The following is a 327,889-nucleotide window of genomic DNA, read 5'->3' as shown; positions in this document are numbered from 1 at the left end:
TCGTCTTGGGTGAGTTGGCGATATTCCATGTTCACAACCCCTTCTTGCCGGATGAGGTGTGAACAGTGTCGCCACTCCCCACCTCTTTTGGAGAAGGTGTTGCACTTAGTTTGCCAAGCTGCGACGGCTAACCCTTCGCTCAACCGGACCCGCAACGGCATGCCGCCTTCGGGCCTCATTTCATTCTGGCCCTTCGGCGCCCTGCCGTCGCTGGCCGGTTAGCTACAACGTTAGACCTACTCATAACCGTTGCAATCTATGACTATCTCAAAGGCTCTATTCACTCGGAAGTTGCTGGCAGTTGTCCTCGCTGCATGTGTGTCGTCCCAGTGCTATGGCCAAACTTCTGAGTCCTTACGAGCAAACCCCGGCGATGAAATGCCGAAAGCGTATGTTTCGCTTGCTGGTTCGAGCTGGGGCAAATATTGAGCTAACAGATGCAGCTGGAATGACCGCGCTAGACATAGCCAGATGGGGGCTATGAAAACCTTCACTCGGTTTGTGGAGCGCGAGTACACGAGAAGGCGTCGGCGCGGAGTAGTTCTGCGCGATAGGCTGCAGGGCTATGCTTGAAGTCAACTTTGAAGTGCAAGACCACTGGTACTGAGAGAAGACCACCTTCGGAGTTCTGAATCCAAGTCGCTCGCGCGGACGGTCATTGAGGTCGGCGGCGATGTGGTCGCAGTCTTCTCGGCTGCGCTCCTTCACTGCCGGCCACGACCGTGGCGCGCTTGGCTCGTGCGCGCAAGGGCGCGGACAAGCTGTGCTACCGCAGCGCTTGTATCATCCGCCCCCCCTGCCTGGGCTGCCTCAGATCCAGTTGCTTCCCGAAACTTGTGCTCCTGGAGCCTCGCGATGCGCCGTCGAATCGGCATTCTTTCTGCCATTCTGGCACTCAGCGTTTCCGCCTTCGGGGCCGGCGGCGAGACACTGCGCACGCCGGTGTATGAGGATGCCTTTGTCTGGCATCTGTCGCGCCAGTTGGCTGCCAAACTGATCGCTTATCAGCAGATGATCGGCGTGAAGCTGGACGATGAGCAGCGCGGACGCTTCGGTATGGATTACGAATTCCTCTATCACCATTACCTGCTGCGCTGCGATGGGCCCTTGCCCAAGCTTGAGGGCGTGGTGAGCAAGTTGCCGCCGCTGCGCTCCGCCACGCTGGCGGATGGCTCAATCGATTTTGATGCCTTGCGCGAGCAGGACAAAGACTTCGACACCGCGATGACGGCACCGGCCTGGACGCTGATTCATTCCTGGGCGGCCGAGCAAATGGACAGCCTGATGCGCAGCTTTGCTGCCGGCAACCTGGCACCCATCCCTGATTGCGTAGCGCCGGAATTCCTCATCCGCAATCCGACGTACAAGCTCGGCAAGGACTGAGCTCGGCGCTGCTTTTCCCGCCCGCCTGGGTTCAGGCGCTTTTGATTTGTCCAGACTTTGCTTTCCTATGTCCATTGCCATTCGCACCGCTATTGCCGCCGACCTGCCGGCGCTTGCCGAGCTCTTCGACCAATACCGGCGGTTCTACGAGCAGCCGGCCGATCTGCCGCTTGCGCATCGATTCCTCGCTGAGCGGATGAGCAGGGGCGAGTCGGTGATCCTGCTGGCCGAGTCAGAAGCGCAGCAGGCGCTGGGTTTTTGTCAGCTCTACCCGACGTTCTGTTCGGTCGAGGCGCGGCCTATCTACGCCTTGTATGACTTGTACGTGCTGCCGGCGCAGCGCCGCTCGGGCGCCGGCACGGCCTTGCTGAAGGCTGCCGAGCAGTTGGCGCGGCGCGAGGGCAAGGCGCGGATGGACCTGACCACGGCACGCGACAACCTGCGGGCGCAGTCGCTGTACGAATCCCTCGGTTGGGTGAGAGACGAGGTGTTTCTTGCCTACAACCGTGCGATCAAGGCCTGAGCGGCGCGGTCGGGACGCGTCAGAATGGATTTAGGATGGTAACGCCGGCCCTTTCCGGCCGCGCTCGCATCGAACCAAGCGCCCCTCGTCCACAGCCCATTCAGCAATGAGCCACACCATCGAATCCAGACTGCAGGCGCTGGGCCTGTCGCTGCCAGATGTCGCTGCCCCGCGCGGCCAGTTCAAGCCTTTTACGATTGCCGGCGATCTGCTGTATCTGTCGGGTAAAGGGGCGCCGCTGCGCGAAGTGGGCGGCGCCGTGCCCAAGGTTGGAGCAGAAGTCAGCGTTGAAACGGCGCGGGGCCATGCACGCGAGCTTGCACTGTACCTGCTGGCCGTGACGCGGCAGGCGCTGGGCGATCTGGAACGCGTGCGTCAGGTCGTCAAGGTCTTCGGCATGGTCAATGCGACGCCAGATTTCTGCCAGCACACCGAGGTGGTCGACGCTTGCTCGGAGCTGCTGGTGCAAGTGCTGGGTGAGCGTGGTGAGCATGCCCGTTCGGCGATCGGCGTGGGTTCACTGCCGCGCGGCTTCGCCGTCGAGATCGAGGCCATCATTCAGTTCGAATAGACCGGGCGGACTGTTGCGCTGGCGCCGCTATGCTGCGGGCCATGAGCGCCAAGTTGATCCAGTTGTTTTCTCGTCTGCCCGCGGCCCTGCCGCCGTGGAGCCTGCTGGGCCCCGTGGCGGCGCTGCTGGCCTTGCTGGCGCTGGCGGACAAGCCCTTGGGCGGGCCGCTATTGCTGCTGGTGGCCACCCTGCTGATCGCGGCCGTGCTGGCGGCGGTGCACCACGCCGAGGTGGTCGCCCACCGTGTCGGTGAACCCTATGGCTCCTTGGTGCTGGCGGTGGCGGTGACGGTGATCGAGGTGGCGCTGATCGTGTCGCTGATGCTGGCCGGCGGCGAGGCGGCAGCGGGTCTGGCGCGCGACACGGTGTTCTCGGCCATCATGATCGTCTGCAACGGCGTGCTGGGTCTGTGCATCCTGGCCGGGGGCTGGCGCCATCGTGAGCTGGTGTTTCGGGTCGAGGGCACGAGCCCGACCCTGGCGGTGCTGGCCGCGCTGGCCACGCTCACGCTGGTGTTGCCCACCTTCACGACCAGCAGCCCGGGGCCGACCTTCTCGCGCGCGCAGCTGGTCTTTGCCGGCATCGTGTCCCTGGTGCTTTACGGTGCCTTTGTGTTCGTGCAGGCGGTGCGCCATCGCGATTACTTCCTGCCGCCGCCGGCAGGCGACGATGCCCGCATCGAAGGCCATGCGCAGCCGCCGTCGACCGCGGTGGCCTGGATCAGCCTCGCGTTGCTGCTTCTGTGCCTGATCGGTGTGGTTGGGTTGGCCAAGCTGCTGGCGCCCAGCATCGAGGCGCAGGTGCGCGCGGCCGGCGCGCCGATCTCCTTGGTGGGCGTGATCGTGGCGCTCTTGGTGCTGCTGCCCGAGACGCTGGCCGCCGTGCGGGCCGCCCTGCACAACCGGCTGCAGACCAGCATCAATCTCGCGCTCGGCTCGGGTCTGGCCAGCATCGGCCTGACCATTCCTGCCGTGGCCACGCTGTCGCTATTCCTGCCCCAGCCGCTGCTGCTGGGCCTGACGCCGACCAATATGGTGCTGCTGGTGCTCAGCTTCGTCGTCGGCGCGTTGACGCTGGGCGGCGGCCGCGCCACGGTGTTGCATGGCGCGGTTCACCTGGTGGTATTCGCGGTCTTCCTGTTCCTCGCTGTGGTGCCCTGAGCGCGGGCGGTTGCGACCGCCATGCGCAGCGGCGCAGGAAAAAAAAGCAGTCCGGCCACAAAAACACCCTGACAAATCGTCGCCATCGCCGTCTTGCCTGTGTGGACGTCGCGGCCTGCCATCCATAGCGGGGCAGGGCGCTCCACGCCAGCAAAGGGGGGCAGATGTTTCGCGAAGACATAGATCGGGCGACGGCACAGAGCACCATGATGCCGCCAGGGCGGGCCGCTGCAGGCAATGCCCGAGGCCTGGGCGTGCCGCAACACACGGTGCAGACGCACATCAAGCGCATCTTGCAGAGGACCGGGCAGAGAAACACGGTTGGGCTGGTATCGCTGGTTCAGCGCAGCGTCGCCACGCCCATGCCCATGCCCATGCCCATGCCCATGTGGCGGCTGCGGAGCGATTTCTTAGCGTCCACCTACCAGGACGGGTAAGCACACCGCGCCCTTCCACGGACAAACTCCGCGCAGTTCAGTGCACAGCAGTGCGCAGCGTAGACCCGCAACACCCGTGAGATGCCCGTGAAAGCCCCGCCGTGACGGCTGGGCATGCGCTAGGCATTGCCCGCCGCGGATTGCTGCGCCTGCCTCTCCCATTCAGACGTTTCTTCTTTTCGTTAGGGAAATCAAATGACGATGTTGACCACAAGACCTGCCCGCGCGCAGTGGCGCGCATTGCTTGCATCCGGGAGTCTTTGCCTGTTGGTTGCCTGTGGCGGCGGCGAGAGCAGCGCGCCGATCGAGGTCGCGCCCAGCTTCCTCAGCCAGCCGCTCGATGTGCAGACGACGGTGGGGAACGAAGCGCGCTTCACGGCCGAGGTGCAGGGTAGCGAGCTGAAGTATCAGTGGCAGCGCAGCACGGACGGCGGCGGCACTTGGCTCGACGTCGACCAGGGCACGGGTGCCAGCCTGGTGCTCAAGGCCGTCAGCCTGGCCGACCACAGCAGCAAGTTTCGCGTGGTGATCAGCACCAAGGGCGGCAGCATCACGAGCTCGGCGGCCAGCCTGAGCGTCACCAGCGCCCTGCTACCTGCGGCCATCACTGTTCAACCCGCGCCGGTGCAGCTGAGTGTCGGCGGCAATGCCAGCCTGACGGTGACAGCAACCGGGTCGACGCTGGCATACCAATGGCAGAGCAGCGCCGACGGGCAGAGCTGGCAAGACCTGGCCGGCGCGACCTCGGCCCAGCTGCAAGTGAGCGCGGCCAGTCTGTCCCAAAGCGGCACCTTGTACCGTGTGGTGGTCGGCAACAGCCTGGGCAAGGTCACCAGCGTGGCCGTCGCCCTGACCGTCATGGCGGCGCCAGCCATCCCCAGCTTTGCCACGCAGCCCGTGGCACTCAGTGTCACGGCACCGGCCAGCGCCAGCTTCAGCGCTCAGGCGCTGGGCTCGCCGGCGCCCAGCTACCAATGGCAGCGCAGCACTGACAAGGGCGCCAGCTGGGACGATGTGGCGGGGGCGGTCAACGCCAGCTTCACGATCGCAGCCACGACCGCCGCCGACTCGGGCACCTTGTACCGGGTGCTGGCGCGCAATGCCTCGGGCAGCGTGGCCAGCGAGGCCGTGCTGCTGAGCGTGACGCCGGCGGCCCAGCCGGTCAGCATCTCGCAACAGCCGCAGGATCTCAGCCTGGCTGCGGGTCAGACCGCCAGCTGGACGGTGCTGGCCAGCGGCTCGCCCAGCCCGGCCTATCAGTGGCAGCTCAGTACCGACGGTGGAGCCAGCTACGCCAACATCAATGGCGCAACCCAGGCCAGCTACAGCCTGGTGGTCGGCGCCGCAGACAACGGTCGCCAGTATCGCGTGCAGATCAGCAACAGCCAGGGCACGGTCAGCAGCCGTGCGGCGCGATTGACGGTGGTGGCGCCGCAAAGTGCGCTTTCGGGACGCGCCTGGACCAAAGGGCAATTGCTGGAAACCGGCGACGGGCTGATGCCCGGCGTGATGGCTGCTGGCATTGACGATCAGGGCCGCGTCATCAGCGTGTTTGCCAAGCAGGATGGTGCTCGCATCGCCCTGCAGGCCGTGCGCAGCGTGCCTGGCGCGGCCGGCGCTCCGGCAAGTGTCAGCAGCCCGGTCATCCTCGACAAGGACTGGCCTTTCGACTGGAAGACCGGCGTGAACCTGTCCGTGTCACCGGCCGGCAATGCGCTGGCAGGCTGGCCCGTCGTGGCGCCTTGCACGGCCAACAGCTATTCAAGCTCGGGCAAGTGCAACTACTGGGTGGTGGCTCGCTTTCTGCAGTCGAGCGGCGTCTGGGAGGCGCCCGTCGTGGTGGCCGACATGCCCATGCCGATGTTCGAGGCCTCGATCAACGACGCAGGAGACATCGCCGGCTTGGCCAACACCTGGACGCGTGATGCCAAGGGAGAGTTGGACGCCTCCACACTCGGTGTGATCTGGCGCGCCGCAGGTCAGGCGAGCTTCACGCGCCGTGCCTTCGCGGTGGCGGATGTCACCGATATCTTCATCCCGCGTGCGCTCACCCTGGCCAACACCGGTGGCTTTCTGGTCAGCGGCATCGGCAAGCAGGGGCTGGTGCAGAGCTATGACGTGGTCGCCTACCGCGGCCATGTGCGAGACGGGCTGGGCGCCCGCGAGGTGATCGACCTGCGCGGCGGCAATGTGCCTGATGTCAAGGCCTACGGCAATGCGCTCGGCCAGTTCGCGCTGCTCTGGAGTCAGGACAATGGCAGCCGCCCGAGCACCTATGTGGCCAGCCTGGATCAGGCCGGTGGCAACTGGAGCCTCACCGATCTGGGCTTGGCACCGTTTGCCAGCGCGAGTGCCTATGCGGCGGCCCTGTCCGACAGCGGCGACTTCCACCTCTATGCCTGGGGACGTTGCTCGCAGATGCGTCGCCATGGCGGCGTGTGGGGTGCGGAGACGCCGCTGCCCGTCGGCAGCTGCGCCGGCGCGCCGGTATTCAAGCTGGCGCGCAATGGTGACTTCCTGGCTCTGCAGACCACCCAGGGCAGCGCCGGCCGCTGGCTCAGCTTCGATGCCGCGCGGCAGGAGTCGGTGCACGGCTACAGCACTGAGGGTCAGGGCGAAGGCTTTCTGCTCGGGCTGCCCGCTCTGCCCAAGGGCGAGCTGCTGCTGGCACCAAACGGCATCGGTGCCTACCTGAGTCTCAATGCCTACGACGTGCTGCCCGGCCCCGGCATGCCCAACGGCGACAGCCGCGGTGTCATCAGCCTGTGGGGCGTGAGCTTCAAGTGAGTTCCCTTTCAACGATAGACAGGAGATTCATCATGATTGCCCCGAGTTTCTTGAGCCGCGCTGGCGCGGCACTGCTGGCCCTGCAACTGCTGGGCTGTGGCACTCAACCTACGCGGCAGACCGCCAGCGCTGACCCGACGCCAACGCCAACGCCATCGTCAGCTTCCGGCGTCGCTGCGGGCCCGCGCTGTGAGCGGCTGCCGACGCTTTCCAACAATCAGAAGGTGGCCGTGGGCGGCACGGTGGGCGGGATTCTGGGCGGCATCATCGGCGCCAGTGTGGGTGAGCGCAGCGATCGCAATGTGGTCAACGGTGTGCTGGGGGGCGCCCTGGTCGGTGCCTTGGCCGGCTCCGCCTTCAAGAACGAGATCGACATCGACGAGCAGCCGGACGGTTCGGTCAGGCTGCGCGTGCCGGGTTCCTTGATGTTCGCCTCCGGCCAGTACAGCCTGAGCCCCGCCTTCCAGTCGACGCTGGCCAGCGTGACGCAGACGCTGAAGAAATATTGCGACGTCAGCATCCGCGTCGTCGGCCATACCGACAGCGTCGGGCAGGCCAAGGCGAACCAGCTGTTGTCGGAGAAGCGGGCGCAGGCCGTGCAGAGTCTGATGGTGAGCCAGGGCTTTGACAGGCTGAAGGTGACGACAGAAGGCCGTGGCGACACCATGCCCCGCGCCAGCAATCAGGACGAGGTCGGCCGCCAGCAAAACCGTCGTGTCGAGATCTTTGCTCAGGGACCGACCGGCTGAGCCTGGTCGCCATTGATCGTTTGCCGCTTGTTTGCCGTCGCTCTTTGGCCATCACCTGTGCGCTGCGCGAGCGACGAACACCTGGCTTTCAAGCAACTGTCTTCTAAAGCCCGCAACATTTCGCCGCCACCAGGGCCTGTCTCCCCGATGGTGGCGGCCAGCACCAGGACGATGAACATGATTCCAAGGTTTCGCCCCCTGACTCGCTTCGCGCCCCGGCACCCTCGCCGGGCCGGTCTGCTGCTCGCCATGAGTGGCCTCGTTGCCGCGCTCACGGCCTTGCCAGACCAGGCCCTGGCGCTGAACTATGTCTGGCAAGGCGGTACCGGCTTCTGGGATGACTCAAGCCGGTGGAGCCTGCTCGGCGTGCCAGGCAGTCAGGACAGCGCCAGCATCCCGAACAACACCGGCACCGGCGCGGTGCTGGTGCGTGACCCACGCAGCCTGGCGCAGCTCTACATGAACGGCGGCAACCTGGCGGCCACCTCGACGCTGACGGTCGCCGATCTGCACTTCGGCAGCGGCTACTTCGGGCGCAGCAACGCCCAGGCCGGCGGGCTGATGAACGTCACGGGCAGTGCCAGCTTCAATGGTGCCTTTGTTCAGGACATCGCCTTCAGCCATGTCATCAACCTGGCGGCTGACGCGAGCTGGACCCGAGGCGACGGGCGCCTGTCCGTCGATCCCGCCTACTGGCAGGGCGATCAGCGCTACGCCAGTGCGGCACTGAACATCGGCGCAGGCACGACCTTCTCCGACGCCGGGGCGAGTTCAGCGGCGAGCTACAAGCGGCTCGGCGGGGGCGAGGTCAATAACAGCGGGCGCTACCTGCGCAGCGGCCTGGGCCTGACGATCGCCAGCGGCTTCAACAACACCGGGACGCTGAGCGTGGCTGGCGGTGACTTCAGCCTGGATGGTAGCCACTTCGCCAACCGGTCGAGTGGCAGCATCGAGGTGGCTAGCGGCTCGACACTCTTCCTCAATAACACCAGCTTCACCGCTGGCACCCTGGACAACAAGGGTCTGGTGCGGCAGTTCGGTGGGGATGTGTCGGTGGCCTCCTCCGTGGCGATCGGCGGCGCCTGGCAGCTCGATGCCGGGGCGCTGAAGCTGCAGGGCCAGCATCGCGTCGATACCCTCACCCTCAATGGCGGCCTGCTAACCGGTGTGGCTGAGCTGAGCACCGGCTCGCTGGTGTTCAATTGCGGGACCCTGGGTGGCTACGATGCGCGGGGCGGCAACGTCCTGAACGTCACCGGTGCTGCGCACTTCAACGGAGCGGGTGTGCAGCATGTGCATGAGAACCAGACGCTCAATCTCCAGGGCAGCAGTCGGTGGAGTGCTGGCGATGGCGTGCTGAGCACGGCAACCAGCAGCTCGGGCGGGCATACAGCCTCGCATCTGCGGATTGCCGTGGCTGCCAGCTTCGTGGACGAAGGTGCCGGTTCGGCAAGCAGTTACAAGACCTTGGGCGGCGCCGGCTGGGTCGTCAACGAGGGCAGCTATCTGCGCGGTGGGCTGGGCGAAACCTATGCCCCCGGCTTTCAGAACAAGGGCCTGTTGCACATCGTCTCGGGTAGCTTTTCTGTGGACGACAGATTCTTCAATGCCGGACAGGTTGAACTCGATGCTGGCGCCCTGCTCAAGACCTATCGCTGGGAGTTTGCCAATGCCGGCTGGCTCGGTGGCAACGGGCGGGTCAAGACCTTCGACAGCTTCCATGCCTTGACCAACAACGGCACGCTGGACCCCGGCCAGGCCTCGCTGCTGGGCACGCTGACGATCGACGGCGATCTGGACATGGGCGACGCCGCCGTGCTGCGCATCGATCTGGCCGGCGGCCGCTCAGACAGCCTGGTGGTGACCGACGACGTGCGCTGGAACGGCGAACTGGCGCTGTGGGTCGCGCCCGGCACCGTGCTGCAGCCTGGTGACAGCTACACCATCGCGACCTATGGCCACCGGCTGGGCGCTTCCAGCTTCACTCAAGTCAGCTGGCACGGCCTGAGTCCCAGCCAGTACAGCATCGACTATGGCGACACCAGCATCACACTGCGGGTCAGTGCCGTGCCGGAGCCTGCCAGCGGCGCCTTCCTGGCTTTGGGGCTGGGCCTGCTCGCGGTCGGAACGCTGCGCCGCTCTCGCCGGAACAGCGGGGCAGCTTGAGCGGCAGCGCGGGCGATGGGCAAGCCAGATTGGGGTTAACGGCATGGTGAGGTCGGCCGCCCGCACCGCAGAATCGGCCCGCCCGTATCACAGCAAGACTCATTGACATGGATCTCAGTGGCGACGCGTTTTCAAAAGCCTGTCGTGACGGTGGGCATCAGATCGAGTCATGGCTGCGTGTCGTCGACCGCGAGCATGGTGCCCGCTTTTACCGGGAAGCCGCCGCCGCGCTGCGCTCCTGGCAGGAGGCCGAGGACGTGGTGCAGGAGGCGATGATCAAGGTGTGGCAGCGCTGCGCCAGCTTCCGTGGGGTGGGCGACCCGATCGCCTGGATTCATCAAATCGTGCGCCATACCCTGCTGGACGCCCTGGACAAGCGCCGCCCGCAAGCGCCCTTGCTCGACGACAGCGGTGAGCTGACCGCCGAGGTCCAGGCTGCCGTGCTCAAGCTGGCGGATTCCGCCGTGGCAAGACCTGAGCAGCAGCTCGCCGAGCACCAGCTGGAGCAGGTGTTCAAGCGCTGCTTCGAGCGCTTTGCGGCCGAGTGCCCCTTGCATGCCACGGTGCTGCGCTGGGTGGTTGATGAGGGCCTGGACAACAGCGACATCGAGCGCCTGCTCGATCGCAGCCCCGGCGCCACGCGCGAGTTCATCTCGCAATGCCGCAAGAAGGCGCGGCCGTATTTCGCCGAGTGGCACGCGCTGGTCGCCGCGGGCGAGCCGGATGACGGTCAGGCTGGCCGCGAAAGGAGAGGGCGATGACGGAATCAGATCATCCGGACGCGGGCCAGTCTGGCCCCGACGAGGGTGCCGACGACCAGGCCTGGTTCGATCTGATGGCCGGCCGCCCGGCGCCGGGCGCCCGCAACTCCGTCAGGAATGAGGCGGCCTGGCTGCGGGCGGCCATGCTCAGCTATCGCAGTGACGCGCCACCGGGCGGCCCGGCGGAAGCGCAAGCGCGCATTGCGCGCTTGCTGGCGCGCGCGCGGCGTGAAGGCGTGCTGCCTGACAGCGTGGGTGCGCCCGCCATGGAACAGCCCGAGACGGGCGCGCTGCACGTGCTCAGACCCGCGCCACGGCGCCGCTCCACCCCCTGGGGCTCATGGGGGCTGGGCCTGGCCCTGGCCGCATCGGTGGCCATGTTCATGGTCTCACCGGCATTGTTCACACCTTCAGCCTCCGATGAGGCAGCGCAGCTGCGCGGTGCCACGCTGCAGACCCTGGACGTGGCCGACCCGCTTCAGCGGCAGCAAGAAGTGCTGCAGGCTCTGTTGACGGCGGGCTTCAAGGTGCATCCCTATGTGCGACTCGGGCGGCCAGGCCTGGATGTCGACCTGCCTGCAGACCTGAGCGCGACACAATCGGCCGCGCTGGAGGCTGCGGGTGTACGCAGTCCGGCCGGTGTCAGCCTGCAGATCGAGTTCAGACTGGCCGCCGGCAGCACGCCGGCCTCAGCACCTTGAGGCCGGCGGCGATGTTGCGTGCGGCGCGAGGGCGTGGCGCCGGCGCGGGCCTGAGGCTGAGCGCCTCCATGATCGTCGCGTTGCTCGTGTTGCCGGTGGCGCCGGCCGCAGCCGCTGCCCCATCCGCCTGGCAAGCGGGCGTGATGGAGGCCTGCAGCCCCTTCGCTGAGGCTCTGGCGCCGGGCAGCGATCTCGACGCGCTCAAGGAGCGTCTACGCCAAGCGCAGGGCAAGGCAGATCCCTTTGCCCTGGAAGGGGCGTGCAGGGGCTGGCGACGTGTCGCGCTAGACGACGCAAGCAATGCCGCGATGCAGCTCGACTGGGCGTCGCAAGTTGGCGCGGCGCTCTTGTGGCTGGGGCGCTCGGCACAAGCGCAAACGCTGCTGGAAGGTGTCTACAGCGACACCAGCAGGGCCGGAACCACTCAGGCGGCGCAGGCCGGCTCGGTGGCGGCGCTGCTGTCCTTCATTCATGTCCAGCGCGGACAGACGGAGCGGGCACTGGAGTGGTCCGAGCGCGGCCTCGAGGCCTTGAATCTGGCCGGGGAGGGGGCCACCCCTGGGGATCGCCTGCGTGCCCAGATCAACCACGGTTCGCTGCTCTCAGGCATGCGCCGTTTTGCCGAGGCTGAAGCGGTGCTGCGGCGCACCCTGGGCGAGGCGCTGCAGGCACCGGATTCCCTGGCTGCGGAAGCCGCCGCGGCCATGGGTGGGCTGGCCGTGCTGGCGCGCCGGCAATCTCGCTATGCCGATGCGCTGCAGGAGGTTGAACGCGAGATCGCGTGGCGGCGCCAGCATGTGGAAAATGACCAGGTCACCCTCGTGAACGCCTTGCAGAACCGTGGCGTCCTGTTCACGCAGTTGGCGCGTTATGACGAGGCCGAGGCCGGCTATCGTGAGGCGATCGAGCAGGCAGCGGGCGCGCGTCGTGGCGAAGGCATCGACTTCTTCGGCCATCTTTCTTCGCTGCATGAAAGCCTGTCGACCTTGCTGCTGCTGCGTGGTCGCGCGGCGGAGGCCAGGGATGAGGCGAGCGAGGCGCAGCGGCTGATGGCCAGCCGGCCCGAGGCCCGCAGCCCGCGAGGTGCGCGACCCTGGCGCCGCTTGGCCGAGGCCAGGCTGGCGCTCGGTGATCTGGCGGGCGGCGCGGCGGATCTGCGGCAGGCCCTCGAACTGCTCAAAACGGGTTCAGGGGCGGCGGAAGCCGACACGCTGCAGGCCGTGCGCCTGGCCTATGCGCGCGCGATGCTGGAGATCGGCGATCTCGACGAGGCCGCCGCCGTGCTGCAACAGACAGCTGCCGAGCCGCGGCCGATGTCGCCTGAGGAGCGTGCACGGTTGGCGTCCTTGCAGGCGGTGCTGGCCCAGCGACGCGGCGACCTTGGCGCGGCGTTGACGGCCCTGCAGGCGGCGGATGCCGCGCTCGGGGCCAGTCTGCCGGTCCAGCATCCGCAGCGGCTGATCGTGCTGGCGCAGCAGTGCGAGTTGAGTCGTGAGCCCTGCGCCCAGCTGGAGCAGTTGCTGGCGGTGGGTGCATCAGCCGGTGGCAGCGCGGCACTTGGCATGCCGGAAGCCGAGGCCCTGGTGCAGCTGTCTCTGTCGCGTCGGGCACTCGCTGATGGTCATGCCCAGCTGGCGCTGGACCGGGCGCATCGCGCCGTGGCGGCTTCCTATGGTGCCGGGCAGCCCCGGCTGCAATGGCAGGGATTCGCCGCCGTGGCCTCGGCCCATGCGGCCGCCGGGCGTTTGCAGGAGGCGGTGTTCTTCGGCAAGTTGGCGCTGGCGCGGCTGCAATCGCAGCGTGTCGCCTTGCAGCCCCTGGGTAGCGCGGCTGATGCACGCTATCTGTCGGACAAGAGCGGCTGGTACCGCCAGGTCTCGCAATGGCTGCTGGCCTTGGGGCGCATTGGCGATGCGCTGGAAGTGATGCGACTGCTCAAGCAATATGAGCAAGCCCAGTTCACCGAACGTGCGAGTGCGGGCGAGCTCGAGCTGAGCTTCACCGAGCGCGAGCGTGTCGTGCTGCGGCGTTTGCTGGCGCAGCTCGAAGGCAGCACCAGCGAGGCCGAGCTGCGCCGACTCAACCAGCTCGCCTCGGGTCAGCGAATCACTGACGCCGAAAAAGAGCGGCTGCTGCAGCTGCAACAGGGCGAGGCGGCGCTGCGGGAAGCACGTCTGGCGCTGCTGAACGAACTGGGACGCAGCCTTGAGTCGCGGGACGGCGCCCAGCCGGCGAAGCCACGCCTGCGCCCGCCCGACGGCACGCTTCACGCCTATCTTCTGGCGGGCGAGCGACAGCTCAGCATCGTGCTGCTGGGACGCCGCCACAGCCGCGTGGTGCAGGTGCCGATGAGCATGCAGGCGCTGGCCGAGCAGATTGCCAGCCTGCGCGATGCGACGCAGGCACGGGCAGATGTGCAAGTGCGGGGCGAGGCGTTGTATCGGCAACTCGGACACCCGGTAGCGCAGGCGGCCCAGGCCGAAAGGGCAGGGCGCATCGTGCTCTGGCTTGACGGGCCGCTGCGCTACCTGCCCTTTGGCCTGCTGCACGATGGGCACCACTACCTGGCCGCCAGCTACCGGCTGGTGCTGGCCGGGTCCACCGGCGCGGGCGAGCCGCGGCCCGCGCGAGGCGCGGACAAGCGCAGGCCAGCCCTGGCCGGCTTTGGCGTGACTCAGGCCCTGGCTGGACTGCCTGCGCTTCCCGCCGTGGCCGACGAGTTGTGCGGCATTGTTGCCGGTCCAGTGCTCGGCTTGGACCCGGAAGGCTGGCGACGCTGCGGCGCGAGCGCGCAAGGGCGCGGTCCATGGCCCGGCGAGGCCAGATTGAACGCGCATTTCACCGAGGCCGCCTTGCGCGAAGCGACCTTGAACGGCGCTGCCGATCAGTTGCTGCACATCGGCACCCATTTCGTGCTTCGACCCGGGCAGATCCACCGCTCCTGGCTGCTGCTTGGCGATGGCTCCAAGCTGCAGCTGGCGCGGATTCGAGAGCTGGCCTGGGGGCGGACCCAGCTGATCACACTCTCGGCCTGTGAGACCGCGGTGGCCGATAGCGAGGGCAGCGGCCGTGAGGTGGACGGCCTGGCGGCCAGCCTGCTGAGCCGTGGCGCTCGCCAGCTGCTGGCCAGCCTGTGGCGCGTCGATGACCAAGCGACCGCGCGCTTCATGCAGGACTTCTACAGCCGCTACGCCCGCAGCGGCGGCACTGACGCGGCGGCAGCCCTGCAGGCCGCGCAGCGCCAGGCGATGGCGCGCGGCGAGCCAGCGCATCACTGGGCGGCATTCGTGCTGATCGAGGCGACGCAGCCCGCGACGGGCGTGGCCGCCGCAGACGGGCGGGGTTGACCCGCCAGGTCTGGCGCGCCGCAGGCCTTGGCGGTGAGCGCCAACGGGCGCTTACATGCTGCGCCGGTACTGCCCGCCGACCTCGAACAGCGCCGCCGTGATCTGGCCCAGCGAGCAGACGCGCACCGCGTCCATCAGCACTTCGAAGACGTTCTTGTTGGCAATCACGGCCTCCTGCAGGCGTTGCAGCAGGGCCGGTGCTTCGCTGGCATGGCGGCTGTGGAAGTCGGCCAGGCGGCGCAGCTGGGATTGCTTTTCCTCGTCGGTAGAGCGGGCCAGCTCGATGCTTTCCGGCACGGTGTCGCCATGCGGGTTGCGGAAGGTGTTGACGCCGATGATGGGGTACTCGCCGGTGTGCTTGAGCATCTCGTAGTGCATGCTCTCTTCCTGGATCTTGCTGCGCTGGAAGCCCGTCTCCATCGCGCCGAGCACGCCGCCGCGTTCGGCGATCTTCTCGAACTCGGCCAGCACCGCTTCCTCGACCAGCTCGGTCAGCTCCTCGATGATGAAGGCGCCCTGGCTGGGGTTCTCGTTCTTGGCCAGGCCCCACTCGCGGTTGATGATCAGCTGGATGGCCATCGCGCGGCGCACCGATTCCTCGGTCGGCGTGGTGATGGCTTCATCGAAGGCATTGGTGTGCAGCGAGTTGCAGTTGTCGTACACCGCGATCAGCGCCTGCAGCGTGGTACGGATGTCGTTGAACTGGATTTCCTGCGCGTGCAGGCTGCGGCCCGAGGTCTGGATGTGGTACTTCAGCTTCTGACTGCGCTCGTTGGCGCCGTACTTGTCGCGCATGGCCACGGCCCAGATGCGGCGGGCCACGCGGCCGAGCACGGTGTACTCGGGGTCCATGCCGTTGCTGAAGAAGAAGCTCAGGTTGGGCGCGAAGTCGTCGATGTGCATGCCGCGCGCCAGATAAGCTTCCACAAAGGTGAAGCCGTTGGACAGCGTCAGCGCCAGCTGCGAGATTGGGTTCGCGCCGGCCTCGGCGATGTGATAGCCGGAGATCGACACCGAGTAGAAGTTGCGCACATTGTGGTGCACGAAGTACTCGGCGATATCGCCCATCACCTTCAGCGAGAACTCGGTCGAGAAGATGCAGGTGTTCTGGCCCTGGTCTTCCTTCAGGATGTCGGCCTGCACGGTGCCGCGCACATTGGCCAGTACCCAGTCCTTGATCTTGGCGGCCTCGTCGGCGGTCGGATCGCGGCCGTTGTCGGCGCGGAACTTGGCCAGGTTCTGGTCGATGGCGGTGTTCATGAACATCGCCAGGATCGAAGGCGCGGGCCCATTGATCGTCATCGACACCGAGGTGCTGGGGTTGCACAGGTCGAAGCCGTCGTAGAGCACCTTCATATCGTCCAGCGTCGCGATGCTGACGCCGGAGTTACCGACCTTGCCGTAGATGTCGGGCCGCGGTGCCGGGTCGGCGCCGTACAGCGTGACCGAGTCAAAGGCGGTGGACAGGCGCTTGGCCTCCATGCCTTCGCTGACCAGCTTGAAGCGGCGGTTGGTGCGGAAGGCATCGCCTTCGCCTGCGAACATCCGGGTCGGGTCTTCACCTTCACGCTTGAAGGCGAACACGCCGGCGGTGTAGGGGAAGCTGCCGGGTACGTTTTCCAGCATCAGCCATTTCAGCAGTTCGCCATGGCACTCGTAGTGCGGCAGCACGACCTTCTTGATCTTGGTGCCCGAGAGGCTGGTCGAGATCAGCGCGGTGCGGATCTCCTTGTCGCGGATCTTGACCACGTATTCGTCGCCGGCATAGGCCTTTTGCATATCGGGCCATTGCTGCAGCAGCTTGCGGGCGTCGGCGTCCTGGCGGGCCTCGCGCTCGGCGGCCAGCGCCTCGACGGCGCCGCGGGCGTTCTGCTTGTCCGGATTGGCTTCGAGCAGCATCCGCGAGCTGCCCCAGAGCTGCTGGATCTCGCGGGCCAGCGTGGCCTGGCTGCGGGCGCGCTTCTTGTAGCCGCGCACGGTATCGCTGATCTCGGCCAGATAGCGGGTGCGTGCGGCCGGCACGATGGGGGTCTGATGCGTGCTGTGGCGGGTGTTCACCAGCGGCAGGCGGCCGTCGTTCAGGCGCAGGCCCAGCTCGGCCAGGCGCGGCTTCAAGGCCTGGTAGAGCGCGGTGACGCCGTCGTCATTGAAGCGGCTGGCCATGGTGCCGAACACCGGCATCTGGTCCGGCATCACGGTGAAGGCCTCGCGGTTGCGCTGCACCTGCTTGGCGACGTCGCGCAGCGCGTCCAGCGAGCCCTTGCGGTCGAACTTGTTGATGGCCACGAACTCGGCGAAGTCGAGCATGTCGATCTTCTCGAGCTGGCTGGCGGCGCCGAACTCCGGCGTCATCACATACATCGGCACGTCGACATGCGGCACGATGGCCGCATCGCCCTGGCCGATGCCCGAGGTCTCGACGACGACCAGATCAAAGCCGGCCACCTTGGCCGCGGCGATCACATCGGGCAGGGCGGCGGAGATTTCGCTGCCGAAGTCGCGCGTGGCCAGGCTGCGCATATAGACGCGTGAGCCCGTGTCGGCGCTGGGCCGCCCCGAGGCGACACGCGCCCCCTCGGGGGGATTGGGGGCCGGCTTCTGCCAGGGGCCGATCGCGTTCATGCGGATGCGGTCGCCCAGCAGTGCGCCGCCGCTCTTGCGGCGCGAGGGGTCGATGGAAATAACGGCCACGCGGAGCGCGTCATCCTGGTCCAGGCGCAGGCGGCGGATCAGTTCATCGGTGAGGCTGGACTTGCCGGCGCCGCCGGTGCCGGTGATGCCCAGCACCGGGGTCTTGATGCCGGCGGCGGCGTCCTTCAGGCTGGCTTGCAGGGCCGGGTCGGCCTTGTCGTTTTCCAGCGCGGTGATCAGCTGGGCCAGCGCGCGCCAGGCGGCTTCGCTGTGGCCCTGGATGGCGTCCAGGCTCTTGGGGGCGAGGGGTGAGAAGTCCTGGTCGGCCTTCATCACCATCTCGCCGATCATGCCTTGCAGGCCCATGCGCTGGCCGTCTTCGGGGCTGAAGATGCGCACGCCGTGGGTGGCCAGATCGCGGATCTCGGCCGGCACGATGACGCCGCCGCCGCCGCCAAAGACCTGGATGTGCTCGCCACCGCGCTGTTTCAGCAGCTCGACCATGTACTTGAAGTACTCGACGTGGCCGCCCTGGTAGGAGCTGATCGCAATGCCCTGGGCGTCTTCCTGCAGCGCGGCGGTGACGACCTCGTCAACCGAGCGGTTGTGGCCCAGGTGGATGACCTCGGCGCCCATGCTTTGCAGGATGCGGCGCATGATGTTGATCGCGGCGTCATGGCCGTCGAACAGGCTGGCGGCGGTCACGAAGCGCACCTTGTGGGTGGGGCGGTAGGCCGCCAGGGCCTTGTATTCAGCGGACAAATCGGTCATGACGAGTCTCCGAGGGGGCGTGCTCATGGCAAGCCCCGGTTCTATCAGCAAAGGTGGCCGGATTCTAGGGCTTGATTGACGTTTACGTAAACGTCAACTTCTGAAGAAGGCTGGGTTCGCGGGGGACAGGGCGCCGGGGCGAATCGCCATGCCTGCGGCTGCTTGCAGGGGCGGCCGTCCCCTGTTTTGACTTTTGACCCAGGTCCGGCTTTTGCCTACGATGGCCCGGCCGTCGGCGCTGGCGCATTGCCCGGCGCAGGCCCTCCAGCCATCCATGCCGCCACGGCGGCCGCAAAGGGGAATGACCTTGCAGCATCGAACAATGGCCCATATCAACACGCGCATTGCAGCCACTTGTCTGGCGCTTATGGGCGCGCTCTCGCTGAGCGCGCCGGTGTTCGCCGCAGACGCGCCGGCCGCTGCCGCCGCCACTGCCGACTCTCGCAGCACCGCCGCCGGCCACACCTTTACGCTGGCCGACGGCTTCAGCTTCAGCAGCCAGGGCGCCATGGTGCAGGCCAGGGCACCGGAGGGCGACACCACGATCAGCATCGTCGACGTCGAGGCCAAGACGGCCGAGGAAGCGCTGGCCAAGGGCTGGGCGCTCGCGCATCCGGACTTCAAACGCACGCTGCGCATCGCCACGCCGCGGCCGGCGCGCAATGGCTGGGAGGAGCAAAAGGTCTTCGATTACGAAACCTCGCCCAATGAGCGTGCCGTCGTGCAGGCGGTGGTGCGCCGTGCCGGCACGGCCTGGGTGGCCATTTTGATGGAAGGCAGCGAGGCCACCTTCGAGAAGCGCGGCTCGCCGATTGGCAAGATGCTGACCAGCCTGCGCCCCAAGGGCTATCAGCGCGAGAGCTTCGCCGGCCGCAAGCCGCATCCGCTCGACGCGACGCGGATCGCCGCCCTGAAGAAATTCCTGGCCGATGGTGCCAAGGCGCTGGATGTGCCCGGCGTGGGCTTCAGCCTGATCGATGGCAACCGCGTCGTCTATGAAGGCGGGGTGGGCGTGCGGGCGCTGGGCAAGCCCGAGCCGGTCGATGCCAACACCTTGTTCATGGCGGCCTCCAACACCAAGGCGATGACGACGGCCCTGCTGGCCCATGCGGTCGACGCCGGTAAGCTCGACTGGGAGCAGCCGGCGGTGCAGGCCTTCCCGGGCTTCAAGCTCGGCGACCCCGAGGTCACCAAACAGGTCAAGATCAAGCATCTGGTCTGTGCCTGCACGGGGCTGCCACGTCAGGATCTGGAGTGGCTGTTCGGCGACGGCCGCGCCGCCGCCACGACCACCTTCGACCAGCTCAGCCTGATGAAGCCGACCAGCCAGTTCGGCGAGGTCTTCCAGTACAGCAATCTGATGGTGGCCGCCGGCGGCTATATCGCCGCGGCTGCGCTGGCGCCCGGCCAGGACGTGGGCGTGGCCTATGACCGCCTGATGCGCGACAAGCTGTTTGCGCCGCTGGGCATGAACAGCACCACCTTTGACTTTGCCCGTGCGCTGGCCGGCAACCATGCGGAACCACATGGCGACGATCTGTCAGGCAAGACCCGTCGCGCCAGCATGGATCTGAACTACACCGTGGTGCCGGCGCGCCCGGCCGGCGCGGTATGGACCAGCCCGCATGACTTCAGCCGCTATGTGTTGATGGAGCTGGGCCGGGGCCGCACGCCCGAGGGTCAGGTCTTGATCTCCGAGAAGAACCTGCTGCAGCGCTATCAGCCGCAGATCATGGTCGGTGAGGATGTGCACTACGGCATGGGCCTGATGGTGGACCGCCACGAGGGCATCAACGTCGTCTACCACGGCGGCGACATGATCGGCTTTCACAGCAATATGTTCTGGCTGCCCGACTATGGCATTGGCGGCACCATCCTGACCAACTCCGATGCCGGCGTGCTGCTGCGCGGCCCCTTCCTGCGCAAGCTGCTGGAGCTGGTGTTCGACGGCAAGCCCGAGGCCGACGAGCGCCTGCGTCTGGCGGTGCAGAACCGCGCCGCCGAGGCCAAGAAGAACCGCGAACTGCTGACCCTGCCGGTGCCCAAGGGCGCGCTGTCGCTGCTGCAGCCGAACTACGTCAGCCCAGAACTTGGCCCGATCAAGGTGCGCCAGCAGGGCGGCAAGCTGAACTTCGCCTTCGAACACTGGAACAGCGAGATGGCGCTGCGCAAGGCCGAGGACGGCACGCTGTCCTTCGTGACCATTGCGCCCGGCATCGGTGGCGTGGAGTTCGTTGTTGGCCAGCCCGCTGCCGGCGCCGGCAAGGGCACGGCGCCGCTGATCCTGCGCGATGCCCAGCACGAGTACCAGTTCACGCCGGCCTGCGGCAGCTGGAAGCAGGACGACAAGGGCCTGTGGTCGGCGGCGGCCTGCGGCAAGAACTGAGGCGACGCCGCCGGACCATGGCTTTCGGGCAGCCAGCCCGGACGCCTGACAATGTGCAACGCCCGCAGCCCTGCGGGCGTTTGCTTTTGGAGCCGCCTCACATGTGGATCAATCCCGATGTTCTGCCTGCCTTTCTGGCCGCCGTGGCGGTGCTGATGCTGGTGCCAGGCCCCGATTTCTTCCTGATCACCAGCCAGGCGGCCACGCGCGGCGCCCGCTACGGCGCCGCCTGCGCGCTGGGCATAGGCGCAGCCGGCCTGCTGCAGACGACGCTGGTCGCGGCCGGCCTCGGTCATCTGATGGAAACCTGGCCCAGCATTGCCACGGCGGTGCGCTGGGCCGGTGCCGCCTATCTGGGCTGGATGGGCCTGTCGCTGCTGCGCCGCTGGTGGCGTGAACGGCGCCTGCCGGTTGAGGCGGTGGCGGGCCGCCCCGAGGTCCGCAGCGTCACGCAGATCTTCATGGCAGGGCTGCTGAACAATCTGCTCAACCCCAAGGCCCTGCTGTTCTTTTCGGTCTTCATCCCGCAGTTCGTCGATCCGGCCTTTGCCGCCGCACCGCTGCAGCTGGCCACGCTGGGACTGCTGCTGACGCTGCTGGCACTGCTGTTCAATCTGGCCGTGGCCCTGCTGTTCGCGCAGCTGAAGCAGCTGCGCCTGGGGCGCGGTGCGCTGTCGCGCCACGGCAATGGCCTGATCGGGGCTTTGTTCGTGTTGATCGCCGGCCGTTTGGCCTTGGCGCGTGCGAGCTGATCGGCACAGCCTGCCAAGAAGCGTGAATCAGGGCTTGACCCTGACGTAGCGTCAGGCCGCATCATCCGGTCCGAGTTGAGAACCACAGGAACGAATGAGCATGGACTACAGCGTGGGCGAACTGGCTCGGCGCAGCGGCTTGACGGTGCGCGCGCTGCACCACTACGAAGAACTCGGCCTCCTGCGCCCCTCGGGCCGCAGCGAGGCCGGCTACCGCCAGTACAACGAGGCCGATGTGCGGCGCCTGCACCGCCTGCTGGCCCTGCGCCAGACCGGCTTGGCGCTGAAGGACATTGGCCCTTTGCTCGACGGCGAGGACCCGCCGCTGCGCGAGGTGCTGGCCCAGCAGATCGGCCAGATCGAGGCGCAGATGGTTCGCCAGCGCGCCTTGCTGGACGCCCTGCAGCATGTGGCCAGGCGCGCTGACATGAGCGAAGCGGCCGAACCACCGCCCTTTGCGGCGGCGGGCAAGACGCTGATCGACCATCTGCTGTTCGCGATGTCGATGATGCGCATGCATGACAAATACCTCAGCGATGCCGATCGGCAATCGTTGGCGACGCTGAAGTCCGAGATGGGCGAGCAGCGGTTGAGCGATGCCGAAGCCGAATGGCCGCGATTGATAGCCCAGGCCCGCCAGGCGATGCAGGACGGCGTGCCGGCGCAGAGCCCCGAGGTGCAGGCGATCGCGCGCCGCTGGGTGGAACTGACCGAGGCCTTTGTCGGCAAGAACGAGGCCCTGCGTGCCAAGGTCAGCACCATGTACGCCAAGGAAGGCGAGCTGCAGCGCTATACCGGCGTCACGCCCGAGCTGATTGCCTACCTGCGAGAAGCGATGGCTGCCGTGCGAGCGCAGAAGCCCGGCACCGCGCCAGCAGCCTGAAGCCTCGACGCGCTGGTGCCCAGGAACCGACGAGAACAAGACACCATGAGTACAGAAAACCTGACGGCGCCCGAGCCGGTGGCGCCAAGCAAGGAGCAGGCCGCCGCCGCCCGTCGCGCCCTGTTTGCCAACGCCAATTTCCGCTGGCTGCTGGGCGGCGGCCTGCTGTCGATGCTGGGCGACCAGTTCACCTTGATTGCCATGCCCTGGCTGGTCTTGCAGCTGAGCCAGGATCCGCTGGTGCTGGGCACGGTGCTGGCGCTGGGCAGTCTGCCGCGGGCGCTGTTCATTCTGGTCGGCGGTGCCATCGTCGACCGCTATTCGTCCAAGGCCGTGCTGATGCTGACCAAGCTGGTCAACGGCGCCTTGCTGGCGACACTCGCGGCGCTGGTCTGGACCGGCACGGTCAGCCTGCCGCTGGTCTACGCCATCAGCCTGGCCATCGGGCTGGCGACCGCCTTCAGCTACCCGGCCGGCAGCTCCATCCTGCCCCAGGTCTTGCCCAAGGACGGCCTGCAGATGGCCAATGGTGTTTTGATGGGCATGCGCCAGCTCTCGGTGCTGCTCGGCCCGGTGCTGGCCGGCCTGCTGATCGCCGGTCTGGGCGCTGACCCGGCCTTGCGCGAGGCGGCGGCGGGCGCCGATCGGCATGGTCTGGCGCTGGCCTTTGGCTTTGACGCGCTGAGCTTTCTGATCTCCAGCTGGACGCTGGCCCAGGTGCGCCTGCTGGCGAGCGAGCCGGGCGACGAAGCCAGGCAGCCAGTGCTGCAGTCGATTGCCGAGGCGATGCGCTGGTGCTGGCGCGATGTCGAGCTGCGCACGCTGTGCCTGTACTTCGCCGCGGTGTCCTTTTTCGTCGTCGGCCCCATCCAGGTGGCGCTGCCGGTGCTGGCCAAGACGCAGCTGCCCGATGGGGCGGCGGCTTTGGGCCTGATGTTCACCGTGCACGGCCTGGGCAGCCTGGTCGGCATGGGCATTGCTGGCGCCAAGCCGCACTGGCGCTTGTCCAGCCTGGGCGCGACGATTCTGTTGATCGATACGATTGCCGCCCTGGTCTTCATGCCTTTCGGCCACATCCACGCCAGCTGGCAGGGCGCCGCCTTGCTGCTGCCATTGGGGGCGCTGGCTGGCACGGTGCAGGTGGCCGTGTTCAGCTGGATGCAGCGCCGCGTACCGGCCGCGATGATGGGCCGCGCGATGAGCCTCTTCATGTTCATCTTCATGGGCCTGGCGCCCTTGGCCTCGGCTGCGGCGGGGGCTGCATTGCGGGTGCTGAGCCCGGCTGATCTGTTCACTGCCAGCGGGCTGGCGCTGTTGCTGATCGTGGCCTTTGGCGCGGTGATGACGCCGATTCGGCGGATTGCGTTTGCTTGATGGGATCGCGCAGCTACACGCTGATGCGTTTGCGGCTTGGGTGAGAGCCCGCCGGGATTCCGCCCTTGTCGTTGCTTGAGCAGCTACTCGCTGAGAGGCTTGCTGTTTGGGAGAGAGCCCGCCGGGTTGTCGCCCCGGCAGGGCGAGTAACTTTCTTCTGCTGGCTCAGAAGAAAGTCACCAAAGAAGAACGCCTGAACGTGCGACTTTACTGAGCGAGTTGCTCGCTTGCGCTCGAACCGAGGTAGCGACACAAGGGGCAGCTGATCACCGCTAGACGGCTCAACGGTCGGTTCGGCATGCTGGTCTCTGGCAGAACAGCCAACGGCCACGGCGTTGGGCCATCAGATGTCTTCGGCTGTTTGGGCATTCGGTCTTCTTCCAGAGCCCAGCATGCCGAACCAGCGGTGTAGCCGTTTGGCGGTGATCAGCTGCCCCTTCGTGCCTGAGCTTGCCCCGAGCGTCAGCGAGCGTGCCGCTCGGTCAAGTCGCACGTTTGCATTTCGGGCTCTCTTCTTTGGTGACTTTCTTCTGAGCCAGCAGAAGAAAACGAAGTTTCGGCGAAGCCAAAGTTACCCGCCGGCCGGGGCGGAATCCCGGCGGGCTCTCACTCAGCCAGCAATCCTCTCAGCGAGTAGCTGCTCAACGCAAGAACACAAAACGCTAAACGCTAAACGCCAAGCTCTCACCCCGCCGCCAACCACGTTGCCAACTCCGCCGCCGACCTCACCCCCAACTTCGCAAAAACGCGCGCCCGGTGGACCTCGACCGTGCGGACAGAAACATGCAGCTCGTCGGCGATGACCTTGTTTAGCTTGCCGGCGGCCACCCGCTGCATCACCTCGCGTTCGCGCTCGGTCAGGCTGGCCAGGCGGGCCTCGCGTTCGGCGGCCTGGGCGCCTTCGGCCTGCATCGCGGTGGCCACGGCCAGAGCCTGCTCAAGGCGGTCAACCAGGGCGTTATCGCTGTAGGGCTTCTCGAGGAAATCGAAAGCGCCTTTCTTCAAGGCGTCAACAACCATGGGGATGTCGCCATGGCCGGTCAGGAAGAGCACCGGGTTCTTCAGCTGGCGCTCGATCAGCTCATCGTGCAGGCGGGTGCCTGACATCGGCTCCATGCGGATGTCGAGCAGGAACACGCCCAAGGGTGGCCGCGGGCTGGCGTCCAGCATCTGCAGCAGCGCCGGGCCGCCGTCGAAGCAGCGCACCTGCAGGCCGCGCGAGCCGAGCAGGAAGGCCAGGGCATCGCGCACGCCGGCGTCGTCGTCAACGAGATAGATGGTGGCGGTCTCGGTCATGGCATCGCGGTTCAGGATTCACCCAGCGCATCTTCGCTGTTTTGCGCGCGCTCGCCGGCCGGCAGGCTGAAGCTGAAACTGGCGCCGCCGCCGGAGGCCTCCTGCGCATCGAGCACACCGTGGTGGGCTTCGACGATGGAACGGCAGATCGCCAGGCCCATGCCCATGCCCTCGGCCTTGGTCGAGAAGAAGGGCGCACACAGCGCCTCGACGCTGCGGCCGCCCAGGCCCGGGCCGGTGTCCTGCACGGTGATGCGCACAAAGCGAGCCTCCGGGGCGCCAACCAGCTGCGTGCTCAGCTCGATCAGCCGCGCGCCGTCCTGCTGCTGCAAGGCATCGGCGGCATTGCGAACCAGATTGATCACCACCTGCTCGATCAGCACCGCATCGGCGATGACCACCGGCAGGGTGGGCGCCAGCCGCAGGCGCAGCTCGATCTGGCGCCGGCGCAACTCCTTGTCCATCAGGGCCAGCGCGGCGCGTATCACTGCGTGCAGATCACAGCGCTCGTGCTGCGGCTCGCGGCGGCTGAGGAACTCGCGGATGCGTTGCACGACACGGCCGGCCTGCGCGGCGTGTTCGCCCAGTCGCTGCAGCGCGCCGCGCACCGGCGCGTCGTCAATGCCCAGCCGGGCCAGCGAGTTGATGATGCCGGCGTTGTAGCTGGCGATGGCTGTCAGCGGCTGGTTCAGCTCATGGGCCAGCGTTGACGCGACCTCGCCCAGCATGGTCAGCCGGGCGTTGTGCGCCAGGGTTTCAATCTGGCGACGTTCGCGCTCTTCGAGCCGCTTGCGCGCGGTGATGTCGATGATGGAGCCCATCCAGCCGATCTGGCGGCCGCTGGCATCGACCAGCGGGGACTCGAACACCATCACGTCGAGCAGCTGGCCATCGTTGCGCCGCCAGCGCGCCTCATAGCCCTCGCGTGGCGCGTGGCCGGCGAGGTTGCGGCGGTTGCGTTGCATGGTTTCTTCGAGCTGGTCCGGCGGCCAGTAGGGCATGGGCGGGCGCAGTCCAATCAAGGCCTCGGCGCTCAGGCCGACCATGTCGCAAAAGGTGCGGTTCACATAGAGCAGCCGACCTTCGGCGTCGCGGGCGCGCAGTGCCACCAGGGCGGAATCCTCCATCGCGCGGCGCCAGGCCGCCTCGGTGCGCCAGGCGGCTTCGGCGCGCGAGACCTGGCGCATCTGCCGGCGCAACAGCCAGCTGGCCACGCCGATCAGCGGCACGAAGCCGGCCATCAGCACCAGGGCCAGCGGGCGCACCGTGGGGCCCAGGGGCTCGCGCAGCGTCAGCTCCAGCGCCGCATCGCTGAGCGCGTTCTCGGTCAAGGGGCCGGCGCGTAAGGGGCCGGGCAGGCTGACGCGGTAGCTCAGCCGTTCCGGCCCGCCGGCGGCACGCATCGGACCGTCGGTGCTGGAGGCGATCACCTGATCGGCGCTGTCGACCAGCTGCACGTCGTATTTGCGTGCCAGCCACCAGGGCACGCCGCGCTTGAGCAGCAGGGCCGGCGAGTAGCGCACCACCAGCGTGCCCTCGGCGCCGCGTTCGCCGACCGGCGTGACCAGGTGCAGCGACAGGCCTTCCTCCTTGGCCGTCAGCGCGCCCGGTTCAGGCAGCTGGGCGAGCACACGGTTGCGGGCGTCGAGCCAGGTGACCGACAGCCACAGCCGGCGCAGCCCGGCGTTGACGGCGTTGCTCTCGGCCAGTGCGGCGCGGCCCGGCGCGGCGCCGGCCAGGGCTTGGGCCAGCTCGCGCAGCTGCATCGCCTCGTCGCTGAGCCGGGCGCGCAGCTGGGCCTCGGCGGAGAGGGCATCGGAGATCAGCGTCTGGCGCTGCAGCTCGCGTTCCTCGGCCTCGTTGGCGCGCACCCAGGCCAGCACCCCGGCCACGAAAGCCAGGGAGAGCAGCAACGGCAGCGCCCACAGTGCCGCCTGCCAGCGACCGCGGGGCAGGGCGGCGTCGGGGGGCGGCGGGGCGATGGCGGGCATGGCGTCAAAGTCTACGGCTGGCCCCTGGCCTTGCCCGAACCGGCCGCGCCGAAATGTGGAACTCCACAACTACCGCAGCCGGGGCGCGCTCCGCACAATCGAGACACACAAGATCGGTCGCGCTTGTCCTGCGTGGCCAATAGCCTGGAGACAGACATGAGCCGCTTCCTCACCACCGCCCTGCTGCGCCGCAGTGTTCTGATTGCCGCCACCGCAGCCGCCGCCACGCTGGCATTGCCGACGCTGGCACAGACCCCCATCGTCATCAAGTTCAGCCATGTGGTCGCGCCCGACACGCCCAAGGGCAAGGGTGCGCAGCGCTTCAAGGAGCTGGCCGAGCAGCGCACCGGCGGCAAGGTCAAGATCGAGCTCTATCCGAACAGCCAGCTCTACAAGGATAAGGAAGAGCTGGAGGCGCTGCAGCTGGGCTCGGTGCAGATGCTGGCGCCTTCGCTGGCCAAGTTCGGCCCGCTGGGCGTGAAGGAATTCGAGGTCTTTGACCTGCCCTTCATCTTCAAGGATACCGATGCCTTCCGCGCGGTGACCGATGGGGCCGTGGGCGCCGATCTGTTCAAGAAGCTGGAGCCCAAGGGCATCAAGGGCCTGGCCTACTGGGACAACGGCTTCCACATCATGAGTGCCAACAAGCCGCTACACAATGTGGCGGACTTCAAGGGCATGAAGATGCGCATCCAATCCAGCAAGGTGCTGGACGCGCAGATGCGCGCCCTGGGCGCCATTCCGCAGGTGATGGCCTTCAGCGAGCTCTACCAGGCGCTGCAATCCGGCGTGGTGGATGGCACCGAGGGCGTGGCCTCGAACTTCTACACCCAGCGCATCTTTGAGGTGCAGAAGCACATCACGCTGTCCAACCACGGCCACCTGGCCTATGCGGTGATCGTCAACAAGAAGTTCTGGGACGGTCTGCCGGCCGACATCCGCACGCAGCTCGAAGGTGCGATGAAGGATGCCAGCACCTATGCCAACGCCATCGCCAGCACCGAGAACGCAGCGGCGCTGCAAGGCATCAAGGCCAGCGGCAAGTCGACCATCTACATGCCCACGGCGGCCGAGTTGGCCGAGTGGAAGAAGGCGCTGATGCCGGTGCACAAGGAAATGGAATCGCGCGTGGGCAAGGCCACCGTCGAGGCGGTCTACAAGGCGGCGGGATTCTCAGCAAAGTAATAACGGCCCGCCCCGACCGGCTGTGCCGGCCCCTCCCTGATGGTCTGGGTGTCCGGGGCGCAGCCGGCTGACTGGCAAAGCCACATCCGCGGCTGCTGCTGGATGGGCGCGTCGCTGCGCTCGTTTGCGAAACGTCCTCTCGTTCTCGAGGAATAGCTATGTTGAATCGAATCCTCAACCACATCGAGGAATGGCTGATCGCCTTCCTGATTGGCGCGGCCACGCTGGTGATCTTTGCCGCCGTGGTGCATCGCTACCTGTCCGGCGTGCCGGTGATCCAGGACTACACGGTGCGCATCAATATGAGTTGGGCGCAGGAGCTCTGCATCTTCATGTTCGTCTGGATGGCCAAGTTCGGCGCGGCCTATGGCGTGCGCACCGGCATCCATGTCGGCGTCGATGTGGTGCTGCGCAAGTTGGCAGGCCGGCCTTACACGGCGCTGGTGGTGTTTGGCCTGCTGTCCGGAGCGCTGTTCACCGGCACCGTGGCGGCGCTGGGCGCCAACTTCGTCTGGCATATGTCCGAGACCGACCAGACCTCGGCCGATCTGGAGATCCCGATGTGGTGGGTCTATCTCTGCGTGCCGCTGGGCTCCTCGCTGATGTGCTTCCGCTTCCTGCAAGTGGCCTGGAGCTTCTTCCAGACCGGCGAGCTGCCGCACCACGATCATGCCCATGTGGAAGGCGTCGAAGACGATGTGCTGGAAGAGGCCTTTGCCGGCAGCGGCTCGGGCAACAAGATCAACAAGGCCTGAGGAGCGCGACGTCATGAATGCTTCCATCATCTTTGTCCTGCTGATCGTGCTGATGCTGACCGGCATGCCGATCAGCATTTCGCTGGGCCTGACCGTCCTGACCTTCCTCTTCACGATGACCGAGGTGCCGGTCCAGTCGGTGGCGCTGAAGCTGTTCACCGGCATCGAGAAGTTCGAGATCATGGCGATCCCCTTCTTCATCCTGGCCGGCAACTTCCTGACCCATGGCGGCGTGGCGCGGCGGATGATCCGCTTCGCCTCGGCCATGATCGGCCACTGGCATGGCGGCCTCGGCCTGGCCGGCGTGATGGCCTGCGCGCTGTTCGCGGCGGTGTCGGGTTCCTCGCCGGCCACCGTGGTGGCGATCGGTTCGGTGATCCTGCCGGCCATGGTCAAGCAGGGCTTTCCGAACAAGTTCGGCGCCGGCATCCTGACCACCTCGGGCTCGCTGGGCATCCTGATTCCGCCCTCGATCGCGATGGTGATGTACTCGGTGTCGACCAATACCTCGGTCGGCGCGATGTTCATCGCGGGCGTCGTGCCTGGCCTGATGCTGGCGGCCTGCCTGGGCTTCACCACCTGGTTCATCGCTCGCAAGAACAATTACCCGCGTCTGCCCAAGGCCAGCTGGGGCGAGCGCTGGACGGCCTTCCGTGAAAGCATCTGGGGCCTGCTGCTGATCGTCGTCGTCATGGGCGGGATCTACAGCGGCATCTTCACGCCGACCGAGGCCGCCGCGATGGCCGCCGTCTATGCCTTTGTCGTTGCCGTCTTCATCTACAAGGACCTCGACCTCAAGCGCATCCCCAAGGTGTTGCTGGACTCGGCCAGCATGAGCGCGATGCTGCTCTACATCATCACCAACGCGGTGCTGTTCAGCTTCTTGATGACCAGCGAAAACATCCCGCAGGCGATGGCCGACTGGATGATCAACCAGGGCTTCGGTCCGGTGGCCTTCCTGCTGGTCGTCAACGTGCTGTTGCTGCTGGCTGGCAATGTGATGGAGCCTTCGTCGATCATCCTGATCCTGGCCCCCATCCTGTTCCCTGTGGCGATCAAGCTGGGCATCGACCCGATCCACTTCGGCATCCTGATCGTTGTGAACATGGAGGTCGGCATGTGCCACCCGCCGGTGGGCCTGAACCTCTACGTCGCCTCGGGCATCACCAAGATGGGCATCAGCGAACTGACCGTGGCCGTCTGGCCCTGGCTCTTGACGATGCTGATCTTCCTCGGCGTCGTGACCTACGTGCCCAGCATCTCGCTGTGGCTGCCGCATCTGCTGATGAAGTGAGGCGGGCGCGACCTTCGTGAAAACCGGCCCCTGGGCCGGTTTCTTCTTTGCGTGACTGTCTGGCTTGCGCACACTGGCATCAAGCCATGCATAAAGCGCCTGATGGGGCTGCCCCGGCGCTGTCGATAATGGCCCGGACCCGCAAAGGAGCGGGCTGAGCACGGTCCGGATCGAAGGCAAAGATGAAGCTGCTGGTACTGGGAGGCTATGGGAATTTCGGTGCACGGATCTGCCGTGCGCTGGCGGCGGAACTGGGCCCCTCGTTGCTGGTCGGCGGACGCGATGCCGCGCGGGCCGAGGCCTTCGCCACAAGCCTGGGCCACGGTGCGCAAGGCCTGGCCATCGACCACAGCCAGCCCGGACTGGATCAGCGCCTGCGCCAGGCCGGTGTGGGCCTGCTGATCCACACCGCCGGACCCTTTCAGGCCCAGGGCTATGCGGTGGCCGAGGCGGCGGCAGCGGCGGGCGCGCACTACATCGATCTGGCCGATGGCCGCCGCTTCGTCTGCGATTTCGGCCCGGCGCTGGAGGCGCGTTTCCGCGCCGCGGGACGGGTGGCGATCAGTGGCGCGAGCACGGTGCCGGCACTGTCCAGCGCCGTCGTCGACGCGCTGAGCGCGGGCTGGCAGCGGCTTGACGAGATCGACATCTGCATCGCTCCGGCGCAGAGTGCGCCCCGCGGCGAGGCCACGCTGGCGGCGGTGCTGAGCTACTGCGGCGCGCCGATACGCGTCTGGCGGGGCGGGCGCTGGGTCGAGCTGCCGGGCTGGGCGGCGCCAGCGCCGGTGCACTTCCAGCGCCTGCGCCCGCGCCTGGGTGCGCTGTGTGACATCCCCGATCTGGAACTGCTGCCCGCCCACTACGCTGGCGTGCAAACGGTGATGTTCCGCGCGGCGCTGGAAGTGCCGCTGTCACAGCGCGCCTTCGCCTGGCTGGCGGCGCTGCGCCGCGCCGGGTTGCTGCGCCGGCCCGAGCGCCTGGCGCGCCTGCTGCATCGCGGCGCTCCGCTGTTTGACGCAATGGGCTCGGCGCTGGGTGGCATGGTGCTGCGCGTGCGGGGGCAGGACGCCCGCGGCGCGCCGGCCGCGCGGGCCTGGCACATCGCCGCCGACGACGATCACGGCCCCGAGATCCCCTGCATGGCGGCCATCCTGCTGGCGCGCAAGCTCTGGCGTGGTGAGCCCCTGCCGGCCGGTGCGCGGGCCTGTACCAGCCTGCTGCGCCTTGACGAGTTCGCGCCGGAATTCCGGCGCTGGGGCATGGTCTGCGACATCGTTGACGAAGCCATCGAGGGCAGCCGATGAGCGCATCCTCCCTGCAGGTGCTGCGGCTGAGCCTGGTCGCCGTCTGGTTGTTCACGGCTGCCTTCAGTCTTATCGAGCTGCGCAGTCAGAGCGCGGCGCTGCTGCTGCAGGCCGGCGTTGGCGATGCCGGCTGGCGCGACGCGCTGGTCATCGCTGGCGCGCTGCTCGACCTGGTCCTGGGCCTGGCCCTCTGGCTGCGGCCGGGGCGGCCGAGCTACGTCGCGGCGGGCGCTGGCCTGCTGCTGATGACGCTGGTCGCCAGCCTGATGCTGCCCGCCTTGTGGCTGCATCCGCTGGGCCCGCTGCTGAAGAACCTGCCCATCGCCGCCGTGCTCTGGGTGCTGTGGCGGGAGACACCGGCATGAACAGTTATCTGCTGCTGAAATGGCTGCACGTGCTGTCCAGCGTGCTGCTGGTCGGCACCGGCTTTGGCTCGGCCTTTTACTTCTTCTTTGCCCAGCGCTCGGGCAGCCTGGCGGTGCAGGCGGCGGTCAATCGGCTGGTGGTGCGGGCGGACTGGTGGTTCACCACGCCAACGGTGCTCCTGCAGCCGGCGACCGGCTTGCTGATGGCCCAGCAGGCCGGCTGGGACTGGTGGCAAACGCCCTGGCTGCGCTGGAGCCTCGCGCTCTACCTGCTGGCCGGTGCCTGCTGGCTGCCGGTGGTCTGGCTGCAGATTCAGATGGCCCGGCTGGCCAGCGAGGCACTCGCGCGCGATCAGCCCTTGCCGCCGCGCTATGGTGTCTATCTGCGCTGCTGGACGCTGCTGGGCTTTCCCGCCTTTGCCGCGATGCTGGTGATTTACTACCTGATGCTGGCCAAGCCGGCGCTTTGACTGGAAACCAAGGAATGTCCACCCACACCGCCACCATCGTCTGGCAGCGCCAGGATCAAGTCTTTACCGACCGGCGCTACAGCCGCGCCCACCGCTGGCAGTTCGATGGCGGGCAGGATGTGCTGGCGTCGAGCTCGCCGCATGTGGTGCGGCTGCCGTTTTCCGATCCGGCCGGCATTGACCCTGAGGAGGCGTTTGTGGCCGGCCTGTCGAGCTGTCACATGCTGTGGCTGCTGGACATTGCCGCCGGCCAGGGCTGGCGCATCGACAGCTACCGTGACGCCGCCGAGGGCCATATGGCCAAGAACGCCGACGGCCGGCTGTGGATGGCCGAGGTGGTGTTGAAGCCGCATCTGGTCTTCAGCGGCGAGCGCCGGCCTGATGATGTGGCGGTGGCGCTCCTGCACGAGCAGGCCCATCACGAGTGCTACCTGGCCAATTCCGTGCGCAGCGCGGTTCGGGTGCAGGGCAGCTGGGCCTGGGCGGGCGCATGAGCCAGGGCGACACCACACCGCAGATCCTCGACAGCGCCGACTATCAGGCGCAGATGCAGGCCTTGTTCGATGCGATCAAGCCGCGCCTGCTGGCGCTGTGGCCGGGGGCGCGCGTTGAGCATGTCGGCTCGTCAGCGGTGCCGGGCGCCGCATCCAAGGGCGATCTGGACATCTGCATGGCGGTTGACGCCGCGGCGCACGCGGCGGCTGTAGAGGCGCTGAAGGCGGCCGGCTACGCCGAGAAGGCCGACACGCTGCGCACGCCGGCGCTGTGCATGCTGGAGTGGCATGAGGCCGGCAGCGAGCATGCGGTGCAGCTGATCGCGGCCGGCTCGGAGTTCGAAGACTTCATCGCCTTTCGCGAGCTGCTGTGCCGCAGGCCCGATCTGGTCGAGCGCTACAACGCCTTGAAGCGCGAGATGGCGCCGGCCGGCATGGACGCCTACCGGGCCGCCAAGGCGGCTTTCATCGAGCAGGCGCTGGCGGCTGAACCACCGGCCTGATCGACCTAAGCGGCCTCAGGCCGCCAGATCAAAGACCAGCACCTCGGCCTGTTCGCCACCGTTGATGCGCAGCTGCGTTTCGTCACGCAGCTGCAGCGCGTCGCCGCCCTTGAGCGTCTGGCCATTCACCTGCAGCTGGCCGCGCACCAGATGCACATAGGCCAGGCGGCCCGGGGCCAGCGCCAGTTCGGCGCTTTCGCTGCCGTCAAACAGACCGGCGTGCAGGCGGCTGGCCGCATTGATGCGTACCGAGCCCTCGGCGCCATCGGGCGAGGCGATCAGGCGCAGCCGGCCGCGCTTCTCTTCGGCGGCGAAATGCTTCTGCTCATAGCCGGGCACGACGCCGCGCTGATCCGGCTGGATCCAGATCTGCAGGAAATGCGTGGTCTGTTCGGGCGCATGGTTGTACTCGCTGTGCATCACGCCGGTGCCGGCGCTCATGCGCTGTACATCGCCGGGGCGGATCACGCCGCTGCCCTGAGTGTGCCCGTTGCCCATGGAGTCCTTGTGGGCCAGCTCGCCTTCCAGCACATAGCTGATGATTTCCATATCGCGATGGCCATGGGTGCCGAAGCCGGTGCCCGGCGCGATGCGGTCTTCGTTGATGACGCGCAGGGCGCCAAAGCCCATCCGGAGTGGGTCGTAATAGTCGGCAAAGGAAAAGCTGTGGAAGCTCTTCAGCCAGCCATGGTCGGCATAGCCGCGGTCACAAGATTTGATCAGTTCAAGCATGGTGTTCTCCCGTGCTTTCACTGTAGGCAGTGCGGGGCGGCTGGCCGTCAAAGCAGCTTGAAGCCAGCGTTCAAATAAGATGAAGCCATGTCTCCCGCCGATAAACGCCGCGTCCTGACGCCCGAAGCCCTGTCCATGATGGACAGCATTGCCCGCGCCGGCAGCTTTGCCGCTGCCGCCCGCGAGATGGGCAAGGTGCCCTCGGCACTGACTTATAGCGTGCGCCAGCTGGAAGAGGCGCTCGATGTGCTCTTGTTCGACCGCAGCTCGCGCCAGGCGGTGCTGACGGCGGCCGGCGAGGAACTGCTGGCCGAGGGTCGCCGCCTGCTGCAGGAGATGGACGCGGTGGCCAACCGCGTGCGCCGCATTGCCACCGGCTGGGAAAGCGAGCTGACGATTGCCATCGACGATGCCATCGCCCGCCGCGCCGTATTCGATCTGATGGAGGCCTTCTACGCCCAGGGCGCCCGCGACGAGGGCCGTGCGCCGCCAACACGGCTGAAGCTGCGCACCGAGGTGATGGAAGGCACCTGGGAGGCGCTGCTGTCCGGGCAGGCCGATCTGGCCATCGGCACCTCGGCCCAGCTGCCCAGTGCCGCCGTCGCCTGCGATCTGCTCGGCGAGATGGAGATGATTCTGTGCGTGGCGCCCCATCACCCGCTGGCAGCGGTGGAGGGGCCCTTGTCGGTGGCGCAGATCGCCGAGCACCGCATCATCACCGTGGCCGACACCGCCCGCACCCGCGAGCCGCGCACCGTCGGCGTCATGCCGGGCCAGGAGGTGCTAACGATGCCCTCGATGGCCGCCAAGCTCGAAGCGCTGCTGCGTGGCCTGGGCTGCGGCTCGCTGCCGGTGTCCATGGTGCGCCGGCATATCGAGGCCGGCCGCCTGGTGCACAAGCCGATCCAGCAGGAACGGCGCATCTTCCCCTTGCACTACGCCTGGCGCCAGACCGGGCATCCGCCGGCCAAGGCGCTGGCCTGGTGGCTGGGTCAGCTGCAAAGCGCGACGACGCGGCGTGCGCTGCTGGAGCAGCACGAGGGCCTGCTGCTCTGACTCGCCCCTGCCGGGCGGTCTTTCGTCACAGCTGTCGCACCAAAGGATACAAATTCCCTCTGTTTGGGGGAATGGCGACGTCGCGCTGCGCGGGCATAGTGCCGGGCCAAGAGGTAGCGCTGCGCTGCCCGACCGTCAAAGACCAGCCATGAAATTTCGTTCCCTTGCTCTTGCCCTCTCTAGCGCCCTGGTCAGCCTGGCCCAGGCGGCCACGCCCAGCCACTTCTACACGCTCGATGGCACGCTGAACGACAGCCTGGGTGGCCCGGCGCTGACCGCACTGGGCGGCAGCCTTGGCACCAGCGACTACGCATTTGCCGCCAACCAGGGCCTGACGCTGGCCGGCGTGCTGGGCGACAGCTACAGCATCGATATGCGCTTCGAGCTGGGGGCCTTGGGCGGCTACCAGAAGCTGGTCGATTTCAAGGCCGGCGCCGTTGATGCCGGTTTCTACGCCCATGGCGCCGAGCTGAATTTCTATCCGGTTGCCAACACCGGCAATGTGCTGGCCTCGGGCCAGTGGGCGCGCCTGACCCTGACCCGCGACGCGGCCACGCAGACCTTCTCCAGCTATCTGAAAGGCGTGCTGCAGTTCAGCTTTGTGGACAGCGGCAATCTGGCCAGCTTCAATGGCAGCGGCCAGCTCGCCCGCTTCTTCATCGATGACCTGGCCACCAGCAGCCGCGAGGCCGGCGCCGGCCGTGTCGACTACATCGCCACCTATGACCACGCGCTGAGCGCCGCCGAGGTCTCGGCCGTGCCCGAACCCGGCAGCGCTGCGCTGCTGCTGGCCGGCCTGGGCCTGGTGGCCGCCAGCGGCCTGCGTCGTCGCCGCGACTGAGCGGCTTGCGCAAGCGGTGCTACAGGCGCAGCGCCTAAGATGCCAAGGCCGCCCGTTCATCGGGGCGGCCTTTTGCTTTTTTGCGTCCCTGTTTGCGCCCCTGCTTGCGCCATGCCCGTTTCCAGCCCCTCGCCGTCGCTCGCCAGTCCGTCCACGCCGCCTTATCGAGGCCGCTTTGCCCCATCGCCCACCGGCCTGCTGCACGCCGGCTCGCTGGTCGCGGCGCTGGCCAGCTGGCTCGATGCGCGGGCGCATGGCGGGCAATGGCTGGTGCGCATCGAAGACCACGACCTGGGCCGCTGCCTGCCCGGCGCCGGCGAGCAGATCCTGGCCCAGCTGGCGCGGGTCGGCCTGGTGCCGGACGAGCCGCCGGTCTGGCAGTCGCAGCGCGGCACGCTGTATGAAGCGGCGCTGCAGCGCCTGATCGAGGCCGGTTGGGCCTATGGCTGCACCTGTTCGCGCAAGGACATCGCGGCCGCGGTGGCTGCGGCCGGCGGGCAGCGCGAGCGCCATGGCGAGCTGGTCTATCCGGGCACCTGCCGGCCCTCGCGCGGCGGGCTGCAGGGCCGGCCCGCGCGGGCCTGGCGCCTGCTCAGCACCGACGATCTGGCCGGTACGCAGGATTTGATGCTGGCCTGGCGTGACCGCCGCCTGGGGCTGCAGACACAGACGCTGAACGTCGAGGTGGGCGACTTCGTGCTGCGCCGCGCCGACGGGCTGTGGGCCTATCAGCTGGCCGTCGTCGTCGACGATGCGGCGCAGGGCATCAGCGATGTGGTGCGCGGCGAAGACCTGGCCGACAACACGCCGCGCCAGCTGCGCCTGCAGCAGCTGCTGGGCCTGCCGGTGCCGCGCTATCTGCACACGCCGCTGGTGCTGGCGGCCGATGGCCAGAAGCTGTCCAAGCAGAACGGCGCGACCCCCTTGCCACTCGACGAGCCGCTGCAGGCGCTGCGCCTGGCCGGCGAGCGCCTGGGGCTGCGCATCGAGGCCGGCACCGTGGCGGACTGGCTGGCTGCCGCGGTGGCCGCCTGGGCTGCCGGCCCTTTGATGGCATGATGCCGGCCTGAAATTTCATTAGCGAGGAATCCCCATGATCACCACCGACAGCGGCCTGCAGTACGAAGACACCGTGGTGGGCGAAGGCGCCGTGGCGCGCGCCGGCCAGGACGTCAGCGTCCACTACACCGGCTGGCTCTACAGCAAGAACAGCGCCGGCGACTGGGTCAAGGGGGCCAAGTTTGACTCCAGCCGCGACCGCCATGAGCCCTTCGAATTCGAACTCGACGGCGGCATGGTCATCCGCGGCTGGGACGAAGGTGTGCAGGGCATGAAGATCGGCGGCACCCGTGTGCTGGTGATCCCGCCGCAGCTGGGCTATGGCGCTCGCGGCGCCGGCAGCGACATCCCGCCGAATTCGACGCTGATGTTCGAGGTGCAGCTCCTGTCCGCGCGCGGTGGCGAGGAGCCGCTGGCGCTGGACTTGCAGACCCTGCCCAGCGGCCTGCAGCTGCAGGACACGGTGCTTGGCGATGGCGCCGTGGCGGCGGCCGGTCAGGACGTCACCGTTCACTACACCGGCTGGCTCTACAAGGACGGCCAACGCGGCAAGAAGTTCGACTCCAGCAAGAGCCGCGGCCAGCCCTTCGGCTTCGAGCTGGGCGGTGGCCGGGTGATCCGCGGCTGGGACGAGGGCGTGCAGGGCATGAAGGTCGGCGGCACGCGCTGGCTGGTGATCCCGGCCGAGCTGGGCTATGGGCAACGCGGGGCCGGCGGCGTGATTCCTCCGGGCGCCACGCTGATTTTTGAAGTCGACCTGCTGGCGGTCAGCGGCGGCGATGAGGCGGTCGAACTGGACCTGCAGACGACGGCCAGCGGCCTGCAGTACCAGGATGTGGTGGTCGGCGATGGCGCCGTGGCCCAGCCCGGCAAGCGCGTCACCGTGCACTACACCGGCTGGCTGTTCCGCAACGGCCTGCGCGGCAAGAAGTTCGATTCCAGCAAGGACCGCGGCGACCCGTTCCGCTTCCATCTCGACCACGGCCAGGTCATCCCCGGCTGGGACGAGGGCGTGCAGGGCATGAAGGTGGGTGGCCGGCGCATGCTGGTCATTCCCTCGGAGCTGGGCTATGGGGCGCAAGGCGCCGGTGGCGTGATTCCGCCGAACGCCACGCTGCTGTTCGAGGTCGAGCTGCTGGCGGTCTGATCTTTTGTCTTGAGCACGGCCTGCGTTGCGCGCAGCCGACGGGGCCGGGTGCCATGCGCCGCGGCCCCGTTTCTTTTGCCGGCGACGGGCTTAGCATGGCCTGACCCCCGCTCGCGAAAGCCGCCATGAATCTGCTCGACCTGGATCATCTGCTGCGCTACTGGACCGCCGAGCAATGGCAGGCCAATGTGCTGATGCTCTTGCACCTCTTGGGCGCCACGGCGCTGGGGCTGATCCTCGGTTACGAGCGGGCCTATCACGGCCGCGCCGCCGGCATGCGCACCTATGCACTGGTCTGCGTGGCCTCGACCGGCGTCGTCATCCTGCTGGCCTACCCGCAGCAGTGGTACGGCGGCCATGCGGCCGGCGGTGTGGCGCCGCTGATCGCCGATCCAACGCGGGTGATCCAGGGCGTGGTCACCGGCATCGGTTTTCTGTGCGCCGGCGTGATCATGCGCGAGGGCATGAACATCAGCGGGCTGACGACGGCGGCCTCGCTGTGGTCGGCCTCGGCCATCGGCATCCTGCTCGGCATGGGTTTTTATTTCGCCGCCATCATGCTCACCGTGCTGTGCGCCAGCCTGATGATGTGGGGCGCCAAGCTGGAGGCCTATCTGCCGTCTCACCCGGCCATCTCGGTGATGATTCGCGGCGTGCCGCAGCGCCATTTTCAGCAGGCCGAGCTGGCCGCCTTCACCGAGCAGCTGGGCTATCGCTTCGCCCCCGGCTCGCTGGCGATCGAGCATGCCGGCCAGCATGAGGAATGGCGCTTCGTCTGCACCGCCAAGCACAATTACGGCCCCGAAACGCTGACGCGTTTCTCCAGCCGCCTGCATGATTTGCCCGGGGTGGCGGAATATCGCGTCACCCATGCCCGCAACTGATGCCATCGTTCTCGCTGATTCTTCTTGCCACGCTCGCGCTGCTGCCACCCTCGCTGCTGGCCGCCACCCTGCCTGAGGCGCCCGCCGAACACTACGAGCTGCAGCTGCGCCCCGACTTCGATGCGCAGACCCTGCACGGCCAGGCCCGCCTGCGCTGGCCGGCCAGCCGCGTGGCGGTCGATCAGCTCTGGCTCAATGCGCCGCATTTGCAATTGCTCGGCGCTCGCCTCGCCGGGCAAGACCTGACCCCGGCGCAGATCGTGCGCGAGGCCGAGGGCTGGCGCTTGACGCTGCCGCAGGCGCAGCCGGTAGGGCAGTCCATCACGCTGGAACTGAGCTATCGCGCCGGGCCGGGCAATGGTCTGGTGTTCGGCACGCAGCATGTCTACACCGCCTATGCCAGCTGCGACTGGCTGCCCTGCGCCGGGCCTGAGCTGTCGCGGGCGACGCTGACCACCACGCTGACGCTGCCGCACGGCTACCGCTCGGTGGCCAGCGGCCTGCCCTTGCCCGAGCAGGCCGATCAGCGCCAGCGCTGGGCCGAGCGCCGCCCCTATCCGCTCTACACCCTGGGCTTTGCCGCCGGCGCCTTCCACGAGGCCGAACAGGCGGTGGGTGCAAGCAGGCTGCGTTATCTGGGCGTGCGGGATGAGGCCGCCGATCTGCTGGCGCGTTTTGCGCCGACGCCGGCGATGTTGGCCTTTCTGAGCAGCAAGGCCGGCCTGCCTCTGCCGCAGCCGCGCTACACGCAGGTGCTGGTGCCCGGCGGCGCGGCGCAGGAGGTCAGCGGCCATGCGGTGATCGGCAAGGCCATGCTCGATCCCATCCTCGAGGACGCCCAGGAGGACTGGGTCATCGTCCATGAACTGGCGCACCAGTGGTGGGGCAATTGGCTGACCTGCGACAGCTGGGCCGAGTTCTGGCTCAACGAGGGCATCACCAGCTTCATGACCGCCGCCTGGAAGCAGCATCGCTGGGGCGAGGCAGCCTATCAGCGCGAGCTGCAGCTGGCCGAGAAACGCTGGCAGCGTGCCCGCGATGCCGGCTGGGACAGGCCGCTGTCCTGGCCGGGTGACTACCCTAACCTTGGGATGAAGCGCGCCATCCACTACAGCAAGGGCCTGCTCTTCATGGTGGCGCTGCGCAGCGAACTCGGCGAGGCGGCATTCTGGGACGGCCTGAAGCGCTACACCCGCGCCGGCGCCGCGCTGGCACCCGCGCGTGGTGTGCGCGCCGGCGATCTGCGGCGGGCGATGGAGCTGGCGGCCGGGCGCTCGCTGCAGGGGCTGTTTGATCGCTGGGTTGACTAGGACGGCCCTAAGAGCGGTGCTCTTGCTGAAGCAGCCAGCGGCCCAGGGCCGCGGCGCCAAGACCGCCGAGCAGCAGTGCGGCACAGCTGCTCGGCGTTGCTGCGGCGTTGTAGCCAAAGGCATCGAACCAGGCGACATCACGGACCTGCGTCGTCAGATAGAAGCCGAAGGCGAACAGGGCCAGGGCGCTGCGCCCGCCGCCGGTGCTCTGCGCCAGCAGGCTGCCGATGCCGCTGACGAGCACCAGGCCGGCGCACAGCGCGGCCGCGTGCAGCGGCGCCTGAGCGAGCCAGCGCCAGCCGCTGGGCACGGTGAACAGCAGGCCCAGCAACAGCGTCGCCAGCCACTGGCGCTGGTAGCGCCCCACAGCACCGCCGGGCAGGGCCGCGCGCAGGGCCGCCGTGCCACTTTGCTGGTCGCGTGCCGGCAGCTCGCTGACCAGTACGCCCCAGCAGGCGACCGCCGCGGCCAGCAAGGCGGGCAGGTGCTCGCTGGGCAGCGTCAGACCCAGCAGCCAGAGCAGGGGCAGCACGGCGATGGCGACCGGCAGGCAGATCAAGGCCAGCAGCATATCGGCCACGATCTGGCCGCCAGCACCCGGCCAGCGCGCCGCCAGCCCCAGTGCGCGAGCGACCAGCCGCGCCAGCGGCTGGGTCAGGCGCCGCAGCGCGCGCGCCCACAGCGGGCGCTGTGCGGACTGGCGCACACGCACCCTGTCGGGCGCAAAGCGATGGAACAGGCCCAGGGCAGGCAGCAGCGGCAGCAGGGCCAGCAGTGCGGAGGCCAGACGCAGCAGCAGCATCTCGCCGTTCCAGAAGCCGTCCGGAAAGGTCAGCAGCGGCAAGCTGGCATCAAAGCTGCTGCCGCCGACCGCCAGATTGGGCTGCAGCGTCAGCTGGCTGAAGCGCAGTGCCTGTGCGGCGATGCCGGACACATCCAGCGCCAGCCAGCTGTGCAGCTGCAGCGCGCTCAAGTTCTTGTCGGCATCGATCATGGTGGCGGGCAGCGCCGAGAACTGGGCGATCCACAGCACGAAGAACAGCAGGTCGCCGCGCTTGCCCATCAAGGGCACCCAGGCGTCGCACAGTGTCGCCAGGCTGGCGGCAAGCATCAGCGTGGGCAGCAGCGTCAGTGCATAGCTGCGCAGATAGATCAAGGGCTGCACCGGCGCTTCGCCGCGCACGGCCTGCATCACCATGCAGCCGAGCATCACCACGCCGGCCATGGCACAAAGAAAGAGCAGGGCGCCGAGCCAGCGGCTCAGCAGCAGCATCGCGCTGTTCACCGGCGTGGCGCCCAGCACCTGACCGCAGCCGTGGCGCAGATCAAGTTCGCTGCGACCACGTGAGAGATAGAAGCCGGCGATGCCGAACATCATGCCGCTGAGCAAGGCCGTGCCAAAGCTGATCGCATTGCTGTCGTAAATCATGCGCTGCTGCGAGACGACCATCATGGCCCGGCCGCTGTGCGGGTCGGCAATCATCAGCCAGGCCAGCGCCACCATGGCCAGCATCACGACCAGGGTGCTGGTGCGGCGGCTGCGCAGCCGCACTTCGTTGAGCACCAGGGCGGCAAAAGCGTGCAGATTCATCAGCGGCTCCTCATGCGGCCTGCAGCGCATAACGCTGCGCCATCAGTGCTTCCTCCAGGCTGGGCTCGCTCAGCAGCGCACCAGGGCAGGGCTGGCTCGCATGGCTGATGCGGGCCTGGATCTGCGCGCCGATGCGCTGGGCCTGCAAGACATGAACCTGGCCGCGCAAGCTTTCGTAGTGCTGCGGCTCCAGCAGCGCCGACCAGACCTGTCCGCGGGCGCGCTGCAGCAGCGCTTCCGGTGATTCGTAGACGACCAGCTTGCCCTGGCGCATGATGGCCAGATGGCCGGCCATGTTCTCGACGTCCGAGACGATGTGGGTGGACACGATGACCAGCTTGGAGAAGCCGATTTCGCTGAGCAGATGGCGAAAGCGGAGCCGCTCCTCGGGGTCCAGGCCAGCGGTGGGCTCGTCGACGATCAGCACATCGGGGTCGTTCAACAAGGCCTGCGCGATGCCCAGGCGCTGGCGCATGCCGCCGGAAAAGCCGGCTGCCTGACGGTGGGCGTGGTCCTGCAGATTGACCAGTTCCAGCAGCCGGCGGATGCGGGCCGGGTCGCGTACACCCTTCAGTGCGGCGAAATACTGCAGGAACTCCAGGGCGCTCAGATGCGGATAGACGCCAAAGTCCTGCGGCAGATAGCCGAGCCGGCGGCGCATCAGCTCCGGATGGGCGACGATGTCCTGGCCGTCGAGCAGGATCTGGCCGCTGCTGGGTTTGCTGAGTGTGGCCAGCATCTGCATCAGCGTTGTCTTGCCGGCACCGTTGTGGCCGATCAGGCCGACCACGCCGGGGCGCAGTTCCAGCGAGACATCGTCGACGGCGCGCAGTGCACCATAGGTTTTCACAAGATTCTTCAGGGTGAGCATGGCTGGGGCTGGATGGGCATGGCGGGCATGCGATGGCTCGCAGCCTAGAGAGCGCCCGGCCGGCCGCCAAACCGCTTTCGACAGACTGCAGCAGCCCGGGGGCAGGCCGCCGCATCGGCGGACGGGCGAGGCTCGGTCAGCGAGGCGATGCAAAGCTGTTAGGCTTTGCCCCGTCGCCGCCTGCCGGGGCCTTTGTTCCCGCTTCTCAGCACCATGAGCTTTCTCGCCATCGACATCGGCAATACCCGCCTGAAATGGGCCTGCTATGCCGCCCCGCAGCCGGGCAGCAAGATGCTGGCCCATGGCGCCGTCTTCCTGGAGAACATTGATCAACTGGCCGAGGGCGACTGGAAGACGCTGGCCCCGCCGCACAGCGTGCTGGGCTGCAATGTCGCCGGCGACGCGGTGCGTCGACGCGTTGAGGAGCAGCTGGAACTGTGGGACAACGAAGCCCGCTGGGTGGTGTCCAGCGCGCAGGCCGGTGGCGTCAGCAATGGCTACGATCATCCTGGCCGCCTGGGCACCGACCGTTTCGTCGCCTTGATCGGCGCCCGCTCCCATGTGCTGCAGCGCGGCCGGCCGCGCCCGGCGCTGGTGGTGATGATCGGCACGGCGGTGACCGTTGACGCCCTCGATGCCGAGGGTAATTTCCTTGGCGGCCTGATCCTGCCCGGCCACGGCATCATGCTGCGCGCACTGGAAGGCGGCACCGCCGGCCTGCGCGTGCCGACCGGCGAGGTGCGCGAGTTCCCGACCAACACCTCCGATGCGCTGACCAGCGGGGGCACCTACGCGATCACCGGGGCGATCGAGCGGATGCACCGGCATCTGAGCAAGCGCTGCGGCGAGGCGCCGCTGACGCTGATGACCGGCGGTGCCGGCTGGAAGGTCTCGCCGACGCTGGAGATCGAACACGAGCTGCACGAGTCGCTGATCTTCGACGGCATGCTCAGCCTGCAGGCGCATCGACTGGCGCTCTGAGCCGCGTCATTGCCAAGGCGAATCCGCAAAGCTGATGATTCGCCACGCGGGGTCAAGCCCGATGCTGGCACCCATCCAAAAACATCAAGGATGGGGTTGTCATGCAAGTCGTCAAGCGTCAGTCATTCAAGCCGCGCCGCCTGGCGCTGGCCATGGCCCAGGCCGCGCTGCTGGCCCTGGTCTGCTCACCGGGCCAGGCCACGGTTCAGCTCAGCGGCCCCTATTGGCTGGACCCCGGCAACCCGGCGCCCATCGGCCCGGGCGATGTCAATCTGCCGGGCAGCCTGCTCTACGTCGGCGCCGGTGGTAATGGCAGCTTTGAGGTGCTGGCCGGCAGCCAGGTCAGTCTGGCGGGGCTGCGGGTGGCGGCCGGTGGTGGCAGCGGCGATGTCAAGATTGATGGCAGCGGCAGCCGTCTGGAGCTTCATGCCGGCGGCAATGATTTCAGACTGGAGATTGGCCACTACGGCGTCGGCACGCTCCTGGTCAGCAATGGCGGCACGCTGGATTCGACCGTGGATCTGGCCGCCTGCGCGCAGGGCTGGCGCAACTGCGGCACCATCATCAGCAATACGGCCGGCTCCTCGGGCAGCCTGACGGTCAGCGGCGCAGGCAGCCAGGCCCTGCTGGCGGGCTGGTTCAATGTTGGTGCGCGCTATGCCCAGCCAGGCTTTGGCACGCCCGGGCAGGACAGCCACGGCAACGTGCAGGTGTTGCAGGGCGCCTTGCTGAGCACCGGTTCGGCCAGCATTGGTGCCAGCTGGACGGGGCCCAGTTCCACGGGAACCGAACGCAGCTTTGCCAATGTGGTGATCGACGGTGTGGGCACGCGCTGGAACATCAGCGGCAATGCCTTCAACGATCCGCAAGCGCATCTGCATATTGGCGCAGGTGTCCGTTCGACCGCAACGCTCCAGCTGGCCAACGGCGCGCAACTGAACGTCGTCGATGGCGGCTTTTCGTCGATCGGCGAAATCGGTGCTGAAGGGCGCATGCAAATGAATAGCGGCAGCATGGCCGATTTCGGCATGGCCGGGGCACTGAGCGTCGGCAATGGCGGCGTGGGCGTGCTGGAACTGAACGATGCCCAGCTGCATGCCGGACTGCTTCGGGTCGGCGACAACGGCAGCGGCAAGGGCACCGTGCTGCTCGGTCAGAACGCCCGCCTGACACTGGACGGTGTGGGCAACGGACGTTTGGCCTTGGGGCAGAACGGCGTGGGCCTGATGGAGATTCGTCAAGGCGGCCAGTTGCTGGCCGACGGTAGCTCGGCCGCTTGCGTCAACCAGTGGTGCGGCAACCAGATCGGCAATGCGGCCGGCTCCGATGGCCGGCTGCTGATCGACGGCGCAGGTTCGCAGGCCAGCTTTGTGGGCGGACTCGAAGTGGCCTGGATCAATGTCGCCCGTCCGCCGCTGGAGCCCTGGACCTTCGGCCAACCCGGTGGACAGACCAGGGGCCATATCACCATTGACCACGGCGGGCTGCTGCGCACCGACCGACTCGCCCTGGCTGGCGGTCTGCCTTCACCCAGCGGCACTGGCGGCGAGACGGCCTATGCCTATCTGACGGTGCAGGGCGCCGGTTCGCGGCTGGAGCTGATCGGCGGCCCGACCAGCCATGGCAATGCGGTGCTGTCCAGCGGCGCTCGCGCGGGCAATGTCAGCTTCGTCAACATCCTGGACGGCGCACAGCTGTTGCTGCAGTCAGCGCCCTCGGCCGACACGACCTTCGCGCTGGACTGGGGCGGCGGACAGAGCCAGGTGCTGGTCGACGGGCTCGGCAGTGGTCTGACCCTGACCGGTGGCGCGCACAGCTTCCTGGGGGTGGCCCACGGCGGCGGCAACAGCCAGCTGACGCTGAGCCACGGGGCGAGCCTGGCGATGAGCGGTGACTGGCGCGGTGCCACGATTGGTGGGCGCGGCGGCCCGGCGTTCGACCAGCTGGGGCAGGGCACGATGCAAGTGCTCAGTGGTGCGCAGTGGACCGGGGCGCAGCAGATCAGCGTCGGCACGCAGGGCGCGCAGGGCAGCTTGCTCCTGTCCGATGCCGGGAGCCGTCTGGCACTCAGCACTGTCAGCGGCGACCCGAATTCGGGCCGGCTCGAAATCGGCCCGGATGGACAGGGCTCGCTTGCCGTCAGCAACGGCGCGCTGGTGCAGGCCAATCGCCTGCAGATTGGCAGCGGCAATCTGAGCGGCTGGGGCACGGCATCGATCAGCGGCAGCCAAGGCGGGCAGGCCTCGCGTGTTGAACTCAGCGCCGTCGACTTCCATCGCCTCGGCTTGGAACAGGGCCAGCTGACGATCAGCAACGGCGGCGTGCTCGACGCGACGCTCGATGCATCAACCTGCCTGACGCACTGGTGCGGCACCTTCATCGCCAACAACGCCGGCGCCGATGCGCGCCTGACGATCACTGGTGCTGGCTCCAGGGCCAGCTTCCTCGACACCTTCTACGTTGGCGGCAGCTACGTCAGCGCGCCGCCGCTGGGCAGCTATATCGCGGGCGAGCCGGGCGGCAGCACGCGGGTCGATCTGCGGGTGCTCAATGGCGGGCGGCTGGAAACCGAGTCGGTGCGCATGGGTAATTCCGGCAACGGGCCGGCGGCCGATGGCAGCGAGCGCGTCAGCGTCAATGTGCTGCTGGACGGGCCAGGTTCGGTCTGGCATGTGCAGGGTGGGGCCGGGACGAAAGCGCAGGTCGCGGGTTTCTCTACCGGCCTGAACACCGGGGGCGCCGGCGCGGTGCAGAACGTGCAGGTCGGCATCACGGTGCGCAACGGGGCGCAGTTGCAATTCAGTTCAGATGCGAACAGCAGCAATCAGCTGGTGCTGGCGCGCGATGGCGGGCAGAGCAGCATGCTGGTGACCGGCGCTGGCTCAGCGCTCAGCTTTGCTGACGCTGGGTCCTCGGCAATCTGGATCGGCCGCAATGCTGGCATGGCCAGCCTCAGCGTTGCCAATGGCGCTCAGCTGCTGGGTATCAACCTGGTGCAGATGGGCACACAGGGCGGCTTTGGCCAGTTCAAGCTGGATGGTGCGGCAACGCGTGCGATCTTCGGGCCCGAATTCGCCAGCCTGCAGGTCGGTCGCAGCGGCGGCGTTGGTTCGGCCTCGATCAGCAACGGCGCGCAGCTGCTGATGAGTTCCGCGCTTCAGAACTATGTGGTCATCGGCGAGGGCGTCGATGGCAGCGGGCGTGCCGCGCAAGGGGCGCTGCGCCTGGATGGCGCCGGCAGCCTGATCGATATGCACACGGTCGCCAGCCCGGACTATGGCATCAACCCGCTGGTCCTCGTTGGCCAGAACGGCTTCGGCAGCCTGAGCATCAGCAATGGCGCGAAGCTGCATATGCAGGGGGACCGCGTGCCCAATGCCGATGAAGCGCTGTTCACCTGGATGACCGTGGGCAATGGGCCATCCAGCGCAGCAGCTGGCACGCTGCAGCTGAGCGGGTTGGGGTCGGAGATTCGTCAGGATGGCTTTAACGCGGGGCTGGCCGTTGGCCGCTATGCCAATGGCAGCGGCAGCATGACGGTCAGCAATGGCGCACAGTTCATCGGCACGGCCGTGATGGTCGGGCGCGATGGCGGGCGCGGGACGATCAAGCTGGACGCGGCCAGCATGCAGCTTGGCGGGCAGTGGTTGCCGGGGGCGACAAATATTGCCATCGGTGCTGGGGTGGCGCTGGGCTCAGGCGCAGGGGGGACCGGCAGCCTCAGCCTGGACCATGGTGCTTCGCTTGTGATCAGCAATGCCGGCAGCGAAGGGGCGCATCTGGTGCTCGGCGGCAACTTCGTTCAGAACCAGGGCAGTGGCCTGCTCGACGTTGCTGGCGGCTCCAGCATCGCGCTCAATGCGGGGCCAGGGGCGGCGATGGTGGTGATCGGCCACGATGGCCAGGGCCTGGCCACCTTCCGCGGCGCCAGCCAGCTGCAGCTGGGCGATGGCAGCCTGCTGATCGCGCGTGATGCTGCGGGCATCGGCCAGCTCAGGCTCAGCGAGGGTTCGTCGGCACAGGCCGGCTATGTGGGCGTCGGGGCATGGAACGGCAGCGACACCGGCGTGGCCACGCTGATCGTGAACGACGGCAGCGTGCTCACGGCGCAGACCATTGAGGTGGGCGGGCATGGCTATGTGGGCGGCACCGGGACGCTGATCGGCAACGTCATCAACCGCGGCGTCTTCAGCCCGGGCAATTCGCCCGGGACGTTGCATATCCAGGGTAGCTTCCAGAATCAGGCAGGCGGCCGACTGGTGCTGGAGGTGCAGTCCGATGGCCATGGCGGCTTTGTCACCGATCAGCTGCTGTTTGCCAATGGCGCGAGCGTGTCGCTGGACCAGCTGCAGCTGAGCTTCCACTTCCTCGGCAATACCGACCCGAACGCCTTCCAGGCCAGCGGCCTGTTTGGGGTCAACACCTTCCTGCAACAGGGCGGCCATGGGCTTGATGCCAGCCTGTTCAATCAGGTCAGCTACACGGCCAGCGCCGACGCCTACCAGATCAGCAACTTCAGCTTCAACGCCAGCACCGGCGCAGTGTTCAGCGCCCAGCCGGTGCCGGAGCCAGCGACCTGGGCGATGTTGATGATGGGCATGCTGGTGATGGGATGGCGGCGGCGGGCCATGCGTGGCGGCCGGAACTGAGGGGAAGGCGGCAGGCCTAAATGCCGATGGCCGCCAGACCCTGTTCCAGCTCGCGCATGCGTCCGCCAGCGGGCCAGCCAATCATGGTGTCATGCAGCACGCCCTGGCGCAGAAAGAAAAAGACCGGGGTTTCGAACCGGTCGATCATGGGCCAGTCGCTCAGGCGATGGATGAAGGCCAGATCGAAGGGCTTGTTGCGTTCGATCCAGGCCGCATGCTCGGACAGGTCCAAGGCGGAGTCGGGCAGCGACAGGAACACGGCCGCGTCGGCAAGCCGCCTGGCTAGACGCTGATCTGCCTGAATCTCTCTGATGGCCCGGGCGCTGAAGCCACAGCCGAGACCGGTGCTGATAATGACTCGCGGACGGGCGGCGATGTCCAGCCGGCTCAGCAGGGCTTCGCCGCGCCGATTGATGTGCCACAGGCGAAATCCGTCATTCGGCCAAGTCGCGCGCGGGCTCGCCAGCTTGGGCAGCCGGCACTCTCGCCATTGCGGCCTGCCCGCCACGAGTTGCTCGGCCTCGGGCAGCAACCACTGCGCGACCAAGACCCCGTAGGCCGCCTTGATGTGCCGACTGCTCAGCATGCCGGCATGCCGGGCCATGGCCAACAACGCCAGCCCAGCATTGAGCTCGTCAATTTCGATCCTGAAGGTATTGTCGAACCAGCGTTCCGTCTGCACATCCAGTCGCTCAAGCAAGTCGGCGTTTGAACCGACCCCGGCCGTGGCAGGCTGGCCGCTGACTGGCGCCGCTGCCCAGGTCAGCGGCAGCGCCCTGCTCAGGGCAAGTGCCCCAAACCGCTTGAGAAAGCTGTGGCGATCCATGCTCATGGGCGGCTGAGGCAGAGCGCTTTCCAGTGGCTCAGCAATTGCTCGTGCAGATGCGGCCGCCCGACGATTCACATGTTGCGCGGCCGATGCATTGGTAGTTGTCGTGATCACAAAGACCGCGGGCCGGGGTCGCCTGCGATAGCGCGGGCGCCAGGTAGGGGGCACAGAAATTGGCGTTGCTGATCAAACGATCTGTCGGGCTGGAGATGCGTGCGCCGCGAATCCCGGCGGCATAGTGCTGAACACCGAATAGCGAAAGCACCTGATAGATCTCGCTCACCGAGAGTTCCGACTCGAGATCGGTGTACTGGAAGGTGGTCAATCCCTTCTCGTTGAAGCGCAGGCTCTCGATGAAGCGCTTGCGAGCTGCAGGGGAAAGCTTGTTCAGCGGCGAATCGGGGAGCTTGCGGTTCAGGTACTCGGTCAGGTCCTGCGCACTCTTGATCGGGGCCAGTTGGCGCTGCAGCTCGATTTGATCGAGTGTGCGCTGGTCCGGGCCAGCAGTGTGCGCCGCCTCGTGGTTTTGGGCCGCTGCCAGCGTCGACAGACCGAGCAGCACGCAGATAAGAAAAGCCTCTTTCTTCATATCAATCCCTGTTCAATTGCGAAGACACCGCCGCAGGCCTTTATCAGTTGCGGCCGCGTCGATGTGCTGCGTATGGCAGCGGATTAAGGCTAAGCAGATGCATTGAAGTGGTCAACGTGGAAGGTATTTCAGGTGTTATTCGTAATGGCGCAATAACGTTATAAGAGAGTGACTAACGTGGATTTTTCTGAATGATTGACGGCGTTGGAACGCCGCCAGACGCAGACCTTCCTGGACCGTTGTATCAACAGGCCCGAGCCGGTAAGACGTCGCCTCAGGGTCGAGGTCTTGTGGCGTCTGTACTGGCTTGAGACTGCTCGGCGCGCATCTGGCGCAACTCTTCATGCAGGGCGCTGAGTTGGGCATGCAGGTCGTGCAGGATCTCGTGCTCGACGCGGCGCTCGGTCGTCTCGACCCACATCGCCGCGATGGCGGCGGTGACCAGCGAAAGCACCGCGTAGCCCAGCAGCACGACGAAGACGGCGAAGATCTTCGAGGCGGCGGTGGTGGGCACGATATCGCCATAGCCGACGGTGGCGGCGGTGGTGAAGGCCAGCCAGAGGCCGTCGCCCAAGGAATGGGCGCGGGGCTCAAGCGCCCAGAAGCCGACGCCGCAAAAGGCCAGCACCATCAGCGCCAGCAGCAGCAGGTAGGCCAGTCCGCCGCGGGTCAGCCAGGATTTGACCGCCCAGACCATGCGCACCAGGGTCAGCAGCGAAATCATCAGCCGGGCTGCGAGGGCGACGCCCGATTCCAGGCTGGGCGGCAGCGCCGCCGCCATCAGCAGGCCGGCGATCAGCATCAGGTCCAGGCCATTGCTGCGCAGGTACTGGCGCGGATGGCTGAGGTGTCGCGACACCCGCCACAGCGAGGTGGCCACCATCGCGGCAGCGAACAGATAGATCGCGATGGCCAGGGGCGTGGGCAGGTTCTCCAGCAGCTCGATATAGAAGGCTGGAATCGTCGCCAGCAAGGCGCACAGCACCGGCCAGCGCCACCAGCGCTCGGCGCGGGTGGCGGCCGCATTGAGGACGGTGGGCCGTGCCAGGCCCCAGGTGCGGGTGGTGAGTCGATGCGGCATGGTGCGAGGCTAAGCCTAGGGCCGGCGCCGCGAGTTGACAAGCGTCAAGCGCCTTGACAAGGCCAGGGCCGGCGTGGATGCTCCGCGCCGGGTCAATGGAGGCTCGAGGAGAAAAAAGATGAACAAGCGTCAGATTCGGGCGTTGGCATCGCTGATTGCGGCTGGCGGCTTGCTGGGCGGTTGTGCCACCGTGTCTGACGGTGTCGAGCAGTCCATTCAGCTCAGCGCGCAACAAGAAGGCGGGCAGGCCGTCGCTGGCGTGTCCTGCGTGCTGAGCAACAAGCTCGGCCAATGGCGGGTCCAGGCGCCTGGCGAGGTGCGTGTGAAACGCTCCGACGGGCAGTTGTTTGTCAGCTGTGAGTCGTCAGACTGGGTGATGGCCACATCGACGCCGGTCGCACAGGAGTCGGACAGCAAAGTCGGCAACTCGGCCGTCAAAGGCGCAGGCATAGGCGCGGGCATTGGCGTGCTGCTCGGCGTGCTGGCACCCATCACCTTGCCCTTCGTCGGCCCCATGGTCGGTGTCAGTGTGGTGGCTGGCGGGACGGTGGGCGCCGCCTATGGTGGCATCGCCGGTGCCGTTGTCGACGGGGCCAGCGGCGCTGCCTACGACTATGCACCGCGGATCGTCGTGCTGATGAAGCCGCGACCGCCCGCGAACGAAAAGCTTGCCGACCAGAGCACGCCAGCCGGCTGAACGGGATCGCCGCCTGCACGGCCGAGGCGGCTGTATCGGCGCCTCAGATTTGGCGGATCTTGATCTTTGCGTGTTCGTTGATGCCCATGGCACCGAAGAACAGTGCGACCAGCCGGTGGGTTTCCAGGAACTCGACGCTGCGGTTCTCACTGCGTCGTTGCAGCACCCAATTCAGCAGATCGCCGGCGGCCATGAAGTCCAGGCGGATCAGCTTGGGGCAGGCGATGCTGACCATGGTGGCGCTGCCGAGTTCGCTGCTCATCAGTTTCAGCGTCTCGCTGATATCGCCGCTGAGCTGACCCGACAGCTCCAGCTGCACGGCATTGGGCATGCGGGTCTGTTCGGTGATGGTCGACTCGAAGAAAACGGTCGGCTCGGGCGGCGGCGCAGTGCTGATATGGCCGGTGGTCGACAAGCTGTTGCCGCTGACCCGCACGCTGCACTTGCAACGCTCCCAGGACGGCGGTGAGACCTCGTAAGTGACGCAATAGTCGATCGCCGCCTCGTCGAACTGATCGGGGCGGTTGACCAGGCGCAGCGCTTCCATGCGCAGCATCCAGAAGGCCGGATCGACATCGCGCATGCCCACCGGGGCCAGGTCCTTGAGCTGCTGCAGGAAGTGGTCGCCGGCCAGCCAGCGAATGTCCAGATTGCGGCCCGCCCATTCACGGAACAGCTCGCGCAGCTTGGCGCAGCCTTCGGCGTCGAGCTGGCGCATGTCCTTCCAGTCCAGCACCCACGGCAGGGGCTGGCTCTCGCTGCGCGCGCGCAGCTGAGCGATGCTGTCGGCGTCGACGTATTCCGGAGCCGTCCAGCTGACACCACCGGGCATGCCGCGCGGCGGACGCTCTTTCTGCAGGCTCTCGGCCACCAGCTTGGGCATTGAGAACCATTGCGGTGCCGAGAGGCCGAACTGCTGCGCATAGTCCAGCGCCAACGCTTCGAACTTGGCCTGCTGGCCGCTGGCGCGGTAGAAATCAAACAGCACCAGCCAGGTCTCGGCATGCAGCGCGCGCAGGCCGCCATGCTGGGTCAGCTCGGTGAGGCTGCGCTCACAGCTGTCGTTATCGGCATTGGCGAAGGCGATCACGGCTTCGTCCAGCTCGGCATCGTGAACCAGTTCGGCGACCTCGATGGCCGAGGTCTCCGAGACCTTGAAGCTCAGGCCGGTCGGCTCCAAGGGCATCAGGTCGGGCAGCATGCTGGGCTTGGCATCGGACAGCGGCGACATGCCGCCCCCCATCACCGCCACCGCCGGGGCCGGCTGGGCTTCCAGGCGTTCGACCACCTCGGGCGGCGCGAATTGGCTGACGCGCGCCTGCCCGACCTGATCGGCAGGCACCGTCGGTGCGAAATGGATGGGCCGGGTGCTGGTCTCGAAGAAACCGGAAGACGGCCCGCCGCTGCCGCGCATCTGCGTGGGCGCGAAGCTTTCGCCGACCATCTGCTGCTCAATCTGGTCGATCTTTGCCTTGACGCCGGGGTCCATCCGCGAATTCGGCTCGCTGGCGCGGTCGGTTTCGTCAATGCGCGAGGAGGCGGCGCCCAGCGCGGCCAGCTGCTCGGGGGTCAGGCCTTCGCGTCGGATGCGGCGCAGCATGTCGAGCTCGCGCTTGCGCACGAAGTCGTTGCGACGCTTGCGCTCGACCATGGCGCGCAACTCGGCCTTGGCCAGATCGCTCTCGGGATCGTCCTGGCGGGAGTTGATTTCCGACCAGTCGGTGGTCGGGTTGGCGACAAAGCGCGCGACCTTGCGGAAGAAGCTCTCGCCGTCTTTCGTATCCGTCATGCGCTCTGGACCTGCTGAGGAAGTGAGGGAGGAAGGAGGTGGCGGCATTCGCGGCCCGCCAGTCGGCGACGGGCCGTCAAGGGGACGGCCTGTCGGCGCCTTCATCAATCACCAAACATCTTTTGCTTCAGCTCGCGACGCTGCTGGGCTTCCAGCGACAGCGTGGCGGTCGGGCGGGCGATCAAGCGGCCAAGGCCGATCGGTTCGCCGGTTTCATCGCAATAGCCGTAGTCGCCACTGTCCAGACGGGCCAGCGACTGCATGATCTTCTTCAGCAGCTTGCGCTCGCGGTCGCGGGTACGCAGCTCAAGCGCATGCTCTTCCTCGATGGTGGCGCGGTCGGCCGGATCGGGGACGATGGAGGTGTCTTCGCGCAAGTGCTCGGTGGTTTCTCCGGCATTGGACAGCACACCTTCCTTGAGTTCCGTCAGCTTGGCGCGGAAGAACTCGATCTGCTTGTCGTTCATGTACTCGGAGTCGGGCATGGCCAGGACTTCGGCATCGGTCAATTCATGACCAGCCTTGGTCTTCCAGGCATTGGCGAGCTTAGGGTCGGCTTTCACGGCGGGGCGGGGCGTTTCAATCACGGAACTACTCATTTGTCGCGTCGGCGGCTTCGGTGGGGCAAAACGGTCGGCGAAGCGGCTGTTGCCCGTGTGGTGGGCGCCTGCTTCGGCGGTCGCTACGGCGGCAGCATGCTCCTCGGCACGAGGCTTGGGGGCGGCTTTGCCTGCTTTTGCAGCCGGCCGCCCCGTGGCCACGGCAGCAGTTTGCGTCGTGGTGGATTTCGGGGCCGGGGTCTTGCTCACGTTCAGTCTCCTCGCAGGCTTTATACCTGCTTCATCGGGCTGTATTGCCACCGGGGCCGGTCATGACAACCGGTTTTGTGCCAATTTCGCACCAGGTTTGAGGCCTGGCCGGTCTTGGGCGCCGCGGATTGTAGCCAGCTTGGCTGTGTACTCAAGCAGTACCTTCTTAGGCGTCATCCCTGAGTGTGGCACCAGGGCCAGCAAATTCATACCACGTCTCGTCTGGATGAGGGGGCGGAGTACCTGGCCCGCTCAGGCCAGGCAGCCATCCAGCCCCTGCATCAGGATCTCCTTGGGCAGGTCGATGCCGATGAAGACCATCTTGCTGATCTTCTTTTCACCGGGCATCCACTTCGGGCCGAGGTCCGAGCCCATCAGCTGGTGCACGCCTTGGAAGATCACCTTCTTGTCGGTGCCCTTCATGCACAGCACACCCTTGTAGCGCAGCAGCTTGGGGCCATAGACCTGCACGATCGCACCAAGGAACTCTTCCAGCTTGGCCGGGTTGAAGGGCTTCTCGGCGCGGTAGACAAAGGACTTCACATCGTCGTCATGGGCATGGTGGTGCGGGTGGTCGCAGTGCTCGCCATGCTCGTGATCGTGATGATGGTGGTGGTCGTGATCGTCGGTCTTCAGGAAGTCCGGATCGATTTCCAGCTTGGCGTTCAGATTGAAGCCGCGCAGATCGAAGACGCGGGCGATCTCGACCTCGCCGAAATGCACCCGCTGCTGCGGTGCGCGCGGGTTCATGTGCTTGATGCGGTGGGCCAGCGCGTCGACCTTGACCGGCTCGGCCAGATCGCTCTTGCTGATGAAGATCTGGTCGGCAAAGCCAATCTGGCGGCGGGCTTCCTGGCGGGTGTTCAGCTGCTCGTCGGCATGAACGGCGTCGACCAGGGTCAGCACCGAGTCGAGCAGATAGCTCTCGGCGATCTCGTCGTCCATGAAGAAGGTCTGTGCCACCGGGCCGGGGTCGGCCAGGCCGGTGGTTTCGATGACGACGCGCTCGAAATCCAGCTCGCCGCGGCGCTTCTTGGCAGCCAGATCGGACAGCGTGGTGCGCAGGTCTTCACGGATCGTGCAACAGACGCAGCCATTGCTCATCTGGATGATCTGCTCATTGGTGTCGGCAACGAGGATCTCGTTGTCGATGTTCTCCTCACCGAACTCGTTCTCGATCACCGCGATCTTCTGCCCGTGGGCCTCTTGGAGAACGCGCTTGAGCAGCGTGGTCTTGCCCGAGCCCAGAAAGCCGGTGAGTATGGTGGCGGGAATGAGGCCTTGAGACATGGTGATCAGCTTTGCTTGGCGCCGACGAGGGCGTCGTGGAGAAGAGGCGATAAGAGGCGAAGAATTCTGCGCGGGAACCTGAGCCGCCCAGATGAGGGCGGCCGACTGTGTTTCAAGCCGGCGGGCTTGTCAACCTGCGAGTGTCACACAGGGCTGTTATTCTCAGCGTTCCGCTACTACGACACGAACACCTGTGTCAGAACCTCAGCCTAGTCGCTTCCCCCACGCCAAGAGTGGGGGGCATCGCAGTACCGCCGAACCGCGCGGGCTTTTGAATCGCATGCTGGAGTTCCTCCATCCGGGGCCGGACTCCACATCGGAACTGATTGAAACGCTGGCCGAAGCCGAAGCCCGCGAGCTGATTGCGCCCGAATCGCGCCAGATGCTCGAGGGTGTGCTGCGCATGGCCGAGCTGAGCGCCGGCGATGTGATGGTCGCCGCGCCGCGGATGGATCTGCTCGACATCGAATCCGGTTACGAAGAGTTGCTGGCGGCGGTGATTGATACCGGCCATTCACGATTTCCGGTCTACGAAGGGCAGCGCGACAACATCATCGGCATCCTGCTGGCCAAGGACTTGCTGAAGCTGCAGCGCGCGCCGGAGCTCAATCTGCGCACGCTGCTGCGGCCGGCGGTCTTTGTGCCGGAGAGCAAGGGCCTGAACGAGCTCTTGCGTGACTTCCGCTCCAATCGCAACCACCTGGCCATGGTGGTCGACGAGTTCGGCAACACCGCCGGGCTGCTGACCATCGAGGATGTGCTGGAGGAAATCGTCGGCGAAATCGAAGACGAATTCGACGACAAGGACGGCGACGGCGGCATCTACACCCTGGCCGATGGCAGCCAGCGGGTGCCTGGCGATGCCCCCATCGCCATCGTCAACCAGGCTTTTTCCCTGCAACTGCCCGAGGATGAGTTCGACACCATCGGCGGCCTGGTGGCTCATGAGCATGGTCATGTGCCGCGGCGCGGCGAGCTCGTCGAAATTGCTGGCCTGCGCTTCACCGTGATGCTGACCCGCGGCGGCGCGGTGCGCTGGTTCAAGGTCAACCGCATGGCAGGCCTGCCGGCGGCTGCGGCCGACGACGCCGCGTGAGTCGCTTCAGCCTGGCGGGCTTGCGCGCCCGGCGGTCGGTGGACGTGGTTTCGTCTGGCCACTGGGCGACGGCGCAGGCCTTGCTGGCCGGCCTGCTGCACTGCGCGGCGTTTGCGCCCACCGAGGCCTGGCCCTTGCAAATCTTGGCGCTGGCCTGGCTGGCAGGCTTGAGCTGGTCGGTGGCGCCACGCCGTGCCGCCTGGCTGGGCGCCTGCTTTGCCTTCGCCTGGCTGGGCTCGGGGCTGTGGTGGCTCTATATCAGCATGCACGATCATGGCCATCTGCCGGCGCTGCTGTCCATTGCGGCAGTGGCGCTGCTGGCCGCGGGTCTGGCGCTGTTTCATGCCGTGCCTTTGGCACTGGCGGCCTGGCTGCGCGATCGTGGCCGGCCTGCGGAGGCTGGCGCCGGCGCTATCGGTGCCTGGCACGGCGGCGTCTGGGCCCTGTGCTGGCTGCTGGGCGAGCTGGCGCGGGCCAGCCTGCTCAGCGGCTTTCCCTGGATTGCCAGCGGCTATGCGCACACGGTCGGCCCGCTGGCGGTGTTTGCGCCCTGGGTGGGCGTTTACGGCATCTGTCTGATCGCGGCGCTGCTGGCCGCCGGTCTAGTGGGTCTGGTCGGTCGCGCGTGGAAGCCCCTGACCCTGGGGGTGGCGATCGTGCTGGCGGGCCAACTGCTGCCGCAGGACTTCACCGCGCCCAGCGGCCAGCTGCGCGCCTCGCTGGTGCAGCCCAATGTGCCGCAGGAACAGAAGTTCGATCGCGAGCGTTGGGGCACCAACCTGGCCGATCTGGCCGTTCAGGTCGACAGCGCGCGCGGCCAACTGGTGCTGACGCCGGAATCGGTGGTGCCGGTGCCGCTGGCCTATCTGGACGAGGCGGTGTTGCAGCGTTTCGAGGCCAGCGCCCGTGGCCGCAGCCTGCTGCTAGGTACCTTTCTGGGCAATGAGCAGGATGGCTTCGTCAACTCGCTGAGCGCCTTTGGCCAAGGCGCACCCTACGCCTATGGCAAGCGCCATCTGCTGCCCTTTGGCGAGATCACGCCGCTGGGCTTTCATTGGCTTGTGCGCCTGCTCGAGATTCCAATGGATGACCAGGCGCGCGGCCAGCATCAGCGCGCGCTCGAGGTCGCCGGCCAGCGGGTGCGACCGCTGATCTGCTACGAGGATTTGTTCGGCGAGGACTTCGTCGCCAGCGTGCAGGGCGATGCCAATGGACAGGAGACGCCAGAGATGGCCACCGTCTTGGCCAACGCCAGCAATCTGGGCTGGTTCGGCCGCTGGATGGTGCAGGACCAGCATCTGCAGTTCTCCATCATGCGCACGCTGGAGTTCCAGCGCCCGCTGATCCGCGCCACCAACACCGGCGCCACCGCTGCCATCGACCATCGCGGCCGGGTGCTGGCCCGCTTGCCGGCCGACACGGCGGGCGTGCTGGAGGTTGAGGTCGAGGGCCGCCGTGGTGCCACGCCCTATGCGCGCTGGCTGGGTCGCTTCGGCCTCTGGCCCTTTGGTCTGCTGCTGGCCGTGCTGCTCGGGCTGGCGGCGTTGCGCGCGCGCCGCTGAGCAGCGCTCCCCAGGGAAATACGCTAAGGAAGGTCTGCATAAGTCGGCGTGGGCCGTGGCAAGCACCGGCCAAGGCCTGCCTAGGCGCGAGCCGCAGCTCAGGCTGGTGGCCTGCGCAAGGCTCGCAACACCGGCAGGGGTTGGCTGGTGCTTGCCCTGCGGGTTGGGAGAAATGGGGCCCCCACGGGCGTTGCGCTGCTCGGCTGTCGGGCCACCAGCCCGACCTTCGCAGCGCGCCTACGTGGCCGCCCCATTTCTCCCAACCACGGCTCACGCCGACTTATGCAGACCTTCCCTAACACCCCCGTAGAATCGGCCGCACTTCTCGACACCTTTCCCCCATCCCCACCCGAGGGCATAGCGATCACCATGCTGAGCTTCCAGCAACTCATTCTTCGCCTACAGGAATACTGGTCCCAGCAGGGCTGCGCCTTGCTGCAGCCCTATGACATGGAAGTCGGCGCCGGCACCAGCCACACCGCCACCTTCCTGCGCGCGCTGGGCCCCGAGCCCTGGAGCGCCGCCTATGTGCAGCCCAGCCGCCGCCCCAAGGATGGCCGCTATGGCGAGAACCCGAACCGGCTGCAGCACTACTACCAGTTCCAGGTCGTGCTCAAGCCGGCACCGGCCAATATCCTGGAGCTCTACCTCGGCTCGCTGGAGGCGCTGGGCTTTGATCTGAAGAAGAACGATGTCCGCTTCGTCGAGGACGATTGGGAGAACCCGACGCTGGGCTGCTGGGGCCTGGGCTGGGAAGTCTGGTTGAACGGCATGGAGGTGACGCAGTTCACCTACTTCCAGCAGGTCGGCGGCATCGACTGCAAGCCCATCACCGGCGAGATCACCTATGGCCTGGAGCGCCTGGCCATGTATCTGCAGGGCGTCGAGTCGGTCTACGACCTCGTCTACGTCGAAGGCAAGAACGGTGCGCCCAATATCAAGTATGGGGATGTGTTCCACCAGAACGAGGTCGAGCAGTCGACCTACAACTTCGAGCACAGCGATGTCGACTTCCTGCTGCAGGCCTTTGCCGCCCACGAGCGTCAATCGCAGCACCTGATGTCGCAGCAGCTGGCGCTGCCGGCTTATGAGCAGCTGCTCAAGGCCGGCCACAGCTTCAATCTGCTCGACGCCCGCGGCGCCATCTCGGTGACCGAGCGCGCCGCCTACATCGGCCGCATCCGCAACCTGGCCCGCGCGGTGGCGCAGAGCTATCTGGACAGCCGGGCTCGCCTCGGTTTCCCGATGGCCCCCAAGGCCTGGGGCGAGGAAGTGCTGGCGAACCTCGCCAAGCAGGCAGAAAAGAACGCTAAGAAGGCAGCTTGAACTCCATGAGCGAACACAAGAATCTCCTGCTGGAACTGTTTGTCGAAGAGCTGCCACCCAAGGCGCTGAAGAAGCTCGGCGAGGCCTTTTCCTCGGTGCTGGCCGACAGCCTCAAGGCCCAAGGCCTGGCTGCTGCCGATGCCGCGGTGACGTCTTTTGCCTCACCGCGCCGGCTGGCCGTGCATGTGGCCGGCGTGGCGCCCAAGGCCGCCGATCGCCAGCTGCAGCAAAAGCTGATGCCGGTGGCCGTGGCGCTGGATGCTGCCGGCGCGCCGACGCCGGCGCTGCTGAAGAAGCTGGCTGCCGTGGGGGCCGATGCCAGCGTCGTGCCGACACTCAAGCGCGCGATGGACGGCAAGGCCGAGGCGCTGTTCCTGGACTCCGTCGTCGCCGGCGCCAGCCTGGCCGAGGGCCTGCAGAAGGCGCTCGACGAGGCGCTGGCCAAGCTGCCCATCCCCAAGGTCATGACCTACCAGCTCAGCGATGGCTGGAGCGATGTGAAGTTCGTCCGTCCGGCGCACAGCCTGCTGGCGCTATATGGCAGCGAGGTGGTGGCGGTGCAGGCGCTGGGCCTGACGGCCGGCCGTGAAACGCGCGGCCACCGTTTCGAGGCAAGCGTTGAACGGCTCAATATCGAGAGCGCCGACAGCTATGCCAGCCAGCTGCGCGAGCAGGGCGCGGTGATTGCCAGCTTTGCCGAGCGCCGTGCCGAGATCGTCAAGCAGCTGCAGGCTGCCGCGGCCGCGGCCGGCAACGGCCTGACGCCGATCGACGACGAGGCCCTGCTCGACGAAGTGACGGCCCTGGTCGAGCGCCCCAATGTGCTGACCTGCCAGTTCGAATCGGAATTCCTCGCCGTGCCGCAGGAATGCCTGATCCTGACGATGAAGGCCAACCAGAAGTACTTCCCGCTGCTCGACGCCGCCGGCAAGCTGACGCACCAGTTCCTGGTCGTCTCCAACATCAGCCCGGCCGACGCCGGCGCGGTGATCCAGGGCAATGAGCGGGTCGTGCGCCCGCGCCTGTCGGACGCCAAGTTCTTCTTCGACCAGGACCGCAAGAAGACGCTGGCCAGCCGCGTCGAGGGCCTCGCCAAGGTGGTCTATCACGGCAAGCTGGGCAGCCAGGGCGATCGTGTCGAGCGCGTGCGCTTCATCGCCCGCGCCATCGTTCATCAGCTGGGCGACCACCAGCCCGCCTCGGTGCAGTCGCACGACGAGCTGCAGATGCTGGCGCACAAGGCCGATCAGGCCGCGCTGCTGGCCAAGACCGATCTGCTGACCGATATGGTCGGCGAGTTCCCCGAGCTGCAGGGCATCATGGGCGGCTATTACGCCCGCCATGAAGGCCTGCGCGACGGTGTCGCCATCGCCATCGAAGACCATTACAAGCCGCGCTTTGCCGGCGATGCGCTGCCGCGCAATCACACCGGCACCGTGGTCGCGCTGGCCGACAAGCTGGAGACCCTGGTTGGCCTGTTCGGCATCGGCCAGCTGCCCACCGGTGACAAGGACCCGTTCGCACTGCGCCGCCACGCGCTGGGCGTGATCCGCATCCTGGTCGAGAACAATCTGCCGCTGGACTTGCCCGAGTTGCTGAAGGCGGCCGTGCCGGCCTTCGGCGAATTGATCGAGGATCCGAGCGTCGCGCTGCAAAGCTTCTTTGCCGACCGGCTGGCCGTGTCGCTGCGCGACCAGGGCTATAGCGCCCAGGAAGTGGATGCCGTGCTGGCGCTGCAGCCGACGCGCCTGGGCGATGTGCCGCGCCGGCTGGACGCGGTGCGCAGCTTTGCCGCGCTGCCCGAGGCGGCCTCGCTGGCAGCAGCCAACAAGCGCGTCAGCAACATTCTGAAGAAGATCGAGGGCGAGCTGCCCACCGAGGTCAGCGCCGCCTTGCTGACTGAAGCTGCCGAGCAGCAGCTGGCCGCCGCGCTGGCCAGCGTGCGCCCGCAGTCCGATCTGGCCTTCGAGCAGCGCGACTATGCGGCCTCGCTGAAGGCGCTGGCAGCGCTGAAGGCGCCGGTCGATGCCTTCTTCGATGGCGTGATGGTCAATGCCGAGGACGCCGCGCTGCGCGCCAACCGCCAGGCGCTCCTGAACCAGCTGCATCAGGCGATGAACCGCATCGCCGACCTGTCACGCCTGGCCAGCTGAAGCGAAGAGGGCGCACGGATGAGATCCGATCACAGCCACAGCATGAAGCTCGTCATCCTGGGTCGTGACGGGACCATCAACCGCTATCGCGACGATCACGTCAAGTCGATCGACGAGCTGGAGCCGCTGCCCGGCGCACTGGAGGCGGTGGCCCGGCTCAACCACGCCGGCTGGCACACGGTGATGGCCACCAACCAGCCCGGCATCGGCCGCGGCCTGCTGGACATGGCCTCGCTGAACGCGGTGCATATGCGGCTGAACCAGCTGCTGGCCGAAAAGGGCGGCCGTATCGATGCGGTGTTCTTCTGTCCGCACACGCCCGAGGAAGGTTGCAGCTGCCGCAAGCCGCTGCCGGGCCTGATCGAGCAGATCGGCGAGCGCTTCGGCGTCTCGCTGGCTCAGGTGCATATGGTGGGTGCCAGCCTGAAGGACCTGCAGACCGCGCAGGCCGCCGGTTGCATCGCCCATCTGCTGCGCGGTGAGCGGCTGGGCAGCCTGGACGAGGCGCAGCTGCAGGCCCAGCTGACCCAGGTGCCCGGCGCCAAGCTGCACGACAACCTGACCGATTTCGCCGACAGCCTGATCCAGCAGGAGCGACGCGCCAAGGCCGACGCCCGCGGCGAAGCGATGCAGCCCGACACCGGGCCGGGAGAGCTGGCGGAATGACCGGCCAGCGATGATCGCTGCGCGTCTGAACGCTCAAACCCGGCGCCCGCCTGAGTACACTTGCGAGCCATGCTGAACAAGTTGGCCGGACTGCTGAAAAGCGCGCAACTGTCGCTGTTTGACAGCGAGCCTGAGCTGCCGCTTCAGCCCGCGCAAAAGCAGCAGCCTAAGGCCCCGGCGCCGGCGCCTGACGGCGTGCCCAAACCGGCGCCACGCCGCGCCAAGAGCGCCGCGCCGGGCCATGCCGAAGCGGCGACGCCCAGCCACGAGGTGCTGCTCGACGGCCATCGCATTGCCTATGAGTTGCGCCGCGCCCGGCGTCGCAGCATTGGGTTCACCGTCAGCGAGGACGGCCTGCGCGTGGCCGCGCCCAAGTGGGTGCCGCTGGCCGAAATTGAGCGGGCCCTGCAGCAAAAGGCGGGTTGGATTCTGCGCAAGCTGGTCGAGCAGCGCGAGCGCCGCCGCCGCCTGGACGCCGCGCAGGTTCAATGGGCCGATGGCTGTGTGCTGCCCTATCTCGGCGAGCCGATGATTGTGGTGCTCGATCCTTCCGCGGCGCGACTGCCCGGCGGCGCGCGCTTTGATGATGGCCGCGATGACAGCCAGCCGACCTTGGCCACCGTGGCCCGCCAGACCTTGTTTCTGGGCCTGCCACAAGCGGCCTCGGCGCAGCAGATCCGTGACGCGGTGCAAGCCTGGCTGCAGCGCCAGGCCCGCGCGCTGTTCGAGCAGCGCTGCCGGCATTTCGCCGCCCAGCTCGGCGTGCAGATGAACCGCCTGCGATTGTCATCAGCGCAGACGCGCTGGGGCAGTGCCAGCGCCGACGGCACCGTGCGGCTGAACTGGCGGCTGATTCATTTCGCGCCGTCGACCATCGATTACGTCGTTGCACATGAATTGGCCCATCTGCGCGAGATGAACCACAGCCCGCGCTTCTGGGCCATCGTCGGCCAGTTGATGCCCGACTACGAGCGGGCCCGCGCGCAACTGCGCCAGGCCGCGCTGCCCAGCTTCGATGACTGAAAAGTTACCAAGTGGTTTCAACCCTGGTTTCACGCAGCTCCCCCTTCAGGGGGGCTTGTTCCCCCCAAGGGCGGGCTTCACACTTCGTTCCGTCAAGCTGTCATCGCGACGCATCTGAGGTCAGGGCCTGTCGCCCCAGCCTCCCGGTGGCGCCAGGGTCACAACACAGCTGTGTGTCGTAGTCCCGCGCTTCTGAACCGAAAAGCGGATGCACCATAAAAGGCACGGCCCGCCGCCCCAGCGCAACCGGGGCGGCGGAAGCTGTCAAAGCCACTTGATCCACCCTCGATTGCTTTGCCCGCATTGCCGCCATTCAGGCGCTGAAGCGGAACACGCCGTCAGCCTCGCGTCGCCGCTGCAGTCGCCCGGCCAGCCAGAGCGTGTTCAGGTGGGCGACCGCTTCGCCCATCGCAAAGGTCGTCTGGTGCAGGTCCAGCGCGCGCTTGAACATCATCGGCAATAGGCTGGCTGCATCGCGCGGCGATTCGGCGCAGGCGGCCAAGACCTCGTCCAGCCGCTCCCGGTGGTGCTCCTGCAATTGATCGATGCGCGCGTGCAGGCCGCGAAAGGGCTTGCCATGCGAGGGCAGCACCAGGGTATCGGCCGGCAGTGGCAGCAGCGCCTGCAGTGAATCCAGGTAGAGCCGCAGCGGATCGGCCTCGGGCTCGACATCGACGACGCTGACATTGGTCGAGATCCGCGGCAGCACCATATCGCCCGAGATCATCAGGCCCAGCGACGCGCTGTACAGGCTGATGTGCTCCGGCGCATGGCCGTAGCCGGCGATGCAGCGCCAGTCATGGACACCGATGGGCAAGACCTGACCCTCGCGCAGCCGCCGGTAGGCCGGCGGCACGGCCGGCACCATGCTCGGGTAGTAGCTGGAGCGGGCGCGGATCTTGGCCTGCGCCTCGGGATCGGTGAGCCCATGGCTGGCGAAGAAGGCGGCGGCCGTTTCGCCGCCCATGCCGACGGTGGAACTGCTGGCCAGCCGTGCGAGCTGGAAGTCGGTGGCGCTCATCCACAGCCGGCATGCTCTGTCGACCTTGTGCCAGCGCTCACACAACCAGGCCGCCAGGCCCATGTGGTCGGGATGGAAATGGGTGACGATGACGCGCAGGACAGGCAGGCCGTCGAGTTCGCTGGCGAAGACCTGCTCCCACAGCTCGCGGGTGGCCTCGTTGGCAACGCCGCAATCGACCACGGTCCAGCCGGCCTGGCCATCGATCTCGTCGCGCAGCAGCCAGAGGTTGATGTGGTCCAGCGCGAAGGGCAGGCCCATGCGCAGCCAGCGCACGCCGGGGGCCAGTTCCAGACTGCGGCCGGGGGCCGGCAAGGCATCGCCGAGCGGGTAGGAAAGTTCTGCTTCGCGAGGATTTGCCATGACTGCCTTAGACTTACGTTTACGTTAACGTCATTTCAACAAGAGTGTAGCGATGAGCACCGAGAGCAGCCCCGTGAGCAAGAAGAAGGCCCCCCGCGCGGCCGAGCCATCGGCGCGCCTGTTCACCATCACCGATTTGGCGACCGAGTTCGACATCACGCCGCGGGCGATCCGCTTCTACGAAGACATGGGCTTGCTGGAGCCGGCGCGCGCCGGCCGCAACCGGGTCTACACCCACCGTGATCGCACCCGCCTGAAGCTGACGCTGCGTGGCAAGCGCCTGGGCCTGTCGCTGCAGGAGATCAAGCAGCTGGTCGATATGTACGACTCGGAGTCCGATGCGGCCTCGCAGCTGAAGGCCTTTCTGGAAGTGCTGCAGCAGCACCGCCGCCAGCTTGAACAGCAGCTTGACGATATCGAGGTCACCTTGGCCGAGATTGCCCAGCACGAGGAGCGCTGCCAGAGCCTGCTGGCCGATGCGCTGAAGCGGCCGGCGGCCGCTGGTGGCTGAACGGGCTCAGAGCCGTTCGCACAGGCCGGCTGCCAGCAACGTGCACAGGGCATTGACGGCAGCCTGCTCGCCGGCCGTTGAACGGGGCCGCCCGGCTTGCGTGGCGCTCAGCAGGATGACGATCTGCCACGGCGCCGTTTCCAGATAGAGCAGGCGGCCCTGTTCGCCGTCGGCCGACTGGCGATGTTGCATCGCGCTGTCGATGGCCAGGCGCAGCGGCTGCTGGGGCAGCCAATCGAGCCACAGACCTTCGACGGCTTGCAGCGGCCCCAAAGCCGCCAGCAGCTGTGTCTCCTTGCCAGCCTGCCCCTCGGCATCGGCATCGGCATCGGCATCGGTATCGAGGCGACGCACGCACAACAGCGCCGTGGGCGGCAGGCCCATCAACGAAGTCAGGCGCTGCAGCACCGCGCGGGCGAAGGTCCGCGCCTCCCGATGGGCCAAGAGATCGGTCGCGGCGGACATCAGCAGGCCGAGCTGCGTCTGCTGCTCCTGCAGTTGTTGGCGTTGCCGGTGTGCCCGCAACGCGCAGCCGATGCCGCTCAGCCAGTGGCTGGCCTTCAGGGCCTTGCGGCTGCGCAGGTCTTCGATGTCCAGGGCCTGGAGCTGAGGCTGGGCGGACAGTGGGAGCGCCTCGTCGCTGTGCATCAGCACGCGGCAATCGCGCTGCCCCAGCGGGCCGCGCAGCAGCTGCAGCAGGGCGATGGCACTGTCGCGCCGGCTGCAATGCTGGTCGATCAGCAGCAGGTCGATCGAGACCCCGCTCTGCAAGAGCTGCCGGGCTTGACGGCTGCTGTAGGCATGCAGCAGTTCAACCGGCCGGCCCTCGAACTCGGCCGCTTGCAGGGCGAGGTGCAGGGCCGCATGGGCCTGGCAGTCGTCATCGACCAGCAGCAGGCGCCAGGCGCTCGCCCCCGCTGCCTCGGCGCTGCAGCGTGCCGAGGCGGGCAACGGTGCGACAAGGCCGGCAGGCGTCAGCGTGGCGAGACGGTCGGGCAGCATGATGGGGCTCCGGCGGGGGACTGAAGAGGCGTGGGGGCGTTGGCGTGAGCCGGGCTCAGTCAAGACTCAGAAGCTGGCCCATTCGGCCTGCGTGGCGTTGCTGCTCAGCGAGCGCGGCTGGCTGGCACTGCTGGCAGCCTTGGCGATGGCCTGCTTGGCCAGTTGCGCGGGACGCTCCGGACGCGCCAGACGTGCCGGGCGCGCTGCCGGGCCAGGCTCGGCGCGGGGCGCCAGGCTCAGGGCGCTCAGCTCGGTGCGCAGCTTGAAGATGCGCACGGCATCGACCAGGCGGGTGGCCTGCTGATTCAGGCTTTCGGCGGCGGCGGCGGACTCTTCCACCAGCGCGGCATTCTGTTGCGTGACTTGATCGAGCTGGCCGACGGCGTCGCTGATCTGGCCCACGCCGCTGGTCTGCTCCACGGTGGCCGAGCTGATCTCGTCGATCAGGTCATTGACGCGGCGCACCTGGCTGACGATCTCGCCCATGGTCTCGCCGGCGCTGCTCACCAGCCGGGTGCCGGCCTCGACCTTGGCCACGCTCTCGTTGATCAGCGTCTTGATCTCCTTGGCCGAAGCCGCCGAGCGATGCGCCAGTGCGCGCACCTCACCGGCCACCACCGCAAAGCCACGGCCTTGCTCGCCGGCACGGGCAGCCTCGACAGCGGCATTGAGCGCCAGGATATTGGTCTGGAAGGCGATCGAGTCCATCACGCCGATGATGTCGGCGATCTTTTGCGAGCTGCTGTTGATTTCGCTCATCGTGCTGATGACCTGGCTGATCACTTCGCCGCCCTGGCGGGCCACGGCGGAAGCCGAGCCGGCCAGTTGGGTCGCCTGGGCGGCGGTATCGGCGCTGTTGCGCACGGTGGCATTGATCTGTTCCATCGAGGCCGCGGTCTGCTGCAGATTGGCGGCCTGCTCCTCGGTGCGTTGCGACAGATCGGTATTGCCGCTGGCGATCTGGCTGGAGGCGGTGGCCACCGATTCCGAACCCTCGCGAACGGTGCTGACGACACGGGCCAGGCTGTCGTTCATCTCGGCCAGCGCTTGCAGCAGCTGAGCGGGTTCGTCGCGACCGACGATCTCGATCTCCGAGCTGAGGTCGCCGGCGGCCACGGTGCGCGCCACCTCGACGGCACGTTCGATCGGGCGAACGATGCTGCGGGTGATCAACCAGGCGACGGAGGCACCGAGTGCCAGCGCGGCGATCACCATCAGGGCCAGCTCGTTGCGCACCTCGTCGCCAGCGGCGGTAGCCGAGGCCTCGTCTTCGGCGTTGTTGAGCTTCTGCAACTCGATGTTCTCGTCCATCGCGTCCTGCCAGGCTTGGGTGGCCGGCGCTGCGCGGCTGAGCAGCAGTTCGCGGGCTTCGGCGTCCTTGTTGGCAGCGGCCAGCGCCAGTACCTGGTCGTTCAGGGTGCGGGCCTCGCTGGCGGCGGCCTTGATCTTGGCGCGCAGGGCCAGGCCTTGCGGGCTGCCCGGCAGCTTGTCCAGCGCATCGCTGGCCTGGTTGTACTTGGCACGATAGTCCTGCAGCTTCTTCAGTTCCGACTCGATCTTGCTCTTGTCGTCCAGCAGGATGATGGTGCGCATGACGCGTGAGACGATGTGTACCGACTCCGACATATCACCGACCAGCATCATCTTGGGCACATTGTCCCGGGTGATTTCATGCAGCGAGGCCCGGCTGCTGTTCATGCCGTGCAGGCCGGCGCCGGCCATGCCGACGATGATGGCCAGCATCAGGCCGAAGCCCAGGGTCAAACGGGTGCCGATCTTCAGATTGCTCATTGCCTTCATGGTGATCTCCTGCGGCTGCCGCTCACGGCGTGATTCGAAAAGGGGTGGAACCATCGCTGGGCTACCTGGCCTTGCGGCCCGGCCTCTCGGCTTTGGATGACTCAACTCTAAATCGATCAAATCATTCATTCAAGTCAAATCGTTCAAGAGGGCGTCAATCTTTTTCATTCAAATCGCTCACGCAATAGCCGCCGTAAATCGATCAAATCATTCATTTGTGAGGAATTTACCGGTGATGATCTAATCCTTTGTCACCTCATCGCTCATAAGTTGCAAATCAGTCAATTCGAACTAGACTGAAAGGAGCGATGGGATTGGAGGTTTTGGATGAATGAGCGACTGCCCTCCTACACGACGGTGGAGGCGGCCCGGCTGCTGGGCATTTCGCCAGCCAGCGTGCAGCGCTGGGTCGATGGGGGCCATCTGCGCGCCTGGAAGACCGTGGGAGGCCACCGGCGCATCGACGCCGCCAGCGTCGACGAATGGCTGGCCGCGCAGCGCGAGGGTTCGACGGCTAACGGCAGCGCCGCGTCCAATCCCGCCGGTGCCGTCGCGGCGCTGGGTACCAGCGTGCTGCTGGTCGACGACGACCCGATCGCCCGCGAATTGCTTGAAGTGCAGGTGCGCATGGCCCTGCCGCAGGCCCGCATCACGCTGGCCGAGAACGGCTTTCAGGCCTTGCTGGCGGTGGGGCGCCAGATGCCCGATGTGGTGATCACCGATATGGTGATGCCGCATATGAACGGCGTCGAGATGCTACGCCAGCTGATGGCCGAGGCGGCACCGCGGCGTGTGATTGCCGTGTCCAGCCAGAGCCGCGAGGGCCTGGCCCGGCTCGGCGCCTTGCCGCCGGCCGTGCTGTTGCTGGCCAAGCCGGTGGATCAGCAGGCCTTGAGCGCGGCGTTGCAGGGGCTTTAGTCTTCGCTCTTTTGGCTCTAAGTGCGGATGCTCTGGAAAGAGCCAAAGGCAACCACAGAGGCACTGAGTCACAGAGAAAAACTCGTCGAACTCTGGCCTTCCCCGTGAATTTCTTTATGCCTCAGTGCCTCTGTGCTTGCGTTTCGAGCGCCAGTGGCCGAGCATCAAATAGCGTGCTGAAAGCCTTGGTCTTGCTAGGCCGGCCAGCCTAGCAAGCCACGGCGTCAGCCGGCTGCTGCTGCGCGTCCCAGGTGCTGCAGTAGCGCCTGAGTGACCGTCGCCAGCAAGTGCTCGAAGTCGCGTAGTCGCTCATCGAGCTGATCGAGGGTCTGCAGGTCAATCGCCTCCTGCAGCGCGCGGGCGGCGTCTGACAAACGGTCGGCGCCGATGATGGCCGCGGTGGAGATGGCCGTGTGGGCCAGCCGCGAGGCCTCGCTGATGTCGCCCTCGGCCAGCGCCGTGGCAATCGCTTGCGCATCGTTGACCCGGGTGTCGAGAAAGCGCTGCATGAATTTCGCGACCAGATCGGCGCGGCCCTGGCAGCGCTGCAGCGCCTTGTCGGCCTCCAGCACGTTCGCTGGCGGCGCCTCGGGCAGCCAGCGCGCCAGCACGGCGAAGAGCTGCGGCGGTTCGAAGGGTTTGCTGACGTAGTCGTTCATGCCGGCCGCGGCACAGCGGGCGCGGTCGCCATCCAGCGCCTGGGCGGTCATGGCGATCACCGGCAGCTCGCGCAAGCTGTCGTCCTGGCGCAGCAGACGGGTGGCCTGCAGGCCATCCATCACCGGCATCTGCACATCCATCAGCACGATGTCGACGCGGCGGCTGCGCAGCAGCTGCAGCGCTTCCTGGCCATTGCCGGCCACGGTGACCTTCATGCCGCCGAGGTCCTGCAGCAGATCGGTCGCCAGCATCTGGTTCATGTCGTTGTCTTCCACCAGCAGCAGCTCGCGGCCGCGCAGCCGGGCCAGTGCGCCGGCGTCGATGTCCCGTGTGCCGCCTTGGGTTGGCGGCGCGGGCGCGGTGTCGCGGCTCAGGGCCAGCTCGATGGCCTCGGCGAGGCGCTGCTCGGACACCGGCTTGGCCAGGCAGCCCTGCAGCCGCAGGGCCTGGGCGCCGAACTGCAAGGCATCCGCATCGTAGGCGGTGACCAGCAGCATCGCCGGGGCGGGTTGTAGCCCCAGGGCCTGGATGCGCTGGGCCAGCGCCAGGCCATCGGTCTGCGGCATGCGCCAATCCAGCAGGAGCAGCTCGTAGGGATCGCCGCCGGCGTTCTGCAACTCGATCAGTGCCGTGGCGGCCGAATTCGCCAGCGTGGCGCGATGGCCCAGGCGCTGCAGCAGGTGCTCAAAGATTTCCAGCGAGGCGGCGCTGTCGTCGACGACCAGCACGCGCAGCCCGCGGCGCCCGTACAAGGCAGTCGACGTGGCCGATGCGCACTGCTCGGTCGCCGCGCGGAACAGGGCCGTGAAGCTGAACACGCTGCCCTCGCCGGGAGCGCTTTTCACGCTGATGCGGCCCGCCATCAGCTGCACCAGCTGACGCGAGATCGCCAGGCCCAAGCCGGTGCCGCCGTATTGGCGGGTGATCGAGCTGTCGGCCTGGTGAAAGGGCTCGAACAGCCCTTCGCATTGGGCCTCGCTCATGCCGATGCCGCTGTCGCGGACGCTGAATTGGAGCGTCATTGCATCGTCGCTGTTGGCAATGGCCAGGCGGCTGACGCGCAGCACGATCTCGCCCTGGGCGCTGAACTTGACCGCATTGCCGCAGAGGTTGATCAGCACCTGGCCCAGGCGCAGCGGATCGCCGACCAGCCGTGGCGGCACGTCGTCGGCGATATCCAGCAGCAGCTCCAGGCCTTTTTCCTGCGCGCGCAGGCCGACCACGGCAATCACGCGCTCGAACACCTGCTCCAGCGCGAACTCGGTCGCTTCCAGGGCCAGGCGGCCGGCCTCGATCTTGGAAAAGTCCAGCACGTCGTTGATGATGGCCAGCAGCGCGTCGGCCGCGGCCTTGCTGCTGCTCAGATAGCGCTGCTGCTTGGGCGTGAGCAGCGTGTTGCGCAGCGCCAGCTCGGTCATGCCGATGACGGCATTCATCGGCGTGCGGATCTCGTGGCTCATATTGGCCAGGAATTCGCTCTTGGCCCGCGTGGCAGCCTCGGCGGCATCGCGCGCCAGCGAGAGTTCGGCCGTGCGTGCCGCCACGCGCTGTTCCAGCTCGGCGTTGAGCCGCTGCAGCGCGGCGGCGCTGGCGCGGGCCTCGGCCTCAGCGGCCTGGCTGCGCATGATCTGTTCATGGGTGCGCAGCGCCGCGGTCAGGCTGGTGATCAAGCGGGTGTGGCTAAGCTCGGCCTTGGTGCGGTAGTCGTTGATGTCGTAACGGGTGAAGACCTCCAGCTCGGGCGCATAGCCCGGCTGGCCGGTGCGCAGGATGATGCGGCAGGCGTTCATCTGGCAGTGCTGGCGCATATGGCAGACCAGCTCCAGCCCGGCCTGCGGGCTTTCCATCACCACGTCCAGCAGGGCCAGCGCGAAATCGCGATCGGTCTCGAGCAGCGCCCGGGTCTGCTGCGCCGATTCGGTGTGCACCAAGGCCAAGGGGCGGCCGAGGATCTGCACCCGGCGCAGCGCGTAGCGGGTGGCGCTGTGAACCTCGGGGTCGTCATCGACGACCAGAATGCGCCAGGGCGGCAGCTGCGGCTCTGGCTCGGCTGCGTCCTTGAAGATCAGCGTGTCGTCCATCAATGCGTGGGCAGGCGTCTTGTCAGTGCAGCCCGCAGTGTGAGGCCGGCAGGCTGGCTTGACCAGATGGCTCAGCCCGCCCCCTCAGCAAAAGGCAGGTCGAGCGGTGCCTGTCAGTCCCGCAGGGCCTGGATGGGCCGCATGCCCATGGCCACCAGACCGTGGCGCAGGCTGGCCAGCAGGCTGACCAGCAGCAGCCCGCCGAGTGCCAGCGCCTCGGGCCAGAGGCCGACGGGTGCGCGGTCGACGAACTGGCCCAGATACCACTCGCCGAGCCAGAAGCACAGCGGCAGGCCCAAGAGTGCGCCGGCCAGCAGCAGCCAGCCAAACTCGCGCGCCAGCCGCGCCAGCGCCTGCAGCGAGGAGGCGCCATGCAGCTTGCGCAGCACCAGCTCACGGGCATGACGCTGGACCAGATGGGCGCTCAGCGCATAGACGCCGAAGCCGGCCAGGGCCAGGGCCAGCAGACCGGTGGCGCTGACCAGCTGGGCGATGCGGCGGTCGTTTGCATAGGGCTGCAGCATGGCCTCCTCGACCCGCTCGAAGCTGAAGGGTTCGTCGGGGTAGATGCGTCGCCACACCGGCGCCAGCAAGCGCTCTGCATCGGTGCCCGGCTTCAGGCGCAGGTTCAGCACCCAGAAGCCGCGCCGGGCGGCGAGGGCCTGTTCGCTGGTCTGTAGCTGCAGCATATGCGGCCGGGCCGGTTCGCGCGTGCCTTCCAGCGTCAGCGTTGGCACGACGGCGACGACGGTGAACTGCTGTGGCTGCTGGTTGATGCCAACCAGCTTGGAGTCAAGGCTGACACCAAGGGCACTGGCCGGCGAGGCAAAGCCCAGCGCGCGGCTGCCGGCTTCGTCCAGCACCACCGCATCCCTGATCGTTGCATCGATGGCGCCGGCCAGCGGCGTGACCTTGAAGAAGCTGAAGAAGTCCTTGTCCACCGCCGTGTAGCGCAGATCGGCCTTGTGATCCCGATGCCTGAATTCCACGTTGCGGTCCATCCGGTCGCTGCCCAGCACGCTGTCGGTCCAGGCCATTTCGGTGACCTCGGGCAGCTGGCGCAGTGCCTGGCGCAGGTCCTCGGCCTGGGTCGCGCTGGCGCCCACCGGCGTGCGCAGTGCCAGGGCGCCCGCTGGTTCGTAGCCGATCTTGCGCTGCAAGACATGCTCGTTCTGCAGGCTCAGCAGCAGGGCCAGGCCACAGGCCAGCAGCGCGATGCCGAACTGCAGCGTGGACAGGCCACGGCGCAGCCAGCGGCCACCCCGACCTTCGCTGGCCTGGCGGCCCTGCAGCGCGGCGGCGGCGTTCTGGCGCCAGGCCAGCCAGGCCGGGTAGAGGCAGACCAGCAGGCCGAGCAGCAGGCTGGCGCCCATCAGGCCCAGCAGCGGCAGCGGCTGCAGCAGCGTGTCGGGCAGGGGCACGCGCAGCGCGGCGCTCATCCAGGGCACGAACAGCCAGGCCAGCAGCAGCCCCACCAGCGCTGCCAGCATGATGCTCAGCTGGGTCTCGACGACGAACTGCATCAGCAGACGCGTCGGGCTCAGGCCCAGGCTCTTGCGCACGGCGATCTCGCGCTGACGCTGCAGCGTGCGCACGCTGCTCAGATTGATGAAATTCAGCAAGGCCAGCAGCAGCAGCAGCAGCGCGGCGCCGGCCAGCGCCACCAGCACCTGAACGCGCAGCTTGCCCTCGCGGCCCTCGAAACGCATCTCGGTCACCGGCAGGGCGCGCATGTAGGCGGCCTTGCGGCCATTGGCCGTCCAGTCCGGCGGCAACTCCTTCATCACCGGGCTGGCATCCAGCAAGGCCTGGGCCACGGCGCCGACCTGTGCAGTGCTGGCACCGGGCAGCAAGCGGGCATAGACCTGGCCAGCGATCATGAACCAGGCCTCGCGCGATTCCTGGTCGATGCCGGCGGCGGGCGAGTCAAAGCCCAGATAGGCCTCGGCGCGAAACTGGCTCAGCGAGCCGGGCTCCGGCAACAGCGCGCCGACGGTCAGCGTGAACTTGCCAAGGCTGAGCGTCTTGCCCAGCACCGCGGTGCTGCCAAACAGCTTGCGCGCCAGCCCCTCGGTGATGGCGATGCTGTCCGGCCGGCTCAGGCTGGCCTGCAGATCACCTTGCAGCGAGCGCAGATTGAAGAGCTTGACCAGGTTGGCGTCGGCGGCGATGGCGTTGGCGCGCGTGATGCGATCGCCCTGCTTCAACGTGAAGGTGTCATCGGCCACGCGGCTGATCAGCTCCAAGGGCGCTCTGGCCTGTGTCAAGGCCGGGGCAAAGACAAAGGGTGAGCCGAGGAACCAGTCCTCCTCGCGGCCCGGCATATTGCCGTGAAAGTCGATCAGCACGATGCGCTCGGGCTGGTGCAGGGCCGGATCGGGCCGGTAGCGTTCGCCCAGCAGCACGGCCAGCAGATAGCAGGCTGCCAGCGCCAGGCCGAGGCCGCCGATCAGCACCACAGCGTTCAAGGGTTCGGCCACCAGCTGACGCCAGGCCACCCGCAGGTCCAGAAATTTCATCGCGTGCTCCTTGATCAGGCGGCCAGCGCATCCACCAGGATGCGGCCATCGAGCAGGCGCACGCTGCGCGTGGCCTGTGCGGCATGGCTGGGCGAGTGGGTGACCATCACCAGCGTCGTGCCGTCTTCGTTCAGCTCGCGCAGGATGCGCATCACCTCGTCGCCCTGGGCGCTGTCGAGATTGCCGGTGGGCTCGTCGGCCAGCAGCAGGGCCGGCTGCGAGACGATGGCGCGGGCGATGGCGACGCGCTGCTGCTGGCCGCCGGACAGCTGCGAAGGCCGGTGGCTGGCGCGATGGGCGATGCCCAGCCGGTCCAGCGCCTGATCGATGCGCGCCTTGTGCTCGCGGGCCGGCACCTCGCCGTACTGCAGCGCCAGCTCGATGTTCTCGCGCACATTGAGGTCGTCGATCAGGTTGAAGCTCTGGAACACAAAGCCGATGCGGCCACGGCGCACGCGGCTGAGTTCGCGCTCGCCGAGGCCGGCGACGTTGCGGCCTTCGAACCAGTACTCGCCGTTGCTCGGCGCATCGAGCATGCCCAGCACGCCCAGCAGCGTGGACTTGCCGCAGCCCGAGGGGCCGGTGATGGCCAGGTATTCGCCGGCGTCGATGTGCAGATCGATCTGGTCCAGCGCGGTGGTCTCCAGCGTGTCGATGCGGTGCAGCTTGCTCAGGGACTTCAGGGTGATCATCGGATGTCCTCCTCGTGGATCAATCGGAATTCGTGGTTCAGGAACGGATGCGCAAGAGCGGCGCATCGCCGTAGTCGCGCAGCCGCGAGACGATGACGCGCTCGCCGGCCGTCAGGCCTTCAAGCACCTCGATCTGGCCGGCGGCACGCCGACCCAGGCGCACCGCGCGGCGTTGTGCGTGGTGGCCATCGGCGTCCAGCACATAGACAAAGGCGCCGCCGCTGTCGGCATAAAAGGGCCCGTCGGCCAGCAGCAGCGCGCGGCTGGGCTGGCCCAGACGCAGCCGCAGGTCCAGGCTCTGGCCGGCCTGCAGCCCGGGCGGCTGGGCGCCGGCAAAGCTCAGCTCCAGGCCGAAGCGGCCGTCCTTCACCTGCGGCAATTTCTGGCTGACCTGCAGGGGCCAGGTCTTGCCTGCCAGCTCCAGCGTGGCCGGCAGGCCGACGGTGAGGCGAGGCAGATAGAACTCATCGAGCTGGGCGCTGAACTTGAAATTGCTGATGTCGTCGATGCGGCCGAGCCGGTCGCCGACCCGCACCGAGCTGCCGACCTGCAGGCTGAAGCCGCTCAGCTGCCCGTCGACCGGCGCCCGCGCGGCCAGATTGCCGGCCGCGGCCCGCACGACGCCCAGGCCGTCATTGAGGCCCTTGACCGCCCGCTCCAGCTCGGCGATGGCCTGCTCGCGGATGCGCATCTCGGCCTGGCTGTCTTCGCGGGCCTGGGCGAGCAGACGCTGCTGCAGCTGCTGGCGGCGGCGGGCCTCGTCCAGCACCGCGGGTGACACAAAGCCCTGGGCGGCCAGCTGCTGCTGGCGCTGCAGATCGGTCTGGGCACGCTCGGCCTCGATCTCCAGCTGGCTCAGATCGCGGCGCTGCTGCGCCCGCGCATTGGCCAGCGCGGTGCGCTGCAGCGACAGATTGGACAGCTGCTGCGCCACCTCGGCACCGCGCTGCAGCACCTCCTGCTCGCGCTGCGGGTTGGACAGCCGGTAGAGCAGGGCGCCGCGCTGCAGCATCTGGCCGTCGCGCACCAGCACCGCGTCGACGCGGCCGGACTCGGTCGCGTCCAGCAGCACCTGCTGGGCCGGCACCGTCTGCGCGCGCAGCGTGATCTCGTCGCGGAACTCACCGGGGCCGACGCTGGCAATGCTCAGGCTGGCGGCGTCCACCGCCAGGCCGCGCGGCAGCTGGCTGGCCGCCCAGGCCAGCAGCGCCAGGCCCAACAAGCCTCCGCCCAGCAGCAGGCGGCGCGGCCAGCGCGGTGCGGCGACGACGCGGTCCATGGCCGCGCCGCTGGGGCGCTCGGGCACAGGTTTCGGGGCAGAGGTGTCTTGCATGGCTGCCAGTGTGCGCAGCGGCCCACGGGCCGGCCAGCCCCCTGTCCGCTTCCGGACAGTTCGCTGGCTGTCCGCCTCCGAACACTGCTAAGGTGCCGGCCATGACGATTCTTGTGCTTGACGATGACGCCGACATCGGCATCGCCGCGCGCCTGCTGCTGCAGCGCCGTTGCGGGCCGGTGCTGACCCTGCAGCAGCCGGCCCAGCTGCTGGCGGCGCTGCGCAGCCAGGCGGTCGATCTCTTGCTGTTGGATATGAACTTTTTGCCCGGGCGCAGCGATGGCGCGCAGGGCCTGGCCCTGCTACAGCAGGTGCTGGCCCTGCCTGAAGCGCCGCGGGTGATTGTGATGACCGCCTATGCCGAGGTCGAGTTGGCCGTGCAGGCGCTGAAGCTCGGCGCTTTCGATTTCATCACCAAGCCCTGGGACAACGCCCGGCTGCTGGCCACCGTGCAGACGGCACTGGCAGGGCGAGTGGCTGACGACGACGGCGACGTTAAGCGGCCGGCCGAGGAATCGGCGGTGATGCGCGAGCTGCGCCGGCTGCTGGCCACAGTGGCACCGACCGAAGCGCCGGTGCTGCTGCTCGGTGCGGCCGGCAGCGGCCGCTCGACGCTGGCCCAGGCCCTGCACCAGGCCTCGGCCCACACCAGCGAGGCGCTGACCGTGCTGAGCCCGGCCGCCATCGAGGCGCCGGAGCAAACCTTGGCCGCGCTGCGTGGCGGCAGTGTGCTGCTGGACGAGGCCTTCGCGCTGCCGCTGGCCGCACAGCAGCGCTGGCTCGCCGCTCTAATTGCTCGCGAAGCCTTGCCAGAGGCGCCGCGGCTGATCAGCAGCAGCCAGCTCGCCGAGGCCCAGCTCTTTGATGTGCAGCGGGTGCTGCCGGCCTGGTTGTACCGGCTCAACACCGTCGTGCTGCGCCTGCCGGGCCTGCGCCAGCGCCGCGAGGACATCCCGCGCCTGGCCGCGCAGTTCCTGGCCCAGGCCGCGGCGCGGCTGAACAAGCCGCCGCGCCCCTGCAGCCCGCAGGCGCTGCAGCAGCTGCAGGCGCAAGACTGGCCGGGCCAGCTGCACCAGCTGCGCCAGGCTTGCGAGCGCGCCGTGCTGCTGGCCGGCGGGCCGCGCTACGAAATCGCCGACTTTGGACTGGCCGATGGGGCGGGCGAAACAGGTGTCGCTGCGCTCGAGCTTGGCGGCGAGACGCTGTCGCTGCAGGCCCGCGAACGCGCCGCCGTGGCCCAGGCCATGAACGATGCCCAGGGCAATATCAGCCAGGCGGCGCGTCTGCTCGGCCTGTCGCGCGCGGCGCTGTACCGGCGCCTGGAAAAGCATGGCTTCTGACCCGCGACGCGCTCAGGCGCTGCTCGGCCTCACTGGCCTGGCCCTGCTGGGCGATGGCCTGCTGCTGGGCCTGTTCTGGGGCCAGCCGCGCCCCGTGGTGCTGGCAGCGCTGGGCGGCCTCTTGCTGCTGGCGCTAGGCGCCCGGCTGCTGCTGCGGCTGCCAGCACAGCCTTTGCGACCCGAGCCGCAGCCTTCGGCGGCGCAGGGCCAGGCGCAGGCTCGTCAGCTGCTGTTGCTGGAAGGCCTGCTCGATGCGGCGCCGGTGGCGCTGTGGCGTCTGGGCGAGGGCGTGGCCGATCGTGAGCTGCAGGCCCTGAATGTGCAGGCCCGGCGCCTGCTCGCTCCCGGCAGCCCGACCGACCCCGAAGCGCTGCGCCAGCAGCTGCTGCGCCTGCCGGCCGCGCCGGCCCATTTGCTGATCGAACTGCCGCTGGCCGGCGACGGCGAGGCCGCCGGTGCCAGCCCGGAACGCTGGTTGCTGCGCCAGCGCAGCCTGCTGCTGGCCGGCCAGCCACAGCGCTTGCTGGCACTGATGCCCTTGGAGAGCGAGCTGCAGGCCGAGGCGCAGAAGTCCTGGCGCGAGCTGGTCAAGGTGCTGACCCACGAGATCATGAACTCGCTGACGCCGATTGCCTCGCTGTCGCGCAGCGCGCTGGAGATGCACGGCGACCCGGCCCAGGCCGATGATCTGCAGCTGGCGCTGGAAGCAATCGCACGCCGCGCCGAGGCGCTGGGCCGTTTTGTCGGCGACTATCGCCAGGTCAGCGAATGGCCGGCGCCGCAGCTGGCGGCGCTGCCGCTGCAGCCCTTGTTCGAGCGCCTGCAGCAGCTGGTCGGCCCGGCCTGGCGGGCCCGCGGCGGGCAGCTCGACTGCGCGGTTGAGCCCGCCAGCCTGATGCTGATGGCTGACGAAGGCCAGCTCGAGCAGGTGCTGCTGAACCTCCTGCGCAATGCCGAGCAGGCCACCGCCGGCGTGGTGCAGCCGCAGGCACAGCTGCGCGCCCGGCTGGCGGCTGGCGGGCGGCTGCAGATCACGGTCAGCGACAACGGCCCCGGCGTGCCGCCCGGGCTGGAGCGGCAGATCTTCCTGCCCTTCTTCAGCGCCCGCGGCCCGGATGCCCAGGGGCAGCGCGGCAGCGGCATCGGCCTGGCCGTGGTGCGCCAGCTGTTGCATGGCATGGGCGGCACGGTGCGCCATGTGCGGCCGGTGCAGGGCGGCGCCTGTTTCGTGATCAGCTTCTGAAAAGCCGGCTAGGGCCTGTTAACACGACGTCTGCCTGCTGCGTTGCCACACAAATCGCCGTGAACGAGGCGCCCAATGCTTCAATGAGCCTCGCCGGGGCCGTTCCCCCGGCGAGGCTTTGCAACCACGTGCACGGCGATTTGTGTGGCAACCCTTCGGGAGAGGGGCTCCAAGGGCCCCACTCGGTGTTGAACTCCTTGCCCAGGCGGCTAGCCTGGGCAGCGTCGTCCGCCTGGATTGGGGCCCTTGGAGCCCCTCTCGCACAGACAGACGTCGTGTTAACAGGCCCTAAATCACGGTTTGTGCGCGCCGCGCGGCGGTAGAGTCGAGCTGGGGCCTCGCTGCCGAAGCTTCACCTGGAGCGCGCACTTGAAGATCATCATCATCGACGACAACCAGATCAACCTGACCCTGCTCAAGGTGATCTGCCGGCAGCTGCCGGGCACTGAGTCGCTGGAGTTTCTCGATCCGCGCGCGGCACTGGCCTGGTGCCAGAGCCATGAGCCTGATCTGGTCGTCGTTGACTACCAGATGCCCGAGATGGATGGCGTGGCCTTCATCAAGGCGCTGCGGGCGACGCCGGGCCGCCAGGAGACCCCGCTGCTGATGATCACCGCGAACCACGAGCGCGAGTTGCGCTACGAGGCGCTGAACGCCGGCGCCAGCGATTTCCTGACCAAGCCGGTTGATCGCATGGAGTTCCTGGCCCGGGCGCGCAATATGCTTGCGCTGCGCCAGGGCCAGAAGGCGCTGGCCGGCCGCGCCGAGTGGCTGGCCCAGGAGGTCGAGAAGGCGACGCAGACGATTCTGGAGCGCGAACGCGACACGATCTTCCGGCTGTCCCGTGCGGCCGAGTACCGTGATCCCGAGACCGGCGCCCATGTGATGCGGATGGCGCATTACTCGCGGCTGATCGCCGCCAATCTGGGCGCGCCGGCCGACTTCCAGGATCTGCTCTTCCAGGCCGCGCCGATGCACGACATCGGCAAGGTCGGCACGCCCGACCACATCCTGCTCAAGCCGGGCCGCTTGACGCCGGAGGAAATGACGGTGATGCGCCAGCACGCCAGCATCGGCTACGAGATCCTGCGCGACAGCCCGTCGCCGTTCCTGCAGCTGGCCGCCACCGTGGCCCACAGCCACCATGAGAAGTTCGATGGCAGCGGCTATCCGCAGGGCCTGCGCGGCCTGCAGATTCCGCTGGCCGGCCGCATCGTTGCGGTTGCCGATGTGTTCGATGCGCTGACCTCGGCGCGGCCCTACAAGCAGGCCTGGACCATGGAGGCGGCGCGCGACTTCCTGCTGCAGCACAGCGGCGGGCATTTCGATGCCGGCTGCGTCAAGGCCTTTCTGCAGGACTGGGCCGCGGTGCTGGATGTGCGTGAGCGCTTTGAGGACGACCCCGAGGACATTGCCTACCGCAAGCTGCACGCCGCGCCGACGCGGCCCATGCCGCTGGACTGAGACCGTCTGCCTTCTTTCAACCCCCGCAAGCAAGGATGCCGAGATGAAGCTTCAACAAGCGACCTTTGCCGAGCTGCCCGCCCTCGGTGCACTGGCGCCCTTGGCGGCGATCGCGCCGCAGCTGGTGCTGGTTTTTGGCTCGGTGCGCCTGCTCAGCGCCGAAGGGCTGCTGGCACGCCTGCATGAGGCCTTCGGCAGCGCCGAGCTAGCCGGCTGCACAACGGCCGGCGAGATCAGCGACGACGGTGTCAGCGACGAGCGCCTGGTGATCACCGCGCTGCATTTCGAGCATCCGGGCTTTCGCGTCGTCAGCACGGCGCTGGCCGGCATGGCCGATTCGGCGGCAGCCGGGCGGCGGCTGGCCGATCAGCTGGCTGCACCGGGCCTGCACAATGTGCTGGTCTTTGGCCAGGGCGTGAACATCAACGGCAGCGCGCTGATCGAGGGCTTTCGCCAGGGCCTGGCGCCCGAGGTGGCGCTGTCCGGCGGCCTGGCCGGCGATGGCGGTGCGTTCACGCGCAGCTACACGCTGTCCAGCCAGGCGGTGTCCAGCGAGCAGATCGTTGCCATCGGCTTTACCGCGCCGGAGTTGCAGCTGCGCCATGGCTGCTTCCATGGCTGGCAGCCTTTCGGCCCGGCGCGCAAGGTGACGCGCTGCGAGGGCAATGTGCTGCACGAGCTGGACGGCGCACCGGCCTTGGAGGTCTACAAGAAATACCTCGGCGAGTACGCGCGTGACCTGCCCGGCTCGGGCCTCTTGTTCCCCTTCGAGATGCTGGGCCAGGACCACCACGCGGTCGGCCTGATCCGCACGATTCTGGGCGTCGACGAGGCGGCCGGCAGCCTGATCCTGGCCGGCGACATCGTCCAGGACGGCTATCTGAAGCTGATGCATGCGACCACCGATTCGCTGGTTGACGGCGCCCATGAGGCCGCTGCCGCAGCCGGTGTCGACAACGCCGCGGCCGGCTGCAGCCTGGCCCTGCTGGTCAGCTGCGTGGGCCGCAAGCTGGTGATGGGCGCGCGGGTCGACGAGGAGGTCGAGTCGGTCGCCGAGGTGTTCGGCCGCCACGCCCATGTGACCGGCTTCTACTCGAACGGCGAGATCAGCCCGGCGCTGGCCAGCGGCAGCGGCGGCGAGTGCCATCTGCACAACCAGACCATGACCATCACCCATCTGTCGGAGCGCCATGCTGTCTGAACCCGCGCGCCCGGGCGAGCCCGAGGCCACGCTGTTCGAGAACCGCAGCTTTGCGCGCCAGCTCAAGCGCCTGCTGGGCCTGGATGGCCCCGAGGCCTTGCAGCAGCTCTTGCAGTCACTCGAAGCGGCTGGCGACGCCCAGCCCGCGCTGCGCGATCTGGCCCAGCGGTTGCCCGGCTTTCTCTCCGGGGTGGCCGACAGCTACCGCCAGTTCGACCGCGATCTGGTGCTGCGCACGCGCAGCCTGGCGATCTCGTCCGAGGAGCTCAGCGAGGTCAATGAAAAGCTGCGGCGCGAGGCGCAGAGCCAGCAGCAGGTGCTCGATACCTTGCGCGACGCCACCCGCGAGCTGATGCACAGCATCGGCGGGGCGGTGCCGGCCGAGCTGGTCGAACAGGGCGAACATGATCTGCTCGGCCTGGCCACCTTGATTCGCGAGCTGCTGGCGCAGCGCGAACAGGTGCAGCGCGATCTGGCCAGCAGCGAGCAGCGCTTTCGCACGCTGATCGCCAATCTGCCCGGCTGCGTGCACCGCAATCTGCCCGATGCCGAGGTCACCACGCTGTTCATCTCCGATGGCATCGAGGCCTTGTCCGGCTTCAGCGCCGCTGATTTCAGGCATGGCCGCATGACGCTGCTGGGCATCGTCGACGAGCGCGACCGTGAACAGGTGCTGTCGACGATGAGCATGGCCGCGCGCAGCCGCAGCGGCTACACGCTGGAGTTCCGGCTGCGCCACCGCGATGGCGGCCTGCGCTGGGCCTATGCGGCCGGGCAGTGCGTCTACGACGAGCAGGACCAGCAGCTCTACTTCGACGGCCTGATCCTCGACAACACCGCCACCAAGCTGGCCCAGCGCGAGATCATGAGGACGCGCACCCAGCTGGTCAGCGCCATCGAGGCGCTCGACGTCGGCTTCGTGATGTACGACGAGCAGGAGCGCCTGGTCATCTGCAACGAGACGATGCGGCGTTTCTATGCCGAGGTGGCCGAGCTGCTGGTGCCAGGCGCGGCGCTGGCCGATGTGCTCAGCGCCTACTACCAGCGCGTGGTGCAGCCGCGCGGCGGCGGACTGGACGAGGCGCAATGGGTGGCGGCCGAGGCGGCGCGGCGCCATAGCGGCGGCTCGCGCGAGTTGCGGCTGGGCGATCGCTGGGTGCGCAACGACGATCTGCGCACGCCGGAGGGCCTGCTGGTCTCGCTGCGCACCGACATCACCGATATGAAGCAGCTGGCGCTGCGCATGACCGAGGCGCGCGATGCCGCCGAGGCCGCCAGCCTGGCCAAGAGCGAGTTCCTGGCCAATATGAGCCATGAGATTCGCACGCCGATGAACGGCATCATCGGCATGACGGCGCTGGCGCTGGAAACCAGCTTGAACGAAGAGCAGCGCGAATACCTGGAGATGGTGCGCAGCTCGGCCAATGCGCTCCTGGTCATCATCAACGACATCCTCGATTTCTCGAAGATGGAGGCCGGCATGATGCAGGTGGAGCTGCTCAGCTTCAGCCTGCCCGAGCTGCTGCAGGAGTGCCTGAAGCCGCTGGGCCTGCGTGCGGCCGAACAGGGCCTGGAACTGCTGTGCCGGATCGCGCCCGAAGTGCCCAGCCAGTTGCTTGGCGATCCGGGCCGATTGCGCCAGCTGCTGACCAATCTGGTCGGCAATGCGATCAAGTTCACCGCCGAAGGCGAAGTGGCCGTTGATATCGAGCTGGCGGAGCGCAGCGGCGGCGATCAGCTGCTGCTCAAGGGCGTGGTGCGCGACACCGGCATCGGCATTGCGCCAGACAAACAGGCGCAGATCTTCGAGGCCTTTTCGCAGGCCGACGCTTCGGTGACCCGGCGCTATGGCGGCACCGGCCTCGGCCTGGCGATCTGCCAGCGCCTGGTCGGCCTGATGGGCGGGCGCCTGTGGGTGGACAGCGAGCCCGGCCGCGGCAGCGAATTCCATTTCACGCTGAGCCTGCAAGCCGCACCCGAGCAGCCCGCGGCGCTGGACGCGGCCGCGCGGGCGCTGCTGCAAGGCCGGCGTTTGCTGCTGGTTGAAGACAATCTGCGCCAATGCGAATGGACGCAGGAGCTGCTGCGCCAGTGGGGGCTGGAGACCGTTTGCGCGCACGATTTGGCCTCCGCCCAGGCCCTGCTGGCCGACCCCGGCCTGGCGCTCGACGCGGCGCTGATCGATGCCCGCCTGGGCGCCCAGTCGGGCTTCGAACTGCTGCCGCTGCTGCAGCAGCGAGCAGCCTTCGCCAAACGCTGCCTGATGCTGCTGACACCGGACGCGCTGATCAGCGACGGCGCACGCTGCACCGAGCTGGGCCTGGCGGGCTACCTGAGCAAGCCGCTGGCCGGTGCTGAGCTGCGTGATCGCCTGTTGCGCCTGTTCGACCTGAACGCCGCGCTGGCGCAGGGCGGGCAGCGGGCCGGCAGCAGCGCCGCGGCGGCCAGCCGCTCGCTGCGCGTCTTGCTGGTCGAAGACATGCCGGTCAACCAGGCGCTGATGACGCGCCTGCTGCAAAAGCAGGGTCATCAGGTGACGCTGGCCGAAAACGGCGCGGTGGCGCTGGAGTTGAGCGCCTCGGGGCAGTTCGATCTGCTGTTGATGGACATGCAGATGCCGGTGCTCGACGGCCTTCAGGCCAGCCGCGCCATCCGCGAGCGTGAGGCGCAGCGCGGCGATGGCCGGCGCGAGCTGATCATCGCGGTCACCGCCAATGCAATGGCCGGTGATCGGCAGCGCTGCCTGGACGCGGGCATGGACGGTTATCTCAGCAAGCCGGTCAATGCCGAGGCCCTGCGCCTGGAGATCGGCCGTGTGCTCGGCGAGACGGCGCCGGCCACCGCCGCGGCGGCGGCGCCCGCGCGCTCGCAACTGCCGGCCATGGACATCGAGGCGGCGCTGGAGCGGCTGGGCGGCGATCGCGAAGCGCTGCTGGAAATCGCAGCGATGTTTGCAGAGGACTGCCCGCAGCGCTTTGCATCGATCGACAGCGCCTTGCAGGCACGCGATCTGGCGGCACTGGCCCAGGCCGGCCATGACCTCAGCGGCACGGCCGCCAACCTCTCGGCCCTGCAGCTGCAGGCCTCGGCCGATCAGCTGCGCGAACTGGCCCGCGAACAGCGCTGGGACGAGGCGGCCACGCTGGCCGCCGCGCTGCCCCAGCAGCTGGCGGCGATGGCCGCGGCGCTGTCCGAGTGGCAAGGGCTGCAGTCGGCGGGCCAGCCGGCGGGCCAGCCGGCCTGAACTGCGATGCCGGCCCCCATCTTCCAGCTGATCTATGCCAGCGAGGCCCGTGCCGGACTCGGCCATGAAGACTTGCTGCGCCTGCTTGTCCAATCACGGCGCGCCAATGCCGAATGCGGCCTGAGCGGCATCCTGCTGCACTGCCGCGGCCAGTTCCTGCAGGTGCTCGAAGGCGATCGCGCGACTATCGAGGCCCTGCTCGAGCGCATCGAGGCCGATGAGCGCCACCAGAACCTGCGCGTCGCGCTCGCCCATGTCGTCGCCCAGCGTGACTTTGAGCAATGGACGATGGCGCTCTACGACATCGAGCCCGCCGCGCTGGCGCAGGACTCGGCGCTGGCGGCCTTCTTCCAGCCAGACTTCGATATCAGCGCGCTGCGCTATGGCTCGCCATCAAGCTTCTTGCTGCGCGCCTTTCGCGAGCTGAGCTTGTTGGAAGTTCAGACCGGCTGAATCAGTGTGCGTAGTGATAGCGCACCGCGGCAAAGGCCAGCGCGAACAGCCAGGCACGGATGAAACGGCCCAGGCTGCTCTCGCCGCTCTCTTGCCTGCCGCGGCGCGTGCGCAGCGCCGCCATCAAGAGGCCGGCGGCCACCGGCGCCAGCATCAGGTACAGCGCCTGGCCCAGCGGGCTCGGGATCAGATGGCGTGGCAGCAGCCACAGGCTGAACACGCCCAGCCCAGCGCCCAGCAAGGCATAGATCAGCACGCTGAGCAGCGGGTGGCGGGGGCGCACCCGGCGCTGCCGCCAGGCGTCGATGCCGAAATCGATCAGCAACTCGCCGAGCAGCTGTGGGAGCAGCTCGGCGGCAATCCAGCCCAGCAGCTCGAAGAGAATCTCCACGTCTCAGGTGCTCGGCGCAGCGCTGCCAAGGCGCTCACTCAGCCAGTCAGACAGCGCGTCGATCTCTTCAATGCAGACCTCGTGGCCCATCGGGTAGTCCTGCCACTGCGGCGCGTAGCCCAGGCGCTGCAGCTCGGCGCGCGCGGCATGGGCGCGGGCCAGCGGCACGACCGCGTCCTGCAGGCCATGGGCCAGAAAGATCGGCACATCGGCATTGGCCGGGTGAGCCTCGGCCTCGGTCTGCGGCAGCAGCGGCAGATAGCCGGACAGACCGATCAGGCCGGCCAGGCGCTCCGGGAAGCGCAGGCCGGCCATCAGCGTCATCGCGCAGCCCTGCGAGAAGCCCATCAGCACAATGCGCGAGGCCGGGATGCCGCGTTCGATCTCGCGTGTGATCAGGCCATGCACCTCGACCAGCGAGGCGCGCAGCCCGGCCTCATCTTCCTGGCGATCCAGCGCGGTGCCGCGGATGTCGTACCAGGCGCGCATGCGCTGGCCGCCGTTGATGGTGACGGGCATCACCGGGGCATGTGGCAGAACCACCCGCAAGCCGCCCACGCCTTGCAGCCGCAGGGCTTGCACGATGGGCACGAAATCCTGGCCGTCGGCGCCCAGGCCGTGCAGCACGATCAGGCTGGCCGTCGGTTCGGCCTGGGTTTTCATTTCGATGGCGTCGAGCATGGGGAGACCTTTCCTGGTGCGGGCATGGTAAAGCACGCTCCGCAAGGTTCACGCCGACGCTGGGCAGCGCATGCCCTGTTGCCTTGATGCTTCAGTCGAAATGTCTTTTGGCATTCGCAGACAGCGCCGCTAGCGTGCGCAGCCAGTCTCAAGCGTCTGCGGAGGATCTGTGATGCGCCAATGGCTTGTTGCCTTGTTGATGGGGTTTGTGCTGTGCCAAGGGGCCGGGGCCGTTGACACGGCCGCCCTGCCGGCTTCGGCCGCGAGTGAAGCCGGCTCGGCTTCACAGAGCGCGACGAGTCGCCCTCAGTTCCGTGTCAGTCCGGTTGATGCGGGCTGGGCCGCCGGGCTGCCGCGCGATGCAGAAGCCGCGACGCAGGCCTATCTGGACCGGCTGCCGGCCGATGTCGTGGCGCGTGCCAATGCCTACTTCGAAGGCGGCTATTGGCTGCAGCTGTGGAACTTTCTGCTCGGCCTGGCCGTGGCCGGCGTGCTGCTGCAGGGGCGGCGTTCGGCGCGGCTGCGGGACTGGGCGGCGCGCGTGAGCGGCCAGCGCAGCCTGCTGCGCGACGGCCTCTATGGTGCCGCCTATGGCCTGGCTTCCTGGTTGCTGACCTTACCGATGAGCGTCTACCAGGGCTTCTATCGCGAGCATGCCTATGCCATGGCCACGCAGGGCTTTGGCGCCTGGTTTGGCGAGCAGCTGATTGGCTTGGCGGTCGGCACCCTCGTGCTGGCCGTGGTCGTTCCGCTGCTGTATGCGGTGCTGCGCAAGGCGGGCGAGCGCTGGTGGTTGTGGGGCACGGTGCTGGTGTCCGGCTTGATGATGGTGATGATGGTGGTGGCGCCACTCTGGATCGAGCCGCTGTTCAACACCTACAAGCCGGTCGAGAACGGCGAGATCAAGACCAGCGTGCTGGCGCTGGCCCATGCCAACGGCGTGCCAGCCAATGACATCTACGAGTTCGATGCCTCAAGGCAGACAACACGTGTCAGCGCCAATGTGGCCGGCTTGTTCGGCAGCGCCGCGGTGCGCCTGAACGACAACCTGCTGCGGCGCAGCAGCCTGGCGGAGATTCGTGCCGTGATGGGCCACGAGCTGGGTCACTATGTGTTGAACCACATCGCCAAGTCGATCTGCGAGTTCGGACTGCTGATGCTGGCCGGCTTTCTGTTCGCGCAGTGGGCGATGGAGCGCTTGCTGGCGCGCCGCGGCCACGTGTGGGGCCTGCAGGGTGTCAGCGATGTGGCCAGCCTGCCCTTGCTGGCGGCGGTGTTTTCGGTCTTCATGCTGGTGGCCACGCCGATCAGCAACAGCATCGTTCGCACCCAGGAGCTTGAGGCCGATCGCTTTGGCCTCAACCTGGCCCGCGAACCTCATGGCATGGCCGAGGTGATGCTCAAGCTGGTCGAGTACCGCAAGCCCGATCCCGGCCCGCTGGAGGAGTTCGTCTTTTTCGACCATCCCAGTGCCCGCACCCGCATTCATGAGGCCATGCGCTGGCGCGAGGCCATGGGCACGCCGTGAACGCAGCCGGCTCAGGGCTGGCCCGTTCAGGCCTTACCAGCGACAGCCCTTGTCGCGCGCCGCGTCGGCCGCCAGCGGCAGCGCGGCCAGCAGGCCCTTCTCTGCATAGGCCTTGCGGCAATCCTCACGAGCGGCTTCTTCGACGCTCTTCTGCAGCTTGGATTTCACCTCGGGCGGCTGGGCCAGCAGGTCCAGCAGGCCGCTGGAGCGGCGGTTGGCCAGCGGCCCGCCGCGCAGCGGCAGCGTCAGGTTCAGCTTGGGCGCGCTCGCGGCGGCGGAAGGGGCCGTTGCGACATCGTGACCTTGCTGACTGCCGGCGTCGGGCGCTCCTTCGCTGGCCACGCTGCGGCCGCTGAGGTCAATGCGCTGCCCGGGAGTCTGCAAGCCAGGCTTGGCGGTCGGGCTTTGGCCGCTGGCGGGGCTGGCCGTGTTGTTGCCTGCCGCCGCCGTGCTCAGCGCGGCGGTCGGAGCCGGTGGTAGCGGCTCCAGCGCGGCGCCGGCCGTCGTCTGCTCCGGCAATTTGCTGAGGGCCGGCGCGCTGCCAGCGCTATTTCTGCTCACCGCTTCGCTGCTGGCCCGCAGCGGCAGCACGGTGGCGGGCAGGGCCGGCACCTCCAGCGTCGCCTGGCGGGCTTCGGCCGACATCGGGCTGATCGGCGCGGCGGCCGTGGCCTTGCTGATGCTTGGCGTGGCCAGTGCCGACAGCGGCAGCGCCGGGCGCGGTAGCGGCTGCAGTGAATCCAGGCGGGCCGCCGAGGCTGCGGCCACCGGGGCCAATGCAGCGGCTGGCGCTGCGCGTGTCACCGTGGTGCTGGGGCTGGCCAGCTGACTCATGGGCAGGCTGAGCTGCGGCAAGGGCGCCAGGTCCGGCGTGGGCGGCATGCTTGGTGCGGCGCTCAGCGTGGCGGTGTTCGGACGGCTGATGGCACTCGGCCTTTCAGACAGCGGCAGGGTCAAGGCCGGCATCGCTGCCAGCTCGGCGATCCGTGCCTCGGGCAAGGGCTTCAGCGGGGCCGCTGTGCTGCGGGCGACGCTGGGGCTGGCCGGGCGGCTGTCCAGCGGCAAGGTCAGCGGCGGCAGCGCAGCAATGCTGGGCTCGGGCCTCGGCGCGGGCTCCATGGGGGCCGTTCGAGCCGGGGCAGCCTTTGTGGGTTCAGGCAGTTGGGCGAGGCGTGGCGCTTCCGCGGTTTCGGGCATCGGCGGTACCGGGTCGGGCAGCGGCGCCAGCGGCGGCGTGCTCAACGCCGGGCTGGGCTTGAGCTGGGCCAGCGCCTCGGGCTTCAGCCGCTGCACCTCGTTCGCCTGCGGCGCCCACTGGCCGAGCCGTGCGGCGCCGGGCTCGTCGCTGGGTGGCGCTTCTTCCTGGCGCACCACGCCACCAAAGCGTTGGCGGGCGGCTCCCCCCGCAGGGCCCAGATCTGGGCGGGGCTCGGTGCTGCCGTTGGCCGCTCCCTTGGCGCTGCCAGGGCCGGTCAAGAGCACGCTGATGCTGCCGTAAACGCCTTCACCGGGCTTGGCCGTCCCGCCTGGCGCATTGCCGATCAGCACGATCAACCAGATGTGCAGCAGCAGCGCCAGCAGCAGGCAGCGGTCCAGCGGCGTTGCCACGCGACCAGCCAGCGCTGGCGCGCGGCGGGGCAGGAGGTGGCGGGCAATCTGGCGGACGGGCAGCAAGGTGGATGCGGGCAGCTGGCTCTCGGCGCGGATTGTGGCAGGGCGCCGTGACGCTGAGGCTCAGCACTGCCTGTTTTTTGTGCAATCCGAGTCCGGCCCAGTCGGCATGCGCCCTGCGGTGCGCCGTCCAAGGCGCATCCCCATGCTTATCCACAGGCGCTGTGGACGGATTCAGTGTCGGGGTCAGCGCAGGCTGAACGGGATCAGCCCGCGCCCAGCGTGCTGGCACCCGCCTTGGGCGCGTACAGCGCGGTGATGCTGTCAACCAGTTGCAGCGGGCCGAAGGGCTTGCTCATGAAGAGGTCGGCGCCGGCCTCCTTGACGGCCTGACGGATTTCCTCGGCCGGCTTGGCGCTGACCAGAATGACCTTGATCGCCGCGCCGCCCTGGGCCTTGATGCGCCGGCAGGCTTCAATGCCGTCGAAGGGGCCGGGCATCATGATGTCCATCAAGACCAGATCCGGCTTCAGGGTCGCGGCGATGTCGACCGCCTCCTGGCCGTTCTTGGCCTCGTGGATGTCGAAGCTCTGCGCCAGATCCAGCGTCATGCGCAGCAGATCGCGGATGTCGGCATGGTCGTCAACGATGAGGATTTTGTGCATGCTCACGGCCCGTGATGGCGAAGCCCGACGGTAGCGCATCGGGCGGGCGCCGGCAATCGATGCGGGAGGGCGTGGCGGCAGGGTGACAGCGAGCAGCGCCGCCTTTTTGCGGCTGTCGCGAACTTGTTCACGCCGGCTCGCTATCGGGCCTGGGCAGCAAGTGGCGCGAGGCGCGGCGAGAATCGCAGCCATGTGTCGCGCACTGATTCCTGCTCGTCTGCTGGCCGCCTGTTGCCTGCTACTTCTGCTTGGTTCGAGGCCTGCCGAGGCCGCGCTGCAGTCGCAGATTGTTGAACAGCCTTATCCGGTGCCGCTGCAGCCCGGCCAGCGCCTGCTGCCGGCGCTCAATGCCGCCACGCCGGTGCGCGAGCAGGGCCGAATTTTTCACGGCCGCACCCGCTGGCACGTGCGCAGCGGCTACCGCTGGCAAAAGGAAACGACAGACAAGGGCGAGCAATGCAGGCTGGCCGAGGTGCGCGTGCTGCTGCAGGCGCAGATCGTGCTGCCTGAGCTTGGTGGCGCGCCCAGCGCCGAGCAGCGCGCCGACTTTGATCGCTACCTGGCCGCGCTGCGTGTTCATGAGCAGGGGCATATCGCCATCGTCGAGGCGGCGGCGGCACGTATCGACGAGGCCTTGCAGAGCCTGCCGCCCGCGCCGCGCTGCGAGGAACTGGAGCGGCAGGCGCGGCGCATTCGCGATCTGGTGCTTGAGCAGGCCGGTCGCGAGGGCGAGGACTACGACCGCCAGACCGGGCACGGCTGCAGCCAGGGCGCCTGCCTGCGCTGAGCCACCTGCGGCGGTGACGATGCGCAGCCTGCGCCGCCGCCGCGTGCCCCCTCTTTCGGCTTCAGGATTCATCATCAATCCTGCCAAGCTAGGGGTGAGGTCCGCCCACCAGTTTCGTTAGCATCCGTCCACTCGCAAGGCCGGGCTGGCGCGCAAGCGCGATGACCGATCTGCGTGGCGATGGCGTCAGCGGCCCGGGCCGGCCGCGACGCGGGCACCATGCCTAGCGCCAGCGCGCGCGTGGCCATCGCCGGTTCGGCCCGTTCTTATGTTCGCAGCAAGGGAGCTTGTCATGCCGAGTCCGGGTCAAGAACTTTCCAGCATCGACTTCGCATCGATGATCGGCGGGCCGCTGAACGCGGTGATCAATGCGCAGGCACAGGCGGCGCTCAGTTCGGTCAACTTCATCAAATCGGTCGGCTTTGAGCCGAACATCACCGATGCCAATGGCGTGACGACACCGGGCAAGCCCATCTACGTGGCCTTCAAATACCCGAAAGAGGTGGCGGCCTTCCAGCCGGCGCGTGATGAACTGACGTCCATCACCGTTGGCGCGGCCGGCGCCGGCTACAGCTCGGAGCCGACCGTCACGCTGATCGGCGGTGGCGGTTCGGGGGCTTCAGCGGTGGCCAGCATCTCCAACGGCGCGGTGACGGCCATTACCGTCACCAGCAAGGGCAGCGGCTACACCACAGCGCCCACGGTGACGCTCAGCGGTGGTGAGCCCACCACGCCCGCCACAGCCACGGCCACGGTCACCCATACCGACGCCGTCGCCGCGCAAATCCAGGAGATGAAACTGGAGGTGCCGATACTGACCATGCTGCCGATTCCCTTCATTACCATCGACCTGGTCAAGATCGACTTCCACGCCAAGATCACCTCGGTCGAGTTCACCAAGACCGATGAGAGCCTGGGCGTCAACGCCGACCTGACCGTACAGCAAGGCTGGCCGGGTGGATCCGCCAAGCTCAATGTGGCCGTGGCTTACCAGAAGAGCAACAGCCAGGGCGCCAGTGTGGACCGCAGCTATTCGCTGGACATCTCGGTGCAGGCCTCGCAGGCAGAAACGCCGGCCGGGCTGGACCGCATTCTTGGCATCCTGGAGAAGTCGATGTTCGAGCGACCGCTGGGGGCCCCGGCGCCGGTTGTTCGCCTGCCGGCCTGAGCGGCAATGGCCGCCATGAGTTTCACCGGAGCGACTCACCATGGCCGCGATTGAGGCCTATCTGGCCAATCTGCTGTCGGGCATCGCCAATGCCCGGCTGCAGGCCGATCTGGAGTCGGTGCGCATTGCGCAGCTCTATGCCCAACACCCGCTGCTTCAGCACCTGCCGGTGCCGCGCTTTCGGCTGCCGACGGTCACGCTGGACCTGCCGGTGGGCATCGACAAGGTCGACGAGCCGCAGCCGGCCGCCGCCGCCGATGTGGTGCACAAGCAGCTGATTGCGGTGATGGACGAAACGCTGAATCAACAGCAGCTGCGTCAGCCGCCGCGCTCGCGCGCCTCGGCGATTCGCAGCCTGGCAATGCTCTTGGGTGAGTTGCCAGCGCCGGAGGCGCGCGACCAGCTCGCCATCGGACAAGCCAGTGAACGGGCCGTGGGCGTGGTGATGAGCCTGGTGCGCAACTCGCTGCGTTCCGAAGGCACGGCGATAGAAGGCGGCATCGAGACCCAGCTGCGCGGCCGGCTGACCGAGGTGATGCGCACCCTGCTGCCCAAGCCCGCCAGCGTGCGCCTGCTGGTGGCCAGCAGCGATCTGAAGGCGGCCGGCCCGCCGGAGCTCTTGACCCGCATCCAGCTGACGGTGACCGAGGAGGGCGTCGAATGGACGCAGACCCGCGCCGATGATCCGAGCAGCCGCAAGCTGGTGCAGGAATAGGGTGCTGCGAATGGGCGCCACGTCGTGAGCAGCTTGCTGCGCCTGGCCAATCTGGAGCAGATCGAGCGACAACTGCTGGCGCTGTCGCCGCTGATGGCGCTGCTGGAAGTCGGCGCACCTGACTTTGCCGAGCAGGCCCATCAGTGGCTGAGCCAGACCGAAAAATGCCTGCTCGACAACCGGCTACCTGCGGCCGGCAGCCTGGCTGCTCTGCGCGGCAGTCTGATTGCGCTGCAGCGCGGCGGTGGGGTCCCCAGCGAGCAGGGCAACCGGGGCCGCTTGCAGACCCGCAAGCAGCGCGATGCGCGGATCGCCGGCCTCTTGAAGGAGGCGGCGGACTTGCTGGCCGGCCAGGTGCGCGGCCGCCGCAGCCAGGTCGACGAGGCCGAGCGCCTGATGCTGCAGTTGGTCGCGGTGGCCGATCGTGTCGGCCTCCTGCAGCCGGCCCAGGCCGGGCAAAGCCACACGGCTTACCTGCAGGCGCTGATGGCCACCTTGAGCCAGCGCCCCGAACTGGGCAGCCATATCGTCCATGTGCAAGGCATGTTGGGCCTGGCCGATAGCTTGCTGATGCTGGACCGGGTGATTGAGCGGCTGCGCAGCTGACGTCGCCCCGGCAGCGCAGCGGCTTGGCGGCACAATGCCGCCACCTGCTGAACTGCAACGTCATCATGCCCCTGCCTGACATCCGGCCCGCCACGCTGTCCCCCATCAGTTTGCCGCCGGCCGCCCGCCACGGCGACACGCTGGACGCCATTGACACCCCGGCGCTGCTGCTCGACCTCGATGCCTTCGAGCGCAATGTCGCGCTGATGCAGGCCGCGGCCAGTGCTGCGGGCTTGGCGCTGCGGCCGCATGCCAAGGCGCACAAGAGCGTGGCGATTGCGCAGGCGCAGCGGCGTGCCGGGGCGGTGGGCATCTGCTGCCAGAAGGTCAGCGAGGCGCTGCCCTTCGTCAATGCCGGCGTCAACGATGTGCTGATCAGCAATCAGGTGGTCGGTGCCGCCAAGACGGCCTTGCTGGCCCAGCTGGCGCTGCGCGCCAGGATCAGCGTCTGCGTCGACCATGAAGTGCAGATCGAGGCGTTGGCCGCGGCCTGTGCGGCGACGGGCAGCCGCATTGAGGTGCTGGTCGAGATCGATGTCGGCCAGCAGCGCTGCGGCGTCGCCGATGCCGAGGCGGTGCTGCGCCTGTGCGCGGCGATCAAGCGCCATCCGCAGCAGCTGCACTTCAAGGGCCTGCAGGCCTATCAGGGCGCGATCCAGCATCTGCGCACTGTGGCCGAGCGGCGCGCCGCGGCGGCCGCAGCCGCGGCACGGGCGGCGGCGGTGCGCGATGCGCTGCTTGCTGCGGGGCTGGCCTGCGAGTGCATCACCGGCGGCGGCAGTGGCACGGTGGCGTTTGATTTGAGCAGCGGCGTCTACACCGAGGTGCAGCCGGGTTCCTATGTCTTCATGGATGCCGACTATGGCCGCAACGAGGCGGCCGGCCTGCACTTCGAGCACAGCCTCTTCCTGCTCAGCAGCGTGATCAGCGAGGGCCAGGGAGATCGCCTGGTGCTGGATGCGGGGCTGAAGACGCTGTCGGCCGAATGCGGGCCGCCGCAGGTCTGGGCCGGAGGCGCGCTGAGCGCTGACTTGAGCGTGCTGGCGCTGAACGACGAGCATGCCATCGTTCAGCATCTGGGCGGGCCGCGCCCGACGCTGGGCCAGCGCCTGCTGCTGGTGCCCGGCCATTGCGACCCGACGCTGAACCTGCACGACCAGCTGGTCGCGCTGCGCGGCGGCCGGGTGGAGGCGCTGTGGGCGATCGAGGCGCGCGGCTTGAGCCGTTAGCTTGAGGCTCCTTCTACGGCGAGTGCTGATCCGTCAAAACAGACCACAGAGACACAGAGACACAGAGACAACAAATTCACCAGGTTCAGCTCGGGCTGAATTTCTCTGTGTCTCCGTGACTCTGTGGTTTGCGTTCGGCTTTTCCACGCTCGTCAGTTGCGCGAGCCGGTCGATCAGGCCGCGGGCCGCGTCCGGTAGAAGGTGATCGGTTCGGTCTTGATCTGCTGCTTGAACTGCTGCAGCACGTTCTTGCGCATCGCGCCGACCACATGCATCTCACAGGGCTTGCAGTCAAAGCGCAGCGTCAGCTGCTCGTCGCCATGCTGCAGCGTCAGCGGCTCGGCGCGCACGGTGCCCTGCACGCCGGTCACGCCCTTGGCCTGCTTGGGACAGAGCGACAGGCTCCAGCGCACGCAGTGCTTGGTGATCATCAGGCTGACTTCGCCCAGCTCTTCGTGGCTCTCGTAGGCCGCGTCGATCACCTTGACGCCATGGCGCGCGTAGAAGGCGGCCGCGCGGCTGTTGTAGACATTGGCCAGATAGCTCAGCGTGTCTTCCGGGTAGGCGACCGGCGGCTCCACCGGCGTGGCCCGCGGCAGCCGCTGCCAGGCCTCTTGGCGCGCCTCTTCCAGCGCGGCCACGGCCTCACGGCGCAGCGCATTGAGCTGCGAGGCCGGCAGGAAGCAGCTTTCGCGCAGCGCCAGGCGCACGCGGCGGGCCTCGAACTGGGTGTTGCCCAGCTTGGCCAGCTGCTCTTTCAGCGTCGCCTCGGCCTGCTTGGCATCGCGCGCCGGCTCATGCGGATGGGCCAGGCGGGCGATGCCGCGGTGGCCGTCTTCGTCCTTCAACGTCAGCTCGAAGCCGGGCTCGCCGTCGAGCTGGATCTGGGCCAGCGTCAGGTCCACCCAGAGCCGGCGCTCGGCCGAGGGTTTGGCCAGCAAGCGCTCCCAAGCCATATCGCGGTTGCGGCTGATGGCCAGACCACGGTAGAGATCCTTCAGGGCCTGCACCGTGCTGCCTTCAGAGAGGCCATGCAGATTCGGCTCCACCTGCCACAGCGTGCCGCCCAGCGGCGTGGCGGTGTTGACCGGCACGCCCTGAAGCTCCCCCTGGCGGTCCCACCAGGTCAGCGCATCGCCGTTGTTGATCACGCGGGTGGCGTCGCCGGTGTCGATCTCGAAATGGCTGCTCGTGATCTTGCCCAGCGTGCCCAGCGGCATGCCGGCGTGCTTGGGCGTGTCGAAGGCGCCGATATCGATCTGGCGGCCGTTAACGAAATAGTCGGTGCCGCCGCGGTTGAAGCCCTGCTCGGGCTCGGGCGTGAAGCTGAAGCGGCAATGGCCGCTGCTGCTGGCGCGGTAGTGCTTGGCGCGGCGCTCGAGCAGGCCGTCGATCAGCTGGCGGTAGTGGGCGGTGACGTTCTTCACCGTCGCCATGTCCTTGTAGCGGCCCTCGATCTTGAAGCTGCGGATGCCGGCGTCGGCCAGCAGCTCCAGATTGGCGCTCTGGTCGTTGTCCTTCAGACTCAGCACATGCTTGTCGTGGGCGATCACCCGGCCCTGCGCATCGCTGACGGTGTAGGGCAACCGGCATTCCTGCGAGCAGTTGCCGCGGTTGGCGCTGCGCCCGGTGTGCGCATGGCTGATGAAGCACTGGCCGCTGTAGGCCACGCACAGCGCGCCGTGGATGAAGAATTCCAGCGTCGCGTCCTGCACGACGGCGCGAATGGCCTGGATCTGGCCGAGGTCCAGCTCCCGTGCCAGCACCATCTGCGAGAAGCCGACGTCCTGCAGAAAGCGCGCCTTCTCCGGCGTGCGGATATCGGTCTGTGTGCTGGCGTGCAGCTGGACGGGCGGCAGGTCCAGCTCCAGCAGGCCCATGTCCTGCACGATCAGCGCATCGGCGCCGGCCTCGTAGAGCTGCCAGGCCTGCTGGCGCGCGGCTTCGAGCTCGTCGTCGCGCAGGATGGTGTTCATGGTGACGAAGATGCGCGCGCCAAAGCGGTGGGCATGGCGGGCCAGGCGTTCGATATCGGCAATGCTGTTGGGCGCCTTGTCGCGCGCACCAAAGCCTGGGCCGCCGATATAGACGGCATCGGCGCCGTGATTGACGGCCTCGATGCCGATGTCGGCATCGCGTGCTGGGGCCAGCAGTTCGAGAGCAGCTTTTGACATGGGCGGAAGTGTAAAACCGCCGCTTCTCAAACCGCGCTCAGCCCCGCCAGGCGGCCAGGTATCGCTCCAGCCCCGGTTGCTCCAGCGCCCGCACCAGGCAGGCGGCGGCGACACCGCTGGCCGCGGCTTCGCCCAGCCGCCCGGGCGTGGTGATGCCGCCGATGGCCACCACCGGGCGGCCGGCCATCTGTACCCACCAGCGCAGTTGCGCCGTGCCTTGCGGCAGCCAGGGCATGTCCTTGGTCGTCGTCGCCCAGACCGGGCCGCAGGCGATGTAGCAGGGCGCCAGGCTGCGCGCGCGCGCCAGCTCCCACAGGCTGTGGCTGGACAGGCCCAGGCGCAGGCCCGGCGCCAGCAGGCGCTGGCGTTCGTGGCGGCCGAGGGCGGCCCAGTCTTCCTGGCCCAGGTGCAGCGATTGCGCGCCTTCATCCAGCGCCAGCGCCCAGTGGTCATTGATCCAGACCCGGCAGGCCGGCGTTTCAGCTGCCAGCGCGCGGCGGATCTCGGCGCGCAGCGGGGCGTCGTCCAGCCCTGGCTGGGCCTTGATGCGCAGCTGCAAATGGGCGAAGGCAGCCTGGGGCGCAAGATCGGCCAGCAGGGCCGCGTGGCTGCTGATGCCGTAGAGCCCCGACTGAAAGTCCAGCGCGGCTGCATCGCCGCGCAAGACCTGACCCCAGCGGGCCAGCGTTGCAGCGGCCTCGGGCTCAGCCAGTTCATTGCCAAAGCTCATCACCGGCATCGCCGCCGGCTCGGCGATGAAGCCGCTGCGGGCGCGCACCGGGCCGGCGCCGGCACCGGCGGCATGGCCGTCACGCACGGCGCACCAGACCATCATCTTGGCCAGCAGCAGCGCATCGGCCAGCACAAAGCCGCGGGCCAGCGCCGCGGCGGCAGCGGTGGCAAAACTGCAGCCGCTGCCGTGGTGGTGGGTGGAAGGCAGCCGCGGCAGCGCCAGCCAGCCTTGCAGCGGCCGGCCAAGCAGCTCGTCATCGATCCAATCGAGGGCCAGGTCTTGCGTGCCCGGCGTGGCGCGGTCGTCACCGCCGGTGATGCAGACGGCGGCCGCGCCGAGTGCGCGCAGGCCGGCGGCCAGCGCCGGCAGCGGCGTGCTGTCCGGCGCGAGGCTGAGCAGCCGTTCGGCCTCGCGGCGGTTCGGCGTGATGAGGCTGGCACGCGGCAGCAGCTGTTCGCGGTAGGCGCTGAGCAGCGCGGCATCGGCAAAGGCGGCGCCGCCGGCGCTGGCGCCCAGCACCGGGTCGATCACCAGCTCAACCGGGCCCTGTTGGCGCAGCGCGTCCAGCCGAGCGATCAAGGCTTCGACGGCGCCGACGCTGGCCAGCAAGCCGGTCTTGATCACCCGCGGCGGCAGATCGGCGGCCACGGCATCGAGCTGGGCCTCAATCTGTTCGCGCGGCAGGGGGAAGACCGCGGCGACACCCTGCGAATGCTGGGCGGTCACGGCGGCGACCAGCGGGCAGAGGTGAACGCCAAAGGCGGCGGCCGCGCGCCCATCGGCGGCCAGGCCGGCGCCGCCACCGCTGTCGGTGCCGGCCAGGGACCAGATCACCGGCGGTTGCGGGTCCTGGTCCCACGGGGCATCGCTGGCCCAGGGGCTGGGCAGGCTGGGGTGGGGCAGGGCTTGCGCACTTGGCATGACGCTCATCCCAGCAGATAGGCGTGGCCGCTGACCGGCGTGCTGGGCACGGCGAAGTCCTGTGGCGCCATCAGGCCGGCCAAGCGGCCGTTGCGGCCGGCGCGAACGGCATCGCGGAAGGCGCCGGCCATGCGCACCGGATCGGCGGCTTGCGCGACGGCGGAATTCAGCAGCACCGCGTCATAACCCATCTCCATCGCCTCGGCCGCATGCGAGGGCGCGCCCAGGCCGGCATCGACGATCAGCACCGCCTCGGGCAGGCGTTCGCGCAGCACGCGCAGGCCCGGCTTGTTGGCCAGGCCCTGGCCCGAGCCTATCGGCGCGCCCCAGGGCATCAGCACCGCGCAGCCGGCATCGAGCAGGCGGCGGCCGAGGATCAGATCCTCGGTGCAGTAGGGGAAAACGGTGAAGCCCTCGCGCACCAGCGTGGTGGCGGCATTGAGCAGCTCGAAGGGATCGGGCTGCAGCGTGTGCTCGTCGCCGACCACCTCCAGCTTGATCCAGGCCGTGCCATAGAGTTCGCGCGCCATCTGCGCCAGAGCCACCGCCTCGCGAGCGCTGCGGCAGCCGGCGGTATTGGGCAGCAGCCGCGCGCCGGCCGCCTGTGCGCTGGCCAGCACCTGGGCGATGAAGCCGTTGTCGCCGGCGGCCTGCAGCGTGCGCTTGAGGCCGACGGTCAGCACCGCCGGTGCGGCCGCGGCGATGGCTGCCTCCAGCTGTTGCGGGCTCGGGTAGCCGGCGCTGCCGAGGAAGAAGCGGCTTTGCAGCGTGATGCCGTCAATGATCAGTGGGTCGTTCATTTCTTCGCTTCAGATCGGGAAGATCAGCCGCCAACGATTGGGCGGAACAGCAGGATCTGGTCGCCTTCGAGCAGCACGGTGCGATCCCTCGCCTCGCGAGGCACGAAGTCGCCGTTGCGGGCGGTGGCGATGCTGTCTGGCGCGCGGCCGAGCAGGCTCAGCAGCTGAGCCAGCGAGCAGTCGGCCGGCACTTCCATGGGCTGATCGTCTAGGCGGATGTGCACGCTGGCGGGCAGGGTGGTGCAGTAATGGTCGGTGGGCTTCACGTCGGAATCTCCAGGGTCGCCAGACCGGTTTGTTCGAGCAGCTGCTGGACCAGCGCCGGTGCCAGCAGCCAACCGTGGCGGTACAGACCGTTGAGCTGGATCAGGCCGGTGCCGGCGACGCTCAGCGGTGCATTGCTGGGCAGGGCGGGGCGCAGATTGCGGTCCAACCGCGTGATGCGGGCCTCGCCGAGCTGCGGCATCAGGCTGTGAGCGGCGGCCATCAGCTCGACGGCGGTCTGCAGGCTGACGGCGCTGCGGTCTTCGCTCTCGATCTCGCTGGCGCCCAGCAGCAGCTCGTGTTCGCTGCGCGGCACCAGATAGATGCGATGCCGCGGGTGCATCAGCCGGATCGGCCTTTGCAGGCCATGGGCCGGCAGTTCCAGCGCGACCACCTCGCCACGCACGCCGCGCAGCGGCAGCGCCGGGCGGGCGCCGAGGCCGCGGGCGTCGATGGCCCAGTCGGCATCGATGCGACGGCCATCGGCCAGCTCCAACCGGTGGTGGTGGGCGACGATGACGGCGCTGTTCCACTGCCAGTCCACACCCGGGCTGTTGCCATGCAGCGCGGCCATGGCCTGCAGCGGGTGGATCAGCCCTTCACCGGGCAGCAGCCAGGCCTGCAGGCCCGGCGCGTGCAGGGCCGGCTCCAGCTGCTGCAGCTGGGCAGCCTCCAGCGCCTCGGGCAAGGCAAAGCCGGCGCCGGCCTGGCGCAGCCGCGCGAGCACACGCGCTGCGGCGCCCTGGTCCTGGCGGTGGGCCAGCAGCAGGCTGCCTTCGCGGCGCAAGCGCACCGGCGTGCTCAGCGCCGCGCAGATCTGCGGCCAGAGTTGCAGCGAGCGCCAGCCCAGCCGCGCGATGTCCGGGGTCGCCTGTTCCAGCTCGGCCAGCGGACTCAACATGCCGGCAGCGGTGAAGGCCGCGGCGCCCTGGCCATCGAACAGCGGTTCGGGGCCAGGTCTTGCGTCGAACACCCGCACCTGGTGGCCGGCATGGGCCAGGGCCCAGGCAAACAGGCGGCCAACCAGGCCGGCCCCGGCAATCGCGATCTGGCTCATGGCCGCTTCCTCACACCGGTTTGATTTCGATATAGAGCTCGCTGCCCTGGGCCTTGAACTCGGCGCTCTTGGCAGCCATGCCGGCGGCGGCCTGCTCGGCGTCCAGCTGGGCCGAGTACTCGCGCACGTCCTGCGTGATCTTCATCGAGCAGAACTTGGGGCCGCACATCGAGCAGAAGTGGGCCACCTTGGCGCTGTCCTTGGGCAGGGTTTCGTCGTGGAACTCGCGGGCGGTCTCGGGGTCGAGGCCGAGGTTGAACTGGTCGCTCCAACGGAACTCGAAGCGGGCCTTGGACAGCGCGTCGTCGCGCGCCCGGGCGCCCGGGTGGCCCTTGGCGATGTCGGCCGCATGGGCGGCGATCTTGTAGGCCATCAGGCCGGCCTTGACGTCGTCGCGGTTGGGCAGGCCCAGGTGTTCCTTGGGCGTGACGTAGCACAGCATGGCGCAGCCGAACCAGCCGATCATGGCCGCGCCAATGCCGCTGGTGATGTGGTCGTAGCCGGGCGCGATGTCGGTGGTCAGGGGGCCCAGCGTGTAGAAGGGCGCCTCGCCGCAGTGCTTGAGCTGCTCGGTCATGTTCGCCTGGATCATGTGCATGGGCACATGGCCGGGGCCTTCGATCATGGTCTGCACATCGTGCTTCCAGGCGATTTTCGTGAGCTCACCGAGCGTGCGCAGTTCGGCGAACTGGGCCTCGTCGTTGGCGTCTGACAGGCTGCCCGGGCGCAGGCCGTCGCCCAGCGAGAAGCTGACGTCGTAGGCCTTCATGATGTCGCAGATCTCTTCGAAGTGCGTGTAGAGGAAGTTCTCCTGGTGGTGGGCGATGCACCACTTGGCCAGGATGGAGCCGCCGCGCGAGACGATGCCGGTGCGGCGCTTGACCGTCATCGGGATGAAAGGCAGGCGCACACCGGCGTGGATGGTGAAGTAGTCGACGCCTTGCTCGGCCTGCTCGATCAGGGTGTCGCGGAACAGCGCCCAGGTGAGGTCTTCGGCCACGCCGCCGACCTTCTCCAGCGCCTGGTAGATCGGCACGGTGCCGATGGGCACCGGGCTGTTGCGGATGATCCAGTCGCGGGTGGTGTGGATATTGCGGCCGGTGGACAGGTCCATCACCGTGTCGGCGCCCCAGCGGGTTGCCCAGACCAGCTTCTCGACCTCTTCCTCGATCGAGGAGGTGACGGCAGAGTTGCCGATATTGGCGTTGACCTTGACCAGGAAGTTGCGGCCTATGGCCATGGGCTCCAGCTCGCCATGGTTGATATTGGCTGGGATGATGGCGCGGCCGCGGGCCACTTCATCGCGAACGAATTCCGGCGTGATCAGGCGCGGGATGCTGGCGCCCATCGGATTGCCGGCCAGCCGGGCCTCGCGTTCGGCATCGGCTTCGTACTCGCGCATCCACTCGTGGCGCTGGTTTTCGCGGATGGCCACGTATTCCATCTCGGGCGTGATGATGCCGCGGCGGGCGTAGTGCAGCTGGGTGACGTTGGCGCCAGACTTGGCACGGCGCGGCTGGCGCTGCAGCCCGGCGCTCAGCTCGCGCAGGCGCTGCTGCTGCTCCTGGTCGCGCAGGCCGTCGTCGATCAGCTGGATGTGGCGGCCTTCGTAGACCTCGGTGTCCTGGCGGGCCTCGACCCAGGCCGTGCGCGGGGCCGGCAGGCCCTGCTTGACGTCGATGGCGGCGGCTGGGTCGGTGTAGGGGCCGGAGGGGTCGTAGACACAGACTTCCTCGCCATTGCTCAGCGCAATCGCGCGCAGCGGCACGCGCAGCTCGGGGTGCAACTGGCCGGCCACATAGCGCTTGGCTGAGGCGGGCAGCGGTTCACGGGTCAGATGGATGCTGTCTTGCAGCTGCTGGCTCAGGCCGGGCTCGGTGACGGTGTTCATGGGCTCTCCGGGTGCAATGAGGTGTCCGGAGGCTGGGCTTGAGCGGTGTGGCGGGCGCGGGGCAGGCGGTGCGCTTGCTTGCGACAAAGGTGGGCCGAGGACAGGGCGGGCAGCAGTCGATGCATGGTGCAGCGCAGGGCTGCGGCATCGGCCCTGGTGCTTGTCCAGGGCCCGCCCCTGGACAGAGCAGGGTGCAGGCTCTTCTTACGCCGGTATCAACCGGATCAAGTTCAGCGGGTCCGTGGCTTCCACCACATCTCAGCCCGACGCGTCAAATCAATCAGCCAACGCGGCGCAGGGCTCCCCGGAGCGAAGCCGCGACTATAGCGCTTTGCCAGAGGCGCATGCTGCTTGAAAGCCCGCAGGCAACTGTTGTGAATGCGTGACTTTGTAAACGCGCCTTACAACTGCTCACGGGAAATCCCGCAGCGTTTCATTGAGGTACGGTGTTTAAACTGCCTCTTCGCTGCTGTGGTCTGGCAGCACGGTGGGGCGCCTAGACGCTGTACCCGCCGGTTAGCTTGAAGCCGCGCCATGAGCGCTGTGCTGTTGGAGGGGGAATCCTGATGAGTCTGAAAAAGTCGTTTGCCGCGAGTGCGTTGGTGGTCGGCTGTCAGCTGTTGCTGAGTCAGCCTCTGCAGGCGCAAACCGCCGATCCCGGCGCCAAGGCCGGCGCAATGACCGACGCCGAGCGCGCCAAGCGCGATGCCGACAAGGTCTTTCAGTGGATCAAGTTCCACGCCGACAAATCACCGCGTCCCGGCTCTGCCGCGGCCGCGCCCGCTCCGGCGCCTGCGCCGGCGGCCCGGCCGGTGACGAAGACTGCTGCGACGCCGCGCGCCAATAACGAAGTCAACCAGGCCGCCGCGCTGTCGCGCGACAGCACGGTACGTGAAACCGTGGTGGCGGCCGAGCCGGCTCCGCAGCCGGAAGCCGCGCCGGTACAGCAGGCCAAGGTGGAGGCGGCGCCGGCGCCTGCAACTGCAGCAGCACCTGCACCTGCACCGGCGCCCGCGGCGCAGTTGCTGGCGGTGGCGCCGCAGGCCACGCCGCAGGCGCCGCGCGTGGATCCGGTGCCGGAAGCCGAAGTCCCGCTGCGCTTGATCAGCAGAGTCGAGCCAGAGATTCCGCGGCAGTTGATCAATTCACTGAGAACCGGCCGTGTGCTGGTGCGATTCGTGGTGCAGCCGGATGGGCGGGTCACCAAGGCGGAGCCTGTCGAGACCTCGAACAAGAAACTCAGCCAGTCGGCGGTGGCGGCTGTTCAGCAATGGCGCTTCGCGGCCATCCCCAAGGCGCGCGAGGCTACCGTCGAAGTCGGGTTCAGCGTGGAGTAACTGGGTTCGGCTGGACCTGGCCCTGGCAGGGCGCCAGCGCCGCGCTCATCGCTTCTAGGAACAGCCGGGTGCGCAAGGGCATCAGGCGCCGTTCAGGGAAGACCGCCCAGCAGGGCACTGGCGCCAGGCACCAATCTGGCAGCACGCGCAATAGCCGGCCCTCGTCGACCAGCGGCTGGGCAAAGTGGGCGCCGACGGCCGCAATGCCAACATCGGCACAGGCCATGCGCAGCAGCATGTCCGGTGCATTGACCAGACTCCGTTGCGATGGCATGCCGCGCCAGCTTCGCTGTGCTGCGCCTTCCCCCTTGATCAAATGCCAGGGCAGCGCCTCGCCGGACCGTCCCAGGATCATCAATCCGTGCATGCTGCTCAGCGCCTCGGGCAATTGCGGTTCGCCGTGGCGGGCCAGATAGCCCGGCGAGGCGTAGAGGCCGGTGATGAACAGCGCCAGCCTACGCGCCGCCAACTGGCTGTCTTCGGGGAGTTCGCCCATGCGCACCGCCAGATCGAAACCCTCGGCGACCAGATCGACACGCCGTGGTGACAGGTCCAGCTCCAATTGCACCTCGGGATAGTCGAGCACGAAACGCGACAACATCCCGGCCAGCACCTGATTGGCGAAATCCCCGGGCATCGAAACGCGCAGACGGCCACGTGGTCGTTGTTGCCGGTGCAAGGCCAGTGCCAGCGCCCCATCCACCTCGGCGGACAAGGCCTTGGCATGCTCCAGCACCCCGCTGCCGAACTCGGTCAGCGTCAGGCTGCGGGTGCTGCGTTGCAGCAGCTTTTCACCCAGTCGCTGTTCCAGCGCGGCGATCCGGCGCGACACGCTGGACTTCGGCCAGTGCAGCCGTTCGGCCGCGCGGCTGAAGCTGCCGGCCTCCATCACCCGGGCGAAAACCAGCAGATCGTCGGCATCCAGACTCATGATTGTTCCTTTGATGGAACGATCTTATCCAGATTCGTGGCTTCCGGTGCTTGGTTGCTGTCAATACAGTTCATCCATCGACCACCGACAAGGAAGACCGCGATGAACATCCTGCAAATCAATTCCAGCGCCCGCCGTGTCCATCAGGGCCAGGGCTCCTACTCCACCCGCCTGGCTGACGAACTCGTGGCCGGCCTGCGCGCCAGCGACGCCGACAGCCAGTTGCAATTGCTCGATCTGGGCCAGCAGCAGTTGCCCGAGCTCGACGAGGCGACGCTGCAAGCGCTGTTCACCCCGGCCGAGCAGCGCAGTGCCGAGCAGGCCGCGCGAGTGGCCCAGGACATGGCCTTGATCGAGCAGTTGCGTGGCGTGGACACCCTGGTACTGGCCGTGCCGATGATCAATTTCGGCATTCCGGCACAGCTGAAGCACTGGATCGATGCCGTCGCCAAGGCCGGCGTCACCTTCCGCTACACCGCCAACGGTCCCGAAGGCCTGCTCGGTGGCAAGAAGGTCTATGTGGTGCTGACCCGCGGCGGCATCTACCGCGACCAGCCCAGCGACACCATGGTGCCTTACCTGAAGACGGTGCTGGGCTTTCTGGGCATGAGCGACATCAGCTTCATCTATGCCGAAGGCCTGAACATGGGGCCGGAGGCGGAGGCCCGCGGGCTGGCACAGGCGCGCGAGCAGATTGCCGCCTTGCTGCAGACCGAGCCGCTACCGGCCTGAGCCGGCGCCGCGCCAGCGCAGAACTTTCCTAACCACCAGGAGCGTGTTCGAGCTGACGCCAAGCGTAGCGGGTGTTGCAAGCAGGGTGAGGCTCGATTGACGCCTGACCGGGCTTGACTGAGGCTTTGGCGTGGCTGCTCAGGAGACGGTGTAGCCGGCAGCCCGTCATCAACCTCAGGGAGTCATATCGATGGACCGAAAAACAGGGCTGGCCCGCTGGCTATTGGCTGCAACACTGGCGCTCACGACGCTCGGCGCAGCCGCTCAATCACGCAGTTTCTCCAGCCTGGTCGTGTTCGGCGACGGGCTGGTCGACAGCGGCAATATGGCCCAGCTCGTTGGCGTCGACGCAACACAAAATGTCTGGGGTGACGGCTATTACGCCACCTTGCCTTTTGCATCGGGTCGTTACAGCAACGGGCCGGTCTGGGTCGAGGACTTGGCCGGCCGGCTCGGCCTGCGTGCCGACGCGGCGCTGCGTGGCGGCAGCAACTATGCCTTCGGCGGTGGCGGCAGCGGCGATGCGGACTCGATCACGCCGATTCCCGGCTATCGCGTCAGCATGCAGGGCCAGCTGTCGCGCTATCTGGCCGGTCCGGGCAGCGGTGACGCGGCGCAGTCCTTGTTCGTACTGTCCGGCGGATCGGTCAACGTCGGACTGGCGTTGGAAGCAGCGGGCAATGATCCGGCGCACGCGGCCGGCATTCTCGGCGCGGCTGCGCAGCGCTACGCCGCTGATATTGGCGACATGGTCGACACGATGCAAGCCGCCGGCGCCACGCACATCCTGGTGCTGAACGTTGCCGATTTCGGGCTGACGCCGCGGGCGCAGAGTTATGGGCCAGAGCTCGCCGGGCTGGGCTCGCTGGGCGCCTCGCTGATGAATCAGCTGCTGGCGCAGCGGCTGGCTGGCGAGGCCGGCGTGCAGCTGTTCGATCTCTACGGGCTGCTGAACGATGTTGTTCGGCACCCGGATGGAACCGGCCTGAGCAACGTCAGCCATGCCTGCGCCGCAGCGCAGTACGGCTGCGATGCCGGCAGTTCGCTGTTCTACGACGGCCAGCATCCGACCGCCTTCGGCCATCACCTGATCGCCGACCGAGTCTATGCCGCCCTGGTGCCTGAACCGGCCAGCGCCTGGCTCTTCGGCCTTGGCCTGCTGCCATTGCTGGCGCGGCTGCGGCGCCGAAGCTGAGCCCCTTGATTGAAGCGCCGCGCGCCGTCTGAGTGCGCCGGCCATTGATGGAAAGAGAGAAGTCGATGAATGCCCCCGTCCGCCCCGAATCCATGATGTCTTTGCAGGCGCCTCGCCAGGTCGAACGGCTGATCGCCGGTCAGCCGACCAGCGATGGCGCTGGCGTCAAGCTGACGCGCGTGCTGACCCACAGCCTGCAGCGCCGCCTCGACCCCTTTCTGATGCTGGATGCCTTTGGTTCGGACCAGGCCGATGACTACATCGCCGGCTTCCCTGACCATCCGCACCGCGGCTTTGAAACGGTGACCTATATGCTGGAAGGCCGCATGCGCCATCGCGACTCGGCCGGCCATGAAGGCCTGCTCGGCAACGGTGGCGTGCAATGGATGACGGCCGGTCGTGGCGTCATCCACTCCGAGTTGCCCGAGCAGGAGTCCGGCCGCATGGAAGGCTTCCAGCTCTGGCTCAATCTGCCGGCGCGCGACAAGATGTGCCCGCCCTGGTATCGCGATATCGCCGCCAGTGAGATTCCGGAAGTGCAGGGCCAGGGCTATGTGGCGCGCGTGATCGCCGGTCAGCATGGCGGCGTGGCCGGCGCGATGCAGCGCGAGGCGACCGCACCGCTCTATCTCGACCTGCATCTTGAGCCCGGAGCCCGCTTCGAGCAGCCGCTGCCGGCCAGTCACAACGCCTTTGTATACGTCTACCGCGGCGCCGTGCAGTTCGACAGCGGCTGCCTGGTGCCGGTTCAGCGCATGGCCATCCTGGCCAACACGCCGGGCAGCGACGGTGTGTCTTTTAGCGCCGGCCCCGAAGGCGCCCGCGCCCTGCTGATCGCCGGCCAACCGCTGAACGAGCCGATCGCGCAGTACGGGCCTTTTGTGATGAACAGCGAGGCTGAGTTGATGCAGGCGGTGAGGGATTTTCAGGAAGGGCGGCTGGGTAGGGAGGGCTGAGTTTGCCGGTTTGTGCCTGCTCGTAGCTGTGCGAGCTGGTGCCGCTACTCGCGGTTGGATTTGTGGTCCGCGCGAAAGCCCGCCGGGATTCCGCCCCGGCAGGGCGGGTAACTTTCTTCTGCTGGCTCAGAAGAAAGTCACCAAAGAAGAGAGCCCGAAATGCAAACGTGCGACTTGACCGAGCGGCACGCTCGCTGTCGCTCGGGGCAAGCACAGGCACGAAGGGGCAGCTGATCACCGCTAGACGGCAACACCGCTGGTTCGGCATGCTGGGCTCTGGAAGAAAACCGAATACCAAACAGCCGAAGAAATACGGCTGTTGGCTGTTCTGCCAGAGACCAGCATGCCGAACCGCCCGTTGAGCCGTCTAGCGGTGATCAGCTGCCCCTTGTGTCGCGACCTCGGTTCGAGTGAAGCGAGCAGCATGCTCGGTCAAGTCGCACGTTCAGGCGTTCTTCTTTGGTGACTTTCTTCTGTCGCCGGACAGAAGAAAGTTACTCGCCCTGCCGGGGCGAATTCCCGGCGGGCTCTAGCGCATTGCATCAACCTGCCAGCGTGCAGCTGCGCAATCGCCCTGCCGCGCTAGCTGAAGTAAACGAAGCTTCAGCAGAGGCCAGATTGCTCAGCCGAGTTGAAAGGTGTGAATGGACGCCGATCTATGTTCCCATTCATAGCCAACCAGCACATAGCGATCCCCCGCCAAGCTGCCAGCGAAACCGCAAGCTAGCTCTCTGCAACGCTCCACATAGCTGTCAACATCCACCTTGTTGGCGGCCGTGAATACCCAGACGCGCACCTCGGCTCGCGCCTGCACCAGCTTGTGAAAGTCGTTGTCCATGATGGCGTCGGGTTGCCACTCCGATTCGAGCGCAAGTGGCTGGCGCATCAAATTGCCGTACTTGCTGGCGTCGAGCACGCTCCAGGTCATGTCGTAGAGCCACTCACCTTCATGCGCGTCTTTGCAGCCATGGGCGTTGACGCTGAAGTTCAGCGTGCTGCCCAGCGCTGCGAGTTTGTTCTTGATGCAGGTGGTCCATTCCTTGCGACTGGTGCTGAGCAACCGGCAAGTTTCGGCACTGATGGCCTCAAACGCCTGGATCACATGGTCTTCAACGGCTTGTGCGTCGGGAAGTGTCGAACTTTCTAGGGGCATCGTCGGATCGATGGCGTGTTGATGGCCGCCAGGATACTTTCTGGCGTGCCGGCGCGCTCTGAATCCATGTTGTGCAGGGCGATTGGCGTGATGGAAGCCGCTGCCAGTTCTGGACAATGCTGGCCATGCACCTCCTCGCCCTCTGCGGCAGCCTCCGCGCCGCCTCCCTGAATGCAGCCCTGCTTCGCGCCGCGCAAGACCTGACCCTGCCGGAGCAGACACTGCGGCTGTTCGATGGCATGGCGGCCTTGCCCTTGTTCAATCCCGATCTGGAAGCGGCCCCGCCGGCCGCGGTGCAGCAGCTGCGCAGCGCCGTGGCAGCGGCTGATGTGCTGCTGATTGCCTCGCCGGAATACGCTCATGGCGTCACCGCCGTGATCAAGAATGCGCTCGATTGGCTGGTCAGCTTCGAGGGCTTTGTGAACAAGCCGGTGCTGGTGCTGAATGCCTCGCCGCGTGCCAGCCATGCCGATGCGGCGCTGCGCGAGACGTTGCGCACGATGAATGCGCGGCTGCTGGACGAGGCTTCGCTCGTCTTGCCGGTGCTAGGTTCAGGGCTTGGTGAGAGCGAACTGGCCGCACATCCGGCCATCGGCCAACCGCTGCGCCAACGTCTGGCGCAATTGCCGCAGGATCTGGCCACGCAGGACTGATCCTGCGCACTCAGGCTCAAGCGGGCTTGCGCAGCGCAGGGACCGGCGGCGCCTTGAGCCGTGGCCCATCAAAACCCTGCACGGCGCCGAACAGCGTGGCCTCGGCGTTCCAGTCGGCAGCGAACTGACGGATCTCCTCAGGCTCGCGGCCGACGAAGTTCCACCACAGCAGCAGCGGCTCATCGAACGGTGCGCCACCGAGCAGCAGCAGCCGGCAGCCGGCGCTGGCGCGCAGTTGCATCGCGTCGGCGCCGGGCGCCAGATAGAGCAGCTCGCCAATGCCCAGCGGCTCATGCTGGTCAACGCGCACATCGCCCTCCAGCACCATCACACCGTATTCAAAGTCGGGGCGCAGCGCCAGCGTGGCCTCGGCCGGCGCCAGGCAGTGCAGGTCCACGCCCAGCAGCGGGCTGTGGCTGGGCACCGGCGAGCGCTGGCCGAGCAGTTCGCCGACCAGCAGCGTGGCGCCGAAGCCGCCCAGCGGCAGCCGGGGCAGGGTGGCGAAATGCTCGAAGGCCGGCGCACAGAAGCGCTGCGCCTCGGGCAGGGCGATCCAGAGCTGGGCCAGATGCAAGCGGGCGCTCTGTGATTCTTCCGAATGGGCGATGCCGCGGCCGGCCGTCATCAGATTGACCTCGCCGGGGCGCAGCAGCTGCTCGCTGCCCAGGCTGTCGCGATGCAAGACCTGACCCTCGATCAGCCAGCTGAAGGTCTGCAGCCCGGTGTGCGGATGCGGGCCGACGCGCATGCCGGCCTCGGGCGCCAGCTGGGCCGGGCCGGCGTGGTCGAGAAAGCACCAGGCGCCAATGGTGCGGCGCGCCGCCGTGGGCAGCGCGCGGCGTATCGTCAGGCCCCCGACATCGCCCAGATGCGAGGGAATTCTTTGCCAGACCGGGCTGTTCACGCGGCCCCCTTCAGCGCGCAGGCGCCGCGGCGATATGGGCGCAGAAGCCGGCCAGGAAGTCGCGCAGCTGCTGCTCCAGCCCGGCATCGCTGAAGCGGCCGTCGGCGTCGAGCAGGGTGTGCGCCTTGGAGACCAGCAGGCGGCCGCCGAACCAGGCCTGGGCGCCCTGCTGGCGCAGCACACTGAGCATGGCGTCCTGCGCCTGAATCGTGCCGAAGCCGCCGGGCGTGGCACCGATCACTGCCACATGCTTGCCGGCAAAGGTCTTGCGTCCACCGCTGGCCGGGCGCGACAGCCAGTCCAGACCGTTCTTCAGCACGCCGGGGATGGAATTGTTGTACTCGGGCGTGCTGATCAGCAGCCCGTCGGCGGCCAGAATGAGGTCCTGCAGCTGTTGCACGGACTCGGGCATGCCCTGGGCTTCGAGGTCGCCGTCATACAGTGGAATGCCATGCAGTGTGTGCGTCTGCACCGTCCAGCCGGCGGGGGCGAGGCCTTCGGCATGGCGCAGCAGGGCGGTGTTGTAGGAAGCCTTGCGCAGGCTGCCGGAGAGGGCGATCAGGGTGGGCATGGCGGCGCTTTCTGGTTGTAGCAAATGCGAAGGCCATGATTGTGGCGGCAAGAGCCCGGCCTTGCCGGTGCTTGCCTTTCATCAGGTGCATTTGCCATTCACCGAGCCCGCCTTGCGATTCACCGAAAAGCGCGGGACGACCGGTCGGGGTGCCGTTATCGTGCCAGCCATTGCAGACATGGAGACGCACACATGCGAGAGCTGAGAACCCGCCACCGCCATTCGCACATCAGCACCGGCCTGTTCCTGATCGGCCTGGGCTGCCTGTTCCTGGCCGAGCGCCAGGGCTATCTGGATCGCGAGCAACTGATCAATCTGTGGCCCGGGCTGCTGACGCTGGTGGGCCTGAGCCAGATGATTGGGGCACGCCATGCCGGCGAGGTCTTTCGTGGCGCCTTCCTGGTCTTTGTGTCGGGCTGGCTCTATGTCTGCATCCAGCATCTCTGGGGCCTGAATTTCTACAACAGCTGGCCCTTGCTGCTGATCGCTGCCGGCGTGGCCAAGGTGCTGGGCGGCCTGTTCCGTATGCAGTCACAAGACGAGGAAAACTTGCCATGAAGCGCAATCACAATCCGCAGCAGCAGGTGCTGATCGGCCTGATCATGGCCGTGCTGGGCATCGCCTTTCTGCTCGACAACCTGAACCTCTTTGCCGTCGGCCGCCTGCTGTCCTTCTGGCCGACGGTGTTCATCGCGGTCGGCCTGTTCAAGCTGTTCCAGACCGACAAGCAGTCTGATCAATTCGTCGGCGCCTGCCTGGTCTTCTTTGGTGGCGTGCTGCTGTTGCGCCATCTGGGCTATCTGGATTTCCGCTTCCGCGACCTGTGGCCGCTGGGCCTGATCGGGCTGGGCGTGCTGGTGATGCTCAAGGGCGGCCACCGCTGGCCGGGGCAGGGCGAGCCGGTCATTGAAGTCGGCGGCGATCGCATCAATATCGCCACCGTGGTCAGCGGCAATCAGACACGCGTCGATTCGCAGAACTTCGTCGGCGGCGACGTCTCGGTGATCATGGCTGGCGCCGAGCTGGACATGCGCCGCGCCTCGATCAACGGGACCGCGGTGCTGAAGGTCTTCGTGGCGCTCGGCGCGCTGCAGCTGAAGGTGCCGCTGGACTGGAGCATCAGCGTCAACGGCACGCCGCTGGCCGCCGGCATCGAAGACAAGACGGTGCCGCCGGCGGTGCCGACCAAGCGTCTGATCATTGAGGGTACGGTGGCGCTGGGCGCGGTCGAGATCCGCAACTAAGGCGCCGGGACGATGTCGCTGCTTTGGTCGCGGCCGCGTCTGCTGCTGATCTGGCTGCTGGTCTGGGCCCTGCTGGGCGTGCTGCTGGGCGGCGGGCTGGTGCTGCTGGCCGGCCAGGCCTGGCTCGGCGCGCTGCGCTTCGCCGTGCCGCTGGCCCTGCTGTATGCGCTGCTGCTGCCGTCCTGCTGGGAGGTCAGCCGCGGCCAGCCGCTGGCGCGGCGCGGCCTGGCGCGCACGCTGCCGCTGTGGCTGAGCAGCGCGGCCATGGTGGGGCTGCTGTGGCTCGCCGCAGCGCAGGCCTGGCAGTGGCTGCTGGCGACCGATGGCCTGCAGGCTGGCGAAGTGCAGGGGCTGCCCCATCCCTTGATGGCCAGTCTCTGGGCGCTGGCGACGGGCGTCTACATGCTGGGGCTCTTGCTGGCCGACGCGCTGAACGCGCTGGAGCGCCTGCAGGAAGCGCAGCACCGTGCCGAGCAGTCGCAGCTGCGCGCGCAGGAGGCCGAGCTGCTGATGCTGCGCACCCAGGTCAATCCGCACTTTCTCTTCAACTGCCTGAACTCGATCAGCGCGCTGACCAGCTTTGATGCGCCGGCCGCACGCGAGATGACGCTGGCCTTGGCCCAGTACTACCGGCAGACGCTGGCGCTCAGCCAGCGGCCCTGGATCAGCGTGGCCGAGGAGCTGGCGCATTGCCAGGGCTTTGTCGCCATCGAGCAGGTGCGCTTTGGCGACAAGCTGCAGTGCTGCTTCGAGATTGACGAGCAGGCGCGCCGCGGCCGCCTGGCGCCGATGCTGCTGCAGCCACTGGTCGAGAACGCGGTCAAGCATGGCGTGGCTCAGCGCCGCGAGGGCGGCTGCGTGACGGTGCGCGGCCTGGTGCGCGAGGGCTGGCTGCATCTGATCGTCGAGAATCCGGCGGCAAGGGACGGGGCCAGCGCCGAGCGCGGCACCGGCACCGGCTTGCTCAATGTGCGCCAGCGCCTGGCCAGCCTTTATGGCGAGCGGGCGCGGCTGACGCTGCGCAGCGAGCCCGAACGTTTTGTGGCCGAAATGAGCCTGCCCTGGAGGGCTGCCGACGATGACGATCAAAGCCCTGCTGGTTGACGACGAGCCGCTGGCGCGCCGCCTGCTGCGCGAGTTCCTCCGCCCCCATGCCGATATCGACATCATCGGCGAATGCGATAACGGCGCGGATGCGCTGCAGGCCCTCGGCGAGCTCACACCGGATCTGGTCTTTCTGGACATCCAGATGCCGCAGCTGACCGGCCTGGAGGTGCTGGAGCTGAGCCGCCGCGACCACGGCGTGATCCTGACCACCGCCTACGACCAGTACGCCCTCAAGGCCTTCGATCTGCACGCCGTCGACTATCTGCTCAAGCCTTTCTCGCAGGCCCGTTTCGAGCAGGCCGTGAGCCAGGCGCGCAAGCAGCTGCAACAGCCGCAGGCGGGCCTGCAGCAGCTGGCCGCGCAGCCGACGCTGGCCACAGCGCGGCTGGAGCGCATCGCGGTGCGTGATCGCCAGCAGACGCAGCTGATCGCGTTCGATCAGCTGATCAGCGCCGAGGCGCAGGACGACTACATCAACCTGCACACGCCGGGGCGCAGCTATCTGAAGACCCAGCGCCTGAGCGAGCTGGAGGCCGGGCTGGACCCGGCCCGCTTTGTGCGTGTGCACCGCAGCTGGCTGATCAATCTGGACCATCTGCGCGCTGTCGAGCGTGGCGCCAGCTGGGTGCTGCTGATGAGCGACGGCCAACGCGTGCCGGTCAGCCGCAGCGGGCAGGAGCGGCTCCGGCCCTTGCTACCTGACTGAGGCGCTTCGCCAGCGCTGCAGCAGCAGCGCATTGCTGACCACCGAGACGCTGGATGCCGCCATCGCCGCGCCGGCCAGCATCGGGTTGAGCAGGCCGAAGGCGGCCAGCGGAATGCCAATGGCGTTGTAGGCAAAGGCCCAGAACAGGTTCTGGCGGATCTTGGCCACGGTGCGGCGTGACAGGGCAATCGCCTCGGCCACCATCAAAGGATCGCTGCGCATCAGCGTGATGCCGGCGGCGGCCATGGCCACATCGGTGCCGCTGGCCATCGCGATGCCGACATCGGCGGCGGCCAGCGCCGGCGCGTCGTTGATGCCGTCGCCGACCATGGCCACCCGGCGCAGGCCTTGCGGGCTGCCCTGCTTCAGGCCGGCCAGCAGGGCGGCCTTGTCTTCCGGCAGCACCTCGGCATGGAATTCATCAAGACCCAGCTCGGCGGCCACGGCGGCGGCGCTGCCGGCGTTGTCGCCGCTGAGCATCACCGTGTGCAAGCCCATGGCGCGAAGCTGCGCGATGGCGGCGGCGCTGCCGGGCTTCAGCCGATCGCCAAAGGCCAGCAGGCCGATCAGCTGGGGTGTTGCGCCAGCCGAGGCGTCGGCCGTGCTGGGCAGCGCGGCCAGCCAGGCCAACGTGCGGCCCTGGGCCTGTAGCGCCTGGGCCTCGGCCTGCAGCGGCGACAGCAGCACGCCGAGTTCATCCATCAGCCGAGCGCTGCCCAGGCGCAGTTCGATTGCGCCATGGCCTTCGTCAACGCGTGCCGCCACGCCGCGGCCGGCGATGGCGCGCAGGCCGCTGGTGCTGGGCAAGACCTGACCCCCGTCGGGCGGCTGTTCGTTCTTCCAGGCCTGCATCACCGCGCGGGCCAGCGGATGCTCGCTGCCCTGCTGCAGCGCGGCGGCCAGGCGCAGCAGCCGGGCTTCGTCGCCGGGCGTGGCGGCGTGGCGGGCCAGCAGCTGTGGCCGGCCCTCGGTCAGCGTGCCGGTCTTGTCGAAGGCGACGACCTGCAAGGCCTGGGCCAGCTCCAGCGCTTCGGCGTCCTTGATCAGGATGCCGTGCCGGGCGGCAGCGCCGGTGCCGGCCATGATGGCCGTCGGTGTGGCCAGGCCCAGCGCGCAGGGGCAGGCGATCACCAGCACCGCCACCGCGTTCAGCAAGGCCTGTTCCCAGTCACCGCGGGCCAGGCCCCAGCCGAGCAGGGTCAGCAGGGCCAGGCCCAGCACCACTGGCACGAAGACGGCGCTGACCTGGTCGACGATGCGCTGGATCGGCGCCTTCTTGGCCTGGGCCGATTCGACCAGGCGAACAATGCGCGCCAAGGTGGATTCCGCACCGAGCGCGGTGACGCTGAGTTCCAGCAGGCCCTCGCCATTGACGGCACCGCCGACCAGGGCATCGCCGGGCTGCTTGGCCACCGGCAGGCTCTCACCGCTGATCATCGATTCATCGACCTGGCTCTGGCCGAGCAGCACCCGGCCATCGACCGGGATACGCTCGCCGGGCTTGACGATCACCGTGTCGCCGAGGCTGAGCAAGGCCAGCGGCAGGCTCTGCTCGATGCCGTCGCGTCGCACCAGCGCCGTCTCGGGGCGCAGCGCCTTCAGCGCGCGAATTGCTTCGGTGGTCTGGCGCTTGGCGCGGGCTTCCAGCCACTTGCCCAGCAGCACCAGCGTGATGACCACGGCCGCCGATTCGAAGTACAGATTCATGCTGTGTGCGCCGTGGGCCAGCAGCTCGTAGACGCTCAGGCCGAAGGCGGCGCTGGTGCCCAGCGCGACCAGCAGATCCATATTGCCGCTGCCGGCGCGCAGTGCCGCCCAGCCGGCGCGGTAGAAACGGCCACCCAGCCAGAACTGCACCGGCAGCGTCAGCGCCAGCTGCAGCCAGCCATTGAGCATCCAGTGCCGGCCAAACAGCATCAGCAGCATGGGCAGCAGCAACGGGGCCGAGAACAGTGCGGCAATGATCACAGGCCAGCCCCCCTGTTTCCAGTCGATCCGCCTGGACTGCTCTGGACCGAACTGCCCCTGGTAGCCGGCGCTTTGCAAGGCGGCCAGCAGCAGCTGTTCGTCGACATTGGCCAGCATGTTGATGCTGGCCGATTCCAGTGCCAGGTTGACGTTGGCCTGCAGCACGCCCGGTACGGCGAGCAACGCCTTCTCGACCCGGCTGACGCAGGACGCACAAGTCATGCCGTTGATCTGCAGACTCAGCTGACGCTCACTGATCGGATAGCCGGCTTTGGCGAGCGCGGCCTGAAGTGCGGGCAGCGAAGCGCTTCCGCTCACGCTGGCAAGCTCGGTGCTGAGGTTCACCTCGGCACGATTCACGCCGGGCACGGCGAGCAATGCCTTCTCCACGCGCTTGACGCAGGACGCGCAGCTCATGCCGCTGATGGGGATCGTTGATTCAGGAAGCATGTCAGCAGTTTGATCGAAGAACAGGCAAGCCTATCAAGCCAAGGGCATCAATGGCGGCATTCAGTATTCGGGACCTTATGCCCGCCGCCATTGCTTATGGCTTATGGGACTGGTGAAAACGCGAGGGCTCTCATTGGTATGTTGCTTCGTACATACGGACTGCGCAAAAGGCAAGCGAAGTTGCGGCCCGTGGACTGTCAAAAGTCATATTGCATGCCGGGCTTGGCTACATTGGCGACTCTCCGTGTAAGCCACCCGATGGCAACATCGCCCGCCGCGACGACGCGCGCGGTCGAAATGAAAAGCGGAAGCCCGTGGAGGGGCACTTACCGCCCAAACTGGAGGAGATATCTCAATGCAAATCAAGCAAGTTGATAGGCGGGTGGCCGCCTGCGCGCGACATCCGCGCAACGTAGTGGCTCAGGCCTGCTTACTGGCGTGCATGCTTGGCGTCACCGCATTCACTCACACCGCGCTGGCGCAAGATGCCGTGTTGCAGCGTGTGGAGGTTACCGGGTCGAACATCAAGCGCGTCGATGCGGAACCGGTGTCGCCGGTGCAGACCTTTCGTCGCGTCGACATTGACCGCACGGGTGTAAGCACGGTTCGCGAGCTGCTGGAGATTGTGTCTGGCACCGGCAGCGTGTTGAACGACCTCGGCGACGGCAACAGTTTTGCGCCTGGCGCTTCGGCGGCTGCGCTGCGAAATCTGGGCAAGCAGAGCACGTTGGTGCTGCTGAACTCGCGCCGCGTTGCGCCCTTCCCACTTGCGGACTACAGCGAAGTCTTCACGAATATCGATGCGCTGCCGCTGGATGCGGTGGAGCGGGTCGAGATACTCAAGAACGGTGGTTCGGCCATCTATGGCTCGGACGCTGTGGCCGGCGTGATCAACGTCATCACCAAGGCCGACTATCAGGGGCTGACTCTTAAAGCCTCGCATGGGGCTTCGCTGTACAAGGGCAAGTTCGGCGACAGCAGTGCAAGCATCACGGCTGGCTATGGCGATCTGACGGCCGACAAGTTCAATGTGCTGGCCAATGTCGAACTCTACAAACGCGACCGGGTGATGTGGGCTGAGGTCATTGGGCGCAGCAATCCCGACTATGCAGCCAATTCCAACCTATTCGACGGGCTGTCAATCTACTCGTTTCCGGGCAATGTGAACGGTAAGGCGCTGCCCGGCTGTACCCGTGTTGTCGGCGGGCTGTGCCGTTTCTACAAGGCCGACTACGTCAGCGCCCAGCCCAATAGCGAGCGCAGCAATCTACTGCTATCGGCACATTTCCGTCCCAGCAGTGGTATCACGGCGTTTACCGAGTTGACGTACTCGCACATCAAGACCGAGTACCCGGTCTATCCCAAGGTCTATGGGCCCGGGCAGAACCCGGTGCAGTGGGCCGAAGCACAGACCGGCAAGCAACGTGCGTTCTACTACCGCGGTCTGCCTGCGCATCATCCACTGAATCCGAGTGACGAGGAGTCGGATCTCGCCTACCGATTCATGGATCAGACCGTGCCAGACAGCACCACGACCGACCAGTATCGTGTGCTGGCCGGAATGCAAGGCAGCTTCCACGGTTGGGACTGGGAAGCCGCAATCGGCCAGGTGGGCGCCAAGACCAACAGCATCGGGCGCAATGCTTTCAGCGACTCCGGCTTCAAGGCCGTGATCGGCGACTACAACGCTGACACGCTGGCGGCTGATTTCTTCAACAAGCCCAATGGCTACAAGATCGGCCAGATCAACAGCGCCGAGGTCCTGAACCAGCTATTCCCCGAGCAGGGCACTCGGGGACATAGCGCGCAGACCTTCTTTGATGCCAAGGTCAGCGGTGAGTTGATGCAACTGCCCGCTGGGCCGCTCAGCATGGCGGCCGGCCTTGATCTGCGCCGCGAGTCGATGCGCATGACGCCGTCCAATAATCTGCTGGCCGGCGACATCGTTGGCTACGGCATCTCGACGGCCGACGCGAGCCGCACCTTCGGTGCCGTTTTCAGCGAGTTGGACGTGCCCATCATCAAGGGCCTGGAAGCACAACTGGCAGCGCGGGTCGACAAGTTCCCGGGCTTTGGCGCGCATGTCTCGCCGAAGGTCGCGCTGCGCTTTCAGCCTGATAAGCGGTGGGTCTTGCGCGGCACTTACGAGCGTGGCTTCCGCGCCCCCAATATCACCGAAGCCGCGCCGTCGTTGAAGACCGCTTTTGACCCGGTGAACGACCCCAAGCGCTGCGATGCAGCGACAGCCTTGTCCCATGACCTCGCCGACCAAGCCAAGGCCCTGGAGCTCAGCGATCCAGCGACGGCAGCGATGCTCTCGGCACGTTCGCTTGAGGTGACCTCGGGCGCCTGCGGTTTTGGTGTGCCCCTGGCGACAAAGAACAATGCGAACCTGAAGCCGGAGACCTCGCGTGCCTTCAGCTTCGGTTTGGTCTTTGAGCCAATGCCCGGCGCCTCCGCGTCGCTGGACTACTGGAGCATTCGCCGGGTCGACGAGATTGGCCTGGTGCCCAGCCAGGAGACCCTGTACGCCGAGGATCGCCAGCCTCCGGGTACGGTGAAGCGTGACAGCCTGGCCAACGACCACACCTTCACGGCTGCAGAGCGTGCCAAGTACGGCGTGACGGTGGGGCAACTGATTGGCATCAACAATGCCTTTGTGAACCTGGGCAAGACCAAGGTGTCGGGCATCGACTTCGGCGTCAAGGGCAAGACCGCAACCCCTTGGGGCAAGCTGGCGCTTGAAGTCGATGGAACATATGCCATCGACTATCACAGTTGGAACATTTCGGACGGACGCTGGGGCGACAACCTGATCGGTCGCTACGACTATTCGCGCTGGGTCATCACCAGTGGCGCCTATCTGGAGAGCGGCAGTTTTTCGCACAGCCTGCGCAACACCTGGCGCAGTGGCCGCGCGCTGCAGCAGGATTACACCGACAGTGACTGGACCCTGGCCTCGTGCACAGACCCCGATGGCAAGGGGCTGCCGGCCGACAAGTGCCGCCTGGCTGGCTACAGCCGCTGGGACTACACGCTGGCCTACAGCGGCGTGAAAAACCTTCGCCTGTTCGGGACGATCCGCAATCTGTTTGCACACAGGCCGCCGCTCGACCTGCGCGGCGCGGGCGCGCCCAACACGGTCACGCCGCCGATGGACCCGGGCGCGGAAGATGTGAAGGGCCGCTCCTACCGCATCGGGCTGGAGTATCGTTTCTTCTGAAGCGGCAGCCTGTGAGCGGTGTAAAAGGCTGGGCTCACCCGGCCTTTTCTTTCTGTGCGTGTCTTGGTCTAGAGTTCTGTCAGCGAAGGAGTTCCAATGCCAACCTTTTCCCTACCCGATATGAGCTGCGGCCACTGTGTCGCCACCATCACCAAGACGCTGCAAGCGCTGGACGCCCAGGCCCAATTGCAATTCGATCGTGAGGCGCGGACGCTGGCCGTGGAGAGCGCGCTCAGCCGCGAGCAGCTGGCCGCGGCGCTGAGCGAAGCGGGCTACCCGCCGGCTGATTGAGGGCGGGCATTGCGGTCTTTTTGCCACGTTGAAGGCGCGGGCGTCGCGCCACAATGGCAGTCAAACAAAAGGCCGTCAGAGCAGCCAGAGCCATATGCCAGCAGACAGGGTGGAAGCCAGCGATAGCAACGAGGTCAATCCGCATTACCTCGATCATGTCGTGCACACCGCCGATGTGCACACGGTGGCGGTCACTCAGGACATCGTCAGCCAGGCAGGCGTCAAGCTGCTGGCCAAGGGCGCTCGGGTGGATGCCAGCATGCGGGAGCGGCTGCTGCAGCACAAGCTGATGCGGCCACTGGAGGAATGCCTGGAGGTCGTCGGTGCCGTCAACGAGGCACAGATCCAGGCCGAGGCCAAGGCCCTGCTGGACCAGCACCCGATGCTGCAGGCCGTGTTTGGCGCGGTCAACCAGCCCGATATGGTGCTGGGCAAGCTGGGCCTGAGCGCCGAGGTGCTGTCCATGCTCTCGGTCTTCGCCCAGCACCGGCCGCAGCGTCTCTCGCATGCCTGCGGTGTGGCGCTGCTGGCCAAGGGCCTGGCGCGGCGGCTGTTCGTCGGCGATATGGAGTTGCACAAGCTGCTGACCCGTGCCGGCCTCTTGCACGACATCGGCGAGCTCTATCTGGACCCGCAGCTGTGGCAGCGCGATCGCCTGCTCGGGCCCGACGAATGGCGCCATGTCATCACCCATCCGGTGGTCGGCCACAAGGTGCTGAGCCAGATGCCTGGTGCCGGCCAGGTGGTGGCCGATGCGGTGCTCTGCCACCACGAGCGGCTCGATGGCTTCGGCTATCCGCGGGGTTTGCGCGGCGAGCGCTGCCAGCTGCAAGGACAGGTGCTGGCGGCGGCCGAGTGGCTGATGGGCGTGCTGGAAGCAGGCACCTCGGTGGCCATGCATGCGCGCATTGCCGCCAAGCTGGTCGAGGGGGAGTTCGCGCCCGAGCTGTCGCGCCTGCTTGGCGAGGCGGTGCGCGGGCTGATGAAGGGCGAGATCGATTTGCAGGGCGCGGCGCGCAGCAGCCGGGTGGCCGAGGTCTACCGTGCCATGCAGATGGTGAAGGCGCGCTATGGCGATATCGAGGGCCTGGTCGGCGAGGGCAGCGCGGAGCTACGCGCGCTGCTGCGCCCCTGCGCCCAGCGCCTGACGCGACTGCAGCTGGCCTTCTCCAGCGCCGGCCTCGATGCCCAGCAACCCGACACCATGATGGCCTTGCTGGGCCCCGAGGACGAAGGCTTGCGCCAGGAACTTGAGGCGATGGCGCACGAATTCGAGTGGCGCCTGCGTGAGCTGGAGCGCGCGGTGCTGATGCGCGCCCATGCGCTGGCGCCCGAAGACCAGGCCTTGGTGCAGGGCCTGGTGGCGAGCTTCAGGTCGGCCGAGCAAGACCTGACCCCGGCGCCGCCGGCCGTGGCCGACGACGCCTGAAGCGCTCAGCGGCTCAGGCCTTGGCAGCCAGGGCGGCCGTGGCGATGGGCAGCTTGCGCACTCGCACGCCGGTGGCGGCGAAGATGGCATTGCACAGCGCTGGCGCGATCGGCGGTGTGCCGGGTTCGCCGATGCCGCCGGGCGGCTCGCTGCTGGGCTGGATATGCACCTCGACCTTGGGCATGTCGCTCAGACGCAGCACCGGGTAGTCGTGGAAATTGCCCTGCACCGGGCGGCCCTCCTTGAAGTCGATCTGGCCGTACAGCGCCGCTGACAGGCCGTAGACGATGGCGCCCTCGATCTGGCGTTCAATCGTCTGCGGGTTGACCGTCATGCCGCAGTCCACCGCGGCGACGACGCGGTGCAGCTTCGGCGTGCCGTCCTTGGCCACGGAGATCTCGGCCACCTCGGCCACATAGCTGCCAAAGCTCTCCGCCGCGGCGATGCCCAGGAAGCGGCCCTTGGGCAGCGGCTTGCCCCAGCCGGCTTTTGCCGCGGCCAGTGCCAGCACGGCGCGCAGCCGCGGCTGCTCGTCCAGCATGGCGAGGCGGAATTTCAGCGGATCGGCCTTGGCGGCGTGGGCCATCTCGTCGATGAAGCTCTCGATGAAGAAGGCGTTCTGCGAATGCCCGACCGAGCGCCAGAACCAGACCTGCGGCCCCGGCTCGGCGCGGCCATAGGCGATGCGCCGGTTCGGGATGGCATAGGGCTGATCGGCCAAGCCCTCGACGGCCATCTGATCGACGCCGTTGTCGGGGATCTTCATGAAGCCCGACGCCGCCATGATGGACGGGCTGCCGACATCGGCGCGCAGCATGCTGGCGCGGCCCTGCTCATCGATGGCGCCTTCAAACTTCACCAGCGAGGCCGGCCGGTAGAAGCCGGCGGCCATATCGTCCTCGCGGCTGTAGATCAGCTTGACCGGGCGGTTGCTGAACTTGGACAGCAGCGTGGCGTCGATGCAGAAGTCCGGCGCGAAACGGCGGCCAAAGCCGCCGCCCAGCAGCAGGGTGTTGATCTTGACCTTGGCCGGCGTGACCTGAGCGATCTGGCCCAGGATGCCCTGGGCCGGGCCCTGGCTCTGCGTGCCGGCCCAGATCGTGACTTCGTCGCCACGCACCCAGGCCAGGCAGTTCAGCGGTTCCATGCAGGCATGGGCCAGGTAGGGCACTTCGTACTGGGCCGACAGTGTTGTCGCCGAGTTCGCCGCCGCGTCCTTCAGATTGCCGACATCGACGGCCACCGCGCTGGCATTGGCCGCCGCCTCGGCCAGCATCTCGCTGACGCGCGCCGTGTCCAGCCGGGCGTGCTCGCCCAACTCCCATTGCGCTTTCAAGGCATCGCGGCCCTGCTTGGCGGCCCAATAGCCGCTGGCCAGCACGGCCACGCCGCTGGGCAGCGGGATGACGCTGTGCACACCCTTGATGGCGCGGGCCGCAGCCTCGTCATAGCCCTTGATCTTGGCGCCGGGCAGCGGCGCGCGGGCCATCACTGCAACCAGCATGCCCTCGACATGCGCATCGATGCCGAACTGCGCCGTGCCCTGGATCTTGGCCGCGCTGTCCAGGCGCCGCTGCGGCTTGCCGAGCAGCTTGAAGTCCTTGGGCGACTTCAGCGTCGGCTTGGTCGGCACCGGCTGCTGGCTGGCCGCTTCGACCAGCGCGCCATAGCCGAGCGTCTTGCCGCCGGGGCCGATGACACGGCCGCGTTCGGTGCGCAGCGTGGCGGCATCGACGCCCCATTGCTTGGCCGCCGCAGCCACCAGCATCGCGCGTGCCGCCGCCCCGGCTTCGCGCAGCGGCGTCCAATGGGCCCGCACCGTGGTGCTGCCGCCGGTGCCCTGCATGCCGAACATCGGGTTGTTGTAGGCCGCGTCGGCCGGCGCCTGTTCGACGCTGACCCGCGTCCAGTCGGCATCCAGCTCCTCGGCGAGCAGCATCGGAATCGCCGTCAGCACGCCCTGGCCCATCTCGGCCGAGCCGCAGACGACGGTGACGCGATCATCCGGCGTGATGCGCAGCCAGGCATTCGGTGCAAAGGTGTTGCTCAGCGCCGCCTGGGCGCGCCGCGGCAGGGCCAGTGGCAGCGCAAAAGACAGCGTCAGCGCGCCAGCGCCGCCCTTGAGGAAGCCGCGGCGGGAGGTGTTCAGATCGTCCAGCGTGTCCATGCTCAAGCTCCCTTCACCAAGGTGGCCGAGGCGTCCTTGATGGCCGCGCGGATCTGGTTGTAGGTGCCGCAGCGGCAGAGATTGCCGCTCATCGCGTTGTCGATGTCGGCGTCGCTGGGCGCCTTCTTCTGTGCCAGCAGCGCGCAGGCGCTCATGATCTGGCCGGGCTGGCAGTAGCCGCATTGCGGCACATCAATCTTGACCCAGGCGGCCTGCACGGCCTTGCCGGTCTTGCTGGCGCCAACGCCTTCGATGGTGGTGATCTTCTTGCCGGCGGCTGCCGACAGCGGCGTTGAGCAGGAGCGCACCGCCTGGCCATCCAGATGCACGGTGCAGGCGCCGCACAGCGCCATGCCGCAACCGAATTTGGTGCCGGTCAGCTGCAGTTCTTCACGCAGCGCCCAGAGCAGGGGGCTGTCCGCAGCGGCGTCGACGGCGACGTCCTTGCCATTGACATTGAGCTTCATCGGGGTGTCCTTTACGGCTGGGTATGCCGCCGTGAGAGCGGCAGGGGCAGTGCTGGACTGTAGCGAGTTTGGCGACTTCTCGCAGGGGGGCGGATGGACTCGCAGCTCAGCGCGGCTGGGCGGCCAGCGCGTCGCGGTAGGCGGCAAGGTAGGGGTGGTAGTCGGTCAGGTCGACATGCTCGAGGACCTGGCCGTTCTGCACCCGCAAGGTGATGACGATGGGGGTTTTGCTGCGCACCGCCGGCTGGCCACTGGGCGCAAAACTCCAGTCGGCGACGGCACTGAACACCGCGTAGTCGCCGCTGAAGAAGGCGCGTTCCAGCTTGAACTCGTGCGTGGTCAGCACGCTGTAGACCTGGCGGAAGTAGTCCAGCACCGCCTTGCGGCCGCGCGGATGCAGCTCGCCAAACACCAGCCGGGCGGCGGCATCATGAAAGCTGCCTTGCTCGGCGAGTTCGGCGCCGAGCGCGTCCCAGTCCTTGGCGACATAGGCGCGCAGATAGCGTTCGGCCACTGCCTGCGTGGCTGCGGACTGCGCTTCGAAGCTGGGCGGCTTCGCGCTGCCGGACTCGGCGGCTTGGCAGGGCGACGCGGCGAGCAGGGCCACGAGGGCGGAGGCCGAGAGGGCAAACAGGGGCGTGCGCAGATTCATGGTGGCGTGGCAAGTGAAGGCGGCGCGAGTTTTAGCGGGCCGCCCATGGCCGCCAAGCGACTTGGGATCAATGTCCGGCTTGCTGGGTTGAACCGAGTCGCAGGAGGCGCTCACGCCGGGCTCGCCTCGCTTACATTGGCAGCTGCCCGCCGCACTGCCCCTTCTTGAATCTGTCCCCGTGAACCCGCCCGCCCCGATCTTGCCGACCGAAGCCGCTGCGCCGAGCATGTCTGCCCTGGCCAGGCAGCCGCGAGCCCTCAAGGCGCTCGGCCTGATCGGCCTGTTGTGGCTGCTGTTCTGCCTGCTGATCGTGTTGGCCGGTTTTGCCGATGTTGCCCGCATGGGCCGGCGCGAGGCGATGGCCGGGGCCATTGTTGACGGGCTCGTCGGCTTCCCGCCGCTGACGCTCTACCACTGGTGGCTGTGGCTGCATGCCGAGACGCATCCACAAGGCTGGAGTCAGCCCGGCCCGCTGCTCAAGACCTTTGCCGTCAGCATGGCCGTCTACCTGATCTGTTGGGTGCCCTATACCCATCTGGTGATGCTCCTGCAGCAGGGGCAGCCGCTGTCGCAGCTCTGGAGCGCGATCCAGAAGCAGCGCAGCGTCTACCTGATCTACGACGCCATGCTGGCCTGCTGCGCCTTCCTGGTCCAGTTCGGTTACACGGCGCTGCGCCTGGCGCAACGCCGTGAGCAGGCCTGGCGACAGGAACAGACGGCCAATCTGCAGCTGCGTCTGACGCTGCTGCAAGGCCAGCTGGAGCCGCACTTTCTGTTCAATGCGCTGAACGGCATCTCGGCCCTGGTGCGTGGCGGCGACCGCAGCCAGGCACTGAGCGCGCTGAGCCGGGTCAGTGAATTGCTTCGTTATGCGCTGCGCGCGAGCCGGCACGAATGGCTGAGCCTGGCCGATGAGCTGCAGTTCATCCGCGACTATGTCGAGCTGCAGACGCTGCGCTTTGGCGCCGGGCTGAGTCTGCGCTGGCGCATTGACGAAACCATCGACTGGCAGGACATCGCCTGCCCGCCGCTGCTGCTGCAGCCGCTGGTCGAGAACGCGATACGCCATGGGCTGGAGGCCGGCGATGGCGTCGGCGATATCGATCTGCAGCTGCGCCTGGAGCAGGGCATGGTGCGGCTGCGCCTGGACAACCGCCTGCCCACCGAGCCCGGCCTCGGCATCAAGGGCCATGGCCTCGGTGTGCCCAGCACGCGGGAGCGGCTGACGATGCTGTTTGGCGAGCAGGCCAGCCTGCAGACCCAGATCGAGCAGGGCCGCTTCATCGTCAGCCTGAGTTTTCCCGCGAGAGGATTGGATGAAACCCTGGACCGCGCTGATCGTTGACGACGAGGCGCTGGCGCGCAGCAATCTGCAGCTGGCCATGGCCGAGCATGCCGGCTGGGCCTGTGCGGCGGTGTGCGCCAGCGCGGCCGAGGCCCGCGTGGTGCTGGCCCAGCGGCCGGTGGATCTGGTGCTGCTGGACATCCAGATGCCGCGGCAGAACGGCCTGAGCTTTGCCAGCGAGCTGTGCCGCATGCCGCAGCCGCCGCTGATCGTCTTTGTGACCGCGCATGACGAACATGCGCTGGCCGCCTTCGATGTCTTTGCGCTGGACTATCTGCTCAAGCCCTTTGACGACCAGCGCTTCGCCCAGACCTTGCAGCGCGCCGAGCAGCTGCTGACGCTGAAGCAGCGCGACAACTACGCCGCCGCGGTCGATGGATTCCTGCACGAGCAGCACAGCCTGCAGGCCGGCCAGGCCCTGCCCATGCTGCCCAGCCTGACGGTGCGCTCGGTGGGCCTGGTCGAGCGCATCGCGCTGGCCGATATCGACTGGGTGCTGGCCGCCGGCAACTATGTGGAGCTGCACATCGGCAGCCGCACGGTGCTGCACCGCTCAACGCTGGCCGCGCTGGAGGCACGGCTGCCGCCAACGCAATTCATGCGCGTGCATCGCACCGCGATGGTCCGCCGCGATCAGGCCGCCGCGCTGGCCGTCACCGGCGACAGCAGCTACCAGCTCAGCCTGCGCAGCGGCGCCCAGGTGCCGGTCAGCGAGCGCTATGTGCGCTCGGTGCGTGCGCTGTTCGACGAACCCAGCCGCCAGTAGGCCAGCGCGAACAGCGCTGCCATCAACAGATCCACCGCGCCGCCCAGCGCCACCAGCGCGGGGGCGCGCTGCAGCGCGAACAGCGTCAGCGCGGCCAGGCCGAAGCCCAGCTTTTCAAGCACCGCGGGCAGGATCAGGGGCCGGTAGCGCAGCGGCTCGCGGGCCATGATCAGAAAGGCGATCTGCCAGGCCAGCGCCACCCCCAGAAAGCCATAGAAATGCTCGGGGTGGGTGATGGCCGGCGGAAAGTCCTGGCCCAGCCGCTGTTCCATGAAGTACTGCGGCAGCAGGGCGATCAGGCCGTAGATGCCGCAGACGGTGAAGAGGCGGCGGGCAAAGCGCTCGGAACTGCTCATGATGAAGGGCATTGCGGAAGCGGGTGTTGGCGCATTCTGCCTGCGCCCATCAATGCGACACAGCTTTCAGCGTGGACAGATAGGCGATCACATCGGCACGGGGCTGCACATCGGCCAGCCGGTAGCCCATGCGCTGGCCAGGCACCAGCGCCTCGGGATTGCCGAGCCAGGCCTCCAGCGTGGCGCGGTCCCAGCGGATGCCGCTGCCGGCCAGCGCCGGCGAGTAGGCAAAACCTGGCACCGATCCGGCCAGCCGCCCCAGCACACCGGCGTGGCGGGGGCCGACCCGGTCGGCGTCGACCGCATGGCAGCCTCCGCAGCGCTGCTCATAGACGCGCTGGCCGCGCGCCGCGTCGCCCACAGGCTGCGCCGACGCGAGGTCGTGGCACAGCAGCGCGCCGACCAGCAGGTAGAGGCCGGCGAGCAGGCTGTCCGCAGTGATCTGTGTGACGCGCCTCTTAAGTGCTAGGCGTTGCGTGCGCAGCTGGCCCGGCATCTCAGCCGCCAAAGCTCAGGGCTCCGCTCGGCAGCGCCTGGCCCAGTGCCTGCGTCAGCACCGTCCAGTGCAGCGTCTCGTCGGCGGCCAGCCGGGCGGCCACCTGGGCCAGGGCGTGGTCCTTGAAGGCAGGAATCACGCCGAGATAGGCATTGATGGCGCCCAGCTCCAGCCGTGCGGCCAGGCCCAGCACATCGGCCTGGTTCTTCAGGCTGTTGGCACTCAGCGCGCGGGCATAGTCGTCCAGCGAGCGCTCGCCGATGGGCTTGGCGCCCAGCTTGTTCAGCGTGGCGATCAGCGCATCGCGGTGGGCCTTGTGATGGGCCTGGAACTGCAGCGCCACGGCCAGCACCGGTTTTTGCAGCAGCCCGCTGCCGGCCCCCAGCTGGTAGGCATTGATGGCCTCGTGCTCGAGGCTCAGCGCGGTGTTGAGGATCTGGGCGTCGGCCTCGCTGGCGGCCGAGGATTGCGCGCGGGCCAGGCCGCTCTGGCCGGCCAAGAGGCCGATGGCGGCGGCAGACAGGCCGGTCTGGGCGCTGCGGGCGAGAAAGCCGCGGCGGGCGGCGGTGCTGATCAGTGCTGACATGGAGACTCCCGTGGGTGGATGATGGTGAAGGCGGGTTTCGCAACAAGGGTGGTGCTGGGCGCCAGGCCGTCCTTGCTGGCTTCTGGCTTGCTCAACCCAGGGCCTTACGCCCGGCGCAGCGGGCCGGATGCATTGCAGGCCGCGATTCCGAGTTTTTGCGCGGGTCATGCATCCAAGGGCTGGCGGCCCACGTAAGCCCAGCACCTGTTCTTCATTCGAGGAGTTACTGATGAGTGTTTTCTCTCCATCCTTGGCACGCTGCCTGGCGCTGGCCATGGTCTCGTTGCTGGCCACGAGCGCTGCCCAGGCCCAGTCCGGCAAGCTGCTGCTGACCGGCGGTGTCAGCTCGATCGATGGCGCGGCCGGCGGTGGGCTGACGCCCTGGGCCGTTACCGGCAGCTATGCCGCCGCAGGCGAGATCGGCGGCACCGCCTTCGTGACCGGCGCACGCACGCAGGACTATGGTTTGTCCACCTACGGCGCGGCGCTGAGCATTTACGACCGCGTCGAAGTCTCGATCGCCAAGCAGGATTTCGACACCCGCAACAACCTCGCGCCGCTGGGCCTGCCCGGTGTGCATCTGAAGCAGGACATCTTCGGCCTGAAGTGGCGCGTGGCCGGTGATGCGGTGCTGGACAGCGACACGCTGATGCCACAGATCGCCATCGGCCTGCAGCACAAAAAGACCGATGCGGGCGCGCTCGGCCCGACGCTGTTCGGCCCCTTGGGTGCCAAGGATTCGGGCACCGATTTCTACATCAGCGCGACCAAGCTCTTCCTGGCCCAGGGCGTGCTCGTCAACGGCACGCTGCGGGCGACCAAGGCCAATCAGAACGGCCTGCTCGGCTTCGGCGGCGCGCAAGCCTCCAGCTACAAGCTGATGCCCGAGTTCTCGGTGGCCAAGCTGCTGAGCAAGCAGCTGGCCATCGGTGCCGAATTCCGCGCCAAGCCCGACAACCTGAACCACTCGGTGCTGGGCGACGGCGCGCTGAAGGAAGACCACTGGTTCGACCTCTTCGTCGCCTGGGCGCCGAGCAAGCGCTTCTCGCTGACCGCCGCCTATGTCGATCTCGGCAAGATCGCGCCCGCCGTGCAGCCGCGTCGCCAGACCGGTAGCTACCTCTCCGCCCAGTTGGCCTTCTAAGCCCAATGCCCCCGTTCAAGATCAAGGAAGCACCATGGATCGCATGATCAAGACCGCCGCCGCTTTTTGTATGGCCCTGTCCCTCAGCGGCATCGCCTCTGCGCAAACCGCTGCAGCGGTAGACGACAGCATCTACCAGGCCTGGGGCGGCAAGCCCGGCATCCAGGCCGTGATGGAAGACTTTGTGCCGCGCCTGCAGGCCGACGCCCACATCGGTGCCTTCTTCAAATCGGCGGACCGTGAGCACCTGATCGGCCAGCTGACCGAGCAGCTGTGCCAGGAATCCGGCGGCCCCTGCCAGTACCGCGGCGCCCGCATGGGCCCGGTGCATGCCCCGCTGAACATCAGCCTGAGCGACTTCAATGCGCTGGTCGAGGTGCTGCAGCAAAGCATGGACGCCAAGGGCATTCCCTTCGCTGCACAGAACGCGATGCTGGCCCGGCTGGCGCCTATGCACCGCGATATCGTGACGCAGCGCTGATCACCGTTCGGTGATGCAAGGAGCGGCCCCAGCGGCCGCTTTTTTTTAATGAGTTTCAGCGCAGCGAGTGAGGCGCCAGCCAGCGCTGCAGGCCGGCCTCGCCGGCGCGCATCACGCTCTCGTGGTTCCAGCGGAACAGTGGTGCTAGCAGCGGTGCCAGCCAACGCATCCAGGCGGTGTTCAGGCGAACGCGCCACAGATAGGTCAGGTGGGTGCTGTCGCCATCGGCGCTGAGCAGCCAGATGCCTTCGCCCTGCAATTGCCCGCGCGAGCGGCCGCGTATGCGTTGCAGGCGTAGCACCTCGACCAGCTCGATCTCGACGCTGATCTGATGCGGCAGCCGCGTGGCCCAGCGGATGCGGCGCACGCTGCCCAGCCCCAGGAGCCCGCCAGCGCGCAAGGTGCGAACCTCGCGCACCTGCGGCCACCAGTGTGGCCAGCCCTCGGTATCGGTCAGCGTGGCCCAGACCTGTTCCAGTGGCGCCTGGATGTGCCAGTGGCTGAGCAGATCGAAATGATCGGCCGATTGCAGTGCCGGCGCCTGGGGCAGCGGGGCGGGAGAAGGAGGCTGGGGAGGGCGAGGGCGCATGGTGCAGGGGTCCTGTTCGTCCATACGGCTCGGCGACGCCGGCGGATGCGCAGCAAGGCCAAGGCCCTTCGGGCAAAGGCCCTATATTTCATGGGGCCATGCATCCGGGCGAACAACTGGCGCGTAGAACCCGAAGCTCAGAGCCCGAAGCGATATCCCAAGCCCCTTCTCGATGAAGCCCGATTCCAGCGATCACCAACAAGCCCTGACGGCCGATGTGCCGGGCGAGGCGCTGGGTCGCTGGCAGGATGAAGGAGAGCCCGAGCAGCCTGGCTGGCCTGCCGGGCTGGACGAAGCCGAGGCCGCAGCGCTTGAACTGGATCCGGCCGAGACGCTGCCGGTGCCCAACGAGCCCGACGCTCTGCCCGTGGCAGCCAGCGAGTCACAGCTGGCGGCCTGGATTGAAGCCTTGGTCGATCAGGACGAGCGTGCCATGGCGGCGCTTTACGACGCCACCTTCAGCCGCCTGTTCGGCATGGTGCGCCGCATTGTGCGCAAGGTCGAGCTCGCCGAAGAGGTCTGCGAGGATGCCTATTTCCAGGCCTGGCGGCAGGCGCCGCGATTCGACCCGGCGCGGGGCAGTGCGCTGGCCTGGCTGCTGGCCATTGCCCGTTCGCGTGCCATCGACGCGCTGCGCCGCGAGGCCCGCTTCGTCCATGAGGAGCTGAACGATGAACTGTCGGCCGAGCGGCAGGACGAGGCGGCCGGCAGCGACGATTTGCTCGACGCCGCCCGCCATCACGCCGCCTTGCACCGCGCGCTGCTGCAGCTCGGCGCGCAGCCGCGCCAGCTGGTCTCGCTGGCCTTCTTCCGCGGCCTCAGCCACGAGGAGATTGCCCTGCAGACCTGTCTGCCGCTGGGCACGGTGAAGTCTCAAATCCGCCGCGCCCTGATCACGCTGAAGCAGGTGCTGGGGGGCTCGCCCGGCCTGGCGTTCTAGGGCCTGTTAACACTACGTCTGCCTGATGCGTTGCCACACAAATCGCCGTGAACTAGGCGCAAAACGAAGCTGGGGCGGTTCCCCCGGCGAGGCTTTGCAACGACGTGCACGGCGATTTGTGTGGCAACCCTTCGGGAGAGGGGCTCCAAGGGCCCCACTCGGTGTTGAACTCCTTGCCCAGGCGGCTAGCCTGGGCCGCGTCGTCCGCCTGGATTGGGGTCCTTGGAGTCCCGCTCGCACAGGCAGACGTAGTGTTAACAGGCCCTAGCGCCTCCCCGCCACCGCCCCGCCGCTTGCTCTTACGGATACTCCCATCATGACCGCCCCGAATTCACCGCTGCCGATTGCCGATGCTCCCGAGCCGCTGGAGCCTGCGCTGGAACCGCTGCTGGACGCCAGCTTCGACTACAGCGCCGCGGCCGATGGCCTGGCCACCGCTGCACCGCTGCGTGCGCGGCTGCTGCAGCGCCTGCAAGCCTCCAAGGCGGCCAGCGCCGGCATGGTCACGGCCCGGGCGGCGCGGCTGCCGCGGCAGGCCCTGGCGCCGGGCGTGCAGCGGCGTGAGCTCTACCGCATGCCCGCGGGCCGGCCCGCGCGTCCGGGCGAGCCGCGGCGTGCCGGCCTGATTTCGCTGGATGCCGGTGCCGTGTTGCCGTCGTATGGCGACAGCGCGCTGCAGCGCGAATGGCTGGTGCTGCAGGGCGAGGTGCTGATCGATGGCATCGCGCTGGCGGCGCGCGACTATCACGTCTGCCTGCCGAGACAGGCCTCGGGCGGCATCAGCAGCGCTGCGGGTGCGCTGCTCTTTGTCCGCGAATCGCTGCAACCCGCGGCGGCAAGCGATCAAGCCCTGACCGTGTACGACGCCGAAGCGGGCTGGGCCGATTTCGCGCCCGGCATCCAGCGCCGCGTGCTGTGGCAGCAGGACGGCCAGGCCGCCTTGCTCTACTACGCCCAGCCCGGCGCCCAGGTGCCGCAGCACCGCCATGGCCATGACGAGGAGTGCCTGATGGTGCAGGGCGAGTTGTTCCTTGACGATGTGCTCTTGCAGGCCGGCGACTACCAACTCGCCCCGGCCGGCACCGGCCATCAGATCACCGCCACCGATACCGGGGTGGTGATCTATGCTCACGGTGACCTGGAGCTGCAGTTCACGGGCTGAGCCTTGATGAGGCCGCCGCCTGCGCCAGGGCCGTCTGCGGCGGCGGGCCTGGGAGCTTGCCGCCCCTGCGCAAGGAGCCGCCCATGCCAACGCCAAACAGCCCCAGCCCCCTTTACCGCTGGCTGGGTGCCCATCCTCTGGCCTGCTTTGTACTGACGACGCTGAGCTTTGTGCTCTTCGGCGGCCTGTCGCTCGACCTGGCCCGGTTGGTCACCGCCAATAGCAGCCTGCTGCTGGCGCATGGCTGGCAGGCCATGATCGATGGCGGACTGCAGCAGCTGCTGGAGTTGTGGGGCAAGGCCTTTGTGGCCATCGCCGCCTATCTCGTGTTCAAGCTCGGCGAGCAGCGCCTCGTGCAGCGTATGAGCCGGCGCGGGGCGATTGGCGACTGACGTCGGCAGGCCTTCGTTCAGCTCTCGGTCCAGCGCGCCAGCGCCTGCAGCAGCACCGGCAGGCTGATCGGCTTGCTCAGGTGGGCGTCGCAGCCGGCGGCCAGGCACTGCTGCACGTCGCTGTCGAAGGCATTGGCGCTGAGCGCGACGATGGGCGTGCGCCGGCCGCTGCCGATCTCGGTGCGGCGCCAAGCGCGGGTGGCGGCCAGGCCATCGAGCACCGGCATCTGCATGTCCATCAGCACCAGATCGAAGCGCTGCTCGGCCAGGCGCTGCAGGGCCTGCTGGCCGTCGCCCGCCAGCGTGATGCGGTGGCCCAGCGGCGTCAGCATCGCCTCGATCAGCATCACATTGACCTCGTTGTCCTCGCACAGCAGCAGCTGCAGTGAGCGGCTCGGTGCGGTCGCGCTGGCGCGCGGGCGTTCGCCCTGCGGTGGCGGCACGCTGGGCAAAGCCAGGCTGAGGCTGAAGCAGCTGCCCTGGCCGGGGCTGCTTTGCAAGCTGATCGTGCCGCCCATCAGCTCGACCAGGCTGCGCGTGATGGACAGGCCCAGGCCGGTGCCGCCGAACTCGCGCGAGGTGCCGGCCCCCGCCTGTTCGTAGGGGCGGAAGATCTGCTCGTGCAGCTCCGGCGCGATGCCGATGCCGGTGTCGCTGCAACTCAGGCCGATGCGCTCGCCATCGAGGCGCCAGATCCGCAGGCTGACGCTGCCCTGGCGGGTGAACTTGATCGCATTGCCGAGCAGATTGACGGCGATCTGCGCCACCCGCTTGGCATCGCCGTGCACCCAGCTGCTGCCCTCGATCTCGCAGAACAGGCGCAGCGCCAGGCCGGCCTCGTCGGCGCGGGCGCGCAGCAGCTCGATCTGCAACTCCAGCAGCTCGCGCAGATCGAAATCATGCGGCGAGAGCTGCAGCTTGCCGGCTTCCAGCTTGCTGCTGTCCAGCAGGTCGTTGATCAATTCGAAGACCTGGCGGGCGCCGCGCGAGAGCACGCCCAGCTGGCGGCTCTGCTCGGGCTGCAGCGGGCTGCGCGCCAGGATCTCGGCCATGCCCAGCACCGCGTTCATCGGCGTGCGGATCTCATGGCTGACCTGGGCCAGCAGCTGGGTCTTGGCCAGGCTGGTGGCCTCGGCCAGCTCGCGCTCGCGCAAGAGGCGCTGGTGGGTGCGGCGTTGCCAGCGCTTCTCGGCCAGGCCGCCCAGCAACCCGCCGGCCGACAGCGCCAGCAGCGGCGTCAGCAAGCCGCCGGCCTCGGTGCCGATCTGGCGATGGACCAGCAACAGATAGGCGACCGCGGCCAGCAGGGCGGGCAGCAGCAGGGCGGTCAGCCAGGCATAGCGGCGCATCTGCGGGCGCTCGCTGCCCAGGCTGGCCCAGGCCGGCAGCCAGGCCAGCAGCAGCAGGCCGATCTGCACGGCGCCATGCCAGGGCCGCAGCAGCGCATCGCGAGCCAGCAAGGCCTGGGCCGTGGCCATCAGCCGGGCGCCGCTCAAGCTGCCCTGCGGGCTCAGTACCTGGTCGGCGAAGAAGGCGCTGCTGCCCAGCACCACGCGGCGCTCGCGCAGCAGCGCCTGCAGCTCGGGGTCTTCACGCACACCCAGTGCGGCATGCATCAGCCGCTCCCAGCTCAACCAGGCCGCCGGACGCAGCTCGCCGGGCAGGGCCAGGCGAGCGCGCCCCTGCGCATCGACCGGCCAGCGGTGGGCGCCCAGCTGCAGCCAGCCGTCCTGCAGCTGCCAGTCCTGCAGGCCTTCGGCTTGCGTCAGTGCGGCCAGCGCCAGGCTGGGCAAGACCTGACCCTTGATCTGGTGCAAGAGCGGCAGCTGGCGCAGCACGCCATCGCCATCGAGCGTGACCGAGACCAGACCCAGCGCCGGCGTTGAGGCGCCAGGCCCGGCGCCCGTCAGCAGCGCCGGGCTGGGCGCGGTCAGGCCGGCCCAGCTCACACCCAGCTGGCCGGGGCGGCCACGCTGCTGCAGCCACAGCGGCTCGGCCGGATCGGTTTGTAGCGGGGCCGCCTGTGCGCTCTCGGCGGCCGGGCTCAGCGCGGCCGCGGCCAGCGTGCTAGGCAGGCCATGCTGCAGCGCGCGGGCCAGCTGGGCATCGCCATCGCGCTGGCCGGCCAGCACGATGTCCAGCACCAGTTGGCGGGCGCCGGCCTCGCGCAGAAAGTCGATCAGCAGTGCATAGCTCTGGCGCGGATAGGGCCAGTCGCCCAGCTGCGGCTGCAGCGCGCGCAAGGAGGCATCGTCGATATCAACCAGCACCAGCTCGGGCGCCTCCAGCGGCGGCGCCAGCAGGCGCTGCAGCGGGTCGTTGAGCGCGTCGGCCAGCCGCGGTGCCAGGCCGGCCAGCTGTAAAAGGACGATCAGTAAAAGTGTTATTGGCAGGCCGAGCAGCGGCAGCGCGCCCAGGCCAGGCCGGGCAGCCCGCAGGCACTGGCGCAGCGCCTGCCACGGCCCCTGCCTTGGCTCCAGGGCTGCCGGCGTCGACATCAGTGCAGGAGCAGCAGCAAGGGCAGCAGCCAGGGCCAGCGTGGCCAGGGCACCTCGATCAGCTGCACCTGGCCCCAGGGGCCGGCCTGGCCGTCGGCATCAAAGCCGCGCAGGCGCAGGTAGTGGCGGCCATGGGCCGGGCGCGGCAGGCTGATGGCGGCTTGCTCGGTGTTCAGGGTTTGCAGGCCCAGGGTGAAGCGCTCATCGTCAGCCAGCTGCAGCTCGTAGCGGGCCACGCCGGCCTGCGCGCCCCAGCGCAGCTGGAGATGGTCGCCGTCGAGCTGCGGTTCGGCCGGCGGCGGTGCCGGCGGCAGTGGCCGCAGCTCGAACTGCTGGGCATCGCCGAAGGGGCCTTGCTCGCCGCCGAAAACGCCCGCATCGGCCGCCAGCGCGGCCAGCCGCCAGTGATAGCGGCCGGGTGGCAGGCTGAGCGTGTGGCTCGCGCCGCTGAGCGCGGGCAGGTCTTGCTGCAGCTGCGTGAAGCCGACGTCCTGGGCCAGCTGCAGCCGGTAAGCACGGGCGGCGGTGTTCTGCGTCCAGCGCAGCTCGACGCGCTCGCCATAGAGCCGCGCCTGGGCGGCTGGAGCCTGCACGAGCGGCGGCTCGGGCCGGGCCTTGAGGCGAAAGTCGTGATCGCTGGCCAGGCCCTCCAGGCCCTGGGCATCGACGGCGCGCAGGCGCAGGGTGTAGTCGCCATCGGGCAGCTCGTCCCAGCGTACCTGCGGCTCCGGGCTCAGGCTGTCGAGCAGCAGGCGGTCGACATCATGATGGGCAAAGACTTGAGCGCGCCAGGCGCTGGCGCCGGCCTGCCCCGCCCAGGCCAGGCGCAGCGGCACGCGCTCCAGCAGCGCCGGCAGGCCGGCCGTGCTGGGCGCGGCGGGCAGGGGGCTGGCGTGCAGCGCTTGGCCAGGCTGGGCCAGCAGGCCTTGGCCGGCGGCCACACGCAGCTCCGGCTGGGCCTTGCCGGCACTGGCGCCCACCGCGCCTTGCAGCACTTCCATCCGGGTGTGCGCGGCATCGGCCACCTGAACGCGGAACTCGGTGCCGCGCACGCCGAGGTTGGCGCTGGGCGTGCGAACCTCATAGAGCGGCAGCCGCCCTGGATTGGGCCTGACCTGGCTGTCGGCCCCGCCGCGCTGCAGGCGCAGCTGCACCGCAGGAATGGCGCTGCGGCCGTAGACCAGCAGCTGCTCCAGCGTCAGCACGGTGTCGGGCGGAATCAGCAGGCGCGAGCCGTCGGCGAAACGCAGGCTGGCCGAGGACTGGCTGGCGCTTTGCAGCGCGTCGCCGCTGCGCAGGCTCATGCCCATCTGCAAGGGCTGCTCGGCAGCGCCCTCTCTGCGCAGCAAGACCTGACCCTTGACGAAGAAGACCTCGGCCACCGCCGCCTCGCGGGCCAGCCAGGCCAGCGGCATGCGCAGCGCGCCGCCGGGCGGCAGTCGCAAGGGATTGGCCACCTTGTTCAGGCGCTGCAGCTCGCGCCAGTGGTGGCCGGGCTGCAGATAGGCGGCGGTCAGCGCGATCAGGGTGTCGCCGGGCTGGATGCGGTAGATCCAGTCGCTGTCGCTCGGTGGCGTGGCCGGCGCGCGCGCAGCGGTGGCGGCCCAGCCAGGCACTTGAAGCGACAGCGCGATGGCAGCCGCGCTGAAGTGCACACTGCGGCGCAGGGAAACAGCAGCCATGTTCAGAGCCCTCCCAGCCATGATGGCGAGGGCCATGTTATGCGATCAGGGCAGCGTTGCCAGGCTCAGAAAAGGGCTTAGAAAATGGATCGGCCAGTCAGTGTGGTGAACAGCTCCAGCGCCTGTACGCCGGCCAGCGAGTTGCCGTTGGCATCCAGCCCCGGGGACCAGACGCAGAGGCCGCAGACATTGGGAATCAGCGCCACAATGCCGCCGCCGACGCCGCTCTTGGCCGGCAGGCCGACGCGGAAGGCGAAGTCGCCGGCAGCGTCGTAGGTGCCGCAGGTCAGCATCAGCGCATTGACGCGCTTGGCCAGGCTGGCCGAGAGCAGCCGCTCCTCGCTGCCTGGCAGCTGACCGTGGTGGGCCAGCGGCAGCACCGCGCGGGCCAGGTCCACGCAGCTCATCTCGATGGCGCAATGGCTGCAATAGGCGTCCAGCACGCGGTCGACGGGATTGTCCATGCGGCCAAAGCTGCGCATGAAATGGGCCATCGCCGCATTGCGGTCGCTGTGCCGGCGTTCGGAATTGGCGACGCGCAGGTTGTAGTCCAGCGCCGTGTTGCCGCTGAGCTTGCGCAGCTGCTGCACCAGGGCGTTCTCGGGTGTGGCGAAGCGGGTGCAGAGGATGTCGGTGATGGCCAGTGCGCCGGCATTGATGAAGGGATTGCGCGGCAGGCCCTGCTCGCTTTCCAGTTGCACCAGCGAATTGAAGGCGGTGCCCGAGGGCTCGCGGCCGACCCGCCGCCAGACGCCGTCGCCCTCGGTCTGCAGCGCCAGCAGCAGGGCAAAGAGCTTGGAGATGCTCTGGATCGAGAAGGGCTGGTCGGCGTCGCCGGTCTTGAAGACCCGGCCGTCAACGCTGACCACCGCCATGCCGAAACGCACGGCCGGCACGGTGGCCAGTTCGGGGATGTAGCTGGCCACGCGGCCCTGGCTCAGCAGCGGCCGGACCTGGGCAGCGATCTCATCGAGGGTGGAGGCAAGGCGTTCGAACATGGGCCGATTGTCGACCCATGTCGCGCCGGTTTCAGCCCTGTGCCTTGCGGCGCAGCAACAGGCCCAGGCCGAGCAGGCTCAGCACCGCGGTGGCGGGTTCAGGCACCGGAGCTGGCGCGTTGAGCACGAAGCTGAGGTTGTCGGCATAGCCGTCGTTGTCATTGCCGCCAAAGCGCTCCATCGACAGCCAGAAGCCCAGCTGGCGCGTGCCCACCGGCAGCTGGCCGCTGCTGCTGCGCAGCCACAGGCCGGTGCTGTTGCCGCGATCCTGCGGCGTCACCGGACCGATTGTGGCGCTGCCGAGCAGGCCGCCGTACTGGTCAAGAAAGGTCACGGCAAAGGCCGCGTTGTCCTGCTGCGATGCCCAGCCGCCGAGCCAGCCGCTGAGCGCGTAGCTGGTCGGTTGGGCGACGTTTTGGCCCAGGTCCAGCAGCTGGTAGGCCACGGCGTTGGCGCCGGTGCCGGTGAACATCGACTTGCCGCGATTGACTGGCCCAGGCTCGCTGGGCTTGACCCAGTTGTTGCCGTAGGAAACGGCCTGGATGAAGGTGTAGCTGTCGTAGCTCAGCCAGCCGGCGGTGCCGGCCTCGGCATCGCCATTGACGATCAGGTTCTGGCCGTAGCTGATGGCCGTCGGTGCAGCCGCTTGAGCGGCATGGAGGCTGCCCAGCAGGGCAGCGGTGATCAGAAGAGTGCGCATGGTGTGTCGATGAGTGAATTTCAGAGGCGGAACTGGTCGAGCTGGGCCGGGCCTTGCATGGCCGGGTCGCTGATCGAGGGGCGACCGGTTTCCAGATGGCCGGCAAAACGGCGCAGCCAGCCGTTCTGGCCCTGCAGGCGCAGGCTGTAGTCGTACCAGTACTGGCTGGCGGACAGCGGCAGGCGCAGCGTGCTGCTGCTGCGCGGCAGCACGGCGATGCTGCGCGCCGGGGCGGCGTCGTATTTGTTGGCCTGCAGTACGAAGCTGCAGGGCTGGTTGCCCAGGTTCTGCAGCTCGATCAGCAGCTCACCGCTGCTGCGATCGGCACTCAGGCGCAGCTCGGCCTGCGGGTTGCTGGCCGTGCCGATGAAGTGGCGATGGAAGCCGTTGGGGCCGAGCACCCAGAGGTCGTAGCCGGCAGCGCTCGACCATTGGCCGCTGAGCTGCTTGCCCGCTTCCACCGTGTAGCGGCGCGGCAGCTGGTCGAGGTTCAGGCGATCGTAGACATGGAACACGGCGCCGGCCTCGCCGCGGTTCTCGAAGCCGAGGCTGATCGTGTTGCCGGCTTGGCTGGCCTGCACCTGCAGCTCATAGGGCAGGGCACGGGCCGGGCGCACGCCGGCGGCCTGCACCGGTGCATTCAGGCTGCTCGGGATGGCGGGCACCTTGGTGCCGGGCAGCGTCAGCGCCTGGGCGCGGCGGGCGGCGGTGGCGGGCAGCAGCTGCAGGAAGCCGCTGTCTTCCGGATTGGCAAAGTCAAAGCAGGACTGCAGATCGCCGCTGACGGCACGGCGCCAGGGGCTGATCAAGGGTTCCTTGACGCCAAAGCGGGCCTCAATGAAACGCAGCACAGAGCTGTGGTCGGCCACCTGCGAATTGACCCAGCCGCCCTTGGTCCAGGGCGAGATCACATACATCGGCACCCGCGGGCCGAGGCCGTAGGGGCGGTGCAGCGTGCGCGCATCGGCACCGTTGAGCACATGGTGGTACTCGCCGCGGGTGTCCACGGTCGAGGCGCCGGCCAGGCGGGCCTTGGCGGGGTCGGCGTCCCAGGTTTCGTAGGAGGGCACGGCCGGCGGCGGCATGTGGTCGAAGAAGCCGTCGTTCTCGTCGAAGTTGAGGAAGAGCACGGTCTTGCTCCAGACCTCGGGATTGGCCGTCAGCGCATCCAGCACGCGGGCGGTGTAGTCGGCGCCCGAGGCGGGGCTCGACGGGCCCGGGTGCTCCGAGCCTTCGGCAGTGGCGACGATCCAGCTGACCTGGGGCAGGCGGTCGGCCAGCACATCGGCCTTCAGCAGGGCGAGGTCGCGGGTGCTGATGCCGCGATCACGCAGCGCCGGCGAGAAACCGGCGCGCTGGTAGTGGGCATCGCGGAAGGGGCGGAAGCCGGCCAGCGGGTTGTCGGTGAAGTTGTCGGCCAGGTTTTGATAGACCTGCCAGCTGATGCCGGCCGACTGCAGGCGCTCGGGATAGGTGGTCCAGAGGTAGTCGGTGGCCGGGTTGCTGTTGAAGTCTTCGTGGCTGTTGTCGGTCGACGGACCGCCGGCAATGGCTTGCGGGTCGTTGTGGCCGCTCCACAGGAAGAGCCGGTTGGTGTTGGTGCCGGTCTGGGTCGCGCAGTGGTAGTGGTCGCACAGCGTGAAGGCCCGCGCCAGCGCGAACTGGAAGGGGATGTCGGCTTCCTTGAAGTAACCGAGAGAGTGATTCTGCTTGGCCTTGCACCAGTCGTTCATCCGGCCGTGGTCCCAGGCCAGCTGGGCATCGAGCCAGGAATGCGGCGTGCCGGCGACGCGCATCACGCCGAAATCCTGCTCGGTGTTCAGATGAAAGGGGGCAATCGGCTTGCTCTGCGGCCAGTTCGGGCGGCCGGGCACGGGCGCACCGCCGATGCTGGGCTGCACGAACACGGTCTTGCGGCTGAGCAGATTGGCGCGGTCCTTGACCGGCACCGGGAACGGGTCGCCAAAGCCACGCACGCCGGGCAGCGTGCCGAAGTAGTGGTCGAAGCTGCGGTTTTCTTGAGTCAGGATGACGATGTGCTCGACGTCCTGCAGGCTGCGGGTGCGCTGATTGGCCGGGATGGCCAGCGCGCGCTGAATGGCCGGAGGAAAACTGGCGAGGATGGCGCTGGCACCGCCCGCCTGGGCGAGCTGGGAAAGAAACTGACGGCGGCTCATGAGGGACTCCGGCTCGTGCGGTGTCGCACAAGCGCTGGGGATGGCAGGAGAACGTGACAAAAATCACGTGGGGAGCCGCAGTCTCGGAGTCGGCGGTGAAAGCGCGATGACAGTACGGTGGCAGCTCAGAGGCCGCGCGGGGAAAGTGCTAGCGCCGTGCGCGCAGCGCCCATGCCGGCCTCAGGCCTGGCGCAGCGCCTGTTCCAGCTGGCCGCGCAGCGCACGCAGCGCCAGCAGTTCCTGATCGGGCGCCTGCAGCGCCGGCCAGAGCAGGGCGACCAGGTCGCGGGCGCTGGCGTCGATGTCGATCTGCCGGCCGGCGATGATGACTTCCCAGAGCATGTGCTCCATCGGCCCGAAGACCAGCGAGCGCAGCAGGCGCAGTGGGATGTCCTGGCGCACCACGCCCTGGGCCTGGCCGCGGGCCAGCAACTCCATCAGCGGGGCGGTGTAGCGGCGTTGCAATTCGACAAAGGCGTCGCCGAACTCCTGGCCCTTGGTGCGGCCTTCCGAGAGCACCAGCGCACACAGGCCGGTGCCCTGGATCAGGAACAGGCGCAGATGGGTGTGGACGACGAATTCCAGCTGTTCGCGCACCGGCGCCTCGCGTGGCAGGCCGGTCTCGATGGCGTCAATGATCTCGTCGTACCAGTCGCCGATCACCCGCATGCACAGCTCGCGCTTGCTGTGGAAATAGGTGAACACCGTGGCCTCGGAGATGCCGAGCTGCTTGGCAATCTCGGTGGTGGTGGCGCGCTCGTAACCGCGCTCGGCGAAGACCTGGCGGCCGACGCGAAGAATGTCGCGCACCCGCTGCTCGGCCTTGGCGCCGGCCGGCGCGCGGCGCTGCGCCGGGCTGGGCGCGGTTGGGGCAGTGTGGGCGTTCACGGCGCCGATTCTGCTGAATAATTGAGTAAAGCTCAAGTCCTTGCTTGCCTGAGCCTGGATGCTGTTTTATTCTCTCGGCTTCGCGCCAGCGGCTGAAAGCCCCAGGCCGTTGTTCAGAATGATTTGAGTGGTACTCAGTTCGTGCCGCTCGCTGGAGACAAGATGCCCGCCTTGACCACCAAGCTCAATGCCCGTTCGGCCGATTTCAAGGCCAATGCCGAGGCCATGCGTGCGCTGATCGATGATCTGAGCGCCCGGCTGGAGAAGATCGCCCAGGGCGGCGGCGAGGCGGCGCGTGCCAAGCACACCGCCCGCGGCAAGCTGCTGCCGCGCGACCGCGTCGAGATGCTGCTGGACCCCGGCACGCCTTTCCTCGAGCTGGCGCCGCTGGCCGGCCTGAATATGTACGACAACGCGGCGCCGGGCGGCGGCATCGTCGCCGGCATCGGCCGGGTCTCGGGCGTGGAGTGCGTGATCGTCTGCAACGACGCCACGGTCAAGGGCGGCACCTATTACCCGATCACGGTCAAGAAGCATTTGCGCGCGCAGGAGATTGCCGAGCAGAACCATCTGCCCTGCATCTATCTGGTCGATTCCGGCGGCGCCAATTTGCCCAATCAGGACGAGGTCTTCCCCGATCGCGACCACTTCGGCCGCATCTTCTACAACCAGGCCAATCTCTCGGCCCAGGGGGTGCCGCAGATTGCCGTGGTGATGGGCTCCTGCACGGCCGGCGGCGCCTATGTGCCGGCGATGAGCGACGAGACCATCATCGTCAAGAACCAGGGCACCATCTTCCTTGGCGGCCCGCCGCTGGTGAAGGCCGCCACCGGTGAGGTCGTCAGTGCCGAAGACCTGGGTGGCGGTGATGTGCACACGCGCCTCTCCGGTGTGGCCGACCACCTGGCCAACAACGATATGCATGCGCTGGCGATTGCCCGCCAGTCGGTCGCGCGGCTGAACTGGAAGAAGCGGGGCGAGCTGCTGATGCAGGCCCCGCGCGCGCCGCTGTACGAGGCCAGCGAGCTGCACGGCGTGATCCCGACCGACACCCGCAAGCCCTTCGACGTGCGCGAGGTGATCGCCCGCATCGTCGATGGCAGCGAGTTCGATGAATTCAAGGCCCGCTACGGCGCCACGCTGGTCTGCGGCTTTGCCCATATCGAGGGCATGCCGGTCGGCATCGTTGCCAACAACGGCATCCTGTTTGCCGAGAGCGCCAACAAGGGCGCGCACTTCATCGAGCTGTGCTGCCAGCGCAAGATCCCGCTGGTCTTCCTGCAGAACATCACCGGCTTCATGGTCGGCCGCAAGTACGAAAACGAAGGCATTGCCCGCGCCGGCGCCAAGATGGTCACGGCGGTGGCCTGTGCCCAGGTGCCCAAGTTCACGGTCATCATCGGCGGCAGCTTTGGCGCCGGCAATTACGGCATGTGCGGCCGTGCCTACTCGCCCCGCTTCCTGTGGATGTGGCCGAACGCCCGCATCTCGGTGATGGGCGGCGAGCAGGCCGCCAGCGTGCTGGCCACCGTCAAGCGCGATGGCATCGAGGCCAAGGGCGGGGCTTGGAGCGCCGACGAGGAAGAAGCCTTCAAGGCGCCGATCCGCCAGCAGTATGAGGACCAGGGCCACCCCTACTACGCCAGCGCCCGCCTCTGGGACGACGGCGTGATCGACCCGGCAGATACCCGCCGCGTGCTGGCGCTGGGCCTGTCGGCCTCGCTGAACCAGCCCATCCCGGACACCAAGTTCGGCGTGTTCCGGATGTGATGCCTGTCAAGACCTGGCACCTGACACCGAGCCCATGATCGCGATCCGCCCCCTGCGTGCCGACGATGATCTGCACGCGCTGACCGCCTTGCTGCACCAGGCCTATGCGGCGCTGGCCGCGCAGGGCTGGAACTTCACCGCGGCCGACCAGAGCGTCGAGGTGACCGCCAAGCGCGTCGCCGCGGGCGGCTGCCTGGTCGCAGTGCAGGACGGCCGCCTGGTCGGTACCGTCAATGTGCGCGGCCCCTACCGGCCCGAGCAGGACGCCTGGTGCCTGAACACGCCCTGGTATCTGCGCGAGGACACCGCCATCCTGTCGCAGTTTGCGGTGCACCCGGGCTGCCAGGGCCTGGGGCTGGGCGAGCGGCTGATGGACGCCGCCGAAAGCTGGGCGGCCGAACGTGGCTATGCCCATATCGCGCTGGACACCGCCAGCCCGGCCGAGCATCTGCGCCGCCGCTACCTGAAGCGCGGCTACCAGCAGGTCGGCGAGGTGCAGTGGGACGGCAAGACTTATTCCAGCGTGCTGATGGTGAAGCCGCTGTCGATGGAGAGCAAGAAAGCATGAGCACCAGCAGCCTGAAGATCGAACGCAGCGGGCCATCGGGCCAAATTGCCCGCGTGACCCTGAACCGCCCCGAGGTGCGCAATGCCTTCAACGAGGCCGTGATCGCCGAGCTGACCGCCGCCTTTGCCGAGCTGGGGCAGCACAGCGGTGTGCGCGCCATCGTGCTGGCCGCCGAGGGCAAGGCCTTTTGTGCCGGTGCCGATCTGAACTGGATGAAGGCCATGGCCGGCTACAGCTGGGACGAGAACCACGCCGATGCCTCGCGCCTGGCCGAGATGCTGTGGACCATTTACAGCTGCCCGGTGCCGGTGATCGCGCGGGTGCAGGGCGATGTCTATGCCGGCGGCGTGGGCCTGGTGTCGGTCTGCGATATGGTCGTGGCCGTCGAGACGGCGGGCTTCTGCCTGTCGGAAGCCAAGCTGGGCCTGCTGCCGGCGACCATCGGCCCTTACGTGGTGCGGGCGCTGGGCGAGCAGGCCTCGCGCCGCTACTTCCTCACCGCCGAGCGCTTTGCCGCCGCCGAGGCGCACCGGCTGGGCCTGGTCCACGAGCTGGCCACGCCGGAGACGCTGGACGAGAAGGTGGACGCGCTGCTGGCTGCGTTGCTGGCCAACGGCCCGGCCGCCGTGCGCGCCTGCAAAAAGCTGGTGCAGGACGTGGCGCATGCCCCCATCACGCCAGCACTGCGCGACGACACCGCGCGCCGCATTGCCGATATCCGCGCCAGCGCCGAAGGCCGCGAGGGCGTGCAGTCCTTCCTCAACAAGGCCAAGCCTTCCTGGCTCAATTGATGAACCGCCCCGTACGCGCTGCGCGCGCCCCCTCAAGGGGGCCAGCCCGAGAGACCGGCAAAGCCGGATCTCCGGGCTGTGCTGGGCAGTACAGGCAGCTGACGATGCCATGACCAGTCCTTCGAATCAAACCCAGGCCCTGCAGCGCCGCAGCCTTGATGCGGTGTGGCACCCCTGCACGCAGATGGCGCGGGCTGAAGCCGTGCCGCCCTTGCCGATCGCGCGTGGCGAGGGCCCCTGGCTCTACGATTTCGAGGGCCAGCGCTATTTCGACGCCAACAGTTCCTGGTGGGTCAATCTGTTCGGCCATGCCGATGCCGCCATCAATGCGGCCATCAAGCATCAGCTCGATACGCTGCCGCATGTGATGCTGGCCGGCTGCACGCATGAGCCGGCGGTGCGCCTGGCCGAGCGGCTCTCGGCGCGCACCGGTGGGGCGCTGGGCCATGTGTTCTTCGGCAGCGATGGCGCCAGCGCCGTCGAGATTGCGCTGAAGCAGAGCTTTCACAGCTGGCGCAATCTGGGCCGCAGCGACAAGCGCGAGTTCGTCTGCCTGCAGAACGGCTATCACGGCGAGACCATCGGCGCGCTGGCCGTCACCGATGTGGCGATCTTCCGCGATGCCTACGACCCGCTCTTGATGCGCGCCCATATCGTGACCTCGCCGGACAGCCGCCTGGGCAACGAGGCCGAGGCGCTGGCCGCCATGCGCGCGCTGCTGGCCGAGCGCCACGATCAGATCGCCGCGGTGATCGTCGAGCCGCTGGTGCAGGGCGCGGCGGGCATGGTGATGCACTCGCCGAACTATCTGCGCCAGCTGCGCGCGATGACGCGCGAGTTCGGCGTGCACCTGATCGCCGATGAAATCGCCGTGGGCTGTGGGCGCACCGGGCAGTTCTTTGCATGGGAGCATGTGAGCCCCCGGCCGACGGGTACGCCGTCCGCCCCCCGCGGGGGCGCGGCCGCCTTTGGGAGCGGCCCGGCGGGCGACCGCGACACGCAGCCGCCACAGGGGCAGGATTGGCCCGACTTCATCCTGCTGTCCAAGGGCATCACGGCCGGTACGCTGCCACTCTCACTGGTGCTGACGACCGATGCCGTCTACCGCGCCTTCTGGTCCGACGATGTGAAGCGCGGCTTTCTGCATTCGCATTCCTACACCGGCAATGCCCTGGCCTGTGCGGCCGCCAATGCGGTGCTGGACCGTTTTGATGCCGGCCAGATCGAGCGCAATGCCGAGCAGGCTTCGCTATTGATGGAGGCTTTCGCGCCGCTTGGTCAATGCTCGCGCGTCGAACAGCTGCGTCAGCAGGGCATGATTCTGGCTTTTGACGTCGTTGATGCGCCGAGCGGCTTTGCCGAGGCCTTCCATCTGGCGGCCCGCCGTCATCAGCTGCTGATACGCCCGATAGGCCGCACGGTCTATCTGATGCCGCCCTATCTGATCGATGCGGCCACGGCCGCCTGGCTGGCGGCTGCGGTGCGCGCTACCCTTTGTGATCTCTTCCCCGATGTTGCTTGAGCACCTGAATTCCAAGCTGCGCGCGATTGCCGCGCAGGACCTGAGCCGCTTTCTGCGCGAGGCCGAAAGCCCGACCGCGCCGCACCAGTGGGTGCGCGGCGCCGACGGCATCGCGCGCGAGCTGCTGATGTTCTGCAGCAATGACTATCTGGGCCTGGCCGCCCATCCGCGCATTGCCGAGGCGCTGGCCGAAGGCGCGCGGCTGTATGGCGGCGGCTCCGGCGCGTCGCCGCTGGTCAGCGGCCATTCGGTCGCGCACAAGCGCGTCACCGACACGCTGGCCGACTGGTTCTCGGCCCATATCCCGAAGGCCCGCGCCCTGGGCTTTTGCACCGGCTATATGGCCAATCTGGCGGTGGTGAGTGCGCTGGGCGATGGCGATGCCGAGATCTTCTCCGAGGCCCTCAACCATGCCTCGCTGATCGACGGCACGCGCCTGGCCAAGGCCCGGGTGACGCGCTACGGCCATGCCGATGTGGCGGAGCTGCGCGCGCTGCTGGCGGCCAGCACGGCCAAGATCAAGTTGATCGTCACCGACGCGGTGTTCAGCATGGACGGCGATATCGCGCCGCTGCCGCAGCTGCTGGCCTTGGCCGAGGAATTCGATGCCTGGCTGATCGTCGACGATGCCCATGGCTTCGGCGTGCTGGGCCAACGCGGTCGCGGTGCCCTGGAACACTTCGATCTGCACAGTGAACGGCTGATCGTCGTCGGCACGCTGGGCAAGGCCGCTGGCCTGGCGGGCGCCTTCGTGGTCGCGCACGAGACCATCACCGAATACCTGTTGCAGGCGGCGCGCAACTACATCTTCTCGACCGCCTCGCCGCCCGCCATCGAGCATGCCTTGCTGACCAGCTTTGAGCTGATCGAGAGCGAACTCGGCCAGGCCCGCCGCGCGCATCTGCAGGCCTTGCAGCAGCAGCTGGCGAAGGGCATTGAGGCGCTGCTGCAGCGCCATCGCGGCCTGCCCTGGCAGCTGGCGCCCAGCGAGACGCCGGTGCGGCCCTTGATCGTGGGCGGCAATGCCGAGGTGATGCAGCTGGCCGCGCGGCTGGAACGCGAGGGCCTGCGCGTGCCGGGCATCCGCCCGCCCACCGTGCCCAAGGGCGAGGCGCGGCTGCGCATCACGCTGTGCGCCACCCACACAGCCGCCGATGTTGACCGGCTCTTGGCCGCGCTCGAAGCGGCCGCAAGCGATATGGAGCGGGCCGCAGCATGAATGTCAGCCCCCCGTCCACGAGTACCTGGCCGGCCCCCCGTGGGGGCGAGGCTGCCCTTGGGAGCGGCCCGGCGGGCAGCCTCCATGTCAGCCCCCCGTCCACGAGTACATGGTCGGCCCCCCGTGGGGGCGAGGCTGTCCTTGGGAGCGGCCCGGCGGGCAGCCTCCGGGCGTCGACGCCAGAGCCTGGCCTGCGCGGCTTCTTCATCACCGGCACCGACACCGAGATCGGCAAGACCTGCATCACCGCCGGCCTGACCCATCTGTTCGCCGATGCCGGCCTGCGCGTGGCGCCGGTGAAGTCGCTCGCCGCCGGGCAGGAGCAGGACGCCAGCGGCGCCTGGGTCAATGACGATGTGCAGCGCCTGCACGCCGCCCAGCGCATCGGCATGAGCGTCGAGCAGGTCGGCCCCTGGCAGTTCCGTGCCGCCTGCGCGCCGCATATCGCCGCGGCGCTGGAGGGCCGCGCGATTGAGTCTGAGGCGGTGCTGGCCGCCATCCGTGCCAGCGCGCGGCTTGGCGAGCTGGCCCTGGTGGAAGGCGTGGGCGGTTTTCGCGTGCCGCTGGCGCCGGGCTGGGACACCGCCGATCTCGCCGTCGATCTGCAGCTGCCGGTGATCCTGGTCGTCGGCCTGCGCCTGGGCTGCATCAACCATGCGCTGCTGACGGCCGAGGCCATGGCCGCCCGCGGTCTGCGCCTGGCCGGCTGGGTGGCCAACACCGTGGACGCCCAGATGCCGCATGTGGCGGACAATCTGGCCGCATTGAAGGCTGGCTTGAGCATGCCGTTCAAGGCGCCTTGCCTGGGCCATGTGCCCCGGCTTTCCGAACCCACTTCCGCGGCCGTGGCCGCGCATCTCGTGCAGCCCAAGCTGCTGGAACTCATCCGATGAAACAGACCACCAACCAAGTCCAAACGCTGACGCCGACCACCGATGCCGAGCGCCGCAATGCCAAGCCCTGGACGGTCAACGAAGTCGCCGCCCTGTTCGAGCTGCCCTTCAACGATCTGATGTTCCGCGCCCAGCAGGTTCACCGCGAGAACTTCGATGCCAACGCGGTGCAGCTGTCGACGCTGCTGTCGATCAAGACCGGTGGCTGCGAAGAGGATTGCAAGTACTGCCCGCAGTCGGCCCATTTCGATACCGGCTTGAAGGCCGAGAAGCTGATCCCGCTGGAAGAAGTGATGGAAGCCGCCCGCGCCGCCAAAGCCAATGGCGCCACCCGCTTCTGCATGGGCGCGGCCTGGCGCGCACCCAAGGAGCGCCATATCGAAGCGATCGGCGAGATGATTTCCGAGGTCAAGGCGCTGGGCCTGGAAACCTGCCTGACCGCCGGCATGCTGGCCGATGGCCAGGCTGAGAAGCTGAAGGACGCGGGCCTGGACTACTACAACCACAACCTCGACACCTCGCCCGAGTTCTACGGCCAGATCATCACCACCCGCACCTACCAGGACCGCCTGGACACGCTGGACCGGGTGCGCCAGCAAGGCCTGAAGGTGTGCTCGGGCGGCATCGTCGGCATGGGCGAAACGCGGCGCCAGCGCGCCGGCCTGATCGTGCAGCTGGCCAATCTGGACCCCTATCCGGAATCGGTGCCCATCAACAATCTGGTGCAGGTCGAAGGCACGCCGCTGGCCGGCACCGAAGCGCTCGATCCCTTCGAGTTCGTGCGCACGATTGCCGTCGCCCGCATCACCATGCCGCGCGCCATGGTGCGCCTGTCGGCCGGTCGCGAGGAAATGCCCGAGGCGATGCAAAGCCTGTGCTTCCTGGCCGGCGCCAACAGCATGTTCTACGGCGACAAGCTGCTGACCACCAGCAACCCGCAGGCCGCCAAGGACCGCGCGTTGCTGGACCGCCTGGGCATGCACTGCGCCACCGAGGCCGAGCTGTCCGAAGGCCATGGCAAGGAAGCCAAGATCCGCCTCAACGCGGCCGAGCCTGCTGCGGCCACCGGCTGCAGCGAGCAGGGCTGCACGACGCACTGAACCGAGACCCACACGAAGTACGAGGAGACAAGCCATGTTCAAGAAGATCCTGATTGCCAACCGCGGTGAGATTGCCTGTCGCGTGGCCGCGACCGCACGCCGTCTGGGGGTCAAGACCGTGGCGGTCTACTCCGAGGCCGATGCGGCGGCTCGCCATGTGAAGGCCTGCGATGAAGCGGTGCTGATCGGCGGCCCGGCGCCCAAGGACTCCTATCTGCAATGGCAGCGCATCATCGACGCCGCCAAGGCCACCGGCGCCGAAGCGGTGCACCCCGGCTACGGCTTCCTGAGCGAGAACGAGGACTTTGCCGAGGCCTGTGCGCAGGCCGGCCTGGTGTTCATCGGCCCGCCGTCCTCGGCGATCCGTGCGATGGGCCTGAAGGCCGAATCCAAGCGCTTGATGGAAGCCGCGCAGGTGCCGCTGGTGCCTGGCTATCACGGTGCCGATCAGGACCCGGCGCTGCTCCGGCGTGAGGCCGACCGTATCGGCTACCCGGTGCTGATCAAGGCCAGCGCCGGCGGTGGCGGCAAGGGCATGCGGGCGGTCTTCAAGGCCGAGGAGTTCGAAGCGGCGCTGGCCTCGTGCAAGCGCGAGGCGATCAACAGCTTTGGCGACGATGCCGTGCTGATCGAGCGTTATGTGCAGAAGCCGCGCCATATCGAGATCCAGGTGTTTGGCGACACCCAGGGCGATTGCGTCTATCTGTTCGAGCGCGATTGCTCGGTCCAGCGCCGCCACCAGAAGGTGCTGGAAGAAGCCCCGGCACCGGGCATGACGGAAGCGCGCCGCCGCGAGATGGGCGAGGCCGCGGTGGCGGCGGCCAAGGCCGTCGGCTATGTGGGCGCCGGCACGGTCGAGTTCATTGCTGAACAAGACGGTCGCTTCTACTTCATGGAAATGAACACCCGCTTGCAGGTGGAGCACCCGGTCACCGAAGCCATCACCGGCCAGGACCTGGTCGAATGGCAGTTGCGCGTGGCCGCTGGCGAGCCGCTGCCGCTGAAGCAACATGAGTTGACCATGCACGGCCACGCGATCGAGGCGCGCATCTGCGCCGAGAACCCCGACGGCGGCTTCCTGCCCGCCACCGGTCGCCTCGATGTCGCGCGCTGGCCGGCCCATGTGAGCTTTGAGCGTGGCCACGTGCGTATCGACGCGGGGGTGGGCGAGGGCGATGAGATCAGCCCCTATTACGACTCGATGGTGGCCAAGCTGATCGTCTGGGGCGAGGACCGTGCCCAGGCGCTGGCCCGCCTGGATGCCGCGCTGCGCGACACCCATATCGTCGGCCTGCAAACCAATGTCGCCTTCCTGCGCCGCTGCGCCGCCACCGCCAGCTTTGCCGGTGCCGATCTGGACACCGGCCTGATCGAGCGCGAACGCGCGGTGCTGTTTGACCAGCCGGGCCTGCCGCTGCAGATCAGCGCGGCAGCCGTGGTGGCACACACGCTGGCAAAGGAAGCCAGCCTGCAGACCCGCGACCCCTGGAGTGCCCGCGACGGCTGGCGCATGTACGGCGCCTCGGCGCGCCGCTTCGATCTGGAGGCCGGCGGTGTGCACCATGAGGTGCTGCTTTCGCGCCACCACCAGGGCGGCATGCAACTCACCGTGGAGGGCCAGTCCTTGCCTTTCGCGGTGAACTCAGCCGGCACCGAGTCACATGAACTGCTGCTCGGTGAAGGCCTCGGCCAACAGCGCGTGATGGTCAAGACCTACGCCCAGGGCGAACGCGTCGCGGTGTTCGCGCCGCAGGGCTCGGCCGTGTTGAGCGAGATCGACCCGATTGCCCATGCTGGCGACGGCGCGGCCGAGGGCGGCCGCCTGACCGCACCCATGCCCGGCAAGCTGGTCGCCTTCCTGGCCCAGCCTGGCGACAAGGTGTCCAAGGGCCAGGCGCTGGCGGTGATGGAAGCGATGAAGATGGAGCACACCATCAACGCGCCGCGCGATGGCGTGGTGGCCGAGCTGCTGTTCGCCGTTGGCGATCAGATCGGCGATGGCGCCGAGCTGCTGCGCCTTGGCAGCTGAACGCCTTGGAACAGACCACAGAGCCACAGAGCCACGGAGGAATGAAGCCTTGAAGCCTGCTGCATTCCCATCTCTGTGTCTCCGTGTCTCTGTGGTCTGCATTTGCTTGTGCATTTGCATTTGACGCCCCGCCATTTGGAGCTTGACGCCATGAAACTGCCCCACACAGTCACCCTCGTCGATGTCGGCCCGCGCGATGGTCTGCAGAACGAGAAGCAGCCGGTTGCGACCGAGCACAAGGCGCGCCTGGTCAGCCTCTTGCAGGACGCCGGGCTGAAGGAGATCGAGGTCACCAGCTTCGTGTCGCCCAAGTGGGTGCCGCAGATGGGCGACAACACGGCGGTGATGGCGGCCATCGAACGCCGCGCCGGCGTGCGCTACTCGGTGCTGACGCCGAATATGAAGGGCCTGGAGAGCGCACTGCCCACCAAGCCGGATGAGATCGTCGTCTTCGCAGCCGCCTCGGAAGCCTTCAGCCAGAAGAACATCAACTGCTCGATCGCCGAAAGCATCGAGCGCTTTGCGCCGGTCGTCGAGATGGCCCATGCGGCCGGGCTCAAGGTGCGCGGGGCGCTGTCCTGTGCGATGGGTTGCCCCTACGAGGGCGACATCAGCGCCGATCAGGTCGAGCGTGTGGTGCTGCTGATGAAGGACATCGGCGTCGACCACATGGGCGTGGCTGACACCATCGGCGTTGGCACGCCAAGGAAGGTCCAGGCGGCGATGGAACGGGCGCTGAAGCACTATCCGCTGGCCGAGGTCAGCGGCCATTTCCACGACACCTACGGCCAGGCGCTGTCCAATATCTACGCCTGCCTGGAACTGGGCATCCACACCTTCGACGCCAGCGTCGCCGGCCTGGGCGGCTGCCCCTATGCCAAGGGCGCGACCGGCAACGTCGCGACCGAGGACGTGGTCTTCCTGCTCAATGGTCTGGGTATCGAGACGGGCATCGATCTGGACAAGCTGGTCGATGCCGGCGCCTTCATCTCCGAAGTGCTGGGCCGCCCGCCGGTGTCGCGCGTGGCGCGGGCGCTGCTGGCCAAGCGGCAGGCTTGAGCGCAAAGCGCGCGACACCGTTTCAGGGGACAACGGCGTCCCAGGCTGTCACGTGGGGGTCACCAGGGTTCCAGAGACTGCGGGCTGTTTTGACCGCCCGACCCTCGGAGACCCCATGCACAAGCCTTCCCGTATCGCAGCCGCCATCGGCCTGTTGTCCCTGGCCAGCTTCGCGCAAGCCGCTGCCACCGAATTCGCGAACTTCACGCCGCTGATCGGCAATGTGGCCGCCGGCGCGCTGCCCGAGGCCGCGCCGTTCCAGCTGTCCTCGTCCAAGTTCAGCCAGCTGCGCCTGGCCGACCGCAAGACGCAGAACACCCTGGTGCCCGGTTCCAATTCCGGCAGCTGGGACATGATCACGGCCAACGAGACCGGCCCGCAGGCCGGCCGCTATCTGTTCATGCCCTTCGAGACCGGCAGTGCCGGCGTGCAGCGCGTCGACCTGTGGGACAAGAACTACGCCACCCGCACCGTCACCGTGGTCGCCCCCGGCACCCAGGGCTTTGTCTCCGGCGATGCATCGCGCTGGACTCCGTGGGGCAGCTACCTCACCGCCGAAGAGTCCTGGGGCACGGGCAGCAGCAAGGGGCGCCTGTTCGAGCTGACCAATGCGCTGAGTGCAACGGCCAACGGCGGCACCTTCATCCAGCGCAGCATCCTGCCGCGCGTGTCGCATGAAGGCCTGGCCTTCGACAAGCAGAACAACCTGTACTTCGTCGACGAGCTCAATGGCGGCTCGATCTACAAGTACGTGTCTGCCAATCCGAATGCCAGCAGCGGCAATGACTACTTCGCTGCCGGCCAGACCTTTGTGCTGAAGGTGGGGGCGGGCGGGCAGTTTGAGGGCAGCAATGGGCCGGCGGTCACCGGCGGTGCGTCCTGGGTGGCCATCACCAATGCCAGCGGTGGCGCCTTGCCAGGCGTCTCGACGCTGCTGGCCGATGGCACCATCGATGGCCGCGCGACCGCCGACCATGCCAGCGTGCTGGGCAGCGGCTACAACCGCCCGGAAGACCTGGAGTTCAAGCTGCTGCCCAATGGCCAGCAGATGCTCTTCTTCACGACGACCGATTCCGACAATGACGGCGTCAGCGGCAATGGCCGCGGCCGCGTGTATTCGCTGAACCTCGACACCAGCACCGTCAAGCTGTTCGCCGACAACAACAGCATCGACATGGCCACCGGCCAGAAGGCTGGCACGGCCTGGAGCAATCCGGACAACCTGGCCATCGACGACGCCGGCAACATCTACGTCATCGAGGATCAGGACGGCGGCAAGGCCGACATCTGGTTTGCCAAGGACAGCAACAACGACGGCGTGGCCGATTCGGTGGGCAAGTGGGCCAGCCTCAGCACCACTGGTGCCGAACCCACCGGTTTGTACTTCGACAAGTTCAACCGGAACCTGGCCTATGTCAACGTGCAGCACCCCAGCAGCGGCGTGGACAGTCTGATCCAAATATCGGCCGTGCCTGAGCCTCAGACCTACGCGATGATGCTGGCCGGCCTGCTGGCCGTCGCCGGCGTGGCGCGTCGCCGCCGCGATTGAGGCGCCCGCTCAGCGACTGCCGACGCGCTTGCTGAGTGCAAACCCGGCCGCCGCCAGCGCTGCGCCGGCTGCCAATGCGGGCCATGCCTGTGTTGGCAGCGCGGCGAAAGCGAACAGCTGACGCAGCCCGGGCAGGCCCAGCGCAGCGGCCAGCATCAGCAGCGTGCCCAGTGCCATCCAGCGCAGCGCGGCGTTGCTGGCGAGGCCGCGCCAAAAGCCGCCCGGCTGCCAGAGCCGGTTGGCCATCAAGAGGCCGATGACGGACAGCACCAGCAGCGCAAAGCAGAAGCTGCGCGCGACGGCGTCGCTGCCGCTCCAATGACGTGTCAGCGCATAGCCGGCCAGCAGCAGCAGCAGGAGCCCGCCGCCTTGCAGCAGGCCGCGGCGCAGCAGGGCAGCATCGAACAGCTTGGCATCGAGCTTGCGCGGGCCGGCCCGCATCGCCGCCGGCTCCAGCGGTTCGCGTTCGAAGATGGCCGAGCAGGCCGGGTCGATGATCAGCTGCAGGAACAGGATGTGCACCGGCATCAACAGCATGGGCCAGCCCAGCAGCACCGGCAGCAATGAGAGCCCGACGATGGGCACATGCACCGCCAGCACGAAGACGATGGCCTTGCGCAGGTTCAGCTGTATGCGCCGGCCGTAGCGCAAGGCCGTCAGCAGCGAACCGAAGTCGTCGCCCAGCAGCACCAGATCAGCGGCCTCGCGCGCGACCTCGGAACCGCGCGAACCCATGGCGACACCGATATCGGCCGCCTTCAGCGCCGGTGCGTCGTTGACGCCGTCGCCGGTCATGGCCACGACCTCGCCGCTGGCGCGCAGGGCCTGGACGATGCGCAGCTTTTGCTCCGGCTGCACGCGGCAGCAGATGCTCAAGCCGGGCAGCCGTGCCCGCAGCGCCGCGTCGTCCAGCAAGGCCAGTTCGCTACCGCTGATCAAGGCGCCGGGCTCGCTGGCCAGGCCGATCTGGCGCGCGATCGCCAGCGCCGTGGCCGGGTGGTCGCCGGTGATCATCATCACCCGCAGCCCGGCGGCGCGACAGGCGGCGATGGCCTCGGGCACATCGGCGCGTACTGGGTCGGCCAGCGCGACGAGACCGAGGAATTCGAAATCGAAATCATGCTGGATGGGCGGTAGCGCTTCGTCGGCCGCTGCGAACTGCGCCCGCGCCACGCCCAGCACACGCAAGCCATCGGCAGCCAGTAGGCTGACCTGCTGGTTCAGCGTCTCGATCCGCGTGGCATCGAGATGGCAGAGATCAAAGATCGCTTCCGGCGCGCCCTTGGCGGCGATCAGCAGCGAGCGCTGGTCCGGCGAGCGCCAGACGCGCGACATCGCCAGCAGCGCGGGCGACAGCGGGTAGTCCTCGACCAGCTGCCAATCGGCGTGCAGATGCTCGGTGCCGGCCAGCCAGTCCTGTGCGGCGCCGCGCAGCGCCTGCTCCATCGGGTCGAAGGCCTGGCGGTGGCTGGCCAGCACCGCGTATTCCAAGAGCTCGTGCAGGCTGTCCGGCAGGGCGGTGGCTTGATCGCGCCGGTAGGCGGCCTGCTCGCTCCACAGCCGCTGCAGCTGCATCTGGTTGACGGTCAGCGTGCCGGTCTTGTCGACGCAGAGCACGCTGGCCGCGCCCAGCATCTCGACGGCCGGCAGCTGGCGCACCAGCACGCGCTCACGCGCCAGCCGCCAGGCGCCCAGGCTGAAGAACAGCGTCAGCACCACCGGCAGCTCCTCGGGCAGGATGGCCATGGCGAGCGTCAGCCCGGCCAGCAGGCCGTGCAGCCAGTCGCCATTGGCCAAGCCATGGGTCAGCGTGAGCAGGGCCGCCAGTGCCAGGCCGATGCTGGCGACGCGGCGCACCACCCGGGCAGTCTCGCGCTCGATCGGCGTTGGCGCGTCGGGCAGCGCTTGCAGGCTGGCGCCGATACGGCCCAGCGCGCTGTTCGGGCCGGTGGCCATTACCCGCGCCTGGCAGAGGCCGGCCGTCACCAGCGTGCCGGAAAAAACCTGCGCCGGCGCCGATTTGTGGACCGCCACCGACTCACCGGTCAGCATCGATTCATCCAGGCTGACGCTGGCCGTGCCGAGCAGCTGCAGATCGGCCGGCACGCGCCCGCCTTCGGCGATCTGCACCAGATCGCCGGGCACGAGTTCGCGGCTGGGCAGTGCCTGCCAGCGGCCGTCGCGCAAGACTTGGGCGCGGGGGCTGGACAGCTCGCGCAGCGCCGCCAGCGAGCGCGAGCTGCGCCGCTGCTGCACATAGCTCAAGGCGATCACCACGACCACGAAGAACAGCAGCATCAACGCCTCGTGCCGGGCACCGATCATCAGATAGACCGCGCCACAGGCCAGCAGCAGGAGCAGCATCGGTTCGCGCAGCACCTGCAGCAGCAGCTGCCAGGCGCCGACCTGCCGCCCCTGCGGCAGTTCATTGGCGCCGTGCGCTTGCAGGGCCTGATGGGCCGTGGCGCTGCTCAAGCCCTCAGGCGGGGCACGGCTTGAATCGGCGTCGCTGCTCACGTGCGTATCTTCTCCCTGGATGAGGTGTCAGTGTCGGCGATTCCCCGGCAGGGGGATTGATACGGGTCAAGCGCCGCAGCGCGGCCGTCCTTAAGACTTCGATAAGCGCGGCGCCCGACCATAGGCAGCATGACAGCCAAGGAGCCGATGATGACGCAAGCAACGACACAGACGATCAAGCCGGACAGCCCGCCCGAGCCGGCGGCGGGGAGCCAGCGGGTGCTGGTTTGGGACTTGCCAGTGCGCATCGGCCACTGGCTGATGGCCTTGAGCTTTGCCGGTGCCTATCTGACGGCAGAGCAGGAACGCTGGCAGTGGCTGCATCTGAGCCTGGGCTACGGATTTCTTGGCCTGGTGCTGTTCCGGGTGCTGTGGGGGCTGTTCGGCAGCCGTCATGCGCGCTTCAGCCAGTTTGTGCGCGGGCCGAGTGCCGTGCTGCGTTATCTGCGTTCGCTGCTGAGCGGGCGGCCCGAGCACCATACCGGCCACAATCCTGCCGGGGCACTGGCCGTGCTGGGTCTGCTGGGCCTGGGCCTGCTGATCGGGCTCAGCGGCCACGCGCTGCGGCTGGGCGGCAGCCACGCGCTTGAAGAGCTGCATGAGGCGCTGGCGGCGGCGATGCTGGGCCTGGTGCTGATCCATGTGGCGGCGGTTGTGCTCAGCAGCGTGCTGCACCGCGAGAACCTCGTTACCGCGATGTTCAGCGGCCGCAAGCGCGGCGCAGCTGGAGAGGCGATCCGCGCGCCGCGGGCCCCGTGGGCGGTGTTGATGCTGAGCCTGCTGATCGGCTTCTGGGTGCTGCAGTGGCAGACTGAGGGTCAGGCCTTTGGCCTGGCCGGGGATGGCGAGCGGCATGAGCAGCGGGGCGAACATGGCGAGCATGACGACGACGATTGAGGAGCGAGCTGCCCATGCGCATCTTGCTGGCTGAAGACGATGCCCAGCTGGGGGCGGGCCTGCAGGCCGGGCTGCGCCAGCTGGGCTTCCAGGTCGACTGGGTGCGCGACGGCCTGGCGGCGCAGCGCGAGCTGTGCAGCGAGCCCTATGCCGCGGCCGTGCTGGACCTGGGTCTGCCGCGGCGCGACGGCATCGACGTGCTGGCTGATGTACGCCGGGCCGGGCAGCGGCTGCCCATCCTGGTGCTGACGGCGCGGGACGCCATTGCGGATCGCATCCGCGGCCTCGATCGGGGCGCCGACGACTATGTGCTCAAGCCGGTCGACATCGATGAGCTGGCGGCGCGTCTGCGTGCACTGGTGCGGCGTGCCCACGGTCAGCCACAGGAGCGGCTGTGCATCGGCGATGTGGAGCTGGATCCTGCGGGGCGCCGGGTGCGCCAGCAGGGCCTCGAGGTGCCGCTGGCGGCGCGCGAGTTCGATCTGCTGCAGCTGTTGATGCTCAATGCCGGACGGGTGATGACGCGCGATCAGCTGGAGCAGCAGCTCTACAGCTGGGGCAAGGAGCTGGACAGCAATGCGATCGAGGTCCATGTCCACCACCTGCGTCGCAAGTTGGGCGCCGCGCTGATCAAGACCGTGCGCGGGGTTGGCTATCTGCTGCCGCTGCCAGCGCCGGAGGTTTGATGCGCCGGAGTCCACCTTCGCTGCAGCGCCGCCTCTTGTGGCTGATCCTCTCGACGCTGGTCGGCGCCTGGCTGTTGGGCGCCGCCTGGAGCTGGGTGGACGCCAGCCATGAACTCGACGAACTGCTCGATGCCCACCTGGCGCAGGCCGCGGCCCTGTTGGTGGTGCAACAAAGCGCGGATCTCGGCGAGGCGGCCGAGGCACGCAATGGCCTGCAGGCGCCGCCGCTGAGCCGCTACGCACCCCGTGTGGCCTTTCTGGTCTTTCATGAGGAGCGGCTGGTGCTGCAGTCCGCCGGCGCCGCAGCGCAGGGCCTGAGCGCGAACTTGGCCATGCTGCCCACCGGCTACCAGACGCGTCGCCTGGGGGATCAGGCCTGGCGGCTGCTGGTGGCCGCCGGCGCTGAGCAGGATGTCAAGGTGCTGGTTGCCGAGCAGTTGGGCTCGCGCCAGGACATTCTGCGGGCGGTGCTGCGCAGTGCGCTGGCGCCCATGGTGCTGCTGCTGCCTGTGCTGATCCCGCTGCTGTGGTGGGCGGTGCGCCGCGGCTTGGCCCCATTGCGCACCCTGGGCGAGCAGCTCGCGGTGCGCACGCCCGCTGATCTGCAGCCGCTGCATGGCGAGGCGGCACCTGGCGAGATGCGACCCCTGCTGCAGGCGCTCAATGGCTTGTTGGCGCGGATCGAAGCCTTGATGGCGGCCGAACGGCGCTTCACTGCGGACGCAGCCCATGAGCTGCGCAACCCGGTGGCCGCCGTCAGCGCGCAGCTGCAGGTCGCCCTGCGCGAGCGCGATCCGGCCCGGCTGCAACTGGCATTGCAGCAGGCGCAGCAGGCCAGCGCACGCAGTGCCCGTCTGGTTGATCAGCTGCTGTTGCTGTCGCGGCTCGAATCCGGCGAGCAGGTGCCATTGCAGCGTCTCGATCTCAGTGCCCTGTGCCGTGAGACAGCGGCCGCACTGGTGCCGATGGCGCTGCAGCGCGATCAGGAGGTCGTGCTTGAAGCGCCAGACCGGCTGATGATCGAGGGCAATGCGCTGCTGCTCGGCGCACTGCTGCGCAATCTGCTGGACAACGCCAGCCGTCATGGGCCGGCCGGCATTGGCATCAGGCTGAGTCTGAGCGAGCAGACTGATGGCATTCGGCTGCGGCTCGAAGATGGCGGACCGGGCCTGAGTGAGCCGGAGCTGCGGCGCCTGGGCGAGCGCTTCTACCGGCCTGCGGCCAGCGATCAAGGCCAGGGCAGCGGCCTGGGCTGGTCCATCGTGATGCGGATCGCAAAGGCGCACGGCGCAGGCCTGAGCCTCGGGCGTTCGGAGCGCCTCGGTGGCTTGCAGGTCGATGTCTTGCTGCCACGCCCGGCACCTGGGGATTGACGGGCGCCTGCCAGGGGTGCTGAATCGGGATCTCTGCAAGGCGCTGCCGAGGAGTTGGCTATGAGACATCGTTGGCTGGTCTGTCTGCTGTTTGCGGCGCTGGGCGTGAGCCACGGCGCCGCTGATACTCACCTGCTCGGCGTCACCGAGGATGTGCCGCCGTTCTCCTATCTCGAAGGCGGACGCTTTGCCGGCCTGGCCAACGAGGTGCTGGATCGCATCGCCAACCAGTCGGGGCTCAAGGTCCAGCGCAGCATTCAGCCCTTTGCGCGCGGCCTGAAGACGGTCGATGAGGTGCCTAACAGCTTCCTCTACGTGATGGTGCGCACGCCGGCGCGCGAATCGCATTACCGTTGGGTCGGGCCGCTCGATGATTGCGACGTGGTCGTGCTGACGCTGCGCAGCAGCGGCCTGGATTTCAGCCCGACCACGCCGGATGCGCGTGCCCTGCGTGTCGGTGCGGTGAAGGGCTCACCGGCCGGCAAGATGCTGCGCGACGCTGGCATGCCCGAGCGCAGCATCTATCTGACGCCGGGCAGCGAGACCTCGACGCGGATGCTGTTCGCCGGTCATCTGGACATGATTGCGGGCCTGGCCTTGCCCTATCAGCACCAGGCGACGCGGCTGGGTCTCGATACCAGTCAGATGCAGGTGGCGCACCTGCTGCAAAAGGGCTTCGGCTGCTACTTCGCCTTCAATCCCAAGGTCGACCCGGTGCTGTACAAGCGCTTTGCCGACGCCTTCGACGTCTTGCGTAGCAGTGGCGAGCTGCGTCAGCTGCGCGAACGATCGATGCAGGCGCCTGCACTGGCGCCTGCGCAGGCGCGTTGATCAGGCCGTCGGCCCATTGCGCATCCGCTGGCTGAACCACCAAAGGTGGCCGTCGGGGTCTAGAGCGCCATAGCTGCGGTCGGCCCAGTACTCGGGGCCGTAGTCGTGCAGCGTTGGCTCGCTGACGATGGTGGCGCCGGCAGCGCGTGCGTGGGCGCAGTGGGCGTCGACATCGTCGACATACAGCAACAGGTTCTGCGTGTTGGCGCCATGCACCGCCACCGGGCTGCGAAAGGGCACACCGAAGCGATCAGGCCGGTCGGCCGCGCCCTCGCCGACCATGATCAGCGCCTCGCCATAGACCAACTCGGCATGGCGTACCGAGCCATCCTCGGCCGGCACCTTGAGTCGCAACTCGAAGCCGAAGGCCTGGCACAGCCAGGCGATCGCCTGATTGGCATCGTCGTAGAACAGGGCGCTGGACAGCCGCGGCCAGCCCTTGGGCGTCGGATTCATGGCGAACTCCTGTGGGAGCAGGCCATGAGGGTAGGGGCTGGCGCGCCTCAGCGCAAGGCGGCCACCACCCGTTCACGGAAGACCTGGGCGCGCTCCGCATCGGCGTGGCTGGCGATGGCGGCGCTGCAGGTTTCCAGCCAGGCCATGAAGCTGGTTTCGTTGTCGGCCAGGCGGGCGCCGTCGCGCAGGCTGCCTTCACGGCCGGCCAGCATGCGGGTCGCCAGGTCGAGCGCGAAGAACTTCGCGGCCACCAGCTTTCTGGCCTGCTCGGCCTGACGGGCGGCACGTTCGGCACGCGCCTGCTCGGCCGCCTGGCGTTCGGCGGCCTCGCGAGCCTGGGCGGCCAGGTCCGGCACGCTGATCAGGCCTTGGGTCTGCAGCACCTCCAGTGCGCTGCGATCCAGCCCGAGCGCGCTGCCCAGGCTGAGCAGCTCGGTGACGGTTTTCTGGCCGTCGACCAGGATCAACAGCGTGCGCACCGGGCGCGGCAGCTCCCGGCCTGGTCGCGCGAGCAGGGCACGGGCGTAGTCGGTCTTGCTGGGGGTCTGGGTGTTCAGCATGGCAGCTTCCGCGTTGATCAGTTGGAGGCATCTTGCCGGGCGCAGATGAGCATCTGATGACGAGGCCGTGACGCGGCTTCGCGCTGCGGCGAGCCTGGCTCATCCCTAAAGCAATGATTGCTAGGGCTTCATCGGCTGGTCACAATCGCCCCGCGGCAGTGCTGCCGCGGCAACAGGGGTTGGTATGGACAAGGCAGTGGTGATTCATCGCGCGGCACTGAAGGCCAAGTACGGCGCCGCCGCCTTGGGCAAGATCGAGGCCACGCTGGCAGCGCTGGTCAAGGCCGACAAGAAGCGCGGCATCGACAGCATGGTCATCGCCGTGGACCAGGCCGCAACGATGAAGCCCTACGGCCTGGCGGTGCCGGCCAAGCCCGATGCGCGCCGCCTGAAGGCGGCCATCGATGCGATCGCTGCCAAGGCGGCACCGCACTACTGGCTGCTGATCGGTGCGCCCGATGTGCTGCCCATGGTACCGCTGCTGAATCCGGCCCATGGCGGTGGCGATGGCGATGGTGACAAGCTGGTGCCCAGCGATCTGCCCTATGCCTGCGAGGCCCCCTACAGCACCGATGCCAACCGCTATCTCGGCCCGACGCGGGTGCTCGGCCGCATCCCCGACATGCCGGGCGCCAAGACGCCCGATCTGCTCTTGAAGCTGCTGCGCGCCGCGGCCCGCAGCAAGCCCTTGCCGCGCAGCGACTACACGCAGAGCTTTTCGCTCAGCGCCGAGGTCTGGCAGGCCTCGACCCGGCTCAGCGTCAGCAATACCTTTGGTCATGCCGATCAGCTGAATGTCGCGCCGCCCAAGGGCCCCAAGTGGGCCAAGCAAGACCTGGCCCCGCGTATGCACTTCATCAACTGCCATGGTGCCGATTGCTCGCCGGAGTATTACGGTCAGCATGGCGAGGACTATCCCGTCGCCCATCGTGCCAGCCTGCTGGCCGGCAAGATCAGTGCCGGCACCGTGGTGGCCGCCGAATGCTGTTATGGCGCCCAGCTCTATGACCCGGCCAAGGCCGAGGGCAAGGCCGGCATCGCGCTGGCCTATCTGGCCGATGGGGCCAGCGGTTTCTTCGGCAGCACGACGATTGCCTACGGACCCAGCGAGGGCAATGGCTCGGCCGATCTGATCTGCCAGTATTTTCTGCAGCGCGTGCTGGCCGGCGCATCGCTCGGTCGCGCGGCGCTGGAGGCGCGGCAGAAGTTCGCCGGCGAACGCACCCACCTGGACCCGATCGACCTGAAGACGCTGGCGCAGTTCTATCTGCTCGGCGACCCCTCGCTGCAGCCGGTCGGTTTCGAGGCCCATGCGCTGAGCAAGACGACAGCCTTCAAGAAAGCCTTTGCCAGCGTGCAGGACCGCGGCGTGCGTGGCCTGCGCCGCGAGCGTCTGGAACGCGAGGGCAAGCACCTGGCGCGCGCCTTGCCCAAGCTCAAGGCGAGCGGACAGCAGGCTTCGGCCAAGGTCGAGCAAAGCCTGCAGGCCATGGTGAAGCAATCGGGCCTGAACAAGCAAGACCTGCAGCGCCTGGCCTTTGATATCGGCAGCACCGGCCGGCGCATCCATCTGCTCAAGGGCGCTTTGCAGGAGATCGGCGCGCTGAAGCGGCGCGTGGTCATCGTCGCTACCGAAGAGAACGGCGAACTGCTGCATGTGCGGCGCGTGCATTCACGCTGACGCTCTGGAACAACCACGCCAAGGAGACGGCAATGCGCAATCGATGGATGTTGACGGTGGTTCCGCTGTTGCTGAGCGGCGCGCTGGCGCAAGCGGCTGACTCGTCTGAACCCGCAGAAGCAGCCCAGCTGCCCGTGTTCAAGGTCGGCGATCAGCTGGTCTTCGCCCTCAAGGACTTGTTGACCAAGCTGCCGGCCGACGACGAGGCGATGATCGTCGGCCGGGTTGATGAGGCAGGCACCACTTTTGTCGATGGTGCCGGCGCCATCGTGCGTGTCTACGACGGCAGCTGGGCCGCCACGCAGATCAATGGTGTGGCTTACAGCCCCCCGATCAAGGCGCTGGACTTCCCGCTGGCGCCAGGCAAGAGCTGGAGCCACGAGAACAGCAGCCTCAGCGCCGCCTGCGGCAAGCAGACGACCAAGCTCAAGAGCGAGGTCAAGGGCTGGGAGGAGGTGGAGGTGCCGGCTGGGCGCTTCAAGGCGCTGCGCATCGACAGCAAGGGCTATTGGCGCAATGGCTGCGGCAATGATCAGCTCAGCTACCGCTTCTGGTACGCGCCCGCGGTGAAGAGCATCGTCAAGAACGAGTCCATCATCTATGCGGGCGGGCGCATGTTCTCGGGCACGCTGTCCGAACTCAAGTCCTACAAGCTTGACTGAAACACGTGCAGAAGGCGTTGCTGTGGAACTGAGCGGGCTGGTGCAGCGCCAGCGGGTCGATCTTGGCAGCAAGAGCGAGCGCGAGGCGCTGGTGCTGATCGACGACCAGGGCCAGGCGCACCGGCTGCGGCGCCAGGGCGGCAATCCCTTTGCCGACCCGGTGCTGCAGGGCTGGGAGGGCCAGCGCCTGCGCTTGCAGGGCGAGCCGCGCGACGGCTATTTCCTGATTCACAGCTGGGAGTTGCTGCCGTCATGAAGGGCTGCACAGGCTGGCGCTCATAAGCGCCGCTAATGGTGCTGTAGCGCCGTCAATGCGATTTCACAGCCGCGCCGAACAGGCGTACAACCCGGTCTCGCTTCCACATCACAACTATGGAGACAAGCGATGAAGATCGGATGCCCGAAGGAAATCAAGAACCACGAATACCGCGTGGGCCTGACCCCGGCCAGCGTGCGTGAGCTCACCAGCCGCGGCCACAGCGTGCTGGTGCAGACCCAGGCCGGCGCGGCCATCGGCCTCGCCGATGAGCAATACGTCGCCGCTGGCGCGCAGATTGCGCCTGATGCCGCGACGGTGTTCGCGCAGAGCGAGATGATCGTCAAGGTCAAGGAGCCGCAGCCGCAGGAATGCGCGATGCTGCGCGAAGGCCAGATCCTCTACACCTATCTGCACCTGGCGCCGGACCCGGAACAGACCGCGGCCCTGGTCAAGAGCGGCGCCATCTGCATTGCCTACGAAACCGTCACTGGCCCCGGCGGCGGCCTGCCGCTGCTGGCGCCGATGAGCGAGGTGGCCGGCCGCATGTCCATCCAGGCCGGTGCCGCCCATCTGGAGAAGAGCAAGGGCGGCATGGGCGTGCTGCTCGGCGGCGTGCCCGGCGTGGCACCGGCACATGTGGTCATCATCGGCGCCGGCGTCGTCGGCACCCATGCGCTGCAGATGGCCGTCGGCCTGGGTGCCCGGGTGACGGTGCTGGACAAGAGCGTCGACCGCCTGCGCCAGCTCGATCTTGTCTTTGGCAATCGCATCACCACGCAGTACTCGAATGTGCAGAGCGTCGAGGAAGCGGTGCTGTCGGCCGATCTGGTCATCGGTGGCGTGCTGATCCCTGGCGCTGCGGCGCCCAAGCTGGTGACGCGCGAGATGGTGTCGCGGATGAAGAAGGGCGCCGTCATCGTCGACGTCGCGATCGACCAGGGTGGCTGCTTCGAGACCTCGCATGCCACCACCCATGCCGAGCCAACCTTTGTCGTCGATGGCGTGGTGCACTACTGCGTCGCCAATATGCCGGGTGCCGTGGCGCGCACCTCCACCTTCGCGCTCAATAACGCCACCATTGCACATGCGGTGGCACTGGCCGACAAGGGCTGGAAGCAGGCCCTGAAGGACAACCCGCATCTGAAGGCCGGTCTGAACGTGGCCCAGGGGCAGGTCACTTACGAAGCCGTGGCGCGGGATCTGGGCTACCCCTACGTCAGCGCCGATACCTTGATCGGCTGATCCGCCATTGCCGCCGCCGGCCTTCGTGGCCGGACGGCGGGGTTTCGTCCCAGTCTTTGGTCATGCAAACGCCGCCAGCATAGGCTGAGGCGGTGTTTGCATGGAACTTGCCAAGGACAGATAGCAATGAAACTCCGCCCACCGCCTCTGGTGCTTGCCGCCCTGATGGCCTGCAGCACGGCGTTTGCCACCCCCTGTGACAGGGCGGCGACCGAGTCGCTGCTGGCACGCATTGACGCCGCCTGGCAGGCCCGCGACAGCCAGGCGATGGCGGCGCTGTATGCGCCGCAAGCCAGCCTGGCGATCAACGCCGGTGCCATCAAGGCGCAGGGGCGCGAAGCCGTGCGCAAGACCTTCCATGCGCTCTTCGCCGAGATTGAGGCGGGCAATGTCCACCAGCTGAGCCTGCGTTTGATCAGCGAGCACGGTGCCGTCTGTGTGGTTGACGCGGTCGCCGCGGTTGGCGTTCCCGGGGACCAGCAGCGCTTTGTTGGCACCTATGTGCTGGCCGAGCAAGCGGCGCCGAGCGCCGGTCTGCAGATCCTTGCCGCCCGCGCCACGGAAATACGCTGAAAATCGGCGTTATTGAGTTGGATTGCTGCTGACGAGGTAGCCGTCACTCAGTGTTTTCAAGAAGGCCACCAGATCGGCACTGTCCTGGGCGTTGAAGGCCGGCCCCTGATTGGCTCGCCGGTTGAATGGCGCACCGCGGTGGACATTGGCCTGGTATGGCGCCGGCAGGTCGTTGTAGCGCTGCACCTGGCCGTTGACGACCGGGTACCAGCGCGCCGGGTCGAGGTCGCGTGTCGCGTAGAAGGCCACCACCTCGTCCAGCGTGTTGAAGCGGCCGTTGTGGAAGTAGGGCGCCGTCAGTGCCACATTGCGCAGGCTGGGCACGCGGAACTTGCCGCACAGGCTGGTCTGCGTGGCCAGATCGCTGCGCTGCGGGCCGCACAGACCCAGGTCGAAGAAGGCCGGGTCCTGGGTCGCATCGCTCTGGTTGCGCGGCACGCCGAGTGCGAAGTAGCGTTGGTTGGTGAACAGGGCGCGCACGCCGGCGCCGCCGCCATTGGCGCCCGCGTTGGCCGGCGGCGTGCTGCTGTGGCACACCGCGCAGTTGCCGCGCTGCGGGTCGTTGAACACGGCCAGGCCGCGCGCTTCCTGGGCGGTGAAGCTGGCCTTGCCGTCCTGCACCGCATCGAACTTGCTGGTGAAGGGATGGAAGTCGGTGGACTGCGCCTGGTAGCCGGCCAAGGCCTGCAGCGAGGCCTGCAGCAGTTGCTCGTCGCTGGCGCTGGCGGGCAGATTGCTGACGCGCAGCAGCTCGGCCAGATAGGGCGTGGCGCGCAGCCGGGCGGCGTAGGCGGCCACGCTTTCATTGGCCATCTCGCTGCTGTTGAACAAGGGGCCGCGTGCCTGGGCGACGCGGTCGTTGGCGCGGCCGTCCCAGAACAGGCCGCCATGGGGGTTGCCCTGCGGGTCGATGCGGAAGGCGCCCGCCTGATCGAGATAGCGGGCGCTCGGTGTGCTGCGCAGGCCCTGCTTGTCCAGGTTCACGCCGCCCAGTGGCAGGAAGCCGCCGGGCGCGTCGCTATGGGCCTGGCTGGCCACATGGCAGCTGGCGCAGGCCTGGCGGCCGCTGCCGGAGAGGCTGCGATCGTGGAACAGCTTGTCGCCCACGCTGGCCACGGTGACGGCAGACGGCGCAGGAGCCGGAGCGGGTGGGGCAGGGGGCGGCGGGCGCAGCGCGGCGATGCTGGCATCGGGCGCCGCCGTGCTGGCCTGTGTACCCGTGCTCTCTGTGCGACCGCCGCCGCAGGCGCTGAGCAGAACGAGCAGGGCGCCGAGCACGCCAAGGGCGAGTTGCTGCGCGCGAGGCGTATGGCTTGCGGGCGCGGCTGTCGTGGTGAAGGGGATCGTCATGGCAGCTCCTTGATCAAGGCTTGGGGGCAGGGCCGCGCGCGCAGCCGGCTTGCATAGGCGCCGCAGGTTCTTGGCGCGCATGACCGGGTTCGGGCGGGCGAGGCGGGCGCGGCAACTGCTCCAGCTTCGTCAGCTGTTCGGCGCTGAGCAGTGCGGCCAGGGCCTTGCGGGTTTGTTCGCGCACTTGCTCATGGGACTGGCGCCTGTCCTGCATCTCGCGTTGATGGCCTTCATGGAGGAGCTGATCGACCTGCGCCGCCTTGTCGGCACTGAGGCCCAAGGCCTGTTGCAGTCTTTGCTGCCGCTGCGCCGCATCAGGCGCTGGTGGGGCTTCGGGTGGCGGTGGTGGCGGTGGTGGCGGTGGTGGCGGGCGCTGGCCCGCGGCCGCCTGGGGGCAGTCCCGTGCGGGCGGCGCAGCGTGGCTGGCGGGTGGATGCAGCAGCGTGATGAACAGCAGGGCGGGGAGAAGATGTCGGACCATGGCAGCTCCTGGGCTTGAGTTGACGTTGGGCCCAGCTTGAGCGCGGAAGGCGCAGCGACGATGGAGGAACTGTGGAGAAGCTCTCCACATTTGTATCGGCGTGTCTGACTAAGATCGGCGCCTATGCGTTTCCGACTGGTCCATCAGATATCTGCATTGCTGCTGGGCACCGTGGCGCTGGCGGTGGTGGCGATGGGCGGGCTGGTGGCCTGGAATCTGCGCTCGGGCTTCAGCGAATACCTGCGGGCCCAGGACGCCCAGTTTCTCGATCGGGTGATGCTGGTGGCCGAGAACGATTTGCGTCGCCATGGCGGCCTGCCCGATGGGGATCTGCGCGAGCGTCTGCATGCCTGGGTGGATGCGACGGCGCCGCGGCCGCAGCGTCAGCCCGGCTGGGCTTTGGACGAGCCGGCCGATCCGCCGGATGGTGCCGAGCCTGCCGCCCTGCCGCGGCCACCGCGTGGCCTTCGCCGCGATCAGCCACCGCCGCCGCCGCGACCGCCGCGCGATGCGGCGAACTGGGGGCCGCGCCTGTTGCTGCTGAGCCTGGATGGCCAGCTCTTGGCCGGGCGGCGCGAGATGTTCTACCTGCCCGGGCAGACCCGGGCCTTGAAGATCGAAGGCCGCGAGCTGGCGCTGCTGCGTCTGGCTGAACGCGTGGGCGGCGCCGAGGGTGTTGACGCACGCTTTCTGCGGCGCCAATACCTGGGCATTGGCGGCGTGGCCCTGGCCCTGCTGCTGCTGGCCTTGGTGGCAGCCCGATTGCTGGCACGGCGCTGGGTGCGGCCCTTGCAGCAGGCGCAGGCCGCGGCGCGGCGCATGGCACATGGTGAGTTCGAGGTGCGCATTGCCCAGGGCGAGCGCGATGACGAGCTGGCCGAGCTGACCCAGGACCTGAACGCGATGGCGGCCTCGCTGCAGCGGCTGGAATCGGGCCGGCGGCATTGGATCGCCCAGCTCTCGCACGAGCTGCGCACGCCGCTGGCGGTGCTGCGCGGCGAGCTCGAGGCGCTGGCCGATGGCGTACGCCCCTGGGACCGGCGCGCGTTGCAATCGCTGCAGGACGAGGTACGCCGGCTGTCGCGGCTGATTGATGATTTCCATACGCTGGCCTGCTCGGACTTGCGCAGCCTGCCCTGCCGCTTTGCCGAGCTGCAGCCTCAGGCCTTGATCGAGGCGGCTGCCGAACGGGTTCAGGAGCGGGCGCGTGCGGCCGGCCTTCGTCTGCAGCTGGACCTGCCCGCCGAGCTGCCGCCGGTACGCTGGGATGCCGATCGCATCGGCCAGTTACTGGCCAATCTGCTCGAGAACAGCCTGCGCTACACCGATGCACCGGGCCAGATCGTGCTGCGCGCGCGGCGGCTGGGGGCGATGCTGATCATCGATGTGGAAGACAGCGCGCCGGGCCTGCCGCCAGCCGCGCTGGCCCAGGTCTTCGAGCCCTTGTATCGGGCCGAGGCCTCGCGCAGCCGCGCCTCGGGCGGCAGCGGCCTGGGCCTGACGATTGCGCTGGCGCTGGCGCGCAGCCACGGCGGCCGCCTGAGCGCTGAGGCCTCAAGCCTGGGCGGCTTGAGGCTCAGGCTGGAGCTGCCCATCCATCCCCCGGAGGCCATGCGATGACGGCAAACGATGGGCGCCGCCATGTGCTGGTGGTCGAGGATGAACCCAAGCTGGCCAGTCTGCTGTGCGACTACCTGCATGCGGCCGGCTATGTAGCCAGCAGCCTGGGCGACGGCCAGCAGGCCCTGGCGGCGATTCGGGCGCAGCCGCCGGCCGTGCTGCTGCTGGACCTGATGCTGCCGGGCATGGATGGCCTGGAGCTGTGCCGCCAGGTGCGCCAGTTCTCGGCGCTGCCCATCCTGATGTTGAGCGCCCGCGTCGATGAGCTGGACAGGCTGCTGGGGCTGGAACTGGGCGCCGACGACTATCTTTGCAAACCCTACAGCCCGCGCGAGGTGGTGGCCCGGGTGCGCGCGCTGCTGCGCCGCGCCGAAGGGCGTCTGCCGGGGCTGCAGGCCGCTGAGCGCATCACGGTCGGACCCTTCTGCATTGACGATGCTGGACTTCGCCTTTTTCACGGTGATCGCCAGCTGCCGCTGACACCGCTGGAATTCCGCTTGCTGCGCCTGATGCTGGCTCAGCCGGGCCGGGTGTTCTCGCGTGCCCAGCTGCTCGAACAGCTGCACGAGGACTTTCGCGATGTCAGTGATCGCGTCATCGACAGCCATGTGAAGAACATCCGCCGCAAGCTGGCGGCGCTGGAACCGGCGCAGGATCTCATCAGCGCCGTCTACGGCCAGGGCTATCGCCTGGACCTTGGCTGAGTAGCTGTCACGTTATTGGCACGATCGCTGGCTAGACTGAGCCGCCACGCCGCGAGTTGTTCGCGAGGCGTTCAGGAGCATGGATGTCGGAACTCGATCGGCGGGAACACCAGGGTGCGGCCATCAGCTGGCTGGAGCTGCCTTTGCGAGGCGCCTGGGCGGCCTGGCGCACACCGGCCGAATGCGTGCCCAGCCACGGTGTGGATCGCTACGGCCAGCGCTATGCCTACGACTTTGTCCGACTGGACGACGAGCTGGTACAGCCGCATCGCGCCAGCCCCTGGCGCGCCGCTTTTGGCGGCGTGCAGGCGCGCGACTTCCTGGCCTGGGAACAGCCGGTGCTGGCGCCGTTGGCCGGCGATGTGGTGGCGGTGGGCGAGGGCTGGCCCGACCATCTGCGCGTGCATCAGCCCTGGCAGGCGCTGCGTGAGCGCTTCTGGCCGGCGCGGCCAAGCGGCGCAGACTGGCGGCCGCTGGTCGGCAACTACCTGCTGCTGCGTTCGGCGGTCGGCTACCTGCTGTGTGCCCATCTGCGCGAAGGTTCGCTGCGGCTGCGGGTCGGCGACAGCGTCAATCCGGGCGATGAAATGGCGGCGGTGGGAAATTCCGGCCAGAGCAGCATGCCGCATCTGCATCTGCAACTGATGGACGGGCCGGATCTGCATCAGGCCGGCGGCCGGCTCTGCGGCTTCAGGCGCTACGAACGGCTCTCCGCCGGCCAGTGGTTGCCGGTGCGGGCCGGCCTGCCCGAGCGGCTGCAGCAGGTGCGCTCGCTGGCCGTTTGAACGGCCCTTGAGCCCGCAGATGGCGTACTCGGCGCAACAGGTGTAAAACAGAACCCCACCAACCACGCGGGGAGATGATGATGTCTGAACTGAGCCAAGCCCAGAAGGAGCGCCTGATCAGCGATCTGCATGCTGTCGTCGCCGAGGCTGAATCGCTGCTCAAGGCCACGGCCGGCCAGGCCGGCGAGGGGGCTGCCGAATTGCGCGCCAAGGTGCAGGCCAGCCTGGATCGCGCCCGCCGCGGGCTGCACGAGTTGCAGGATGCCGCGCGCGAAAAAGCCAAGGCGGCCGATGCCTATGTGCACGAAAAGCCCTGGCAGGCCATCGGTGTGGCCGCTGGCATCGGCCTGCTGCTGGGCATGTTGATCGCGCGGCGTTGAGCCGGCCATCTTGAAGCGGCGCCCTTGAACCGGCGCCGCCCGGCCCGGCCTCAGGCTGAGGCGGGGCGCTTCTCCATCAGCCAGCGCTCCAGATCCTCGGCCGGCATCGGCCGGGCGAACAGATAGCCCTGGCCTTCATGGCAGCCCAGCGCCAACAGCTGCTGGCGCTGCTCTTCGGTTTCGATGCCCTCGGCAATGACGCGCATGCCCAGGCCGCAACCGAGATTGACCACCATCTGCGCAATCGTCGAGCCGGCGCTGGAGTTCTGCGCTTCGCGAACGAAGGCGCGGTCGATCTTCAGCCGCTCAACCTGCAGCTGGCGCAGCTGGCTCAGCGAGGAGAAGCCGGTGCCGAAGTCGTCAATGGCGACGGTGGCGCCGGTGTTGCGGATTTCCGCCAGCACGCGCAGCACCATATCGATGTCTTCCATCGCCATCGATTCGGTGATTTCCAGTTCCAGGCTGTTGCCGGACACCCCGGCATCAGCCAACGCCGAGCACAGCGTGGTGATGAACTCCGGGTGGCGGAACTGCGCCATCGAGATGTTGACGGCGATGCGGAAGTCGCTATGGCCCTGGTCGAGCAGGCGGCGCAGCTGGTGCAGCGAGCTGCGCAGCACGAACTCGCCAATGCTGACGATCAGCCCGGATTGCTCGGCCAGCGGAATGAACTGATCCGGCGGCACGAACTGACCCTCGGCGGTGCGCCAGCGCAGCAGTGCCTCGGCAGCGATCGGCCGGCCGGTGGGCAGATCGACCTGCGGCTGGTAGACCACGAACAGGCGTTTTTCCTCGAAGCTGGCGCGCAGGCCCTTGAGCAGCTTGAAGCGCTCGCGCGCATCGACGCCCATCGCCGAGGAGAAGTATTGCGAGGAACCGCGATGCTGCTGCTTGGCCCGCTTCAGTGCGATCTGGGCATCGAGCAGCAACTCGGAACCGACCGAGCTGGACTCGGCCAGGCGCACCAGACCGGTCGTAGCCGAGAGCTGCAGCCGCTCGCCGGCGACGATGAAAGGCTCGGCAAAGGCGGCGTGGATGGAATCGGCGTTGACCAGATCCTCCGGGCCCAGCAGGCCAAAGGCATCGGCCGATACGCGCGCCATCGAGGTGTTGAAGCCGAGCTGATCGGCCAGGCGCACGACCACGGCGCGCAGCACCTGGTCGCCAAAGCGGTGGCCGAAGGCGTCGTTGATCTCGGCGAAGTCGTCGAGGTCGATCAACGCCAGCGTGATGCCCTCGGGCTTCTTCAGGTTCTGCTCCAGCAGCTCGATGAAGCGGGTGCGGTTGGGCAGATGCAGCAGCTGGTCGTTGTAGGCGTGGTCGAGCAACTGCCCGTAGAGCACCACGTTCTCGAAGCCAACGACGATGTTGGAACAGAAGGCCTGCAGCAACTGCTGATCCAGACCATCGAGCGGCCGGCCGACATCGACCAGCGCCGCCATGGCCCGCCCATTGGACAGGCCGAAGTACATGCAAGTGCCTTCATCGTAGATGCTGCGCTTCTCGACCAGGCAGCGCTCAAGCAGCTTGCGCACCCGCTGCACCTGCACGCCGCCCAGCGGCGCGTTGATCAGGCCGCTGTACTGGCCGGCAGCCGCGACGATGCGGGCCTGATCCTCGGTGTCGCCGCTGACCTGGGCGCAGACCAGGCCTTCGGGCAATATGCCCAGCAGCGCGCAGAGCTGGGTGACCACGCCTTCGGCGAAACGATGCAGGCCGCGCAGGCGGCTCAGCTCGGTGCTGGCCTCGACAATCAACTCCAGGCCCTTGCGATTGGTTTCCAGCGCGCGGATCTGCCGGTAAGAGCGGATCGCGGCGGTCAGCACGGTGTACAGCCGCGTGCGGGTCAGCTCGGACTTGGTCTTGTAGTCGTTGATGTCATAGGCCTGCACCGTCTCGATCTCGGGGGCATAGCCAGGCTGGCCGGTACGCAGCACGATGCGCACGGCGCGCAACCGCAGTTCATCACGGATGAAGCGCACCAGCTGCAAGCCAGCGTCTTCAGATTCCATCACCACATCGAGCAGCACAACGGCAAGGTCGGGCTCGCTGGCCAGCATGGTGCGTGCAGCGGCGGCCGAATTGGCGTGCAGGAAGGCCAAAGGTTGGCCCTCGACCAGCAGGCCTTGCATGGCCAGCTCGGTGGCCTTGTGCACATCGGCATCGTCATCGACGATGAGGATGCGCCAGGGTTGGCGTCCTAGATCGGCGGCCTCGTCATCGTGGTGCTCGGGGCCATCAAGGAATTGCAGCAAGTCGTCGTCGTCGTGCTCGACGCTGGAGTCTGCCAGGCTGGGGGTCTCAGGCATGAAGCAATTCCTGTGCGACGGGGTCAGGCGATATCAGGGTGGCCGTTCAAGCACGTGCGGTCCAGGCGTGAGCTTACACGCGATACGCGTTGTCTACAGCATGGACTCAAAACGGCGCTCATGGGGCTGATTGTGCGATGGGCATTCAGTCTATGCCTAAATGTCCATCAAAGCGGCGACCCTGAATGGGCGATCAAGCGTTGTGGAGCGGTGTAGATCGCTGCTTTGCCCCTCAGGCCTGCCACCAGGCTCAGGGTTTGTCTGCGCTTCCTGGCCGCCCAGGTGCAGCGTATTTGCGACGCTTATTGAGGCCCGCCGTCGCATGGGGCGCACAATGGCTGACGGCAAGATTAAGAAACGGGCCCATGAGCGCAGACGCAGAGCCTTCCACGCAGTCCCCCGACGAGGGCTCGGCCGCTGCCGCATCGGCGGCCACGCCGGGCTTGCGTCAATTAGGCGCCAAGGGGCTGGAGCTGCTGAGCCTGCGGGCCGAACTGTTGGCCACCGAATTGGAGGCCGAGAAGCTGCGCTGGTTCGAGTCCTTGGCCTGGCTGGCCTTGCTGCTCCTGTTCGCCTCGGCGGCGCTGGCCATGCTCAGTCTCGGCCTGGTCTGGCTGGTGCCGGCCGGCTGGCGCTGGGCCGCGGCCCTGGCGCTGGGCCTGATCTATGCGCTGCTGGCCTGGACGCTCTGGCAACGGGCTCAGCGCGCCATGGCGGGCACGGGCAGCCCCTTTGCCAAGACGTTTGAAGAGCTGGCGCGAGATCGTGCCAGTCTGGGAGAGGGCTGATGTTTGAGCAGCGACGCGCCGAACTGCTGCAGCGCCAGCTGGAACTGCGGCTGCGCAATGCCGAGCTGCGCGCCGAGATGGTCGCTGGATTGAATGCGGTCGATCAGCGCTGGCAGCGCTTGAACGGTGTGCTCGGGCCGCTGCGCCAGCTGTGGCAGCTGGGCGGGCGTGGGAGCCAGGCCGGAGCCTTGGGCCTGGTCGGGGCGCTGGCGGCTGGCTTGACCTGGCTGGCCCGGCGTCGCGATGGCGCAGCGGGTAGCGAGGCCTTGGCCGGCGTGTCGCGTTGGCTGGGCCTCATGCGCAGCGGCATGCGCTTGTGGCGGCTCTGGCGTGAATTGGACGCCCAGGCAGCGACGCCAAACCCGGTCGGAGCCGCAGCACAGGCAGACCAGTCAGCCCAGTCAGACGGCACTGCGCCGGGCTGAAGGCCATTGCAGACCTTGATTAGCGCGGCTTGCGAGGCCCCGGTTTTCCCGATTTGACCCCGGTCGTGACGCTGGGCTTGCCGCCTTGGCTACCCATCGTCTTTGATGCTGGCCGTGCGCCGGTCTGGCGCGGCGGCAGGCCGGTGTGTTGGGTCAAGACCTGACCCCGCTTCGGTTGCGCCACCGTGCCACGGGCCTGCTTGGCCAGCGGCTTGGCGACCGAGGTCTTGACGCCGGTCGGCGTCGAGTTCTTGCGCCGGGCGCTTTCATAGCTGCCGTCGGTGACCGGCTGGTAGGTCGGGATCAGATGGTGCTTGCCATTGCCGATCAGGTCGGCCCGGCCCATGGCCTGCAAGGCCTCGCGCAGCATCGGCCAGTTGTTGGCATCGTGGTAGCGCAGGAAGGCTTTGTGCAGCCGGCGGCGGCGTTCGCCGCGGACGATGTCCACCGTTTCGCTGTCGCGGGTGACCTTTTTCAGCGGGTTCTTGTTCGAGTGGTACATCGCCGTGGCCGTGGCCATGGGGCTGGGGTAGAAGGTTTGCACCTGGTCGGCGCGGAATCCGTTCTTCTTCAGCCAGATGGCGAGGTTCATCATGTCCTCGTCGGCGGTGCCGGGGTGGGCGGCGATGAAGTAGGGGATCAGGTACTGCTTCTTGCCAGCTTCTTCGCTGGCCTGCTCAAACAGCTGCTTGAACTTGTCGTAGGTGCCGATGCCCGGCTTCATCATCTTGGACAGCGGGCCGCCCTCGGTGTGCTCGGGCGCGATCTTCAGATAGCCGCCGACATGGTGCGTCACCAGCTCCTTGATGTACTCGGGGGACTTGATCGCCAGGTCGTAGCGCAGGCCGGAGCCGATCAGGATCTTCTTCACGCCCTTCAGCGCACGGGCGCGGCGGTACATCTGGATCAGCGGGCCGTGGTCGGTCTGCAGGTTCTGGCAGATGTCTGGATAGACGCAGGAGGGCTTGCGGCAGGCGGCCTCGATCTCCGGCGATTTGCAGCCGATGCGGTACATATTCGCCGTCGGGCCGCCGAGGTCCGAGATCACGCCGGTGAAGCCCTTGACCTTGTCGCGGATCTCTTCGATCTCGCGGATCACCGAGTCTTCCGAGCGGCTCTGGATGATGCGGCCTTCGTGCTCGGTGATCGAGCAGAAGGTGCAGCCACCAAAGCAGCCGCGCATGATGTTGACGCTGAAGCGGATCATCTCCCAGGCCGGGATCTTGGTCGCGCCGTCGTGGCTGCCGTTCTCATCGGCATAGCGCGGGTGCGGCGCGCGGGCATAGGGCAGGTCGAAGACATGATCCATCTCCGCCGTTGTCAGCGGGATTGGCGGCGGGTTGACCCACAGATCACGTTCGCCGTGGCGCTGCACCAGCGCCCGGGCATTGCCGGGATTGGTTTCCAGATGCAGCACGCGATTGGCGTGGGCGTAGAGCACCGGATCGGCGCGCACCTGCTCGTAAGACGGCAGGCGCAGCACGGTCTTCTCGCGTGGCGGCAGCGCCAGCTTGCCGCTGTGCTTGTGCTCAGTCTTGCGATGGATGGTGATGGGCTGTTCGCTTGGGGCCTGGACCTGGCCGGTGACGCAGCCGGCCGCCTTGTCGGCGGCGGTCTGCTCGACGGTCTGGTAGGGGCTGATCAGCTCGTCGATGCGGCCCACCTGGTCGACCGAGCTGGAGTCCAGCTCGAACCAACCCTCGGCCGTCGGGTCGACGCTGCGGCGCATGAAGGCGGTGCCGCGCACATCGGTGATGCTCTCGACCGGCTTGCGCTGGGCCAGCCGGTGGGCGATTTCGATGATGGCCCGCTCGGCATTGCCGTACACCAGCAGATCGGCCTTGGCGTCGACCAGGATGGAGCGGCGCACCTTGTCGCTCCAGTAGTCGTAATGGGCAATGCGGCGCAGCGAGGCCTCGATGCCGCCGATCACCACCGGCACATCGTTCCAGGCTTCCTTGCAGCGCTGGGTGTAGACCAGGGTGGCGCGGTCGGGCCGCTTGCCGCCTTCGCCGCCGGGGGTGTAAGCGTCGTCGCTGCGCAGCTTGCGGTCGGCCGTGTAGCGGTTGATCATCGAATCCATATTGCCGGCGGCGACGCCGAAGAACAGATTCGGCTTGCCCAGCACCTTGAAGGGGTCGCAGCTCTGCCAGTCCGGCTGCGCGATGATGCCGACGCGAAAGCCCTGCGCTTCCAGCGTGCGCCCGATCACCGCCATGCCGAAGCTGGGGTGGTCCACATAGGCGTCGCCGGTGACGATGATGATGTCGCAGGAGTCCCAACCCAGTTGCTCCATTTCCTGACGGCTCATCGGCAGGAACGGCGCCGTGCCAAAGCGCTTGGCCCAGAAGGGGCGGTAGGCCGTCAGGGCCTTGCTGGCTTTGGGGGGCTGGATGGCGGGATGGGCAGACACGGCGGGCTTTCTGTTCGGGCGGCAGCGGGGCAACCCTAGATTGTCTCAAGTCTCGGTGCAAACCCGGCCATGCCCGGCCGGATTCAAGGGCATTGCCTGTGGCTTTGTTGGCGGCGTTGCCTCAGTCGGCGGCAGCGCTGCGTCGGCAGACGCTCTGTTGGCCCAACCGGGCGCGTTCCTCGGTCGTCATCGGCGGCAGCAGGGCGGGGCCGCCGTGACCCAGGCCATTGAGAAAGCGCTCGACCGCGGCCTGCCCGATGGCGACCAGATCAAAGCTTTCGGGGTCCAGAATCCACTGGTGGATCAGCCCGTCGACCAGGGCAACAAGTGCGATGGCGGCCAGGCGCGTGTCCAGGCCAGCCAGCAACTGGCCCTGGGCCGCGGCGTGGTCGAAGGCGGCGCGGTTCTGCTCGCGCCAGTCGCGGTGGGCGGCGATCTTGCGTTCCTGCAGCGCCTGCAACTCGCCGGTGTACTCGACCTTCTTCATCGCGATCTCGAACACCCGCCGGGTGCGCTCGCTGTGCATGGCCAGGAAGAAGACGTTGACCAGGCCGAAGCGCAATTCGGCCAGCGTCAGCTGTGGCGCCTCGGCCAGTGCCGGGCTCATGCCTTCTTCGAGCGGCATGGTGGCGCGTTCCATCATCGCGTTGAAGAGCTGGGCCTTGTCCTCGAAATGCCAGTAGACGGCGCCGCGGGTGACGCCGGCGGCCTCGGCGATGTCCTGCAGCGAGGTGCGCGATACGCCCCGCTGATGGAACAGCTGTTCCGCCGCGTCGAGCAGGCGGTTGCGGGTCTCCTGGGCTTCTTGCTTGGTTTTCCTGGCCATGGTGCAGGGATTTTAGGTCATTAAACATACATACGCGAATGTATGTATATACTGCTGCCAAATCTTGTCGAGGCCGACAGGCATGCTTCGTCATTGACCTGACTGCTTGATCTGCGACAAGCTGCAACGATCGGAACCGCAATGACCACTCCAACACCCACATCGCCCAGAGAGGACTACACCGTGATGTCAGTGAAACCTGCTGCTCAAGAGACCACTGTGTCGCTGGGCTTTGGCGCTCGCGCGCTGTACCTGCTTCCCCTGGCCGTTGCCATTGCCGCGGCGCTGAGCGCCTGCGGTGGCGGCGACAAGCCCGGCGCCGGCCCGGCCGGTGGCGGCATGCCGCCGGCGCCGGTCGGCATCATCAAGGCCGAATTGCAAGCGGTGGGCCTGCAGACCGAGCTGCCCGGCCGCGTCGAGGCGCTGCGCAGCGCCCAGGTGCGGGCGCGCGTCAACGGTGTGGTGCTGAAGCGCCTGTTCACCGAGGGCAGCGAGGTCCGCGAGGGCCAGCCGCTGTTCCAGATCGACCCGGCGCCCTACCAGGCGCAGTTCGACAGCGCCCAGGCCCAGCTGGCCCGCGCCCAGGCCAATGTGGCCCAGGCGGTGGCCCAGGCCGAACGCAACAAGCCGCTGGCCGAAGCCAAGGCCATCAGCCAGCAGGAGTACATCGCTTCCGTTGCGGCCGCCAAGGCCGCCGAGGCCGATGTCGCCGCGGCCAAGGCCGCCGTGCAAAGCGCCAAGCTGAACTTGGACTACGCCGCGGTGCGCGCGCCGATCTCCGGCCGCATCGGCCGTGCGCTGGTGACCGAGGGCGCGCTGGTCAGCGCCGCCGAGGCGACCCAGCTGGCCTTGATCCAGCAGACCGACAAGGTCTACGTCAACTTCACCCAGAGCGCCAACGAGGTGCAGCAGCTGCGTCGCGCCCTGGCCGGCGGCAAGCTGCGCGCCGGCGCCAGCTCGGCCCAGGTGCGTGTGGTGCTGGACGATGGCAGCGAGCTGGCCCAGCCCGGCAAGCTGCTGTTCACCGACCTCAGCGTTGACGCCGGTTCGGGTCAGGTGCTCTTGCGCGCCGAAGTGGCCAACCCGGGCGCGGCCCTGCTGCCTGGCCAGTATGTGCGGGTGCGCATGTCGCAGGGCGAGCTGCCTGGCGGCATCCTGCTGCCGCAGCAGGCGGTCAAGCGCAGCAATCAGGGCGATACCGTGCTGGTCGTCGGCGCTGGCAACAAGCCCGAGCCGCGGCCGGTCAAGATCGGCTCTGCCCAGGGCAATCAGTGGGTGGTGCTGGACGGCCTGAAGCCGGGCGAGCAGGTCATCGTCGATGGCTTCCAGAAGATGTTTGTGCCCGGTGCGCCGGTGAGCCCGATGCCCTGGTCGCCGGCCGCCTCGGCCGCTGCGCCTGCCGCTTCCGCGGCCAGCCGTTGATCGGAGGCCACAGTCATGGCACGTTTCTTCATTGACCGGCCGGTCTTTGCCTGGGTGATCGCGCTGTTCATCCTGGTCTTCGGTGCGGTCTCCATCACCAAGCTGCCGATTTCGCAGTACCCGACGGTGGCGCCGCCGGCCTTGTCCATCAACGTGGTCTATCCCGGCGCCTCGGCCAAGACGCTGGATGAAAGCGTTATTTCCATCATCGAGCAGGAGCTCAACGGCGCGCCGCGTCTGGCCTATCTGGAGTCGGTCAGCCAGGCCAATGGCACCGGCGCCATCACCGTGACCTTCGAACCCGGCACCAATCTGGAACTGGCCCAGGTCGAGGTGCAAAACCGCCTGAGCCGGGCCTCGCCGCGGCTGCCTTCGGCGGTGGTACAGCAGGGGGTGCGCATCGACAAGGCAGGCAACAACTTCCTGCTCTTTGTGATGCTGTCGAGCAAGACCGGCGCGCTGGACCCCAAGGCGCTGGGCGACTATGCGGCGCGCAATATCGTGCCCGAGCTGCAGCGTTTGCCCGGCATCGGCCAGGCCCAGCTGTTCGGCACCGAGCGTGCGATGCGCATCTGGCTGGACCCGGCCAAGCTGCTCTCTTTCGGCATCAGCCCGGTCGAGGTGAATGCCGCGATTCGCGCGCAGAACGCGCTGGTGCCGGCCGGCTCGATCGGCGAGCTGCCGAATCTGTCGGAGCAGACCATGTCGGCCACTGTGGTCGTCAAGGGCCAGCTGGAAACGGTGGACCAGTTCCGCGGCATCGTGCTGCGCGCCAATGCCGATGGCTCCAGCGTGCGGCTGAAGGATGTGGCACGCGTCGAGCTGGGCGGCCAGAGCTACGGCTCCTACTCGCGGCTCAATGGCAAGCCGGCCACCGGCATCGGCATCCAGCTGGCACCGGGCGGCAACGCGCTGGCCTCGGCGACGGCGGTCAAGGAACGGATGGTCGAGCTGAAGCGCTATTTCCCGGCCGATGTGGGCTATGAGATCCCCTACGACTCGTCGAAGTTCGTCAAGATCTCGATCACCCAGGTCGTCGAGACCCTGGTCGAAGCCATCGTGCTCGTCTTCCTGGTGATGTTCCTGTTCCTGCAGAACTGGCGCTACACGCTGATCCCGACGGTGGTTGTGCCGATCGCGCTGCTGGGCACCTTCGCCATCATGTTGTGGCTGGGCTTCTCGATCAATGTGCTGACGCTGTTCGGCATGGTGCTGGCCATCGGCATCCTGGTCGACGATGCCATCGTCGTCGTCGAGAACGTCGAGCGCATCATGAACGAGGAGGGCTTGCCGCCGCTGCAGGCCACGCGCAAGGCGATGAGCCAAATCTCCGGCGCCATCATCGGCATCACCGTGGTGCTGGTGTCGGTGTTCGTGCCCATGGCCTTCTTCGCCGGCTCGGTGGGCAATATCTACCGCCAGTTCTCGCTGGCCATGGTGGCCTCGATGCTGCTGTCGGCGCTGATGGCGCTGACGCTGACGCCGGCCCTGTGCGCCACGCTGCTGAAGCCGGTTGATGCCGGCCATGCCCATGCCAAGGGCGGTTTCTTCGGCTGGTTCAACCGCAGCTTCTCGCGCACCGCCAAGGGCTACGAAGGCTGGGTCGCCAAGCTGCTCAAGCGCAGCGGCCGGATGCTGCTGGTCTACGGCGTGGTGCTGGGCGCGGTGGGCTGGTTCTACACCCGCATGCCGACCTCCTTCCTGCCCAATGAAGACCAGGGCTATCTGATCGTCAATGTGCAGCTGCCGCCGGGCGCGACGGCCAATCGCACCGAGGCGGCGGTCAAGCAGGTCGAGGACTTCATGCTGAAGCAGCCCGAGGTGCAGGATACCGTCGGCGTGATCGGCTTCTCCTTCTCGGGCCAGGGCCAGAACGCCGCGCTGGTGTTCGTGCCGCTGAAGCCCTGGGAAGAGCGCCCGGGCCCGCAGCACAGCGCCTCCGCGCTGGCCGGCCGTGCCTTCGGCGCGATGATGATGGTGCGCGATGCCTTCATCTACCCGCTGTCGCCGCCGCCCATCCCCGAACTGGGCACGGCCACCGGTTTTGCGCTGCGCCTGCAGGATCGCGCTGGCCTTGGCCACGAGGCGCTGCTGAACGCCCGCAACCAGCTGATGGGCATGGCCAGCAAGAGCAAGCTGATCACCGGCATGCGCCCTGATGGTCTGGAAGATGCACCGCAACTGCAGCTGGACATCGACCGCGACAAGGCCAATGCGCTGGGCGTCAGCTACGACGCCGTTGCGGCCGTTATCGGCACGCAGCTGGGCTCGGCCTATGTGAACGACTTCCCGAGCGCCGGCCGTCTGCAGCGCGTCATCGTGCAGGCCGAGGCGGCTGCCCGCATGCAGCCGGAAGACCTGCTGCGCCTGAACGTCAGCAATGCCAAGGGCCAGCCGGTGCCGCTGTCGGCCATCGCCAGCACGCATTGGATCACCGGCCAGATGCAGGCCACGCGATACAACGGCTACCCGGCCATGCGCCTGGCGGGCGACGCGGCGCCCGGTGCTTCGACCGGCGCGGCCATGGCTGAGCTGGAACAGATGGTGGCGCAGCTGCCGGCCGGCATCGGCTATGAATGGACCGGCCTGTCGCGCGAGGAAAAGCTGTCGGGCTCGCAGGCCACCATCCTGCTGGGCTTCTCGCTGCTGGCGGTGTTCCTCTGCCTGGCGGCGCTGTACGAGAGCTGGTCGATCCCGCTGTCGGTGCTGCTGGTGGTGCCGCTGGGCCTGCTCGGCGCGCTGCTGGGCGCGACGATGCGCGGCATGCCCAACGACGTCTACTTCAAGGTCGGCCTGATCACCATCATCGGCCTGTCGGCCAAGAACGCGATCCTGATCATCGAGTTCGCGAAAGACTTGCAGGCCGAGGGCAAGGGCCTGGTCGAGGCGATTCTGGAGGCCTGCCACCTGCGCTTCCGCCCCATCATCATGACCTCGGTGGCCTTCATCCTTGGTGTGGCGCCGCTGTTCTTTGCCACCGGCGCCGGCTCGGCCAGCCAGCGCGCCATCGGTACCGGCGTGCTGTCCGGCATGATTTCGGCAACGGTGCTGGCGGTGTTGTTCGTGCCGGTGTTCTTCCTGGTGGTGCGTCGGCTGTTCAAGGGCAGCGAGCGTGAGCACCGCTTCCACGCCGAACACGCCCATGGCATCCATCACGAGCCTGCCGCCGATGGCGCCAAGGAGCACTGAACAATGAGCAAGACGATGACTTCAACATGGCGATCGCTGCGCCTGGGCGCGCTGGCCACGGCCAGCCTGCTGATGCTGGGCGCGTGCGCCAATCTGGCACCCGAACAGCAAAGCCCGGCCGCGCCGGTGGCGGCGCAGTTCCCCGGGGCAAGCGCCACTAGAGCCACAAACGCGGCAGCAGCGCCGCTGGACTGGACTGCTTACTACCAGGATCAGCGGCTGCGCAAGCTGATTGAACTGGCGCTGCAGAACAACCGCGATCTGCGCGTCGCGCTGCTGAACGTGGAGCAGGCGCGGGCCCAGGCTCGCATCACCGCGGCCAGCCAGCTGCCCACGGTGGGGGCGGGCTTCTCCGCCAGCCGCCAGCCCGACAGCACGGGCAAGAACGTCAACAACTTCCAGGCTGGTTTGCAGATCAGTGCCTATGAGCTCGATCTTTTCGGCAAGCTGCGCAACAACAGTGACGCCGCCACGGCCCGCTATCTGGCCAGCGCCGAAGGCGCGCGAGCCGCGCAGATCAGCCTGATCGGCGCGGTTGCCGCTGCGCAGTTCAGCCTGCAAGCCGATGAAGAGCTGCTGGCCCTGGCCCGCCAGACCCTGGTGTCGCGCGAGGACAGCCACAGGCTGACTCGGCTGCGTTTTGATCAGGGGGCGGCGTCCAGCCTGGAGTTGGCCTCGGCGCAGTCGGCCCTGGAGGCGGCGCGTGCCGCGCTGGCCCAGGCGCAGCGTCAGCGCGATCAGGATGAGAACGCACTGGTGCTGCTGATTGCTCAGCCGCTGCCGGCCGATCTGCCGCCGGCGCAAGGCTTGAATGCGCAGGCGCTCAGCGACATCGCGGCCGGTTTGCCGTCCGAGGTGCTGGTGCAGCGTCCCGATGTGCTGCAGGCCGAGCAGCAGTTGCGCGCCGCCAATGCCAATATCGGCGCGGCGCGTGCGGCCTTCTTCCCCGCGATCACGCTGACCAGCAACGTCGGCACGGCGAGCTCGGAACTGTCGGGCCTGTTCAAGAACACCGTCTGGACCTTTGCCTCGCAGGCCTTGATGCCCATCTTCGATGCCGGACGCAATGAAGCGAATCTGACGGCCGCGAAGGCGGCGCGCGATATCGCCGTGGCGCAGTACGAGAAGAGCATCCAGTCGGCCTTCCGGGAAGTGGCTGACGCACTGAGTGCGCGCAGCACGCTGGCCGAGCAGGCGCGCGCGCAGGACGCGCAGGCGGCGGCCGAGGCCGAGCGGCTGCGCCTGGTCGAGCTGCGTTTTGCCAACGGCGCCTCGAGCAGCCTGGAGCTGCTGGATGCGCAGCGGGCCAGCTTTGCGGCCCGCCAGGCGGCGCTGCAGGTGAGGCTGGCGGCGCTGCAAAGCGGCGTGCAGCTCTACAAGGCCCTGGGCGGGGGTGTTGCCTCGGCCATTCGCTGAGGCTGGTCACCGCACACTGCTGCATACAAGCAAAAAGGGCGGCTCCGCAAGGAGTCGCCCTTTCTCATTTCAGCGCCGCTTTTTCAGTGCAGCTTGCTGACCCAGGCCACGCCTTCGCGGGCCGCATAGGCAAGGGCGGCGCGCTGGGTCGCGAAGCGCGGGGTGAAGCGCATCACGCGATCATGGCTGGCCATGCCCTGGCCGGATCGAATCGAGACCGAGGCTGCATAGCCGCCGTCTTGGGTGGGTTTGGTGAAAGGTGAGACAAGGAAACGCCCCACCTCAATGCTTTTTGTTTGCATAGTCTTTTTGAGGTGTGCGCCTTGATGCTGTCCCTGTGGCGTGAGCCGGGGAAACCGTCTTGGCGCGGATTGCGATAAAGGAATGTGATGCACAACAGTGTGCAGAGCACGGAGGTGGCTTCAAGAGCCGCTGCGCATCGGGTCGCGCAGATGAGTGACACGGGTCACTGCATTCAATCGCAAGGTCACTGTGCTTGAGCCAGTGTTACTTGCGGATAGAGAGCCCGGCACGTCGCCAGGATCTCAGCCTTCCCAGGCCGAATTCACGGCAGAGTGGAAACCGGTTCCGTCTGCCGTTTTCACAACAAGGCCTCAGGCTGCGAGCAGCTGGAGGCCCTTGCGAAATCAAACGCCGCGGATGTTGGCAGCTTGCAGACCCTTGGGGCCTTGCTTGACTTCGAATTCGACCTTCTGGTTTTCAGCCAGGGTGCGGAAGCCGCCGTTGTTGCGGATTTCGCTGTGGTGGGCGAACAGGTCCTTGGTGCCGTCATCGGGAGTGATGAAACCGAAACCCTTGCCGTCGTCGAACCACTTCACGGTGCCAGTCTGGATGCTCATGGTGTTTTCCTAGAAAAAATGGATGAAGAACCTCGAGGCCAAAAGCAGCCGCGAGGACAGAAACACTCAAGAAGCGTCAAACCGGGGAGTTGAAACTGAAGCGAACCAGGAGCGCGCTGAAGAAGCCGGGCTGCGGTTGCTGGAGATTAAGACCTTGAAGAAACAGTCTTGTGCGTATCTATGCACCGAATATAACACAGATTTATAGGCTGCGCCGAAGCCATCGATACAAACAATTACTTGCCTGCCCCCCGCCTTCGGGCTTGGTGGGCTCTGTGCTTTTTGGTGAAATCCATCGCTCACCCGTGATGGGACACGGCGAAGAAAGAATGATGGGGACTGCATTGCGGCTCGGTGTGGCCGGTCTGATCTGTTGCTTGCCGCTGGCGCTCGCCGCGGCGCCGGATGAGTTGCGCCTGGGCCGCGATCAGGGTTATCCGGCCGGCAATGCCAGCAACTGGTTCTTCAGCGAGAGCCTGCGCGTGGGCTCCTTCAGCCATCAGGGCGAGATAGCCGGCGTGCTCAATGGCCGTGTGCACGAGCTGCCGGCCAGCAACCAGCCCATGCCCTTGCGCCGTGCCGCACAAGAGCCGGCCCTGCGCTGGAGCAGCGAGCCCGGCCCGCTGCTGAGCATCGATGATTACCTCGCTCGACACCGGGTGATGGGGCTGATGATCGTCAAGGACGGCGAGGTGCTGGTCGAGCGCTACCAATACGAGCGCGGGCCACAGCATCGATTCGTTTCGCACTCGATGGCCAAGTCCATCGTCTCGCTGGGCATTGGCCTGGCCTTGCGCGAAGGGCGGCTGGGTACGCTGGACGACAAGGCCGAGCGCTATGCGCCACGACTGAAAGGCAGCCTGTATGGCGACACCAGCCTGCGCAATCTCTTGCGCATGAGCTCGGGCGCTCGCTTCGAGGAACGTTACGACGGCCAGGATGATCTGAACCGCTTCGCCGCCATTGCTGCCCGCGACGGGCTGGAGAAGGCCGCTGGTGCGGTGACCGAGCGCAGCGCGCCGCAGGGCACCCGCTTCAACTACTCCAGCGCCGAGACAACGATGCTGGCCGCCGCGCTGCGCGGCGCCAGCGGCCAGAGCCTGGCCGACTACCTCGGCCCGCGGCTGTGGCAGGCCATGGGCGCCGAGCAAAGCGCGCTCTGGCATACCGATCTGACCGGGCTGGAGACGGCGGCCGGCAATTTCAACGCGACGCTGCGTGACTATGCGCGGCTCGGCGTGCTGCTGGCCAATGACGGCGCCCGGCCCGATACCGGCCAGCAGGTCTTGCCACGCGACTACCTGATCGAGGCGACCGACTGGCATCGCCACGCCATGCCCTTCCAGCCGGGCAAGGCGAGCAGCTATTACGGCTATGGCTACCAGTTCTGGACATTCCCAGGCACGCGCCGACGCTTTGCCCTGATGGGCGTGTTCGGCCAGCTGATGTATGTCGATCCGGCCAACAAACTGGTGATGGTGCAGGCGGCCGCCGATGCCACGCCGCAGGCCGGCGCCAGCGGCTTGGCTCGCGATGCCGACGCCCTGTGGCGTGCGCTGGTGACGAGCTACGGGCCCTGGTAGGCGCAAGCGCCAGGGATCAGGCGTTCAGTGGCGACAGCTGCACGGCGATGCCATTGAGCACCGCATTGCCCGACAGCGGATCGCGTGCCGTGGCGCTGAGCAGGGCATTGACATTGGCGCCGGGCCTGTCGGCCGCGATGCTCAGCAGCGCCCCTTCAAGATCATGGCCCCAGCCGTGCGGCAGGCTGAGCACGCCGGGCATCATGTCGGCGCTCAGCGCGATGGTCACGGTCAGCGCCGCCTGATCGTTATGCAATCGCGCCTGTGAGCCTTCGCTCAGGCTCAGCGCGGCAGCGTCGTCGGGGTGGATCAGCAGCGTGCAGCGGTTCGGGCCCTTGGCCAGCAGAGGCAGGTTGTGCATCCAGCTGTTGCCGGAACGCACATCGCGCCGGCCAATCAGGCTGAAGCGCGGCGCCGGCGCGGCCAGCGCCGCATCCACAGCGCTCAGGTCTGCCAGGCAGCTGGGCGGCGCCAGCTCGATCTTGCCGGACGGCGTGCGCAGCAACTCGGGCACGCGCGGCTGCAGCTCGCCGAGATCCAGGCCAGAGGGCGCGGCCTGCACCTGGTCGAGGCTGATGCCGCCCGGCTTGAGTCCGAAGCGGTCGCCATACGGCCCGCTGCGCAGGGCGAGGTCAATCAGGCGCTCAGGGCCGCGGCGTGGCGCCAGGGCACGCAGCACCGCCTCGGCGTGCTCGCCGGCCAGCCGGCGCACATCGTCGGCCACCATCGCATCGTCGATCGCGCCGACATCGGCGCGCCAGTCCTGGCCGCTGACCATGGCCGTCAGGCGCAGCAGCGTCTGCCATTCCTCGGGCTGGTCTTCCGGCTTTTTGAACACCGGGCCGCTGAAGCGGGCGTGATTGCGCCAGGACAGCTGCGGGAAGGCCATGTCGTAGTGCAGATCCTCCAGCGGCGACAGGCCCGGCAGGATGACATCGGCATGGCGGGTGGTCTCGTTCAGATAGATGTCCAGGCTGAGCATGAAATCCAGCGAGTCCAGCGCGCGGCTGAGCCGGGGCCCATCGGGGGCCGACAGCACCGGATTGCTGGCCAGTGTGATCAGCGCGCGCACCTGGCCTTCGCCGGGCGTCTCTATCTCCTCGGCCAGGCAGCCCATCGGCAGCTCGCCAAAGACCTCGGGCGCCTGGCTGACCCGGCTGTGGCGGCGGCCGGTGCTGATGCCCTTGCCGCTGCCCGGCTTGCCCTGGGTGTTGGCGGCAAAGGCGGCGGCCTTGGGGAACATCGCCCCGCCCTCGGCATCCAGATGGCCGCAGACGATGTTGATGGCATCGATCAACCAGCTGTTCAGGGTGCCGAAGCGTTGCGTGCAGGTGCCGATGCGGCCGTAGAGCGAGGCCCGCGGCGTGCCGGCCAGCTCACGGGCCAGGCGTCGCTGGCGTTCGGCGCTGATGCCGCAGCCGGCGGCCATCCGTTCGGGCGGGTAGGGGCGCACGGCCTCGCGGAGTTCGTCCAGCCCCGCGAGATGCTCGGCGAGGCGACCGGGCCTCACCAGCGCTTCATCGAACAAGGTGTGCAGCAGGCCGAGCAGCAGGAAGACGTCGCCGCCGGGGCGTATCGGCAGATGCTCGTCGGCGGCGTGCGCCGTCTCGGTCTTGCGCGGGTCGATGACGATGATGCGACCGCCGCGCTCACGCATCGCGCGGGCCTTGCCGCGGTAGTCGGGCACGGTCCACAGGCTGCCGTTGCTGACCATGGGGTTGGCGCCCAGGATCACCAGCAGATCGCTGCGTGGCAGATCGGGCACCGGGATGCTCAGCCAGTGGCCGTACATCAGCCCGCTGCTGAGTTGCTTAGGCATCTGGTCCAGCGTCGAGGCCGAGAAGACGTTGCGGCTGCCCAGCGCGCGGGCCAGCCGCGGGAAATAGGCCAGCAGGCTGATCTTGTGGGCAGCCGGATTGCCCAGGCTGGCGGCCACCGAGTCGGGGCCATGCTGATGCAGGATGGGCAAGAGCCGGCGCTCGATCTCCTCGAAGGCCTGCTCCCAGCTGGCCGGCTGGAACACGCCATCGCGCTTGATCAGCGGCTGACGCAGCCGGTCGGGGTCTTCATGCAGGTCTTTCAAGGACACGCCCTTGGGGCAGATATAGCCCTGGCTGAAGGCGTCGGCCTCGGCGCCGCGGATGCTGATCACGCGAGTGCCTTCGGTGCGTATCTCCAACCCGCAACAGGCCTCGCACAGGGGGCAGATGCGGTAATGGCTGCTGCTGTTGACTGGCTCGCTCATGCCGGGCTCCTCGGTGTGGAGGGCGATTGTGGCGGCAGTGCCGTGGCCGCATCGTCATCTAGGCGACAAGGCCGCAGCGAGCCAGTTATGGCGGCTCAGCCCAGCGGCGTGCCCTGGTGAAAGATGATCTGCCAGCCGCGTGGCCCGCGCCGCCACAGCGAGGCCCGCAGGCTGTGCCGGCCCAGGCGCTCGCAGCGGTAGCGCACCAAGGCCAGATCCTCGGCCACCGGCTGGGCGCTGAAGTCCTCGACCTGGCGGCAGGCCACCGGCCATTTGCTCATGGTGTCCAGCAGCTCCGGCTTGGTCCAGATGCGTCCGGAGGCGCCATGCTCGACGAAGTCGTCGGCGATCAGCGTGTCCAGCCGCGCGCGGCCGGGATGAAAGCCCACCAGGGCGAGTTCCTGCTCAAGGGCAAACAAGGTGTATTGCATGATGGTTTGCTTGGCCTGGGTACGAGCGTAGGGCGAACTTTTCGTGAATGCAATCAGCGAATGATGGCGGCGCGGCGGACGAAAGACAAAAGTCTGGCCGGCCTGTGCCGCTACATCTGCTTGAACAGATGGGCATAACTTTCGGCCACCAGCAGGGTGTCGCTGCGGTCCTTCAGCTTGACCTGCAAGCGGCCGCGGAAATCACGAGTTAGGCCAGAAATCGCCGACACATTGACCAGCGTCGAGCGATGGATCTGCCAGAACTGCTGAGCGTCCAACTCCTCAGTCAGCTCCTTCAGCGGCTTGCGTATCAAGGCCTCGCTGTCGCGGGTGACGACGCGGGTGTATTTGTTGTCGGACTGGAAGTAGCAGACCTCGTCGACGGTGATCAGCCGCAGCGTCTGGCCGATGCTGGCGTTGATCCAGCGCAGCTGCGGCTTGATCGCTTCGCCACCGCGCTCCTGCAGCCTGGCCAGCACCGGGCTGATATCGGCCGGCGGCGTGGCAAGGCGTTGCTTCAGCCGGCTGATGGCAGTGAACAGCCGCGCCGGCGACAAGGGCTTGAGCAGATAGTCGACCACGCCCTGTTCGAAGGCCTCGATGGCGAACTGGTCGTAGGCGGTGACGAAGACGATGTGCGCGCGTTGGCCGATCTGGCGCGCCACCTCCAGGCCAGTGGCGCCTGGCATCTCGATGTCGAGAAAGACGATGTCCGGCCGCAACTCGTCGAACAGGCGCAGCGCTTCCAGGCCATCACGTGCTGGCCCGACGATTTGCAACTCCGGCCACAGCTGGTTCAGCTGTTCGATCAATTCCTCGCGCAGCGTGGCTTCGTCTTCGGCGACCAGGGCGGTCAAGGTGGGGCTGTTCATTGGATATCGAAACGGTATTCGGTGGCGTTGTCGCTGCTGTCGCAACGCAGCTCGCCGCGCTGGCCGCTCAGCGTGTGCAAGCGCTGTTGCAATTGGTGGAGTTGCTCATGGCTGGCGCACAGGCCCGCAGCATCGAAATGCAGGCGGATAGCCAGTGCGCCCTGTGTGCTCACGCTGGCACGCAGCGTGCAGCACAGCGCTGCCTGGGGCATGGCGTGCAGGGCCGCCTGCAGCAGCGGCAGCAGCAGCATCGGTGGCAGCGAGCGGCCGAGCGCGGCGGGCGTGCAGTCGAGCCTGAAGCTCAGTGCCTGCGCCTGCAAGTCGCGCTGCACGGCCAGATAGCTGTCGAGCAGCTCGGCTTCCTGGGCCAGGGTTTGCAGGCCATTGCCACGCAAGGGGGGCAGGGCCACGCGCAGATGTCGGATCAGCCGCTCCATGCGTGCCGAGGCGGCCCGGGCGTCGTGAGCATAGGCGTGTTCGATGCCAACCAGGCTGTCAAACAGCAAGCGGGGCTCCAGCCGGGCCTGCAAGGCGGCGAGCTGGGCGCTGGCCGTCTGACGCTGCAGTTCCTCGCGCTGCTGTTGCAGGGCCTGCAGCGCTTCGCGGTCCTGGCGCTGGCGTGAGAAGTAGCTGAACAGTGCCACCGTCAGACCGGCGGGCACCAACACCGTGAGGCAGCCGCCGAGAAAGCTGCGCAGGCTGAACTGGAACTCGGGCAGTTCGCCGCGTTGCTGGCGCAGCACATCACCGACCGAGGGCCAGCGCAGCTGTTCGACGATGAAGACGATCGCCAGCATGGCCAGCACCGTGGCCAGCACCGTGATGCCGGCCAGCGCCAGCCCACGCTGGCGGCCGCGCAGCCGGCTGCGCTCCACCGGCAGCAGCAGCAGCATGCAGCCCAGCGCTGGCAACAGGGGTTCGAGACATTGGCGGGCCAGAATCTGTGGCAACTCGGGGCTGCTCAGGACGCGGCCAAGCTCCAGATTGTTCATCAGCAGGAAGGCACCGGCCACCAGGCTGAAGACGAGCAGCTCGCGTGGCGTGACCGAACGCCAGGAGGCCCAGCAATGGCGCAGCAGCGCAGTCGGGCTCAAGGCTGAAACTCCTCGGCAGGCAGTTCGACCCGGGCACACACACCGTGCGGGTGAACGGCCAGCAGGCTCAGCGAGGCCTCGCGTCCGTACAAGGCCTGTAGCCGCGCCCGGCTATTGGCCAGGCCAACGCCGCTACCGCCGCTGCTGGCGCCAAAGCCGCGCCCGCTGTCCTGCACTTCGATTTCCAGCTTGCCGTTCAGGCGCCGTGCGCGGATGTTGATCCGGCCGCCCTCGGGCAACGGGGCCAGGCCGTGCTTGATCGCGTTCTCGACCAGCGTCGGCAGCAGCAGCGGCGGCAGCATCAGGCTCAGCAGACTGGGGGCGGCATCGATATCGAATTGCAGCCGCTCGCCCATGCGCAGCTGCTGAATCTGCAGATAGCTGCGCACCAGCGCCAGTTCTTCGCCCAAGGTGCTGTGGCGTTGGCGCATGCCGGGCAGGGCGTGCTGCAGGTAGTCGTTCAATGCGCGCAGCATCTGCTGGCCGCGCTCGGGCGAGGTTTCGTAGAGGCGCTTGACGTTGGCCAGGGTGTTGAACAGAAAGTGCGGCTCGATCTGCGCATTGAGGGCGCGTATCTGTGCTTCGACATGGCCGCGGCGCAGCGCGGCGTGCTCGCTGGCGGCCTGAGCCAGGCGCAGCGCATTGGCCGTCTGTTCGCGCTGCAGACCGTAAATGGCGTAGGAGAGGCCGCCGAAGACCGACCACAGCAGTGTCGAAGGCAGCACCCATCTCCAGGCGAAGTCGTTGCCACTGCCGGCCCAGGGGCGCAGCGACAGATTCAGCAGATGGCCGCAGAAGGCACCCAGCAGCAAAGCGGCCAGACGCAGCGCCAAGCGCCCCCGCGTGCCGAGCCGCAGTCGCTGCAGCAGCTGTTCGACGGCGGCGACCGCCAGCAGGATGCCGCTGAAGATCAGCGCGCAGCGACCGGCGTAGGCCAGACCTTCGCGCAACTCGCTCCAGTAGCCCGGCTCGGGGGCGCAATCGCAATTCAGGCTGCGCTGCAGCGACCAGACCGTGCTGAGCAGCAGGATCCAAGCCAGGGCACGCAGGTTCAATAGGTCCGTCGCCGCATGGGCCGGCGGCGGCTGGCTGGTGCTGGACGCGGACGTGGCTGAGGCGGCGGACATGCCTTGATTGTCTCCAGCAGCACTGGCGGCGGCACTTTGGATGCGACGAAGGCGAGCCAGCGGCGACGAACTGCACCGGCGACAGGCTGAGCTGGCGGCATACTGCGCGCAGCAAGCAAGGAGCGTTGTCGATGAGAGTGGAAATTGCGCCCGGGGTCAGGCTTTTTGTTGATGTCGAGGGGCCGGGGCTGGTGCCGGATGGGGCGCAAATGCGCGAAAAACCGACGCTGATCTGCATGCATGGCGGGCCAGGCTTTGACCATTCGGCCTTCAAGCCTGGCTTCAGCCGGCTCGCCGATCTGGTGCAAATCATTTATTACGACCACCGCGGACATGGCCGCAGCGACCCGCGGCCGAGCAGCGAGTGGACGCTGGACCACTGGGCTGACGACATCGTGCGGCTTTGCGATGCACTGGGCATCGTCAAACCCATCGTGCTGGGGCAAAGCTTTGGCGGCTTTGTGGCGCAGCACTACATCGCCCGCCATCCGGGCCATGCGAGCAAGGTGATTCTGTCCAGCACCTCGCACCATATGGGCCTGGAGCGCAAGCTGGCGGCGTTTGAGCGCCGCGGCGGGCCGCAAGCGCGGGCCGCCGCCGATGCCTTCTGGCGCACGCCCAGTCCAGCCAGCTGGCAGGCCTACTGGCAGGCCTGCCGCGCGCTGTACAACACCCGCCCGCCGCTGGACCCGCAGGCCGGCGAACGCACGCTGATCAACGAGCAGATCCTCTTGCACTTCGTTGCCGGCGAGAAGCAGGCACTGCAGCTTTTGCCGGGGCTGGCGCGGGCGCAATGCCCGGTGCTGGTGATGGTCGGCGAGGACGACCCGGTCTGTCCGCTCGAAGATGCGCTGGAAATCGCGGCGGCGCTGCCAGCCGAGCGCCTGCAGTTGGCGCGTTTTCCCGGCGTCGGCCATGGCGCCTGGCGCGATGACCCAGAGGCTGCCTACGCCGTGCTGCGCCAATTCATCGCTGCGGCCTGAGCACGGTGGTGTCCGGGCCGGCAGCAGGGGGGGTGTCAGTCCACTGACTTCATCAGATGCGAGACGCTGGCCTTGAACTCCGCTGATTCACGGATCTTGGCCTCGATACGCCAGACTTCGCGTGCCGTCTGGCCGTACTTGCTGAAGAAGGGCTTGGAGAAGACTGTGTAATACGGTTTCTCGACCAACGTGGGCATCACCTTCTCCAGCTTGGCGGCCAGGCCGGCATTGGCGCTCAGCGTGTTCTCGGCCTCACTTGTTTGCAGGGCGGCAGCCAGATAGCGTCCATTGGCCACGCGTGACAATAGTTCTTCGGCGGTCGGCGAACTGTCTTCCACCTTGGCGCCCAGCTCCTTCAGTTGAGCGACGATGGAAAAGCCGGTCTGTGCGCCGATCACACCGCTGGCATTGAGCTTCTGGCCATCCCAGCTGAGGCTGGCGCCTTTGAGCTTGTAGAGCGCGTAGCTGGTGCGGTACATCCGTTTGGTGGCGTCGGCCTCGCCATCGAGCTTGACCGGGTACTGGGCGAATTCGGCGCGGTCTTTGCTGTAGCTGGCATTGATGGCCGCATCCATCGTGCCGGCCTTGACCTCGGCCAGGCACTGCTTCCAAGGCATTGCTTTGAGCGTGATCGGCACGCCCAGCTGCTTCTCGAGCTGTTGCACCATGATCTGGCTGTAGCCGGGCTTGGCCTTGAGCAGCCAGGGGAAGGCATCTTCGTTTTCGTGGCAGACCAGCAGTTTGTCCGGGTTGGCCTGCGCAAAGGCGCTGCCACCGAACATGGCAGCCGCCAGGACGAGACAGGATTTGGAATGCATCTGGACCTCTTGCAAAGCTTGTTGAAGCTTGCAGCCTAAGCAGGCCAGGTCGGTGAGTCCAGCGCGAGAAGCACGTGTACTGCGCTGCTGATGGCGCGATTCAGCTGCTCAGCAGGGCCTTCAGCTCGCGCTCCAGCAGCGACGCTTCGCCGAGGTTGACTTCGATCAGCCGGCGCAGATGGGTGATGCTCTCGATATCGATGCTGCGGCAGAGCAGGCCGGCCTTGTCACCATCGACATGGGCGATTTCGGCGGCCATCGCGATGCGGCTCTCACCGCCGTCCAGGCGCAGCGACAACAGGCAGGGCTCGCCCAGCGGCAGCGGCTGGTTGACCTTGAGCAAGGCGCCCTTCAAGGAGAGGTCGAGCACCTTGACCTCATAGCGATCATCGATGGTGGTGAGCTGGGCCGGAGCGTCGAAAGCGACACGGGCGAAATGACGGCGTTCTTGAGTCATGGTGGGCTCCGGCGTTGGCGCAGCTTGTAGGGCGTCGTTTGATGCTAGCAGAAGGGTAGACAGGCGGGGGCAGCCGCCAGGCCTTCAGTCAGGCGCATAGATCGTGCTCAATTCGATCGCCCGTTCCAGCCGTTCCGGCGCGACGTTTTCCAGACCCAGCGATTCCAGCAGGTACCAGGCCGCGCGCAGCAGGGCGCTGGTGGCCTGGCGGGCCGCCGTGTCTGGCAGGGCGCCCAGCTCGCCAATGCGCGCCAGGCTGCTTTGCCGGCTGCGTGTTTGCTGGTGGCTGGCAGGCAGCTCGTCGGGCGACTGATAGCTCAGCGCCACTTCCTGCAGCAGCAGCTGCACCTCTTCGTGATGTGATCGCGAGCCGAGCATCTGGCCCAGATCGCCGAGCAGCTTCTCGGCCGCAGCAGCAAGCAGCTGGGCCGCGTGATCGCTGCCGCCTTCCAGGTAGAGGCCGGCCGCCATGTCGACGTACTCCAGCGCCAGGGCCAGCTTGGGCAGGTCGGCGTTCATCTTCGGTGGCTGGGCGAAAGTGGCTGTGGTGAGCGCAAGAGTCATCCCTCCGGTCATCGGCATCTGCTTTGTTATCGGATTGCAGTGCGCCTGAGTGTAGGGTGGGGGCTTTGCCGGCCGCGCGGGCCTTTGTCACGGCTTGTGCCGGCTTTTTGAGCGATTGGTGACGCTTTGTCACGCTAGCGCTCAGTTCAGGCGCCAAGCCTGGCTCGCCACCATTCGCCACCACGCTGCGCCACCAGGATGCTGACGCGTTCGCCGATCTGCGGCAGGCTCAGTGCCACGTCGTGCTGGCTGGCCAGCGCGTTGATACGCTCAAACGGTTCATGCCAGTCGTGCAGGCCGAGATCAAAGGTGCCGTTGTGGATGGGCAGCAGCACCCGGCCGCCGAGGTCCAGATGGGCTTGCAGACTCTCATGGGGTTGCATATGGACATCGGGCCAGTCGCGGTCATAGGCGCCGGTCTCGATCAGGCTCAGGTCGAAGCCGCCAAAGCGCTGGCCGATGGCGCGAAAGCCATCGAAATAGCCGCTGTCGCCACTGAAGAACACCCGGCTCTCGGCGCTTTCCAGCACGAAAGAAGCCCACAGCGTCTGGTTGCCATCGCTGAGACCGCGGCCCGAGTAATGCTGGGCGGGAGTGGCCGTCAGCCGCAGGCCGCCGATCTGGGTGCTTTGCCACCAGTCGAGTTCACGCACCTTGGCGGCAGGCACACCCCAGCGTATCAAGCGCTGGCCCACGCCCAGCGGGGTGATGAAGTGTTCGACCTTGGGTGCGAGCTGCCGGATGGCGGCACGGTCGAGGTGATCAAAGTGGTCATGCGACAGGATCACGCCCGCGATGGCGGGCAGCTCGGCGATGCTGATCGGCGGCGCGTGAAAACGCTTCGGGCCCAGCCAGCTGAGCGGCGAAGCGCGCTCGGAGAACACCGGATCGGTCAGCCACAACCGGCCGTCGAGCTTGAGCAAAACGGTCGAGTGGCCGAGCCGGTACAGGCTCTGGTCCGGCGCGGCGAGCAGATCGGCCTGGCTGATGGCCTGGACGGGCAGGGCCTGACGTGGCCGCGCTTCGGCCGGCTTGTCGGTGATGAAGCGCCACAGCAGGCCCAGCGTCTTCTGCCAGCTCATCGGATGGCGCGGCTGGGCGTTGTGGAAACGGCCCTGGCGGTGCTGCGCCGAGGCGCGGTGAGCGGCACTGAGGGGCGGGCGGTGGCAGGGCAGTGTGGACATTGCAGTGGTGATCGTTTCGATGAAAAGTACACTGCACAGTGTAGTGTTTGTTTGTTTGAAAAGTAAACTGCCAAGTGCATTTATCGTTGCAAAATGCGCGGCTGGAGTTCACGCTTGCCTGCCATGACAACCCCCGCCCGCGCCGACCAGAGCACCGAACAAAGCACCGAACAGCGGCCTGAGCAAATCCAGGATGACAGCCCGACGCAGGCGGGGCTGCGCCTGAGCGATCGCAAGCGCCAGGCCATCGTGCGGGCGGCGGTCGAGGAGTTCCGCAGCCAGGGCTTTGCCCGCACCAGCATGGATGGCGTGGCGGCCGCAGCGGGCGTGTCCAAGCGCACCGTCTACAACCATTTCCCCAGCAAGGAAGAGCTGTTCGCCGAAATCCTCGGCCAGCTCTGGCAGCGTGCCAAGGCCTTGGCCGAGCAACCCTACCGGCCCGAGCAGCCCCTGCGCGAACAGCTGCATGCGCTGCTGGCGGCCAAGCTCAAGCTGTTGACCGATCCGGGCTTTATCGACCTCGCCCGCGTGGGCATTGCCGAGATGCTGCACACACCGGAACGGGCACGGCAGATGGTCGAGCGCATGGCCGAGAAGGAGCAGGGGCTGGCAGGCTGGATTGCCGCGGCGCAGCAGCATGGGCGCCTGAAGGTGGCCGACGCCGACTTCGCCTCGCAGCAACTGCAAGGCCTGCTCAAGAGTGCCGCCTTCTGGCCGCAGCTGACCATGGGGCAGCCCGCGCTGACGGCGGCTCAGCAGCGCCGGCTGCTGGACGAGACCGTCGAGATGTTTCTCAGTCGTTACGCGAGTGACCAGTCGCGCGCGCGCTGAGCTGCCCAGGCCATCGGTCTGCGGCGAGGTCGGAGCGCCAACGAACAAAGTGGGCCGCCGCGGCTGCGCATAATTGCTTACACCTTGCCGGCCCGGCGCGACGGTCCGGGCTGCCGCCACGGTTTATGTTCGCAAACGCAAAGGACAGCACTCATGGACGAAGCCCGCCCCCCGATGTCATCCCCTTCCACCGAGCCGACCAGTCGGCGCCATGCCCTGCAGGCGCTGGGCCTGGGTAGCTTGGCATTGGCCGGCGCCTGGCCGAGCGCGCAGGCCGCGGATGCCAAGAAGGACGATGCCACCTATGACCAGGATTCCATTCTGGCCACGGCCACCGAGTTCTTTGGCAATACCGCCGAAGGCCTGGCCAAGGTGATCGAGAAAGCCTTCAAGGAACAAGGCCGCCCCAACGGCTATATCAAGGGCGAGGAGGCTTCGGCGGCCTTGACCGTGGGCCTGCGCTACGGCGATGGCCATATGACGCTGAAGAACGGTGGCGGCGGGCGGGTCTATTGGGCTGGGCCATCGATTGGATTCGATGTAGGCGCCAATGCGGCCAAGGTGTTCACCTTGATCTACCACCTGCCCAACGCGGCCGCGATCTACCAGCGCTTTCCTGGCGTGGACGGCAGCCTCTACTGGGTCGGCGGTGCCGGCATCAACTACCAGCGCCTGAAGGGCATCACGCTGGCGCCGATACGCCTGGGTGTGGGGCTGCGCAGCGGCGCCAGTGTCGGCTATCTGCACTACCGGCGTGAAAAGAGCATCAATCCCTTCTGATCGATGCAGCGCCGACGACGGGTTCGGGTGCAACAAACGAAACCTGACGGCCGGCGCCCGGCAGTGCCGCTGATACAGCGGCGCCCGATGCTGGAGGCCTTGCAAGAGCGAATGCCGGTGCACGCTCTTCGCCTCCAGCACAGGAACACCACCCATGCAGTTCAGCCCCGCTCACGTCAACCTGGTGCGCAGCAGTTTTGCGCAACTCGAACCGATCGCCGCGCAGGCAGCGGCACTGTTCTACAAGAACTTGTTCGATGCCCAGCCCGCGCTGCGGACCTTGTTCCTCAGCCCCATCGGTGAACAGGGCATGAGGTTGATGCAGATGCTGGCCGCCGCTGTGGCCTTGCTGGACCAACCGGAACAGCTGCGCCCCATCCTGCACAAACTCGGCGCCCGGCATCAGGGCTATGGCGTGCAGGACTGGCACTACGCCGCCGTTGGCGAGGCCCTGCTCAAGACCTTGGCTCAGGGCCTGGGTGAAAGCTTTGGCGCACAGCAGCGCCAGGCATGGTCCCAGGTCTACGCCTTCATCAGCCACACCATGCAAGAGCCGGCCCGTCTGGCCCACACCTGCTAAAGGAGCGACCCATGAACGCAGTTTCCCTTCATGAAGATCGTCTGGTCGTGCAGCGCCATGGCGAGGGTCAGGTCTTGCTCTGCCTGCATGCCAGCGTCAGTTCCTCGCAGCAGTGGCAGGCCTTGATGCAGCGCGCCCCCAAGGGCGTAGCGTTGCAGATGGCGGATCTGCTGGGGCACGGCGACAGCCAGGAATGGCCCGTCGATGCGCCCGCGCGGCTGGCCACCGAGGTGGCGGCACTGCTGCGCAGTGTTGATGTCGGCGACGAGGGTGTTCATCTGATTGGCCACTCCTATGGCGGCGCCGTGGCCATGCAGCTGGCCTTGCAGCGGCCCCAGCTGGTGCGTTCACTGACCTTGTACGAACCGGTGGCCTTCGGCGTGCTCGCCGCCTGCGAGCCTGAGGACCCCAGTTGGCGCGAGATTCAGGACGTGGCCCGCTATGTGGACGGTTGCCTGGCACAGGGCCAGACGATTGCCGCAGCCCAGGCTTTCGTCAACTACTGGCATGGCTGTGATCTGTGGTCGGTGCTGAAGCTGCACCAGCGCGACGCGCTGGCGGCGCGGATGAAGACGGTCAGCCATCATTTCCAGGCGCTCTTTGATGCACGTTGGAGCCCGCAGCTGCTGTCGCAGCTGCAGCAGCCGGTGCAGCTGATCTGCGGCGGCCGTACCCGGGCGCCGGCGGCCCGCGTGGCGGCCTTGCTGGCCCAGCATCTGCCGAACGCCCAGTTGCACACGCTGCCGGAGGCTGGCCATATGGGCCCGTTGACCCATGCGGCCGAAGTGGCGCGGATGATCTGGGGCATGGTGCCGCTGCGTCAGCCGCGGGCCATGGCGGCCTGAGCCGGATTCAGCCTTTGGCGGGCATCGCGGCGTCGGGCGGGCCCCGACGCGGCAGGCGCAGCTCAAAGCAGGCCCCGCCCCATTGGCCGTCGTCCACCAGGCTCAGCGAGCCACCGTGCTCCTGGGCCACGCTGCGGCAGAGCGCCAGGCCCAGGCCGGTGCCTTCGCCTTCCTTCTTGGTGGTGAAGAAGGGCTCGAAAACCGCCTCACGCATGGCGCTGGAGATGCCGGCGCCGTTGTCCTCGACGCGCAGCCAGAGCTCGGTGTCGGTCTGGCCGGTGCTCAAGCCGATCAGGCGCAGCCCACCGTCCTGGCGGCTCAGCGCCTGCTGGGCATTCACCAGCAGATTCAGCAGCAGCTGACCGAGTCGGTCGGCATCGCCAGGCAGCGGCGGCAGTGAAGGGTCGAGCTGCAGGCGCAACTCAATGGCGTCGGTGCGCAGGCCATGGGCCAGCAGATCCAGCGCGGCACGGGCCAGCTCATTGAGCTGTACCGGACGCAGTTGCAGCGGCTTGCTGCGCGCCATATCGAGAAAGGTGCGCACGATGCGGCCACAGCGCTCGGCCGCCTCGCGGATGCGCGCGGCATCGGCGGCCAGCGGGCCATCAGCGGCCTTGCCCTCCAGCAGGGCGGCGCGGCCCAGCACGATGGCCAGGGGATTGTTCAGCTCATGGGCGACATTGGCGAGCAGGCCGCCCATGGCACCGAGTTTTTCGCTCTGGCGCAGCGCTTCGCGGTGCCGATCAAGCTCGGCATCGGCCCGGCGGCGTTCGGTCAGATCGACGATGAAAGCGGTGAAGTGCAGCTGACCCGCCAACTCGCTGTGTGACAGCACCATTTCAACCGGCAACTCGCTGCCATCAGCGCGCAGGGCCATCAGCTCGCGACGTTGCGCTTCGCGATCCGGCGCGCTCTCCAGTGCGCCGGCTTGCCGATGGCGCCGCGCCTCCGCCGCCGCCATGCCCAGGCGGTGGGCGTCCCGCAGGCGTACCGGGATGATCAGCTCGGCGACGTCCTGACCCAACACATCGGCGCGCCGCCGGCCGAACATGCGTTCGGCGGCGGGGTTCCACTCGATCACATGGCCGTCGGCGGTCGTCGTGACGATGGCCGCCAGCGCATGGTCGACGATGGCTGCCTTGTGGGCCTCGCTGCGGCGCTCGCGTTCGCGGGCTTCGCGCTGCGCAGCAAAGGTGGCGCTGACTACATTGATCCAGGGCTGCCAGCGGTCGTTCAGCTGGGGCTCGCGCGCCGCCTCGTCGCGCGATCGGTCGTAGAGGTACTGCATCACGCTGAGCGCGGGATCGATCACCCGCTGCTTGAGCAGTGCCTGGCTGAGCAGCAGCACCGTCAGCAGCGCCAGGGCGATGGCTTCGAAGGGCAGCAATTCGGCGCTGATATCGCCCAGCAACTCCGACTCGCTGCGCATGCGCAGCAGCGTCCAGGGCGTGTCGCCCAGCTGCAGCGCGACCACCCGCTGGCCGTTCAGCCGCAGGGCCTGGCCAGGCGTCTGCTCAACGGCAAGCCGCGCCGCCGCCGCGGTCAACGGCGGCATGCGGCCCGATGCGGAACTCATCACGGTCGCGTTGCTGTCATCGATCAGCCACCACAGCCCTTTGCCGGCCAACGCTTTCGCGACCGCGCTGCCGCGAATCTCGGCGCCCACCAGACCACGAAACTGCTCGCCCACATAGACCGGGGCCGCATGGGCCAGGATGCGTTCGTCGCTGGCCGAGTCCGGGCCATGCTCGACCCGCGACACCAGCCAGAATGGCTTCTGCGCGCCATTGCGCTCGGGTTGGGCGGCACGAAACAGCGGGCTGCCATACCAGTCGCTCAGACCGGGCGTGCGGCTGAGCTGATCGCTGGGCAGCCAGGGGTAGTGCAGCAGCGCGGGCGCGGGCCAAGTCAGCACATAGGAGGCAGTCAGCAAGGGGTTGCGGGTATGCGCGGCCTCGGTCAGTTCGGCCAGGCTTTGCAGCCGCCACAGGCTGGCGGCGTCGGGTGCTTGCGCCTGCGGCCAGATCAGCTGAGCCAGCCCGGGGCGGACCAGCTGCGGCAGGGTGTCGAGGTGATAGCCCTTGCGAGCATCCTGCTGCAGCGATTGGGCCAGCAGCGGATCCGGCTCACGCGCCGGCAGCAGCAGGCCGCGCTCGACCTGGCGGCGCATCTCGTTGACATGCTGGCTGAGCTCGCGAGTCAGCCCTTGCACACGGGCCTGTTGCAGCAGGGCTTCGCTTTCCAGTGCCGCCACGGCATTGCGGTAGGCCGTCCAGCCATGCCAGGCGCCAAGCAGCAGCACCAATGCCAGCAGCGGCGTGGCCAGCAACCAGAGCATGCGTCGGTAGCGCCGCAACAGACGCTCAGCGGTGCTGGCCGGCAAGTCGGGCGACAGCGCCTGGCGCACCGCGGCGGCCTGCTGGCGGCTGGCGCTTTCGTTCATGATGCCGGCGCCGAATCGATCAAGGCGGCTACGGCCGCGATCAGGTCTTGCGGCTGGAAGGGCTTTTCCAGCGCCTGGCAGCCGCTGCTCTTCAAGAAGTCGGCCGCGGCGGGTGAGAGGATGTCACCGGTGACGAAAACCATGCGCGTCAGCAGCGTCGGCTCCAGTGCTTCGATGGCGCGCCACAGCGCCGCGCCGTCCATCTCGGGCATGCGCAGATCGCTGACCACGGCGTCAAAGCGCGCCTCTTCGATCAGCGCCAGCGCCAGCGGACCAGATTCGGCGACGGCCACCTCATAGCCGGCGCCCTCCAGCGTTTCACGCATCAGCTCGGCCAGCTCGGCTTCATCGTCGACCACCAGCACGCGGCCGTGGCGCGCTTCCTGCGGCCCGCCCCCCTGGTCAACTGCGCCGTCCGTCTCGGGCATGCCGCTGATCGGCAGGCTCAGGCGGAAGCTGGCGCCGCCAAGTTCGGCCTGGCCTTCGAGCTGCAAATCGCCACCATGCTCGCGCAGCATCGAGCGCGACACCGACAGGCCCAGCCCGGTGCCCAGGCCCTCGGCCTTGGTGGTGAAGAAGGGTTCGAAGATGCGTTCGCGCAGCTCGGCCGGGATGCCGGCGCCGTTGTCCTCGACGCGCAGCCAGATGCGCGGCTCGCGGCCGCTGCGTCTGTGCTCGGTGCCGCTGCTGATGCGCAGCCGGCGTTCGCCCTCGACCGCCAGCAGCGCATGCTGGGCATTGACGATCAGATTGAGCAGCACCTGGCCGAGCTGGTCGGCGTCGCCTATGGCCTGGGGCAGATCGGCATCCAGCTGCAGCTCCATCTTGATGCCATGGCTGTTCAAGGTGTAGGCCAGCATCTCTGCGGCCGCGCGGACGGTGTCATTGAGCTGCAGTGCGGCGCGTCGCGGTGCTCGAGCACGTGCCATGTTCAGGAAGATGCGCACGATGCGGCCGCAGCGCTCGGCGGCCTCGCGGATGCGGCGGGCGTCGCTCTGCGTGTCCTGGCCTTCGAGCTTGTCTTCCAGCAGGCTGGCGCGGCCCATCACAATGGCCAGCGGGTTGTTCAACTCATGGGCCACGCCGGCCAGCAGGCCGCCCATGGCGCTGAGCTTTTCGCTCTGGCGCAGCGAATCTCTCTGGCGCTCGATCTCTTGACGTGCCGCCAGGCGCTCGGAGATATCGACCAGCGAGGCGGTGAAATGGACTTCGCCCTCGACCTCGCTGCGCCACATCACCATCTCGACCGGGAATTCGCTGCCGTCACGGCGCAACGCCTGGCGCTGCGTGCGCTGGCCCATGCTGACGGCCGCCTGGCCCGCGCGCAGCTGCAGCATGCTCAGGCGATGGGCCTCGCGCTGCCCGGTGGGCATGATCAGCGAGGTGACGTCCTGGCCACGGACCTCGTCCAGCGTGCGGCCGAACATCGCTTCGGCGGCGGGGTTGAATTCGACGATGCGACCCTGGGCATCGGTCGACACCATGGCCTCCAGCGCATGGTCAAGAATGGCCGATTTGCGTGCCTCGCTGCTGCGCTGCAGACGCTGCAGCTCGCGCTGCTGCTGGAAGGTTTGCGTCACGCTGTCGACCCAGAGCTGCCAGCGGGTGCCCAGGCGCGGTGCCGGCGCGTCAGGTTGGTGCGACAGCGCGCGCAGATAGGCCAGCAGTTGCGTGGCCGGCTGCAGGAAATAGCGCGCCAGCAGGTATTGGGCGCTGATCAAGGTGCCCAGCAGTGCCAGGCCAATCAGCAGATTGGGCAGCAGGCCGGGCCAGATGCGGGCGCGCAGCTCCTGCAGGGGCACGGCGCGAACAAAGGTCCAGGGCGAGCCCGGCTCGGCGCTGCTGACCAGCACCCAGTCGCCGAGGCTGCGCACCTGGCCGGGCTGCTTCACCAATTGCAAGGCAGCCTCGCGGTCCAGTCCGGCGGGCAGGCGCTCGGCCCAGCGGCTGTCTATCGATTCGTCAGCGTGCCCGGGGCTGCTGGGCTGCTGCAGCGGTGCGGCGGAATCGGCCAGTACGCGTTGCTGCTGGTCCAGGATCCAGCTGCGCTCACCGGCCTCGGCCCATTGCACGGCCTTGGCCTGCAGGGCCTCGATGCGGAAGTCGAGCGAGACCTCGGCGACGATGCGCCCCTGATAGCGAACCGGCGCCATGTGCGAGACGACCAGATGGTTGGCGATCTGGCTGACATAAGGCGGGCCCCAGTGCGCATAGTCCTGCACCTGCTCACCCTCGCGCTTCAAGGTCCGCTCGTTGGCCGCCTCGCGAACCGGGATCAGTTCGCGCATCGCCTTCAGGCCCATGCTTTGCAGAATGCTGCCAATGTCAACCCACGGGTATCCGTAGGACGTATTCGGGCCCATGCTGGCCAGCCAGGTGGCCTCGAAGCCCGGTGTGCGCAGATGGGCGACGCGGGCCTGGGTAATGAAGGCGGCAGCACGGCGCAACCATTGTTCGTCGAAGGCGGCATTGCCGGCCTCGCTCCACCAGACCTGGCCCCAACGTCGGCCGTCGGCGGCGTTGCTGATCGCCACCCCATCGGGCGCGCCGTTGCGCTGCTGCGGCTGCAAGGCGCTGCGCAGTGCCGTGCCCGGATCGGGGGGCGCCGCCCAGACAGACTCCATCAAATTGCGCAGGTCTTGCACATGGTCCATGGCAGGCCGCGCCAGCAGCTGCAATTCCTGCGCATGCTGGCCGTTGCGGCGCAGCAGCTCCGCGCGGGCATCGGCCATATGTTGCTGGTACTGCAGCGTCGACAGCACGCCCAGCAGCAGCAGCACCGGGGCAAGGAACCAGGTGGTTAGTCGGCGAACGGCAGCCAGCCCCTGCAAGGCGGGATCGGCGGGCAAAGAGTGGCGCTCAGCGCTCATTGGCGCTCAGCCCGTCGACGCGAGGCGCCTGACATCAGCTAGGCACGTAGACGTAGCCGACGTTGCGCACCGTCTTCAACACCTCGGGCTTGTCGGGGTTGCGCTCGACCTTGCGCCGCAGCCGCATGATGCGCAGATCGATGGAACGATCAAACACATCCCAGCCTCGGTTGTGCGCCTGCTCCATGATCTGGTCGCGGTTCAGCGGCCGGTTGGGGTGGCGGGCGAACAGGGCCAGCAAGTCGAACTCGGCGGCGGTGATCGCTACTTCCTGCTCGGCATCGTCCCAGAGCTTGCGCTCGTCCAGGTCAAGCCGGCAGCGCCCGAAGCGGACATGGCGAGCCAGGCTGATGTCGACTGGCTGCGCTGCTGGTGCAGCGGGCACCGGCGCTGCCACGGCCTGGGTGCGGCGCAGCACGGCCCGCACCCGGGCAAGTAGCTCGCGCAGATCAAAGGGTTTGGCGACGTAGTCGTCGGCGCCCAGCTCAAGCCCGACGACGCGATCGACGGCGTCACTGGCGGTCGTCAGCATGACGATGGCGCAGCTGGGATGGGTGTCGCGCATCCAGCGCGCCAGCGACAAGCCGTTCTCGCCCGGCATGTTCAGGTCCAGCAGGGCCAGCTCGGCGGGGGCTTCGGCCAGCATCCGGCGCGCTTCGGCGGCGTCGGCGGCCGCACGGACCTGAAAGCCATTGCGGCCGAAATACTCGCCGAGCAGTTCGCGCAGCTCGGATTCATCGTCAACCAGCAGCAGGGAAGGGCTTGCAACACTCATGGATGGGCACGTTCGGAACGTTTGACGGGGTGCGGTGCCTCGGCGGCAGCGCGCATGATGCCAGCACTGCTGCGGCGCAGACCCGCCAGCAGCTGCCGGGCCTGCTGAGCCGTGGGTGCGTTGCAACGCTGCTCGAGCAGGTCTTCGGCGAAGGCCTCGCTGCGGTAGACGTCGATCTGCGTGTCGGCGAAGACGATCTGGCGCTGGCTGGCCCGCTCGGCGGCCAGCGCGATCACGGCCTGACGCTGACGCTGCTGCCGACGCGCGCCAGCCCAGGCCTGCCAGCGGGCGGCGCAGCGTTGTTGCAGCTGGTGCAGGGCGGCGGGCATGGAGGGCAGCTTCATCGTCAACTCCTCGCTTGAAACTGTGCGGGCGCCAGCGCCGGGCGGGCGATCTGGGACTGAGGCGGTGACTGTCGTTGCCGCGGGTATCAGGCCGGTTTCCCGGCTTGCGCTGCTTTGTTTCAAATGTTGCCTGAGTGGCCTTTTCCCCTTGTACGGATTGCCATCCGCCCATCTGCTGAAGCCATTGGGTCATACCCTGCCGCGCGGCCGGGATTGAGACCTGGCGAGAGTGCACGCTCACAAGCGAACGGCAGCGCTTGCGGCCGCCAAGGCTTGGATGCATGCTCAGTGACCGGGGTCAAAACCCCCTCGCTAAGATGCCTTCAGCATCGCGCTTTCGCGTTCTGTATTCCGTTCCGTATTCGCTTCACGACCCGTATTTCCGGAGATTCCGCATGACCCCGCCCATCCCAGCCCAGACCGATGCCGACCGCCTGCCCGCCACCCGCAAGCCGATCGCGCCGGCCGCGGCCCTGCCGGCCCAGGAAATCAGCGCCGAGGTCCTGCTGGAGAAATACGCCAAGGGCGATGAGAAGACACTGGACGAGTTGCGCGCCCGTGTGGCCCGCGCGCTGGCCCAGGCCGAGGCGCCCGAGGCGCGGGCCCAGTGGGAAGCGCGTTTCCTGGACGCGCAGCGCCGCGGCTTCGTGCCGGCCGGCCGCATCAATTCCGCCGCCGGCACCGAGCTGAGCGCCACGCTGATCAACTGCTTTGTGCAGCCGGTGGGCGACTCGATCGCCTCGGTCGACGATGGTCATCCCGGCATCTACACCGCGCTGACCGAGGCCGCCGAAACGATGCGCCGTGGCGGCGGCGTCGGCTACGACTTCTCGCGCATCCGCCCCAAGGGCGCCTGGGTCGGCTCGACCCAATCGAGTGCCTCCGGCCCGGTGTCGTATATGCGGGTGTTCGACCGCAGCTGCGAGACGGTGGAGAGCGCCGGCAGCCGCCGCGGCGCCCAGATGGGCGTGCTGCGCTGCGACCACCCCGATGTCGAGGAGTTCATCCACGCCAAGGACCAGGGCGATCTGCGCAATTTCAATATCTCGGTCGGCGTCACCGATGCCTTCATGCAGGCGGTCGAGGCCGATGCCGAAATCGAGCTGGTGCACAAGGCCGAGCCGGGCGAGAAGCTGCGCCAGGCCGGCGCCTACCAACGCGGTGACGGGCTCTGGGTCTACCGCAAGTTGAAGGCGCGCAGCCTTTGGGACCAGGTGGTGCGCTCGACCTATGACCACGCCGAACCCGGCGTGCTTTTCCTCGACCGCATCAACACGGATAACAACCTCTATTACTGCGAGTCGATCGCCGCCACCAATCCCTGCGCCGAACAGCCGCTGCCGCCCTATGGCTGCTGCTGCCTGGGCTCGGTCGATCTGACGCACTTCGTCCGCGATCCCTTTGGCCCGGCCGCCAGCTTTGACGACGCCGCCTTTGCCGAGGTCTGCAAGACCGCCACGCGGATGCTGGACAACGTGCTGGACGTGACGCCCTGGCCGCTGCCGGCCCAGCAGCAGGAGGCGCGCAACAAGCGCCGCGTCGGCCTGGGCTTCACCGGCCTCGGCGACACGCTGGTGATGCTGAACCTGCGCTACGACAGCGAACCCGCCCGCGAGATGGCCCGCCACATCAGCGAGGTGATGCGCAATGCGGCCTACGAGGCCAGCGCCGATCTGGCTGTCGAGCGCGGCGCCTTCCCGCTGTTCAATGCCGATCTGTATTTGTCCGGCGGCAACTTTGCCTCGCGGCTGCCGCAGGGCCTGAAGGACAAGATCCGTGCCCAGGGCCTGCGCAACTCACACCTGCTGTCGATCGCGCCGACCGGCACCATCAGCCTGGCCTTTGCCGACAACGCGTCCAACGGCATCGAGCCGGCCTTCAGCTGGAGCTACACGCGCAAGAAGCGCATGGCCGATGGCGGCTTCAAGGAATACGCGGTTGAAGACCACGCCTGGCGCCTGTACCGCCATATGTTCGGCACCGACGCGCCGCTGTCTGACGCCTTCGTCACGGCGCTGGAGCTGTCGGCGGCCGACCATGCGGCCATGGTCGCGGCGGTGGCGCCCTATGTCGACACCTCGATCTCCAAGACGGTCAATGTGCCGGCCGACTATCCCTATGCGGACTTCCAGGATCTCTACACCCAGGCCTGGAAGGCCGGGCTGAAGGGCCTGGCCACCTACCGGCCCAATAGCGTGCTGGGCTCGGTGCTCAGCGTCGAGCCGGCTGCCGTGCCCGAGCCACTGCAGCCGGTGGCGATCGACGGCACCAACCAGCGCTTGCGCGTCGAGCGCCTGCCCGCTGCGGTGCTGGCCTCGCTGCGTTGGCCCAGCCGGCCCGAGCTGCCCAGCGGCAACCCGGCCTGGAGCTACATGATTCGCCACCCGCACGGCGACTTCGCGCTCTTCGTCGGCGAGCTGCCGGCAGAGGGGCCGGACGCCGGCCTGTTCGGCAAGAACCTGCCGTTTGAGGTCTGGGTCAATGGCGCCGAGCAGCCGCGCGGGCTGTCGGCGGTCGCCAAGACGCTGTCGATGGATCTGCGCACCAACGACGCCGCCTGGCTGCGCCTGAAGCTCGACGCACTGGCCACGGTGGCCGAGGAGCGCGCCTTTGAGATGCCGATGCCGCCCAATGGTGAAACGCGGCTGTTCCCTGGTGTGGTTGCAGCCACGGCGGCGGTGATCCGCTCGCGTTGCGAGCAGCTCGGCGCCCTGCAGGAAGGCGGCCCGACGCCGGTGCTCGACGCCATGTTCAGCCGCGAGGAGCCGCGCACCAGCACGCTGGGGACGCTGGCCTGGGCGGTCGACGTCGACAACCCGGCCACCGGCGAACTGTTCACGCTGACGCTGAAGGAAGTCAGCCTGCCGACACCCGATGGCGGCCACATCACCCGGCCTTGCGCGATGGGCTTCTCGGGCAACTACCCGAAGGCGCTGGACGGCATGGCGCGCCTGCTGAGCCTGGACATGCGGGTGATGGACCCGGCCTGGATCGGCATGAAGCTGCGCAAGCTGCTTAATGTCGGCGAGCCGCTGGGCCACTTCATGGCGCCGGTGCCTACCCTGTCAGGTGAGCGTCGTCAGCAGATCTGGCCGTCGACGGTGGCCTATGTGGCGCGGCTGGTGATCCACCGCTACGCGATGCTCGGCGTGCTCGACGAGCAGGGCATGCCGCTGGTCGAGATGGGCCTGCTGCAGGCGCCGATCGCCAAGGCCAGCAAGCCCGGCGCCAGCGTTCAGGCCATGGCCGGCAAGCCCTGCCCCGAATGCGGCAACTCGACGATGATCCACAAGGACGGCTGCGACTTCTGCACCGCCTGCGGCTATGTGGGGCAATGCGGGTAAGGGCGACTGGGCTGAGTGCTGCGCGCACTCAGCGACGGTCGTAGCCGCTCAAGGCAGGCGCAAGGTATCGCGTTCGCTGACGCGCACTTCCTGCGGCGCCGAGTTGCCGATCCGATAGCTGACGATCAGGATCTTGCGCTGGCCTGGGTAGGGGTCGCCGCCGCCCAGCACATTGTCGACATAGACCTCGAGGCCGCGGCTGCCGCGGCTCAGTGCGCGCAGGCGTTCGGTAACGTCCCAGTCGCGGCCGCTGGCGCCGTAGGTGGCGCGCAGGATTTGCAAGTCCTGGCGACCGGCGGGGTAACCGCTGATGGGTGGGCGGCGTTCCTCACGCTCGCCACCCCAGCTGCCATTCCAGCCTTCATGCCCCCAGTTGCCGCCGCCCCAGCCGGTGAACTGGGCCCCGTCGACCCAGCCGTATTCCTCGTACTCGAAGGTCTGCACCTGCCCGGCGCGACCACGGGCATAGATGCGCAGAGACTTGCGCTCACCCGGTGCCGGGTCAATGCCGAACTGGTCGTTGACCAGCTTGAAGCGCCGGTCCTGGCGGGCCAGTTCTTTCAGCCGGGCGGTGACATCGACATTGCGTTGGGCGGTGCCGTAACGTGCCTGCAGGATCTGGAACTCGCCCTCGTCACCGCGCTGCGGCGGCTCGATGCTCGGGCGGCCATGGCCCGGCCCATCGCCCCAGCCGCCGCTCCAGCGTTCGTGGCCCCAGTTGCCACCGTCCCAGCCCGTGAACTGGTTGCCATCGACATGGCTGTATTCCTCGTATTCAAAGGTGCGCATCTGGCCATTGCGGCCGCGGGCGAAGATGCGCAGCACCTTGCGCTCGCCAGGCGCCGGGTCGTAGCCGAACACCTCATTGACCAGCTTGAAACGGCGGTCCTGGCGGGCCAGCTCCTTCAGCCGTGGGGTGACATCGATATGGCGTTCGGCGGTGCCGTAGCGGGCGTGGACGATCTGATAGTCGCCGTCGTCATCGCGATCACGATGGGCGAAGCTGGCGGTAGACAGCATCAGCATCAACAGCGCGATCCAGCATCGGCGCATCAAGTTAAAGGTGTGCAATTGATCGCTCCTTGGGCAATGCAGATTGGGGGTGAAGGCTCAACGCGCCACTGGACCGGCTGGTGCACCTGGACGCAGCAATACGGCGGAGTATCGATGGCCGCATGCGTCGCCGCTGCGGCCCGGCTATGCTGAGCATCATGCAGATGCAACACCTTGTCGTTGACCAGCCGCCGCGCGGCACCAGGCCATGAGCGGCAAGCAGCCGGGGCTGCCAGCGCTGCCTGAATCGGCCGGGGATCGATTCGCCCAGGCGGTGTTGAGCGTGGTCGCCACGCCGCCCGGCTCGAACCAGGCAGCGCTCGACGAGCCTGAGGCGGTGGCGCGCCGCCTGCTTGCCGAAGCAGCGCGCAAGGCGGCGCTGACCGCTGGTGGCCTGGCCCTGCCGCCCGGGCCGTTGGGCTGGTTGACGATACTGCCCGAGCTGCTGGCGGTCTGGCGCATCCAGGCGCAACTGGTGGCCGATCTTGCGGCGCTCTATGGGCAGGGCGCCAGCCTGGGGCGGGAACAGATGCTGTACTGCCTGTTCCGGCATACGGCGGCTCAGGCGCTGCGCGACCTGGCTGTGCGCACCGGAGAGCGGGCCAGCGCGGCGCTTTTGCAGCGGGTGGCGACCGCCATTGGCGTGCAGCTCAGCCAGCGCACGCTGGCCAAGAGCGCGGCGCGTTGGCTGCCGATGATTGGCGCCGCCGGGGTGGCTGCCTATGCCTTCTGGGACACGCAGCAGGTCGGACGCAGCGCACAAGCCTTGTTCGAACGCCAACGCCGCCCACGAGCCCCTGTCTGAGCGGCTACGCAAATGCTGGGTGGCGCACTACACTCGGCCGACCATCGCACCAAGGCTGCCCATGACGCCTCCCGCCATCATCGATCTGGAAGCCTCCGGCTTCGGCCGCGGCAGCTATCCGATCGAGGTGGGTTTCGTGGCCTCGGATGGCAGCCTGTTCTGCTCGCTGATCCGGCCCGATCCTGGCTGGCTGCACTGGGATGAACAGGCCCAGGCGCTGCACGGCATCAGCCGGGAGGTGCTGTGCCAGCACGGCAAGCCGGCGCTCTGGGTGGCTCAGCAGATGAACCAGCGGCTGGCCGGCCAGACCGTGTTCAGCGACGCTTGGGGGCATGACTACAGCTGGCTGGCCAGGCTCTTTGACGCCGTTGACATGGTGCCCAGCTTCCGTCTGGAGGATCTGCGCACCTTGCTCAGCCAGGATGAGATCAGTCACTGGCAGTCAACGCTGGAGCAGGTGCGTGCCGAACAGCAGCTGCGCCGCCATCGCGCCAGCAGTGATGCGCTGGTGCTGCAGCTGACTTTGATGCGCGTCAAGCAGCTCGTGCTGCATTGAACTGTTTGCCGAGACCGGCTTGCCGCCGCGTCATCAGATGGCCGGCAGCCTGAGCCCGCAGCTGCGGCCGCGGCCCTGCCGCTTGGCCTCGTAGAGTTGCGCGTCGGCCTGGCTGAGCAAGGCATCCAGCTCGGCGGCGCCAGCCGTGGCCTCGCAATAGCCGACGCTGGCGCCAATATGCAGCTGCAGGGTGTCAATGCTGAAGGGCAGGCTCAGTGCATGCACCAGCTTGTCCGCCACAACCTGCGAGTCTCCAGGGTGCAGCACGCGGGGCAGCAGGACGGTGAATTCATCGCCGCCGAGACGGGCGACCAGGTCCTCGGGGCGCAGCGCATGGCGCAGCCGTCGCGCCACCGCCTGCAGCAACGCGTCGCCCACCGGATGGCCGTGCTCGTCGTTGACCGGCTTGAAGCGGTCCAGGTCGAGGTACAAAAGGGCCAGGTCTTGCCCCCGTTCGCGGGCATGGCGAATCGCGTCGCTGGCCTGGCTCATGAAGCCCTGGCGGTTGAGCAACTGGGTCAGTCCATCGGTTTGCGAGGCCTGGCGCAGGCGCTGCGCCTCCAGCTTGGCATCGGTGACGTCGGTGGCCAGGCAGATCAGGCCTTCGATGCGTTGATCCTCGCTGCGCAGCGGTGCATAGTGCAGGCGCAGGTAGTGCGGATCGTCGCGGTCACCGTGGCGCTGTTCGATTTCGGCCTCTTCGCCTTGCAGGCCACGTTCGATCAGGGGTCGATTGCGCTCATAGGCCGCCTCGCCCAGCACGTCGCGAACATGCAGGCCTTGCCAGCGATCGCGATCGATGGCGAAGCGCTCTTCGAACGCCTTGTTGCAGAACAGCAGGCGCTGGTCGAGGCCCAGCACCGAAATCATGGCGGTGGAGGTATGGGCAATCGCACCCAGGATGGCGGCACTGCGACGCTGTTCGCGCTGCGCCTGCAGTTCGGCGGAAATGTCGCGCATGATGGCCGAGATGGCCTCGACCCGACCGCGGGGGCTGCGGTGCAGCAAGGTCGTGCAGTCGACCGGCACAGGCTGGCCGCGCTGATCGCGCAGCTCGGTACGACCGCGCCAATGGCCGGCGGTCTGCGCGGCGGGCAGCACCTCGGCGCGGAAACGGGTTTCGCCGCGCTCGCCGAAGAGCTGGCGGTAGCTCAGGCTGTCCAGCGCTGCGTCGGCTGGCAGGCCCAGGCGTTCGCGTGCTGCGGGATTCAGGTAGAGCAGACGCCCGTCAAGACTGAACTGGCCGACATAGTCCGGCGTCAGCTCGAAGATGGCGCCCAGGGTGCGCATCGCCTTCTGCTCGGCCGCACGCTCGGAAATGTCCTCGACGGTGCCGGCCTGCGCGATCAGCCGGCCTTTGACACGCAGCGGATTGGTCATTACCGAGACCAGGCGGCTGCTACCGTCGGCTAGCTGCAGTCGCCGCACCGCTCGGATGGCGTCGCCGCGAGCAATGTGTTCACACCACTGGCGCCTGGTCTCTTCACGCCGCTCCGGAGGTAAGAGGCCGAGCCAGCCCCAGGCCAGCTGATCGGCGCTGAGCCCGTGCATTTTCAGGTAAGTGGCGTTGGCATGGACGACCCGACCTTGCAGATCGCAGCGGAACATGCCCAGCGGCAGGGCGTCGTTGGTGGCGCGCTGCTCGGCCTCGCGCAGATGCACTCGCCGCTGCAGCCGCACCAGCCAGACGGTGATCGCCAAGGCCACGATGCTGACGATGGCGCTGAACCACAGCACGGCGCGGCGCTGCTGCAGATGGCCACCCAGCACCTGATCCAGGCTCTGCGAAGCGACCAGCTTCAGCGGGAAATGCTGCAGGCTTTGATAGGCGACGATGCGCGGCTGAGCATCAACCGGGCCCTTCTCGTCAACAAAACTGCCCGACTGGCCCGCGAAACGCTCACGCCGCGCCGGATTGCCGTCGAACAGATTGCGCCCACTGAAGTCGCCGCCTGCCGGTGTGCGCAGAATGCCCAGCCCGTCATTGCGCAACAGCGAGAAGGCCTCGGTCGCGCTGCGCAGGCGCAACTCCTGCTGGTGGGTCAGGGTTTCGGGATCGATCAGCGCCACGGCCATGCTGAACTCGCCGACCTGGGCAGAAAGTCGCATGGCCAAAGGGATCACGCTGCGCCCTTGCGGCCGCAGCCGTAGCGGTGCGCCGACGATCAGTCGCGCTGCCGACCGGGCATGCAGCTCGCCGACAAAAGCATGGGCGCCGACATTCGCGAATGGCGCGTGGCCGCGCGAGGGCAGGCGATACAGGCTGCCCGAAGGCGTGCCCAGCATCACATCGACCAGGCCGCGCGAGCTGTCGCGCAGGCTGTCGGCCAGCAGGGCCAGACTGGCATCGTCGGTGGTGCCGTCGCTGCTACGCGTCAGCAGCAGCAGGTCCAGACTGCGCAGTGCGTTTTCGCCATCGCGCAGCACGGCTTCGCTTTCGCGGCTGAGGATGGCGGCTGAGGCAGCCAGCTCGCGCTCTTCATCGGCGATCAGATCGTCGGGGAAGCGCAGCGTGAACCAGCCGACCAGGGTCCATAGCAGCAGTAGCACCAGGCCAAGCGCAAGAAAGGGGCCGAGCACAGACAGCCGTTCCACGGCATTGCCGAAGCGCAAGGCATTGAGCAGGCTGGGGCGTTCCGGATGCATGGAGGGCGTAGTGCTACAAGACTGATTGTGCCAAGCCGGCACAGCGGGCGGTGGACCAAAAAAGCGCGCCTTTTGCATCCATCCCGCGGCTGAACTTGACGCAGGGCAAGCCGGGGTCCAGGCTATGACTGCAGCATCAGCACATCTTGGAGGGACTCAGCATGTTCAAACGCATTCTCCTGCCCACCGATGGTTCGACCACCGCGGCTCGTGCGGCCGCGGTTGCGGTTGATCTCGCCAGGCGCTACGGCGCGCAACTGGAGATCGTCAGCGTCATCGATCCGGTGCCTTTTGTCAGCTTCCCCGAGGGCGGCGGCGAAGCCTTGGCCTACTACCTGGAGGCAGCGGAGGAGGGCGCCAGCATCGGCATCAAGGCGGCCGAGGCGCTGGCCAGTGCGGCCGGTGTCGGTTTTGCCAGCCATGTGCTGCGCGAGCATGGGCCGGCAGTCTCCATCGTCGAACACGCTCAGGCCTGCGCTGCCGATCTGATCGTCATCGGCTCGCACGGCCGGCGCGGGCTCGACGCAGTGCTGCTCGGCAGCGTCGCACAAAAGGTGCTGACACTGTCCAAGGTGCCGGTGTTTGTCGTCAAGTGAGCCAATCTCGGTCAAGCGAGCATGAAAAAACGGCCCCGAGGGGCCGTTTCCTTGTCGTGGGCTGACCCGATGGGCCGGCGTTGACAATCAGAAGTTGAACTGGACGCCAGCGGACAGCACGCTGACTTCCTTGATCGGCTTCTGGAATTCCACGCGCAGAGCCACGTCCTTGCTGAAGGCATAGCTGCCACCGAAGCCGAACAGGGCCTTGGTGCGGTTGCCGGACAGGTCGAACTTGTCGCCTTCGTCGGTGCCGCTGATCGAGCCGCGAATATTGTTCAGGCCCAGACGACCATAAATGGCGAAGTCGGTGGCAACGGGGGCCGAGAACACGGCCGACAGCTGCAAGGCGTACAGCTTGATGTTCACCGAGCTGGTCTTGTCGCGATAGTCGTCATTGACCAGCGAGCGGTAGCCGGCTTCGAAGGCGACGGTTTCGTTCAGCTTGTAGCCGCCGAACAGGGCGATGCCGGTGCGATTGATGCTGACGTCTGCGTCACTGAAACGATTGCGGCCGATGTCGGCGCCAGCATAGTAGTCGCCGGCGAAAGCGGGAGCGGCCAATGCAGCGGCCATGGCCAGAGCCATCAGTTTCTTCATGTGTGATCCCTCTGTGATCTGTTGTGTTTTAAGGCTGCCAGGGGTGGCGCCTCGCACTCCGGCACCGTGGGGTGCGGGATGGACGCATTCTAGTTAACGATTAAGGGTTAACCAGTGCCCGGTGCGGCATCCGGCCCACACCGTGACGGGGGGTGACCTTTGGCACTTCTGGTGCGCTGAGCAGTTGTCAGGCCGAGGCCGGCAGCACCGGCCAGCTGGCACTGATTCGTTCCCCATCCCAGACCAGCAGATCACCGAACTGCAGCAGCAGTGCTTCGCTCTGGCGCGGGCGCAGGAAGACCAGATCGTCCGGCTGCAGCAGCACCCGCTCCGAACTGACCATCACCTGCTGATTGCTTGACGCGCCGTACAGGCCGCTGGGCACGAGCCCTGGCGGCGAAGCCGGCTCGGCCAGCCAGTGGCCGCCGTGAATCGCGTAGCCGCGGGCCTGGTTGCGGTCCCAGCTCTGGGCGATCTGGCTCAGCCAGGTCGCGCCCTCTGGCAGGCGGAAGCGTGGCCAGGCCTTCAGCACCGGCGTAGCGATGAAGGCGGCCGGGCGAAGATCGGCCAGCAGCGGCTTGTCGAAATCCAGCGGCAAGAGCGCCGCCGAACCGACCGAGACCTCATTGGCCACGCCTTTGCCATCGTGCAGTCGGAAGGTCGGCGAGCCGGCGGTGTTCAGCGTCAGCGCGCCGCGCTGCTGCGGGCCCAGCAGCTGCTCGGCCAGCGCCCAGGCAGCCTGGTAGCGGGCTTGAGACTCGCGCCAGGCCTGTTCACGCATGCCGGGCAGATCGGGCAGGGCGGCAACATGGGCGTCATAGCCCATGAAGCCGCGCCATTGCAGCTGCGTATTGCTCTCGCCGGGCTTGAGCAGCCGCAGCGCCGCGCCGAGTTCGGCCCGGTCTTCGAAGCCGCCGCGATGCAGGCCGACATCCAGTTCCAGATTGATGCGCAAGACCTGACCCCGCTGCTGGGCCAGCTGCCGGTACTGGGCCAGCCGCGCCGGCGTGTCGACCAGAAACTCGATGCCGCTGCCCTGCTCGGGCGGCAGCGCTTGCAGCAGCGCCGCAGCCGCAGCCACCGGCAGTGGCTTGCCCAGCAGCACGTGGGCATCGGGGCGGGCCTGCAGCAGCTGCTGGGTCTGGGTGGCGTTGAAGGCCATCACCCGCGGGCTGTTCCAGGCGCGAGCGACTTCGTCCATCAGCGCCAGACAGGGCAGGCTCTTGAGCACGGCGCGCAGCTGCATGCCGGTCTTGGCATGCTGGCCGATGGCGGCCAGATTGGCACGCAGCTGCGGCAGGTCGATGACCAAACGGGCCTGCGCCACGCCGGCGGCCTTCAGCCCTTCGGCCAGCCTTTGGAAATAGGGCGCATGCGGCCCACCCTGTTCGGCTGGGCGCGCCAGCCAGGCGGCGGCAGGCAGGGCGGCGGCAGCGCCCAGCAGGAGGCGACGACTTGTCTTCATCAGGCTTGGCCCTCGAACAGCTGGCGCAGATGCCGGTTGAGCAGCCGCCCCTGCGGATCCAGCCGCTCACGCTGCTGGCGGAAATCGGCATAGCGCGGATATAGCGCGGCCAGATCGGCGGACTTCAGGCCGTGCAGCTTGCCCCAGTGCGGGCGCCCGCCATGGCGGCGGAAGATCGGCGCCAGGTCGCTGACCAGATAGTCGTGCGCCTCGCCCTGGGCCGCATGAGCGGCGATCGAGCAGCTGTCGCGTTCGAAGAAGGGGCTGAGCCAGGCATGGTCGGCGCGCACGAAGCGGAATTCCATCGGAAAGAACACCTCGTTGCGGCGTTCCAGCGTGGCGATCACCTCTTTCAGGCAGGTCAGCGCCGTCTCGCGCGGCAGGTGGAATTCGCTTTCATTGAAGCGTGTAGGGCGCACCGTGCTGAGCAGCTTCCAGGACCAGTCCTGCGCACTCTCGGTCATCGCCGGGTCGATCAGCTTGGCGGCGGTCCAGCGGCGCAGTTCGGGCCAGCGGCCCAGCCAGTCGCGCAGCCGGCGCAGATCGCGCAGCATGTCTTCGTCGGCGGCCGGCTTGGCTGTCTGTGGGGCGCCTTGCACCTCGTCGTGCGTGATGGCGGCGCTGTAGCCGGTGAAGGGCAGCACGTAGAACTCGAAGTGGCGATGCGCACGAGCCAGCTCGGGAGCCTGCTCCAGCAAGGCTTCGGTGCGCGAGAGCCAGACCTTGCGGCGCAGCAGATGGCGCGGGCGCACGCGCAGGCTGAACTCGCTGATCACGCCCAAGGCACCGAGCGAGACGCGGGCCGCATCGAACAGCTCGGGGTTCTTGAAGCGGCTGCACTCCAGCGCCTCGCCCTGCACGGTGATGAGGCGCAGCGCCTGCACCTCGGCATGCAGGGCCGGCAGCGTCAGGCCGGTGCCGTGGGTGGCGGTGGACAGCGCACCGGCCACCGTCTGCACATCGATATCGGGCTGGTTGTAGAGGGCCAGGCCTTGTGCATCGAGTTCGCGGGCCAGCTGGTTCAGCCGCGTGCCGGCGCGGACGCGAACGACGCTGTTGGCCCGGTCCAGCGCGACGATGCCGCTGAGCTTGTCCAGCGAGATCAGCGTGCCCTCGGTGGGCACCAGGCCGGTGAAGGAATGGCCGGCGCCAACACAGCGCAGCGACCCCTTGCTGGTGGCCAGCGTGGCGGCCAGCTGGCCCTCATCGGCCGGGATCAGCCAGTTGGCTGGCGCGCAGCGCTCGATGCCGGACCAGTTCTGCCAGGGGCGACCGGGCAGCAGCGGCGCGGCGCTGGCTGCTGGCGCAGGGATGAGGGGGGCGGGCGCGGGCTTGGCCGCAGTCGTTGGCGCTGTGGGAGCAGCGGGAGCCGCCGTTTGGGGCGCCTGAGCGCTCGCCTTCAGCGGCAGCGCGAGGCTGGCGCCCAGCGCAGCGCCTTGCTTGAGCCATTCACGTCGGGCACTCATCGGGCGGTCTCCTGGTGGCTGCTAATGAAGTCGATCAGGGCGCTGAACTGCGCCTCGCTGCAATCCGGGCACAGGCCCTGGGCCGGCATGCCGCCGAGGCCGTTCTGCACACTGGCCAGCAGTGCAGCGCGGCCCTTGGCCAGCCGTGGTGACCAGCCGGCGGCGTCGCCGGTCAGCGGGGCGCCGCTGCCGGCGCGGGCATGGCAGTTGTAGCAGGAACGCTCATAGACGGCGGCCAGCGCGGCATCGGCCGGCCGGGCGCGCTCGGCCAGCGCCGGATCGGGGGCGGCAGGGCGGCCGCAGGCCACAAGCAGGACCGCGCTGCACAGTGCCAGCCCAAGCAGGAGGGGTAGTTTCATCACGTTCAAAAGTTGGCGCTGAGTTCCAGGGCCACGCTGCGCGGCTTGGCCAGCGTGGCATAGGCGGTACCCAGCGGCGCCGATTCATACCAGAGCCGGTTGATGCTGCGCTGATCCAGCAGATTATTGACCAGCAGGGCCACGCCCCATTGCCTGGACGCGGCCTGCCAGGCCAGCCGCGCATCGAGCCGCTCACGCGGGCCACCGACGCGAAAGCTCGGCGTCTGCAGGCACAGGCCCTGCACATACGACTCCTCGTTGCAGCGCGTGGCGCCGGTGTAGCTGGCCTGCAGATGGGCGCTGGCCTGGCCGCCCAGCGCCTGCCAGAGCAGATCCATGCCCAGCGTGCCGGAGAGTCGCGGCGCCCCCACCGGTGCGCCGGCCAGGCTGTGGCCGGCGCTGCTCAGGCCGCGGCTGTAGGTCTGATCCAGCGCTTCCAGCGTGGCGCTGAGTTGCAGGGCCTCGCTGGCTTTCCAGCGGGCATCGAGATCCAGGCCGGTGGCGCGCTGGTCGCTGATGCTGACCTGGTAGGCCGGAATCGCGCCATTGCCGGGTACCAGCTGCAGCGTCTGCAGATTGTTGAAGCGGTAGTGGAACAGCGAGGCGCTGTAGCTCAGGCCCCAGGGCAAGACCTGACCCTTGGCGCCCAGCTCCAGGCTGGTCACATGCTCGGGCTCGTAGGCCGAATTGACTTGCAGGGTGTTGAAGCCGCCGGCCTGGTAGCCGCGCGTCAGCGAGGCATAGACCATCAGATCGCGGCTGTAGCGGTGGTCCAGCACCAGGCGCGGGCTGGCGTCGTTCCAGCTGCGCGTGTGCTGCAGCGGCGCCGTTGCTGCGCCGTTGGTGACGACCAGCGCATTGCTGCGCAGCGCGCCGCTCAGTGCATCGGCCTGATCCTGGCTCAGCGCGCCGGCACCGACCAGGGTCGGGAACAGCCCGGCGCCATCGATCAGTGCCAGCTGCTCATCCAAGGCCGGCGCCGCGCGATTGGGATTGAACCAGCTGAAGCGCTTGCGGTCGTGGGTCAGGCGCAGACCCGTCGTCAGATGGGTGTTCTTCTGCAACTCCCAGATCACATCGCCATAGACGGCCACCGCCTGGAAGCGGCCTTCGTTGTTCATCTGCTCGCCCCAGGGCTTGGCCAGCAGATCGATGCCGGGCAGGCCCAGCGCGCCGGCCAGCGTGTTGACGGTGGCAAAGGGCGCCATGCCCAGCAGATTGCCGGCCAGCGTGTCCAGCGCCGTCGTCGTGCTGTCGATGAAGGCGGTCTGGCGCGCCTTTTCGTCGTACAGGCTCAGGCCCAGCAGCCAGTCGCTGCGGCCGCTCTTGCCGGCCAGCCTGAACTCCTGCTGCAGCGTGGTATTGCCTTCCTGGTTGGTGGTGCTGAGGTAGGTGGCAGGGTTGTTGCTGCCGTCATTGTCCTGGCGGTTGCGCGAATTGAAGTGGCGCCAGGCGGTGGTCGACGTGAACTCGGCCCAGGGCAGTGAATGTTCGATGCGCAGCGTGGCGCCGTTGAAGTCACGGGCCTCGCGGTCTTGGGCCACATCGTTGAGCAGCGGCGCGCTGCGCGGGTCAAGGAACTGCGCCGGATCGGCCGGGAAGGCCGGCGCCACGCCCGGCGCGGTGGCGCGCACCAGGCCGATGGCCGGGCGGGCGCGCTGGTCCAGTTTTTCATGCTCGACGCTGAGCAGCGCCTTGGTGTCCTCGCTGGCGCGCCAGAGCAGCGCCGCGCGCAGGCCCCAGGCGCCTTCGCCGCCGGCCCGCTCGCCCGTGGCGGCGTCGCGCAGCCAGCCGCTGCTCTTCTGGCTGACCAGACTGGCGCGCAGCGCCAGGCTCTCGCTCAGCGGCTGGTTGATGAGCAGATCGGCATGCACGAGGCCCTGATTGCCGGCGCGCAGCAGGCCCTGGGCCTTGGATGAGAACTCGGGCTCATTGCTGACCACGGCGATCGCGCCACCGGCGCTATTGCGCCCGAACAGCGTGCCCTGCGGGCCCTTCAGCACCTCGACCCGCTTGACGTCATTGAAGTTCAGCAGCGCGCCGCCGGTCTTGCCGGTGTAGACGCCATCGACATACAGCCCCACCGGCGAATCGGTGCCGATGCCGAAGTCCGCCGTGCCGATGCCGCGCAGCTCGATGCGCGGCTGGGTGGCCTGGTTGGCGTCGATGGCAAGACCTGGCACCCGCGCGCCCAGATCGCCCAGATTGGCCGCGCCCTGCTGGCGCAGCTGCTCGGCGCCCATCACCTGGATGGCGATCGGCACCGATTGCAGCTGCTGCTGGCGGCCCTGGCCGGAGACGACGACGGCGTCGAGTTGCTGCGTGGGTGCCGCAGCCTCGCTGCCCTGGGTTTGCGCGTGCACCGTGCTGAGCTGGCTCAGCAGGGCCAGGCCGGCGGCGGCCAGCGCGGTGCGCTGCGGGCGGCGCTGTCGGCGGCGTGAGGGCAGGGTCAACTCGTTCATCGCTTGTCTCCGTAGGGGTCTGGTTTTAATATAGCGATGACTATATTCAGGCAAGACAAGGCCACACTCGGGACAATCCCGCATCCCTCAAGCGCCTGGGCGATGCGCGTTCAGGCTGGCGATGCACAAGCCCTAAACTTCGCCCATGTCCGACACCGCCACCATGCCCCGCAAGCCCAAGTCCTCGCCGCCCGCGCCGCCCGATCTGGCGCTGAAAAAGGCGCCCTCGCAATCGCGCGCGGTCGAGACCTATGAGCGCATTCTTGGTGCCTGCGGCGAGCTGCTTGGCGAGGTGGGCATCGAGCGGCTGTCGACCAATCTGGTCTGCCAGCGCGCCGGCATCTCGCCGCCGGCGCTCTACCAGTACTTCCCGAATAAATACGCCATCCTTCATGAGCTGGGCACGCGGCTGATGGCGGTGCAAAACGAGCTGCTGACGCCCTGGGCCGTGCCGAGCACCTTCGAGTTGGGTGAGCAGGACTTCGCGGCCAGCGTGGCCGAGCTGTTCCTGCGCACCCTGGAACTGACCGCGCACATGCCGGCCGGCATCTGGGTGACGCGGGCGCTGCGCGCCGTGCCCTCGCTGCAAGAGGTGCGCAACCGCTCGCATGATTTCGTCACCGACATGCTGCTTGTGCCCTTCATGACCGCCCACCCCCGGGCCGATCGCATGCAGGCCCGGCTGACGATACGCCTGGCCATCGACGCCCTCTATGCCGCCCAGGAACTGCTGTTCGACGACCCCAGCCTTGACCCGCAGGCGGTGGCCACGACGATGGCGCAGATGGTCAGCGCGCAGCTGATGCGGCTGCGCGGCTGATCGGTAACGCGAATGATGGGCGCACTGCATCGCTGCTCCCGCCGGCATGGCAGCTGTTCACCGCTGCTTGCTGTCCTCGCTGCGACGGCCTTGACACTCACGCCAGTGGGCGCGAACGCGGCGCCCCGCCCTGCAGCAGTGGCGCAGGCCAGCGCACCGATTCGCTTCGACTTCCACAACCACTTCCTGCTCAATCTGCACCACTGGCTGTTCGTGCTCAGCCGACGCGCCGATCTCAGCTTTGACCAGCATATGGCGCGCACGCCCTGGCTGGCGGCGCCCAATGAGACCGAGCTGCAGGCCTTGAGCGAGGCGGCGGCGTTCTACCGGGGCAATTACGCGGCGCTGGATTTCCCCTTCGATGAGGGGCTGGAACGCCTGCGCCATGCCTTGATCGCCGCGCCCGATGACCAGCAGGCGAGCCTTGGCCTGGCGCTGCCGCCGGCGTTGGCCGCTCAGCTGGATCGGGTGGCGCCGCTCTATGCGCGCGGCCTGTGGCCGGTGCACCGGCACAGCAATGCGCGCTGGATACGCGTGGCCGAAGCGCTCAATGCACGCCATGGCGCTTCCATCCAGGCGCGGCTGGAGCAGCTGTTCGGGCAGCGCTTTGCAATGCAGCGCTTCCGTGACGATGTGGTCTACGCCACCAGCGATATCCGCGGCGCCTACACGCCCGACGGTCCGCCGCAGTCCGTGCTGCCCAGTCATCGCGAGGAGTATCAGGGCCTGGCCGCGCTGGAGATGCTGTACCACGAGGCCAGCCACACCGGGCCGGTCGAGGCGCTGTTCACACAGGTCAACACGAAGCGACAGGCGCTGGGGCGCGGCGCCGATCGGCCTGCGCTTTGGCACGCGCTGCAGTTCTACACCGTTGGCGAGGTCGTCCGTCAGCGCTTGCGCGAACATGATGGCGTCGACTATCAGCCCTATGCGCTGAAGAACGGCGTCTATGGGCGCGGCTGGGCGAAGATGCTGGCACCGATGCAGCGGCACTGGCAGGCCTATATCGACGGGCAACTGAGCCTGGATCAGGCGCTTGACCGGCTGCTGGTCGAGCTACCGGATTGAGGCCGCGCCTCGCGACCGACCCGCCGCGCCGCTCACTCGATCAAGGCGGCAATCACCAGCGGTGTGCTGTGGGTGAGCAGCTGGGCGGTGTCGGGCTGGCCGTCCCAGCGCAGCTGAACGACCTGGTGCTCGCGTCCAGCCTCGCCCGGGTACAGCGGCCCGGGCGTGGCCGTTAGGTTGTGGATCGGGCCGCGGCTCTGGCCGTCCTGGCGCCAACTGACGCCGGGGCTCGCATCACGCCCGAACGCCAGACTCACGCCGACACAGCGCCGGCCGGATGGCTGCTGTGGATCGAGTCGCAGCTGCGCATTGAGCACCTGCTCGCAGGCCAGGCGCAGCTCGCCCAGCGGATAGACCCCATCAGCGCGCGCCACGATGGACAGCCGCACCTTGAAGCCGAAGGCCTGCGCACGCCGGTTCAGGCGCAGCGCTGCGTTGTCGTCATAGGCCGATTTGAGCAGCGGCACGCGGGTCTGCAGCGCGGCGTCGAGCTTGAGCTCTAGATCGGTATGGCTGCCTTGCAGACGCAGTTGCAGGCCTTCGGTCGGGGCGCCGGCGATCAAGGGTTGAACCTGCAGCTGCTGCTGTATCAGGTGCTTGGGCTGGCCCTGCTTGTCGAAGCGCACCAGCGTGCGATAGGCATCGCGATAGCTCCACCAGGCCTCGTCGTCGCCCGCCCATGCCGCGGCACTGCAGGCCAGGGCCAGCAGCAGGGGCAGGGTGCGGATCAGAGGCATGGTCATGGCTTTGCGTCGCAGTCAGAAGCGGTAGACCAGGGCGCTCGACACGGCGGCACTGCGCGCCCGCTCCACCAGCGGGCTGGAACGGGCCGGCCCTTGCAGGCTGGACAATTGCAAGGCAGTGCTGAGCAACCATTGCGGGCTGAGCGCCCAGTTCCAACGCAACTGCGTGCGCAGTTCGCTCAGGCCCTGGCCCGGCGTGTAGCTGGCCAGGCCGCTGCGCAGCGCTTCTGCGGATGTGATGCCAAAGCTGCTGCGGTTGTAGCCGGCATTGCTCCAGCTGCCCCCCGCGGACCAGGACAGGCTGTGATGCGGGGCCGGCGCCGGCAGCGCGTATTGCAGGTCAACGCTCCAGCGCAGCGCTGTGGCATCGCGTCCCTTGCCGGCCAGCAGGCTCTGGCTCAGCCGCCATTGCGCACCGATGCGCAGGTTCAGGAAGGCGCCCGCTTCCAGCTGGGTGCTGATCGGGTCCAGCTCTTGCAACAAGCTGCCGCGCGGGGGCGCCAGGTTGCTGACATCATTGCCGAGCGCGCCAATGGCGCCCGGGCTGTCGACAAACCAACCGCGCCCCTGCGCATTGCGTCCCGGCCTCAGGCTCAGCAGCGGCCCCCACTCCCAATGGCCCCAGCGCGCCGCGCCACGTCCGGCGTCGGTCGTGTCATCAGCCAGATCGCTGAGCCGCCAGCCTGCCTGTGTGCCGGAAATGAAGAAGCCGGACGCCCAGGCCGCCTGGACCACCGGCTCCAGCTGCCAGCGCTTCAGCCCCGAGCCCTCATAGCTTGGTCGGCTGGCCAGGCCGAGGCCGACAAAGGCGTCATGGCTGCCCTCCGGCATGGGCTCGAACAGCGGCGTTTGCGCGCCGGCCCAGGGGCCCAGGCTGATCAGAAAGAGGCAGGTGAGAAGCTTGTTCATGCTGGCTGTGTGTTCGGGTCGCGACGCGAAAGGCCGGCATACTGGCGCACTGGCGCCGCCTGAACACCAGCGCATTCTCCCTGTGTGCCGACGCATCGCCTGTTTTCGCTTTGTCGGCGAATTGTCATGGATTTGTCGACGGCCTTTTTTGGCGGCGGGCGCTTTCTACAATCGCCGCGCAGGAGGGTGAGCATGTGGCGTGTGATGCTGGTCGAAGACGACCAAAAGCTGGCCGAGCTGGTCAGGGACTACCTCGGCGCCTATGAGTTCGCTGTCGAGATCGTCGCTCGCGGCGACGAGGCGCTGGAGCGCTTCGCGGCCTCGCAGCCGGATCTGGTCATCCTGGATCTCAGTCTGCCGGGCCTGGACGGCCTGGTCGTCTGCCGGCAGATTCGCGAGCGCAGTGCGGTGCCGCTGCTGATCCTGACAGCGCGCGAGGATGCCTTCGACGAAGTCTCCGGCCTGGAGCAGGGCGCCGATGACTACATCAACAAGCCGGTGCAGCCGCGGGTGCTGCTGGCCCGCTTGCGCGCACTGGTGCGCCGGGCGGCGCCGGTGGCCGGAGCGCCGGCCCGGCGCGACATCGTCGTTGGTCGGCTGCGGGTGTCGCGTGAGAACCATGCCGTCTACTGGCGCGATGCCGAGGTCGAACTGAACCAGCCCGAGTTCAAGCTGATGCTGGCGCTGGCCGAGTCGGCCGGCCAGGTGATGAGCCGCAATGAACTGCTGCTGCGCATGCGCGGGCTCGAGTTCGACGGCCTGGACCGCTCGATCGACAACAGCGTCTCGCGGCTGCGCCGCAAGTTCGATGATGCGCATGCCGAACGGATCAAGACCGTCTGGGGCGAGGGCTATCTGCTCAGCCCGTCGGCCTGGGAATGAACCGCCTGCTCTGGCGTCTGCTGCCGCTGACGCTGGCCGCCCTCTTGCTGGCCAGCGCGCTGGTCTATCTGGTTTTCGCCCGTCTTTATGGTGACCCGCTGGAGGACATCGCCCGCAAGCAGGCCGCCGGCCAGATCTTTCTGCTCGAACAGTACATCGACCAGGCACCGGGCGACGAGTGGCTGGCGCGCTTGAACAAGGTCCGTGAAGTCTCGGCGCAGCGCTACGAGCTGCTGCCGCTCGCCCAGGTGCTGCCGACGCTGGACGAGCGCCGGCAAGAGGCGCTGCAGACCGGCGCGCTGGTGCTGGACATTGGCGCCAAGGCGCTGCTGCGGCGGGTTGACATCCGGGGCCTGCGCTACGTTGACAGCGAGGCCGAGGTGCTGCGCATCAGCGGGCTGCCTATCGATGTGGCCGATGTCTGGCGCCGCGAGGCCCTGCGCCTGCTGCTGGTGGCGCTGGTGCTGCTGCTGCCGCTGGTCTGGTGGTCGCGGGCCCATTGGCGCGGGCTGCTGGCGCTGTCGCAAACGGTGCAGGACTGGGCCGCCGGGCGCTTGCACGCGCGCGCTGTCAGGCCGGTCAGTGCCAGCCTGCAGCCCTTGGCCGAGGGCATGAACCAGATGGCCGCCCGGCTGCAAGGGCTGCTCGACGGCCGGCGTGATCTGCTGCACGCGGTGTCGCATGAATTGCGCACGCCGATTGCCCGGCTCGGCTTTGGCCTGGCGCTGTTGCGCGAGGCGCCCAGTGCCGAACAGCGCGACGCGCGGCTCGCCGCCATGGAGGGCGATCTCGACGAGTTGCAGGCCCTGGTGACCGAGCTGCTCGGCTACAGCCGACTGGAGCAGACGCCCTTGCAGTTGGCCGATGTCGATCTCCAGACGCTGTTGCAGCAGGCGGCGGCGACCTGGCCCGTGCCGCCGGCCGCCGCGGCGCTGGACCTGGCGATCGACGCGAGCCTGGGCAGCGCCCGTGCCGATGCGCGTCAGCTGGCCCGGCTGCTCGACAATCTGCTCAGCAATGCCCGCAAGTACGCCGTGCAGCAGGTGCGGCTCAGCGCTGCGCCGCTGCCTAGCGGCGGCTGGCGCCTCCGTGTCGAGGACGACGGGCCCGGCATTCCCGCAGCCGACGCGCAGCGGGTCTTCGAGCCCTTTGTCAGACTGCAGCGCGATGTCGATGCGTCGCTGGCCGGCCACGGCCTGGGCCTGGCCATCGTCGCCCGCATCGTCGCTGCACACGGCGGACAGCTGCGGCTCGAGGCCAGCCGCCTGGGCGGCGCCTGCTTTGTGGCCGAGTGGCCTGCCGAGCCGCCGCTGGTCGTTCACTGATCAGCGTTTACTGCTCGACCACCTGCAGCGGCAAGTCGGAGCGCGCGGTGGCCAGCAGCCAGACCGGATTCCACATCACCGCCGGGCAGGCCGTATCGGCGGGCGCTGCGGCGATGCGAATGCTGGCCTGCAGCACCTGGCCCTGCGGCTTCAGGCCCAGAAGCTCGGCGCTGCCACACTGCTTCAGGGCCGGCCAGACGATGGCCACCACCATGTGCTTGCTGAAGTCGACCTCGTCGTCCGTCTGCGCCTCAACGCCGTGCGACTTCTTCCAGCTGCTCCAGGCCGCCGCATCCTTGATCACGCTGCGCTCTGGCTGCAAGCCCAGGTACTGCAAGGGCATCGCGTAGCGGTCCAGGCTTTGATAGTCGCCGACCTTGACGTCCACCGTCAGCGTCTTCTCAGGGAAGTCGTCGCGGCGCACCTGCACATGGTAGGTGCCAGGCTTGCTGGGTGCCTGGTACAGGCCATCGATGCTGATGCTGCCGCCATCGGCCTCCAGCAGCTTCCAGCTGGTCGGCTGACGGACGTAGCTGGTGCCCGGCGGGTAGTTGATATAGGCGCTGAAGCGGTGGCTCTGGCCGGGCATCAGCGTGATGGCGCGTTCACTGAGCTCCAGCACCGGCACGAAGTCGATCACGTTGACGGTCATCGTGGCGCTGACGTTGGCGTAGTCATCGCGGCTGGCCTTGAGGTGGTAGACACCCTTCTTGTCCGGCGCCGTGTAGCGGCTGCCCAGGCCATCGTCGGCGAGCTTGCCGGCGCCTGTTTCGACCACGCTCCAGGTCAGCGGTGGGCGCAAATAGCGCACATTGGGCGGATAGTTCAGCGAGGCGACCAGCGCCACGGTGCCACCGACCGGCACGGTGACGCTGTCTGCCCCCAGGTGCAACTCGGGCTTGAACGGCGCCGGGTCGGGCAGGGGGCCGGTACTGGCCAGCAGCTTGCTCAGTTCGGCAAAGCGATCGGCGGCGACGCGCTGGCCCAGCTTGTCGAGCACCGTGTCGTGCGGGTCGCCGGGCAGCACCTTCAGCGGGCTGCTGATGAAGCTGGCAATGCCGCTGGTGTCTACGGTGCCGTTGAGCAGACTGCTCACCTCGGCCTGCGCCTTGCTGATCGTGCTGGCCGAAAGCGTTGCCGCAAGCTTGTCTGAATAGCTGTCAAAAGCGCTGGCGGCGGCCAAACGGGCACTGCGCGTCAGCAGCAGCTCGGTCAGCGGCGTGACGTGGGCGACGGTCGGGCTGACCGTGTCCTGCGCCACCGAGTGCAGCACCCGGCCACGGCCGTCGTTGACGCGCAGCACGCAAGGCAGGCTGGCACCGTCCAGGCGCAGCTGGTAGCTGCCATCGGCTGCGCTGCTGGTCTGGCCGCTGGCACCCAGGCACTTGACCTGTACCGTCGCATTGCCGATGGCCGTGCCGGTGGCGGCCGTGCCGCTCAGGGCCAGTTGCGGCCGGCTCGGCACGGCGGAATTGTTACCCCCCCCGCAGGCTGCAAGCAGGGCCGCGCAGGCCAGCAGCGCGGCGCCGCCACGGCCGGTTCGAATTCGATGTGATTGCATTGAAGTCTCCGTCGATGAATACCGGTATGAGCCCGAGAGGGCCCTCCTCCTCCCCCGCAGGCGTCGTCATTGCGGGCCTGTGGATTGCTCGGCATCCTAGGAATTCGGCCGCGCCAAGGCATCCGCCGGATGTCGCGGATTTGTCTTCCATTTGTCTTCCCTTGGGCCGGCCGACGCTGCCGCGGCTTTGGCACAATGCGCGCCGACGAATGCAGACCCTTGCAGAGCATGCGCGAGCCTCATCAACTTCCCGCAGGCATTGACCTCGATTGCACCCGCTGCGGTGCCTGCTGTGCACAGTACCGTGTGTCCTTCTACTGGGCCGAGGCCGCCGCGCGCGGCCTGGACGAGGCCTTGACCGAATCGCTGAACCCCTGGCTCAGCTGCATGAAGGGCACCAGCAGCAAGCAGCCGCGCTGCGTGGCCTTGGCCGGAACAATTGGTGAACAGGTGGCCTGTACGGTGTACGAGCAGCGACCCGAGGTCTGCCGCGAACTGCAGGCCGGGCAGCCACAGTGCCTGAAGGCGCGGGCGGCCTTTGGACTGGCTTGAACCGAGCGAGCGCCCGGGTGTCGCGTCATGGCGCGGTGGCCATGGTGTGAATGCCGACTGTTCTGAGCAGGGTTTGCGTCTATATTGCGCGCATCTGATCAGGGCGGGGAGGCCATGGCGACAATCTCGACGGGTAGGCGCGCGCTCATCACCGTGGCGCTGGGGGCGGCGTTCGCTGGCGCCTTGTATGTCGCATTGCGCGGTGAGCACCAGGAGAAGCAGCAGCGGCTCGAGCTGGCCGAGCAGTCCGGCAGTGTGGCGCTCAAGGGCCTGATCTCACTGGACGTTGAAGGCTATTTCAAGGACCCCCGGGTGCAGCAGCGCCTGGCGGCCAAGCATCTGCCGGTTGCCGTCAGTCGCGTTGGCAGCCGTGAGATGGGTGACAAGCTGGCCGCGGCGGGCAAGGAAGGCGCCCCGGACTTCTTGTTTCCCTCGGGCGTGGTGGCCGCCAACCAGGTGGTCGATGCAGCGCGCAAGCTGAACATCGCCGCGGCGCAGGTGGCACCGTTTCATACACCCATGGTGATCGCGTCCTGGGAGCCGATTGCGCGCATCCTGGTGGCCAACGGGCTCGCACGGCCGCTGTCGCCGCGGGTCTATGGCGTGGACATGGCCAGGCTCACGCAGCTGATGCTGGCCAAGAAGAAATGGAAGGAACTCAAGGACGCTGGCGCCTATGAGGTGACCCGCAGCGTGCTGGTTTCGACCACCGACCTGCGCCGCAGCAATTCGGGCGCCATGTACCTGGCCCTGACCAGCCACTCGCTCCTTGGTGACGTGGTCACCGATAGGCCGACCGCGCAGGCCACAGCGTTGAAGCTGGCCGAACTGTTCAAGCGCCAGGGCTATCAGGAGAACTACGTCAACGGCAATTTTGACGATTACGTCGCGATCGGCATGGGCAAGACGCCGCTGGCCTTCATCTACGAGAACCAGCTGGTCAGTTTTGCGATGACCAAGAAGGGCGTCAGTGCCGATATGGTGCTGCTCTATCCACAGCCGACCATCGTCAACAAGGTCGTTTTTGTGTCGACGAATGAGCGTGCCAAGGCGCTCGGCGAACTGCTTGCCCACGACGAAGAACTGCAGGGCATTGCCGTGGAATACGGCTTCCGGATTGCCGACAGCCAGCGCTTCGTCAACGCCTTGCAGCCTACCGGCCTGGCGGTTGAGCCGCGGCTGAGCCAGGTGATCGATCCACCGTCGTTCGAAATCATGGCCGAGATGATCGACGTGGTGGCCAAGGAGATGGCGCAATGAACGTGAAATCCGGCCTCTTGCTGGCGCTGGCCAGCCTGGTGCTGCTGAGCTACTGTGGCCGCAAGGACAAGCCCGCCCCGGAACGGCCAGCGGCAGCGGTCGACGCGACCGCGTTCACGGTGCTGGCGACCAGTGATCTGAAAGATGTTGAGCCCTTGCAGGAGATGGTGCGCAAGGCCACTGGCGTGAATTTGAAGCTCAGGTTCGGCGGCACGATGGAGAGCACCGAGGCCGTGCTCAGCGGCGCGGCTCAGGCGGATGCAGCCTGGTTTGCCAACGCCAAATACCTGCTCTCCAACCCGCAGGGTCAGGCGCGCGTCAAGCTGCAGGAGAAGATCATGTTGTCGCCAATCGCGGTTGGCGTCAGCGAATCCGACGCGCGCAAGAACGGCTGGGATCGGCCTGATCTGAAGCTGACCTGGAAGGACATCGCCGCCGCCGCCAAGTCAGGCCAGCTGCATTACGCGCTCTCCAATCCTGCCAGTTCCAACCAGGGTTTCATGGCCTTGATGGGGGTGGTGGCGGCCGCCAGCCAGAAGGCCGAGGCACTCGGTGCCGCCGATGTCGATCGCGCGGCGATTGCCGATTTCCTCAAAGGCTACAAGCTGCCCGGCGACAATTCCAGCTACCTCTCCGAGCAGTTCATCGCCCGACAGGGCCCGCAGTTGAATGCCTTCATCAACTACGAGAGCTGGCTGTTGAGTCTGAACGCCTCGGGCAAGCTGCGCGAGCGGCTGACGCTGATCTATCCCTACGAGGGGGTGAGTACGGCGGATTACCCATTCATGCTGTTGAATGAGGCGAGGCGGTCTGACTACCTCAAGGTGGCCGACTACCTGAAGAGCGAGGAGGCGCAGCTCTGGCTGGCGCGTCAGACGCTGCGTCGCCCGATCAAGGCCGAACTGGCGTCCAAGCTGCTGGATGTGCTGCCGCGCCAAGGCCTGCAGGTGGAGCTGCCGTTCTCGCCGGATCGCGCCTTGGCCGATGGCCTGATCGCGGCCTACCTGAACGAATTCCGCACCCCGATTGCATCGACCTTTGTGCTCGACACCAGCGGCAGCATGATGGCCGGCGGGCGCCGGCAACAGCTGTTGGATGCCTTGCATTACATCGCTGGCGCCGATCCGTCGTTGACAGGGCGCATCGCACGCCTGACCGACCGCGAACGGCTCTGGCTGCAACCTTTCGCTGAGCACCCCTATGGCCGTGTCGCTTTTGAGCTGCCAGCCGGCGGCGGTCGCGGTGCGCAACGGGGGGTGCAGGAGCGTGCGGACAGCGATGCCAAGCAAGCGGTGCTGGCCGAGGTGCGGCAGACTGCCGATGCACTGGTGATGAAGGGCGGCACGGCCCTGTACGACGCAGTTTTCGAGTCTCTGGAGCACATGCTCGCCGAGCGAAACAAGCACCCGGGCTACCAGTACTCGGTGGTGGCCTTCACCGATGGCGAAAACAACAGCGGTCGCAACCTGGCTCGCTTCAAGCGCGACTACGAGGCCCTGCCCGAGGATGTGCGCGCCATTCCGGTCTTCATGGTCCTGTTTGGTGAAGCCAACGAGGCCGATTTGAGGGAGTTGGTGAAGATCACCGGGGGTCGTGTGTTTGATGCCCGCCGCACGCCGCTGTACGGCGTGTTCAAGGACATCCGTGCCTACCAGTGATGTTGGGTGCGCACTGATGTTTAGGAAGTTGTTCCGCCTGATCGCTTCGCCCGCCAACTGGTGCGGCCTGGCCTTGTCGGCCTTGGTGCTGGTGCTCAAGGCCATGGGACTGGTGGGTGCCATGGGCTTGGGTGTTGCGGTGCTGGGCTATGTGGTCGGCCTGCTCATCGGCGGACTCTGGTTCGGTTTTCCAAGCACCCGTGAGCCGGCCTGGGAGGCCTTGGTCTTCACCGACGAGGGCGACGCCCGCGAGGCGATGGAGCGCGCGCTCCAGGGCGTGCGCCAACTCACCGAGTACAACCCGGAGCGGCGCATTCCGGCCAGCCTGCAGGCCCGCGTGCTGGACTTGTGCAGTGCGCTGGAGGGGCTGCTGCATCAGTGGGAGCGCAGCAAGGGCACGCTGTCGCTGCAGGACTCCTTCCATGCCCGCCATATCGCGATTCGCTACCTGCCCGAGGCGCTGAATACCTTTCTGTCCATCCCGGCCGCGTACGCGGCCACCAAGCTGCTGGCCAATGGCAAGACGGCGCAGGACACCTTCAAGGACAGCATCGCGGAGCTCGAAGCCAAGGTGCGCGAGCTCGGCGATGACCTCGCCGCGCAGGATGCTCATGCCTTTTTGGTCCATTCCAGGTTTCTGAGCCAGAAATTCGGCGCTTCGGGACTGGAATCTCCCGCCCTCAATCTCCCTGCATCGGAACCACCACCATGAACACTCAAACCGACGCCGCCAAGCCCTTCACGCTGGAGCCGCCCGAGGTGATCCAGGCCGTGCCGGCAGAAGCCGCCCGCGAAGCCGTGCCGCTGAAGCCGGAGTTGCAGCAGCAGGTCGATGAGCAGGTGTTGCGCTTCATTGATGCACTGGCCAAAGAGGACCTGCACAGCGAATCCTTCAAGCAGCGGCTGGACAGCGCGTTTGCGCTCGGCAAGGAGGAGATCTCCAATGCCTCCTCGCTGATGCAGGGCAGGTTCATGCAGCGCAACTTTGCGGGCATCGAGGACACGCCGGCGTTCAAGGCCATCGCCGAGATTCGTGCCCAACTCGACGAGCTCAATCCCGGCGCCGATGGCGACCTGCTGCAGCCGCGCAAGCTGCTCGGCCTGATCCCCTTTGGCAACAAGCTCGAAGCCTACTTCCGCAAGTACCAGAGTGCGTCGGAGCAGCTCAAGACCTCGATGGGCCAGCTCTATGCGGCACGCGACGATATGCAAAAGGATGTTGTCGATATCGAGGCCACCCGCGCCAAGCTTTGGGATGCGATGCAAAAGCTCGCCGCCGCCGCCCGCTTTGCCAGCACGCTGGACAAGCAGCTGGACGCCAAGGTGCAGAGCCTGGACGGCAGCGATCCGCAGCGTGCCCAGGCGCTGCGCCAGGAAGTGCTCTTCTATGCCCGCCAGAACCTGATTGACATCCAGACGCAGCAGGCGGTCTGTGTCAACGGCTACCTGGCCCTGGATGTGCTGAAGAAGACAGGGCGCGAAATGATCAATGGCTGTACTCGCGTCGCCACCACCGGCATGAGCGCGCTGGCCGTCGCGCAGACAGTGGCCCGAGCCACCGGCAATCAGATCCAGGTGATGGAGATGCTGCAAGGGGTGAACACCACGATTGGCAACCTGATCAGCGAGACCGGGCGAGCGCTGAACCAGCATGTTGAGCACACCACGCAATTCGCGCAGAACCCGATGCTTGGGATCGAGAAGATCAAGGAGATGTTCAACCAGACCTTCCAGGCCATGGACGCGATGGACAGTTTCCGCGCCAAGGCCATCGATGTGATGGGGCAGAACAACGAGATCATCCGCGGCGAGCTGGCTCGCGCTGAAGGTTATGTGGACCGTGTCAGGCAGCAGCAGGCCCGTGAGGCGGCGGGTGGCGCCGGCGGCGCCAAGCTGGGCGGGCCGGTCAGCGGCGTATGAAGTCGGCAGAGCGGAAAAACGGGACCTGGGGCCTGCGATGAAGGTGGCAGTTTCGAGACCAGTGGGGCCGTCGATCGGCCTGGTCGCAGCGCTGTTGGTATTGGCCGTCGGTCGCGGCGAGGCAAGGGCAGAGGCAGGCGCATCGACCTTGCCGCCGAGCACGCCCTATGTGATTGCCCAGACCTATGCGCTGCAGTCGCAGGTATTGAACGAGAAGCGGGAACTCAACATCATGCTGCCGGAGGGCTATGCCGAGCAGCCCGATCAGCGCTATCCGGTCGTCTACCTGCTCGACGGCGGGCAGCAAGAGGATTTCACCCACATGGCCGGCGCGGTGCAGTACGCCAGCTTTTCCTGGGTGCAGCGTCTGCCGCCGGTCATTCTGGTCGGCATTTCCAACACCGACCGCAAGCGCGACATGACCTTCAAGGCGTCGCCGCAGTTTGTATGGCCGAAATGGCTGCACGGCTACACCGAGGCCTACAAGCACGCCGGCGGCTCGGCCAACTTCATCCGCTACATCGAGACCGAGGTACAGCCCTTTGTGGAGCGGCATTTCCGCACCAGCGGCGATCGGCTGCTGGTCGGGCAGTCGCTGGCGGCGCTGTTGGCCACCGAGATCCTGCTCAAGAAGCCGGCGCTGTTCAACCACTACGTGATCATGAGCCCCAGCCTGTGGTGGGACAACGGTTCGCTGCTCAAGCAGGCGCCACAGCATCTGCGCCTGCTGCCCGCCTCGCCGCTGAAGGTCTACCTGGCGGTCGGCAAGGAGGGGCCGGAGATGGTCAAGGATGCGCGTGCGCTGGCGGCGCAGCTGCGCCAGCACAAGACGCCGCAGATGCAGTTTGTCTTCGAGTACCTGCCCAAGGAAGATCACGGCAGCATCCTGCACCCGGCGGCGCTGAACGCCTTCGGCCACTTCTTCCCGCGCCCGGCAGCGCAGTAGTGCCGCCGCCGTGATCAGCGCACGCTGGGCTGAGCCTCGAACGCGCGCAGCGTCACGGCCTGATGGGTGTCGGTGGCGCCGAAGGGCTTGGGCATCAGCGCCGGGCCGCGGGGCGGATGGCTGCCCGCGGGCAGCCCCCATTGGCGATCGCGCAGGCGCAGTGTGAAGGGCCGGCCGGCGGGCAGCGTCAGCGTCATCGCCACGCCGTCTGCAGGCACGGCGAACAGGCTGATGCCCCAGTTGTCGCTGGGCTGCAGGCTGTAGACCCGGCCCTGCAGCCGCGAGGCCAGCACACTGGCCCCCTCGACGTTGAGCACCAGGCTCGGTGCGCCCCGGGGCGAGCGCAGACGCAGCTCGAGCTGGCGCTGCTGGCCGTCGACGCGATCGCCGAGCAGCTCGATCACGGGCATGGCCATGCCGGCTTGCACCGGGCCGGGTGCCGCCCAGAGTGGCTTCGCGCCAGGGCCCAGCAGCTCGGGCACGGCGCGCTGGGCGCCGGTCTTGAACAGCGGCTGGCTCCAGGCCGGTAGGGGCTCGTCATCGGACAGCCACAGTGCCGGCCCGTCGCTGCCCAGCTGGGCCAGGAACAAGGTGCTCGGCTGCGGCCGCTCGGCGGTGAAGCCGGACTGCGCCGTGGCCCAGCCCAGCGCTCCCACAGCGACGGCCAGCAAGCTCCAGCGCAGTGTGCGGCTCGCCAGCCAGGGCCCCAGCCAAGCCGCCTGCAGCGCCAGCCAGAGCGACAGCAGGATCACCATCAGATGGCCATCGCGTACCGTCAGCCCGATCAGCAGCGAGCGCAGCAGCGGTGCCAGCAGCATCAGCCCGGGCAGCGCCGCCAGGCCGCAGGCCAGCGCCCGCCAAGCCGCCGGGGCGTTCAGCGCCACGGCCAGCGGCAGCAGCGGCAGCAAGAACAGAAAGCTGGCGCCGGGCAGGGCCAGCGTGCAGGCAAGCAACAGCGCGGCCCACAGCAGCGCCGCCCCCAGCGTCTGTTCCAGCGGCGGCAGCCAGCGCGTCAATGCGCGCTGCAGCTGCGCAAGGCCGAGCACCGTCAGCACCGCCCAGGCCAGTGCGTAGGGCATGTCGTTGTAGGTCGCGCCGGAGGGTATCGCGCGGTAGTGCGGATGCAGCGTCAGCACCAGCTGCCAGGCACCATAGGCCAGCACGCCGGCGATTGCAGTGCTCAGCACCGACGTCGCCAGACCGCCGAGCAGGCGCCCGAAGCGCCACTCGCGGCGGCTGCGCCAGGCAGCGCCCAGCAGCGCCAAGCCGCAGACGGTGCTGAGCAGCTGCATCGTCGCTTGCCCGTAGTGCAGCAGGGGCAGGCCGGGGAAGTCGAAATAGACGCGATCCGGCGCTCGCAGCGAGTCCAGCGTTTGCTGGCCGAAATGGCGCAGCAGCGCCAGCAGGATGTCGCCCTGCTGCTGCAGTGTGCCCAGGTCCATCGCCTCTGGCGTATCGACGGCGGCGTGGTAGGCCGTATGCCCTTCGATGGCGGCGAAGTTCATGCCGGCCCAGCCGGCCCGTTTGAAGCTGCTCAGGTCGGTGTCGTTGGGCAGGCGTTTGTAAATCTCGAACATCAACGAGGTCGCCAGCGCCTGCGGCACGGCTCGCGCCAACCCCTCGATCAGCAAGCCGTTGTCGCCGCTGGTCTCGAACATGCTGATCGGCCCGCGATTGCCGCGGTACTCGAAGTTCAGCGCCAGCCCGATGTCATGACGCCAGCGATGTTCGGCGGCAAAGGCTTCGGCGCCCAGCAGGCCTTGCTCCTCGCCATCGCTGAAGAGCACGATCAGATCGCGCTGCAGCGGCGGGCCCTCGCGCAGCGCTCGCAGCGCTTCCAGCACTGCCGCCACCGAGGCCCCATCGTCACCGGCGCCTGGGCCGGTGTGCACCGAGTCGTAATGGGCGCTGATCAATAGCGCCTTGCCACTGCCTTGCGTGCCCGGCACTCGCACCAGCACATTGCGGACCAGGCCGGCCGCGCCACGCAGCCGGTTGCCCAGCGGCAGCACGCCCCAGCTTTCCTGCAGTTCGGGCTGCAGGCCCAGGGCGCGCAACTGCCCGAGCAGGTACTCGTGCACCTGAGCATGTTCGGCCGAGCCGATCGGATGAGGGGCGCGGGCCAGCGTGCGCAGCGGCTGCAGTGCACGCTGGGCCGAGAACTGGCCTGGCGCGGCATCGAGCGGGCGTGGCGTCGGTGCACCGACATGCCAGCTGGCCAGCAGCAGGGCCACGGCCAGCAGCGGCGTCAGCAGGCGACGCAGCAGTGCATCGGACGGTGCAAGAGTGGGGTGTGGGGCATGCATGGGACCGGACTGTAGTGCCGCGCTGCCGGCGCCGCCAAGGCCTGTGTCCGACAGGCGGCAGTGTGGGTTGGGCGCCGACTGTGCTGCAACACAGCGCCGGGGAAGACGCGCTGCGCCAGCCGGCTGTGGCTAGGCCGTGGGCGCCATGCGGCCTAGGCTGGCGCCTTCGTCTGTACAGCGGCAGGAGTCGTCCGATGACCATGAAATTCCGTGAACAAGGCCCGGCACTGCTGAACGGCCTGATTGCCGTGCTGATTTCCTACGCCGGCCCGCTGGTGATCGTGCTGCAGGCCGCACAGGCAGCGCAATTCAGCGCCGCGCAGACGGCCTCCTGGATCTGGGCCATCAGCCTGGGCAGCGGGCTGTCGGGCCTGTGGCTGAGCTGGCGGCTGCGCATGCCCATCATCACCGCCTGGTCAACGCCAGGGGCCGCCTTGCTGCTGGCCAGCCTGCCGGGCCTGCCCTTTGCCGAGGCGGTGGGCGGCTTCGTCATGGCCAATGCCTTGATCCTGTTGCTGGCCCTGACCGGCCTGTTCGACCGCCTGATGGCCTGGCTGCCCAAGCCGCTGGCGGCGGCGATGCTGGCCGGCATCCTGCTGCGTTTCGGGCTCAAGCTGTTCACCGTGCTGCAGGACGAGCCGAGCCTGGTGCTCGCGATGCTGCTGGCCTATCTCTTGGCACGGCGGCTGCAGCCGCGCTATGCGATTGCCTGGGTGCTGGCCACCGGGCTGGCGCTGTGCGCCGGGCGCGGCCAGCTGGCACTGGGCGGGCTCAGCCTGCAACTGGCCGAACCGCTGTGGACGACGCCGCGCTTCACCCTGCATGCCTTCAGCAATCTGGCGTTGCCCTTGGCGCTGGTGACGCTGTCCGGCCAGCATGTGCCGGGCCTGGCGGTGCTGAAGAACGAGGGCTATGCGCCGCCGGCGCGCAGCATCGTGGGCGGCACCGCGCTGGTCTCGCTGCTGCTGGCGCCGTTTGGCGCCCATGCGATCAATCCGGCCGCCATCACCGCGGCCATCTGCACCGGGCCGCAAAGCCATCCGGACCCGCGCCAGCGCTGGGTCGCCGGTCTCAGCTGCGGCGCCTGCTATCTGTTGATCGGCTGCTTCGGCGCCACGCTGGCCGCGCTGTTCGCCGCCTTGCCGGCCGCCTTGATGGCGGCGTTGGCCGGACTGGCGCTGCTGGCCGCGATTGCCGGCGGGCTTAGCGGCGCGATGGCCGAGGAGCCGCAGCGCGAGGCGGCCTTGGTGACACTGTTGGCCACCGCCTCAGGGCTCAGCCTGGGTGGGCTGTCGGCCGCGTTCTGGGGGCTGGTGCTGGGCCTGGCCACGCACCTGATCCTGCGTGCGAAGCGGCTGCCGGCGCTGCCGGCATGGCGGGCTCAGAGCAAGTCGGCGCTCTGACAGACCTGCGCATACTCGCCCTGCAGATTGGCCAGCGCCACGCGGTGCAGATCCTCGGCGCTGCGCGGTTGGCCATCCAGATCGGGCCGGTCGAAGGTGTAGCAGGCGTCGGCGGCGACGCGGCAGTCAAAACCCAGGCAGCCGGCGCTGCGCACCGTCGCCTCGACCGACATATTCGTGCTCACGCCGACGAACACCAGCTGCCGGATGCTGCGCTGGTGCAGCCAGTGCTCCAGCCCGCTGTGGGCGAAGGCGTCGGTGACATGCTTGTCGACCACATGCTCGCCCGCCAGCGGCGCCAGTGCGTCCTGGAATTCGGCACCGCGCTGGCCGGGCCAGAAGGGCGAGCCGGGCGAGCGCGACAGATGGCGGACATGGACGACCGGCCTCCCGGCAGCCCGCCAGGCCTGCAGCAGCGCGGCGATGCGGTCTTCCGCCTGCCGATTGTTGCGCGCGCCGGCCTTGGGCTCGGCCATGCCTTTTTGCATGTCGATCAGGATCAGGGCGCACCGGGAATCTTGGGTGGGGAACTGTGTCATTGCATATAGCCGCTGAGCAGTGCGCGTTCCCAGTCGGGACGTCCGCGCAGCCGGGCCAGCTCGGCCATCTGGTGGTGGGGGTAGGGCACGTGGATCAGTTCGGCCTGCCAGCCGCCGGCCAGGCGCTCGACGACGGCATAGCGCGCATCAGGCGAGCCGGACTCGACCGCATGGGGATAGGGGTAGTCGTCCGCGTAGGCAGGCTGGCCGACGCTGCCGGGATTGACGATCAGGCCACCGCCGGCGCGGCGCACACTGCGCGGCACATGGCTGTGGCCGCACAGCAGCAGCTCAAACTGCGCATCGCCCAGCCGCTGCTCGATCTCGGCCGCGCTGGCCGGGCGCTCGGCCGTCTGCAGCAGCATCAACACATCATTGCCGGGCGCACCGTGGCAGAGCAGCAGCTCGTCGTTGAAACGCTGGGTGTGCTGCAGGCCGGCCATCCAGGTCAGCTCGGCAGGGCCCAGCTGCTGATGTGCATAGCGGTCCGAGGCGCCCGCGTTCGGGCTCAGCTGCAGCACTTGCCGCTCATGATTGCCGGCCAGCTGGGTCCAGTCCTGGGCCATCAAGAACTGCGCGGTTTCGCGCGGCAGCAGCGGGCCGGACAGGCTGTCGCCCAGATTCACCACCGCGTCGACACCGCGGCGTTTGAAGTCGGCGACCACGGCTTCCAGCGCCGCCAGATTGCCGTGGATGTCGGAGAGTACTGCGATGCGCATGAAAGCCCTGGGGTTCTGGGCCAACCATTGTGCACCTGCTGCCGGGGCCGGGTTTCGTGGCCGGGCGACTGGCGTTCAGCGCCGCGAACCGGGCGCCAGCGGCAGCAAGGCCGCCAGCTGGCTCAGTGCCTGATCGACCTCCTCATCAAACGGCCGGCCGATGTTCAGGCGCAGGCAGTGGGCGTGGCGGCCTTGGGCTGAGAACACGGTGCCTGGGCTGAAGCTCAGGCCCAGCGGCAGCGCCTGCTTGAGCAGCGCAATGCTGTCGACACCGCGCGCCAGGCGCAGCCACAAGAGCATGCCGCCGGGCGGCTGCTGCACATCGACGCGGGCGCCGAAGTGGCGGCGGAGCGCCTGCACATAGCGGGCCGATTGCGCGGCCAGGGTCTTGCGCAGCCGGGCCAGCTGGGCCTCGTACTGGCCATCGCGCAGCCAGTCGGCCAGCAGGCGCTGCATCAGGGCGCCGCCGCCCAGGCTGGCGCTGAGCTTGAGGCCGGCCAGCGCCTTGGCATGGCGCTCGCTCAGGCACCAGCCGATCTGGCAGCTGGGCCCCAGCGTCTTCGATACCGAGGCGCAGAGCAGCACCCGGTCGTCGCGATCCCAGGCCTTCAGCGGCCGGGGGCGGGTCTTGCCAAAGTGCAGATCGCCAAAGATATCGTCTTCGATGATGGGCAGCTCGTGGGCCTCGGCCACGCGCAGCAGCCGGCGCTTGGCCTCGTCGGGCATCAGCGCGCCGAGCGGGTTCTGGAAATTCGGCGTCAGCACCAGGCAGCGGATCTCGGGCCAGTCCTGCAGCGCCTGCTCCACCGCCTCGGGGCTCAGCCCACTCTCGGCGCTGCAGGGCAGCTCGATCGGCTGCAGCTGCAGGCTGGCCAGCGTCTGATGCAGGCCGAAGTAGACCGGGCTTTCGATCAGCACCTTGTCGCCCGGCTGGGTGAGCGCGCGCAGCGCCAGGCTCAGCGCCTCGGTGGCGCCCTGGGTGATCAGGAGGCTGTCGGCCCGCGCTGCCACGTCCTGCTGGCGCAGCCGCTCGGCCAGCGCTTCGCGCAGCACCGGCAGGCCGGCCAGCGGCGCCCCCTCGGCCAGCAGCGCGGGTTCACGGCGCAGCAGCCGGGCGATGGAGCGCGCCATCGCCTCGGCCGGCAGCAGCGCGGCACTGGGGCCGGCCATCTGCAGCGCCACCGGCAGCGGCTGCTCGGCCAGCTGCATCAGGCCCAGCATCCGTTCGCGCAGATGGCGCAGCTCATTGACCTCGGGCAGCACCGCTGATTCGGCCGCACGGCCGCTCGCTGCCGCGCGCGCCGGCTCGGCCACGAAGATGCCCGATTGCGGTCGCACCTGTACCAGGCCCTGGTCCTGCAGCAGCTCCAGCGCCCGCTTGGCCGTGGCCATGCTCAGCCTTTCGGCGGTACACAGCTCGCGCAGCGAGGGCAGGCGCTCGCCGGGCGCCCATTCGCCGGCCTGGATGCGCTGGCTCAGCGTCTGAGCTAGTTCCTGGTAGCGCGGTAGGCTCATTCGGCGGCTGTCGTTCCTGCCTGCTCAGCCTGCTGCAAGGCCTTCAGGCAGGCGATGCACAGGCAGCGCTCGTACTGCGCGGCCAACTGCTGGCGCAGCGCCTCGCTGAGCTTCAGGTCGAAGCAGTCGCAGCGGGCGTCCTGAGCGCCGCAGTGGAAGGCCTGGCCGCAGCGCGGGCAGCGGTCGTCGAGCAGCGTGGCCGTGCTCATGCGAACAGGCCCCGGTGCTGATCGCGCAGCAGGTTCTTCTGCACCTTGCCCATCGCATTGCGCGGCAGTTCCTTGACGACAAACACCTGCTTGGGCACCTTGAAGTTGGCGATCTTGCTTTTCAGCGCGGCGATCAGCGCGGCCGGCTCGGGTGCGGCGCCGGGGCGGGCCACCAGCACGGCAATCACCGCCTCGCCGAAGTCCGGATGCGGCACGCCGACCACGGCCGATTCGGCCACGCCGGGCATCTCGTTCAACCAGCCCTCGATCTCGGCCGGGTAGACGTTGTAGCCGCCGGAGATGATCAGGTCCTTGCTGCGGCCGACGATGTGAAAGTAGCCGCGCGCATCCTGCTTGCCGACGTCGCCGGTCTTGAACCAGCCGTCGGCGGTGAATTCCTCGCGGGTCTTCTCCGGCATGCGCCAGTAGCCGGCAAAGACGTTGGGACCGCGCACCTCGATATGGCCGATCTCGTCGGCCGCGCACAGCTCACCGGCGTCGTTGTGCACGCGCACGCCCACGCCCGGCAGCGCAAAGCCCACGGTGCCGCCGACGCGTTCCATGTCCTCATAGGGGTTGGAGGTCAGCATCAGCGTTTCGCTCATGCCATAGCGCTCCAGGATGGTGTGGCCGCTGCGCTGCTGCCAGTCGCGGAAGGTCTCGATCAACAGCGGCGCCGAGCCGCTGATGAAGAGCCGCATAGGGGCGCAGGCCTCGCGCGTCAGCGCCGCCTCGGCCAGCATGCGCACGTACAGCGTGGGCACGCCCATGAAGACGCTGGCCTCGGCGAAACGGGCAATCACCGCGCGCGGCTCGAAGCGCGAGAACCAGATCATCTTGCTGCCATTGAGCAGCGCGCCATGCGAGGCGATGAAGAGGCCATGCACATGGAAGATGGGCAGCGCGTGGATCAGCACATCGCCGGGCTGCCAGCCCCAATAGTCCTTCAGCGTGCGGGCATTCGAGAGCAGATTGCCATGGCTGAGCATGGCGCCCTTGCTGCGCCCGGTGGTGCCGCTGGTGTAGAGGATGGCAGCGAGATCGTCGCTGCGCTTCGCGGCGATCTCGTGCTGGTCGCTCATGAAGCTGGCGCGGTCGAGTAGGCTGCCCGTGCGGTCCTCGTTCAGTGTGAACACATACTGGCAGCCGGCCTGGAATGCCAGCTTGGACGCCCAGCCGAAATGCTTGCCGGCACACACCAGCACCGCAGGCTCGGCGTTGGCGATGAAGTACTCCAGCTCGGCGGCCTGGTAGGCGGTGTTCAGCGGCAGATAGACGTAGCCGGCGCGCAGCACCGCCAGGTAGAGCATCAGCGCCTCGACGCTTTTCTCGGTCTGCACGGCAATGCGGCTGCCGGCCGGCAGCTCCAGCGACAGCAACAGATTGGCCAGCATCGCGGTGGCGCGTTCGATATCGCGCCAGCTGTAGCTGAGGGCGTCGCCATCGGCGCATTCGATGGCGCAGGCATCCAGATCGGCGGGGAAGGCCGCACGCAGCGCGGCAAAGAGATTGGCGTTGCTCATGCGCAGATTGTCACCCGAGCCGCGCGCCCGCCCGGCGCCATCCGGCCTGTGCATCGCGCAGGCAGTGTCTGAAGCATGGACAGCGCCAGCCGCCGTTTTGTCTGTGCTGCGGACAAGCGCCGGGCGCCCATGCCCCTCGCGAGGGCGAGCTCGGCGCGCCCCGCCCGGCTGCGCTCATGGTTTGCCCGGGGCTGGCCGGCGGCGGCACGGCTTTTGCGGAATGCAGGGGCACAGGGCGGCGCCAGCCTGGCGGCTGCACCCGACCCTGTCACACATGCTGACCCACGAGCTGACCCACGAGCTGACTCATAAAAGAACGGAGACATGATGTTGAACCCCCTCCTTCAGAACCCGGCGGGCACCGGCCGCCGCGGCCTCACCGGCCCGCTGCGGGCCGCCCGCTCGTCGCTGGCGCTTGCGCTGTGCACGGCGTTTGCGCTGCAGGCGCTGCCGGTCTCGGCCGATGAGCCCGCAGCCGGCGCTGCAGCTGCCGCGCCTGCTAGCGACGCCGCGCGGCTGGACGCCGTCACCGTCACCGCCCGCCGCCGCGAGGAAAGCCTGCGCGACGTGCCGGTGGCTGTCACCGCCATGGGGGTCGAGGCGCTGGAGACGATGAATGTGCGCAACTTCGCCGATCTGCAAGGCCTGGTTCCCAGCCTCAGCATCTACGCCGCGCGCGGCAGCAATACGACGCTAACGACCTATATCCGCGGCGTTGGCCAGTCCGATCCGCTCTGGGGCGTTGACCCCGGCGTCGGCATCTATCTGGACGATGTCTACATCGCCCGGCCGCAAGGCGCGCTGCTGGAGGTCTTCGACACCGAGCGCATCGAGGTGCTGCGCGGCCCGCAAGGCACGCTGTACGGCAAGAACACGATTGGCGGTGCGGTCAAGTATGTATCGCGGCCGCTGGCCAAGAAGACCGAGGGCGCGCTGACGCTGGAGCTGGGCGAGCGCGGCCAGCGCAATGTCAAGGCCGCACTGGGCAGTGCCAGCGACGACGGTCAGTGGCGCGGCCGCGTCTCGCTGGCCTCGCTCAAGCGCGGTGGCTTCGGCAAGAACCTGGCCGATGGCAGTGATGTCTCCAACCAGGACACCCGCGCCGCTCGCATCAGCGCCGGCTTCTTCCCCAGCGGCTCGCCGTTGAGCGTGCAGCTCAGCGCCGATGACACCCGCGACAACTCCAATATGCGCGGCTTCCAGCGCCTGGCCGCCAACCCCTTCGACCCCCTGAAGACGCCGCCGCTGGACAGCCGCTACGACATCAACAGCGGCATGGCCAATGCCAATCACACCAACAGCGGCGGCCACGCGCTGATGGCAGGCTGGAAGCTCAACGAGGCCTGGCAGGCTAGGTTCATCCATGCCTACCGCAAAAGTGACACGGCCACCGCGATCGACTTTGATGGCCTGCCGCCGAAAATCGCCGATGTGCTGGCCGACTATGCCGACCATTCAACCAGCAATGAGCTGCAGCTCAGTTTCGACGGCGGTGACAGCAGCGGTGTGATCGGTCTCTACCTGTTCGACGGCCAGGCCGGCGGGCGGGTTCGCAACAATTTCTTCGACAAGGCCTTCGGCACGACCGCGGGCACCGTCTATACCAAGAGCACGGCCGGCTACGCCGACTGGAACTGGCGCCTCACCCCGCGCCTGGGCCTGAACCTGGGCTTGCGCTATACGCACGAGAGCAAGCGAGCGGTGGTCTTGAACCAGGCCTTCAGCGACGCTAGCTTCAGCAAGCCCCTGCTGACCAGCAGCAACTTCGACCAGTCGCTGGTGGCCAAGAACTGGGCGCCGAAGCTGGCGTTGGACTTCAAGCTGAGTGCCAATCACACGGTCTACGGCAGCGCTACGCGAGGATTCAAGAGCGGTGGCTACAACGTGCGGGCCAATGTGCTGGCGGTGCCTGAATCAGCCAAACCGATTGCCGACGAGACCATCGATGCCTTCGAGCTGGGGCTGAAGTCGGTGCTGGATGAAGGTCGGCTGGAAGTCAATACTGCCATCTTCCACAATGCCTATCGCAATGTGCAGCTGTCGGTATTCACGTCCTACCGACGGCCCGATGGCACGCCCGACTTCTTCAGCGACTTCACCAACGCCGGCCGCGCACGCGTCGAGGGCGTGGAGACCGAGATGTTGTGGCGCCCGGCGCGCGGCTGGACGCTCAGCGGCAATCTGGCCCTGCTCAACGCCAAGTACACCGAGTACATGGACCGTGGCGTCAACGTTGCTGCGCAGAAGAAGTTCAGCAACACGCCCGAGCTGCAGGCCGCCTTCAATATCGAGCAGCGCAGCCAGCCGAGCTTTGGCGGTACGCTGCGCAGCCGTGTTGGCGTGAGCTACCGCAGCAAGGTCTACCCGACCACCGATCTCAGCGAGGCGATTGCCCAGGGCGGCTTCTCGCTGCTCAATGCCGGCGTGATCTGGGAGCGCGACAGCCACTGGAGCTTCGGCCTGCAGGGCAGCAATCTGGGCAACAAGGCTTACCGCACCGATGGCTACAACATCGCCACGCTGGGCGTGCTGACCGGCTTCTACGGGCCGCCGCGCCAGCTGACGGCCAGCGCCAGCTACCGCTTCTGAGCGCGTTTAAGGGCCCTGGTCGGCTTGAGGGCGTGCGCGCTGCGCGCCGGCAGCGCGCGCCCTGGGGCCGGCCCGGGTGGCGCCGGCCGGCCCGGCGCTGCTACATTGGACCGGTCGCCTTGAGCTGCCGAAAGCTGTATGACCGCGCTCTCCCTGCTGCCTGAATTCCCCTTCGACGCCGACGGCGTGCTGCGCATGGCCGCGCAGTCGCTGTTCGACGTGCTGGCCCAGGCCAGCCAGGGCATGATGGTGGTGGACCGCGATCACCGCATCGTCTGGATCAGCGATGGCTACAAGCGCTTTCTGCCGGCGCTGGGCTTTGGCGACGAGGCCGAGTTCGTTGGCCGCCGGGTCGAGGAGGTGGTGCCCAATACCTTGCTGGCCGATGTGATCGAGACCGGCCGGCCCATCCTGGTTGACCTGCTCAGCAACAAGGCGGGCACTTTTCTGGTTAGCCGCCTGCCGCTGCGCAATGCCACCGGCCAGGTCATCGGCGCACTGGGCCTGGTGCTGCTGGACCAGCCCGAAACCCGCATGCAGCCGCTGATCTCCAAGTTTGGCCGCCTGCAGCGCGAGCTCGAAGAAGCGCGCCGTGAGCTGGCCGCCGAGCAGGTCAAGAACCGCCGGCCCAAGTACAGCATCGCCAGCTTCATCGGCGCCAGCGGCGCCGCGCTGGAAGTCAAGCGCCAGGCCCGCCGCGTCGCACAGAGCGATGCCACGGTGCTGCTGCTGGGTGAAACCGGCACCGGCAAGGAGTTGCTGGCCCACGCCATCCACAGCGCCTCGCCGCGCGCGCACAAGCCGCTGGTCAGCATCAACATTGCCGCCGTGCCCGAAACGCTGCTGGAAGCCGAGTTCTTCGGAGTGGCCCCGGGTGCCTACACCGGCGCCGACCGCAAGGGCCGCGACGGCAAGTTCCGCCTCGCCGACGGCGGCACGCTCTTTCTCGACGAAATCGGCGACATGCCGCTGGCCCTGCAGGCCAAGCTCTTGCGCGTGCTGCAGGAGCAGGAGCTGGAGCCGCTGGGCAGCAATCAGGTCATCCAGGTCGATGTGCGGGTGATCGCCGCCACCAGCCGCGATCTTGGCGCCATGGTCGCCTGTGGCGCCTTCCGCGCCGATCTGTTCTACCGCCTCAATGTGCTGCCGCTGCAGGTGCCGCCGCTGCGCGAGCGGGCGGACGATATCGAGGCGCTGGCCGAGGCCTTGCTCGAAGACATTGCCCGGCGCGGCGGCATGCCGGCGCGCTGCCTCAGCCCCGAGGCGCTGGACCTGCTGATGCGCCAGCCCTGGCCGGGCAATATCCGTCAGCTGCGCAATGTGCTGGAGCAGGCCGCGCTGATGTCCGACGAGTTGCTGCTTCAGCCCAGCCATTTCCGCCAGGGTCTGCCTGGCGCAGTGAAAGACCTGAGGCCACAAAACGCCACGGCAGCTGCCGCCGCAGAGCCGACCCTGCCGGCCGCGGCCGGCAGCGAAGGCAATCCGGCCCTGCGTCCGCTGCCCGAGCAGATCGAACAGCTGGAGCGCCAGGCCCTGGCCGCGGCGCTGCAGGCCACCCGTGGCAACAAGCTCGCTGCCGCCAGGCTGTTGCGCATCTCGCGCGCCTCGCTGTACGACAAGCTGGCTGCTTACGAAGCGAAGGTCTGAGGCGCGCCAAGCCGCTGCCGGCCGACTCAGCCCGCGTCGGGTTCGTGCAGCCTGCGTCCGACCAGGACCAGATCCTTCTCGACGCCCTCGAGCCGAGCGACGCGAGGCATGAAGCCCCATTGCTCAAAGCCGAGCTTGCGGAAGAGGGCGAGGCTGGCCTCGTTGCTGGCGAAGATGGTGGCGCTCAGCGTTTCTATGCCGAGCGACTTTGACCGTTCTATGGCCTGTTGCAGGAGAAAGCTGCCGAGGCCCTTGCCGTGGTAGTCAGGATGGAGATAGATCGCCAGATCGGCAGTGATGAAGTAGCCGGGGCGCTCGTTCATGAAGTGAAAGAAGCCCAGGTAGCCGATCGCCCCTTGATCCAGATTCGCGCCGTCTTCGGCCACCCAGAAGGGGCGGTGATGGGGCGTGTGCTCCAGAAACGAAGCGCGCCTGGCCTCGACAGTCGTTGGCTGCAGATCGCAGCTGCATTTCCTGCTGGCGACGGCGTGGTTGTAGATCTCGACAATCCGAGGCAGATCCGCTTCGGTGGCATCACGATAGCGATAGTTCATGGCAGCAGGTGTGAACAGGCCACGGCAATTCAACAGGCGTTCGATGATAGTGCGGTGCCAGCGTGGAGAGGATCTGGCAAACGAATGTCACCGCATCTGCCGCCCCGGCCTGGCTGGCGGCCGGGGCCGCAGCAGCGTCGCTCCGCCCGGCTAGGGCCGCCAGCAGTGCGCAACGTCGCTGCAATGGCCAGCCGCGGGGCCTGCTTGCGTTGGTGCAGGGGGGAGACGAGTCAGCGCGCACCCGGTGGTCTGCGCGCCGTGCCGACCGTCCGCAGCGACTGCGATGAATCCGCCAGCGGCTTCCAAGAGGATCAGCAAGACCTGACCCCATGGGGCGGGTGATGTGAGGCCATGCCGTACTGGCGCTGCGCCGCTGGCCAGGTTCGGCCGCCATCCCGAAACCTGATGACGCGCAGGGAACTTCCTGATGTGCCCGCGCCGGCTGGCGCTGGATGATGGTCGCTTGCCTTTCTAGGGAGTGAACATGAGCTCTGTACTCATCACCGGCCATCGCTATCGGGTCAAGCCTGAAGAGGCTGACAAATACGGCCCCTTCAACAAGACCTTTCTCGCCGAGGGCGATTCCTGGATGGATGCCAGCGCCTGGAACCAGGGCTCGCTGCCGGAGTTTCTGGTGAATCGTTTCAATGAGGATGACAAGACCAACCTCATCGTCAAGATCTCCACCTCGGGCCACACGCTGACCCGCATCGTCGACATGATGAATGGCGACCTCGTCTGGTGGCTGGACCAGCAGCGCTACGACGGCCTGCTGTTCAGCGCCGGTGGCAATGACTTCATCGACGCCGCTCGCGAAGCCCCCGCCGGCCAGGGCCTGCTGCGCGATATGAAAGGGCAGCCGCTGCCGGAGAACGGTTTCGACTGCGTACGCCCCGACGCGCTGATGCAGCTGAAGGCCTACCTCAACACCAACTTCGCCGCCATCTACCAGACCGTGCGCAGCAGCGGCAAGAACGCCGACACGCCGATCTTCCTGAACTGCTACGACACGCCCCGCGCCCGCAATGCGCCGGCGATTCCCGGCTTCTCCGGCCCCTGGCTGTACGAGGCCTATGTCAAGAACAGCATCGACCACTCGCTCTGGGACGATCTGACCGACGGCATCTTCGCGGCCTTGCGCGAGACGATTGAAGGCTGGAAGGCGGACCCCGTGACCGGCGTGTTGCGCACGGCCATCCACACCGTGCCCACGGTCGGCCTGCTCGACAAGTCCGCCCCCGGCAGCACCGGCGACGATGCCGATTGGGTCAACGAGATCCACCCGAACGAATGCGGCTGGAACAAGCAGGTCGCCGCCTGGCTGCCGCTGCTGCCCTCGTAAGCCGCGTAAGTCGCGTAAGTCGGCGTTGGCCGGCTTAGCCGCAGGCCTAGCCCGCCTTCCCCCATCGCCCCGCCGCAGTCCCGCACAAGCCCAGGGCCCCAACACCCCTCAGGTCGCGCCCTGGCTCTCGCTATGCACCTGCCAGTCGCCGCGCGCGATCTCGTAGACGGCCACCTCGCTGTCGTACCAGGTCTGCCGGCCGATGTAGTGCATGCCCAGTCGCGTCATCACCTTGGCAGAGGCGGCGTTGTCGGGCTTGCACACCGCCTGCACGCGCGGCGCCTGCAGTGTGTTGAACGCAAAAGTGGCCATCGCCTCGGCCGCTTCCAGCGCAAAGCCTTGGTGCCATTTGTCGCGGCGAAGTCGCCAGCCCAGTTCCAGCGGATTGGCCTGGTCGCGGCCCAGATGCTGCACACAGCCGGCACCGATCAGCTCGCCGCTGGCCAGCTCGAAAAAGCTCCACCAGGAATAGCCCAACTCGGCCCAGCGCGCCTTCACCCGCTCGATGACCGCCTGGGTTTCCTCCCGCGTTTCCGGCTTGCCGCTCAGATACCGCATCACCTCCGGATCGCTGTTCATCGCATTGAGGCCATCGAGATGGCTGTCGGTGAAGGGTTCAAGGCGGAGGCGGGCAGTGTGCAGGATGGTCATGGCGGGGCTCCGGGGCGGCAGTGGAATCGGTTGGCGCTGATTGTGAGGCCTCAAGCACGGCGTGTTTTCATCCAGGGGTCTCTGGCGATTGACAGCCCGCCGAGCGTGCGACGCTTGACGTGCGGCGCGGCATGACCGTGCCGGTTGTGCCGCGTTTGCAAAAGCGCTGATGTACCGGTGGCAACAGATGCACGCTTACATGCTTGGCCGGACTGATGGTTGTGCGAGCTCAGTCGGTTGATACACGCTGCGGATTGCTCAGCAGGTAATAGACGTCAATATCACGAGCGCGAACCATTGTTTCCAACTTGACCCTAACGCGGTGCACTCCCGAACCGCCATGCAGCTTCATGACGATAGCTCCAAGAAACAGCGGCAATTCCGGCGAAGGCACGGAAGACCGGGTCGTAGCAAGGAGCGGCAAGCCGAGGCGATCGGCCAGAGCGCTCAGCTCAGCGCCAGGCAGGCGGAAATTGCTTGCGACAGTCGGGTTTCCCCACCCCCAGATCCAGAGCCACGCACCATCCTCTGGCTGCATGGTGCCAATCACCTTGGCGTCAAAGAGCAGCTTGCCACCAGGCACTTCGAAGACAATTTTGCGACGGCGCGAATCTATTCTTGTGCTGCTTGCTTCAGCAAGCCAGTCGCTACGCAGCTTCGTCATGGCCTCGTTGAATTTTTCAACGGCATCGTCGATCCAGGCGATGCTGTCACCCGCAAGCGGCTGACCAAACACCTGCTCGATCGCCGGGTTTGTTTGTGCGGAAGCAAGTGAACTGCAGACCAGTTGGGCTGCAGCGAACAGGAGTGTGGCTATCAGTTTCATGTCATCCCCTCGGTGTTTTGCGGTGTCAGGGCGGGGTCTGCATCGGTCGGCGCGGGTCGTGGCATGCAGCAGCCATGACCTACCCAGGCGCCAGACGCAGCTCAGGCTGATGGCCTGCGCAATGCTCGCGACGCTGGCAGGGCGAGGCTGGTGCTCGCCCTGCGGGTTGAGCGCAAAGAGGCCAAACGGGCCTTGCGCTGCTCGGTTGCCAGGCCAGCTGCCGACTTTCGCAGCGCGCCCACGTGGCCGCCTTTTTCTCTCCATCAGCGCTCACGCCGACCGATGCAGACCTTCCCTCGTTTTGTGCTGTGCGCTCATTATTGCAGCTAGGCTTGGGCCTTGGACCCACATCTGCGTTTTGCTCTGAGGCTAGGGCTGATAGGTCTGAAGGACAAGGCCGCTTCTCAGTGAGGACAGACGAGGCGCTTGTGCCGGGCGAGGGGCCCTGGCCTTTCTCGGCTGAGCCCACGGGCCTTTGGTTCGAGGTGAAAAGGGGAAAAGCGGCGCAGGCTGGCGACGTCATCGGCCGCGTTGCGCGGTGCTACGAGCGTCGCTGCGATCTGTGCAGGCGTAGGCGGACCAATTAGGCCTTCCTCAGCCAAGCTCGGCATTCGCCGAGCACCCGCCACGTCAAGCGCCGGAGGCCGGTTCCGCCGACGGTCGTGACCAACGGCGGATGCGCGCAATTTCGCTGCGGCTGCAGCCCAGCGAGGCCAGGAAGCGCGCGTGCTCCTGCGGATCGTCGCGTTCGAACTCGGTGTGCCAGAGTTGCATGGCGGCATCATCGAAACCCGCTCGGCGCAACAGTTCCACCCAGGCGGCCTTGTCCCATTGCGGGCCTGCCGCGCTGGAACCGGGAGCGGCCAGCAACTGGGCCAGCAGGCGCTGCTGTCTGCGCAGGTGCTCGACCTCCTGGCTCAGGCCCAGCAGGCGTCGCTCCAGCAGCGCCCGCGGCCCTGCGTCTCGGCGCTCATTGCCCGCGACCATCGGCCTGAGCAGCAGCTGGATGTCGGCCAGCGCCAGGCCGGATTGGCGCAGCTGGCAGATCCGTTGCAGGCGTTCCAGTTCGGCCTCGCCATACAGGCGATAGCCGGCATCGCTGCGGGCGCGGGGCCGCAGCAGGCCCAGCGTCTCATAGTGCAACACCGACGTGCGCGCCAGTCCGACCCGCTTGGCGAGCTGGCCGAGTGTCAATCGCGCCGCGGCATTCATAGCGGCTGCAGATCGGGGGGCACAAAGCTGCCCCGTGCCTGCTCGGAAAACAAGGTGTCGTCGCGGTAGTGCCGCGCCAGCAGCGCGCGCGCATCGCCGACCAGTTCCGGATTGGCCGCCACAAAGCCCGGCCAGGACAGGCCTCGATCCGCGGCGCCGGCCTTTGCCATCAGACGAACCAACGCTTCTGACAGGCTGCGGTTGTACTTCTGCGGCGCCCCCAGATGCGCCGCCAGGCGGGCGATCGCCGTGCAGGTCTCGGCCACGGCGTCTTCCAGTGGGCGGCGCTGTAGCAGCAGCCAGGCCGCGCGCAGATGGCCCAGATGGTCGAAACCGGCCGCCGGCATGCTGGCGTCCAAAAAGGCGGCAAGGAAAGCCTCGTCCGACATCGCTGGCTGAGGGTTCATGCAAAGCTCCTGAGAAACGGTGAGCCTGAAGCTTGAACCCTACTACAGACCTCAGGTCAAGCGCAGACCCACCCACACCACGCCAGTGATGCCAGCACGGGCCCGGTGCGCCGCGCTGAGTCTGCAAGAATGCCCGCCATCAATGGCACCCTCTGGGACCCTCATGAAGTCGTTCAGTCTCTCTCTTCTGCTCCTGGCCGCAGCCGGCCTGGGTGCGCCCGCCGTTGCCGCCGAGAAGGCCGCCGAGAAGGCCGCGCCGGCCGGCAGCGCCCTGATCTCCGGCGTTGACGTCAAGTCCTTCGACCCCGCCGTTCGCCCGCAGGACGACTTCTACGCCTACGTCAACGGCCGCTGGGCCAGCAGCACGCAAATCCCGGCCAGCAAGGCGCGCTGGGGCACCTACGACGCGCTGCGCGAGACGGCGGCGCTGCAGGTGCGGGCCATCCTGGACGAGGTGCTGAAGAACCCCGGCGCGCCCGGCAGCGAGACCCGCAAGATCGCCGATCTGTACACCAGCTTCATCGACGAGGCGGCACGCAATGCGCGTGGCTTTGCGCCGCTGAAGGCCGATTTCGAGCGCATTGCCGCCGTCACCCGCCACCAGGACCTGGCCGCCTTGATGGCCGAGCTGACGCGGCAGGGCGTGAACGTGCCGTTCAACCTGTACGTCGGGCAGGACGCCAAGAACGCCGAGCGCAACGTGGTCTATGCCGGCCAGTCCGGCCTCGGTCTGCCCGACCGCGATTACTACCTCAATGATGCGGACAAGAAGCTGAGTGCCGTGCGCCAGGCCTATCAGCAACACATCACCCGGCTGTTCACGATGCAGGGCGATGCGCAGGCCGAGCGCCACGCGGCCAACGTGCTGGCGCTGGAGACCCGGCTGGCGCAGCTGCAGTGGAACCGCGTCGAGAGCCGCGACGCGCTGAAGACCTACAACCCGCGCAGCGTCGCACAGCTGGCCGAAGAGGCACCAGGGTTGGACTGGGGCGCCTATCTGCACAGTGCCGGCATCGCCGGCAAGGCCAGCTCGCTGGTGGTGCGCCAGCCCAGCTACTTCACCGGCCTGGCCAAGCTGGTGGCCGAGGTGCCGCTGGAGCAGTGGCACAGCTATTTCAAATGGCATGTGCTGGAGGCCTATTCGCCCTACCTCGCACGTGAGGTGGCCGATGAGCGCTTCGCCTTCACCGGCACGGTGCTGCGCGGCGTGCCCGAGAACGAACCGATGTGGCGTCAGGCCCAGCAGTTTGTTGACGCCATCATGGGCGAGGCCGTTGGCAAGCTCTATGTGGCCAAGCATTTCCCGCCCGAGAACAAGGCCCGCATGCTGGCCATGGTGAACAACTTTCTCGCCACCTTCCGCGAAGGCATCGAGGCGCTGGAATGGATGAGCCCGGCCACGAAGAAGGAAGCCCAGGCCAAGCTGGCGCTGTTCACACCCAAGATCGGCTACCCCGATGTCTGGCGCGATTACTCGGCGCTGAGCACCAGCAGCAGCGACCTGGTCGCCAATGTGCGCGCCGGCCACCGCCATGCCTTCGAGCGCGCCATCGCCAAGCTGGGCAAGCCGGTGGACCGCGGCGAATGGGGCTTCACGCCGCAGACCGTCAACGCCAGCTACAGCCCGCTGCAAAACGCCATCACCTTCCCGGCGGCGCTGCTGCAGCCGCCGTTCTTCGACGTGAGGGCCGAAGACGCGATCAACTACGGCACCGTGGGCACCAGCATCGGCCATGAAATCAGCCATGGCTTTGACGACCAGGGCAGCCGCTACGACGGGCACGGCAATCTGCGCAACTGGTGGACCGACGAAGACCGCGCCGCCTTCACCGCCCGCGCCAACGGCCTGGTGCAGCAGTACAGCGCCTTCAGCCCGGTGCCGGGCTACCACGTCAACGGCCAGTTCACGCTGGGCGAGAACATCGGCGACAACTCCGGCGTCACCATCGCCTACAAGGCCTACCGCAAGTCGCTGGGCGGCAAGCCCTCGCCGGTGATCGATGGGCTGACCGGCGAGCAGCGCCTCTACATCGGCTGGGCCGTCAAGTTCCGCACGCTGCAGCGCGAAGACGCCGCCATCGTCCAGCTCAAGAGCGACCCGCACTCGCCCGGCGAATTCCGCGTCAAGGGCACGCTGGCCAACCAGGCCGGCTTCTACGAGGCCTTTGACATCAAGCCCGGCGACAAGATGTACCGCGCGCCCGAGCAGCGCGTGAAGCTGTGGTGAAGGGTGCCGTCAGCGCGCGAAGCCTGCACGGGCTCGGCCGCTGGGCTGAGCTTTTTAGGTGCTGGCTGACCGGCCGCGCCTTGTGTGGTGTTCAGGAGCGCATTCGGGAGGGCGCTCGCCCGGCAGCGTGAAAGCGGCGAGATCTGACGCTGCAAAGCCTCGCTGTCTCGCGTCAGGCGCGCTGCGCCCGCCAGGCGGCGGCCTGCAGCTCGTAGGTGGCCATCTCCTGCTCGTACCAGGTCTGCAGGCCGACGTAGTGCATGCCCAGCTTGAGCATCACCGCCGAGGATGCGGTGTTGGCCGGCACGCAAACGGCCTGCACCAGCGGCGCGTGCAGGTCTTCAAAGGCGAAGCGGGCCATCTCGAGGGCGGCCTCGATCGCGTAGCCGCGGCCCCAGCGGTCGCGGCGCAGGCGCCAGCCGAGCTCATGCGGATTCGCCTTGTCCTTGCCCAGGTGCTGCACACAGCCGGCGCCCACCACCAAGCCGCTCTCAAGCTCGATGAAGCTCCACCACGAATAGCCCCATTCCGCCCACTTGGCCTTGACCCGTTCGATGGCGGACTGCGTGTCTTCGCGCGTTTCGGGCTTTCCGCTGATGTAGCGCGCCACCTCCGGGTCGGCGTTCATCTCGGCCAGGCCGTCGAGGTGGGCATCGCTCATCGGTTCGAGGCGCAGGCGGGCGGTGTGGAGGATGGTCATGCGGGGGAGGGTGTAGATGTCGATGCAGTGCCTGGATTGTGCGCAGGCCGGGCGTTGAACGCCGAACGTTTGGCTGAGGCCTGATGCTTAGGGAAGGTCGGCATGGCTGGTGCTTGCCCTGCGGGTTGAGAGAAAAGGGGCCCCCACGGGTGTTGCGCTGCTCGGCTGTCGGGCCACCAGCCCGACCTTCGCAGCGCGCCTGAAATCGATGCTGCAGGGCCGCCCCATTTCTCTCAACCACGGCTCACGCTGACTGATGCAGACCTTCCTTAGCCGGGGACAGTCCGGATGGGCCCGGGCTGGCGGCCACGCCATGATGACGACCTCAGCGTGCTGGCACGCGTCTCAAGGGAGTGCAAGGTATGCCCGGCCTCAAGTTCAATGCCGACACGCCGCTCTATAGCGCAGATGCTCAGGGCTGGCGCATGGACCAGTTTGCCGCGCTGATGGACCGCTTGGTCGCGCGGGGCAAACCCATCGTTTTCTTCGTCCATGGGCGCGGCAAGGAACCGGGCAAGAGCCTCAAGGGCGGCGCCTTCATCGAGGGCTTGGCCGTGCACAAGATCGAGCGCGGCTACGACACCGCCGTGCTGATGTTCAACTGGGACTCCGCCTACCGCGGCCTCAATGTGCTGGATCGCGAACGGCCACTCAGCCATACCGCCGCCGCGGGCGCCGCGTTGGGCGAGTTGCTGAGGCGGCTGCAGGACTACCAGGCCGCCCACCCTCAGCTCGCGCGGCCCGCGCTGCTGGTGCACAGCATGGGCGCCATCGTCGTGCAGCGGGCGATCCAGGACGGGCACTGGCCGGCCATCGGCCCGCTGTTCTCGGCCGTGCTCTTCTCCGAGCCCGATGCCGACGACCGGGGCCACGCCGATTGGCTTGAGCCGCTGGCCCAGCGCGAACACTGCTATGTGACGCAGAACCGGGACGACCGGGTTCTGCGCCGCGCCACCGACGCCCGCCCGCCCGGCACCCAGGCGCTGGGCCTGGGCACGGCCGAGCCGCTGGCGCCGCATGCGCGTTACGTCGACATCTCCAATATGGGCCCGCTGGGCCAGACGGACGAAGACCACGAGGTCTTCGGCAAGGGTGCGATGAACGGCCAGCTCCACCTGTGCCAGTTCTTCACCCAGGCGCTCACCGGCGCCGCCATCGTGCTGGACCCGGCCAGCAACGTCGAATCCGTCAGCCGTGGCCAGGTCTACCGCCTGCGCCAGCGCAGCGAGCCGGCTGCGCCCTGCCTGAAGGTGCCTGATCTGCCGGCTTAGGCGGGCGGCTTTGCGCGGATAAGCCGGGCTGGAATTGCTGCCCGCGCGAGCGTGGCAAGCAGGGTTTTTCGCGATCTGGGGCCGCTCATTTGGACTGCAAACAGTGCTTATGATGGCCGCGCAATTTCGCTGCAAGCAAGGCGGTGTCGCGGCGGATGAACAGCTACCTTGAATCGCCGGACCTGTGGCAGATGGCCGCTGCCTGGGAACCCTCCAATGAAAGCGCAACGCCTGCAGAGAACGGCCGATCGACTGATGCTGGGCTTTGGCCTGCTGGTGCTGGCGCTGCTGGGCGTTCTGCCGTTTGTCTCGCGGCTCGATCCCGAAGTGCCCGATCCTGGGGCAGCAGTGCGCGAGGTGGCCACACTGCTGCGGGCCCATGCGTTGAACGCTGGCAAGGTGAATTGGGACGCTGCGCTGAACCAAGCACAGGCAACGGCCGCCTCCTCGGGCCGGCAATCCGCGCTTGATCGGGCGCTGCAGCAGCTGGTGGCGGCGCTGCAGGATGGCCACTCGCAGTACCTCAGCTCCAACGCTGCCAAGGCCTACCAGGCGCCTGCGAGCGCAGGTGGCTTGAGCGAGCCCACGTTTCGCGTGTTGCCAGCGCAGGCGGGTGAAGCACCCGTCGTCGAGCTGCTCAGCTTCCTGTCTGACAACCCGAGCGTGGGCGAGCAGCAGTCGAAAGCGCTGGCCCAAGCGCTGCTGGCGGTCAGCGCGAGCCAGCCCTGCGGCTTGATCGTCGACCTCACCCAGCACCACGGCGGCAATATGTGGCCGGCCTTGATGGGCCTGGAGGCACTGCTGCCCACGGGGCCGCTGGCTTACGTCGTCAAGGCCGATGGCAGCCGCGAGCCCATCACCGTGCCGCCGTTGAACGGCGCGTCTGCTGCGCTGGCCACCAAGCAGCCGGTGCACGCGCTGGCCGTGCTGATCGGCCCTGGCACTGCCAGCTCGGGCGAATTCATTGCTGCTGCGCTGCAGGCCCACCCCAAAACCCGCAGCTTCGGCATGCCCAGCGCCGGGCTGACGACGGGGAATCAGTTGTTTGAACTGAAGCACAGCGGCGGCCTGCTTGCGGTGGCCGTGTCAAAGCTCGCGGGCCTGGACGGCCGGGTGATCGCTGGCGCGATCGAGCCGGATGTGCGGGTGGATGAGGCTCAGGCGCGTGCGGCAGCGCAGGCGTGGGTGGCGGGGGCCTGCGGGGCGGAGAAGGGCGCTGGCCCGTCCGCGCAGCGATGACAGGCAAGGCTAGAACCGGGATGGCGAACAAATCATCTGAACCCGATGTTGAACGGGCAAGACCTGGCCCCAATGCCGCCGCGTTTGCTCCGCAGGCTGACGATGTGTTCGGCCGCATCGCCAAGCGCTACGACCTGCTCAGCGATGTGTTCAGCTTGGGCATTCACCGCTTATGGAAGCGGCGTGTGGCGCAGGTGATGGCGCGTGAATCGTGGAACACCTTGCTCGATGGCGCCACCGGCACCGGCGACATCATCCTGCGCGTGCTGGCGCACCAGGCCACCCAGGGCCGCGAGATCATCGCGGCGGACATCAGCCCGCAGATGCTGGCGATCGCCGCCAAGCGCCTGGCCGGGCATGGCGAGCGGGTGGAACTGCGGCGGCTGAATGCGGAATCCATGCCCGAGGTGCCCGACAACAGCCTGGACGCCTACTCGCTCTCGCTCTGCCTGAAGATCTGCAACCGGCAGCAGGCCTTGCAGGAGGCGCGCCGCGTGCTCAAGCCGGGCGGGCGGCTGGTAATCCTGGAGGCATCGAACATCCGCTGGCGCTGGCTGCAGCGCGCCTACCTGGCCTATATGGCGCTGTGCATGCCGGCGCTGGGCTGGCTGGCCACGGGCGGCGATGCCTCGGCCTACCGCTATCTGCTGCAAGGCATTCGCGAGTTCCCAAGCGCGGAGGCGTTGGCCGAAGAGTTGCTACTGGCGGGCTTTGAGGGCGTGCAGTTCGAGCGGCTGAGCTAGGGGATTGTGGCGATTCATCTGGCGCGGAAGCCGCTATGAAATTCATTGTTCACCTGACCACGGGCGAAGAGGTGGTGTGCGACGGCCCGACGCCAGCTTGCAAGACGACTTACTACGGTGGCCCACCGCCCGAGACGGGCCGCTGGCACGTCGACGTGCCCGCCTTCGAAGCGTTCTGTGCGACCCACCTGGCGAACGTTGGGTTCGGTACGTCCATCGAGGCCTATCACTTCGGGTTGGAAATTGCGGACATCGAGGGGTGGGGTGAGTCCTTAAAGGCCCGCAGCGACTACTGCAGCTATCGGCCGAAGATGAAGGCGCTGGTCTCCGTCGGTCAGATTGACTGGCTGGCCATCAAGGATCAGTCACTGCGAGACCAGATGGCTGCCCTATGGACTGCCCTGCTGAGTTCCATTCATCGCGTCGAGCGGATGAAGCGGAAGCCGAGAGATTTTGATGCGGCGGCGTTTGGCGATGCGGTGCTTCTGTTGATGAAGAGTTCCCATCCTGAGTGGTTCCAGATCGATGTGGAGTAGGTGCCGGCGACCAGGCCCTCAGGGAATTTTGGGAAGCAACTGATACCGGCTCGGCCGGCGACTTCAAGACTCAGCCGAACTTCTGCCATCAGAATCGCTTGCAGAAAGACAGCCTTGGATCAATGCGAGAAATCAATGCGAGAGCCCGCCCGAATCGATGATGTACTGGCCGCGATTCGCCTCGCGTGGGTCGAGTCGCCTGACCTGCGATTGGGGCAGTTGCTTGTCAACGCGATCAGGCCCAAGGAGCCTTGCCCTGAAGTCTTCTACGTCGAGGATGATCAGCTTCTGGCGGCTTTGCAAGCAATGGCCGCGCGGGTGCAGGTGGTCAAGGCAGGCGTGGCACCGGGCGAGGGCGAGTGATGGTCGCTGTTCACTTTGGTTTCGAGGTACCTGTCAGCGGACAGGGATGTATCCATGCTTCATGAACTCTGGGTCAGCCAGACGTCACAGACGTTTTGCCTTGCAGGGCCGAATGGCGATGTAGCACGAGCCTTGCTGGAATCGGATGCACGTTGGGTTTGGACGGTGAGCGCCGACTGCGCCTTCGAGGCGATGAGCAAGTACTACGAATACATGGGCTGGGGGCTGTACCGCTCGGCGTGTCCTGAAGTTGATATGCAGCCATATTCGGAGCGAAGCGACTTGATTTGATGGGCTGCTAAAACAAGCTTGAAACTTGCGAAGATTATTGACGTTTGGGTTGGTCTGGATTTTCAGCTCGGACTGGGGCGACTGGGAAACTTGAGGCGGTAGGGCTTAACATTTAAGACTTGACCCCGAATTCCCGCAAATGATCTTGAATTCCAAGTACATGCGAAATCGAGTACAGGAAATCGGCACGAAATCGGGGTCAAGTCTTAAATGTTAAGTGGGCGGCTCAGTTGTGCTCTTGAGCAGCGCTCCAACTCGATGGGGTAAACATTTAAGGCCTGACCCCGAATTCGCTGCCGAATTAACCCGAATTTGTGTCGTCGTAGACGAGGTGCCAGATTTTTGAAAAATCGGCGGAGCGAGCGTTAATTGCGCCCTGTAAGCAACAGGCGTATTTACAAATTTCAACTTTGATTGCTTTGGGAGAACTGGATGTCCAATGTAGACCTTGCCGAAAAGAGACTTAAAGCTCTTCTGGTGGACATACGGAATGACATCAGCTTCATTGAAAGCGAAGAAGATGCCAAAGTCAAAGTCATCAACCGGTTATTCAACGAGTGTTTGGGGTGGTCATTCACGCAATTCACTTGCGAGAGGCAACATGATTGTGGCTACTCTGACTATGTACTAAAGGTGGGTGATAAACCATCACTTGTAGTTGAAGCCAAGAAGAATGGAATCTTAGGGATCGAATCAGCGGTTTTGGATAAGCATAGAACCCTAAAGATATCTGGTACTTCGTTGCGACCCTCGATCGCCGGAATTCAGCAGGCCTTTAGTTATGCGTCTGAGGAGGGGATCCCAATTGCCGTTGTGACGGATGGAATTCGATGGATTATTTTCAAAACATGGGTCAACGGCGCAAGCTACAAGGAAAAGGATGCCTTTGTCTTTCCTTCGTTGGAGGCCATTGAGAATTCATTTAGTATCTTTTATGAACTCTTGGCATACGAATGTTTCGAGCAGAAGACATTCAATTTTATTTTTGACCAACTGCACAATAATCGTCAACATCTTAATGTTCCTTTAAAAGCGCCTCTCGAGGCCAATGAGATAGGCTTGCTTCAAAAGTCAAGTTTGGCATTTGATTTGGAGAAAATTTTTAATGGATTTTTTACGCACCTTACGGGCGAAAATAATGCCGAAATATTGACCGAGTGCTTTGTCGAGTCCAATGAAAGCAGAATCGCTGACTATTCGTTAGAGAAGATAACAAACAGCATACTAAGCAACATATCAAGAGATAATAGCAAAGTCGGTAGTGATCTAACAAAGTTAATTGAGGGAAACGTTCATGCGGAGTTGCCTTCTGAATCGGATATGTCCGTATTTGTCGTCGGTCCGACCGGATCGGGTAAAACCACATACATTGAACGATTCTTCTCTAAAATACTACCCGCTAGTACTCGAAAAAATTGCCTTCCAATAAGCATAAATTGCTTGGATGCTACTGGCGATGGCGATACGAGTATTTCCTGGATAACAGAGAGTATTATATTTTCTTTGGAAAAGGGCCTGTTCGATGAAGGTCATCCAAGCTATAGTGACCTTCAGGGGATGTACTTTGGTGAATACCAGAGAATGTCGGCTGGTTATCTAAAGAAAATATACGAAAATGACAGGAATGAATTTGATAAAAGGTTCGCTGACTACTTAGAGAAAGAAGTGAGGCAAAACAGGGAGAGCTATCTTGAGAGTCTCCTAAATTTCGCGATTCGAAATCGTAAGAAATTGCCGATCTTGGTTTTAGATAACACAGATGAATTCAGCCTTGAGTTCAAGGTCAAGATCTTTCAGTTTTGCCACGCGTACAGGCGGAAAGCCAAGTATTGCATGCTGATGTTTCCCGTCACCGATAAGTCCGCGTGGATTTTTTCAAAGACAGATATATTTACGATTCACCAATCAAGATCCTTCTTCCTTCCGACCCCCTCGCCGAGGGAAGTGTTTAGAAAGAGAATCGACTTTTTAAATCGAAAACTTGTTGCCGCCAATGATACAGAAAGACGCGCATACCTCACCAGCAAGGGGATTCGCATTGAGTTCAAAAGCATCAGCAAGTTCGCCCAGGTCTTGGAGGATGTATTTGTAGAGAATAACTACACGGCAAAAACGCTAGGCGAACTGACAAACTACAACATCAGATCAATTATGAATCTCTCCAAGAGAATCATTACATCGCCGGTTATGCGAATCGAAGATTTGGTAGTTAGTTACGTCACCTCTGAGCCAATAAGCTATACCAAGTTCATTGACGCGCTCATTCGAGGTGACTATGAGGCCTACAAGGCAGACTCTGGCGGAGAGTTTGGCGTCATTTCTACATTCAAAGTGGATTCGGAGCGGCCTCATTCGCCGCTATTAATGCTGAGAATTCTTGCGCTGCTCAAAACTGTAAAGTTTTCGGGCAGAGATGTAGAAGAAAGACATCTGACAGTTCATTCCATGCTTCAATATTTTGAAGCGCTTTGCATCGATGCGACAGACTTGCAAAGAAGCCTCTCGGAAATGGTCTCTTTACGTTTGGTAGAGCCTTACGACCCTTCAGCGAGTTCCCTAAGTGACGCGCAGAAAATTGCTATAACCTACAAGGGTCTCGCACACTACGATTTGTCGACAAGGAATAACGTTTACTTTTATCAAATGGCAGTTACTACTGCCATTTCAAATCCGGAAACCGCCAGTTTGATTGAGGCTTGGTATAAGTCAAATCGGCAATTTGCAGAAATTGTGACTTTTGTCAGAAAGCAATTCTCCAATTACCTGATAAGCGAAGATGCGAAGTATATTTCAACGGATCAAGATAGGGAGCAATTTGAATGCCAACGTGAGTTGCTTAGAAACATCAAGGCTTTCGGTGCTGACAAGACTAGTGGCTCAACTGAAAGCACTGCTCTACTAACAGAAAAATTGGTTGGGATGGTGTCGCGCTATGACCCTGATAAAGATTTCGGTTTCATTTCTTTCAAAGAGCTCAATCATGACGTCTATTTCAAGATGTCAAGCCTTGAATCGACAAAAGTGGCTGCTATATACGAAAACGACTTTATTCTCTGCACACTCGGGAAGCGAGAGAGAGATATAGTTGTTAGGTCGATTGACAGCTTTGTTGCAGAGTTGAATATTGTAAAAGTCGAAAAGTGTGCAATTCGCCACTACAATGCCCATCGTGGATATGGTTTTGCATGTATTGAGCCGTCGTCTAATGAAGTCTTTTTTCACAAAAATGCGTTCCCCTTGAATTTTCAAGAGCATCTGAAGGTGGGGTTGGTCTTTGATGCAGAGATTCGACAGAAGGGTGACGGTAGATTTCAGGTGCGACGGTGTACAAATATTTATAGCTGAAATTTCCAATTATTTGGAAGCATTCGCGGTTAAATGCAAATTGCTGTTCGACGCTGTTCGGTGTTAAGTTTTTAGACATAAAATTTGCAGGTTTGATATGTTTATGCCCACCGGTGCAGCTGCGATGGACAAGTATTTGAGGTTTGCGCGAGTTGATTCTTGAAAGCCGCTTGGCTTTGAGAGAGCCAACCGAGATTGACTGCGGCGCGACTGCCTTAGGCGGTAGGTCGTCGCGTGTATACGCTTGTGTGCGCCGCCAAGGCTTCCGCCTGAATTTCAGACACGCGTGCCTCTGATCACTGCATGAATTTCAGGCAGTAATCGCCGCTTTTTGAGGTTCTGCGCGGCTATCACTGCAGCACAGGGCCGATCCTTCGCATTTCTAAGCCCCAGCCTCCGGGTTTCCGCTCATTCCCCTCCCCAGGCACGCCCCTTGCAATCAGCAAGGCCACAAGACGGCTGATGCCTAGACAGGAGACAACGATGCTGCCGAATGCCCGGATCGAGAACGCAATCACGAGAGGCGCTGCCGCGCCTCAGGTGCAAGCCGAGGACGCAGGCCACGATGCCTGCCACATGCGCGGCCAAGCCCGCCCGCCGCGCCGCGCCTTCGCGGCCCTGGCCCTGCTCGCCGCCAGCGCCCTGGCCTGGCCGCTGGCGCAGGCGGCGGATGGGGGCAAGGAGATCCGCATCGCCCATGTCTATTCCAAGACCGGCCCGCTGGAGGCCTATGGCAAGCAGACGCAGACGGGTTTCCTGATGGGCCTGGACTATGCGACCAATGGCACGATGACGGTGGCCGGGCGCAAGCTGGTGGTGATCGAGAAGGATGACCAGGGCAAGCCTGATGTGGGCAAGAGCCTGCTGGCGGCAGCCTATGGGGACGACAAGGCGGACATCGCCGTTGGCCCCTCGTCCTCGGGCGTGGCGCTGGCACTGCTGCCGGTGGCCGAGGAGTACAAGAAGATCCTGCTGGTGGAGCCGGCGGTGGCCGACGCGATCACCGGCGAGAAGTGGAACAAGTACATCTTCCGCACCGGCCGCAACAGCAGCCAGGATGCGATCTCCAACGCGGTGGCGCTGGACAAGCCCGGCACCGTGGTGGCCACGCTGGCGCAGGACTATGCCTTTGGCCGCGATGGCGTGAGGGCCTTCAAGGACGCGGTCAAGAAGGCCAAGATCGTCCATGAGGAATACCTGCCCACCAACACCACCGATTTCACCGCCGGTGCCCAGCGCCTGATCGACAAGCTGAAGGATCAGCCCGGCCGCAAGGTGATCTTCATCATCTGGGCCGGCGCCGGCAACCCGTTCAAGATCGCCGATCTCGACCTGAAGCGCTATGGCATCGAGATCGCCACCGGCGGCAATATCCTGCCGGCGATGACGGCCTACAAGCAGTTCCCCGGCATGGAGGGCGCCACGTATTACTACTTCGGCATCCCCAAGAACCCGGTCAATGAATGGCTGGTGGCCAACCACTACAAGCAGTACAAAACGCCGCCGGACTTCTTCACCGCCGGCGGCATGACGGCGGCCATCGCCATCGTCGAGGCGCTGAAGAAGACGGCCGGCGACACCAGCACCAACAAGCTGATCAAGACCATGGAAGGCATGAGCTTCGAGACGCCCAAGGGCAAGATGACCTTCCGCGCCGAGGACCACCAGGCGCTGCAGGCGATGTATCACTTCAGGATCAAGGTGGACCCGGCGTTTGCGTGGGGCGTGCCGGAGCTGGTGCGGGAGATCAAGCCGGAGGAAATGAACGTCCCCATCCGCAACAAACGTTGACGCTCGGCTACTGCGCGAACGGGATACGTCGTTGCAGGTCCCTCCGAAGATCCTCACGTACAGGGAGTACGTTCCGGTCTTCGGATCCGCCCGCGCCTTGTCTCCCGCCCGCTCGCTACGCCTCGGGCTCTGGAAGTTCGGCTACTGCGGGGGCGCCTGCCGTCGTTGCGGGTCCTCTCATGGATCCTCACGTACAGGAAGTGCGTTCCGGTCCACGGGTCCCCCCGCGCCTAGACAGATTGCTTGGCTACTGCGCGAACGGGATACGTCGTTGCGGGTCCTCCCATGGATCCTCACGTACAGGAGGTACGTTCCGGTCCATGGGTCCTCCCGCGCCTAGTCTCCCGTCCGCTCGCTACGCCTCGGGCTCTGGAAGCTGGGGTTGCGGCGGCTGGCGGTGCCAGCGCCAGTCAAGCTAGCTCTCTGTATTCCTCTGTGTCTCCGTGTCTCTGTGGTCGATTCAAAAACTCCTGAAACCCAACCATCGTGCTTGAAACCAAGAACCTGAGCATTCGCTTCGGCGGCCACGTGGCGGTGGATCGCGTCTCCTGCGCGTTCAAGCCGGGCACGCTGACGGCCATCGTCGGCCCCAATGGCGCGGGCAAGACGACCTATTTCAATCTGATCTCGGGGCAGTTGCCGGCCAGTGAGGGGCAGGTCTTGCTGGATGGGGTGGACCTGACGCGGATGGCGGCGCCGCTGCGCACGCGGCGCGGGCTGGGCCGGGCCTTTCAGCTGACGCAGCTGTTCCCGCACCTGAGCGTGCTGGAGAACGTGCGGCTGGCGGTGCAGGCGCGGCGCGGGCTGGGGCTGAAGATGCTGACGGTGTGGTTGCAGCTGCGCGAGCTGAGCGACGAGGCGATGGCGCTGCTGGAGCGGGTGCGGCTCGCCGACCGGGCCGGCCACTATGCGGCCAGCCTGCCGCATGGCGATCAGCGCAAGCTGGAAGTGGCGATGCTGATGGCGCTGCAGCCCAAGGTCTATATGTTCGATGAGCCCACGGCCGGCATGAGCGTGGACGAGGTGCCGGTGATCCTGGACCTGATCCGCGAGCTCAAGCGCGAGGGCCGGCACACGATTCTGCTGGTGGAGCACAAGATGGATGTGGTGCGCGAGCTGGCCGATCGCATCGTTGTGCTGCATCAGGGCCAGCTGGTGGCCGATGGTGAGCCGGCGGCGGTGATTGCCTCCGATGTGGTGCAAAGCGCCTACCTGGGCAAGGCCGTGGCCAGCAGCGGGGTGGTGGCATGAGCGCGGCGGCCAAGCCGGCAAGTTCGTCGCCACCGCTGCTGGAGCTGAGCGGTGTGCACACGCATATCGGCGCCTATCACATCCTGCATGGCGTGGACCTCGCCGTGCCCGCCGGGCAGCTGACCATGCTGCTGGGCCGCAACGGCGCCGGCAAGACGACCACGCTGCGTTCCATCATGGGGCTGTGGCAGGCCAGCCGTGGCCGCATCAGCTTTGCCGGCGAGGCGATTGGCGGCCCCAGCGGGCAGGCGGCCACACCCGATATCGCCCGCCGCGACATCGCCTATGTGCCGGAAAACATGGGCATCTTTGCGGCGCTGACGGTCAGCGAGAACATGCTGCTGGCGGCCCGCGGCGCACGCCGACTGGCCGATCTCGACACGGCGCGGCTGGACTGGCTGTTCCGCCTGTTCCCGGCGCTGAAGAAGTTCTGGCTCTACCCGGCCGGCAAGCTCAGCGGCGGCCAGAAGCAGATGCTGGCGATTGCCCGCGCGATGGTGGAGCCACGCCGGCTGCTCTTGATTGATGAGCCTTCCAAGGGCCTGGCGCCGGCGATGGTGCAGAACATGGTGGAGGCGCTGCAGGAGCTCAAGCGCGGCGCCGGCGCATCGAGCGAGCCTGGCCAGGCCGGCACGACCATCCTGATGGTGGAGCAGAACTTCATGGTGGCCCGCGCGCTCGGCGATGGCGTGGCGGTGATGGACGATGGCCGCGTGGTGCACAGCGGCGCGATGCGCGAGCTGGCCGAGGATGAAGCGCTGCAGCAGCGGCTGCTGGGCCTGTCTCTGGGAGCACATCAATGAGCAGCACGACGACTGTGAATGCCGGCGCCGTGCCACGCGCGGCCTTTGATGCGCGGCCGCTGTGGCTGCTGGCCGCGCTGGCGCTGGGCGCCCTGCCGCTGATCGGCAGCGCCAGCAGCTGGGCCACGCTGAGCCTGGCCGGGCTGGCGATGGGGCTGATCATCTTCATCATCGCCTCGGGCCTGACCCTGGTGTTCGGCCTGATGGATGTGCTGAACTTCGGCCATGGCGTGTTCATCGCCCTGGGTGCCTTCATGGCGACCACGGTGATGGCCGCGATGAACGACTGGAGCGCCTCGCCGCTGCTGTGGCAGAACCTGCTGGCGGTGGCCCTGGCCTGTGGCGCCGGCATGGCGGTGGCGGCCGCGGCCGGCCTGCTGTTCGAGCGGGTGCTGGTGCGGCCGGTGTATGGCCAGCATCTGAAGCAGATCCTGATCACCATGGGCGGCATGATCATCGGCGAGGAGCTGATCAAGCTGATCTGGGGCGCGCAGCTGGTGCCGCTGCCGCTGCCCGAAGGCTTGCGCGGCTCGCTGCTGTTCGGCGATGTGGCGGTCGAGAAATTCCGCCTGCTGGCCGTGGGCCTGGGCCTGGCGGTGTTCGCGCTGCTGCTGTGGCTGCTCAATCGCACCAAGCTGGGCCTGCTGGTGCGCGCCGGCGTGCAGGACCGCGAGATGGTCGAAAGCCTGGGCTACCGGATCCGGCGGCTGTTCGTGGCCGTGTTCGTTGGCGGTTCGGCGCTGGCCGGCCTGGGCGGGGTGATGTGGGGGCTGTACCAGCAGGGCGTCACGCCGCAGATCGGCGGGCAGGTGAACACGCTGATCTTCATCGTCATCATCATCGGCGGCCTGGGCTCGACGCTGGGCTGCTTTGTCGGCGCGCTGCTGGTCGGCCTGCTGGCCAACTACTGTGGTTTCCTGGCGCCCAAGGCGGCGCTGTTCTCGAACATTGCGCTGATGGTGGCGATCTTGCTCTGGCGCCCAGAAGGCCTCTACCCGGCGAACAAATGACCCACCCCCTGCGCGCTTCGCACGCCCCCTCAAGGGGGCGAGCCCAATGGCCCGGCAAAGCCGGTTCCATGGCCTCCGCTGGGCTCTGGCGGTGGCTGCTTCAAGATCGAGCTGGAGAAATCGAATGAGCGTGCTGAGATCGCTGCTCTCGCATGACATGCCGCGCAGCCGCTGGCTGGCCGCGCTGCTGCTCGTGGCTGTGTTCGGCCTCGCGCTGACGCCGTTTCTCTTCCCCGGCATCAAGGCGCTGAACGTGGCGGCCAAGATCCTGGTCTTCATCGTGCTGGTGGCCAGCTACGACCTGCTCTTGGGCTACACCGGCATCGTCAGCTTTGCGCACACGATGTTCTTCGGCATCGGCGCCTATGGCATCGCGATTGCAAGCAGCCGCATGGAGCCGGGCTGGACGGCGGTGGCCGTGGGCCTGGGAGCCAGCTTGCTGCTGTCGCTGGGCCTGTCGCTGCTGATCGGGCTGTTCAGCCTGCGCGTGAAGGCGATCTTCTTCGCGATGATCACGCTGGCCGTGGCCAGCGCCTTTCTGGGCCTGGCCTCGCAGCTGTCGGACCTGACCGGCGGCGAGGACGGGCTGAACTTTCAGGTGCCCGAGCTGCTGCGCCCCAGCACCGAGTTCCTCGAAGAGCCCTGGCTGGGCGCCAGCATCGACGGCCGCTTTGCCAGCTACTACCTGCTGTTCTTCAGCGCGCTGGGTCTGCTGCTCTTGATGCTGCGCATCGTCAACTCGCCCTTCGGCCGGGTGCTGCAGGCCATCCGCGAGAACGACTTCCGCGCCGAGGCCATCGGCTACCGCAGCGTCGTCTACCGCACGCTGTCCAATGTGCTGGCCGCCCTGTTTGCCTGCTGTGCCGGTGCGATGCTGGCGCTCTGGCTGCGCTACAACGGGCCGGACACCTCGCTCTCGATGGAGCTGATGCTGGATGTGCTGCTGATCACCGTGATCGGCGGCATGGGCACGCTCTACGGTGCGGTACTGGGCAGCGTGCTCTTCATGCTGGCCCAGAACTATCTGCAGGAGCTGATGAAGCTCGGTGCCGGCCTGGTGGAGGGCGTGCCGGTGCTGGCACAGCTGATCGCGCCGGAGCGCTGGCTGCTCTGGCTGGGCCTGCTGTTCGTGCTGGCCGTCTATCATTTCCCCAGCGGCATCGTCGGGCGGCTGCGCGCCGCGGCCTTGCAGCATCGCAGCGGAGGTCATTGATGCGCGCCTACAGCTCCCACTACCAGCGCTGCGAAGGCCGCGAAATTCACTACACCGATTGGGGCGATCCGGATGCCCCGGCGGTGATTGCCTGGCATGGTTTGGCCCGCACCGGCCGCGATATGGACGATCTGGCTCAGCGCCTGAGCCAGCGCTTTCGCGTCATCTGCCCGGACACGCTGGGTCGCGGCCTCTCGCAATGGAGCCCGGAGCCGGATCGCGAGTACTGCCTGGATTTCTATGTCCGGCTGGCCGTGGCGCTGGTGGACCAACTCGGCCTGCAGCGCTTTCACTGGGTGGGCACCTCGATGGGTGGCGCCATCGGCACGCTGGCCGCGGCCGGGCCGCTGCGCGGCCGCATCATTCGGCTGGTGCTCAATGACAACGGCCCCTCGCTGGCCCCGGCAGCGATTGCGCGCATCCGCAGCTATGCCGGCGACCCGCCGGCCTTCGACAGCATGGCCGAGCTGGAGCAGTATTTCCGCCGCGTCTACGCGCCCTATGGCTGGCTGAGCGAGCAGCAATGGCGGCGCCTGACCGAAACCTCGGCGCGGCGTCTGCCCGACGGCCGGCTGACGCCGCATTACGACCCGGCCATGGTGCGCCAGTTCATCAACTTCCCCGACGACTACGAGCGCTGGGAAGCCTGGGACAGCCTGACGCTGCCGGTGCTCTGCCTGCGCGGCGAAGACTCCGATCTGCTGCTGCCCGAAACCGCTGACGCCATGCGTAGCCGCGGCCCTTGCGCCGTGGTCGCCACCATCGCCGGCTGCGGCCATGCGCCAGCGCTCAATGTGCCGGAGCAACTGGATCTGGTCGAGCGGTTTTTGTTGGCTTGAAGCGGCGCTGGGGGCTCAGCCGCCATTGATATTGGTATGCCCCTTGGCCTCGCAGCGGGCCACGGCCTTGGGCAGTTCATCGTCGAAGCGGGTGGTCCAGCATTCGTCGAACACCGAGCAGTAGCAGGCTTCGTAGCTGATCGCGCCGCGGGCACGATCCGTGCCCATCCAGAGCCGGTGCGCCACCGCTTCGGCCTTGTCCGGGCGGGGCCAGGACCACAGGCGCCGCTCACGGCCGGCGCTCAGCACATCGCCGGCAACGCTGCCGGTCACGGTGAACAGGCCTTGATTGCCTTGCACCTCGATGCCCAGCTCATTGGCCTGCAGTTCCAGGAACTTGCCGAAATGCTTCAGTGGCTGGTCTTTGTAGCGGGCTTCCATCCAGACGATGCGGGCCGGCCCGGTGCCGGCGTTCTCGACGGTGACCTGGATCTCGTATTTGCCGTCGCGGGTGTAGTTGCTGTTGGTCAGCTGCAGGATGGGCGTCGAGCCGGCGCGTACCAGCCGTGCGTTCTGCTCGACCAGATTGCTCATCGTGGCACTGGTGCGCAGCGCCGAGACCAGCGAGGCGCCGGCGCTGAGCACCATGGACAAGGCCACGGCGATGTGGAACCAGCGCGGGGCCTGTTCGGCGCCCTGCGGCTTGACGATCTTGGGAATCTCTATCAATTGAAGTGCTCGGCTTGGAGGGCCCTCAGGATGGGGCGCCGCGGGGAGGATTGTCGGTGCTGGGGTCAGTGCTCAGCCAACCAAAAGAACACCGCCGTCAGCCGACGGTCTTCTTTCGCTTCACCGAAATAGCCGGCCGCGCTGTGCACCAGGCTGGCCTTGTACAACAGCAGCCGGTTGAAGACGTTCTCGACGCACAGCTCCTCGTACCAGGCCTGCGGCGGCAGGCTGCGCACCTTGAGCGCATCGACCAGGTTCTGGTGCGGCTCGGCCACGCAGTTGCCGCCGATGGCGCCGTTGGGGTAGCGCAGCCGGTAAAAGCAAGTGCCGCTCTTGGGCGCCGGCTTGGGCTGCAGATAGAGCACAGCGGCATAGGTGCAAAGCGCGCGGCGATCGGTGTGCGGGCGCGGCCCGCATTCACGGGCGCCGACCAGTTGCGCGACGTTGAAGTCCAGCTTGGCGCCATTCGGGGCCTCGCCGACCCACAGCCGCTTGGCGCCGGTCACCTTCATCACATAGGCCTCGATCTGGGCCAGCTCCTCGGGCAGCAGCGCGCCGTGGAAGCGCATGCCCGGCCAGGATTCCTGGGCATGGGGGTAGCCGAGCAGCCAGTTGGGATGTTGCAGGCAGCGCTGCGAGATCTCGGCCGCGTTGGGCAGGGCCTGGTCGAGGATCCAATAGTTGCGCCCCAGTTCCAGGCCATCATCGGCCAGCCGCGGCGCGGTGGGCGGTATCGGCGGCAGCGGGGTGCCGGCGGGCGGCATGGGCAGCATGACAGACCTCGGACTAAACGGGGAAGGGCGCCGAGGCTAGCACGCAGCGTGGGGGCGCCGGCTCGGGGACTTCCCCGCAGCGTTCAGTTGACGCCGGGCAATTCCAGCCAGTGCGAGAGCCGGCGGCGCAGCGAGGCAAAGTCCAGCGGCTTGGTCAGGTGCTCGTCCATGCCGGCTTCCAGGCTGGCCGAGACATCGCTTTCCAGCGCATGGGCCGTCAGCGCCAGGATGGGAAAGTGCGGCAGCTGCTGCAGGCGCTGCAGCTCACGCAGCCGGCGTGCGCATTCCAGGCCGTCCATGCCGGGCATCTGGATGTCCATCAGGATCAGGTCCGGCGCGCCGGCGGCACATTCGTTCAACGCCTCGATGCCGTCCTTGGCCAGCCGGCAGCTCAGGCCCATCAGCGCGAGGAACTCCATCGCCACGACCTGGTTGATCGGGTTGTCTTCGACCAGCAGCACCACCGGCACGCGCAGCACGCGGCGCTCAAGGGCCTGGCTGTTGCCGGCTTCGGGGTCGGCCGCTGCCGGGCTGCTGGGCTGGGCCAGCAGCGCGACAGTGCTCGCACCAGGGCTGCCGCATTGAGGGGCGGTATTCATGTGAGGGCCTTCTCGGTCTGTCGTTCTTCTTGCTGGTCTACGCGCTGCGGACCCTTGCCTGCGGGTCTCTTGCTCCATCGCCGCATCCAAGGCGGCGCCACCCTGTTGGTGCCATGACCCTATTGGCCTCGCCCCTCAGGCAAGCCGCACAGACTGGTGAAAACCCTTGCTTCACATTCACTATTCGGCCCGGCTGCGATTGTTGCCCCAGCCGTGCGATTAGCGCAATGGGCAAGCCCCTTGGTCCGCGCGCGCCGGGGCCAGGTCTTGACAAGCGGCAGCGCTCGGCCGCCCAGCGGTCGGTGGGCTGTATGTCGCTGGCATATTCGTGGAACAGGGCTCGAATACGGCCGGGCTGAGCGCTTTGGAAGGACATTGCACTGCTGACATTTTTGCGTCATCAGCCTCTCTAGAATGTCCGCTCCCTTCTCCCCAGAGGCTGTAGCGCAATGTCCGAAGGTCTGATCCGCATCCGTGGTGCTCGCCAGCACAATCTGAAGAACCTGGACCTGGACCTGCGCACCGGTGAACTGACCGTGGTGACCGGGCCCAGCGGCTCGGGCAAGAGCAGCCTGGTGTTCGACACCCTCTATGCCGAGGGGCAGCGCCGCTATGTCGAGACCTTCTCGGCCTATGCCCGCCAGTTCCTGGATCGCATGGACCGCCCGGCGGTGGACAAGGTTGACGGTGTGCCGCCGGCCATTGCCATCGACCAGACCAACCCGGTGCGCAGCTCGCGCTCGACGGTCGGCACGATGACCGAGCTGAACGACCATCTGAAGCTCTTGTTCGCCCGCGCCGCCGAGCTGTTCGACCGCGAGACGGCGCAGCCGGTGCGCCACGACACGGCGCAGACGATCTACGCCGAGCTGATGGCGCGCACCGCCGACACTGATCCGCGACTGATACTGAGCTTCCCGGTCGAGCTGCCCGGCAACACCAGCAGCGAGCAGGTGCAGCAGTGGCTGGCCGCCAGCGGCTTCACGCGCATTCATGCCGAGCGCGAGGTGCCAGCACCGAGCGGCGCCGGGCCGTCCCAAGCCGCGAGCGCCCCCGCGGGGGGCAGCGCCGCAGCGGCAGCTGCAAGCGTGGGGGCACGAAAGGTCCTGGATGTGGTGGCCGACCGCTTCCGCATCCAGGGCGCCGACAAGCAGCGGGCGATGGAAGCCATCGAGCTCTGCCTGAAGCGCGGCAGCGGGCGGATGACGGTTTATGTGCAAGCGGCCGAGGAGGGCGGGGCCGAGCAGGCCTGGCGCTATTCCACCGGCCTGCATTGCCCCGACAGCGATCTGCGCTACCAGGACCCGCAGCCGGCGCTGTTCTCCTTCAACTCGGCCTTCGGCGCCTGCGAGACCTGCCGCGGCTTTGGCCGCGTGATCGGCGTCGACATGGGCCTGGTGATTCCCGATGAGAAGAAGACGCTGCGCAACGGCGTTATCAAGCCGATGCAGACACCGGCCTGGAAGGAATGCCAGGACGACCTGATCAAGTACGCCGGTGAGGCCGGCATTCCGCGCGACACCGCCTGGAGCCAGCTCTCGCAGGCGCAGCGCGACTGGGTCGTCAATGGCTCGCCGAACTGGAACGGCAAGTGGAACCAGCAGTGGTACGGCGTGCGCCGCTTCTTCGAATACCTGGAGAGCAAGGCCTACAAGATGCACATCCGTGTGCTCTTGTCCAAGTACCGCAGCTACACGCCTTGCGGCGTCTGCCAGGGCGCGCGGCTGAAGACCGAGGCGCTGCTGTGGCGGGTGGGCAGCCGGGCGCTGGCCGACACGGTGCTGCAAGGCGATGAACATGGCAGTTATCAGCGCTTCATGCCGGCCGGCGTGGCCTGGCGGCGCGAGCAGCTCGATGCGCTGCCGGGCCTGAATCTGCAGGACATGATGCAGCTGCCGCTGCACCGGCTGCGCCGCTTCATGGACGAGCTGCAGCTGCCCAGCACCATGCTGGACGAAGCCTTGAAGCTGCTGCTGGACGAAATCCGCAACCGCCTGAAATACCTCTGCGATGTGGGCATCGGCTACCTGACGCTGGACCGGCAGAGCCGCACGCTGTCCGGCGGTGAGGTGCAGCGCATCAACCTGACGACGGCGCTGGGCACCTCGCTGGTCAACACCTTGTTCGTGCTGGACGAGCCCTCGATCGGCCTGCATCCGCGCGATATGAACCGCATCGTCCAGGCCATGCAGCGGCTGCGCGATGCGGGGAACACGCTGGTCGTCGTTGAGCACGATCCGGCGGTGATGCTGGCGGCCGACCGGCTGATCGATATGGGCCCGGGGCCGGGCGAGAAGGGCGGCGCCATCGTGTTCGACGGCACGCCGGAGCAGATCCGCGCGGCCGACACGCTGACCGGCGCCTACCTCGGCGCGCGCAAGCATGTGGGCATGGGGCTGAAGCGCCTGGTCGAGGCCAACACGCCGCGGCTGATTCTGGAAGGCGTGCGCGAGCACAATCTGAAGAACGTCAGCGTGGAATTCCCGCTGCAGCGCATGGTCGTCGTCACCGGCGTATCGGGCTCGGGCAAGAGCACGCTGATGCAGGATGTGCTGTACCCGGCGCTGGCGCGGCATTTCGGCCAGGCCACCGAAACGCCCGGCGCGCACGACCGCCTGCTGGGCGCCGACTGGCTGGCCGATGCGGTGTTCGTTGACCAGTCGCCGATCGGCAAGACGGCGCGCTCGAACCCGGCCAGCTATGTGGGCGCCTTCGACGAGATTCGCAAGCTCTTCGCGGCCGCGCCCTTGGCGCAGGAGCGTTCCTACACCGCCGGCATGTTCAGCTTCAATGCCGGCGACGGCCGCTGCCCGACCTGCGGCGGCTCGGGCTTCGAGCATGTGGAGATGCAGTTCCTCAGCGACGTCTATCTGCGCTGCCCGGACTGCGATGGCCGCCGCTTCCGTGCCGAGATGCTGGAAGTAAAAATATCGTTGCCAGCGGCGGGGCCGATCCCGACGCCGGGCCGCCCCAAGGCGGGATCGGGCTCCCTCGGGGAGCTGTCGCCAGAGGCGACTGAGGGCCAACAGCATCGCGAGTTGAGCGTGGCCGATGTGTTGGAGCTGACCGTCAGCGAAGCGGTGCAGCTGTTCCGCGAGCGCCGCGAGGTGGTGGCCAAGCTGCAGCCCATCGTCGATGTGGGCCTGGAATACGTGAAGCTGGGCCAGCCGGTGCCAACGCTGTCGGGCGGCGAGGCGCAGCGGCTCAAGCTGGCCGGTTTCCTCGCCGAGGCGGCCAGCAAGCCGCGTCAGGCGCTGGCCAAGAAGGGCACGCTGTTCCTGTTCGACGAGCCGACCACCGGCCTGCATTTCGACGATATCGCCAAGCTGATGCGGGCGATGCGCAAGCTGCTGGCGGCCGGGCATTCGCTGATCCTGATCGAGCACAACCTCGATGTGATCCGCGCGGCCGACTGGCTGATCGACCTTGGCCCCGAGGGGGGCGAGGACGGCGGCGAGATCGTTGCCTGCGGCACGCCGGAGGAGCTGAAAGAACACCCGCGCTCGCACACCGCCGCGGCGCTGCGCGATTACGCGCTGCACATGGACCGGCCGGCGATGAAGATCGAGGAAGGCCGGCCGCTGCAAAGCCTGGTGCGGGCGCGCCGCAAGGCGCAGGACGAGGCGATCCGCATCGTCAATGCGCGTGAGCACAATCTGAAGTCGGTCGACGTCAGCATCCCGCGCGGCAAGTTCAATGTGATCACCGGCGTGTCCGGCTCGGGCAAGTCGACGCTGGCCTTCGACATCTTGTTCAACGAGGGCCAGCGCCGCTATCTGGAATCGCTGAACGCCTATGCGCGCTCCATCGTTCAGCCGGCTGGGCGGCCCGAGGTGGACGCCGTCTGGGGCATTCCGCCCACGGTGGCGATCGAGCAGCGCCTCTCGCGCGGTGGCCGCAAGAGCACGGTGGCGACGACCACCGAGGTCTGGCACTTCTTGCGCCTGCTCTATGTGAAGCTGGGCGTGCAGCACTGCGTCCACGATGGCATGCCGGTGCGGCCGCAAAGCGTGGAGTCCATCGCCGCCCAGCTGCTGCGCGATTACCGCGGCCAGCACATTGGCTTGTTGGCGCCGCTGGTCGTCAATCGCAAGGGCCTCTACACCGATCTGGCCAAATGGGCCAAGGCGCGCGGCCACAGCCATCTGCGTGTGGACGGCGAATTCCTGCCCACGGCGCCCTGGCCGCGGCTGGATCGCTTCAAGGAACACACGCTGGAACTGCCGGTGGGCGATCTGATCGTCAGCGCCGACAAGGAGGCCGAGCTGCGCGAGCTGCTGGCCCGGGCGCTGGACCATGGCAAGGGCGTGCTGCATCTGCTGGCGCCGCTGGACGGCCTGCCCGCCGCGCTGGCCTCGGGCGCCTCGACCGCCGGCATCGGCCAGGTCAAGGTCTTCTCGACCAAGCGCGCCTGCCCGGCCTGCGGCACCAGCTATGCCGAGCTGGACCCGCGGATGTTCTCCTACAACTCCAAGCATGGCTGGTGCAGCGGCTGCGTGGGCACCGGCCTGGCGCTGACCCGCGAGCAACGCAAGGCGCTGGACGACACCCAGCAGGACAAGGACAACCGTGGCCGCGAACAGAGCTTCCCGGCCGAGGAGGCCGAGATCGAAGGCCTGGCCGACCAGCCCTGCCCGGACTGCCATGGCGCCCGGCTGAACCCGGCCGCGCGCTCGGTGACCTTCGAAGACCAGGCCATCAGCACCGTGGCCGGCTGGAGCGTCAGCGAGGCGCGGCAGTGGGTGGCCGGTCTGGCGCTGAGCGGGCGCGATGCCGACATCGCCCGCGATGTGGTCAGCGAAATCCGCGGCCGGCTGGAGTTCCTGGAAGAAGTGGGCCTGGGCTATCTGACGCTGGACCGCGCCGCGCCAACGCTGTCCGGCGGCGAAGCCCAACGCATCCGCCTGGCGGCGCAGCTGGGCAGCAATCTGCAGGGCGTCTGCTATGTGCTGGACGAGCCGACCATCGGCCTGCATCCGCGCGACAACCAGATCCTGCTGAAGGCGCTGGCCCAGCTGGGCGACAAGGGCAATACGCTGGTCGTCGTCGAGCACGACGAGGACACCATACGCCGGGCCGATCACATCATCGACATCGGCCCCGGCGCCGGCAAGCGCGGCGGCCATGTGATCGCCCAAGGCACGGTGGCCGAGCTGTCGGCCGTGCCGGGCTCGCTGACCGGCCGCTTCCTCGCTCATCCGCTGATCCACCCGCTGCAGACGCGGCGCGAGGTCGACGCCGAGGCGCCCAAGCTGCGCATCCTGGCCGCCAGCCTGCACAACCTGAAGCAGGTCAGCGTCGATGTGCCGCTGCACCGGCTGGTGGCGGTGACGGGCGTGTCCGGTTCGGGCAAGAGCACGCTGGCGCGCGATGTGCTGCTGGCCAATATGGCGATGGCGGTGCCGCTGCGCAAGGACCCGTCGAACTGGATTGGCTGTGCCGGCATTGAAGGCCACAAGCAGGTGGACCGCGTGCTGGAGGTCGACCAGACGCCGATTGGCAAGACGCCACGCTCCTGCCCGGCCACCTACATCGGTTTCTGGGACGCCATTCGCAAGCTCTTTGCCGAGACGCTGGAGGCCAAGGCGCGCGGCTATGCGGCCGGCCGCTTCAGCTTCAACACCGGCGAGGGCCGCTGCCCGGGCTGCGAAGGCCAGGGCATGAAGACCATTGAGATGAGCTTCCTGCCCGATGTGAAGGTGCTGTGCGATCAATGCCATGGCCAGCGCTTCAACCCGGAGACGTTGGGCGTCAGCTGGCGCGGTAAGAGCATTGGCGATGTGCTGGCGATGGAGGTCGACGAGGCGGTCGAGTTCTTTGCCGCGATGCCGGCGATCGCCCACCCGCTGCAGCTGCTGAAGGACGTCGGCCTCGGCTATCTGACGCTGGGGCAGCCGAGCCCGACGCTGTCCGGCGGCGAGGCACAGCGGATCAAGCTGGTCAGCGAGCTCGTCAAGGTGCGCGACGACGTCACCCGCCGCGGCCAGAAGCCGCCGCACACGCTGTATGTGCTGGACGAGCCGACGGTCGGTCTGCACATGGCCGATGTCGAGAAGCTGATCCGCGTGCTGCACCGGCTGGTCGCCGGCGGCCACTCGGTGCTGGTGATCGAGCACGACCTCGATGTGATCGCCGAAGCCGATTGGGTGATCGACCTTGGCCCCGAAGGCGGCGGCGCGGGCGGCCAGATCGTGCTTGCCGGCACGCCGGAACAGCTGGTCGCCTCGGGCAGCCATTCGGGCCGTGCGCTGGCGCCGGTGCTGGCGCGCAAGGCTTGAGTCCGTGAGCACGGGGACCAGGGCAGGAAATCCAATGCGAACCACAGAGACACAGAGACACAGAGAAATAGGGGGCGCCATGTGGCCTCCTGACTTTTTCTCTGTGTCTCCGTGTCTCTGTGGTCTGTTCCCCAATGAATCCTGAACGAATTCAACACGCCGCCGAACTGGTCGAACAGGCCGATCTGCTGGTGATCACGGCCGGCGCCGGCATGGGCGTCGATTCCGGCCTGCCGGACTTTCGCGGCAACGAGGGCTTCTGGCGCGCCTATCCGGCGCTGGCACGGGCCGGTATCGAATTCCAGAGCATGGCCAACCCGGCCTGGTTCCGGCGCGATCCGGCGCTGGCCTGGGGCTTTTACGGCCACCGGCTGGCGTTGTACCGCGCCACGCAGCCGCATGAGGGCTTTGCGCTGCTGCGCCGCTGGGCGGCAGCGACCGAGTTGGGCGCCGTGGTCTTCACCAGCAATGTCGACGGCCAGTTCCAGCGCGCCGGCTTTCCCGAGGATCTGATCTGGGAATGCCATGGCTCGCTGATGCACCTGCAATGCAGCCGGCCCTGCGGCGAGCACATCTGGCCCGCAGAGCGATTTGCGCCCGAGGTCGACGAGGCCAGCTGCCGCCTGCTCAACGAGCCGCCGCGCTGCCCGCACTGCGACGCGCTGGCGCGGCCCAATGTGCTGATGTTCGGCGACGGCGACTGGGTCGATACCCGCGAGAGCGCCCAAGCTGAGGCCGTCACGCCGCTGCTGGAGTCGGCACGCAAGCCACTGGTGATCGAACTGGGCGCCGGTACCGCCGTGCCCTCGGTCCGGCGCTTCGGCCACCGGATGCTGCAGCAGCACGACGCCCGGCTGCTGCGCATCAACGTGCGCGAACCCGAGGTGCCGGGTTCCTACGACCTCGGCCTGGCGATGGGCGCGCTGGCGGCACTGCGAGCAATTGACGAGCGGCTCTAACGGCGACCCGTAGCGGCCATCGGCTCAGCCGCAGCAGCGTCGCATCAGCATCTCCACCGGCCCCTGCGCAAAGCGCGCCAGCCAGAGGCGAGTGCTCAGCAGCGCAACGACGACAAACACGGCCCAGGCGAGCGCCACATCGGTCAGGCTGCGCTGGCCGTCCAACCAGCCGATGGCTTCCAGAATGCCCATGCCGATCAGCACATGGGCGAGATAGAGGCTGAGCGTGCAGCGCCCCAGCTGCGCGAGGGCGTGCAGCGGCTGATTCAGGTTCGGGCCGAAGCGCAGCATCAGGCCGATGATGGCGCTGGACAGCGCCGCGGCGCTGCCGATATAGAGCGGCCCGGGTGGCAGCGGCTTGGTGCTCAGCACGCCGGCAGCTGCTGGAAACTGCTGGAGCAGGACCGAATGCAAGCCCAGGCTGAACGCGAAGCCGGCCAGGCCTCCGAGGATCAGGCTGTGCTGCCAGCGGCGTTCCCCCAGGGGGCTGCCGGCCAGCAGCAGGCCCCAGATGAAGAAGCTCAGCCAGGGCAGGATCGGGTGCATGCCATTGAACACCAGATGCCGGAGAAAGCCCGGCACGGACCAGAGGTCGACATAGTCAAGCGTTTGCCAATTCCAGCCTTTGGAGTAGTCGAACACGAACAGCAGGCCGAGATAGAGCAGTGGCAAGCCCAGGGCCAGCGCGCCCAGGCGGCGGCGCGGCCACCTCAGCAGCAGGCCGCCAAGAACGAAATAGGCGCCGTAGTAGTGCAGGATGTCGGCAGCAAAGATGCTCAGGTGCAGCAGGCCGACGGTGGCCAGGAACAGCGCTCGACGCCAGGTCTGTGCTTGAGCCGCGACTGGGCTCAGTCGGGCTGTCGCCAGGCCCAGGCCCAGCCCGGCGAGGCAGACGAACAAGGCGGCGCTGCGTCCTTCCAGCGCGAGAAAGAGTGTGGCGAACGCTGCGCCGGGCTCGGCGGCAACGCCCATCGCCAGGCGGAGGTTCACGGCCAGCATGCCCAGCAGCGCCACGCCGCGCGCCAGATCGACGCCCACCAGCCGCTGATGTGCCGGCGCCGGCGATGCTTGCTCTGCTGCTATTCCCATGTCCCTCAATCCCCTCATCCTCCGCTATGCCGGACCGTTGGAGCGGCCCAGCGCTTCGCTTCACAGCGATCGGGACTGTAGTGGCTTGAGATGAGGAAACGCTGAAGCGCAGAGGCCCCGGAACAGGGCGTCACTGCGGCTGGTATGGGACGCGCTCAGTGCGGCTTTGGCGGCTTGCCTTCGAAGCGCTTGGGCCGGTAGACATTGCCTTCCCAGAGGCCGTCGTCATTGGCGGCGCGCTTGGCGCGGTTGATCGCCTGCAGCGCGGCCTGGCGAGCGGCATGGCGGCGGGCCTCGGTGTCGAAGCGCCAGGTCAGGTGGCGACCCAGCCAGCGCCAGATGGCCCGCGGCAAGGCTTCCAGACGGCGCTGCAGCGCCGTGCCGACGCACATATGCAGCGTCAGCACCAGGCAGGTGATCAGACCGAGACTGGCGAAGATCTTGTCGAGCATGGCGTCCAGTGGCGCTCGAGGGAGGTTGCCCGCGGCCAAATTGGCATAAATGCGGGGGCGATACTGCCAAAACGATCAAATAGAAGCTGAAGGGTATCAGCCGGGCGGGATCTTGTCTGCGGGCGCCGGCGATATTTTCTTGGTGCTTTTCCCGGGATCAGGCATCAGCGCCGGCGCGCATGGGCTGACTTCCGGCTGGGCCGGCCGGCCTGACTAGAATCCCGCGGCCCCGCGCTGGGGCTTGAGGAGATACGCTTGACCGCTTGGAAGCCGCTGCGCACCTGGTGCGCCCTGACCGCCCTGACCGCTGCCCTGGGCAGCAGCCTGCTGAGCAGCCCCCTGGCCCATGCCGCCAGCCCGGCTGCGGCGCCCGGCGCGACCGGTGCGTCTGCCGGACTGACGCTGGAGCAGCTGTTCCGCGCCGAAAGCTACCGCGGTGAGCTGGCTCGCGAGCCGAGCTTCAGCCGCAGCGGCCGCTATCTGGCCTTTTTGTGGAACCCCTTCGGCGAGCCGGGCAGCGATCTGCATGTCTATGACACCAAGACCGGCAAGACCCAGCGCCTGACCTCGGCCGGCATCATGCAGGCCTTCGATGCGCCGGAAGACCTGGAGCGCTTCGCCAAGAAGCTGAAACAAAAGCGTGACGAGCTGGCCGAGCGCCAGAGCCGCGAAGTCGCCCAGCAGGCCTATCTGCGTGGCGAGCCGGTCGATATGAGCCAGTGGGAAAACGCGGCCATCGAGACGCTGAAGAAGGAGCTGGCCGAGAAGAAGGCCAAGGACGAGGCCCAGAAGGCGGCCGACAAGGCCGAGGCCGAGGCTGAGAAGCGCGCCGCCGAGGCGCTGGCCGCCAAGCGCGCGGGCAAGCCGCTGCCGGCGGCGGACGCTGCCAGCGCGGTGGCGAAGGCTGACAGCAAGGCCGACGCCAAGGCGGAAGAAAAAGCGCTCTGGGAGCTGCGCGACGAGCTGAAGAAGAAGCTCGAGAAGAACAAGCTCAAGCCCAGCGATCTGTATCCCGGCGTGAGCCAGCTGGCCTGGGCGCATCAGCGCGATGAGCTGATCTTCCAATACCGCGGCAGCCTGTTCCGCTGGCAGGCCGGCCAGGATCGCATCCAGCCGCTGCTGGCCACGCAACGCCAGCTGCGCATCGTTGGCTACACGCCGGACGACCAGGGCTTCATCTATATGGACGAGACCCGCGTGCTGCGCTCGCGCTTTGCCAGCGCTGCGGTGCAGGTGCTCAACCGCGAGCTGATACACGGCGATGACGAGGACAAGAAGTACCGCATCGAGCAGACCGTGATCAGCGAGGACGGCCGCTGGATGTCGCTGTTCGCGCGCGCGCCGCTGACGGCCGCCGACGGCAAGGGCCCGGCGCCCAAGCCCGGTCGCCAGGTCGACATGACCGACTACAGCGGCCGCTTTGCCGTGGCCAAGAAGATCGACCGCGAGATCTCGGACGACAAGCGCATCGAGCAGCCGCTGGCGCTGTACATCCGCAAGGTGCCAGGTCTTGACGCCGCGCCCGCGCGCCAGCCCAAGCCGGTGTTCACCCACCCGGGTGGCGACACCTGGTTCGAGATCAGCCCGGTGGCCTGGGCCAAGGATGGCAGCCACTACGCCTTCGCCACCTTCGAGCGCGAGAAGGAGCTGCTGCGCGTCTATCTCGGCAGCAATGACGAGAACGCCAAGCCCGAGATGATTCTGGAGCGCCGCGGCGATGTGCACCACGAGCTGGTCAATGTGATGCAGCCGCGCTTCACGCCCGATGGCAAGCAACTGGTGCTGATCCTGTCCGATGCCGACTGGCGCCAGCCCTATGCCTACACGCTGGCCAACAAACAGCTGCGGCCCTTGGTCAGTGGCGCCTTCGAGGCCTTCGACGTGCTGGGCTTCACGCCGGACAGCCAGCAGATGTTCGTCGTCTCCAACAAGGATGAGCTGGCGGCCATGAACCTCTGGCGCGTCAGCCTGGCTAACGGCCAGATGCAGCGCCTGGGTGCGGCCGGCGAGTACCACCGCCATGCCGTCGTCTCGGAAGACGGCCAGTGGCTGGCCGCCAACGCCGGCAACTGGATGCAGCGGCCCGAGCTGAAGCTGCTCAAGGGCCTGAGCGCCACGGCCGAAGCTGCCAAGACGCTGACGCAGAGCCATGACCCGGCGTTCGACAAGGTGCACCTGCTGCAGCCCGAGCGCTTCAGCTTCAAGAACCGCCATGGCGACACCATTCCCGCCTATGTGTTCAAGCCGACCGGCTGGCAGGCCAGCGATAAGCGGCCGGCCGTCGTCTACGTTTACGGCGGCCCGCTGAATGCGCGCAACACCGTCGAGGTGGACAGCTTCCAGGCCACCGGCTATCTGTTCGGCATGTATATGGCCGCCAAGCACGGCTATGTGACGGTGTCGGTCGATACCCGCGGCCATTCGAACTACGGCCGTCGTTTTGCCGATGCCAACTTCGAGCAGGCAGGCCTGCCGCAGACCGAGGATCTGCTCGACCTGGTGCAGTACATGAACGCCAATCTGGGCATCGACAGCCGCCGCATCGGCCTCAACGGCTGGAGCTTCGGTGGTTTCCAGACCCAGTACACGATGTACTCGCAGCCCGATGTGTTTGCCGCCGGCATTGCTGGCGCCGGCCCGACCGAATGGGAAAACTACAACAGCTGGTACAGCGGCCGCACCATCGGCAAGGTCGATCGCACGAAGCCGGTGCTGCGCAAGTACTCGCTGCTGCCGATGGCTCGCGGGCTCAAGCATCCGCTGATGCTGGTGCACGGCATGCAGGACGACAACGTGCTCTACCAGGACACCGTCAACGTCTACCGTGCGCTGCTGGAGTCGGGCAAGGAGTCGCTGGTCGAACTCTTCCTCGATCCGGACGGCGCCCATGCCATGGGCGGCGCGGTCAAGCCGGTGGGCTGGCACCGCAAGTACGAAGCCTTCTGGCTGCAGCATCTGGGCCAGGCCCGCTGAGCCTGTTGAGCGCGGTGCGCTGAGCATGAGCAAGCCACCCCGCGGGGTGGCTTTTTTTCGTCGCTGCAGGCCTGGCCCTTTCGCCCCGAAAGCCGGGGGCTGGTGCTGCGCCGCACAGGCGCTACGATGCGGCGATGAACAAGCCGCCGCTGGATTGACGAGCGATGAGCGCCGCGCCCGAATTGCTGCAGGCCGGCACCGCCGAGGCGGACTTGCGCCAGGCGCGCGAGCTGCTGACCGGCTTTGAGCAGGCCCATTTCGCCGCGCGGCTGCAGCAGATCGCCGCTCAGCGGCTCAGCCCAGCCCAGGCACTGGAACTCGATGCCTTCCGCTTGATGGGCGCGGCTGTGATGCCGGAGACCGAGCCGCAGGCATTGCTGTTGAAGGCGCGCGAGCTGCTGACGCTGGCCCAGCTGCAGCAGGCGCTGCTTGCCGAGGCGGCGATCTGGCGCGCGATTCAATGGCTGCAGACACGGATGAAGCTGCACCATGCGGCGCTGGAAAGCGTGGCCATGGCCGGCGAGCTGTACATGCAGGCCGGCGAACATGAGCTGGCGCGGCTGATGCGCGTCAGCCGCTGCCCGGTGCTGTTCATGGCCGAGATGTACCCGGAGCTGCGCGAGGCCTGCGCCACGCTGATGCAGCAGCGCGAGGATTTGCCGGCTCCGGCCTATCAGCTGCTGCTGAACAACGGTGCCTCGGCGGCCTACTACCTGGCCAATGAGGAAGAGGATGCCGAGCGCGCCCAGGCCTTCTGGCGCGAGTGCCTGGAGCTGCACGGGCAGAGCCTGGCCTTCACCCGTGTCCATGGCCTCGTCTATGCCGGGCTGGTGGCGCATCTGAACCTGGCCGTGGTCAACGCCACACTGGGCCGCTGCGAGCCCTGCCGCGCCCATCTGGCCGCGCTGCGCGAGGGCTGTGGCGATCAACCGCTGCAGGCCTCCTGGCAGCTGTGGGCACAGTTGTGCGAGGTGTTGCTGTTGTGTCATGAGGGCGCGCCTGAGCAGGCCTGGCCGGCCTTGCTGGCACTGGAGGCAGCACTTGATCAGGCTGGCAGCAATTCGGTCGGCCATCGCGAGGCCTGGCTGCATGCGCTGCGCCGCTTCGGGCGGCGGTGGGGGCATGACGAGGTCGCCATGCAGGCGGCGCTGACCCTGCTGCGCCTGGAGCGCCAGCGCAAGCGCGAGCTCTCACGCGCGCTGGGCGAGACGGTCAATGCGGTGATCGAGCGGCCCCACCTGCTGCATGAGAACGAGCAGCTGGCCCGCCAAGGCAGCGAGCTGGAGCTGTCGCTGGCGCAGCGCAATCAGGAACTCAGTGGTGCACTGGCCAAGGTCCAGGCCGAGGCCAGCATCCGCGCCGCCGCCGAGGTCGCGCTGCAGCGCGCGCATGACGAACTGGAGCGCCAGGTCGAGCAGCGCAGCGCCGAGCTGGCCGAGGCGCTGCGCACCCTGATGCAGCAGGAGAAACAGCTGGCCTTGTCGCGGATGGTGGTCGGTGTGGCCCACGAGATGAACACGCCGCTCGGCAATGCGCGGATGGCCGCCAGCACGGTGCAGGCGCGCTGCCAGAGCCTGATCGAGGGCCTGGCCGGCAATACCTTGCGCCGGCTCGAATTGGCGGCGGCGCTGGAGGCCTTGTCGCAAAGCGGCGCGGTGATCGACCGCGCTCTGGACCGTGCCGGTGAGCTGGTGCAGCGCTTCAAGGCGCTGTCGATCAGCCAGCATAGCGAGGCCTGCATGGAGTTCGACCTGATCGCCTTGCTGCGTGGCAGCGAAGCGCAATGGCGCGAAACCGCGCCCGAACAAGCCTTCAGCTTCAAGCTGGACGGGCCGGCGTCACTGAGCCTGCGGGGCTATCCTGGCGCGCTGAAGGAAGTCTGGCGCCAGCTGTTCGAGAACAGCGTTCGGCACGGCTGGCAGGGGCGGGGCGATGATGCCCGGCTGCTGCTCGTGGTGCAGCCAGACGGCGATCAGCTGCAGCTGGATTGGCAGGACAACGGCCGCGGCATTGCCGCCGAGCACCTGGACCATGTGATGGAGCCCTTCTACACCACGCAGCTGGGCCAGAGCGGCACCGGGCTCGGCTTGAGCACGGTGAACAGCCTGGTCTGCGATCTGATGCGCGGCCAGGTCGAGGTGCACAGCAGCCCGGGGCTGGGCTGTCTGGTGCGCATGCGCCTGCCGCTCAGGGCGCCGCGCTGACGGCGCCGGGGCTGCGCGGCCTGTGCTTCAGGCCGCGTTCTTGACGCAGGCATCCCAGAGCTGCTGCACGCCCTCGGGCACTTCGCGGCTCAGCGCATCGCGCATCTGCGCGTCGGCCAAGCGGGCCAGCTCTTCCGGCGTGTGCTGCGATTCATCGCCGCCAAGCAGGGCGATCGGGGCCAGTGCGGCGGCCAGCTGCTCGTCGTCAAAGCGCGGCGCCCAGGCATCGGCGGCCAGATCAACGCCGAGCATGAAGCCGATGCACCAGTCCTCGGCGTCGGTCAGTTCCTCGTCCTCGTCAACGGCGATGCTGAAGATGGGCTCCCAGGCCTCGGGCTTGTCGTTCAGCTGCACGGCGATGCTGCGCAGATGGCGCAGCACCAGCATCATCACGCGCTTCTTCTGCTTGCCGCTGACGAAGGGGGCGATGCCATCGGCACCGTCGCCGCCCCAGACCTCGGGCAACCAGGCCGCGCCGGGCAGTTCGGCCAGCGGCTGCGGGCTCAGCAGCAGGGCGGTCAGATAGCCGTCCATGGCCTCGATATTCATGGCCGCGTCGCTGGGCAGCTTGGTCAGCATATCGTCGAGCGCGGACAGTTCGTCGTCGCTCAGCGGCAGGTAATCGGAGGCGGGGTTGTAGCTGGGATATTCCATGGGGGATCTCGGTGGGGCAGTTCAGCCGTGGCGGCCGTGCCGGCTTTTCGGTTTCTTGGCGTCGAATTCAGCGATCTGCGCCTTCAGCAAATGCATCAGCACCCGCGCGTTGGCCTCGGTCAGGCTGATGATGGAGCTGGGTTCTATGCCCTCGACCGGCGCCTTGGGGGCGACCAGGGCGTCGACCTTGAACAGCACCAGACCATTGGCATTGGTGGCGGCTTTGAACTTCTGAATCTCGATTTGGTGTGTCTTCATGGCGCCGGACGCATGCGGTGCAAAACCACGAGCGTAGCGCATGACGGGCCGATGACGGCCAGGCAACAGCGGCCGAGCCGCTCAGATCAGGTCAACGGCTCTGCTGCCGGCGCACAAAAGCCTGCAGATCGCTGAGCCTGATCTCGCGCTGGCCGGCGGCGTTGACGCTGGCCATCTGCTCGAAATGCTGGGCCGCGTAGCCAAAGCCGGCGGCCTGGGCCTCGGCCAGGCTGAGGGCGCCGCGCCGCTGCGTATCGGCCTGCTGGAACTGGCGGGCCAGCTTGGCCATCACCTGGGCCTGCAGCGCCGCACCGCGGCTCGGTTCAGCCAGTGGCGCCTGGCTGGCCAGCTGCGCAGGCAGCGCGGGGTCTTGCAGCGCGGCTGGCGGCGCGGCGCGGGACGGTGCGGAGCAGGCGAGCAGGGCGATGGCGGCAGTGGTGGCGAGGCGACGCTTCATGGGGCACTCAGCGAGGTGATGAACTGGCTCAGATCGGCCTTCAGCGCGGGCCGCACCTGGTCGTCCAGATAGGTCATATGGCCGCCGATATGACGGCTCAACTTCAGGCCGGGCGGGGCGGCGCCGAGGCGGGCCAGGTCTTGCTCGGTCAGCCAGAAGGGCGTGGCCAGGTCGTGATAGCCGCCGACGACCAGCAGCTTCAGTGCCGGCTTCAGGGCGAAGGCCAGGGCCAGATCGGGAATGGCATCGGGCAAGGCATGGCCATCATGGCGCCAGTCCCATTGCTGGATCACCGCGTCGTTGCCCAGCGTGTAGGCGCTGCTGGCCTGGTATTTGAGTGTCAGGCGCAGATGGTCGGCAATGGCGCTGCGAAATGCCGGTGTGATCGCGGTACTGGACGGGTCGCCTTCGCCGGACAGTACGTCGTTGACGCCGGCGCTGACCCGCGAGTCATAGCGGCCCAGCAACTGTTGCGGCAGCAGCTGGGTGCGCAGCGCCGTCGGCCCCAGCAGCGGGTTGGCCTGCCAGCTGTTGGCGCTCAGGCCGCTGTAGCTGGCCAGTTGCTGGGCGAGCGCCGGGTTCAGCACGGTGCCGAGGCTCAGGTACTGCTGCACCGCCGGCTCGAACTGGCTGCTGGCAAAGCCCAGCGCCTGCTGGGCAAATCCTGGGATGTCGGTGCTCGGCGGCGTGCTGCGCTTGAACCAGGCCGCCGTGGCCGCGTAACTGGGCAGGAAGGCGCTGCAGCTGATGCGCTGGGTGATCACCGCGCAATTGCTGTTGTAGTTGAGGATGGCCGACTGCAGCACCACCCCTTGCAGCGGCGCGCCCGCGGCGAGCAGGCCGGCCGCCAGCAGCGGCGATCGGAAGCCACCATAGGACTCGCCAAAGACCAGCAGTGGCGAGTTCTTGCGCTGCTTGGCCTCGATATAGCGCAGCACGAAATCGCGGAACAGCTTGGCATCGCTGTCGACGCCCCAGAAGCTGGCGTTGGTGTTTGGCGCCACCGCTTCGGAGTAGCCAGTGCCGACGGCATCGACAAAGACGAGGTCGGCCTCGCGCAGCAGCGTCTCCTGGTTGTCGACCAGCTGATAGGGTTGCGGCACATTGGCGGCCGGAAAATTGGTGACCAGCCGCTTGGGCCCGTAAGCCCCCAGATGCAGCCATACCGAGGCCGAGCCCGGCCCGCCGTTGTAGAAAAAGATCAGGGGCCGGCTGGCACTGGCCACACCCAGGCGCTGGTAGGCGACATAGAACACGCTGGCCTCGGCCGCACTGCTTTGTGGGTCCTTGACCAGCAGATGGCCGGCCTCGGCCTGGTAGTCCAACTTGCCATCGCTGAGGCTCAGGCTGTGCGTGGTCTGGACAGCGCTGTCCTGGGCGCTGGGCAGCGATGCGGTGGCCGCCATCGAGTAGACGGTGCTGTCTTGCAGCACGCCGGCGTCGGTGGGAGGGGGCGTTGTACTCGTCGAGCCGCCGGACGAGCCGCCGCCGCAGCTGCTCAGCAAGGCGCTGCTTAGCAACGCAAGCGCAAGGCGCAGGGGAATGGTATATGGGCGCATGTCTGGGCACGAAGGCGAACTGATGCCCGGACTGTGCCATGCGTGGGTGCTCGTGGTCCACCGACTTCAAGCCCCCATGCGCTCAGTAGTTTCAATGTCCCGGTCGTCGGCCGAATAGTGTTTGCACCACGCTTACGACGGCGAGCACCAGGCCTCCGGCCAGCACGCCCAGCAGCAACTCGGCCAGCCAGCCCAGTGGCGTTGCCAGCGCAGGGGCGATGCCGCTGAGCATGTGATGCAGCGCGGCTTCAAAGCCGGGCAAGCCATGGCCGAGAATGCCGCCACCGACCATGAACATGGCGACGGTGCCGAGCACGGCCAGCAGGCGCATCAGCTTGGGCGCTGCGCTGAGCAGCAGGCCACCAAGTCCGCGCTGCCAGCCGGCTTGGCGCTGGCTGAGGTAGAGCCCGGCGTCGTCGAGCTTGACGATGGCGGCGACCAGGCCGTAGACCCCCACCGTCATCAGCACCGCGATGCCGGACAGCACCAGCAGCTGCGTGGCCAAGCCCTGCTCGGCCACCAAGCCCAGCGTGATGGTGATGATCTCGGCCGAGAGGATGAAGTCGGTGCGGATGGCGCCGCTGATCTTGTCGCGCTCATAGGCAAGCAGATCGACGTCGGGGCGGCGCAGTTGCTCGGCCTCGGCCTGCTCCTCGGGGGTCAGTTCTTGCCCATGGCGGTGCTGCCAGCTGTGCAGCACCTTCTCGAAGCCCTCGAAGCACAGATAGGCGCCGCCGAGCATCAGCAGCGGCAGTACGGCCCAGGGCGCCAGCGCACTGATCGCCAGCGCCAGCGGGACCAGGATGGCCTTGTTGCGCATCGAGCCCTTGGCAACTGCCCAGACAACCGGCAGTTCTCGCTCGGCGCTGACGCCGCTGACCTGCTGGGCGTTCAGGGCCAGATCGTCGCCGAGCACGCCGGTGGTCTTCTGGGCCGCTGCCTTGCTGAGCAGGGCGACGTCGTCGAGCAGGGTGGCGATATCGTCCAACAGGGCAAACAGGGCGCTGGCCATCGATGGGGTTCCGTGAAGTGAAAGAGGGCACTGTTTGTACCTCAAGTCTGCTGGCAAACTGTGACCATGAACGCATTCAACCTCTCATTTCGCAATTTCGGTCTGCTGGCTTTGGGGCTGGGTCTGGGCCTGTCGCTGGCTGCCCAAACGACGGTGCAGCCCGCGGCGCCAGTCAAGCAGGTTTACAACGAGCAGGCCGATGCCCGCGCCGATCTGAACCGCGCGGTCGCCCAGGCCGCCGCTGCCAAGAAGCAGGTGCTGGTGGTTTACGGCGCCAACTGGTGCGGTGACTGCCAGGCGCTGGACCGCAAGATGAGCGATGGCACGCTGGCCGGGCCGGTGGCCAAGCGCTATGTGACCGTGAAGGTCGACGTTGGCCGCTTCAATCGCAATCTCGATGTCGCCGAGCAGATGGGCGTGTCGCTGAAGAAGGGCATTCCGGCAGTGGCCGTGTTGGGCGCAGACGGTCAATTGGTCGGTGCGACCAACGGTGGTGAACTGGCCGATGCCCGCAATATGGGTGACGACGCGGTGCTCAAGGTGCTGGACGGCATGCAGACCAAGCGCTGACGTGATGCGCCCCCCGCCCATGGGGGTCAGTCCTTGCCTTTTGAGCGGCCGTGGCCTAAGTTGGCTTCATGGCCAGACCACTGCGGATCGAATATGCGGGTGCCGTCTACCACCTCAGCTCCAAGGCCGAGGCGGGTGCGGTGGTGTTCAGCGACGACGAGGACCGCCGTGCACTGCTCGGTGTCATCGCGCAGGCGATGCAGCGCTTCGATGCTCAGGTGCTTGCCTACCACCTGGGCAGCCATCACTACGAGTTGGTGCTCTACACGCGGCAGGCCAATCTGTCGCGGCTGATGCGTCATCTCAACGGCGTCTACACCCAGGGCTTCAACCGCCGCCATGGTGGCCACGGTCATCTGTTTCAGGGCCGCTTCAAGGCGGTGCTGGTTGACCGAGAAAAACGGCTGCTTGATGTCTGTCGCTACGTGGAACTGGCGGCCGTACGCGAAGGCCTGGCCAAGTCCTCGCTGGCCTGGCCCTGGTCCAGCCATGCTGCCCATTGCGGCAATGAGCCGGCACCAGACTGGCTGGATGTCGATGGCCTGCTGGGCTTTGTGCAGGGCCGGCCGATTGCCGGCGCTGCCGAGCGCAAGCGGGCTGCGCAGCGCTACGAAAAACTGGTGGCCAGCGAACCCGGCCTCGACATCTGGCCGCATCTGCGGCATCAGGTCTTCCTCGGTGACGCCGAGTTCGCGGCTGCACAGCGGCAGCTGCTGCAGACGCAGGGGCGACAGTCCACTCGCGCCGCGTCGGCTTTGCGCGCGCGGGGCTGGCGCGACTGGCTGCGCGACTGCGGCAGCCGCGAGGAGGCGCTCTATCGCGCCCACACCGACGGTGGACTGTCAATGACCGGCTTGGCGCAGGAGCTGGCCCTGTCGGTGTCCCGCGTCAGCCGCCTGATTGCCGCCTACGAGCGCGCGCAGCGCAGCCACTAAGGCGCGCACACCCACGCGCCGAGCCTTGGGCGCGTCTAGCGGTGGGCCGACGCGATGTAGCTTGCTGCGCCGCACTGGCCTTGTGGATATCCCTTTTTCTCAAGCGCCGATCAGGCTGTCCGGCGCATCGTTCTGTGCTGCGCAAACTAAGAGGGCGGTTGGCGCATTGATCGCGCACGCGCAGCCTCACCCGTGACTGTCCCCAGTGCTTGTGGATAAGTCCGTGGGGAAGCTGCGGGCGGCGGCGCCAAGTGATTGATTTTCCTGATGCAAAGTCGCGGTGCTGCGAAATTGAGCAGGGCCTGCCAAGCCCGGCGGCCACGGCCTCAATGTGCTTCTGCGACCTGCTTGAGCCCCTTCAGCCCCGCCTCGAAATCCTTGCCGACCATGCTGTCCGAGAACAGCGTCATCCAGTGGAACAGCGGGTTGCTGCCGATATCGCCATCCATGGTCCAGGTGACCAGCGTGCCGCCGTCGCGGGGCTCGAAGCGCAGGTCGCCGCTGCTGGTCGTGCCGAAGTCCGGGAAGAACAGGTCATAGGCGACACGGCGCGCCGGCTCGGCGGCGGTGAACGTCATCCGGCCGTCGCCTTCTGTCTGGCTTTTCCAGGCCCAGACGGCGCCCGCACCAGACTCAGGGCCGCTGTAGTCAATCTGCATCTTGGGATCGCGCTGATTCCAGACCGACCACTGTTTCCATTGCCGCGGGCTGGCGACCAGCGCATAGACGCGCTCCGGCGGGGCCTGGATCTGGGCGCTGCGAACGACGTGGAACTTCGGTGTTATTGCCATGCCGCCGAGATAGAGCAGGGCGATCAGGCCCAGCAGCGTGAGCAACAGATATTTGAGGACTTTCATCGTGGCTCCCGATGTGTTGAGAGCCCGAGCTTCGCGCTCTGGAAGCAGTGGCGCAATGCGCACAAACCTGAGGCGGGTCAGGCCCGCCGATGGCCGAATCAGTGCAGTTGGTGGGCGGCTGCGCTGGGGCAGGCTGGCAGCTCGCTGTCGTCCTGCAACTCGGTCCAGGCCGCCTGCGTCAGTTCGCGGGCGCTGGCCAACTGGTGGCAGAGCTCGAAGATGCCCAAGCCATCGGCCTCTCCGACGGCTTCTGGCAGCGGCGCGGCCGAGACTTCGGCGGGCAGGTCAGCCAGCGCGCCCAGCAGTTCGAACAGCAGTTCCAGATTGGGCTCGCCGGGCTCCTGCTGGCGTGCCAGCCCTAGGCTGCGGCAGAGGTACCAGCAGGCGCTGGCTGCGTCATCGCATTGGGCATGGTAGAGGGCCAGTTGCTCCAGCGCCTCGGCGCGGGCGAGCTGGTCCTGCTGCTGTTCTTGTGCCGGATCCAGGCCGGGCAGGTGGATGTCGATGGCCAAATGCTCGGGCGCGCCGTCTGGCTGCTGCAGGGCCTGCGTGGGCAGGGCTGCGTCTTCAACAGGGGTTCGCGCCATGATGGTCTTCCAATCCAACTACATGCTGAATGCTAGACGTAGCGGGGCGTTTTGCTGCCCCATGAACCGGGGGCAGGGCAGCACTTGAGGCCCATGCTAGGCGCCGAGCGTGCTTTTGTCACGCTCGGCTGTTGCTTTCAGCGCGCGATTGGACGCGATCAGCGCTTCTTGGCCGGGCGTTGCCAGCCGCTGATCGCCACCTGTTTGCCACGCGCCACACTCAGTTCGCCGGCCGCGACGTCCTTGGTGATGGTCGAGCCACCACCGATGGTGGCACCGGCGCCGAGATTGACCGGTGCAATCAGCACACAATTGGAGCCGACATGGACATCGGCGCCGATGACGGTGCGGTGCTTGTTGGCACCGTCGTAATTGGCGGTGATGGCACCGGCGCCGTAGTTGACCCGCTCGCCGACGGTGGCATCGCCCAGATAGGCCAGGTGGTTGGCCTTGGCCCCCTTGGCCAGCGTGGAGTTCTTGACCTCGACGAAGTTGCCGATATGCACCTCGGCGCCCAGATCGGCGCCGGGGCGCAGGCGGGCAAACGGCCCGATCAGCGCGCCTTCGCCGACCCTGACGCCGGCGCTTTCGCCGTCGATATGGGTGAACTCATGGATGCGCGCACCGGCGGCGATGCTGGCATTGCGGATCACGCAGTTGGCGCCGATGCGCACGCCGTCGCCCAGGCTGACCTCGCCTTCGAACACACAGTTGACGTCGATCTCGACATCCTGGCCGCAGCTCAGGCGGCCACGCAGATCGAAGCGGGCCGGATCGGCCAGACGCACGCCGGCTTCCAGCAAGGTGTCTGCCTGCTCGCGCTGGAAACGGCGCTCCAGATCGGCCAGCTGCAGCGGGCTGTTGACGCCCAGCACCTCGGTCTCGTTCGGTGCGGCCACGCCCAGCACCGGCACGCCCTCGGCGACCGCCATCGCAACGATGTCGGTCAGGTAGTACTCGCCCTGGGCGTTGTTGTTGTTCAGCTGGCCAACCCAGCGCTTCAGCGCGCCGGTGGGCGCGGCCATCATGCCGGTATAGCCCTCGCGGATGGCGCGTTGTTCGGCAGTGGCGTCCTTGTGCTCGACGATGGCCAGCACATGGCCATCGGCCCGGCCACCTTCGCGGACGATGCGGCCATAGCCGCTGGGGTCGGCCAGATCGATGGTCAGCAGCACCAGGGCGCGGCCATCGCAGGCTTCGACCAGGCGACGTGCCGTCTCGGCCTTGATCAGCGGCACATCGCCGTTGAGGATCAGCGTCGTGCCTTCGCCCTTCAGCGCCGGCACGACCTGCTGGATGGCATGGCCGGTGCCCAGCTGCGGCATTTGGCGCACGAAGCTGATGCCGGGGCCTGCCACCGCCTGTTCGACCTGCTCGGCACCATGGCCGGTGATGACGATACGGCTCTCAGCCGGCAAGGCTGAGGTGGTGCCCAGCACATGCTGCAACAGCGAGCGCCCGGCCAGCTTGTGCAGCACCTTGGGCAGGGCAGACTTCATGCGGGTGCCTTTGCCCGCGGCCATGATGACAATATTCAGCGCCATAGGATTCTTTGCAAACTGGTTGGTGCAAGGCCGCGATTATGGCGGCCAGCCGGTGACGGCCCGGCACCCCAGCTGACGCTGCCGCCTGTTCAGCGTGCGACTTGCACGACCACCCGGTGCGGTTCCGGCTGAATCTTGGGGAACTCGCTCAGCGCGGCTTCGAACAGAGCGCCGACCAATTCCTTGTTGCCCATGGTCATGCCGTCATTGCTGGCGCGGGCCTCGTACAGCGGTTCGCTGCTGGCCCGATCGCGCAGCAAGATAGCGGCTTCGCGGTCATAGCGCTTCTCGGTCCACAGCATGGCGTTGCCGCGAGTGCCGTAGCGCCAGTGGCCGTAATTGCCATGCCAGCGCCACCACAGCGGGTCGTCCCAGGGCGAACGATCCTGCGGGCTGACGCGCACGCCCAGAGAAACGAGCACGTCGGCGCTCTTGGCGTCGCTGGCGAGCTTGAAGCCCGCCTTCTCCAGTGCGGCCTGCGCCTGCGCTTCGAGTTCGGCCTGGCGGGCGCCGTCTTGCTGCTGCGAGGGCATGCGTTCGAAGGCAAAGCTGCCGGCCTTGCGATCGGCGGGCCAGCTGCCAAAGCTGCTGACGTCGGCGCTGATCGAGTAGGGGCCGCTACAAGCGCTGATCAAGGTGATCAGCGCGGTCGTGCCGATGGCGGTGAGAAGAACTCGTCTTTTCATGCTTGCCTCCATGCAAGTGGGTCAGTTCATTGTAGGGACACACCTGTTGCTGCCCTGTATCTCGCTTGTTCAGGATTTGTATGAATCTTGTGCAGCCAATGCCCAGGGGGACGCTAGGCGCGTGGCGCCCAGTCGAATGCCTGATGCGAGAAAACGTCATTGACTTGTACCCGGTGTGCTGAAACACTCCGGTGGCTGTTGAACCGCCCGGGCGTTGCCCAGTGGTTCTTTGATAAAGCCGTCAAGGCAGTTTTCGTTATTTTGAGGAGATTCTGATGCTGGTTCGCATCCCCCTGCTGCGTGCTCTGGCCTGTGCTGGCCTGGCGCTGTCTTTGGCCCTGCCTGCGATGGCCGAGCAGTCCCCGGCAGCCGATGCGGCTCGCATTCAGTCCGTGCGCGACAAGCTGCGTACCGATCGCAAGTCCGTCGTGCTGCACAACCTGAAGCTGGATGCCGCCCAGACCGCCAAGTTCACGCCGATCTACGACGCCTATGCGGCCGAACTGAACAAGCTGAACCGTGAGCTGACCCGTATGGTGGTGGCTGCCGTCAACAGCAATGGCGAAATGACAGGCCCGCAGGCCAAGGTCGCCTCCAAGGACTATCTGAGTCTGGCTGATGCCGAGTTGAAGCTGCTGCGCAAGTACCACCCCAGGGTCGTCAAGGCGGTCGGTGAGGTGGCTGGCAACCGTTTCTTGCAGGTCGAAGACAAGATCCACGCGCTGAGCCGCTTCGACATCGCCTGGGCGACGCCGCTGAGCGAGTAAGTCGCAGTCAGACCTTCGGGTCTGCTGGCAAGAAAAACGGGCCCCGCGGGGCCCGTTTGCTTTTCCAATGCGCCGAAGTCAGCGCACGATCTGAATTGTTGCCGGCTTGGGCGTTTCGCAGCTCTCGTCTTCATCGAAGGCGATGTCACCATTGGCATCGGGCACGCCGGTGGCCTTGATGGTCTGGAAGGGGAAGAGGTTCCTGTCCATCATGTGCGAGGTGACGATATTGCCCATGGCCGTGAACATATTGTCGACCCGGCCGGGGAACTTCTTGTCCCAGTCCTGCAGCATGGCCTTGACGGTGGCGCGTTGCAGATTCTCCTGACTGCCGCAGAGGTTGCAGGGAATGATGGGGAACTGGCGATGTTCGGCCCAGGCGGCGAGGTCGGACTCGCGCACATAGGCCAGCGGGCGGATGACGACGTTCTTGCCGTCGTCGCTGACCAGCTTGGGCGGCATGCCCTTCATGCGGCTGCCGAAGAACATGTTCAGCATCAGCGTGGTGACGATGTCGTCGCGGTGATGGCCCAGCGCGATCTTGGTCGCGCCGAGTTCACCGGCCACACGATAGAGGATGCCGCGCCGCAGCCGCGAGCACAGGCTGCAGGTCGTCTTGCCCTCGGGCACCAGGCGCTTGACGATGGAGTAGGTGTCCTGTGTCTCGATATGGAAATCGACGCCGATGCTCTTCAGATACGTCGGCAGCACCTCGGCCGGGAAGCCGGGCTGCTTCTGGTCGAGGTTGACGGCGACGATGTCGAACTTGATCGGCGCACGCTGCTTCAGGTTGATCAGGATGTCGAGCAGCGAGTAGCTGTCCTTGCCGCCGGACAGGCAGACCATGACCTTGTCGCCGTCCTCGATCATGTTGAAGTCGCCGATCGCCTGGCCGACCTGGCGGTGCAGGCGCTTGGACAGCTTGTTCATCTCGTGGGCGTGCTTCTTCTCGGCAGCGGTTTCGGCCGCCGTATCAACGCCAGATTCTGCGGTGGCGAGGGTGTCGTCACTCATCGGTACTTCCTTGCTCATTGGGACTTCAGCCCGAAGACTTCAACGCCAACGGCGTCACAGTCCGGGTAGACATCGGGTTTTTCGGTCGAGACCCGCGCGGCGCGCACGCGCGGGTGGGCCAGCATCAGTGCCAGCACGTCGTCACACAGCGTTTCCTGCAGATGCACATGGCCACGCCCGACGCGCTCGGCAATGGTGCGTCGGATGAAGTCGTAGTCGACCACTTCATCGAGTTCATCGGCCTTGGGCGTCGAGACGGCCAGCGGGATGTAGAGATCGACATTGATCAGCACGCGCTGCTCGCCGCGTTTCTCGAAATCGTGAACGCCGATATTGATCCAGACCTCGTAGTCGCGCAGGAAGAGGCGGCGGCAATCGAGCAGGGTGGGGTGCGCAAGCGGGCTGTGCATATCAGGGAGCTTTCTCGGAACTGGGCGGGACAAGGAACATCACGTCGCGGGCCTGCCCAGCCAGATGCTGGCCGCCATCGACCAGCAGGGTGGTGCCGGTGATGGCGGGGGAATCGATCAGGAACTTCACGGCGCGGGCCAGATCCTCGGGGGTTGACGAGCGCTGCAGCGGCGTCAGCCGCCGCGCGGCCTCGAACTCGGCCTCATTCATCGGGCCAGAGGGCAGCGTCACGCCGGGCGCGACCGCGCAGACCCGCAGCCAGGGCGCGAAGGCCTGGGCCAGCAAGGTGTTGGCACTCTCCAGCGCCGCCTTGGACAAGGTGTAGGACAGGTAGTCGGGGTTGGGGTTCCAGAGCTTCTGGTCGAGCAGATTGACGACGCAGGCCTGCGCTTGGCGCTGCCGTGCATGCTGATGCAGGGCCCGTGTCAGCACGATGGGTGCGGCGGTGTTGGCCCGCCAGTGCGCATCCATATGCGCGAAGCTGAAGCTCACAGCATCGTCGTAGTCGAACAGCGAGGCGTTGTTGACCACGGCATCCAGCCGACCGAAGTGCGCCAGCACGGCGGGCACCAGGGCCAGGCAGTCTTGTTCGCTCGACAGGTCGGCCGGGAAGCCAGCCGCCCGGACGCCCAGCGCACGCAACTCGGCCAGCAAGGTCTCGGCCTCGGCGGCCGAGTGCCGGTAGTGCACGGCAATGTCGTGCCCCTGTGCGGCCAGGTGCAGGGCGATCGCGCGCCCCAGCCGTTTGGCGGCGCCGGTGATCAGGACGACGGAAGCTGTGTTCATGCGAATCAAAATCGAGCCCAGGGGCTCTTTGCGGCGCGCAAATGCGCGTGAAGGCACGTGAAAACGCTGATAAAACGGCTGTGGGCCGGGCCGAGAATCCGGGACTCAGCCACCACCCCAAAGCACCGCAGATGGATAGCGCCGATTCGCCCAAGCAACCAGCCTTGCAGGAGCCCACATTGGGTACGGTGCGCCAGCTCTACACAGAAGCTCAGCAATGGACCCGCCATTACGAGCAGCTGATCGTCAGCGGAAACACCGTGATTATCTCAGCTGCGGCGGTTTTCGTCGGCATGTCCATGGGCGAGCAACTGACAGCGCTGCAATCGAGGCTGCTGCTGATCGTGCCTTTTGTGCTGGCTGTCGTCGGTATCTTGCTGACTCTGATGCTATTCCGGCTGTATGCCAGCAGCATCGCGCGGCTGATCCGCTACGAGGGTCTGCTGGGCTGTTTTGACCCGGCGCTGGGCCAGGCCCTGGATGCCAAGGGCTCGCTGCTGCCCGGCGAGATGCAGCGCCTGCCGGTGGCCTGGCCGGCCTCGGTGCGCTTTTTCGTGCTGATGCATGGAGCCCTGGCCATCGGCTATCTGGTGCTGATGGTCTTGCGCAAGCTATGAGGCGCGGCGCTGGCGAATCGCAGTGAGCAGACGCCAGCCCAGCAGCAGTGCAATCACCGCGCCATACACCGCCGGTTCAGCGAAGTTGTTCTTGCCGGCGCGCATCCAGATGAAGTGCAGCAGGGCGATCACGATTACCGCGTAGACCAGCTTGTGCAGCCATTGCCAACGCTTGCCGCCCAGCGCCTTGATGGCCCGGTTGAAGCTGGTGGCGGCCAGCGGCAGCATCAGCGCCCAGGCGGCAAAGCCCATCAGGATGAAGGGGCGCTTGGCAATATCGTGGGCGATGTCGGCGAACTCCAGGCCCATGTCCAGCCAGGCGTAGGCCGCCAGATGCAGGCTGCCATAGGCGAAGCTGAACAGGCCCAGCATGCGGCGAAAGCGCAGCAAGGCCGGCTGTTTGCTGATGAAGCGCAGCGGCGTGATGGACAGCGTCAGGCACAGGCCGCGCAGCGCCCAGTCGCCCAGCCGGCGTATCAAGGCCTCGGCCGGATTGGCGCCCAGCTGGTCTTGCGTGGCGGCCCAGATCAGGTAGAGCAGCGGCAGGCAGCAGACGATGAACAGCAGTGGCTTGGCGGCCGGGTGCAGCCAGGGCGAGCGGCGCGCAGCGCTTGGCCGGCCGGCCGGCGATGTGGCGACCGTCTTCGGTGCGACGGTGCTCATCAGTAGTTCTTGCGCAAATCCATGCCGGCATAGAGCGAGGCGACCTGGGCCTCGTAGCCGTTGAACATCAGCGTCGGGCGCTTCTTGGCGAAGGCGCCGTCACCGATGCGGCGCTCGCTGGCCTGGCTCCAGCGCGGATGTTCGACATTGGGATTCACGTTGGAATAGAAGCCGTACTCCTGCTGCGCGGCCTTGGTCCAGCTGCTGACCGGCTGCTTCTCGACAAAGCGGATCTTGACGATGCTCTTGGCCGATTTGAAGCCATATTTCCAGGGCACGGCCAGGCGCAGCGGCGCGCCGTTCTGATTCGGCAGGATCTCGCCATACATGCCAAACACCAGCATGGCCAGCGGGTGCATGGCTTCATCGATGCGCAGGCCCTCCACATAGGGCCAGTCCAGCACGGACGAGCGCACACCAGGCATCTGGCTGCGGTCGGCCAGGCTGGTGAATTCGACGAACTTGGCCTTGGACGTGGGCTCGACTTTCTTGATCAGCTCGGCCAACGAGTAGCCTATCCAGGGAATCACCATCGACCAGCCCTCGACGCAGCGCAGCCGGTAGATACGTTCTTCCATCGGCGCCAACTTGAGCAGCGCATCAAGGTCGAACACGCCGGGCTTGCCGACCTCGCCCTCGACGCTGACGCTCCAGGGCCGCGGCTTCAGCGTGCGGGCGTATTGGGCCGGATCGGACTTGTCGGTGCCGAATTCGTAGAAGTTGTTGTAGCTGGTCGCGTCGGCGTAGCTGGTCGGCTTGTCGCTCGCCATCGCGCCGGCGACCGCACTCTTGACCGAGGCCAGCTTGCTGCCCTGGGCCAGCGCGTCGCGGCCGGCCCAACTGGCCAGTGCCGCGCCGGCAGCGCCCGAGGCCATCAGGCGCAGCCAGTCTCGCCGGCCTTCGTAGACCGATTGCGGGGTGATTTCGCTGCTGGGGATCAGCAGGCCTGAACGATTGCGCGGCAGATGCATGGTGGCGGCTTTCAGTGATGCTGAGCGGCAGTCGCTCAGCAGATGCGAAACCTTACGCCACTTGGCTTCTTTCTGCAGTGCCGCTGAGCACACTCACAAAGTGCCGTAGGAATGCAGGCCAGAGAGGAACATATTGACGCCCAGGAAGGCGAAGGTGGTGACCACCAGGCCGACCAGCGCCCACCAGGCCGAGACCTTGCCGCGCAGGCCCTTCATCAGGCGCATATGCAGCCAGGCCGCATAGTTCAGCCAGACGATCAGCGCCCAGGTTTCCTTCGGGTCCCAGCTCCAGTAGCCGCCCCAGGCCTCGGCGGCCCAGAAGGCACCGAGGATGGTGGCGATGGTGAAGAAGGCGAAGCCCAGGGCGATGGCCTTGTACATCAGGTCGTCGAGCAGCTCCACCGAGGGCAGGCGGGCGGTCAGCGGCTTGCGCAGCGCCACGCAGATCGCGAAGAAGACCAGCACGCCGGCCATCTTGCCGGCCCAGCCATTGAGGCCGGCCACCGTCTCGGCCGGCAGCGTGGCACCGAAGCGCACGGCCAGGATCAGGCCGATCAGGCCGGTGGGCACGCCGATCAGCCCGATCAGCAGCGCGCGCAGTGTCTCGGTCTTCAGCAGATAGGCCAAGGCCACCATGGCCGACAGCGCAAAGGTGCCGTAGCCAACGAAATTGGCCGGCACATGGATCTTCATCCACCAGCTTTGCAAGGCCGGCACCAGCGGCTGGATTTCCTGCGCCTCGCGGGCCACCGTGTACCAGAGCAGGAAGCTGACTGCGCCGCTGACCGCCAGCATCACATAGGCACCCAGCGCGCGGGTCTTGAAGCGGGCTTCGTAGTACAGGTAGAACAGCGTCGTCATCCAGGCGAACAGCACGAAGACCTCGTACAGATTGCTGACCGGGATGTGGCCGATGTCGGGGCCGATCTGATGGCTTTCGAACCAGCGCACCATGGTGCCCAGGAGCGCCATGAAGACGCCGCCCCAGGCCAGCCGCGAGCCGATGGCTTCGGCGGCGCTGTCGCTGTCGCTCTTGCTGAAGAAGCCCATCCAGAAGAACAGCGTGCTCATGTAGAACAGCAGGCTCATCCACAGGATGGCGCTCTGGCTGGACAGCATGTACTTGAGCAGGAAGACCTTGTCGGCAGCGGCCAGATCAGCGCCGAAATCGTCCATCTGGCCGAGGTAGAGCTTGATCGCCAGCAGCGTGGCCGTGCCGACCCCGAGGGTCAGCAGGCGCAGCGGCCGCCAGAACCAGCCCAGCGCGATCAGCGCCGGCGTGGCGCACAACAGAATGCCTTTCTCGTAGCCGTCCATGGCGGCGCCATAGCGCGAGAAGGCAAAGCCGGCGCCGGCCAGCACCAGGGCGGCAAACAGCCAGTCCAGCACATCACGGCCCTGCAGCGGGCCGCGGCGGCCGATCACCAGGCTGGCGGTGTTCGAGGCGGTGTTCATGGGAGTCCTTTGCTGTCGGCGCCGCCCAGCAAGGCGCGCCTGATGTGCTCGAAATCGGTCTGGGTGTCGGGGGATTCACGGGTGGTCGACAGCGCCATGCGCACCCGGCTTTGCTCGGCATGGCCGGGCTCGGTCTCCAGCCAGATCCACAGCCGGCGTTCCTTGATGTAGAGCATCGCGAACACGCCGATGATCAGCAGCACGGCACCGAGATAGACGAACTTCTGGCCCGGCGCGCGGGCGACCTGGAACACGCTGGCCTGCACCTGCTTGAACTCGTCGAGCTGCAGCAGCACCGGGGCCGGATAGAACATCGCGTCGGACAGCGCCAGCACCGCCTGGGTCATGAAAGCCTGGGTCGCCGCGTCGGCGGCCGGCGCCGGCAGGCCGGCCTGCTCGCGAACGATTTTGTGCAGCTCGAACAGGCTGCCGTTGAGGATGCGCAGCAGCACCTCGGAGACACGGCCGCGCTCGGCCTCGGGCACCTCGCGGTCGATGAATTGCGACAGCGCCGCCAGCCCGCCCCATTGGCCGGGCACCGGCTTGTCCTCGGGCTTGACGCCCTCGGCGCCGGCAAACAGCGCCAGTGCGCGGCGGGCGGTGGCCTGCAGCTGTGGCGTCATCTGCGGCTTGTCGGTCGGCGTGGCGGCCTCGGCGTAGCGGCGTGCGGCGCGTTCGCGCAGCGCGACGTCAGCCAGGCCCTGGCGCAGCCGCAACCAGCTGGCCATGCTGTCTTGCTCATCGGCCGGCACACGCAGATAGCGGAAGGGCTCGGACAGGCTGTTACGCACGCCGATCAGGAAGACGCGCTGCCCGTCCAGTGCCACCGGCAGCATGTAGTTGTTGAATTCGCGGCGCTGGCCGGCGGCATCGACCAGCTTGTAGCTGAACGAAGGGCCGATATTGCGCAGCTCCTTCTGGCCCTTGGTCTTGGCGCCAGAGCCGAGATGGCCCTGCAGCGAGTCCACCAGATCGACCTTGCGCACGTCGGTGGCGCTGCCACCAGCGTCGCCACCGAGATTCTCGACGTTGATGGCCCGAAAGCCGCTGAACTCCAGCATCAGCTTGTCGTGGCCGTTGTCGATCTCGGTCGTGCTGCCAACGATGGCCTGCAACGCAAAGGGCTTGCCAGCGCTGGTCAGCGGCAGCGCGCTGAGCTTCAGCTGCGAGCCGCCATCGTCAAAGCTGCTTTGATAGATGGCCACGCCGCGGTGGATCACCGGTTCATTGACCTTGACCGTGGCGTGGCGCAATGCGCCGCTCTCGTGATCGCGGATCTCGATCTCGCTGGCGAACAGCTTGGGCATGCCGGTCGGGTAGTACTCGACCTTGAACTGCTTGAGCTCGACGTCAAAGGGCAGATCCTGCAGCACCACGCCATTGGGCATGGACAGGATGGCCGTCGACGAGCGGCCACCCTCGGGCACCATCAGATTGCCCCGGAAGCTGGGCGTGCGTTCGGAGAGCCGATGCTCGGCCGGCACGGCGCTGACCATGCCACCGCCCTGGTAGACGCTCTTGCCCTGTGCCCACATCAGCGCGCGCACCAGCAGATCGCCATCGAATAGCCCGCCCAGGCAGATCAGCACAATGGCTGAGTGCGCGGCCAGATAACCGATTTTGTTCGCGGCGCCCTTGCGTGCGGCGATCATGATGCCGCGGTCGCGCACCTGGGCGCGGGCCTTCCAGCCCTCGGCGGCGAGCACCCGCGAGGCGTGGTGCAAGGCGCTCTCAGGCGGCAGGTCCAGATGGCCCAGCGCCTTGTGCTTGAAGGCCTGCAGCGCCTGTTCGCGGATATGTTCCTTGTAGCTTTTCAGGTCCTGGATGATCTTGGGCGTGTTGCGGGCGATGCACAGGCTGGTCGAGACGACCAGAAAGCCGAGGATCAGCAGGAACCACCAGGCGCTGTAAACGGTGTAGAGATCGAAGCGGCCGAACACCTCCGACCAGAAGGGCCCGAACTGATTGACGTAGTTGTTCAGCGGTTCACGCTGCTTGACGACGGTGCCAATCACCGAGGCGATGCAGATCACCGTCAGCAGCGTGATCGCGAAGCGCATCGAGGCCAGCAGCTCGAACAGCTCGCGGCCGAAGCTCGCCTGCGGCGGCCTCGCGGGGGAGGGCGGCGCCGGCGGATCCAGCAGGGGCTCGGTAGACGGGGCAAACTCGGACATGGCGGGATTGTCGCGGCTCAAGCGTCTTGAGACCTTGGGAAAATGCAAAAGGCCGGTGGGTTGCACCGGCCTTTGTCAGAAAAGTCTTGTTGCTGAGAGGGTCAGCGGGTAGCTGGGGCCGAGGGCCGCCACCTGCTCATTCGCCCAACACCGTCATTCAACGCAGGCCGGCGACGTAGTCGGCCACGGCCTTGATTTCGCGGTCATTCATCTTGGCCGCGATGGCCACCATCTGGGCGCTGTTGCCGCGGGTGCCGGCGCGGAAGCCGTTGAGCTGCGCCTCGGTGTAGTCGCTGTGCTGGCCGGCCAGACGCGGGTACTGGGCCGGGATGCCGGCGCCGGTCGGGCTGTGGCAGCCGGCGCAGGCGGGGATCTGGCGATCGGCAATGCCGCCGCGGTAGATCTTCTCGCCCAGGGCCACGGTATCCTTGTTCTTGGCGAAGCCGGGCTTGGCCTGCTTGGAGGCATAGAAGGCGGCAACGTTCTTCATGTCTTCATCGGACAGCGTCGAGGCCATGCCCTTCATCACTGCGTTATTGCGCTTGCCCGACTTGAATTCGCCCAGCTGCTTGACCAGATAGTCGGCATGCTGGCCTTGCAGAATCGGATTGGCCGGGCTACCGCGCGTGCCGTCGGCCGTGTGGCAGGCTGCGCAGACTTGGGTAGAGATCGCCTGGCCCTTGGCCAGATCAGGCTTGGCGGCGGCGGGCGCCTCATTGGCGACAGCGGCGGCTGCGAACGTGAGGCTCAAAAGGCCAGAGACCAGACCAGTGACCAGGGATGCGGCATTCTTCATGAGTTTGGGGTTCGGTAAGCGCAACCGGCGGATTTTACAATGGCAAACCAACAAGATCGGGAACTTCATGACTGACACCACCAAGACACAGGCTCCAAACGCTCTTTCCGAGGGCGAAGCAGGGCCCTCCGACAAGACGGTGTTGGGCTGGACACACACTGCCCGGTTCCTGACCACGGCCAGCCAACTCGTCCATCTGCCGGCCACCGAACTGCCCGAGATTGCCTTCGTCGGCCGCTCCAATGCCGGCAAGTCGACGGCGATCAACACGCTGGCCCAGCAGAAGCGCCTGGCCTTTGCGTCGAAGACGCCGGGCCGCACCCAGCACATCAATCTGTTCGAGCTGGGTCCCAAGGACGCGCCGAACGCCTTGTTTGCCGACCTGCCCGGCTATGGCTATGCGGCGGTGGCGCGCTCGGCCAAGCTGCGCTGGCAGAAGGTGATGGCCGATTACCTGGAGGTGCGTCGCAGCCTTTCCGGTGTCGTGCTGATGGTGGACTCGCGCCTGGGCCTGACCGATCTGGACAAGCAGCTGCTGGAATTTGTTGCCCCCCGGGTGGGCAGCGGCGAGATCAAGCTGCTGGTGCTGTTGACCAAGGCCGACAAGCTCAATCGCAAGGAGCAGCAGGCCGCGCTGGCCCAGTGCCAGGAGTTCCTGGGCGAACTGGCGACCGAGGAATCGGACGTCGCGGTGACCTTGTTCTCGGCGCTGAAGAAGAGCGGCGTCAGCGACGTCGCCCACATCCTGCACGACTGGGTCAGCCAGGCCAAGCTGGCGCCCGAGGTCGGGGAAATTCCGCCCCTGCCGCTGTCGCCGGAATGACAGAGCGCTGCACGAGCCGGCGCTGATACTGGGGCTCAGGGAGACCCAGAATGATCGATTGCATCGATGTGGCCTTGCCGCATGGCATCACGCTGTCCTGCCGGGTGGCGGGGCCGGTGGGTGCGCCGCGGCTGGTCTTGCTGCATGGCTTTCCGGAAGCCGCCTTCATCTGGGACGAGCTGATTCAGGGTCTGGCCGGGCAGTTCCGCTGCATTGCACCGAATCTGCGCGGTTTCGAACGCTCCAGCCGGCCGCGCGAGGTCGAGGCCTACCGGGCCAAGCATCTGGTTCAGGACATTGCCGCGCTGATCGCCGCAACTGGCGACGGGCCGCTGGCGGCCCTGGTCGCGCATGACTGGGGCGGTGCCGTGGCCTGGAATCTGGCGGTGCAGCGGCCGGCCATGCTGGATCAGCTGGTGATCATCAACTCGCCGCATCCGGGCACCTTTTTGCGCGAGTTGCAGCTCAACCCGGCACAGCGCGAGGCCAGCGCCTACATGAACCGGCTGTGCCGGCCCGAGGCCGAAACCCAGCTGGCGGCCGACGACTACGCCGGCTTGTTCGCCTTCTTCGGGGATCTGGCAGGCGGGCAGGCTGCTTGGCTGGACGAGGCCTGGCGGGCACGCTATCGCGAACTCTGGGCGCAGGGCCTCTCCGGCATGCTGAATTACTACCGGGCCTCGCCGATGCGCCCGCCGACAGCCGACGATCCGGCGGCGATGGCGCTGAGCTTCGCGCCGGAGTTTGTGACCGTGCACAAGCCGACGACGGTGATCTGGGGCGAGGCCGATCGGGCACTGCCGCCGGCCATGCTCAATGGCCTGGAGGCCTTTGTGCCATCGCTGAAACTGCATCGCGTGCCCGGCGCCGGGCACTGGATCATTCACGAGCAGCCGGCACAGATCGAGTCGCTGCTGCGTCAGGCGCTGCGCTGAGCAGCGTCTCTGATCGGGACTGTCAGGGCGCGCTGCTATTGAGCTGGCGCAGTGCGTCGGCTTGATAGCGCTCGATCAGACCCTCGGCGCGCATGCTCTTCAGCGTCGCCGTCAAACGCGGTGCCAGGCTCGTGTGGCGGGCCGAGAGGAAGGGGTAGAGCTGGGTCGCATCGCCAACGCTGAACAAGCGGCTGCCCAACAGGGTCTCGCCGACGCGTGACCGCACCGCGTTGACGGCGGAGTCCATATCGCACAGATAGCGCGCATGGCCACGCTCCAGCATCTTCAGCGCGTTCTCGGCCGAAACGACCTCGGCGATGCGCTCAGCGGGAAGCGCGGCCCGCAGTGCGTCCTCGCAGACCTGCACGCCGCGGCGAAAGACCACCTGGCCGCTGGTCTGGCGCAACTCGGCCAGACTATTGGCCTTGCTGGCGCCGTCACGGGCGTAGATGGCGAAGACCGTGGTGACCAGTGGCACATCAATCATCAGCATCTCGGGGTGCGCCTCGGCGTAGGCCCGCGCTCGGATCATCTCGCCGTCAAGCTCGCCGCGCTCAGTCATCACGGTGGCACGTTTGGCCGGTGCGATCACCACCTGCAGTTGCAGGCCCAAGCGACGCGCGGCTTCGGCATAGAGCCGACGCAACCAGATGCCGTTGTATTCATGCTCCTCGGTGCCTGTGCCCAGGCGCAGGCTGCCTTGGGCAGGCTGAGCATGCAGGGAGCCGGCAAGGCCGATCAGCAGCGCGCCCAGCAGGCAGGCAAGGAAATGGCTGCAATCCTGAGCAATCCTGGCTGGCCTGACTCCCATCGGTCGATTCTGCACTGAACAGTGCTGGTTGGCTGGCAGATTCAGGGGCTCAAGGCCGGCCAATGAACAGGTAGAGCGCGGTGTCGCCGTGCAGGGCGCGGCCCACGGCCAGGTAGAGTGGCCCGATGCCGGTGTCGGCGCCGATGAAGAGGCTGGCGGCCTTGCGCAGATTGCGCAGGCTGACGGCGTCGCGGGTGTCCCAGGCATTGCCGGCTTCCAGCGAGCCGCCGATGAAGAAACCGCGCGTCAGCACCGGCGCTTCACGCAGCCGCATGTAATAGCTGGCGCGGCCGAACAGCAGGGTGTTGCCGGTCAGCTGGCCGGGCTGGTAGCCGGACAGCTGCTGGAAACCGCCCAGTGTGTAGGGGCCTTGCGAGGAATCGTCCGGTTGATGCGCGTTGAAGCCGCGCAGATGCAGGTTCAGCGTGTGGGCGCCCCAGGACTTGACAGCCGTCGCCTGCAGCTCGCTGCGGCTGAAATTGTCGCGCTGGCCGTTGGGCCGCGACTGCTTGCCGGCCACATGGTCGAAGGTGAGACGGTAGCCGCGCTGCGGGAAGTTGGCGAAATCGAGCTGATCGATGACGACGCGTAACCGTGCACCGGTCTCGGTCCAGTCCTGATCGACGCGATTTTCGTCGATGCCCAGCTGGGCAGGGTCGACCGTGATCAGATCGGGATGGACGCGCCAGGTCTCGCGCGTCAGTCCGAGGCGAATCTCGCCCAGCCGCCCCCAGGGCTGGCCGATATCGGCACCGATCTGCACGCTGTTACGCGCCAGGCGGATGCGGCCCTGGCCGCTGTTGCTGTCGTAGAGCGTGATCAGCTTGCGTTCGGCCTCCCCCCAGGCGGACACAAACCAGTCATTCGAAGGCCCCAGCTTTTGCTGCAGCGGGTGGTAGAGCTCGCTGTACAGCCGCGGGGTCTGGCCCAGGGTCAGCTGGTTGCGCCATTCGGTGCCATTGGGGGTCAGCCAGTGGCGGTTGTGGGAGACGCGCAGATTGAATGAGCTTTCACCGGAGAAGTCGGTGCTCAGGTCCAGACCGACGCGGAAGTAGTTCGGCCCCCAGGGCTTGTCCTCCATCAGGAAGACCTGGGTGTCGCCATCGGAGCCGCGTTCGACGTGATAGTCGACCCGGTTGTAGTCGCCCGAGGAGGCGAGAAAGCGCGCATCGCGTTCGGCGCGGGGGGCATCGAAGAGCTGGCCGGGCTTGCTCTCGAGTTGGTCGCGAAAGCGTTCCGGGTGAGTCAGCTCGCTGCCGGCAAAGCGGATTGCCGCGATCCGTGGTGCGGCTGGCTGGTGCTGGGTGCGGGCCAGGCTCCAGCCGGCATAGTCGTCGGCCGTCGTGCGAAAGGCTCGCAGCTGCTCCAGCGCGGCGTCGGCCGCCCGCTCGCCGGCAGCAATCAGTTCGCGGGTGCGTTCGAAGTCGCTGGCACCGAGCTGGCCGAGATGGGGCGTGATCAGCAGATCCTCGTTCCACAGGCTGGCGATCGAGCGCTGGACGTTTTGCTCGGTCAGGATGTTGATCATCTGGGCGGTGACGCCGACCAGCGAATTCAGCGCATTGCGGCCCGACAGCGGCGTGCCCACGTTGATGGCCAGCACCCGTTCGGCGCCCATGCGCCGCACCACGTCGACCGGCAGGTTGTTGACCAGGCCGCCATCGCCCAGCACCCGGCCTTCGAGCTCGATCGGCGCGAACACGCCCGGCACGCTCATGCTGGAGCGCAGGGCCAGCGCCAGGTCGCCGCGGCTGGCAATCACCTGGCCACCGGTTTCCATATCGGTGGAGACAGCGCGGAACGGCGTCGGCAGCTGATCGAAATCGTCGACCTCACGGACCGGCAGCGTGAAGCGGCGCAACAGCGCTTCCAGGCCACGGCTGGACAGCGTGCCTTGCGGGGCGCGGAACTCGCCCTTGTGAAAGCCCAGTTCCAGCGCTGCGGAGAACTCGAAGTCTTCTTCCTTGCGCCGCTGCGACAGCTGCTGCCTATCCACCCGGCTGGCAAAGACGCGATCCCAGGAAATGGCGAGCAGCTCGCGCTCCAGATCGGCGGCCGTCATGCCGCTGGCATAGAGGCCGCCGACGATGGCACCCATCGAGGTGCCGGCAATCACATCGACCGGAATGCGTTCACGTTCCAGCACCTTGAGCACGCCGATATGGGCCAGGCCACGGGCGCCGCCGCCCGACAGCACCAGGCCCAGCTTGGGCCGCAGCGCGATGGGTGCGGCCGCCGCAGGCGCGGGTGGCACGGGGCCAGCGGCGGTGGTCTGGGCCAGGCAGGGGCAGAGCGCGACCCACAGGCCGAGCAGCCAGGCCGAGCGCAGCATGGGGCGGGGCGGGCGGCTCAAAGCTTGTCGTCGAGGTTTTGCATCAGCGTGTCGACGGCACGTTCGACCAGGCTCTGCTCATCCAGCGCAGTGATCAGGCCATTGGCAAGCAACTGCTCCAGGGCCCCGCGCGTCAGCGAGTGGCGTTCGTCGGCATCCTGGCCGACGAAGAGGAAGAATTGCCGGCTTTCGCTGATCCAGGCGATCTGGGCCGTGAGCCACTGGCTCTGCACGAACAGGTGGTACCACTGGCCCAGTTGCAGCTGGTCCATCCAGGCCTCGACCGCGGCGCGGGCATCGGGCGAGCTGGACTCCGAGTACAGCTGCACCGGCACCGTGGGCAGCTGGCCGCGATCGACCTCGTTGCGAGCCCAGTGCGAGGGCGCCTGTGATTCGCGATCGCTGAGCAGCTGCTGCAGCAGCTCTTCCGGGCTGAGCTCGCGGCGCGGGGCCGGGGCAGGCGCCGGCTGGGCCGCCGCGGGCTGGCCGCGCAAGACCCGGCCGTGCTGTTGCATCAAATCGTTGAGCAGCTGCTGACGCTTGGTCGCGGGCAGGGCGATCGAATCGATGCCTTGCTCCAGCCTGGCAATCAAGCCGGGCAGCTTGCTGCGCAGCTGCACGCGGGCCGCTTCGCTGCCAGGCACTTGCAGGCTGGACAACAGTTCATCGACCAGGTCGATGTGGGCATGGGCCTCGGCCGAATCGCGGCCCTGCAGCACCATGGCCTGGACGATCACCTCGGTCCAGCTGTTCTTCAGGAAGTCGCGCAGCAGCGGGCTGATCGCGGCATCCAGCAGCTGGGCCTTGATCTGCTCGCGGATCAGTTGCTGCCAGTGGCTGCGCTGCTGTTCGCGTTCCAGTGCAGCCAGCGCGGTGGCGCTGCGTTGGCTGCGCCGCGCCGCTTGTTGGCGGATGAATTCCTCGACATCACTGAGCACCTGCTGGAACTGGTGCGCACCGAGCAGCGGCGCCTCGACCAGGCGCTGAACCTGCTCCGCCACATAGTTCAGAAACTCGGACAGCCGCTCGTCATCGCCGCGCTCAAAAGCCATGCTGTGCGCGGCGACGCGGTTCAGCAGTGTCCAGGTCGGATGATCCTGGCGGCGCAAGAGGCTCAGATCGGTGCGCGCCAGTCGCGCCACGGCCACCTGCAGGCGGGCCAGCATTGGCCGTACCGGCGCCGGCAGCCGTGGGTCGGCCAGGATCTGGTCATAGAGGCGCGACAGCAGATCGGCGCCGCTGCCGCTGTTGACCGCCGGCCCGAGGATCTGTGCCGAGGGCTGGCTGAGCCGCTGCGGCCGCGAATTGAATTCGTCAACGCGCTGGGCCAGTCGGTCCAAAGTGTTTGGCGCATTCAAGCTGCTGAACTGGCGCATGTGCAGATTGGCCGCAGCACTTGCGCTGGCCGCGCTGGCATGGGCGGCCACCAACGGTGCCAGTTGGGCTTCATGCAGATGCTGGCACAGGCTGCGGTACAGCAGCTGCAGCCCGGCGGCCAGTGGTTGCGCGGCCACCCGCACCAGCGCGTAGCGGCCTTCGGCGTCCAGATCGACTGCCTGGGCTGCACGGTTCAGGGCCTGGGCAAACAGCGCCGCGCGCAGCGGGTTGTCGTTCTTCAGCGGGCGCGCAATGCCTCGCAGGGCGGCGAAGAAGTTGCCGAGCTGATGCAGCTCGGACTTGCTCAGGTCTTCGACCACGGTCACCACATGAGCCACAGCCACATCCTGCAGCGCCTGGTGCTCGTCGACCAGGCTCAAACTGTCCAGGCTCAAGGGCGCGCTGCGTTGCAGCGGATCAACGCCGCGCCGCGCCGCCTGCAGCAGCGGCAGCAGTGAGTTTTCGAAATCCTGCGCAAAGCGGCCCCGAAGCTTGGACCAGGCCGCGTACAGCAGATGGTGCTGTGGCCGGGACTTGAGCAACTCCTGGGTCTCGTTCATCACTGCCAGGCTCAGCGTGGGCACGTAGGCAATGGTTTCGTCGACCAGCGAGTGCAGCGTCGGGGTATGCGTCATGGGCGATAGTTGGGTCTGGTGGCTGCATTATCAATCGACAACCATCAGCTGCAGAAAGCAAAAAGGGCCGCTTTGCAGCGGCCCTTTTTGACTTGAGCGGGGCTTGAGGCCCCTGAGCTCAGGCTGACATTACATGTCCATGCCCATGCCGCCCATGCCGCCCATGCCGCCAGGCATGCCGCCGCCGGCAGCTTCTTCCTTCGGCGTTTCGGCGACCATGCACTCGGTCGTCAGCATCAGCGAAGCGACCGAAGCAGCGTTTTGCAGCGCGGTGCGGGTCACCTTGGTCGGGTCCAGGATGCCCATTTCGATCATGTCGCCGTAGGTGTCGTTGGCCGCATTGAAGCCGTAGTTGCCCGAACCGGCCAGCACCGCGTTGACGACGACGGAGGCTTCGCCACCGGCGTTGTAAACGATCTCGCGCAGCGGGGCTTCGATGGCCTTCAGCACCAGCTTGATGCCGGCGTCTTGATCGGCGTTGTCGCCCTTGATCTCGCCAGCAGCTTGCTTGGCGCGCAGCAGGGCCACGCCACCACCAGCCACGATGCCTTCTTCAACGGCAGCGCGGGTGGCGTGCAGCGCGTCTTCCACGCGTGCCTTCTTTTCCTTCATTTCGACTTCGGTGGCAGCGCCGACCTTGATCACGGCAACACCGCCGGCCAGCTTGGCCACGCGCTCTTGCAGCTTCTCACGGTCGTAGTCGCTGGTCGCTTCTTCGATCTGAATGCGCACTTGCTTGACGCGGGCTTCGATGTCGGCAGCAGCACCGGCGCCATCGATGATGGTGGTGTTTTCCTTGCCCACTTCGACGCGCTTGGCCTGGCCCAGATCGGCCAGCGTGACCTTCTCCAGGGTCAGGCCGACTTCTTCGGCGATGACCTTGCCGCCGGTCAGGATGGCGATGTCTTCCAGCATGGCCTTGCGGCGGTCGCCGAAGCCAGGGGCCTTGACGGCGACGACCTTCAGGATGCCGCGGATGGTGTTGACCACCAGGGTCGCCAGTGCTTCGCCTTCGACTTCTTCAGCGATGATCAGCAGCGGACGGCCAGCCTTGGCCACTTGCTCCAGCGTGGGCAGCAGGTCGCGGATGTTCGAGATCTTCTTGTCGAACAGCAGGACAAACGGGTTGTCCAGCAGCGCGGCTTGCTTCTCGGGGTTGTTGATGAAGTAGGGCGACAGATAGCCGCGGTCGAACTGCATGCCTTCGACAACGTCCAGCTCGTTGTTCAGGCTCTTGCCGTCTTCAACGGTGATCACGCCTTCCTTGCCCACCTTGTCCATCGCCGAGGCGATGATCTGGCCGACGTCGGCATCGCTATTGGCCGAGATGGTGCCGACTTGAGCGATTTCCTTCGAGGTGGTGGTGGCCTTGGAGGCCTTCTTCAGCTCGGCGACCAGGGCTTGCACAGCCTTGTCGATGCCGCGCTTCAGGTCCATCGGGTTCATGCCGGCGGCCACGTACTTCATGCCTTCGCGCACGATGGCCTGGGCCAGCACGGTGGCGGTGGTGGTGCCGTCACCGGCGTTGTCGCTGGTCTTGGAAGCCACTTCCTTGACCATCTGCGCGCCCATGTTCTGCAGCTTGTCCTTCAGCTCGATTTCCTTGGCCACGGACACACCGTCCTTGGTCACGGTGGGGGCGCCGAAAGAGCGCTCGAGCACCACATTGCGGCCCTTGGGGCCCAGGGTCACCTTGACCGCATTGGCCAGGATGTTCACGCCTTCAACCATGCGAGCACGGGCTTCGCCACCGAAGATCACGTCTTTTGCTGCCATGTTCAATTCTCCAAATTCAGTAGATATGGGCTTGCCACGCTGTACCTGCAACGCTCAGTGGTTGCGAAGGAAAGCGTAGCGAGCGGTGCGCTGGCAAGGCGGCCGGAGCGCAGGGACCGGAACGACCATCGCGGTCGTGAGGATCCCGAGCACCGCCCAACGCAGCCAGCGTGCCGCGCAGTAGCTTTACTTCGCGACCACGGCGAAGAGGTCTTCTTCGCGCATCACGAGCAATTCATCACCATCAACCTTGACGGTCTGGCCCGAGTACTTGCCGAACAGCACGCGGTCGCCCACGGCCACGTTCAGGGCAATGAAGTCGCCCTTGTCATTGCGCTTGCCAGGACCCACGGCCAGCACTTCGCCCTGATCAGGCTTTTCGGCGGCGGCGTCGGGGATGACGATGCCCGAAGCGGTCTTGGTTTCTTGTTCCAGGCGCTTAACGATCACGCGATCGTGCAGAGGACGCAGTTTCATCACATCTCCTAAAGAGTCTTGGTGTTGAGCCATTCATCGGTGCTGCGTCAAGGTGAGCAACACCTTTTCACATGCTTGAGCCCGCCGGCCAGGGGCTGTGGCGGGCTGTTAGCACTCGGTTGGTGTGAGTGCTAACAGAAGGCATTATAGGGATGGAAGATGACGTTTCAAGAGCCGCAACAGGCAAAAAGCTGATGTGCCGAGGTGGCGCTCAGCGCTGCCTGCGCCCGGCGATGACCACCGGGGAGCACCTCAGGCGCGGCGCGGCGCCAGCCGGCGCATCGCCAGCCAGGCCAGCAGTCCGGTGAAGCCCAGGATCAGCAGCAGCACCAGCCAGAAGCCATGTGGATGCTCGTTCAGCGGAATGCCGCCGACGTTCATGCCCAGCAGGCCAGCCACCAGATTGATGGGCAGCGCCATCACGGTGACCATGGTCAGGATGAAGAGGCTGCGGTTGTTCTGTTCGGCCACCTGGGCGGAGGCCTCTTCCTGCAAAAGCTTGATGCGCTCCTGCAGCGAGGCGATATCGCGCAGCACGACGGCGAACTCCTCGTTGACACGGCGCAACCGCTCCTTGTCCTCGGCGCCGACCCAGCCAGGCGGGTTGGCCATCACGCGCAGCAGCGCGCCCGGCTCCGGTGCCAGCAGCCGCTGCAGGCGCACCGACAGCCGGCGCAGCCGCGCCAGCTCGGCACTGTGGCTGGCCTGGCGGCGAGCCAGGATCTCGTCCTCGATGTCGTCGATGCGGTCGCTGGCACTGCGCACGATGTGCTGCAGCTCATCGGCCTGGTCACTCAGCAGGTGTTCGAGCAGGGCCACCGGCGTAGGCAGCGCGTCGCCGCGCTTGACCGCCGCACGCAGCCGGTCGACCGAGCGCAGCGGATGGTGGCGGGCGCTGATGACCAGCCGTTCGCTCAGATGCAGCCACAGTGTGGCCACGTCTTCCGGGTCGAAGCTGAAGTCGAAGGTGACGTCGTTGATCACCGCCTGCAGTGCCGCCGCGCCATCGCGGCTGATTCGCGTCGAGCGCGAGCCCTCGCGCAAGGCCTGGTAGAAGTCTTCGCTGAGTTCGCTGTGGCGGTGCAGCCAGCTCAGTGCGCCGGCATGGGCGAGGTTGAAGTGCAGCCAGACAAAGCCATTGCCCCCTGATGCACTGGCCAGGCTGTCCAGTGAGGCGGCGCAGTCGATCTCGACACCGGCGGCACCGTCGATGAAACGATAGCCGCAGATCAGGCCCTGCTCATCGGCACCGTAGCTGGTGGGTGGGGCGGGGCGGGGCGCAGCAGCAGTCATCGGGCGGATCTCGCATCGGCATTCGGGCAGGCGCGGATTCTCCCTGACAACAATGCTGCCGCGGATGACAGCACCAGCTTTTTGGACGCCGTCCTGGCACTCCGTCAGACGCCAAGCTGTGCTGGCGACAGATAGTGCTGCCTGAAGGCCTCGAACGGCAGGGTGTCGGCCGCTTCGATTCGTGCCTGCTCGGCCAGTGATTCGCTCGCCGCATTGGCGAAACGCTCACGCAGCGCGCTGTCTGGCGGTGCGGCGAGCAATGCCGCCTGCGTGTCGCGAGAGCGCTGCAGCACGAAGCCGATGTGCGAATCGCCGTGCGCGGCGTGCATGGCCGCCAGCACCCGGGCCGAGGGCAGGGTGTCCGGGGCAGCCAGGCTGGCGCGCGCCTGCTCAAGCGCCTCGCGGTAGAGGCTGCCGCCGAGTGCAGCGTCGATGCGCTCGGCAATCGGCGTGAATTCGGCCAGCAAGGCCTGACCCCAGTCCATCAGCGGCACCGTCGCGTCGCCGCGCTCCAGTTGCAGGCCCGGCTCGCGGCCGCGTGCGGCCGTCAGATGCTGGTTGCGCGCCAGGGCCGCGATCTCTGCCGGGGTGTCGGCGGGGCTGTCGGACAGCAGGCAATGCAGCAGGAAGATATCCAGGAAGCGCATGGTCCGCGCCGAGATGCCCAGTGGCTCGAAGGGGTCCAGGTCCATGCAGCGCACCTCGACATACTCGACGCCACGCTCGCGCAGCGCATGCAGCGGGCGTTCGCCGCTCTTGATCACGCGCTTGGGCCGAATGGTGCCGTAGAACTCGTTCTCGATCTGCAGCAGCGTGGTCGAGAGCTGGTTGTACTCGCCGCCCGGATTGCGAATGCCGATCGCCTCGTAAGCCGGGTAGGGGCGGGTGAGCGCCTCCTGCAGCGAGGCGGCATAGCCAGCCAGATGGTTGTAGCTGACCGCCAGCGAGGACTGGGCGTCGCTCTGGTAGCCGAGCCGGCCCATGCGCAGCGAGGTGCCGTGCGGCATATAGAGGCTGCCGCAGGGCTGGGTCTTCAGCTTGTGCTGCAGGCTTTGCAGCTGGTGCTCGCGACCCTCGACGAAGCTGGAGCACAGCGCCGGCGAGGCGCCAAACAGCACCAGCAGCAAAAAGGAATGGCGGCGGAAATTGCGGATCAGGCCGAAATACTCGTCGCTGCTGATGCCCGGCATCGACCAGTTGTAGTGAATGCCCGAGATGGTCTGCATGCGCCGGCCATAGCGATGGCCCAGGCCCATGCGGTAGACGCTCTTGGCACGGCCGATATTGGAGCTGCCGTAGCGGCCCAGCGGGATCGTCTCGTCGGTGGGCAGCACGCAGGGCATGCTGGAGGCCCACATCATCTCGCCGCTGCCCTGGGCCTGCGCCAGCGCCTGGGCCACGGCGCGATGGATCTCATGCAGTTCCAGCTCGCAGGCCTCGGCACTGGGATGCACGCCGGTGATCAGTTCCAGCTGCGATTCGCTGAAATCGGTGGTCACCCAGGGGTGAGTCAGGGCCGAGCCCAGAGCGCTCGGATGCGGCGTCAGGGCCAGCGAGCCATCGGCCAGCGCACGCAGGCTTTCCTTCTCGACACCGCGGCGCATCGCCTGCAGGCGTGCGCCGTCCAGCGCGCTCAGCCGCTCCAGCAAATGGCTCACAGGGGTCTCCTCAATTCATGTTTGGGGCCGGAAGTTAACAGATGTCGGTGAAACGCGCTTGCACCCCGACTCGGACGGCCGGCGCCACTTTGTGCTACGAGGCTTGGCTGGCCCGCCGGGCACGGCGCAGCTGCTGTTCCGAGCTGAAGCCAGCCAGCTCGGCGGCCTGGCCGAGCGTGGCGCCGGTGGCCAGCACCTTGCGGGCGCGCTCCAGCCGGATGGCCTGCAGATAGTGCAAGGCGGTGGTGCCGGCGTGGCTGGCAAAGAGCCGGCTCAGGTGGCGCGGTGTCACATGGGCCAGCGCGGCCAGTCGGTCCAGGCTCCACTCGGCGCGTGGGTCGGCGCAGATGGCGTCCTGGGCGCGGTGCAGGGCGGGGTGCAGATGGTTGCGGTGTGCCAGCATCGGCGACAGTTCCGGGTCCTGCGGGCTGCGGCGCAGGTAGACGACCATGGTCTGCGCCACCGCCGCGCCGATGGCATCACCGCAATGCTGGGCGATCAGGTGCAGGCAGAGATCGATGCCGGCGGTGATGCCGGCGCTGCTGGCCACGGGGCCGTCGACGACGAAAACGCGGTTGTCGACCACCTCGGTCTCCGGTGCCGCGTGGCGCAGCTCGTCGAGCAGCTCGTGGTGGGTGGTGCAGCGGCGGCCCCGCATCAGCCCGGCGCGGGCGGCCAGCAGGGCGCCGGAGCAGATCGACAGCAGCCGACCGCCGCTGGCCAGCAAGACCTGACCCTGCGCAGCCAGCCAGCGCTCGGTGCGCAGGGCCGCGGCGATCTGGGCCGAGTCGGGCTCGGGCTCATCGGCGCGACGGTGCCGGCAGCCCACCAGCATCAGCCAGGCGCTGGCAGGCAGCGTGTCGGGCAGTGGCTCCAGCCCCGCCAGTTGCAGGCCAACCGAGGACTCGGCCTCTGGCTGGGCCGCGATGAAGCGCAGCCGGAAGGCCGGCGGCTCGCCGCGCCGCTGCAGCGCTTGGTTGGCGAGCCGAAAGGCCTCGGCCGGCCCGGCCAGGTCAAGCAGCAGCGAGCCTGGCTCGACCAGCATCAGCACATCAATTTGAGACATCGCTGCAGTATGCCTTGCCGGCCTGGCGGTGCTTCAGACCTGATCCAGCGCCCGGCGGGCCCGCTGCAGCGCCTGCTCGACGCTGACGATGTCGGCAAAGCGATCCTGCAGCATGGTTTCGGTGCGCAGCTTGATGTCGGCCGGGCTCAGCACGGCGCCGCTCTTGTGCGTCATCGCGAAGGTCAGCGTGGCCTCGGTCACATAGTCGACCGTCCAGCCCTCATCGCTGGCGTGGCGGGTGGTCGTCTCGCAGCATTGCTCGGTGCGGATGCCGCTGATGATCAGGCGCTGAATGCCCTGCTGATGCAGCCAGATCGACAGCCCGGTGCCAGAGAGCGCGCTGTGGCGGTGCTTGATGAACTCGGCGGCCGGCGTGTAGGCGCGCAACTCGGCCAGCTGGCGGACATGGCCGGAGGCCAGCGCGAAGGGGTTGTCGGCAGTTTCCGGGCCATCGTTGTGGAAGATGCGCACGATGGGCAGACCCAGCTGCTCGGCCCCGGCGATCAGCGCATTGTTGCGTTCGATATAGGCCGGGTAGTCGGCTTCGTTCCAGTAGGGGCGTTGGCGGAAGGACTCTTGGACGTCGATGACGATCAGTGCGGTTTTCATGAGGAAGGCTCCTGGTGTTGAGGCCTTCATCTTCTCGCTTGGGTGCCTCGGCGTCGCGCTACGGCCGGACCGCTTTCGATCAAATCCGGACATGCTGGCCCAGGCATATTTCCGTGCCGATCTTTATGCGCCAATGCTGATGCGTCGAAATCAAGTCGAACGCAGGCCACAGAGCCACTGAGACACAGAGGAATTCAGCTCGTGCAGAAGCTGGTGCTCGTGTTTCCTCTGTGTCTCCGTGTCTCCGTGGTTTGTTTTGACGGATCACGAATCAACGCGAAAAGCGCCGCCTGTCTTCAGGGCTTCAGACCCAGCGCCTTCCAGCCTTCGATGCCGAGCTTGTCCAGCGTCTCGATATTGGCCTCGTAGATCGCATCGGTATCGCTCATGCTCTCGACGGCGCGCTCGATGCTGGACTCGCGCAGCAGGTGCAGCGTCGGGTAGGGCGAGCGGTTGCTGTAGTTGCTGATGTCGTCGATCTCGGTGCCTTCGAACTGGTAGCGCGGGTGAAAGCTGGCCACCTGCAGCTCGCCGCCCAGTTCCAGGTCTTCGACCAGCGCATCGGCAGCGCCGAGGAAATCATTGAAATCGAGGAAGTCCTGCAGCACCAGCGGGTGGATCAGGAGCGTGGTCTCGATCTCATCGGGATCGGCGCGGCGCAGCGCCAGCAGCTCGCGGGCCAGCTCCTTGAGCAGCGCTTCGGGCGTGCTGGCCGGGCTGACGACATAGCGCATCCGCTTGTTGACCTGCACGCTCTTGGCAAAAGGGCAGAGGTTGAGGCCGACCACGGCCTTGTCGACCCAGAAGCGGGTCTCCTCGGTGATGGTCTGGATCTGGGCCTCGCTGAGTGGGCCGGGGAGTGCGGAGGTGCTGTCGTTCATGGTCATAGGGCTTCGGCCTGCAAACCGCGCAGGCCCTGCAGCGCGGCGGCCTTGCCCTGCTGCAGGATCTGGGTCTTCCAGGTGTCGGTGTCGGTATAGAAGGCGTCGCGGATCTGCCGCTTGATCGCGGCGGCCAGCGCGGGCGGCGCCTCGGGGTGGGCTTCCAGCCAATGGTCGGCGCGCAGTGCGTCAATCATCTCGGCCAGCGGCACGGTGCCGAATTCCAGCGCGATGCCGGTGTAGTCGGCCCGCGGGCATTCCTGGTAGACGGCATGCCACATCAGGCCCTGCAGCGGCGCCGAGCTCGAGCTGCCATCGAACAAGGTGGTCAGGCCCTCGCCCCACCAGGCGCGTGCCCTGGTGATCGCCGCCGCCTCGTTGCGGCCGGTAAAAATGCGCTCGCCCACACCGCTGGGGCCCAGGCCGGTGTGCAGATCCAGCCAGGCGATCTGGCGGGCGGCGTGGCCGTGCTCGCGCAGCAGCTGGCGCAGCGTCTGCTGGCTCCAGGTCGGCGCATGGCCGCCGTAGAACAGGCCCAGCTCATGGCTGTACTGGCCGCCGGTGATGGCGGCTTGCAGGGCGGCCTCGCCATGGGCCTGGGCATAGGCGCGCAGCTGGGCCTGGTCGGCGTCGCTGGGTGGCCAGTGCGCGGGCACGAGGGCGCCAGCCAGTGCCTCGTAGCCGGGATTGGCCGGCAGCGGCGCGTGGAAGTCGACGAAATTGCGGTTCAGGTCCACGCCTTCCTGGGTGACGCGGCGCCACCAGGAGAAACCATGCGGGTTGAGCGCGTGCAGTGTCAGCACGGCGACGCCTTGCTGCTGCGCCTCCCGCACCGCAGCATTCCAGTCGGCATCGCAGAGCAGCGCGTGCTGGATGGCCGAGCCGCAAAAGCCCTCGACACCATGGCAGCCGCTGCTGATGATCAGCAGCTTGTCGGCCTGCGGCTTGCCCTGGCGCAGCACGTCCAGCGCCAGCCGTTCGCCGTCACGGCCGAGCAGCGGGTGCCAGTGCGGCTCGGCGTCCAGCCCGAGCTGCTCGACGATGGCCAGCCAGCGCTGCCGAGCCTCGGCATAGCGCTGCGAGAAATGCGCCGCGGGCTTCATTGATGGTCTTTCGTTCAGGGCCGTGGCTGGTTCAGCCAGGCCTCGGCCAGCCGCACCCACATCGAACCACCGAGCGGGATCAGATCGTCGTTGAAGTCGTAGCTGGGGTTGTGCAGCGTGCAGGGGCCCAGGCCATGGCCGCCGTGGCGGTGCTCGCCCTCGCCATTGCCGATGACGAAATAGCAGCCCGGAATCTTCTGCAGGTAGTAACTGAAATCCTCAGCGCCCATGGTCGGCTCGAACTCCTGCACGTTCTCGCTGCCGACCATCTCGCCGAGCAGACCGCGCAGGAACTCGGTTTCCTTTGGGTGGTTGATCGTTGGCGGGTAGTTGCGGCGGAACTCAAACTGGCATTCCAGCTCGAAGCCCTGCGCCGTGGCTTCGGTGAGCTGGCGCATGCGCCGCTCGATCAGGTCCAGCACCTCCAGCGTGAAGGTGCGCACCGTGCCCTGGATCTCGCAGCTTTCGGGGATCACATTGGTGGCCTCGCCAGCATTGATGATGGTCACCGAGATCACGCCGGTGTCGATCGGTCGCTTGTTGCGGCTGATGATGGTCTGGAAGGACTGCACCAGCTGGCAGGCCGCCGGCACCGGGTCGATGCCCAGATTGGGCATGGCGGCATGGGCGCCCTTGCCCTTGAAGCGGATCTTGAACTCATTGCTGGAGGCGAACACCGGACCGGTCTTCAGTGCGAACTGTCCGGCCTTGAGGCCCGGCCAGTTGTGGGCGCCGAACATGGCCTCCATCGGGAACTGCTCGAACAGGCCGTCCTTGATCATCTCGCGCGCGCCGCCGCCGCCCTCTTCGGCCGGCTGGAACACCAGGTAGACCGTGCCATCGAAGTTGCGATGGCGTGCCAGGTGCTTGGCCGCTGCCAGCAGCATGGCGGTGTGGCCGTCATGGCCGCAGGCGTGCATCTTGCCGGGGTGGGTGCTGGCGTGCGGAAACTGGTTGTGCTCGTGGATGGGCAGCGCATCGATATCGGCCCGCAGGCCGACGGCACGCGAGCTGCTGCCGTTCCTGACGATACCCACCACGCCGGTCGTGCCCAGGCCGCGATGCACCGGGATGCCCCAGCTGGTCAGCGCCTCGGCGATCAGGTCCGAGGTGCGCTGCTCCTGGAAGCACAGCTCCGGGTGGGCGTGGATGTCCCGTCGCAGCCGGGTGATTTCGGGCGCATCGGCCAGTATGGTGTCGATCAGCTTCATCTCGAACGCTCCTGCGAAAGGCAAAAGGCGCGTGAGGCCGCCGAAGGCTCACGCGCCCGATAAGCCGAGTTTAGCGGGGCTCAGTGTGCTCAATGCCTGACCTTGCCGTCGCCGGTCAGCATCGACAGCTCGACGAAGTTCGAGGCCACATGCTTGCCGGGGCCGAACTTGATGTTGAAGCCGCCCGGGTTGTAGCCGCTGAGGCTCTCCAGCGCGGCGATCAGGCCTTCGCGGCTGGGCCGGCCCATGCGGCGCAGGCCTTCGCTGAACACCTTGGCGGCCAGAAAGGCTTCCATCGCCGTGTAGTTGGGCGTTTGCGAGGCCTTGCGTGCAGCGGCCTGGTACTCGGCGGCCACACCGCTGGCGGTACCGAAGGGGTAGGGCACGACCTGGCTGACGACGACGCCCAGCGCGTCCTTGCCCAGCTCATCGAGCAGGGCCTGGGTGCCGACGAAAGAAACGGTGTAGAACACGCCGCCAAAGCCGGCCTTGCGGGCCGCGCGGATGAAGGCGGCGCAGCTCTTGTAGGCACTGACCATGACGATGGCCTCGGGCATGGCCGGCACCAGATCGGCCACCGCCTTGGCCACATCGACACTGTTGCGCTCGACGGTGGCGGTGCCGGTGGGGTTGAGGTTCAGCGACTTGAGCGCGCGCAGCACGCCGTCCAGGCCGGCGCGGCCATAGCTGTCGTTCTGGTGAAAGACCGAGATCTTGTTCAGGCCGAGCTGGGTCAGCTGCTTGACGATCAGCGCGGTCTCGTCGAAATAGGAGGCGCGCAGATGGAAGACCCAGCGGCTGGCCGGGTCGCGCAGCGCCTCGGCGCCGGTCAGCGGGGCGAACAGGGGGATTTGCTTCTGGTTGACCAGGGGCAAGGCGGCCAGCGTGGTGGGCGTGCCGACGTAGCCGAACAGCGCAAACACATCTTCGGCAATCAGCTGCTCGGTATTGGCCTTGCAGCGCTCGGGCTCGTAGCCATCGTCCAGCGTTTTCAACTCGACGGGCAGGCCATTGATGCCGCCGGCGGCATTCTGCGCATCAAAGAACAGCCTGGCGCCGGCCTGCATCTGCAGGCCCAGCTGGGCGGTCGGGCCGCTCAAGGGGCAGGACTGGCCCAGCACGATGCGGCGGCGATCCTGGGTCAGGGCGGGCAGGGGCGGCAGGGCCAGCGCGGCGGCCAGGGCGGTCAGACATTGACGTCGTTGCAAACTTCTCTCCTACGGGACTGCGTCATTTTTCAAGCGGGCGCCAGCCTAGCTGCGGAGCGGGCGCATTGCGCCGCAAACCGTGTCGGCTTGGTGTCCGTTTGTCAGCCGCGGCCGCGGTCTGTGCAATAGTTGACGCTGCCGGCGTCCCTTGCCGGCCTTGCCCTCCGTGTCGTGACCGCCGTGAACCTCATGTCCAGCCCCGAATCCAGCCCCAGCCAGCGCATCGTCAAAGGTGCCTGTCCTCACGATTGCCCCGACACCTGCGCGCTGCGCATCACCGTCGAGGGCGAGCGCGTCATCAAGGTGCAGGGCCAGGCCGACCATCCCTCGACCCACGGTGCGCTGTGCACCAAGGTCTCGCGCTACGCGGAGCGCACCTATCACCCGGAGCGGCTGTTGCGGCCGATGAAGCGGGTCAGCGCCAAGCATGAGGCGCCGCGTTTCGAGCCGGTCAGCTGGAACGAAGCACTGGCCGACATCGCCGCGCGCTTGAAGGCGATAGCGGCACGCGATCCAGAGGCCATCCTGCCCTACAGCTATGCCGGCACCATGGGCCTGCTGCAGGGCGAAAGCATGGCGGCCCGCTTCTTCAACAAGCTCGGCGCCTCGCGGCTGGATCGCACCATCTGTGCCTCGGCCGGTGCGAAGGCGCTGAACGCCACCTACGGCCACCGGCTGGGCATGCATCTGCGCTTCTTCGCCGAAGCGAAGCTGATCCTGATCTGGGGCAGCAACTCGATCGCCTCCAATCTGCATTTCTGGACCTATGCCAACCAGGCCAAGCGCAATGGCGCGCGGCTGATCTGCATCGACCCGCGCAAGACCGAGACGGCCGACAAATGCCATCAGCACATCGCCCTGCTGCCCGGCAGCGATGGCGCGCTGGCGCTGGGCCTGATGCATGAGTTGATCGTCAACGACTGGCTCGACCACGACTACATCGAACGCCATGTCGACGGCTTTGCCGAATTGCGCGAGAAGGCACTGAGCTGGCCGCCGGAGCGCGCCGCCGCAGCCTGTGGCATCGGGGTTGACGAGCTGCGCCAGCTGGCGCGCGACTATGCGCAGACAGCACCGGCCGCCATCCGGCTGAACTACGGCATGCAGCGGGTGCGCGGTGGTGGCAATGCGGTGCGGCTGATCGCGCTGCTGCCCTGCCTGACGGGTGCCTGGCGCCATCGCGCTGGCGGCCTGCTGCTGTCCAGCTCGGGTTGGTTCGCACCACACAAGAACCCGCAGGCGCTGGAGCTTCCCGAGCTGTTGGCCGGCCGCGCGCCGCGGACGATCAATATGAGCACCATCGGCGACGATCTGCTGCGCCCCGCCTCGGCCGACTTTGGCCCGCGCGTCGAGGCGGTGATCGTCTACAACAGCAACCCGGTCGCGGTGGCGCCGGAGTCGCCCAAGGTGGTGGCCGGTTTCTCGCGGCCCGATCTGTTCACCGTGGTGCTTGAGCACTTCATGACCGATACCGCCGATCTGGCCGACTATGTGCTGCCGGCAACCACCCAGCTGGAGCATCTCGACGTGCACACCAGCTACGGCCACACCGATGTGCTGATCAACGAAGCGGCCATCGCGCCGCAGGGCGAGGCCAAGCCGAACACGCAGATCTTTCGCGAGCTGGCCGCCGCCATGGGCTATACCGAGCCCTGCTTTGTCGAAAGCGACGAAGCGCTCGCCCGCCAGGCCTTCAAGTCCAGCATCGATTTCGAGGCGCTGCGGGCCCAGGGCTGGCAAAGCCTGCCGGTGCCTGAGGCGCCGTTTGCCGACGGTGGTTTTGCCACGCCCTCCGGCCGCGCCCAGGCCGGCGGCGCCGACTATGTGCCCAATTACGAGAGTCGCGCCTCGTCGCCCGAACTTGCGGCGCGCTACCCGCTGGCGATGATCTCGCCACCGGCGCGCAACTTCCTCAATTCCAGCTTCGTCAACGTCAAGAGTCTGCGCGATATCGAGGGCGAGCCGCTGCTGGAAATGCATGCCGACGACGCCGCGGCGCGCGGCCTGGCCGATGGCAGCGTGGTGCGCGTCTTCAATGACCGCGGCAGCTACCGCTGCAAGCTCAGCATCAATGCGCGGGCCCGGCCCGGCGTCGTCAACGGCCTGGGCGTGTGGTGGCGCAAGCTGGGCCTGGACGGCAGCAATGTCAACGAGCTCACCCACCAGCGCCTCACCGATATGGGCCAGGCGCCGAGCTTCTACGACTGCCTGGTCGAGGTGGCGGCCGGGTGAATGGGAGACGCGTCCTCGGGGTGCTAGCGCTCGCCACGGCGGCGTTGCTCCTGAGTGGCTGCGCGCAGCTGGGCTATCTGGCGCAGTCAGCCTCCGGCCACTTGGCGCTGACCCGAGCGGCCCGACCGGTCGACGAGTGGCTGGCCGACCCGACGCTCACGCCACGCCTGCGCGAGCAGCTCCTGCTCAGCCAGCGCCTGCGCGAGTTCGCCAGCCGCGAACTCGCGCTGCCCGACAACAACAGCTACCGCCGCTATGCCGATTTGCAGCGTGAGGCCGCCGTCTGGAACGTGGCCGCCACGCCGGAACTGAGCCTGCAGCTGCAGAGCTGGTGCTTCCCGCTGATGGGCTGCGTTGGCTACCGCGGCTACTTCGACCGCCAGGCGGCCGAGGCCTTTGCCGCGACGCTGGCGGCGCAGGGCGCCGAGGTGCAGGTCTATCCGGTGCCGGCCTATTCGACGCTTGGCTGGAGCGCCTGGCTGGGCGGCGACCCGCTGCTCAACACCTTCATCGCCTACCCGGAAGGTGAGCTGGCCCGGATGATCTTCCATGAGCTGGCTCATCAGGTGGCCTACGCGGCCGACGACACCGAGTTCAACGAGAGCTTTGCCACCGCGGTTGAACGGCTGGGCGTGCAGCGCTGGTTCGCTGCCAGCCAAGGGCAAGGCGCTGCGGCAGCCTGGCAGCGCTACCGCCAAGGCGACCAACGCCGCGAGCAATTCCTGGCCCTGACGCTGCGCTACCGCCAGCAGCTGGACGAGCTCTATCGGAGCACCCAGCCTGACGAGGCCAAGCGCGCGGCCAAACAGGCGCTGATGGCGCAGCTGCAGGCCGATTACCAGCAGCTGAAGCAAGGCGAATGGCAGAGCTATGCCGGCTATGACCGCTGGTTCGCCCAGGCCAACAACGCCAGCTTGGCCATGCTGGGTACCTACAACGGCTTGACGCCGCAGTTTGAGCGCCTGTTCGCGGCCCGTGGCCAGCGCTGGTCGGAGTTCTATGCCGAGGTGCAGCGGCTTGCTAAGCTGGAAAAGAGTCTGCGCCGCCAGCAACTGCAGGCCGTCGCTGCGTCGCCCTGACGCTACGCCTGAGGGTTTCTCCGCGGTGCCGCCGTATCGCTAGTCGATAGAGTGTGCGCTCTTCGACCAAGAGCGGGGCGCTACGACCCGGCCGGTCTTCGGGAGGGCTTGTTTGTGCAGATGCTGCGATGCATTGGCGCTTGCCTTTGCGTCGCTTTTGCCATGGGCCTGGCCGGTCCTGCGCACGCCGCACAGGAGCGCCGCGATACGCTGGAAGCGCTGGAGAGGGAACGACTGCAACTGCAGCGAGACGAACTGCATAGGCAGGAGTACGCGCCTGGGCAGCTGTCATCGTCGCGATGGCGGTCGCCAGTTGCCGGCGAGAGCCCCTGTTTCAGAATTGATGAGATCGTTCTTGGCGCTGATGGCCTGGATCAAGCGCTGCTGCCGCGCTTTGCCGAGCTGCTGGTCGATCTCGACGAGTTCCGTAAGAGCTGCCTCGGTGTCCAAAGCCTGGAAGCCTTGCGCGCCAATCTGCAAGACCGCTTGCATGAAAACGGCTACCTGACCAGCCGAATCGAACTGCCGCCACAAAACCTCAGCGCTGGCCGACTGCAGCTAAAGCTGCACCTGGGTCGAGTGGCGGGCTATCGCGTGGTGGTGAACGGAGGTGAGTCGGGATATGTCCCAGCCAATGCGCTTGGCTTCGCCAGTGGCGACCTGCTGCGACGTCAAGACATCGAGCAAACCCTTGAGAACCTGGGCAGGTTGCGTAGCCAAGCCGCGCAATTCCAGATCGAGCCCGGCCCGGAACTGGATACCAGCGTGATTGCCATCCAACTCGCCGGTGGCCGCGAGTGGGGCATCAACCTTGGCATCGACAACGCGGCTGCGCAAGAGTTTGGTCGCTATCAGTACAGCCTGAATGGCAGCCTTGACAATCCACTTGGTAGGGCTGATCAGCTCAGTCTGAACCTGAGTCGTACACGCCGCGCTCCTGGCGGCGATGCCCAGCAGCGAAGCCTGTTGCTGAGCTACAGCCTGCCGGTGGGGCGGCACTTGCTTTCGGCCAATGTGTCGCGGACGACGCATGGCAGGTCAATCCAAGGCGCCAGCACTGTTTTTGCAGAAGAAGGCTTCGATGCCAGCGTTCAACTTCGCTGGCAATGGACGGCTTGGCGAACTGCCAATGTGCGGCAGAACATCTGGATGGGGCTTGTCACGCGGCGGGCCAGAAATTTTGTTGAAGACACCGAACTGCTGCTCCAGCGCCGCCGCAGCAAGTCGATGGAGGCAGGTTTCAACACGTCGATCCGTTGGGGTGATGCCCAGTTGGAATTCAGCGGTGAGTGTGCACAGGGTCTGCGTGTAAGCCCAGATCCTGACCTCGATACCCCACCGCCCGAGTTGCCGCGTGTTTCCCGGCTGCAGCTGTCTTTGCTTGCTCCGCTACGCCCTCCAGCCTGGTTGGGCGCTTCGGCCTGGGGCTATCAAGCACGGGCGCAGGTGCACCACGTTGAACACCCGGCGTATGCCAGCGACCTTGCCACGCTGGGCGGACGCTGGACCGTGCGGGGCATCAGCGACACCGGCTTGATCGCGGGTCGGTCGGTTTTGAGCGTGCAGCAGGAGCTTCAGTTGCCTTGGCGAGCACTGGCCCTGCAGACGCAGATGCAGCCCTTTGTGGCGCTCGACCTCGGCGGCGAACTGAAGTCCGTCCAAGCAGATACGCCCGAGCGCCGCATGGCCGGCGCCGCCCTGGGCCTGCGCTTTGCCCGCGAGCATCTCAACGCAGAAATTGTGTTAGCCCGCCCGCTCTACAACGGCGGTGCAGCCGAGGCAGGCGGCACACAGGTGTACCTGAATCTTTTCGCAAGCTATTGAGCCATCCATCAACCGAACAGCTCTGGAATTGATGACATGAAAAACAAGCAGACCTTGATCGCCCGCGCGGTGATGCTGGCCCTGGCCGCCCAAACCCTTCAACCGCTTCCGAGCTATGCGCAGATCAAGGTCGACGCATCGGCGCCCGCTGGCAAAAAACCAATTCTGGACAAGGCAGGTAACGGGGTCACGGTGATTCATATCGCGCCGGCGAATTCGGCAGGTGT

278 protein-coding genes, 3 pseudogenes and 1 riboswitch (1 of these 282 running past the window's edge) are annotated in these 327,889 nt (G+C 67.0%); of the genes and pseudogenes, 154 read left to right on the top strand and 127 right to left on the bottom strand.

Features of this window, described 5'->3' with window-relative positions:
* The first annotated feature begins 855 nt into the window (after positions 1-855).
* The 6 genes from RQP53_RS16345 to RQP53_RS16320 all read left to right on the top strand — a co-directional run bounded on the left by RQP53_RS16345 (position 856) and on the right by RQP53_RS16320 (position 7,610).
* On the top strand, positions 856-1,383 hold the full coding sequence (locus RQP53_RS16345; RefSeq protein WP_315651728.1) for a hypothetical protein: 528 nt from the start codon (positions 856-858) through the stop codon (positions 1,381-1,383).
* Between the two features lie 67 nt (positions 1,384-1,450).
* Positions 1,451-1,906, top strand: coding sequence for a GNAT family N-acetyltransferase (locus RQP53_RS16340; RefSeq protein WP_315651727.1), 456 nt, complete (start codon positions 1,451-1,453; stop codon positions 1,904-1,906).
* A gap of 106 nt (positions 1,907-2,012) precedes the next feature.
* Complete coding sequence (locus tag RQP53_RS16335; RefSeq protein ID WP_315651726.1) at positions 2,013-2,477, top strand: RidA family protein; 465 nt, start codon at positions 2,013-2,015, stop codon at positions 2,475-2,477.
* A 41-nt stretch (positions 2,478-2,518) separates the two neighbouring features.
* Positions 2,519-3,637, top strand: a complete 1,119-nt coding sequence (locus tag RQP53_RS16330; RefSeq protein ID WP_315651725.1) for a calcium:cation antiporter — start codon at positions 2,519-2,521, stop codon at positions 3,635-3,637.
* Between the two features lie 632 nt (positions 3,638-4,269).
* Positions 4,270-6,861 carry a DUF8696 domain-containing protein gene (locus RQP53_RS16325; RefSeq protein ID WP_315651724.1) on the top strand — a complete coding sequence of 864 codons (2,592 nt, stop codon included), beginning with the start codon at positions 4,270-4,272 and terminating at the stop codon, positions 6,859-6,861.
* A gap of 32 nt (positions 6,862-6,893) precedes the next feature.
* A complete protein-coding gene (locus tag RQP53_RS16320; protein WP_315651723.1) occupies positions 6,894-7,610 on the top strand; it encodes an OmpA family protein in 717 nt (238 codons plus the stop codon).
* On the opposite strand, the gene RQP53_RS16315 is transcribed toward RQP53_RS16320, so the two are convergent.
* Positions 7,592-7,789, bottom strand: coding sequence for a hypothetical protein (locus RQP53_RS16315; RefSeq protein ID WP_315651722.1), 198 nt, complete (start codon positions 7,787-7,789; stop codon positions 7,592-7,594). The two genes, RQP53_RS16320 and RQP53_RS16315, sit on opposite strands and share 19 nt — an antisense overlap.
* A 70-nt stretch (positions 7,790-7,859) precedes the next feature.
* Between RQP53_RS16315 and RQP53_RS16310 the strand changes: the two genes are divergently transcribed.
* The 4 genes from RQP53_RS16310 to RQP53_RS16295 all read left to right on the top strand — a co-directional run bounded on the left by RQP53_RS16310 (position 7,860) and on the right by RQP53_RS16295 (position 14,585).
* A complete protein-coding gene (locus RQP53_RS16310) occupies positions 7,860-9,776 on the top strand; it encodes a PEP-CTERM sorting domain-containing protein (protein ID WP_315651721.1) in 1,917 nt (638 codons plus the stop codon).
* A gap of 107 nt (positions 9,777-9,883) precedes the next feature.
* Complete coding sequence (locus RQP53_RS16305) at positions 9,884-10,537, top strand: RNA polymerase sigma factor (RefSeq protein ID WP_315651720.1); 654 nt, start codon at positions 9,884-9,886, stop codon at positions 10,535-10,537.
* Positions 10,534-11,238 carry a hypothetical protein gene (locus tag RQP53_RS16300; RefSeq protein WP_315651719.1) on the top strand — a complete coding sequence of 235 codons (705 nt, stop codon included), beginning with the start codon at positions 10,534-10,536 and terminating at the stop codon, positions 11,236-11,238. The genes RQP53_RS16305 and RQP53_RS16300 overlap by 4 nt, the downstream gene beginning before the upstream one ends.
* A gap of 68 nt (positions 11,239-11,306) precedes the next feature.
* A complete protein-coding gene (locus RQP53_RS16295) occupies positions 11,307-14,585 on the top strand; it encodes a CHAT domain-containing tetratricopeptide repeat protein (RefSeq protein WP_315651718.1) in 3,279 nt (1,092 codons plus the stop codon).
* Positions 14,586-14,636: 51 nt separating this feature from the next.
* Here the strand turns inward: RQP53_RS16295 and icmF are convergent, their stop codons facing one another.
* Positions 14,637-17,987 (bottom strand): fused isobutyryl-CoA mutase/GTPase IcmF, encoded by a 3,351-nt coding sequence (gene icmF, locus RQP53_RS16290; RefSeq protein ID WP_315651717.1) that lies wholly within the window; start codon positions 17,985-17,987, stop codon positions 14,637-14,639.
* 307 nt (positions 17,988-18,294) lie between these two features.
* On the opposite strand from icmF, the gene RQP53_RS16285 reads away from it, so the two are divergent.
* The 4 genes from RQP53_RS16285 (at position 18,295) to RQP53_RS16270 (ending at position 23,382) form a co-directional block, all read left to right on the top strand.
* Complete coding sequence (locus tag RQP53_RS16285) at positions 18,295-20,373, top strand: serine hydrolase domain-containing protein (protein WP_315651716.1); 2,079 nt, start codon at positions 18,295-18,297, stop codon at positions 20,371-20,373.
* Between the two features lie 101 nt (positions 20,374-20,474).
* Positions 20,475-21,125 carry a LysE family translocator gene (locus RQP53_RS16280; RefSeq protein ID WP_315651715.1) on the top strand — a complete coding sequence of 217 codons (651 nt, stop codon included), beginning with the start codon at positions 20,475-20,477 and terminating at the stop codon, positions 21,123-21,125.
* Between the two features lie 100 nt (positions 21,126-21,225).
* On the top strand, positions 21,226-22,008 hold the full coding sequence (locus tag RQP53_RS16275) for a MerR family transcriptional regulator (RefSeq protein WP_315651714.1): 783 nt from the start codon (positions 21,226-21,228) through the stop codon (positions 22,006-22,008).
* A gap of 45 nt (positions 22,009-22,053) precedes the next feature.
* Complete coding sequence (locus RQP53_RS16270; protein WP_315651713.1) at positions 22,054-23,382, top strand: MFS transporter; 1,329 nt, start codon at positions 22,054-22,056, stop codon at positions 23,380-23,382.
* Positions 23,383-24,066: 684 nt separating this feature from the next.
* On the opposite strand, the gene RQP53_RS16265 is transcribed toward RQP53_RS16270, so the two are convergent.
* Positions 24,067-24,678 carry a response regulator transcription factor gene (locus RQP53_RS16265; RefSeq protein ID WP_315651712.1) on the bottom strand — a complete coding sequence of 204 codons (612 nt, stop codon included), beginning with the start codon at positions 24,676-24,678 and terminating at the stop codon, positions 24,067-24,069.
* An 11-nt stretch (positions 24,679-24,689) separates the two neighbouring features.
* Positions 24,690-26,669, bottom strand: a complete 1,980-nt coding sequence (locus tag RQP53_RS16260; protein WP_315651711.1) for a PAS domain S-box protein — start codon at positions 26,667-26,669, stop codon at positions 24,690-24,692.
* Between the two features lie 156 nt (positions 26,670-26,825).
* Between RQP53_RS16260 and RQP53_RS16255 the strand changes: the two genes are divergently transcribed.
* From RQP53_RS16255 to RQP53_RS16220, 8 genes are all read left to right on the top strand, one after another.
* Positions 26,826-27,854, top strand: coding sequence for a TRAP transporter substrate-binding protein (locus RQP53_RS16255; protein ID WP_434064104.1), 1,029 nt, complete (start codon positions 26,826-26,828; stop codon positions 27,852-27,854).
* Positions 27,855-28,012: 158 nt separating this feature from the next.
* Positions 28,013-28,609 carry a TRAP transporter small permease gene (locus RQP53_RS16250; RefSeq protein WP_315651710.1) on the top strand — a complete coding sequence of 199 codons (597 nt, stop codon included), beginning with the start codon at positions 28,013-28,015 and terminating at the stop codon, positions 28,607-28,609.
* A 13-nt stretch (positions 28,610-28,622) separates the two neighbouring features.
* Positions 28,623-29,903 (top strand): TRAP transporter large permease, encoded by a 1,281-nt coding sequence (locus tag RQP53_RS16245; protein WP_315651709.1) that lies wholly within the window; start codon positions 28,623-28,625, stop codon positions 29,901-29,903.
* Between the two features lie 182 nt (positions 29,904-30,085).
* Positions 30,086-31,207 (top strand): saccharopine dehydrogenase family protein, encoded by a 1,122-nt coding sequence (locus RQP53_RS16240; RefSeq protein WP_315651708.1) that lies wholly within the window; start codon positions 30,086-30,088, stop codon positions 31,205-31,207.
* A complete protein-coding gene (locus tag RQP53_RS16235) occupies positions 31,204-31,572 on the top strand; it encodes a DoxX-like family protein (RefSeq protein WP_315651707.1) in 369 nt (122 codons plus the stop codon). The genes RQP53_RS16240 and RQP53_RS16235 overlap by 4 nt, the downstream gene beginning before the upstream one ends.
* On the top strand, positions 31,569-32,042 hold the full coding sequence (locus RQP53_RS16230; protein WP_315651706.1) for a DUF2269 family protein: 474 nt from the start codon (positions 31,569-31,571) through the stop codon (positions 32,040-32,042). The genes RQP53_RS16235 and RQP53_RS16230 overlap by 4 nt, the downstream gene beginning before the upstream one ends.
* 14 nt (positions 32,043-32,056) lie before the next feature.
* Positions 32,057-32,536 carry an OsmC family protein gene (locus tag RQP53_RS16225; RefSeq protein WP_315651705.1) on the top strand — a complete coding sequence of 160 codons (480 nt, stop codon included), beginning with the start codon at positions 32,057-32,059 and terminating at the stop codon, positions 32,534-32,536.
* A complete protein-coding gene (locus RQP53_RS16220; RefSeq protein WP_315651704.1) occupies positions 32,533-33,039 on the top strand; it encodes a GrpB family protein in 507 nt (168 codons plus the stop codon). Before RQP53_RS16225 ends, RQP53_RS16220 begins: the two co-directional genes overlap by 4 nt.
* 15 nt (positions 33,040-33,054) lie before the next feature.
* On the opposite strand, the gene RQP53_RS16215 is transcribed toward RQP53_RS16220, so the two are convergent.
* Entirely contained in the window at positions 33,055-33,771 is a 717-nt protein-coding gene (locus RQP53_RS16215) for a pirin family protein (protein WP_315651703.1), read from the bottom strand.
* 87 nt (positions 33,772-33,858) lie between these two features.
* On the opposite strand from RQP53_RS16215, the gene RQP53_RS16210 reads away from it, so the two are divergent.
* The 8 genes and pseudogenes from RQP53_RS16210 to RQP53_RS16175 all read left to right on the top strand — a co-directional run bounded on the left by RQP53_RS16210 (position 33,859) and on the right by RQP53_RS16175 (position 40,068).
* The gene (locus RQP53_RS16210; protein WP_315651702.1) at positions 33,859-34,827 is read left to right on the top strand and encodes a LysR family transcriptional regulator; all 969 of its coding nucleotides are present in this window, start codon (positions 33,859-33,861) and stop codon (positions 34,825-34,827) included.
* Positions 34,828-34,975: 148 nt separating this feature from the next.
* Positions 34,976-35,668 carry a LamG-like jellyroll fold domain-containing protein gene (locus tag RQP53_RS16205; protein ID WP_315651701.1) on the top strand — a complete coding sequence of 231 codons (693 nt, stop codon included), beginning with the start codon at positions 34,976-34,978 and terminating at the stop codon, positions 35,666-35,668.
* A 111-nt stretch (positions 35,669-35,779) separates the two neighbouring features.
* Positions 35,780-36,727: a tRNA glutamyl-Q(34) synthetase GluQRS gene (gene gluQRS, locus RQP53_RS16200; RefSeq protein WP_315651700.1), complete on the top strand. Its 948-nt coding sequence runs from the start codon at positions 35,780-35,782 to the stop codon at positions 36,725-36,727.
* A gap of 34 nt (positions 36,728-36,761) precedes the next feature.
* Positions 36,762-37,118 (top strand): annotated as a pseudogene (locus tag RQP53_RS16195) (FKBP-type peptidyl-prolyl cis-trans isomerase); the annotation flags it as partial.
* 33 nt (positions 37,119-37,151) lie between these two features.
* Positions 37,152-37,496: pseudogene (locus RQP53_RS16190) on the top strand (FKBP-type peptidyl-prolyl cis-trans isomerase); the annotation flags it as partial.
* Between the two features lie 30 nt (positions 37,497-37,526).
* Entirely contained in the window at positions 37,527-37,874 is a 348-nt protein-coding gene (locus tag RQP53_RS16185) for an FKBP-type peptidyl-prolyl cis-trans isomerase (RefSeq protein ID WP_434064107.1), read from the top strand.
* A gap of 125 nt (positions 37,875-37,999) precedes the next feature.
* Positions 38,000-38,758 carry an MgtC/SapB family protein gene (locus RQP53_RS16180; protein ID WP_315651699.1) on the top strand — a complete coding sequence of 253 codons (759 nt, stop codon included), beginning with the start codon at positions 38,000-38,002 and terminating at the stop codon, positions 38,756-38,758.
* On the top strand, positions 38,758-40,068 hold the full coding sequence (locus RQP53_RS16175; protein WP_315651698.1) for a M1 family metallopeptidase: 1,311 nt from the start codon (positions 38,758-38,760) through the stop codon (positions 40,066-40,068). Before RQP53_RS16180 ends, RQP53_RS16175 begins: the two co-directional genes overlap by 1 nt.
* A 7-nt stretch (positions 40,069-40,075) precedes the next feature.
* Here RQP53_RS16175 and RQP53_RS16170 read toward each other — a convergent pair whose 3' ends face one another.
* A complete protein-coding gene (locus RQP53_RS16170; RefSeq protein ID WP_315651697.1) occupies positions 40,076-41,659 on the bottom strand; it encodes a hypothetical protein in 1,584 nt (527 codons plus the stop codon).
* A gap of 10 nt (positions 41,660-41,669) precedes the next feature.
* Complete coding sequence (locus tag RQP53_RS16165; protein WP_315651696.1) at positions 41,670-42,530, bottom strand: ABC transporter ATP-binding protein; 861 nt, start codon at positions 42,528-42,530, stop codon at positions 41,670-41,672.
* A 213-nt stretch (positions 42,531-42,743) separates the two neighbouring features.
* Between RQP53_RS16165 and RQP53_RS16160 the strand changes: the two genes are divergently transcribed.
* Both RQP53_RS16160 and RQP53_RS16155 read left to right on the top strand, forming a co-directional pair.
* Positions 42,744-43,511 carry a type III pantothenate kinase gene (locus tag RQP53_RS16160; protein WP_315651695.1) on the top strand — a complete coding sequence of 256 codons (768 nt, stop codon included), beginning with the start codon at positions 42,744-42,746 and terminating at the stop codon, positions 43,509-43,511.
* Between the two features lie 101 nt (positions 43,512-43,612).
* Positions 43,613-48,160 (top strand): beta strand repeat-containing protein, encoded by a 4,548-nt coding sequence (locus tag RQP53_RS16155; RefSeq protein ID WP_315651694.1) that lies wholly within the window; start codon positions 43,613-43,615, stop codon positions 48,158-48,160.
* A 16-nt stretch (positions 48,161-48,176) separates the two neighbouring features.
* Here RQP53_RS16155 and RQP53_RS16150 read toward each other — a convergent pair whose 3' ends face one another.
* The 3 genes from RQP53_RS16150 to RQP53_RS16140 all read right to left on the bottom strand — a co-directional run bounded on the left by RQP53_RS16150 (position 48,177) and on the right by RQP53_RS16140 (position 50,659).
* Positions 48,177-48,986 carry a hypothetical protein gene (locus RQP53_RS16150; protein ID WP_315651693.1) on the bottom strand — a complete coding sequence of 270 codons (810 nt, stop codon included), beginning with the start codon at positions 48,984-48,986 and terminating at the stop codon, positions 48,177-48,179.
* A gap of 37 nt (positions 48,987-49,023) precedes the next feature.
* Positions 49,024-49,578 carry a hypothetical protein gene (locus tag RQP53_RS16145; protein WP_315651692.1) on the bottom strand — a complete coding sequence of 185 codons (555 nt, stop codon included), beginning with the start codon at positions 49,576-49,578 and terminating at the stop codon, positions 49,024-49,026.
* Positions 49,579-49,852: 274 nt separating this feature from the next.
* Positions 49,853-50,659, bottom strand: coding sequence for a potassium channel family protein (locus tag RQP53_RS16140; RefSeq protein WP_315651691.1), 807 nt, complete (start codon positions 50,657-50,659; stop codon positions 49,853-49,855).
* Between the two features lie 118 nt (positions 50,660-50,777).
* On the opposite strand from RQP53_RS16140, the gene RQP53_RS16135 reads away from it, so the two are divergent.
* Entirely contained in the window at positions 50,778-51,356 is a 579-nt protein-coding gene (locus RQP53_RS16135) for a hypothetical protein (protein WP_315651690.1), read from the top strand.
* A gap of 43 nt (positions 51,357-51,399) precedes the next feature.
* Here the strand turns inward: RQP53_RS16135 and RQP53_RS16130 are convergent, their stop codons facing one another.
* From RQP53_RS16130 to RQP53_RS16120, 3 genes are all read right to left on the bottom strand, one after another.
* Positions 51,400-53,145: a hypothetical protein gene (locus RQP53_RS16130; RefSeq protein WP_315651689.1), complete on the bottom strand. Its 1,746-nt coding sequence runs from the start codon at positions 53,143-53,145 to the stop codon at positions 51,400-51,402.
* 104 nt (positions 53,146-53,249) lie between these two features.
* A complete protein-coding gene (dksA, locus tag RQP53_RS16125) occupies positions 53,250-53,954 on the bottom strand; it encodes an RNA polymerase-binding protein DksA (protein WP_434064106.1) in 705 nt (234 codons plus the stop codon).
* Positions 53,955-54,206: 252 nt separating this feature from the next.
* A complete protein-coding gene (locus RQP53_RS16120; RefSeq protein WP_315651688.1) occupies positions 54,207-55,244 on the bottom strand; it encodes a CobW family GTP-binding protein in 1,038 nt (345 codons plus the stop codon).
* A gap of 193 nt (positions 55,245-55,437) precedes the next feature.
* On the opposite strand from RQP53_RS16120, the gene RQP53_RS16115 reads away from it, so the two are divergent.
* The 6 genes from RQP53_RS16115 to RQP53_RS16090 all read left to right on the top strand — a co-directional run bounded on the left by RQP53_RS16115 (position 55,438) and on the right by RQP53_RS16090 (position 63,070).
* Complete coding sequence (locus RQP53_RS16115) at positions 55,438-56,340, top strand: CorC family transporter (RefSeq protein ID WP_434064103.1); 903 nt, start codon at positions 55,438-55,440, stop codon at positions 56,338-56,340.
* A complete protein-coding gene (gene lnt / locus RQP53_RS16110) occupies positions 56,337-57,902 on the top strand; it encodes an apolipoprotein N-acyltransferase (protein WP_315651686.1) in 1,566 nt (521 codons plus the stop codon). The genes RQP53_RS16115 and lnt overlap by 4 nt, the downstream gene beginning before the upstream one ends.
* Before the next feature lie 369 nt (positions 57,903-58,271).
* Positions 58,272-59,228, top strand: coding sequence for a glycine--tRNA ligase subunit alpha (gene glyQ, locus RQP53_RS16105; protein ID WP_315651735.1), 957 nt, complete (start codon positions 58,272-58,274; stop codon positions 59,226-59,228).
* A 5-nt stretch (positions 59,229-59,233) separates the two neighbouring features.
* Entirely contained in the window at positions 59,234-61,381 is a 2,148-nt protein-coding gene (glyS, locus tag RQP53_RS16100) for a glycine--tRNA ligase subunit beta (RefSeq protein WP_315651685.1), read from the top strand.
* 42 nt (positions 61,382-61,423) lie between these two features.
* Complete coding sequence (gene gmhB, locus RQP53_RS16095) at positions 61,424-62,047, top strand: D-glycero-beta-D-manno-heptose 1,7-bisphosphate 7-phosphatase (protein ID WP_315651684.1); 624 nt, start codon at positions 61,424-61,426, stop codon at positions 62,045-62,047.
* 69 nt (positions 62,048-62,116) lie between these two features.
* Positions 62,117-63,070, top strand: coding sequence for a M48 family metallopeptidase (locus RQP53_RS16090; RefSeq protein WP_315651683.1), 954 nt, complete (start codon positions 62,117-62,119; stop codon positions 63,068-63,070).
* A 313-nt stretch (positions 63,071-63,383) separates the two neighbouring features.
* Here the strand turns inward: RQP53_RS16090 and RQP53_RS16085 are convergent, their stop codons facing one another.
* On the bottom strand, positions 63,384-64,454 hold the full coding sequence (locus RQP53_RS16085; RefSeq protein WP_315651682.1) for an MBL fold metallo-hydrolase: 1,071 nt from the start codon (positions 64,452-64,454) through the stop codon (positions 63,384-63,386).
* A gap of 52 nt (positions 64,455-64,506) precedes the next feature.
* Between RQP53_RS16085 and RQP53_RS16080 the strand changes: the two genes are divergently transcribed.
* The gene (locus tag RQP53_RS16080; protein ID WP_315651681.1) at positions 64,507-64,965 is read left to right on the top strand and encodes a MerR family transcriptional regulator; all 459 of its coding nucleotides are present in this window, start codon (positions 64,507-64,509) and stop codon (positions 64,963-64,965) included.
* A gap of 6 nt (positions 64,966-64,971) precedes the next feature.
* Here the strand turns inward: RQP53_RS16080 and RQP53_RS16075 are convergent, their stop codons facing one another.
* Positions 64,972-65,967 carry a DUF3369 domain-containing protein gene (locus tag RQP53_RS16075; RefSeq protein ID WP_315651680.1) on the bottom strand — a complete coding sequence of 332 codons (996 nt, stop codon included), beginning with the start codon at positions 65,965-65,967 and terminating at the stop codon, positions 64,972-64,974.
* A gap of 66 nt (positions 65,968-66,033) precedes the next feature.
* Positions 66,034-67,767, bottom strand: a complete 1,734-nt coding sequence (locus RQP53_RS16070; RefSeq protein WP_315651679.1) for a methyl-accepting chemotaxis protein — start codon at positions 67,765-67,767, stop codon at positions 66,034-66,036.
* Positions 67,768-68,094: 327 nt separating this feature from the next.
* Here RQP53_RS16070 and RQP53_RS16065 point away from each other — a divergent pair, with 327 nt between their 5' ends.
* A complete protein-coding gene (locus RQP53_RS16065; protein WP_315651678.1) occupies positions 68,095-68,685 on the top strand; it encodes a response regulator in 591 nt (196 codons plus the stop codon).
* Positions 68,686-68,909: 224 nt separating this feature from the next.
* Here RQP53_RS16065 and RQP53_RS16060 read toward each other — a convergent pair whose 3' ends face one another.
* From RQP53_RS16060 to RQP53_RS16045, 4 genes are all read right to left on the bottom strand, one after another.
* Complete coding sequence (locus RQP53_RS16060) at positions 68,910-71,426, bottom strand: response regulator (RefSeq protein ID WP_315651677.1); 2,517 nt, start codon at positions 71,424-71,426, stop codon at positions 68,910-68,912.
* A 113-nt stretch (positions 71,427-71,539) separates the two neighbouring features.
* Positions 71,540-73,945: an FtsX-like permease family protein gene (locus RQP53_RS16055; RefSeq protein ID WP_315651676.1), complete on the bottom strand. Its 2,406-nt coding sequence runs from the start codon at positions 73,943-73,945 to the stop codon at positions 71,540-71,542.
* Positions 73,946-73,959: 14 nt separating this feature from the next.
* On the bottom strand, positions 73,960-74,637 hold the full coding sequence (locus RQP53_RS16050; protein ID WP_315651675.1) for an ABC transporter ATP-binding protein: 678 nt from the start codon (positions 74,635-74,637) through the stop codon (positions 73,960-73,962).
* A gap of 37 nt (positions 74,638-74,674) precedes the next feature.
* Entirely contained in the window at positions 74,675-75,970 is a 1,296-nt protein-coding gene (locus tag RQP53_RS16045; RefSeq protein ID WP_315651674.1) for an efflux RND transporter periplasmic adaptor subunit, read from the bottom strand.
* A gap of 101 nt (positions 75,971-76,071) precedes the next feature.
* Between RQP53_RS16045 and RQP53_RS16040 the strand changes: the two genes are divergently transcribed.
* The 6 genes from RQP53_RS16040 to RQP53_RS16015 all read left to right on the top strand — a co-directional run bounded on the left by RQP53_RS16040 (position 76,072) and on the right by RQP53_RS16015 (position 84,915).
* Positions 76,072-77,310, top strand: a complete 1,239-nt coding sequence (locus RQP53_RS16040; protein WP_315651673.1) for a sigma-54-dependent transcriptional regulator — start codon at positions 76,072-76,074, stop codon at positions 77,308-77,310.
* Positions 77,300-78,553, top strand: a complete 1,254-nt coding sequence (locus tag RQP53_RS16035; protein ID WP_315651672.1) for a sensor histidine kinase — start codon at positions 77,300-77,302, stop codon at positions 78,551-78,553. The genes RQP53_RS16040 and RQP53_RS16035 overlap by 11 nt, the downstream gene beginning before the upstream one ends.
* 369 nt (positions 78,554-78,922) lie before the next feature.
* Positions 78,923-80,017: an HD domain-containing phosphohydrolase gene (locus tag RQP53_RS16030; RefSeq protein WP_315651671.1), complete on the top strand. Its 1,095-nt coding sequence runs from the start codon at positions 78,923-78,925 to the stop codon at positions 80,015-80,017.
* 43 nt (positions 80,018-80,060) lie between these two features.
* The gene (locus RQP53_RS16025) at positions 80,061-81,218 is read left to right on the top strand and encodes an FIST signal transduction protein (protein WP_315651670.1); all 1,158 of its coding nucleotides are present in this window, start codon (positions 80,061-80,063) and stop codon (positions 81,216-81,218) included.
* On the top strand, positions 81,208-84,462 hold the full coding sequence (locus RQP53_RS16020; RefSeq protein WP_315651669.1) for a response regulator: 3,255 nt from the start codon (positions 81,208-81,210) through the stop codon (positions 84,460-84,462). The genes RQP53_RS16025 and RQP53_RS16020 overlap by 11 nt, the downstream gene beginning before the upstream one ends.
* A 6-nt stretch (positions 84,463-84,468) precedes the next feature.
* On the top strand, positions 84,469-84,915 hold the full coding sequence (locus RQP53_RS16015) for a BLUF domain-containing protein (RefSeq protein ID WP_315651668.1): 447 nt from the start codon (positions 84,469-84,471) through the stop codon (positions 84,913-84,915).
* A gap of 1 nt (position 84,916) precedes the next feature.
* Here the strand turns inward: RQP53_RS16015 and RQP53_RS16010 are convergent, their stop codons facing one another.
* Together RQP53_RS16010 and RQP53_RS16005 are read right to left on the bottom strand one after the other, a co-directional pair.
* Complete coding sequence (locus RQP53_RS16010; RefSeq protein ID WP_315651667.1) at positions 84,917-85,306, bottom strand: hypothetical protein; 390 nt, start codon at positions 85,304-85,306, stop codon at positions 84,917-84,919.
* 3 nt (positions 85,307-85,309) lie between these two features.
* Positions 85,310-85,987, bottom strand: coding sequence for an alpha/beta hydrolase (locus tag RQP53_RS16005; protein ID WP_315651666.1), 678 nt, complete (start codon positions 85,985-85,987; stop codon positions 85,310-85,312).
* 172 nt (positions 85,988-86,159) lie between these two features.
* Here RQP53_RS16005 and RQP53_RS16000 point away from each other — a divergent pair, with 172 nt between their 5' ends.
* The gene (locus tag RQP53_RS16000; RefSeq protein ID WP_315651665.1) at positions 86,160-87,515 is read left to right on the top strand and encodes a M48 family metallopeptidase; all 1,356 of its coding nucleotides are present in this window, start codon (positions 86,160-86,162) and stop codon (positions 87,513-87,515) included.
* Positions 87,516-87,548: 33 nt separating this feature from the next.
* Here the strand turns inward: RQP53_RS16000 and RQP53_RS15995 are convergent, their stop codons facing one another.
* Together RQP53_RS15995 and RQP53_RS15990 are read right to left on the bottom strand one after the other, a co-directional pair.
* Entirely contained in the window at positions 87,549-89,189 is a 1,641-nt protein-coding gene (locus RQP53_RS15995) for a hypothetical protein (RefSeq protein ID WP_315651664.1), read from the bottom strand.
* A gap of 203 nt (positions 89,190-89,392) precedes the next feature.
* Positions 89,393-89,791, bottom strand: coding sequence for a response regulator transcription factor (locus RQP53_RS15990; RefSeq protein WP_315651663.1), 399 nt, complete (start codon positions 89,789-89,791; stop codon positions 89,393-89,395).
* Between the two features lie 190 nt (positions 89,792-89,981).
* On the opposite strand from RQP53_RS15990, the gene RQP53_RS15985 reads away from it, so the two are divergent.
* From RQP53_RS15985 to RQP53_RS15965, 5 genes are all read left to right on the top strand, one after another.
* Positions 89,982-90,578, top strand: a complete 597-nt coding sequence (locus RQP53_RS15985; RefSeq protein WP_315651662.1) for a DUF922 domain-containing protein — start codon at positions 89,982-89,984, stop codon at positions 90,576-90,578.
* 292 nt (positions 90,579-90,870) lie between these two features.
* Positions 90,871-91,746: a DUF2589 domain-containing protein gene (locus RQP53_RS15980; RefSeq protein ID WP_315651661.1), complete on the top strand. Its 876-nt coding sequence runs from the start codon at positions 90,871-90,873 to the stop codon at positions 91,744-91,746.
* Between the two features lie 40 nt (positions 91,747-91,786).
* Positions 91,787-92,461 carry a hypothetical protein gene (locus RQP53_RS15975; RefSeq protein WP_315651660.1) on the top strand — a complete coding sequence of 225 codons (675 nt, stop codon included), beginning with the start codon at positions 91,787-91,789 and terminating at the stop codon, positions 92,459-92,461.
* 24 nt (positions 92,462-92,485) lie between these two features.
* Positions 92,486-93,067, top strand: a complete 582-nt coding sequence (locus RQP53_RS15970) for a hypothetical protein (RefSeq protein WP_315651659.1) — start codon at positions 92,486-92,488, stop codon at positions 93,065-93,067.
* A 65-nt stretch (positions 93,068-93,132) separates the two neighbouring features.
* On the top strand, positions 93,133-94,296 hold the full coding sequence (locus RQP53_RS15965) for a DSD1 family PLP-dependent enzyme (RefSeq protein WP_315651658.1): 1,164 nt from the start codon (positions 93,133-93,135) through the stop codon (positions 94,294-94,296).
* Between the two features lie 173 nt (positions 94,297-94,469).
* Here RQP53_RS15965 and RQP53_RS15960 read toward each other — a convergent pair whose 3' ends face one another.
* The 6 genes from RQP53_RS15960 to thiC are packed head-to-tail and all read right to left on the bottom strand — an operon-like array spanning position 94,470 to position 102,136.
* Positions 94,470-96,470, bottom strand: a complete 2,001-nt coding sequence (locus RQP53_RS15960) for a U32 family peptidase (RefSeq protein ID WP_315651657.1) — start codon at positions 96,468-96,470, stop codon at positions 94,470-94,472.
* Between the two features lie 37 nt (positions 96,471-96,507).
* Entirely contained in the window at positions 96,508-98,124 is a 1,617-nt protein-coding gene (locus RQP53_RS15955) for a bifunctional hydroxymethylpyrimidine kinase/phosphomethylpyrimidine kinase (RefSeq protein WP_315651656.1), read from the bottom strand.
* A 5-nt stretch (positions 98,125-98,129) separates the two neighbouring features.
* Positions 98,130-98,924 (bottom strand): thiazole synthase, encoded by a 795-nt coding sequence (locus RQP53_RS15950; protein WP_315651655.1) that lies wholly within the window; start codon positions 98,922-98,924, stop codon positions 98,130-98,132.
* A 23-nt stretch (positions 98,925-98,947) separates the two neighbouring features.
* On the bottom strand, positions 98,948-99,190 hold the full coding sequence (thiS, locus tag RQP53_RS15945; RefSeq protein WP_315651654.1) for a sulfur carrier protein ThiS: 243 nt from the start codon (positions 99,188-99,190) through the stop codon (positions 98,948-98,950).
* On the bottom strand, positions 99,187-100,245 hold the full coding sequence (locus RQP53_RS15940) for an FAD-dependent oxidoreductase (protein WP_315651653.1): 1,059 nt from the start codon (positions 100,243-100,245) through the stop codon (positions 99,187-99,189). Before RQP53_RS15940 ends, thiS begins: the two co-directional genes overlap by 4 nt.
* Before the next feature lie 10 nt (positions 100,246-100,255).
* Entirely contained in the window at positions 100,256-102,136 is a 1,881-nt protein-coding gene (gene thiC / locus RQP53_RS15935) for a phosphomethylpyrimidine synthase ThiC (protein WP_315651652.1), read from the bottom strand.
* A 184-nt stretch (positions 102,137-102,320) separates the two neighbouring features.
* Positions 102,321-102,453, bottom strand: a riboswitch (TPP riboswitch).
* A 360-nt stretch (positions 102,454-102,813) separates the two neighbouring features.
* Here thiC and RQP53_RS15930 point away from each other — a divergent pair.
* A complete protein-coding gene (locus RQP53_RS15930) occupies positions 102,814-103,473 on the top strand; it encodes a TonB family protein (protein WP_315651651.1) in 660 nt (219 codons plus the stop codon).
* On the opposite strand, the gene RQP53_RS15925 is transcribed toward RQP53_RS15930, so the two are convergent.
* Entirely contained in the window at positions 103,460-104,404 is a 945-nt protein-coding gene (locus tag RQP53_RS15925; RefSeq protein ID WP_315651650.1) for a LysR family transcriptional regulator, read from the bottom strand. The genes RQP53_RS15930 and RQP53_RS15925 overlap by 14 nt on opposite strands.
* A gap of 102 nt (positions 104,405-104,506) precedes the next feature.
* Between RQP53_RS15925 and RQP53_RS15920 the strand changes: the two genes are divergently transcribed.
* The 3 genes from RQP53_RS15920 (at position 104,507) to RQP53_RS15910 (ending at position 107,287) form a co-directional block, all read left to right on the top strand.
* Positions 104,507-105,136, top strand: a complete 630-nt coding sequence (locus RQP53_RS15920; protein WP_315651648.1) for an FMN-dependent NADH-azoreductase — start codon at positions 104,507-104,509, stop codon at positions 105,134-105,136.
* Positions 105,137-105,326: 190 nt separating this feature from the next.
* A complete protein-coding gene (locus RQP53_RS15915) occupies positions 105,327-106,331 on the top strand; it encodes an SGNH/GDSL hydrolase family protein (protein ID WP_315651646.1) in 1,005 nt (334 codons plus the stop codon).
* 65 nt (positions 106,332-106,396) lie between these two features.
* Positions 106,397-107,287 carry a pirin family protein gene (locus RQP53_RS15910; RefSeq protein WP_315651644.1) on the top strand — a complete coding sequence of 297 codons (891 nt, stop codon included), beginning with the start codon at positions 106,397-106,399 and terminating at the stop codon, positions 107,285-107,287.
* Positions 107,288-107,909: 622 nt separating this feature from the next.
* Here RQP53_RS15910 and RQP53_RS15905 read toward each other — a convergent pair.
* On the bottom strand, positions 107,910-108,557 hold the full coding sequence (locus RQP53_RS15905; RefSeq protein ID WP_315651642.1) for a hypothetical protein: 648 nt from the start codon (positions 108,555-108,557) through the stop codon (positions 107,910-107,912).
* 8 nt (positions 108,558-108,565) lie between these two features.
* Between RQP53_RS15905 and RQP53_RS15900 the strand changes: the two genes are divergently transcribed.
* Positions 108,566-109,093 (top strand): NADPH-dependent FMN reductase, encoded by a 528-nt coding sequence (locus RQP53_RS15900; protein WP_315651640.1) that lies wholly within the window; start codon positions 108,566-108,568, stop codon positions 109,091-109,093.
* A gap of 16 nt (positions 109,094-109,109) precedes the next feature.
* Here RQP53_RS15900 and RQP53_RS15895 read toward each other — a convergent pair whose 3' ends face one another.
* Both RQP53_RS15895 and RQP53_RS15890 read right to left on the bottom strand, forming a co-directional pair.
* Positions 109,110-109,997, bottom strand: coding sequence for a pirin family protein (locus RQP53_RS15895; RefSeq protein WP_315651638.1), 888 nt, complete (start codon positions 109,995-109,997; stop codon positions 109,110-109,112).
* A gap of 10 nt (positions 109,998-110,007) precedes the next feature.
* On the bottom strand, positions 110,008-110,568 hold the full coding sequence (locus tag RQP53_RS15890) for an NADPH-dependent FMN reductase (RefSeq protein WP_315651636.1): 561 nt from the start codon (positions 110,566-110,568) through the stop codon (positions 110,008-110,010).
* A gap of 192 nt (positions 110,569-110,760) precedes the next feature.
* Here RQP53_RS15890 and RQP53_RS15885 point away from each other — a divergent pair, with 192 nt between their 5' ends.
* The 4 genes from RQP53_RS15885 to RQP53_RS15870 are packed head-to-tail and all read left to right on the top strand — an operon-like array spanning position 110,761 to position 113,625.
* A complete protein-coding gene (locus tag RQP53_RS15885) occupies positions 110,761-111,126 on the top strand; it encodes a LiaI-LiaF-like domain-containing protein (protein WP_315651634.1) in 366 nt (121 codons plus the stop codon).
* The gene (locus RQP53_RS15880; protein ID WP_315651632.1) at positions 111,123-111,812 is read left to right on the top strand and encodes a LiaF transmembrane domain-containing protein; all 690 of its coding nucleotides are present in this window, start codon (positions 111,123-111,125) and stop codon (positions 111,810-111,812) included. Before RQP53_RS15885 ends, RQP53_RS15880 begins: the two co-directional genes overlap by 4 nt.
* 12 nt (positions 111,813-111,824) lie before the next feature.
* Positions 111,825-112,916: a sensor histidine kinase gene (locus RQP53_RS15875; RefSeq protein WP_315651631.1), complete on the top strand. Its 1,092-nt coding sequence runs from the start codon at positions 111,825-111,827 to the stop codon at positions 112,914-112,916.
* Positions 112,891-113,625, top strand: coding sequence for a LytR/AlgR family response regulator transcription factor (locus tag RQP53_RS15870; protein ID WP_315651629.1), 735 nt, complete (start codon positions 112,891-112,893; stop codon positions 113,623-113,625). Before RQP53_RS15875 ends, RQP53_RS15870 begins: the two co-directional genes overlap by 26 nt.
* Here RQP53_RS15870 and RQP53_RS15865 read toward each other — a convergent pair.
* On the bottom strand, positions 113,614-116,043 hold the full coding sequence (locus RQP53_RS15865) for a heavy metal translocating P-type ATPase (RefSeq protein WP_315651627.1): 2,430 nt from the start codon (positions 116,041-116,043) through the stop codon (positions 113,614-113,616). The two genes, RQP53_RS15870 and RQP53_RS15865, sit on opposite strands and share 12 nt — an antisense overlap.
* Before the next feature lie 442 nt (positions 116,044-116,485).
* On the opposite strand from RQP53_RS15865, the gene RQP53_RS15860 reads away from it, so the two are divergent.
* From RQP53_RS15860 to RQP53_RS15850, 3 genes are all read left to right on the top strand, one after another.
* Complete coding sequence (locus RQP53_RS15860; RefSeq protein WP_315651625.1) at positions 116,486-119,266, top strand: TonB-dependent receptor domain-containing protein; 2,781 nt, start codon at positions 116,486-116,488, stop codon at positions 119,264-119,266.
* Between the two features lie 96 nt (positions 119,267-119,362).
* Complete coding sequence (locus RQP53_RS15855; protein ID WP_315651623.1) at positions 119,363-119,557, top strand: heavy-metal-associated domain-containing protein; 195 nt, start codon at positions 119,363-119,365, stop codon at positions 119,555-119,557.
* Between the two features lie 94 nt (positions 119,558-119,651).
* Positions 119,652-120,986, top strand: a complete 1,335-nt coding sequence (locus RQP53_RS15850; protein WP_315651621.1) for an HD-GYP domain-containing protein — start codon at positions 119,652-119,654, stop codon at positions 120,984-120,986.
* Between the two features lie 13 nt (positions 120,987-120,999).
* Here the strand turns inward: RQP53_RS15850 and RQP53_RS15845 are convergent, their stop codons facing one another.
* From RQP53_RS15845 to RQP53_RS15835, 3 genes are all read right to left on the bottom strand, one after another.
* A complete protein-coding gene (locus tag RQP53_RS15845) occupies positions 121,000-123,153 on the bottom strand; it encodes a xanthine dehydrogenase family protein molybdopterin-binding subunit (protein WP_315651619.1) in 2,154 nt (717 codons plus the stop codon).
* Between the two features lie 2 nt (positions 123,154-123,155).
* A complete protein-coding gene (locus RQP53_RS15840) occupies positions 123,156-123,620 on the bottom strand; it encodes a (2Fe-2S)-binding protein (RefSeq protein WP_315651617.1) in 465 nt (154 codons plus the stop codon).
* 106 nt (positions 123,621-123,726) lie between these two features.
* On the bottom strand, positions 123,727-124,272 hold the full coding sequence (locus RQP53_RS15835; protein ID WP_315651615.1) for a nuclear transport factor 2 family protein: 546 nt from the start codon (positions 124,270-124,272) through the stop codon (positions 123,727-123,729).
* Between the two features lie 178 nt (positions 124,273-124,450).
* Between RQP53_RS15835 and RQP53_RS15830 the strand changes: the two genes are divergently transcribed.
* Both RQP53_RS15830 and RQP53_RS15825 read left to right on the top strand, forming a co-directional pair.
* Entirely contained in the window at positions 124,451-125,617 is a 1,167-nt protein-coding gene (locus RQP53_RS15830) for a sensor histidine kinase (protein ID WP_315651613.1), read from the top strand.
* Complete coding sequence (locus RQP53_RS15825) at positions 125,589-126,383, top strand: LytR/AlgR family response regulator transcription factor (protein ID WP_315651612.1); 795 nt, start codon at positions 125,589-125,591, stop codon at positions 126,381-126,383. The genes RQP53_RS15830 and RQP53_RS15825 overlap by 29 nt, the downstream gene beginning before the upstream one ends.
* Here RQP53_RS15825 and RQP53_RS15820 read toward each other — a convergent pair.
* From RQP53_RS15820 to RQP53_RS15810, 3 genes are read right to left on the bottom strand one after another with little or no spacing between them, the layout of a single operon-like run.
* A complete protein-coding gene (locus RQP53_RS15820; protein ID WP_315651610.1) occupies positions 126,335-126,739 on the bottom strand; it encodes a hypothetical protein in 405 nt (134 codons plus the stop codon). The two genes, RQP53_RS15825 and RQP53_RS15820, sit on opposite strands and share 49 nt — an antisense overlap.
* A 49-nt stretch (positions 126,740-126,788) precedes the next feature.
* On the bottom strand, positions 126,789-127,235 hold the full coding sequence (locus RQP53_RS15815; RefSeq protein WP_315651608.1) for a c-type cytochrome: 447 nt from the start codon (positions 127,233-127,235) through the stop codon (positions 126,789-126,791).
* 1 nt (position 127,236) lies between these two features.
* The gene (locus RQP53_RS15810) at positions 127,237-127,821 is read right to left on the bottom strand and encodes a ferritin-like domain-containing protein (protein WP_315651606.1); all 585 of its coding nucleotides are present in this window, start codon (positions 127,819-127,821) and stop codon (positions 127,237-127,239) included.
* A gap of 229 nt (positions 127,822-128,050) precedes the next feature.
* Between RQP53_RS15810 and RQP53_RS15805 the strand changes: the two genes are divergently transcribed.
* Together RQP53_RS15805 and RQP53_RS15800 are read left to right on the top strand one after the other, a co-directional pair.
* Positions 128,051-128,965 carry a DUF3034 family protein gene (locus tag RQP53_RS15805; protein ID WP_315651605.1) on the top strand — a complete coding sequence of 305 codons (915 nt, stop codon included), beginning with the start codon at positions 128,051-128,053 and terminating at the stop codon, positions 128,963-128,965.
* A 34-nt stretch (positions 128,966-128,999) separates the two neighbouring features.
* Positions 129,000-129,446, top strand: a complete 447-nt coding sequence (locus tag RQP53_RS15800; protein ID WP_315651603.1) for a group I truncated hemoglobin — start codon at positions 129,000-129,002, stop codon at positions 129,444-129,446.
* A gap of 55 nt (positions 129,447-129,501) precedes the next feature.
* Here the strand turns inward: RQP53_RS15800 and RQP53_RS15795 are convergent, their stop codons facing one another.
* The gene (locus RQP53_RS15795) at positions 129,502-130,035 is read right to left on the bottom strand and encodes an SRPBCC family protein (RefSeq protein ID WP_315651601.1); all 534 of its coding nucleotides are present in this window, start codon (positions 130,033-130,035) and stop codon (positions 129,502-129,504) included.
* Positions 130,036-130,207: 172 nt separating this feature from the next.
* On the opposite strand from RQP53_RS15795, the gene RQP53_RS15790 reads away from it, so the two are divergent.
* From RQP53_RS15790 to RQP53_RS15780, 3 genes are all read left to right on the top strand, one after another.
* Positions 130,208-130,975, top strand: a complete 768-nt coding sequence (locus RQP53_RS15790) for a sigma-70 family RNA polymerase sigma factor (protein ID WP_315651599.1) — start codon at positions 130,208-130,210, stop codon at positions 130,973-130,975.
* A gap of 316 nt (positions 130,976-131,291) precedes the next feature.
* On the top strand, positions 131,292-132,137 hold the full coding sequence (locus RQP53_RS15785) for a cupin domain-containing protein (protein ID WP_315651597.1): 846 nt from the start codon (positions 131,292-131,294) through the stop codon (positions 132,135-132,137).
* An 83-nt stretch (positions 132,138-132,220) separates the two neighbouring features.
* The gene (locus tag RQP53_RS15780; RefSeq protein ID WP_315651595.1) at positions 132,221-132,529 is read left to right on the top strand and encodes a hypothetical protein; all 309 of its coding nucleotides are present in this window, start codon (positions 132,221-132,223) and stop codon (positions 132,527-132,529) included.
* Between the two features lie 17 nt (positions 132,530-132,546).
* Here RQP53_RS15780 and RQP53_RS15775 read toward each other — a convergent pair whose 3' ends face one another.
* The 6 genes from RQP53_RS15775 to RQP53_RS15750 form a co-directional block, all read right to left on the bottom strand.
* Entirely contained in the window at positions 132,547-135,027 is a 2,481-nt protein-coding gene (locus tag RQP53_RS15775) for a CHASE2 domain-containing protein (protein ID WP_315651594.1), read from the bottom strand.
* Positions 135,027-136,709, bottom strand: coding sequence for a FecR family protein (locus RQP53_RS15770; RefSeq protein ID WP_315651592.1), 1,683 nt, complete (start codon positions 136,707-136,709; stop codon positions 135,027-135,029). The genes RQP53_RS15775 and RQP53_RS15770 overlap by 1 nt, the downstream gene beginning before the upstream one ends.
* 77 nt (positions 136,710-136,786) lie before the next feature.
* Entirely contained in the window at positions 136,787-137,707 is a 921-nt protein-coding gene (locus tag RQP53_RS15765; protein ID WP_315651590.1) for a glutaminase, read from the bottom strand.
* A gap of 31 nt (positions 137,708-137,738) precedes the next feature.
* The gene (locus RQP53_RS15760; RefSeq protein WP_315651588.1) at positions 137,739-138,407 is read right to left on the bottom strand and encodes a PEP-CTERM sorting domain-containing protein; all 669 of its coding nucleotides are present in this window, start codon (positions 138,405-138,407) and stop codon (positions 137,739-137,741) included.
* Between the two features lie 20 nt (positions 138,408-138,427).
* Positions 138,428-140,584: a phosphocholine-specific phospholipase C gene (locus RQP53_RS15755; protein WP_315651586.1), complete on the bottom strand. Its 2,157-nt coding sequence runs from the start codon at positions 140,582-140,584 to the stop codon at positions 138,428-138,430.
* 180 nt (positions 140,585-140,764) lie between these two features.
* Entirely contained in the window at positions 140,765-141,472 is a 708-nt protein-coding gene (locus RQP53_RS15750) for a TetR/AcrR family transcriptional regulator (protein ID WP_315651584.1), read from the bottom strand.
* A 162-nt stretch (positions 141,473-141,634) separates the two neighbouring features.
* On the opposite strand from RQP53_RS15750, the gene RQP53_RS15745 reads away from it, so the two are divergent.
* From RQP53_RS15745 to RQP53_RS15700, 10 genes are all read left to right on the top strand, one after another.
* The gene (locus RQP53_RS15745; RefSeq protein ID WP_315651582.1) at positions 141,635-143,242 is read left to right on the top strand and encodes a carboxyl transferase domain-containing protein; all 1,608 of its coding nucleotides are present in this window, start codon (positions 141,635-141,637) and stop codon (positions 143,240-143,242) included.
* A gap of 34 nt (positions 143,243-143,276) precedes the next feature.
* Positions 143,277-143,810 (top strand): GNAT family N-acetyltransferase, encoded by a 534-nt coding sequence (locus RQP53_RS15740; RefSeq protein WP_315651580.1) that lies wholly within the window; start codon positions 143,277-143,279, stop codon positions 143,808-143,810.
* A complete protein-coding gene (locus RQP53_RS15735; protein WP_315651579.1) occupies positions 143,807-144,601 on the top strand; it encodes an enoyl-CoA hydratase/isomerase family protein in 795 nt (264 codons plus the stop codon). Before RQP53_RS15740 ends, RQP53_RS15735 begins: the two co-directional genes overlap by 4 nt.
* Before the next feature lie 109 nt (positions 144,602-144,710).
* On the top strand, positions 144,711-146,123 hold the full coding sequence (locus RQP53_RS15730) for an aminotransferase class III-fold pyridoxal phosphate-dependent enzyme (protein ID WP_315651577.1): 1,413 nt from the start codon (positions 144,711-144,713) through the stop codon (positions 146,121-146,123).
* The gene (gene bioF, locus RQP53_RS15725; protein WP_315651575.1) at positions 146,113-147,342 is read left to right on the top strand and encodes an 8-amino-7-oxononanoate synthase; all 1,230 of its coding nucleotides are present in this window, start codon (positions 146,113-146,115) and stop codon (positions 147,340-147,342) included. Before RQP53_RS15730 ends, bioF begins: the two co-directional genes overlap by 11 nt.
* Complete coding sequence (gene bioD, locus RQP53_RS15720; RefSeq protein ID WP_315651573.1) at positions 147,339-148,235, top strand: dethiobiotin synthase; 897 nt, start codon at positions 147,339-147,341, stop codon at positions 148,233-148,235. The genes bioF and bioD overlap by 4 nt, the downstream gene beginning before the upstream one ends.
* A complete protein-coding gene (gene bioB / locus RQP53_RS15715) occupies positions 148,232-149,335 on the top strand; it encodes a biotin synthase BioB (RefSeq protein WP_315651571.1) in 1,104 nt (367 codons plus the stop codon). The genes bioD and bioB overlap by 4 nt, the downstream gene beginning before the upstream one ends.
* A 34-nt stretch (positions 149,336-149,369) precedes the next feature.
* A complete protein-coding gene (locus RQP53_RS15710) occupies positions 149,370-151,364 on the top strand; it encodes an ATP-binding protein (RefSeq protein ID WP_315651570.1) in 1,995 nt (664 codons plus the stop codon).
* Between the two features lie 150 nt (positions 151,365-151,514).
* Entirely contained in the window at positions 151,515-152,423 is a 909-nt protein-coding gene (locus RQP53_RS15705) for a hydroxymethylglutaryl-CoA lyase (RefSeq protein WP_315651568.1), read from the top strand.
* 115 nt (positions 152,424-152,538) lie between these two features.
* Positions 152,539-153,972 carry an alkaline phosphatase PhoX gene (locus RQP53_RS15700; protein WP_315651565.1) on the top strand — a complete coding sequence of 478 codons (1,434 nt, stop codon included), beginning with the start codon at positions 152,539-152,541 and terminating at the stop codon, positions 153,970-153,972.
* Positions 153,973-153,981: 9 nt separating this feature from the next.
* On the opposite strand, the gene RQP53_RS15695 is transcribed toward RQP53_RS15700, so the two are convergent.
* Positions 153,982-156,489, bottom strand: coding sequence for a cation-translocating P-type ATPase (locus tag RQP53_RS15695; protein ID WP_315651563.1), 2,508 nt, complete (start codon positions 156,487-156,489; stop codon positions 153,982-153,984).
* Positions 156,490-156,639: 150 nt separating this feature from the next.
* Between RQP53_RS15695 and RQP53_RS15690 the strand changes: the two genes are divergently transcribed.
* Genes RQP53_RS15690 through RQP53_RS15675 form a run of 4 tightly spaced genes read left to right on the top strand, consistent with a single transcriptional unit; the run spans position 156,640 to position 160,276 of the window.
* Positions 156,640-157,386 (top strand): cytochrome b/b6 domain-containing protein, encoded by a 747-nt coding sequence (locus tag RQP53_RS15690; RefSeq protein WP_315651561.1) that lies wholly within the window; start codon positions 156,640-156,642, stop codon positions 157,384-157,386.
* A gap of 14 nt (positions 157,387-157,400) precedes the next feature.
* Entirely contained in the window at positions 157,401-158,072 is a 672-nt protein-coding gene (locus RQP53_RS15685; RefSeq protein ID WP_315651559.1) for a winged helix-turn-helix domain-containing protein, read from the top strand.
* Positions 158,072-159,445, top strand: a complete 1,374-nt coding sequence (locus RQP53_RS15680; RefSeq protein ID WP_315651557.1) for an ATP-binding protein — start codon at positions 158,072-158,074, stop codon at positions 159,443-159,445. Before RQP53_RS15685 ends, RQP53_RS15680 begins: the two co-directional genes overlap by 1 nt.
* Before the next feature lie 60 nt (positions 159,446-159,505).
* Positions 159,506-160,276, top strand: coding sequence for a substrate-binding periplasmic protein (locus RQP53_RS15675; RefSeq protein ID WP_315651555.1), 771 nt, complete (start codon positions 159,506-159,508; stop codon positions 160,274-160,276).
* On the opposite strand, the gene RQP53_RS15670 is transcribed toward RQP53_RS15675, so the two are convergent.
* Positions 160,277-160,732: a VOC family protein gene (locus RQP53_RS15670; RefSeq protein ID WP_315651554.1), complete on the bottom strand. Its 456-nt coding sequence runs from the start codon at positions 160,730-160,732 to the stop codon at positions 160,277-160,279.
* Positions 160,733-160,779: 47 nt separating this feature from the next.
* A complete protein-coding gene (locus RQP53_RS15665; RefSeq protein ID WP_315651552.1) occupies positions 160,780-161,292 on the bottom strand; it encodes a hypothetical protein in 513 nt (170 codons plus the stop codon).
* A gap of 184 nt (positions 161,293-161,476) precedes the next feature.
* Here RQP53_RS15665 and RQP53_RS15660 point away from each other — a divergent pair, with 184 nt between their 5' ends.
* The 5 genes from RQP53_RS15660 (at position 161,477) to RQP53_RS15640 (ending at position 165,709) form a co-directional block, all read left to right on the top strand.
* Positions 161,477-162,973 carry a C25 family cysteine peptidase gene (locus tag RQP53_RS15660; protein WP_315651550.1) on the top strand — a complete coding sequence of 499 codons (1,497 nt, stop codon included), beginning with the start codon at positions 161,477-161,479 and terminating at the stop codon, positions 162,971-162,973.
* Positions 162,974-163,005: 32 nt separating this feature from the next.
* Entirely contained in the window at positions 163,006-163,635 is a 630-nt protein-coding gene (locus RQP53_RS15655; RefSeq protein WP_315651548.1) for a hypothetical protein, read from the top strand.
* Complete coding sequence (locus tag RQP53_RS15650) at positions 163,628-163,891, top strand: hypothetical protein (RefSeq protein WP_315651546.1); 264 nt, start codon at positions 163,628-163,630, stop codon at positions 163,889-163,891. The genes RQP53_RS15655 and RQP53_RS15650 overlap by 8 nt, the downstream gene beginning before the upstream one ends.
* A 129-nt stretch (positions 163,892-164,020) precedes the next feature.
* Positions 164,021-165,136: an alanine dehydrogenase gene (gene ald, locus RQP53_RS15645; RefSeq protein WP_315651545.1), complete on the top strand. Its 1,116-nt coding sequence runs from the start codon at positions 164,021-164,023 to the stop codon at positions 165,134-165,136.
* Positions 165,137-165,262: 126 nt separating this feature from the next.
* Positions 165,263-165,709: a YybH family protein gene (locus RQP53_RS15640; RefSeq protein WP_315651543.1), complete on the top strand. Its 447-nt coding sequence runs from the start codon at positions 165,263-165,265 to the stop codon at positions 165,707-165,709.
* 9 nt (positions 165,710-165,718) lie between these two features.
* Here the strand turns inward: RQP53_RS15640 and RQP53_RS15635 are convergent, their stop codons facing one another.
* The gene (locus RQP53_RS15635; protein WP_315651541.1) at positions 165,719-167,059 is read right to left on the bottom strand and encodes a cytochrome-c peroxidase; all 1,341 of its coding nucleotides are present in this window, start codon (positions 167,057-167,059) and stop codon (positions 165,719-165,721) included.
* 70 nt (positions 167,060-167,129) lie between these two features.
* Here RQP53_RS15635 and RQP53_RS15630 point away from each other — a divergent pair, with 70 nt between their 5' ends.
* The 5 genes from RQP53_RS15630 to RQP53_RS15610 all read left to right on the top strand — a co-directional run bounded on the left by RQP53_RS15630 (position 167,130) and on the right by RQP53_RS15610 (position 171,029).
* Positions 167,130-167,558, top strand: a complete 429-nt coding sequence (locus RQP53_RS15630; protein ID WP_315651539.1) for a hypothetical protein — start codon at positions 167,130-167,132, stop codon at positions 167,556-167,558.
* Between the two features lie 105 nt (positions 167,559-167,663).
* Positions 167,664-169,160, top strand: a complete 1,497-nt coding sequence (locus tag RQP53_RS15625; protein WP_315651537.1) for an ATP-binding protein — start codon at positions 167,664-167,666, stop codon at positions 169,158-169,160.
* Entirely contained in the window at positions 169,157-169,864 is a 708-nt protein-coding gene (locus tag RQP53_RS15620; protein ID WP_315651535.1) for a response regulator, read from the top strand. Before RQP53_RS15625 ends, RQP53_RS15620 begins: the two co-directional genes overlap by 4 nt.
* An 83-nt stretch (positions 169,865-169,947) precedes the next feature.
* Positions 169,948-170,649, top strand: coding sequence for a M23 family metallopeptidase (locus RQP53_RS15615; RefSeq protein ID WP_315651533.1), 702 nt, complete (start codon positions 169,948-169,950; stop codon positions 170,647-170,649).
* Positions 170,650-170,729: 80 nt separating this feature from the next.
* Positions 170,730-171,029, top strand: a complete 300-nt coding sequence (locus RQP53_RS15610) for an ElaB/YgaM/YqjD family protein (RefSeq protein WP_315651531.1) — start codon at positions 170,730-170,732, stop codon at positions 171,027-171,029.
* A gap of 50 nt (positions 171,030-171,079) precedes the next feature.
* Here the strand turns inward: RQP53_RS15610 and RQP53_RS15605 are convergent, their stop codons facing one another.
* Positions 171,080-173,338, bottom strand: a complete 2,259-nt coding sequence (locus RQP53_RS15605; RefSeq protein WP_315651529.1) for a putative bifunctional diguanylate cyclase/phosphodiesterase — start codon at positions 173,336-173,338, stop codon at positions 171,080-171,082.
* A 365-nt stretch (positions 173,339-173,703) separates the two neighbouring features.
* Here RQP53_RS15605 and RQP53_RS15600 point away from each other — a divergent pair, with 365 nt between their 5' ends.
* Together RQP53_RS15600 and RQP53_RS15595 are read left to right on the top strand one after the other, a co-directional pair.
* Positions 173,704-174,126, top strand: a complete 423-nt coding sequence (locus RQP53_RS15600) for a phage holin family protein (protein WP_315651528.1) — start codon at positions 173,704-173,706, stop codon at positions 174,124-174,126.
* The gene (locus tag RQP53_RS15595) at positions 174,126-174,551 is read left to right on the top strand and encodes a hypothetical protein (RefSeq protein WP_315651525.1); all 426 of its coding nucleotides are present in this window, start codon (positions 174,126-174,128) and stop codon (positions 174,549-174,551) included. The genes RQP53_RS15600 and RQP53_RS15595 overlap by 1 nt, the downstream gene beginning before the upstream one ends.
* A gap of 19 nt (positions 174,552-174,570) precedes the next feature.
* Here RQP53_RS15595 and RQP53_RS15590 read toward each other — a convergent pair whose 3' ends face one another.
* Positions 174,571-176,964, bottom strand: coding sequence for a YgiQ family radical SAM protein (locus RQP53_RS15590; RefSeq protein WP_315651523.1), 2,394 nt, complete (start codon positions 176,962-176,964; stop codon positions 174,571-174,573).
* A 121-nt stretch (positions 176,965-177,085) separates the two neighbouring features.
* On the bottom strand, positions 177,086-177,790 hold the full coding sequence (locus tag RQP53_RS15585; protein ID WP_315651522.1) for a TetR family transcriptional regulator: 705 nt from the start codon (positions 177,788-177,790) through the stop codon (positions 177,086-177,088).
* A gap of 186 nt (positions 177,791-177,976) precedes the next feature.
* Between RQP53_RS15585 and RQP53_RS15580 the strand changes: the two genes are divergently transcribed.
* The 3 genes from RQP53_RS15580 to RQP53_RS15570 are packed head-to-tail and all read left to right on the top strand — an operon-like array spanning position 177,977 to position 183,817.
* Positions 177,977-179,212 carry an efflux RND transporter periplasmic adaptor subunit gene (locus RQP53_RS15580; RefSeq protein WP_315651519.1) on the top strand — a complete coding sequence of 412 codons (1,236 nt, stop codon included), beginning with the start codon at positions 177,977-177,979 and terminating at the stop codon, positions 179,210-179,212.
* A gap of 15 nt (positions 179,213-179,227) precedes the next feature.
* Positions 179,228-182,401: an efflux RND transporter permease subunit gene (locus RQP53_RS15575; protein WP_315651517.1), complete on the top strand. Its 3,174-nt coding sequence runs from the start codon at positions 179,228-179,230 to the stop codon at positions 182,399-182,401.
* A gap of 15 nt (positions 182,402-182,416) precedes the next feature.
* Positions 182,417-183,817 carry an efflux transporter outer membrane subunit gene (locus RQP53_RS15570; RefSeq protein ID WP_315651516.1) on the top strand — a complete coding sequence of 467 codons (1,401 nt, stop codon included), beginning with the start codon at positions 182,417-182,419 and terminating at the stop codon, positions 183,815-183,817.
* A gap of 83 nt (positions 183,818-183,900) precedes the next feature.
* Here RQP53_RS15570 and RQP53_RS15565 read toward each other — a convergent pair whose 3' ends face one another.
* Both RQP53_RS15565 and RQP53_RS15560 read right to left on the bottom strand, forming a co-directional pair.
* Positions 183,901-184,098, bottom strand: a complete 198-nt coding sequence (locus RQP53_RS15565; protein WP_315651514.1) for a hypothetical protein — start codon at positions 184,096-184,098, stop codon at positions 183,901-183,903.
* A gap of 366 nt (positions 184,099-184,464) precedes the next feature.
* Complete coding sequence (locus RQP53_RS15560; protein ID WP_285235527.1) at positions 184,465-184,671, bottom strand: cold-shock protein; 207 nt, start codon at positions 184,669-184,671, stop codon at positions 184,465-184,467.
* Positions 184,672-184,699: 28 nt separating this feature from the next.
* On the opposite strand from RQP53_RS15560, the gene RQP53_RS15555 reads away from it, so the two are divergent.
* Positions 184,700-184,885, top strand: a complete 186-nt coding sequence (locus tag RQP53_RS15555; RefSeq protein ID WP_315651512.1) for a hypothetical protein — start codon at positions 184,700-184,702, stop codon at positions 184,883-184,885.
* A gap of 124 nt (positions 184,886-185,009) precedes the next feature.
* On the top strand, positions 185,010-186,260 hold the full coding sequence (locus tag RQP53_RS15550) for a serine hydrolase domain-containing protein (protein WP_315651510.1): 1,251 nt from the start codon (positions 185,010-185,012) through the stop codon (positions 186,258-186,260).
* A 16-nt stretch (positions 186,261-186,276) separates the two neighbouring features.
* Here RQP53_RS15550 and RQP53_RS15545 read toward each other — a convergent pair whose 3' ends face one another.
* The 5 genes from RQP53_RS15545 to RQP53_RS15525 all read right to left on the bottom strand — a co-directional run bounded on the left by RQP53_RS15545 (position 186,277) and on the right by RQP53_RS15525 (position 192,029).
* On the bottom strand, positions 186,277-188,505 hold the full coding sequence (locus RQP53_RS15545; RefSeq protein WP_315651508.1) for a molybdopterin-dependent oxidoreductase: 2,229 nt from the start codon (positions 188,503-188,505) through the stop codon (positions 186,277-186,279).
* 95 nt (positions 188,506-188,600) lie between these two features.
* Positions 188,601-188,936 carry a nuclear transport factor 2 family protein gene (locus RQP53_RS15540; protein WP_315651506.1) on the bottom strand — a complete coding sequence of 112 codons (336 nt, stop codon included), beginning with the start codon at positions 188,934-188,936 and terminating at the stop codon, positions 188,601-188,603.
* Positions 188,937-189,046: 110 nt separating this feature from the next.
* Positions 189,047-189,808, bottom strand: a complete 762-nt coding sequence (locus RQP53_RS15535; RefSeq protein ID WP_315651505.1) for a LytR/AlgR family response regulator transcription factor — start codon at positions 189,806-189,808, stop codon at positions 189,047-189,049.
* The gene (locus RQP53_RS15530) at positions 189,805-190,902 is read right to left on the bottom strand and encodes a histidine kinase (protein WP_315651503.1); all 1,098 of its coding nucleotides are present in this window, start codon (positions 190,900-190,902) and stop codon (positions 189,805-189,807) included. The genes RQP53_RS15535 and RQP53_RS15530 overlap by 4 nt, the downstream gene beginning before the upstream one ends.
* Positions 190,899-192,029, bottom strand: coding sequence for a sensor histidine kinase (locus RQP53_RS15525; RefSeq protein ID WP_315651501.1), 1,131 nt, complete (start codon positions 192,027-192,029; stop codon positions 190,899-190,901). The genes RQP53_RS15530 and RQP53_RS15525 overlap by 4 nt, the downstream gene beginning before the upstream one ends.
* 131 nt (positions 192,030-192,160) lie before the next feature.
* On the opposite strand from RQP53_RS15525, the gene RQP53_RS15520 reads away from it, so the two are divergent.
* Positions 192,161-193,012 (top strand): alpha/beta fold hydrolase, encoded by an 852-nt coding sequence (locus tag RQP53_RS15520; protein WP_315651500.1) that lies wholly within the window; start codon positions 192,161-192,163, stop codon positions 193,010-193,012.
* Positions 193,013-193,047: 35 nt separating this feature from the next.
* Here RQP53_RS15520 and RQP53_RS15515 read toward each other — a convergent pair whose 3' ends face one another.
* The 4 genes from RQP53_RS15515 to RQP53_RS15500 form a co-directional block, all read right to left on the bottom strand.
* Positions 193,048-193,830 carry a substrate-binding periplasmic protein gene (locus tag RQP53_RS15515; protein WP_315651498.1) on the bottom strand — a complete coding sequence of 261 codons (783 nt, stop codon included), beginning with the start codon at positions 193,828-193,830 and terminating at the stop codon, positions 193,048-193,050.
* Between the two features lie 100 nt (positions 193,831-193,930).
* Positions 193,931-194,287, bottom strand: a complete 357-nt coding sequence (locus RQP53_RS15510; RefSeq protein WP_315651496.1) for a PilZ domain-containing protein — start codon at positions 194,285-194,287, stop codon at positions 193,931-193,933.
* Positions 194,288-194,371: 84 nt separating this feature from the next.
* Positions 194,372-194,806, bottom strand: coding sequence for a hypothetical protein (locus tag RQP53_RS15505; protein WP_315651495.1), 435 nt, complete (start codon positions 194,804-194,806; stop codon positions 194,372-194,374).
* Between the two features lie 191 nt (positions 194,807-194,997).
* Positions 194,998-196,035: an MBL fold metallo-hydrolase gene (locus RQP53_RS15500; protein WP_315651493.1), complete on the bottom strand. Its 1,038-nt coding sequence runs from the start codon at positions 196,033-196,035 to the stop codon at positions 194,998-195,000.
* A gap of 123 nt (positions 196,036-196,158) precedes the next feature.
* Here RQP53_RS15500 and RQP53_RS15495 point away from each other — a divergent pair, with 123 nt between their 5' ends.
* The 4 genes from RQP53_RS15495 to RQP53_RS15480 all read left to right on the top strand — a co-directional run bounded on the left by RQP53_RS15495 (position 196,159) and on the right by RQP53_RS15480 (position 199,071).
* Entirely contained in the window at positions 196,159-196,866 is a 708-nt protein-coding gene (locus tag RQP53_RS15495) for a TetR/AcrR family transcriptional regulator (protein WP_315651491.1), read from the top strand.
* A gap of 174 nt (positions 196,867-197,040) precedes the next feature.
* Positions 197,041-197,646 (top strand): DUF1134 domain-containing protein, encoded by a 606-nt coding sequence (locus RQP53_RS15490; RefSeq protein WP_315651489.1) that lies wholly within the window; start codon positions 197,041-197,043, stop codon positions 197,644-197,646.
* Positions 197,647-197,800: 154 nt separating this feature from the next.
* Positions 197,801-198,226, top strand: coding sequence for a globin family protein (locus tag RQP53_RS15485; protein ID WP_315651487.1), 426 nt, complete (start codon positions 197,801-197,803; stop codon positions 198,224-198,226).
* Between the two features lie 11 nt (positions 198,227-198,237).
* Positions 198,238-199,071: an alpha/beta fold hydrolase gene (locus RQP53_RS15480; RefSeq protein ID WP_315651485.1), complete on the top strand. Its 834-nt coding sequence runs from the start codon at positions 198,238-198,240 to the stop codon at positions 199,069-199,071.
* A gap of 7 nt (positions 199,072-199,078) precedes the next feature.
* Here RQP53_RS15480 and RQP53_RS15475 read toward each other — a convergent pair whose 3' ends face one another.
* The 4 genes from RQP53_RS15475 to RQP53_RS15460 are packed head-to-tail and all read right to left on the bottom strand — an operon-like array spanning position 199,079 to position 205,503.
* Positions 199,079-201,514 carry an ATP-binding protein gene (locus RQP53_RS15475; protein WP_315651483.1) on the bottom strand — a complete coding sequence of 812 codons (2,436 nt, stop codon included), beginning with the start codon at positions 201,512-201,514 and terminating at the stop codon, positions 199,079-199,081.
* Complete coding sequence (locus tag RQP53_RS15470; RefSeq protein WP_315651482.1) at positions 201,511-204,363, bottom strand: hybrid sensor histidine kinase/response regulator; 2,853 nt, start codon at positions 204,361-204,363, stop codon at positions 201,511-201,513. The genes RQP53_RS15475 and RQP53_RS15470 overlap by 4 nt, the downstream gene beginning before the upstream one ends.
* 55 nt (positions 204,364-204,418) lie before the next feature.
* Positions 204,419-205,159, bottom strand: coding sequence for a response regulator (locus RQP53_RS15465; protein ID WP_315651481.1), 741 nt, complete (start codon positions 205,157-205,159; stop codon positions 204,419-204,421).
* The gene (locus RQP53_RS15460; protein ID WP_315651480.1) at positions 205,156-205,503 is read right to left on the bottom strand and encodes a hypothetical protein; all 348 of its coding nucleotides are present in this window, start codon (positions 205,501-205,503) and stop codon (positions 205,156-205,158) included. Before RQP53_RS15460 ends, RQP53_RS15465 begins: the two co-directional genes overlap by 4 nt.
* A gap of 395 nt (positions 205,504-205,898) precedes the next feature.
* Here RQP53_RS15460 and RQP53_RS15455 point away from each other — a divergent pair, with 395 nt between their 5' ends.
* The gene (locus RQP53_RS15455; RefSeq protein ID WP_315651478.1) at positions 205,899-208,847 is read left to right on the top strand and encodes an adenosylcobalamin-dependent ribonucleoside-diphosphate reductase; all 2,949 of its coding nucleotides are present in this window, start codon (positions 205,899-205,901) and stop codon (positions 208,845-208,847) included.
* Between the two features lie 48 nt (positions 208,848-208,895).
* Here the strand turns inward: RQP53_RS15455 and RQP53_RS15450 are convergent, their stop codons facing one another.
* Positions 208,896-209,918: a hypothetical protein gene (locus tag RQP53_RS15450; protein WP_315651477.1), complete on the bottom strand. Its 1,023-nt coding sequence runs from the start codon at positions 209,916-209,918 to the stop codon at positions 208,896-208,898.
* A gap of 190 nt (positions 209,919-210,108) precedes the next feature.
* Between RQP53_RS15450 and RQP53_RS15445 the strand changes: the two genes are divergently transcribed.
* Positions 210,109-210,705 carry a hypothetical protein gene (locus tag RQP53_RS15445; RefSeq protein ID WP_315651475.1) on the top strand — a complete coding sequence of 199 codons (597 nt, stop codon included), beginning with the start codon at positions 210,109-210,111 and terminating at the stop codon, positions 210,703-210,705.
* 61 nt (positions 210,706-210,766) lie between these two features.
* Positions 210,767-211,261 (top strand): 3'-5' exonuclease, encoded by a 495-nt coding sequence (locus RQP53_RS15440; RefSeq protein WP_315651474.1) that lies wholly within the window; start codon positions 210,767-210,769, stop codon positions 211,259-211,261.
* A 33-nt stretch (positions 211,262-211,294) separates the two neighbouring features.
* Here the strand turns inward: RQP53_RS15440 and RQP53_RS15435 are convergent, their stop codons facing one another.
* Complete coding sequence (locus tag RQP53_RS15435) at positions 211,295-213,907, bottom strand: diguanylate cyclase domain-containing protein (protein ID WP_315651472.1); 2,613 nt, start codon at positions 213,905-213,907, stop codon at positions 211,295-211,297.
* Positions 213,908-214,068: 161 nt separating this feature from the next.
* Here RQP53_RS15435 and RQP53_RS15430 point away from each other — a divergent pair, with 161 nt between their 5' ends.
* Entirely contained in the window at positions 214,069-214,503 is a 435-nt protein-coding gene (locus RQP53_RS15430) for a universal stress protein (protein WP_315651471.1), read from the top strand.
* Positions 214,504-214,590: 87 nt separating this feature from the next.
* Here the strand turns inward: RQP53_RS15430 and RQP53_RS15425 are convergent, their stop codons facing one another.
* The 5 genes from RQP53_RS15425 to RQP53_RS15405 all read right to left on the bottom strand — a co-directional run bounded on the left by RQP53_RS15425 (position 214,591) and on the right by RQP53_RS15405 (position 220,855).
* A complete protein-coding gene (locus RQP53_RS15425; protein ID WP_315651469.1) occupies positions 214,591-215,103 on the bottom strand; it encodes an outer membrane beta-barrel protein in 513 nt (170 codons plus the stop codon).
* Positions 215,104-215,290: 187 nt separating this feature from the next.
* Positions 215,291-216,568, bottom strand: coding sequence for an alanine racemase (locus RQP53_RS15420; RefSeq protein WP_315651468.1), 1,278 nt, complete (start codon positions 216,566-216,568; stop codon positions 215,291-215,293).
* A complete protein-coding gene (locus tag RQP53_RS15415; protein WP_315651466.1) occupies positions 216,568-218,034 on the bottom strand; it encodes a D-arabinono-1,4-lactone oxidase in 1,467 nt (488 codons plus the stop codon). The genes RQP53_RS15420 and RQP53_RS15415 overlap by 1 nt, the downstream gene beginning before the upstream one ends.
* Positions 218,031-218,393: a c-type cytochrome gene (locus RQP53_RS15410; protein ID WP_315651464.1), complete on the bottom strand. Its 363-nt coding sequence runs from the start codon at positions 218,391-218,393 to the stop codon at positions 218,031-218,033. The genes RQP53_RS15415 and RQP53_RS15410 overlap by 4 nt, the downstream gene beginning before the upstream one ends.
* Positions 218,394-218,398: 5 nt before the next feature.
* Positions 218,399-220,855 carry a TonB-dependent receptor gene (locus tag RQP53_RS15405; RefSeq protein ID WP_315651463.1) on the bottom strand — a complete coding sequence of 819 codons (2,457 nt, stop codon included), beginning with the start codon at positions 220,853-220,855 and terminating at the stop codon, positions 218,399-218,401.
* A gap of 145 nt (positions 220,856-221,000) precedes the next feature.
* Between RQP53_RS15405 and RQP53_RS15400 the strand changes: the two genes are divergently transcribed.
* Together RQP53_RS15400 and RQP53_RS15395 are read left to right on the top strand one after the other, a co-directional pair.
* A complete protein-coding gene (locus RQP53_RS15400; protein WP_315651461.1) occupies positions 221,001-221,675 on the top strand; it encodes a TetR/AcrR family transcriptional regulator in 675 nt (224 codons plus the stop codon).
* A 90-nt stretch (positions 221,676-221,765) separates the two neighbouring features.
* The gene (locus tag RQP53_RS15395; RefSeq protein WP_315651460.1) at positions 221,766-222,743 is read left to right on the top strand and encodes a hypothetical protein; all 978 of its coding nucleotides are present in this window, start codon (positions 221,766-221,768) and stop codon (positions 222,741-222,743) included.
* Positions 222,744-222,775: 32 nt separating this feature from the next.
* Here RQP53_RS15395 and RQP53_RS15390 read toward each other — a convergent pair whose 3' ends face one another.
* A complete protein-coding gene (locus tag RQP53_RS15390) occupies positions 222,776-223,486 on the bottom strand; it encodes a hypothetical protein (RefSeq protein ID WP_315651459.1) in 711 nt (236 codons plus the stop codon).
* Between the two features lie 15 nt (positions 223,487-223,501).
* Positions 223,502-224,395, bottom strand: coding sequence for a MipA/OmpV family protein (locus RQP53_RS15385; protein WP_315651457.1), 894 nt, complete (start codon positions 224,393-224,395; stop codon positions 223,502-223,504).
* Positions 224,396-224,587: 192 nt separating this feature from the next.
* Here RQP53_RS15385 and RQP53_RS15380 point away from each other — a divergent pair, with 192 nt between their 5' ends.
* Both RQP53_RS15380 and RQP53_RS15375 read left to right on the top strand, forming a co-directional pair.
* Positions 224,588-225,277, top strand: coding sequence for a response regulator (locus RQP53_RS15380; protein WP_315651455.1), 690 nt, complete (start codon positions 224,588-224,590; stop codon positions 225,275-225,277).
* On the top strand, positions 225,274-226,602 hold the full coding sequence (locus tag RQP53_RS15375) for an ATP-binding protein (RefSeq protein ID WP_315651453.1): 1,329 nt from the start codon (positions 225,274-225,276) through the stop codon (positions 226,600-226,602). Before RQP53_RS15380 ends, RQP53_RS15375 begins: the two co-directional genes overlap by 4 nt.
* 7 nt (positions 226,603-226,609) lie before the next feature.
* Here RQP53_RS15375 and RQP53_RS15370 read toward each other — a convergent pair whose 3' ends face one another.
* Complete coding sequence (locus RQP53_RS15370) at positions 226,610-228,163, bottom strand: hypothetical protein (RefSeq protein WP_315651451.1); 1,554 nt, start codon at positions 228,161-228,163, stop codon at positions 226,610-226,612.
* A 228-nt stretch (positions 228,164-228,391) separates the two neighbouring features.
* On the opposite strand from RQP53_RS15370, the gene RQP53_RS15365 reads away from it, so the two are divergent.
* The 6 genes from RQP53_RS15365 to RQP53_RS15340 all read left to right on the top strand — a co-directional run bounded on the left by RQP53_RS15365 (position 228,392) and on the right by RQP53_RS15340 (position 234,499).
* On the top strand, positions 228,392-228,715 hold the full coding sequence (locus RQP53_RS15365) for a YkgJ family cysteine cluster protein (RefSeq protein WP_315651450.1): 324 nt from the start codon (positions 228,392-228,394) through the stop codon (positions 228,713-228,715).
* 114 nt (positions 228,716-228,829) lie between these two features.
* Positions 228,830-229,975: a hypothetical protein gene (locus tag RQP53_RS15360; RefSeq protein WP_315651447.1), complete on the top strand. Its 1,146-nt coding sequence runs from the start codon at positions 228,830-228,832 to the stop codon at positions 229,973-229,975.
* Complete coding sequence (locus RQP53_RS15355) at positions 229,972-231,633, top strand: vWA domain-containing protein (protein ID WP_315651446.1); 1,662 nt, start codon at positions 229,972-229,974, stop codon at positions 231,631-231,633. The genes RQP53_RS15360 and RQP53_RS15355 overlap by 4 nt, the downstream gene beginning before the upstream one ends.
* A gap of 16 nt (positions 231,634-231,649) precedes the next feature.
* Positions 231,650-232,345 carry a hypothetical protein gene (locus RQP53_RS15350; protein ID WP_315651444.1) on the top strand — a complete coding sequence of 232 codons (696 nt, stop codon included), beginning with the start codon at positions 231,650-231,652 and terminating at the stop codon, positions 232,343-232,345.
* The gene (locus tag RQP53_RS15345; RefSeq protein WP_315651442.1) at positions 232,342-233,553 is read left to right on the top strand and encodes a toxic anion resistance protein; all 1,212 of its coding nucleotides are present in this window, start codon (positions 232,342-232,344) and stop codon (positions 233,551-233,553) included. The genes RQP53_RS15350 and RQP53_RS15345 overlap by 4 nt, the downstream gene beginning before the upstream one ends.
* Before the next feature lie 148 nt (positions 233,554-233,701).
* Complete coding sequence (locus RQP53_RS15340; protein ID WP_315651440.1) at positions 233,702-234,499, top strand: alpha/beta hydrolase; 798 nt, start codon at positions 233,702-233,704, stop codon at positions 234,497-234,499.
* Positions 234,500-234,513: 14 nt separating this feature from the next.
* On the opposite strand, the gene RQP53_RS15335 is transcribed toward RQP53_RS15340, so the two are convergent.
* Positions 234,514-236,805, bottom strand: coding sequence for a M20/M25/M40 family metallo-hydrolase (locus RQP53_RS15335; RefSeq protein ID WP_315651437.1), 2,292 nt, complete (start codon positions 236,803-236,805; stop codon positions 234,514-234,516).
* Positions 236,806-236,999: 194 nt separating this feature from the next.
* Between RQP53_RS15335 and RQP53_RS15330 the strand changes: the two genes are divergently transcribed.
* Complete coding sequence (locus RQP53_RS15330) at positions 237,000-238,208, top strand: benzoate/H(+) symporter BenE family transporter (protein ID WP_315651435.1); 1,209 nt, start codon at positions 237,000-237,002, stop codon at positions 238,206-238,208.
* Here RQP53_RS15330 and RQP53_RS15325 read toward each other — a convergent pair.
* The 5 genes from RQP53_RS15325 to RQP53_RS15305 form a co-directional block, all read right to left on the bottom strand.
* Entirely contained in the window at positions 238,187-238,696 is a 510-nt protein-coding gene (locus tag RQP53_RS15325) for a cysteine hydrolase family protein (RefSeq protein ID WP_315651432.1), read from the bottom strand. The genes RQP53_RS15330 and RQP53_RS15325 overlap by 22 nt on opposite strands.
* A gap of 47 nt (positions 238,697-238,743) precedes the next feature.
* A complete protein-coding gene (locus RQP53_RS15320) occupies positions 238,744-239,466 on the bottom strand; it encodes a metallophosphoesterase family protein (RefSeq protein WP_315651429.1) in 723 nt (240 codons plus the stop codon).
* Between the two features lie 75 nt (positions 239,467-239,541).
* Complete coding sequence (locus tag RQP53_RS15315; RefSeq protein WP_315651426.1) at positions 239,542-240,981, bottom strand: aminotransferase-like domain-containing protein; 1,440 nt, start codon at positions 240,979-240,981, stop codon at positions 239,542-239,544.
* Positions 240,978-241,190, bottom strand: coding sequence for a cysteine-rich CWC family protein (locus tag RQP53_RS15310; RefSeq protein ID WP_315651424.1), 213 nt, complete (start codon positions 241,188-241,190; stop codon positions 240,978-240,980). The genes RQP53_RS15315 and RQP53_RS15310 overlap by 4 nt, the downstream gene beginning before the upstream one ends.
* Positions 241,187-242,713 carry a malonate--CoA ligase gene (locus RQP53_RS15305; RefSeq protein WP_315651421.1) on the bottom strand — a complete coding sequence of 509 codons (1,527 nt, stop codon included), beginning with the start codon at positions 242,711-242,713 and terminating at the stop codon, positions 241,187-241,189. The genes RQP53_RS15310 and RQP53_RS15305 overlap by 4 nt, the downstream gene beginning before the upstream one ends.
* Positions 242,714-243,040: 327 nt before the next feature.
* On the opposite strand from RQP53_RS15305, the gene RQP53_RS15300 reads away from it, so the two are divergent.
* Positions 243,041-245,302, top strand: coding sequence for a TonB-dependent receptor (locus RQP53_RS15300; RefSeq protein ID WP_315651419.1), 2,262 nt, complete (start codon positions 243,041-243,043; stop codon positions 245,300-245,302).
* A 138-nt stretch (positions 245,303-245,440) separates the two neighbouring features.
* Entirely contained in the window at positions 245,441-246,949 is a 1,509-nt protein-coding gene (locus RQP53_RS15295; RefSeq protein ID WP_315651416.1) for a sigma-54 interaction domain-containing protein, read from the top strand.
* Between the two features lie 26 nt (positions 246,950-246,975).
* Here the strand turns inward: RQP53_RS15295 and RQP53_RS15290 are convergent, their stop codons facing one another.
* Complete coding sequence (locus tag RQP53_RS15290; RefSeq protein ID WP_315651413.1) at positions 246,976-247,503, bottom strand: GNAT family N-acetyltransferase; 528 nt, start codon at positions 247,501-247,503, stop codon at positions 246,976-246,978.
* Between the two features lie 484 nt (positions 247,504-247,987).
* On the opposite strand from RQP53_RS15290, the gene RQP53_RS15285 reads away from it, so the two are divergent.
* On the top strand, positions 247,988-248,845 hold the full coding sequence (locus RQP53_RS15285; protein ID WP_315651411.1) for a hypothetical protein: 858 nt from the start codon (positions 247,988-247,990) through the stop codon (positions 248,843-248,845).
* Positions 248,846-248,953: 108 nt separating this feature from the next.
* Here RQP53_RS15285 and RQP53_RS15280 read toward each other — a convergent pair whose 3' ends face one another.
* The 4 genes from RQP53_RS15280 to RQP53_RS15265 form a co-directional block, all read right to left on the bottom strand.
* Positions 248,954-249,496, bottom strand: coding sequence for a GNAT family N-acetyltransferase (locus RQP53_RS15280; RefSeq protein ID WP_315651408.1), 543 nt, complete (start codon positions 249,494-249,496; stop codon positions 248,954-248,956).
* Between the two features lie 229 nt (positions 249,497-249,725).
* Positions 249,726-250,322: a DUF6882 domain-containing protein gene (locus tag RQP53_RS15275; RefSeq protein WP_315651405.1), complete on the bottom strand. Its 597-nt coding sequence runs from the start codon at positions 250,320-250,322 to the stop codon at positions 249,726-249,728.
* A gap of 630 nt (positions 250,323-250,952) precedes the next feature.
* Positions 250,953-251,534 carry a MerR family transcriptional regulator gene (locus RQP53_RS15270; RefSeq protein WP_315651403.1) on the bottom strand — a complete coding sequence of 194 codons (582 nt, stop codon included), beginning with the start codon at positions 251,532-251,534 and terminating at the stop codon, positions 250,953-250,955.
* Positions 251,531-251,941 carry a hypothetical protein gene (locus tag RQP53_RS15265; RefSeq protein WP_315651400.1) on the bottom strand — a complete coding sequence of 137 codons (411 nt, stop codon included), beginning with the start codon at positions 251,939-251,941 and terminating at the stop codon, positions 251,531-251,533. The genes RQP53_RS15270 and RQP53_RS15265 overlap by 4 nt, the downstream gene beginning before the upstream one ends.
* A 163-nt stretch (positions 251,942-252,104) precedes the next feature.
* On the opposite strand from RQP53_RS15265, the gene RQP53_RS15260 reads away from it, so the two are divergent.
* Complete coding sequence (locus RQP53_RS15260; protein ID WP_315651397.1) at positions 252,105-254,168, top strand: M13 family metallopeptidase; 2,064 nt, start codon at positions 252,105-252,107, stop codon at positions 254,166-254,168.
* Positions 254,169-254,340: 172 nt separating this feature from the next.
* Here the strand turns inward: RQP53_RS15260 and RQP53_RS15255 are convergent, their stop codons facing one another.
* On the bottom strand, positions 254,341-254,868 hold the full coding sequence (locus RQP53_RS15255; RefSeq protein WP_315651394.1) for a GNAT family N-acetyltransferase: 528 nt from the start codon (positions 254,866-254,868) through the stop codon (positions 254,341-254,343).
* Positions 254,869-255,230: 362 nt separating this feature from the next.
* Here RQP53_RS15255 and RQP53_RS15250 point away from each other — a divergent pair, with 362 nt between their 5' ends.
* The 13 genes from RQP53_RS15250 to RQP53_RS15190 all read left to right on the top strand — a co-directional run bounded on the left by RQP53_RS15250 (position 255,231) and on the right by RQP53_RS15190 (position 269,563).
* Positions 255,231-256,139: an alpha/beta hydrolase gene (locus tag RQP53_RS15250; RefSeq protein ID WP_315651392.1), complete on the top strand. Its 909-nt coding sequence runs from the start codon at positions 255,231-255,233 to the stop codon at positions 256,137-256,139.
* Positions 256,140-256,355: 216 nt separating this feature from the next.
* On the top strand, positions 256,356-257,378 hold the full coding sequence (locus tag RQP53_RS15245; RefSeq protein WP_315651390.1) for a S41 family peptidase: 1,023 nt from the start codon (positions 256,356-256,358) through the stop codon (positions 257,376-257,378).
* Positions 257,379-257,398: 20 nt separating this feature from the next.
* On the top strand, positions 257,399-258,121 hold the full coding sequence (locus tag RQP53_RS15240; RefSeq protein WP_315651388.1) for a ubiquinone/menaquinone biosynthesis methyltransferase: 723 nt from the start codon (positions 257,399-257,401) through the stop codon (positions 258,119-258,121).
* 35 nt (positions 258,122-258,156) lie between these two features.
* Positions 258,157-258,657: a hypothetical protein gene (locus RQP53_RS15235; protein ID WP_315651386.1), complete on the top strand. Its 501-nt coding sequence runs from the start codon at positions 258,157-258,159 to the stop codon at positions 258,655-258,657.
* A 135-nt stretch (positions 258,658-258,792) separates the two neighbouring features.
* Positions 258,793-259,020: a hypothetical protein gene (locus RQP53_RS15230; protein ID WP_315651384.1), complete on the top strand. Its 228-nt coding sequence runs from the start codon at positions 258,793-258,795 to the stop codon at positions 259,018-259,020.
* A 54-nt stretch (positions 259,021-259,074) separates the two neighbouring features.
* Complete coding sequence (locus tag RQP53_RS15225; RefSeq protein ID WP_315651381.1) at positions 259,075-259,311, top strand: hypothetical protein; 237 nt, start codon at positions 259,075-259,077, stop codon at positions 259,309-259,311.
* A gap of 432 nt (positions 259,312-259,743) precedes the next feature.
* The gene (locus tag RQP53_RS15220) at positions 259,744-262,656 is read left to right on the top strand and encodes a type I restriction endonuclease (RefSeq protein WP_315651379.1); all 2,913 of its coding nucleotides are present in this window, start codon (positions 259,744-259,746) and stop codon (positions 262,654-262,656) included.
* A 576-nt stretch (positions 262,657-263,232) separates the two neighbouring features.
* Positions 263,233-264,447 (top strand): substrate-binding domain-containing protein, encoded by a 1,215-nt coding sequence (locus RQP53_RS15215; RefSeq protein WP_315651734.1) that lies wholly within the window; start codon positions 263,233-263,235, stop codon positions 264,445-264,447.
* Positions 264,448-264,933: 486 nt separating this feature from the next.
* Positions 264,934-265,698, top strand: coding sequence for an ABC transporter ATP-binding protein (locus RQP53_RS15210; protein WP_315651376.1), 765 nt, complete (start codon positions 264,934-264,936; stop codon positions 265,696-265,698).
* Entirely contained in the window at positions 265,695-266,501 is an 807-nt protein-coding gene (locus RQP53_RS15205; protein ID WP_315651373.1) for an ABC transporter ATP-binding protein, read from the top strand. The genes RQP53_RS15210 and RQP53_RS15205 overlap by 4 nt, the downstream gene beginning before the upstream one ends.
* Positions 266,498-267,511, top strand: coding sequence for a branched-chain amino acid ABC transporter permease (locus RQP53_RS15200; RefSeq protein ID WP_315651370.1), 1,014 nt, complete (start codon positions 266,498-266,500; stop codon positions 267,509-267,511). Before RQP53_RS15205 ends, RQP53_RS15200 begins: the two co-directional genes overlap by 4 nt.
* Before the next feature lie 124 nt (positions 267,512-267,635).
* Positions 267,636-268,724: a branched-chain amino acid ABC transporter permease gene (locus tag RQP53_RS15195; RefSeq protein ID WP_315651368.1), complete on the top strand. Its 1,089-nt coding sequence runs from the start codon at positions 267,636-267,638 to the stop codon at positions 268,722-268,724.
* On the top strand, positions 268,724-269,563 hold the full coding sequence (locus tag RQP53_RS15190; RefSeq protein WP_315651365.1) for an alpha/beta fold hydrolase: 840 nt from the start codon (positions 268,724-268,726) through the stop codon (positions 269,561-269,563). Before RQP53_RS15195 ends, RQP53_RS15190 begins: the two co-directional genes overlap by 1 nt.
* A 15-nt stretch (positions 269,564-269,578) precedes the next feature.
* Here RQP53_RS15190 and RQP53_RS15185 read toward each other — a convergent pair whose 3' ends face one another.
* The 3 genes from RQP53_RS15185 to RQP53_RS15175 form a co-directional block, all read right to left on the bottom strand.
* Positions 269,579-270,232 (bottom strand): hypothetical protein, encoded by a 654-nt coding sequence (locus tag RQP53_RS15185; protein WP_315651362.1) that lies wholly within the window; start codon positions 270,230-270,232, stop codon positions 269,579-269,581.
* A 65-nt stretch (positions 270,233-270,297) separates the two neighbouring features.
* Positions 270,298-271,005 carry a DUF6445 family protein gene (locus RQP53_RS15180; protein ID WP_315651360.1) on the bottom strand — a complete coding sequence of 236 codons (708 nt, stop codon included), beginning with the start codon at positions 271,003-271,005 and terminating at the stop codon, positions 270,298-270,300.
* Positions 271,006-271,088: 83 nt separating this feature from the next.
* Positions 271,089-271,604, bottom strand: coding sequence for a response regulator (locus RQP53_RS15175; protein ID WP_315651358.1), 516 nt, complete (start codon positions 271,602-271,604; stop codon positions 271,089-271,091).
* A 449-nt stretch (positions 271,605-272,053) separates the two neighbouring features.
* Between RQP53_RS15175 and RQP53_RS15170 the strand changes: the two genes are divergently transcribed.
* On the top strand, positions 272,054-277,882 hold the full coding sequence (locus RQP53_RS15170; RefSeq protein ID WP_315651356.1) for an excinuclease ABC subunit UvrA: 5,829 nt from the start codon (positions 272,054-272,056) through the stop codon (positions 277,880-277,882).
* 134 nt (positions 277,883-278,016) lie between these two features.
* A complete protein-coding gene (locus RQP53_RS15165) occupies positions 278,017-278,841 on the top strand; it encodes an SIR2 family NAD-dependent protein deacylase (protein ID WP_315651354.1) in 825 nt (274 codons plus the stop codon).
* A gap of 24 nt (positions 278,842-278,865) precedes the next feature.
* On the opposite strand, the gene RQP53_RS15160 is transcribed toward RQP53_RS15165, so the two are convergent.
* Together RQP53_RS15160 and RQP53_RS15155 are read right to left on the bottom strand one after the other, a co-directional pair.
* Entirely contained in the window at positions 278,866-279,930 is a 1,065-nt protein-coding gene (locus RQP53_RS15160; RefSeq protein ID WP_315651351.1) for a DUF418 domain-containing protein, read from the bottom strand.
* 155 nt (positions 279,931-280,085) lie between these two features.
* Positions 280,086-280,382 carry a hypothetical protein gene (locus RQP53_RS15155; RefSeq protein WP_315651348.1) on the bottom strand — a complete coding sequence of 99 codons (297 nt, stop codon included), beginning with the start codon at positions 280,380-280,382 and terminating at the stop codon, positions 280,086-280,088.
* A gap of 255 nt (positions 280,383-280,637) precedes the next feature.
* Here RQP53_RS15155 and RQP53_RS15150 point away from each other — a divergent pair, with 255 nt between their 5' ends.
* Together RQP53_RS15150 and RQP53_RS15145 are read left to right on the top strand one after the other, a co-directional pair.
* Complete coding sequence (locus tag RQP53_RS15150) at positions 280,638-283,355, top strand: S9 family peptidase (RefSeq protein WP_315651346.1); 2,718 nt, start codon at positions 280,638-280,640, stop codon at positions 283,353-283,355.
* Positions 283,356-283,519: 164 nt separating this feature from the next.
* Positions 283,520-285,559 carry a sensor histidine kinase gene (locus RQP53_RS15145; RefSeq protein WP_315651343.1) on the top strand — a complete coding sequence of 680 codons (2,040 nt, stop codon included), beginning with the start codon at positions 283,520-283,522 and terminating at the stop codon, positions 285,557-285,559.
* Positions 285,560-285,586: 27 nt separating this feature from the next.
* Here the strand turns inward: RQP53_RS15145 and RQP53_RS15140 are convergent, their stop codons facing one another.
* The 5 genes from RQP53_RS15140 to RQP53_RS15120 form a co-directional block, all read right to left on the bottom strand.
* Positions 285,587-286,213, bottom strand: a complete 627-nt coding sequence (locus RQP53_RS15140; protein ID WP_315651340.1) for a UPF0149 family protein — start codon at positions 286,211-286,213, stop codon at positions 285,587-285,589.
* A gap of 21 nt (positions 286,214-286,234) precedes the next feature.
* On the bottom strand, positions 286,235-286,471 hold the full coding sequence (locus RQP53_RS15135; protein ID WP_315651338.1) for a hypothetical protein: 237 nt from the start codon (positions 286,469-286,471) through the stop codon (positions 286,235-286,237).
* A gap of 91 nt (positions 286,472-286,562) precedes the next feature.
* Positions 286,563-286,928, bottom strand: a complete 366-nt coding sequence (locus RQP53_RS15130) for an EF-hand domain-containing protein (protein ID WP_315651336.1) — start codon at positions 286,926-286,928, stop codon at positions 286,563-286,565.
* Complete coding sequence (locus tag RQP53_RS15125; protein WP_315651334.1) at positions 286,925-288,487, bottom strand: S10 family serine carboxypeptidase-like protein; 1,563 nt, start codon at positions 288,485-288,487, stop codon at positions 286,925-286,927. The genes RQP53_RS15130 and RQP53_RS15125 overlap by 4 nt, the downstream gene beginning before the upstream one ends.
* A gap of 91 nt (positions 288,488-288,578) precedes the next feature.
* Positions 288,579-289,499 carry a DUF808 domain-containing protein gene (locus RQP53_RS15120; protein ID WP_315651332.1) on the bottom strand — a complete coding sequence of 307 codons (921 nt, stop codon included), beginning with the start codon at positions 289,497-289,499 and terminating at the stop codon, positions 288,579-288,581.
* Positions 289,500-289,565: 66 nt separating this feature from the next.
* Between RQP53_RS15120 and RQP53_RS15115 the strand changes: the two genes are divergently transcribed.
* Together RQP53_RS15115 and RQP53_RS15110 are read left to right on the top strand one after the other, a co-directional pair.
* Positions 289,566-290,069, top strand: a complete 504-nt coding sequence (locus tag RQP53_RS15115) for a thioredoxin family protein (protein ID WP_315651329.1) — start codon at positions 289,566-289,568, stop codon at positions 290,067-290,069.
* 68 nt (positions 290,070-290,137) lie between these two features.
* Positions 290,138-291,004, top strand: a complete 867-nt coding sequence (locus RQP53_RS15110; RefSeq protein ID WP_315651327.1) for a transposase — start codon at positions 290,138-290,140, stop codon at positions 291,002-291,004.
* Positions 291,005-291,330: 326 nt separating this feature from the next.
* Here the strand turns inward: RQP53_RS15110 and RQP53_RS15105 are convergent, their stop codons facing one another.
* From RQP53_RS15105 to RQP53_RS15090, 4 genes are all read right to left on the bottom strand, one after another.
* Complete coding sequence (locus RQP53_RS15105) at positions 291,331-291,861, bottom strand: SRPBCC family protein (protein WP_315651324.1); 531 nt, start codon at positions 291,859-291,861, stop codon at positions 291,331-291,333.
* 98 nt (positions 291,862-291,959) lie between these two features.
* Positions 291,960-292,448, bottom strand: a complete 489-nt coding sequence (locus RQP53_RS15100; RefSeq protein ID WP_315651322.1) for a hypothetical protein — start codon at positions 292,446-292,448, stop codon at positions 291,960-291,962.
* A gap of 158 nt (positions 292,449-292,606) precedes the next feature.
* Positions 292,607-293,992 carry a bifunctional UDP-N-acetylglucosamine diphosphorylase/glucosamine-1-phosphate N-acetyltransferase GlmU gene (glmU, locus tag RQP53_RS15095; protein WP_315651319.1) on the bottom strand — a complete coding sequence of 462 codons (1,386 nt, stop codon included), beginning with the start codon at positions 293,990-293,992 and terminating at the stop codon, positions 292,607-292,609.
* A gap of 89 nt (positions 293,993-294,081) precedes the next feature.
* Positions 294,082-294,678, bottom strand: a complete 597-nt coding sequence (locus tag RQP53_RS15090) for a DUF4136 domain-containing protein (RefSeq protein WP_315651317.1) — start codon at positions 294,676-294,678, stop codon at positions 294,082-294,084.
* Between the two features lie 275 nt (positions 294,679-294,953).
* Between RQP53_RS15090 and RQP53_RS15085 the strand changes: the two genes are divergently transcribed.
* Positions 294,954-295,445: a hypothetical protein gene (locus RQP53_RS15085; RefSeq protein ID WP_315651314.1), complete on the top strand. Its 492-nt coding sequence runs from the start codon at positions 294,954-294,956 to the stop codon at positions 295,443-295,445.
* A gap of 78 nt (positions 295,446-295,523) precedes the next feature.
* On the opposite strand, the gene ttcA is transcribed toward RQP53_RS15085, so the two are convergent.
* From ttcA to RQP53_RS15070, 3 genes are read right to left on the bottom strand one after another with little or no spacing between them, the layout of a single operon-like run.
* Positions 295,524-296,477 carry a tRNA 2-thiocytidine(32) synthetase TtcA gene (gene ttcA, locus RQP53_RS15080; RefSeq protein WP_434064099.1) on the bottom strand — a complete coding sequence of 318 codons (954 nt, stop codon included), beginning with the start codon at positions 296,475-296,477 and terminating at the stop codon, positions 295,524-295,526.
* A complete protein-coding gene (locus RQP53_RS15075; RefSeq protein ID WP_315651309.1) occupies positions 296,474-296,869 on the bottom strand; it encodes a dihydroneopterin aldolase in 396 nt (131 codons plus the stop codon). The genes ttcA and RQP53_RS15075 overlap by 4 nt, the downstream gene beginning before the upstream one ends.
* Position 296,870: 1 nt before the next feature.
* Positions 296,871-297,656, bottom strand: a complete 786-nt coding sequence (locus RQP53_RS15070) for an SDR family oxidoreductase (protein ID WP_315651307.1) — start codon at positions 297,654-297,656, stop codon at positions 296,871-296,873.
* Positions 297,657-297,787: 131 nt separating this feature from the next.
* Here RQP53_RS15070 and RQP53_RS15065 point away from each other — a divergent pair, with 131 nt between their 5' ends.
* The gene (locus RQP53_RS15065; RefSeq protein WP_315651305.1) at positions 297,788-298,273 is read left to right on the top strand and encodes a hypothetical protein; all 486 of its coding nucleotides are present in this window, start codon (positions 297,788-297,790) and stop codon (positions 298,271-298,273) included.
* On the opposite strand, the gene msrQ is transcribed toward RQP53_RS15065, so the two are convergent.
* The 5 genes from msrQ to RQP53_RS15040 all read right to left on the bottom strand — a co-directional run bounded on the left by msrQ (position 298,268) and on the right by RQP53_RS15040 (position 304,332).
* Complete coding sequence (msrQ, locus tag RQP53_RS15060; RefSeq protein WP_315651303.1) at positions 298,268-298,936, bottom strand: protein-methionine-sulfoxide reductase heme-binding subunit MsrQ; 669 nt, start codon at positions 298,934-298,936, stop codon at positions 298,268-298,270. The two genes, RQP53_RS15065 and msrQ, sit on opposite strands and share 6 nt — an antisense overlap.
* A complete protein-coding gene (msrP, locus tag RQP53_RS15055; RefSeq protein WP_315651301.1) occupies positions 298,936-299,907 on the bottom strand; it encodes a protein-methionine-sulfoxide reductase catalytic subunit MsrP in 972 nt (323 codons plus the stop codon). Before msrP ends, msrQ begins: the two co-directional genes overlap by 1 nt.
* Positions 299,908-300,000: 93 nt before the next feature.
* Entirely contained in the window at positions 300,001-301,362 is a 1,362-nt protein-coding gene (gene ccsB / locus RQP53_RS15050; RefSeq protein WP_315651298.1) for a c-type cytochrome biogenesis protein CcsB, read from the bottom strand.
* Positions 301,359-303,422 (bottom strand): cytochrome c biogenesis protein ResB, encoded by a 2,064-nt coding sequence (locus RQP53_RS15045; protein WP_315651733.1) that lies wholly within the window; start codon positions 303,420-303,422, stop codon positions 301,359-301,361. Before RQP53_RS15045 ends, ccsB begins: the two co-directional genes overlap by 4 nt.
* A gap of 271 nt (positions 303,423-303,693) precedes the next feature.
* Complete coding sequence (locus RQP53_RS15040) at positions 303,694-304,332, bottom strand: c-type cytochrome (RefSeq protein WP_315651295.1); 639 nt, start codon at positions 304,330-304,332, stop codon at positions 303,694-303,696.
* Positions 304,333-304,399: 67 nt separating this feature from the next.
* Between RQP53_RS15040 and yihA the strand changes: the two genes are divergently transcribed.
* Both yihA and RQP53_RS15030 read left to right on the top strand, forming a co-directional pair.
* The gene (gene yihA / locus RQP53_RS15035; RefSeq protein WP_315651293.1) at positions 304,400-305,155 is read left to right on the top strand and encodes a ribosome biogenesis GTP-binding protein YihA/YsxC; all 756 of its coding nucleotides are present in this window, start codon (positions 304,400-304,402) and stop codon (positions 305,153-305,155) included.
* Between the two features lie 50 nt (positions 305,156-305,205).
* Positions 305,206-306,090 (top strand): alpha/beta fold hydrolase, encoded by an 885-nt coding sequence (locus RQP53_RS15030; protein ID WP_315651291.1) that lies wholly within the window; start codon positions 305,206-305,208, stop codon positions 306,088-306,090.
* A 22-nt stretch (positions 306,091-306,112) separates the two neighbouring features.
* Here the strand turns inward: RQP53_RS15030 and RQP53_RS15025 are convergent, their stop codons facing one another.
* The 13 genes from RQP53_RS15025 to RQP53_RS14965 form a co-directional block, all read right to left on the bottom strand.
* A complete protein-coding gene (locus RQP53_RS15025) occupies positions 306,113-306,901 on the bottom strand; it encodes a substrate-binding periplasmic protein (protein WP_315651288.1) in 789 nt (262 codons plus the stop codon).
* A gap of 49 nt (positions 306,902-306,950) precedes the next feature.
* Positions 306,951-309,233, bottom strand: coding sequence for a patatin-like phospholipase family protein (locus RQP53_RS15020; protein ID WP_315651286.1), 2,283 nt, complete (start codon positions 309,231-309,233; stop codon positions 306,951-306,953).
* A 17-nt stretch (positions 309,234-309,250) separates the two neighbouring features.
* Positions 309,251-311,245, bottom strand: a complete 1,995-nt coding sequence (locus tag RQP53_RS15015; RefSeq protein WP_315651284.1) for a DUF1631 family protein — start codon at positions 311,243-311,245, stop codon at positions 309,251-309,253.
* 129 nt (positions 311,246-311,374) lie between these two features.
* On the bottom strand, positions 311,375-313,021 hold the full coding sequence (gene groL / locus RQP53_RS15010; protein ID WP_315651282.1) for a chaperonin GroEL: 1,647 nt from the start codon (positions 313,019-313,021) through the stop codon (positions 311,375-311,377).
* A 186-nt stretch (positions 313,022-313,207) separates the two neighbouring features.
* A complete protein-coding gene (locus tag RQP53_RS15005) occupies positions 313,208-313,498 on the bottom strand; it encodes a co-chaperone GroES (RefSeq protein ID WP_315651280.1) in 291 nt (96 codons plus the stop codon).
* A gap of 252 nt (positions 313,499-313,750) precedes the next feature.
* The gene (locus RQP53_RS15000) at positions 313,751-314,791 is read right to left on the bottom strand and encodes a transporter (protein WP_315651278.1); all 1,041 of its coding nucleotides are present in this window, start codon (positions 314,789-314,791) and stop codon (positions 313,751-313,753) included.
* A gap of 104 nt (positions 314,792-314,895) precedes the next feature.
* Entirely contained in the window at positions 314,896-316,395 is a 1,500-nt protein-coding gene (gene gshA, locus RQP53_RS14995; RefSeq protein ID WP_434064105.1) for a glutamate--cysteine ligase, read from the bottom strand.
* Between the two features lie 148 nt (positions 316,396-316,543).
* The gene (locus tag RQP53_RS14990; RefSeq protein ID WP_315651275.1) at positions 316,544-317,515 is read right to left on the bottom strand and encodes a GlxA family transcriptional regulator; all 972 of its coding nucleotides are present in this window, start codon (positions 317,513-317,515) and stop codon (positions 316,544-316,546) included.
* 33 nt (positions 317,516-317,548) lie between these two features.
* The gene (locus tag RQP53_RS14985; protein ID WP_315651273.1) at positions 317,549-318,124 is read right to left on the bottom strand and encodes a cysteine hydrolase family protein; all 576 of its coding nucleotides are present in this window, start codon (positions 318,122-318,124) and stop codon (positions 317,549-317,551) included.
* 296 nt (positions 318,125-318,420) lie between these two features.
* Positions 318,421-319,005, bottom strand: a complete 585-nt coding sequence (locus RQP53_RS14980; RefSeq protein ID WP_315651271.1) for a DUF1415 domain-containing protein — start codon at positions 319,003-319,005, stop codon at positions 318,421-318,423.
* A gap of 2 nt (positions 319,006-319,007) precedes the next feature.
* Positions 319,008-320,108, bottom strand: coding sequence for a M14 family metallopeptidase (locus RQP53_RS14975; protein ID WP_315651268.1), 1,101 nt, complete (start codon positions 320,106-320,108; stop codon positions 319,008-319,010).
* A 14-nt stretch (positions 320,109-320,122) separates the two neighbouring features.
* Positions 320,123-321,319, bottom strand: a complete 1,197-nt coding sequence (locus tag RQP53_RS14970) for a M20 aminoacylase family protein (protein ID WP_315651266.1) — start codon at positions 321,317-321,319, stop codon at positions 320,123-320,125.
* A gap of 89 nt (positions 321,320-321,408) precedes the next feature.
* Positions 321,409-322,527, bottom strand: coding sequence for an ABC transporter substrate-binding protein (locus tag RQP53_RS14965; RefSeq protein ID WP_434064098.1), 1,119 nt, complete (start codon positions 322,525-322,527; stop codon positions 321,409-321,411).
* Between the two features lie 189 nt (positions 322,528-322,716).
* Between RQP53_RS14965 and RQP53_RS14960 the strand changes: the two genes are divergently transcribed.
* From RQP53_RS14960 to RQP53_RS24695, 4 genes and pseudogenes are all read left to right on the top strand, one after another.
* Positions 322,717-324,759 (top strand): molybdopterin-containing oxidoreductase family protein, encoded by a 2,043-nt coding sequence (locus RQP53_RS14960; RefSeq protein ID WP_315651264.1) that lies wholly within the window; start codon positions 322,717-322,719, stop codon positions 324,757-324,759.
* 20 nt (positions 324,760-324,779) lie between these two features.
* On the top strand, positions 324,780-325,838 hold the full coding sequence (locus RQP53_RS14955) for an aminopeptidase (protein WP_315651262.1): 1,059 nt from the start codon (positions 324,780-324,782) through the stop codon (positions 325,836-325,838).
* Between the two features lie 120 nt (positions 325,839-325,958).
* Positions 325,959-327,662, top strand: coding sequence for a ShlB/FhaC/HecB family hemolysin secretion/activation protein (locus RQP53_RS14950; RefSeq protein WP_315651731.1), 1,704 nt, complete (start codon positions 325,959-325,961; stop codon positions 327,660-327,662).
* 36 nt (positions 327,663-327,698) lie between these two features.
* Positions 327,699-327,889: pseudogene (locus RQP53_RS24695) on the top strand (filamentous hemagglutinin N-terminal domain-containing protein) (its annotated part continues 1,036 nt past the right edge of the window); the annotation flags it as partial.

This window comes from Roseateles aquae, from assembly GCF_032337115.1.
In the GTDB taxonomy this organism is placed as follows: domain Bacteria; phylum Pseudomonadota; class Gammaproteobacteria; order Burkholderiales; family Burkholderiaceae_C; genus Roseateles_C; species Roseateles_C aquae.
Note: the sequence above shows the minus strand (reverse complement) of the source record. Positions and strands in the feature narration are given on the sequence as shown.

Excerpts from the sequence above, each read along its gene's own strand:
- RQP53_RS16305 (WP_315651720.1), top strand. The coding sequence starts at position 9,884 with ATGGATCTCAGTGGCGACGCGTTTTCAAAAGCCTGTCGTGACGGTGGG.
- RQP53_RS16155 (WP_315651694.1), top strand. The coding sequence starts at position 43,613 with ATGCAAGTCGTCAAGCGTCAGTCATTCAAGCCGCGCCGCCTGGCGCTG.
- icmF (WP_315651717.1), bottom strand. The coding sequence starts at position 17,987 with ATGACCGATTTGTCCGCTGAATACAAGGCCCTGGCGGCCTACCGCCCC.
- RQP53_RS15880 (WP_315651632.1), top strand. The coding sequence starts at position 111,123 with ATGAAGCGCAATCACAATCCGCAGCAGCAGGTGCTGATCGGCCTGATC.
- RQP53_RS16165 (WP_315651696.1), bottom strand. The coding sequence starts at position 42,530 with ATGCTCACCCTGAAGAATCTTGTGAAAACCTATGGTGCACTGCGCGCC.
- RQP53_RS15280 (WP_315651408.1), bottom strand. The coding sequence starts at position 249,496 with ATGACCATCCTGCACACTGCCCGCCTCCGCCTTGAACCCTTCACCGAC.
- RQP53_RS15965 (WP_315651658.1), top strand. The coding sequence starts at position 93,133 with ATGCCCCTGCCTGACATCCGGCCCGCCACGCTGTCCCCCATCAGTTTG.
- RQP53_RS16025 (WP_315651670.1), top strand. The coding sequence starts at position 80,061 with ATGAAGCTTCAACAAGCGACCTTTGCCGAGCTGCCCGCCCTCGGTGCA.
- RQP53_RS15605 (WP_315651529.1), bottom strand. The coding sequence starts at position 173,338 with ATGCCTGAGACCCCCAGCCTGGCAGACTCCAGCGTCGAGCACGACGAC.
- RQP53_RS16180 (WP_315651699.1), top strand. The coding sequence starts at position 38,000 with ATGAATCTGCTCGACCTGGATCATCTGCTGCGCTACTGGACCGCCGAG.
- RQP53_RS16120 (WP_315651688.1), bottom strand. The coding sequence starts at position 55,244 with ATGTCTCAAGGCCTCATTCCCGCCACCATACTCACCGGCTTTCTGGGC.
- RQP53_RS16070 (WP_315651679.1), bottom strand. The coding sequence starts at position 67,767 with ATGAAGGCAATGAGCAATCTGAAGATCGGCACCCGTTTGACCCTGGGC.
- RQP53_RS16230 (WP_315651706.1), top strand. The coding sequence starts at position 31,569 with ATGAACAGTTATCTGCTGCTGAAATGGCTGCACGTGCTGTCCAGCGTG.
- RQP53_RS16050 (WP_315651675.1), bottom strand. The coding sequence starts at position 74,637 with ATGATCACCCTGAAGTCCCTGAGCAAGCTGCACCGCATCGACACGCTG.
- RQP53_RS15675 (WP_315651555.1), top strand. The coding sequence starts at position 159,506 with ATGAGACATCGTTGGCTGGTCTGTCTGCTGTTTGCGGCGCTGGGCGTG.
- RQP53_RS14985 (WP_315651273.1), bottom strand. The coding sequence starts at position 318,124 with ATGAAAACCGCACTGATCGTCATCGACGTCCAAGAGTCCTTCCGCCAA.
- RQP53_RS15435 (WP_315651472.1), bottom strand. The coding sequence starts at position 213,907 with ATGCATCCGGAACGCCCCAGCCTGCTCAATGCCTTGCGCTTCGGCAAT.
- RQP53_RS15845 (WP_315651619.1), bottom strand. The coding sequence starts at position 123,153 with ATGGACACGCTGGACGATCTGAACACCTCCCGCCGCGGCTTCCTCAAG.
- RQP53_RS15310 (WP_315651424.1), bottom strand. The coding sequence starts at position 241,190 with ATGAGCACGGCCACGCTGCTCGACGACCGCTGCCCGCGCTGCGGCCAG.
- RQP53_RS15955 (WP_315651656.1), bottom strand. The coding sequence starts at position 98,124 with ATGCCAAGTGCGCAAGCCCTGCCCCACCCCAGCCTGCCCAGCCCCTGG.
- RQP53_RS15545 (WP_315651508.1), bottom strand. The coding sequence starts at position 188,505 with ATGAGCGAGCCAGTCAACAGCAGCAGCCATTACCGCATCTGCCCCCTG.
- RQP53_RS15220 (WP_315651379.1), top strand. The coding sequence starts at position 259,744 with ATGTCCAATGTAGACCTTGCCGAAAAGAGACTTAAAGCTCTTCTGGTG.
- glyQ (WP_315651735.1), top strand. The coding sequence starts at position 58,272 with ATGCTGAGCTTCCAGCAACTCATTCTTCGCCTACAGGAATACTGGTCC.
- RQP53_RS15525 (WP_315651501.1), bottom strand. The coding sequence starts at position 192,029 with ATGTCCGCCGCCTCAGCCACGTCCGCGTCCAGCACCAGCCAGCCGCCG.
- RQP53_RS15915 (WP_315651646.1), top strand. The coding sequence starts at position 105,327 with ATGGACCGAAAAACAGGGCTGGCCCGCTGGCTATTGGCTGCAACACTG.
- RQP53_RS15240 (WP_315651388.1), top strand. The coding sequence starts at position 257,399 with ATGGCGAACAAATCATCTGAACCCGATGTTGAACGGGCAAGACCTGGC.
- RQP53_RS15440 (WP_315651474.1), top strand. The coding sequence starts at position 210,767 with ATGACGCCTCCCGCCATCATCGATCTGGAAGCCTCCGGCTTCGGCCGC.
- RQP53_RS16000 (WP_315651665.1), top strand. The coding sequence starts at position 86,160 with ATGCGCCAATGGCTTGTTGCCTTGTTGATGGGGTTTGTGCTGTGCCAA.
- RQP53_RS15570 (WP_315651516.1), top strand. The coding sequence starts at position 182,417 with ATGACTTCAACATGGCGATCGCTGCGCCTGGGCGCGCTGGCCACGGCC.
- ald (WP_315651545.1), top strand. The coding sequence starts at position 164,021 with ATGAAGATCGGATGCCCGAAGGAAATCAAGAACCACGAATACCGCGTG.
- RQP53_RS15950 (WP_315651655.1), bottom strand. The coding sequence starts at position 98,924 with ATGAACGACCCACTGATCATTGACGGCATCACGCTGCAAAGCCGCTTC.
- RQP53_RS15850 (WP_315651621.1), top strand. The coding sequence starts at position 119,652 with ATGCCAGCAGACAGGGTGGAAGCCAGCGATAGCAACGAGGTCAATCCG.
- RQP53_RS16075 (WP_315651680.1), bottom strand. The coding sequence starts at position 65,967 with ATGCTGCCCGACCGTCTCGCCACGCTGACGCCTGCCGGCCTTGTCGCA.
- RQP53_RS15345 (WP_315651442.1), top strand. The coding sequence starts at position 232,342 with ATGAACACTCAAACCGACGCCGCCAAGCCCTTCACGCTGGAGCCGCCC.
- RQP53_RS15275 (WP_315651405.1), bottom strand. The coding sequence starts at position 250,322 with ATGAAACTGATAGCCACACTCCTGTTCGCTGCAGCCCAACTGGTCTGC.
- RQP53_RS15600 (WP_315651528.1), top strand. The coding sequence starts at position 173,704 with ATGAGCGCAGACGCAGAGCCTTCCACGCAGTCCCCCGACGAGGGCTCG.
- RQP53_RS15120 (WP_315651332.1), bottom strand. The coding sequence starts at position 289,499 with ATGGCCAGCGCCCTGTTTGCCCTGTTGGACGATATCGCCACCCTGCTC.
- thiC (WP_315651652.1), bottom strand. The coding sequence starts at position 102,136 with ATGAACACCGTCACCGAGCCCGGCCTGAGCCAGCAGCTGCAAGACAGC.
- RQP53_RS16060 (WP_315651677.1), bottom strand. The coding sequence starts at position 71,426 with ATGGACGACACGCTGATCTTCAAGGACGCAGCCGAGCCAGAGCCGCAG.
- RQP53_RS16170 (WP_315651697.1), bottom strand. The coding sequence starts at position 41,659 with ATGAATCTGCACGCTTTTGCCGCCCTGGTGCTCAACGAAGTGCGGCTG.
- RQP53_RS14990 (WP_315651275.1), bottom strand. The coding sequence starts at position 317,515 with ATGTCTCAAATTGATGTGCTGATGCTGGTCGAGCCAGGCTCGCTGCTG.
- RQP53_RS15765 (WP_315651590.1), bottom strand. The coding sequence starts at position 137,707 with ATGTTCGAACGCCTTGCCTCCACCCTCGATGAGATCGCTGCCCAGGTC.
- RQP53_RS14980 (WP_315651271.1), bottom strand. The coding sequence starts at position 319,005 with ATGAACGACAGCACCTCCGCACTCCCCGGCCCACTCAGCGAGGCCCAG.
- ccsB (WP_315651298.1), bottom strand. The coding sequence starts at position 301,362 with ATGAACACCGCCTCGAACACCGCCAGCCTGGTGATCGGCCGCCGCGGC.
- RQP53_RS15040 (WP_315651295.1), bottom strand. The coding sequence starts at position 304,332 with ATGAAGAATGCCGCATCCCTGGTCACTGGTCTGGTCTCTGGCCTTTTG.
- RQP53_RS16295 (WP_315651718.1), top strand. The coding sequence starts at position 11,307 with ATGATCGTCGCGTTGCTCGTGTTGCCGGTGGCGCCGGCCGCAGCCGCT.
- yihA (WP_315651293.1), top strand. The coding sequence starts at position 304,400 with ATGACTGACACCACCAAGACACAGGCTCCAAACGCTCTTTCCGAGGGC.
- RQP53_RS15920 (WP_315651648.1), top strand. The coding sequence starts at position 104,507 with ATGAACATCCTGCAAATCAATTCCAGCGCCCGCCGTGTCCATCAGGGC.
- RQP53_RS15295 (WP_315651416.1), top strand. The coding sequence starts at position 245,441 with ATGACCGCGCTCTCCCTGCTGCCTGAATTCCCCTTCGACGCCGACGGC.
- RQP53_RS15090 (WP_315651317.1), bottom strand. The coding sequence starts at position 294,678 with ATGAAAAGACGAGTTCTTCTCACCGCCATCGGCACGACCGCGCTGATC.
- RQP53_RS16080 (WP_315651681.1), top strand. The coding sequence starts at position 64,507 with ATGAGCACCGAGAGCAGCCCCGTGAGCAAGAAGAAGGCCCCCCGCGCG.
- RQP53_RS15760 (WP_315651588.1), bottom strand. The coding sequence starts at position 138,407 with ATGCGCACTCTTCTGATCACCGCTGCCCTGCTGGGCAGCCTCCATGCC.
- RQP53_RS15445 (WP_315651475.1), top strand. The coding sequence starts at position 210,109 with ATGAGCGGCAAGCAGCCGGGGCTGCCAGCGCTGCCTGAATCGGCCGGG.
- RQP53_RS15305 (WP_315651421.1), bottom strand. The coding sequence starts at position 242,713 with ATGAGCAACGCCAATCTCTTTGCCGCGCTGCGTGCGGCCTTCCCCGCC.
- RQP53_RS15110 (WP_315651327.1), top strand. The coding sequence starts at position 290,138 with ATGGCCAGACCACTGCGGATCGAATATGCGGGTGCCGTCTACCACCTC.
- RQP53_RS14960 (WP_315651264.1), top strand. The coding sequence starts at position 322,717 with ATGTCCAGCCCCGAATCCAGCCCCAGCCAGCGCATCGTCAAAGGTGCC.
- RQP53_RS15375 (WP_315651453.1), top strand. The coding sequence starts at position 225,274 with ATGAACCGCCTGCTCTGGCGTCTGCTGCCGCTGACGCTGGCCGCCCTC.
- RQP53_RS15145 (WP_315651343.1), top strand. The coding sequence starts at position 283,520 with ATGAGCGCCGCGCCCGAATTGCTGCAGGCCGGCACCGCCGAGGCGGAC.
- RQP53_RS16225 (WP_315651705.1), top strand. The coding sequence starts at position 32,057 with ATGTCCACCCACACCGCCACCATCGTCTGGCAGCGCCAGGATCAAGTC.
- RQP53_RS15430 (WP_315651471.1), top strand. The coding sequence starts at position 214,069 with ATGTTCAAACGCATTCTCCTGCCCACCGATGGTTCGACCACCGCGGCT.
- RQP53_RS16150 (WP_315651693.1), bottom strand. The coding sequence starts at position 48,986 with ATGGATCGCCACAGCTTTCTCAAGCGGTTTGGGGCACTTGCCCTGAGC.
- RQP53_RS15465 (WP_315651481.1), bottom strand. The coding sequence starts at position 205,159 with ATGAGTGTTGCAAGCCCTTCCCTGCTGCTGGTTGACGATGAATCCGAG.
- RQP53_RS16065 (WP_315651678.1), top strand. The coding sequence starts at position 68,095 with ATGAATGAGCGACTGCCCTCCTACACGACGGTGGAGGCGGCCCGGCTG.
- RQP53_RS16250 (WP_315651710.1), top strand. The coding sequence starts at position 28,013 with ATGTTGAATCGAATCCTCAACCACATCGAGGAATGGCTGATCGCCTTC.
- bioB (WP_315651571.1), top strand. The coding sequence starts at position 148,232 with ATGAAACAGACCACCAACCAAGTCCAAACGCTGACGCCGACCACCGAT.
- RQP53_RS16220 (WP_315651704.1), top strand. The coding sequence starts at position 32,533 with ATGAGCCAGGGCGACACCACACCGCAGATCCTCGACAGCGCCGACTAT.
- RQP53_RS15860 (WP_315651625.1), top strand. The coding sequence starts at position 116,486 with ATGCTTGGCGTCACCGCATTCACTCACACCGCGCTGGCGCAAGATGCC.
- RQP53_RS15810 (WP_315651606.1), bottom strand. The coding sequence starts at position 127,821 with ATGTCAGCACTGATCAGCACCGCCGCCCGCCGCGGCTTTCTCGCCCGC.
- RQP53_RS15910 (WP_315651644.1), top strand. The coding sequence starts at position 106,397 with ATGAATGCCCCCGTCCGCCCCGAATCCATGATGTCTTTGCAGGCGCCT.
- RQP53_RS15355 (WP_315651446.1), top strand. The coding sequence starts at position 229,972 with ATGAACGTGAAATCCGGCCTCTTGCTGGCGCTGGCCAGCCTGGTGCTG.
- RQP53_RS15125 (WP_315651334.1), bottom strand. The coding sequence starts at position 288,487 with ATGCGCCCATATACCATTCCCCTGCGCCTTGCGCTTGCGTTGCTAAGC.
- RQP53_RS15620 (WP_315651535.1), top strand. The coding sequence starts at position 169,157 with ATGACGGCAAACGATGGGCGCCGCCATGTGCTGGTGGTCGAGGATGAA.
- RQP53_RS15175 (WP_315651358.1), bottom strand. The coding sequence starts at position 271,604 with ATGAATACCGCCCCTCAATGCGGCAGCCCTGGTGCGAGCACTGTCGCG.
- RQP53_RS15770 (WP_315651592.1), bottom strand. The coding sequence starts at position 136,709 with ATGGCTGCTGTTTCCCTGCGCCGCAGTGTGCACTTCAGCGCGGCTGCC.
- RQP53_RS15385 (WP_315651457.1), bottom strand. The coding sequence starts at position 224,395 with ATGAACAAGCTTCTCACCTGCCTCTTTCTGATCAGCCTGGGCCCCTGG.
- RQP53_RS16325 (WP_315651724.1), top strand. The coding sequence starts at position 4,270 with ATGACGATGTTGACCACAAGACCTGCCCGCGCGCAGTGGCGCGCATTG.
- RQP53_RS15705 (WP_315651568.1), top strand. The coding sequence starts at position 151,515 with ATGAAACTGCCCCACACAGTCACCCTCGTCGATGTCGGCCCGCGCGAT.
- RQP53_RS15230 (WP_315651384.1), top strand. The coding sequence starts at position 258,793 with ATGCGAGAGCCCGCCCGAATCGATGATGTACTGGCCGCGATTCGCCTC.
- RQP53_RS15710 (WP_315651570.1), top strand. The coding sequence starts at position 149,370 with ATGTTCAAGAAGATCCTGATTGCCAACCGCGGTGAGATTGCCTGTCGC.
- RQP53_RS15865 (WP_315651627.1), bottom strand. The coding sequence starts at position 116,043 with ATGCTTCCTGAATCAACGATCCCCATCAGCGGCATGAGCTGCGCGTCC.
- RQP53_RS16055 (WP_315651676.1), bottom strand. The coding sequence starts at position 73,945 with ATGAAATTTCTGGACCTGCGGGTGGCCTGGCGTCAGCTGGTGGCCGAA.
- RQP53_RS15780 (WP_315651595.1), top strand. The coding sequence starts at position 132,221 with ATGCCAACGCCAAACAGCCCCAGCCCCCTTTACCGCTGGCTGGGTGCC.
- RQP53_RS15135 (WP_315651338.1), bottom strand. The coding sequence starts at position 286,471 with ATGAAGACACACCAAATCGAGATTCAGAAGTTCAAAGCCGCCACCAAT.
- RQP53_RS15065 (WP_315651305.1), top strand. The coding sequence starts at position 297,788 with ATGGATAGCGCCGATTCGCCCAAGCAACCAGCCTTGCAGGAGCCCACA.
- RQP53_RS15490 (WP_315651489.1), top strand. The coding sequence starts at position 197,041 with ATGTCATCCCCTTCCACCGAGCCGACCAGTCGGCGCCATGCCCTGCAG.
- RQP53_RS15290 (WP_315651413.1), bottom strand. The coding sequence starts at position 247,503 with ATGAACTATCGCTATCGTGATGCCACCGAAGCGGATCTGCCTCGGATT.
- RQP53_RS15515 (WP_315651498.1), bottom strand. The coding sequence starts at position 193,830 with ATGCATTCCAAATCCTGTCTCGTCCTGGCGGCTGCCATGTTCGGTGGC.
- RQP53_RS15235 (WP_315651386.1), top strand. The coding sequence starts at position 258,157 with ATGAAATTCATTGTTCACCTGACCACGGGCGAAGAGGTGGTGTGCGAC.
- RQP53_RS15930 (WP_315651651.1), top strand. The coding sequence starts at position 102,814 with ATGACCGACGCCGAGCGCGCCAAGCGCGATGCCGACAAGGTCTTTCAG.
- RQP53_RS15975 (WP_315651660.1), top strand. The coding sequence starts at position 91,787 with ATGGCCGCGATTGAGGCCTATCTGGCCAATCTGCTGTCGGGCATCGCC.
- RQP53_RS15075 (WP_315651309.1), bottom strand. The coding sequence starts at position 296,869 with ATGCACAGCCCGCTTGCGCACCCCACCCTGCTCGATTGCCGCCGCCTC.
- RQP53_RS15475 (WP_315651483.1), bottom strand. The coding sequence starts at position 201,514 with ATGAACGAAAGCGCCAGCCGCCAGCAGGCCGCCGCGGTGCGCCAGGCG.
- RQP53_RS15660 (WP_315651550.1), top strand. The coding sequence starts at position 161,477 with ATGGACAAGGCAGTGGTGATTCATCGCGCGGCACTGAAGGCCAAGTAC.
- RQP53_RS15415 (WP_315651466.1), bottom strand. The coding sequence starts at position 218,034 with ATGAGTGCCCGACGTGAATGGCTCAAGCAAGGCGCTGCGCTGGGCGCC.
- RQP53_RS16215 (WP_315651703.1), bottom strand. The coding sequence starts at position 33,771 with ATGCTTGAACTGATCAAATCTTGTGACCGCGGCTATGCCGACCATGGC.
- RQP53_RS15255 (WP_315651394.1), bottom strand. The coding sequence starts at position 254,868 with ATGACCATCCTCCACACCGCCCGCCTGCGCCTCGAACCGATGAGCGAT.
- RQP53_RS15685 (WP_315651559.1), top strand. The coding sequence starts at position 157,401 with ATGCGCATCTTGCTGGCTGAAGACGATGCCCAGCTGGGGGCGGGCCTG.
- msrP (WP_315651301.1), bottom strand. The coding sequence starts at position 299,907 with ATGCATCTGCCGCGCAATCGTTCAGGCCTGCTGATCCCCAGCAGCGAA.
- RQP53_RS15200 (WP_315651370.1), top strand. The coding sequence starts at position 266,498 with ATGAGCAGCACGACGACTGTGAATGCCGGCGCCGTGCCACGCGCGGCC.
- RQP53_RS16145 (WP_315651692.1), bottom strand. The coding sequence starts at position 49,578 with ATGAAGAAAGAGGCTTTTCTTATCTGCGTGCTGCTCGGTCTGTCGACG.
- RQP53_RS16260 (WP_315651711.1), bottom strand. The coding sequence starts at position 26,669 with ATGCCCGCCATCGCCCCGCCGCCCCCCGACGCCGCCCTGCCCCGCGGT.
- RQP53_RS15455 (WP_315651478.1), top strand. The coding sequence starts at position 205,899 with ATGACCCCGCCCATCCCAGCCCAGACCGATGCCGACCGCCTGCCCGCC.
- RQP53_RS15800 (WP_315651603.1), top strand. The coding sequence starts at position 129,000 with ATGGATCGCATGATCAAGACCGCCGCCGCTTTTTGTATGGCCCTGTCC.
- RQP53_RS15790 (WP_315651599.1), top strand. The coding sequence starts at position 130,208 with ATGAAGCCCGATTCCAGCGATCACCAACAAGCCCTGACGGCCGATGTG.
- RQP53_RS15690 (WP_315651561.1), top strand. The coding sequence starts at position 156,640 with ATGACGCAAGCAACGACACAGACGATCAAGCCGGACAGCCCGCCCGAG.
- RQP53_RS16270 (WP_315651713.1), top strand. The coding sequence starts at position 22,054 with ATGAGTACAGAAAACCTGACGGCGCCCGAGCCGGTGGCGCCAAGCAAG.
- RQP53_RS16175 (WP_315651698.1), top strand. The coding sequence starts at position 38,758 with ATGCCATCGTTCTCGCTGATTCTTCTTGCCACGCTCGCGCTGCTGCCA.
- RQP53_RS15265 (WP_315651400.1), bottom strand. The coding sequence starts at position 251,941 with ATGAACCCTCAGCCAGCGATGTCGGACGAGGCTTTCCTTGCCGCCTTT.
- RQP53_RS15005 (WP_315651280.1), bottom strand. The coding sequence starts at position 313,498 with ATGAAACTGCGTCCTCTGCACGATCGCGTGATCGTTAAGCGCCTGGAA.
- RQP53_RS15030 (WP_315651291.1), top strand. The coding sequence starts at position 305,206 with ATGATCGATTGCATCGATGTGGCCTTGCCGCATGGCATCACGCTGTCC.
- gshA (WP_434064105.1), bottom strand. The coding sequence starts at position 316,395 with ATGCGCCGCGGTGTCGAGAAGGAAAGCCTGCGTGCGCTGGCCGATGGC.
- RQP53_RS16275 (WP_315651714.1), top strand. The coding sequence starts at position 21,226 with ATGGACTACAGCGTGGGCGAACTGGCTCGGCGCAGCGGCTTGACGGTG.
- RQP53_RS16240 (WP_315651708.1), top strand. The coding sequence starts at position 30,086 with ATGAAGCTGCTGGTACTGGGAGGCTATGGGAATTTCGGTGCACGGATC.
- RQP53_RS15940 (WP_315651653.1), bottom strand. The coding sequence starts at position 100,245 with ATGAGCCAGATCGCGATTGCCGGGGCCGGCCTGGTTGGCCGCCTGTTT.
- RQP53_RS16005 (WP_315651666.1), bottom strand. The coding sequence starts at position 85,987 with ATGCTCGACGCCATCGAAATGAAAACCCAGGCCGAACCGACGGCCAGC.
- gluQRS (WP_315651700.1), top strand. The coding sequence starts at position 35,780 with ATGCCCGTTTCCAGCCCCTCGCCGTCGCTCGCCAGTCCGTCCACGCCG.
- RQP53_RS15215 (WP_315651734.1), top strand. The coding sequence starts at position 263,233 with ATGCGCGGCCAAGCCCGCCCGCCGCGCCGCGCCTTCGCGGCCCTGGCC.
- RQP53_RS15885 (WP_315651634.1), top strand. The coding sequence starts at position 110,761 with ATGCGAGAGCTGAGAACCCGCCACCGCCATTCGCACATCAGCACCGGC.
- RQP53_RS15980 (WP_315651661.1), top strand. The coding sequence starts at position 90,871 with ATGCCGAGTCCGGGTCAAGAACTTTCCAGCATCGACTTCGCATCGATG.
- RQP53_RS15900 (WP_315651640.1), top strand. The coding sequence starts at position 108,566 with ATGCACCTCCTCGCCCTCTGCGGCAGCCTCCGCGCCGCCTCCCTGAAT.
- RQP53_RS16310 (WP_315651721.1), top strand. The coding sequence starts at position 7,860 with ATGAGTGGCCTCGTTGCCGCGCTCACGGCCTTGCCAGACCAGGCCCTG.
- RQP53_RS15615 (WP_315651533.1), top strand. The coding sequence starts at position 169,948 with ATGTCGGAACTCGATCGGCGGGAACACCAGGGTGCGGCCATCAGCTGG.
- RQP53_RS15550 (WP_315651510.1), top strand. The coding sequence starts at position 185,010 with ATGGGGACTGCATTGCGGCTCGGTGTGGCCGGTCTGATCTGTTGCTTG.
- RQP53_RS16345 (WP_315651728.1), top strand. The coding sequence starts at position 856 with ATGCGCCGTCGAATCGGCATTCTTTCTGCCATTCTGGCACTCAGCGTT.
- RQP53_RS15315 (WP_315651426.1), bottom strand. The coding sequence starts at position 240,981 with ATGAGCCTACCGCGCTACCAGGAACTAGCTCAGACGCTGAGCCAGCGC.
- RQP53_RS16340 (WP_315651727.1), top strand. The coding sequence starts at position 1,451 with ATGTCCATTGCCATTCGCACCGCTATTGCCGCCGACCTGCCGGCGCTT.
- RQP53_RS15165 (WP_315651354.1), top strand. The coding sequence starts at position 278,017 with ATGAATCCTGAACGAATTCAACACGCCGCCGAACTGGTCGAACAGGCC.
- RQP53_RS15820 (WP_315651610.1), bottom strand. The coding sequence starts at position 126,739 with ATGAGCAGTTCCGAGCGCTTTGCCCGCCGCCTCTTCACCGTCTGCGGC.
- RQP53_RS15460 (WP_315651480.1), bottom strand. The coding sequence starts at position 205,503 with ATGAAGCTGCCCTCCATGCCCGCCGCCCTGCACCAGCTGCAACAACGC.
- RQP53_RS16235 (WP_315651707.1), top strand. The coding sequence starts at position 31,204 with ATGAGCGCATCCTCCCTGCAGGTGCTGCGGCTGAGCCTGGTCGCCGTC.
- RQP53_RS15020 (WP_315651286.1), bottom strand. The coding sequence starts at position 309,233 with ATGCTGCGCTCGGCCTGGCTGCTCGGCCTGTGGGTCGCGCTCTGCCCC.
- RQP53_RS15045 (WP_315651733.1), bottom strand. The coding sequence starts at position 303,422 with ATGCGCTTCGCGATCACGCTGCTGACGGTGATCTGCATCGCCTCGGTG.
- RQP53_RS14975 (WP_315651268.1), bottom strand. The coding sequence starts at position 320,108 with ATGAAGCCCGCGGCGCATTTCTCGCAGCGCTATGCCGAGGCTCGGCAG.
- RQP53_RS16015 (WP_315651668.1), top strand. The coding sequence starts at position 84,469 with ATGCCGGCCCCCATCTTCCAGCTGATCTATGCCAGCGAGGCCCGTGCC.
- RQP53_RS15495 (WP_315651491.1), top strand. The coding sequence starts at position 196,159 with ATGACAACCCCCGCCCGCGCCGACCAGAGCACCGAACAAAGCACCGAA.
- RQP53_RS15270 (WP_315651403.1), bottom strand. The coding sequence starts at position 251,534 with ATGAATGCCGCGGCGCGATTGACACTCGGCCAGCTCGCCAAGCGGGTC.
- RQP53_RS15960 (WP_315651657.1), bottom strand. The coding sequence starts at position 96,470 with ATGTCAAAAGCTGCTCTCGAACTGCTGGCCCCAGCACGCGATGCCGAC.
- glmU (WP_315651319.1), bottom strand. The coding sequence starts at position 293,992 with ATGGCGCTGAATATTGTCATCATGGCCGCGGGCAAAGGCACCCGCATG.
- RQP53_RS15680 (WP_315651557.1), top strand. The coding sequence starts at position 158,072 with ATGCGCCGGAGTCCACCTTCGCTGCAGCGCCGCCTCTTGTGGCTGATC.
- RQP53_RS16130 (WP_315651689.1), bottom strand. The coding sequence starts at position 53,145 with ATGACGGATACGAAAGACGGCGAGAGCTTCTTCCGCAAGGTCGCGCGC.
- RQP53_RS15155 (WP_315651348.1), bottom strand. The coding sequence starts at position 280,382 with ATGCTCGACAAGATCTTCGCCAGTCTCGGTCTGATCACCTGCCTGGTG.
- RQP53_RS15755 (WP_315651586.1), bottom strand. The coding sequence starts at position 140,584 with ATGAGCCGCCGTCAGTTTCTTTCCCAGCTCGCCCAGGCGGGCGGTGCC.
- RQP53_RS14950 (WP_315651731.1), top strand. The coding sequence starts at position 325,959 with ATGCTGCGATGCATTGGCGCTTGCCTTTGCGTCGCTTTTGCCATGGGC.
- RQP53_RS16265 (WP_315651712.1), bottom strand. The coding sequence starts at position 24,678 with ATGACCGAGACCGCCACCATCTATCTCGTTGACGACGACGCCGGCGTG.
- RQP53_RS15285 (WP_315651411.1), top strand. The coding sequence starts at position 247,988 with ATGAGCTCTGTACTCATCACCGGCCATCGCTATCGGGTCAAGCCTGAA.
- RQP53_RS15400 (WP_315651461.1), top strand. The coding sequence starts at position 221,001 with ATGTCCGACACCGCCACCATGCCCCGCAAGCCCAAGTCCTCGCCGCCC.
- RQP53_RS15635 (WP_315651541.1), bottom strand. The coding sequence starts at position 167,059 with ATGACGATCCCCTTCACCACGACAGCCGCGCCCGCAAGCCATACGCCT.
- bioF (WP_315651575.1), top strand. The coding sequence starts at position 146,113 with ATGTTGCTTGAGCACCTGAATTCCAAGCTGCGCGCGATTGCCGCGCAG.
- RQP53_RS15205 (WP_315651373.1), top strand. The coding sequence starts at position 265,695 with ATGAGCGCGGCGGCCAAGCCGGCAAGTTCGTCGCCACCGCTGCTGGAG.
- RQP53_RS15700 (WP_315651565.1), top strand. The coding sequence starts at position 152,539 with ATGCACAAGCCTTCCCGTATCGCAGCCGCCATCGGCCTGTTGTCCCTG.
- RQP53_RS15595 (WP_315651525.1), top strand. The coding sequence starts at position 174,126 with ATGTTTGAGCAGCGACGCGCCGAACTGCTGCAGCGCCAGCTGGAACTG.
- RQP53_RS15835 (WP_315651615.1), bottom strand. The coding sequence starts at position 124,272 with ATGAATCTGCGCACGCCCCTGTTTGCCCTCTCGGCCTCCGCCCTCGTG.
- RQP53_RS15855 (WP_315651623.1), top strand. The coding sequence starts at position 119,363 with ATGCCAACCTTTTCCCTACCCGATATGAGCTGCGGCCACTGTGTCGCC.
- msrQ (WP_315651303.1), bottom strand. The coding sequence starts at position 298,936 with ATGAGCACCGTCGCACCGAAGACGGTCGCCACATCGCCGGCCGGCCGG.
- RQP53_RS15890 (WP_315651636.1), bottom strand. The coding sequence starts at position 110,568 with ATGCCCACCCTGATCGCCCTCTCCGGCAGCCTGCGCAAGGCTTCCTAC.
- RQP53_RS15505 (WP_315651495.1), bottom strand. The coding sequence starts at position 194,806 with ATGAACGCCGACCTGCCCAAGCTGGCCCTGGCGCTGGAGTACGTCGAC.
- RQP53_RS15610 (WP_315651531.1), top strand. The coding sequence starts at position 170,730 with ATGTCTGAACTGAGCCAAGCCCAGAAGGAGCGCCTGATCAGCGATCTG.
- RQP53_RS15815 (WP_315651608.1), bottom strand. The coding sequence starts at position 127,235 with ATGCCGGGCCAGCTGCGCACGCAACGCCTAGCACTTAAGAGGCGCGTC.
- RQP53_RS15655 (WP_315651548.1), top strand. The coding sequence starts at position 163,006 with ATGCGCAATCGATGGATGTTGACGGTGGTTCCGCTGTTGCTGAGCGGC.
- RQP53_RS16140 (WP_315651691.1), bottom strand. The coding sequence starts at position 50,659 with ATGCCGCATCGACTCACCACCCGCACCTGGGGCCTGGCACGGCCCACC.
- RQP53_RS15555 (WP_315651512.1), top strand. The coding sequence starts at position 184,700 with ATGAAGAACCTCGAGGCCAAAAGCAGCCGCGAGGACAGAAACACTCAA.
- RQP53_RS15380 (WP_315651455.1), top strand. The coding sequence starts at position 224,588 with ATGTGGCGTGTGATGCTGGTCGAAGACGACCAAAAGCTGGCCGAGCTG.
- RQP53_RS15990 (WP_315651663.1), bottom strand. The coding sequence starts at position 89,791 with ATGCACAAAATCCTCATCGTTGACGACCATGCCGACATCCGCGATCTG.
- RQP53_RS15245 (WP_315651390.1), top strand. The coding sequence starts at position 256,356 with ATGAAAGCGCAACGCCTGCAGAGAACGGCCGATCGACTGATGCTGGGC.
- groL (WP_315651282.1), bottom strand. The coding sequence starts at position 313,021 with ATGGCAGCAAAAGACGTGATCTTCGGTGGCGAAGCCCGTGCTCGCATG.
- RQP53_RS15070 (WP_315651307.1), bottom strand. The coding sequence starts at position 297,656 with ATGAACACAGCTTCCGTCGTCCTGATCACCGGCGCCGCCAAACGGCTG.
- RQP53_RS15390 (WP_315651459.1), bottom strand. The coding sequence starts at position 223,486 with ATGACCATGCCTCTGATCCGCACCCTGCCCCTGCTGCTGGCCCTGGCC.
- RQP53_RS16245 (WP_315651709.1), top strand. The coding sequence starts at position 28,623 with ATGAATGCTTCCATCATCTTTGTCCTGCTGATCGTGCTGATGCTGACC.
- RQP53_RS15370 (WP_315651451.1), bottom strand. The coding sequence starts at position 228,163 with ATGCAATCACATCGAATTCGAACCGGCCGTGGCGGCGCCGCGCTGCTG.
- RQP53_RS15730 (WP_315651577.1), top strand. The coding sequence starts at position 144,711 with ATGACCAGTCCTTCGAATCAAACCCAGGCCCTGCAGCGCCGCAGCCTT.
- RQP53_RS16330 (WP_315651725.1), top strand. The coding sequence starts at position 2,519 with ATGAGCGCCAAGTTGATCCAGTTGTTTTCTCGTCTGCCCGCGGCCCTG.
- RQP53_RS16335 (WP_315651726.1), top strand. The coding sequence starts at position 2,013 with ATGAGCCACACCATCGAATCCAGACTGCAGGCGCTGGGCCTGTCGCTG.
- RQP53_RS15735 (WP_315651579.1), top strand. The coding sequence starts at position 143,807 with ATGAGCACCAGCAGCCTGAAGATCGAACGCAGCGGGCCATCGGGCCAA.
- RQP53_RS15190 (WP_315651365.1), top strand. The coding sequence starts at position 268,724 with ATGCGCGCCTACAGCTCCCACTACCAGCGCTGCGAAGGCCGCGAAATT.
- RQP53_RS15775 (WP_315651594.1), bottom strand. The coding sequence starts at position 135,027 with ATGTCGACGCCGGCAGCCCTGGAGCCAAGGCAGGGGCCGTGGCAGGCG.
- RQP53_RS16205 (WP_315651701.1), top strand. The coding sequence starts at position 34,976 with ATGAAATTTCGTTCCCTTGCTCTTGCCCTCTCTAGCGCCCTGGTCAGC.
- RQP53_RS15105 (WP_315651324.1), bottom strand. The coding sequence starts at position 291,861 with ATGAAAGTCCTCAAATATCTGTTGCTCACGCTGCTGGGCCTGATCGCC.
- RQP53_RS15875 (WP_315651631.1), top strand. The coding sequence starts at position 111,825 with ATGTCGCTGCTTTGGTCGCGGCCGCGTCTGCTGCTGATCTGGCTGCTG.
- RQP53_RS15520 (WP_315651500.1), top strand. The coding sequence starts at position 192,161 with ATGAGAGTGGAAATTGCGCCCGGGGTCAGGCTTTTTGTTGATGTCGAG.
- RQP53_RS15500 (WP_315651493.1), bottom strand. The coding sequence starts at position 196,035 with ATGTCCACACTGCCCTGCCACCGCCCGCCCCTCAGTGCCGCTCACCGC.
- RQP53_RS15805 (WP_315651605.1), top strand. The coding sequence starts at position 128,051 with ATGAGTGTTTTCTCTCCATCCTTGGCACGCTGCCTGGCGCTGGCCATG.
- RQP53_RS15250 (WP_315651392.1), top strand. The coding sequence starts at position 255,231 with ATGCCCGGCCTCAAGTTCAATGCCGACACGCCGCTCTATAGCGCAGAT.
- RQP53_RS15025 (WP_315651288.1), bottom strand. The coding sequence starts at position 306,901 with ATGGGAGTCAGGCCAGCCAGGATTGCTCAGGATTGCAGCCATTTCCTT.
- RQP53_RS15510 (WP_315651496.1), bottom strand. The coding sequence starts at position 194,287 with ATGACTCAAGAACGCCGTCATTTCGCCCGTGTCGCTTTCGACGCTCCG.
- RQP53_RS16035 (WP_315651672.1), top strand. The coding sequence starts at position 77,300 with ATGGCTTCTGACCCGCGACGCGCTCAGGCGCTGCTCGGCCTCACTGGC.
- RQP53_RS15580 (WP_315651519.1), top strand. The coding sequence starts at position 177,977 with ATGTCAGTGAAACCTGCTGCTCAAGAGACCACTGTGTCGCTGGGCTTT.
- RQP53_RS16280 (WP_315651715.1), top strand. The coding sequence starts at position 20,475 with ATGTGGATCAATCCCGATGTTCTGCCTGCCTTTCTGGCCGCCGTGGCG.
- RQP53_RS15100 (WP_315651322.1), bottom strand. The coding sequence starts at position 292,448 with ATGGCGCGAACCCCTGTTGAAGACGCAGCCCTGCCCACGCAGGCCCTG.
- RQP53_RS15825 (WP_315651612.1), top strand. The coding sequence starts at position 125,589 with ATGAAACCCTGGACCGCGCTGATCGTTGACGACGAGGCGCTGGCGCGC.
- RQP53_RS15420 (WP_315651468.1), bottom strand. The coding sequence starts at position 216,568 with ATGAAGACAAGTCGTCGCCTCCTGCTGGGCGCTGCCGCCGCCCTGCCT.
- RQP53_RS15325 (WP_315651432.1), bottom strand. The coding sequence starts at position 238,696 with ATGCAAAAAGGCATGGCCGAGCCCAAGGCCGGCGCGCGCAACAATCGG.
- RQP53_RS16315 (WP_315651722.1), bottom strand. The coding sequence starts at position 7,789 with ATGTTCATCGTCCTGGTGCTGGCCGCCACCATCGGGGAGACAGGCCCT.
- RQP53_RS16045 (WP_315651674.1), bottom strand. The coding sequence starts at position 75,970 with ATGCAAGACACCTCTGCCCCGAAACCTGTGCCCGAGCGCCCCAGCGGC.
- RQP53_RS15320 (WP_315651429.1), bottom strand. The coding sequence starts at position 239,466 with ATGCGCATCGCAGTACTCTCCGACATCCACGGCAATCTGGCGGCGCTG.
- RQP53_RS15480 (WP_315651485.1), top strand. The coding sequence starts at position 198,238 with ATGAACGCAGTTTCCCTTCATGAAGATCGTCTGGTCGTGCAGCGCCAT.
- RQP53_RS15740 (WP_315651580.1), top strand. The coding sequence starts at position 143,277 with ATGATCGCGATCCGCCCCCTGCGTGCCGACGATGATCTGCACGCGCTG.
- RQP53_RS16085 (WP_315651682.1), bottom strand. The coding sequence starts at position 64,454 with ATGGCAAATCCTCGCGAAGCAGAACTTTCCTACCCGCTCGGCGATGCC.
- RQP53_RS16135 (WP_315651690.1), top strand. The coding sequence starts at position 50,778 with ATGAACAAGCGTCAGATTCGGGCGTTGGCATCGCTGATTGCGGCTGGC.
- RQP53_RS16300 (WP_315651719.1), top strand. The coding sequence starts at position 10,534 with ATGACGGAATCAGATCATCCGGACGCGGGCCAGTCTGGCCCCGACGAG.
- glyS (WP_315651685.1), top strand. The coding sequence starts at position 59,234 with ATGAGCGAACACAAGAATCTCCTGCTGGAACTGTTTGTCGAAGAGCTG.
- RQP53_RS15260 (WP_315651397.1), top strand. The coding sequence starts at position 252,105 with ATGAAGTCGTTCAGTCTCTCTCTTCTGCTCCTGGCCGCAGCCGGCCTG.
- RQP53_RS15785 (WP_315651597.1), top strand. The coding sequence starts at position 131,292 with ATGACCGCCCCGAATTCACCGCTGCCGATTGCCGATGCTCCCGAGCCG.
- RQP53_RS15405 (WP_315651463.1), bottom strand. The coding sequence starts at position 220,855 with ATGAACGAGTTGACCCTGCCCTCACGCCGCCGACAGCGCCGCCCGCAG.
- RQP53_RS15360 (WP_315651447.1), top strand. The coding sequence starts at position 228,830 with ATGGCGACAATCTCGACGGGTAGGCGCGCGCTCATCACCGTGGCGCTG.
- RQP53_RS16020 (WP_315651669.1), top strand. The coding sequence starts at position 81,208 with ATGCTGTCTGAACCCGCGCGCCCGGGCGAGCCCGAGGCCACGCTGTTC.
- RQP53_RS15085 (WP_315651314.1), top strand. The coding sequence starts at position 294,954 with ATGCTGGTTCGCATCCCCCTGCTGCGTGCTCTGGCCTGTGCTGGCCTG.
- RQP53_RS15365 (WP_315651450.1), top strand. The coding sequence starts at position 228,392 with ATGCGCGAGCCTCATCAACTTCCCGCAGGCATTGACCTCGATTGCACC.
- RQP53_RS15335 (WP_315651437.1), bottom strand. The coding sequence starts at position 236,805 with ATGCATGCCCCACACCCCACTCTTGCACCGTCCGATGCACTGCTGCGT.
- RQP53_RS15350 (WP_315651444.1), top strand. The coding sequence starts at position 231,650 with ATGTTTAGGAAGTTGTTCCGCCTGATCGCTTCGCCCGCCAACTGGTGC.
- gmhB (WP_315651684.1), top strand. The coding sequence starts at position 61,424 with ATGAAGCTCGTCATCCTGGGTCGTGACGGGACCATCAACCGCTATCGC.
- RQP53_RS16090 (WP_315651683.1), top strand. The coding sequence starts at position 62,117 with ATGCTGAACAAGTTGGCCGGACTGCTGAAAAGCGCGCAACTGTCGCTG.
- RQP53_RS15180 (WP_315651360.1), bottom strand. The coding sequence starts at position 271,005 with ATGCTGCCCATGCCGCCCGCCGGCACCCCGCTGCCGCCGATACCGCCC.
- RQP53_RS16210 (WP_315651702.1), top strand. The coding sequence starts at position 33,859 with ATGTCTCCCGCCGATAAACGCCGCGTCCTGACGCCCGAAGCCCTGTCC.
- bioD (WP_315651573.1), top strand. The coding sequence starts at position 147,339 with ATGAATGTCAGCCCCCCGTCCACGAGTACCTGGCCGGCCCCCCGTGGG.
- RQP53_RS15585 (WP_315651522.1), bottom strand. The coding sequence starts at position 177,790 with ATGGCCAGGAAAACCAAGCAAGAAGCCCAGGAGACCCGCAACCGCCTG.
- RQP53_RS14970 (WP_315651266.1), bottom strand. The coding sequence starts at position 321,319 with ATGAAGCTGATCGACACCATACTGGCCGATGCGCCCGAAATCACCCGG.
- RQP53_RS15130 (WP_315651336.1), bottom strand. The coding sequence starts at position 286,928 with ATGAAGCGTCGCCTCGCCACCACTGCCGCCATCGCCCTGCTCGCCTGC.
- RQP53_RS16255 (WP_434064104.1), top strand. The coding sequence starts at position 26,826 with ATGAGCCGCTTCCTCACCACCGCCCTGCTGCGCCGCAGTGTTCTGATT.
- RQP53_RS15115 (WP_315651329.1), top strand. The coding sequence starts at position 289,566 with ATGAACGCATTCAACCTCTCATTTCGCAATTTCGGTCTGCTGGCTTTG.
- RQP53_RS15665 (WP_315651552.1), bottom strand. The coding sequence starts at position 161,292 with ATGCTGAACACCCAGACCCCCAGCAAGACCGACTACGCCCGTGCCCTG.
- RQP53_RS15625 (WP_315651537.1), top strand. The coding sequence starts at position 167,664 with ATGCGTTTCCGACTGGTCCATCAGATATCTGCATTGCTGCTGGGCACC.
- RQP53_RS15640 (WP_315651543.1), top strand. The coding sequence starts at position 165,263 with ATGAAACTCCGCCCACCGCCTCTGGTGCTTGCCGCCCTGATGGCCTGC.
- RQP53_RS15170 (WP_315651356.1), top strand. The coding sequence starts at position 272,054 with ATGTCCGAAGGTCTGATCCGCATCCGTGGTGCTCGCCAGCACAATCTG.
- RQP53_RS15540 (WP_315651506.1), bottom strand. The coding sequence starts at position 188,936 with ATGCAATACACCTTGTTTGCCCTTGAGCAGGAACTCGCCCTGGTGGGC.
- ttcA (WP_434064099.1), bottom strand. The coding sequence starts at position 296,477 with ATGAGCAAGGAAGTACCGATGAGTGACGACACCCTCGCCACCGCAGAA.
- RQP53_RS15795 (WP_315651601.1), bottom strand. The coding sequence starts at position 130,035 with ATGCGCCCTCGCCCTCCCCAGCCTCCTTCTCCCGCCCCGCTGCCCCAG.
- RQP53_RS15870 (WP_315651629.1), top strand. The coding sequence starts at position 112,891 with ATGACGATCAAAGCCCTGCTGGTTGACGACGAGCCGCTGGCGCGCCGC.
- RQP53_RS15925 (WP_315651650.1), bottom strand. The coding sequence starts at position 104,404 with ATGAGTCTGGATGCCGACGATCTGCTGGTTTTCGCCCGGGTGATGGAG.
- RQP53_RS15410 (WP_315651464.1), bottom strand. The coding sequence starts at position 218,393 with ATGAAACTACCCCTCCTGCTTGGGCTGGCACTGTGCAGCGCGGTCCTG.
- RQP53_RS15300 (WP_315651419.1), top strand. The coding sequence starts at position 243,041 with ATGTTGAACCCCCTCCTTCAGAACCCGGCGGGCACCGGCCGCCGCGGC.
- RQP53_RS15160 (WP_315651351.1), bottom strand. The coding sequence starts at position 279,930 with ATGGGAATAGCAGCAGAGCAAGCATCGCCGGCGCCGGCACATCAGCGG.
- RQP53_RS15140 (WP_315651340.1), bottom strand. The coding sequence starts at position 286,213 with ATGGAATATCCCAGCTACAACCCCGCCTCCGATTACCTGCCGCTGAGC.
- RQP53_RS15840 (WP_315651617.1), bottom strand. The coding sequence starts at position 123,620 with ATGAAGCTCAATGTCAATGGCAAGGACGTCGCCGTCGACGCCGCTGCG.
- RQP53_RS15015 (WP_315651284.1), bottom strand. The coding sequence starts at position 311,245 with ATGACGCATACCCCGACGCTGCACTCGCTGGTCGACGAAACCATTGCC.
- RQP53_RS15575 (WP_315651517.1), top strand. The coding sequence starts at position 179,228 with ATGGCACGTTTCTTCATTGACCGGCCGGTCTTTGCCTGGGTGATCGCG.
- RQP53_RS15330 (WP_315651435.1), top strand. The coding sequence starts at position 237,000 with ATGACCATGAAATTCCGTGAACAAGGCCCGGCACTGCTGAACGGCCTG.
- RQP53_RS15985 (WP_315651662.1), top strand. The coding sequence starts at position 89,982 with ATGTGTCGCGCACTGATTCCTGCTCGTCTGCTGGCCGCCTGTTGCCTG.
- RQP53_RS15535 (WP_315651505.1), bottom strand. The coding sequence starts at position 189,808 with ATGAACAGCCCCACCTTGACCGCCCTGGTCGCCGAAGACGAAGCCACG.
- RQP53_RS15670 (WP_315651554.1), bottom strand. The coding sequence starts at position 160,732 with ATGAATCCGACGCCCAAGGGCTGGCCGCGGCTGTCCAGCGCCCTGTTC.
- RQP53_RS15000 (WP_315651278.1), bottom strand. The coding sequence starts at position 314,791 with ATGACTGCTGCTGCGCCCCGCCCCGCCCCACCCACCAGCTACGGTGCC.
- RQP53_RS16160 (WP_315651695.1), top strand. The coding sequence starts at position 42,744 with ATGAGCTTTCTCGCCATCGACATCGGCAATACCCGCCTGAAATGGGCC.
- RQP53_RS15485 (WP_315651487.1), top strand. The coding sequence starts at position 197,801 with ATGCAGTTCAGCCCCGCTCACGTCAACCTGGTGCGCAGCAGTTTTGCG.
- RQP53_RS16040 (WP_315651673.1), top strand. The coding sequence starts at position 76,072 with ATGACGATTCTTGTGCTTGACGATGACGCCGACATCGGCATCGCCGCG.
- RQP53_RS15425 (WP_315651469.1), bottom strand. The coding sequence starts at position 215,103 with ATGAAGAAACTGATGGCTCTGGCCATGGCCGCTGCATTGGCCGCTCCC.
- RQP53_RS15195 (WP_315651368.1), top strand. The coding sequence starts at position 267,636 with ATGAGCGTGCTGAGATCGCTGCTCTCGCATGACATGCCGCGCAGCCGC.
- RQP53_RS16320 (WP_315651723.1), top strand. The coding sequence starts at position 6,894 with ATGATTGCCCCGAGTTTCTTGAGCCGCGCTGGCGCGGCACTGCTGGCC.
- RQP53_RS15745 (WP_315651582.1), top strand. The coding sequence starts at position 141,635 with ATGCCCGCCTTGACCACCAAGCTCAATGCCCGTTCGGCCGATTTCAAG.
- RQP53_RS15225 (WP_315651381.1), top strand. The coding sequence starts at position 259,075 with ATGCTTCATGAACTCTGGGTCAGCCAGACGTCACAGACGTTTTGCCTT.